This is a genomic window from Pseudomonas sp. GM17 (assembly GCF_000282175.2).
GTDB lineage: Bacteria > Pseudomonadota > Gammaproteobacteria > Pseudomonadales > Pseudomonadaceae > Aquipseudomonas > Aquipseudomonas chlororaphis.
This window is the reverse complement of sequence record NZ_CP124732.1, coordinates 675807-1137179: the sequence shown is the minus strand read 5'-3', so window position 1 is coordinate 1137179 and position 461373 is coordinate 675807. Positions and strand designations below refer to the sequence as shown.

Annotated in this window: 381 protein-coding genes, 5 tRNA genes, 4 rRNA genes and 6 pseudogenes (1 of these 396 cut by a window edge); 193 read left to right on the top strand and 203 right to left on the bottom strand. The window is 62.0% G+C overall.

What is annotated here, in order from left to right:
- Nucleotides 1-59 precede the first annotated feature (59 nt).
- The 5 genes from PMI20_RS05105 (at nt 60) to PMI20_RS05085 (ending at nt 4279) form a co-directional block, all read left to right on the top strand.
- Entirely contained in the window at nt 60-470 is a 411-nt protein-coding gene (locus tag PMI20_RS05105) for an acetyl-CoA sensor PanZ family protein (RefSeq protein ID WP_007921802.1), read from the top strand.
- A 68-nt stretch (nt 471-538) separates the two neighbouring features.
- Nucleotides 539-2767: an AsmA family protein gene (locus tag PMI20_RS05100; protein ID WP_007921800.1), complete on the top strand. Its 2229-nt coding sequence runs from the start codon at nt 539-541 to the stop codon at nt 2765-2767.
- The gene (gene mutY, locus PMI20_RS05095) at nt 2764-3831 is read left to right on the top strand and encodes an A/G-specific adenine glycosylase (RefSeq protein ID WP_007921799.1); all 1068 of its coding nucleotides are present in this window, start codon (nt 2764-2766) and stop codon (nt 3829-3831) included. Before PMI20_RS05100 ends, mutY begins: the two co-directional genes overlap by 4 nt.
- A complete protein-coding gene (locus PMI20_RS05090; protein ID WP_007921798.1) occupies nt 3828-4100 on the top strand; it encodes an oxidative damage protection protein in 273 nt (90 codons plus the stop codon). Before mutY ends, PMI20_RS05090 begins: the two co-directional genes overlap by 4 nt.
- 103 nt (nt 4101-4203) lie before the next feature.
- A tRNA-Phe gene (locus tag PMI20_RS05085) sits at nt 4204-4279 on the top strand.
- Nucleotides 4280-4367: 88 nt separating this feature from the next.
- Here PMI20_RS05085 and PMI20_RS05080 read toward each other — a convergent pair.
- Entirely contained in the window at nt 4368-4826 is a 459-nt protein-coding gene (locus tag PMI20_RS05080; protein ID WP_007921797.1) for a hypothetical protein, read from the bottom strand.
- Nucleotides 4827-5191: 365 nt separating this feature from the next.
- Between PMI20_RS05080 and PMI20_RS05075 the strand changes: the two genes are divergently transcribed.
- Both PMI20_RS05075 and PMI20_RS05070 read left to right on the top strand, forming a co-directional pair.
- The gene (locus tag PMI20_RS05075) at nt 5192-6160 is read left to right on the top strand and encodes an alpha/beta hydrolase family protein (RefSeq protein ID WP_007921796.1); all 969 of its coding nucleotides are present in this window, start codon (nt 5192-5194) and stop codon (nt 6158-6160) included.
- Nucleotides 6161-6263: 103 nt separating this feature from the next.
- Nucleotides 6264-6662, top strand: a complete 399-nt coding sequence (locus PMI20_RS05070; protein WP_007921795.1) for a hypothetical protein — start codon at nt 6264-6266, stop codon at nt 6660-6662.
- 222 nt (nt 6663-6884) lie between these two features.
- Here the strand turns inward: PMI20_RS05070 and gabP are convergent, their stop codons facing one another.
- The gene (gene gabP, locus PMI20_RS05065) at nt 6885-8282 is read right to left on the bottom strand and encodes a GABA permease (protein ID WP_007922617.1); all 1398 of its coding nucleotides are present in this window, start codon (nt 8280-8282) and stop codon (nt 6885-6887) included.
- 554 nt (nt 8283-8836) lie between these two features.
- On the opposite strand from gabP, the gene PMI20_RS05060 reads away from it, so the two are divergent.
- The 7 genes from PMI20_RS05060 (at nt 8837) to PMI20_RS05030 (ending at nt 14501) form a co-directional block, all read left to right on the top strand.
- Nucleotides 8837-9610, top strand: coding sequence for an ABC transporter ATP-binding protein (locus PMI20_RS05060; RefSeq protein ID WP_007922616.1), 774 nt, complete (start codon nt 8837-8839; stop codon nt 9608-9610).
- A gap of 13 nt (nt 9611-9623) precedes the next feature.
- Nucleotides 9624-10379, top strand: a complete 756-nt coding sequence (locus PMI20_RS05055; RefSeq protein ID WP_007922611.1) for an ABC transporter substrate-binding protein — start codon at nt 9624-9626, stop codon at nt 10377-10379.
- A gap of 78 nt (nt 10380-10457) precedes the next feature.
- Nucleotides 10458-11153, top strand: a complete 696-nt coding sequence (locus tag PMI20_RS05050) for an ABC transporter permease (RefSeq protein WP_007922609.1) — start codon at nt 10458-10460, stop codon at nt 11151-11153.
- Nucleotides 11150-11839: an ABC transporter permease gene (locus tag PMI20_RS05045; protein ID WP_007922607.1), complete on the top strand. Its 690-nt coding sequence runs from the start codon at nt 11150-11152 to the stop codon at nt 11837-11839. The genes PMI20_RS05050 and PMI20_RS05045 overlap by 4 nt, the downstream gene beginning before the upstream one ends.
- Before the next feature lie 121 nt (nt 11840-11960).
- The gene (locus tag PMI20_RS05040) at nt 11961-13172 is read left to right on the top strand and encodes a methyltransferase (protein WP_037033963.1); all 1212 of its coding nucleotides are present in this window, start codon (nt 11961-11963) and stop codon (nt 13170-13172) included.
- A 354-nt stretch (nt 13173-13526) separates the two neighbouring features.
- On the top strand, nt 13527-14348 hold the full coding sequence (locus PMI20_RS05035; RefSeq protein ID WP_007922597.1) for an FkbM family methyltransferase: 822 nt from the start codon (nt 13527-13529) through the stop codon (nt 14346-14348).
- Nucleotides 14349-14425: 77 nt separating this feature from the next.
- Nucleotides 14426-14501: transfer RNA gene (locus PMI20_RS05030), tRNA-Thr, on the top strand.
- 284 nt (nt 14502-14785) lie between these two features.
- Here the strand turns inward: PMI20_RS05030 and PMI20_RS05025 are convergent.
- Together PMI20_RS05025 and PMI20_RS05020 are read right to left on the bottom strand one after the other, a co-directional pair.
- A complete protein-coding gene (locus PMI20_RS05025) occupies nt 14786-15427 on the bottom strand; it encodes a glycosyltransferase family protein (protein ID WP_007922595.1) in 642 nt (213 codons plus the stop codon).
- A gap of 733 nt (nt 15428-16160) precedes the next feature.
- Nucleotides 16161-16640, bottom strand: coding sequence for a hypothetical protein (locus PMI20_RS05020; protein WP_143481879.1), 480 nt, complete (start codon nt 16638-16640; stop codon nt 16161-16163).
- A 615-nt stretch (nt 16641-17255) separates the two neighbouring features.
- On the opposite strand from PMI20_RS05020, the gene PMI20_RS05015 reads away from it, so the two are divergent.
- The 9 genes from PMI20_RS05015 (at nt 17256) to PMI20_RS04975 (ending at nt 26425) form a co-directional block, all read left to right on the top strand.
- On the top strand, nt 17256-18239 hold the full coding sequence (locus tag PMI20_RS05015; RefSeq protein WP_007922589.1) for a helix-turn-helix domain-containing protein: 984 nt from the start codon (nt 17256-17258) through the stop codon (nt 18237-18239).
- A 303-nt stretch (nt 18240-18542) separates the two neighbouring features.
- Nucleotides 18543-19577 carry a DUF1254 domain-containing protein gene (locus PMI20_RS05010; RefSeq protein WP_007922586.1) on the top strand — a complete coding sequence of 345 codons (1035 nt, stop codon included), beginning with the start codon at nt 18543-18545 and terminating at the stop codon, nt 19575-19577.
- Between the two features lie 146 nt (nt 19578-19723).
- Complete coding sequence (locus tag PMI20_RS05005; RefSeq protein ID WP_007922580.1) at nt 19724-20575, top strand: MipA/OmpV family protein; 852 nt, start codon at nt 19724-19726, stop codon at nt 20573-20575.
- A 47-nt stretch (nt 20576-20622) separates the two neighbouring features.
- Nucleotides 20623-21450 (top strand): acid phosphatase, encoded by an 828-nt coding sequence (locus PMI20_RS05000; protein WP_007922577.1) that lies wholly within the window; start codon nt 20623-20625, stop codon nt 21448-21450.
- Nucleotides 21451-21463: 13 nt separating this feature from the next.
- A complete protein-coding gene (locus PMI20_RS04995; RefSeq protein ID WP_007922575.1) occupies nt 21464-22258 on the top strand; it encodes a hypothetical protein in 795 nt (264 codons plus the stop codon).
- A gap of 263 nt (nt 22259-22521) precedes the next feature.
- Nucleotides 22522-23121 (top strand): NAD(P)H:quinone oxidoreductase, encoded by a 600-nt coding sequence (gene wrbA, locus PMI20_RS04990; RefSeq protein WP_007922573.1) that lies wholly within the window; start codon nt 22522-22524, stop codon nt 23119-23121.
- A 584-nt stretch (nt 23122-23705) separates the two neighbouring features.
- A complete protein-coding gene (locus PMI20_RS04985; RefSeq protein WP_007922571.1) occupies nt 23706-24500 on the top strand; it encodes a fimbrial biogenesis chaperone in 795 nt (264 codons plus the stop codon).
- 18 nt (nt 24501-24518) lie between these two features.
- Nucleotides 24519-25520, top strand: a complete 1002-nt coding sequence (locus PMI20_RS04980; protein WP_007922569.1) for a fimbrial protein — start codon at nt 24519-24521, stop codon at nt 25518-25520.
- 350 nt (nt 25521-25870) lie between these two features.
- The gene (locus tag PMI20_RS04975; RefSeq protein ID WP_007922567.1) at nt 25871-26425 is read left to right on the top strand and encodes a hypothetical protein; all 555 of its coding nucleotides are present in this window, start codon (nt 25871-25873) and stop codon (nt 26423-26425) included.
- A 37-nt stretch (nt 26426-26462) separates the two neighbouring features.
- Here the strand turns inward: PMI20_RS04975 and PMI20_RS04970 are convergent, their stop codons facing one another.
- The 5 genes from PMI20_RS04970 to PMI20_RS04950 are packed head-to-tail and all read right to left on the bottom strand — an operon-like array spanning nt 26463 to nt 31488.
- Nucleotides 26463-26780 (bottom strand): cytochrome C oxidase subunit IV family protein, encoded by a 318-nt coding sequence (locus PMI20_RS04970; RefSeq protein ID WP_007922565.1) that lies wholly within the window; start codon nt 26778-26780, stop codon nt 26463-26465.
- 21 nt (nt 26781-26801) lie between these two features.
- On the bottom strand, nt 26802-27512 hold the full coding sequence (locus tag PMI20_RS04965; protein WP_007922563.1) for a heme-copper oxidase subunit III family protein: 711 nt from the start codon (nt 27510-27512) through the stop codon (nt 26802-26804).
- Between the two features lie 4 nt (nt 27513-27516).
- The gene (locus PMI20_RS04960; protein ID WP_007922560.1) at nt 27517-28209 is read right to left on the bottom strand and encodes a cytochrome c oxidase subunit 3; all 693 of its coding nucleotides are present in this window, start codon (nt 28207-28209) and stop codon (nt 27517-27519) included.
- Nucleotides 28206-29981: a cytochrome c oxidase subunit I gene (gene ctaD, locus PMI20_RS04955; protein WP_007922557.1), complete on the bottom strand. Its 1776-nt coding sequence runs from the start codon at nt 29979-29981 to the stop codon at nt 28206-28208. Before ctaD (PMI20_RS04955) ends, PMI20_RS04960 begins: the two co-directional genes overlap by 4 nt.
- A gap of 40 nt (nt 29982-30021) precedes the next feature.
- Nucleotides 30022-31488: a cytochrome c oxidase subunit II gene (locus PMI20_RS04950; protein WP_007922555.1), complete on the bottom strand. Its 1467-nt coding sequence runs from the start codon at nt 31486-31488 to the stop codon at nt 30022-30024.
- A gap of 310 nt (nt 31489-31798) precedes the next feature.
- Here PMI20_RS04950 and PMI20_RS04945 point away from each other — a divergent pair, with 310 nt between their 5' ends.
- A complete protein-coding gene (locus PMI20_RS04945) occupies nt 31799-32194 on the top strand; it encodes a c-type cytochrome (protein WP_007922553.1) in 396 nt (131 codons plus the stop codon).
- Between the two features lie 186 nt (nt 32195-32380).
- Here the strand turns inward: PMI20_RS04945 and PMI20_RS04940 are convergent, their stop codons facing one another.
- The 4 genes from PMI20_RS04940 to PMI20_RS04925 form a co-directional block, all read right to left on the bottom strand.
- On the bottom strand, nt 32381-33685 hold the full coding sequence (locus PMI20_RS04940) for an OprD family porin (RefSeq protein WP_007922539.1): 1305 nt from the start codon (nt 33683-33685) through the stop codon (nt 32381-32383).
- Between the two features lie 236 nt (nt 33686-33921).
- Nucleotides 33922-34317 (bottom strand): nuclear transport factor 2 family protein, encoded by a 396-nt coding sequence (locus PMI20_RS04935; RefSeq protein WP_007922537.1) that lies wholly within the window; start codon nt 34315-34317, stop codon nt 33922-33924.
- A 27-nt stretch (nt 34318-34344) separates the two neighbouring features.
- Entirely contained in the window at nt 34345-35040 is a 696-nt protein-coding gene (locus tag PMI20_RS04930) for a DsbA family protein (RefSeq protein ID WP_007922536.1), read from the bottom strand.
- A gap of 43 nt (nt 35041-35083) precedes the next feature.
- The gene (locus tag PMI20_RS04925; protein WP_157173137.1) at nt 35084-35296 is read right to left on the bottom strand and encodes a hypothetical protein; all 213 of its coding nucleotides are present in this window, start codon (nt 35294-35296) and stop codon (nt 35084-35086) included.
- Here PMI20_RS04925 and PMI20_RS04920 point away from each other — a divergent pair.
- Nucleotides 35295-37388: a TonB-dependent receptor gene (locus PMI20_RS04920; RefSeq protein WP_007922533.1), complete on the top strand. Its 2094-nt coding sequence runs from the start codon at nt 35295-35297 to the stop codon at nt 37386-37388. The two genes, PMI20_RS04925 and PMI20_RS04920, sit on opposite strands and share 2 nt — an antisense overlap.
- Nucleotides 37389-37820: 432 nt before the next feature.
- Here the strand turns inward: PMI20_RS04920 and PMI20_RS04915 are convergent, their stop codons facing one another.
- From PMI20_RS04915 to PMI20_RS04900, 4 genes are all read right to left on the bottom strand, one after another.
- Nucleotides 37821-38012 carry a hypothetical protein gene (locus PMI20_RS04915; RefSeq protein ID WP_009041729.1) on the bottom strand — a complete coding sequence of 64 codons (192 nt, stop codon included), beginning with the start codon at nt 38010-38012 and terminating at the stop codon, nt 37821-37823.
- Nucleotides 38013-38258: 246 nt separating this feature from the next.
- A complete protein-coding gene (aguA, locus tag PMI20_RS04910; RefSeq protein ID WP_007931692.1) occupies nt 38259-39365 on the bottom strand; it encodes an agmatine deiminase in 1107 nt (368 codons plus the stop codon).
- A 4-nt stretch (nt 39366-39369) separates the two neighbouring features.
- Entirely contained in the window at nt 39370-40248 is an 879-nt protein-coding gene (gene aguB / locus PMI20_RS04905) for an N-carbamoylputrescine amidase (RefSeq protein ID WP_007931694.1), read from the bottom strand.
- Nucleotides 40249-40558: 310 nt separating this feature from the next.
- Nucleotides 40559-43471 carry an aminotransferase gene (locus PMI20_RS04900; protein WP_007931696.1) on the bottom strand — a complete coding sequence of 971 codons (2913 nt, stop codon included), beginning with the start codon at nt 43469-43471 and terminating at the stop codon, nt 40559-40561.
- 223 nt (nt 43472-43694) lie between these two features.
- Here PMI20_RS04900 and rfbB point away from each other — a divergent pair, with 223 nt between their 5' ends.
- The 5 genes from rfbB (at nt 43695) to PMI20_RS04875 (ending at nt 49226) form a co-directional block, all read left to right on the top strand.
- Complete coding sequence (rfbB, locus tag PMI20_RS04895) at nt 43695-44777, top strand: dTDP-glucose 4,6-dehydratase (protein ID WP_007931697.1); 1083 nt, start codon at nt 43695-43697, stop codon at nt 44775-44777.
- A gap of 65 nt (nt 44778-44842) precedes the next feature.
- Nucleotides 44843-45388, top strand: coding sequence for a dTDP-4-dehydrorhamnose 3,5-epimerase (rfbC, locus tag PMI20_RS04890; RefSeq protein WP_007931699.1), 546 nt, complete (start codon nt 44843-44845; stop codon nt 45386-45388).
- Nucleotides 45389-45511: 123 nt separating this feature from the next.
- Nucleotides 45512-47320: a sensor histidine kinase gene (locus tag PMI20_RS04885; protein ID WP_007931700.1), complete on the top strand. Its 1809-nt coding sequence runs from the start codon at nt 45512-45514 to the stop codon at nt 47318-47320.
- Nucleotides 47317-48720, top strand: coding sequence for a sigma-54-dependent transcriptional regulator (locus tag PMI20_RS04880; protein WP_007931703.1), 1404 nt, complete (start codon nt 47317-47319; stop codon nt 48718-48720). Before PMI20_RS04885 ends, PMI20_RS04880 begins: the two co-directional genes overlap by 4 nt.
- Nucleotides 48721-48770: 50 nt before the next feature.
- Nucleotides 48771-49226 carry a YiiD C-terminal domain-containing protein gene (locus PMI20_RS04875; RefSeq protein WP_007931705.1) on the top strand — a complete coding sequence of 152 codons (456 nt, stop codon included), beginning with the start codon at nt 48771-48773 and terminating at the stop codon, nt 49224-49226.
- 152 nt (nt 49227-49378) lie between these two features.
- Here PMI20_RS04875 and cysQ read toward each other — a convergent pair whose 3' ends face one another.
- Both cysQ and nudE read right to left on the bottom strand, forming a co-directional pair.
- On the bottom strand, nt 49379-50206 hold the full coding sequence (gene cysQ / locus PMI20_RS04870) for a 3'(2'),5'-bisphosphate nucleotidase CysQ (RefSeq protein WP_007931707.1): 828 nt from the start codon (nt 50204-50206) through the stop codon (nt 49379-49381).
- Between the two features lie 11 nt (nt 50207-50217).
- Nucleotides 50218-50784 (bottom strand): ADP compounds hydrolase NudE, encoded by a 567-nt coding sequence (nudE, locus tag PMI20_RS04865; protein ID WP_007931715.1) that lies wholly within the window; start codon nt 50782-50784, stop codon nt 50218-50220.
- A gap of 89 nt (nt 50785-50873) precedes the next feature.
- Between nudE and yrfG the strand changes: the two genes are divergently transcribed.
- On the top strand, nt 50874-51536 hold the full coding sequence (gene yrfG / locus PMI20_RS04860; protein ID WP_007931717.1) for a GMP/IMP nucleotidase: 663 nt from the start codon (nt 50874-50876) through the stop codon (nt 51534-51536).
- 119 nt (nt 51537-51655) lie between these two features.
- On the opposite strand, the gene lysM is transcribed toward yrfG, so the two are convergent.
- On the bottom strand, nt 51656-52096 hold the full coding sequence (lysM, locus tag PMI20_RS04855; RefSeq protein ID WP_007931719.1) for a peptidoglycan-binding protein LysM: 441 nt from the start codon (nt 52094-52096) through the stop codon (nt 51656-51658).
- Between the two features lie 139 nt (nt 52097-52235).
- On the opposite strand from lysM, the gene PMI20_RS04850 reads away from it, so the two are divergent.
- The 4 genes from PMI20_RS04850 (at nt 52236) to PMI20_RS04835 (ending at nt 57231) form a co-directional block, all read left to right on the top strand.
- A complete protein-coding gene (locus PMI20_RS04850; protein WP_007931721.1) occupies nt 52236-53123 on the top strand; it encodes a LysR family transcriptional regulator in 888 nt (295 codons plus the stop codon).
- A gap of 94 nt (nt 53124-53217) precedes the next feature.
- Entirely contained in the window at nt 53218-54057 is an 840-nt protein-coding gene (fdhD, locus tag PMI20_RS04845) for a formate dehydrogenase accessory sulfurtransferase FdhD (protein ID WP_007931723.1), read from the top strand.
- Nucleotides 54054-56402: an FdhF/YdeP family oxidoreductase gene (locus PMI20_RS04840; RefSeq protein WP_007931724.1), complete on the top strand. Its 2349-nt coding sequence runs from the start codon at nt 54054-54056 to the stop codon at nt 56400-56402. The genes fdhD and PMI20_RS04840 overlap by 4 nt, the downstream gene beginning before the upstream one ends.
- Nucleotides 56403-56748: 346 nt before the next feature.
- Nucleotides 56749-57231 (top strand): glycine zipper domain-containing protein, encoded by a 483-nt coding sequence (locus PMI20_RS04835; RefSeq protein ID WP_007931726.1) that lies wholly within the window; start codon nt 56749-56751, stop codon nt 57229-57231.
- A gap of 124 nt (nt 57232-57355) precedes the next feature.
- On the opposite strand, the gene PMI20_RS04830 is transcribed toward PMI20_RS04835, so the two are convergent.
- The 10 genes and pseudogenes from PMI20_RS04830 to hslO all read right to left on the bottom strand — a co-directional run bounded on the left by PMI20_RS04830 (nt 57356) and on the right by hslO (nt 68386).
- Nucleotides 57356-57787, bottom strand: a complete 432-nt coding sequence (locus PMI20_RS04830) for an acyl-CoA thioesterase (RefSeq protein ID WP_007931728.1) — start codon at nt 57785-57787, stop codon at nt 57356-57358.
- Between the two features lie 67 nt (nt 57788-57854).
- A complete protein-coding gene (locus PMI20_RS04825) occupies nt 57855-59087 on the bottom strand; it encodes a 3-hydroxyacyl-CoA dehydrogenase (RefSeq protein ID WP_007931730.1) in 1233 nt (410 codons plus the stop codon).
- 112 nt (nt 59088-59199) lie between these two features.
- Nucleotides 59200-61134 (bottom strand): RecQ family ATP-dependent DNA helicase, encoded by a 1935-nt coding sequence (locus PMI20_RS04820; RefSeq protein WP_007931733.1) that lies wholly within the window; start codon nt 61132-61134, stop codon nt 59200-59202.
- 210 nt (nt 61135-61344) lie between these two features.
- Complete coding sequence (locus PMI20_RS04815) at nt 61345-62469, bottom strand: polysaccharide deacetylase family protein (protein WP_007931734.1); 1125 nt, start codon at nt 62467-62469, stop codon at nt 61345-61347.
- A 69-nt stretch (nt 62470-62538) separates the two neighbouring features.
- Complete coding sequence (locus PMI20_RS04810; RefSeq protein WP_007931735.1) at nt 62539-63714, bottom strand: tetratricopeptide repeat protein; 1176 nt, start codon at nt 63712-63714, stop codon at nt 62539-62541.
- A gap of 164 nt (nt 63715-63878) precedes the next feature.
- Nucleotides 63879-64055 (bottom strand): annotated as a pseudogene (locus PMI20_RS04805) (bacteriocin immunity protein); the annotation flags it as partial.
- 14 nt (nt 64056-64069) lie between these two features.
- Nucleotides 64070-64300, bottom strand: a complete 231-nt coding sequence (locus PMI20_RS04800) for a DUF7683 domain-containing protein (protein WP_007931736.1) — start codon at nt 64298-64300, stop codon at nt 64070-64072.
- On the bottom strand, nt 64297-65460 hold the full coding sequence (locus PMI20_RS04795) for a colicin E3/pyocin S6 family cytotoxin (RefSeq protein WP_007931737.1): 1164 nt from the start codon (nt 65458-65460) through the stop codon (nt 64297-64299). Before PMI20_RS04795 ends, PMI20_RS04800 begins: the two co-directional genes overlap by 4 nt.
- A gap of 302 nt (nt 65461-65762) precedes the next feature.
- Complete coding sequence (locus PMI20_RS04790; protein WP_007931738.1) at nt 65763-67304, bottom strand: phosphoenolpyruvate carboxykinase; 1542 nt, start codon at nt 67302-67304, stop codon at nt 65763-65765.
- A 179-nt stretch (nt 67305-67483) separates the two neighbouring features.
- Entirely contained in the window at nt 67484-68386 is a 903-nt protein-coding gene (gene hslO, locus PMI20_RS04785) for an Hsp33 family molecular chaperone HslO (protein ID WP_007931739.1), read from the bottom strand.
- A gap of 101 nt (nt 68387-68487) precedes the next feature.
- On the opposite strand from hslO, the gene PMI20_RS04780 reads away from it, so the two are divergent.
- Entirely contained in the window at nt 68488-69291 is an 804-nt protein-coding gene (locus tag PMI20_RS04780; protein ID WP_007931740.1) for a phosphatase PAP2 family protein, read from the top strand.
- A gap of 141 nt (nt 69292-69432) precedes the next feature.
- On the opposite strand, the gene PMI20_RS04775 is transcribed toward PMI20_RS04780, so the two are convergent.
- Nucleotides 69433-69831, bottom strand: coding sequence for an RNA-binding S4 domain-containing protein (locus PMI20_RS04775; RefSeq protein WP_007931741.1), 399 nt, complete (start codon nt 69829-69831; stop codon nt 69433-69435).
- A gap of 219 nt (nt 69832-70050) precedes the next feature.
- On the opposite strand from PMI20_RS04775, the gene rimB reads away from it, so the two are divergent.
- Nucleotides 70051-70533, top strand: a complete 483-nt coding sequence (gene rimB, locus PMI20_RS04770; protein ID WP_007931742.1) for a retropepsin-like aspartic endopeptidase RimB — start codon at nt 70051-70053, stop codon at nt 70531-70533.
- The gene (gene rimK / locus PMI20_RS04765; RefSeq protein WP_007931744.1) at nt 70530-71435 is read left to right on the top strand and encodes a 30S ribosomal protein S6--L-glutamate ligase; all 906 of its coding nucleotides are present in this window, start codon (nt 70530-70532) and stop codon (nt 71433-71435) included. The genes rimB and rimK overlap by 4 nt, the downstream gene beginning before the upstream one ends.
- 121 nt (nt 71436-71556) lie before the next feature.
- On the opposite strand, the gene PMI20_RS04760 is transcribed toward rimK, so the two are convergent.
- Both PMI20_RS04760 and ompR read right to left on the bottom strand, forming a co-directional pair.
- Complete coding sequence (locus PMI20_RS04760) at nt 71557-72870, bottom strand: ATP-binding protein (protein WP_007925244.1); 1314 nt, start codon at nt 72868-72870, stop codon at nt 71557-71559.
- Nucleotides 72871-72977: 107 nt separating this feature from the next.
- Nucleotides 72978-73718 (bottom strand): osmolarity response regulator transcription factor OmpR, encoded by a 741-nt coding sequence (gene ompR, locus PMI20_RS04755; RefSeq protein ID WP_007925257.1) that lies wholly within the window; start codon nt 73716-73718, stop codon nt 72978-72980.
- Nucleotides 73719-74078: 360 nt separating this feature from the next.
- On the opposite strand from ompR, the gene PMI20_RS04750 reads away from it, so the two are divergent.
- The 9 genes from PMI20_RS04750 (at nt 74079) to PMI20_RS04710 (ending at nt 83206) form a co-directional block, all read left to right on the top strand.
- Entirely contained in the window at nt 74079-76403 is a 2325-nt protein-coding gene (locus PMI20_RS04750; RefSeq protein WP_007925259.1) for a Tex family protein, read from the top strand.
- Complete coding sequence (locus tag PMI20_RS04745; RefSeq protein WP_007925261.1) at nt 76403-76786, top strand: PaaI family thioesterase; 384 nt, start codon at nt 76403-76405, stop codon at nt 76784-76786. The genes PMI20_RS04750 and PMI20_RS04745 overlap by 1 nt, the downstream gene beginning before the upstream one ends.
- A 215-nt stretch (nt 76787-77001) precedes the next feature.
- On the top strand, nt 77002-78585 hold the full coding sequence (gene gshA / locus PMI20_RS04740; RefSeq protein ID WP_007925263.1) for a glutamate--cysteine ligase: 1584 nt from the start codon (nt 77002-77004) through the stop codon (nt 78583-78585).
- Between the two features lie 224 nt (nt 78586-78809).
- Nucleotides 78810-79787, top strand: coding sequence for a taurine ABC transporter substrate-binding protein (tauA, locus tag PMI20_RS04735; RefSeq protein ID WP_007925265.1), 978 nt, complete (start codon nt 78810-78812; stop codon nt 79785-79787).
- 95 nt (nt 79788-79882) lie between these two features.
- Nucleotides 79883-80677: a taurine ABC transporter ATP-binding subunit gene (gene tauB / locus PMI20_RS04730; protein WP_007925267.1), complete on the top strand. Its 795-nt coding sequence runs from the start codon at nt 79883-79885 to the stop codon at nt 80675-80677.
- Complete coding sequence (gene tauC / locus PMI20_RS04725; RefSeq protein WP_007925274.1) at nt 80674-81513, top strand: taurine ABC transporter permease TauC; 840 nt, start codon at nt 80674-80676, stop codon at nt 81511-81513. The genes tauB and tauC overlap by 4 nt, the downstream gene beginning before the upstream one ends.
- 55 nt (nt 81514-81568) lie before the next feature.
- The gene (gene tauD / locus PMI20_RS04720) at nt 81569-82408 is read left to right on the top strand and encodes a taurine dioxygenase (RefSeq protein ID WP_007925276.1); all 840 of its coding nucleotides are present in this window, start codon (nt 81569-81571) and stop codon (nt 82406-82408) included.
- A 127-nt stretch (nt 82409-82535) separates the two neighbouring features.
- The gene (locus PMI20_RS04715; protein ID WP_007925278.1) at nt 82536-82781 is read left to right on the top strand and encodes a FitA-like ribbon-helix-helix domain-containing protein; all 246 of its coding nucleotides are present in this window, start codon (nt 82536-82538) and stop codon (nt 82779-82781) included.
- On the top strand, nt 82778-83206 hold the full coding sequence (locus PMI20_RS04710) for a type II toxin-antitoxin system VapC family toxin (RefSeq protein WP_007925281.1): 429 nt from the start codon (nt 82778-82780) through the stop codon (nt 83204-83206). Before PMI20_RS04715 ends, PMI20_RS04710 begins: the two co-directional genes overlap by 4 nt.
- 149 nt (nt 83207-83355) lie before the next feature.
- Here the strand turns inward: PMI20_RS04710 and mgrA are convergent, their stop codons facing one another.
- The 4 genes from mgrA to PMI20_RS04690 all read right to left on the bottom strand — a co-directional run bounded on the left by mgrA (nt 83356) and on the right by PMI20_RS04690 (nt 86599).
- Entirely contained in the window at nt 83356-84393 is a 1038-nt protein-coding gene (gene mgrA, locus PMI20_RS04705) for an L-glyceraldehyde 3-phosphate reductase (protein WP_007925283.1), read from the bottom strand.
- 583 nt (nt 84394-84976) lie between these two features.
- Nucleotides 84977-85378 (bottom strand): type II toxin-antitoxin system HicB family antitoxin, encoded by a 402-nt coding sequence (locus tag PMI20_RS04700; protein WP_009041686.1) that lies wholly within the window; start codon nt 85376-85378, stop codon nt 84977-84979.
- A 29-nt stretch (nt 85379-85407) separates the two neighbouring features.
- Complete coding sequence (locus PMI20_RS04695) at nt 85408-85590, bottom strand: type II toxin-antitoxin system HicA family toxin (protein WP_007925285.1); 183 nt, start codon at nt 85588-85590, stop codon at nt 85408-85410.
- Between the two features lie 118 nt (nt 85591-85708).
- On the bottom strand, nt 85709-86599 hold the full coding sequence (locus PMI20_RS04690; RefSeq protein ID WP_007925286.1) for a LysR family transcriptional regulator: 891 nt from the start codon (nt 86597-86599) through the stop codon (nt 85709-85711).
- 138 nt (nt 86600-86737) lie between these two features.
- Between PMI20_RS04690 and PMI20_RS04685 the strand changes: the two genes are divergently transcribed.
- The 3 genes from PMI20_RS04685 to PMI20_RS04675 all read left to right on the top strand — a co-directional run bounded on the left by PMI20_RS04685 (nt 86738) and on the right by PMI20_RS04675 (nt 88991).
- Entirely contained in the window at nt 86738-87478 is a 741-nt protein-coding gene (locus PMI20_RS04685) for an SDR family oxidoreductase (RefSeq protein WP_007925287.1), read from the top strand.
- A 119-nt stretch (nt 87479-87597) separates the two neighbouring features.
- Nucleotides 87598-88494 carry an SDR family oxidoreductase gene (locus PMI20_RS04680; RefSeq protein ID WP_007925288.1) on the top strand — a complete coding sequence of 299 codons (897 nt, stop codon included), beginning with the start codon at nt 87598-87600 and terminating at the stop codon, nt 88492-88494.
- Between the two features lie 239 nt (nt 88495-88733).
- Nucleotides 88734-88991: a hypothetical protein gene (locus PMI20_RS04675; RefSeq protein ID WP_007925299.1), complete on the top strand. Its 258-nt coding sequence runs from the start codon at nt 88734-88736 to the stop codon at nt 88989-88991.
- Between the two features lie 103 nt (nt 88992-89094).
- On the opposite strand, the gene betT is transcribed toward PMI20_RS04675, so the two are convergent.
- Both betT and epsC read right to left on the bottom strand, forming a co-directional pair.
- Nucleotides 89095-91059, bottom strand: coding sequence for a choline transporter BetT (gene betT / locus PMI20_RS04670; protein ID WP_177323790.1), 1965 nt, complete (start codon nt 91057-91059; stop codon nt 89095-89097).
- Between the two features lie 395 nt (nt 91060-91454).
- Nucleotides 91455-92381, bottom strand: coding sequence for a serine O-acetyltransferase EpsC (epsC, locus tag PMI20_RS04665; protein ID WP_007925302.1), 927 nt, complete (start codon nt 92379-92381; stop codon nt 91455-91457).
- A 191-nt stretch (nt 92382-92572) separates the two neighbouring features.
- Here epsC and PMI20_RS04660 point away from each other — a divergent pair, with 191 nt between their 5' ends.
- From PMI20_RS04660 to PMI20_RS04610, 11 genes are all read left to right on the top strand, one after another.
- The gene (locus PMI20_RS04660) at nt 92573-93568 is read left to right on the top strand and encodes a D-cysteine desulfhydrase (protein WP_007925304.1); all 996 of its coding nucleotides are present in this window, start codon (nt 92573-92575) and stop codon (nt 93566-93568) included.
- Between the two features lie 358 nt (nt 93569-93926).
- Complete coding sequence (gene tcyJ, locus PMI20_RS04655; protein WP_007925306.1) at nt 93927-94724, top strand: cystine ABC transporter substrate-binding protein; 798 nt, start codon at nt 93927-93929, stop codon at nt 94722-94724.
- Nucleotides 94725-94774: 50 nt separating this feature from the next.
- A complete protein-coding gene (tcyL, locus tag PMI20_RS04650) occupies nt 94775-95440 on the top strand; it encodes a cystine ABC transporter permease (RefSeq protein WP_037005081.1) in 666 nt (221 codons plus the stop codon).
- A gap of 4 nt (nt 95441-95444) precedes the next feature.
- Complete coding sequence (gene tcyN, locus PMI20_RS04645) at nt 95445-96206, top strand: L-cystine ABC transporter ATP-binding protein TcyN (protein WP_007925310.1); 762 nt, start codon at nt 95445-95447, stop codon at nt 96204-96206.
- A gap of 395 nt (nt 96207-96601) precedes the next feature.
- Nucleotides 96602-97843 carry an SfnB family sulfur acquisition oxidoreductase gene (locus PMI20_RS04640; protein ID WP_007925312.1) on the top strand — a complete coding sequence of 414 codons (1242 nt, stop codon included), beginning with the start codon at nt 96602-96604 and terminating at the stop codon, nt 97841-97843.
- Nucleotides 97844-97867: 24 nt separating this feature from the next.
- Entirely contained in the window at nt 97868-99073 is a 1206-nt protein-coding gene (locus PMI20_RS04635) for an SfnB family sulfur acquisition oxidoreductase (protein ID WP_007925314.1), read from the top strand.
- Complete coding sequence (locus tag PMI20_RS04630; RefSeq protein ID WP_007925315.1) at nt 99073-100467, top strand: LLM class flavin-dependent oxidoreductase; 1395 nt, start codon at nt 99073-99075, stop codon at nt 100465-100467. Before PMI20_RS04635 ends, PMI20_RS04630 begins: the two co-directional genes overlap by 1 nt.
- Before the next feature lie 85 nt (nt 100468-100552).
- The gene (locus tag PMI20_RS04625) at nt 100553-101362 is read left to right on the top strand and encodes a MetQ/NlpA family ABC transporter substrate-binding protein (RefSeq protein WP_007925316.1); all 810 of its coding nucleotides are present in this window, start codon (nt 100553-100555) and stop codon (nt 101360-101362) included.
- A gap of 1 nt (nt 101363) precedes the next feature.
- Nucleotides 101364-102512 (top strand): methionine ABC transporter ATP-binding protein, encoded by a 1149-nt coding sequence (locus tag PMI20_RS04620; protein ID WP_007925317.1) that lies wholly within the window; start codon nt 101364-101366, stop codon nt 102510-102512.
- Nucleotides 102502-103146: a methionine ABC transporter permease gene (locus PMI20_RS04615; protein ID WP_007925318.1), complete on the top strand. Its 645-nt coding sequence runs from the start codon at nt 102502-102504 to the stop codon at nt 103144-103146. Before PMI20_RS04620 ends, PMI20_RS04615 begins: the two co-directional genes overlap by 11 nt.
- A gap of 173 nt (nt 103147-103319) precedes the next feature.
- Entirely contained in the window at nt 103320-103946 is a 627-nt protein-coding gene (locus PMI20_RS04610; RefSeq protein WP_007925320.1) for a class I SAM-dependent methyltransferase, read from the top strand.
- A 116-nt stretch (nt 103947-104062) separates the two neighbouring features.
- On the opposite strand, the gene PMI20_RS04605 is transcribed toward PMI20_RS04610, so the two are convergent.
- From PMI20_RS04605 to PMI20_RS04595, 3 genes are read right to left on the bottom strand one after another with little or no spacing between them, the layout of a single operon-like run.
- Nucleotides 104063-107128 carry an efflux RND transporter permease subunit gene (locus tag PMI20_RS04605; protein ID WP_007925322.1) on the bottom strand — a complete coding sequence of 1022 codons (3066 nt, stop codon included), beginning with the start codon at nt 107126-107128 and terminating at the stop codon, nt 104063-104065.
- A complete protein-coding gene (locus tag PMI20_RS04600; RefSeq protein ID WP_007925323.1) occupies nt 107125-108195 on the bottom strand; it encodes an efflux RND transporter periplasmic adaptor subunit in 1071 nt (356 codons plus the stop codon). Before PMI20_RS04600 ends, PMI20_RS04605 begins: the two co-directional genes overlap by 4 nt.
- Nucleotides 108192-109286 carry an efflux RND transporter periplasmic adaptor subunit gene (locus PMI20_RS04595; protein WP_007925325.1) on the bottom strand — a complete coding sequence of 365 codons (1095 nt, stop codon included), beginning with the start codon at nt 109284-109286 and terminating at the stop codon, nt 108192-108194. The genes PMI20_RS04600 and PMI20_RS04595 overlap by 4 nt, the downstream gene beginning before the upstream one ends.
- A gap of 259 nt (nt 109287-109545) precedes the next feature.
- Between PMI20_RS04595 and PMI20_RS04590 the strand changes: the two genes are divergently transcribed.
- Nucleotides 109546-110742 carry an AAA family ATPase gene (locus PMI20_RS04590; protein ID WP_007925328.1) on the top strand — a complete coding sequence of 399 codons (1197 nt, stop codon included), beginning with the start codon at nt 109546-109548 and terminating at the stop codon, nt 110740-110742.
- Between the two features lie 222 nt (nt 110743-110964).
- Here the strand turns inward: PMI20_RS04590 and PMI20_RS04585 are convergent, their stop codons facing one another.
- The 11 genes from PMI20_RS04585 to PMI20_RS04535 all read right to left on the bottom strand — a co-directional run bounded on the left by PMI20_RS04585 (nt 110965) and on the right by PMI20_RS04535 (nt 120794).
- The gene (locus PMI20_RS04585; RefSeq protein ID WP_007925329.1) at nt 110965-111846 is read right to left on the bottom strand and encodes a transporter substrate-binding domain-containing protein; all 882 of its coding nucleotides are present in this window, start codon (nt 111844-111846) and stop codon (nt 110965-110967) included.
- Nucleotides 111843-112625, bottom strand: a complete 783-nt coding sequence (locus PMI20_RS04580) for an amino acid ABC transporter ATP-binding protein (protein WP_007925331.1) — start codon at nt 112623-112625, stop codon at nt 111843-111845. Before PMI20_RS04580 ends, PMI20_RS04585 begins: the two co-directional genes overlap by 4 nt.
- Nucleotides 112622-113281 carry an amino acid ABC transporter permease gene (locus PMI20_RS04575; RefSeq protein WP_007925333.1) on the bottom strand — a complete coding sequence of 220 codons (660 nt, stop codon included), beginning with the start codon at nt 113279-113281 and terminating at the stop codon, nt 112622-112624. The genes PMI20_RS04580 and PMI20_RS04575 overlap by 4 nt, the downstream gene beginning before the upstream one ends.
- Entirely contained in the window at nt 113262-113927 is a 666-nt protein-coding gene (locus PMI20_RS04570; protein WP_007925334.1) for an amino acid ABC transporter permease, read from the bottom strand. The genes PMI20_RS04575 and PMI20_RS04570 overlap by 20 nt, the downstream gene beginning before the upstream one ends.
- Nucleotides 113928-114485: 558 nt before the next feature.
- A complete protein-coding gene (locus tag PMI20_RS04565) occupies nt 114486-115268 on the bottom strand; it encodes a MetQ/NlpA family ABC transporter substrate-binding protein (protein ID WP_007925335.1) in 783 nt (260 codons plus the stop codon).
- Nucleotides 115269-115631: 363 nt separating this feature from the next.
- A complete protein-coding gene (locus PMI20_RS04560; RefSeq protein WP_009041661.1) occupies nt 115632-116564 on the bottom strand; it encodes a sigma 54-interacting transcriptional regulator in 933 nt (310 codons plus the stop codon).
- A gap of 56 nt (nt 116565-116620) precedes the next feature.
- Nucleotides 116621-117202, bottom strand: coding sequence for an alpha/beta hydrolase (locus PMI20_RS04555; protein WP_007923326.1), 582 nt, complete (start codon nt 117200-117202; stop codon nt 116621-116623).
- 336 nt (nt 117203-117538) lie between these two features.
- On the bottom strand, nt 117539-117940 hold the full coding sequence (locus tag PMI20_RS04550) for an ExbD/TolR family protein (protein WP_007923324.1): 402 nt from the start codon (nt 117938-117940) through the stop codon (nt 117539-117541).
- Between the two features lies 1 nt (nt 117941).
- Nucleotides 117942-118667: a MotA/TolQ/ExbB proton channel family protein gene (locus PMI20_RS04545; RefSeq protein ID WP_037034110.1), complete on the bottom strand. Its 726-nt coding sequence runs from the start codon at nt 118665-118667 to the stop codon at nt 117942-117944.
- Nucleotides 118668-118747: 80 nt separating this feature from the next.
- A complete protein-coding gene (locus PMI20_RS04540; protein WP_007923321.1) occupies nt 118748-119563 on the bottom strand; it encodes an energy transducer TonB in 816 nt (271 codons plus the stop codon).
- Nucleotides 119564-119936: 373 nt separating this feature from the next.
- Nucleotides 119937-120794 (bottom strand): LysR family transcriptional regulator, encoded by an 858-nt coding sequence (locus tag PMI20_RS04535; RefSeq protein WP_037034109.1) that lies wholly within the window; start codon nt 120792-120794, stop codon nt 119937-119939.
- A 109-nt stretch (nt 120795-120903) separates the two neighbouring features.
- Here PMI20_RS04535 and PMI20_RS04530 point away from each other — a divergent pair, with 109 nt between their 5' ends.
- The 12 genes and pseudogenes from PMI20_RS04530 (at nt 120904) to PMI20_RS04465 (ending at nt 136219) form a co-directional block, all read left to right on the top strand.
- The gene (locus PMI20_RS04530; RefSeq protein ID WP_007923317.1) at nt 120904-121563 is read left to right on the top strand and encodes an ankyrin repeat domain-containing protein; all 660 of its coding nucleotides are present in this window, start codon (nt 120904-120906) and stop codon (nt 121561-121563) included.
- Nucleotides 121564-121584: 21 nt separating this feature from the next.
- On the top strand, nt 121585-122046 hold the full coding sequence (locus tag PMI20_RS04525; protein ID WP_284171772.1) for a nucleoside deaminase: 462 nt from the start codon (nt 121585-121587) through the stop codon (nt 122044-122046).
- Nucleotides 122033-123247 (top strand): CynX/NimT family MFS transporter, encoded by a 1215-nt coding sequence (locus PMI20_RS04520; protein ID WP_007925752.1) that lies wholly within the window; start codon nt 122033-122035, stop codon nt 123245-123247. The genes PMI20_RS04525 and PMI20_RS04520 overlap by 14 nt, the downstream gene beginning before the upstream one ends.
- 315 nt (nt 123248-123562) lie before the next feature.
- Nucleotides 123563-124080 (top strand): annotated as a pseudogene (locus tag PMI20_RS04515) (Hcp family type VI secretion system effector).
- 134 nt (nt 124081-124214) lie between these two features.
- Nucleotides 124215-126255: pseudogene (locus tag PMI20_RS30875) on the top strand (type VI secretion system Vgr family protein).
- Nucleotides 126245-126988, top strand: a complete 744-nt coding sequence (locus tag PMI20_RS04495) for a DUF4123 domain-containing protein (protein WP_007925758.1) — start codon at nt 126245-126247, stop codon at nt 126986-126988. Before PMI20_RS30875 ends, PMI20_RS04495 begins: the two are co-directional and overlap by 11 nt.
- On the top strand, nt 126985-131928 hold the full coding sequence (locus PMI20_RS04490; RefSeq protein WP_284171766.1) for an RHS repeat-associated core domain-containing protein: 4944 nt from the start codon (nt 126985-126987) through the stop codon (nt 131926-131928). The genes PMI20_RS04495 and PMI20_RS04490 overlap by 4 nt, the downstream gene beginning before the upstream one ends.
- Nucleotides 131929-131935: 7 nt before the next feature.
- The gene (locus PMI20_RS04485; RefSeq protein WP_081502455.1) at nt 131936-132352 is read left to right on the top strand and encodes a hypothetical protein; all 417 of its coding nucleotides are present in this window, start codon (nt 131936-131938) and stop codon (nt 132350-132352) included.
- A 737-nt stretch (nt 132353-133089) separates the two neighbouring features.
- The gene (locus PMI20_RS04480; protein ID WP_081502454.1) at nt 133090-133476 is read left to right on the top strand and encodes a hypothetical protein; all 387 of its coding nucleotides are present in this window, start codon (nt 133090-133092) and stop codon (nt 133474-133476) included.
- Between the two features lie 292 nt (nt 133477-133768).
- On the top strand, nt 133769-134224 hold the full coding sequence (locus PMI20_RS04475) for a CPCC family cysteine-rich protein (RefSeq protein ID WP_157173169.1): 456 nt from the start codon (nt 133769-133771) through the stop codon (nt 134222-134224).
- 628 nt (nt 134225-134852) lie between these two features.
- Nucleotides 134853-135296 carry a hypothetical protein gene (locus PMI20_RS04470; RefSeq protein ID WP_007928955.1) on the top strand — a complete coding sequence of 148 codons (444 nt, stop codon included), beginning with the start codon at nt 134853-134855 and terminating at the stop codon, nt 135294-135296.
- Nucleotides 135297-135547: 251 nt separating this feature from the next.
- Nucleotides 135548-136219 carry a hypothetical protein gene (locus PMI20_RS04465; protein WP_007928953.1) on the top strand — a complete coding sequence of 224 codons (672 nt, stop codon included), beginning with the start codon at nt 135548-135550 and terminating at the stop codon, nt 136217-136219.
- Between the two features lie 88 nt (nt 136220-136307).
- Here PMI20_RS04465 and PMI20_RS04460 read toward each other — a convergent pair whose 3' ends face one another.
- Together PMI20_RS04460 and PMI20_RS04455 are read right to left on the bottom strand one after the other, a co-directional pair.
- Nucleotides 136308-137642 (bottom strand): aryl-sulfate sulfotransferase, encoded by a 1335-nt coding sequence (locus PMI20_RS04460; protein ID WP_007928952.1) that lies wholly within the window; start codon nt 137640-137642, stop codon nt 136308-136310.
- Nucleotides 137643-137706: 64 nt separating this feature from the next.
- Complete coding sequence (locus PMI20_RS04455) at nt 137707-140076, bottom strand: TonB-dependent receptor (protein ID WP_007928951.1); 2370 nt, start codon at nt 140074-140076, stop codon at nt 137707-137709.
- 154 nt (nt 140077-140230) lie between these two features.
- On the opposite strand from PMI20_RS04455, the gene PMI20_RS04450 reads away from it, so the two are divergent.
- Together PMI20_RS04450 and PMI20_RS04445 are read left to right on the top strand one after the other, a co-directional pair.
- The gene (locus PMI20_RS04450) at nt 140231-141175 is read left to right on the top strand and encodes a LysR family transcriptional regulator (protein ID WP_007928950.1); all 945 of its coding nucleotides are present in this window, start codon (nt 140231-140233) and stop codon (nt 141173-141175) included.
- 222 nt (nt 141176-141397) lie between these two features.
- Complete coding sequence (locus tag PMI20_RS04445; RefSeq protein WP_007923815.1) at nt 141398-143014, top strand: alkaline phosphatase family protein; 1617 nt, start codon at nt 141398-141400, stop codon at nt 143012-143014.
- 228 nt (nt 143015-143242) lie between these two features.
- On the opposite strand, the gene PMI20_RS04440 is transcribed toward PMI20_RS04445, so the two are convergent.
- Entirely contained in the window at nt 143243-144148 is a 906-nt protein-coding gene (locus PMI20_RS04440; protein WP_007932926.1) for a TauD/TfdA dioxygenase family protein, read from the bottom strand.
- Nucleotides 144149-144331: 183 nt separating this feature from the next.
- On the opposite strand from PMI20_RS04440, the gene PMI20_RS04435 reads away from it, so the two are divergent.
- Complete coding sequence (locus tag PMI20_RS04435) at nt 144332-145252, top strand: LysR family transcriptional regulator (protein ID WP_007932927.1); 921 nt, start codon at nt 144332-144334, stop codon at nt 145250-145252.
- A 220-nt stretch (nt 145253-145472) separates the two neighbouring features.
- On the opposite strand, the gene PMI20_RS04430 is transcribed toward PMI20_RS04435, so the two are convergent.
- Nucleotides 145473-146495, bottom strand: coding sequence for an ABC transporter substrate-binding protein (locus PMI20_RS04430; RefSeq protein ID WP_007932510.1), 1023 nt, complete (start codon nt 146493-146495; stop codon nt 145473-145475).
- A 389-nt stretch (nt 146496-146884) separates the two neighbouring features.
- On the opposite strand from PMI20_RS04430, the gene PMI20_RS04425 reads away from it, so the two are divergent.
- The 3 genes from PMI20_RS04425 to PMI20_RS04415 are packed head-to-tail and all read left to right on the top strand — an operon-like array spanning nt 146885 to nt 150929.
- Entirely contained in the window at nt 146885-148480 is a 1596-nt protein-coding gene (locus tag PMI20_RS04425) for an ABC transporter permease (RefSeq protein ID WP_007932505.1), read from the top strand.
- Nucleotides 148477-149304 carry an ABC transporter ATP-binding protein gene (locus PMI20_RS04420; RefSeq protein ID WP_007932504.1) on the top strand — a complete coding sequence of 276 codons (828 nt, stop codon included), beginning with the start codon at nt 148477-148479 and terminating at the stop codon, nt 149302-149304. Before PMI20_RS04425 ends, PMI20_RS04420 begins: the two co-directional genes overlap by 4 nt.
- 14 nt (nt 149305-149318) lie before the next feature.
- On the top strand, nt 149319-150929 hold the full coding sequence (locus PMI20_RS04415; protein ID WP_007932502.1) for an arylsulfatase: 1611 nt from the start codon (nt 149319-149321) through the stop codon (nt 150927-150929).
- Nucleotides 150930-151041: 112 nt separating this feature from the next.
- Here the strand turns inward: PMI20_RS04415 and PMI20_RS04410 are convergent, their stop codons facing one another.
- Nucleotides 151042-152235 carry a fatty acid desaturase gene (locus PMI20_RS04410; RefSeq protein ID WP_007923797.1) on the bottom strand — a complete coding sequence of 398 codons (1194 nt, stop codon included), beginning with the start codon at nt 152233-152235 and terminating at the stop codon, nt 151042-151044.
- A 100-nt stretch (nt 152236-152335) separates the two neighbouring features.
- Here PMI20_RS04410 and PMI20_RS04405 point away from each other — a divergent pair, with 100 nt between their 5' ends.
- On the top strand, nt 152336-153340 hold the full coding sequence (locus PMI20_RS04405) for an AraC family transcriptional regulator (RefSeq protein ID WP_009041634.1): 1005 nt from the start codon (nt 152336-152338) through the stop codon (nt 153338-153340).
- Nucleotides 153341-153385: 45 nt separating this feature from the next.
- On the opposite strand, the gene PMI20_RS04400 is transcribed toward PMI20_RS04405, so the two are convergent.
- Nucleotides 153386-154072 (bottom strand): Crp/Fnr family transcriptional regulator, encoded by a 687-nt coding sequence (locus PMI20_RS04400; RefSeq protein ID WP_007921527.1) that lies wholly within the window; start codon nt 154070-154072, stop codon nt 153386-153388.
- Nucleotides 154073-154174: 102 nt separating this feature from the next.
- Between PMI20_RS04400 and PMI20_RS04395 the strand changes: the two genes are divergently transcribed.
- Nucleotides 154175-154699, top strand: coding sequence for an Mpo1 family 2-hydroxy fatty acid dioxygenase (locus PMI20_RS04395; RefSeq protein WP_007921526.1), 525 nt, complete (start codon nt 154175-154177; stop codon nt 154697-154699).
- A 110-nt stretch (nt 154700-154809) separates the two neighbouring features.
- On the opposite strand, the gene PMI20_RS04390 is transcribed toward PMI20_RS04395, so the two are convergent.
- The 6 genes from PMI20_RS04390 to dibA all read right to left on the bottom strand — a co-directional run bounded on the left by PMI20_RS04390 (nt 154810) and on the right by dibA (nt 161206).
- Entirely contained in the window at nt 154810-155799 is a 990-nt protein-coding gene (locus tag PMI20_RS04390; RefSeq protein WP_007921524.1) for a sulfate/molybdate ABC transporter ATP-binding protein, read from the bottom strand.
- A 3-nt stretch (nt 155800-155802) separates the two neighbouring features.
- Nucleotides 155803-156675, bottom strand: coding sequence for a sulfate ABC transporter permease subunit CysW (gene cysW, locus PMI20_RS04385; RefSeq protein WP_007921522.1), 873 nt, complete (start codon nt 156673-156675; stop codon nt 155803-155805).
- A gap of 13 nt (nt 156676-156688) precedes the next feature.
- Complete coding sequence (gene cysT, locus PMI20_RS04380) at nt 156689-157507, bottom strand: sulfate ABC transporter permease subunit CysT (RefSeq protein ID WP_007921521.1); 819 nt, start codon at nt 157505-157507, stop codon at nt 156689-156691.
- Between the two features lie 141 nt (nt 157508-157648).
- A complete protein-coding gene (locus tag PMI20_RS04375; protein ID WP_007921518.1) occupies nt 157649-158659 on the bottom strand; it encodes a sulfate ABC transporter substrate-binding protein in 1011 nt (336 codons plus the stop codon).
- 155 nt (nt 158660-158814) lie between these two features.
- On the bottom strand, nt 158815-158997 hold the full coding sequence (oscA, locus tag PMI20_RS04370; RefSeq protein ID WP_007921516.1) for a sulfur starvation response protein OscA: 183 nt from the start codon (nt 158995-158997) through the stop codon (nt 158815-158817).
- A 289-nt stretch (nt 158998-159286) separates the two neighbouring features.
- The gene (gene dibA, locus PMI20_RS04365; protein ID WP_007921514.1) at nt 159287-161206 is read right to left on the bottom strand and encodes a phosphodiesterase DibA; all 1920 of its coding nucleotides are present in this window, start codon (nt 161204-161206) and stop codon (nt 159287-159289) included.
- Nucleotides 161207-161351: 145 nt separating this feature from the next.
- Here dibA and desA point away from each other — a divergent pair, with 145 nt between their 5' ends.
- Nucleotides 161352-162536: a delta-9 fatty acid desaturase DesA gene (gene desA / locus PMI20_RS04360; protein WP_007921512.1), complete on the top strand. Its 1185-nt coding sequence runs from the start codon at nt 161352-161354 to the stop codon at nt 162534-162536.
- Nucleotides 162537-162784: 248 nt separating this feature from the next.
- Complete coding sequence (locus PMI20_RS04355) at nt 162785-163777, top strand: GGDEF domain-containing protein (RefSeq protein WP_007921510.1); 993 nt, start codon at nt 162785-162787, stop codon at nt 163775-163777.
- Nucleotides 163778-163958: 181 nt separating this feature from the next.
- On the opposite strand, the gene PMI20_RS04350 is transcribed toward PMI20_RS04355, so the two are convergent.
- From PMI20_RS04350 to PMI20_RS04305, 10 genes are all read right to left on the bottom strand, one after another.
- Nucleotides 163959-165188 carry an HDOD domain-containing protein gene (locus tag PMI20_RS04350; protein ID WP_007930338.1) on the bottom strand — a complete coding sequence of 410 codons (1230 nt, stop codon included), beginning with the start codon at nt 165186-165188 and terminating at the stop codon, nt 163959-163961.
- Nucleotides 165189-165327: 139 nt separating this feature from the next.
- Complete coding sequence (gene gabT / locus PMI20_RS04345) at nt 165328-166605, bottom strand: 4-aminobutyrate--2-oxoglutarate transaminase (protein ID WP_007930337.1); 1278 nt, start codon at nt 166603-166605, stop codon at nt 165328-165330.
- A 187-nt stretch (nt 166606-166792) separates the two neighbouring features.
- On the bottom strand, nt 166793-168235 hold the full coding sequence (gene gabD / locus PMI20_RS04340) for an NADP-dependent succinate-semialdehyde dehydrogenase (RefSeq protein WP_007930336.1): 1443 nt from the start codon (nt 168233-168235) through the stop codon (nt 166793-166795).
- Nucleotides 168236-168583: 348 nt separating this feature from the next.
- On the bottom strand, nt 168584-168829 hold the full coding sequence (locus PMI20_RS04335; RefSeq protein WP_007930335.1) for a RebB family R body protein: 246 nt from the start codon (nt 168827-168829) through the stop codon (nt 168584-168586).
- An 84-nt stretch (nt 168830-168913) separates the two neighbouring features.
- Complete coding sequence (locus PMI20_RS04330) at nt 168914-169396, bottom strand: hypothetical protein (RefSeq protein ID WP_007930333.1); 483 nt, start codon at nt 169394-169396, stop codon at nt 168914-168916.
- Nucleotides 169397-169432: 36 nt separating this feature from the next.
- A complete protein-coding gene (locus tag PMI20_RS04325; protein WP_007930332.1) occupies nt 169433-170065 on the bottom strand; it encodes a hypothetical protein in 633 nt (210 codons plus the stop codon).
- 86 nt (nt 170066-170151) lie between these two features.
- Nucleotides 170152-170811: a hypothetical protein gene (locus PMI20_RS04320; RefSeq protein ID WP_007930330.1), complete on the bottom strand. Its 660-nt coding sequence runs from the start codon at nt 170809-170811 to the stop codon at nt 170152-170154.
- Nucleotides 170812-170829: 18 nt separating this feature from the next.
- Nucleotides 170830-171057: a RebB family R body protein gene (locus PMI20_RS04315; RefSeq protein ID WP_007930328.1), complete on the bottom strand. Its 228-nt coding sequence runs from the start codon at nt 171055-171057 to the stop codon at nt 170830-170832.
- Between the two features lie 119 nt (nt 171058-171176).
- Nucleotides 171177-171707, bottom strand: coding sequence for an RNA polymerase sigma factor (locus tag PMI20_RS04310; protein ID WP_007930325.1), 531 nt, complete (start codon nt 171705-171707; stop codon nt 171177-171179).
- Nucleotides 171708-171796: 89 nt separating this feature from the next.
- A complete protein-coding gene (locus PMI20_RS04305) occupies nt 171797-172510 on the bottom strand; it encodes a Crp/Fnr family transcriptional regulator (protein ID WP_007930323.1) in 714 nt (237 codons plus the stop codon).
- Nucleotides 172511-172742: 232 nt separating this feature from the next.
- Between PMI20_RS04305 and PMI20_RS04300 the strand changes: the two genes are divergently transcribed.
- A tRNA-Arg gene (locus PMI20_RS04300) sits at nt 172743-172819 on the top strand.
- A 107-nt stretch (nt 172820-172926) separates the two neighbouring features.
- On the opposite strand, the gene PMI20_RS04295 is transcribed toward PMI20_RS04300, so the two are convergent.
- Nucleotides 172927-173184, bottom strand: a complete 258-nt coding sequence (locus PMI20_RS04295) for a hypothetical protein (protein ID WP_007930320.1) — start codon at nt 173182-173184, stop codon at nt 172927-172929.
- A gap of 462 nt (nt 173185-173646) precedes the next feature.
- On the opposite strand from PMI20_RS04295, the gene PMI20_RS04290 reads away from it, so the two are divergent.
- The gene (locus tag PMI20_RS04290) at nt 173647-174198 is read left to right on the top strand and encodes a hypothetical protein (protein WP_007930318.1); all 552 of its coding nucleotides are present in this window, start codon (nt 173647-173649) and stop codon (nt 174196-174198) included.
- 12 nt (nt 174199-174210) lie between these two features.
- Here PMI20_RS04290 and PMI20_RS04285 read toward each other — a convergent pair whose 3' ends face one another.
- The 16 genes from PMI20_RS04285 to PMI20_RS04210 all read right to left on the bottom strand — a co-directional run bounded on the left by PMI20_RS04285 (nt 174211) and on the right by PMI20_RS04210 (nt 192714).
- The gene (locus tag PMI20_RS04285) at nt 174211-174402 is read right to left on the bottom strand and encodes a hypothetical protein (RefSeq protein ID WP_007930316.1); all 192 of its coding nucleotides are present in this window, start codon (nt 174400-174402) and stop codon (nt 174211-174213) included.
- 82 nt (nt 174403-174484) lie between these two features.
- Nucleotides 174485-175219, bottom strand: coding sequence for a hypothetical protein (locus PMI20_RS04280; RefSeq protein WP_007930314.1), 735 nt, complete (start codon nt 175217-175219; stop codon nt 174485-174487).
- A complete protein-coding gene (locus PMI20_RS04275; protein WP_007930313.1) occupies nt 175216-175797 on the bottom strand; it encodes an RNA polymerase sigma factor in 582 nt (193 codons plus the stop codon). The genes PMI20_RS04280 and PMI20_RS04275 overlap by 4 nt, the downstream gene beginning before the upstream one ends.
- A gap of 37 nt (nt 175798-175834) precedes the next feature.
- The gene (locus tag PMI20_RS04270) at nt 175835-177586 is read right to left on the bottom strand and encodes a vWA domain-containing protein (protein ID WP_007930311.1); all 1752 of its coding nucleotides are present in this window, start codon (nt 177584-177586) and stop codon (nt 175835-175837) included.
- A gap of 88 nt (nt 177587-177674) precedes the next feature.
- Nucleotides 177675-178235 (bottom strand): YbhB/YbcL family Raf kinase inhibitor-like protein, encoded by a 561-nt coding sequence (locus PMI20_RS04265; RefSeq protein ID WP_007930309.1) that lies wholly within the window; start codon nt 178233-178235, stop codon nt 177675-177677.
- Nucleotides 178236-178468: 233 nt separating this feature from the next.
- Nucleotides 178469-178945: a poly-beta-1,6-N-acetyl-D-glucosamine biosynthesis protein PgaD gene (pgaD, locus tag PMI20_RS04260; protein ID WP_007930308.1), complete on the bottom strand. Its 477-nt coding sequence runs from the start codon at nt 178943-178945 to the stop codon at nt 178469-178471.
- Nucleotides 178945-180294 carry a poly-beta-1,6-N-acetyl-D-glucosamine synthase gene (gene pgaC, locus PMI20_RS04255; protein ID WP_007930306.1) on the bottom strand — a complete coding sequence of 450 codons (1350 nt, stop codon included), beginning with the start codon at nt 180292-180294 and terminating at the stop codon, nt 178945-178947. The genes pgaD and pgaC overlap by 1 nt, the downstream gene beginning before the upstream one ends.
- Before the next feature lie 3 nt (nt 180295-180297).
- Nucleotides 180298-182295: a poly-beta-1,6-N-acetyl-D-glucosamine N-deacetylase PgaB gene (gene pgaB, locus PMI20_RS04250; RefSeq protein WP_007930304.1), complete on the bottom strand. Its 1998-nt coding sequence runs from the start codon at nt 182293-182295 to the stop codon at nt 180298-180300.
- A 12-nt stretch (nt 182296-182307) separates the two neighbouring features.
- The gene (gene pgaA / locus PMI20_RS04245) at nt 182308-184785 is read right to left on the bottom strand and encodes a poly-beta-1,6 N-acetyl-D-glucosamine export porin PgaA (RefSeq protein ID WP_007930303.1); all 2478 of its coding nucleotides are present in this window, start codon (nt 184783-184785) and stop codon (nt 182308-182310) included.
- Between the two features lie 315 nt (nt 184786-185100).
- A complete protein-coding gene (locus tag PMI20_RS04240; RefSeq protein WP_007930302.1) occupies nt 185101-186609 on the bottom strand; it encodes a YdgA family protein in 1509 nt (502 codons plus the stop codon).
- A gap of 311 nt (nt 186610-186920) precedes the next feature.
- Entirely contained in the window at nt 186921-187565 is a 645-nt protein-coding gene (locus PMI20_RS04235) for an NADH:ubiquinone oxidoreductase subunit N (protein ID WP_037004411.1), read from the bottom strand.
- A gap of 92 nt (nt 187566-187657) precedes the next feature.
- A complete protein-coding gene (locus PMI20_RS04230) occupies nt 187658-189109 on the bottom strand; it encodes an efflux transporter outer membrane subunit (protein WP_007932083.1) in 1452 nt (483 codons plus the stop codon).
- Nucleotides 189106-190002 carry an efflux RND transporter periplasmic adaptor subunit gene (locus tag PMI20_RS04225; protein ID WP_007932081.1) on the bottom strand — a complete coding sequence of 299 codons (897 nt, stop codon included), beginning with the start codon at nt 190000-190002 and terminating at the stop codon, nt 189106-189108. Before PMI20_RS04225 ends, PMI20_RS04230 begins: the two co-directional genes overlap by 4 nt.
- On the bottom strand, nt 189999-190208 hold the full coding sequence (locus tag PMI20_RS04220) for a DUF1656 domain-containing protein (protein ID WP_007932080.1): 210 nt from the start codon (nt 190206-190208) through the stop codon (nt 189999-190001). Before PMI20_RS04220 ends, PMI20_RS04225 begins: the two co-directional genes overlap by 4 nt.
- On the bottom strand, nt 190205-192289 hold the full coding sequence (locus tag PMI20_RS04215; RefSeq protein ID WP_007932078.1) for an FUSC family protein: 2085 nt from the start codon (nt 192287-192289) through the stop codon (nt 190205-190207). The genes PMI20_RS04220 and PMI20_RS04215 overlap by 4 nt, the downstream gene beginning before the upstream one ends.
- Nucleotides 192286-192714: a MarR family winged helix-turn-helix transcriptional regulator gene (locus PMI20_RS04210; protein WP_007932075.1), complete on the bottom strand. Its 429-nt coding sequence runs from the start codon at nt 192712-192714 to the stop codon at nt 192286-192288. Before PMI20_RS04210 ends, PMI20_RS04215 begins: the two co-directional genes overlap by 4 nt.
- Before the next feature lie 199 nt (nt 192715-192913).
- Here PMI20_RS04210 and PMI20_RS04205 point away from each other — a divergent pair, with 199 nt between their 5' ends.
- Both PMI20_RS04205 and PMI20_RS04200 read left to right on the top strand, forming a co-directional pair.
- Complete coding sequence (locus PMI20_RS04205) at nt 192914-193192, top strand: hypothetical protein (RefSeq protein WP_007932073.1); 279 nt, start codon at nt 192914-192916, stop codon at nt 193190-193192.
- A complete protein-coding gene (locus PMI20_RS04200; RefSeq protein WP_007932071.1) occupies nt 193189-193473 on the top strand; it encodes a type II toxin-antitoxin system RelE/ParE family toxin in 285 nt (94 codons plus the stop codon). Before PMI20_RS04205 ends, PMI20_RS04200 begins: the two co-directional genes overlap by 4 nt.
- Nucleotides 193474-193477: 4 nt before the next feature.
- Here PMI20_RS04200 and PMI20_RS04195 read toward each other — a convergent pair whose 3' ends face one another.
- Both PMI20_RS04195 and PMI20_RS04190 read right to left on the bottom strand, forming a co-directional pair.
- The gene (locus PMI20_RS04195; protein ID WP_007932069.1) at nt 193478-193723 is read right to left on the bottom strand and encodes a DUF2789 domain-containing protein; all 246 of its coding nucleotides are present in this window, start codon (nt 193721-193723) and stop codon (nt 193478-193480) included.
- A 137-nt stretch (nt 193724-193860) separates the two neighbouring features.
- The gene (locus tag PMI20_RS04190) at nt 193861-194322 is read right to left on the bottom strand and encodes an aminoacyl-tRNA deacylase (protein WP_007932067.1); all 462 of its coding nucleotides are present in this window, start codon (nt 194320-194322) and stop codon (nt 193861-193863) included.
- 223 nt (nt 194323-194545) lie between these two features.
- Here PMI20_RS04190 and PMI20_RS04185 point away from each other — a divergent pair, with 223 nt between their 5' ends.
- Both PMI20_RS04185 and PMI20_RS04180 read left to right on the top strand, forming a co-directional pair.
- Nucleotides 194546-195931 (top strand): NfeD family protein, encoded by a 1386-nt coding sequence (locus PMI20_RS04185; protein ID WP_007932060.1) that lies wholly within the window; start codon nt 194546-194548, stop codon nt 195929-195931.
- A gap of 1 nt (nt 195932) precedes the next feature.
- Nucleotides 195933-196691 carry a slipin family protein gene (locus PMI20_RS04180; RefSeq protein ID WP_007932057.1) on the top strand — a complete coding sequence of 253 codons (759 nt, stop codon included), beginning with the start codon at nt 195933-195935 and terminating at the stop codon, nt 196689-196691.
- Here the strand turns inward: PMI20_RS04180 and PMI20_RS04175 are convergent.
- From PMI20_RS04175 to PMI20_RS04145, 7 genes are all read right to left on the bottom strand, one after another.
- Nucleotides 196657-197661 carry a sulfotransferase family protein gene (locus PMI20_RS04175; RefSeq protein ID WP_007932056.1) on the bottom strand — a complete coding sequence of 335 codons (1005 nt, stop codon included), beginning with the start codon at nt 197659-197661 and terminating at the stop codon, nt 196657-196659. The two genes, PMI20_RS04180 and PMI20_RS04175, sit on opposite strands and share 35 nt — an antisense overlap.
- A complete protein-coding gene (locus tag PMI20_RS04170) occupies nt 197649-198440 on the bottom strand; it encodes an aspartyl/asparaginyl beta-hydroxylase domain-containing protein (RefSeq protein WP_007932055.1) in 792 nt (263 codons plus the stop codon). The genes PMI20_RS04175 and PMI20_RS04170 overlap by 13 nt, the downstream gene beginning before the upstream one ends.
- The gene (gene cysC / locus PMI20_RS04165) at nt 198437-199039 is read right to left on the bottom strand and encodes an adenylyl-sulfate kinase (RefSeq protein ID WP_007932053.1); all 603 of its coding nucleotides are present in this window, start codon (nt 199037-199039) and stop codon (nt 198437-198439) included. Before cysC ends, PMI20_RS04170 begins: the two co-directional genes overlap by 4 nt.
- A complete protein-coding gene (locus PMI20_RS04160; protein ID WP_007932052.1) occupies nt 199023-200537 on the bottom strand; it encodes a TolC family protein in 1515 nt (504 codons plus the stop codon). The genes cysC and PMI20_RS04160 overlap by 17 nt, the downstream gene beginning before the upstream one ends.
- Before the next feature lie 43 nt (nt 200538-200580).
- Complete coding sequence (locus tag PMI20_RS04155; RefSeq protein ID WP_284171725.1) at nt 200581-208179, bottom strand: Ig-like domain-containing protein; 7599 nt, start codon at nt 208177-208179, stop codon at nt 200581-200583.
- A 50-nt stretch (nt 208180-208229) separates the two neighbouring features.
- On the bottom strand, nt 208230-209075 hold the full coding sequence (locus PMI20_RS04150) for a sulfotransferase family protein (RefSeq protein ID WP_037035294.1): 846 nt from the start codon (nt 209073-209075) through the stop codon (nt 208230-208232).
- 230 nt (nt 209076-209305) lie between these two features.
- Nucleotides 209306-210961, bottom strand: coding sequence for a glycosyltransferase family 39 protein (locus tag PMI20_RS04145; RefSeq protein ID WP_007928627.1), 1656 nt, complete (start codon nt 210959-210961; stop codon nt 209306-209308).
- 221 nt (nt 210962-211182) lie between these two features.
- Between PMI20_RS04145 and PMI20_RS04140 the strand changes: the two genes are divergently transcribed.
- Both PMI20_RS04140 and PMI20_RS04135 read left to right on the top strand, forming a co-directional pair.
- The gene (locus tag PMI20_RS04140; protein WP_007928628.1) at nt 211183-211770 is read left to right on the top strand and encodes a phage tail protein; all 588 of its coding nucleotides are present in this window, start codon (nt 211183-211185) and stop codon (nt 211768-211770) included.
- A gap of 53 nt (nt 211771-211823) precedes the next feature.
- Nucleotides 211824-212135, top strand: a complete 312-nt coding sequence (locus PMI20_RS04135) for a DUF6916 family protein (protein ID WP_007928630.1) — start codon at nt 211824-211826, stop codon at nt 212133-212135.
- Nucleotides 212136-212195: 60 nt separating this feature from the next.
- Here the strand turns inward: PMI20_RS04135 and PMI20_RS04130 are convergent, their stop codons facing one another.
- From PMI20_RS04130 to PMI20_RS04115, 4 genes are read right to left on the bottom strand one after another with little or no spacing between them, the layout of a single operon-like run.
- The gene (locus PMI20_RS04130; protein WP_007928631.1) at nt 212196-212699 is read right to left on the bottom strand and encodes a GNAT family N-acetyltransferase; all 504 of its coding nucleotides are present in this window, start codon (nt 212697-212699) and stop codon (nt 212196-212198) included.
- Nucleotides 212700-212726: 27 nt separating this feature from the next.
- Complete coding sequence (locus PMI20_RS04125) at nt 212727-214823, bottom strand: efflux RND transporter periplasmic adaptor subunit (protein ID WP_007928632.1); 2097 nt, start codon at nt 214821-214823, stop codon at nt 212727-212729.
- The gene (locus PMI20_RS04120; protein WP_007928633.1) at nt 214823-216142 is read right to left on the bottom strand and encodes an efflux RND transporter periplasmic adaptor subunit; all 1320 of its coding nucleotides are present in this window, start codon (nt 216140-216142) and stop codon (nt 214823-214825) included. Before PMI20_RS04120 ends, PMI20_RS04125 begins: the two co-directional genes overlap by 1 nt.
- Nucleotides 216139-216927, bottom strand: coding sequence for an efflux RND transporter periplasmic adaptor subunit (locus tag PMI20_RS04115; RefSeq protein ID WP_007928634.1), 789 nt, complete (start codon nt 216925-216927; stop codon nt 216139-216141). The genes PMI20_RS04120 and PMI20_RS04115 overlap by 4 nt, the downstream gene beginning before the upstream one ends.
- A 231-nt stretch (nt 216928-217158) precedes the next feature.
- On the opposite strand from PMI20_RS04115, the gene PMI20_RS04110 reads away from it, so the two are divergent.
- Nucleotides 217159-219330 carry a PA5441 family protein gene (locus tag PMI20_RS04110; RefSeq protein ID WP_007928646.1) on the top strand — a complete coding sequence of 724 codons (2172 nt, stop codon included), beginning with the start codon at nt 217159-217161 and terminating at the stop codon, nt 219328-219330.
- Between the two features lie 2 nt (nt 219331-219332).
- Nucleotides 219333-220052 (top strand): DUF3142 domain-containing protein, encoded by a 720-nt coding sequence (locus PMI20_RS04105; RefSeq protein ID WP_007928648.1) that lies wholly within the window; start codon nt 219333-219335, stop codon nt 220050-220052.
- On the opposite strand, the gene PMI20_RS04100 is transcribed toward PMI20_RS04105, so the two are convergent.
- From PMI20_RS04100 to PMI20_RS04050, 11 genes are all read right to left on the bottom strand, one after another.
- Nucleotides 220015-221484 carry an efflux transporter outer membrane subunit gene (locus PMI20_RS04100; RefSeq protein WP_007928649.1) on the bottom strand — a complete coding sequence of 490 codons (1470 nt, stop codon included), beginning with the start codon at nt 221482-221484 and terminating at the stop codon, nt 220015-220017. The genes PMI20_RS04105 and PMI20_RS04100 overlap by 38 nt on opposite strands.
- Nucleotides 221481-222539 carry an HlyD family secretion protein gene (locus tag PMI20_RS04095; protein ID WP_007928650.1) on the bottom strand — a complete coding sequence of 353 codons (1059 nt, stop codon included), beginning with the start codon at nt 222537-222539 and terminating at the stop codon, nt 221481-221483. Before PMI20_RS04095 ends, PMI20_RS04100 begins: the two co-directional genes overlap by 4 nt.
- Nucleotides 222540-222564: 25 nt before the next feature.
- Nucleotides 222565-224109, bottom strand: coding sequence for an MFS transporter (locus tag PMI20_RS04090; RefSeq protein ID WP_007928651.1), 1545 nt, complete (start codon nt 224107-224109; stop codon nt 222565-222567).
- 222 nt (nt 224110-224331) lie between these two features.
- Nucleotides 224332-225249: a LysR family transcriptional regulator gene (locus PMI20_RS04085; RefSeq protein WP_007928652.1), complete on the bottom strand. Its 918-nt coding sequence runs from the start codon at nt 225247-225249 to the stop codon at nt 224332-224334.
- A gap of 406 nt (nt 225250-225655) precedes the next feature.
- Nucleotides 225656-226522 (bottom strand): ABC transporter permease, encoded by an 867-nt coding sequence (locus PMI20_RS04080; RefSeq protein ID WP_007928653.1) that lies wholly within the window; start codon nt 226520-226522, stop codon nt 225656-225658.
- Between the two features lie 20 nt (nt 226523-226542).
- Nucleotides 226543-227403 (bottom strand): ABC transporter ATP-binding protein, encoded by an 861-nt coding sequence (locus tag PMI20_RS04075; protein WP_007928654.1) that lies wholly within the window; start codon nt 227401-227403, stop codon nt 226543-226545.
- A gap of 5 nt (nt 227404-227408) precedes the next feature.
- Nucleotides 227409-228446: an ABC transporter substrate-binding protein gene (locus PMI20_RS04070; protein ID WP_007928655.1), complete on the bottom strand. Its 1038-nt coding sequence runs from the start codon at nt 228444-228446 to the stop codon at nt 227409-227411.
- Nucleotides 228447-228473: 27 nt separating this feature from the next.
- Complete coding sequence (locus PMI20_RS04065; protein WP_007928657.1) at nt 228474-229364, bottom strand: TauD/TfdA dioxygenase family protein; 891 nt, start codon at nt 229362-229364, stop codon at nt 228474-228476.
- A gap of 358 nt (nt 229365-229722) precedes the next feature.
- Nucleotides 229723-231090, bottom strand: coding sequence for an HlyD family type I secretion periplasmic adaptor subunit (locus PMI20_RS04060; RefSeq protein WP_007928658.1), 1368 nt, complete (start codon nt 231088-231090; stop codon nt 229723-229725).
- A complete protein-coding gene (locus PMI20_RS04055) occupies nt 231080-233236 on the bottom strand; it encodes a type I secretion system permease/ATPase (RefSeq protein ID WP_037035296.1) in 2157 nt (718 codons plus the stop codon). Before PMI20_RS04055 ends, PMI20_RS04060 begins: the two co-directional genes overlap by 11 nt.
- A gap of 38 nt (nt 233237-233274) precedes the next feature.
- Nucleotides 233275-234624, bottom strand: a complete 1350-nt coding sequence (locus PMI20_RS04050; RefSeq protein WP_007928660.1) for a TolC family outer membrane protein — start codon at nt 234622-234624, stop codon at nt 233275-233277.
- Nucleotides 234625-234981: 357 nt separating this feature from the next.
- On the opposite strand from PMI20_RS04050, the gene PMI20_RS04045 reads away from it, so the two are divergent.
- Both PMI20_RS04045 and PMI20_RS04040 read left to right on the top strand, forming a co-directional pair.
- On the top strand, nt 234982-252423 hold the full coding sequence (locus tag PMI20_RS04045) for a retention module-containing protein (RefSeq protein WP_284171718.1): 17442 nt from the start codon (nt 234982-234984) through the stop codon (nt 252421-252423).
- Between the two features lie 147 nt (nt 252424-252570).
- Nucleotides 252571-252909 carry a hypothetical protein gene (locus PMI20_RS04040; RefSeq protein ID WP_007927325.1) on the top strand — a complete coding sequence of 113 codons (339 nt, stop codon included), beginning with the start codon at nt 252571-252573 and terminating at the stop codon, nt 252907-252909.
- Between the two features lie 66 nt (nt 252910-252975).
- Here PMI20_RS04040 and lapD read toward each other — a convergent pair whose 3' ends face one another.
- A complete protein-coding gene (gene lapD / locus PMI20_RS04035) occupies nt 252976-254922 on the bottom strand; it encodes a cyclic di-GMP receptor LapD (RefSeq protein WP_007927323.1) in 1947 nt (648 codons plus the stop codon).
- A 14-nt stretch (nt 254923-254936) separates the two neighbouring features.
- On the bottom strand, nt 254937-255626 hold the full coding sequence (lapG, locus tag PMI20_RS04030) for a cysteine protease LapG (RefSeq protein WP_007927321.1): 690 nt from the start codon (nt 255624-255626) through the stop codon (nt 254937-254939).
- Nucleotides 255627-255902: 276 nt separating this feature from the next.
- Between lapG and PMI20_RS04025 the strand changes: the two genes are divergently transcribed.
- From PMI20_RS04025 to PMI20_RS04000, 6 genes are all read left to right on the top strand, one after another.
- Nucleotides 255903-256595, top strand: coding sequence for a GntR family transcriptional regulator (locus PMI20_RS04025; RefSeq protein ID WP_007927320.1), 693 nt, complete (start codon nt 255903-255905; stop codon nt 256593-256595).
- Nucleotides 256596-256667: 72 nt separating this feature from the next.
- Entirely contained in the window at nt 256668-257423 is a 756-nt protein-coding gene (locus PMI20_RS04020; protein ID WP_007927318.1) for a thioesterase II family protein, read from the top strand.
- Nucleotides 257424-258110: 687 nt separating this feature from the next.
- Entirely contained in the window at nt 258111-258887 is a 777-nt protein-coding gene (locus PMI20_RS04015; protein ID WP_007927316.1) for a DUF3050 domain-containing protein, read from the top strand.
- Nucleotides 258884-259813 carry a diiron oxygenase gene (locus PMI20_RS04010; protein ID WP_007927314.1) on the top strand — a complete coding sequence of 310 codons (930 nt, stop codon included), beginning with the start codon at nt 258884-258886 and terminating at the stop codon, nt 259811-259813. Before PMI20_RS04015 ends, PMI20_RS04010 begins: the two co-directional genes overlap by 4 nt.
- Nucleotides 259814-259828: 15 nt before the next feature.
- The gene (locus PMI20_RS04005) at nt 259829-263263 is read left to right on the top strand and encodes a non-ribosomal peptide synthetase (RefSeq protein WP_007927313.1); all 3435 of its coding nucleotides are present in this window, start codon (nt 259829-259831) and stop codon (nt 263261-263263) included.
- 23 nt (nt 263264-263286) lie between these two features.
- A complete protein-coding gene (locus tag PMI20_RS04000) occupies nt 263287-263751 on the top strand; it encodes an SRPBCC family protein (protein ID WP_007927311.1) in 465 nt (154 codons plus the stop codon).
- 245 nt (nt 263752-263996) lie between these two features.
- On the opposite strand, the gene PMI20_RS30870 is transcribed toward PMI20_RS04000, so the two are convergent.
- Both PMI20_RS30870 and PMI20_RS30865 read right to left on the bottom strand, forming a co-directional pair.
- Nucleotides 263997-264782: a methyl-accepting chemotaxis protein gene (locus PMI20_RS30870; RefSeq protein WP_370686837.1), complete on the bottom strand. Its 786-nt coding sequence runs from the start codon at nt 264780-264782 to the stop codon at nt 263997-263999.
- Nucleotides 264783-264851: 69 nt separating this feature from the next.
- Nucleotides 264852-265877, bottom strand: a pseudogene (locus PMI20_RS30865) (HAMP domain-containing protein); the annotation flags it as partial.
- 312 nt (nt 265878-266189) lie between these two features.
- On the opposite strand from PMI20_RS30865, the gene PMI20_RS03990 reads away from it, so the two are divergent.
- From PMI20_RS03990 to PMI20_RS03975, 4 genes are all read left to right on the top strand, one after another.
- Nucleotides 266190-266690, top strand: a complete 501-nt coding sequence (locus PMI20_RS03990) for a sigma-70 family RNA polymerase sigma factor (protein WP_007927307.1) — start codon at nt 266190-266192, stop codon at nt 266688-266690.
- A gap of 5 nt (nt 266691-266695) precedes the next feature.
- Complete coding sequence (locus PMI20_RS03985) at nt 266696-267706, top strand: FecR domain-containing protein (protein WP_007927305.1); 1011 nt, start codon at nt 266696-266698, stop codon at nt 267704-267706.
- Between the two features lie 103 nt (nt 267707-267809).
- Nucleotides 267810-270305: a TonB-dependent siderophore receptor gene (locus tag PMI20_RS03980; RefSeq protein WP_007927304.1), complete on the top strand. Its 2496-nt coding sequence runs from the start codon at nt 267810-267812 to the stop codon at nt 270303-270305.
- A gap of 63 nt (nt 270306-270368) precedes the next feature.
- Nucleotides 270369-271544, top strand: coding sequence for a PepSY-associated TM helix domain-containing protein (locus PMI20_RS03975; protein ID WP_007927302.1), 1176 nt, complete (start codon nt 270369-270371; stop codon nt 271542-271544).
- 193 nt (nt 271545-271737) lie between these two features.
- Here PMI20_RS03975 and rrf (PMI20_RS03970) read toward each other — a convergent pair.
- The 8 genes from rrf (PMI20_RS03970) to PMI20_RS03935 all read right to left on the bottom strand — a co-directional run bounded on the left by rrf (PMI20_RS03970) (nt 271738) and on the right by PMI20_RS03935 (nt 280189).
- A 5S ribosomal RNA gene (rrf, locus tag PMI20_RS03970) occupies nt 271738-271853 on the bottom strand.
- A gap of 110 nt (nt 271854-271963) precedes the next feature.
- A 5S ribosomal RNA gene (rrf, locus tag PMI20_RS03965) occupies nt 271964-272079 on the bottom strand.
- Nucleotides 272080-272218: 139 nt separating this feature from the next.
- Nucleotides 272219-275110 (bottom strand): 23S ribosomal RNA (locus PMI20_RS03960).
- Between the two features lie 239 nt (nt 275111-275349).
- A tRNA-Ala gene (locus PMI20_RS03955) sits at nt 275350-275425 on the bottom strand.
- Nucleotides 275426-275451: 26 nt separating this feature from the next.
- A tRNA-Ile gene (locus PMI20_RS03950) sits at nt 275452-275528 on the bottom strand.
- Nucleotides 275529-275593: 65 nt separating this feature from the next.
- Nucleotides 275594-277130: ribosomal RNA gene (locus PMI20_RS03945) — 16S ribosomal RNA — on the bottom strand.
- The 16S, 23S and 5S rRNA genes sit together here with 2 tRNA genes alongside, the layout of an rRNA operon.
- A 643-nt stretch (nt 277131-277773) precedes the next feature.
- Nucleotides 277774-278994, bottom strand: a complete 1221-nt coding sequence (locus PMI20_RS03940) for a CaiB/BaiF CoA transferase family protein (protein WP_007924229.1) — start codon at nt 278992-278994, stop codon at nt 277774-277776.
- A 13-nt stretch (nt 278995-279007) separates the two neighbouring features.
- Nucleotides 279008-280189 carry an acyl-CoA dehydrogenase gene (locus PMI20_RS03935; RefSeq protein WP_007924234.1) on the bottom strand — a complete coding sequence of 394 codons (1182 nt, stop codon included), beginning with the start codon at nt 280187-280189 and terminating at the stop codon, nt 279008-279010.
- Between the two features lie 157 nt (nt 280190-280346).
- Here PMI20_RS03935 and PMI20_RS03930 point away from each other — a divergent pair, with 157 nt between their 5' ends.
- From PMI20_RS03930 to PMI20_RS03880, 11 genes are all read left to right on the top strand, one after another.
- Nucleotides 280347-281246: a LysR family transcriptional regulator gene (locus PMI20_RS03930; RefSeq protein ID WP_007924237.1), complete on the top strand. Its 900-nt coding sequence runs from the start codon at nt 280347-280349 to the stop codon at nt 281244-281246.
- 451 nt (nt 281247-281697) lie between these two features.
- Nucleotides 281698-282819 (top strand): Re/Si-specific NAD(P)(+) transhydrogenase subunit alpha, encoded by a 1122-nt coding sequence (locus PMI20_RS03925; protein ID WP_007924238.1) that lies wholly within the window; start codon nt 281698-281700, stop codon nt 282817-282819.
- Between the two features lie 38 nt (nt 282820-282857).
- A complete protein-coding gene (locus PMI20_RS03920) occupies nt 282858-283157 on the top strand; it encodes an NAD(P) transhydrogenase subunit alpha part 2 (protein WP_284173321.1) in 300 nt (99 codons plus the stop codon).
- Nucleotides 283157-284593: an NAD(P)(+) transhydrogenase (Re/Si-specific) subunit beta gene (locus tag PMI20_RS03915; protein ID WP_007924243.1), complete on the top strand. Its 1437-nt coding sequence runs from the start codon at nt 283157-283159 to the stop codon at nt 284591-284593. The genes PMI20_RS03920 and PMI20_RS03915 overlap by 1 nt, the downstream gene beginning before the upstream one ends.
- A 179-nt stretch (nt 284594-284772) precedes the next feature.
- On the top strand, nt 284773-286266 hold the full coding sequence (gene scpC / locus PMI20_RS03910; RefSeq protein WP_007924245.1) for a succinyl-CoA:acetate CoA-transferase ScpC: 1494 nt from the start codon (nt 284773-284775) through the stop codon (nt 286264-286266).
- Between the two features lie 319 nt (nt 286267-286585).
- Nucleotides 286586-286801 carry a DUF1127 domain-containing protein gene (locus PMI20_RS03905; protein WP_007924247.1) on the top strand — a complete coding sequence of 72 codons (216 nt, stop codon included), beginning with the start codon at nt 286586-286588 and terminating at the stop codon, nt 286799-286801.
- 277 nt (nt 286802-287078) lie between these two features.
- On the top strand, nt 287079-287288 hold the full coding sequence (locus PMI20_RS03900) for a DUF1127 domain-containing protein (RefSeq protein ID WP_007924249.1): 210 nt from the start codon (nt 287079-287081) through the stop codon (nt 287286-287288).
- A 164-nt stretch (nt 287289-287452) separates the two neighbouring features.
- Nucleotides 287453-287770: a DUF2388 domain-containing protein gene (locus tag PMI20_RS03895; protein WP_007924251.1), complete on the top strand. Its 318-nt coding sequence runs from the start codon at nt 287453-287455 to the stop codon at nt 287768-287770.
- 106 nt (nt 287771-287876) lie between these two features.
- The gene (locus PMI20_RS03890; RefSeq protein ID WP_007924252.1) at nt 287877-288182 is read left to right on the top strand and encodes a DUF2388 domain-containing protein; all 306 of its coding nucleotides are present in this window, start codon (nt 287877-287879) and stop codon (nt 288180-288182) included.
- Nucleotides 288183-288209: 27 nt separating this feature from the next.
- Entirely contained in the window at nt 288210-288530 is a 321-nt protein-coding gene (locus PMI20_RS03885; protein ID WP_007924254.1) for a DUF2388 domain-containing protein, read from the top strand.
- Nucleotides 288527-290488, top strand: coding sequence for a DUF7844 domain-containing protein (locus PMI20_RS03880; RefSeq protein WP_007924256.1), 1962 nt, complete (start codon nt 288527-288529; stop codon nt 290486-290488). The genes PMI20_RS03885 and PMI20_RS03880 overlap by 4 nt, the downstream gene beginning before the upstream one ends.
- 80 nt (nt 290489-290568) lie before the next feature.
- On the opposite strand, the gene PMI20_RS03875 is transcribed toward PMI20_RS03880, so the two are convergent.
- Nucleotides 290569-290970, bottom strand: coding sequence for a GFA family protein (locus tag PMI20_RS03875; protein ID WP_007924258.1), 402 nt, complete (start codon nt 290968-290970; stop codon nt 290569-290571).
- Nucleotides 290971-291313: 343 nt separating this feature from the next.
- On the opposite strand from PMI20_RS03875, the gene PMI20_RS03870 reads away from it, so the two are divergent.
- The 9 genes from PMI20_RS03870 to PMI20_RS03830 all read left to right on the top strand — a co-directional run bounded on the left by PMI20_RS03870 (nt 291314) and on the right by PMI20_RS03830 (nt 301473).
- A complete protein-coding gene (locus tag PMI20_RS03870; protein WP_007924260.1) occupies nt 291314-292621 on the top strand; it encodes a CitMHS family transporter in 1308 nt (435 codons plus the stop codon).
- A gap of 88 nt (nt 292622-292709) precedes the next feature.
- Entirely contained in the window at nt 292710-293477 is a 768-nt protein-coding gene (locus tag PMI20_RS03865) for a TerC family protein (RefSeq protein ID WP_007924262.1), read from the top strand.
- Between the two features lie 215 nt (nt 293478-293692).
- Nucleotides 293693-295351 (top strand): Na/Pi cotransporter family protein, encoded by a 1659-nt coding sequence (locus PMI20_RS03860; protein ID WP_007924264.1) that lies wholly within the window; start codon nt 293693-293695, stop codon nt 295349-295351.
- 56 nt (nt 295352-295407) lie between these two features.
- Nucleotides 295408-296793 carry a M16 family metallopeptidase gene (locus PMI20_RS03855; RefSeq protein WP_007924266.1) on the top strand — a complete coding sequence of 462 codons (1386 nt, stop codon included), beginning with the start codon at nt 295408-295410 and terminating at the stop codon, nt 296791-296793.
- Nucleotides 296794-296854: 61 nt separating this feature from the next.
- Entirely contained in the window at nt 296855-297886 is a 1032-nt protein-coding gene (locus PMI20_RS03850) for a DUF5924 family protein (RefSeq protein ID WP_007924268.1), read from the top strand.
- Nucleotides 297887-297955: 69 nt separating this feature from the next.
- Entirely contained in the window at nt 297956-299104 is a 1149-nt protein-coding gene (locus PMI20_RS03845; protein ID WP_007924269.1) for an ABC transporter permease, read from the top strand.
- Nucleotides 299101-299904 (top strand): ABC transporter ATP-binding protein, encoded by an 804-nt coding sequence (locus PMI20_RS03840; protein WP_007924271.1) that lies wholly within the window; start codon nt 299101-299103, stop codon nt 299902-299904. The genes PMI20_RS03845 and PMI20_RS03840 overlap by 4 nt, the downstream gene beginning before the upstream one ends.
- Before the next feature lies 1 nt (nt 299905).
- Nucleotides 299906-300844, top strand: a complete 939-nt coding sequence (locus PMI20_RS03835; RefSeq protein WP_007924273.1) for an MlaD family protein — start codon at nt 299906-299908, stop codon at nt 300842-300844.
- On the top strand, nt 300841-301473 hold the full coding sequence (locus PMI20_RS03830; protein ID WP_007924274.1) for an ABC-type transport auxiliary lipoprotein family protein: 633 nt from the start codon (nt 300841-300843) through the stop codon (nt 301471-301473). The genes PMI20_RS03835 and PMI20_RS03830 overlap by 4 nt, the downstream gene beginning before the upstream one ends.
- A 79-nt stretch (nt 301474-301552) precedes the next feature.
- Here PMI20_RS03830 and PMI20_RS03825 read toward each other — a convergent pair whose 3' ends face one another.
- From PMI20_RS03825 to PMI20_RS03805, 5 genes are all read right to left on the bottom strand, one after another.
- Nucleotides 301553-302782 carry a spore maturation protein gene (locus tag PMI20_RS03825; protein ID WP_007924275.1) on the bottom strand — a complete coding sequence of 410 codons (1230 nt, stop codon included), beginning with the start codon at nt 302780-302782 and terminating at the stop codon, nt 301553-301555.
- 99 nt (nt 302783-302881) lie between these two features.
- On the bottom strand, nt 302882-304213 hold the full coding sequence (gltP, locus tag PMI20_RS03820; protein WP_007924276.1) for a glutamate/aspartate:proton symporter GltP: 1332 nt from the start codon (nt 304211-304213) through the stop codon (nt 302882-302884).
- Between the two features lie 737 nt (nt 304214-304950).
- Nucleotides 304951-305415 carry an inhibitor of vertebrate lysozyme family protein gene (locus PMI20_RS03815; RefSeq protein WP_007924277.1) on the bottom strand — a complete coding sequence of 155 codons (465 nt, stop codon included), beginning with the start codon at nt 305413-305415 and terminating at the stop codon, nt 304951-304953.
- Nucleotides 305416-305417: 2 nt separating this feature from the next.
- Nucleotides 305418-305582 (bottom strand): DUF1328 domain-containing protein, encoded by a 165-nt coding sequence (locus PMI20_RS03810; RefSeq protein ID WP_003177151.1) that lies wholly within the window; start codon nt 305580-305582, stop codon nt 305418-305420.
- A gap of 71 nt (nt 305583-305653) precedes the next feature.
- A complete protein-coding gene (locus PMI20_RS03805; protein ID WP_007924278.1) occupies nt 305654-305941 on the bottom strand; it encodes a hypothetical protein in 288 nt (95 codons plus the stop codon).
- Between the two features lie 449 nt (nt 305942-306390).
- Here PMI20_RS03805 and algB point away from each other — a divergent pair, with 449 nt between their 5' ends.
- Nucleotides 306391-307737: a sigma-54-dependent response regulator transcription factor AlgB gene (gene algB / locus PMI20_RS03800; protein ID WP_007924280.1), complete on the top strand. Its 1347-nt coding sequence runs from the start codon at nt 306391-306393 to the stop codon at nt 307735-307737.
- Nucleotides 307738-307747: 10 nt separating this feature from the next.
- On the top strand, nt 307748-309535 hold the full coding sequence (locus tag PMI20_RS03795) for a KinB sensor domain-containing domain (RefSeq protein WP_007924282.1): 1788 nt from the start codon (nt 307748-307750) through the stop codon (nt 309533-309535).
- 3 nt (nt 309536-309538) lie between these two features.
- Here the strand turns inward: PMI20_RS03795 and PMI20_RS03790 are convergent, their stop codons facing one another.
- From PMI20_RS03790 to PMI20_RS03760, 7 genes are all read right to left on the bottom strand, one after another.
- On the bottom strand, nt 309539-311161 hold the full coding sequence (locus PMI20_RS03790) for an EAL domain-containing protein (RefSeq protein WP_007924284.1): 1623 nt from the start codon (nt 311159-311161) through the stop codon (nt 309539-309541).
- A gap of 72 nt (nt 311162-311233) precedes the next feature.
- Nucleotides 311234-312013, bottom strand: a complete 780-nt coding sequence (locus PMI20_RS03785) for an N-acetylmuramoyl-L-alanine amidase (RefSeq protein ID WP_007924286.1) — start codon at nt 312011-312013, stop codon at nt 311234-311236.
- A 105-nt stretch (nt 312014-312118) separates the two neighbouring features.
- Entirely contained in the window at nt 312119-314269 is a 2151-nt protein-coding gene (locus PMI20_RS03780; protein ID WP_007924288.1) for a GGDEF domain-containing protein, read from the bottom strand.
- Nucleotides 314266-315144 carry an endonuclease/exonuclease/phosphatase family protein gene (locus tag PMI20_RS03775; protein ID WP_007924290.1) on the bottom strand — a complete coding sequence of 293 codons (879 nt, stop codon included), beginning with the start codon at nt 315142-315144 and terminating at the stop codon, nt 314266-314268. The genes PMI20_RS03780 and PMI20_RS03775 overlap by 4 nt, the downstream gene beginning before the upstream one ends.
- Before the next feature lie 13 nt (nt 315145-315157).
- Complete coding sequence (locus tag PMI20_RS03770) at nt 315158-315787, bottom strand: thiol:disulfide interchange protein DsbA/DsbL (RefSeq protein ID WP_007924291.1); 630 nt, start codon at nt 315785-315787, stop codon at nt 315158-315160.
- Between the two features lie 195 nt (nt 315788-315982).
- Complete coding sequence (locus tag PMI20_RS03765; protein ID WP_009041529.1) at nt 315983-316588, bottom strand: c-type cytochrome; 606 nt, start codon at nt 316586-316588, stop codon at nt 315983-315985.
- Nucleotides 316589-316633: 45 nt separating this feature from the next.
- On the bottom strand, nt 316634-316924 hold the full coding sequence (locus tag PMI20_RS03760) for a c-type cytochrome (RefSeq protein WP_009041528.1): 291 nt from the start codon (nt 316922-316924) through the stop codon (nt 316634-316636).
- A gap of 191 nt (nt 316925-317115) precedes the next feature.
- On the opposite strand from PMI20_RS03760, the gene yihA reads away from it, so the two are divergent.
- Complete coding sequence (yihA, locus tag PMI20_RS03755) at nt 317116-317757, top strand: ribosome biogenesis GTP-binding protein YihA/YsxC (protein ID WP_007924293.1); 642 nt, start codon at nt 317116-317118, stop codon at nt 317755-317757.
- A gap of 423 nt (nt 317758-318180) precedes the next feature.
- Here yihA and polA read toward each other — a convergent pair whose 3' ends face one another.
- The gene (gene polA / locus PMI20_RS03750) at nt 318181-320979 is read right to left on the bottom strand and encodes a DNA polymerase I (RefSeq protein ID WP_007924294.1); all 2799 of its coding nucleotides are present in this window, start codon (nt 320977-320979) and stop codon (nt 318181-318183) included.
- A 74-nt stretch (nt 320980-321053) separates the two neighbouring features.
- Here polA and PMI20_RS03745 point away from each other — a divergent pair, with 74 nt between their 5' ends.
- Together PMI20_RS03745 and PMI20_RS03740 are read left to right on the top strand one after the other, a co-directional pair.
- Nucleotides 321054-321341 carry a DUF2782 domain-containing protein gene (locus tag PMI20_RS03745; protein ID WP_007924295.1) on the top strand — a complete coding sequence of 96 codons (288 nt, stop codon included), beginning with the start codon at nt 321054-321056 and terminating at the stop codon, nt 321339-321341.
- A gap of 62 nt (nt 321342-321403) precedes the next feature.
- The gene (locus tag PMI20_RS03740) at nt 321404-322354 is read left to right on the top strand and encodes a homoserine kinase (protein WP_007924297.1); all 951 of its coding nucleotides are present in this window, start codon (nt 321404-321406) and stop codon (nt 322352-322354) included.
- A 73-nt stretch (nt 322355-322427) separates the two neighbouring features.
- Here the strand turns inward: PMI20_RS03740 and PMI20_RS03735 are convergent, their stop codons facing one another.
- Nucleotides 322428-323357 carry a zinc ABC transporter substrate-binding protein gene (locus PMI20_RS03735; protein ID WP_037034330.1) on the bottom strand — a complete coding sequence of 310 codons (930 nt, stop codon included), beginning with the start codon at nt 323355-323357 and terminating at the stop codon, nt 322428-322430.
- Nucleotides 323358-323414: 57 nt separating this feature from the next.
- Between PMI20_RS03735 and zur the strand changes: the two genes are divergently transcribed.
- The 4 genes from zur to PMI20_RS03715 are packed head-to-tail and all read left to right on the top strand — an operon-like array spanning nt 323415 to nt 326214.
- Entirely contained in the window at nt 323415-323897 is a 483-nt protein-coding gene (zur, locus tag PMI20_RS03730) for a zinc uptake transcriptional repressor Zur (RefSeq protein ID WP_007924301.1), read from the top strand.
- Nucleotides 323897-324682: a zinc ABC transporter ATP-binding protein ZnuC gene (gene znuC / locus PMI20_RS03725; protein ID WP_007924302.1), complete on the top strand. Its 786-nt coding sequence runs from the start codon at nt 323897-323899 to the stop codon at nt 324680-324682. Before zur ends, znuC begins: the two co-directional genes overlap by 1 nt.
- Nucleotides 324675-325463 carry a zinc ABC transporter permease subunit ZnuB gene (gene znuB / locus PMI20_RS03720; protein WP_007924303.1) on the top strand — a complete coding sequence of 263 codons (789 nt, stop codon included), beginning with the start codon at nt 324675-324677 and terminating at the stop codon, nt 325461-325463. Before znuC ends, znuB begins: the two co-directional genes overlap by 8 nt.
- Before the next feature lie 37 nt (nt 325464-325500).
- A complete protein-coding gene (locus PMI20_RS03715) occupies nt 325501-326214 on the top strand; it encodes a PA5502 family lipoprotein (protein ID WP_007924304.1) in 714 nt (237 codons plus the stop codon).
- Nucleotides 326215-326334: 120 nt separating this feature from the next.
- Here PMI20_RS03715 and katE read toward each other — a convergent pair whose 3' ends face one another.
- Nucleotides 326335-328527 (bottom strand): catalase HPII, encoded by a 2193-nt coding sequence (gene katE, locus PMI20_RS03710; RefSeq protein ID WP_274517824.1) that lies wholly within the window; start codon nt 328525-328527, stop codon nt 326335-326337.
- Nucleotides 328528-328740: 213 nt separating this feature from the next.
- Here katE and PMI20_RS03705 point away from each other — a divergent pair, with 213 nt between their 5' ends.
- The 3 genes from PMI20_RS03705 to PMI20_RS03695 are packed head-to-tail and all read left to right on the top strand — an operon-like array spanning nt 328741 to nt 331251.
- Entirely contained in the window at nt 328741-329748 is a 1008-nt protein-coding gene (locus PMI20_RS03705; protein ID WP_007924306.1) for a methionine ABC transporter ATP-binding protein, read from the top strand.
- Nucleotides 329748-330422, top strand: a complete 675-nt coding sequence (locus PMI20_RS03700; RefSeq protein ID WP_007924307.1) for a methionine ABC transporter permease — start codon at nt 329748-329750, stop codon at nt 330420-330422. The genes PMI20_RS03705 and PMI20_RS03700 overlap by 1 nt, the downstream gene beginning before the upstream one ends.
- Nucleotides 330423-330477: 55 nt before the next feature.
- Complete coding sequence (locus tag PMI20_RS03695; RefSeq protein ID WP_007924308.1) at nt 330478-331251, top strand: MetQ/NlpA family ABC transporter substrate-binding protein; 774 nt, start codon at nt 330478-330480, stop codon at nt 331249-331251.
- 189 nt (nt 331252-331440) lie between these two features.
- Here the strand turns inward: PMI20_RS03695 and PMI20_RS03690 are convergent, their stop codons facing one another.
- The 5 genes from PMI20_RS03690 to PMI20_RS03670 are packed head-to-tail and all read right to left on the bottom strand — an operon-like array spanning nt 331441 to nt 335349.
- Nucleotides 331441-332076 (bottom strand): SCO family protein, encoded by a 636-nt coding sequence (locus PMI20_RS03690; protein WP_007924309.1) that lies wholly within the window; start codon nt 332074-332076, stop codon nt 331441-331443.
- Nucleotides 332073-332972, bottom strand: coding sequence for a heme o synthase (gene cyoE / locus PMI20_RS03685; protein WP_007924310.1), 900 nt, complete (start codon nt 332970-332972; stop codon nt 332073-332075). Before cyoE ends, PMI20_RS03690 begins: the two co-directional genes overlap by 4 nt.
- Nucleotides 332960-334039, bottom strand: a complete 1080-nt coding sequence (locus PMI20_RS03680) for a COX15/CtaA family protein (protein ID WP_007924313.1) — start codon at nt 334037-334039, stop codon at nt 332960-332962. Before PMI20_RS03680 ends, cyoE begins: the two co-directional genes overlap by 13 nt.
- A 10-nt stretch (nt 334040-334049) precedes the next feature.
- The gene (locus PMI20_RS03675) at nt 334050-334643 is read right to left on the bottom strand and encodes a PA_0111/PP_0108 family redox-active disulfide protein (RefSeq protein WP_007924315.1); all 594 of its coding nucleotides are present in this window, start codon (nt 334641-334643) and stop codon (nt 334050-334052) included.
- The gene (locus tag PMI20_RS03670) at nt 334609-335349 is read right to left on the bottom strand and encodes an SURF1 family protein (RefSeq protein ID WP_007924317.1); all 741 of its coding nucleotides are present in this window, start codon (nt 335347-335349) and stop codon (nt 334609-334611) included. The genes PMI20_RS03675 and PMI20_RS03670 overlap by 35 nt, the downstream gene beginning before the upstream one ends.
- 69 nt (nt 335350-335418) lie before the next feature.
- Here PMI20_RS03670 and PMI20_RS03665 point away from each other — a divergent pair, with 69 nt between their 5' ends.
- Entirely contained in the window at nt 335419-335622 is a 204-nt protein-coding gene (locus tag PMI20_RS03665) for a twin transmembrane helix small protein (protein WP_007924318.1), read from the top strand.
- Between the two features lie 8 nt (nt 335623-335630).
- Here the strand turns inward: PMI20_RS03665 and PMI20_RS03660 are convergent, their stop codons facing one another.
- From PMI20_RS03660 to coxB, 4 genes are all read right to left on the bottom strand, one after another.
- Entirely contained in the window at nt 335631-336518 is an 888-nt protein-coding gene (locus PMI20_RS03660; RefSeq protein WP_007924319.1) for a cytochrome c oxidase subunit 3, read from the bottom strand.
- A 27-nt stretch (nt 336519-336545) separates the two neighbouring features.
- The gene (locus PMI20_RS03655) at nt 336546-337100 is read right to left on the bottom strand and encodes a cytochrome c oxidase assembly protein (protein WP_007924321.1); all 555 of its coding nucleotides are present in this window, start codon (nt 337098-337100) and stop codon (nt 336546-336548) included.
- Between the two features lie 49 nt (nt 337101-337149).
- Nucleotides 337150-338751: a cytochrome c oxidase subunit I gene (ctaD, locus tag PMI20_RS03650; RefSeq protein ID WP_007924322.1), complete on the bottom strand. Its 1602-nt coding sequence runs from the start codon at nt 338749-338751 to the stop codon at nt 337150-337152.
- An 82-nt stretch (nt 338752-338833) separates the two neighbouring features.
- Nucleotides 338834-339961: a cytochrome c oxidase subunit II gene (gene coxB / locus PMI20_RS03645; protein WP_007924323.1), complete on the bottom strand. Its 1128-nt coding sequence runs from the start codon at nt 339959-339961 to the stop codon at nt 338834-338836.
- A 372-nt stretch (nt 339962-340333) separates the two neighbouring features.
- Between coxB and PMI20_RS03640 the strand changes: the two genes are divergently transcribed.
- Entirely contained in the window at nt 340334-340984 is a 651-nt protein-coding gene (locus PMI20_RS03640; RefSeq protein ID WP_007924324.1) for a hypothetical protein, read from the top strand.
- Nucleotides 340985-341108: 124 nt separating this feature from the next.
- On the opposite strand, the gene PMI20_RS03635 is transcribed toward PMI20_RS03640, so the two are convergent.
- The 6 genes from PMI20_RS03635 to PMI20_RS03610 form a co-directional block, all read right to left on the bottom strand.
- A complete protein-coding gene (locus tag PMI20_RS03635) occupies nt 341109-342677 on the bottom strand; it encodes a SulP family inorganic anion transporter (protein ID WP_007924325.1) in 1569 nt (522 codons plus the stop codon).
- A gap of 90 nt (nt 342678-342767) precedes the next feature.
- Complete coding sequence (locus tag PMI20_RS03630; RefSeq protein ID WP_007924326.1) at nt 342768-343502, bottom strand: carbonic anhydrase; 735 nt, start codon at nt 343500-343502, stop codon at nt 342768-342770.
- 243 nt (nt 343503-343745) lie between these two features.
- Nucleotides 343746-344804 carry a PA0069 family radical SAM protein gene (locus tag PMI20_RS03625; RefSeq protein ID WP_007924327.1) on the bottom strand — a complete coding sequence of 353 codons (1059 nt, stop codon included), beginning with the start codon at nt 344802-344804 and terminating at the stop codon, nt 343746-343748.
- Nucleotides 344805-344910: 106 nt separating this feature from the next.
- Nucleotides 344911-346236, bottom strand: a complete 1326-nt coding sequence (locus PMI20_RS03620) for a cytochrome c (protein WP_007924328.1) — start codon at nt 346234-346236, stop codon at nt 344911-344913.
- A 12-nt stretch (nt 346237-346248) separates the two neighbouring features.
- Complete coding sequence (locus tag PMI20_RS03615) at nt 346249-348033, bottom strand: GMC family oxidoreductase (RefSeq protein WP_007924329.1); 1785 nt, start codon at nt 348031-348033, stop codon at nt 346249-346251.
- 2 nt (nt 348034-348035) lie between these two features.
- Nucleotides 348036-348779 (bottom strand): gluconate 2-dehydrogenase subunit 3 family protein, encoded by a 744-nt coding sequence (locus PMI20_RS03610; RefSeq protein WP_007924330.1) that lies wholly within the window; start codon nt 348777-348779, stop codon nt 348036-348038.
- A gap of 297 nt (nt 348780-349076) precedes the next feature.
- Here PMI20_RS03610 and PMI20_RS03605 point away from each other — a divergent pair, with 297 nt between their 5' ends.
- Nucleotides 349077-349733 carry a phosphatase domain-containing protein gene (locus tag PMI20_RS03605; protein ID WP_007924331.1) on the top strand — a complete coding sequence of 219 codons (657 nt, stop codon included), beginning with the start codon at nt 349077-349079 and terminating at the stop codon, nt 349731-349733.
- A 150-nt stretch (nt 349734-349883) separates the two neighbouring features.
- Here PMI20_RS03605 and PMI20_RS03600 read toward each other — a convergent pair whose 3' ends face one another.
- The 4 genes from PMI20_RS03600 to prlC all read right to left on the bottom strand — a co-directional run bounded on the left by PMI20_RS03600 (nt 349884) and on the right by prlC (nt 353476).
- Complete coding sequence (locus tag PMI20_RS03600; RefSeq protein ID WP_007927360.1) at nt 349884-350720, bottom strand: IS3 family transposase; 837 nt, start codon at nt 350718-350720, stop codon at nt 349884-349886.
- Entirely contained in the window at nt 350717-351022 is a 306-nt protein-coding gene (locus PMI20_RS03595; RefSeq protein ID WP_007927361.1) for an IS3 family transposase, read from the bottom strand. The genes PMI20_RS03600 and PMI20_RS03595 overlap by 4 nt, the downstream gene beginning before the upstream one ends.
- A gap of 91 nt (nt 351023-351113) precedes the next feature.
- Nucleotides 351114-351401: a YheV family putative zinc ribbon protein gene (locus PMI20_RS03590; protein WP_007926162.1), complete on the bottom strand. Its 288-nt coding sequence runs from the start codon at nt 351399-351401 to the stop codon at nt 351114-351116.
- Nucleotides 351398-353476: an oligopeptidase A gene (prlC, locus tag PMI20_RS03585; protein ID WP_177323792.1), complete on the bottom strand. Its 2079-nt coding sequence runs from the start codon at nt 353474-353476 to the stop codon at nt 351398-351400. The genes PMI20_RS03590 and prlC overlap by 4 nt, the downstream gene beginning before the upstream one ends.
- A gap of 75 nt (nt 353477-353551) precedes the next feature.
- Here prlC and PMI20_RS03580 point away from each other — a divergent pair, with 75 nt between their 5' ends.
- Nucleotides 353552-354097 carry a gamma carbonic anhydrase family protein gene (locus tag PMI20_RS03580; RefSeq protein ID WP_037034753.1) on the top strand — a complete coding sequence of 182 codons (546 nt, stop codon included), beginning with the start codon at nt 353552-353554 and terminating at the stop codon, nt 354095-354097.
- Between the two features lie 27 nt (nt 354098-354124).
- Nucleotides 354125-354775: an HAD family hydrolase gene (locus tag PMI20_RS03575; RefSeq protein WP_007926166.1), complete on the top strand. Its 651-nt coding sequence runs from the start codon at nt 354125-354127 to the stop codon at nt 354773-354775.
- A 62-nt stretch (nt 354776-354837) separates the two neighbouring features.
- Here PMI20_RS03575 and PMI20_RS03570 read toward each other — a convergent pair whose 3' ends face one another.
- A complete protein-coding gene (locus tag PMI20_RS03570) occupies nt 354838-355917 on the bottom strand; it encodes an aminopeptidase (RefSeq protein WP_007926168.1) in 1080 nt (359 codons plus the stop codon).
- A gap of 59 nt (nt 355918-355976) precedes the next feature.
- Here PMI20_RS03570 and PMI20_RS03565 point away from each other — a divergent pair, with 59 nt between their 5' ends.
- The gene (locus PMI20_RS03565) at nt 355977-356390 is read left to right on the top strand and encodes a PA0061/PA0062 family lipoprotein (RefSeq protein ID WP_007926170.1); all 414 of its coding nucleotides are present in this window, start codon (nt 355977-355979) and stop codon (nt 356388-356390) included.
- 42 nt (nt 356391-356432) lie between these two features.
- The gene (locus PMI20_RS03560; RefSeq protein ID WP_007926173.1) at nt 356433-356852 is read left to right on the top strand and encodes a PA0061/PA0062 family lipoprotein; all 420 of its coding nucleotides are present in this window, start codon (nt 356433-356435) and stop codon (nt 356850-356852) included.
- A gap of 4 nt (nt 356853-356856) precedes the next feature.
- Here the strand turns inward: PMI20_RS03560 and PMI20_RS03555 are convergent, their stop codons facing one another.
- Both PMI20_RS03555 and PMI20_RS03550 read right to left on the bottom strand, forming a co-directional pair.
- The gene (locus tag PMI20_RS03555) at nt 356857-357096 is read right to left on the bottom strand and encodes a DUF1161 domain-containing protein (RefSeq protein ID WP_007926174.1); all 240 of its coding nucleotides are present in this window, start codon (nt 357094-357096) and stop codon (nt 356857-356859) included.
- 210 nt (nt 357097-357306) lie between these two features.
- Entirely contained in the window at nt 357307-357738 is a 432-nt protein-coding gene (locus tag PMI20_RS03550) for an OsmC family protein (protein ID WP_007926175.1), read from the bottom strand.
- Between the two features lie 242 nt (nt 357739-357980).
- Here PMI20_RS03550 and PMI20_RS03545 point away from each other — a divergent pair, with 242 nt between their 5' ends.
- Nucleotides 357981-358982, top strand: coding sequence for an LLM class flavin-dependent oxidoreductase (locus PMI20_RS03545; protein ID WP_007926176.1), 1002 nt, complete (start codon nt 357981-357983; stop codon nt 358980-358982).
- A gap of 164 nt (nt 358983-359146) precedes the next feature.
- Here the strand turns inward: PMI20_RS03545 and PMI20_RS03540 are convergent, their stop codons facing one another.
- Entirely contained in the window at nt 359147-359371 is a 225-nt protein-coding gene (locus PMI20_RS03540) for a DUF1161 domain-containing protein (RefSeq protein WP_007926177.1), read from the bottom strand.
- Between the two features lie 129 nt (nt 359372-359500).
- Complete coding sequence (locus PMI20_RS03535; RefSeq protein ID WP_007926178.1) at nt 359501-359716, bottom strand: dodecin; 216 nt, start codon at nt 359714-359716, stop codon at nt 359501-359503.
- A gap of 156 nt (nt 359717-359872) precedes the next feature.
- On the opposite strand from PMI20_RS03535, the gene PMI20_RS03530 reads away from it, so the two are divergent.
- Nucleotides 359873-360199 carry an ElaB/YgaM/YqjD family protein gene (locus tag PMI20_RS03530; protein ID WP_007926179.1) on the top strand — a complete coding sequence of 109 codons (327 nt, stop codon included), beginning with the start codon at nt 359873-359875 and terminating at the stop codon, nt 360197-360199.
- Here the strand turns inward: PMI20_RS03530 and PMI20_RS03525 are convergent.
- Nucleotides 360196-361089: a LysR family transcriptional regulator gene (locus tag PMI20_RS03525; protein ID WP_007926180.1), complete on the bottom strand. Its 894-nt coding sequence runs from the start codon at nt 361087-361089 to the stop codon at nt 360196-360198. The two genes, PMI20_RS03530 and PMI20_RS03525, sit on opposite strands and share 4 nt — an antisense overlap.
- 128 nt (nt 361090-361217) lie before the next feature.
- Here PMI20_RS03525 and trpB point away from each other — a divergent pair, with 128 nt between their 5' ends.
- The 3 genes from trpB (at nt 361218) to PMI20_RS03510 (ending at nt 363841) form a co-directional block, all read left to right on the top strand.
- Complete coding sequence (gene trpB / locus PMI20_RS03520) at nt 361218-362453, top strand: tryptophan synthase subunit beta (RefSeq protein ID WP_007926181.1); 1236 nt, start codon at nt 361218-361220, stop codon at nt 362451-362453.
- Nucleotides 362453-363271: a tryptophan synthase subunit alpha gene (gene trpA / locus PMI20_RS03515; protein ID WP_007926182.1), complete on the top strand. Its 819-nt coding sequence runs from the start codon at nt 362453-362455 to the stop codon at nt 363269-363271. The genes trpB and trpA overlap by 1 nt, the downstream gene beginning before the upstream one ends.
- 114 nt (nt 363272-363385) lie before the next feature.
- Nucleotides 363386-363841, top strand: a complete 456-nt coding sequence (locus tag PMI20_RS03510) for an anti-virulence regulator CigR family protein (RefSeq protein ID WP_007926184.1) — start codon at nt 363386-363388, stop codon at nt 363839-363841.
- A gap of 33 nt (nt 363842-363874) precedes the next feature.
- Here the strand turns inward: PMI20_RS03510 and PMI20_RS03505 are convergent, their stop codons facing one another.
- Nucleotides 363875-364201, bottom strand: a complete 327-nt coding sequence (locus tag PMI20_RS03505; protein ID WP_007926186.1) for a DOPA 4,5-dioxygenase family protein — start codon at nt 364199-364201, stop codon at nt 363875-363877.
- Between the two features lie 80 nt (nt 364202-364281).
- On the opposite strand from PMI20_RS03505, the gene PMI20_RS03500 reads away from it, so the two are divergent.
- On the top strand, nt 364282-364932 hold the full coding sequence (locus PMI20_RS03500) for an NAD(P)-dependent oxidoreductase (RefSeq protein WP_007926188.1): 651 nt from the start codon (nt 364282-364284) through the stop codon (nt 364930-364932).
- Between the two features lie 95 nt (nt 364933-365027).
- Here PMI20_RS03500 and PMI20_RS03495 read toward each other — a convergent pair whose 3' ends face one another.
- Entirely contained in the window at nt 365028-365978 is a 951-nt protein-coding gene (locus tag PMI20_RS03495; RefSeq protein ID WP_007926195.1) for a choline sulfate utilization transcriptional regulator, read from the bottom strand.
- A gap of 114 nt (nt 365979-366092) precedes the next feature.
- Between PMI20_RS03495 and betC the strand changes: the two genes are divergently transcribed.
- The 3 genes from betC (at nt 366093) to PMI20_RS03480 (ending at nt 370305) form a co-directional block, all read left to right on the top strand.
- Complete coding sequence (betC, locus tag PMI20_RS03490; RefSeq protein WP_037034763.1) at nt 366093-367607, top strand: choline-sulfatase; 1515 nt, start codon at nt 366093-366095, stop codon at nt 367605-367607.
- Between the two features lie 15 nt (nt 367608-367622).
- A complete protein-coding gene (choX, locus tag PMI20_RS03485) occupies nt 367623-368555 on the top strand; it encodes a choline ABC transporter substrate-binding protein (protein WP_007926199.1) in 933 nt (310 codons plus the stop codon).
- Nucleotides 368556-368736: 181 nt separating this feature from the next.
- Nucleotides 368737-370305 carry a SulP family inorganic anion transporter gene (locus PMI20_RS03480; protein ID WP_007926201.1) on the top strand — a complete coding sequence of 523 codons (1569 nt, stop codon included), beginning with the start codon at nt 368737-368739 and terminating at the stop codon, nt 370303-370305.
- Nucleotides 370306-370421: 116 nt separating this feature from the next.
- Here the strand turns inward: PMI20_RS03480 and aroE are convergent, their stop codons facing one another.
- Both aroE and hemF read right to left on the bottom strand, forming a co-directional pair.
- Nucleotides 370422-371243: a shikimate dehydrogenase gene (gene aroE, locus PMI20_RS03475; RefSeq protein WP_007926203.1), complete on the bottom strand. Its 822-nt coding sequence runs from the start codon at nt 371241-371243 to the stop codon at nt 370422-370424.
- A 115-nt stretch (nt 371244-371358) separates the two neighbouring features.
- Nucleotides 371359-372276 carry an oxygen-dependent coproporphyrinogen oxidase gene (gene hemF / locus PMI20_RS03470; protein ID WP_007926204.1) on the bottom strand — a complete coding sequence of 306 codons (918 nt, stop codon included), beginning with the start codon at nt 372274-372276 and terminating at the stop codon, nt 371359-371361.
- Between the two features lie 168 nt (nt 372277-372444).
- Between hemF and PMI20_RS03465 the strand changes: the two genes are divergently transcribed.
- Complete coding sequence (locus PMI20_RS03465) at nt 372445-373422, top strand: NADPH:quinone reductase (RefSeq protein ID WP_007926205.1); 978 nt, start codon at nt 372445-372447, stop codon at nt 373420-373422.
- 80 nt (nt 373423-373502) lie between these two features.
- Here the strand turns inward: PMI20_RS03465 and tsaC are convergent, their stop codons facing one another.
- The 3 genes from tsaC to PMI20_RS03450 form a co-directional block, all read right to left on the bottom strand.
- Nucleotides 373503-374060, bottom strand: coding sequence for an L-threonylcarbamoyladenylate synthase type 1 TsaC (gene tsaC / locus PMI20_RS03460; protein ID WP_007926207.1), 558 nt, complete (start codon nt 374058-374060; stop codon nt 373503-373505).
- Nucleotides 374061-374257: 197 nt separating this feature from the next.
- Nucleotides 374258-375367, bottom strand: coding sequence for a DNA-processing protein DprA (gene dprA, locus PMI20_RS03455; RefSeq protein ID WP_007926209.1), 1110 nt, complete (start codon nt 375365-375367; stop codon nt 374258-374260).
- A gap of 81 nt (nt 375368-375448) precedes the next feature.
- On the bottom strand, nt 375449-376474 hold the full coding sequence (locus PMI20_RS03450; RefSeq protein ID WP_007926211.1) for a LysM peptidoglycan-binding domain-containing protein: 1026 nt from the start codon (nt 376472-376474) through the stop codon (nt 375449-375451).
- Nucleotides 376475-376626: 152 nt separating this feature from the next.
- On the opposite strand from PMI20_RS03450, the gene def reads away from it, so the two are divergent.
- From def to PMI20_RS03425, 5 genes are all read left to right on the top strand, one after another.
- Nucleotides 376627-377133 (top strand): peptide deformylase, encoded by a 507-nt coding sequence (def, locus tag PMI20_RS03445; protein ID WP_007926212.1) that lies wholly within the window; start codon nt 376627-376629, stop codon nt 377131-377133.
- 69 nt (nt 377134-377202) lie between these two features.
- Nucleotides 377203-378162 carry a methionyl-tRNA formyltransferase gene (gene fmt, locus PMI20_RS03440; RefSeq protein ID WP_007926214.1) on the top strand — a complete coding sequence of 320 codons (960 nt, stop codon included), beginning with the start codon at nt 377203-377205 and terminating at the stop codon, nt 378160-378162.
- The gene (rsmB, locus tag PMI20_RS03435; RefSeq protein ID WP_284171622.1) at nt 378159-379484 is read left to right on the top strand and encodes a 16S rRNA (cytosine(967)-C(5))-methyltransferase RsmB; all 1326 of its coding nucleotides are present in this window, start codon (nt 378159-378161) and stop codon (nt 379482-379484) included. The genes fmt and rsmB overlap by 4 nt, the downstream gene beginning before the upstream one ends.
- Before the next feature lie 24 nt (nt 379485-379508).
- Nucleotides 379509-380882, top strand: a complete 1374-nt coding sequence (trkA, locus tag PMI20_RS03430; RefSeq protein WP_007932603.1) for a Trk system potassium transporter TrkA — start codon at nt 379509-379511, stop codon at nt 380880-380882.
- A 136-nt stretch (nt 380883-381018) separates the two neighbouring features.
- Nucleotides 381019-381342, top strand: coding sequence for a tetratricopeptide repeat protein (locus tag PMI20_RS03425; protein ID WP_007921017.1), 324 nt, complete (start codon nt 381019-381021; stop codon nt 381340-381342).
- A 151-nt stretch (nt 381343-381493) separates the two neighbouring features.
- Here PMI20_RS03425 and PMI20_RS03420 read toward each other — a convergent pair whose 3' ends face one another.
- The 3 genes from PMI20_RS03420 to tag all read right to left on the bottom strand — a co-directional run bounded on the left by PMI20_RS03420 (nt 381494) and on the right by tag (nt 383299).
- Nucleotides 381494-381733, bottom strand: a complete 240-nt coding sequence (locus PMI20_RS03420; protein ID WP_007921019.1) for a PilZ domain-containing protein — start codon at nt 381731-381733, stop codon at nt 381494-381496.
- A 70-nt stretch (nt 381734-381803) separates the two neighbouring features.
- On the bottom strand, nt 381804-382691 hold the full coding sequence (locus PMI20_RS03415; protein ID WP_007921020.1) for a lysophospholipid acyltransferase: 888 nt from the start codon (nt 382689-382691) through the stop codon (nt 381804-381806).
- A 44-nt stretch (nt 382692-382735) separates the two neighbouring features.
- Nucleotides 382736-383299: a DNA-3-methyladenine glycosylase I gene (gene tag / locus PMI20_RS03410; protein ID WP_007921021.1), complete on the bottom strand. Its 564-nt coding sequence runs from the start codon at nt 383297-383299 to the stop codon at nt 382736-382738.
- A gap of 81 nt (nt 383300-383380) precedes the next feature.
- On the opposite strand from tag, the gene glyQ reads away from it, so the two are divergent.
- The 4 genes from glyQ to PMI20_RS03390 all read left to right on the top strand — a co-directional run bounded on the left by glyQ (nt 383381) and on the right by PMI20_RS03390 (nt 387781).
- Nucleotides 383381-384334, top strand: coding sequence for a glycine--tRNA ligase subunit alpha (gene glyQ, locus PMI20_RS03405; RefSeq protein WP_003177094.1), 954 nt, complete (start codon nt 383381-383383; stop codon nt 384332-384334).
- On the top strand, nt 384331-386385 hold the full coding sequence (gene glyS, locus PMI20_RS03400) for a glycine--tRNA ligase subunit beta (RefSeq protein ID WP_007921024.1): 2055 nt from the start codon (nt 384331-384333) through the stop codon (nt 386383-386385). The genes glyQ and glyS overlap by 4 nt, the downstream gene beginning before the upstream one ends.
- Nucleotides 386386-386393: 8 nt before the next feature.
- The gene (gmhB, locus tag PMI20_RS03395; RefSeq protein WP_007921026.1) at nt 386394-386927 is read left to right on the top strand and encodes a D-glycero-beta-D-manno-heptose 1,7-bisphosphate 7-phosphatase; all 534 of its coding nucleotides are present in this window, start codon (nt 386394-386396) and stop codon (nt 386925-386927) included.
- An 83-nt stretch (nt 386928-387010) separates the two neighbouring features.
- Entirely contained in the window at nt 387011-387781 is a 771-nt protein-coding gene (locus PMI20_RS03390) for a lysophospholipid acyltransferase family protein (RefSeq protein ID WP_037033681.1), read from the top strand.
- Nucleotides 387782-387951: 170 nt separating this feature from the next.
- Here PMI20_RS03390 and PMI20_RS03385 read toward each other — a convergent pair whose 3' ends face one another.
- From PMI20_RS03385 to PMI20_RS03370, 4 genes are all read right to left on the bottom strand, one after another.
- Nucleotides 387952-390267 (bottom strand): CHASE2 domain-containing protein, encoded by a 2316-nt coding sequence (locus PMI20_RS03385; protein WP_037033691.1) that lies wholly within the window; start codon nt 390265-390267, stop codon nt 387952-387954.
- Nucleotides 390268-390279: 12 nt separating this feature from the next.
- The gene (locus PMI20_RS03380; RefSeq protein ID WP_007921031.1) at nt 390280-391266 is read right to left on the bottom strand and encodes a FecR family protein; all 987 of its coding nucleotides are present in this window, start codon (nt 391264-391266) and stop codon (nt 390280-390282) included.
- Between the two features lie 198 nt (nt 391267-391464).
- Nucleotides 391465-392154 (bottom strand): aquaporin Z, encoded by a 690-nt coding sequence (aqpZ, locus tag PMI20_RS03375; protein WP_007921032.1) that lies wholly within the window; start codon nt 392152-392154, stop codon nt 391465-391467.
- A gap of 304 nt (nt 392155-392458) precedes the next feature.
- Nucleotides 392459-392743 (bottom strand): hypothetical protein, encoded by a 285-nt coding sequence (locus tag PMI20_RS03370; protein WP_007921033.1) that lies wholly within the window; start codon nt 392741-392743, stop codon nt 392459-392461.
- A 231-nt stretch (nt 392744-392974) separates the two neighbouring features.
- On the opposite strand from PMI20_RS03370, the gene PMI20_RS03365 reads away from it, so the two are divergent.
- Nucleotides 392975-393691 carry a response regulator transcription factor gene (locus PMI20_RS03365; protein ID WP_007921041.1) on the top strand — a complete coding sequence of 239 codons (717 nt, stop codon included), beginning with the start codon at nt 392975-392977 and terminating at the stop codon, nt 393689-393691.
- 406 nt (nt 393692-394097) lie between these two features.
- Here the strand turns inward: PMI20_RS03365 and PMI20_RS03360 are convergent.
- The 3 genes and pseudogenes from PMI20_RS03360 to PMI20_RS03350 form a co-directional block, all read right to left on the bottom strand.
- Nucleotides 394098-394315 (bottom strand): annotated as a pseudogene (locus PMI20_RS03360) (transposase); the annotation flags it as partial.
- Between the two features lie 428 nt (nt 394316-394743).
- Nucleotides 394744-395025, bottom strand: a complete 282-nt coding sequence (locus PMI20_RS03355; protein WP_037033684.1) for a hypothetical protein — start codon at nt 395023-395025, stop codon at nt 394744-394746.
- An 88-nt stretch (nt 395026-395113) separates the two neighbouring features.
- Nucleotides 395114-395347 carry a hypothetical protein gene (locus PMI20_RS03350; RefSeq protein ID WP_157173128.1) on the bottom strand — a complete coding sequence of 78 codons (234 nt, stop codon included), beginning with the start codon at nt 395345-395347 and terminating at the stop codon, nt 395114-395116.
- Between the two features lie 235 nt (nt 395348-395582).
- Here PMI20_RS03350 and PMI20_RS03345 point away from each other — a divergent pair, with 235 nt between their 5' ends.
- Together PMI20_RS03345 and PMI20_RS03340 are read left to right on the top strand one after the other, a co-directional pair.
- The gene (locus PMI20_RS03345; protein ID WP_157173129.1) at nt 395583-396224 is read left to right on the top strand and encodes a hypothetical protein; all 642 of its coding nucleotides are present in this window, start codon (nt 395583-395585) and stop codon (nt 396222-396224) included.
- 1526 nt (nt 396225-397750) lie between these two features.
- A complete protein-coding gene (locus PMI20_RS03340; RefSeq protein WP_007921045.1) occupies nt 397751-401212 on the top strand; it encodes a hypothetical protein in 3462 nt (1153 codons plus the stop codon).
- Nucleotides 401213-401315: 103 nt separating this feature from the next.
- Here PMI20_RS03340 and PMI20_RS03335 read toward each other — a convergent pair whose 3' ends face one another.
- Nucleotides 401316-402107, bottom strand: a complete 792-nt coding sequence (locus PMI20_RS03335; RefSeq protein ID WP_007921047.1) for a hypothetical protein — start codon at nt 402105-402107, stop codon at nt 401316-401318.
- A 609-nt stretch (nt 402108-402716) separates the two neighbouring features.
- Between PMI20_RS03335 and PMI20_RS03330 the strand changes: the two genes are divergently transcribed.
- Nucleotides 402717-403787, top strand: a complete 1071-nt coding sequence (locus PMI20_RS03330) for a ComEC/Rec2 family competence protein (protein ID WP_007921050.1) — start codon at nt 402717-402719, stop codon at nt 403785-403787.
- 1309 nt (nt 403788-405096) lie between these two features.
- On the opposite strand, the gene PMI20_RS03325 is transcribed toward PMI20_RS03330, so the two are convergent.
- Entirely contained in the window at nt 405097-405936 is an 840-nt protein-coding gene (locus PMI20_RS03325; protein WP_007921055.1) for a BrxR family helix-turn-helix transcriptional regulator, read from the bottom strand.
- A gap of 126 nt (nt 405937-406062) precedes the next feature.
- On the opposite strand from PMI20_RS03325, the gene mblB reads away from it, so the two are divergent.
- The 4 genes from mblB (at nt 406063) to PMI20_RS03305 (ending at nt 412105) form a co-directional block, all read left to right on the top strand.
- On the top strand, nt 406063-407241 hold the full coding sequence (gene mblB, locus PMI20_RS03320) for an anti-phage 6A-MBL system MBL-fold protein (RefSeq protein WP_007921057.1): 1179 nt from the start codon (nt 406063-406065) through the stop codon (nt 407239-407241).
- The gene (cap2-3, locus tag PMI20_RS03315) at nt 407238-409505 is read left to right on the top strand and encodes an anti-phage 6A-MBL system cap2_3 protein (RefSeq protein ID WP_007921059.1); all 2268 of its coding nucleotides are present in this window, start codon (nt 407238-407240) and stop codon (nt 409503-409505) included. The genes mblB and cap2-3 overlap by 4 nt, the downstream gene beginning before the upstream one ends.
- A 448-nt stretch (nt 409506-409953) precedes the next feature.
- The gene (locus tag PMI20_RS03310; RefSeq protein WP_007921061.1) at nt 409954-410556 is read left to right on the top strand and encodes a hypothetical protein; all 603 of its coding nucleotides are present in this window, start codon (nt 409954-409956) and stop codon (nt 410554-410556) included.
- A 238-nt stretch (nt 410557-410794) separates the two neighbouring features.
- Nucleotides 410795-412105: a hypothetical protein gene (locus tag PMI20_RS03305; protein WP_007921062.1), complete on the top strand. Its 1311-nt coding sequence runs from the start codon at nt 410795-410797 to the stop codon at nt 412103-412105.
- An 807-nt stretch (nt 412106-412912) separates the two neighbouring features.
- Here PMI20_RS03305 and PMI20_RS03300 read toward each other — a convergent pair.
- From PMI20_RS03300 to dnaA, 13 genes are all read right to left on the bottom strand, one after another.
- A complete protein-coding gene (locus PMI20_RS03300; protein ID WP_081502412.1) occupies nt 412913-413332 on the bottom strand; it encodes an SMI1/KNR4 family protein in 420 nt (139 codons plus the stop codon).
- A gap of 15 nt (nt 413333-413347) precedes the next feature.
- Complete coding sequence (locus PMI20_RS03295; RefSeq protein ID WP_284171602.1) at nt 413348-415270, bottom strand: HNH/ENDO VII family nuclease; 1923 nt, start codon at nt 415268-415270, stop codon at nt 413348-413350.
- Between the two features lie 98 nt (nt 415271-415368).
- Nucleotides 415369-423201: a two-partner secretion domain-containing protein gene (locus PMI20_RS03290; RefSeq protein ID WP_284171600.1), complete on the bottom strand. Its 7833-nt coding sequence runs from the start codon at nt 423199-423201 to the stop codon at nt 415369-415371.
- A 25-nt stretch (nt 423202-423226) separates the two neighbouring features.
- Nucleotides 423227-424939: a ShlB/FhaC/HecB family hemolysin secretion/activation protein gene (locus tag PMI20_RS03285; protein WP_007928968.1), complete on the bottom strand. Its 1713-nt coding sequence runs from the start codon at nt 424937-424939 to the stop codon at nt 423227-423229.
- Between the two features lie 574 nt (nt 424940-425513).
- Nucleotides 425514-425879 carry a histone-like nucleoid-structuring protein, MvaT/MvaU family gene (locus tag PMI20_RS03280; protein ID WP_284171597.1) on the bottom strand — a complete coding sequence of 122 codons (366 nt, stop codon included), beginning with the start codon at nt 425877-425879 and terminating at the stop codon, nt 425514-425516.
- Nucleotides 425880-425940: 61 nt separating this feature from the next.
- On the bottom strand, nt 425941-427776 hold the full coding sequence (locus PMI20_RS03275; RefSeq protein WP_284171595.1) for a TniQ family protein: 1836 nt from the start codon (nt 427774-427776) through the stop codon (nt 425941-425943).
- Between the two features lie 84 nt (nt 427777-427860).
- Nucleotides 427861-428802, bottom strand: coding sequence for a TniB family NTP-binding protein (locus PMI20_RS03270; RefSeq protein ID WP_007924468.1), 942 nt, complete (start codon nt 428800-428802; stop codon nt 427861-427863).
- Nucleotides 428799-430757, bottom strand: a complete 1959-nt coding sequence (locus PMI20_RS03265) for a TnsB C-terminal domain-containing protein (RefSeq protein ID WP_007924469.1) — start codon at nt 430755-430757, stop codon at nt 428799-428801. Before PMI20_RS03265 ends, PMI20_RS03270 begins: the two co-directional genes overlap by 4 nt.
- Nucleotides 430758-430796: 39 nt before the next feature.
- Complete coding sequence (locus PMI20_RS03260) at nt 430797-431375, bottom strand: TnsA endonuclease N-terminal domain-containing protein (protein WP_284171592.1); 579 nt, start codon at nt 431373-431375, stop codon at nt 430797-430799.
- A gap of 956 nt (nt 431376-432331) precedes the next feature.
- Nucleotides 432332-434749, bottom strand: coding sequence for a DNA topoisomerase (ATP-hydrolyzing) subunit B (gene gyrB / locus PMI20_RS03255; RefSeq protein ID WP_007924471.1), 2418 nt, complete (start codon nt 434747-434749; stop codon nt 432332-432334).
- A gap of 4 nt (nt 434750-434753) precedes the next feature.
- Complete coding sequence (gene recF / locus PMI20_RS03250) at nt 434754-435857, bottom strand: DNA replication/repair protein RecF (RefSeq protein WP_007924472.1); 1104 nt, start codon at nt 435855-435857, stop codon at nt 434754-434756.
- Between the two features lie 20 nt (nt 435858-435877).
- A complete protein-coding gene (dnaN, locus tag PMI20_RS03245) occupies nt 435878-436981 on the bottom strand; it encodes a DNA polymerase III subunit beta (RefSeq protein WP_007924473.1) in 1104 nt (367 codons plus the stop codon).
- A 38-nt stretch (nt 436982-437019) separates the two neighbouring features.
- On the bottom strand, nt 437020-438540 hold the full coding sequence (gene dnaA, locus PMI20_RS03240; RefSeq protein ID WP_007924474.1) for a chromosomal replication initiator protein DnaA: 1521 nt from the start codon (nt 438538-438540) through the stop codon (nt 437020-437022).
- A 567-nt stretch (nt 438541-439107) separates the two neighbouring features.
- On the opposite strand from dnaA, the gene rpmH reads away from it, so the two are divergent.
- The 21 genes and pseudogenes from rpmH to glmS all read left to right on the top strand — a co-directional run bounded on the left by rpmH (nt 439108) and on the right by glmS (nt 459446).
- Nucleotides 439108-439242: a 50S ribosomal protein L34 gene (gene rpmH, locus PMI20_RS03235; RefSeq protein WP_003213577.1), complete on the top strand. Its 135-nt coding sequence runs from the start codon at nt 439108-439110 to the stop codon at nt 439240-439242.
- A gap of 16 nt (nt 439243-439258) precedes the next feature.
- Entirely contained in the window at nt 439259-439660 is a 402-nt protein-coding gene (rnpA, locus tag PMI20_RS03230) for a ribonuclease P protein component (RefSeq protein ID WP_009041465.1), read from the top strand.
- Nucleotides 439653-439898 (top strand): membrane protein insertion efficiency factor YidD, encoded by a 246-nt coding sequence (yidD, locus tag PMI20_RS03225; protein ID WP_010465488.1) that lies wholly within the window; start codon nt 439653-439655, stop codon nt 439896-439898. Before rnpA ends, yidD begins: the two co-directional genes overlap by 8 nt.
- Nucleotides 439899-439900: 2 nt before the next feature.
- Entirely contained in the window at nt 439901-441583 is a 1683-nt protein-coding gene (gene yidC, locus PMI20_RS03220) for a membrane protein insertase YidC (RefSeq protein WP_007924476.1), read from the top strand.
- Nucleotides 441584-441674: 91 nt separating this feature from the next.
- A pseudogene (mnmE, locus tag PMI20_RS03215) lies at nt 441675-443044 on the top strand (tRNA uridine-5-carboxymethylaminomethyl(34) synthesis GTPase MnmE).
- 594 nt (nt 443045-443638) lie between these two features.
- On the top strand, nt 443639-445537 hold the full coding sequence (gene mnmG, locus PMI20_RS03210; RefSeq protein WP_007924490.1) for a tRNA uridine-5-carboxymethylaminomethyl(34) synthesis enzyme MnmG: 1899 nt from the start codon (nt 443639-443641) through the stop codon (nt 445535-445537).
- Nucleotides 445534-446178 carry a 16S rRNA (guanine(527)-N(7))-methyltransferase RsmG gene (gene rsmG / locus PMI20_RS03205; protein ID WP_007924492.1) on the top strand — a complete coding sequence of 215 codons (645 nt, stop codon included), beginning with the start codon at nt 445534-445536 and terminating at the stop codon, nt 446176-446178. The genes mnmG and rsmG overlap by 4 nt, the downstream gene beginning before the upstream one ends.
- A gap of 18 nt (nt 446179-446196) precedes the next feature.
- On the top strand, nt 446197-446994 hold the full coding sequence (locus PMI20_RS03200; protein WP_007924494.1) for a ParA family protein: 798 nt from the start codon (nt 446197-446199) through the stop codon (nt 446992-446994).
- 9 nt (nt 446995-447003) lie between these two features.
- A complete protein-coding gene (locus tag PMI20_RS03195; protein ID WP_007924496.1) occupies nt 447004-447876 on the top strand; it encodes a ParB/RepB/Spo0J family partition protein in 873 nt (290 codons plus the stop codon).
- 148 nt (nt 447877-448024) lie between these two features.
- The gene (locus PMI20_RS03190; RefSeq protein ID WP_037004398.1) at nt 448025-448432 is read left to right on the top strand and encodes a F0F1 ATP synthase subunit I; all 408 of its coding nucleotides are present in this window, start codon (nt 448025-448027) and stop codon (nt 448430-448432) included.
- 16 nt (nt 448433-448448) lie between these two features.
- Entirely contained in the window at nt 448449-449318 is an 870-nt protein-coding gene (gene atpB, locus PMI20_RS03185; protein ID WP_007924498.1) for a F0F1 ATP synthase subunit A, read from the top strand.
- Nucleotides 449319-449451: 133 nt separating this feature from the next.
- Complete coding sequence (gene atpE / locus PMI20_RS03180) at nt 449452-449709, top strand: F0F1 ATP synthase subunit C (protein WP_002555987.1); 258 nt, start codon at nt 449452-449454, stop codon at nt 449707-449709.
- A 57-nt stretch (nt 449710-449766) separates the two neighbouring features.
- Nucleotides 449767-450237 carry a F0F1 ATP synthase subunit B gene (locus tag PMI20_RS03175; protein ID WP_007924504.1) on the top strand — a complete coding sequence of 157 codons (471 nt, stop codon included), beginning with the start codon at nt 449767-449769 and terminating at the stop codon, nt 450235-450237.
- Between the two features lie 12 nt (nt 450238-450249).
- The gene (locus PMI20_RS03170) at nt 450250-450786 is read left to right on the top strand and encodes a F0F1 ATP synthase subunit delta (RefSeq protein ID WP_007924505.1); all 537 of its coding nucleotides are present in this window, start codon (nt 450250-450252) and stop codon (nt 450784-450786) included.
- Nucleotides 450787-450807: 21 nt separating this feature from the next.
- The gene (gene atpA / locus PMI20_RS03165) at nt 450808-452352 is read left to right on the top strand and encodes a F0F1 ATP synthase subunit alpha (RefSeq protein WP_007924506.1); all 1545 of its coding nucleotides are present in this window, start codon (nt 450808-450810) and stop codon (nt 452350-452352) included.
- A 50-nt stretch (nt 452353-452402) separates the two neighbouring features.
- Nucleotides 452403-453263 carry a F0F1 ATP synthase subunit gamma gene (atpG, locus tag PMI20_RS03160; protein WP_007924507.1) on the top strand — a complete coding sequence of 287 codons (861 nt, stop codon included), beginning with the start codon at nt 452403-452405 and terminating at the stop codon, nt 453261-453263.
- 27 nt (nt 453264-453290) lie between these two features.
- On the top strand, nt 453291-454667 hold the full coding sequence (gene atpD, locus PMI20_RS03155) for a F0F1 ATP synthase subunit beta (RefSeq protein ID WP_007924510.1): 1377 nt from the start codon (nt 453291-453293) through the stop codon (nt 454665-454667).
- Nucleotides 454668-454712: 45 nt separating this feature from the next.
- The gene (locus PMI20_RS03150; protein ID WP_007924512.1) at nt 454713-455138 is read left to right on the top strand and encodes a F0F1 ATP synthase subunit epsilon; all 426 of its coding nucleotides are present in this window, start codon (nt 454713-454715) and stop codon (nt 455136-455138) included.
- Nucleotides 455139-455252: 114 nt separating this feature from the next.
- Entirely contained in the window at nt 455253-456620 is a 1368-nt protein-coding gene (gene glmU, locus PMI20_RS03145) for a bifunctional UDP-N-acetylglucosamine diphosphorylase/glucosamine-1-phosphate N-acetyltransferase GlmU (RefSeq protein WP_037034405.1), read from the top strand.
- A gap of 200 nt (nt 456621-456820) precedes the next feature.
- On the top strand, nt 456821-457588 hold the full coding sequence (locus tag PMI20_RS03140; protein WP_007924514.1) for a DeoR/GlpR family DNA-binding transcription regulator: 768 nt from the start codon (nt 456821-456823) through the stop codon (nt 457586-457588).
- Nucleotides 457589-457598: 10 nt separating this feature from the next.
- A complete protein-coding gene (gene glmS, locus PMI20_RS03135) occupies nt 457599-459446 on the top strand; it encodes a glutamine--fructose-6-phosphate transaminase (isomerizing) (RefSeq protein WP_007924515.1) in 1848 nt (615 codons plus the stop codon).
- 229 nt (nt 459447-459675) lie between these two features.
- On the opposite strand, the gene PMI20_RS03130 is transcribed toward glmS, so the two are convergent.
- Nucleotides 459676-460176, bottom strand: coding sequence for an outer membrane beta-barrel protein (locus PMI20_RS03130; RefSeq protein ID WP_007924516.1), 501 nt, complete (start codon nt 460174-460176; stop codon nt 459676-459678).
- A 392-nt stretch (nt 460177-460568) separates the two neighbouring features.
- Nucleotides 460569-461373: the 3' portion of an AraC family transcriptional regulator gene (locus PMI20_RS03125; RefSeq protein ID WP_007924519.1), read on the bottom strand. The gene runs 125 nt beyond the window's last position; the window shows 805 of its 930 coding nt (coding positions 126-930); the start codon falls outside the window, past its right edge — the gene reads right to left on this strand; it ends in the stop codon at nt 460569-460571.

Sequence of the window (461373 nt, the reverse complement as noted above, 5' to 3'; positions counted from 1 at the left end):
AGCCCGCGCGCTGCTGTCGATAATGGCCAGCCATTCCTTCGCTCTGCACAGGATTCCCCATGCCCATCGTTGTCGAGTCGCTGAAACAAGCCAGCTATCAGGATCAACAGGACCTGCAGAAGATCTACCGCGACGCCCCGCCCTGGCTGTTCGCCCCGCAGCGCGACGATATGGAACTGATCGAGACCGCCCTGGGCGACGGCAGCCTGATCGCCGGGCGCTTCAACGACCGCCTGCTGGGCGCCGCCCGCCTGCAACGGCACCAAGACGTCTGGCACCTGTCCCAATTGTGTGTGCGCAAGATCACCCGGCGTCGCGGCGTGGCCGAGCGACTGGTGAGCGAAGCCCGGACAATGGCCGCCCGGCACGGCGCCACCTTGCGCCTGCTGGCCCCCGCCGGGCACCTCGAAGCCCAGGCGCTGGCGGCCAAGCTGCAGATACCGCTGGATGTGCTGCAAAGCGATCAGTGACCAGCGGCCAGGTCCGGGGCGTTATACTCCCCGGCTAAATTCGAATTCGACACTACAAGGACTCGCCCATGAAAGCGTTCGGCAAAATCCTGGGTCTGGTACTTCTCGGGCTGTTGCTGATCATCGTGGCTCTCGGCTTCGCCCTGACTCACCTGTTTGATCCCAACGACTACAAAGAAGAAATTCGCCAGATAGCCCGCGACAAGGCCCACATCGAGCTGACGCTCAATGGCGATATCGGCTGGAGCCTGTTCCCCTGGCTCGGCCTCGAACTGCATGAAGCCGGGGTCGCCACCCTGGCCAACCCGACCCAGCCGTTCGCCGATTTGCAGATGCTCGGCTTGTCGGTCCGCGTGCTGCCGTTGCTGCGCCGCGAAGTGCAGATGAGCGATGTGCGTGTCGAAGGCCTGAACCTGCGCCTGACCCGCAACAAGGATGGCCACGGCAACTGGGAAGACATCGGCAAGGTCGCCCCCGCCGACAAGCAGGCCGCAACCCCGGCCACCAGCACCGGCGAAACCACGACCACGACCCCGGCCACCACGGAAAAACCGGCGCAGCCGATCCGCCTGGATATCGACAGCCTGACCGTGAACAACGCCCGGGTGGAATACAACGACGAACAGAGCGGCAAGCAGTTCACCGCCGAAAGCATCCAACTGAGCACCGGCCCGATCCACGAAGCGACCAATACCCCGGTCAAGCTCACCGCCTTCCTCGCCAGCACCCAGCCGGTCGTGCGCGTGCGCACCGAGTTGAAGGGCGAGCTGCGCTTCGACCGCGTCCTCAAGCGCTACCAGTTCGAAGACATGAAACTGTCCGGCGAAGCCGCCGGCGATCCGCTGCAAGGCAAGACCCTGACCTTCGCCGCCCAGGGCCAGCTGCTGCTGGACAAGGCCGCCAACGTCGCCGAATGGAACAGCCTGAAGCTCTCGCTCAACCAGCTGCGCGCCATCGGCGAGCTCAAGGTCAACGACCTGGACAAGACCCCGCAGCTCAACGGCGGCATTTCCATCGCCCAGTTCGACCTGGCCAAGTTCGTCGACAGCATCGGCCAGACCCTGCCGGCCATGGCCGAAGGCAGCCTGAGCAAAGTCGAGCTGGTCAGCCGCCTGTCCGCCACGCCGAACAGCATCGCCCTGGAAAACATCAACCTGAAACTCGACGACAGCAGCTTCAGCGGCCGCCTGGCGGTCGAAGACCTGGCCAAGCAATCGCTGCGCGCCCAGCTCAAGGCCGACACCTTCGACGTCGACCGCTACCTGCCGCCGAAATCCGCCGAAGCCAACAGCGCCGCGGTGGCACGCAAGGCCGAAGTGCAGAGCAGCGAAGCCAGCGCCGTCGCCGGGGCCGGCAACTCGCCGCTGCCGGACGCGCCGACCAAGGGCGCCTGGAGCACCGAGCGCCTGCTGCCGGTGGAACGCCTGAGCAAGCTGGATGTGGACGCCGACCTGAGCTTCGGCCAGTTGACCCTGGACAAGCTGTCGATCCAGAACGCCACGCTCAAGGCCAACGGCCAGGGCGGCCTGCTGAAACTCGAAGGCCTGCGCGGCGAGCTGTACAACGGCAGCTTCGAAGCCAACGGCAACCTCGACGTGCGCCAGCCAACGCCACAGTTGAGCCTGCAGACCAGGATCAACCGGGTACCGGTGGAACGCATCCTGGAAAGCCAGGGGCAGACCCCGCCGGTCAAGGGCCTGGTGACCCTCGACAGCAACCTGACCAGCAGCGGCAACAGCCAGAAAGCGCTGGTCGATAGCCTCAACGGCAACGCCAGCTTCGTCGTCAACAACGGCGTGCTGCTCAATGCCAACCTCGAACAGCAAGTGTGCCAGGGCATCGCCACGCTGAACCGCAAGACCTTGAGCAGCGAGCCGCGGGGCAAGGACACACCCTTCCAGGAACTCAAGGGCAACCTGACCCTGCGCAACGGCGTGGCCAGCAACCCGGACCTGAAAGTGCGCATCCCGGGCATGAGCGTCAAAGGCAATGGCGACATCGACCTGCGCGTACTGGGCATGGATTACCGCGTCGGCATCGTCGTCGAAGGCGACAAGAGCGACGTGCCGGACCCGGCCTGCCAGGTCGGCGAGCGTTTTGTCGGCATCGAACTGCCGCTGCGCTGCCGCGGCCCGCTGGAACTGGGCGCCAAGGCCTGCCGCCTGGACCGCGACGGCCTGGGCCAGGTCGCGGCCAAGCTGGCCGGCGATCGCCTCAGCGAAAAACTCGATGAGAAGCTGGGCGACAAGGTCAGCCCGGAACTGAAAAACGCGCTCAAAGGGCTGTTCAAACGATGAGGGCCGAGCAGTTCGCACCGGCGGTACTGGACTGGTACGACCGCCATGGCCGCCATGACCTGCCCTGGCAGCAAGAGATCAACCCGTATCGGGTATGGGTCTCGGAAATCATGTTGCAGCAGACTCAGGTCAGCACCGTGCTCAACTACTTCGACCGGTTCATGGCCTCGCTGCCGACGGTCCAGGCCCTGGCCGCCGCGCCGGAAGACGAAGTGCTGCACCTGTGGACCGGCCTGGGTTACTACACCCGCGCGCGCAACCTGCAAAAGACCGCGAAGATCGTGGTCGCCGAGTATGGCGGCGAGTTTCCCCGCGACGTGGAAAAACTCACCGAGTTGCCGGGCATCGGCCTGTCCACCGCCGGCGCCATCGCCAGCATCAGCATGGGCCTGCGCGCGCCGATCCTCGACGGTAACGTCAAGCGGGTGCTGGCGCGCTTTACCGCACAGGAGGGCTACCCGGGCGAGCCCAAGGTGGCCAAGCAGCTGTGGGCCGCGGCCGAGCGCTTCACCCCGCAGACCCGGGTGAACCATTACACCCAAGCGATGATGGACCTGGGTGCCACCCTCTGCACCCGGAGCAAACCCAGCTGCCTGCTGTGCCCCCTGGAGAGAGGCTGCGAAGCGCACATGCTGGGCCTGGAAACCCGCTACCCGATTCCCAAGCCACGCAAGACGGTCCCGCAGAAACGCACGCTGATGCCGATGCTGGCCAACCACGAAGGCGCCATCCTGCTGTACCGCCGGCCTTCCAGCGGCCTGTGGGGCGGTTTGTGGAGCCTGCCGGAGCTGGACGACCTGGCGGACCTGCAACACCTAGCTTCGCAGCACTCGCTGGAGCTGGGCAAGCAACAGGAAATGCCCGGGCTGGTGCATACCTTCAGTCACTTCCAGCTGGCCATCGAGCCCTGGCTGGTGCAGGTCCAGGCATCCACCCATCACGTGGCCGAGGCCGACTGGCTCTGGTATAACCTCGCCACCCCGCCGCGCCTGGGCCTTGCCGCCCCGGTGAAAAAGCTGCTCAAACGCGCGGCCGACGTATTGAACGCAGGAGAGTTGCAATGACCCGCACCGTAATGTGCCGCAAGTACAAAGAACAATTGCCGGGCCTGGAGCGTCCTCCGTACCCGGGTGCCAAGGGCCAGGAGATTTTCGAGCACGTGTCGGCCAAGGCCTGGGCCGACTGGCAGAAACACCAGACCCTGCTGATCAACGAAAAACGCCTGAACATGATGAACGCCGAAGACCGCAAATACCTGCAGGGCGAGATGGACAAGTTCTTCTCCGGCGAGGAATACGCCAAGGCCGACGGCTACGTGCCGCCGTCCGAGTAATTGCACTCAAATCGGGGCGGGAACGTAAGCGGCGGTAATAATTAAACTTTTTTTCAAAACTTGCTTGACGCCCCCCCGAAAAACCCGTTTAATGCGCCCCGTTGCCCAGATAGCTCAGTCGGTAGAGCAGGGGATTGAAAATCCCCGTGTCGGCGGTTCGATTCCGTCTCTGGGCACCACTAATACCGAAACCCCTGAATCGCAAGATTCAGGGGTTTTTTATTGCCTGCGATTTGATGCGCCTGTTTTCAGCATTGCAGCCTTCACTCAATAACCTTCATTCCAATGCAGGTTGAGGTCGCGAATGCCCGCCACTTTCATATCCACCGCGCTGCGCTCGGTACGCCCGCCACGGGTGGCGACAACCTGGTACTTGCCGGCCGGCAGTTGCACAAAGACGATGGGGCCCACCTGATTCAGGGTCAGGACCGGCTGCCCTTGCGGATTCTGGATCGCCAGGTCGACATCCGAGGTGTATTTGTTTTCCGGGCCGACGGAAAAGGTCATGTGCAGGTTGTACCCCTTGGTCTGCAAGAGCGTCCGCGATTCGTCCAGGCCGATACCGCCGGACAGATAGGTAATGCCGTTCTGCTGTTGAGGTTCCAGCTGCACGCCCGCCGGGTCGATGGGTTCGTTGCTGGGGGTGGCGGACTGTACGCTGAACGGCGCGAGTGACAGGAACGCCGCGAGAACGCCTGTTACGACACACAAGTAAAAGGACTTCATGATGAGCACTCCCGGGTTCGTCTCGAACCACTGAATGGGAAACGCCACCGCCAAGAGCCCAGCCCCAGAACGGCAGCGTCCGGGTCTCCCCTTTTCATCTTGAATGGTCCAGCTACGCCTCAGGCAAACGATGCTCGAATGAACAGCCCGTAAGCGTCATGCATCCGTGATCGCCCCCAGGCCCTGATATTCAGTGTACGCCCCGATGCCAGGCCGTTTAGATCGATTCGGTGTGATGCTTTTAACCAAAAGTACCTAGCAGCGCGCCTGTCCCGACGGTTGCCACGGCGCGGACAAGGCGGTTATTAATGCTTGCACTTAAAAAGAGCCGACACGCCTTTTCGCCCGCAAAGGAATACGCGCCGATGACCGTGCAATCCCCGCCCTCGCCCCTGCACCCGGCCAGCACCGTGACCAGCAGCCCCGGCACAGCCTTCCGCGAACCCGCCGCCGATGGCTTTATCCTGGGTGGTTTCACCTGGCGCCATGCCGAACCGGACCCCGCACGCCCGGTGGTGATCATCAATGCCGCCACCTCCGTGCGTTGTCGGCACTATTCGCGGTTCGCCGATTACCTGTTCAGCCATGGCTTCGACGTCATCACCTACGACTACCGCGGCATCGGCGAGTCGCGGCCGGCCTCGATGCGCAAGCTGAAGGCGTCCTGGTCGGACTGGGGCAGCCTGGACTTCGAAGCCATGCTGCAACGCGCGCAGCGGGAATGCCCCGGCCAGCCCATCGATGTGGTCGGACACAGCTTCGGCGGCTGCGCGGCGGGGCTGGGCGCATCCGGGCAGTTGATCCGCCGCGTGGTGACCGTAGGCGCGCAGTTCGCCTACTGGCGCGACTACGCCCCGGCGAGCCGCTGGCGCATGCTGGGCAAATGGCATGTCGTGATGCCGCTGCTGACGGCGATTTACGGCTACTTCCCCGGCAAGCGCCTGGGCTGGCTGGAGGACACCCCCGCCGGCGTGGTGCGCGACTGGGCCACGCCCACCGCGCACTATCAACGGCGGCCCAGCGGGCGCCACCTGGCGCGCCGGGACCCGGCGCTCCCCTTCGCCCGGGTCGAGGCGCAGCTGCTGGCCATCAGCATCAGCGACGACCCTTACGGCACCGTGCCGGCCATCGAGCGCCTGCTGGGCTACTTCACCGCCAGCCAGCGCAGCCATTGGCGCATCGAACCTGCGGACATCGGCGAGCGGGAAGTCGGGCACTTCGCGTTTTTCCGCAGCCATTACCAGGACCGCCTGTGGCCGATCGCCCTGGCCTGGCTGCAACACGCCACATTGCCCAGCGACACCCCGGGACGCCTGATCAGCGGTAGCCGTTGAGCGTGCCAGGCAGCGCATTTACTGGCATCCTCTGCCGCCTGAAAGCCAGGCCGGACACTGTATCCATCCCTGGCCCCCTCTTTGCGCAAAAGGTATGACGCCCATGGCATCTGCGAACAAGCAACACAAAAGAGCCCAGCGGGCGAAAACCAAGGCCAAGCAGAACCGCACCCAGCGCAACGCTGCGCCGGTGGAGCTGGACCCGAACGACGACCGCATCGACTTCGAATCAGTGGACCTGACCGAGCTGTTCAAGAAGATGATCGACGCCGAGAAGACCAGCCAGCAGGCGATGTGCGCGGCGTTCCTGGAAGACCCGCTGCTGGAAATCGTCTACGAGCAGGAAGGCGAGGAAGGCGCCATGGACTTCATCCTCGCCGCCCTGATCGAGTACCGCCAGTGGTCCACCGAGAGCGACGAGGCCGGCGCCCTGGCCTGGATCGAAAGCCCGGAGTTCCAGGCCGCCTACCTGGCCGCCTCGGAAGCCCTGATGCAGAAATAAGCTTCAACACAATCTGTAGCCGCTGGCGCAGCCTGCGGCTACAGCGCGCCCTGCATGACCCTCGCTGCTGCGTCGAATGTTCAATCGTCATCGCGGGCAAGCCTCGCTCCTACGGATCACCTTCATCTGTAGGAGCGAGGCTTGCCCGCGAAAGCGTCGGTACAGGCCATAAAAAGGCCGCTGTCAGCACTGACAGCGGCCTTTTTCGTTACCGGGAAAAACTCAGGCGCGGCTCAATACACCGGCCGCCTGCTTCTCCAGCTTGCACCGACGCGCAACCAGCAGGCCCGCCGCGATCACGACGATGCTCAGCAGGCCGGTGGCGACGATCTCCATACGGTGCCCTTCCTGGAACAGCATGATAGTCAGCACCCCGACGATGAACACGATCACCGCGTAGGTCAGGCCCGGGAACAGCCACATGCGGAAGGCGATCTTCTCGCCGGCCGCCGTGCGTTTCTGGCGCATGCGCAGCTGCGATACCGCGATCACCAGGTACACCAGCAAGGCAATGGCGCCGGAACTGGCCAACAGGAAATTGAACACCGCGGCGGGTGCCACGTAGTTGGCGAATACCGCGAGGAAGGCGGCTGCGGTGGACAGGATCACCGCCCAGTAAGGCGTGCCGCTAGTGTTGGTGCGCTTGGCCGCGGCCGGGGCGTCGCCGCGCTTGCCCAGGGAGAACAGCATGCGCGAGGCGGTGTAGAGCGCCGAGTTCAGGCAACTGGTCACCGCCACCAGCACCACCAGATCGACAATCAGCTTGGCGTTGGGGATGCCCATGCGATCGAGCACGGTCTGGTAGGAACCGACCTGGGCCAGGCTCGGGTCATTCCATGGCACCAGGGCCACGACGATGAAGATCGATACCAGGTAGAACAGGCCGATCCGCCAGATCACCGAATTGGTGGCCTTGCTGATCTGCTGGCCCGGGTTCTTCGATTCGGCGGCGGCGATGGTGACGATCTCGGTGCCCATGAACGAGAACATGGTGGTCAGCATGGCGGCGAGTACCGCGCCCATGCCGTTGGGCAAAAAGCCCTGGGTATCGAACAGGTGCGAGACGCCGCTGACATTGCTGGTCGGCAGCAGGCCGAAGATCGCCAGCAGGCCGAGCACCACGAAACCGATGATCGCCACGACCTTGATCAGGGCGAACCAGAACTCGAACTCACCGTAGTTCTTCACGCTGAACAGGTTGGTCGCGGTCAGCAGCAAGGTAATGACCAGGGTAAAGGCCCAGATCGCTATATCAGGGAACCAGGCATGCAGGATGGTCGCGGCGGCGTTGGCCTCCAGCGGAATCACCAGCACCCAGAACCACCAGTACAGCCAGCCGATGGTGAAACCGGCCCAGTGGCCGATGGCGCGGTCGGCATAAGTCGAGAAGGAACCCGTGTCCGGCGAGGCGACGGCCATTTCGGCCAGCATGCGCATCACCAGCACCACCAGGGTGCCCGCGGCCGCATAGGCCAGCAGCACGGCAGGGCCGGCTTCGGCGATGGCGTGGCCGGAACCGACGAACAGCCCGGCGCCGATTACCCCGGCGATCGACAGCATGGTGACATGCCGCGGTTTGAGCCCCTGTTCGAGGTCATTGGAGGTCTGCGTACTGCTCATTGAAACTACCTTTGCGAAGAAAGCGAAAGCGTCCACCCGGCCTGGATATTCTTTCTCGTAAAAAGAATCCAACAGGGCGTTCTTTATTTCTTACGCAAGATTTGCGCCAAAATGTTACAGGCTCCCAGCCGGCGCGGCCTGCGAAGGCGACCGACGGATGAGCGCAAGTCCTTGAGATTAATGGCCTTGCGCCAGAACGTTACCGCACCACCCATTTGTAGAACGAAGCAGCGCACCAGAAACACACACAAAAAGTGTGCGACGCACAAATAGAGGGCGGATACGCAACCTTTGGCCGTTTTACCCTTCCAACACCTGGCCAAAGCTGGCACCATCGCGCCTTTTTTTACGCGACACCCGCTGGGAACAGGGTTCAAACGGGCGTTCGGTTGTTGACGGGGCGACAGTCTGCTGTGCCGATGCGACAACCTGTCACACGCCGTCTGCTTACACCCTGAAGCGCTGTTGGCTGTCATTCGAACGCTATGCTAGGTTGGCGCCTCGCCAGAAAAGCCGCTACCAGCAGGAGCGCAATGAACTCATGAGGACCGCACATGGCTGAGGCCACGCCCGCGCTTGAAATCCGCAACTTGCACAAACGGTACGGCTCGCTGGAGGTACTCAAGGGTGTCTCGCTAACCGCACGCGACGGCGATGTGATCTCGATCCTGGGTTCCTCCGGTTCCGGCAAGTCCACCTTCCTGCGTTGCATCAACCTCCTGGAAAACCCGCACCAGGGCCAGATCCTGGTGGCCGGTGAAGAACTCAAGCTCAAGGCCGCCAAGAACGGCGAACTGGTTGCCGCCGACGGCAAGCAGATCAACCGCCTGCGCAGCGAAATCGGCTTCGTGTTCCAGAACTTCAACCTCTGGCCGCACATGAGCGTGCTCGACAACATCATCGAGGCGCCGCGTCGGGTGCTCGGCCAGAGCAAGGCCGAAGCCATCGAAGTGGCCGAAGCGCTGCTGGCCAAGGTCGGCATCGCCGACAAGCGCCACGCCTACCCGGCCCAGCTCTCCGGCGGCCAGCAGCAACGCGCCGCCATCGCCCGCACCCTGGCGATGCAGCCCAAAGTCATCCTGTTCGACGAGCCGACCTCGGCACTGGACCCGGAAATGGTCCAGGAAGTGCTCAACGTGATCCGCGCCCTGGCCGAAGAAGGCCGGACCATGCTGCTGGTCACCCACGAAATGGGCTTTGCCCGTCAGGTCTCCAGTGAAGTGGTGTTCCTGCACCAGGGCCTGGTGGAAGAGCAAGGATCGCCACAGCAGGTGTTCGAGAACCCGCTTTCGGCACGCTGCAAACAATTCATGTCCAGCAACCGCTAACGGAGCAACACGCATGCAGAGCTATAAGAAATTCCTCCTGGCCGCTGCCGCCACTCTGGTGTTCTCGGCCAATGCGATGGCCGCCGACAAACTGAAGATGGGCATCGAAGCGGCCTACCCGCCGTTCAACAACAAGGATGCCAGCGGCCAGGTCGTCGGTTTCGACAAAGACGTCGGCGATGCCCTGTGCGCCAAGATGAAAGTCGAGTGCGAAGTGGTCACCTCCGACTGGGACGGCATCATCCCGGCCCTGAACGCCAAGAAGTTCGACTTCCTGATCTCCTCGATGTCGATCACCGACGAGCGCAAGCAGGCGGTGGACTTCACCGACCCGTACTACTCCAACAAGCTGCAGTTCATCGCGCCTAAAGACAAGACCGACTTCAAGACCGACAAAGCCTCCCTCAAGGGCAAGATCATCGGTGCGCAGCGCGCCACCCTGGCCGGCACCTGGCTGGAAGACAACCTGGGCGACGACATCACCATCAAGCTCTACGACACCCAGGAAAACGCCTTCCTCGACCTGACGTCCGGCCGCCTGGACGCGATCCTGGCCGACAAGTACGTCAACTACGAGTGGCTCAAAAGCGAAGCGGGCAAGCCTTACGAGTTCAAGGGCGACCCGGTTGAAGAAAGCGACAAGATCGGCATCGCCGTGCGCAAGAACGATCCGATCCGCGAGAAGCTCAACGCCGCCCTGAAGGAAGTCGTGGCCGACGGCACCTACAAGAAGATCAACGACAAGTACTTCCCGTTCAGCATCTACTGATACTGACTGGCCTGCCCGGCGCCCTTCCCCGAGGGTGCCGGTCCTTAGCAAAGCCTGCCGCGACTTGAATAACCATCCATGAATATCGATCTCTACGGATTCGGCCCGGCGCTCGCCGCTGGCGCGCTGATGACCGTCAAGCTGGCTCTTTCGGCGCTGTGCCTGGGGCTGGTGCTCGGCCTGCTCGGCGCCTTGGCCAAGACTTCCCCGTACAAGCCGCTGCAATGGCTTGGCGGCACCTATTCGACCCTGGTGCGCGGCGTTCCCGAACTGCTCTGGGTGCTGCTGATCTACTTCGGCACCGTCAACCTGATGCGCGCCCTGGGTGAGTTCTTCGGCAACCCGGAGCTGGAACTCAACGCCTTCGCCGCCGGGGTCATCGCCCTCGGCCTGTGCTTCGGCGCCTACGCCACCGAAGTGTTCCGTGGCGCGATCCTCGCCATCCCCAAGGGCCATCGTGAGGCCGGCGTGGCCCTGGGCCTGTCGAAATGGCGGATCTTCACCAGGCTGATCATGCCGCAGATGTGGCGCATCGCCCTGCCGGGCCTGGGCAACCTGTTCATGATCCTGATGAAGGACACCGCGCTGGTGTCGGTGATCGGCCTGGAAGAAATCATGCGTCACTCGCAGATCGCCGTGACCGTGTCCAAGCAACCTTTCACCTTCTATATGGTGGCGGCCTTCATGTACCTGGGCCTGACCGTGCTGGCCATGACCGGCATGCATTTCCTGGAAAAACGCGCCGCTCGCGGCTTCGCGAGGAGCGCCCAATGAACTGGGAAGTGATCATCAAGTGGCTGCCCAAGCTGGCCCAGGGCGCCACGCTGACCCTGGAACTGGTGGCCATCGCGGTCATCGCCGGCCTGCTGCTGGCCATTCCGCTGGGCATCGCCCGCTCGTCGCGCCTGTGGTACGTGCGCGCCCTGCCCTATGCCTACATTTTCTTCTTCCGCGGCACGCCGCTGCTGGTGCAGCTGTTCCTGGTCTACTACGGCCTGGCGCAGTTCGACGCAGTGCGTAACAGCGCGATGTGGCCGTACCTGCGCGATCCGTTCTGGTGCGCCACCGCCACCATGACCCTGCACACCGCGGCCTATATCGCCGAGATCCTGCGCGGGGCAATCCAGGCCATCCCGCCGGGCGAGATTGAAGCGGCGCGGGCCCTGGGTATGTCCAAGCCCAAGGCGCTGTTCTACATCATCCTGCCCCGGGCCGCGCGCATCGGCCTGCCGGCCTACAGCAACGAAGTGATCCTGATGCTCAAGGCCAGCGCCCTGGCCAGCACCGTGACCCTGCTGGAACTGACCGGCATGGCCCGCACCATCATTGCCCGCACCTACCTGCCGGTGGAGATTTTCTTCGCCGCCGGGGTGTTCTACCTGCTGATGTCCTATGTTTTGGTGCAAGGCTTCAAGCTGCTGGAACGCTGGCTGCGCGTCGAGCAATGCCAAGGCCGCTGAACTGCTTCTGTAGGAGCGAGGCTTGCCCGCGATAAACGATAACGCGGTGTACCAGATAACCCGCGACGCTCTCATCGCGGGCAAGCCTCGCTCCTACGGCCCCTATCCTGAGCAGCCCAGCATGCCCTCCATCCTCCAAGGCCCCGAACTCCTCAGCCGCTTCCAGGCCCTGGACCGCTTCCTGCTGGACCATCAACCGCTCTGGCGCCCACGCCCCTTCACCGAGCCTCAACTGCCCTGGGAAGCCCGACACCGCGAACTCGCCCAATGGCTGCGCCAGCGCAGCCTGGACGATGCCGAGGCCAGCCATAACCACCCAGAACGGCTCGATGCTCCCGCGCCCTTCCCCGATCTGGCGCGGACCGCCGCCGCGCTCGGTGCCGTGGCCGAGCTGCCGATGCACGAGGTACCAGCCGCCCGCCAGCGCCTCAATGTCGATGTTCCCGGGCGCAAATGGCAGCAGATCGAAGCCTTCGCCGCCTGCCTGGAGTTCACCCGGGCACCCGGCCACTGGCTGGACTGGTGTTCGGGCAAGGGCCACCTCGGCCGTCGCCTGCTGCAACCCGGGCAACGGCTGACCTGCCTGGAATACGACCCGGCGCTGGTCGCCAGCGGCCGGCAACTGAGCGAACACCATCAGCTACCGGTCAGCCACCTGCAGCAGGACGTACTCGCCGCCGACGCCGCTGCCCGCCTGAGCGCCGAACACACCCCGGTGGCCCTGCACGCCTGTGGCGACCTGCATGTACGCCTGATGCAACTGGCCAGCGAACGCGGCTGCCGCCAGCTGGCTATCGCGCCCTGCTGCTACAACCGCATCAGCCATGCCGAGTACCAGCCGCTCTCCGGCCCGGCCAAGGGCTCGGCGCTGCAACTGTCCCTCGACGACCTGGGCCTGCCCCTGAGCGAGACGGTCACCGCCGGCGCCCGGGTGCGTCGCCAACGCGACAGCTCCATGGCCCGCCGCCTGGCCTTCGACCTGCTGCAACGCCGGCTGCGCGGGGTCGACGAATACCTGCCCACCCCGTCGCTGCCCGCCAGCTGGCTGGACAAACCCTTCGCCGACTACTGCCGCGACCTGGCGGCCCTCAAGGACTTACCCACAGTCGGTTCGCAGGACTGGCCGGCGCTGGAAGCCGCCGGCTGGCAGCGCCTGGCCCACGTCCGCAACCTGGAGCTGCTGCGCGGCCTGTTTCGCCGGCCCTTGGAGCTGTGGCTGGTGCTCGATCGCGGGCTGTTTTTGCAGGAACAGGGTTACCGCGTGCAACTGGGCCTGTTCTGCCCGGCACCGCTCACCCCACGCAACCTGATGCTGCTGGCGGAACGTGGATAAGCTGGATCCATCACCCCATCCAGCCTGTGGATAACTCTGTTGATGAAATCCAACAAAAGCCGCTGAAAGCGCCTGCTACAGCCTCAATACAGAGCTGGTCATTTTTTGTTCACAAAAATAAATCAGCGAAAAAACAGCCAGTTGCGGCGAGTTGAGAACGGATCCACAAAATCAGCGAAAACAGCCGCGCGACAGCCATCGATTGTGCATAAGCGTCAATGCCAAAGGACATAACAGCCGAAAACCGGCACCACAGGCGCGGCAAATTGCGCCGGTCGGCGACGCTTGTTATACAGACGCAGGCGCTCGCGGGCGCGTCCGATCCAGAACCTTTGTGATTGACGGGAAAAGACAGTGACGTTCATTTCTTATGCACAAAATTTCGAAGACATCCGCCTGTGGCGCGCGCTCAAACACATTGAAAACGGCTTCTACATCGACGTCGGCGCCAACCACCCCACCGCCGACTCGGTGACCCGCGCCTTCTACGATCGCGGCTGGCGCGGCATCAACGTCGAACCGGTGCCGAGCTATTACCACGCCCTGTGCCAGGAGCGGCCCCGGGACAGCAACCTGCAATGCGCTGCGGGCGACAACGCCGAGGCCCTGACCTTCTACGGCATCGCCGACACCGGCCTGTCCACCCTCGACCCCGCCATCGCCCAGCAGCACAAGGACGCCGGCATGCAGGTGCAGACCCAGATCGTCAGCTCACGCACCCTGAGCGACATCTGCGAGGCCCACGTCGGCGGCCCCATCCACTTCCTCAAGATCGACGTCGAAGGCCACGAAGAAACCGTGCTGCGCAGCATGGACTTCAACCGCTGGCGGCCGTGGATCCTGCTGATCGAAACTCCATGGAACCGCGACCAGGCCTGGGAAACCCTGGTCACCGGCGCCGGCTACCACCCGGTGGTGTTCGACGGCATCAACACCTTCTACCTGGCCGAAGAACACCTGAACCTCAAGGGCGCCTTCGACATCCCGCCGTGCAACCTCGACGAATTCCAGTTCAACCCCGGCCACCGCTTCGTCGCCCCCGCCACCGACCTGGAACAGGCCCTGATCGCCGAACGCCAACGCGCCGATCGCGCCGAAGCTGCACTGCACGCCCTGCGCAACAGCCGCTCGTGGCGCGCCCTCGAAAAACTCAAGAAAGTGCTGGTCCGCGGCTAGAGCCCGGCACAAAGCAAAAATAGTCAGATTTCAGGGGTTTACAGAACCCCGCCAATCGCTATAATCGTCGCCCACACGCCGGTATAGCTCAGTTGGTAGAGCAACTGACTTGTAATCAGTAGGTCCCGGGTTCGACTCCTGGTGCCGGCACCATACAAAACAAAGCCCCGCAATGCGGGGCTTTGTTGTTTCTGGCTGTTGTAAACGCCACTTAGTTCGCCTTAGTTGTCCACATTGTGCCCAGGCTGGCGAAAACGGTCCCAGGCGCTGGGCGCGCTCAAGCGGTGTCGGGCCGATCCGCGAGCCTGGTGGCCGACATGGACAGCCAACTGGCCGTTCATCCCCCATGGGTCGACACCACCGCCAGGCAACGCCGATGCCTTCACTACAGCGCCAGCCAAGGCCAACGTGCTGGGGGAAGATAAAGCCCCTCCCCTTTAAAAATTGAGCCTGAGCACTGTCCGCCAGAGGTTTTTAATCGGCGAGGTACGGTGCTTGTCCCAATTGCGCTGCCACCATTCATCCTCGTTTTTCACTTCGGTCTCGATGTCGCTACCCGCCAATGTTGCTGGCTGCTGGCGGAACAGCATCGGAAAGGCGCAGTGCTGCTTTATGCGCTTCTTGAAAATCACGTCAACGGGCGTGCCGCTGTACGGGGTGTTCGCCAGGATCTGACAACCCTCACGAGACAGGATATAGGCGTGCAGCGCAACGACGCGGCCCCGGGCAATAAAGGGGAACCAGGTTAGCCAGGTCCTGCCCATGCTGTACCCCAGGTGCAGCACTTCAAATTGCCGAGTACGGATGAATTTATTGATCCAACGGATGGGGGTCGCCTTCAGTTCATACGGTGCAACGTCGTCTTCAAAGATCAACACCCGGTCAAGCCCGCGCTCGAGCGCAATCCGTGCCAGGTCCTGGTGCGACTCATAGCAGCCACGGACAGGGTCGGCGTGCCGCTCCACGACATGGAACACCACCGGGTTTCGGATCAGGCTTTGTACCGAGGCCCGGAATAGCTCTCGCCGGTCTGTTCGCTCTTTCAACGAAATGCAGTAGACCGCATCCACGTCGAACATGATTTTCCCGCCCGAGCCCTCAATCCTTTCTGACACCAACTCACTCCCACAAAAACGAAGAAGGCGCGGAGTTGAGCCGCGCCTGTTGCGGCAATTATGTCAAAACGATGGCGGGGATTTTTCTGAACTTATTACGAGTTAATTCCAACAAGGGCGCATCATAAATGTTGCACGATGGCTTCACCGAAACAGCGAGGGATGCAGATGAAGTACAGCGAGTTTCGGCGATGGTTGAAAGCCCAAGGCGCGGAGTTCCAACCCGGCAAGGGCAGCCACTTCACCCTGCCGGAACTCGGTCGGCGGATCTCTATCACCGTCGAAGCTGCATAAGCACCAGGTAAGCAACGACCAGGCCCCCACTGCTCTATCGGGCAGTGGGGGCTTTTTCATGCATGCAGCCACAGCCCCGGGAAAATCCGAGCGTAGAGAAAAAAACTGCCGAAAAAACACTTATCCCCCTCCCGCCGGCGAGCTTTGCGTCCGTTTTTTGTGCAAACCTGCTGGGTGGTGCAAACCAGGCCCCAGCCCAGGCCCGCTACGGGGTCTGTGGGGCGTTCGGCACTTGCACGGCGTACAAGGTGGGCTGGTAATTCACATTCACAAACGAAAGCCAATCAGTAGCGGATGTAGAGTGCGTTGCTTCACATCATCAATCTGAGGTTTATAAATCGGTTGAGTTTGAGCTGAAAGCCACAGTCAGAAAATTGGAAACTATCAGCTCAAACCAGAACCTCTAAATTTTATCGTAACCTCCGGCGGAGTTTCGACGGTACTGAGTACCGATAGGGTCTCCATAGGAGTTTGTCACGGCACGATCTGGTACACCTTGAACAATTCTAAGTGTTAAGTAGCCGTCGTTATCGGAAAGTCCTGAGTCATCATTAATGCGCATCCATAAATCCTGCCCGGCCTTCACGCTTAAGAAGCCTGCACCATTCAAAGGTACTGGTAGTCCGTTTTCACCTAGGCGAATAACAAGCTGACCAATCTTTGCCCCTGGGCCACTATAGGGATAGGATGTGTCACCGCTATTATCGATTTTTTTGACATGAGTAAATGATAAATAACTGGAATTAAGCCCAGTACTCTTACAGGTATAAATATCGGGTTGATCTTTTTTGAAGCACCACTCTCCGTCAGCATACAAATTTCCGTCTTTTTCTACTATGCCGATATGTTGCCAGTCCTTGTTTGCGTAAACTTTAGCTTCCATTCTTGTCACCTGCTTGCGTTTAATACAATTAACAGTATGTGGCGAGAAACCGGATTGGTTACCCGAATTCATCTCGCCATGACTTTTGATTGGACCTTGGTGTGCACCGCACCTGCTGAATAATCGCTTGGCATGGTGTCGATTCCTTTCGAGAAAGCCTAAGCATAGACAATGCCCGCGAACGACGAGCATCACGTCATGAATTTTTTTCTGCTGGATAACAGGTTATCAATCCGATGCGTCATAGGCGGCTCTAATAGCATCTATGACGACTATTTCCCAAATATCCTCTGAAATCTTGGGCCATCTGTTCTTCCCCAATAAACACTAACCGTATTATTGGACTTGTAATCAGTAGGTCCCGGGGTCGACTCCTGGTGCCGGCACCATACAAGGTTCCAAAGAAGGCTTTCAAAATCTCTGGAACCCACGAAAAACCCGCCTTCTGGCGGGTTTTTTCGTTTTGGGGTTCTGCAAAAGTGTTGATCTTGTCGCTGAATCGACCTGTGCTGTGCTGTCAATAACGCGACTTTGGCAAAAGTTTTGCGCTAGTGTTTCCCTGCGGGCCAAGACGGTTTTCCCGTGCATTGCCTTTAAAAACAGGTGCGAACGCTTATGACGAATGCCACGCCATCCATCAAACTCAGCACTCTTCGGCAAATAGCCCCCTACCTGAGCATGCGTGGGGTGTCGCCGCTGGAGTTCTTTCGGCGTTACGGCATTTCCCCTCATGTTTTTCAAAACCCTGATGCCTGGGTACCGCGAGCGGCCTGTTTTCATATAGCCAACGAAATGGCAGCTATCGCACAGGACCCCTTCGGCGGTGCCTGTGTGGGGCATCTGATCGAAGTACGCTCGCTCGGTGCCTGGGGCGAGTTGATATTGGGCTCGACCAACCTCGCTCAGGCTTGCGCAACGGCGGCGATCTATACCGACTTGCTGCATCAAGGAGGAGAAGTAGAAATCGTCACCGAAGGCCGTACGACGAAACTGATCCACCAATTTACCGGACAGCACGGAGCTGATCCGAAGCAAGTCATTCTCGGCACGCTTGCGCTGCTTAGAAAAGTACCTCTCATGTCCGGTGAGCCTGGCGCCATACGCGTGCATCTGCAAAACCCGAGGGAAAGCGGCGATGAGGCGCTTGAAGAATACCTGGGGCCGAATCTCGAAATGAACGCGCAGTACAACATGATCGAATTCGACCGTGAGCTGCTCGACACGCCCCTGCAACCTGTTCGGGATGACGCCTGGAAAGTCACCGAAGCCTTGAGGTCGACAGCGCAAGCAGCAGGCGTGCTCATCGAGCGGATATCGGACCAGGATCAATCCAAACTTACCGCTATCTCAAGAAACATCGGACTGTCTTCTCGAACGCTGCAGCGCCGTCTCAAGTATTGCGGCATCGACTTCGAAGATCTACGCGACGAGACGCGGCGCAGCGAAGCACTTCAACTAATTGCCAGCGGTAAATACACCGCAACCGAAATTGCCTACATGGTGGGTTACAGCGACCAAGCACACTTTACTCGAGCCTTCAAACGCTGGACCGGGAACTCGCCGTCGCGCTACCGCTCGGCCTTGAAACATGATTATTAAAATTCAAGACAGCGTCTTCGCCTGAGCACTTGCTCCCTCTCCCACCCGCCCCTTCGACCCACTTCGGGATAGGGCTTGCCGTCCTGACCTGAACAGCCATTTCTGTAGGAGCACCGCCGGCAAGCTGATCGGTAGGTAGTGGCTTGGCCTTTTGGCATCAAATGGCAAGTTTCCATCGAGGCGTTCTTATACAGTCGGAAAAGGTAATGCCAACCCCAGCAAGCGCTGCAGCGAGCAACTCATGCACAAGAACAGCCTAAAGCCGGGGAAGGAAATCACTTCTTATAAGATCAAGAGGTTTAAATGTCCTACTCATCCACGGCCTGCATCGTCGCCCTGACGCTGGCAACTTTTGCGAGTGCAAACGCACAGTCATCCCCTGCCGCGGCGACGCTGGTGGGTGTCGATAACTTTGTCCGTGCCGAGTCCGACCTGTACATGGGCAAAACGGTGACGAGTGGAGGCTTTGGTCAGTTTGTTCATAACCGTGAACCGGTTCCTATCGACGCTCAGGATGTCGTCCGAATGAATCGGGACACCCTCTATTCGTCAGCGGTGTTCGATCTCGATGCCGGTCCAGTCACGATCACTTTGCCTGAGGCCGGTGAGCGCTTCATGTCGATGCAAATGGTCAACGAAGATCACTACGTACCCGCCGTCATTTACGGTGCCGGTCGCCACACGCTGACGAAAGAGGATATCGGCACACGCTATGTTTTTGTTGCTGTGCGCATTTTCTTCGATCCCACGGATCGCGAAGACCTTGAGCAGGTGCATGAACTGCAGGACGCAATCAAGGTCAGCCAGGCCAAGCCAGGGGAATTCGCAGTACCGAAGTGGGATCAGGCGAGCCAGAAAAAGATGCGTGATGCCCTGGCTGTCCTGGGTTCGACAATTGCCAACTACAACCAGTCCTTTGGCCCTAAAGGTAGCGTCGATCCGATCCAGCACCTGATCGGAACTGCGACGGGGTGGGGCGGAAATCCGAGCAAGGACGCCATCTACCTCGGCGGTGTGATGCCGCAGAACGATGGGAAAACCGTTTACCGTCTCAAAGTTGGACAGGTCCCGGTCAACAGCTTCTGGTCTGTGAGTGTTTACAACGCAGACGGATACTTTCAGAAAAACCCATATGACATCTACTCGTTGAATAACCTCACTGCCAAGAAAAGCGATGATGGCTCGATTGTCATCCAGTTCGGTGGTTGTGACGCAAAGATCACTAATTGCCTGCCCGTTATGCCCGGTTGGAACTATACGGTCAGGCTTTATCAGCCGAGCAACGAAATACTGAATGGCCAATGGCGTTTTCCACAGCCGCAGCCCGTCGTTCTATAAATTCAATCATTCAAATAATGACTGGTTATTTAGATCAATTGGCTGATGCCTTAATAGCGTTAGACGCAACGGTTACCAAGTTTGATATGGCTTATTAAGTCAGGGATGGCTCTGGACTACAGAGTTCACACCAAAGGAACTAAGCAATGACAAACAAAGACCATTCAAATTCTTTTAGACACCCGCTGATGTTCATCATGGGTGCAGCCCTCGCATTGACGCTGGTGTTACCTGCACATGCAGCCCTTGACGATTCAAACGGCGCTCCATCCGTGACGGTAGGCGGCGGAGTTGCCTTTGGCCCGTTGTACGAAGGCTCTTCACGCTACGCCGCGTTCCCGTCGCTGAAACTGAAAGCGGTCTTGCCTACCGAAGACTGGGGCACCTTTACCGCGGCCTTCCCGGACGGGCTGCGCTGGGACTTGCCGGGGCTGGCTCCTTTCGGAGTGGCCCTGCTGATCGGTTATGACCAGGGGCGCAAGGAAAGAATTCATACCCTGGACGGCCGTGATGACTACTTGAAGGGAATGGGCAACCTGGACAGCACCGCCCTGGTCGGGGCGGAAGCGTACTGGATCCTGCCGGCCGGCCGCCTGTTCGTGCGCGGCCTGCAATCGAGCCAGAACCGTCATTACGGTGGCGAAAGCCTGGGGCGCACGGCGTACCTGGAAGCCGGGGTCGCCACGGCATACCCACTGTCTTCGACCTTGACCCTGGACTCGACGCTGTACGGCACCTGGAGCAATGAGAACGACATGATGGCGCGCTTCGGCGTCACGGCCCAGCAAGCCGCACGCACCCGGTTCGATGAATACCACCCGGGTGGCGGGATGCGCGACGTGACCTTGAAGCTGGGCCTCACCTGGCAATGGCAGCCACAGCTGGCACTGGAAGGCGGCATCAAGACCTACGCCCTGGTTGCCGACGCCCGCGACAGCCCGCTGACGGGTGAGAAGGTCGGGGCCGGTGCCTATCTGAACGCTCTATACCGTTTTTGATAAACCGGTAATACCGGCGCCATCCGATACAGATAAAGGAATGATCGATGAAAAAACTACCTAAGCAGTTGGGGATGACCGCGTCCCTGGCCGGCCTATTCGGGTCGGGACTGCTGCTCGCCGAAGATGCCGCCACCCAGGTCACGGACCCTCACTTCAAGCTGGCTCCAGGCTATCTGGACCCGGCTGACTTGCCAGTGCGCCTGGCGCTGCTCGGTGCACCGCCAAAACCAGACTCCGCAGCGCTTGCGCGGGATGAGGAAGCACGGCGTGCGGCGCTGGCGCTGCGTGGCACCGCTCGGGAGAAACTCGCGGCAACGGATGCGGCGCTGTCATTCCCTGGCCCGGCGAAAACATTCTCCTGCGCACTGGGCACGCCGATCACCGAGAAAAGTACACCGCATCTTTACACCTTGATGCAGCGCACCCTGACCGATGCGGGCGGCTCCACCTACGCCGGGAAGAATGCCTACAACCGTACCCGTCCTTTCGTGGTGCATAACGAAAGCACATGCCGCAAAGACATGGAGCCACTGCTGCGCACGGATGGTTCCTGGCCGTCCGGCCACTCCGCCGCGGGCTGGGCCTGGGGCCTGGTACTGGCTGAGATCAATCCGGCACGCGCCACCGAATTGATGACCCGTGGCCTGTCATACGGCCAGAGCCGGGTCATCTGCGATGCGCACTGGCAGAGCGACGTGGATGCAGGCCGCATCATGGGGGCCGCCACGGTGGCGAGCCTGCATGGCAATCCGGCGTTCCTGGCGGACCTGGCGGCCGCGAAGGAGGAGGTCAAGGCTGCGCAAAAGGCGGGCCTGAAGCCTACAGAGGACTGTGCGGCCGAGGGCGTGGCGCTCTCGCTGACCCAGCACTGATCGGAGAAACACCATGATGCACAGTGACAACCCACGCTCGCCGTTGCGGTGTAAGCAGGCCCGCCTGGCGCTGCTGGTCAGCGCCTTGACGACCGCGGGTTCCAGTCTGCCGATGGTGGCCATGGCGGCAGACGCTGATGGCTGGCAGTTCAATGGCGGGCCTTACCTGTGGGGCGCCGGTATCCGTGGGCACGTGGGCCACCGCAGCACCGGGACCCAGTTTATAAAATCCGACTTCTCCGACATCGCGCGTAGCGTCGATATGTCGGTGATGCTGATGGGCGAGGCGCGGCGCGGGCCATACAGCGTACTCGCCGACCTGATGTACATCGACACCGACACCCGCAACCGTCTGCCAGCAGGCGCCCCGGCGTCCAAGCTTGAGGTGGAAAGCAAGACGGCCTCGGGATTCCTGGGAGGCGGATATCAGGTGCTGGGGGATAACGATCATCGGTTGGACGTCGCGGGCGGCGTGCGGGTCTGGTACAGCAGCACCGCCATCACCCTGCACGGCGGGCCTGCTGGCGGCCTGTCCGGGTCCGACAAGGCCACCTGGGCCGATGCCATGGCGGGGCTGCGTGGGCACTATGCCGTGAATGAGCGATTCTGGTTGTCATCCTGGGGCATGGCGGGCGCCGGCCAGTCGCGGGAAGACTGGGACCTGGCCGCACTGGCAGGCTGGGAATTCTTGCCGGGCTTTTCGGCGGTGGCCGGTTACCGGGCCATGGGGGTGAATTATCGCCATGACGGTTTTGTCTACGACATTGTCCAGAAGGGGCCACTGTTGGGGATCAGTGGTCGATTCTGAGGCTTTCATGTCATTACGCTTTTCTCTGGTACCCATCCGCAGTATGTCAAAGGCCAACCTTCGGGTTGGCCTTTGTTGCTTTCCAAGATCAATTTTCTCGAACATCCCGTTCGATATTTTCTCATATTCACAGAAGCCAATTAGATCGATCATGCGCCACGACTCACGCAGATGCAGGTGCAACAGTGGGATGGATAACTAACCTGATCGCCTATTTAACAGGCCGTCAGTCAGCTCAAGACACACCTCAAGAGGAAGTACGCATGGCTAAGGTATTGGTTCTTTATCATTCGATGTACGGTCATATCGAAACAATGGCCCAGAGCGTGTCGGAAGGTGCCCGGAGCGTTCCCGGGGTTGAAGTCACCCTCAAACGCGTACCCGAGACCATGGACCCGGAAGCCTTCAAGGCTGCCCATGGCAAAGTGGATCAGAGCGCTCCGGTTGCCACACCAGGCGAGCTGGGCGACTACGACGCAATCATCCTGGGTACTCCGACCCGCTTCGGCAATATGTCCGGCCAGATGCGCAACTTCCTCGACCAGACTGGCGGGTTGTGGGCCAAGGGCGGCCTGGTTGGCAAGCTCGCCAGTGTATTCACCTCGACAGGTACCGGCGGCGGCCAGGAGATGACCATTACCTCCACGTGGACCACCCTGGCTCACCACGGCATGATCATTGTGCCCATCGGTTACAGCTCGCCAGCCTTGTTCGATACATCCAGTGTCGGCGGTGGCACCCCTTATGGCGCATCCACCATTGCCGGTGGTGACGGCTCGCGCCAGCCTGATGCTCGTGAACTGGAGATCGCCCGTCATCAAGGCCAGTACGTGGCCCAGCTGGCGGTCAAACTGAGCAAGTAGGCGCTCGCCAGGCCGAGCTGAGGCAGACACTGCCTAGCGCTCGCTCTGTAATCAGCAGGTCCGGAGACAAAACCAAGCCCTCGCAGCCATGCGAGGGCTTGGTTGTTTCTGTCTACGTAACAAGCGACGTAACAAGCCCCCCGTCTCTTGGCGATGACCATCAATGCGCGCAAATCGCAACCTTCGGTCGAGCCCGGCCCCATCATCAGCACTCCCAGCGGCTATTTCCCCCCCTCAATTGATCGCCACTGAAAACGAACACTCGCCCGGCCGTACGTTTTCAGAGCCGTCCCCTCAAAGGCATCAGCCCTTGGTAAGTGTCAAAACGTGCCCAGCGGTGACGACGGTTCTCTTGCCGCCTTCAGGAGCTGGAAACAGTGTTCATCTGAATAGGCGTAATTAGAAGAGGGGAAATGGAGGAAAAGCAGGGGCCTGAGGCATACACCATAGAGAGCCCGATTCAGAATGGCCTTATTGCTCGTGCAATTGCATCCAAACCAAAATGCCGACCTCAATCGGTATCCGGGCTCACCAAGAAAGCCACCGGGATATCCGCCAGGCCTTCACACCGATGGAGAGATGGAATGCATCCCAGACCTAACATCACCCCGCACCCTTCTGCACGAGAAACGCTCTCTCGACACATGTGCCTGGTGCCTTCTCTTGCAGTTGGACTGCTCCTTGCCTGCCCATCCGGTACCGCCCTGGCGGACCTCTCCTTCGACGGACAGAACCGCTTCATCATGACGGGCCAGCGAATGGCGGTAACCCTGGTCAACGACGGCAAGCAGGCCGCCCTGGCGCAAGTTTCGCTGGACTGGGGAGAGAAAGAGTCTGGGCGCAGCCAGATACTGCCCCTGGCGGTCTCCAGACCGTTGCTGCAAATTTCCAGCGGACAGAAAGCCACCGTGGAAATTTTCTACCAGGGAACAGGCCTGCCTACTGACCGCGAATCTTATCTTCTGTTGAGCGTCCTGGACGTGCCTCCGGCCGCCAAGACGCCTCACACCATGACCGTCGCTTTGCGGCACCGCTTCAAGCTGCTCTACCGCCCACCACTGAAGAACACCCTGGACGAAGCCATGGCCGGATTGTCCTGGGAAACGCAGAGAGAAACCGCAGGCGGGCTCATCGCCGACAACCCATCCCCCTACTACCTGACCCTTAGCGATATCGAAGCCATAGGCTCGAATGGCCAACCCTGCGGCCAACCGATCGAGCACCTGATGCTCCCGCCGTTCTCGACACAGCCCGTCGACATACCGGCCTGCCAACCCGCCAGCCTGCGTTATCAGATCGTCAGCGACGCAGGCAACCTGAGGCCCTATGGAACAACGCTATCCACCGAGAAAAAAAGCCACGGTTCGGCTCAACGCTAAGGTCAATGGAGACACATGATGAAAAGGATCTACCAACTGGTTTCACTGGCCCTGCTACTGATACTTACTCAGAAGAGTTATGCCTTGGCCTGCAAAAAAGATGGCACCCAGGCCGCCGATACGATCATGATCTTCACCAGCATTGCGGTGCCCAATAGCCTGCCAAAGGATACCGTGCTCTGGCGCTCCGATAACTACAGCATCAGCATGACCTGCTGGCAGGACATCTCCGGGGCTGGCAAAGAATACGTTTACTTTTATTTAAGCCCTCGCGACCCAGGCCTCACTAAATTGGGGCCCGACCTGGAGGTGGGTATCCACCTGAACGGAACCGACCTGCGCTGTACTCAATTGGCGGGATGTCGGGTGGAACTCCCCATCGTTTTCGAAGGCTGTTACGTTTCAGCCGGTTGCAAGGACAAAGCTCAAACCTTCCCATTGAACTTCAACTTCTTTATCTCCAAAAAAAGCCCGCCCAGCCCAGGCAAGGAGGGAAGCCTGACAGGAACCCCGATGTATCCCGCGTTCCAGTTGGATGGAAAGGGCGGTATGAACACCAACCCTAATAGCAACTTTGTCATGTCACTGGGCGGCTTGCACTATATGCGCTATATCGCCTGCTCATCGACCCTGTCTGTCTCCCCCAAGACCGTCGACTTTGGCAGTATCACTGCCGCCTTGGCGCAAACCGACAAGGTGATCAAGGAAATCCCGTTCAGCATCACCGCGGCCAAGACCTGCAATAGTGCTTACGGGCTGAGCGCACAGCTCACTCCGGTTGCCGCTACCGCGACAGACGGCTACACCCTGGTACCGAACAACAACTCATCGGTGGGCATCAGCCTGCTCAAGCAACAGGGCCGCAGTGCCATACCCTTCAACAAAGAGTTCACCCTGGTGGAGAACAGCCGTGATCAGGTGGTGGTGAGCGACTTCCTGGCTCAGCTGAAATGGCGAACCAGCAAGGCGATTCTCGGGAAATTCAACGCCACCGCAACGATCGATGTTTTTTATAAATAGTCCCTCCGACCTCTGACATTCGCCTGTCATTCGACCGTTTGAAGAACTTGAAACAAGGGCGCCAATTGGCGTCCTTGTCTTTGTAGGGCGTGGCAGATCAAACGGCCGTCACTCGCCCGATTACCCACGCAGATTCAGAATCCGGACAGACGGATCCATGCCCCTCCGATTACTGCATACGCCCGCAGTCCGCGGCCTCCAGCAAGGCGTTGACAGGCGCGGTGCTATACTTTTTTAGCTAGCGATCAGCGTGCGGTGTTATCCAGAGCAACAGGAAAACACTCTGGAATTTCAGATAACGACTGCAGAAAAAATGGGGGCCTCTGCGACGATGAAGTAGGAGGTGACTCATGAACCGGCATTTTTACATCAGCGATAATCTCGACGAGCTGGAAACCGTTGAAAGCGAGCTGGAAGCCAGCGGCATCAGTACCGAGCAGATACATGTGCTCAGCGACCGGGATGCGGATGTGGAACAGCATCACCTGCATGATGTGAACTCACTCATGAAGCAGGATGTCGTTCACTCCGGTGAGATTGGCGCGGTTATTGGCATACCGCTCGCGGCATTGGTACTGCTCGGTGCTTATCTGGCAGGTTGGACCGAGTCCGCGGCAGGCTGGGTGCCGTTCATCTTTCTGGCGATCGTGATCCTGGGCTTCTGTATCTGGGAAGGCGGCTTCTTCGGTATCCAGGTGCCCAATGCCCACTTCAGCAATTTGAAAAAGACGGTAAGGGACGGCGAGCACATTTTCTTCGTGGACGTCGAACCCGCTCAGGAGCCGATCCTGGATCAGGTCATCAGCCATCACCCGCAACTGCAGGTCGCCGGGACCGGCGCAGCAGCGCCTCACTGGGTAGTGGCCTGGCTGCAGAAATGGCATCAGTTCAAGCGCACGATATAGGACGCTGCGGCGCTTGAACGCCGGAGGCGGAAGCCGGTCATTGCCCGAGGAAAATCCCCCGGGTGGAAAACACGTAGTCCGCCTCGGCGGCCATCAGGCCAACCAGCACCAGCAGGCACAACGGCGGGACGAGGATCGCGTAGACCATCGCCAGGCGCTCCCAGGCCATGTGCATGAAGATGGAAACGATCAGGCCGGCCTTCAACAACATGAGGACCAGGATCAGCGACCACCTGAAGTAGCCCTGGAAGTGAAAGTAGTCGACCAGGTAGGACAGGGTACTGAGTACGAACAACAGCCCCCAGATCTTCAGGTACAGGCTCAGTGGATGCTGTTGACCTTGTGCATGTGCCATCGCCGGTACTCCTCTGCGGGCTCACCATAAGTAGAAGAAAGCGAAGATAAATACCCACACCAGGTCCACGAAGTGCCAGTACAACCCGGCGATCTCGACGATCTGATAGTTGCCGGAGCGCTCGTAGTCTCCGCGCAACACCTTGAAGGCGACGATGCACAGGTAGATGACGCCGACCGATACATGCAGCCCGTGGAAACCGGTAATCATGAAAAAACTGGCGCCGAACTGCGCGGCGCCCATGGGGTTCGACCAGGGGCGCACGCCTTCGGCGATGAGCTTGCTCCACTCGAACGCCTGCATGCTGACGAAGGTCGCACCGAAGGCCGCGGTCGCCAACATCAGGGCCGCGCATTTGCCGCGTACACGGCGATAGGCGAAGTTCACGGCCATGGCCATGGTGCCGCTGCTGCTGATCAGCACGAAGGTCATGATGGCGATCAGGATCAGGGGGATTTCAACGCCGCCGATGGTCAGGGCGAACACTTCGCTGGGGTTCGGCCAGGGGACGGTGGCACTGATGCGCACCGACATGTAGCCGGTCAGGAAGCAGGTGAAGATGAAGGTGTCGCTGAGCAGGAAGATCCACATCATCGCCTTGCCCCAGGGCACCCGCTTGAACACATCCTGATCCGAGGCCCAGTCGGTGGCGATGCTCTTCCACCCCGCTACCAGCGTATCGGGTGGGGGTGGGACGGAGCTTTCCGGAGGGGTTGCTGAGGGCAATGCCATGGCTTCACCTCAGGCCGCAGAATGCGGCGATGGCTTGATAGGTTTCCGGCGTGCTGGTCAGCAGGACGAAGAGGACGATCCACAGCCCCAGCAGGTAGTGCCAGTAGATCGCGCAGAGCTCCACGCTGGACGCCAGTCGCGACAGCGGAACCCGGCGCAGGAACCTGGCGCCGACTCTGCCCCAGGCCACCAGGCCTCCCAGCAGGTGCAGCCCGTGTACGCCGGTCAGCAGATAGAAAAAGCTGTTGGCCGGATTGGCGGAAACGAAATAGCCCCAGTCGACGAACTGCTTCCAGACCCAGAGTTGCCCCCCGAGAAAGGCGATCGCGAAGACACCGCCCAGGGCGAAGCCGAGGGTGGCCCCGTTCAATGCATCCCGACGGGCGGCCAGCCGCGCCCACTGCAGGCTGATACTGCCCAGCACCAGCAGGAGCGTGTTCAGCCAGAGTTGCCGGGCACTGGCCAGCGGCGCCAGGGGCTCGGTCAGCGGCTGCCAGTCCGCCATTTGCGAACGCGCGATGAAGGCCAGCAGGAACAGCAGGAACAGCGAGGTCACCACCACCAGGAACATGCGCAGGCCCACTTTTGCGGCTTTCACCCTGTCCAGGCCTGCCGGTCCCCGAGAGTGGTCGGGGGGCTGGCTCCAACGGCCACCGGCGCCGGCGCTTTCGGTATTTTTCAATAGCGGCCCGTTCATGGTCTTTCGCCCGCGATTCTGGCTTCTGCGCTGCGCTGCCTCATCTGCTCCAGCTCCTGGGCAGAAACCGTCTGTGGCACGAAGTCCTGCTCTATCCCGGGCACGCTGTAGTCATAGGCCCAACGGTGCACCACCGGCAGCTCCGGCCCCCAGTTGCCATGTACGGGCGGGGTGTCCGGCGTCTGCCATTCCAGGCTGGCCGCCCCCCATGGGTTCGGGCCCGCCGGCTTGCCTTTGAAGGCGCTCCAGGCCAGGTTGAAGAGGAACAACAGCTGGCATACCCCGACCGTCAGCGCGACAACGGTGATGAACGCATTCAGCTGCTGCGCCGATTGCGGGATGAAGTTGTAGTTCTGCCAGGCGTAATAGCGCCGAGGCATGCCCAGCAGGCCCAGGTAGTGCATGGGGAAGTAGATGCAGTAAGTACCCAGGAAAGTTATCCAGAAATGCAGCTTGCCCAGGGTGTCGTTCATCAGGCGCCCGGTGATCTTCGGAAACCAGTGATAGATGGCGCCAAATATCACCAGTATCGGCGCGACCCCCATGACCATATGGAAGTGGGCCACCACGAAGTAGGTGTCCGACAGCGGGATATCCACAATCACGTTGCCGAGAAACAACCCGGTGAGGCCACCGACCAGGAAGGTGACGATAAAGGCCAGGGCGAACAGCATCGGCACCGTCAGGTGGATGTCGCCATGCCACAGGGTCAGCACCCAGTTGTAGACTTTCAGCGCGGTCGGCACGGCGATGATCAAGGTGGTGGCGGCGAAAAAGAAGCCGAAGTACGGGTTCATCCCGCTGACGTACATGTGGTGCGCCCAGACCACGAAGCTCAGCACGCCGATGGCAATGATGGCCCACACCATCATGCGGTAACCGAAGATGTTCTTGCGCGCGTGGGTGCTGATCAGATCGGAGACCAAGCCGAACGCCGGCAGGGCGACGATGTAGACCTCCGGATGGCCGAAGAACCAGAACAGATGCTGGAACAGGATCGGGCTGCCACCCTGATGCGCGAGCTGCTGCCCCATGGAAATCACCGCCGGCATGAAGAAGCTTGTGCCCAGCAGCCTGTCGAACAGCATCATCACCGCGCTGACGAACAAGGCCGGAAAGGCCAGCAGGGCCAGGATCGAGGCCATGAAGATGCCCCAGACGGACAGCGGCATGCGAAACAGCGTCATGCCGCGAGTACGGGCCTGCAGCACCGTGGTCACATAGTTCAGCCCGCCCATGGTGGCGGCGACGATGAAGATCGCCAGCGATACCAGCATCAACACGATGCCCCATTCGGTCCCTGGGGTGCCCCGGGTGATGGATTGCGGCGGATAGAGTGTCCAGCCCGCCCCGGTGGGCCCGCCCGGGACGAAGAAGCTGGAAAGCAGCACCAGGACCGAGAGCAGGTAGAACCAGAAGCTCAGCATGTTGACGTAGGGGAAGACCATGTCCCGGGCGCCAATCATCAGCGGAATCAGATAGTTGCCGAAGCCGCCCAGGAACAGGGCCGTCAGCAGGTAGATGACCATGATCATGCCGTGCAGGGTCATCGCCTGGTAATAGGTGCTGGCGTCCATGAACTCGAGGCTGCCGGGAAAGCCGATCTGCATGCGCATCAGGCCGGACAGCACCAGGGCGACGAGCCCCACGGAGATCGCCGTCAAGGAATACTGGATGGCGATGACCTTGTGGTCCTGGCTCCAGATATAGCGCGTGAAGAAGCTCTTCGGTTCGTGCAGGACTTCTGTTTCTGCATGCTCGACATAAGCCATCAGGTCATCCTCCGCTAAGTTTCGGAGCATTTCCGGCTAGTTACGGTGACCTGCCCGATTCCACCTTGCCGGCATCCGCGTCGACAGCAGCTTTCGACTTGATGAAGGCGATCAGGGCGTCCAGTTCCTTGTCATTGGGGGTAAAGGTCGGCATCACCGCGGCGTAACCCTTGACGATCGCAGCGCCGGGTTGGCGCACGGAATCCTTCAGGTAGCCCTCATCGACCTTGATCTGAGAACCATCGGCCAGGGTTTGCGTCTTGCCGTACAAACCCTGCCAGCCCGGGCCGATACCCTGGCTGCCATCGACGCTGTGGCAGGCCAGGCAACCCAGCGATTCGGCCAGCCGCTGTCCCTGCGCCGCCAGCTCATTCTGTGCGTCTGCAGGGCCTTGTTCTTTCTGCCCCACGGCACTCAGCGACTTGATGAAAGCCACCACGGCGGCCAGTTCATCTTGAGTGAAAGTATAGGCCACCATGACCGGCGGATAGCCCTGGACCAGCCTGGCCTGCGGCTCGAGAATCGACTCCTTGAGGTAGGCTTCGTCGACCTGGACGCGGGTGCCATCGGCCAACTGCTCCGAGCGGCCGTACAGGTCCTTCCAGCCCGGGCCCAGGCTGGTGCTGCCGTCCTGGCTATGGCAGGCGCGGCAGCCATGGCTTTCCACCAGTTGGCGGCCTTTTTCCAGCAGGCTGTCCCGGCTCGGCGTGGCGACGTTCGTCAGCGTCTGGGCAAAGGTCGGCTGGCTGGCGAACCATTGGTCGAAAGCGCCCTGCTCCTCGACGACCAGATGGCCGCGCATGTTGTAGTGGCCCAGGCCACAGTACTCGGCGCACAGCACTTCAAACTTGCCGAGCCGGGTCGGGGTGAACCAGAAGTGGGACACCATGCCCGGCACCATGTCCATCTTCGCGCGCATCTGCGGAATATAGAAATCGTGCAGTACATCCTTTGCCCGCAGCAGGACTTTTACCGGCCGATCGATGGGCAGGCGCACTTCATTGTTCATGATCAGTACATCGTCCTGCCCGGCAGGGTCATTGCGATCAAGACCGAAGGGATTGCCGGGATCGATCCATTTGACATCCGCCTTGCCGAGTTTTCCGTCACGCCCGGGAAAGCGAAACGCCCACTGCCACTGCTGGGCAACCACTTCGAGCTGGGTAGCCTCTTGCGGCACCTGGACGAAATCGTTGTAGACCACCAGGCCGGGCGCGAGCATGCCGATGATGCCCAATGAAGTGAGGATGACCAGCCACCCTTCCAGCTTCCGGCTTTCCGGCTGGTAGTGCGCCCGGGCACCTTCGCGATGACGGAAGCGAATCACGGCGATGGCCATGAACAGCGTGATGGCGATGAAAAAGATTCCGGTGATGACCAGGGTGATCAGCAGCGTGGTGTCTATCGACCCCCAGTTGGAGGCAGCCGGCGTCATGTGCCAGGGAGCAAGCAGGTGAAACAGCACCGAAGCGACAACGACTAGAACCAGGATGATTGCTATCGCCATTTTCTCGTCTTCCTGTGCCGGTTGTTCTGTGGCCATGCAAACGCAACGTCGCCCAACCGCAGCGCCACACCGATGCCTAACCCTCCTCCCAAGCCTGCTGGAACATTGCCTCTATCCCCGGGGCAAATCTTCTGAAAAGTATAGTGCGCCCCGTCGGACGTGCGCCGCCGGGCCCCGACACGACACAAGGCCAGGAGGTTGTGGCATTACCACGTCCCTTTCCCCTGATGGCCATCCCCAACACCTGCCAACCATGCTCAAATAGCCCCCGCGTTTTCTGCCACCCGCCACACCCGATCCGGAGCCGAACATGAAAAACACCGCCGCCCTGACCTTGGCCCTGATGCTTAGCCTGCTGTCGCTCCACGCCCAGGCAGAAGCGGTGGGCGATGCCGAGGCCGGTGGCAAGCTGTTCAAGCGCATCTGCGGTGGCTGCCACAATATCGGGCCTTCGGTGCGCAGCTCTTTCGGACCGCAGCTCAATGGCATTTTCGGGCGCACTGCAGGGAGCGTGGCGGACTATCACTACTCCGACGCGATGAAGTCCTCCGGCATCGTCTGGACCCGCGACAAGCTGGTGGCCTACCTGGAAGATCCAAAAAAAGTGGTGCCCGGTACGCGGATGATCTTCTGGGGGCTGAGCGATCAGGAGAAGATCGATAATCTGCTGGCTTATCTGCAGAGCTTTCAGGCGCAACAGCCCTGAGTGACCTGACAAATCAAAGCGGCCCCAAATCCTCAACGTGCGCTTCGCGCCCGATCGCAGCCTGGCGGCAGCGGCTACAGGGAGCCGCGGTGCTGTTCAGGACGGGGCAACACCCACAAAAAAGCCCCGAACCAGTCGGGGCTTTTGCTATTGCCGGCCCAGTATCAGGCCGCGATCAGGCGTTTATCAGAACACGTTGATCGGGTAGTCGACGAACACACGCAGTTCGTTACCGCTGTCGTTGTAGCCACTGGATTTCTGCGATACACGCAGGATCGAGCTACGCACCTTGACGCTCAGGTCCTTGGCCGGGCCGCTCTGGACCACGTACTTGAACTGGTTGAAGATTTCGCGCTCGGTACCGCCGGTGGTGGTGGCGCCCTCACTGTTGGTGGCGGTGATGTTGTCACCACGCACATAGGCCAGGTTGTAGGTCAGGCCCGGTACGCCGAAGGCGCCGAAGTCCAGACCGTAGCCCAGCTGCCAGCTGCGCTCGTCTTCCGCGTTGAAGTCGGACCAGTAGGAGTTCGCCAGGTAGATGGTGTTGCCACCGTCGCCCACACGGTGCTGCTCTTTCTGGTAGCCGCCGTAGGCGTAGCCCAGGTTGCTGTCGCCGGTGCTGCGCTGGTGCGCCAGGGTGAAGGAGTGCGGGCCGGTGGCGTAGGTGGCTGCCAGGCTCCAGATCTTGTTGTCCTGGCCACCTGCTTCTTTGAACTCGGCGTAGGACTTGTCCAGCTTGGTGCGATAACCGTTGAAGTCGAAGGTCAGGGACTGGTCGGTGGCCAACGGGAACACGTAGTTCAGGTTCACGTACTGCTTCTTCAGCACGTCTTCGACGTCGGAAGCGTACAGCGAGCCCTTGAACTGTTCGGTGAACTGGTAGCTGCCGCCCAATACGTTGATCGACTTCAGGCCACCGCTGTCACGGCCTTCGGCGCTCTTGCGCGACTCGGCGGTGAAACGACCGGCGTTCAGCTCCAGGCCCTTGATCTCTTTGGAGGTGATCAGGGTACCGGTGTAGCTTTCCGGCAGCAGACGCCCATTGTCGTAGCTCAGTACCGGCAGGGCCGGCATCTGGTCACCGTAGGTCAGGACGGTGTTGGACAGGCGGAATTTGACCGCGGCGCCGGCCTTGGCCAGGTCGCCTGCCGGGCTCTTGTTGCCGCCTTCGCTTGGCTTGAAGAAGTCGATGCCCTGGCCGCCGCTGTGGCTGCCTTTATCCAGGCGCAGGCCGTACAGGCCGAAGGCATCGACGCCCACGCCGACGGTGCCTTGGGTGAAGCCCGACGAGAAGGTACCGATGGCCGCTTGACCCCACTCACGCTGGTCATCGTTACCGTTCTTCTTGTCGCGATTGATGTAGGCGTTGCGCAGCAGAATTTTCAGGCTGCTGTCTTCGACAAAGCCCTTGGACTCAGCCTGGTCGTTAGCCATAACTTGAGTACTGCTCAGAATCCCCAGTGCGATCAGACCGATCCGCTTGTTCAACATTTTATTTTCCTTATTACGGGTTGATGACGCGCTGTGGTGCTCCTTGGAAACGGCGCTTAGGCGCTCTTTTTTCAGGCCAAAACAAAAAGACCCACCCACGAAAAATCGCGGTGGGCCTTTTATTATTGGAAGGTCATGGCCGTTGGCCACAGGCGTTGGCGCGAATCCTATCCGCGCCCTGAACAGTGTGTCAATTTCAAGAATCGTCTGAAAATAGGCAAAAATCGTCTAAGAACTTAACGATCCTTGATGGCCAGTTGCACGGTATGGCTGTCGACGAACTGTTCGAAGTGCGTGACCTTGCCATCTTTCAACGTCCACAAATGGGCCACGCGGGCATTCAGCGGTTTGCCCGTGGCTTTATAGACGCCGCTGTAGTTGCCGTAGGCGAACACCTTGTCGCCCTGGGCCACATAGTTCTCGACAGTGAAGGCAAACCCCTCCCACTCGGTGGCCAGGCGCTTGAAGACATTCTCCACCACGGCATCGAAGCCGACGTAGGTGCCGGCGTAGGGAAAACCTGCCGCTTCGGTCCAGCGCGCATCCGCAGCCAGGGCGGCGGCGGTGTTTTTCGCGTTCTCCTGGGAGTTGGCGCCTTCGTAAGTGCTTTTGATCAGTGCCAGGTTATCCATGGGCGACTCCGCAAATTAAGTGGGGGTTCAAAGGGCGCAACCGTTCAGACCACAGGCCTGCAGGCTAGGTGAAAGCTCGACCTCTGGCGAACCGAAGGCTTCGCTCAGCCAGGCGGCGAACGCCTGCGGCTTGCCCAGCCAGGGGCTGATATCGAGCAGCCTGAACTGACCGTCCTGCTCCAGCACCAGGGTCGGAAAACCCTGGCCACCGACCCGGGCCAACAAGGCACGGCTGGCCTTGATGTGCTCGTTCAAGCTGTTCGCCGCGGCGTACTCGAAGGCTTCCTCGAACTCGCCGCGCTCAAAGCCCAGGCCTTCGGCGAGTTCCAACAGAACATCGACATCGGCGATGCGGCGCCCTTCGACGTAGTGGGCCGTCTGCAAGCGCCCGAGCAACTCCAGGCCGCGCCCGGCGAGCGCCTGCGCCGCCAGTACCGCGGCAATCGGCGGGGCCGAATCGAAGACCGCCGAATGATCGCGCAGCAAACCTTCGAAGTAAGCCTCGCCGAACGGCTGTCCGGTGTATTCGGCAATGCGCCGGTCATGGGGCATGACGTAGTCGCGCAGTTGCGGCGAAACCTGCTGGCAGTTGCGCCCGGTCATCATGCCGCCGCCATGGGCTACCACCGGCAGCACTGCCTGGGCCGCCTGCACCAGCGGTTTGGCGCCGTAGCACCAGCCGCACAAAGGATCGTAGATGTAATGAAGGGTCGCTGCCGACATGCAAGGCTCCGGGACAAAGGCCGATAAATTCGATGGCGGCAGACTATGCCTGTGGCCCACGGCGAAAAACGCTGGAATGGCTTTTAGTCTGTTTCGGGAATCGGTCGAATCGGCCGTGTATCCACTGCATTTCAATCAAGACACAAATTGAAACAATCCGCCCAGGGAACTTTTCAAGAATAATTAACGAAAGTAAATAGCAAGCATTACCATTCGCGCCGACTGTTTCTTTCCCCTTCTGGATGCGTTTTTCCATGCCTGCCCCCTTCCGCCTGACTCCCCTCACCCTTGGCTTTTGCGCCTCGCTGACGGCCGGTTTCACCTGCGCCGCCCCGACCACCCTGCCGGCTACCGCCATCAGCGCGGAAGTCGATGCCGACGACCCACGGGTCAAGGAAGTCAGCACCGCGACCCGCACCGCCACGCCAGTGCGCTACGTGCCGCAAGCCATCGACTCGGTGAAGACCAGCAACCTGCTGGACTACGGCATCAACGACCTGGGCACGGCCTTGAGCGGCATTCCCAACGTCAGCAGCGGCGCCGACACCCGCTTCGACAGCCTGCGTATTCGCGGTTTCGACGCCAGCAACGACTTCTACCTCGACGGCGTCCGTGACGACAGCCAGTACGTGCGTGACCTGCACAACATCGAGCGCATCGAGGTGCTCAAGGGCCCGGCGGCGGTGCTTTACGGCCGTGGCAGCCAGGGCGGGATCGTCAACCGGGTGAGCAAGCTGCCGCAGTTCGGCCGCCACTCCAGCGTCGAAGTCAAAGGCGGCAGCGAAGACCTGCGCAGCCTGTATGCCGACCTCAGCGCCGACCCCAGCGAGAACATCAGCCTGCGCCTGAACATGGGCAACCAGGACAACAACAGCTTCCGCGACGGCGTCAGTGGCAGTCGCCAGCTGTTCGCGCCGTCCATGAGCTGGCAGCTGACGCCGGACCTGAACTGGCTGGTGCAGTACGAGTACAGCCGCTACAACCGCACGCCGGACCGTGGCGTCCCGGGGATCGACGGGCGCCCGGCGGACGTGAGTCGCGACACCACGTACGGCGACCCGCGCGACTACATCGACGACAAGTCCCAGTCGCTGCGCTCCAAGCTCAGCTACGAGCTGAACGACAACTGGCAACTGCGCCATACCCTGAGCCTGTTCAAGCTCAACAGCGATTTCGACAACACCTACCAGACCGGCTACGACAGCCGCACCAAGCGGGTGAACCGCCAGCGCTGGCAGCAGGACCTGAACACCCGCAACCTCTACAACAACCTCGAAGTCGAAGGCACCTTCGATACCTTCGGCCTCGAGCACCGGGTGCTGACGGGTGTCGAGCTGGGCAGCCAGCGACGCGATCCGAAGCTCTATACCACAGCGGCGGTCAGCGCCGGTGGCCAGGCCGTGCCGTCCCTGGCCCCGTTCAACCCGGATAAAAACATGCGGCATACCGGGAAAATGGTGGCGTCCAGCTACAACCACAGCGAGGTGGAAAGCCGCGCCGTGTATGTCCAGGACCAGTTGCGCCTGAACGATCAGTGGCAAGTGCTCGCGGGCCTGCGCTACGACAACTTCAACGTCGAGACCCACAACAAACTGCTGGATATCAAGGACGACCGCGACAGCCACAGCACCAGCCCGCGCCTGGGCGTGGTCTGGACCCCGCTGGAGAACCACTCCTTCTACGCCTCCTGGAGCAAGAGCTTCTCGCCGGTCGGCGGTGGCCTGATCGGCATCACCCCCAATGCCAACGGCAACAGCAACGACCTGAGTCCCGAGCGCACCCGGCAGAAGGAAATCGGGGTCAAGAGCGACTGGCTCGACGACCGCTTCAGCACCACGCTTGCGGTCTATGAGCTGGAACTCTACAACCGTCGCAGCCGCAGCGTGGAAGACCCGAACGTGATCCTGCTGACCGGCCTGCAGCGCTCCCGCGGCGTGGAACTGACCGCCGCCGGCAAGATCGTCGGCAACTGGTCGATCCGCGGCGGCATCGGCCTGCAGGACGCGACGGTGGTCAAGAGCAACAACGGTGACGAGGGCAACCGGGTGAACAACGTGGCCAAGCGCAATGGCAGCCTGTTCGTGACCTGGAAGCCGGAAATGGGCTGGTACGCCGAGACCGGCCTGACCCTGGTGGGCGATCGTTATGCCGATAACGCCAACACCGTGATGCTTCCGGGTTATGGCCGCTGGGACGCCCTGGCCGGCTTCCGGCAGAAGGACTGGGACCTGCGGGCCGCGCTGAACAACATCAGCGACCGCACGTATTACTCCTCGGCCACCAGCGCCGGGCAGATCCAGTTCGGCGATCCACGCAGCCTGGTGGTAACCGGTACCTACAGCTTCTAAGCGAACAAACGCCCCGCCGTCCCGTAGGAGCGAAGCTTGCTCGCGAAAAACGATAACGCGGTACCCCAGGCAAACCGCGCGTGCCCTTCGCGGGCAAGCTTCGCTCCTACGCAAAAAAACCAGCACCACCTTTTCCGTAGGAGCGAAGCTTGCTCGCGAAAAACGATAACGCGGTGCCCCAGGCAGACCGCGCGTGCCCTTCGCGGGCAAGCCTCGCTCCTACGCGAAAAAACCAGCACCACCTTTTCCGTAGGAGCGAAGCTTGCTCGCGAAAAACGATAACGCGGTGCCCCAGGCAGACCGCGCGTGCCCTTCGCGGGCAAGCCTCGCTCCTACGGGAGAAATCGCAGCGAATGGGTTGGCGCGGGCATTTTAAAAAGGCAAAAAAAAGCGCTGCCATCCGGGCAGCGCTTTTACCAATCCGTTGTCTGCTTATCCTTCCAGCACATCCCACAGCGCTTCGAGTTCGGCCTCGCTGAACAAACCAGCAGGGTAACGATCGAGGATCATCCGGCGCGGGTCGGTTTCCCGGACCTGTCGCGTTCCATTGCACTTCAACCATTGCGCCAGAACCTGAAGCGACTCGCTATTTATTGCGGAAGTCCGCTCGCTGACCCTATTCATTTCCAGCGTTCTCTCCCGGTTTGTGAGCGGCTAACTTATCCAAGGTTTATGACAGAACATCGCAGTTCCACCGGCCTCGGATTGACCTCGCGAGAGATACAAGAGCTATGCCAAGGTCCCGCAATTGCCAGCTTCCGGATCCAAAAAAACCCGCAGTCCATCAGGGCTGCGGGCTTGCCGGGCGACGCCGGATTGGATCCATGTAACCGCCCGTCAATCAGGCGTCACGGGCTGTTACAACAACACTCAAACCTTGTGCGGCGCCGGTTGCTGTTGGGTAAGGCAATGGATATTTCCGCCCCCCAGTAACAACTCGCGACCCGGCACCATCACCACTTCGTGTTGCGGGAACAGGTTCTGCAGGATTTCCTTGGCCTGGGCATCCAGCGGATCGTCGAAACTCGGAGCAATGATGCCGCCGTTGACGATCAGGAAGTTCACATAGGAACCGGCCAGGCGCACCGACGGATTACGCTCCTGGGTGCCATCCACCGGGTCGACGCCCGTGCACTCTTCTTCGGTGGCGTACAGCGGTCCGGGAATCGGCATCTTGTGCACCGTGAACGGGCGACCCTTGGCGTCGGTGCTGTCTTGCAGCACTTTCAGCGCCGCCTGGCAGCGCGGGTAGTTCGGGTCCTGCGGGTCGTCGGTCCAGGCCAGCAATACTTCGCCCGGACGCACGTAGCAGCAGAAGTTATCCACATGGCCATCGGTTTCGTCGTTGTACAGGCCATCCGGCAGCCAGATGACTTTATCCACAGCCAGGTTGGCGCTGAGCACCGCTTCGATCTCGGCACGGTTCATGTGCGGGTTGCGATTGCGGTTGAGCAGGCATTCTTCGGTGGTGATCACCGTGCCTTCGCCGTCGACGTGAATCGAGCCGCCTTCGAGCACGAAGCCCTCGGTACGGTAACGTGGACTGCGCTCGATCTCGAGGATCTTGCCGCCCACCTGCGAGTCACGGTTCCACGGCGAATACAGGCCGCCGTCGAAACCGCCCCAGGCGTTGAAATCCCAGTTCACGCCACGGACTTCGCCCTGGTCGTTGATGACGAAGGTCGGGCCGGTATCGCGGACCCAGGCGTCGTCGCTGGACATCTCCACCAAGCGGATATTCGGCACGTCCAGGCGGGCCCGGGCGTTTTCATACTGGCCCGCGGAGACCGCCACGGTCACCGGTTCGAAGCGGGCGATGGCCTTGGCCACCGCTACGTGCGCGGCTTGCGCCGGCTTGCCGCCCAGGCGCCAGTTGTCCGGGCGCTCGGGCCAGATCATCCAGGTCTGGGTCTGCGTCGCCCACTCGGCGGGCATGTAGAAGCCGTCGGCGCGAGGGGTGCTGTGCAAAGTGGTCATGGGTTCAGGACTCCAGGGAACCGTCGAGGGTTTTGATCGCGCTGTACAGGTTCGGCCGACGGTCGCGGAACGAACCCCAGGCGCTGCGAATGTGTTCCAGCTCGTCGAGGTCGAAACTGTGGACAAGAATACCTTCTTCAGTCTCGTTCAGTTCTTCAACCTTCTCGCCGAACTGGTTGGCGATGAACGACGAGCCGTAGAAGGTGATGTCGTAGCCGTCCTGCTCTTCGTTGCCGATGCGGTTGCTGGCGATCAGCGGCATCAGGTTGGCGCCGGCGTGGCCTTGTTGCACGCGCTGCCAGTGGTCGCGGGACGAAATGCTCTTGTCGTGGGGCTCGCTGCCGATGGCGGTCGGGTAGAACAGGAGCTCCGCACCCTGCAGGGCCATGCTGCGGGCGCACTCCGGGAACCACTGGTCCCAGCAGATGCCCACGCCGATTTTCGCGTAGCGAGTGTTCCACACCTTGAAGCCGGTGTCGCCCGGATTGAAGTAGTACTTTTCGTGATAGCCGGGGCCGTCCGGGATGTGGCTTTTACGATAAATCCCGAGGTTGCTGCCGTCGGCGTCGATGATCGCGATGCTGTTGAAACGCGCCCGCCCGGCCAGCTCATAGAAGCTGATCGGCAGCACCACCTGCAGCTCCTTGGCGACTTTCTGGAAGTGCGCGATGGCCGTATTGCTTGCCACTGGGGTCGCCAGCTGCAGGTAGTCCGGGTTCGGCTTCTGGCAGAAGTACGGGGCCTCGAACAGTTCCTGGATCAGGATGATCTGCGCGCCTTTGGCGGCGGCCTCGCGGACCAGCTTTTCCGCGGTCTCGATATTGGCTTCGAGGTCCCAGGAACAGGCCATCTGGGTTGCGGCGACGGTAACGATACGGCTCATGGATCATCTCCTGGGCAGCAGCAAAGGACCGAGGGTGGCATCGGTCGATGACAAAAAAGGGAATGGTCAGGCGCGGCTTAAGCCTGTCCTGATAGGGATGACTTTATATCCGATAAAAATCGACTTTAAAAGCTTAAAAATAAACAACCAAAGAATTAACCCCTACAAACATCGATTATTATCGATATTTATAGGGGTTAAGGGGTGTCAGTGCGGACGCTATCGCGAGCAAGCTCGCTCCTGCAGGGCATGCCTTTCTATGTAGGAGCGAGCTTGCTCGCGATCCGAATGCAGGGCATTCGAGTGGGGCCTAGAGCCCCTCCTCCAGCACCTTGGCCAGCATGTCGACAAAGAAATCGACGCTCTGGCGCGTGGTGACCATCGGCGGCTTGATCTTGAGGATGTTCAGGTCATCGCCGGTGGGCTGCATGAAGATCCCCAGCTCGCGCAGGCGATCGCACAACATCGCGGTCTCCTGCGTGGCCGGCTCCAGGGTCTGGCGATCGCGGATCAGCTCCAGGCCGAGGTAGAACCCCGAGCCATGCACCGCGCCCACCAGCGGATAACGCTCGATCAGGGCTTCGAGGCGCTGCTTGAAGTGGCCACCGACCACCTGGGCGTTTTCCCAGAGTTTTTCTTCCTGCATCACGTCCAGCACCGCCATGCCGATCCGGCAACTCACCGGGCTGCCGCCGGCCGAGGAGAAGAAATAACCTTCGGCCTCCAGCGCTTCGGCAATCTCCCGGCGGGTGATCACCGCCCCCAGCGGCTGGCCGTTGCCCATGCCTTTGGCCATGGTGATGATGTCCGGCACCACGCCCTGCTCTTCGAAGCCCCAGAAGAACGTGCCCATGCGCCCGTAACCGACCTGCACCTCGTCGGCGATGCACACCCCGCCCTGGGCGCGGACCAGCGCATAGACCTGCTTCAGGTAACCCGGCGGCAGGGCGATGCCGCCGGCGTTGCCATACACCGGCTCGCAGATGAAACCGGCCAATTGGCGATCCTGCTCCGCCAGTTTGGCCAGGTTGTGTTCGACGCTGCGCACGTAGTCCGCGGTGCTGTCCTGGCCGCGGAACTCGCCGCGATAGGTATTGGGCGCGGTCACCGGATGCACCCAGTCCGGGCGGCTGCTCAGGGCCTGGGGGTTGTCGGCGATCGAGGTAGACACCGCATCCGCGCCCACCGTCCAGCCGTGATAGGCCTCCAGCACGCTGAGCAGGTCGCGCCCGCCGCTGTAGGCCCAGGCCAGGCGGATCGCCAGGTCGTTGGCCTCGCTGCCGCTGTTGACCAGGAACACCCGGTCCATCGAGTCCGGCGCCAGCTCCAGCAAGCGCTCGGAGAACTCGGCAATCGCCGCGTAGTGGAAACGCGAGTTGGTGTTGAGCAGCGACCACTGACGCGCGGCCTCGGCGGCCATGCGCGGGTGGCCGTGACCGAGCACCGCGACGTTGTTGAGCATGTCCAGGTAGGAACGGCCCTGCATGTCGATCAGGTGGTTGCGCCAGCCGCGCTCGATGCGTGGCGGGTCGACGTAATAGTGCTTCTGCGAACGGGCGAAACTGGCATCGCGGCGCGCCAGCAAGGCTTGCGAGTCGAGCTCCGGCTCGGCGTCGCAGGCCAGGCCCAGCAGCGCCGCCGGCGACGGGCACAGCGCCTGCCATGCCGCGGCCCGCGAGGGCGTGCAGAACAGCGGCGGATCGAGCTGCGCGCCACGGCACAGCTGGACCTTGAGCCCGCCATCCACCGCCCCCAGCACCTGGCCTTTGACCAGTGCCGCGCCGGCATGCACCGAGGGCGTGACGCCCCACAGCCGCACACTCAATTGCGGGCCATCGAGGCGCAACGCACCGTCGGTGGCGCGGTGCAGCACCCCGGCAAAAGGCGCTTCGACCGCCGTGCCCGACGGTACCTGCAACTGCACGTGCAACGGGAAGGTGTCCGGCTCGACGGCACTGTCCGGGCAGGTCCGGGACAGGCGGTACTGCCCGTAGCGACTGGCCGCCAATCCATGGGCCGCCGCGGCCTGCTGCAACAGCCGGGTATCGATCTCCGGCTGCTCCCAGTTGCCGGCCTCGAAATGCGGGCTGAGCACGCCCAGGTCGATCAGGGCGAACTCACGCCCCACCAAGCCCGGCAGCAAGGGGGCGAAACCTTCGCCGGCGATGGCCGGCAGCGTCAGCCCTACCGCTCCGAGGATCGCCGCTTCCATCAACTCGAACGGCACCGAGGTGGCGACGCGGAAGATCTCCCATTCGTGGCTCAGGTTGTCGCGGCTGTACTGGTTGCCCGGGTCGATGCTCACCTGCTGTTCGCCACTGAGCACCAGCACCGCGGCGCGGGCGACGATCAGCGGCCACAGCGCCAGCAACTCGGCCTGCTGCAGTGGATTGATCGCGTGATAGGCGCGGACCGCCGGCAGGATGCAGAACGGATCACCCTCGGCATGGTGCAGCAGCGCCGCGCAGGTCACCGACAGGTCAGTGATGCGCCAGGTGCGGATCAGGTCGCCGAAATCGATCACCCCCTGTACCTGCCAGTGGCGCTGGGCGTCACGCTGCCAGACCACGTTGTCGTCGGTGATGTCCAGGTGGATCGCCTGCACCGGCAACTGCTCGGCCAGGCGCTGCACACGGCGCTCGGCCTGCTCGGCCACTTCGGCGATCAGGCGGCGTTGCAGTTCGTCGGCGATCACCGGCAACAGGTGATCGATCAGGCTATGGGCGTGGCGCGCGTCCCATTGCAGGGTGCGTTCCAGGCCCGGGTGCTGGAAGTCCGCCAGGGCCAGGTCCATCTGCCCGCACAACCGGCCGAAGCCGGCCGCCAGCTCGGGGCCCAGGTGCTTGAGGTGGGTCAGCGGCTGGCCTTCGATGTAGTCGAACAGGCGCACATGCAGCGCCTGGCCGTCGACTTCCAGGGACAGCAGGTCGGCGCCGTTCTTCGCCGGGATCACCCGGGGTACGTGCAGCTCGGGGTGGCTGCCCAGGTGCTTGAGCGCCGCATGTTGCGCCTGCAATTCCAGGGCGGCGTAGTCGCCACGGCAGATCTTCAGGACAAAACGCCCCCGGGGACTGTCGAGCCGGTAGTTGAGATCCTGCTGGCTGCCCAACGATTGCAGCGTGCCGCCAAGGCCGTAGTGCACTTCGAGCAGGTCCAGCGCCTGCTGCGGGGTGACTTGCGGACCGGGCAGACTGGCGCGGTGAATCAACGTGGCGAGCAACATGGAACGACCCCTGGAATTATTGTCAGATGCGTATATCGCCACCGCGCCAGGCGTTACGCAACCCCCTGGCCCGGGCAGCCGACAAGGGCTTCACTGCTCCAGGGAAGGTAAACAGGATGCCAATACCCGGGCCAGACATCGGCGGCCCTTGCAGCGGCCGCTGGCTGCCGACAAGCTATGCTCCATTCGCGACTCCATGTTTTAGGGAAGAAGGCCTACCCATATGCGCATTCTCGTTACCGGCGGTGCCGGCTTTATTGGATCGGCACTGATTCGCCACCTGATCCGCAACACCGAACACGAGGTGCTCAACCTCGACAAGCTGACCTACGCAGGCAACCTGGAGTCGCTTTCGAGTATCGCCGCCGACACCCGCTACGAGTTCGTCCAGGCCGATATCGTCGACCAGGCCAGCGTCAGCGCCCTGCTCGCGCGTTTCCAGCCCCAGGCGATCATGCACCTGGCCGCCGAGTCCCATGTCGACCGCTCCATCGACGGTCCGTCGGACTTCATCCAGACCAACATCGTCGGCACCTACAGCCTGCTGGAAGCCACCCGCGCCTACTGGCAGGCCCTGCCGCCGACGGAAAAAAGCGCCTTGCGTTTCCACCACATTTCCACCGACGAGGTGTACGGCGACCTGCACGGCGTCGACGACCTGTTCACCGAAACCACGCCCTACGCCCCCAGCTCGCCCTACTCCGCCAGCAAGGCCGCGTCCGACCACCTGGTCCGCGCCTGGCAGCGCACCTACGGCCTGCCGGTACTGGTGACCAACTGCTCGAACAACTACGGGCCGTTCCACTTCCCGGAAAAACTCATCCCGCTGGTGATCCTCAACGCCCTGGCCGGAAAACCGCTGCCGGTGTACGGCAACGGCCTGCAAGTGCGCGACTGGCTGTTCGTCGAAGACCACGCCCGCGCCCTGCTCAAGGTGGTGACCGAAGGCGTGGTCGGCGAGACCTACAACATCGGCGGCCACAATGAACAGACAAACATCGACGTGGTGCGCGGCATCTGCCAACTGCTGGAAGAACTGGCGCCACAAAAACCTGAAGGTGTGAAACAATTCGCCGACCTGATCACCTACGTCCAGGACCGTCCCGGTCATGACCTGCGCTACGCCATCGACGCCGGCAAGATCGAGCGCGAACTGGGCTGGGTACCACAAGAAACCTTCGCCAGCGGCCTGCGCAAGACCGTGCAGTGGTACCTGGACAACCAGGAATGGTGCCAGCACGTGCAGGACGGCAGCTATCAAGGGCAACGGCTCGGTTTCACCGCCCCCCACGACCTGATCGCCTGAGTGTTATCGGTACTGAATGATTCCCGGCCACGGCCGCAACAAATTCACTTTGCTGGAGAGACCCCATGAATGTAGTCACCACCGACCTGCCCGGTGTTCTGATCATTGAGCCCAAGGTATTTGGTGACGAGCGAGGCTTTTTCTATGAAAGCTTCAATGCCAAGGCTTTTGCAGAGGCAACCGGCCTGAACACCCAGTTCGTTCAGGACAACCATTCCCGCTCGCAAAAAGGTGTACTGCGCGGCCTGCACTATCAGCTGGAGAATACCCAAGGCAAGCTGGTGCGAGTCATCGCCGGTGAAGTACTCGATGTGGCGGTGGATATCCGTCGCAGCTCGCCGCACTTCGGCAAATGGGTGGCGGTACGCCTGTCGGCTGAAAACAACCGTCAACTCTGGGTGCCGGAAGGTTTCGCCCATGGTTTCGTGGTACTGAGCGAGTTCGCCGAATTCCTCTACAAGACCACCGACTACTACACCCCGTCGGCCGAGCGCTGCATTCGCTGGGACGATCCGACCCTGGCCATCGACTGGCAACTCGGGGAAGCACCACAACTCTCGGCCAAGGACCAGGCGGGCAAACTGCTGACAGAAGCGGATGTGTTCGCCTAACTCCCCCCTTCAAGCCCACCCATGCGCCTGACCTCTACCCCTGGTGGCAACGGTCAGCGATGCTTGTGTCTTGCCGAGCAGGGGTAGGCATAATGCGCCTGTACCCACAGGCGCATGTCCCTCATGACCCCACCTCTCCCTCGACGCCCCCGCTGGCGTAGCCTGGCTTTGCTGGCCTTGTGCCTGGCGCCGCTGCTGTGGCCGCTGGAGCACCTGGCCGAGCGTTATTACCGCAGCGAACTGGCGGGGCAGAACCGCCAGACCCTCGACCTCTACGTCGCCAACCTGCTGGGCACCCTGCACCGCTATGAAGTGCTGCCGCAGATTCTCGGCGAGCTGCCGGCGCTGCGCGCGGTCCTCGGGGCGCCGGACGACGGGGTGACCCAAGGCAACGCCAACCGCCTGCTGAAAAACATCAGCGCCCAGACCGGGGCCGAAGTGATGTACCTGATGGACACCTCCGGCAACACCCTGGCGGCGTCCAACTGGGACAAACACGACAGTTTCGTCGGCCGCAATTTTTCCTTCCGTCCCTATTTCAGCGAAGCCATGGCCGGACGCCTGGGGCGCTTCTTCGGCCTGGGCACCACCTCGGCCAAGCGCGGTTATTTCTTCGCCGCCGCCGTGCGCAACGGCGAGAAAATCATCGGTGTGCTGGTGGTCAAGGTCGACCTGGACCACACCGAAAGCCTCTGGGGCAAGACCCCCGAGCAACTGGTGGTCACCGATCACAATGGCGTGGTGATCCTCACTTCGCGCGCGGAATGGCGTTTCCGCTCGACCCGCCCGCTGACTGAAGACGAAAGCCAGGCCATCGTCGCCATCCAGCCCTACCCGACCCGCGATCCACGGCCGTTGAACCTCGACTCCAATGCCTGGCTGACCCAGACCCGGCAGATCGACGAAACCGGCTGGAGCGTGAGCATCCTCGCCCCGCGTACCCTGATCGATCGCCCGGTGCGCACCGTGGTGGCGGTGGGCGGCGCCACGCTGCTGGTCTTGATGCTGCTGCTCGGCTTGATGATGCAGCGCCGTCGCCACTACCTGGAACGCATCGCCTTCGAAGCCAAGGCCCGGCGCGAGCTGGAAATGCGCGTGGCCGAACGCACCAGCGACCTGGAAGGCCTGAACCGTCGCCTCAAGCAGGAAGTACTCGAGCGCGAACACGCCCAGCAGGAACTGGTGCGCGCCCAGGACGATCTGGTGCAGGCCGGCAAGCTCTCGGCCCTGGGTACCATGTCGGCGAGCATCAGCCATGAGCTCAACCAGCCGCTGGCGGCGATCCGCAGCTACGCGGAAAACGCCGAGGTGCTGCTGGACCACCAGCGCACCGAGGACGCCCGCGGCAACCTCAAGCTGATCAGCGAACTGACCGGGCGCATGGCCTCGATCATCGCCCACCTGCGCGCCTTTGCCCGCCGCGACCGCCACGCGCCGGAAAGCGTCGCCCTGCAACCGGCGCTGGACGATGCCTTGGCACTGCTGGCCAAGCGCCGACGGGCGATGGAAGTGGAGCTGATCCGCGACCTGCCGGCGGCCACCCTGTGGGTCGAGGCCGGGGAAACGCGGCTGCGCCAGGTGCTCGGCAACCTGCTGGCCAACGCCCTGGACGCGCTGACCGAAAAAGGCCCGCCGCGCAAACTCTGGCTGAGTGCCGAATCCACCGCCACGGGCGTCAATCTGTACATTCGCGACAACGGCCCGGGCTTCTGCATGGAGGCCCTGGGCCGCGCCGGCGAGCCTTTCTACACCACCAAGACCCGTACCCAGGGCCTTGGCCTGGGCCTGGCGATCTGCGACACCCTGATGCGCGCCTTCGGCGGTGAACTGTCGTTCTCCAACCACCGCGAAGGCGGCGCCCTGATTACCCTGCGGCTGCGCGCCGGCGCGCCGGGAGTGAGCCTGCAACCGTCCGAGGACCGCAGCGTATGAGTACACCGATCACCAGTGACGTGCAGGTGGTGTTGATCGACGACGATCCGCACCTGCGCCAGGCCCTGAGCCAGACCCTGGACCTGGCCGGGCTGAAGATCCTGCCGCTGGGCGAAGCCCAGGGCCTGGCCGCGCGCCTGGAGCGCGACTGGCCGGGGGTGGTGGTCAGCGACATCCGCATGCCGGGCATGGACGGCCTCGAACTGCTCGGCGAACTGCACGGCCAGGACCCTGAGCTGCCGGTGCTGCTGATCACCGGCCACGGCGATGTGCCGCTGGCGGTGCAGGCAATGCGCGCCGGGGCCTATGACTTCCTGGAGAAACCCTTCGCCAGCGATGCCCTGCTCGACAGCGTGCGCCGCGCCCTGGCCCTGCGCCGCCTGGTGCTGGACAACCGCAGCCTGCGCCTGGCCCTGAGCGATCGCCAGGAGCTCAGCGCGCGGCTGGTCGGGCTGTCGGCGCCGATCCTGCGTCTGCGTGAACAGATCGGCGCCCTGGCGGCGACCAAGGCCGACGTGCTGATCCTCGGCGAGACCGGCGCCGGCAAGGAAGTGGTGGCGCGGGCGCTGCACGACCTGTCGAGCCGGCGCAACGGCCCGTTCGTGGCGATCAACGCCGGCGCCCTGGCCGAATCGGTGGTGGAAAGCGAACTGTTCGGCCACGAGCCGGGGGCCTTTACCGGCGCGCAGAAACGCCGCATCGGCAAGTTCGAATTCGCCAACGGCGGCACGCTGTTCCTCGATGAAATCGAAAGCATGAGCCTGGACGTGCAGGTCAAGCTGCTGCGCATGCTGCAGGAGCGGGTGGTGGAGCGCCTGGGCGGCAATCAACTGATCCCGCTGGACATCCGCATCATCGCCGCGACCAAGGAAGACCTGCGCCAGGCGGCCGACCAGGGGCGCTTTCGCGCCGACCTGTATTACCGCCTGAATGTCGCGCCGCTGCGTATTCCACCGTTGCGCGAGCGTGGCGAAGACGCCCTGCTGCTGTTCCAGCATTTCGCCGACGAGGCCAGCGCCCGCCACGGCCTGCCGCCCCACGAACTGCAACCTGGGCAGCGCGCCCTGCTGCTGCGCCACAGCTGGCCGGGCAATGTGCGCGAACTGCAGAACGCCGCCGAACGCTTCGCCCTCGGCCTGGAACTGGCCCTGGACAACAGCGCGGCGGATGGCGGCTCCTCGCAGCCGGCGCCGACGGTGGTCGAGGGCGGCCTGAGCGAGCAGGTGGAGAACTTCGAAAAGAGCCTGATCGCCGCCGAGCTGGCCCGCTCCCACAACTCCCTGCGCAGCCTCGCCGAAGCCCTGGGTATTCCACGCAAGACCCTGCATGACAAACTGCGCAAACACGGCCTGAGCTTCGGCGACAGCGGCACCAGTTCGGGCGGCGACGATATCGAGTGAGCGATGCCGACTAATCTTGTTAATGCACCATTTCACCACCGAGGCCCTGCATGAACCGCGACAGTCGTCACCTGGAATCCATCCTCCATCACGACATTCCCCTGACGCGGGACATGGGCCTGAAAGTGCTCGACTGGCACGCGCATGAGCTGCGCCTGCAACTGCCGCTGGAAGCCAACGTCAATCACAAGAGCACCATGTTCGGCGGCAGCCTGTATTGCGGCGCGGTGCTGGCCGGCTGGGGCTGGCTGCACCTGCGGCTGAAAGAAGCGGGGATCGACGACGGGCACATCGTGATTCAGGAAGGGCAGATCAATTACCCGCTACCGGTGACCAGCGACGCCACGGCCATCTGCGCCGCGCCGAGCGAAGAGGTGTGGCACAGGTTCGTGACCATGTATGAGCGCTACGGCCGCGCGCGGCTGATCTTGCACACCCGGGTGGTGAATGCCGGCAGCGATGAAGATGCGGTGCGCTTCACCGGGCAGTACGTGTTGCACCGATGAACCTGTAGCCGCTGGCGCAGCCTGCGATCGGCTGCGCAGCAGTCGTAAACGGCCAGCGCGGTGTGTCAGACGGAATATCGCCAGTCGATCCACGGCCGCTTCGACGGAGTACCGCCCAGCCCGATCATTGGCTAAGCCAGCGGCTACAAGGATCAGCCGCGCGCCAGCTCCAGCAAGCGCCCACGCCATGCGGCCTTGGCCGGCAGCGCCAGGAAGAAGCCATTGAGCAGCGACTCCCGCGCCGGGTAGCAGAACGGCGCGCCACTCAGATCCAGCACCTCGCCTCCGGCGCCCTCCAGCACGCCTTGGGCCGCCGCGGTGTCCCACTGCGAGGTCGGCGCCAGTCGCGGATAACAATCCGCCGCGCCTTCGGCCAACAGGCAGAACTTCAACGAGCTGCCGATGTTCGCCAGTTGCAACTCGCCCAGGGTCGCGCTCAACCCGGCCAGCAGACGCTCCTGCTCGGGGCTGGTATGCCGACGGCTGGCGACCACGGTGAAGGCTTCGCCCGCCGTCAGGCTGTCACGCACCTGGATCGCCACCGGCGCCTGGCCCTTGTCCGCGCGCCAGGCACCGAGGCCGGCGCCGCCGAAATAGCAGCGACCGCTGGTCGGCATCGACACCACGCCGAACACCACCCGCCCGTCTTCGATCAGGGCGATATTGACGGTGAACTCTTCGCTGCCGGAGATGAATTCCTTGGTGCCGTCCAGCGGGTCCACCAGCCACCAGCGCTGCCAGCCGGCACGCACGTCCTGGGGAATGTCGGCGTCTTCTTCGGAGAGCACCGGGATGCTCGGGTCCAGCGCGGTCAGGCCTTGCACGATCAGGTGGTGGGCCGCCAGGTCGGCGGCGGTCACCGGCGACTCGTCGGCCTTGCTGGTGACGGCGACGTTGGCGCGCCAGAACGGCAGGATCGCTTCGCCCGCCTGCAAGGCCAGGTCGATCACCGGCGCCAGCAACGGATGGGGAAAACTCATCGATGGTTCACTCATGCTTGGAAGGCGCCGCGCTGGGTCAGCAGATCGCGGGCCAGGTACAGCGCGGCCAGGGCGCGGCCCTCGGTGAATTGCGGGTTCTGCGCCAGGCTCGACAGCTCGCGCAGGTTGATCTTGTCCACGCGCATCGGCTCGGGCTCGTCGCCCTCCAGCCGTTCCTCGTAGAGGTCGGTGGCCAGCACCACCTGGATCTTCTGGCTCATGTAGCCGGGGGACAACGACAGCTCGGTCAGGTGTTCCAGTTGCCGCGCACCAAAACCGGCCTCCTCCTTGAGCTCACGCTCGGCGGCGGCCAGCACATCCTCGCCAGGCTCGATCAGGCCCTTGGGCAGCGACAGCTCGTAGGCGTCGGTGCCGCCGCAATATTCCTCGACCAGCACCGCGTGATCGGCATCGAGCATCGCCACAATCATCACCGCGCCATAGCCCGCGCCCTTGCCCACCAGGCGCTCGTAGGTGCGCTCCACACCGTTGGAAAAGCGCAACTGCACCGCTTCGACGCAAAACAGACGGCTGGTGGCGACGATCTCGCGGGCGAGTACGGTGGGTTTCTGGCGCATAAAAGGCTCCTTGGCGTGAACGCGCTACTATAACGCGGCTTTCCCGATTGTTTGTGTCGGATATCTTTCTACCGTTCGAGACGTTTTCCATGCCTTCACTGCCCTGGCGCGACATCGATACCGTTCTGCTGGATATGGACGGTACCTTGCTGGACCTGCACTACGACAACCACTTCTGGATGGAGCACCTGCCCCAGCGCTATGCCGAGCTGCATGGCGTCAGCCGCGCCATGGCGGAAATGGAATTGCAGCCGCTGTTCGAGCGTAATGCCGGACAGTTGCAGTGGTATTGCCTGGACTTCTGGAGCGCCGAACTGAAACTGCCGGTGCGCGAACTGAAGCTGGAAACCGCCCACCTGATCGCCCTGCGCCCGGACGCCGATACCTTTCTCGCGGCGATCAAGCAGGCTGGCAAACGCGTGGTGCTGATCACCAATGCGCACCGCGATTCGTTGTCATTGAAGTTGGAAAAAGTCGAGCTGGCGCCCTATTTCGAGCGTTTGATCAGTTCCCACGATTACGGCTTCGCCAAGGAGAACCCGCAGTTCTGGGATGCGTTGCAAGCGGATATCGGCTTCGATCCGGCACGCAGTCTGTTTATCGACGACACCCTGCCGATCCTGCGCAGCGCGCGAGATTTCGGCGTGGCCCATCTGTTGGCGGTGAGTGAACCGGACAGCCGCAAGGGGCCGAAGGACACGGCGGAATTTGCCGCGCTGGGGGACTATCGAGCATTGATCGAAGGGTTGTAGAGCAATCCTGTAGCCGCTGCCCCAGGCTGCGATCGACCGTGAAAGGGTCGTAGCGATGTTGATCGCCAAAGGTCCTTCGGACCTTATCGCAGCCTTCGGCAGCGGCTACAGACCGAGCATTACTCGGGGATGCGCAGTACCTGGCCCGGATAGATCTTGTCCGGGTGCGACAGCAGCGGCTTGTTGGCCTCGAAGATCTTGTTGTACTTGTTGGCGTCGCCGTACACGGCCTTGGAAATGGCGCTGAGGGTGTCGCCTTTTTTCACGGTGACGAAACGCGCGGCAGCCGCCACAGGACCGGTGACGGTGATCTGGTCGTCGACGCTGCCGACGCCTTCGATGTTGCCCACGGCCAGCAGAATCTTTTCCTTCTCTTCCTGGCTGGCCACTTCACCGGTCACGATGACCTTGTCGCCTTCCACGGTAGCCTGGACGTTGGGGTTACCCAGGCCGACCTTGGCGATGTGATCCTTCAGCTGTTCGCTCGCATTGGCGTTACCCGGCGTCAACAAATCGATAAGCTTTTCGCCCGCTTCTTTCACAAAGCTAAAAATACTCATGGTGCACACTCCTTGGGTTTTATGGGTCCAGACGCGAAAGACTAGACCAGCCTTGAGAGACGAGGTTCAAAATCGACCGATGACGCTGTGCACGGCAAGCACGCTAGAATCGCCTCCCCCCCGCGCCCAGGAAGCGAAGATGGACATCAAGCAGCTGAAATTCCTCATCGCTCTCGACGAAACCCGCCATTTCGGCCAGGCCGCCGCGCGCTGCCACATCACCCAGCCGACCCTGTCCATGCGCCTGCGCAACCTCGAGGAAGAACTCGAGCTGCCGCTGGTCAACCGCGGCCAGCGTTTCGAGGGGTTCACCGCTCCGGGGGAACGGGTGCTGGCCTGGGCCCGCAGCGTGCTGGCCGCCTACGACGGGTTGCAGGCCGAGGCGGCCGCCTGTCGCGGCAATCTGGTCGGCACCCTGCGCCTGGGGGTGGTACCGCTGTCGAGTTTCGACCCGCTGCCACTGATGCAGCGCCTGCACCAGGCGCACCCGAATGTGCGCTTCGAGTTGTCGGCGCTCAGTTCCGAGCAGATCCTCGAACAGCTGGCGAGCAATCGCCTGGATATCGGCGTTTCCTATCTTGAGCGCCTGGACAGCGAACGCTTCGAATCCCTGGCCCTGGGCGAAACCCGCATGGGCCTGCTCTACGACCAACGCTTCTTCAGCTTCGGCGAACAGCCCCTGAGTTGGGAGGCCGTGATCGAACTGCCGCTGGGCATGCTGACCAGCGGCATGCATTTTCGCCAGTCCATCGACCATAACTTCCACAGTCGCGGCCTCACCCCTCAACCGCTGCTGCAGACCGATGCCGTGCATCAATTGCTGCAAGCCGTACATGGCGGCCTGTGCTGCGCGATCATGCCGCTGGACGGCGGCCTGGAAGCCCTCACCGAGCACCTGCGCCTGCAGCCCATAGCAGACGCCAACACCCTGGCGCACCTGGGCCTGATCATGCGCCGCAGCGCACCGCGCTCGGCCCTGGCCGAGGCGTGCTTCGCCCTGCAGCAGAAATCACCGAGCGAGTCTTGATCGACGGCATCTATCGGCACATCAGTACTAGCAATTAGACGCGACACTTTGACGCGCTTAGTCTTAGGGCTGGATATTCCGCCGGTGATGCCCCATGAAACCCCAGCGCCCGGCTTGCGCGACGCCCACTGCGAAAACGCCCGCGCCCGCCGCCAGCCAGAACTACCGCTACAGCAACCTCGACCACACGGAATCGGCCAGCACCGCGCTCGCCGAGGAAGTCGCGCTGGCGATCGCCTATAACGGCATCAGCCAGGCCGTGATGCTGGTCACCCCCAGCGACCTGGAAGACTTCATCGTCGGCTTCAGCCTCGGCAGCGGCATCATCGGCGACGCCTCGGACATCTACGACCTGCAACTGAGCGGTAGCGGTTCGGCCCAGTACGCCCAGGTGCAGATCTCCAGCCGCGCCTTCTGGAACCTCAAGCAGCAACGCCGGCAACTGGCCGGCACCAGCGGTTGTGGCCTGTGCGGCGTGGAAGCCGTGGAACAGGCCCTGCCGGACCTCAAGGTGCTGCCCGGCGCGCCATTGCCGCCCGCCCAATGGCTCGATGGCCTGCGCCAGCGCATCAGCGCCTTCCAGCCCCTGGGCCAGCACTCCGGCGCGGTGCATGCGGCGGTGTTCATGAACGCCCAGGGCGAGCTGCTGCTGGGCCGTGAAGATATCGGCCGGCACAACGCCCTGGACAAGCTGATTGGCGCGTTGATCCGCCAGAACATAGCCACTGCCGGCGGCGTGGCCATCGTCACCAGCCGTTGCAGCCTGGAACTGATCCAGAAAGTCCTGCGTGCCGGCATCCAGACCCTGGTCAGTCTGTCGGCCCCCACCGGCCTGGCCCTGCAATGGGCACGCCGGCACAACCTCAACCTCATTCACCTGCCGCAAAAAAGTGCGCCAAGGGTCTATAGCCCTGCGATGGAGAAACAAGCGTGACCACTCATCACCAAGCCGACCAGACACCCACCCCGCGCTACAAGCCCTACAAGGGCCCGGCCGGCGGCTGGGGCGCGCTCATCAGCGTCGCCCAGGCCTGGCTGACAAGTGACAACGCCCTGAAAAACCTGCGCATGATGCTCAAGACCAACCAGAACGGCGGTTTCGACTGCCCGGGCTGCGCCTGGGGCGACTCGCCGGAAAGCGGCATGGTCAAGTTCTGCGAGAACGGCGCCAAGGCGGTGAACTGGGAGGCCACCAAACGCCGCGTGGATGGCAAGTTCTTCGCCAAGCACAGCGTCAGCTCGCTGCTGGAGCAGAGCGACTACTGGCTCGAATACCAGGGCCGCCTGACCGAGCCCCTGAGCTACGACGCCGAAACCGACCGCTACAAGCCCATCAGTTGGGAAGCGGCCTTCGCCCTGATCGGCAAGCACCTGCGAGCACTGCCCAACCCGGACATGGCCGAGTTCTATACTTCGGGCCGCGCCAGCAATGAAGCGGCGTACCTGTACCAGCTGTTCGTGCGCGCCTATGGCACCAACAACTTCCCCGACTGCTCGAACATGTGCCACGAAGCCAGCGGCGTGGCCCTGGCGCAAAGCGTCGGCGTCGGCAAAGGCACCGTGACCTTCGACGACTTCGAGCATGCCGATGCGATTTTCGTCTGGGGCCAGAACCCCGGCACCAACCACCCACGGATGCTCGAGCCGCTGCGCGAAGCAGTGAAACGCGGGGCCCAGGTGGTGTGCATCAACCCGCTGAAAGAACGCGGCCTGGAACGCTTCCAGCATCCGCAGCACCCGATCGAAATGCTCACCAACGGCAACAAGCCGACCAACACCGCCTACTTCCGCCCGGCCCTGGGCGGCGACATGGCGGTGGTCCGCGGCATGGCCAAGTTCCTCCTGCAATGGGAACGCGACGCCCAGAAGACTGGCGCGCCGGCGGTGTTCGATCACGACTTCCTCAACGAACACACCGCCGCCGTACTGGATTACCTGGGCATCATCGACGACACCCCATGGGACGACATCGTCGAACAGTCCGGCCTGACCCTGGTGGAGATCGAGCGCGCGGCGCGCATGTACGCCAAGGGCAAGAACGTGATCATGTGCTGGGCCATGGGCATCACCCAGCATCGCCACTCGGTGCCGACCATCCAGGAAATCGCCAACCTGATGCTGCTGCGCGGCAATATCGGCCGTCCGGGCGCCGGCCTGTGCCCGGTGCGCGGCCACAGCAACGTGCAGGGCGACCGCACCATGGGCATCAACGAACAGCCGCCAGTGGCCTTCCTCGACGCCCTGGAGCGGCGCTTCCAGTTCAAGGTGCCACGCGAGAACGGCCATAACGTGGTCGAGGCGATCCACGCCATGCTCGAAGGCCGTTCGACAGTCTTCATCGGCCTGGGCGGCAACTTCGCCCAAGCCACCCCGGACAGCCCGCGGACCTTCCAGGCCCTGCGCAACTGCGACCTGACCGTGCAGATCAGCACCAAGCTCAACCGCAGCCACCTGGCCCATGGCAAGGAAGCACTGATCCTGCCGTGCCTGGGCCGTACCGACATCGACCTGCAGAGCGAAGGCGCGCAAGCGGTGACCGTGGAAGACTCCTTCAGCATGGTTCACGCGTCCAACGGCCAGTTACAGCCGCTGTCGCCACAGATGCGTTCGGAGCCATCGATCCTCGCCGGCATCGCCGCCGCTACCCTGGGCAGCCATCCGGTGGACTGGAACTGGCTGGTGGCCGATTACAGCCGTATCCGCGACCTGATCGCCGACACCATTCCCGGCTTCAAGGACTTCAACCAGCGGGTAAAAAACCCTGGTGGCTTCTACCTCGGCAACTCGGCCGGCGCGCGGCGCTGGAACACTCCATCGGGCCGCGCCAATTTCCGCCCGAACCTGCTGCCCAAGGATCTGGTGCACGAACGCACCCGCGCCACCGGGCAGTTGCCGGACCTGATCATGCAGTCGATGCGTTCCCACGATCAGTACAACACCACCATCTACGGCCTGGACGACCGCTACCGTGGCGTGAAGGGCCAGCGCGACGTGCTGTTCGTCAACGAAGCCGACATCATCCGCTTGGGCTTCAAGCCGGGGCAGAAAGCCGACATCGTGTCGTTGTGGGATGACGGCCGCGAGCGTCGGGTCAAGGGTTTCACCCTGCTGGCCTTCGATATTCCGGCTGGGCAGGCTGCGGCCTATTACCCAGAGGTGAACCCGCTGGTGCCGCTGGAAAGTATCGGGGACGGCAGCTACACCCCGACCTCGAAGTTCGTCGCGATCCGCCTGGAAGCGGCCAGCAACAGCGGCTTGATCATGGCCCGGTCGGCCTGATCGACGAAATCGCTGGCCCTGTAGCCGCTGCCGCACGCTGCGATAAGGCGCGCAGCGCCTTCCAGGGCCCTCAAGAGCAACGTCTCCTACGGAGCCGATCGCAGCCTGCGGCAGCGGCTACAGTCAGGAGGTTCCAGCGGCGGCGAAATCGCAGGCACAAAAAAGGCCGCTTCCATCCAGAAGCGGCCTTTTCCAAGTAGCTACAGACTCGCAAAAATAGGATAAGTTCCCTACTAAAAACAATAAGTTACGAGATTGTGTACAACTCGTGCTATTCGTCGGATTTCGATTGTAAGCGCCTCAACACAGCCTCAGGATCGCGCCGTCATCCCTTTGAGGCTCCTCTATGAAGTTCTCCTCGATTCTCTTGTTGTCCCTTGGCCTGGTCAGCGGCGTCGCCTCTGCCGGCGGCACCACAGAGGCAGGTGTGGGCGGCGCATTGGGCGGGGTTCTAGGCTCGGTCGTCGGTCAGTCGATTGGTGGCAACACCGGTTCCACCATCGGTGCCGCACTGGGCGGCGCGGGCGGCAGTGCCGTGGGTGCCGACAGACGCAGCCGTGGCGAAGCCGCTATCGGTGGTGCGCTGGGCGCAGCCGGCGGTAACGTGGTCGGTCGCAGTGTGGGGGGCACCACTGGCAGCCTGATCGGCGCAGCCGCGGGCGGTGGTGTGGGTGGCGCACTGGGTAACCATATGGGCAACTCCAGCGATCGTGACGATCGCCGTTACCGCGATCGCGACTACGACGACCGTCGCTACTACCGCGACGGCCATCCGGGTCGTGGCCATGCCTACGGGCATCGCAAGCACAAACGTCACTGGCGCGACTAAGACCTGAAACGGTCGCAACCCGCTGACACAAAGACCGCAGCCTGACGGCAGCTCCTGTCAGACAGGGTTCATCACCCCCGGGATGAACCCCAAGGAGCCGCCCGAGCTGCGGTCTTTTTTGTGCTTACACCAGCAAGCGTTCCAGCGCTCCACGCAGCCCGGCGGGAATCCCTACCGGCTGATTCGATGCCCGATCGACGAACACATGCACGAAGCGCCCCGCCGCGCAGGCATCGGTTTCCCCTGCCTTGAACACCGCCAGCTCGTACTGCACCGAACTGTTGCCCAGTTTGCCGACACGCAGGCCGATCTCGATGCGCTCGGGGAAAGCGATCGAGGCAAAGTAATCGCAGGCCGAACTCACCACGAAGCCCACCACCTCGCCGTCATGGATATCCAGGCCGCCCTCCTCGATCAGGTAGGTGTTCACCGCCGTGTCGAAGAAGCTGTAGTAGGTGACGTTATTCACATGACCGTACACATCGTTGTCGTGCCAGCGCGTGATGATGGGCTGGAAGTGGCGGTAGTCGGTGCGTTGCGGCATGCGGTCGGTCATTGGCGGGTTCTCGGAGGCAAGGTGTCTGGAAAGCAACCATGGTGTGGTCGATCAGGCGACGCCTATTTCAACCGATGGCCCGATGATCGGCAAACCCTTTGCCAGCCTGCACCAGCTCGTCAATCAACCGCGCCGGCTTCCAGTGCATGCCCGACTCGGCTTGCAGCCGCAGCAGCCCTTGCTGGATGGACACCAGCCCCTGCTGGTCCGCCCAACTCATCGGCCCGCCCTTGTCCGCCGCAAAGCCATAACCGTTGAGATACACCAGGTCGATGTCGTGCGCCGAGCCGGCAATGCCTTCCTCGAGAATCTTCGCGCCTTCGTTGACCAGCGCCAGCAGGCAGCGCTCGAGGATTTCCTCGGGACCGATGTCGCGACGGCGGTAGCCCAGGCCCTCGCTGACCTCCTGAACCAGGGCATCGACCTGTACATCGTGCTCAGCCTGACGACTGCCGGGCTCGTAGTGGTAATAACCCTTGCCACTCTTCTGGCCAAAACGACCCGCCTCGCACAGGCGATTATCCACCTGCACTTCGTGCGCCTCCTGGCCCTTGCCGGCCAGTTGCCGGGCACGCCATTCCAGGTCGATGCCGACCACGTCGTACATGCGGAACGGGCCCATGGCAAAACCGAAGCCCTGCAATGCGGCATCCACCTGATAAGGGAAAGCCCCTTCCAGCAACATCTTGCGCGCCTCCAGCACATAGGTGCGCAACATGCGGTTGCCGATGAATCCAGGGCAGTTGCCAGACACCACACTGACCTTGCCCATGCGCTCGCCCAGCGCCAGCGCGGCCTCGAGCACCTGCGGCGCAGTCGCGGCGCCCCGGACGATTTCCAGCAGCTTCATGATGTGGGCCGGGCTGAAGAAGTGCAGGCCCAGCACCTGTCTTGGGCGCCGGGTGACTGCGGCGATGGCGTCGATATCCAGCGCCGAGGTATTGCTGGCGAGGATCGCCCGCGGCTGGAGCAGGCCATCGAGTTCGCGGAAGATTTGCTGCTTCAGCTCGAGGTTCTCGTAGATTGCCTCGATCACCAGGTCCATATCGCGGATCGCCGGATAATCCGCCGCCGCGCTTATCCGGGCCCGGCGCACATCGGCCTCTGCCTGATCGATCCGCCCCTGACGCACGTTGTGTGCATAAGTCTCGGTCACCGCTGTCAGCGCCTGTTCGAGCATCTGCGGATTGTTGTCCACCCACTGCACCGCGACCCCGGCATTGGCCAGGCACATCACGATCCCGCGGCCCATGGTTCCGGCACCGATCACCGCGGCGCGCTGAATATCGATCTGGCTCATAGTGGCTCCCCTGTAGGTGGCTCAAAGACGCAAACCACCATAATCAGGCCCAGGACATTTTTGAAATTTATTCCTGTGATGAGCGGCATTCAGCAGATGGATCGGGCAGGTATCAATCCTGAAGATGATGTTCGGCCCAATCGCGCACTTCGGCGTAGGGATAATCCTCGAGCACCGCGAAACCCGGGATCGACCGCGCCTTGAGTTTGGTGAACAGCGGCACGCTGATCCCACACAGGAAACGCGTCAGCCGTTCCGCCCCTGGAACCGTGCCGCTGTATTGGTGGTGCCTGTGGATAAATTCGCCACACAGCGCTTCGAAGTTTTTATCCACAAGCTCAGGCAAGGCTGGCGGCTCCGGCAGGCGGGCCACCTGGCCATGGCATACCGAGCAATGCCCGCACCGCTGCGGTGCCTGGTCGTCGCCGAAATACTGCGCCAGGCGATACCCCAGGCACTGCTCGGTGGCGAACAGTGCGAGCATCGCGTGGATCCGTGCGATCTCGCTGCTTTCGTGCTGTTTGAAATAGGCGTGCAATTGCTGGCTCAGGGTCGCGGCATCGAAGCCCGTCTCCAGCAGGTTGTAGACCTCGGTCATCTGCTTGCTTTCCAGCTCGACCCAGCCCTTTTCCTGGAAGTAGTCCAGGGCCTTCACCACCCGGTTACGCTCAGCCTGATGCTGCTGATACAGCGCGTCGAAATTCACCGTGGCCCAGGTCCGGGCACGGCTGGAGGTCTCGATGATCGCCGCCACGAAGTCCCGGCGCTCACCTTCGAAACGCGCCAGCAGCGCCTGCGGTTCCTCAAGGAACTTGAAGCGGTATTCGGCGAAGTAGGCGTAACGCGGCGCGATCAGGCCGCGCAGTTCCAGCTGCACCAGCAAGGTCTTGAGCGGCAGCTGGCGGATATTGCTCTGGTCCGCCAGCGGCCCCAGCAGGAACTCCCATTGCCCGTCGGGTGCTGCATTTTGCAGCTCGTCCAGCACACAACGAATGCCTTCCAGTTCCGGCGTGTCGCCGTAGACGAAGTTTTCCAGCACGTTGAGGCTGTCGCGGTTGGCCAGCACCAGGCAGTCCGAAGGTTGGCCATCACGCCCCGCGCGGCCGATTTCCTGGCTGTAGTTCTCGATGGATTTGGGCAGGTCGAAATGCACCACATTGCGGATGTCGCTCTTATCGATGCCCATGCCGAAAGCGATGGTGGCGACGATACAATTGGACTGGCCCGCCATGAACTGCCGCTGGATGGCTTCGCGCTGCTCATGGGGCAGGCCGGCGTGATAAGCCTGGGCCTGGATACCGTTGCGACTCAGATGCTCGGCGATGTGCTCGGCGGTTTTCTGCAAGGTGACATAGACAATGCTCGGCTGCCCGGGACGCTCGCCCATCCACTGCACCAGGCGTCGGCGCTTGTCCTGGCCACGCACCGGCTCCACCAGCAGGTTGAGGTTGGGCCGGTAGAAACCAGTGGTCACCACATCCTGCCCGGTGATGGCGAATTTCGCCTGCATGTCGGCGATCACCTTGGGCGTGGCGGTAGCGGTCAACAGCAGTGCCTGGGGAATGTTGAACTGACGCTGGTAGTCCGGCAGCTTGAGGTAGTCGGGGCGAAAGTTATGGCCCCATTCGGAGATGCAGTGCGCCTCGTCCACCACCAGCAGGGAGATCCGCACCTGCTGCAGGAAGTTGCGAAAACGCTCGTTCTTCAGGCGCTCCACCGAGATCATCAGGATCTTCAACTCACCGAAGCGCGCCCGCGCCATGACCTCGTTGGCGTCATCGCGGCTCTGCGCCGAATCGATGCTCGCCGCGGCGATGCCGTGCCGTTGCAGGAACGCCAGCTGATCCTGCATCAGCGCCAGCAACGGCGAGACCACCAGGGTCAGGTGCGGCAGCAGCAAGGCCGGCAGCTGGTAGCACAGCGACTTGCCGGAGCCCGTGGGAAAGATCGCCGCCGCCGAGCGCCCGGCCAGCACCGCGCTGACCGCCGCCTCCTGGCCGGGACGGAACTGTGGATAACCGAAGACCTGTTCGAGGGTGTTGTGCATGAGCTGTCACTCCTTTGACCGCTGACGTGCCTTGAAGCCTAGCGCGGCCAGTCAGCGGGTCGAGAAAAGGTCGGGAGGAAAAGGATACGGGATGATACAGGGGGAACGGAGAGCCGCGTTCGACTGGGGATGACGCGGAGTTTTTCAGGGTGTATCGCAAGCCATCGGGCACCGGTCGATGCGCGATGGCTCGCGATGAAAATCGTGCTCTTAGCGCGTCGCGCGGCAATCCACCCACTTCACGCCATTGCTTTTGTTCGCGGCGATCAGCGTCGGCACTGCGGCAGGCGCCTTGTTGTGAATATCGTGGAACAGAATGATCCCCCGGCGCCACAGCAACATCAGCGTCTGCACCCGCTGGCTCGCCGCGCTGGCGCTGATGCTCTTGCTCCAGTCCTGGGAGTCGACGCCCCAGAGCATCACCTTGATGCCCTGGGCCTTGAAGAACGCCGGGCTGTCACTCGAACGCTGGCCATAAGGCGGACGGAACAGCGGCTGGTAGTCATCCGGCAAGGTGCCGCGCACCAGGGTCGCGGAACGGGTGATGGACTGCTGCCATTCGCTCCAGGCGCTGTGGGACTTGTGCGCCCAGCCATGCAGGGCAACGCACTGGCCGCTGTACAACTCGCGCATCTGCGCCGGCGACGACTTGCGCAGACGCGCCTGGAACGGTTCGCCCAGGACGAAGAACAATCCATGCAGGTCGTTGGCCCGCAGCACGTTGGCCAGCGTATCAGTGTGACCGCCCGCGGCTGTCGGGCCGTCGTCGAAGGTCAGCAGAAACTGCCGGTCCGCCAATTCGTCACCCATCAGCTCGGTGCTATCGAAACGCTCGATCTCACTGCTGATCTTCGGAAACAAGGCCGCCAGGCGCAGCTGTTCGTTCAGATACTGCTCATGAAACTGCCGGCTTGCCTGGGCCCAGGCGTCATAGGCCGGGCTGATCGTCCCGGTGAAGCCCTGGGCCAGTTGCCGCAAGTCATCCAGGTTACGCACCGGCGGGCAGAAGGCGGCACCTTCACAGTCCTGGCTGGCGCTGTGGTAACTGCTGAGCAGGCGTATCCAGAAACGATCGCGCACTTGCTCGACCGAATGATGGTCCAGCGCCTTGACGCCCAGGCGCTGCTTGAGGCTGACATCGTCCAGCGCCTCGCTGGCCAGCAGGGCCTTGCCGAACATCAGGATTTCCGCGCGCGAGGCGGTATCGAAACCCGCTTGCGTGGCCAGCGAACCCGGCCAGGTGCTGCGGTCGATAGTGGCGAACACCATCGGGCCGGCAGCCTGGGCAACGGCCGTCCACAGGGACAACATCAAAGCAACAACCAGAACCCGCATAACAACCTCCATAAATGCATAACGCGCCGTGGGACGGCGCGTTATGGGGGTCAGATCAACACCCGTGAATCAACGGTTTTGCACACGCTCGATGGCTTTGTCGTACACCGGGTTGGCCTTCTGCTGCTTGGCCAACTGATAGTGACGCAGGGCATCGGCGAACTGACCGGCCGCTTCGTAGATCCGCGCGATGTTGTAGTAGGAACTGGCGCGCACGGTGGCCGCCGAGTTGCCGCTGGCCAGGGCGATGGCCTTGCGGTTGGCCCAGATCGACTCGGCAGTGTTGCCGGCTTTCTGATAGGCCAGGCCGAGGTTGCTGTAGGCCTGACCGTAGCCGTTGTTCAGCTCGATGGCCTGACGGTAGAAGTCGATGGCTTGCTGCAGGTTACCGGCGTGGTAAGCCTCTTCGCCCTTGCGGTTCAGGGTTTTCGCATCGGCTTGCGCGCTGCTGCTGACGGCGACAGCGGCCACTTCCACTTTGTCGTCGAGCAGCGGCGATACTTCGTTCAGCACGTCCTGCGCGTCGACGGTCACGCCGCTGAGGGTGTTGATGTCCTGGAAGTCGCCATTGCCGGTCATGCGGAACACGGTCCACAGGTTACCGCTGCGGTCCTGCGGCACGTAGTAAGTGCGCACCAGCGACTGGCCCATGTACACGAACACCTTGGCCTGGCTGGCAGAGAGCTGGCGGGACGCCGGGCGGCTCTGGTTGCTGTAGTCATGCACCGCGTACACATAGCTTTCGCCGTAGTGTTTCTTTTCCAGGGTGATGGTTTCCGGGCCGTAGCTGTCGACATCGTCGACGTCCAGGTGGGCGTCATCGCCTTGCTGGTTGCGGAAGTAGATGTTGTTGCCCGGGAAGATCATGTGCGAGTCGAGATCGCTGGGGTTCGCGCCCCAGGTCAGCACCACGCGCAGACCGTCGAGGTTCTGCATCACCGGGCTGATGGCATAGGTCATGCCGCTGCACGGGCACTTGACCACCAGGTTGGAATAGCCGGGTTTCTTGATGATCAGCAGGTTGCTGGGGTCATCGGCGAAGTCGGTGGTCAGGGTCACCTGGCCTTGAGCATTGGTACGACCAACCACGCTCTGCGCGCCATTGCGCTGCACCAGCACTTCGGCGTCGGCGATCTTCTGGTCCTTGACCACCGCACTCAGCACCTCGACCGGCAGCTGCTGCGCCGTCACCGAAAACGCCAATGCCCACAACGAAAAAATCGAAGTCACGCGAAACAATCGCATACCTAATTCCCTTTAAGTGTATGAAGTCGGCACCCAAAGGTACCCGGCAGATTTCGCGCGCACGATACACAGTTTTTTCGGGATTTGCTTGCTAATCCATTGGGAAAGATGGGGGCTGTGGGAATCCCTGAAGTTTGCTGAGGGGCCGGGATGGCAAAACCTTTTCAGACAGATTTGAAACCGGGCAAACCATTAGCCGCTCGCCACTCCTTCACTATCCGTGTGATGCCTTCGGACGAGTCATCGGCACCGTCCTCTGGGTAGAAAATCAGATCGGAGCCTGCTGGGTATTCGCTCAACTTTTGGAAATGGAGTACAAGCGCATCCACTTCTTTTTCAGTGCCCTCGAAAATACTCAGCCATTAGCTGTCAGTTGGAAATCGTATGCGCAGAGATCAAATTTCTTCTCCGTGATCTTTTCAAACTCCGCCAACTGCGCTGCACTCAGGTCATAGCCTTCCCAACCTTGAGGGTCCACTGTCCAGCCCATGATCTCTTTCACCCGCTCGTCACAGTCGACCGGCAGTTCTACGTCAAAAACCAACATCTCGGTTTTCTTGTCAAAAGCCTCAACGAGAAACTTCATGGTTCTACGCTCCTTGCTTTGTTGGCTGCTTTAGTTTGTTCACCAGTAAGCGGATCAAATTCGCCAAGATGGCGGCCGTGCTTGTCATACATCTCAACTGCGCCATGTTGAGAGTCCCATTCTAAAATGAGTCCTTTTGCCGTTTTCCATCGCTTACGCCGCCCACCACCTCCTTGGACAGACGTTTTCCGCTTTGCCCTAATAGCATCAGGAAAGCCAGGCAAGGCGCTCGGTGCAGGAACATATCCTGATACCGGTGTGCTCAGCACAATGTACAGCGGCTGAACTCCAGACCCCGGCGGAAACACCAGAATAAAATCCCGATACTCCGGCGGATAAATCGGGCTGACGATGATCCGTTCCGCCGCTTCCGTCGGCGGGAAAATCCAGATCGGTGGTGTCTGTGGCGCCGCTTCCAGGGGCGGTATCCCAATGGTGTTCGTGGGGTCCACAGCCGGGGTCCAGGTGAGGGTGATGCCACCACCCAGGTCGGCCACTTGCTGCTCGCCACGAGTCTCAAATTCAGCGACCGGAATCATTTCCCACTCACGGCGCCCCTGAGTGTTGAAACCGTAGCCCTTGAGGCTGCCATCGGCCTGCTGTTCGACCCGCAGGCGCAAGCGGGTGCGGGCCTGCTTGAGGTTGCGCAGTTGCTCTTCGCTGTACAGCGCGCCGTCCCCCAAACTCGATGGAGCGAGCAAGGCCACCAGCCCCAAGCCACTGCCGGTGGTACCAGAACCCACGGAGACACCACCCAGGGCCAAGGCACCGAGATTGGCCGGCAGCGCGCCGCTGATGCGCTTGAGGGGCACTCGCCCACCCGCCTCGACCTCGCGACCGCCCAGCAGCGTCAACGCGCCGTAATTCGCCACCGAATCAGTGGGTATGAAGCCCGTCGGGGTGACGTAGTCGATGATTGCGTTCGGCAGCTTGCAAGACTTGGCAAATACGCAACCGACGGGCGTTGGTTGCGATTCCACCTGTGTGGTCGGCAGCCGCTCTTCATAGGCCTGCTGATGAGCGAGCATCTGCTCGTAACCCTGCTGCGCCTCATCACGCTCGGCCAATTCGCTCGCAGTCATATCGCGCAGGCGACGATAACCACCGCCGTCAGCGTCGTAGTGCTGCCATACCTGGGGCACATCCTTGTTGCGGGCCATAGTCCTTTGCTCGGTCGCCTGGGAAACCCCGGCCTTCAACCGGGGGATCTCACGTTAACCAGTGCGAGGGGACCTTGGCTGTCAGGCAAATCCGAGCTGGTCGAGCGACTTTTCTTTTTCGTTCATGCCCTGCGATTGGCCCTAAACGGTCTACGACAGGACACAAGGATTTACCTTACAAATCGCATCGAATCTGGCTTATTGAACCGCTCGGACAAGCCGCCTAGTGTTTGAACAGGACTGAATGACGCCCACAAAAAAGCCGCCCCGAAGGGCGGCTTCTTGAACCACTTGCCCGATGCTTACAGCTTCGGACCGGCAGCTTTGATGGCGTCGCTCACGTCGAACTTCTTGAAGTTCTCGATGAACAGGCCGGCCAGGGCCTTGGCGGCCTCGTCGTAGGCGGCTTTGTCAGCCCAGGTGTTGCGTGGGTTGAGCAGGCCGGTTTCGACGCCTGGAACGGCCAGTGGCACGTCCAGGTTGATGGTGCCCAGGTGCTCGGTTTCGGCACCGACCAGAGCGCCGCTCTGGATGGCGGCGATCACGCCACGGGTAGTCGGGATGTTGAAGCGCTTGCCAACGCCGTAGCCACCGCCGGTCCAGCCGGTGTTGACCAGGTAGACCTTGGAACCGAAGCCGCGGATGCGCTTGATCAGCAGCTCTGCGTATTCGCCTGCCGGACGCGGGAAGAACGGTGCGCCGAAGCAGGTGGAGAAGGTCGACTTGATGCCGGCGCCCGAGCCCATTTCGGTCGAGCCCACCAGAGCGGTGTAGCCGGACAGGAAGTGGTAGGCAGCTTGTTCTTCGCTGAGGATCGAGACTGGCGGCAGTACGCCGGTCAGGTCGCAGGTCAGGAAGATCACGGCATTCGGCTCGCCACCGAGGTTTTTCTCGGAACGCTTCTCGACGTGCTCCAGCGGGTAGGCGGCGCGGCTGTTCTGGGTCAGGCTGCCGTCGGCGTAGTCAGCCTTCTTGGCGTCGTCCAGCACAACGTTTTCCAGCACCGCGCCATGCTTGATGGCTTTCCAGATGACCGGCTCGTTCTTCTCGGACAGGTCGATGCACTTGGCATAGCAACCGCCTTCGATGTTGAACACCACGCCCTCGCCCCAGCCGTGCTCGTCGTCACCGATCAGGTAACGGCTTTCATCGGCGGACAGGGTGGTCTTGCCAGTGCCGGACAGACCGAAGAACAGGGTCACGTCGCCTTCTTCGCCAATGTTGGCGGCGCAGTGCATCGGCAGCACGTCGGCGGCCGGCAGCAGAAAGTTCTGTACCGAGAACATGGCTTTCTTCATTTCACCGGCGTAGCGCATGCCGGCGATCAGCACTTTTTTCTGAGCGAAGTTGAGGATCACGCAACCGTCGGAGTTGGTGCCGTCACGCTCTGGAACGCATTCGAAGTTGGCCACGTTGAGCACCTGCCACTCGTCACGGCCAGCCGGGTTGTACTGGGCCGGATTGATGAACAGGCAACGACCGAACAGGTTCTGCCAGGCAGTCTGGGTGGTCATCTTCACGGCCAGGTAGTGCTCGTCGGAAGCACCTACATGCACATGGGAAACAAAATGCTCTTGCGCGTTGTTGAACGCCTCGACGCGAGCCCACAAGGCATCGAATTTGTCGGCCGGGAACTTGCGGTTGATCGGGCCCCAGGCGATAGCGTCCTGGGTGCTCGGCTCTTCAACGATGAAACGATCGACTGGCGAACGGCCGGTACGGTGACCGGTACGAACAACCAGCGCGCCGGTATCGGCAAGCTCGCCTTCACCGCGATTCAGGGCTTCTTTGACCAGATCATCAACACTCAGATCGGTGTACACGGCGTTATTGGCTTGCGTCATGAGGTTCCCCGTCGGCCAGTGGCCGAGTGCTCCAAACGTTTTGTAGTAGAAAGTCGTGCACTACTACCGCGAAAAAAGTGCGCCGGATTATGCCAGAAAAGCCCAAAAAGAGTAGGGCCCTCCCGTCAGAACGGCGTTAATCCGGCGCTTGCCAGGTGATTTACCTGCGCTGAACCGTTTTAGTGACGAGTATCTGACGGCGACTCGACACCCGCTCCGGCGAACAATTGGCTGATATCGGCCGCATCGAACAGGTAGCGCTCGTTGCAGAACTGGCAATCGATCTCGATGCTGCCGCCGTGTTCGACCACCAGCTTCTGCGCATCTTCCAGACCCAGACTGACCAGCGCATTGCCCGAGCGTTCCCGCGAGCAGCTGCAACGGAAGCGCAACGGCTGCACATCGAACAGGCGCACGGCTTCTTCATGGTAGAGGCGATGGAGCACGGTTTCGTTGTCCAGGCTCAGCAGTTCGTCGGCGGTCAGGGTGCTGCCCAGCGCGGTGATGTGCTGCCAGCTGGCGGCGCGCTCTTCTTCATCCTTGAGGCGGTCGGCCGGCAGTTGCTGCAACAGCAGGCCACGGGCGCGACGACCGTCGGCGTGCAGCCAGAAACGGGTGCCGACCTGCTGGGACATGACGAAATAGTTGGTGAAGCATTCCGACAGGGTGGCGCCATCCAGATCGACGATGCCCTGGTAGCGCTGGCCGTGGGTCGGGTCGACGGTCAGGGCCAGCACGCCATTGGGCATCAGGTCGGCCAGGGTCGCATCCGGGGCGATCTGCTCCGCGTCGTAGCGGGCCAGACCACGGATCTCGCGCTCGCTGGAGCACTCGATCATCAGCAATGGCACCGGGCCTTCGGAACGGGCCTGGAGGATCAGCAAGCCATCGAACTTCAGCGTGCCGACCAGCAGCGCGGCCGCCGCCATCAGCTCGCCGAGCAGTTGCGCGACCGGCTCCGGGTAAGCGTGTTTGGCGAGCACTTCGGCATAGCTGCGCTCCAACGCCACCAGCTCGCCGCGGGCGTCGCTGTCATCGAAGATGAAGCGTTGGGTGAAGTCGGTATCCGGCAAATGAGTCATAGGTTTGGGTATCTGAAGTGATGACAAAATGGTTACAAGATATGAAAATTGCGTTTTTTGCACTGTTACGGTGCGCGATTTTCTGCCATTGGAGGCATTTTATGAACAATCCGGGTTTGTTCCAAGCAAGGTGGAACCTCGGCAAGCTGGTGTTGTGCAATTTGCTCCCTCTGGCACTGCTGGGTTTCTGGTTATGGCCAAGCGGGCACATGCTTTGTGTGATGTTCGACGAATGGCTGTTCCGCCTGCTGAATGCTCCCCTTGCGAGCAACTCCACCTGGCTGCATATCTGGGCCGTGGCCAGCCTGCGGCCTTTCGACGCGATAGTCGGGCTGATCCTGCTGACCCTTTTGATCCGCGGTGACTGGGTGTTCAAGGCCGTGGACATACGCCGGGCCTTTTTCGGCTTCCTGTCGATCCTGGTCTTGATGCTGATTATCCGCTTGTGGTTCTCCAGGCTCGCCGACGCCATGGACTGGCAGCACGACAGCCCGTCGATGATGCTCCAGGATACCGTGCACATGAGCGACTATTTCCCGCACTGGGAAAAAACCTGGGAGCTCAAGGACCGTTCCAGCCAGAGCTTCCCCGGTGACCACGCCTCGGTGCTGCTGATCTGGGCGCTGTTCATGAGTGTGTTCAGCCGCGGCGTCGGCCAATTCCTGGTGATCTGGGGCCTGACCCTGCTGTTCATGATGCCGCGCCTGGTGGCCGGCGCGCACTGGGGCCAGGACGACTATATCGGTGGCGTGCTGCTGGCGGTCTGGGCACTCGGCTGGGGCTACTACACCCCGTACGCGGCCAAGGCCTCGGACTTCCTGCTGCGGGCGACCAACCCGCTGTTCAACCTGCTGGGCAAGCTACCGCTGCTGTCGCGCCTGAGCGTGGTGCGGGCTACGGCCTGATTGCCGTTGCCTGTAGCCGCCGGTTCATGTTCAAGAGGCTGAGCGGTTGCGCTCTTTCATGAAGATCATGAAAGGGCTGCAACCGCTGCTTCGCAGCTGATCGCGGGCAAGCCTCGCTCCTACAGAAGCAAAGCGTCTTGTTTATTCGTGGCTGTGGAATTTGAACAGGTCGCGCCGCTGTTTTTTGGTCGGCTTGCCATCGGTGCTCACACCCAGGGCGCCGGCCTTACGCAGGGCCGCAGCGTTTTCCCGCTTGGCGATGCTGGCTGCGGTTTCCGTATAGAGAGCCTGCGCCTCCGGCGCCCCACGGCGCACGATCGACAGGGCCTGGACCACCACGGTGCGCTCGTCGAAGCCGGTGCGTATCTCATACTCGTCGCCGATCCTCGGCTCCTTGCCCGGTTTGCAGCGCTCGCCACGGTGGTGCACCTTGCCGCTTTCGATGGCGGCCTTGGCCAGCGCACGGGTCTTGTAGAAGCGCGCCGCCCACAGCCATTTGTCCAGACGGACCTTGTCGTCGTCTTCGGCTTTTTGTGCCATGGCATGTCCTCATTCTGAAATATTTTCGAACTGTACTACCGTTTCTCTCGTGCCATGAATTGCGATGGCTCGGTTTAGAATGCGAGGCTCTGCAGCAGCCCGTCCGGGCGCTGTGGATCCGGGCCTAGATATCTGTCGCCTTTTACCCATTATTCTGCGTGAATACCGCGAATTCGGCCGCTTGACGGTACGAGCGGGTTCCTCAGCGGTTGAGCACATTTGAAGACATTTGACCATTTGACCGTCGTGGGTCTGCGCGAGTGGGTGGCGCTTCCGGATTTGGGAGTCGCCGGCCTGCGCGCCAAGATCGATACCGGCGCCAGCACCTCCAGCCTGCATGCCACCGAGATCGAGCCGTTCGAGCGCGACGGTGAGCAGTGGGTGCGCTTCAACGCGCACCTGGGCAGCGTGGTGCAGTTGCGTCACCGGCGTTGCGAAGCACCGCTGGTGGCGATGAAAACCATCAAGAGCTCCAACGGCCAGGCACAGGTGCGCTACGTGATCAGCACCACCCTGGCGCTCGGCGATCGGGTCTGGCGGGTGGAGTTCACCCTCGCCTGCCGCAAGGCCATGCGTTATCGCCTGTTGCTCGGTTCCAAAGCCCTGATCGATGGCCAGTTGGTGGTCAATCCAGGGATCAAATACGTTCAAGACAAACCGGTGTTCCCGGTGTCCACTACCTCTGCCACAGGTGTTGCATGAAGATCGCTGTGCTGTCGCGTAACCCGCGTCTGTATTCCACTCGTCGCCTGGTCGAAGCCGGCACCGAGCGTGGCCATGAAATGGTGGTGGTCGACACCCTGCGCGCCTATATGAACATTGCCAGTCACAAACCGCAGATCCACTACCGCGGCAAGCCGCTGGAAGGTTTCGATGCGGTGATTCCACGGATCGGCGCCTCGGTGACCTTCTACGGCTGCGCGGTGCTGCGCCAGTTTGAAATGATGGGTGTGTTCCCGCTCAACGAGTCGGTGGCCATCGCCCGCTCGCGGGACAAGCTACGCTCGTTGCAACTGCTGTCCCGGCGCGGTATCGGCTTGCCGGTGACCGGCTTCGCCCACTCGCCGGACGACATTCCCGACCTGATCGAGATGGTCAACGGCGCGCCTCTGGTGATCAAGGTGCTGGAAGGCACCCAGGGCATAGGCGTGGTGCTGTGCGAAACCGCCACCGCGGCCGAGTCGGTGATCGAGGCCTTCATGGGCCTGAAGCAGAACATCATGGTCCAGGAGTACATCAAGGAAGCCGGAGGCGCCGACATCCGCTGCTTCGTGGTCGGCGACAAGGTGATTGCCGCGATGAAACGCCAGGCCAAGCCCGGCGAGTTCCGCTCCAACCTGCACCGTGGCGGCAGCGCCAGCCTGATCAAGATCACCCCGGAAGAACGCATGACCGCCCTGCGCGCGGCCAAGGTCATGGGCCTGAGCGTGGCGGGCGTGGATATCCTGCGCTCGAACCACGGGCCGCTGGTGATGGAAGTGAATTCCTCACCGGGCCTGGAAGGCATCGAGACCACCACGGGCAAGAACGTGGCGGGGATCATCATCGAGCACATCGAGAAAAACGGTGGCCCGAACATGACCCGGACCAAAGGAAAAGGCTGAGCTGTAGCCGCTACCGCAGGCTGCGATCGGCTGCGTAGCAGACGCAGCATTCGCAAATCGAGCGAAGGTCCTGCGACCAGCGTGGCCCGGCCTTATCGCAGCCTGCGGCAGCGGCTACAGGTCAAACCGCATCCCTGGGTAGCAATAATCCCAACGGCAACCGCACTCGCGCTTCCAGGCCGCCATCGGCGCGGTTGCGCAATTCGACATTGCCCCCGTGCATCGAGGCGATCCGCTTGACGATGGCCAGGCCCAGGCCGGTGCCCTTGCCACCCCGGGCACGGTCGCCGCGGGTGAAGGGGTTGAAGATCGCCTCCAGCTCCGACGGGTCGATGCCCGCGCCACGGTCCATCACACTCAGCACCACATAAGGCGCGCTGGTGTCGCCCGACACATAGGCCGCGACTTCGACCTCGGTGCCAGCGTGGTTCAACGCGTTGCCAATCAGGTTGTTCAGCAGGCGCTTCATCGACACCCGACGCAACGGGAACGGCGGGATCGGTTCCAGGCGCAGGTGCACCTTTTCATCGTTCTGGTTGTAGGGCGCCGCCACTTCGCGCACCAGATCGCTGAGATCAACCTCCTCCACCGATTCGTCGCGGCCGTCGCGGATAAAGGCCAGGAACTGATCGAGAATCGCGTCCATGTCTTCGATGTCGCGGACCATGTCGTCGGTCAGGTCGTTGTGGCTGCCCATCAACTCCAGCGACAGGCGCAGGCGGGTCAGCGGCGTGCGCAGGTCGTGGGACACCCCCGCCAGCATCAGCTCGCGTTCGCGCCCGGCCTGTTCCACGTCCTCGGCCATCTGGTTGAAGGCGCGGTACACCTCGGTCATCTCGCTCGGCGTATCGCTGATCGGCAGGCGCACGCTGCGCCCCTGCCCCAATTGCCGGGCGGCATAGACCAGACGCTTGAGCGGCTGGTTGAGCTGGCTGACGAAGATCCACGCCGACGCCGTGGACAACAGGCCGATCGCCAGGAACCAGCCGAGCACGCTCCAGATCTTCTGCCCCCGCAGCGGGTGCGGATACAGCGGTACTTTCAGCCAGCCGTCGCCCAGGCTCGGCGCGCGCACCCAGAGCGCAGGCGGCGCATGCATGCGCAGGCGCACTTCAGTGTCGGCGCCCAGCTCGGCCTGCATCTGCCGCTGATAGATCTCGCTGTAGGGCCAATGCTGCTCGCCCGCCGGCACACCGCTGCCGACCACCTTGATCAGCCCGGCGGCCTCGGCGATCTGGTCGCGGTTGGATTCGTCGGCGGCCCAATAGGCACGCAGGGTCAGGGCCACGCCGTGACTGTACTGGCGGTCCACCAGCACGTCCTCGTTCATCAGCAGATAAACCAGGGTCAGCGCCTTGGAGAACAGCACCACGATCAACACCAGCCAGAGGGTGCGGGAGAAGAAGCTTTGCGGGAACCACAGCGGGGTTTTCATAAACAGCCATTACACGCTTTGCAGGAGCGAGTCGCGCTCGCAGAGTTGCGGAATGCGAGCGCCCGGGTCGTTTGCCGGCCCGGGCGCTCGCTCCTACAAATCATCGGTCACTTGGTGGTGGTGCCATCCGGCACGAACACATAACCCACGCCCCAGACCGTCTGGATATAACGCGGCTTGGACGGATCAGGTTCGATCATCCGGCGCAGGCGGGAGATCTGCACGTCGATGGAGCGCTCCAGGGCATCCCACTCGCGGCCACGGGCCAGGTTCATCAGTTTGTCGCGGGTCAGCGGCTGGCGAGCGTTCATCACCAGGGCCTTGAGCACCGCGAACTCACCGGTGGTGAGCATGTGCACTTCGGCGCCGCGCTTGAGTTCGCGGGTGGCCAGGGACAGCTCGTAGTCGCCAAAGGTGACGTTTTCGTCTTCGCTGCCCGGCGCGCCCGGCACCGGAGCCGACTGGCGACGCAGCACGGCCTTGACCCGCGCCATCAGCTCGTCGGGGTTGAACGGCTTGGCCAGATAATCGTCGGCGCCCAGTTCCAGGCCCTTGATGCGGCTCAGCTCGTCGCCCTTGGCGGTGAGCATGATGATCGGGATCTGGTTGTTCGCACTGCGCAGGCGGCGGCATGCGGTCAGGCCATCTTCGCCAGGCAGCATCAGGTCGAGGACGACCAGGTTGAAGACTTCGCGACCCAGCAGACGGTCCATCTGCTCGGTGTTGGGAACCGCGCGGGCACGGTAGCCCTTGCTGACGAAGAAGCGCTCCAGCAGGCTGCTCAGCCCGGGGTCATCGTCAACGATAAGAATTTTTTCGCCTTCGGCAGTTTGTGCAGTGCTGCTCATCAGATGCTCCTTTTATCTCGGTGCGCATTATGGCGTAGCTGCCGTTATACGCACCGTGTGCATTGTTAGCAGATTTTTCCTCTACCGCCAGAAAACCCGCCGTCGGCCGCCAGTGGGCCGATACCCCCGAAGACTGGAACGCTGGTTATAATGCGCCGCCTTTTGTGTCAGGCAACGTCTGATCGTTACCGCCCGTGGCCACTTTTTATTTTTCCCGGCCAGGCAGTAATTGTTCGATTTCACGGGTCAACAGGCAGCCTTTTGATCCAGGCAGCGGCGCACGCCAGGCCGCTCAACCAGACTCGCCAAGGCCAATTTTCCGTGCCGGCGAGCCTGCTTCACAATTTGTCAGGTGGTTTTATGGACAGCATCAACAGCCGCATTGCCGAGGAACTCGGCGTACGCCCACAACAGGTCGAAGCGGCCGTCGCTCTATTGGATGAAGGCTCCACCGTGCCCTTCATCGCCCGCTACCGTAAGGAAGTGACCGGCAGCCTCGATGACACCCAGTTGCGTCATCTGGAAGAGCGCCTGCGCTACCTGCGAGAACTCGACGAACGGCGCATCAGCATCCTCGCCAGCATCGAGGAGCAAGGCAAACTGACCCCGGAGCTGGCCCGCGACATCAAGCTCGCCGACACCAAGACCCGCCTCGAAGACCTCTACCTGCCGTACAAGCAGAAGCGCCGCACCAAGGGCCAGATCGCCCTGGAAGCCGGCCTCGGCGAACTGGCGGACGGCCTGTTCAACGACCCGAGCCTGACCCCGGAAAGCGAAGCCGCGCGCTTCGTCGACGCGGAAAAAGGCGTGGCCGATGTGAAGGCCGCCCTCGAAGGCGCCAAGTACATCCTCATGGAGCGCTTCGCCGAAGACGCCAGCCTGCTGGACAAGCTGCGCAACTACCTCAAGCAGGAAGCCACCCTCAGTGCCCGCGTGATCGCCGGCAAGGAAGAGGAAGGCGCCAAGTTCCGCGATTACTTCGAACACGACGAACCGCTCAAGAGCATGCCATCGCACCGCGCCCTGGCGATTTTCCGTGGCCGCAACGAAGGCATCCTCAGCTCCGCGCTGAAAGTCGGCGACGAACTGCCGGGCACCATGCACCCGTGCGAAGGCATGATCGGCCAGCAGGTCGGCATCCAGAACCAGAACCGCCCGGCCGACAAGTGGCTCGGCGAAGTGGTGCGCTGGACCTGGAAGGTCAAGCTCTACACCCACCTGGAAACCGACCTGCTGGGCGAGCTGCGCGATAGCGCGGAAACCGAGGCGATCAACGTCTTCGCCCACAACCTGCACGACCTGCTGCTGGCCGCTCCGGCCGGCCCGCGCGCGACCCTGGGCCTCGACCCGGGCCTGCGCACCGGCTGCAAGGTGGCGGTGGTGGATGCCACCGGCAAGCTGCTGGACCACGCCACCGTTTACCCGCACGTACCGCACAACAAGTGGGACCAGACCATCGCCGTGCTGGCCGCGCTGTGCGCCAAGCACTCGGTGGACCTGATCGCCATCGGCAACGGCACCGCCAGCCGGGAAACCGACAAGCTGGCCGCCGAGCTGATCAAGAAATACCCGGCCATGCGCATGACCAAGGTCATGGTCTCCGAGGCCGGCGCTTCGGTGTATTCGGCGTCGGAACTGGCCGCCAAGGAATTCCCCGACCTCGACGTGTCGATCCGTGGCGCGGTGTCCATCGCCCGCCGCCTGCAGGACCCGCTGGCCGAGCTGGTGAAGATCGATCCGAAATCCATCGGCGTCGGCCAGTACCAGCACGACGTGTCGCAGCTGAAGCTGGCCCGTGGCCTGGATGCGGTGGTCGAGGACTGCGTGAACGCCGTCGGCGTGGACGTCAACACCGCGTCCGTGGCCCTGCTGGCGCGGATCTCCGGCCTCAACACCACCCTGGCGCAGAACATCGTCAGCCACCGCGATGAAAACGGTGCGTTCAAGACCCGCGCCGCGCTGAAGAAGGTTGCCCGCCTGGGTGAAAAGACCTTCGAACAGGCCGCCGGCTTCCTCCGCGTGATGAACGGCGACAACCCGCTGGACGCGTCCGCGGTACACCCGGAAGCCTACCCGCTGGTGCAGCGCATCGCCGCCGAGACCGACCGCGACATCCGCTCGCTGATCGGCGACAGCGGTTTCCTCAAGCGCCTGGATCCGAAGAAGTTCACCGACGAGACCTTCGGCCTGCCGACCGTCACCGACATCCTCCAGGAACTGGACAAGCCGGGCCGCGACCCGCGTCCCGAGTTCAAGACCGCCGAGTTCCAGGAAGGCGTCGAAGACCTCAAGGACCTGCAACTGGGGATGATCCTCGAAGGCGTGGTGACCAACGTCACCAACTTCGGCGCCTTCGTCGACATCGGCGTGCACCAGGACGGCCTGGTGCACATCTCGGCGCTGTCGGAGAAGTTCATCAAGGACCCGCGTGAGGCGGTGAAGGCCGGCGACGTGGTCAAGGTCAAGGTCATGGAAGTCGACATCCCGCGCAAACGCGTCGGCCTGTCGATGCGCATGAGCGACACCCCGGGCGAGAAGATCGACGGCGCTCGTGGCTCGCGCCCAGGCTCGGCGCCACGCTCGTCAGGCAACAGCTCCCCGCGCAAGGAAACCGTGGCCGCGGCCCCGACCAACAACGCCATGGCGTCGCTGTTCGCCAACGCCAAGCAGTTGAAGAAACGCTGATGGAGATCCCGGCCGGCTTGACCGAAAGCGCGTTCAGCCAACTGATCGGCTGCCGTCTGCAGCGTCTGGAAGTCGGTGCAGCCGACGTCGCCCTGACGCTGACGCCGCAGTTGCGCAATCGTGGCCAGAAGCTGCACGGCGGGGCGATCTTCAGCCTGGTCGACATTGCCATGGGGCTGGCTTGTTCCAGCTCCCACGGCTTCGACCAGCAGAGCGCGACCATCGAGTGCAAGATCAACTACATCCGCGCCGTCGCCGAGGGCGACGTGGTCTGCCACGCCCGGGTGCTCCACCCGGGCCGCCGCACCCTGGTGGTCGAGGCCGATGTGATGCAAGGCGACAAACTGGTCGCTAAAGCACAAGGCACGTTCGCTGTTCTATAGCCCCTCAACCTCGATTTGAGTTAATTTCGGCGCTGCACACACGGCGCCGGAGTTTTTTTGCGCGTGCAAGAGCCAGATCAAGGATGAAGCAATGGCGTTGCAAAGCGGGCCGGCAAGGCTCAACGACCAGGCGAAAACGCCAGTTTCAACTTCACCCTTGTAGACCGTCCTGCCCACCCCCATATTGGGGCGACTGACGCGTGAAGGAATCCAACTTGAGCGAACTTCTCAACCGCCGCCTGGCTCTGCTCGGCGAGCGCGCTAACCTCTCTCTGCTCGAGCAGTGCCTGCACGGTATCGAGCGCGAATGCCTGCGCGTGACCGGCGAAGCGCGACTGGCACAGACCCCGCACCCGGAAGAGCTGGGTTCCGCGCTGACCAACGAACAGATCACCACCGATTATTCCGAGTCGCTGCTGGAGTTCATCACTCCGGCCCTGGCCGATCCGGCAGACACTCTGGCCAGCCTCGACAAGATTCACCGTTTCGCCTACAGCAAGCTCGGCAACGAGTACCTGTGGAGTCCATCGATGCCGTGCCCGTTGCCGGCCGAGGAAGACATCCCGATCGCCTATTACGGCAGCTCCAACATCGGCCAGCTCAAGTACGTGTACCGCAAGGGCCTGGCCCTGCGTTACGGCAAGACCATGCAGTGCATCGCCGGGATCCACTACAACTTCTCCCTGCCGGAGCAGCTCTGGCCGCTGCTCAAGCAGGCCGAAGGTTTCGTCGGCAGCGACCGTGACTATCAGTCCTCGGCGTATATCGCGCTGATCCGCAACTTCCGCCGCTACAGCTGGCTGCTGATGTACCTGTTCGGCGCCTCGCCGGCGCTGGATGCAGGCTTTTTGCGCGGGCGCTCGCACCAGCTGGAACAGCTGGACGCCGACACCCTGTACCTGCCGTACGCCACCAGCCTGCGCATGAGCGACCTGGGCTACCAGAGCAACGCCCAGGCCGGCCTGACCCCTTGCTACAACGACCTGAACAGCTACACCGACAGCCTGCGCAAGGCCGTCGCCACGCCGTACGCGCCTTACGTGGAGATCGGCACCCACCAGGACGGCGAGTGGGTCCAGCTCAACACCAACATCCTGCAGATCGAAAACGAGTACTACTCCAATATCCGCCCGAAACGCGTGACCTACACCGGCGAGCGGCCGATCCAGGCGCTGATGGCCCGCGGCATCCAGTACGTCGAAGTGCGCTGCCTGGACATCAACCCGTTCCTGCCGATGGGCATCGACGTGCAGGAAGCCCGCTTCCTCGACGCCTTCCTGCTGTATTGCGCGCTCAACGAGAGTCCGCTGCTGGAAAACAACGAGTGCGGCAACGCCACCTCGAACTTCCTCAAAGTGGTCAAGGAAGGTCGTCGTCCGGGCCTGCACCTGCTGCGCCAGGGACAACTGGTGGAGCTCAAGGAATGGGCCGGCGAGCTGCTGGAAAAGATCGCACCGCTGGCCGCCCTGCTCGATCGCAGCCACGGCAGCGACGCCCACGGCAAGGCGCTGGACGCCCAGTTGGCCAAGGTCAAGGATTCGTCCCTGACGCCTTCGGCCCAGGTCCTGGCCGCCATGCAGGAGCACAAGGAAAGCTTCAGCCAGTTCTCCCTGCGCCAGAGCCTGGCCCACGCCGAGTTCTTCCGCAGCGAGCCCCTGAGCAAGGAAGACCAGGCGCGTTTCGAAGAAGCCGCGCGCAGCTCCCTGCTGCAACAGGCCGAGCTGGAACGCAACGAGGTCGGTGATTTCGACGTGTTTGTCGGCTCGTACCAGGCGAGCATCCTGGCAATCAGTAACTGACACACCGCGCCGCCTGTATCGCGAGCAAGCTCGCTCCTACACAGTACTGTCCTGTAGGAGCGAGCTTGCTCGCGATGGAGCGCAAAGCGCTCCCCTTCAAAAAAGTGCTCTCTTTAGAAGATTCCTCTTTTAAGCTAATTCTAAAAAGTTATTTATTTTTAGATTCTTAGATCATTTAGTCTCCTCCCACGCCCACACTTGGCCGCCTGTCGAGGAGCTTCATGATGAAAATGCACTTTCCCCTTCGCCTTCTGGCGGCCGTATCCCTGGCTACCGCGAGCTTGTTCGCCCAGGCAGCCGACGTCACCGTCGCCTACCAGACCACCGTCGATCCGGCGAAAGTCGCCCAGGCCGACGGCACCTACGAAAAGGCCACCCAGGCCAGGATCGACTGGCGCAAGTTCGACAACGGCGCCGACATCATCGCCGCCATCGCCTCGGGTGACGTGCAGATCGGCTACCTCGGCTCCAGCCCGCTGACCGCCGCGATCACCCGCAAGGTGCCGGTGGAAACCTTCCTCATCGCCACCCAGATCGGCGCCGCCGAGGCCCTGGTGGCCCGCGATGGATCCGGGATCAACACGCCCCAGGACCTGGTCGGCAAGAAAGTCGCCGTGCCCTTCGTTTCCACCGGTCACTACAGCCTGCTGGCCGCGCTCAAGCACTGGAAAATCGACCCGGCGAAAGTACAGATTCTCAACCTCGCGCCACCGGCGATCATCGCTGCCTGGAAGCGCGGCGACATCGACGCCACCTACGTCTGGGACCCGGCGCTGGGCGTGGCCAAGGAAAACGGCAAGGTGCTGATCACCTCCGGCGAACTGGCCCGGTTCGGCGCGCCGACCTTCGATGCCTGGATCGTGCGCAAGGACTTCGCCGAGAAGCACCCGCAAATCGTTACCGCCTTCGCCAAGGTGACCCTCGACGCCTACGCCGATTACCGCAAGGACCCAAAAGCCTGGCTGGCCGAGCAGAGCAACGTCGACAAGCTGGTGAAACTCTCCGGCGCCAAGGCCAGCGACATTCCGCTGCTGTTGCAGGGCAACGTCTACCCGCTGGCGGCCGACCAGGTCATCAGCCTTGGCGCGCCGACCACCAAGGCCATCACCGACACCGCGGTTTTCCTCAAGGAACAGGGCAAGGTCGAGGCGGTACTGCCGGATTACGCGCCATACGTCAGCGCCAAGTACATCACCCACTGAAGGTCAGCCGCAGAGGTCTCCGGGCCCAGGCCCGGCGCTTCTCGTACAGCATCTCACCTCGACAAAGGCTGCATTTGAACAAGGAGCGCGCCGTCATGGCTTTGCTACAACTGGAGCGCATCAGCGCACAGTACCCCGGCGCCGCCGAACCGGTGCTGGCGGATATTTCCCTGACGCTCGGGCCCCAGCAGTTGCTGGTCGCCCTCGGCCCTTCCGGCAGTGGCAAGACTTCGTTGCTGAACCTGATCGCCGGTTTCGTCGAACCCAGCGCCGGACGTATCACCCTGGACGGCGTGCCGGTCGCCGGCCCGAGCGCCGAACGCGGCGTGGTGTTCCAGGACGATGCCCTGCTGCCCTGGCAGGACGTGCTGGCCAATGTCGGCTTCGGCCTCGAACTGGCCGGCATTGCCCGCGACCCGCGCGAAGCCCGCGCCCGGGAAATGCTCGCGCTGGTGGACCTGGCCGGCTTCGACAAGCGGCGCATCTGGCAGCTCTCCGGCGGACAACGCCAGCGTGTGGGCCTGGCCCGCGCCCTGGCCGCCGACCCGCGGCTGCTGCTGATGGACGAGCCCTTCGGCGCCCTCGATGCCTTCACCCGCGAGCAGATGCAGGAGCTGTTGCTGCAGGTCTGGCAACGCACCGCCAAGCCGGTGTTCCTGATTACCCACGACATCGAGGAAGCGGTGTTCCTCGCCACCGACCTGATCCTGCTGGCTCCCAACCCGGGGCAAATCGTCGAGCGCTTGAGCCTGGACTTCGGCCGGCGTTACGCGGCCGGCGAATCGGCCCGGGCAATCAAGTCCGACCCAGGTTTTATCGAGACCCGCGAACACGTGCTGGCCCGGGTGTTCTCCCAACGCAGTGCCGTCTTGCGGCAGGAGCGCGCATGAACAGCTACGACCTCCCGGCCACCACGACCAAAGCCGCTAACCCGCACACCGCGGTGCCCCTGCGCCGCAGCCTGAGCACCCGCTGGATCAGCGTGCTGACCCTGGTCGTGCTGCTCGCCCTATGGTGGGCGGTGACGGCCAGCGGCCTGATCGAACCACTGTTCCTGCCGCCACCTTCCGCCGTGCTGCAAAAGGGCTGGCTGCTGGTGACCAGCGGCTATATGGATTCCACCCTGTGGCAGCACCTGGGCGCAAGCCTCGGACGCATCGGCCTGGCCCTGGGTTTTGCCGTGCTGAGCGCGATTCCGGTGGGCATCGCCATCGGCCACAACCGCATCGCCCGTGGCGTGCTGGACCCGCTGATCGAGTTCTACCGGCCGATTCCCCCCCTGGCCTACCTGCCGCTGATCGTCATCTGGTGCGGCATCGGCGAGCTGTCCAAGGTGCTGCTGATCTACCTGGCGATCTTCGCCCCGATCGCCATCGCCACCGCCACCGGCGTACGCACCGTGGACCCGACCCGGCTGCGCGCCGCGCAGTCCCTGGGCGCGACCCGGGCCCAGCTGATTCGCCATGTGATCCTGCCCAGCGCCCTGCCGGACATCCTCACCGGCGTGCGCATCGGCCTCGGGGTGGGCTGGTCGACCCTGGTCGCCGCCGAACTGATCGCCGCCACCAGCGGCCTGGGGTTCATGGTGCAGTCCGCCGCGCAGTTCCTGGTCACCGATGTGGTGGTACTCGGGATCCTGGTCATCGCCCTGATCGCCTTCGCCATGGAAATGGGCCTGCGCGCCCTGCAGCGCAAGCTGGTGCCCTGGCACGGCCAGGCCCATTGAAACCCTGTATCTGTAGCCCTGTAGCCCTGTAGCCACACCTGACTTCGAGAACGACATGAGCCTGACCATCACCCCTTTAAGCTCTGCCCTGGGCGCCCAGATCAGCGGCGTCGATATCAGCCAACCGCTGGCCAGCGAACAGCGCGACATCATCGAGCAGGCGCTGCTCCAGCATCAGGTGCTGTTCTTCCGCGACCAACCGATCGACCCACAGCAACAGGCGCGCTTCGCGGCGAACTTTGGCGACCTGCATATCCATCCGATCTACCCCAACGTGCCGGAACAGCCGCAAGTACTGATCCTCGACACCGCGCAAACCGACGTACGCGACAACGCCATCTGGCACACCGACGTGACCTTCCTGCCGACCCCGGCCTTGGGCGCGGTGCTCAGCGCCAAGCTGTTGCCGGCATACGGTGGCGATACCCTGTGGGCCAGCGGCATCGCGGCCTATGAGGCGCTCTCGGAGCCGATGAAGAACCTGCTGCAAGGCCTGACCGCGACTCACGAGTTCATCAAGTCCTTCCCCCTGGAGCGCTTCGGCAATACTCCGCAGGACCTGGCGCGCTGGGAAGAAGCCAAGCGGAAAAACCCGCCGCTGTCGCACCCGGTGATCCGCACCCATCCGGTCAGCGGGCGCAAGTCGCTGTTCGTCAACGAAGGCTTCACCACCAGGATCAACGAGCTGTCGGACAGCGAAAGCGAAGTCATCCTGAAACTGCTGTTCGCCCACGCCACCCGCCCGGAATTCACCATCCGCTGGCGCTGGCAAATCAACGACGTGGCCTTCTGGGACAACCGCGTGACCCAGCATTACGCGGTCGACGACTACCGCCCGCAACGCCGCGTGATGCACCGCGCGACGATTCTCGGGGATGTGCCGTTTTTCCGATAACCGATACTCATGACTACAGCAGGACTGGCGGGTGATTGCGGCGTCACCAAGCGACAAGCGGTTGCCCACCCTCGATGATGCACGGCTATGCTATCAATGATTGCATTGATTTCATTCGGAGGAGCCCATGGCCAGCCTGACAATCCGAAACCTGGACGACCACATCAAAGAGCGCCTGCGCATCGAGGCCGCTCACAACGGCCACTCCATGGAAGAAGAAGCTCGCTTGATTTTGCGCCGCGCCCTGAGCAGAACAGCCGACAGCCAAGGCCTGGCCAGTCGTATCCGGGCACGCTTTGCCGAGGCCGGCGGAGTGAAGCTTGAGCTGCCAGAACGTACCGAGCCGGCACGCGTGGTGGATCTGGGCGAATGATCGTGCTCGACACCAATGTGCTGTCGGAACTGATGCGTCCCCAACCGGACGCATCGGTATTGCTGTGGATCGAAGCGCAACCTGTCGAAGACCTCTACATCAGCGCCATGACCATGGCCGAGATTCTTCACGGCATCGCGCGCCTGCCCCACGGCAAGCGCAAACAAATGCTCCATGCGTCGGCGCTGGCGATGTTCGAGGAAGATTTCATCGACCGCATCGTGCCCTTCGGGACCCAGGCGGCTCTTTACTACGCCCATCTGATTTCGCACCGGGAAAGCCTGGGGCGTCCGATCAGCCTGGTGGATGCGCAAATTGCGGCCATATGCCGCGTCCACGACGCGGCTATCGCCACCCGTAACGCCAAGGACTTCAGCGACACCGGGTTGATCGTTATCAACCCCTGGCTGCCACTCGAAATCTGAACGGCCACAGAGTCCAGTCCGACACAGATCCCCTGTAGGAGCGCAGCTTGCTCGCGATGGCGGCATGCCTGACACAACACACCGCCGCGATCGCCGGCAAGCCTGGCTCCTACAGAAGCCGCGGCAGCCTTACAACATGACGGCAGGCTCTATTCCGCGGTTGAAGGCTTCTCCCACAGATTGATCCCGCCTTCGCGGGCAAAACGATCGATCTCTGCCAGTTCTTCGGCGCTGAAGTTCAGGTTCTGCAATGCACCGACGTTCTCGACGATCTGCTCCGGCCGGCTGGCGCCGATCAGGGCCGAGGTCACCCGCGGATCGCGCAGAGTCCAGGCCAGAGCCAGTTGCGCCAGGCTCTGGCCACGACGCTGGGCGATTTCGTTGAGGCCGCGCACATGGGCGAGGTTGGCCTCGGACAGGTGCGAGGCTTGCAACGAACCACCGCCCGGACGGTTGACCCGCGCATCCTCGGGAATGCCATTGAGGTACTTGTCGGTCAGCAGGCCCTGGGCCAACGGCGTGAAGGCAATCACCCCGGCGCCGAGTTCTTCGGTGGTGTCCAGAAGGTCCTTTTCCACCCAGCGGTTGAGCAGGTTATAGGCCGGCTGGTGGATCAGCAGCGGCACTTTCCATTCCTTGAGCAGGGCCGCGATCTCGCGGGTTTTCACCCCGGAATAGGACGAGATGCCGATGTACAGCGCCTTGCCCTGCTGCACCGCGGTGGCCAGGGCGCTGGCGGTTTCTTCCAGCGGGGTGTCCGGGTCGAAGCGGTGGGAATAGAAGATATCCACATAGTCGAGGCCCAGGCGCTGCAGGCTCTGGTCGAGGCTGGCCAGCACGTATTTGCGCGAGCCACCGCCCTGGCCATACGGACCGGGCCACATATCCCAACCGGCCTTGCTGGAGATGATCAGCTCGTCGCGATACCGCTTGAAGTCTTCACGCAACAAACGACCGAAATTGATCTCGGCGCTGCCATAGGGCGGGCCGTAGTTGTTGGCCAGATCGAAGTGGTTGATGCCCAGGTCGAAGGCGGTGCGCAGCAACGAACGCTGGGTGTCGATCGGCGTGCTGTCGCCGAAGTTGTGCCACAGGCCCAGGGACAGCGCCGGCAGCACCAGGCCGCTGCGTCCGACGCGGCGGTAGGGGATGGAGTCGTAGCGGTTTTCGGCAGCAAGGTAAGTCATCGAATCCTCTCTTGGTCCTGAACGCCCAGGTTTAAGCGAATGCACATGGGTGTGGGGCAGCGCCCTTGCAGCATATGAATCAGCCAAACGCCAGAAAGTTGCCCAGCATACGCCCAGGCGCGCTCGCGGCCACTGCAGGAGTGGCCAATGACAGAAACGATCTGACACCCGCTGGCGGAACGCTCGAACGTGGCATTGGCACCGCGCTATTGCCCAAATCGGATGTTCGAAAACAGGAAATAGATATTACTGTCGAAATATTTAATTACGTACCACGTACCACAGTACGAAATCGTAGCTGGAGGGGAAGCTCAGCCGATGAAAATCCCGGCTAAATGACGCCGTCGACCGGAAGCCGGATCAGCGGACAAAACCCAGGAAACACAAGGCCCTGGCGGTGCTGCACCGCCTGGAAAACCAGGAATGGCGGCATCGAACAAGGCGCTGCACCCGTTGTTTATAGACGCTAAAACGCCACCCTGCCGGGCCGAAACAAAGGGTTCCAAAGCCTGGGTGGTAGAGGAAAATATCGAGGGACAGAGGCCAGGCATGCCCCCATGGGAACCATGGGGGCGGGCAATGCCTAGGCGGAGAGTTCGCGTAAAGCGGCAGCCGCGAGAAAGCCCGAACGCGAGCGGTAGCGCTGGTCGCGCTTCACCGTCTGGTCGATGCGTTCCAGCAATTGCTCCGGCAGGGTGGCGTTGAAGCGCACCGCCTTGCCGAAGTAAGGCGTGATGTCGAACTCGATCATGCCCCACACGCCACCGGCGTAATCGGGGTTGTCGATATGCACGTCGACCTCATGCACCTGGGGCAGCGGTTCACCATCGGCGACCAGGCCTTCGTAATGCAGCGACAGGGCCTCTTTCACATTCTCGAAGGCTTCTGCCGCGGTATGGCCGGCGGAAAAACAGCCCGGCACATCGGGGACGATCACGCCATATCCGGAGTCGGCATCCTTGTGCAGCACGACCGGGAATTTCATCTCGTTGACCTCTTCGTTCAAGGCCGGCCTCATTTCAGGCCCGCCTGTTTCAAGATGCTGTGGATCGTGCCCTTGGGCAGATCCGCATCCGGGTGGGGAATAGTGACCCGCCCCGGCTTGTGCAGATGCTTGTATTGGTGATGACTGCCTTTGACCGCGATCAGATACCACCCGTCCTCCTCGATCATCCTGATCAGTTCCCGACTGCGCATTGCCGTGTCCTTTCGATACGTCCCGAAAAGCCACCGTACACAGTCAAAGGCGAACAATACACACTATACACATCCAGACAATCAATACAGAAAGCAGCGATGACCGGCGCTGCCCTGCTCAGACCGCCCTGGCGAAAACCTCCGCCAGCCAGTCGACGAACACCCGCACCCGCGGCGACATGTGGCGGTTGTGCGGGTACAGCACGGAAACCGGCATGGGTGGCGGCGGCGTGTCGGTGAGAATCTCCTGCACCAGCCCCTGGGAAATCTGCTGTGCCATGCGGTAGCGCGGGCACTGGATGATGCCCAGCCCGGCCACGGCCGAGGCAGCATAGATTTCCGCGCCGAACACCGACAGCGCGCCCTCGATGGCGACTTCCCGCAGTTCGCCATCGACCATGAATTCGAACGGAAACAGCTTGGCCGTGGTGCGTGAGACGTAGTTCACCGCCCGGTGCCGCGACAGCTCGTCGAGGCTCGATGGCTCACCGTATTTGCGCAGGTAGGCCGGACTGGCGCAGGTGATCTGCTGCAAGTTGGCCACGCGCCGGCCGATCAGCGACGAATCGCCCAGGGTGCCGGCGCGCAACACGCAGTCCACCCCTTCGGCGATCAGGTCGACAAAACGATCGGCCTCGCTGATGGACAGCTCAATTTCCGGATAGCGCGCCATGAATTCGGGCAGGGCCGGAATCACGAAGTACTTGGCCAGGGTGCCATGCAGGTCGACCCGCAAACGCCCCTTCGGCGCCACCGTGCGAAACGCCAGTTCGGCCTCTTCCAGCTCCGCCAGCAGCTGTACGCAGCGCTGGTAATAGGCCTCGCCGTCGAGGGTCGGGCGCACTCGGCGGGTGCTGCGCTCCAGCAGGCGGGTACCGAGCCAGGCCTCGAACTGGTTGAGGGTATGGGTCAGGGTGGCGCGCGGCAGGTTCAGGTCCTCGGCGGCCAGGGTGAAGCTGCTGCGCTCGTAGATCCGCACGAACGCCTTCATCGCTTTGACTTGATCCACGACGGGCTCCAGGGCTCATTGATTATTGGCGATTATTGAACAGTCAAGCCAACTCTGGCGCATTTATCACCCTGGGTAAACATGTGAATCTGCTTCCACACCACAGCCAATCACTCGTTACCCAGAAGGAAATTCGCCATGACTACCCAGACTTCGAAAGTTGCCATCGTGACCGGCGCCTCCCGCGGCATCGGCGCGGTGATCGCCCGGCAACTGGCCAGCGAAGGCTTCGCCGTCGCCATCAACTACGCCAACAGCACCAGCGAAGCCTCAGCCCTGGTGGTGGAGCTGCGCCAGGCCGGCCACCGGGCCATAGCGATCAAGGCCGACGTGGCCAACGCCGATGATGTGCGCCGCCTGTTCGACGAGACCGAAACCCAACTGGGCAAGGTCGACGTGCTGATCAACAACGCCGGCACCCTCAAGGTCCTGCCGCTGGCGCAACACACGGACGAACTGTTCGACCAGAACTTCAACATCCACGCTCGCGGCACCTTCAACACCCTGCGTGAAGCCGCGACTCGCCTGAACGCCGGCGGGCGCATCGTCAATTTCTCCAGCAGCACCGTCGGCATGAACCTGCCGGGTTACGCGGTGTACATCGCCAGCAAAGCGGCGGTGGAGTCCCTGACCCAGGTGTTCGCCAAGGAAATGCGCGGTCGCAATATCACCGTCAATGCAGTGGCACCGGGCCCGGTGGCCACCGACCTGTTCCTGCACGGCAAGAGCGAAGAGCAGATCCAGGGTTTCGCCAAGATGGCCCCGCTGGAGCGCCTGGCTCAACCCGAAGATATTTCCCGCGTCGTGTCCTTCCTGGTCAGCCCTGATTCGGCCTGGGTCAACGGGCAGGTCCTGCGCGCCAACGGCGGGCTCGTCTGAGCCACCTCACCGACGGTCGAAGGAACCCTGGGCACCTTCGCCGGCTGACTGTCCCACGCCGTACAACAACGCCTGCCCCGGCGTGCCTGAAACCACCCTCACCTGAAGAGACCAATGCCATGCAATCCGTCATCCTGATTACCGGCGCCTCCAGTGGTTTTGGCGCCCTGACCGCCCGCGCCCTCGCCGACGCCGGCCACATCGTCTACGCCAGCATGCGTGAAACCCTGGGCCGCAATGCGCCGCAAGTGGCCGAGGTGCGGCGCTACGCCGACGAGCACCGGGTCGATTTGCGCAGCGTCGAACTGGACGTCGCCTCCAGCGCCTCGGTCGAGGCCGGTGTCGCCCGGATAGTCGCCGACTGCGGCCGGCTGGATGTGATCATCCACAATGCCGGGCACATGGCATTCGGCCCCGCCGAAGCCTTCACCGCCGAACAGTTCGCCCAGCTCTACGACATCAACGTACTGAGCACCCAGCGGGTCAACCGCGCGGCCCTGCCGCAACTGCGCAAGCAGGGCCGGGGGCTGGTGCTGTGGGTATCCTCCAGCAGCGCCCGTGGCGGCACCCCGCCCTACCTGGCGCCGTACTTCGCGGCCAAGGCGGCGATGGACTCCCTGGCGGTGTCCTATGCCGGGGAGCTGGCGCGCTGGGGCGTGGAGACCTCGATCATCGTGCCGGGCGCCTTCACCCAGGGCACCAACCACTTCGCGCACTCCGGAGCCCCGGCCGACCAGGCCCGCGCCGCCGAGTACAACCAGGGCCCCTATGCCGGTGTGCCGGAGCAGGCACTCAACGGCCTGGCCGCCCTGGAGCCGGCTGACGCCGATGTCACCGAGGTCGCGAAGGCCATCGTCGAGATCGTCGGCCTGCCCTTCGGCTCCCGGCCGTTGCGCCGGCATATCGACCCGTCCCAGGACGGTGCCGAAATCGTCAATGCCATGGCCGACCGGGTGCGCGCCGAGATGTTCCGCCGCATCGGCCTGGAAGACCTGCTCAAGCCCGCCGTTCGCTGAAACAACGGCATGGGTGGCCCGGGCACTCCCCGGGCCATCGGTGCTTTCCACCGGCTTATTCGCGGAGACACTCATGCGCCCGACCACCGACTCGCCCGTTTCGTCCAACACCCTGCCGATCCCGGCCTTCGCTTTTCGCGGAGCAGGACGCTACTCCCTGGACCACACTCTAGGTCGGGAGCTTTGAACCGCCATCGACCCTGGGCTCACCCCTGAATTCCGCCCATGAGGACTTCATCATGCACACCGCGATCATCACTTGCTTCGGCCTGATTCTCCTGGCGCTGATGCTGTTTATCGGCGAAAAGCTCGGCCTCGGTCGCCAGACCCTGGCCTACAGTTTCGTCGTGCTCTGGCTGGCGCTGACGGTGATCAACGGCGCGGTGGGGATGGTCCACGCCGGCCAGCCCCTGAGCACGGAGCTGGCGGTCGGCAGTGTGGTATTCGGCGTGCCGGTGGCGGCGCTGGTGTTGTTCACGGTATTGAGCCGGGCCTGAGGGCCCTGATCGCGGGCAAGCCTCGCTCCTACAGAAGCACGAGGTCTTCTGTAGAAGCGAGGCTTGCCCGCGATGACGGTGGCACAAACGCCACCGCCCGCGATCAACGCACCAGGTGCAGGAACTGCATATGGCGTTCGTACTGGTCGAGGATGTCGTTGATGATCTGCTCCTTGGTGTAGCCCATCAGGTCATAGTCCTGGCTACCCTCGGCCAGGTGCACCTCGGCCCGGTAGTAACGCCGGTTGCGCATTTCCTTGGGCCCCATGCCGCCACGGGCGAAGGACGGGGTGAAGTAGCCGCGCATCTGCACCTGGTAGACGAACGGATGCTGGTCGCCATGGCCGATTTCCAGGCTGACGTTGTCGTTGGCCGGGTCCGGCTGGGTGACCACGTTCAAGCCTTTCTCGACGAACACCGCGGTCACTTCTTCGATGGCCGGGCGCACCGTCTGATCGAGGAAGCGATAGACCTCGTCGCGCGACGGGAAATGCACCGCCTGGCTCAGGCGCTGGCGCCAGCCGCCCTTGCCGCGCCGCGAGGACGACGAGACCGGCGCCAGCGAATGCAGCTGGGCGATCTGCTTCTGCGACTCGAGGTAGAAAGCCTTGTGCAGCCCCCACATCATCAGCAGCAGGATCATCGAGAACGGCAGCGAGGTCAGCACCACCGCCGACTTCAGCGAGTCGATGCTGCCGGCGAACAGCAGCGCGCTGGTGACCAGCGCGGTCATCGCGCCCCAGAACACCCGCAGCCATTTCGGCCCGTCTTCATCGGCATTGCCGCCCTTGGCCGACAGGGTCGAGAGCACCACGGTGCCGGAGTCGGCCGAGGTGACGAAGAACACGAAGCTGATAAACACCGTCACGGCGATGACAGTCTTGCTCCAGGGGTAGGTTTCCAGCAGCAGGTAGAGGGTCATCGAAGGGTTCTCGATGGCCGACATGCCCAGCGCGCTCATGCCGTGGTTGAGCACCTGGTCGATGGCGCTGTTACCGAAGATCGACATCCAGGCCAGGGTGAAGCCCAGGGGAATCAGCAGCACGCCGAACACGAATTCACGGATGGTCCGGCCACGGGAAATCCGCGCGATGAACAGGCCCACGAACGGCGACCATGCGATCCACCAGGCCCAGTAGAAGACGGTCCAGCCGCCCAGCCAGTCGCTGGGTTCGTCATAGGCGTAGAGGTCGAAACTCTTGGTCGGCAAGGCGCCGAGGTAATCGCCGAGGTTCTGGATCAGGGTGTTGAGCAGGTGCTGGGTGGGGCCGGCGAACAACACGAACAGCAGCAGCGCACAGGCCAGCAGCATGTTGATGTCGGACATCACCCGCACGCCCTTGTCGACGCCGGACACCGCGACAATGATCGCCGCGCCCATCATCAGGCTGATCAGGCCCACCTGGACCCACTGGGTGTGGGCGATACCGAACAGGTAATCCAGGCCGGAGTTGAGGTGCAGCACGCCAAAGCCCATGTCGGCGCCGAGGCCGAACACCGTGGCGATGATGCCGAAGCCATCCACCGCGTAGCCGATGGGGCCGTTGATGCGCTTGCCGATCAGCGGGTACAGCGCCGAACGCAGGGCCAGCGGCAGGTTATGCCGGTAGGCGAAATACGCCAGGGCCATGCCGACGAAGGCGAACACACCCCAGCCATGCAGGCCCCAGTGCAGGAAGAGAATCTGCATGGCCTGGCGCGCCGCATCCGCGGTCCCGGCCTCGCCCTGGGGCGGTTGCAGCATGTGGGTCAGGGGTTCCGACACGCAGAAGAAAAACAGCGTGATGCTGATCCCGGCGGCGAACAGCATGCCGGCCCAGGACAGGTAACTGAATTCCGGTTCGTCGTGGTCGGCACCGAGCTTGATCTTGCCGTAGCCGGACAAGGCGGTGACCACCACGAAGATCAGGTACAGGGTCATGGCCAGCATGTAGTACCAGCCGACCGTATTGGCCGCCCAGTTTTGCGCGGCCAGCAACCAGGCGCCGGCTTGTTCCGGCAGGGCAATGACCACCAGGCCGAAGGCCAGGATAAAGCTCGCGGCGAAGTAGAACACCGGCGGATTCATGCGGATCAGGCCGCTGGCGGGAATGGACGATGCACTCATGAAACGTGCACCTCGAGGGGGTAAAACGCGGCTGAAAAGATCGGACTCAGCAAAGGTAAGCCTCCTGTTGTGAGCGGGCAGCGAGCTGCCGGTTTAACTTGAACAAGCGTTCAAGTTAAACACGGATAGGCGCGCAAGGACTAATCGCCGGGCTCGGCGGTCGCCTGATTTCGCAGGTTTTAAGAAAGGTCTGATGTATGGCGGAGGGAATCGTTCAGCGTTAAATAAGCCGATTTCTGTAGCCGCTGCCGAAGGCTGCGCCAAGGCCCGCAGGGCCTGCAAAAGCCCCCAGAGCGGCGCCCCTCTCGGGGCGATCGCAGCCTGCGGCAGCGGCTACATGATGCAAGCACCTCGGCTTATTTTTGCGACCCATCGTCATGCTGCAGGTTGGCCTGGGTCAGGTTGCACCCGGCCGGCACGCTGCGGGTCAGCCAGACGTTGCCGCCGATGGTCGAGCCCTTGCCGATGGTGATGCGCCCGAGGATGGTCGCGCCGGCGTAGATCACCACGTCGTCTTCGACGATCGGGTGGCGCGGGTGGCCCTTCTGCAACTGGCCGTCCTCGTCCGCCGGGAAGCGTTTGGCGCCCAGGGTCACCGCCTGGTAGATGCGCACACGCTCGCCGATGATCGCGGTCTCGCCGATCACCACACCGGTGCCGTGGTCGATGAAGAAGCTGCGGCCGATCTGCGCCCCCGGGTGAATGTCGATGCCGGTGGCCGAGTGGGCGATTTCCGCGCTGATCCGCGCCAGCAGCGGCAGGCCGGCGCGATACAGATGGTGGGCCAGGCGATGGTGGATCACCGCCAGGATGCCCGGGTAGCACAGCAGCACTTCATCGACGCTGCGCGCCGCCGGGTCGCCATGGTAGGCGGCCAGCACATCGGTATCGAGCAACACCCGCAGCCCCGGCAGGGCCAGGGCGAAATCCTGGATGATGCGGATGGCCCTGGCGTTGACGTCTTCGTCCGCCTCGCCGCTCTGGCGCGCGGCATAACGCAGCTCCAGTCGAGCCTGGGCGAGCAGCGCATTGAGGGCCGCGTCCAGGGTGTGGCCGACGTAGAAGTCCTCGCTTTCTTCGCGCAGGTCCACCGGGCCCAGGCGCATCGGGAACAAGGCCCCACACAGCGCCTCGAGAATCTCGGCCATGGCCGCGCGCGACGGCAGTTCCCGACCACCCTGCTCACCACTGACCCGCCCGTTGCGGGTACGCCACTGGTCGCGGGCATCACGCAGTTGACTGACTATGGTCTGCAATTGCCAATGGCTGGAACGCTCGCTCACGATAAGACTCCTCACTCAAGCGGCCGGACGGTCTGGCCGCGTAAACGACGTCACTTTACGGTATGCGTCCCAGGCCAAATTAAGAACTAATTGTGCTGGCCTAAGTACCTTTTGGCATAAGCGATTGACGGTTGCCCCGGTAAATATCGCTGCCTATAGTCCCTGACACCTCTGACAACCTGTGCGGCCTCATGATCAAACGACAGCTCGACCGCTTTAACCGTCTCGACCTGCTGGGCGGCGCCACCGCCCTGGAAAAACTCGAACGCCTGTCCACCTGGCTGGGCCGCGATGTCTACGTCAAGCGCGACGACACCACGCCGCTGGCCATGGGCGGCAACAAGCTGCGCAAACTCGAATACCTGGCCGCCGATGCGCTGGCCCAGGGCGCGGACACCCTGATCACCGCGGGCGCCATCCAGTCCAACCACGTACGCCAGACCGCGGCCCTGGCCGCCAAGCTCGGCCTGGGCTGCGTCGCCTTGCTGGAAAACCCCATCGGCACCGATGACAGCAATTACCTGGGCAACGGCAACCGCCTGCTGCTCGACCTGTTCGACGCCAAGGTCGAGCTGGTGGAGAACCTGGACAACGCCGACGAGCAGTTGCAGGCCCTGGCCGAGCGCCTGCGCAGCAGCGGCAAGCAGCCGTACCTGGTGCCGATTGGCGGCTCCAACGCCCTCGGCGCGCTGGGTTACGTGCGCGCCGGCCTGGAGCTGGCGGAGCAGATCAACAACAGCGGGCTCGACTTCGCCGCCGTGGTGCTGGCCTCGGGCAGCGCCGGCACCCACAGCGGCCTGGCCCTGGCCTTGAGCGAAGTGTTGCCGCAGTTGCCGGTGATCGGCGTCACCGTGTCGCGCACCGACGAAGCGCAACGGCCGAAGGTCCAGGGCCTGGCCGAGCGCACCGCCGAATTGCTCGGGGTGACGTTGCCGGAGAGCTTCAAGGTGGAGTTGTGGGACGAGTATTTCGCCCCGCGTTATGGCGAACCGAATGCCGGCACCCTGGCCGCGGTGAAACTGCTGGCAAGCCAGGAAGGCCTGCTGCTGGACCCGGTCTACACCGGCAAGGCCATGGCCGGCCTGCTCGACGGCATCGGCCGCCAGCGCTTCGACGACGGCCCGATCATCTTCCTGCACACCGGCGGCGCGCCGGCGCTGTTCGCTTATGCCGGCTCGTTTGCCTGAACACTGACCTTGTAGCCGCTGCCGCAGGCTGCGATCGGCGGCGCAGCCGTCGTAAAACCTGCGCATGCAGCGCATCAGAAAAGACGCGTTCGCCGGATTTGCGCCTGCTACGTCGGAATGCCGCCCAATCGATCGCAGCCTGCGGCAGCGGCTACAGAGATGTATATTTATAAAAAGAATAACAATGTGAATTTATATTATTTTTACATCTATAAGCAGCCACTTATAGTCGCGCCGCAGGCGAATTTGCCGCGAGACGCATACGCTGCATTTAGTGCAGGATAAGGCGCTCGTTCCCGCTCACCGATTGACCTGCATCTCCCAACCGCATCTGCATAAGAAAACACAGGGGCTTGTCATGATTTTTTCCGCACTACGTCGAAATATCCTCATTGGCTCGCTGGGTCTGGCCCTCGGTGCCGGGTTGCTGGGGCAAGCGGTTGCCGGTGAGCAACTGCAGAAGATCAAGGACGCCGGCACCATCAACGTCGGCCTGGAAGGCACTTATCCACCGTTCAGCTACGTCGACGAAAGCGGCAAGCTGGCCGGCTTCGAAGTCGAGTTCTCCGAAGCCCTGGCGCAGAAGCTGGGTGTGAAGGTCAAACTGCAGCCGACCAAGTGGGACGGCATCCTCGCCGCCCTGGAGTCCAAGCGCCTGGACGCGGTGATCAACCAGGTGACCATCTCCGATGAGCGCAAGAAAAAATACGACTTCTCCACCCCCTACACCGTTTCCGGCATCCAGGCCCTGACCCAGAAGAAGAACGAAGGCAAGTTCAAGACCGCCGCCGATCTGGCCGGGCACAAGGTCGGTGTCGGCCTGGGCACCAACTACGAACAATGGCTCAAGGACAACGTGCCGCAAGCCATCATCAAGACCTACGACGACGATCCGACCAAGTACCAGGACCTGCGCGTAGGCCGTATCGACGCGATCCTGGTGGACCGCCTGGCCGCCTTCGAGCTGATCAAGAAAACCAACGACACCCTGGCCGTTTCCGGCGAGCCCTTCTCCCGCCAGGAAGCCGGCGTGGCCCTGCGCAAAGGCGAACCCGAACTGCTGGCCGCGGTGAACAAGGCGATCGAGGAACTGCGCGCCGACGGCACGCTGAAAAAGCTCTCGGAAAAATACTTCAACGCTGACGTCACTCAATAATGGAAGCAGGTTTTCAGTTCGAACTGTCTTTCCCGCAGTTGAGCCAGCAAATCGCCGAAACCACGCAGCTGTTGCTGAACTCCGCGCCCTTCCTGCTCAAGGGCGCGTATTTCACGGTCATCCTCAGCCTCGGCGGCATGTTCTTCGGATTGGCGCTGGGTTTCGCCCTGGCGCTGATGCGCCTGTCGCGCTTCAAGCTGCTGAGCTGGATCGCCCGCGTCTATGTGTCGTTCTTTCGCGGCACGCCGTTGCTGGTGCAACTGTTCGTGATCTATTACGGCCTGCCGCAGCTGGGTATCGAGCTTGACCCGCTGCCGGCGGCGCTGATCGGCTTCTCGTTGAACATGGCGGCCTACGCCTGCGAGATCCTGCGCGCGGCCATCGGCTCCATCGAGCGCGGGCAGTGGGAAGCGGCGGCCAGCATTGGCATGACCCGGGCCCAGACCCTGCGCCGGGCGATCCTGCCGCAAGCCATGCGCACGGCCTTGCCGCCCCTGGGCAACAGCTTTATCTCGCTGGTCAAGGACACGGCCCTGGCCGCCACCATCCAGGTCCCGGAACTGTTCCGCCAGGCACAGCTGATCACCGCCCGGACCTTCGAAGTCTTCACCATGTATCTTGCCGCCGCGCTGATCTACTGGGTTCTGGCCAGCGTGCTGGCGCACCTGCAGAACCGACTGGAAGAGCGGGTCAATCGGCACGACCAGGAGTCCTGAACCCATGATTGTGGTTGAAAAACTGACGAAGCAGTTCAAGGGTCAGACCGTCCTCAATGGCATCGACCTGACGGTGGCGGAAGGCGAGGTGGTCGCCATCATCGGCCCCAGCGGCTCGGGCAAGACCACCTTTTTGCGCTGCCTGAATTTCCTCGAAGAACCTACCAGCGGCCGGATCAAGGTCGGCAACATCGAAATCGATGGCAGCCGGCCGCTGACCCAGCAGCAGGGCCTGGTGCGGCAACTGCGCCAGCAGGTGGGTTTCGTGTTCCAGAACTTCAACCTGTTCCCCCATCGCACCGCGTTGGAAAACGTCATCGAAGGCCCGCTGGTGGTGAAGAAGACGCCCCGCGAGCAGGCACTGGCCCTGGGCCGCGGACTGTTGGCCAAGGTCGGCCTGGCGGGCAAGGAAGACGCCTATCCGCGGCGCCTATCCGGCGGCCAGCAACAGCGCGTGGCGATTGCCCGGGCGCTGGCGATGGAGCCGGAGGTGATCCTGTTCGACGAGCCGACCTCGGCCCTCGACCCGGAGCTGGTAGGCGAAGTGCTGGCGACCATCCGCGGCCTGGCCGAAGAAAAGCGCACCATGGTCATCGTCACCCACGAAATGGGCTTCGCCCGCGACGTGGCCAACCGGGTGATCTTCTTCGACAAGGGGGTGATCGTCGAACAGGGCGAAGCCAAGGCGCTGTTCGCCAACCCCAGGGAAGAACGCACCCGGCAATTCCTCAGCAAGTTCCTCACCTCGGGCCATCCCCAGGCCTGACCTGTACCCTCGCTGCCGAGCCCAGGATGGGCTGTGCAGCGAACGCAAACCCGCCGTCACATTCCGCCAGACACATCGCATACGCCGGTTTACGACGACTACGTCGCCGCGCGCAGGCTGCGCCAGCGGCTACAGGCCTCAGATCTATCTCCCATTACCCTTCGCCTTTTCCTACCTGCCGTATACGTAAACCCCTTCTATACATATTCCTAAAAGTTAGTTTATTTAATTTTTATACGCGCATAGGGTATATGAACCGGACCACCGGACATTCTTGAACCCGATTTCGCCGCCACGGCGCGGCACTTCCAAAGATGTGAGGTAGGTATGGTCCGGAACACAATCACCCCAGTGCAGATCGCCAGGGCATTGCGTGCAGCCAAGGAGTGGCACTGATGTCCAATCTGGCCGATGCAAATGCCCAGAGCGATCTGGATGTCGCCCCCCTGTTGTTGCCCGCACGGGTTCTGCTGAACGACGCAGAAGCCCTTCAAGCCGCCCATGAACTGGCCACCGTCGCCCGCCAGCAGGCGGCCCGGCGCGACCAGCAGCGCAAGCTGCCGTGGGCGGAAATCGAACACTTCACCCGCAGTGGCCTGGGCAGTATTGCCATCCCCCGTGAATACGGCGGCCCGCAGGTTTCCTTCGTCACCCTGGCCGAAGTCTTCGCGATCATTTCCGCGGCCGACCCGGCCCTGGGACAGATCCCGCAGAACCAGTTCGGCATTCTCAACCTGATCCTCGGTAGCGCCACCGAACGGCAGAAAAAGCAGCTGTTCCAGAGCGTGCTGGAAGGCTGGCGCATCGGAAACGCCGGCCCGGAACGCGGGACCAAAAACACCCTGGAACTCAAGGCACGGATCAGCGCCGACGGCGACGGTTATCTGCTCAATGGCCAGAAGTTCTATTCCACCGGCGCCCTGTTCGCCCACTGGGTGGCGGTCAAGGCGTTGAACGACGACGGCAGGCAGGTCCTGGCCTTCGTCCGGCGCGGCACGCCAGGGCTGCGCATCGTCGACGACTGGTCGGGCTTCGGCCAGCGCACCACCGCCAGCGGCACCATTTTGCTCAACAACGTGCGAGTCGATGCCGACCTGGTGGTGGACAACTGGCGCATCAACGAGTCGCCGAATATCCAGGGCGCGGTCTCGCAGCTGATCCAGGCGGCCATCGACGCCGGCATCGCCCGCGCCGCCATCGACGACGCCGTCAGCTTCGTGCGTGAACGCTCGCGGCCGTGGGTCGACGCCAACGTCGAACGGGCCAGCGACGACCTCTATGTGATCGCCGACATCGGCAAGCTGAAAATCGAACTGCACGCCGCCGAGGCCCTGCTGCGCAAGGCCGGCCAGGTGCTGGACCAGGTCAATGCCGCGCCGATCAGCGCCGAATCCGCCGCCCGCGCCTCGATCGCCGTGGCCGAAGCCAAGGTGCTGACCACCGAGATCTCCCTGCTGGCCAGCGAGAAACTCTTCGAGCTGGCCGGCAGCCGCGCCACCCTCGCCGAGTTCAACCTCGACCGGCACTGGCGCAACGCCCGGGTCCACACCCTGCACGATCCGGTGCGCTGGAAATACCACGCCGTCGGCGCCTATCACCTGAACGGCACCCTGCCGGCTCGCCATTCCTGGATTTAAGCGACCAGATCTCTGGAGAAGTACATGACTCTTTCTCAACACGTCGCGGTCATAACCAGCGATGAGCAAGCCCTGATCGTCGCCAGCGACCTGGCCGAGGATTTCAAGCGCGACAGCGCCCTGCGCGACCGCGAACGCCGCCTGCCCCACCCCGAACTCGAAGCCTTTTCCCGCTCCGGCCTGTGGGGCATCAGCGTGCCCAGGGAATACGGCGGCGCCGGTGTGTCCAACGTCACCCTGGCCAAGGTCATCGCCCTGATCGCCCAGGCCGACGGCTCCCTGGGGCAGATCCCGCAGAACCATTTCTACGCCCTCGAAGTGCTGCGGGTGAACGGTAGCGAAGCGCAGAAAAAACGCCTGTACGCCGAGGTCCTGGCCGGCCAGCGCTTCGGCAATGCCCTGGCCGAACTGGGCACCAAGACCGCCCATGACCGCACCACTCGCCTGACCCGGGATGTGCAGGACGGACGCGACGGCTATCGCATCAACGGTCGCAAGTTCTATTCCACCGGCGCCCTCTACGCCCAGCGCATCCCCACGTCGGTGGTGGACGAAAACGGCGTGCAGCAACTGGCCTTTGTCCCCGCGGGCAGCCAGGGCCTGAACGTGATCGACGACTGGAGCGGCTTCGGCCAGCGCACCACCGGCAGCGGCTCGGTGGTATTCGAGGACGTGTTCGTCGCCGCCGAGGACGTGATTCCCTTTCAGAGCGCCTTCGAGCGCCCGACCACCGTCGGCCCGCTGGCGCAGATTCTCCACGCCGCCATCGACACCGGTATCGCCCGCGCCGCCTATGAGGACGCCCTGCATTTCGTGCGCACCAAGACCCGGCCGTGGATCGATTCCGGCAGCGACAAGGCCAGCGAAGACCCGCTGACCCTCAAGAGCTTCGGCCACCTGAGCATTCGCCTGCACGCCACCGAGGCGTTGCTGGAGCGCTCCGGGGAGTTCCTCGACGCCGCCCAGGTCGAGCCCGACGCCGAGACGGTGGCCGCCGCGTCCATCGCGGTCGCCGAGGCCCGTGCCATCAGCACCGAAATCTCCCTGGCCGCCGGCAGCACCCTGTTCGAGCTGGCCGGCAGCCAGGCGACCCTGGCCGAACACGGCCTCGACCGGCACTGGCGCAACGCCCGGGTGCACACCCTGCACGACCCGGTGCGCTGGAAGTACCACGCGGTGGGCAACTACTACCTCAACCAGACGAACCCGCCACTGCGGGGGACTATCTGATGAGTGCTCTGGAGAAAGGCAAAAAAAAGATCCTGCTCAATGCCTTCAACATGAATTGCATCGGGCACATCAACCACGGCCTGTGGACCCATCCACGGGACACCTCGACCCAGTACAAGACTATCGAGTACTGGACCGAGCTGGCGCAGCTGCTGGAGCGCGGACTGTTCGACGGGCTGTTCATCGCCGACATCGTCGGGGTCTACGACGTCTACCAGAACTCGGTGGACGTGACGCTCAAGGAGTCGATCCAGCTGCCGGTCAACGATCCGCTGCTGCTGGTTTCGGCCATGGCCGCGGTGACCCGCAACCTCGGCTTCGGCCTCACCGCCAACCTCACCTACGAGCCGCCGTATCTGTTCGCCCGGCGCATGTCGACGCTGGACCACCTGAGCCGCGGCCGGGTCGGCTGGAACATCGTCACCGGCTACCTCGACAGCGCCGCCAAGGCCATGGGCCTGAGCGAACAGGCCGAGCACGACCGGCGCTACGACCAGGCCGATGAATACCTGCAAGTGCTCTACAAGCTCTGGGAAGGCAGTTGGGAAAACGACGCGGTGATCAACGACCGCGAACAACGGATCTACGCCCGGCCGGAGAAGGTGCACAAGGTCGAGCACAAGGGCGAGTTCTATCAGGTCGAGGGCTATCACCTGTGCGAACCCTCGCCGCAGCGCACGCCGGTGCTGTTCCAGGCCGGCAGTTCCGATCGCGGCCTGCTGTTCGCCGGGCGCCACGCCGAGTGCGTGTTCATCAGCGGGCAGAACAAAGCCTCGACCCGCGCCCAGGTGGACAAGGTCCGCGCCAGCGCCGTGGCGGCCGGGCGCAATCCCGAGGACATCAAGGTGTTCATGGGGCTCAACGTGATAGTCGCCGCGACCGAGGAGCTGGCCTGGAAGAAACACGCCGAATACCGCAGCTACGCCAGCGCCGAAGCCGGAGTGGCGCATTTCTCGGCGTCCACCGCCATCGACTTTTCCCAGTACGAGATCGACGAACCGATCCAATACGTGAAGAGCAACGCCATCCAGTCGGCCACCAAGAACCTGCAGAACAACGACTGGACCCGACGCAAGCTGCTCGACCAGCACGCCCTGGGCGGGCGCTACATCACCGTGGTCGGCTCGCCGCAGCAGGTGGCCGACGACCTCGAATCCTGGATCGCCGAGACTGGCCTGGACGGTTTCAACCTGACCCGCATCGTCACCCCGGAAAGTTATGCCGACTTCATCGACCTGGTGATCCCCGAGCTGCAACGCCGCGGCTCGTACAAGACCGCCTACGACAACGGCACCCTGCGCGAAAAGCTGTTCCGGCAGGACGCGCAGTTACCCGAGCAACACGCCGGAGCGGGCTATCGCCCTATCGCGAGCAAGCTCGCTCCTACAGGTTGAGCCCATTCCCTGTAGGAGCGAGCTTGCTCGCGATAAGGCCGGCCCAAACACCCGAAAACTTCATGCACTGACTGGAAACGACATCATGAAAACCAAGCTCTTAAGCCACCCAGTCAAAGCACTGGCCCTCGCCCTCGGACTGTTCGGCAGCGCGGTATTCGCCGCCGACGCGCCGCTGAAAGTCGGCACCACCGCCGCCTTCGCCATCCCCCTGGAGGCCGCCGTCGAAGAGGCCGGCAAACAGGGCCTGAAAGTCGAGCTGGTGGAGTTCAGCGACTGGATCGCGCCGAACGTCAGCCTGGCCGCCGGCGATATCGACGTGAACTACTTCCAGCACATCCCGTTCCTGGAAAACGCCAAGGCCGCCGCCGGTTTCAACCTGGTGCCGTTCGCCCCGGGGATCATCAACAACGTCGGCCTGTACTCGAAGCGATACAAAAGCTTCGACGAACTGCCCGAAGGCGCTACCGTGGCCATCGCCAACGACCCGATCAACAGCGGCCGCGGCTTGCAGCTGCTGGCCAAGGCCGGCCTGATCAGCCTCAAGCCGGGGGTCGGCTACAAGGCCACCGAGGACGACATAGTCGCCAACCCAAAAAAGCTGAAGATCCTCCAGGTCGAGGCCGTGCAACTGGTACGCGCCTATGACGACGCCGACCTGGTGCAGGGCTACCCGGCCTATATCCGCCTGGCCAAGACCTTCGATGCCGGTTCGGCGCTGCTGTTCGACGGCCTCGACCACAAGGAATACGTGATCCAGTTCGTGATCCAGCCCAAGAGCAAGACCGACCCGCGGCTGATCAAGTTCGTCGATATCTACCAGCATTCGCCGGCTGTGCGCGCCGCCCTGGACAAAGCCCACGGCAAGCTCTACCAAGCCGGCTGGGAAGGTTGAGATGAGCGTCGCCTACCTTGCGCACAAGTCGCCGAACCAACCGCCCGAACAGCGGCAGGACGCGCAGCAGACCGAGCTGCATCCAGAACTGAACCGGGCCCACGTGCGCTTCATCGGCCTGACCAAGACCTACCAGGGCCAGCAAGGCCCGGTGCAGGCCCTGCACGGGATCGACCTGGCGATCCAGCGCGGCGAGGTGTTCGGCATCATCGGCCGCAGCGGCGCCGGCAAGTCGTCGCTGATCCGCACCATCAACCGCCTGGAACAGCCTTCGGGCGGCCGGGTGCTGATCGATCAGGTGGACATCGGCGACTTCGACGAAGACCGCCTGGTGGAGCTGCGCCGGCGCATCGGCATGATCTTCCAGCACTTCAACCTGATGTCGGCCAAGACCGTGTGGCAGAACGTCGAGCTGCCGCTGAAGGTGGCCGGCGTGCCCAAGGAACAGCGCGAGCGCAAGGTCCGCGAACTGCTGGAACTGGTGGGCCTGAAAGACAAGCACAAGGCCTACCCGGCGCAGCTCTCGGGCGGGCAGAAACAGCGGGTGGGCATCGCCCGGGCGCTGGTCCACGACCCGGCGATCCTGCTGTGCGACGAAGCCACCTCGGCGCTGGACCCGGAGACCACCCAGTCGATCCTCGGCCTGCTCAAACAGATCAACCAGCGCCTGGGCCTGACCATCGTCCTGATCACCCACGAGATGGCGGTGATCCGCGATATCTGCGACCGGGTGGTGGTGCTGGAGCATGGGCATATCGTCGAGCAGGGGCCGGTCTGGGAAGTGTTCGGCAACCCGCAGCACGAGGTCAGCAAAACCCTGCTGGCGCCCTTGCAGCACGGCTTACCGGAAGAGTTGCAAAACCGTCTGCTGGCCCAGCCGAAGTCTTCGGACGCGGCGGTGGTATTGCGCGTGCAGTTCACCGGCAGGACCAGCGACGAGCCAGACCTGGCCGCGCTGTTCAGCACCCTGGGCGGGCGCGTACGGCTGCTGAACGGCGGCGTGGAACGGATCCAGGGGCATGCCCTGGGGCAATTGCTACTGGCGGTCAGCGGCTCGTCCCTGGGCGCCGAGGAACAACGTTTACGCGCGCAGCACTTTTTACAGAAGCAATGGACACAACAGGTAGAGGTGCTGGGTTATGTGGTTTGATCGCTTGCTCCAGGGCGTTATCGATACCTTCCTGATGGTCGGCGTGTCGTCGCTGATCGCTCTGCTGGCGGGCATTCCGCTGGCGGTGATCCTGGTCACCAGCGGCAAGGGCGGGATCTATGAAGCACCCAGGCTGAACAGCGTGCTGGGGGCTTTCGTCAACCTGTTCCGCTCGATCCCGTTCCTGATCCTGATGGTGGCGCTGATCCCCTTCACCCGGCTGATCGTCGGCACTACCTACGGCGTCTGGGCCGCCGTGGTGCCACTGACCATCGCCGCCACGCCGTTCTTCGCGCGGATCGCCGAGGTCAGCCTGCGCGAGGTCGACCACGGCCTGATCGAAGCCGCCCAGGCCATGGGCTGCCGGCGCTGGCACATTGTCTGGCATGTGCTGTTACCGGAGGCGCTGCCGGGCATCGTCGGCGGCTTCACCATCACCCTGGTGACCATGATCAACTCCTCGGCCATGGCTGGGGCTATCGGCGCCGGTGGCCTGGGGGACATCGCCTATCGCTACGGTTACCAGCGTTTCGACAGCCAGATCATGCTCACGGTGATCGTGCTGCTGGTGATCCTGGTGGCGGCGATCCAGCTGGGCGGCGACCGCCTGGCGCGGGTGCTCAACAAGCGTTGAGATCGGCGGTGTCCATTCGGATGTCATCGCGAGCAAGCTCGCTCCTACAGGTTGATCGCGTCGCCCTTTGTAGGAGCGAGCTTGCTCGCGATTGGCTTTCAAGGCCCACACCCAACCCGGGTCAATACCCTTGGAGTATATTCGGCACATCACTCCAGCCAACGCAGCCCGCCATGAAACTCGCTCCCGACGACCTCGACCAGATCACCTCCACCACCCTGGGTCACTACAACCAGGTGGCCGAAGATTTCCGCGAAGGCACCCGCGACCACGATGTCAGCCAGAACATCGACGCGCTGCTTCGACATATCCAGGGCACAGCGCCCTTCACCCTGCTGGACTTCGGCTGCGGCCCCGGGCGCGACCTGCAGACCTTTACCCGCCTGGGTCATATCGCGGTCGGCCTCGACGGCTCCGAGCGTTTTGCCCAGATGGCCCGGGACGACAGCGGCTGCGAGGTCTGGCAGCAGGACTTCCTCAAGCTCGACCTGCCCGCCGAGCGCTTCGACGGCATCTTCGCCAACGCCGTGCTGTTTCATATCCCCTCGCAGGAGTTGCCGCGGGTGCTGCGCCAACTGCACGCCACGCTGAAACCCGGCGGCGTGCTGTTCAGCTCCAACCCGCGCGGCGACAACCGCGAAGGCTGGAACGGCGCACGTTATGGCGCCTACCACGACCTGGCGGCCTGGCAGCAATTGCTCACCGCGGCGGGGTTTGTCGAGCTGGAGCATTACTACCGACCCGCCGGCCTGCCGCGGGAGCAGCAGCCGTGGCTGGCGAGTGTGTGGCGCAAGGTTTGAGCGGTTTGCCAGATAGGCCGTAGCGCCTGGTTCGCGGGCAAGCCTCGCTCCTACGGGGTATTCCAGCGTAGGAGCGAGGCTTGCCCGCGATGGCGTCCTCTCGAACGAGCACAATCTCAAGCCGTGGTTTTCTTCGGCTCCTTGATCTTGTACCAAGCCACATACAACGCCGGCAGGAACAGCAGCGTCAGCAGGGTGGCGACGATGATGCCGCCGATCATGGCGTAGGCCATCGGCCCCCAGAACACTTCCCGAGCGATGGGGATCATGCCCAGGCTGGCCGCCGCGGCGGTCAGCAGGATCGGCCGGCGCCGGTGCTCGGTGGCTTGCACCACCGCGTCCCAGGATGAATGACCGGCGCGCTCGAATTCGTCGATCTGGGTCACCAGGATCACCGAGTTGCGGATGATGATGCCGATCAGCGCGAGAATCCCGAGGATCGCCACAAAGCCCATGGGCGTGCCCGACGGCACCAGCGCCAGGACCACGCCGATCAGCCCCAGGGGTGCGACGCTGGCCACCAGGAACAGCTTCTGCACGCTGTGCAGCTGGATCATCAGGAAGGTCGCCATGAGGAACAGCATCAACGGCACCACCTTGGCGATCGGCCCCTGGGCCTTGCCGCTCTCCTCCACCGTGCCGCCGGTGGCCACCGAATACCCCACCGGCAGGCCGGCGGCGAACGTGTCGATGTCGGGCTTGAGCAACCTGACCAGGTCGGTCGGCTGGATTTCGTCACGCACCGAGGCCTTGATGGTGATGGTCGGCTTGCGGTCACGGCGCCAGACCAGCGGCTGCTCCAGTTCGTAACGCACGGTGGCGAAGGCCAGCAGCGGAATCGAGGTGCCGTTGGGGTTGACGATCTGCAGGTTCTGCAGGGTTTCCGGGGAACCGCGCTCGCTGTCGTCGGCCCGGCCGACCACGTTGATCAGGTAGATGTCGTCATGCACCTGGGTCACGGTGGAGCCACTGACGATGCTGTTCATCAACTGCGCCACGTCCTCCGAAGACAGCCCCAACTGGCGGGCCTTGTCCTGGGCGATGTCGATGCGCAGCACTTTGCCCGGCTCGTTCCAGTCGTAGATGATCTCGCCGATGTGCGCGTTCTTGTCCAGTTCGGTGGCCAGCTCGATGGCGTGCTTGCGCACCTGGTCGATGTCCTTGCCGCTGACCCGGTACTGGATCGGCCGCCCCACCGGCGGGCCCATTTCCAGGGCCTGGACGTAGCTGCCGATACCGACGAAGTCGTCGCGCAGGCGTTTTTTCAGGCGTTCGGTCAGCGCCGTGCGCGACTCCAGGCCCTTGCTGACGATCACCAGCTGCGCGTAGTAGGGGTTCTGCAGTTGCTGGTCCAGCGGCAGGTAGAAACGGATCGCGCCTTCGCCGATGTAAGTGCTCCAGCGCACGATGTCCGGGTCGTCCTTGAGGGTCGCCTCCAGGCGATCCACCGCCATGCGGGTCTCGGCGATCGAGGCGTTCTGCGGCAGGTTGAGGTCGACGAGAATCTCCGGCCGGTCCGAGGACGGGAAGAACTGGTTCTGCACGAAGCGCATGCCGACCACCGACAGCACGAACGCCAGGACGGTGATGCCGATGGCCCACCAGCGGTTGCGCATGGCCCACAGCAGGCCGCCGTTGAAGGCGCGGCCGATGCGGCCCGGCTCCTCGGAATGGGGCTTCACATGGGTGCTGAGGATATGCACGCCGATCACCGGGGCGAACAGCACGGCGACTATCCACGACACCAGCATGGCCACGGCGATCACCGCGAACAGGGTGAAGGTGTACTCGCCGGCGGAACTGGCGTTGAGGCCGATGGGCACGAAGCCGGCGACCGTTACCAGGGTCCCGGTGAGCATCGGGAAGGCCGTGGAGGTGTAGGCGAAGGTCGCCGCCTGCTCCTTGCTCTCGCCCATCTCCAGGCGCGTGACCATCATCTCCACGGTGATCATCGCGTCGTCCACCAGAAGGCCCAGGGCGATGATCAACGCCCCGAGGGAAATCCGCTGCATGGTGATGCCGCTGTATTCCATGAAGACGAAGACCATCGCCAGCACCAGCGGAATCGAGCACGCCACTACCAGCCCGGCGCGCACGCCCAGGCTGACGAAACTCACCACCAGCACGATCACCACCGCCTCGAACAGCGCGCTGGTAAAGCCGCCGACGGCTTTTTCCACCACCTCGGCCTGGTCCGACACCGTGTGTACGCCCACGCCCACCGGCAGCTCGGCGGTGAGCTGGTCCATCTTGAGGTGCAGGGCCTTGCCGAAGTCCTGGATGTTGCCGCCCTTCTTCATGGCGATCGCCAGGCCGATGGCCGGCTGGCCGTTGAAGCGGAACTGCGGCGTCGAAGGGTCGACGTAGCCGCGGCTGATCTCGGCGATATCCGCCAGGCGATAGAAGCGCTCGTTGAGCCGCAGGTTGACCGTGGCCAGGTCTTTCTCGGAAGCGAACTGCCCCGAGGTGCGCACGGAAATCCGCTCCGGCCCGGCCTCGATCACCCCGGCCGGGGTCACCGCGTTCTGCGATTGCAGGCTCTGCAGGACCTGGCGCTGGTCGATGCCCAGCGCTGCCAGCTTGCGTGTGGAGAAGTTCAGGTAGATGACTTCGTCCTGCTCGCCGACCATCTCCACCTTGCCCAGGTTCGGCACCTCGCGGATCTCGGCGCGCACCTGCTCCACGTAGTCGCGCAGCTGACGCATGCTCAGGCCGTCGGCGGTAAAGGCGTAGACCGAACCGAACACATCACCGAATTCGTCGTTGAACCCCGGCCCTTGCAGACCCTGGGGGAAGTCGCCGCGAATGTCGTTGATCTTCTTGCGCACCTGGTACCAGATCTCGGGGATGTCCTTGGCGCTGGTGGTGTCACGCAGGTTGACGAACACCGTCGACTCGCCGGGGCGGGTGTAGCTTTTCACGTAGTCGAGGGAGTCCAGCTCTTCGAGTTTTTTCTCGATGCGGTCGGTGACCTGCTTGAGGGTTTCCTCCTGGGTCGCGCCCGGCCAGCGGGTCTGGATGACCATGGTCTTGATGGTGAAGGACGGGTCTTCCTCGCGCCCCAGGTTCATGTAGGAGAACACGCCCATCAGCAGGGCGACGAACATCAGGTACCAGATGAACGACTGATGCTTGATGGCCCACTCGGATAAATTGAAGCTCCCTTTTGTGGCCGGCGTCATCGTGGGCTGTCCTCGTCGATTTTGACTTTCTGCCCCGGTTTGAGGCTGTTCACACCGGCGCTCACCACCCGCTCGCCGATTTTGATCCCGCTGCCGATCAATGCCGAATCATGGTCCCGGCTGAACACCGTGACCTCGCGCGGCGCCACGGTCTGCGCCTGCGGGTCGACGATCCAGACCCGGGTCTGGCCGTCCACTTCCTGCAGGGCCGACAGCGGCACCTCGGTGCGCGGGACGATGGCGGAGCTGAGGGTCACGCTGATGGCCGTGCCGAGGCGGAACGCTTCGGGGGTTTCGGTCAGGGTCAGGCGCGAGCGCCGGGTGCGGGTGGCGCTCTGCGCCTGGGGTTCGATTTCACGCACGATGGCGCTGGTGTTGATGCTCGGGTCCAGCTGCAAGGCGACCTTGAACACCACGTCGGCCGGCAACTGGTCCACCAGCGTCGCCGGCAGGTCGATCACCGCTTCCTTGATGTCCGGACGGGCCAGGGTCACCACCTGCTGGCCGGCGCTGACCACCTGGCCGGCCTCGGCATTCCAGGCAGTGACCACGCCGCCATGATCGGTGCGCAGCTCGCTGTAGGCGAGTTGGTCGCGGGCCTGGCTGACCGCGGCCCTGGCCTGGTCCAGGGAGGCGCGAGTGGTCTTCAGGTCGGTCTGGGCGATATCCAGCTGCGCCTGGGCGCCGACGCCACGGTCGAACAATTGCTGCTGGCGCCGGGCGTTGGCCTGGGCATTGATCCATTGCGCCTCGATCCGGGCCAGGTCGCCCTGGGCCGAACGCAACTGGTTCTGCTGGTCGGTGGGGTCGAGGGTGGCAAGCAAGGCGCCCTTGCCCACCTCGGCGCCGACATCGACATTGCGATTGGCGATGCGCCCCGGCACCCGGAAACCGAGGTTGGTTTCATAGCGGGCCTGGATGCTGCCGGCGAACCGCCCGAGGCTTTCCTCGGACTCGGCGCGCACCTCGAACGACAGCACCGGACGCACCGGCTCGGGCGCGGGTTCTTCCTTGGAGCAGGCGCCCAGCGTCAGGCCGGCGCATAACAGCAGGGACAGGCGCTTCATGGCTGGGCTCCTTGGGCGCCGGTCTCGGAAACGACCTCGACGAGCATCCCCGGGTGCAGCAACTGGCCGCCGGCGATCACCACTTTTTCGCCGCCCTTGAGGCCTTCGCTGATGATCACCTTGCCGGTCTGGTAGCGCCCCACCGTGACAGTATGCAGGCTGGTCTTGCCGTCCTCGCCCACCAGCCATACGGCCGGTTCGTTGAGGTTCTTGGTCAGCGCCGCCCAGGGCAGCTCGACACTGGCCTGGCCGGCCGCGTGGGCGCTGGCGCTGACCACCGAGCCCAGGTCCATGCCCGCCGGCAGACCGTCGAGGGCCACCTTGACCTGCACCGTGCCGCTCTGCGCCGACACCACCGGGGTGACTTCACGCACCTTGCCGGTGGTCTTGATGTTCGGGTTGTCCAGCAGGCTGACGGTGATCGCGCCTTGCTTCGGCGGGGCCACCAGCAGCGATTCGTAGACGTTGAACACGGCGTCGCGCTCGCCGTCGCGGGCCAGGCTGTAGATCGGCACCGTGGCCTGCACCACCTGGCCGACTTCGGCCTGGCGCGCGGTGATCACCCCCGGCGCGTCGGCGATCAGCGCGGTGTAGCTCAGTTGCTCGCGGGCGTTGGCCAACTGCGCCTGGGCCGCACTCAGGGCGCTCTGGCTGCTGCGCAGCGCCGCCTGGGCGGCATCGTATTCGCTCTGGCTGGTATAGCCCTTGGGCAGGAGTTTCTGCTGGCGGACGAAGGCCGCGCTGGTCTGCTTGACCCGCGCCTGCTCGGCGAACACCGAGGCGGCGGCGGAATCGACATTGGTCTGCAGGTCTTTCGGGTCGAGCCGGGCCAGGACCTGTCTGGCCGTGACCCGGTCGCCGACGTCGACCAGGCGCTGGATGATCTTGCCGCCGACGCGGAACGACAACTCGGTCTGCACCCGCGCCTGCACATCGCCGGTAAGGGTTACCTGCGCGGCGAAATCGCGGGTCTGCACTGGCTGCACCCGCACCCGCGGCCGCTCCTTTTCGGTCGGCTTTTCCGCGCCACAACCGCTCAGTAGCGCAGCCAGCATCAAACCCACTATCCACTTCGATTCGAGACCAGCCATGCAGGCTCCTTGGCGCGATGCCATCGTACAGGTGACGATACGACTGTGAGCTTAGAACAGGGTTCAACCGCTGCACGCGGGCTGCGGAGCAAATGCGTAATGGTTGATCGGCTGAGCAACGAGGGCGTCGTGACGCGCGGAGTTTCAGGTTCTGCGAACCTGATCGCGAGCAAGCTCGCTCCTACAAGAGCAGTCCGCAGGGGCGCTGGCTTAGGGGAAAATCAGGCACACTGCGCCTCCATGCACAAGGAGCCCCGGCATGCTCAAGACCCTGGCAGTGGCCAATTACCGCTCGATCAACAAACTGGTGATTCCGTTGCAGCGGCTGAACCTGATCACCGGCCCCAACGGCAGCGGCAAGTCCAACCTGTACAAGGCCCTGCGCCTGCTGGCGGAAACCGCCCAGGGCGGGGTAGTCAACGCGCTGGCCAGCGAAGGCGGCCTGGAGTCGACCTTCTGGGCCGGGCCTGAACAGATCAGCCGGCGCATGAGCCGTGGCGAGGTGGCGATCCAGGGCGGACCACGCAAGACCGTCAAGCGCCTGCAACTGGGTTTTGCCGGCGAGGACTTCGGTTACTCGATCGGCCTGGGGCTGCCGGACTCCAGCGGCCATTTCATGCTGCCCGGGCACAGCACACCGATTCCCTCGCGCTTCACCCTCGACCCGCGGATCAAGCGCGAGAGCATCTGGAGCGGGCCGGTGTATCGCCCGGCCAGCGTGCTGGTGGATCGCCAGGGGCCGATGGTGCGGGCACGCCAGGGGCGGCAGTGGGAAGTCCTGGCGCAGCACACCTCCAGCGGCGACAGCCTGTTCGACCAGGTCGGCAACCTGCGTTCATCGCCCGAGGTCCTGCATTTGCGCGAGCAGATTCGCGGCTGGCGTTTTTACGATCACTTCCGTACCGACAGCCAGGCCCCCGCGCGCCGGCCACAGCTGGGCACGCGCACGCCGGTGCTGCACCACGACGGCCGCGACCTGGCGGCGGCGTTGCAGACCATCATCGAAGTGGGCGATCAGCATGCGCTGCGCGAGACCATCAGCGACGCTTTCCCGGGTTCGCGGCTGGAGATCGATGCGGTTCCCGGCGGGCTGTTCGGCGTGCAGTTCTATCAGGACGGTTTGCTGCGGCCGCTGTCGGCGGCGGAGCTGTCGGACGGCACCCTGCGCTACCTGCTGCTGGTCGCCGCCCTGCTGACGCCACGGCCACCGACGCTGATGGTGCTCAACGAACCGGAAACCAGCCTGCACCCGGACCTGCTGCCGGCCTTGGCACGCCTGATCATTCGCGCCTCGCAGCAATGCCAGGTGTGGGTGGTGTCCCATGCCAGCCGGTTGATCGCGGCGTTGCAGCAACACCCGGAGTGCAACTGCATCGTGCTAGAGAAAAATTTCGGCCAGACCGAAATCGTCGGCCAGGGGATGCTCGATGAACCGGCGTGGTATTGGCCGGATTGAGCGGCCTCAAAAACATCGCGGGCAAGAACCAGGCGTCCCCCCTGCTCCTACGGGGTGCAATGCTTGCCGGCATGGTCGCATGCAATCCCTGTAGCCGCTGCCGCAAGCTGCGATAGGTCCGAAGGACCTCGGCGACCTTGAAACCGCTGCGACCGTTCTCCGAACGCGGCCCGGGTCGATCGCAGCCTGCGGCAGCGGCTACAGGGGCTCAGGCACAGACTGTCACCCCTGCCACTTGCCGCCTTCGACAATCACGCTTTCCGGCTTGGTGTCGTCGCTCAGTTCCTTGCGCACGTACTGGTCGTAGAGCTTGAGCAGGTACTTGTCCTCGCCCAGCTTGGCCAGTTCGGCGTTGACCCAGTCACGCAGTTCGATATTGCCCTTCTTCACCGCCGGCGCGATCGGCGCCTGCTCCCCCAGGGTCTGCGGCAGTACGCGGTAACCCGGGTTCTGCTTGGACCAGCTGAACAGGATCAGGTTGTCCTGGGCATAAGCATCGCCGCGGCCGTTGGCCAGGGCTTGCAGGGACTCGGAGTTCTTCTCGAACTTGAGCAGTTTCCAGTCCGGGTGGTTCTTGGTCAGCCAGATATCGGCAGTGGTGCCGGTGGTGACGATGGTGGTGCGGCTCGCCAGGTCATCCAGGCTCTTCACTTCGCTGCCATCAGGCACCAGGGCCTGTACCGCGACCTTGAGGTTGGGGTTGGTGAACTCCACCGCTTCCTTGCGCTCCGGGGTGACGGTCATGTTGGCCAGGATCAGGTCGACCTTGTCGCTCTGCAGGAACGGAATGCGGCTGGCCGGCTCCACCGCGACGAACTCCACCTTGTTCTCGTCGCCCAGCAGGTCCTTGGCGAATTGCCGCCCGATATCGGTATCGAAGCCCACGTAGCGGCCGGTCTCGTCGACGAAGCCGAACGGCGGCTTGTCGGTGAACACGCCGACGATCAGCTTGTCGCGGGCCTTGATCTTGTCCAGGTAGCCGGCCGCCGGGGCAGCGCTGGCGCTGGCCGCGGGCTTGGGCGCTTCGGCGGATTTATCGCAGCCGGCCAGCAGGGCGAGGCCGAACAGCGGGAGTAGCAGTAGCGAAGACTTGGCAGTTTTCATAAGAGCTCCAGTTCCTTTGCAGGGATCTTTTTTGGCAGTGTTTCAACGAAGGAGAATTTCTCCAGGAACTGCTGCGCTCGTGCGGTCCGCGGGTTCGTAAAGAAGATCTCGGGAGGGTGCTGTTCGAGGATGCGCCCGGCATCCATGAACACGATGCGGTCGGCCACCGCGCGGGCGAAGGCCATTTCGTGGGTGACGATCAACAGGGTCATGCCGTCCCGGGCCAGGCCCTGGATCACTTGCAGCACCTCCTTGACCATCTCCGGGTCCAGCGCCGCGGTGACCTCGTCGAACAGCATCACCTGCGGGTTCATGCACAGCGAACGGACGATGGCGATGCGTTGCTGCTGGCCACCGGAGAGCTGGCGCGGGAAGGCATCGCGCTTGTCCGAAAGGCCCACCCGTTCCAGCAGCGCCTCGGCCTGGGCGCGGGCTTCGCGGCGGTCGCGTTTCTGCACCTTGAGCGGGCCGAGCAGGATGTTGTCGAGCACGCTCATGTGCGGGAACAGGTGGTAGCTCTGGAACACCATGCCGATGTCCTGGCGCACCTGGCGCCAGTCGGTGGCCGGGTCCAGCAACTCTTGGCCGGCGAATCTCAGGTGGCCGCCGTGGGCTTTTTCCAGGCCGTTGAGGCAGCGCAGCAAGGTGGACTTGCCGCAGCCGCTGGGGCCGAGAATCACCACCACTTCGCCCTGGGCGACCTTGAGGTCGATGTCCTTGAGCACCTGCTGCTCGCCGAAAAACTTGTTGAAACCCTGGAACTCGATCAGTGCGCTCATGCTTGCGTCCAGCGCCGCTCCAGCACGCGCGAGGCGGCCGACAGCGGGTAGCAGATAAAGAAGAAAAACAGGAACAGGGCGCCGTAGATCAGCACCGATTCGTAGGTGCGCTCGATGATCTGCTGGCCGACCTTGATCACGTCCACCACGCCGATCAGCACCGCCAGCGAGCTGGTCTTGATGATCCGCGTGTAGACGTTGATGGTCGGCGGCGTCATGCGTTTCAGCGCCTGGGGCAGCAGCACGTAGCCGTACAGCTGCGGGTCGGACAGGCCGATCGACAGCCCCGCCTCGCGCTGGCCGCGGGGCAGCGAATGCAGGGCACCGCGCACCACCTCGCCGACTTCGCTGGCGCCCCACAGCGACAGCGCCAGCACCGCGCAGGTGAAGCTGGGGATGCTGATGCCGAAGAAGATCGGGAAACCGAAGAACAGCAGGTACAGCCAGACCAGCACCGGGATCGCCCGGAACAGCTCCAGGTAGATGCGCAGCACGGCGTTCAGCCATTTGCGGTCGAGGGTCCGCAGCACGCCATAGAGCACGCCGCCGACGGTGCTGAAGGCGATGCTCAGCAGGGAGATCGATAACGTCTGCGCGGCGCCCTTGCCCAGTTGCGGCAAGGACACCCAGAGCAGTTCAAGACCCGAACTGGCCATGCTGCAACCTCCTTTCCAGACGGCTGAGCAACAGCGACAGCGGCAAGAACAGCAGCACGCAGATCAGCGTGAGCACGGCGAGCATTTCGTAGGTCTTGTAGTAGAGGGCGATGTAGCTCTTGGTGGTGTAGAGAATCTCCGGCACCGCCACCGCCGAGACCACAGTGGTTTCCTTGAGCAGGAAAATGAAATTGGCGAACAGCGACGGCAGGCTGAGGATCCCGGCCTGCGGCAGGATCACGTAGCGCAGCAGCTGCCAGTGCGACAGGCCGATGGAGCGCCCCGACTCCAGCTGGGCCGTCGGCACCGCTTCGACGCCGGCGCGCAGCACCTCGGTGAGGTAGGCGCCGCCGAGAAAGGTCATGGTGATGATCGCCGCGGCGAACCCGGAAATCTTCAGCCCCAATGCCGGCAGGGCGAAGTAGACGAAGAACAGCTGGATCAGCAGCGGGGTGTTGCGCGCCAGCTCCACGTACAGCCCGATCAGGCGCTGCAGGTAGGGGGTGCGGAACACCAGGATGGTGGCGTTGATCAGGGCCACCAGCAGGGAGGTGGCGATGGCGATCAGGCCGACCTGCAAGGTCACGCCCACGGCCTTGAGGAAGGCCGGCAGCGTACTGAGGATAAAAGCGTAGTCGAGGGTCATGGCAATCCTGGACGCCGCTGGGGTACAGCGGCGGTGGTGCAGTCCATTGGGCGGTGGGTAACCACCCGGCAGGCATCGACTTTAAAGCTATAAAAACAATAATTTAAATACCGTTAAAGCATATTGATATCACTCAAAAAACTAACCTGCGGGGTTTGCCATGCGCGCCTGAGCCGGCTACTTTTCTGACGCCGTAAGGGATCTTTCCGATTCCAAGGAACGGACAAGCGGCCCCCGACTTCAACGGGCCAGACACGTACATGGACGATAAGAACAATGACCGACCTCAATACCCCGCAACCTCTCGATCCGCAGGACATCGTCAAATGGCTGAAGGCGCTGTGCCGGGCCATGAAGCCTTCCTGAGCAAAATCCCTTCATCGTTGATTGCCCGTAGTTGCGTCCTTGCCGATACACCGCGGCGCCTGGATCGCGAGCAAGCTTCGCTCCTACAGAAACAAGGTGAAGCCGTTCTTGCGGGCAATAAAAAACGCCGACGCTGTAGAAGCCATCGGCGTTTAAACCTTGAAGGGGTTTGTACGACTTAAGCGTAGCCCATCAGAAGGCAGGCAATACCGCGCCGCTGTATTTCTTCGCGATGAATTCTTTCACTTGCGGGCTGGTCAGGGCCTTGGCCAGTTTCTGGATGGCGGCGCTGTCCTTGTTGTCCGGGCGGGCCACCAGGAAGTTCACGTAAGGCGAATCGGCACCCTCGATCACCAGCGCGTCCTTGGCCGGGTTCAGGCCGGCTTCCAGGGCGTAGTTGGTGTTGATCATGTCCAGGTCGACCTGGTCCAGCACGCGCGGCAGCAGGGCCGACTCCAGCTCCTTGAACTTGAAGTTGTGCGGGTTCTTGGCGATGTCTTTCGGGGTCGCCAGGGCGTTTTTCGGGTCCTTGAGTTCGATCAGGCCGGCCTTCTGCAGCAGGATCAGGGCCCGGCCGCTGTTGCTGCCTTCGTTCGGAATGGCGATGGTCGCGCCGTCTTTCAGCTCGGCCAGGGTTTTGACTTTCTTCGAGTAGCCGCCAAACGGTTCGACGTGCACGCCAACCACGGTCACCAGGTTAGTGCCCTTGCCTTCGTTGAAGCTCTTCAGGTACGGCAGGGTCTGGAAGTAGTTGGCGTCCAGACGCTTCTGATCGACCTGCACGTTCGGCTGCACGTAATCGGTGAAAACCTTGATTTCCAGGTCCACGCCTTCCTTGGCCAGGGTTGGCTTGATCAGTTCGAGGATCTCGGCGTGCGGCACAGGGGTGGCCGCCACTACCAGCTTCTCGCCAGCCTGGGCCAGACCGGCAGTCAGGGCAGCCGCCAGTGCGGTGAACAACAGAACCTTTTTCATGCAGTGTCCTTATGAGTCGTCAGTGACGACGGCTTTTGTAATGAAGGTGCCAGCGAAGTGCTATCTCTGGCGTGGAGCGGACAATACCGGGATTTTTTATGCCTTAACAATATCTTTTATTCACGTTGATATTCCATTTTGTTCATACACAATCGGACCGCTCTAGCCCGCATCCGGGGCGCTGTGCATGCCCCTGTAGCCGCTGCCGCAGGCTGCGATCGAGCGCGCAGCGCTCGCCAGGTTTTCAGGCTGCCTTCAAAGGGATTGCGCAGTCGTATGCGCGGCCGCTGCGCAGCCGATCGCAGCCTGCGGCAGCGGCTACAGAAAGCAGCCCGCTGCACGAATCAGGAATGGGAGGGGACTTCAGATCACGCCGTGTTGCTTGAGCAGATGCTTCAGCGCCTGCAACTCGGCGGCGGAACCGTCCGCGATCAGGCCCTTCAACTGTTGATCCACCAGCTCCAGCCGCGACAGCTGCGGCGGCAGGTTCAGGTGCTCCGGCAGGATCTCCTCGCCACTGCTGACCAGCAGGGCAAAGTGAATCACGTTCTCCAGCTCACGGGTGTTGCCCGGCCAGCTGTGCTGCTCCAGCACCTGCTGGGCGGCTTCGCTGATCAGCGGCACCGGCAGGTCCAGGCGCTGGCTGTAGATACCGAGGAAGTATTCGGCCAACGACAGGATGTCGCCGACCCTCTCGCGCAGCGCCGGCAGTTCCAGGTGGCCCTCGCCGAGGTAGTGATACAGCCGCTCATGGAACTTGCCCGCCGCCACCGCCTGGGCCAGGTCGATGCTGGTGGCCGCCACCAGGCGCACGTCCACCGGGCTCGGCTGATGGGCGCCGACCCGGGTCACCTCATGATTTTCCAGAGCCGACAGCAGCTTGATCTGTATCGGCAACGGCAAGTCGCCGATCTCGTCCAGGTACAGGGTGCCGCCGTTGGCCGAGCCGAACCAGCCGGCGCGGCTGCTGGCCGAGCCGCTGAAGGTGCCGGCGGCGTAGCCGAACAGTTCGGCGTCGGCGTAGGTAGGGCTGATGGCCCCGCAGTTGACCGACACGAACAGGCCGCTGCGGTCGCTGGCGCGGTGGATATGCCGGGCCAGCAGCTCCTTGCCACTGCCGGTTTCACCGCGGATCAACACCGAGATCGCCCGCGGCGCCAGCTGTTCCAGCTCCTGGCGCAACTGCCGCGAACGGGGATCGACGAACACCAGCGCCTTGGCGCGGATGCTCAACGGGCTTTTTTCAGCATCGGGAAAGGTCAGCAGCGGCTGGCCGAAAGACTCATGCAGACTCATGGCAGACTCCCGCCCAAATCCGCTGGCAGGCGGGGGCGTTTAACAAAAAGAAAAAATCAGGCGCGGCGCAGGGAATGCTGTTCCATGCGGTTTTGCAGGCGATAGAGGTACGCGAAACCCTGCTCCCAGCGCTGGTGCCCGGACTTGACGTTGATATGCCCGGCACCGGACAGGATCCCCGCCTCGGCGCCCCAGTGGCGGGCCAGCTCCAGGGCACGCGGCGCACTGATAGCGCTGTCGTTGTCGGAGCTGACTATCTGGCTCGGGAACGGCAACAGGTCGGTGGGGATCGGCGCGAAATTGCGCAGCGCCGGGGCGCAGGCCGGACGCTCGACATCCGCCGGCGCCACCAGCAACGCACCACGCACCTGGCGCAAGGCACTGGCCGGCGCGTGGGCGGCCCAGTGTGCGACGGTGATGCAACCCAGGCTGTGGGCGATCAGGATCACCGGGGTGCTGTCGGCGGCAATCGCCTCAGCCAGCGCCGCGACCCAATCTTCGCGCCGGGGCGTCAGCCAGTCGGCCTGCTCCACCCGCGCACTGTTCGGCAGGCTGTTCTGCCAGTGGCTTTGCCAATGATCTTCTGGCGATCCTTGCCAGCCCGGCACAATCAGGTAGCGAATTGATTCGTTGCGCATGGGGAGCTCTCCTGCGTGTCTGTTCCCGATCGAGTATAGGGACGAGAGTTATATTCGTTAAGGAATAAGAAGCTATTTATTAAGATCCATAAAGAATATTAAATGTCACCTGTACCGATGCTGTACGAATGCTGGCGTTCAGGCCGGCAAACCGCAGTGTCTGCATCGCGAGCAAGCTCGCTCCTACAGGTTCGTGGCGCCCGCCGGCTTTTGTAGGAGCGAGCTTGCTCGCGATGGCGTCGGTCCAGGCCAGCGCCCCGAGCCAAATCGCAGGCAAAAAAAAGGCCGCACCCTGCCAAGGAGACGGCCTGAAAAGTCGTGGCTTACAACACTGGGTCAGCGGGCGGTGATCACCGAAAGCTTGGTGATACCGGCACGCTCGATGGAGGCCATGGCACGGGCCACTTCGCCGTAGTTGACGCCGTCGTCCGCCTGCAACTGCACGCGCACTTCCGGGTCCTTGGCCTTGGCCGCCTGAAGATTGGTTTCCAAAAGGTCCGGCTGGATCTCGTCCTTGTTGATAAAGAGTTTGCCGGTGCCGTCGATGCTCACCACCAGCGGGTCCTTCTGCTCCACCGGGGCCACAGCCTCGGTCTTGGGCAGGTTGATCGGAATCGCGTTGGTCAACAGTGGCGCGGTGACAATGAACACCACCAGCAGTACCAGCATCACGTCCACCAGCGGCGTGACGTTGATCTCGCTCAGTACCTCATCGCTGTCCTGGGTCGAGAAGGCCATGTCAGGACGCCTCCTTCACTTTCTGCGCGCTGCCCTGGGCCGCGGCCTTGTGCGCGGTCGGGTGGATCAGCACGCGGAACGAACTCTTCTGCGCCAGGCTGTAGAAGTCATGGGCGAAGTCATCGAGGTCGGCAGCGGTCAACTTCAAGCGCCGCAGGAAATAGTTGTAAACCAGCACCGCCGGCACCGCGACGGCGATCCCCACGCCGGTGGCGACCAGTGCCGCGCCGATCGGCCCGGCCACGGTTTCCAGGCTCGCCGAGCCCGCCGCGCTGATGCCTTTCAGGGCTTCCATGATCCCCCACACGGTGCCGAACAGACCGATGAAGGGCGAGGTGCTGCCGATACTGGCGACCACCGCCAGGCCGGTTTCCAGGGAACGCCGCTCACGGACGATCTGCTGGCGCAGGGCGCGCTCCAGGCGGTCCTGATGATTGATGGCCTGGCTCAGGTCCGCCGCGTGCGCTGTGTCGCCGACCTGGATCGCCGCGTAGCCGGCCTGGGCCACACGAGCGGCGGCGCCAGGCTGGGTTTCGCTGAGCTCGGCCGCCGAGTCGAGGCTGGAGGCGGCCCAGAACTGTTTGTGGAACTTGCGATCCTGGGCCTTGAGGCGGGCGAACTGCGCGCCCTTGAGCAGGGCCAGGCCCCAGGTGGCCACGGAAAAGACCACCAGCAGCCAGATCACCGCGCTTTCGATGGATTCGAGTGGAGATGCCAATAACGTCATGTTCTTTTCCCTCTGTATGACCTTGTAGGAGCGAGCGTGCTCGCGATAGCGACCGACCAGGCACAGCACCTGGCGCAGGCTCAATGAATCTTGAAATCGATGGGTACGCTGACCCAGCCGTCCTGGGCGACATCACCCTGCTTGGCCGGCACGAAGCTCCAGCGCTTGACGGCCGATAACGCCGCGTCGTCGAGTTGCTGGCGACCGCTGCTTTTCTGAATCTGGATCTCGCCGGGCTTGCCGCTGGCCAGTACGTGCACCCGCAGCAGCACCGTGCCTTCCCAACCGCGACGCTGGGCCAGCGACGGATATTCCGGCGCCGGGTTCTTCAAGTACGCGGCATTCGCCGAAGCCGGAGTCACGGGCGCCGGGGCCGGTGGCGCGGGCGGGGCCGGAGCGGCGACAGGCGCGGCCGGTTGTGGCGGCGCGGGCTGTTGCTGGACCGGCTTGGGCTCAGGCTTGGGGACCGGTTTCGGCTTGGGCTGCGGCTTGGGCTTGGGAATCGGCTTGGGCGGTGGCGGCTTGACCGCCAGTTCGTCCTCCACCGGCGGTGGCGGCTCCACCACCGGCTGTACCGGCTGCGGTGGCGGCGGTTCGACCACCGGCGGCGCCGGCCGGGAAAACTCGATGGTCATCGGAGGAATTTCCGGCGGCACGATCGGCAATACCGGCGTCGGCTGCTGGTTGATCCAGTAGATCACCGCACCGTGCAACAGCAGGGCGATCACCCCGAGCGCAATCGCCTCGCGCCGCCGCAGCCCGGCCTTGGGTGCTTTCTGCAAGCGCAACTGGCCCAACGGCAAGCGATGCGGCCGGCCGAGATCGACCAGATCGCCGCTCGGTGCCTGACGCCACAGCACCTCATGTGCACTGGCGGCGGTCTGGACATTGCCCATTGATTAACTCCCTACAGTCTTTTGCGAATAACCCGACCCACACCTGCGAACTCCCCTGGAGCAGCGTCGAGGGCTGAATGATTGGCGCCAGACACTTATCTCCGAAAGTAATCTTTGAAGTTATGGATAGATCAAAAACGCATATTTAAACCCGTCATCTCGCGCCAGGCCGCGCGGATCAAGGGCTGCGGGGAAGGAGTCAAAAAGCCATGCTTTGCGAGCATTGAAAATATTCGCCAAAGGCATCGCATCGCCGCGGCAAAACCGCAGCGAAGCGACAGCAGTGGCGAAATAAAGGAGTCCGACCGAACGTCGATCAAGGAATCAGGGCGCACCCGATAAAGCGGATCTCAAGCGCCCATGAACAGGGTGTTCAGACGTTCAGTACCTGGCTCTCGCACAGCTCCAGCAACTGGCTTTCCAGGGCCTTGCCGGCCCGGCTCAAGCCGCTGCTGCCGTACAACGCCAGGCGCACGCCCTGGATGTCCGGCAAGCCGCTGGCGGCGTCGAGCACGCGATGGCCGGCGCCCACCACTCGCACCGGCAACAGGCTGATGCCCAGGCCCGCCGCCACCGCCGAGCAGACGCTGGCCAGGCTGGCGCTGGAGTAACCGATGCGCCAGCGCCAGCCGCCAACCTCGAGGTGGTGCAACATTTCATGGCGATACAACCCGCCCACCGGGAAGGCCACCAGCGGCAACGGATCGCGGCCAAAGGCCGGGGTGGCGCGGCTGTCGACCCAGCACAGGGGTTCCGGCCACGACGCCAGGCAGTCGTCGCTGGCGCCCATCTGCTTGACCAGCAACAGGTCGAATTCGCCGCGTCGATAGAGCCGGGTCAATTCCGGGCCCAGCCCGCTGGTGACCTCCAGGCGCACGCCGGGATGGTCCTGGCCGAAGCGCGACAACAACGGCATCAGCCGTTCGGCGGCGAAGTCTTCCGGCACCCCGAGGCGCAACACGCCTTCGCTCTGTTGATGCAGCAAGACATCGCTGGCCTCTTCGTTGAGGGCCAGGATCCGTCGCGCGTACCCCAGCAGACGCTCGCCCTCGGCGGTGGCCACCACCCGGCGCTGGTCGCGGTCGAGCAACTGGCAGTCCAGGCTCTCCTCTAGCCGCCGCACCTGCTGGCTGACGGTGGACTGGGTGAGGTGCAGGCGCTCGGCGGCGCGGGTGAAGTTGGCGCAGTCGACGACGGCGACAAAACTGCGCAGCAGCACAAGATCGAACATGGCGACACCATTCTGAATGCCACTGATTGGCATGGTTATATTTAATTTCAGAATACATCAGGGCCTGAGCATACTCGGCGCTCATTTACCGCACAGGGAGCCTGATGCCATGCGTTACCTGTCTTGCAAACACGCGGTCCTGGCGATCTGTCTATTCGTGGTGGGGGTGGTGATGGCAAAGGATAACCAACTGCTCGAAGCGGTCCGCGACGGGCAGTTGCCCAAGGTCCAGGCGCTGCTTCGCCAAGGCGTGGACGTCAACGTGCGCGGCCTGGACGGCAGCAGCCCGCTGCTGCTGGCCACCGCCGCCAATCAGGTCGAGATCGCCCGGGCGCTGATCGAGGCCGGCGCCGACGTCAACCAGAAGAACCTGATCCACGACAGCCCCTACCTGCTGGCCGGCGCCAGCGGACACAATGCGATCCTGCAACTGACCCTGGCCCACGGCGCCGACCTGAAAAGCACCAACCGCTACGGCGGTACCGCGCTGATCCCGGCTTGCGAGCGTGGGCATGTCGACACCGTGCGCCTGCTGATCGAGGCCGGTGTCGACCTCGATCATGTCAATCGCCTCGGCTGGACCTGCCTGATGGAAGCCATAGTGCTGGCCGATGGCGGCCCGGCGCACCAGCAGATAGTCACTCAGTTGATCGCCGCCGACGCCAACCTGAACCTGCCGGACAACGATGGCCTGAGCCCCCTGCAACAGGCGGAAAAACGCGGCCAGAGCGCCATAGCCAAACTGCTGCGGGACGCCGGCGCGTCCTGATGTGTGCCTTAAGGAGCCCCCATGAAAGACGATCAGGAGTACCTGCAACGCGCCGTCGAACTGGCCCGGCAAAACGTCGCGGCCGGTGGCCGGCCATTCGGCGCGGTACTGGTGCGCGACGGCCAGGTGCTGGCCGAAACGGTCAACCAGATCCACCTGACCCAGGACCCCACCGCCCACGCCGAGCTGTTGGCCATCCGGGTTGCCAGCCAGCGGCTCGGGCCGCGCCTGGACGGCTGCGTGATCTATGCCAGCGGCCAGCCCTGCCCCATGTGTTTGAGCGCCATGTACCTGTGCGGTGTGGCGCGCGCGGTGTTCGCCGCGGACAACGCCAGCGCCGCGCCCTTCGGCCTGTCCACGGCGGCGATCTACGAACAACTGGCCCAGCCCCTGGCGGCCCAGCGCTTGCCGGTGCAGCACGTGCCGCAAGCGACGATGCACGAGATCTACCGCGACTGGCAGGCCCGCCATGCCGCTCGCTGAGTCGCGCCTGCGCCGCCTCGGCGGCTGGGCCCTGCTGATCGCCCTGGGGCTCAATCTGCGGCCGATCATCAGTTCCATCAGCCCGCTGCTGATGGAGATTCGTGGCGCCACCGGCATGAGCTTCCAGAGCAGTGCCTGGCTCACCAGCCTGCCGGTGGTCTGCATGGGCCTGGTGGCCTTGCTCGGGGTGCGCCTGGAAGCCCGCCTGGGAGAACGGCGCGGCGTCGCCCTCGGTCTGTTGATGATCCTCTGCGCCTGCCTGGCGCGGTTGCTCTGCGACCAGGCCGGCGCCCTGCTCGCCACGGCCCTGCTCGGCGGTGCCGGCGTGGCCTTGATCCAGGCACTGGTGCCGGCGCTGATCAAGCGCCAGTTCCAGCAACGGGTGGCCTTGGCCATGGGCATTTATTCGGCCTCGTTGATGGGCGGCGGCGGCCTCGCGGCGCTGCTCAGCCCGCAGGTCGCCACGCATTTCGCCCATTGGCAGGCCGGGCTCGGCGTGTGGCTGTTGCCGGCGCTGGCGGCGCTGCTGCTGTGGTGGCTGCTGCCTTTCGCCGGGCCGGGGCAGCGCCTCGACGCCCCCTCCATCAGCCTGTGGCGCAACCGTCGGGCCTGGTTGCTGGCGCTGTACTTCGGCCTGGTCAATTGCGGCTACATGAGCATGGTCGCCTGGCTGCCGGCCTATTACCTGCAATTGGGCTGGAGCGCGACCCAGAGCGGCTCGCTGCTGGCGTTCATGACCCTCTTCCAGGTCACCGCCGCGCTGTTGATGCCCGCCCTGGCGCAGCGCCGGAGCGACCGCCGGCCATTGCTCGCCATCAGCCTGAGCGCCCAGGCCCTGGGCTTCAGCGGCCTGGTATTGTGGCCGCTGCAGGCCCCGCAGCTGTGGGTGGCGCTGATCGGCTTCGGCCTCGGCGCCTGTTTCGCCCTGAGCCTGATCCTCACCCTCGACCACCGTCGCGCTCCCCGGGAAGCCGGACAGCTGGCGGCCTTCGTGCAAGGGGTGGGGTTCCTGATCAACGCCGTGTCGCCGTGGATGACCGGCTGGCTGCGGCAGCTCACCGGCAGCTTCATCAGCGCCTGGTGGGTACTGGTCCTGAGCGTGCTGGCCATGCTGGTGCTGACCCGGGTATTCAGCCCGTCCAGCTACCGGGAGCCACAGATGGCGACTGCGGCACCGCAGCCGGCGTCCGTGACGCCTTAAAGATCAAGGCCCATGGCCACTATGCGCAACTTCTTGCGCACCCCTCTGTGGATAACTCTGTGAACAGTTATCCAAAGCCTCGATAAATCGGGACCTGCAGCCAAGTGCGCAACTTCTTGCACAGCACTGCGCAAGAAGTTGCGCACTTTCAAGCGCTTTCGAGCTGGAAATACCGTCAGCGATGCCAGAAAACGCCGGAAGCCCTTGTTCCATAAGGCACTTTCAACTCCTGGCATGCTCCTTGATATCAACTTGGCACCCAACCGGGCGATCCGTCCCACCGGGCACCTTTATTTTTTAGCAAGGAGAGCATCCATGGCTACACCAGCGTATATGTCCATCACCGGCACCAAACAAGGCCTGATCACCGCCGGTGCCTTCACCGCTGACTCCGTTGGCAACACCTACCAGGAAGGCCACGAAGACCAGGTCATGGTTCAGGGCTTCCAGCACGAAGTGATCATCCCGCGTGACCCGCAGTCCGGCCAGCCAACCGGCCAGCGCGTGCACAAACCAGTAGTCATCACCAAGGTTTTCGACAAGGCTTCGCCACTGCTGCTGGCTGCCCTGACCTCCGGTGAGCGTCTGACCAAGATCGAAATCCAGTGGTACCGCACCTCTGCCGCCGGCACCCAGGAGCACTACTACACCACCACCCTGGAAGACGCGATCATCGTCGACATCAAAGACTACATGCACAACTGCCAGGACCCATCGAACTCGCACTTCACCCACCTGGAAGACGTGCACTTCACCTACCGCAAATCACCTGGACCCACGAAGTCTCCGGTACTTCCGGTTCCGACGACTGGCGTTCCCCGGTCGCGGGCTAAGTCCGGCCGACCGTTACACCAACATCGGCCAGCTCTGCTGGTCGATGTTGTTTACGCCATAAGGGATTTCTTGCGTTCGTCGGCGCCCGGCCCCGGGGTCGACCCACGCGGCAGTACTGCACGAGGAACAAGGGATGTTCGCGCCGGCCAATCAGACCCACTTCAGCCTGACCGTCGAAGGTTTGGAGAACGACCTCCAGGTATTGTCCTTCACCGGACGGGAAGCCATCAGCCAGCCCTTCGCCTTCGAGGTCGAGCTGGTCAGCGCCCAGGCCGCCCTGGACCTGGAAAGCCTGCTGCACAAACCGGCCTTCCTGCAGTTGGCGCAGAACGGCACCGGCATCCACGGGCAGATCTACCGCGTCGCCCAGGGCGACTCCGGCAAGCGCCTGACCCGCTACTCGGTGACCATCCGCCCGCACCTGGCCTACCTCGCGCACCGCATCAACCAACGCATCTTCCAGAACCTCACGGTGCCGAAAATCATCGGCCAGGTCCTCGAAGAGCACGGCATCCAAAGCAACGCCTACCAGTTCCAGCTGGGTTCGATCTATCCCGAGCGCAACTACTGCGTGCAGTACGACGAATCGGACCTGCATTTCATCCAGCGCCTGTGCGAGGAAGAAGGTATCCACTACCACTTCCAGCACAGCGCCGACAGCCACACCATCGTCTTCGGCGATGACCAGACGGTGTTCCCGAAACTGGCGCCGGTGGCCTACCAGCAAGACTCCGGCATGGTCGCCAACGACCCGGTGATCAAGCGTTTCGACCTGCGCCTGGAAGCCCGCACCAGCCGCACCACACGCCGCGACTACGACTTCGAGAAACCGCGCCTGACCCTGGAGAGCGACGCCAAGAGCGAGCTCAAGCCGGACCTCGAGGATTACGACTACCCGGGCGTTTCGTCGATCGCGAACGCGGCAAGCACCTGGCCAAGCGCGCCCTGGAACGCCACCGCAGCGACTACCGCCTGGCCGAGGGCAAGAGCGATCAGCCGCTGCTGGTCAGCGGGCATTTCCTGGCCCTGAGCGAACACCCGAAAGCGCAATGGAACGACCTGTGGCTGCTCACCGAGATCGTCCACGAAGGCAAGCAGCCGCAGGTCCTGGAAGAGTCGGTGACCAGCGACACTACAGCCCTGAAGGACGACTTCCACCAGGGCTACCGCAACCGATTCCAGGCCACGCCCTGGGACGTGCCCAACCGGCCGCCGCTGCTGCATCCCAAGCCGCGCATCCTCGGCAGCCAGAGCGCGGTGGTCACCGGGCCCAAGGGCGAAGAGATCCACTGCGACTCGTACGGCCGGGTCAAAGTGCAGTTCCACTGGGACCGCGAAGGCCAGTCGGACGACAAGACCAGCTGCTGGCTGCGCGTGTCCTCGGCCTGGGCCGGCGCCCAGTACGGCGGCATCGCCATCCCGCGGATCGGCATGGAAGTGCTGGTGACCTTCCTCGAGGGCGACCCCGACCAGCCGCTGATCAGCGGCTGCCTGTACCACAAGGAAAACGTCGTCCCCTACGACCTGCCGGCGAACAAGACCCGCAGCACCTTCAAGACCCTGAGCAGTCCGGTGGCGGCGGCTACAACGAGCTGCGCATCGAGGACAAGAAGGGCCAGGAACAGATCTTCCTGCACGCCCAGCGCGACTGGGACGAGAACGTCGAACACGACCAGAAAATCCGCGTCGGCAACGAGCGCCACGACACGGTCGAGGCCAACAGCTACAGCGAGTTCAAGGCCGAGGAACACCACACCGTGCACGCCGACCGCAAGGTCGAAGCGCGGGCCAGCGACCACCTCACCGTGGGCGTGAACCAGCACATCAAGATCGGCACCGGGCAGTTCATCGAAGCCGGCCAGGAGATCCACCTCAATGCCGGGGTGAAGGTCGTCATGGAAGCCGGCAGCGAGCTGACCCTCAAGGGCGGCGGCAGCTTTATCAAGCTCGACGCCGGCGGCGTGACCATCAGCGGCCCGCAGGTCAAGGTCAACTCCGGCGGCGGCCCAGGCAGCGGCAGCGGCGCCGCGCCACTGATGCCCGGCGTGCTGAAGCAAGCCGACGCCGACAAGGCCGGCGCCCTGCTGACCCCAGCGCAAATCAACACCCTCAAACGCAACGCGCCTTTCTGCGAAGAGTGCGAAAAGTGCAAGGACGGTGCCTGTGCCATCTGATCGCCTGACACCCCAAGCCTGGCTCGCCCAGCAGCCACTGCAAGCCGACGAACGCCTGTACCTGGTGATCAGCAACGCCAGCGACGCCAACCCGCTCAAGGACTTCTACCAGACCCAGGGCGCCAGCGGCCTGACCGCCCTCTGGAGCGGCACGCCCTACGCCGACTGGCAGCCGGTGATGCCCTACCTCGCCGAACTCAAACCGACCTCCCCCTTCCTCGACTGGATCGCCGAAACCGACGCCGACGACTGGGGCTGGCTCGCCGTCTCCACCTGCGAGCCGGGAGTGGTGTTCGAACACCTGCGCAGCCTGACCCAGGTGAAGATGCCGGGCGGTGCCGAGGTGTTCTTCCGGTTTTGGGATGGGCGGCATATTTATCCGATCCTCACCGGACTCGGTGAGGATGCAAAGCAAGTCCTGCCGATCTTCGACCGCTGCCTGATCAATGGCCGGGCATTGAGTACTGGCCAAGGCGTAGTCAAGCCACCCAAACCATTCCCCTGGTGGGAGGTGCCGGAAGCGCTGGTCAAGAAGCTCGCCGAGGATGACCCCAGCACCGTGATCGACAACATGATGCAGTGGCTGCTGGAAGACCATGCCGAGCTGTATTTCTCGTTCCCTGAATCCAACTTGCGGCAGAAGGTGGCACGTTTCGTAAAACGCACCCCGCTCACGGAAGAAAACTACACCGGGCTATTGAAAGCCCACTTGGAAAATGAGGTGGTTGCATGAGCATTTTGTTGGGGGAATTCGCCGTTAACCTGACGGCTAAACAGCCGGATGCTCAAGTCATCATCCGCGACTTCAAGAAATGCCTGGCCGACTACCGTGCTCACGCCGAAGCCTGGTACGGCGGCGTGCTGGACGCCGAGCAGCAGTTCCAGGTCGGCGACGAAGTGGCCACCCAGGACAAGGACAGCAAAAGCCGCGCCGATCTTTACGCGAATTGCCCGGCCAACGGCAAGCTCAAACTGGTGCACAGCTTTGAATCCGCGCGTTTCGTACCGATCGGCAATACGCCGGTACGCCTGGTGCCAGTGGTCGATGGCATGGTCTACGGCAAGAACGAAGCCGGCGCCGCCATCAACGTCACCATCGGCCCCAACGGCATCAAGGAAGTCACGGGGCTCAAGCCCAACCAGCAATACAAGATCACTTTCTTTCCCAACCCGACCCGTGCGCAAATCGACTCGCTGTTCAACTCTTATCAGGGCGTGATTGGTGACCTGAGCGGCTGGCTGCAAACCGAATGGAGTACCGACTTCCTGCCGCTGTGGAAGGCCCATAACAACGCTTCCATCGGCGGCCGGGCGCTACAGCAGCTAGAGTCGGCCTGGAAGGGTTTCCTGAAGGCCATCATGGGCTTGTGGGGCGATATCAAGAGCCTCTACAACCTGGTGGCCCACCCTCGGGAAAACTACCAGAAGCTGAAGAAGTTCTTCACCGAGGAAGAAATCAAGAAGATCTACAACGCCTCGAAAGACGCCATCCACACCGCTTTGCTGATTGCCAGCGACGAGCCACTGATGTGGATCTACGTGGCGGCGATTGTCGCCTGGGTGAAGATGCTGCCGCCGCAAACCTGCATGGAAGTGCTAGCCGAGCTGACCACCGAAGTGCTGCTGAACATCCTGATCGGTATTGTGCTCACCGGCGGTATCGGTCTGGCCGTACGGGTCGGTACCAAGGCACTCAAGGCCACGCAAAACAGCGGTAAAGTGCTGAAGCTGATCGAAGACTTCACTTCCCTGCTGATGAAAACCAGCAAGAAGAACGCAGCTGGCCACACTGAGACGGCCAGACCCTTGCTGCTCAATGGCAACGCGGCGTTAAGCCCCGGTCGCAAGGCCACCATCGAGATTGCTCCGCCCAAACCGGCAACAACGGCTACAGCTCCCAAGGCGAAACCGAAACCCTCTGGCGGCACAGTGGAAACCGATGCGCAAATCCAGGCGCGCGGCAAGAAGAAGCCTGCCACCCGCGCCGAGCAAACAGAACCCGTCAGTGACGCCCCCAAGCAGTCTACAAACCCGGCGGATAAACCAGCGCAGTGCACAAAAAACACTCGCTGCGAAGGCGACCCCATCTCGATGGTCACTGGTGAGGAACTGCTGACCCTCACCGATGGTGAACTCGATGGCCTGCTGCCCCTGGAATGGACGCGGCTGTATCGCACCAGCGCGGTGGAAATCGACAATCGCCTGGGCTTCGGCTGGAGCCACTCGCTGTCCCATCGTTTGCAAATTAACGATGAAGGCGTGCTGTGGACCGATAATGAAAACCGCCAGACTCATTTCCCGATGCCGACCGAACAGCGTCCGGCCATTACCAATAGCCTGGCCGAGGCTGCGATTTTCCTGGGCGATGCTCCGGGCGAACTGATCCTGACTCAGGCCGGGCAAGGCGCGCGCTTCTATCACTTTCGTGCCGGGCGCCTGACCACCATCAGCGATGCCTATAACAACCAGCTACACGTCAGCTACGACCTGGTCGACCGCATCCAGCGCATCGACAATGGTGCAGGTCGCTCCCTGTTTTTGCGTTACGACGACCGCCATATCGCCGCAGTCGACTATCAGCAGCGACGTCCCGACTACAACGAACAGGGTGAACGCCAGGAACCCTGGCTGACGGTCCAGACCCTGGTCAGCTACCAGTACAACGAACACAACCAGCTGATCAGCGCCACCAATGTGGTGGGTGAAGTCGAACGCTATCGCTATGACGAGCAGCATGTCATTCAGCAGCGCCAACTGGCCGGTGGTGCGAGCTTCCGCTGGGAGTGGGAACACGAAGGCAAGGCAGCCCGTTGTATCCGCCAGTGGTCCAACCTATCGCAGATCGATGCGCGCTATGTGTGGGACGACGAAGGTACGGTCACCGTTATCAACGCCGATGGCAGCGAACAGGTCTACGTGCACGACGAAAATGCGCGGCTGGTCAGCCAGACCACCCCTGACGGTGCGGAAACGCAAAAAGCCTACGATGAAAAAGGTCGCCTGATCGCTGAAAAAGACCCTCTCGGGGCCATCACCGCATACGAGTACAGTGAGGCCGGGCGCCTGATCGCCGTGATTCCTCCAGAGGACGAATCCACCTATTACAATTATTTCGATGGTCATCTCATCGAAGTTCGACGCGGCAACGCGCAGTGGAAATACGAACGCAACGATCAAGGCGACATCACCCAACAGACCGACCCCGACGGCAACGAAATCCACTACAGCTATGACCGCCAGGGCCGCCTGCTGGAAATCACCCAGCCCGACGGCAGCCGCCATCAACTGGGCTGGAACGGCCTCGGCCAATTGCTGGAAGAACGCCTGCCCGACGGCGGCCAGCGCAAATACCGCTATGACGCCCTCGGCCGGCAGATCACCCGCCAGGATGAAAGCGGCGCCATCACCCAGTACCAGTGGGACGCCGCCAACCGCCTGGCGCAGGTCATCTTGCCCGGCGGTGCCACCCGCGCCTTCAGCTACAACGCCTACGGCAAAGTCACCGCCGAACGCGATGAACTGGGGCGCGTCACCCGCTACGAATACGCCGACAACCTGCACCTGGTCAGCCGCCGCATCAACCCGGACGGCAGCCAGTTGCGCTATCGCTACGACAACGCGCGCCTGCTGCTCACCGATATCGAAAACGAGCGCGGCGAGCAGTACCACCTCGATTACTACCCCAACGGCCTGATCCAGCAGGAAACCGGCTTCGACGGGCGCAGCACCGCCTACACCTACGACCTCAACGGCAACTTGCTGAAGAAAACCGAGTTCGGTGACGATGGCAGTGAGCTGGTCACCGAATATCAGCGCGATGCCGCTGGCCGCCTGCTGGTGAAAACCCTCGCCGACGGCGAAGAAATCCACTACCGCTACGACTCCCTCGGGCGTCTGGTGAATGTCGACGACGGCCACTGGCCGCTGGCCTACGAATACGACCTGCAAGACCGCCTGATCACCGAGCACCAGGGCTGGGGCACCCTGCGCTACGAGTACGACAAGCTCGGCCAGCTCAGCCATTGCCGCCTGCCCGACGGCAGCAAGCTCGACTACCGCCACGCACCCGGCGGCCAGCTCAGCAGCATCGACCTCAACGGCTCGCGCCTGACCAGTCACCAGTTCAACGCCGGCCGCGAACAGCAACGCCAGCAGGGCCTGCTGCTCAGCCAGTATCAGTACGACGAGCAAGGCCGCCTGCAGGCCCACAGCGTCAGCCAGCAACGGCACGGCCAGCACCAGAACCTCTACCGCCGCGCCTATGCCTACGACGCCAACGGCAACCTCGCCGGCATCGACGACAGCCGCAAGGGCAACCTGCGTTATCACTACGACCCGCTGGATCGGCTGATCAATGTGCGTGGTGCGACACCTGAGAGCTTTGCCCACGACCCGGCCGGTAACCTGCTGGGCCAGGGTGATCAGCCTGCGGCCAACCTGGCCAACGTCAAAGGCAACCGCCTGCTGATGCAGGGCGACCGCCATTACGACTACGACGCCTTCGGCAACCTCAGCCGCGAGCGCCGCGGCGCCGGGCAAAAGCTGGTCACCGAGTACCAGTACGACTGCCAGCACCGGCTAATCGGCGTGAGCCTGCCGGGCGGGAGCACTGCTACTTACAAATACGACGCCTTTGGCCGGCGCATCGCGAAAACCGTCGATGGCCGCACGACCGAGTTCCTCTGGCAAGGCGAGCAATTGGTTGCTGAAAGCAGCGAAAACCGCTATCGCAGTTACATCTACGAACCCGGCACCTTCCGCCCCTTGGCCATGCTCGATGGTGAAGGTCCGGTCCACGCAACGCCGCTCTACTACCAACTCGACCACATCGGCACACCGCAGGAGCTCACCTCCTACAGCGGCGAGATCATGTGGTCGGCCAAGTACCGCGCATATGGCAATTTGGCCGCGCTGGACGTTTCCGAAATTGACAACCCACTGCGCTTCCAAGGCCAGTACTTCGATACAGAAACAGGGCTGCACTACAACCGCCATCGCTACTACAATCCGAACTCTGGACGGTTTCTGACCCCGGACCCGATCAAGCTGGCAGGGGGGTTGAACAACTATCAGTACGTGCCTAACCCTACGGGGTGGGTGGATCCGTTGGGGTTGAACGGCTGTCTAGGACAGGGCGGAGGAAAAGCAGGAGACTCGGGAAATACGGCGGCGAATGAGGGGAGTCCAAAAGCTCCTGCTCCTCAAATGACGTCGCAACAACGTCAAGCTCGAATTGAGAAACTGTCTGAGGCAAATGCGAAACGCCGTGTTCAAGAGTTCGAAGCCGGTAACAATATGCATACTATTGGGAAGCATGGGCCTGAGTTGCCAGACGCTGCTCTTAAACAAAGAGCAATAGACGGGACAGATCCAATTACCGGAGTACAGCCAAAGAGCAAAAAAGGAAATCCAAGCTCTCAATTCAAAACTTGGAAGCTTCATATGAACGCAATAAATGAAGCCTTAACCAGAGAAGCACGTGGTCTGCCGCGTTTTACTGGTAAGGACGCTAAAGGTAACGATATCGTTCGAATGGAGATGCCTGGTGCGGGTAGAGGCTACACACCAAACAAGAAAGACAAAGCTAATCCCTTCTATAATGACAGCATGAATGGGGCCGAAGTGAAATTCGACTCAGCAGGCCGTCCCTTTACCGCATTCCCAACTAAATGAGGCTCTGATGTTATTAGACAAAGATTCAGGTACTCCCTACCTTCCAACACCAGCGTATTTTTTAGGTGGGTTTGATATCTATGACAGAGAGGAAACTCTAGGAGTTGAACTCGAAGCTTACGACCCGGAAAATCCAAAAGATCGTATTGAGCTGATAGAAAAATACTGCCTCAATAGATACGAAAATATTTCATACAGACATAAATTTGTCCTCTTGAAATCTTTAGAAAACGCACTACTTGATAAAAACTTCGACTTCGACAAGTTACTTGAAGATGATCCTGAAGAGTATTCTTCACTTCCATCAGGATGGGATGAAATGAGAAGCCCAAGAACTTTTTTTGAGGAAATTTTTAGACTCGCAAGCGAAAAATGGAAAGAGGACCTAGCCAGAGCAAGTCTTGAAGACCCATCGACTTGGTAAAAGATCCCATCCAAAGAAAACCTCAGTATTTATAATACTGAGGACTTCCACCACAGGCTACATAACATGAAAGCTCTTTGATTTTTTTAATTTTCAAGAACCTTCATCCAAAAAATAAGATTTAAGCCCCCCAGATAAAGCATCGCGGTTTTTCAAAGATTTTTCCTATAGAACGAATCGACTTTTGCCAGCTTGTATGGATTTAGCCCAGCAGATAGGATCTTCAAGTCGCTGCAAAATCAGCGACAAGGGTGTGGAAGCCCTTTGAGATCCAATTAAAATAACCTCCATTAAGCATGCCTTTTTACATGCTGTTAAATTATGGCGGTTGTACGCGGGGCACTTTCGAGTGCGCCGGGTTCCTGGATCCTCGGTCTTCCACACCCGCGTACGGCTGCCACCCTCATGTGGAAGTGATGCAGGCAGTTTCTGAAACTGACCCAGGAAGATCATCTATGTCTCGCTACATGCCCATCACAGGAATCGACAACAACTTCCCTTCGCTACTGATCGATACGCAAGCCCCAATTGATGTATTGCACGACACCGCCGCATAAGTACCGACCCACAGTACCGAAACTATTATCTCTGAACCCAATCGAGCTGACGGAGCAGGGTTTAAAAACTATTAGTACACACTCCCGGCGGGTGGGAATCTTCTATAGAAGCGTGCAAAACTGATGATACTCAACAAGGTTTCGCATTACTCCGTCCCTAATCCAACAAGGCGATGATACGTGGACCATAGAGAAATTACTTTAGGAAAAGATGGGTTACTGCGTTCAGTAGAGATTGCATATGACATGGAAAATCCATCTATACAAATAAATCTAGAAAACTCAGAGCATGTATTCTACGGAGACAATTTATTTTCTTGCTTTATTAAGCTAAGGCAGAACTTCCCAGAAATAAAATTTTTTTGTAAAGGAGCCAAAAAAAATGTTTATCCTTCCAGAGCCTCTTCGCAAATGTCAGCAGGTTTGATGGCTTATGAGCTACAGCAAGGAAAGCAAGCTCTTAGAGTAAATATTGTAAATATTTTTGATTATGAGGATCAGGATCTCACCAACGATCCCAGTGTACAATTGGATTTTTTCAAATCTTGGATGGCGTCATTAAAATAAAAACATCGAAACACAGTTAAAAACTAAGCCACCCAATGAAGAAGGCTTGAAAAACGCCTTCAAAAAACTCTTACCCTGTTTTTACTAGAGAAATTTCCTACAGAACATATCGACTTCCGCCAGCTTGTACAGTCCCTCTCACATAGCTAAGATTTTTACTGTCGCTGCAAAATCAGTGACAAGGGTGTGGAAGCCTTTTTGAAATCCAAGTAAAAGACCAAAAACTACCTATAGAGATGATGAAAGAAACGCAGGCGCACTCCAGTCAGTAATTAATTTAATGGACTTTAAGATGAGTACTCTTCTAAGAGCTGACGCCGTATATAGAATATGCAATAGAGCTTTAGACTCTCTCGATCATGATGCGCGCGAATCATATATTCTGAATTGGTGGAAAATCGATGAAAGTGATTTTGAGTTTTCTCTACTATCAAAAGAAATGCAAACCTTGCTGTTATTGAATGATGATCCTCCGAGCGACGTTCAGAATCAAATGTACGATGAGCTGATTATGGTTGCTCTATCTTCAGCCTACAAAGGCGTGACAAACACATACTTGTCAGAGGCCATGTCAAAAATGGGACTGGGGGATTATGAAGTACATGGAGAGATTGAAAAACTAGAAGTCTGCCCTTGCTGTGACTATCGAACTCTCTCATCAAGGGCACACTATGACATTTGCGGGCTATGCAACTGGGAAGATGATGGCACAATAGCGCAGAAATCTATAGTGGCCCCAACCATATGACCCTCAGAGAAGGCAAAGAAAAATTCAGGGCGCAAATGGATCAATTACCATTGAACAAATGGACCATATCCTAATAAAGCATTGGATACCTACTGCCAAAATCTTATGACACTCCTAAGTTGGGTAAAAAATGAAAACCTTCCTTGAAATTGAAGGCATACAAAACTACCCATTCCCCAAAAGCTTTGTAGACTTCATAAACAAAGAGCCAAAAGCCGACCTTGAGCCTTGGTGGCTCTTAGCCTACAAGGAAGGAAAAATAAATAGTTGGCATAAAACCCTGAAACAACTATATCCAAAAAAGAGCACTAATACCTTTTGCAAAGTTCAGTGCCAATGATGATATAGCCTGCTTCGACGGCGAAGATCTATCTGAAAATCCAAAAGTACTAATTATTCATGCCTACGCCTCAGAGGGCTAGGAGCACCATAGCACTTTCACAGACTTTAATTCTTGGCTAAGCGAAGCGCTCAAAACAAGAGACAAATGGAATGAAAATGAATAGCTCACACTCGAAACATAAATCAACACCTCACTCTAGTTGATGAGAGACTGGTCCATACATAATTACCTAGACATCTCAACAACTCAACAACTCAACAACTCAACTCCACCCGGAGCAGAACTATGATATTCATATCAAACAACAAAGAAGTTAGCTTCGACGTAATTGGCTACAGAGATTTAGGATTTGGAGAAAAACTAAAAATAAAATCTCAAAGCTTTGAATTCACTATTGAAATAAACGAATTGAGCAATGATTTCATAGTCAAAGCCGACATTTTCATTGAAGAATGCAAAACTGATGACCTATCCCAAGGGTATATGGATATACCGGAGCTAGGAAAATTGGGCTACCCAAGTTTTTTAGAGCTTTTCAGGACCAACAAAGAAGTAGCGGCTTCGCTTATTCAAGATTTTTTATACGCCAATCTTTTTGAAGAGTTATTCAGCCGCAAGAAAAAATACGAGCTTGTGATAAACAACATTTACACCACAACGATTTCAGGCAATAAAATCACAATCAATGGCGAAGTTTTCATAACCCCACCTATCCCCATACAAGAATGAGCACATGGTCAAATTTTCATAAGCTTAATAACGCAATCCCCTCCCAAGGCCCATCACGCGCAGCGACAAAAAACCACAACCACCTCCTCCCATAAACCCGTCATGCTTCTCCCCCTGTCGTCGCGCACTACAGGCACAGCTACCTGCCGAAATCTTATCGAAGCCGTTCCACGCACCCCGCTTCCATTTGTTTATTCCCGCGCTCATCCGTCTAATCCCTATCCCATCCACCGCAACACAACGAAGCCCTCATGACTCGATACATGCTTTACCCGCTATTCCTGTTTTCCCTTCTGCTCACCGGCTGCGCCACCAAGTTCGACGTCGCGCTCAATGGCACGCCGGATCCGGACTATCAATTTGATCGGCAAGCGCTGGTGCTGGTGACGGCCACGACGGGGAATGACGAGAATTCGCTGAATGCCCGTTATTACCTGCGCGATATGGTCAATGCGTTGAAGGACCAGGGGTTCCGCGAGGTGTTTACCGAGGCGTCGCTGCCCAAGAAGCATGCGCCGATCAAGATGACGGTCAGCCTCGATATCCATAGCAAGCAAGTCACTTACCGCTACACCGCCACCGACTACGGCCAGGTGCAGAACAGCACTTCCACGGTGTGCAAGGATGGCAAGAAAAAGAAGGAAAAGCTGGTCTGCACCAGCACGCCCAATACGTCTTATGGTCCGGTAGGCACCTCGGAACGCACCGGCTACACCACCCTTTCGACCTTTACCGCGACGGCCCGGGACGAAACCACTCGGCGTGCGGTGTATCTGCTGCGGGTGTCCTCTTATAACGAGGATTGCCAGAACGGCAAGGTCGAGGCCTTCCTGGTGGAACAAGGCCTGCAGAACCTGGATTTCCGCGACCGCGTACAGCGCAATTACACGGTCACCATGCCTGAAAATTACAGCTGCAAATAAGCCTGTAGAGACGTCGCGATGCGCCGTCTGAACCGGCGCTATCGCGAGCGAGCCTTTATAGGTAACCCAGAGCCACGCAGCAGTCGGATCAACGGCTGGCATTAGTCGGTTGCAAAGCCACCGTCGGCGCAATCACCGCCGCTTCCGAACGTGGCGTGCCTTGCGGCACCCAGTCATAGCTCACCGGCAACGCGCGGTACACCCAGTTGCTGATGGCGTCGCTGCCCGGGGCCTTGCCGAGGAACGGGCTGACGTATTCCCAGACGTTTTCGCCGCTTGCCGTGACCTGGAAGAAGCGGCCGTTCATGCCTTCATCGATCAGGGTATTGCCGTTGGGCAGGCGTCGGGCGCTGCTGATGAACGAGCTGTAGAAGGCCCAGCCTGGCTGCCTGGAACTGGCCGCGCTGTACTGCCAGACGATCTGTTGGGTCACGGGGTCGATCTCCAGCACCCGCGAGCCGGAAATCAGCCCCAATGGCACCGAGGGGTAGCCGGCCGTGCCCTGGTTGTCGAACACTAGCAGGTTGCCCGCGCCCGGCAGGCCGGCGGGGATGATGTGGGCGTCGTGCTGGCCGACGAACTGGTCCACCGGGCGCGGCAAGGTCGCTGGCGCTCGCAGGTTGAGGGTTGGCAGGTTGGGGCCGAGGCGCCAGACCACCTTGCCGCTCTGCTTGTCGATGATGGCGATGAAGTTGGCGTTGCGGGAGTCGAACAGCAGGTTGTCCGGGGCGAAGCGTTTGTCGCCGGCGTCGAACCACTTGTTCGGGCCGACCACGCTGAGGTTGTTGATGTGCAGGTAGTCCGGGTCCTTGGTGGCCCGCACCAGCTTCAACTGCTCCGGGGTGAAGCCGAATTCCTTGAGGTGTTCGGAGGCCAGCCACTGCCATTTCACTTCGCCCTGGGGGCTGACTTCGTAGATCACGTCATCGATCACTTGCGGCACCTTGAAGCCCGCCACCGCATGCACCTTGTTGGCCAGCACCAGGGTGTTGCCATTGCTCAGGCGGCGCTGGTCATGATGCTGCTGGGCCGCGCCGCCAGGCGCCTGGTCGCCCCATTGCCAGACCACCTTGCCGTCCCAGTCCAGCTCGCCGACGCTCTGGTTGCCCAGGCCATTGCCGGCCGAGCCGAGTTTGCCGGGGGCCTTTTCGCTCAGTTGCAACAGCACCCGGCCACGCGCGCCACCCACCAGCTGCGGGTCGATGATCGCCGAAGGAAAGCCGGCCTGGGGCCAGGTTTTCACCTCGTTGCCATTCATGTCGATCAGGTGGGTTTTCTTGTCCGCGCCACTGAAGATCACGTACTGATTGAAGGCCTTGGCCGGGTCGTAACGGGTCACGCCGGTGGGGTAGACACTGGGGGCGGCGAAGGCCCCGGCACTGAACAACAGCAGCAGGGGCAACACGGGCTTGAGGTTCAACATGGTGGAACTCCTGTTCAGGTCGAACCGCGCCGCGGAACCCGGCGCGGGTTGCAAATGAGGGTGTTCAGAAGTCGTAGCGACCGGTCACGCCAAGGGTCCGCGGCGTGCCGAGCAAACCTTCGTAGCCGCCATTCCCCCCCGACCACAACGTGGTGTAGTAGGTCTTGTCGAAGGCGTTTTTCAGCCACAGCGACACGTCCCACTGCCCTTGCTCATAGTTGCCACGCAGGCCGGTGGAGAGGTTGACCACCGCGTAGCTGGGGATCTGGCCGTAGTCGGAATCCTCGACAGTGCCGACGGCCTTGGAGCGGAAGGCGTAGCTGCCGGTGACGTAGGGTTCGAGGCCGTTGTCCAGGTTCCATTTATATTCGCCGTTGGCGTTGCCGATCCATTTCGAGGCGCCGACCACCTGGTGGCCGCTGAGGTCGCAGGAGGCCGGGGCGCCCGGGCGCAGGCTGACTTCAGGCGGGCATGGCGCATCCTTGTAGGACAGGTAGCGCACGTCGTTGTAGGAGCCGTTGAGGTTGAGGGTCAGGCCACGGATGGGGATCAGCGTGCTTTCGATTTCCACGCCCCGTGAGCGCACCGAGCCGGCGTTGGTCAGGTACTGCACGCGGTTGTTGGCGTCGTAGGCGTTGGTCTGGTAGCCGTTGACCTGGGTCCAGAACAGGTTGGCGTTGAGTTGCAGGCGCTTGTCCCACAGGGTGCTCTTGAAGCCCAGTTCGGCGTTGTTGGCGCGCTCGGTGCCGATCAGCAGCGAGTCGGCGCCAGCGGTGGGCGCCGAGCCGACCGCGAGGTTGACCCCGCCGGACTTTTCGCCATGGGACAGGGTGGCGTAGCCCAGCAGGTCGTCGGTGAAGCGGTAGCTGAGGTTGAGCAGGCCCGAGGGGCTGGTGCTGTACTGGTTGAGATCGCCGGAGTCGTAGGCCCCGGCCCGTCCGCGCAGCGCGGTGGCCGCGGCACCGGTCACCGCGGCGCCCCCCACTGGCGCGTTGCGGGTCACCCAGGCGCTTTTCTCTTCATAGGTGCCGCGCAGGCCGGCGGTGAAATCCAGGCGCTCGGTGAGGTGCCAGGTGCCCTGGGCGAACAGCGCGAAGCTGTCGGTGCGGATATGCCCGTTGCCGATGCTGGTGACGTTGTTCAGGGCGCCGGTGGGCGTGCCGTTCCAGATGTCCGCCTTGGGTCCGTAATAGCTGAAGGATTTGTTATCCAGGTCGGAGCCGAAGTAGTAGGCGCCGAGCACGTAGTCGAAGAATCCGCCCGTGGGCGAGGCCAGGCGGAACTCCTGGGACCACTGTTTATCCTCCACCGAGACCCCGGCGTTATAGCTGGCCGGCACGTTGAGCCCATCGTCGTTGCGCGGGGTGAAGTCCCACCAGCGGTAAGCGCTGACCGAAGTCAGGGTGAAGTCGCTGGGCAGGGTCCAGTTGGCCTCCAGGGAGGTGCCGCCCTGGAACACCGTGACATGCTGATCGTTGTCCAGGTTGACCTTGCGGTGCGTGCCGTCGACCAGGGTGGCGCCGGCCGCGGCGGCCCGCGACTGGTACTGGTTGACGCCATTGATGGTCGGCCCGGTGCTGTACAGCACCCGGGTGCCGGCACTGGAGTCCTCTTCGTTGTAGTCGCCGATCCAGCGCAGGTTGAAGTTCTCGTTGGGCTTGAACAGCAGCTGGCCACGAAAGCCCTGGCGCGAGCCGCCGTTGAGGTCATGGCCGTCGTGTTGGTTCTTGATATCGCCGTCGCTGCGGGTGCGATAGGCCGAGAAACGCCCGGCCAGCTCGTCGTTCAGCGGCCCGGAAATAGTGCCCTTGGTCTGGAAGTAGCCGTCCTCGCCCACCGAGGTCTCGATGCTGCGCTCGGGAGTGAAGCTCGGCGCGCGGGTGCTGATGTTGATCACCCCGGCGGTGGTGTTCTTGCCGAACAGCGTGCCCTGGGGACCACGCAGTACTTCCAGCTGCTCGATGTCCATCAGGTCGAACACCGCCATGCCCGGCCGCCCCAGGTAGACGTTGTCGATGTACAGCCCGACGCTGCCTTCCAGGCCGTCGCTGGCCGGGTTGTTGCCCAGGCCGCGGATCGACACGCTGGACTGGCGCGCGTGCATGTAGGCGACGTTGACGCTCGGCACCAGCTGCTGCAGATCCTGGATGCGATAGACCCGCTGGCTCTCCAGGGCCTGGCCACCGATCACGCTCATCGGCGTCGGCACGTCCTGGGCGCTCTCCTCGCGGCGCCGCGCGGTCACGGTCACGGTTTCCAGCTGGCCGCTGGCGGCGGGCCGGGCGGCATCGGCCTTGGCCGGGGCTTCGGCGGGCGTTTCGGCTTGCGCGGCATAGCCGTGGGACCAACCGGCGCTACCGGCCAGCAGCAGGGCCAGCGGCAAGCGCTTGAGCCGTCGGGGCGAAGTGGGGGAGACAAGGTTCAACGGGCTCATGGGCGGCTCCTGGGCAAAAAACAGACTGATCCGTATATTCTTTTAAGTTATTTATTTATGTTTTTAATAAGATTTACGGAATAAGAGATTGCCTTTATAAAGAGTCGACCTAATGCATAGCCAATGCATTTCCCCGATATTTTCAATGTGAAAAATGCATATCGATCTGCGCCAGCTCCGTCACTTCATCGCCCTCGCCGAACAGCGCAGCTTTGTCGCGGCCGCCTTGGCGGTGAACCTGTCGCAATCGGCCTTCAGCCGCAGCATCCAGGCCCTGGAGCACAGCGTCGGCTGTCAGCTGGTGGATCGCGGGCGCAAGGACCTGGCACCGACCAAACAGGGGCTGGTGCTGCTCGAACATGCACGGCGGCTGGTCAGCGGCGCGCAGCAACTGGCCAACGAGATCAGCCAGTTCAACGGCCTGGAGGCCGGCGAGCTGCGCTTCGGTTGCGGGCCGGCGCCAGCAGCAGGCTTGATCCCGCGGGCCATCGGCAGCTTTATCGGGCGTTACCCCAAGGCCCGGGTGCAGTTCCAGGTGGATGACTGGCAAACCCTGAGCAAACGCCTGCTCAGCGAAGAGTTCGAATTTTTCGTCGCCGACACCCGGCAGTTCGAAGCCAACCCGGATTACCTGACCCAGCGCCTGCGCCCACGCAAATGGCATTTCTGCTGCCGCGCCGGGCACCCGCTGGCCGAGCAGGAAAGCGTCACCGCCGCCGAGCTGATGAGTTACCCGCTGGCCGCGACCATCCGCCCGCCGAACCTGCGCAAGGTCGTGGTCGATCTCAGCGGCCGGCCGGATTTCGTCCCGAATGTGGAATGCGAGAACAGCTACAGCCTGCTCGGCGTGGTGATGCGCTCGGACGCGATCGGCATCATCGGCGCCTACAGCGATGCGCTGCACAATGCCCGGGGCGAGCTGGTGTGCCTGAAGGTCGAAGGCCTGGCCGACGACCTGGAGGAGCTGTACACCCGCTACGGCATCGTCAGCCGCGCCGGGTACCGGCTGTCGCCGCTGGCCGAGGCGATGATCGAGGAGATCAAGCGCACCGACGCGCTGGATGAGGATCTGTGTCCGCTGGAGAATTTCGCGGTCTGAAACACCGCACCTGTAGCCGCTGCCGCAGGCTGCGATCGCCCCGAAGGGGCGCGGCGATTTCAATATCGCTGAAGGCCTTCGGCCTTATCGCAGCCTGCGGCAGCGGCTACAGGGGTCGCCTTCGCCCATGCACATCACGCATGAAAATCATGCGCCAAATGCGCTTGTCGGAACGCCCCGCGACAGCGAAAACCCTCACCTGTCTTTCGATCGGTGAAGCCCATGTCCAACCCCATCCAACCCGTGCGCAACGTGCTGTACATTATGTGCGACCAGCTGCGTCGCGATTACCTGTCGTGCTACGGCCACCCCCATCTGCACACGCCGAACATCGACCGCCTGGCCGCCGCCGGCGTGCGCTTCAGCCGCGCCTACACCCAGGGCACCATCTGCGGGCCGTCGCGGATGTCGGCCTACACCGGGCGTTACGTGAGCAGCCACCAGGTGGCGTGGAACGCCGTGCCGCTGCCCCTGGAAGAGCTGACCATCGGCGACTACCTGAGCCCCCACGGCATCCGCACCGCGCTGGTGGGCAAGACCCACGCCACACCCAACCTCGATGCCCTGCAGCGCCTGGCGATCGACCCCGAGAGCCAGCAGGCCGAGGCCCTCAACGAGGTCGGTTTCGAACCCTATCTGCGCCACGACGGGATCTTCCCCGACAGCCCGCTGTTCGACGACAAACGCGAGTCGGCGCCCTACACCCAGTACCTGCGCGAACAGGGCTACCAGGGGCGCAACCCCTGGCACGACTGGGCCAACGCCGCCGCGGGTGAACAGGGTGAAATCCTCAGCGGCTGGAAAATGCGCAACGCCCACCTGCCGGCCCGCGTCCCCGAGCAACATTCGGAGACCGTCTACACCACCGACCGCGCCCTCGACTTCATCCAAGAGCAGGGCGAGCAGCCCTGGTGCCTGCACCTGTCCTATATCAAGCCGCACTGGCCCTATATCGCGCCGGCGCCCTACCACGCGCTGTACACGGCCGAGCAGGTGATCGCCCCGGTGCGCGCCGCCGCCGACGAGGCCAGCGACCACCCGGTGTATGCCGCCTTTCGCCAGCATCAGGAGAGCCAGAACTTCTCCCGCGACGAAGTGCGCCTGAACGTGGTGCCGACCTACATGGGCCTGATCAGGCAGGTGGACGATCAGCTCGGCCGCCTGTTCGATTTCCTGCAAAGCAGCGGGCGCTGGGACGACACCCTGATCGTGTTCACCAGCGACCACGGCGACTTTCTCGGCGATCACTGGCTGGGGGAAAAGGAGTTTTTACTGGAGCCGGCCGTGGGCGTGCCACTGATCGTGCGCGACCCACGGGCCTCGGCGGATATCAGCCGCGGCACGCTGGACGAGCGCCTGGTGGAAACCATCGATGCCCTGCCGACCTTTCTCGACGCCCTGGGGTTGCCCGGCGCCGAACACCGGCTGGAAGGCCGCTCGCTGATCCCGCTGTTGCACGGCACGGCGGGCGACTGGCGCCGCTATGCCATCAGCGAATACGACTACGCGTTCCAGGCCCCGGCCCGCGAACGCCTGGCCCAGCCCATCGACCGCTGCCGCATGACCATGGTGCGCAGCGAGCGCTGGAAATACCTGGCCTACGACGGCTTCCGCCCGCAGCTGTTCGACCTCTACAACGACCCCCAGGAACTGCGCGACCTCGGCGCCGACCCGGCCTATGCGGCGGTGCGCGAGGAACACCTGGGGTATCTGTTCGACTGGCTGCGCGGGCTGAAGCGGCGGACCACCATCAGCCACGAAGAGATCGACCTGCGCGGGCAACGCTTTCGTTATGGCGAACCGGAGGCGGAAAAGGTAGTGCAGATCGGGGTGTGGTAAGGCGGCGGTTTCAAGGGCCCCATCGCGGGCAAGCCTCGCTCCTACGGTAGGAGCGAGCGGGCGGCGATCCGACTTGCCCGCGAAAAAGTTCAAACCCACCGCGCCCCTGTAGCCGCTGCCGCAGGCTGCGATCGACCCGAAGGGGCGCGACGGCTCCAGGATCGCCGAAGGCCTGCGGCCTTATCGCAGCCTGCGGCAGCGGCTACAGAGAGCCTTGGGACGCCTCTGTCACAGCCCCTTGATGGTCTGGCTACGTTGCCCATGCACACCCACCGGCACGTCGCCCTTGAGGGTCACGCGGCGGACCACGCGGTCCTGGGTGCCGTAGTCGTCGACCGCGTAATGCTGGGTCGAACGGTTGTCCCAGATCGCCACGTCACCGGCGGTCCAGCGCCAGCGCACGGTGTTTTCCAGACGCGTGACATGGCTTTGCAACAGGTTGAACAGGTGCGCCGAATCGGCCTGGGTATAGCCCTTGATGCGTTTGACGAAATGCCCGAGCACCAGGCTCTTCTCGCCGCTCACCGGGTGCACGCGCACCAGCGGGTGCTCGGTCTCGTAGACAGTGGAGGTGAACACCTTGCGGTAGCGCTCCAGCTTCTCCGCCGACACGTCGGGCTTGGCCCCGGCGTAGTCGTATTCGTTGCTGTGCACCGCCCAGAGCTTGTCCGCCAGCTCGCGCAGCTCCGCCGGCAGTTCGTTGTAGGCCGCGGCGGTGTTGGCCCAGACCGTGTCGCCACCGGAGGCCGGCGCCACCACCGAACGCAGGATCGAGGCCTTCGGGTAGGCATCGACGAAGGTCACGTCGGTGTGCCAGGAGTTGGCGCGCTGGCCCTCGGCGCCGTCCAGTTCGAGCAGGTAACGGGTGCCGTCGCGCACCGGTACGGTGGGGTGTGCCACCGGCTCGCCGAGCAGGTGGGAGAAGGCTTCCTGGCTCTGGTCGTCGAGGTGGGCCTGGCCACGGAAGAAGATCACCTTGTAGTCCACCAGCGCCTGCTGGATGGCTTCGACCGTGGCGGCATCCAGCTCGCCGGAGAGTTGCACGCCACGGATCTCGGCGCCGATACGGCCGGCCACCGGGTGGATCTCAAGCGCATGAACAGCGGGTTTAACGGCTAGTGCGGCATTGCTCATCGGGTAGACCCTCGTCTGACTGCTTACGGTTGAGCGGCAGCGAAACAACGCTCTATCTATATTCTCTTTAGATCTAATAGATATTCACGTGCTTCGTTGACGGAATAAGAGCTTGCATTTAAAACCTCATTCCTCACTCGTCGCAAATGCCTTCGGGCTATTTTTCGGATGCCGGGAAAGCATATGGATCTTCGCCAGTTGCGTTACTTCATCGCCCTCAACGAACACCGCAGTTTTGTCCGCGCGGCCGACGCCATGGGCATCACTCAGCCGGCCTTCAGCCGCAGTATCCAGGGCCTGGAGCAGGAGTTCGGCTGCGTGCTGGTGGACCGTGGCAACAAGGATTTGCGTCCCACCCCGGAAGGCCAGGTGGTGTTGCAGCACGCCCTGAGCCTGGTGCAGGGCGCGGCCTTGCTGAGCAGCGAAGTGACGCAGATGACCAAGCTCGACGCTGGCGAACTGCGCTTCGGTTGCGGCCCGGCGCCGGCGGTGAAACTGGTGCCCGACGCGGTGGCGCAATTCACCGGCATCCACCCCAAGGTGCGCATCTGCCTGGAGGTGGATAACTGGGAAAAACTCAGCCGCAGCCTGAGCCGCGAAGAGATCGAATTCTTTATCGCCGACATCCGCCATTTCGAAGCCGACCCGAACTTCCAGACCCAGCCCCTGACGCCCAAGCGCGGGGTGTTTTTCTGCCGTCCGGGGCACCCGCTGCTGGCCAAGGAAAGCCTGTCGACCAACGACATGTTCGACTACCCGCTGGCCACCACCCTGATCCCGCCGGGGATCCGCAAGCTGCTGGCCAACCTCAGCGGGCGCATCGACTTTTCCCCGACCATCCAGACCGAGCATTTCCCGGCCCTGGTGAAGATCGTGCGCCAGTCCAATGCGATTGGCGTGGGCACCGAAGAAGCCTTCGTCGAGGACATCGAACAGGGTTCCCTGGCGCTGCTGCACTGGCGCAACCTGCCGCAGAACATCGAGAGCATGAACGCCCGCTGCGGCATCGTCAGCCGCACGGGATTTCGCCTGTCGCCGGCGGCCCGCAAGATGATCGAAGTGCTGGTGGCGGTGGATCGGCAGCAGGTCAGCATGGCGTCCTAGGACGCCATCGCGGGCAAGCTCGCGCCTACAGAAGACGCAATCTGTAGCCGCTGCCGAGCCCGCGAGGCTGCGATCGGCCCCGCAGGGGCCGCAAAACCATGCACCGCCTTCCTCCTGGTAAACCGCATGGACAGATTTGGCGAGGACTGCGTCCTCGTACGCAGCCTCGCAGGCTCGGCAGCGGCTACGGGACGTATTCCAAGCGGATTGCCAGGTGGCCTTATAGACCGGCGGCCGCCAACTGCGGCGCCACCCATTCGCTGACCTTGAACGGCTTGCGGATCAGTCGCTGCTGCGCGGCCAGGTCCACCGCGTCCTGCAGTTTGCCGAGGAACACCGGGTCCAGGGTCGAGGGGAAGATTTCGCTGAAGCGCTGATCCTTGAGGTCCTGCTGCAGCACCGCCGGCGGGTAGCTGGCCAGCCCCGACACCAGTTCGATATAGGCGTCCTTGTTGCTGTCCTGGGTCAGCCACTGCACCGCCTGCTGTTGGGCCTTGAGCAGCTTCTCCACCACCTCGGGATGGGCATCGACGAAGGTGCCGCTGCCCACCAGCACCGCCTGCACGCTACCCGCGCCGCCCAGGTCCTTGGTGTTCAGCGGCACCTCGGCCAGGCCCTTGGCCTGCAAGGCGTTCAAGTTGGAACCGCCCCAGGTAGCATCGATCTGCTTCGCCGCCAGCGCCGCGACCGCCGCGTTGAAATCCAGGTTGATGATCTTCAGGTCCTTCTCGCTCAGACCCTGGCTGGCCAGCGCGGCATCCAGCGACAACTGCGTGGCCGTGCCGCGGAACACCGCGACCCGCTTGCCCTTGAGGTCCTGCAAGGTCTTGATCCCCGAGCCCGGCACCACTCCCAGGTACTGCTTGACCCCACGGGCGGTGGCGCTCAGCAGGCGGGTGTCCAGGCCGTTGGACTTGCCGATGATTGCCGCCAGGTCCCCCAGGTAGGCCAGGTCCACCTGACCGTTGGCGAAGGCCTCGTTGATCACTGGGCCGGCGCCCTTGAAGTAGTTCCACTGGATGCTGATGCCCTGGTCGGCGAAGGCCTTTTCGAAGATCTGCTGCTGGCGCAGCACGTCCGTCACCCCGCCGCCGCTGTGCTGGGTGCCGGCGCTGAGGTCCGGCACGGCGATACGGATCTGCTTGAGTTCATCCGCCTGGGCCAGCAGCGGCAGGTACCCCAGGAGCCCCGCCAGGGCCGGCGCGGCGAATAGACTGAGGACGCGTTTGAAGGGAAGGTTCATAAGGTGTGGCTCCTGGCTGCGACGGGCATTGAGGAGCAGAAGGTAGGCTCAAGGCGATCAAAACTTTAAATACTATAAATTCACATTTTAATAACCTGTTCGAATAAACCAGCCAGGACGCGGCTCTGCGCGGCGTATGCATGGTCAGCATCGAAAATATTCTCCAAATGCATTGGATGCGGCGTGCCTGGAGGCCTTAAATGGCCTCTCTTATCTCCCAATAGCATCGATATAACTTTTTATATAACCAAACACGAACTGTAGGAGCGAGCTTGCTCGCGATAGGCCGCAGGCCGGTTTTGGCCCTGATGCCGCTATCGCGAGCAAGCTCGCTCCTACAGAAAGAAGACGGTTGAAATCAGCAAGAAACCCGACAACGGAGGTCATCCATGGCCCGTGTTTCCCTTCTCAGCTTGCCGTTGGCCGCGCCCGCCGATAAGCCGCTGTCCTGGCCGCGCATCCACCGGCGGCTGTTGCCCTGGCTGCTGCCCCTGGGCCTGTTCGCCCTGTGGTGGCTGGCCAGCCGCAATGCCTGGATGAGCGAGCAGATCCTGCCGGCACCGGCATTGGTCTGGAGCAGCGCGCTCGAGCTGGCCGGCGGCGAGCTGTGGAGCCATCTGGCGATCAGCCTGCAACGGCTGGCCTGGGGCCTGCTGGCGGGCATCGGCGCCGGCGCCGTGCTGGGCGCGGCGCTGGGTTCCAGCCGGCGCCTGGAACGCCTGGTGTTCCCCACCTTCGCCGCCCTGTCCCAGGTTCCGACCCTGGCCTGGATTCCGCTGTTCATGGTGTTTTTCGGCATCGGCGAACTGCTCAAGCTGGTGGTGCTGGTCAAGGCCATCGTGGTGCCGGTGACCCTGCATACCCTGGTCGGCGTGCGCGACGCCCAGCCCAGATTGCGCGAAGCCGCCGCCGTGCTGCGCCTGCCGCCGCACCTGCTGATCCGCCGGCTGGTACTGCCCGCCGCCCTGCCCGCCTTCATGGCCGGCGTGCGCCTGGCCCTGGCCGCCGGCTGGACCTCGCTGCTGGCGGTGGAGCTGCTGGCCTCCAGCGAAGGCATCGGCTACCTGATGGTCTGGGCGCGCCAGCTGTTCATGCTGGATATCGTCTTCGTCTGCATCGTGGTGATCGGGGTGATGGGCGTGGCCATGGACCGCGGCATCGGCCTGCTGGACAAGGCCCTGGTGCACTGGCCGCACCCGGCCATCGCGCAGATCCGCCGCGGCCCGCGCTACCAGGGCTGGCAACGCCTGCAGCCGTGGCTGCTACCGCTGTTCCTGCTGGCGCTGTGGCAAGTGGCGAACCAGCTGGAATGGGTCGACGCCAATATCCTGGTGAGCCCGCTGGCGGTGCTGCAAACCACTTGGAACGGCCTGCTCGACGGCAGCCTGTCGGGCGGCCTGGGCCTGAGCCTGCGGCGCACCCTTGGCGGCCTGTTGCTGGGGGGCGGCCTGGGGTTTGCCCTGGGCCTGCTGCTGGGCCTGTCACCTCTGAGCGAACGTCTTCTGGGGCCGACCCTGGCGGCGCTGCGGCAGATCGCCATTTTCGCCTGGGTGCCGCTGCTCACCGCCTGGTTCGGCCTCGGGGAGCTGGCGAAATGGGTATTTGTCGCGCTGGCCGCGTTCTTCCCGCTGTTTATCGCCACCCAGCGCAGCGTCGCCAACCTGTCGCCGCAACTGACCGAGGCGGCGCAAGTGCTGCGCCTGAACCTCTGGCAACGCCTGCGCCGCCTGGTGCTGCCGGGCGCCGCGCCGGGGATCTTCGCCGGCCTGCGCCTGAGCCTGATCTACGCCTGGCTGGGGACCATCGGCGCGGAATATTTCATGCCGTCCAACGGCGGCATCGGCAGCCAGATGATCGGCGCCCAGCAGCTGCTGCGCATGGACCTGATCATGGCCGGCATGCTCCTGGTGGGGCTCACCGGCGCCCTGCTCAACCTTATTGGCCAACAGCTCGAAACCCGCGCCACACGCTGGAGACACGCATGAACGCACTCGTACCTTCCCCCATCGTCAGCTTCAGCCATGTGGGCAAGACCTTCGAGGTCGCCGGCGGCGAGCTGGAGGCGATCCGCGAATTCAACCTGGAGATTGCCGAGGGCGAATTCGTCGCCATCGTCGGCGCAAGCGGCTGCGGCAAATCCACCCTGCTGCGCCTGCTGATCGGCCTGGATACGCAGTTTCGCGGCGAGATCCGCGTCGACGGCAAGGCCGTCAACGGCATCGGCGGCGAACGCGGCATCGTGTTCCAGGAGCACCGCCTGTTCCCCTGGCTGACGGTCGAGGAAAACATCGGCCTGGGCCTGGTCAACGAAGCTTTGAGCACCACAGAACGGCAAACCCGCATCACCGATTTCATCGAACTGGTGGGCCTCACCGACTTCACCCGCGCCTACCCGCACCAGCTGTCCGGCGGCATGGCGCAACGAGTAGCCATCGCCCGCGGCCTGGTAGCCAGCCCGCGCATCCTGCTGCTGGACGAACCCTTCGGCGCCCTCGACGCGCTGACCCGCCAGCAGATGCAGGACGAGCTGCTGGCGATCCGCGAGCGGGCCAGGATCACCACGGTGCTGGTCACCCATGACGTCGAGGAGGCGATCTTCCTCGCCGACCGCGTGGTGGTGATGGAGCCGCGCCCGGGCCGAATCAAGCGGGTGGTGGACATCGCCCTGCCCCATCCGCGCCAGCGCAGCAGTTTCGACTTCCACCAGCTGCGCGAAGAACTGCTCCACGAACTGACCCGTGACTATCACTACCAGGTGCCTTTGCCCGCCCAGATCCGTGACCTGCCACTGGCCTTTATTGCTTGCTGATAAGGAGTGAACAGATGCCGCAACGTCCCAACTTTTTGGTGATCCTGGCCGACGACCTGGGCTTTTCCGATCTCGGTGCGTTCGGCGGCGAAATCGCCACGCCGAACCTCGATGCCCTGGCCGAAGGCGGCCTGCGCCTGACCGACTTCCACACCGCGCCGACCTGCTCGCCGACCCGATCCATGCTGCTCACCGGCACCGACCACCATATCGCCGGCATCGGCACCATGGCCGAGGCCCTGACCCCGGAACTGATCGGCAAGCCGGGCTACGAGGGCCACCTCAACGACCGCGTGGTGGCCCTGCCCGAGCTGCTGCGCGACGCCGGCTACCAGACCCTGATGAGCGGCAAATGGCACCTGGGCCTGACCGCCGACCTGGCGCCCCATGCCCGGGGTTTCGAGCGTTCGTTCTCGCTGTTGCCCGGCGCCGCCAACCACTACGGTTTCGAGCCGACCTACGACGAACACACCCCAGGGCTGCTCAAATCCACCCCGGCGCTGTACATCGAGGACGACCGCTTCATCGAGCAATTGCCCAAGGATTTCTATTCCTCCGACGCCTTCGGCGACAAGCTGCTGCAGTACCTCAAGGAGCGCGACCAGACCCGGCCGTTCTTCGCCTACCTGCCGTTTTCCGCGCCGCACTGGCCGTTGCAGGCGCCCGAGGAAGTGGTCGCCAAGTACCGTGGCCGCTATGACGCCGGCCCCGAGGTGCTGCGCCTGGAGCGCCTGGAAAAGCTCAAGCAACTGGGGCTGATCGAGGCCGATGTGGAGCCGCACCCGCTGCTGGGCCTGAGCGCCGAATGGGCGGCCTTGAGCGAGCAGCAGCGGCAGGTTTCCGCGCGGGCCATGGAGGTCTACGCGGCGATGGTCGAACGCATGGACTGGAACATCGGCCGGGTGGTGGACTACCTGCGCCAGCAGGGCCAGCTGGACAACACCTTTATCCTGTTCATGTCCGACAACGGTGCCGAAGGCGCGCTGCTGGAAGCCTTCCCCAAGTTCGGCCCGCAGCTGTTGACCTACCTCAACCAGCACTACGACAACAGCCTGGACAACATCGGCCGCGCCAACTCCTACGTCTGGTACGGCCCGGCCTGGGCCCAGGTCGCCACCGCGCCGTCACGCCTGTTCAAGGCCTTCACCACCGAAGGCGGGATCCGCGTGCCGGCGCTGGTGCATTACCCGCAGTTGGCGCTCAAGGGGCGGATCAGCCATGGCTTCGGCACGGTGATGGACATCACCCCGACCATTCTCGACCTGGCCGGCGTGCGTCATCCCGGCAAACGCTGGCGCGGCAAGGAGGTGGCGCCATTGCGCGGCAAGTCGTGGCTGGGCTTCCTGTCCGGCGAGACCGCGCAGGTGCATGACGAACACACGGTCACCGGCTGGGAACTGTTCGGCCGCCGGGCGATTCGCCAGGGCCAGTGGAAAGCGGTGTACATCCCCGGCCCGGTGGGCCCGGCGACCTGGCAGCTGTACGACCTGAGCCAGGACCCGGGGGAGATCCACGACCTGGCCCAGAGCGAGCCGGGCAAGCTCGACGCGCTGATCGGCCATTGGCAGCAGTACGTGGACGAAACCGGGGTGATCCTCAGCGCCTCGCCGTTCCAGCCGGATTGAGGCAGTAGCCGCTGCCGCAGGCTGCGATGGTCCGGGCCACGCTGGTCGCAGGACCGCCTAGGGCCTTGAGATCGCTGCGGCCGTTCCGGCCGATCGCAGCCTGCGGCAGCGGCTACAGGGGGAAGATGCCGAAGGTTGTAGCGTCAGGAAAATCGTTATCGCGGGCAAGCCTCGCTCCTACAGAAGCAGAGGCTTGCCCGCGATTGGCCCTCAACGCCGATACATCACACCCCGACACCCCGACACCCCGCACCGCCTGCGCCGCCACCTGTTCCTTGCGGATAAAGCGGTTGGCCCGGCCGAAGGTGCCGAAATCGTTGAAGCGCACGCCCATCTCGGCCATCACCTTGTGCGCCACCGGCGCGGTCAGTTGGCGGATGTAGAAGGGTTCCTTGACCACGAAATGATGGATGCCGTGGGTGCTGCCGAAGTTGCAGCAGAACGCCTGCAACGGCCACAGCCACCAGGGGTTGAGCACCTGGGTCTGCTGGATCACGTTGCCCGCTTCGATGTCGCCGTAGTAGTGCATGTTCGAGCTGACAAAATGCAGGCAGAAGGTGCGCAGCACGTTGGGGCCGACGATCACCACCACGGCGATATCGAGCACCTGCATCACCGCCAGGGTGCTGGCCGACCAGTCGATGGGTGAACCCAGCAGCGCGGCGACGCCATTGGCGGCGTGGAAGCCGAGGAACACATACCAAGCCCCCCAGTGCAACAGCGCCAGCGGCGCGTACACCTTCAGGGTGCGCTTGAGGATGCTGCGCTTGTGCGCCCAGGTCCTGGCGCGCAGGGTGCGGATCAATGACGACATGACATTGTCGCCAACCATCAGCAGGCGGGCGATGCCCCAGGGCTCGCCGTTGGTGATGGCGCGCTCCTCCATATCGGCCTCGGTGCCGGACACCTTGTGGTGATTGAGGTGCAGATGGCGGCGGATCCACGGGTTGATGGTGCTCGGCCGCGCCAGCCAGACCAGCGCCAGCATCAGGTTGTGGGGGACGCGCTGCTTGCGGAAATACATGCTGTGGATCAGGTCGTGTTCCAGCTCGTGGGTCAAGGAGGCAAAAAACGCGTTGAGCAGCAGGCAGGCCCACCAGGCCAGGTACCCGCCGATATAGAGCGCCGCCGTGCCGATCATCCCGGCCAGGGCCAAGGCCAGAATGCCTGCGCCCAGCGCGTCCTGATGCTTGAGCAGCGGGTAGCGCTCGCGCAACTCGACGCCCCTGGCCAGCACCACCTCGCGAATACGCGCCGATCGTTGCTGTGCATTCAGCCGGTCGGGACTTGCAGAAGTACCGTACATGCTTCCATCCTCTGGTTATTGATGTTCGCATCCTGCCCTGCGCCCACGCGCCGGGCGCTAGCCGCGGACGCCAACCTGTTGACCGGACGCGCCAACCGCCATGACCGAACCCACTTCCCTCGCCAGCTGGACCCGCGCCCTGCGCAAGCAGCTCGATGCCCTGGGCCTCGACAGCACCGCCTTGTGCCACCAGGCCGGCCTCGACCCACAACTGATGGACGATCCCAACGCGCGTTACCCGCTGTCGGCCACCACCCGCCTGTGGCAGCTGGCGGTGCAGGCCAGCGGCGACCCGGCCATAGGTTTGCGGGTCTCGCGCTTCGTCAGCCCGACCACCTTCCATGCCCTGGGTTATGCGCTGGTGGCCAGCGGCAGCCTGCGGGAAGTGTTCGAGCGCATCGTGCGTTATCACCAGGTGGTCAGCGATGCCCTGGAGCTGGAGCTGACCCGCACCGAGGACCGCTATCGCTTTCGCCTGAAGGTCCCCGAGGGCAATCCGGAGCCGGCGGTCGAGGCCATCGACGCCTTTGTCGCGATCTACGTGCGCACCTGCCGCAACCGCCTGGGCCGCGACTACGCGCCGCTGGCGGTGTACCTGCGGCGCCCCGAGCCGGCGGACCCCAGGCAATGGCACACGGTGTTTCGCGCGCCGGTGTTTTTCGGCGCCGACGAGGATCGCCTGGAGTTCGGCCTGCACGATTTCGACAGCCACCTGGACGACGCCAACCCGGAACTGGCCGAACACAACGAGGCGGTGCTCAAGCGCACCCTGATGCAACTGCAACCCTTGACCTGGGAGCGCAAGGTGCGCGGGGTGATCGAGGCCCAACTGCCGGAAGGCGAACCTTCGGCGGAACGGGTGGCCCAGGCCCTGCACCTGAGCCTGCGCAGCCTGCAACGCCACCTGGCGGACGAGGGTTGTCGCTTCGACACCCTGCTCAACGAATGCCGGGAGAACCTCGCCCTGCTGCACCTGCGCGACCCGCAGTGCTCCCTGAGCGAGATCAGCTACCTGCTGGGGTTCGCCGACGCCAGCAGCTTCAGCCGCGCGTTCAAGCGCTGGACCGGGATGACCCCGGGGCAGTTTCGCGATGGGTTGCGTTAGCCGTGGATTGGCGGTGGTAGGGCCGGCCTCATCGCGATCTGCAGGTCAAACTCCGGCCAATACCCGCAACCGCGCTTCGTCGAGGATCTCGATCTCGCCGTAACCCAGCTTGAGAATGCCCTGGCCCTGCAAGTCCTTGAGGATCTGGTTGGTGGTCTGGCGCGACAGCGACAGCAGCAGCGCCAGTTGCTCCTGGGGCAGGTGCAGGACCCGCCGCGTGGTGTCGGTTTCGCCGTAGCCGCGGGCGATCATCAACAGGCGGTTGGCCACCCGCGCCGGGGCCGGCATCAGGCTCAGCTGTTCGAGGTTGATAAAGGTCAGGCGCAGCTTGTGGCTCATCAGCAGCGCCAGCTGCCGCCAGTATTGCGGGTGTTCGTCCAGCAGTTCGAGCAGCGCCGCCTGGGGCACATTGAGCAGGCTGCACGGGCCCACGGCATAGGCGTCATGGGTGCGCGGCTGGCCGTCGAACAGGCTGATCTCGCCGAACCAGTGCGGCGCCTCCACCAGGCTCAGCAGCGCCTCCTTGCCCTCCTCGCTGACCGCGCCGATGCGCACCGTGCCTTCCAGTACCGCGTACAGGCCGCAGGGCGGATCGCCGCGCTGGAACAGCCGTTGGCCCGGCGCCAGCGAGCGCAAACGGGCATTGGCCAGCAGACTATTCTGTAATTGAACGGGCAAGCGGCTGAACCACTGGCCACTCATCAGGCGCTCACGCCAGACCTGCATCTTCATCGATAGTTTTATCCACGGGGGCAGCGAGCCGATTGTCGCCTAGCCGACAGAACCGGCGATCGGCGCAGGGCATGATTCGATCACCCTACAGGAGGAACAACAATGAAAAGCCTCGTCGACCATCTCAGTCAATACGCCGCCTACCACCGTGATCCGCGCAACATCGCCAGCCACTTTATCGGCATTCCGCTGATTGTGCTGGCCGTCGCCGTACTGCTGTCGCGCCCCGCCTGGCCGGTCGCCGGGCTGTGGCTGTCGCCGGCGCTGCTGCTGGCGCTGGCGTCCTGCGCGTTCTACCTGCGCCTGGAACTGCGCCTGGGCCTGCTGATGACGCTGCTGATGGGGCTGTCAGTGTGGGCCGGCCATGGGCTGGCGCAGCAAAGCACCCTGGTCTGGCTGGCCAGCGGGGTGGGCATGTTCGTGATCGGCTGGGTGATCCAGTTCGTCGGCCATTACTACGAAGGACGCAAGCCGGCCTTTGTCGATGACGTCTCGGGGCTGATCGTCGGGCCGTTGTTCGTGGTGGCGGAGCTGGCGTTTCTGCTGGGGCTGCGCCAGGCGCTCAAGCATGAAATCGAGGCGCGGGTGGGAGGGGTGCGGGTCAATCCGAAGCGTGCCGCTGTTTGAAATGGCTATCGCGAGCAAGCTCGCTCCTACAAGGGATGGGGTTGACCATAAGCTCATGGGTCATCCCCGGATAATTGTAGGAGCGAGCTTGCTCGCGATGCTTTCGGCTTTTAGATATTGGCGACCTTCTGCCAGACCTTGGGCTTGAAGAACAGCGTCTCGCCCTTGGCCAGCCCGACCAGGCTGTCATGGTCCTTCACCACTTCGGCCTCGATCAGCTCGCTCTGCCCTTCAACCTTCAAGGTCACCCGCGTGGTGGCGCCCAGCGGACGGATATCGCGCACTTCGGCGGCATGGTGGTCGGCCAGTTCGGAGCGTGACAGCGACACTTCGTGCGGGCGGAACAGCACATGGTGATCCTCGCCCAGGTGCAGGCGGTTGGAGTCGCCGAGGAAGTGATAGACGAAGTCGCTGGCCGGGTTCTCGTACACCTCGCCCGGCGAGCCGATCTGCTCGATCACGCCCTTGTTCATCACCACGATACGGTCCGCCACTTCCATGGCTTCTTCCTGGTCGTGGGTGACGAATACCGAGGTCAGGTTGATGTCTTCGTGCAGCCGCGCCAGCCAGCGCCGCAGCTCCTTGCGCACCTTGGCATCCAGGGCGCCGAAGGGTTCGTCCAGCAGCAGCACTTTCGGCTCCACCGCCAGGGCGCGGGCCAGGGCGATCCGCTGGCGCTGGCCACCGGACAGCTGTTCCGGGTAGCGGTCGGCGAGCCAGTCCAGCTGCACCATGTTCAACAGCTCATGGACCTTCTCGGCGATCTTGCTTTCGCTCGGGCGCTGGTTTTTCGGCTTCATGCGCAGGCCGAAGGCAACGTTGTCGAACACGCTCATGTGGCGGAACAGCGCGTAGTGCTGGAACACGAAACCGACGTTGCGATCGCGCACATCGTGGCCGGAGACGTCCTCGCCGTGGAACACGATGCTGCCGGCGTCCGGGGTTTCCAGGCCGGCGATGATCCGCAGCAGGGTGGTCTTGCCGCAGCCGGACGGGCCCAGCAGCGCCACCAGCTCGCCGCTCTGGATGTCCAGGTTGATGCTGTTCAGGGCCTTGAAGGCGTTGAAATTCTTGCTGACGTTACGGACTTCGATCGACATGATTCATTCCTCCGCGGCGCTGGCGCGCAGGCGGTTGATACGGTTTTCGCTCCACTGCTTGAGCAGCAGGATGAAGAGCGCCAGGATCAGCAACAGGCTCGCGACGGCGAACGCGGCGACGTGGTTGTATTCGTTGTAGAGGATCTCGACGTGCAGCGGCAGGGTGTTGGTCACCCCGCGAATGTGCCCGGAAACCACCGACACCGCGCCGAATTCACCCATGGCCCGCGCGGTGCAGAGCACCACGCCGTAGATCAGGCCCCACTTGATGTTCGGCACGGTCACATGCCAGAACATCTGCCAGCCGTTGGCCCCCAGCAGCCGCGCGGCTTCCTCTTCCTGGGTGCCCTGTTCCTGCATCAGCGGGATCAGCTCACGGGCGACGAAGGGCACGGTGACGAAGATGGTCGCCAGGACGATGCCCGGCAGGGCGAACACGATCTGGATATCGTGATCCTGCAGCCACGGCCCGAACAGGCCCTGGGCGCCGAACATCAGCACATAGACCAGGCCGGCGATCACCGGCGAGACTGAGAACGGCAAATCGATCAGGGTCACCAGGATGCTCTTGCCGCGGAAGGTGTACTTGCTCACACACCAGGCGGCGCTGACGCCGAACACCAGGTTCAGCGGCACCGAGATCAGCACGGCGATCACCGTCAGCTTCAGGGCCGACAACGCGTCCGGCTCGAAGATCGCGGCGAAGAACGCGCCGAGGCCGAGCTTGAGCCCCTGGGACACCACGATAAACAGCGGCAGCAGCAGGAACAGGGCGAAGATCAGCCAGCCGAGGCCGATCAGGATGCGCCGCGAGGTGGCGCTGCCACGACGGTCGGCGTTGGCCGAAGAGGCTGCGGAAATGGACGATTGGGACATGGTTCGCGCCTCCTTAAGGTCGTTCGATGCGCCGCTGCAGCAGGTTGATCAGCAGCAACAGGACAAAGGAAACCACCAGCATCAACACGCCGATGGAGGTCGCGCCGGTGTAATCGTACTGGTCGAGCTTGACCATGATCAGCAGCGGCAGGATTTCGGTTTTCATCGGCATGTTGCCGGCGATGAAGATCACCGAACCGTACTCGCCGACACCCCGGGCAAAGGCCAGGGCGAAACCAGTCAGCCAGGCCGGCAGCAGCGCCGGTACCAGGATGTGGCGGAACACCTGCCAGGGCTTGGCGCCGAGGCAGGCGGCGGCTTCTTCGACCTCACGGGGAATGTCGGCCAGCACCGGCTGCACGGTGCGCACCACGAACGGCAGGGTGACGAAGGTCAGCGCCAGGGTGATGCCCAGGGGGGTATAGGCGATCTTGAAACCCAGGTCGGTGGCGAACTGGCCGACCAGGCCGGTCGGCGCGTACAGCGCGGTCAGCGCGATACCGGCCACCGCGGTGGGCAAGGCGAACGGCAGGTCGATCATCGCATCGATGATCTTGCGTCCGGGAAAGCTGTAGCGCACCAGCACCCAGGCCAGCAGCGTGCCGATCACGCCATTGATGATCGCCGCGTACAGCGCCGTGCCGAAGCTCAGCTTGAGCGCGGCGAGCACCCGCGGCGCCGAGACAATGGCCCAGAACTGATCCCAGGTGAGTTGGGCGGCATGCACGAACATCGCCGCCAGGGGTATGAGCACAATCAGGCTGAGGTACACCAAGGTGTAGCCCAGCGTCAGCCCGAAGCCGGGTATGACGGGGGAGATACGACGCGACATAAAAGTCCTTGGTTAGCGGGTAGATACCATTGTAGGAGCGAGCTTGCTCGCGAAGAACTCAAGGGCACCGCGCTCAATCAGAATGTACGCGTTATCGTTGACGATCTTCGCGAGCAAGCTCGCTCCTACAGGTAGTGTTGCTTACTGCGCCTGGTAGATCTGGTCGAACACCCCGCCATCGTTGAAGAATTTCGGTTGGGCAGTTTTCCAGCCGCCGAAGTCCTTGTCGATGGTCACCAGGTCCAGTTTGGGGAACTGCTGGGCGTATTTGGCCGCCACATCCTTGTCCCGCGGACGATAGAAGTTCTTCGCCGCGATTTCCTGGCCAGCCGGGCTGTACAGGTGCTTGAGGTAGGCCTCGGCGATCTCGGTGTTGCCCTTTTTCTCGGCGTTCTTGTCCACCACCGCCACGGGCGGCTCGGCGAGGATCGACAGCGAAGGCACCACGATGTCGAACTTGTCGGCGCCGCCGTCTTCCTTCAATGCCAGGAAGGCTTCGTTTTCCCAGGCCAGCAACACGTCGCCCTGACCGTTGTTGACGAAGGTGATGGTCGAGCCGCGGGCGCCGGTATCCAGCACCGGTACGTGCTTGAACAGCTCCTTCACGTATTCCTGGGCACGGGCTTCGCTGCCACCGGCTTTCAGGCCATAGGCCCAGGCGGCGAGGAAGTTCCAGCGGGCGCCGCCGGAGGTTTTCGGGTTCGGCGTGATCACCGACACGTCTTTCTTGATCAGGTCGCCCCAGTCCTTGATGCCCTTGGGGTTGCCCTTGCGCACCAGGAACACGATGGTCGAGGTGTAGGGCGTGCTCGCATCCGGCAGGCGTGTTTGCCAGTCGGCCGGCAGGGTCTTGCCGAGCTTGGCGATTTCATCGATGTCGCCGGCCAGGGCCAGGGTCACCACATCGGCGCGCAGGCCGTCGATCACCGCGCGGCCCTGCTTGCCCGAGCCACCGTGGGATTGCTGGATCTTGACGTTGTCGCCCGGGTGTTCCTTTTTCCAGAAGCTTGTGAATTCGCTGTTGTAGTCCTGGTACAGCTCGCGGGTCGGGTCGTACGACACGTTGAGCAACTCGTAATCCTTGGCAACGGCGGAACCGGCAAAAACGGCGCTGGCGAGGGCGGCCAGGGCATAACGGCGAATCGACGACATGATGGAGCTCCCGAAATTTTTTAATGTGCTGGCATTTTTCTTATGGCGAATCAGGCCCGCATTCGTGGGCGAACGCTGGGGTTCAGGCTGGGGGTCATGGATGACGCCCTCCGGTTGTCCAGTCGGGCCTCTCGTGGCGAGAGGTGGTGCGGCGTTCAGCTTGGTTTGTTGCCAGGGTGTTGCAGGCGGAACTTTTCCTTGCGTTCGATCTGCACGACCTGGGCGTTGTGCACGGTGATTTCCACCGCGCCGAAACGCAGGTCGCGCAATGCGCTTTGAATCTCGCGCAAGATGGTTTGTTCGTCCTGGCCGTCAACGCTACGAAGAGATGCGCTCATGGTGTTGCTCCTGAATGAGATGTGCCTGGCAGTGGCGGCACTGCTTGCGGCGTGAGGGCAATAGTAGATAGGCGCAGATATTCTTAAAAATACTATTTAAGAATGTTTATATAACCAGAAGAAATTATTTGAATTGACGCGGGGTTGCGTGAGATTGCACCACCAACCCGCCTCTGTAGGAGCGAAGCTTGCTCGCGATCGAGGCACCACGGTGCATCAGACAGGACGCCATCGCGGGCAAGCCTCGCTCCTACAGAAACGAGCGCCTGCCCGCGATGCCTCGACAGGATCAGTGAATTTGCGGCGCCCGGTTCCATTGCAGTTGCGCCGCCGGCACCGGGCGGCCGAACCAGTAGCCCTGGCCCAGGTCGCAGCCCTGGTCGAGGAGGAAGCGCGCCTGTTCCACCTGTTCGATGCCTTCGGCGTGCACCTGCATGCCCATGCTCTGGGCCAGGGCGATGATCACCCGGGAGATCGCCGCGTCGTCTTCGTCCCCCGGCAGGCCGGCGACAAAACCCTGGTCGATCTTCAGCTTCTGCACCGGCAGGCGCTTGAGCCGCAACAGCGAGGAATAACCGGTGCCGAAGTCGTCGATGGCCAGGCGCAGCCCCAGTTCGCGCAGGCGATGCATCTGCTCCAGGGCGACTTCCGGGTCTTCCATCACCGCGCTTTCGGTGACTTCCAGCTCCAGGTAGGCCGGGTCCAGGCCGGTGTCGTGCAGCACCTGGGCCACCTGCTGGTACAGCTCGCGGCGGGCGAACAGGCGGCTGGAGACATTCACCGCGACGAACGACAACGCCATGCCCTCCGCCTGCCATTGGCACATCTGCCGACAGGCCTGCTGCATGACCCAGGCATCGATCTCAGCGATCAGCCCGGCGCGCTCGGCAATCGGAATGAACTCGCCAGGCGGCACCAGGCCACGCTGCGGGTGCTCCCAGCGCACCAGCGCCTCGACCCCGACCAGGCGGCTGCTGGCAAGGTCGTGCACCGGCTGGTAGAACACCCGCAGCTCCTGCTGCTCCAGGGCGCGGCGCAATTCGAAGGCAATTTCCACCCGTTGCTGGGCGTGGGCCGTCAGTTCCTCGGTGTACAGCGCGTAACTGTCGCGCCCGGCGCTCTTGGCCTTGAACAACGCCGTGTCGGCATTGCGCAACAGTTGCTCGGCGCTCAGGGCATCGCTGGGAAACAGGCTGATGCCGATGCTGGCATTGATGAACAGCTGGTTCTCGTCCATCAGGAAAGGCTGCTTCACCCCGTCGATGATGCGCTGCGCCAGCACCGCGGCCTGCCCCGGCTGCGCGCAGCTCTCGACCAGCACCGCGAACTCGTCGCCGCCCAGCCGCGCCAGGGTGATGCCCGGGCCGAACATGCCTTGCAGGCGCTGGGCCACGGCCTTGAGCAGGCGGTCGCCGACATTGTGTCCGAGGCTGTCGTTGATCATCTTGAAGTGATCCAGGTCGACCATCAGCAGCGCACAGCCGCGCTTGTGGATCTGCGCCGACGCCAGGGCCTGCTCGGCGCGGTCAGTGAACAGCAGGCGATTGGGCAGGTCGGTCAGCGGGTCGTGGTGCGCCAGGTGGGCCAGTTCGTGCTCGGAATCCTTGATCGCGCTGATGTCGGAAAACACCGCGACATAGTGGCTGAGCTGGCCGTCGTCATCGCGGATGGCGCGGATGGTCTGCCACTGCGGGTAGATCTCGCCGCATTTGCGTCGGTTCCAGATCTCGCCGCTCCACTCGCCCGTGGCGTTCAGCGAATCGAACATGGCCTGGTAGAAATCCGCCGTGTGGTGCCCGGACTTGAACAGGCTCGGCTGGCGGCCCAGCACCTCGTCGCGCTGATAGCCGGTGATCTCGATGAACGCGCGGTTCACGTGGACGATCTGGCCCCGGCGGTCGCTGACCAGCACACCTTCGCGGGTGCAATCGAACACGGCGGCCGCCTGGCGCAGACGCTCGCGGTCCTCGCGCTGGTGATGCCGCCAGGAGTCGGCACCCAGCAAACGCAACAGGCGGCCCCGCGCGATGAAGATCAGGACCGCGCTGACCAGGGCCCAGAGATACCCGTTGATCAGTTGCCAGCGCGCCAGATCGTTCGACTCATCGAAGAAACTGCTCAATAAATGACCACTGAGCTGCAACCACACCACAGACAACAAGAGATAGAGCAAGGCTGCGCGCAAAGCGTCGCGGGAAGAAACCGACATAAGGTCGTCAATGTCCTTACGGAAAGCTTGGGATTATAGAGGAAGAAACATCTCGCCACTCTTATCTGAAAGGGCGACTGGTTTTCTCTGTGGGCTCGGTGATAATGCGACTGCTGTTTTTTCTTTATCGAGGGCCCTACAGCCTATGTGGTACGAAGGTTTTCTTGGCTTGTCGGCCTGGCAACTGGTGGCAGTCACCCTGTTAATGACTCACGTGACCATCGTTGGCGTCACGGTTTACCTGCATCGCTATTCAGCCCACCGCTCCCTGGAGCTCAATGCCGGCCTGAAACATTTCTTCCGCTTCTGGCTGTGGCTGACCACAGCGCAGAACACCCGCGAGTGGACCGCCATCCACCGCAAGCACCACGCCAAATGCGAAACCGAGGATGACCCCCACAGCCCGGTGATCAAGGGCCTGTCCACGGTGCTGCGCAAAGGCGCCGAGCTGTACCGCGAAGAGGCGAAAAACCCGGAAACCCTGCGCATCTACGGCAAGAACTGCCCGGACGACTGGATCGAACGCAACCTCTACTCGCGCTACAAGCTGGGCGGCGTGGCGCTGATGGCGGTGATCGACCTGCTGCTGTTCGGCACCATCGGCATCACCATCTGGGCGATCCAGATGATGTGGATCCCGGTCTGGGCCGCCGGCGTGATCAACGGCCTGGGCCATGCGGTCGGCTATCGCAACTTCGAATGCCGCGACGCGGCCACCAACCTGGTGCCCTGGGGCATCCTGGTCGGCGGCGAAGAGCTGCACAACAACCATCACACCTACCCCAACTCGGCCAAGCTGTCGGTGAAGAAGTGGGAGTTCGACCTGGGCTGGGCCTGGATCAAGGTGTTCAGCTTCCTGCGCCTGGCCAAGGTGCAGCGGGTCGCGCCGATCGCCCACCGGGTCGAAGGCAAGGGCCACCTGGACATGGACACGGCGATGGCGATCCTCAACAACCGTTTCCAGATCATGGCCCAGTACCGCAAGCTGGTGATCGCGCCGCTGGTCAAGCAGGAGCTGGACAAGGTCGATCACTCGGTGCGCCACCAGTTCCATCGCGCCAAGCGCCTGCTGTCGCGGGAGACCAGCCTGCTGGAAGAGCGCCACCATGCGCGTATCCAGAACATGCTGGAGCACAGCCAGGCCCTGAAAGTGATCTACGAAAAACGCCTGGCGCTGCAGCAGATCTGGGCCAAGACCAGCTCCAACGGCCACGACATGCTGGCGGCGATCAAGGACTGGGTCCACGAAGCCGAGGCCAGCGGGATCCAATCGCTGCGCGACTTCGCCAGCCAGTTGAAAACCTACTCGCTGCGCCCCGCCAGCCTCTGACGCTGGCCCGCTCATCCGCCATGGCGAGCCCGGCTGCCGTGGCGGGTGGGCTTCGCTGCCCTCCCCGCCCCATGAACTCCAGCCCGTCCTGCGCGCTACCGTGACCGCCCAGCGGCTGCCGGCTCCCAGACCGCGGCAAACGGGAACTTCGTCACCAATCCCCTATCTCAAGCAACACTTCGCCATCCAGGCGGGCTTTCCGTGGCCGCTTCGTTTCCCGAGCGGCGAGCGCTTTGAGATCGGTGCCGATGGCCAACAAGAACCCACAACTCCCATCCGCTTTTCCCCAGTGGCCCGAGGCCGCGCAAACCCTGATGGCGCTGATGCATGCCCAGGGCGAGGTCGCCCGGCTGACAGAACGCGAACAGCTGTTCAGCTCGTTGCTGGTCAGCGTCAATGCCGTGCTCTGGGCCTTCGACTGGGAAGCCCGCCAGGTGCTGTATGTCAGTCCGGCGTATGAACGCATTTTCGGCCGCTCCGCCGGCCTGCTGCTGGCCGACGCCAACGAATGGCGCGACAGCGTCTACCCCGACGACCTCGAATACGCCGAGCGGACCCTGGCCCAGGTGCTGGAAAAAGGCGCGGTGGAAGACCGCGAATACCGCATCATCGATGCCCAGGGCCAGGTCCGCTGGCTCAGCGACAAATGCTTCATCAATCGCAATGCCGCCCCCGGGGACCGGGTGATCATCGTCGGCCTGGCCGAGGACATCACCGAGAAAAAGCACCTGGAAACCGAGCTGCAACGCCTGGCCACCACCGACGTGCTGACCCAGAGCAGCAACCGCCGGCACTTCTTCGAATGCGCCAACCGCGAATTCGAGCAGGCGCGCCAGCAAGGCACGCCGCTGGCCTTCCTGCTGCTGGATATCGATGACTTCAAGGTGGTCAACGATACCTACGGCCACCCCGAGGGCGATAACGTCCTGCAACGCATCGCCGAGACCGGCCGCGCGACCCTGCGCCGTGGCGACCTGTTCGGGCGTATCGGTGGCGAGGAGTTCGCCGCCCTATTCCCCGGCTGCGCCCCGGACATGGCACGCCAGGTTGCCGAACGCCTGCAGCGGGAAATCCAGCGCCTGACCTTCAGCCATGGCGAGGAACAGTTCAGCATCACCGTCAGCCAGGGCCTGACCAGCCTCACCGCCGACGACGAAAAACTCGACAGCCTCTTCGCCCGCGCCGACGCGGCGATGTACGAAGCCAAGCGCCAGGGCAAGAACCGGATCGTTTCGGGGTAGGTCGCAACTGCAACCCACCGTAGCCGCTGCCGAGCCCGCGAGGCTGCGATCGGCTGCGCAGCAGTCGTAACACCCGGCAACTTGATCTTCCTGGCGAACCGCGTGCCCAGGTTTGGCGAGGACTTTGTCCTCGAACGCAGCCTCGCGGGCTCGGCAGCGGCTACAGGATTGCGCGGCGTCCTCACGCTTCTCGCGTATCGGTTTTACGCAGGCGAACCAGCTCCGGCAGGCCGATCTTGAGCAGGCGCGCGGTCTTGCTGTCGGCCAGCTCTTCGAGGCCCTCGGAGGGCCGCAGGCGGGCGAGCTGGGCAGAGAGGTTCATCACCAAAGCCTCGCGGGAATAAACCCCGCCACCGAGCTGGTAGGCCGAAGCAATCAGCTCGCGCAGCTCCAGCGGCAGGCGCCAGCGGGTGCGCAAGGCCGAACCATAGGCCGCGCCGAACTGCGCCAGGGCATCGCCGATCTCTTCCATGTCGTCCAGCGCGCCACCGGCTTGCTTCCACTCTTGCAGGCAGCGCAGCAGCGCCAGGTCCCCCAGGCGATGCAGCATGCCGGCGCAATAGCAGCGCTCCTGGTCCAGGTCCAGCAAGCGGGCCAGGGTCCGGCCGTATTCCGCGGTGTGCAGCGACAGTTCCCAGTAACGCTCGGCGTAATCGCCCAGGGCCGGGTCGCTCAGGCGCGCGCTGCGCTTGAGCGCCAGGCCGAGAATCAGGTTCATGCTCTGCCCGGTACCCAGCCGGTGGAGGGCCTGGGCCAGGGTCTGCACCGCGCTGCCATGGTGCTGGGCGGCGCTGTTGGCCGCGGCGATCAGCACCGCGTTGATCTGCGGGTCGGTACGCACCTCTTCTTCCAGCAGCTTGAGGTCGAGACCATCGGGGTTGAGGCTGCGCTTCACCGCCAGTTGCACATCGGCGAGCAACGGCGCGCCGTCGGCCAGCTCGCGGCGGCGCTCGAGAAAGGTCCACAGGGTCATGCCCGGCGCCAGGATCGGCACCTCGCACGACACTTCCTGGCCGGGATCCAGCAGCAGGTCCTGCAGGCGCTGGGTCAGGCCTTCCATGTTCAGCGGCTTGGTCAGGTAGGCCGTCGGCGCCAGCGGCAAGGCTTCGCGCACGCTGGCGCTGTCGTTGCGGGTGCTCATGAGGATAAAAGGCAGCACTGGGTTGCGCTTGCGCTGACGCACGCTGCGCAGCAGGCCCAGGCCGTCGACGCCGGGCAACTCCCAGTCGGCGATCACCAGGTCATAGGGATTTTCGGCCAGCAGTTGCAGGGCTTCCTGACCGTCGGCGCACACGTCCAGCCGCGCGTCGCAACGTACATTCAACAACACCTGCTTGAGCAAATCGCGCGACCAAGGGTCCGCCTCGGCAATCAACACTCGCGGTACAGCGGGTAAATCCACAGCAGTCATGCAGCACGCTCCCTGGGCAATCCTTTGCACCTTAGTCAATGCCGAGCCTTCCATACAGCGCAAATGCACTGCGCAGCCTCTATCGGCACAAAAAAACCCGCCGAGGCGGGTCTTTTTGTCAATCAGGTCACAGGCGGGATCAGAGTTCGGAGAAGCACTCTTCGATGATCGCCAGGCCCTTGTCCAGCTGCTCGTCCGGCGAGGTCAGCGGAACCAGCACGCGCAGGACGTTGCCGTAGGTGCCGCAGGACAGCAGGATCAGGCCCTTGTCGCGCGCCTTGGCAACAACCTGTGCCACGGCGGCCGCGTTCGGCTTGTGGCTGTCGCCGTTCTCGAACAGCTCGACCGCGATCATCGCGCCCAGGGCACGCACGTCGCCGATCACCGGGTACTTGGCCTGGATAGCCTTGAGGCCGGTCACCAGACGCTCGCCGACCGCCTTGCAACGGTCCAGCAGGTGCTCTTCCTCGAACACTTCCATCACGGCCAGGGCCGCGGCGCAGGCGATCGGGCTACCGGCGTAGGTGCCGCCCAGGCCGCCTGGCGCGATGGCGTCCATGTATTCGGCCTTGCCGCAGACACCGGCCAGCGGGAAGCCGCCAGCGATGGACTTGGCGAAGGTGGTCAGGTCGGCGGCAACGCCCATCTGCTCCATGGCGAAGAAGGTGCCGGTACGGCCAGCGCCGGTCTGCACTTCGTCGGCGATCAGCAGGATGCCGTGCTGGTCGCACAGGGCGCGCAGACGCTTCATGAACTCTTTAGGCGCGACGTAGAAGCCGCCTTCGCCCTGCACCGGCTCGATGATGATCGCGGCGATGTCACGTGGCTCGGCATCGTTCTTGAAGATGCGCTCGATGCTGGCGATCGAATCGTCGATGCTCACACCGTGCAGCTCGTTCGGGTACAGCGCGCGGAAGATGCCGCCTGGCATCAGGCCCATGCCGGCCGAGTAAGGCACGACCTTGCCGGTCAGGCCCAGGGTCATCATGGTGCGACCGTGGTAGGCGCCGGTGAAGGCGATCACGCCGGCGCGGCCAGTGGCGGCACGGGCGATCTTCACCGAGTTTTCCACGGCTTCGGAACCGGTGGTCACCAGCAGGGTTTTCTTGGCGAAATCGCCCGGCACCTTGGCGTTCACTTTTTCGCACAGTTCCACGTAAGGCTCGTAGGCCAGGACCTGGAAGCAGGTGTGGGTCAGCTTGTTCAACTGCTCGGTCACCGCGGCGACGATTTTCGGGTGCAGGTGGCCGGTGTTGAGTACGGCGATACCGCCGGCGAAGTCGATGAACTCGCGACCTTCAACGTCGGTTACCGTGGCGTTCTTCGCGGAGTCGGCGAAGATCGGGTGAATCTGGCCAACACCGCGCGGTACGGCGGCTTCACGGCGTTTCATCAGGGATGCGTTGGTCTTGCTCATAGTGTCCTCATTCGCCGCTCATCGGTCGGCGTGGTTCAAGGATGACGTGGCGGGAAGGCAACCGCGGCAGCATGCGATGATCGACTGCCCCGGCTATCCCGGCCACTAACTGAAAGATCGTTTACAGCACGCCAGGGGACAGCGCTCTCGTGCCCCTGGCGCTTAAAACCATGCCTTGGCGCGGGTATCAGATGCCCAGGCAGAGGTATTTGATTTCCAGGTAATCCTCGATGCCGTACTTGGAACCTTCACGGCCCAGGCCCGAGGCCTTGATACCGCCGAACGGCGCGACTTCGTTGGAGATCAACCCGGTGTTGACGCCGACCATGCCATATTCCAGGGCTTCGGCCACACGGAACACACGGCCCAGGTCGCGAGCGTAGAAGTACGAGGCCAGGCCGAACTCGGTGTCGTTGGACATCGCGATCACTTCGGCTTCGTCCTTGAAACGGAACAGTGGCGCCAGCGGACCGAAGGTTTCTTCCTTGGCCACGGCCGCGTCTTTCGACACGTTGACCAGGATGGTCGGCTCGAAGAAGTTGCCTTCCATCGGCTTGCCGCCGGCCAGCAGGGTCGCGCCTTTGCCCAGGGCGTCGGCGATGTGTTCCTGGACCTTGGCCACGGCTTTTTCGTCGATCAGAGGACCGGTGGTGGTGCCGTCTTCCAGGCCGTTGCCGATCTTCAGCTTGGCCACCGCGGCCTTGAGTTTCTCGGCGAAGGCGTCGTAGACCGAGTCCTGGATGTACAGGCGGTTGGCGCAGACGCAGGTCTGGCCGTTGTTGCGGTACTTGGAGATGATCGCGCCTTCGACGGCCTTATCCAGGTCCGCGTCGTCGAACACGATGAACGGAGCGTTACCGCCCAGCTCCAGGGAAACCTTCTTGATGTCCTTGGCGCATTCGGCCATCAGCTGGCGACCGATTTCGGTCGAGCCGGTGAAGGACAACTTGCGCACGATCGGGTTGCTGGTCAGCTCGCCGCCGATGTCGCCGGCGCTGCCGGTGACCACGCTCAGCACACCTTTCGGAATGCCTGCGCGGTGCGCCAGTTCGACCAGGGCCAGGGCCGAGAACGGGGTCTGCGAGGCCGGCTTGATCACCATGGTGCAACCAGCGGCCAGGGCCGGGCCGGCTTTACGGGTGATCATCGCCGCCGGGAAGTTCCACGGGGTGATGGCCGCGGTCACGCCGATCGGCTGCTTGATCACGATCAGGCGCTTGTCCGGCTGGTGGCCGGGAATCACGTCGCCGTAGATGCGCTTGGCTTCTTCGGCGAACCATTCGATGAAGGAGGCGGCGTAGGCGATTTCGCCCTTGGCTTCGGCCAGTGGCTTGCCCTGCTCCAGGGTCATCAGGCGACCGAGGTCGTCCTGGTTTTCGATCAGCAGCTCATACCAGCGACGCAGCTTGGTCGCCCGCTCCTTGGCGGTCAGCGCGCGCCAGGCCGGCAGGGCCTTGTCGGCGGCTTCGATGGCGCGACGGGTTTCAGCCGCGCCCATCTTCGGCACGGTGCCGAGGATTTCGCCCGTGGCCGGGTTGTTCACTTTGATGGTCTGGCCGTTATCCGCGTCGACCCAAGCCCCATCGATGAAGGCTTGCTGGCGGAACAACTGGGCGTCTTTAAGCTGCATGTCGGTTTCCTTAACAGCACCGCGCGAGGCGGAGCGAATTGTGATTGTTGAAAGGCGCCTTGACAGGCTGCCGTCAGGAAAAACTGTTACCGGGCTCAAGCACAAAAATAGCGCCTGTCAGAATAGACGGGCGGATCGGCTCTTGGACAAGAGCGTTTGAAATCTCAAACGAATCCTAGGGTCAACCGGGGGACAGGGCAATAGGCTGTTCGAAAAAAAGAACGAAAACGCCGCTTTCCCTCAGGGATTCAGATCAATGACCATAAAAAAGCCCCCGCAACCAAAAGGCTGCGGGGGCCAGGGCGTTGGCCCGTTACGTGAACGACTTCAGTACGCTCAACAGGTTAGTTACTGGCCGATTTTCTCAGTGGCAACGGCGGTGTCTACACTGTAGATCTGCATCACGCCCTGGTTGGTAGCGGCTTGCGCCAGGGTGTTTTGCTGTTGTTGGGCCGAAACAGCGTTCTGAAACAGAATCGCCGTAGCCTGGCCCATGGATTGGTAGATGGTGCTCATCGCCATGGCTGGCGACTCGGCCACTACTTTGACGTTGGCCTGGGTGACTGCGTCGGTAATTTGCTCTGATACAGGCATAGTTCAACTTCCTTTGTTAAAACACGGGAGATTCCGTGCTAATCAATGAACGTTGCAAAACAACGAGTGTGAAGACGATCTGAATCAACCTTGCCCACACTCAGCGTGTTGCTCGCTCAGCCGTTCAAGGGCTGACTCGACTTGCTCTGCCAGCCCTTTCATTTGCACTGCCAATGCTTCTTTTACTTCGTGTCTTATCTGCTCGCTCAACACCTCCCGGATGAGCTGATCGGCTTCTGATACAGCGCTCGACGAAGACAATGATTGCTTCGCCGCCAACCATTTGCGGATCACCGCTTCATGCTGTGGCGGCTGGGGCTTCGAGGCACTTTCGTTAATAACCGAGTGTTCCATCAACTCGCGAGTGCGCTGTTTTTCACCCTCGATCAAGCGCTGGGTCCGATCGAGCAACTGATCGATGACCGTGGTTGAAGGCCCCGAAAAGGTGTCAGGGCTGCTACGAACCAACGCCTCGAGGATGTGCTTTTCTCCTGGCGACAACTTCAGGTCGAGCAGCTCGGCCAACCGGTAGATGCCGGCCATTGGAGACGGGTCTTCCTTGTCCATCTGGAGTTCCTTGGCAAGAGGCTGAAGGAGGGGCTGTTAAAACGTCACCTCTTCGCCCTGTTCCCAGAACCCGGTGCAACTGAAGCGCTGGTTGCTCTCGCAGAAGTCTGCCAACTGCCATGGATTGAGCGTCTTGGGATGGGCGAAAAACACCACCGGGGGCGGCGGTATGATGATGGCGCTGGTATACAGGTTGCCCACTTCGTACGCATTGGCGACAAACTCCGAACAGAACGAAGCCGCACCGATATCGACCGAAGCGTTGATCCTTGCCTCAAGTCCCGGGTCGTAGGAAGAGCTCTCGGATGTCGAACGCATCGCTTTCAAAAGGCTGTACTCGCCGTTGATCTCTCCGGTGCTCGCATCGACAAAAAACTGCTTGGCCACATACGCAGCCGCGTCAGCGAGGGATCGGTCCTTGCACGTGAACACCATGGCGTTGCGTTTATCTTCGACCAGGTTAGTGAGCGCCACCCCACCCCCGACACTTTCCACAACATGATTATTGTTGATGGCGAGCGCCACATGGACTATCGGCGCTCCCGGTTTGTCTTCAGACAGAAAGGCGGCTTTCAAGCGCTGCCCGAGCCCAATGAGCTTACGCGGAACACTTGTGGCCAGAGGGTCATCGTCTCTGGCTACGGTAAAAACAAGATCTCCAGGCTGCATGATGTCGCTCCTCAATAAAGAAAAGTTACTTGCACGTTGCTATTGCACAGTTCCAGAGGGGTTCTGGAACTCGATGCTCGGTAGAGTCAGGCCGTAGGCGCGGCGCGGTTGGCCAGGGTGCTGCTGTACTTGGCAATGCTCTGGTCGATCTTGTCGATGGCCATGCCCGCCGCTTCCGCTTCCATGGCGCCGGCGGCAGCGGCGACGGCGGCGGCGGCCCCCACCAGCAGATCGGTGGCCAGGGCGCCCAAGGCATCCTCGGCAGCTTTTTCGGGCTGGTTTTCGACGATATTTTTCGTCATCTGCTCGAGCAATACCGCCTGGGCCGCCAGCGCCAGCTTGCTGACCCCGTCGAAATAGCCCGCCGCCGACTGCGCCACCAGGCCGGCGGCCTGGCCGATCATCATGTCCGGGGCGATGGCGATCTGCGCCGGGGCATAGGCGAAGGTCTGGGCATTGGTGAACTGCACCGCCTCGACGATCTGGCTGTTCAGCGCATCGGTACTGCCGGTCGGCGGTGCCGCGACCTGGGCCAGCATATAGTCGTTCATGCGGTCCATCACCGTGCGCGAGGGCTTGGCCGGGGTGGGCGGTGGCGGGGGATGGTGTTCTACCTTGAGATCGGCAGCCGTTACATCAGCGGCCTTGGGATCGGCCGTATCGGGGTCGACCGCCGCAGGGTCAGTCGCCGTTATGGCGTCAGTCTCCGGTTCGGCGGCGGCAGGTTTTTTCTTGAACCAGAACATGAGGTATCTCCCCAGGCGTCAAGGCTTCTCGCCGATCTGCATGATCAGCGAGACAGCCTTGGAGATCACCGCGTTGGAGATCTGATTCAACGCCTGCTGGCTGTTGACCGCGTTCTGCAGGGACAGCCCCGCCGAATGGCTGGCCACCTGGTACAGCGAGGCAATGGCCTGGGCCGGCGCCTCGGCCACCACCTTAACGTTGGTTTGGGTTACCGCGTCGGTAATCTGGCTGTTGACCTCTGGCATACATCTCTCCTTGATGGAAGGCGCCAGCGCAGGCGCGCTGGCGGTGAACTCGTCGACGGTTTCAGGTGCTCATGACACAAGAACGCCATGCATCCGCGGCTGTGAACGCAAAAGCGCTGTCAACGCAGCGCCGCCCGCAGCAACTGCACGCGCTTGCGCGCCAGGGGCTGGGCGATCCCCAACTCAGCGGCGATCTGCGGATACGGCAGTTCTTCGACAAAACGCATTTCGAACAGCCGCCGTTGGGGCAACGGCAACTGCTCCACGCGGCGGCCCAACTGCATCAGCCGCTCGAACTGTTCGGTGTGCTCGAACACCGATACGCAGGGCGCGGCGAGCAGGGCCTGGTGATCGTGGGCAAGGTCGATCGAGCGGTCGAACAACTGCTCTTCGCGCTTGCTAGTGCGCAGGCTGTCGAGAAACACGTGGTCCAGCACCAGGAACAGAAAGCCCTGCGGCTCTCGTATGCGTTCGGGGGAACGCCTGAAGAACAGCAGGGCTTTGATCGCCGTATTGGATATCCACTCCTGGGCCAGGGCCAGGTTGCCCCTGGCTCGCCGATTGGCCCGGCGCATCAGCTCGGGGTACACCGCCTGCCAGCTCGCTTCGAACAACTGGTCGGCCACTGCCACTTCACGAAAAGATCCCATCGTCAGCACTCCCTGTGCATTCCTTGATGAGCCGACAGTCTGTGATCGCGCAGCAGGCGTTCGCTGTTACCTGGGGAACAGTTGGCAAATTAATTGAGCGGACAGGCCTTGCGCCGTAGATGCTCGACATCGTTGATCACCAGCTGGCCGCTCTGGCAACTGATCACCCCCGAGCGCCGCCACAGCTGCAACTGGACATTCAGCTTCGGCCGGCTGGTATTGAGCATGGAAGCCAGGATGCCCTGGTTGCGGGGAACCGACGCGCAGGTCGCGGGGGCCAGCTCGAAGTCATCGATATTGGCTAGCAGAAACCGCGCCAGACGCGACTCCAGGCGATGCAGGCAGACCAGCTCGAGCAACTCGAGGATCTTCATCAGGCGCGTCATCAGCAGCATCAGGACCCGCTGCCAGAACAGCGGCTCCTCGTACAACACCCTGAAATGCCGCGGCCCCAACAGCAGCACCCGGGTCGGGCCGCAGGCGAAGGCCGAGTTTTCCCGGGCGTGGCCCTCGATCAGCGCCGACTCGCCCACCACCTGGCCGACACCGGCGCTGCCGACAATCTGCTCGCGCCCGTCGGGGCCATGAATCACCGAATACACCTGGCCCTCGACAACCAGCGCGATGAAGTCCAGCGCCTCGCTCTTGAGGTAGAGCACCTCCCGGTCACTCAAGGTGCGCTCCACCGCATGGGTGGCGACATAACGAATCAGATTGTCCGGCAGCCCCCTGAACAGATCGGAGCGTGCCAGCAGGGTTTGACGCAACGAGAGATCGAGCATTACCACGCCTTTTGAATGCATGTGTTCGCCTTGACTGGCAGGAAATCGCTGTGCAGACACAGCGGGTTAGAGCGCTTGAAGCCATAGAGCAAAGCAAACAAAGGGACGTCCGAGGGGAGGACTTGTGAATGGAGCGAGGGGGCTTGCGGGTATCGCGAAGGACAAGATAAACAACGAGGCGACGACCAATCATCACGCGAAAAAAAACCGCATGGACGCCCCAAGCCGACATGGGTATGATGTCGCCCGCACTGCACTCGTAGCTCAGCTGGATAGAGTACTGCCCTCCGAAGGCAGGGGTCGTGGGTTCGAATCCCGCCGAGTGCGCCAGCTAGAAACGCAAAAGCCCCAGGTCGCATGGCCTGGGGCTTTTTCGTTTCTGGCATTTGAGTGGGTCAAAGAACCTTGGGCAGTTTGTCGATATCGGCGCGCCTAAACTAATCAACCCCTCGCCGCGCAACCTCCAATAAATCCACCCCCTCCCTGAGCAGCAGATAAGCCGCGTGGGTCAGCCGATAAAGATCAGCATCCTCGATGCCCTTGATCGTCACCGAAGTGAGGCTTTCCAGAAGATCTGTCCCGGCCTTGATCCGCTGATGAGCACAATCCAGCACATGCGCTACCGGCTCATCACTATCGATCAGCAGAACAGGACAATCAGGAAAATTGGTTTGCAGCGGTATGTACTTCGACATGACATGTCATCCCTAACTTGGTTAAGAAGACTGCCGATCTCGTCGCCAAACGAGTGGGTGGCAGCCGTACGCGGGTTGGCGAACCGGTAAGTTAGTAAACCCGGCAGACCCGAAGGTCTCCCGCGCACAGCCGCCATTGATCGCCATCACCCGTACAGAAATGCACGCGCAAGGAGTCGATGACACGACTGCGCCTAACTTTAAACGGATCGCCAAATCCGGTCGCTGATTTTTCAGCGACAGGGGGAACTATAGGGATGGAGGTTTGGGAGGAACAAGGCGGATTGGCTGCATTCGTTGTGAGGTATTTCGCTTCTTGCTGAAGCCTTTTCACTCCGAAAGCCCTTTAGGTGTCTCCAATCTTTTTTGCGATGATGCCTCCCCTGATGCCATTCACGCGCCCGGCCCACTGCCGAGCGCATACACAGCGTTTCTCGCCAGACTCATGGAAGACCCCACACGATGAATATCTCGAACCTTTCCGGCAACACCGCGCCCTCTCACCAGGCACGTTACTACTACGGGCCCAACTACAAGAAAATGACCCTGGCGGGCCTGGTCTTCGGTGGGTTTTCGCTGTTCGCGGTGTTCGGCACACCCAGCGAGAACAACAGCGTGATCCGGCTGATAGAGGCCCTGGGGCTCAATGGGCATCTGGTCATGCAACTGCTCGGCGTCCTGGGCGTGGCCATGACCGTCGCCGCCGCGGGGGCGCTGATCTTCCTGCGCGGTGCCGGCAATCGTTATGTGGTGCTGACGGACAAGAAGCTGGTCGCCCCGGTCAGCAATTTCAGTTCGAAGATCCGCGAGATTCGCCTGATCAATATCTCGGACGTCGAACTGGTGGAAGTCTTCAACCAGCGCTTCATCCGCGTCCAGCACAGCGACGGCAAGATGGAACTGGTGGAGAACATGTTCAAGAACCAGGAACTGTTCTACGACTGCTACAAGGCGATTGCCCTGGCCATCGAGGCCAAGGGCCAGAACGTGAAGCGCGCGCCCGCCCGCAAGTAACCGCGCCGGGTTTCAGTCTGGCGTCTGCCGCTGCGGCGCCGCTTCATCCTGATCCGCGGCAGGTTGGGCCTGTTGCGGGTCTTCATCTTCTTCACCGGCCTCGAGCAGAAAGTCCTTGCGACTCTCCTTGATGGCCTGGCGGATATCCGCGCCCTTGGTCGGGCAATTCAGCAGTGCAGCGATACGGTCGATGCGTGGCGCCATGGCCAGCCTCTCACTTTCAGGAAACTGGCTCGATAGTGCGCGTTTTCGTGGTGCCAGGCCATTACTTGCGCGCGTTTTGCCCTCAGGGTTGCTGCAAGGCCTCCAGGCGCTCGGCAATTTCCTCGTCGGGGAAGCGCTGCTTCAGGGCGATGATGTACTGGTCGGCGACCTTGTCCTGGCCGGTCTTGCGCAGCCGCAATACCTCGCGCAGGGCGTCGTCGAGGATCGACGCCGGCGCCTCGCGCTCGTCCTGCTCCTTGCCCTGCTCCTTACCCGGGAATGACGCCAGGTGCCCCAGAGACTCATAAGGCTTGGCGGTGAAGGCTTGCGTGTCATGGATCAGCGGCAGGCCCGCCCCGGGTGCCGCGGGAGCAGGTGCCGACAAGGCGCCGGCGGCCGCCTCCGGCGTCGCAGCCAGTTCGAAGCGGTTCGACTCCTCCATGGTTGATTCCGCAGGGGCAGCGTCGGCGGGCGCGGACTCGGCCTGGCGCCGTGCAAGCTGCGGGGCAGCGGCCTTTGCCACGGGTGCCGGCGCGGGAGCGAATGCCTGGCTCGGTGCCGGTTCTGGAGAGCGCTGCAACACGCCCAGCAGCAGGGTCACGCCGAACAGACCGGCGAACGCCACTTGCCAGCGCGGCTGGCGGCACAGATCGAACCAGCGTTGCCACAGGGACGGCCGGGGCGCCGGGGCTTCGCGGCGGGCCGTGGCCATGATCAGGGCGTCGAGGCTGGCCGGCGGCTCGCCATGGCTGTGCTGGCGAATGTGCTCGAGCATGCGCTCTTCTTCGGTAGGGGGAAGCTGTCGGGCGTCAGTCATGTCAGTACCTCCTCGGCCAGGAGCCGACGCAATTTTTTCAGCGCATAACGGAAACGGCTTTTTACCGTTTCCAGCGGCGTATCGGTAAGGCTGGCGATCTGCGGCAATTCCAGTTCGCCATGGGCGCGCAACAGGAATACCTCACGCTGATCGGCGGGCAGATCCTGCAAGGCGGCGTCGATGCGTTGCCGTTCACGGCTCAGGCTCAGGTGTTGTTCCGGGCCGCTGGCGTCATCGGCCAGGTCATGCAGTTGCTCGTCGTAACTGTCGTGCAGCGGGTTGCGCATGCCGTGCTTGCGCCAGTGGTCGATCAGGCGGTTGCGGGCGATCTGGTACAGCCAGGTACGAAAGCTGGCCCGGCCCTGTGGCGCGCTGCTGGTGCGGATCAGGCTGAGCCAGGTGTCCTGATAGACCTCGTCGGCCAGCTCGGCCTTGTCGCACAGGCTCAGCAGGAACCGGTACAACCCCTGGCGATGCCGCTGGTAGAGGACCTCGAAGGCGGCGCTGTCGCCCGCGCGATAACGCGCCAGCAGCGTTTCGTCGCTGCTGGCGGGCTCTGGTCGATTCGCCGCAGGCATAGTCGTACTGAACTCCTTCTGGTGGCTCGTCATGACGTTACTCACGGCGGCTCAACGCCTCCCCGGAACGGCCCGGCTGATTCGCCGGAGCGGCAGTCTGCAGGCTCTGCGCCAGTTCCACCAGTTGCACGAACTCGCCGCGCAGGCCGAAACGGTCTTCGCCCTTGGCCCCGCGGGCCAGGGCAACGGTGTCCTTGAGGCCGAAGTCGCCAGTGTAACGAGCGTCCTTGAGCTGCTGGGCGAACGCCGCCACGGCTGCGGCAAATCTTAGATCATCGCTGGCCTGGACGAGTTTGCCGTGCTGTTGCGACGCCAGGATCGGCCGCTCGATCAGCCGGCTGCTGCCGCCTTGCGGCGCCTGGTAGCGCACCCGCAGCATGGCCAGTTCGTCGTCCTTGATGTTCGATTCCGACGACGCCTGGGCCTGGCCATAACGCAGCGGCTCCAGCCAGCCCTGCTGGCCCTTGGGCACGATTTCATACAGCGCGGTGACCGTATGCCCAGCGCCGATCTCGCCGGCATCGACCTTGTCGTTGTTGAAGTCCTCGCGTTTCAGCGCGCGGTTCTCATAACCCAGCAGGCGGTATTCGCTGACCTGGGCCGGGTTGAATTCCACCTGCAGCTTCACGTCCTTGGCTACCACCGCCAGGGTCGAGCCGAGCTGGTCCACCAGGACCTTGCGCGCCTCGCGCAGGTTGTCGATGTAGGCATAGTTGCCATCGCCGGCGTCGGCCAGTTGCTCCATCAGGTGCTCGTTGTAGTTGTCCACGCCAAAGCCGAGGGTGGTCAGCGACACGCCGCTTTTACGCTGCTCGACAGCCATCTGCTTGAGGCGGTCGAAGTCGCTGATGCCGACGTTGAAGTCGCCATCGGTGGCCAGCAGGATGCGGTTGATGCCGTTCTTGATGAAGCCTTGCCGGGCCATCTGGTACGCCAGCTGGATGCCCGAGGCGCCGGCGGTGGAGCCGCCCGCCGTCAGTTGCTCGATGGCGTTGCGGATCTTCGCCTTGTCGCGCCCGGAAGTGGGCTCCAGCACCACCCGCGATTCACCGGCATACACCACCAGCGACACCCGGTCCTGTTCGCGCAACTGGTCCACCAGCAGCTTGAGGGTGCTTTGCACCAGCGGCAGGCCCTCGCGGCGATCCATGGAGCCGGACACATCCACCAGGAACACCAGGTTGGCCGGCGCCAGTTCGGCGACGGTGCGATCCGAAGCCTTGATGCCGATGCGCAGCAGGCGGGTGTGGGGGTTCCAGGGCGACGGCGCGCTCTCGGTGGTCACGCCAAACGGCGAGCCGTCCCCGGGCAGGGCGTAATCGTAGGGGAAGTAATTGACCAGTTCTTCCAGGCGCACCGCGCCTTGCGGCGGCAGGCTGCCCTGGTTGAGCAGGCGCCGGACATTGGCGTAGGCACCGGTATCGACATCGACGCTGAAGGTCGAGACCGGAGCTTGCGCCACGCTGTGGATCGGGTTGTCCGGCAGGTTCTGGTACTGCTCCCGCGGTTCGGCGCGATAGCCGGCGGGCAGCGATTCGCGCGTCATCATCGAGGCTTGCATGGGTGCCGGGGCGAGCGCCTTGGCGTTGTTGTATCCGGCCAGGATCACATCGGCGCGCGGGGCCTCGCTCGACGAGGGCGCGGCGACCTGCGGTGCCAGCGTTTCCTGGACGGGCAAGGCAGCGCCCCGGGTCTCAGGCGAGGACGGGCCGCAACCGGCCATGGTCAACAGCAACCCGGCGGCGCACCCCTGAACGGCGGGGCGAAGGAAATACGGAGGAAGGAACATGGGGGCTGACCTCGGGGAAATTGATCCATTCCCCCCTTCAGACGAAGCCCCTTGGCGATTCGGGTTAGGCCCCCGGAAAAAAATCTGCTTAGCGCAGATAGCGCCGCACCACGCTGCTGTTGCGCAGCACGTGGCCGTTGATCTTTTCCAGCAGCTGGGCGCGGGTCAGGCCGGCCGGCAAGGCGTCGGGCGCCAGCTCCAGGGCGTAGATCTGGATGATGTAGTGATGCGCGCTGTCGCCCACCGGCGGGCAAGGACCGACGTAGCCGGTGGTGCCTTTGCTGTTGGTGCCGCCCAGCCCTTCCAGGGTGCCCTTGGCCCCCGCGCCCGCGGCGATCTGCCGGGTCGTGGGCTTGATCCCGTAATGCACCCAGTGGTCGATACCCTGGCCTTTGGCGCCGTCCGGGTCGTGCATCACGATGGCGTAGCTGCGGGTGCCTTCCGGGCCGGCGGTCCAGGCCAGGGCCGGCGACAGGTTATGCCCGCCGCAGCCCTTGGCATCGCTGGCGCTGGCCGGGGTGAACAGGCGGTTGTCCGAGACACCGGGCACATTCAGGGTGAAACGCTCCTGGGCCTGGGCCGGCAACTGCAGGCACAGCAGGACGGCGCCAGCGGCCAGCCAGGTATTGAGAGAGGCAAAACGGGACATACGCGAGCACCTTCTGCGAATGGGTTTATCGGAGCCTGGAAACAGGAGCCTGGAGACTATAGCTGCGCGGCGCAGCGTTGCGCTTGAGCAATATTGGCGCTGATTGAGCTTGAGCCGCAGCCGCTTGTAAACGAAAAAACCCCGGTTTTTTTTCAGCTCCGGGGCTTTTTTCGACGACCGCCGGGATTTTTACCCGGCCGCCCTGATCCCGCGACCTTCAACCAGCAGCCGAATCAGCGCTCCACGGAATCCGCCAGCAACGGCGGATGCGGCTGGCGCTCGGGGTTCAGGCGCAAGAAGCCGGTGGTGACAAGGCTGATGCCGCCCTCCTCGTCGTTGTGCACCGTCATGGTCCCGGGCTGGCGCATGCGCGCAAAATTGGCGGCGCTGAGCTTGAAGCTTTCGCTCAGGCGCTGGTCGTCCAGCGCCGGCGACGGCAGGCGGCGCCGGGCAAAACTTTTGCTCTTGCGCTGCTGATAACGCGCCCAGAGGATCAGCACGGCGGCGTTGAGCAGGGCCACCCACAGGTAGGTCTGCAAGGTGCCCAGCGCTTCCAGCACGCCGACCTCGATACGCGGGCCGTCGTGGGTGTCGATCAGCGGCCACAGGCCGCGTACCAGCAGGTACAGCAGGCCGATCCAGGCCAGCACGGTGAACGCCGCATCGACGATCACCAGCAATGGGCGTTGACGGGTTCTGATGATTTTCATCAGCGAGCCTCCTCTTCATCATCTGTCGGCTTGATGCCACGGTCGGGGCTGACCCAGCGCGCACGCTTGCGGTGTTGGCTGAACAGCACCTTGGGGAAACTGACAAGCGTGGTGAACAGGCTGACGAGCCAGAACACCAGGGGGTACCAGACCACCCAGAACATGGTCTTGCCCAAACCCTTTTCATACCGGCGATCGATCAGGATGCTGACCGCGAACTGCAGCAGGCAGACCATCGCCAGCACCAGCCCGGTGAAGGCCGGCGGCATCAGGCGGTCGACGGCGATGGCCTCGGGCATGACGATGAAATGGCCGACGCCCCAGAAGATCACCGACAGCAGGAAGGTGAAGGCCCAGCCGGTGGACAGGCAGTATTCGAACAGCAGCGGCCACAGGTAGCGGTGGCGCCATTGCCAGATCCCGCGGATGTTCTTGAACAGCACCTCGGCGCCACCCTGGGCCCAGCGCAGGCGCTGCTTCCACAGGCCGCGCAGGGTTTCCGGCATGAGGATCCAGCACAGCGCCCGCGGCTCGTAGAAAATGCTCCAGTGATCGAGCTGCAGCTTCCAGCTGATGTCGATGTCTTCGGTGATCATGTCCGGGCTCCAGTAGCCGACCCGGTGCAGGGCCGAGCGGCGGAAGGCGACAATCACCCCGGAGACCGTGAAGATCCGCCCGAACACCCGCTGGGTACGCTTGATCAGACCGATGATCGAGGAGAACTCGCCCACCTGGACCCGGCCCACCAAAGTCGAGCGGGTGCGAATCCGCGGATTGCCGGTCACCGCGCCCAGGCGCGAATTCTCCAGCAGCGGCGCCACCAGATAGGCCGCGGTGTTCGGCGCCAGCAGCGCATCGCCGTCGATGCACACCAGGTACTCGCTGCGCGCCGCCACGGCGCCCATGCGCAAGGCCACAGCCTTGCCCTGGTTTTGTGCCAGGTGCACCACTCGCAGCCGCGGATCTTCCAGCGCCAGGGCGTCCAGCACTTGGGCAGTGTTGTCCTTGGAGCCGTCGTTGATCGCGATGACCTCGATATTCGGATAGTGCTGGGCCAGCGCCGCGTGGATGGTGTCGGCCGCGTTGTCGCCCTCGTTGTAGCAAGGGATCAGGATGCTGATCAGCGGCTCGCCCTTCAGCGGCGGCGGCAGGGTGTCGTCCTTCCAGGGCCAGTGGCGTTCCCAGTGCAGCCAGAAGTACAGGCCGCCGGCGATCCACAGGCCGGACATGAACAGCGGGTAGAAGAACACGAAGTCCATCAGGAACTGGCCGGTCACCAGGAAGATCAGGCCCAGCGGCACACCGAGGACAATCGCCAGAACGAGCAGGGCTAGCAGTCGATCCAACATGATTTAAGGGTTCCACTTGGTGGAGAGCGCGGGACGGATGGTCTTCAGGTCCGGCGAGTTCTCGAGAAAGTTATCCGGGTAGTAGCCGAAGCTGGTCGCGCCCTGGCGCTTGAGCCGGCCCATCCAGTCGGCCATCTGCGCGGCGTCGATATCGCTCGCCGGCTTTTGCGCCCAGTCCCGGGCCTGCAGTTCGAAGACGGTACGGTTGAGCGCGCCGGGGCGTGCCTTGACCGTGGCCACCAGTTGCTCCAGCCAGGCGCCGGAAGCCTTGCGCGGCTGGCCCTCCATCAACGGCATGGCCATCGGCGCGGTCCAGTCGTAATTGGCGAGGAAGTCGTCGAGGTTCTGGGCGAACCAGGCTTCGCTCTGCGGGTTGAGCATCGGCTCGGCGAACAGGTTGCGCGCGGTCAGTACCTGCGGCCCGCGGATCGCCTTGACCTTGGCGGTCAGCTCATGGGTGAAGTCGATCAGGTAGCGGCTCTTGAAGCGGGTCCAGCGCTGCAGGGTCGCCGGATCGGCGCGCAAGGCGGCGATCGAACCGGGCAGGCCGTTGGCAGCGTAGGTGCGCAGGGCTGCGGGGCTGGCGTCTTCGAAATCGGAGAGCACCGCGTCGTCGTGGTAGAGGATGCCGTCCACCGAGGTCAGGCGCGCCACGTCTTCGTAGATCTCACCGATGATGCGCCGCACCTTCGGATCGAACGGCGACAGGCGCCGGTACTGGTCGGGGTCGACCGCGACCTGGCCGGTTTCCGGGTCCCAGCGGGTCACGCGCGGCAGGCTCGGGTCGAGGGCGAAACTCAGCACCGGCATCCAGGCGAACACCTTGACGTTGGCCCGGGTGCGCAGTTGCCAGGCGACCCGGTCGAAGATATCGGCGCGCACCGGCAGGTGGCGGTTGGCGAAGTACAGCGAGTGCACCAGGCCATCGCCCTTGGGGTCGGCGAAGGCTTGCAGGAACACGGTGTTGACGCCCAGGTCGGCCATGCGCTGGACCAGCTTGCCGAGGTTGATTTCCTGCTGCTGCGGGTCCGGGTCGTAGACGTTGTCCAGGTCGACATGGGCCACGCGCATCGGGTTGCTGGCCTCGACGCCGACGATGCTGTTGGAGAAGTGGATGCCGTCCGGGTCCGAGGACACCAGGAAGCGCGGGCTGCTCATCAGGTTGTCGAGGGCATCGAGGCCGTCGTCGAGGGTCAGGGCCATGTCGTAGCCCTCCTCGCCCACCACCCGCAGCGCGGTGCCGTCGGCGGCGCCATAAGGCCAGACCCAGACCCGTGGGCTGTAGCCGGTGGCGGCGCGGATTTTTTTCGAGATCGCCGCCACGTCGCTGCGCAGGCGCGCCTCGAATTCGGCTTCGCTTTCATAGCGCCCGGTGCTGGCGTCATAGCGCCGGGTGGCGGCGGCCGGTTGCAGGTTGCCCTGGGGGTTGGCCAGCACGCCCTTGTGGTTGGCATCGGTGTGGGCGGCGATTTCCACCAGGCCGGAACGGGAGATCTCGCGGACCTGCTCCCAGGTCAGGAAGTCCGAGCGCTGGCGCGGGGTGCCGGCAAAATCCACCGGCTGGTTCAGCGGGGTATCGACCCACGCCCCCACCGGCGCCAGCAGGGCATGCCAGTTGTAGCTGCGCAGCACCGGCAGCACGCGGGTGTAGAAGCTCGCGTAACCGTCGTCGAAGCTCAGCAGCACGGCCTTGGCCGGCAGCTCGGGGCCGCCTTTGCGCGCCGCCATGATCTGGTCCACGGTGACCGGCTGGTAGCCGTTCTCGCGCAGCCAGGCCAGCTGTTCGATCAGGCGCTCGGTGCGCACGGCCACCACCGCCTGGTCGGGGTCGCGGTCTTCGACGTCGTGGTAGGCAATGCCCAGCACGTGGTTTTTCGGCCACGGGGTTTCGCTGGCGGGCACCGGGCGCTGCGCCGGCGCCAGGAAATCCGCGGCGGGCTGGGCGCAGGCGCTGAGAATCAGGGCTCCCAGCAGGAGGATGCAACGGGTCATCGGAGGCATCTTCGGACTCTTCTAGAAGCGGTAGGTAAGGTCGAGAAGCAGGCGCAGGTCGGTTTCCCGGTCGCCGTCGTAAGGCCGGTTGAGCACGCTCAGGGCAGCCCCGGCTTCGAACACGTCGTTCCAGGTCACGCGCTGGCCATAGCTGAGCAGGCCGATCGCCCCGGTGGAGTAATCGCGCTGGCTGTAGGTACCGGCGCCCACCTGGAACTGCTGGCTCCAGGAGGTTTCGTAGCGGTGATAGAGCACGTGGTTGATGTTCACCGTCGGCAGCACCGTGAAGTCCGACCTAGGGTTGAAGTAGGGCGTGTCTTCCTTGGTATTGCGGCTGGCGCCGACCTCCAGGCCCAGGTCGACTTGCACGTGGGGCGTGGCATAGACGCCCTCGCGACCGGTGAGCACAGCTTCGAGACGGTTGTTGCCATCGCTGAAATGCGAGGGGCTCAGGGCCAGCCGCCATTCCCGGCTCTCGTTGGCCCGCCAGCGCACGAAGCCGCTGCCGCCATTGGCGTAGATGTTGCTGTTGAGCGCCCGTAGCGGCGTGTTGGCCGACAGGTATTCCAGGCTGGCGCCGTACTGCCAGTGATCGTCGATGTCGCGGGCCAGGGACAGCCGCGCGCCCTGCTTGTCGTCAAAGCCGTAGGAGTGGTTGGAGACTTCCGCTTCCAGGGTCATGTCGCGGGTCCGGCGCTCCACGCCGATACGCTGCCAGCGGTGGTGCCCGGTGCCTTCCTGGAAGTCGCCGGTGGCATAGCCGAGGCCGCCGAACAGGCGCCAGTCTTCATTGATCGGCGGGCTGTAGAGCACCGTCTCGATGCCGAAATCCTTGCTCCCGGAAACCGCGCCGGCGCCGCTGTTGCCGCCGCCGTAGCTCTTGCCGCCATAGGTTTCGACCCGCAGCTCGGCCATGTCGTGCACTTGGCGCTGGCGGGCCAGGCGCTGCACCTGACGGTTGTCGGGATAACGCTGCACCACATCGTCGGTCAGGGCATCGAGCTGACGCCATTCCTGCAGGTCCTGGGCCGTGTGGCCCTGGGCAACCTCGAGGCCGACATCGCGCGGCGCCATGCTCTCGGTTTCCTTGAGCAGGCCCTCGGCGCGGCGCGGCCAGTCCCGGGCCTGGTACAGGTTGGCCTGGGCCACGCGCAGGCCGATATTGCCCGGCGCCTGGTCCACCAGGCTGGCCAGGCGCTGCTCGCTGCCCGGCAGGTCGGCGCTGTAGGTGCCGGACTGCGCGGCGAGCTGCTGGGCGTCCATCCATTCATCGTTGGGGTTGCCCATCGGCAAGCCCTTGAGCTCGACCCGCGGTTTCTGGTTCCTGGCCAGGTCGTCGGCGACCTGTTGCGCCTCCTGCGGGCGGTCGCTTTCCAGCAAGGCGTAGTACAGCGCGGTGCTGTCTTCGACGCGGTCGCTGACATCGGCATCCGGCGCCGCCAGCACCTGGCGATAGAGGTCGCTGGCGATCTCCGGCTGGCGCTGGTCCAGGTAGGCGGCCGCCACCCAACGCCGGGCGTAGGTGGGGATGGCCACGTCTTCGGCGGTCAGCGTGCGGTACTGGTCAATTACCTGGGCGGTGCGTGCCCGGGCCTTGAGCGCGCCCATGCGGTCGATGCGCCAGCGGGTCACGTCGTCCCTGGCCGCCGGGTCCGGGGTCCAGGTGGCGAGCAACTGGTCGTAATCGGCCAGGGCGCGGTCGGCGATGACATAACGCTCTTTCTCGCTGCGGGTGGCCAGCTCGGCCAGGCGCACACGCTCGGCGGCCAGGTCGCCTTGCAGACGGCGCTCGATCAGCGGATCGATCAGCCCCGGGCGCTGGCGGGCCAGGCGCAGGGCCGGTTCCGGCAGGCGGGCCCGTTGCAGGGCGAACACGTATTCGCGGGCGACTTCCGGCCGGGTGCCGGCGCGGATAAACGCCTGGTCGAACTCGAACAGCGCGTCATACGGCGAACCGGCGCGGGTCAGGGCGTAGCCCAGGGCCAGGCGGCGGGTGGCATCGTCAGGCTTGGCCGCCACCAGTTCGCGGGCACGGCGCACGGCTTCCTCAGGCTTGCCGGCGTCGGCCTGGGTCAGGGCCAGGCCCAGTTGCAGGTCGGGGTTGCGTGGGTCGCGTTCGAGGGCCAGGCGGTACACCTGGATCGCCGCGTCCCAGCGCTGCAGATTGCGGTAGGCACGGGCGGTGGCGGTCAGCGCCTGGATCGGCAGCACCCGGCCACGGGCCTGGGTTTCATAGACATTCACCACCTCGCTGTCGAGGCCGGCCCAGCTGGCGATCTGCAGGTGGTCGCTGACCAGCCCGGCGTTCAGGCGGTCGGCCGGCACCTGGCGCAAATGGCTCAGGGCTGGCGCATAACTGCCGGCGCGGGCGTCGAGAATCAGGCGGTCGTACGCCGGGTCGGCGAGGGCCAGGGTCGGCCACAGCAATTGGCTGCATAACGCCAGGCGCAGCAGCGGCCGCAAACCATAAAGGCGAACAGGATAAACAATGGGCGGCATTTTCTTCAGCATCCTTACATGGCTAGCCGGGGTCTTGTGTCCCCCCGCCTGATACGTGCCAGGAAGCCGAATCAGATGACTCGGCCAGATTGGGGCGGAGTCTTCCATGCAAGGCTGATGCGGATGCGCAAATGCAATATTTCTTCAGATTCGTTTCTGCGCGAATCCGCGAACGACGTGGCCTGTAGCCATGTTCAAGGAGGCTCTGGGGGGGGAATTTTCCCGCCAGCTACAGGCAAAAAAACGCCCGGTGACTCCGTGGTACGGAGGCCGGGCGTTTCTGGCTGAAAACCCCGTGGAGGGGTTTTGCGCGGCTTACTGGATGGTGACCGGACCCAGTTTGCTCATGACAAAACCGACGAACTGCTCAGGCGTCATTTTCTGGCCGTTGAAGTCCACTTCGTTGTTGGCATAACGCAGCTTGGAGACGATGTCGTTGCCTTCCAGCTTGGCCAGCTGGGTGCCCAGCGCCATGCCGCTGACCATGTCGGCGGCCATGCTGCCCTGGTCGGCGATCGCCTTGGCGTCGGTCACGCCGTCCAGCTGCGCCTGCACCGATGCCATGTCGGCGATCATCGGCTTGGACAGCAGCAGGTTCAGGTCCAGCTGGGTGAGCAGTTGCTTGCTCAGTTCGGCCGGCGGCAGTTCCATGGATTGCGGCTTGTTCAGGTCCACCACCAGGCTCAGGCGGCTTTCGCCATTGGTGGTCTTGAACGAGAGGTTTTCCAGGGCGATATGCGGCTGGGCGGCCAGCAACTTGTCCAGGTCAGCCTTGACCTGGGCCTGCTCGGCCTCGCTCAGGTTCAGCTCGGGCGCTGGCTCCCCGGCGGCTTCGGCCGCGGCGACGGCGTCTTCGTAGGGTTGCAGCTTGTTCTGGTAGACCTGCATCAGCGACATGCCGGAGGCGATGTCGAGGTTCTTCATGCTCCAGGTCATTTGCGCCGAACCGACGGCTTTGCCGTTGAGGGCGACTTCGCCGATCTTGTAGTCGGCACGGCCGGCCAGGTGGGCGCCCTTCTCGTCGGTGGCGCTCTTGATCTGCGAATTCTTGAAGCTGAGCACCGACTGTTTCTCGCCGAACGTGGCCTTGGTGCTGGTCAGCTCCAGGGTGTTGTCGCCGACGTAGAAGCCATAGTTGCTCTTGGTCAGGTTGCTGGCCAGGGTCAGGCCGTTGAGCTCGACCTGCACCGGCGTCTGGTCTTCGGCGACGCTGTTGAGCTTGAGGCTGTCCATGTAGCCTTCGGCCTTGACCTTCTGCGCTTGGGCGCTGGTCGAGAGGTCCAGCTTCAGGCCGGAGAACTTGAGGGTCGACTTGTCGTCCAGGGCCGTCTCCAGCGGCAGCAACTCCAGGTTGCCGCTGGCGGAACGGTCGTAACCCAGGTTGACCACGCCCTTGAGCGGGGAAACATCCTTGGTGGCGGCGAACCATTTCTCGGTCAGGGTGTTCTTTTCCAGCTCGTAGTGACTGGTGGCCATGACCGGCAGCCATTTCAGGGTCATCAGGCGCGAGAACGGCAGCGGGCCGTGTTCGATGCGGTCGACGAACACCAGCTCGACGCCCTCGGCGCTGTCGCCGAACATCTCGCCCTGGCCCTTGAGGCGGTAGCGCGCGGTGCTGCTGAACAGGTTGCGCTCCAGCGATACCAGCTCCAGGCTGGCGGTACCGTTGGAACCGACCATGGCGGCCTGGAGTTCCTTGTTGGCGTCGGCGATAGAGGTTTGCAGCACCCCTTCCAGCTTGGTCCCGGTATACCAGGCGCCGCCGGCACTGATAGCGCCCACCGCGACGACGATTCCTAACAGTACGCCTGCTGATTTATTCATTATTTGACCCGATCGATCCGATGTTGAATGTGTGGTCGTCTTCCCTGAACCCGGCACGGGTTGTGGCTCGACTGTGCGTAAAACTGCCGAAGATTAGCACCGGCCAGGCCAGGCGGCCCAACCTTTCCATGTGAAAAGTAGTGAACAGGGGAAGCTGAAGACACAGCCTGTAGCCGCTGGCGCAGCCTGCGATCGGCGGCGCAGCCGTCGCTGGGCCAGACGGTGCGTTTCTTCAGGCAGATCACGGATTCAGGGTTTGCGGTTGCTCTGCAACCGATCGCAGCCTCGCGGGCTCGGCAGCGGCTACATGGCTACGTGGCGTGTTCGGAGTATTCGACCTCCAGTGCGTCGAGCTGGTGATCGAAGCTTTTCAGGCGCGCAGTCCAGGTGTAGACCAGCACTTCGAAATCGCGGTTGATCACCGCGCCGCCCGGGGTTTCCGAACGCGGGTCGCAGAAATCCAGTTGATAGCGTTCGCGGGCCATGGCGGCGGCGACATCGGACAGTTCGCGGGCATTGTTCAGCCAGTGGCGACCGTCGGCGGCCTGTTTATCCAGTAATACGCACTGTTTTTTCAGGGCTTCGAGGCTTTTTTCCAGGGGGGTGCCGGTCAACTCGCCCATGACTTCCTGGAAGGTCCGCCCCGGCTGCCAATAACTGCCCCAGAAGTAACGGTCGAACACCGTCTCGACCCGGCGCAGGGCGACTTTGGTGTCCCAGATCGCGACCAGGGTCTTGCCCTGCTCGAGCTGCCTTTTCTTGATTTTCTGGGTCTGGAACGACGTCCAGGCCACGAAGACAATGGCGCTCACCGCAATCAGCGCGCTGGCGCTGTCGAGAAAAATCATGGCCTTGTCGATCTGGTGCGCCAGCATGACACCGTAGAAATAAGTCGCAGAAAGCAGCACCAGTGCGACGATGGCGCACCAGAAGCCGAGAGCATAAGGGTTTTTCATTATTGGAATCCCCATGACCATCACGTGCCTGACCGCTGGCCGAGCACTGGACGCAAGGTGCTCAGCCAACTGTTCAAAGCATAGCAACGGCCTCAGGGTTTGGCGGGGTTCGAGGCTTGCGTTCGTCCGCTTTCCCAGCCACCGCCCAGGGCCAGGAACAGGTCGATCTGACTCATCGCCACCTGGGTGTTGGCCGCGGCCAGCTGGGCCCGTACGTCGGTATAGGTGCGGGTCGCCTGCAGGTCGGCGAGGAACGACTCGCGGCCGGCCTGGAAGAAGCGATGGGTCTGGTCGGCGGCCTGGCGCGCCGACTGCTCGGCCTCGGCCAGGGCGTCGCGACGTTGCAACTGGGCACTGTATTGGGCCAGGCCGGTCTGGGTTTCGCGGATGGCGTTGAGCACCACCCCGTCGAAATGCGCCAGGGCGCCCTGGCTGGCGGCTTCGGCCTCATGAATACGTTCGCGGGCGCCGTTGGCCGGTACCGTCCAGCTGATCAGCGGGCCGAAGCCCCAGCGGTTGGTGGAGGGTTTGCCGAGGTTGTCGACGATGCCCACGGTGCCGACGGTCGCGCCAATGCTGATGTCCGGGTACAGCGCGCCGGTGGCGACGCCGATATCGGCGGTGGCCGCGGCCAGGCGACGTTCGGCCTGGCGCACGTCGGGGCGACGCTTGAGCAGGGTCGCGCCGTTACCCACCGGCAACAATTGCGCAATGTGCGGCAGCTCGGCGCAGCTGTCGGTGCCGGCCGGCAACTGGTTCAGCGGCTTGGCCAGGAGCATCGACAAGCGGAACAGGCCGGCCTGGCGCGCCGCTTCATAGCGCGGCAGTTCGGCGCGCAGGGACTTGAACTGGATCTGGGAACGGGTGACCTGGGTTTCGTCGCCACGCCCGGCGTCGCGCAGGCGCTGGATCAGCGCGGTGCTCTGGGCCTGCAGGTCCAGGGAGTGCTCGGCGATCTCGCGCTCTTCGTTGGCCGCGCAAACCTGGGTGTAAGCCCGCACCACGTCGGCCACCAGGGTGATGCGCGCGGTATCGGCCGCCGCCTGGGTGGCATCGGCGTTGGCCTGGGCCGCCTCGATGCCGCGCTGCAGGGTGCCGAACAGGTCGAACTGATAAGAGGTGCTGACGGACAGGTTGCCGACGTTGGCCACCGGCACTTTCTCCGGCAGCAGGAAGGCTTCGCCGGACTCCTGCAGACGCTCGACCCCGGCCTTGACCCCGCCGCTCCAGCCGCCGGCCGCCTGGGCCTCGTCGACCTGGGCGCGGGCCCGTGCCAGGTTGGCTGCCGCGACCCGCAGGTCGGTGTTGGAGGCCATGGCCTGCTGTACCAGCTGGTCCAGGCGCGGGTCCTGGTACAAGCGCCACCAGTCCGCCGGGACCGGCGCCGAGACCACCTTGTCGCTCGATCCGGCCAGTTCGCCCTGCAAATCGCCGCGATGCAGCGCCGCATCGTCCGGCAGGTGATAGTCCGGGCCGACCATTTGGCAGGCTGACAGCAGCAAAAAGCCGAGCCCGGCCGTTGCCACACGCAGGGCGCTGTTCATTGCCCCGGCTCCGACCGGATTGGCGCCTGATCGTCGATGATCGACACGGTGGCGGTGCGCCCGGCGATCATGCGGAAGTCTTCCGGCACCTCGTCGAAGGCAATGCGCACCGGAATCCGCTGGGCCAGGCGCACCCAGCTGAAGGCCGGGTTGACGTTGGGCAGCAGGTTGGAGCCGCTGCTGCGGTCGCGGTCCTCGATGCCGGCGACGATGCTTTCGACATGCCCGCGCAGCCGCGCGCGATCGCCGACCACGCGGATATCGACGCCCTGGCCGATATGAATGCCGTCAAGCTTGGTTTCCTCGAAATAACCGTCGATGTGGAAGGAGTTGCTGTCCACCACCGACAACACCGGGCGCCCGGCGGTGACGAATTCCTGGGTCCGTGGCGCGCGGTCGTTGACGTAGCCGTCCACCGGGCTGCGGATCACCGAACGGTCAAGGTTCAGCTGGGCGCTGTCCACCGCCACCTGGGCCTCGGCCAGGGCCGACTGGGCACGGGCCACGCGGGACTGGCTTTCTTCCAGTTGCTCGCGCGGCACCAGGTTGCCCAGGCCGAGGTTACGCCTGGCCTCGCGCTGGGCCTGGGCCAGGGTTTCCTGACGGTCGGCCAGGGACGCCTTGGCCTGGCGCAGGGCTAGGCTGAAACGGTCCTGGTCGATGCTGAACAACACCTGGCCGCGCTTGACCAGCTGGTTGTCACGCACCTGCACCTGCTGGATCAGCCCGGAGACGTCCGGGGCGATCTGCACGATGTCGGCGCGGATATGCCCGTCCCGGGTCCAGGGCGCGAACATGTAGTACATCACCATGCGCCAGACCACCACGACCGCGAAGCTCACCACCAGCAACGTCAGGACCACACGGCCAATGGTCAATAAAGGTTTTTTCATGTCATCAGGTATCGACTGAGTGAGTCCACGGCGCCGAGCAGCAAAGCGTACAGACCAACGTTGAACAAAGCCCGGTGCCAGACCAGGCGATAAAAATGCAGGCGCGTCAGCAGCCCGTGGACCACCAGGTACAAGCCATAGGTAAGGCCCATCAGCACCAGCAGCGTGGGCAGGAATACCCCGCTGATATCCAGGTCACCGATCATAAAGGCGCTCCATCGATGCCATGGGGCAGCGGTTCTTCAAGCTCGCCACCGCCGACGAATTCCACACCGGGCAGCAGGGCCAGGCGCAGGCCGCTGAGGGCGTGCAGCAGGTGCAAACGGGTTTCGCGGTCGTCCTGGCTGTGGGCATCCAGGGTGCGGCGGGCGCGGTCCAGGGTCATCAGCAGGCCGCTCGGTGCCGGCAGGCGTTCGCCGGCCTTGAGGCAAGCCTTGAAGTAGGCGCCGACCTCGGCCACCACCTGACGCAACAGCACCTGCGCGTTGCCCTGGGCCCGCGGCGCATAGGCCAGCAGGTCCAGCAGGTTCAGGCCGACGCGCACTTCGCGCAGGGCCCCGCCGGTGTCCTGGCCGGTCATGGCCAGCCGCGGCAGGTGCTGCATCAGGCGGTCGAGCATCTGCACCCCCAGATGGCGGTGTTCGGCCAGGTTGGCGGGCTCGGTCATGCCGACGATGTCCTGCCAGCTGAAGCGGGTCATGCGCTTGGCCGCCAGTTCCGAGCCGAACGGCCGGGCGATCAGGGTCCAGACAAAGGCGAACAGCAAGCCCATGGGCCCGGCCAGGTTGGAGTTGGCGAAGCTCAGGAAGTCGGCGTCGTAGGCGCCCTGGATGCTGATGAAGGACGAGGTGTTGACGATGGTCAGCAGCATGCCCAGGTAAAAACGCGGTTGCACCGTGAGGGTACCGACGCAGATGAACGGCACGGCGAAGGCCAGCACCAGCATCGGGAAATCGTGCAGGTTGGGCAGGATCAGGAACAGGTAGAGGCTGGCGAACAGCACCGACATCGCGGTCCAGAAGAAGAACCGGTAGATCTGCGGCGCCGGGTCGTCCATCGAGGCGAAGAAGCTGCAGGCCACCGCCGCGAGGATCACCGCGCTGCCGCCGTCGGTCCAGCCCAGGAGGATCCACAGCACCGAGGCGACGATGATCGCCAGGACAGTGGAGGCCACCGAATACAGCATCAGCCCGCGGTCGAGGAACGGCGTCAGGCGGCCCAGGCGCCAGTGGCGATAGACCGCGCGCCAGATGTCCTGGCTTTCGCATTGAATGGCGTGTTGCAGGCTGCGGCAGTCCTGCCACAAATCGATCCATTCGCCGAGGCGGTACAGGGCGTTTGAAAACAGCAGTTGGCGTCGGTCGTCGAGGGCTTCGGCGTCGGGTTGCAGCGCTTCAAGCTGGCCGCGCAGGGCCTGCCAGCGCTCGACCGAGGTGCCCTGGGCGGTGCTTTCCAGCCATTGCCCGGTCTGGGCCAGCAGCGGCGCGAACTGCTCCACCAGCTCCGGGGTGCGTCGCTCCAGGGCGTACAGCGCATCGTCCAGGGCGTCCACCACAGGCAGCAGGTGGATCATGCGCCCGCGCAGCTCCTTGGTATTGCGCACGGTCTGCGGGCGCGCGCCCTCATGGGGCAACTGGCCGATCATCAGCTCCAGGCTGTTGAAGGTGGCGACCATGGACGCACGCAAGGCGCTGACTTCTTCGGGCTGCACGTTGCGGCTGAGAAAGCGCTGGCTATAGGTGGCGGCATCGGCGAACCATTTGCCCGCCGAATCGACGAACACCGGCGCCAGCCGCCGTGGCCAGAACATACTGCCGATCACGGCCGCGCAGACGATGCCGAGGAAGATCTCCTCGGTGCGGGCCTGCGCCACGTCCCACACCCCCAGCGGGTTATCCACCACCGGCAGGGCGATCAGCGGCAGGCTGTAGCCGGCCAGCATCAGCGCGTAGCTGTTGGCGGTGCGCAGGTGCAGGGAGAGGAACAGCAGGATCCCGGTCCACAGGGCGATGATCACCACCAGCAGATAGGGGCTCTGCACGAACATCGGCACGAACAGCACCGCCGCCGAGGCGCCGAGCAAGGTGCCGATCGCACGGTACAGCGCCTTGGAACTGGTGGGCCCGACGAACGGGCTGGAGACAATGTACACCGTGGCCATCGCCCAGTACGGACGCGGCATCTGCATGAGCATGGCGATGTACAGCGCGATCATCGACGCGGCAAAGGTGCGCACGCCGTAGAACCAGTCGCGCGCCGGCGGCACGCCGGTAAAGAATCCGCTCAAGAAGGCACCGCCGGTGGCTGGGCAGCCGACTCGAAGGCGCGGATCACCTTCAGCGCCGCCTCAAGGTCCGCGAGTGTGATGCCTTCCAGCACCTCGCGACGCAGGCGCACCAGCTCGGCTTCCACCGACTGCACCAGCTCGCGGCCGGTGTCGGTCAGGCTCAGGCATTTGGCCCGGCGATCGTGGGGGTCCTCGGTACGGCAGGCGTAGCCGGCGCTGCACAGCTGGTCCAGCAGGCGCACCAGGGACGGGCTTTCCATCCCCGCCGCCTGTGCCACCGTCACCTGGCGCACGCCCTCGCCCAGGCGCCCGATCATCAGCAGGGGCACGGCGCAGGCTTCGGAGATTCCATAGTTGACCAGCGTGCTCTGGCAGATCCGCCGCCAATGTCGGGCGGCGACCACCATGCCACTGCTGATATTCATCTGGAGTGATTCGAGAGAGTCGGGCAAAAGAAGGTTCGCACACTGTTAGTTTGCTAACTATCAATGGTGCATGAGGGGGTTAAACCCAGTCAAGTTTTGAAACAATTTAGCGACCGATCGTCGCCGCGAGAAAACCTGGACCGGCTTAGGTACTGAAGATATATATACTTGGTATATACGTTTTTGCAGGAACTGTCCCATGCCCAAACATGCCGTTTTCACGATGAAACTCGAAGCCGACTTGCGCGATCAGTTTATGGCCGAGGCCGAAGCCAGCCATCGCCCCGCATCGCAGATCGTCCGAGAAATGATGCGTCAGTACGTGCAGGAACAACGGGAAGCCCGGGAGTACGAGGCCTTTCTGCAACAGAAGGTCGATACCGCACGCGCATCCATGACCGCTGGGAAAGGCATCGCCAACGATGATCTGGAAGCCACCTTCGCGGCCCGCAGGGCACAGGTAGCGCCCCGGCAATGAAAGTGATCTGGACGCCGCAAGCCGCACAGGATCGTGCAGACATATGGGATTACCTGCATGCCCTGAATCCGCAGGCGGCGCTGGACATGGACATACGCTTCAGCCCATCGGCTACGCAACTGGTGCAACATCCTCAAGCCGGGCGCCCCGGATTGATCGCCGGCACCCGCGAACTGATCCCTCATCAAAGCTACCGCCTGGTCTATCAACTCCATCAGGATGCGGTGTGGATCCTGGCGCTGGTGCATACCGCGCGCCAGTGGCCTCCAACCGAAGCCTGATGCCTCAAGCCCCCCGCCCCTTCCTCAACAACACATCCAGCTGATCCACCACTTCCGCCCAGTCGGCGTCGTCAAGGATCTCGTTACGCAGGAAATCCGCCTGGCTGCTGGTCCAGAAGAAGGCATCCGCCAGGTGCAGTTCCGGCTTGAGCGGCGAATGGGTGGCGATGAAACGGTCGATGCCCTCGGGGTCGTCGGGCAGGCCAAGTTGTTTGAACAGAGCGGGCAGGCTGTGGGATGGGGATTCCATGGGGGCTCCTCAACGGGTTGGGTGTTGGTTGAACCACTGCTGCGCAGTCGATCGCGAGCCAGCTCGCTCCTACAGAAAACAAGCATTTTTGTAGGAGCGAGCTTGCTCGCGAAAGGTGGGTACATCCGCCGACGGCGCTAGTAACTGACCTCGCACACCTCGGCATGAGGCACCATTTTCAGGTACTGGTCCATGCTCAGATGCACCAGGTTGTTGTGGTTGCCGGCTTCCAGGTAGATGTCTTTCTGCCGGGTCAGCATCGGATCGATCACCACGTCCAGCCCATAGGATTCGCCCAGGGCCGGTACCGCGCCGCGTTCGCAATCGTTGAACAGATGCGCCAGGGTGCTTTCCCGGGTGATCTGCCATTCGTTGCTGCCGCGCACCTTGCTCAGATCCAGGTGGCGGCTGGCCGGCAGCACGGCCATCAGGTAGTGGCCGTGACTGTCGTCGAGGATCACCGACTTGGCCACGCGCTCGGCGGGAACTCCCGCCACCCGAGCGGTCTCCAGGCTGCTCGACGAATGTGGATGAGCCACCACGTCAAAATCGCAATGCGCCTGTTCCAGGCTGCGTTGCACGGTTCTTGCCATACGCATGATGCACCTCGGTGTCCTGAACGGCTTTGCAGGACTATGGGTTAACGACTGTCACTCCCTTCACAAAGTCTAGGCCGCGCCGCCCTCGCCCACCGACGAACTTCCGAACGGCACGCGGGCGTGAGACTGCTCAGAATTCGCTCAATCCCACGCTCTACTAGACTCAAGGACAAGGCCAGCGAACGGCTGGCAACCGAGGCACATGACTCTCCAGGAGGGTCGGATGAACGAGCGTGGGTGGCGGGCGACACTGAAAGGGCTGCTGCTGGGTGTGCTGATCGGCCTGCCGACCGGGCACGCCCAGGCCGTGAAGCCAGTGGTGGTGCTCACCGTCAACGATGTGATCAGCCCCGCCAGCGCCGACTACGTGGTGCGCGGCCTGGACAAGGCCGCCGACGAGCACGCCCAACTGGTGGTGCTGGGCATCGACACCCCGGGCGGCCTCGACACCTCGATGCGCTCGATCATCAAGGCGATCCTCGCCAGCCCGGTGCCGGTGGCCAGTTTCGTCGCCCCCAGTGGCGCCCGCGCCGCCAGCGCCGGCACCTACATCCTGTATGCCAGCCACATCGCCGCCATGGCCCCGGGCACCAACCTCGGGGCCGCCACCCCGGTGCGGGTCGGCATGCCGGGGCAGCCCGACCCGGGCGGCAACCCGCCCGCCGCGCCACGCTCGGACAAGAACCCGGAACCGGACACCGACACCCTCAGCCACAAACAGATCAACGACGCCGCGGCCTATATCCGTGGCCTGGCGCAATTACGCGGACGCAATGCCGAATGGGCGGAACAGGCCGTGCGCGAGGCCGTCAGCCTGCCGGCCCAGGAAGCCTTGAAGCTGAAGGTGGTCGACTATGTCGCCGATGACCTGAACGGCCTGCTCAGGCAACTCGACGGCAAGTTCCTCATCGCCGCCGGCCAGGCGGTGCAACTGCATACCCTGGGGGCGGCGGTGATCCATCACGACCCGGACTGGCGCACGCAGCTGCTGTCGGTCATCACCCACCCCAGCGTGGCGCTGATCCTGATGATGATCGGCATCTACGGGCTGTTCTTCGAGTTCGTCAACCCGGGCACCGCGGTGCCCGGCGTACTCGGCGGCATCTGCCTGCTGCTCGGTTTGTACGCCTTGCAACTGCTGCCGGTGAACTACGCCGGCGTGGCCCTGATCCTGCTGGGCATCGCCTTCATGGTCGCCGAAGCCTTTCTACCGACCTTCGGCGTCATCGGTTTCGGCGGCATCGTCTCCTTTGTCGTCGGCGCGGTGATCCTGATGGACACCGATGTCCCGGGCTATGGCATTCCCCTGCCGCTCATCGTCGGCCTGGCGGTGGTCAGCGCGCTGCTCCTGGCGACGCTGGCGAGCATGGCGCTGCGCGCGCGACAGCGCCAGCAGGTGGCCGGCGACGCGGGGCTGGTGGGCAGTGTCACGGCGATCACCGCGGTGCAAGCGGGCAACCCTTACAACGGCTGGGTGCTGTTGCAGGGCGAACACTGGCAGGTCCTGAGCGCAACGCCGCTGCAAAACGGACAACAGGTACGGGTGGTGGCGCGCAAGGGGCTGCTTCTGGAAGTGACGACGGCCGAGGCCGCGCCGCGAGGAGGATGAAATGGGTCTGGAATTGGGTTTTGGCGCGCTGCTGGCGCTGCTGTTGGCGCTGGCGGTCTCGACGTTTCGCATCCTGCGCGAATACGAGCGCGGGGTGGTGTTCCAGCTCGGGCGCTTCTGGAGGGTCAAGGGGCCGGGGCTGGTCCTGCTGATTCCGGTCGTCCAGCAGATGGTCCGCGTCGACCTGCGCACCGTGGTACTCGACGTGCCGCCGCAGGATGTGATCACCCGCGACAACGTCTCGGTCAAGGTCAACGCCGTGCTGTATTTCCGCGTGCTGGACTCGCAGAAGGCGATCATCCAGGTCGAGGATTTCCTCATGGCCACCAGCCAACTGGCCCAGACCACCCTGCGCGCGGTGCTGGGCAAGCATGAGCTGGACGAACTGCTGGCCGAGCGCGAACGCCTGAACGCCGATATCCAGCAGGTGCTGGACGCCCAGACCGATGCCTGGGGCATCAAGGTGGCGAACGTCGAGATCAAGCATGTCGACCTCAACGAATCGATGATCCGCGCCATCGCCAAGCAGGCCGAAGCCGAGCGGGAACGCCGGGCCAAGGTGATCCACGCCGAAGGCGAATTGCAGGCCTCGGAAAAACTCATGCAGGCCGCCGAAATGCTTGGCCGCCAGCCCGGCGCCATGCAACTGCGCTACATGCAGACCCTGGGCGCGATCGCCGGCGACAAGAGCTCGACCATCGTTTTCCCGCTGCCCATCGAATTCCTCAAGGGCATGGCGGACTTGTCGCCGAAGAGCTGAGACGCGTTTGCGGGACTGCGCTGGCCGCCCTGCTGCGCCACTGTTCCAGCGCCGCGTAAGGCGCCTGCGCCCATTGCTCCAGCTGCTCCCGCAGCCGCGCTGAAGCCTGTTGCTGCTTACCCTGGCGATCATCGACAAAGGCCTGCGCCGGCTGCTTGGCATGCTGGCCGATACGGGCGAAGGCCGCCCTGCGTTGCTCGGCGCCCAGGCCGAGAAAATCGCCCAGGTGGCCGTCCATGGCGGCGGGCAGTTCGCTGTAGTTCAGTGCCAGGCCATGGTGTTCGCGGCAGTGTTCCAGCCCCAGCTGCAACAAGCGCCCCAGACGCCGGGCGACCCAGCTTTCCCGGTCCTGGAAAGGCTCGCCGTCGTCCAGCGCGCTGGGCCCGATCAGGCCCGGCGTCATGTGCATGCCGGCCCGGCGCAGATGCGACACGGCGATTTCCAGCGGGTCGCGATACACAAACAGCCACGGCGTATCGGCGAAGCACTGGCGCAACAACGGCAGCTCGCCGATGTTCCAGGCATCGAGCTTGATCACCAGCCGCTGCTCAGTACCACGACGTACCTGCCCATAGGCCGACAGCAGGCCCACAAGCGCGGCAGCCCGCTCCTGTGGCGCGAGCGAGCCGCGCAGCAGGGCATCCAGCGGCGGCGGTTCGGACACCACGATATGGTCGTCCAGGCAGGCCAGCATCTGGCTGAGCAGGGTCGAGCCGCAGCGCGAGGCATGAAAGATAAAGGCGCTGGGAGCCAGGCCCGGGCTGCGTTGGCGCCATTCGGTCAGGGCAGACAAAGGCGTCTGGCGGCGGAACGCCTGATTGAACGGCAGGCGCAGGGCCTCTTCGACCGCCTCGCGGAAAAACGGCTGCGACAGCGGCCTGTCGCCGAACCAGCACCAGTCGACCCGCCACTCGTCACCCGGCTGCCAGAGGCGGATCGGCAACCAGCCGCGCAGGTTCAGGCCATCCATTGTTCATTCCACAGACGCCGCCCCTGGCGCATGGCCGAACGCAGGTCTTCACGGGTGAACGCCAGGCCACGCTCGGCCGCCAGGGCCAGGGTGCGCTCGATAAAGGCTTCGCTGTCGGTCGGCGCCTGCAAGGCCTGGCACAGCGTGGTGTCCTCTTCAAGCAGCCGGCAAAACCGCGCGAAGTCCAGGGCCGCGCGGCCCAGGCCAGGCGCCGGGGTGGTCGGCAGGCCCTCGGTAATCGCCTGCTCCAGCCAAGGGTCGGGGCGACAGTCGAGTACCAGATGAATACGTGCCTGAGTGTCGTAGTTATCCACCCGATGCGGGCGCGACAGGTCGAGAAACCAGCACTCTCCCGCCAGCATCGGCATGCGCTGCCCGTCGAGCAGGAAATCCACCCGCGGCGGGCTGAGCAGGGGGATATGCAGGCGCAGGTCGGCGTCCGGGCCGCACAGGTCGTAGTCGCGGTGTTCATGAATGCGCGCCCCCGGCCCCAACCGCAGCAGGCGCGCCGAGACGATCCGCAACGGCAGGTGCCGCAATGCCTGTTGCCAGTCCGGGTCCTGCCGCCAGGGCTCGCGCTGCACCGGCAGGCCCTTGCCCGGCGCCAGCTCGGAGGGCGCGTCAAGCGCCGAGATCAAGGCCACGCCGCTCCAGTCGCCTTCGTAATAACCGCCGTTGAAGTGGCCCTGCCAGGCGCTCGCGTCGATTCGCGCCAGGGCGCGCAACAGCCGCGGCAGGTCCACGCTGACGGGCAGACGGGCGAACGCCGGACGGCTCATGAGGCCGGCAGCACCTGGCGCTCGACCAGCCAGCCGAGCAATTGCCCCAGGCAGTCTTCGACCGATTGAGCGCCGGTATCCAGTTCCAGCGCCGCCCGTGGCGGCTCGTAGGGTGCCGAGATACCGGTGAACCCCGGCAACTCGCCGCTGCGGGCGCGGGCGTAATGGCCCTTGGGATCGCGCTGCTCGCAGACCGCCAGCGAGGCGCTGCACCAGACTTCCAGGTAGTCCTCGCCCAGGCGCCGGGCGAACAGCTCACGCTGCTCGATCAGCGGGGCGATCATCGCCAGGATCACGATCTGCCCGTTGTCCACCAGCAGGGCTGCCAGCTCGCTGGCGCGGCGGATATTTTCCCGGCGGTCGGCCTCGGCGAACCCCAGGTCGCGGTTCAGGCCGCCGCGCAAGGCATCGCCGTCCAGCACCAGGCTCTGCCGACCGTGATGGAACAGCCCGGCCTGCAGCGCCTGGGCCAGGGTCGACTTGCCCGCCGCCGGCAGGCCGGTCAACAGGATTGCCACACCGCGATGGCCGTTGCGCGCCTCGCGCTGGGCCCGGCTGACGCTGGCCTGGGGGGCCTGCAGGTTATTGTCTTTGGGCATGGGCCACCGGCGTGCTGATGTTGCCCGCCGCCCAGTCGGCCTCACGGCTGGCCAGCGCCGTGGCGATGGACTGCACCTGGGTCGATTGCACCTCGTCGGGCAGCGGGTCGAGGCCGGCGCTGGCGAAGATCTGCCCGTAGGCGTTGCGCAGGTCGGCATAGGCCAGGTCGCGCCGCAGGTCCGCCTGCAAGGTGTTCAGCTCGCCCTGGATCAGGTCCAGTTCGCCGATGCCGTTGGCCTGGTAGCGGTTGCGCAACTGGCCGACGATCTGCCCGTCGATATCCGCCAGCTCCTGGCTGGTCTTGAACTGGCGCAAGGCGTCGCGGTAGTTGGCGTTGGCCACGTAGACCTGGGCCAGCACGGCAATCGACATGGCCTGGCGACGGGCCGCGGCGACGTCTTCACCGGCCTTGGCGGTGTCGATGGCCGCCGGCGCGGAGAGCACATTGAACAGGTTCCAGGTGACCTTCACCCCATAGTCGGCCCACTTGTCGTTGACCAGGAACGAGTTGCTGTCGTAATGCCCGCCGGCGGAGAACTCCAGGCCCGGCAGCAGGCGCAGCATGGCCTTGCGGGTCTCCGCGGCGCTGATGCGGCTCTGGTAATCCTGCTCGCGCAGTTCCGGGCGGCTGGTCAGGGCCTCGTGCTCGAGGCGGGCCATATCGACCTTGAGTTCCGGCACCGGGTAATCGTCGCTGGTCGCCAGGGTCAGGTGGGTGGTCATCGGCAGGTTGATCAGGGTCGCCAGCTCGGTCTTGGCCAGGGACAACGCCCGGCGCTGCTCCTCCAGCTGGCGCGTGGCCTCGATCAGCGAGCGCTGGTAGGCCAGGGCCTGCACCGGGTCGCCGATGCGTTGCTGGCTCATGCTCTGGCTGTTGCTGCGGGCCTGCTCGACCCGACCCATGAGGCTGTCGATCTGCTTGAGCAGGCGTTCGGCCGCCACCGCCCGCCAATAGGCCGAGCGCACGTCCTGGACGATGGTGTTGATCACCTTGCGCCGACGCTCCTGGACGATCAGTCGCTGGTCGCCCTGCTGCTTGGCGTTGATGTAGCTGACGCCGAAGTCCAGGACGTTCCAGACCATGGTCAGGTCGGCCACCCTGCGGTCCCGGTCCTGGGAGGTCGAAGGTTCCAGGGACTGGGTGCCGGTCTCCACGCTCTGGCTGCTGGAGGCGCTGACGTTGTTGCGCCCCACATAGCCGGCGGAGAGGGCCATGCGCGGCAGCATGTCGAAACTGGCGAGGTCCAGCTGGCGCTTGGCCAGGGCCTCTTCCATGATTTTCAAGCGGCCTTCGAGGTTGTACTTCACCGCCCGGGCCATGGCCTGGTGCAGGGTCAGCGGGCCGCTCAGCGGTTCCTGGTCCTTGTACATGCTCTGCAGGTCGCTCCTGGCGCGCTGCTCACTGACACTGCGTTCGATCGGTTTACTGCTGACGGCACAACCGCTGACCATCAGCGCCAACAAGCTGACCCCGAACAACTTCTGACTTTTATTCATCCTTGTCTCGCCCCTGGGTGCCGCATCGTATTTATGTAGTGTTTCAGGCCTGCATTGCGCTGATGCCGGCCTGTTCGAACGCCTTGGCCAGATCGCGGATCGGCCGTTGTTCTGTGTCTTGCATCACTTGCAATTGCTGGGTCAGCGACGGTGCCCCGAACACCCCGCGCCCGCCCTGGGAAAGATCGCCGGCCTTGGGCTTGTCGCCGAAAGACTTCAGCGAACCGCCATCCTCGGCGGAGTCCTGGTTGAACAGCAGCGACAGCGTGCTTTGGCTGAACACCCCGCCATCGCCGCCACCGAAGCCGAGGAAGCCATGGCCATTGCCATCGCCCCCGGCATCGCTGCTGCCGAACACCTGGGCAATGAAGCTCGGCGCCAGGGCCCCGCGATTGATGAAAATATCCCCCAGCGGCCGGATGCCATCGCCCAGCACCCGCTGCTCGAACAACGGCTCGAAGGCCAGTGGCGAGCCCAGGTCGCCAACGGGTGGCGTGGTGACCGTGGGTTGCAGCGGCACATAAGGCGGCAGCGGCGGAACCACCGGGTCGCTCGAACGGAATTCCGGATCGCCCACCGGCAACTGCGTGGGTGGGTTGGCCGCCGGCACGGTGTTGATCGCGTAGTTGTTGGAGTCGGTGCTGCCAGTGCCGGTATTGCCGAAGGAGTCGCTCACCCCGCTGTTGTTCAGGGTGATCAGGTTGCTGGTGTCGCTGATATTGGCGGTTGGCGTCAGGGTCGCGGTCCAGGTCCGGCCGCCGTCGCTGCTGCCCAGGGCGCTCAGGGTGCCGTTGGCCACCGTCAGGTCCGAGTTGGTGAAGCCGCTCACCGCTTCGCTGAAGGTGATGGTCACGCTGCTGGTCTGGCCCACGCCGAGGCTGCTGTTGGCGACCACGATGGTCGCGGTCGGCCGCTGGGTATCGATCAGGTAATTGTTCGAATCCGTGCTGCCCAGCCCGGTATTGCCCGAGGCGTCGCTGACCCCGCTGTTGTTCAGGGTGATCAGGTTGCTCGTATCGCTGAGGTTGGTGTTCGGGGTGAAGGTCGCGGTCCAGGTGATGCCGCCATCGCTGCTGCTCAGCATGCTCAAGGTACCGTTGGCCACCGTCAGGTTGCTGTTGTCGAAGCCGCTCACCGCCTTGCTGAAGGTGATGGTCACCAGGGACGTGTCGCCCACGGCCAGCATCGGGTTGGCGACCACCACGGTAGCGGTGGGGCGCACGGTGTCGATGACGTAGTTGGCCGAGTCGGTGGTGCCGCTGCCGGTGTTGCCGACGGCGTCTATCACTCCGGCATTGTTCAGGGTGATCTGATTGCTGCTGTCACTGATGTTGATGGCCGGGGTAAAGGTGGCGGTCCAGGTCACCCCGCCATCGCTGCTGCTCAGGGCCCCCAGGGTACCGTTGGCCACTGTCAGGTCCGAGTTGGTGAAGCCGCTGATCGCCTCGCTGAAGGTGATGGTGACCGTGGTGGTTTCACCCGCTTTCAGGGCCGTGTCGGCTAGCACGATGGTGGCGGTCGGCCGCCCGGTGTCGATGATGAAATTGTTCGAGTCGGTGCTGCCGCTGCCGGCGTTGCCCGCCGCGTCACTGACCCCGCTGTTGTTGAGGCTGATCAGGTTGGTCGCATCGCTGACGTTGACGTTCGGGGTGAAGGTCGCGGTCCAGGTGATGCCGCCGTCGCTGCTGCTGACCGCGCTCAGGGTGCCGTTGCTCACCGTCAGGTCACTGTTGTCGAAACCGCTGACCGCCTCGCTGAAGGTGATGGTCACCAGGCTGGTTTCGCCAATCGGCAGGATCGGGTTGGCCACCACTATGGTCGCCGTTGGGCGAGCCGTGTCGATGACATAGTTGTTCGAATCGGTGGTGCCGCTGCCCGTATTACCCGAGACATTGATCACGCCACTGTTGTTCAGGGTGATGACGTTGCTGGTATCGCCGACACCCACAGTCGGCGTGAAGGTAGCAGTCCAGGTGACCCCGCCATCGCTGCTGCTCACCGCGCTCAAAGTGCCGTTGGCCACCGTCAGGTCGCTGTTGTCGAAACCACTGACCGCCTCACTGAAGGTGATGGTCACCAGCGAGGTTTCGCCAGCCTTCAGGGCCGTGTCGGCGATCACGAGGGTGGCCGTCGGCACTACGGTTTCGATGCTGTAGTTGGCTGAGCTGGTGGTCCCGCTACCGCTGTTGCCGGCCACGTCGGTGAAACCGGTGTTGTTCAGGGTGATCAGGTTGCTCAGGTCGGTGATGCCCGCCGTCGGGGTGAAGGTGGCGGTCCAGGTGATACCGCCGTTGCTGCTGCTCACTGCGCTCAGGGTACCGTTGGCCACTGTCAGGTCGCTGTTGTCGAAACCGCTCACTGCTTCACTGAAGGTGATGGTCACCAGCGAGGTTTCGCCGGCCTTGAGGGTCGAGTCGGAGAGGACGATGGTGGCGGTCGGACGCAGGCTGTCGATGGCGTAGTTGTTGGAGTCGGTGGTGCCGCTGCCGGCGTTGCCCGCTCCATCCGTAATACCGGTGTTATCCAGGGTAATCAGGTTGCTGCTGTCGCTGATACTGGCAGTCGGGGTGAGGGTCGCCGTGTAGGTGATGTTGTCGCTGGTGCTCAAGCCGCTCAACGTACCGTTGGCCACGGTCAGGTCAGCCAGGGTGAAGCCGGTCACCGCCTCGCTGAAGGTGATGGTCACGGTACTGGTCTGGCCCACGCCCAGGGCGCTGTCGGCGACCACTATGGTCGCCGTCGGGCGCACGGTGTCGATCGCATAGTTGTTGGAATCGGTGGTGCCGCTGCCGGCGTTGCCCGAGGCGTTGGTCACCCCGCTGTTATCCAGGGTGATGACGTTGCTGGTGTCAGTGATGCTCGACGTCGGGGTGAAGGTGGCAGTCCAGGTGATGCCACCGTCGCTGCTGCTCACCGCGCTCAAAGTGCCGTTGGCGACGGTCAGGTCGGCGTTGCTGAAGCCGCTCACTGCCTCGCTGAAGGTGATGGTCACCAGCGAGGTTTCACCGATCTTCAGGTTGTTATCTGCCACCACGATGGTCGCGGTCGGCAGGACGGTGTCGATGCTGTAGTTGTTGGAGTTGGTGGTGCCGCTACCGCTGTTGCCGGCCAGGTCGCTGACCCCGGTGTTGTTCAGGGTGATCAGGTTGCTGGCATCGGCGATGCCGACGGTCGGGGTGAAGGTCGCGGTCCAGGTGATACCGCCATCGCTGCTGCTCACGGCCGTCAGGGTGCCGTTGGCGATGCTCAAGTCGGCGTTGGTGAAGCCGGTCACCGCCTCGCTGAAGGTAATGGTCACCAACGAGGTTTCACCGGCGCTGAGAGTACTGTCGGCGACCACGATGGTCGCGGTCGGGCGCACTGTATCGATGGCGTAGTTATTGGAATCGGTGGTGCCGCTGCCGGCGTTGCCGGCCAGGTCGGCGATACCGGTGTTATCCAGGGTGATCAGGTTGCTGGTGTCGCTGATGCTGGCGCTCGGAGTGAAGGTCGCGGTCCAGGTGATGCCGCCATCGCTACTGCTCACCGCGCTCAAAGTGCCGTTGGCAATGCTCAGGTCGGCGTTGGTGAAGCCGCTGACCGCTTCGCTGAAGGTGATGGTCACCAACGAAGTTTCACCGATTCTCAGTGCGGTATCGGCGACCACGATGGTCGCGGTCGGGCGCACCGTGTCGATCGCGTAGTTGTTGGAGTCGGTGGTGCCGCTGCCAGCGTTGCCGGAGGCGTTGGTGACGCCGGTGTTGTCCAGGGTGATCAGGTTGGTGGCATCGGTGATGCTGGTGCTCGGAGTGAAGGTGGCGGTCCAGGTGATGCCGCCATCGCTGCTACTCACCGCGCTCAGGGTGCCGTTGGCGACGGTCAGGTCGGCGTTGGTGAAGCCGGTCACCGCCTCGCTGAAGGTGATGGTCACCAGCGAGGTTTCACCGATCTTCAGGGCGTTGTCCGCCACCACTATGGTCGCGGTCGGCAGGACGGTGTCGATGCTGTAGTTGTTGGAGTTGGTGGTGCCGCTGCCGCTGTTGCCGGCCAGGTCGGCAATGCCGGTGTTGTTCAGGGTGATCAGGTTGCTGGCATCGTTGATACCAACGGTCGGGGTGAAGGTGGCGGTCCAGGTGATGCCCCCGTCGCTGCTGCTCACCGCGCTCAAAGTGCCGTTGGCGATGCTCAGGTCGGCGTTGGTAAAACCGCTGACTGCTTCGCTGAAGGTGATGGTCACCAACGAGGTTTCACCGGCGCTGAGAGCACTGTCGGCGACCACGATGGTCGCGGTCGGCCGCACCGTGTCGATCGCATAGTTGTTGGAATCGGTGGTGCCGCTGCCGGCGTTGCCGGCCAGGTCGGCGATGCCGGTGTTATCCAGGGTGATCAGGTTGCTGGTGTCGCTGATGCTGGCGCTCGGAGTGAAGGTCGCGGTCCAGGTGATGCCGCCATCGCTACTGCTCACCGCGCTCAAAGTGCCGTTGGCAATGCTCAGGTCGGCGTTGGTGAAGCCGCTGACCGCTTCGCTGAAGGTGATGGTCACCAACGAAGTTTCACCGATTCTCAGTGCGGTATCGGCGACCACGATGGTCGCGGTCGGGCGCACCGTGTCGATCGCGTAGTTGTTGGAGTCGGTGGTGCCGCTGCCAGCGTTGCCGGAGGCGTTGGTGACGCCGGTGTTGTCCAGGGTGATCAGGTTGGTGGCATCGGTGATGCTGGTGCTCGGAGTGAAGGTGGCGGTCCAGGTGATGCCGCCATCGCTGCTACTCACCGCGCTCAGGGTGCCGTTGGCGACGGTCAGGTCGGCGTTGGTGAAGCCGGTCACCGCCTCGCTGAAGGTGATGGTCACCAGCGAGGTTTCACCGATCTTCAGGGCGTTGTCCGCCACCACTATGGTCGCGGTCGGCAGGACGGTGTCGATGCTGTAGTTGTTGGAGTTGGTGGTGCCGCTGCCGCTGTTGCCGGCCAGGTCGGCAATGCCGGTGTTGTTCAGGGTGATCAGGTTGCTGGCATCGTTGATACCAACGGTCGGGGTGAAGGTGGCGGTCCAGGTGATGCCCCCGTCGCTGCTGCTCACCGCGCTCAAAGTGCCGTTGGCAATACTCAGGTCGGCATTGGTGAAGCCGCTCACCGCTTCGCTGAAGGTGATGGTCACCAGGGAAGTTTCGCCCGCCGTGAGGGTGCTGTCGGCGACCACGATGGTCGCGGTCGGGCGCACCGTATCGATCGCATAGTTGTTGGAATCGGTGGTGCCGCTGCCGGCGTTGCCGGCCAGGTCGGCGATGCCGGTGTTGTCCAGGGTGATCAGGTTGGTCGTATCGGTGATGCTGGCGCTTGGGGTAAAAGTGCCGGTCCAGGTGATGCCGCCGTCGCTGCTGCTCACCGCGCTCAGGGTGCCGTTGGCGATGCTCAGGTCGGCGTTGGTGAAGCCGCTGACCGCCTCGCTGAAGGTGATGGTCACCAGCGAGGTTTCGCCGACCCTCAAGGCGTTGTCCGCGACCACTATGGTCGCGGTCGGCCGTACGGTATCGATCGCATAGTTATTGGAGTCGGTGGTGCCGACCCCGGCGGTGCCCAGGCCATTGATGACCCCGGTGTTATCCAGGGTGATGACGTTGCTGGTATCGGTGATGCTCGAAGTCGGGGTGAAGGTGGCGGTCCAGGTAATGCCGCCGTCGCTGCTGCTCACCGCGGTCAGGGTGCCGTTGGCGATGGTCAGGTCGGCGTTGGTGAAGCCGGTCACCGCCTCGCTGAAGGTGATGGTCACCAGTGAGGTCTCGCCGATTTTCAGCGCGGTGTCCGCGACCACTATGGTCGCGGTGGGCGGTGGTGCATAGGCGGTATTGAGGATGCCGCCGTCGTTGTAGATGGTCGCCACCGACGTCGGCGAAGTACCGGTGCTGCCACCGCCCAGCGCTACGCCACCGGCGCCACTGGCCGCCGCGTTGCCGCTCAGGGCGGCGAAGTTGGCGGCGGTGATCAGGAAGGTGCCCTTGTTCCAGACCGCGCCGACGCCGCGGCCGCCAATCCCGCCATTGCTGGCGTTGCTGCCTTGGCCGCCACCACCGCCACCGCCGCCGCCCGCGCCGATGTTGTTGCTGATGGTCGAGGTGCCGATCACCGTGAGGGTGCCGCTGGAGGCGTTGTAGATCCCGCCGGCGGCATTGCCGCCCGCGCCGCCGACCTTGTCCCAACCCGCGCCGCCGCCACCGCCGCCGATGGAAATCGTACCGTTGGTGGCCGAGGCGCCGTTGCCGCCGTTGCTGTAATAAGACACGCCCAAGCCGCCGGCGCCGCCGGTGCTGGTACCGCCGCGACCGCCCATGTGGGTGGCGTCGTAGCCGCCGCCATAACCGCCCACGCCACCGCTGCCAGCCTGGCCGCCCAGTGTGCCGGTGCCGGGGCCGGCGGAACCGCCGTGGCCGCCGCCCTGGCCGCCCAGCCCGCCGCCGCCGCCACCGCCACCGCCGTAGAACGCGCCGGTGACACCGCCCCCGCCACCGCCACCCGAGGCCGCGTTGGAGGTCACGGTGACGTTGTTGAGGGTGAGGTTGCCGGCGTTGAAAATCCCCCCGGCCATGGCGCCGGTCGCGCCATACCCGCCATTGCCGCCGTTGCCCGAGACCAGGCCCCGGGTGATCACCAGGCCATCGAGGGTCACGGTACTGCCCGCGGTCACTTCGATGACGCGAGTGCGGTACTGGCCGTCGAGGATCACGTCCGCCGCGCCGTCGTTGTTCAGGTCGCCGTCGATGGTCACGTTCTTGTTGACCAGCAGTTCGGAGGTCAGCTGCACCGTCATGCCGCTGCTGAAGGTGACGATGTCGCCGTTCTGCGCCGACGCCAGCGCCGCCCGCAACGAACCCACGCCGGTGTTGGCGTTGTTGGTGGCGGTCCAGGTCGCCAGCCCCCACTGATAATCCTGCATGGCCTGGGTGGACAGCACGTTGGCGCTTTCGATGGTACCGGTGGCGATCTCCAGTTCCCAGTCGCCCCCCAGGCCGGTGCGGTCGCTGGAGGCGGCCACGTCGCGACCGGTGAGTTGCGCCAGCGAGTCGACGAAACTCAGGCCGCGTTCACCCTCGGCGGTGTAGCAGCCGTAGATCAGGATATCGCCGCCGGCGTTCATGTCCTGGCCGATGTCCGCCAGCACCGCGCTGCGCGCCTGGACGTTGTCAGCCGAGAGGTAGCTGTTGCCCAGCCACAGGTCGCCGGCATTGCCGTGGGCGATGATCTGCACCGAACTGACGCCCTGGTGCTGGTCCAGGTAATCGGCGATCTGCTGCAGGCCATCCTGGCTCACCCCCAGTTGCACCACCTGGGTGCCGGGCGCCAGGCCCTGGAGCAGACTGTCGGCGTCCTTGACCCGCGAGTCGACGAACACCACCGTCAGCCCCGGTACCGCGGTCGGGGTCGCAGCAGGCGCGGCATCGGCCTGGCCATGGGTGTCCTGGCTGACGCTCGGCTGATCGGCGGCGGTCGGCGTCTTGGCCACGTCCGTGGTGGTGTGGCTGTCCGGCTGGGCGACATCGGCCACCGTCGCCGCCACCGCACCGTCGAACAGCATGCGCGGCTCCAGCGGCATGATCATCGGAGAGGCCAGGGCATTCGCCCGCCCGGTGGCCCGCTGATTGACCCGCGACTTGCCTTTGCTCCACCACATGATGCTCACCCGGACTCGAACGTGCTGAAAGGTGCAAATGAAAACCGCGGTCAACGGACCGCGGCGTCGGATTTCATGCGAATGACATTGGCGGCGCTGGATGCCCCGTCTTTCCAGAAGGACAGCTCCGCATACTTCTCGAACAGGTCCGGCGGCAGGATGGTGCGCCGCGACTGCAGCGCCACCCGCGCCTTGACCTTGTGCAGGCCCGCGACCCCCAGCGCCTGGTCAAACTCGGGCGCGTCGTAGGCCAGGCTGTCGAAATCGTGTTCGAACCAGGGTTCGTCGATAAAGTCGTAGATCAGCCGCATCACCCGCCCCGGGGCCTGGCTCAGCAGGTCGTAGTCGACGATCAGCAGCGAATCGGCGTTTTCGCCGTAATAGGCTTCTTTCAAGGCGGTCCAGGCATACCCCACCAGCCGGTTGTGCTGGGCCAGGGTTTCGCAGCGGCTGTAGACCGAGTTGCGCTCGACCGCATCGCCGAACAGCTTGGTGTTTTCGAAAGGGTTGGCCCGGTACAGCCGTTCCAGGCTGTCCATGACCCAGGCGACATTGCGCACACAGGCGATGGTCTTGGCCTTGGGAAACAGGTCCTTCAAGGCCGGCAGGCGCGCGCACCATTGGCGATTGGTGTCGAAGACAACAGGTTTATCGGCCTTGTCGGCGTAGTAGGAGTCGAACAGCCCGCGCAGCAGGCGGCGGCGCATGTCGATGTCGATGACCGCGCCGAATTCGCTGCCGGCGCTGCATTGTTCGAGGATGCCGCTGAACAGCGCACCCACCGGGCTGGTCATGCCGGCGTGAAAGCGCGGGTTCTGCAGCAGGATGGCCGACAGCAGGGTCGACCCTGAGCGCGGTAAACCGGAAATAAAATGGAACTGCGGCAATCCCTTCACCCTAGCTATAAGTCCATTTGTAGGGAAAAGCGTAGTGCAAGGTCAGAAAACCAACTAGTGGTGCTTTGATATCAATTCGAAGCAAAAACCATAAAAAACGTGTGTTTTAAAAACACTCGCCGCTCTGGGACTGGACGTGAACCGATTAAGCCACTGCTGGCCCTGAATTCTGCCTTTCGTCATCGACCGGTTCACAGGCCGATTTTTTGCGCAAAAACCGCCCAAGACCGCTATCCAGCAGGCTTCCCAGCCTGGGTGCACAGTGCTTGTACCGACGCCTGCCCCTGCGCCACGCCGCATATCACCAGCAACCGCGCCGTGACTCCGCCGGCGGTGAACTCGCCGGTTTTTCGCCATTGCGCCGGCAGCGGGGCGAATTCGTCGGGTTGGTCGGCCGTGCCGATCAGCCAGACGCGACCACTGCCCACCGGCAACGCCGACAGCCGGTCGAGGTAAAGCCTGTCAGCCTGCTGCTCGACCAGGGTGCCGAAACCATAGGCGTTGGGCCGAGTGGAGACGCCGGCGGGCGTGGGCGGGGTGTAGAGCAGCGGCTGGGCGTCGGTACGGTTGTAGTAGACGTAGCTCAGGTACCACAGCAGGTCGCTGGTGACGATCCGGTCGCCGGCCACGTAGCGCTGGTTCACGTAGTCCACCAGCACGCTGATCTGATCGTTGCTATCCACCGTGGCGTTGTTGTTCAGGCCGACCCCCTCGGCCCCGGCGAACAGCAGCAGGACCGCCAGCGCCAGCGCGCGGGCATGCACCTGGGCATGCTCCAGCAGCCGGTCGATCGCCATCGCGAAAAGCAGCGGCAGGCCCAGGGCATAGGCCGTCAGGTAGCGCTCGATGAACACCGGCGTAACGAATGACACCGCAAACACCAGCAACAGCGGCAGCACGCTGTAGATCGCCAGCAGCCAGCTCCAGCGCCAGGGCGTGCGGTCGCGCCAGGCGAGCATTGCGACAACGCTCAGCACCAGCAGCGGCAGGCCCGCGAACAGCAGCGGGGAACGGCTTTCGCCATCGTCCTGGGTCAGCAATTGCCAGACCATCGAGGGCAATGAAAAAAACTCCACCGACGGTTCCCAGCCCACATCGCCGCTGGCTTTCAGCTGGTCGATATGCTGCAGCAGGTCCACCAGCCCCGGCAGCCAGGGGGCGAACAGCATGACAATGGCGAGGTTGGCCAGCCACCAGCCCGGCTGGTTGATCGCCCGGCTCGCAGGCGTCGCTTGCAGGCGCAGCAGCAACAGGTACGCCCAGTGGGCAAGCACGCAGAGCGCGGTGAAATAGTGGGTGTAGAACGCCGCGCTCATCAGCAGCGTGTAATACACCAGGTAGCGCTGGCGCCGGGGCTGCCTGAGCCAGTACACCAGGGCCAGGGTGGCGCCGAGCAGCCACACCCCCAGCAAGGCATACATGCGCACTTCCTGGCTGTAGCGCACGGCGGTGGGCAGCAGGGCCAGCAGGAACCCGGCGAGGATCGCCGCACGGCGGCTGGCGATCTGCGCCACCAGCCACACCCCCAGGCCGACACAGACGATCCCCGGCCAGGCGCTGAAACTGCGAATGGCAAAGATGCCGTCGCCAAACAGCGCGATCCAGCCGCGCAGCAGCATGAAGTACAGCGGCGGATGCACATCGTGGGCGGCATGCACCCAGAGTTCGCTCAGGCCGTAGCGGCTGAGCAGCAGGCTGGAGCCTTCATCGCCCCAGATGGCCGCGGCGGTCAGGTCGTAGAAACGGGTGGCCGCCGCCAGCAGCAAAATCGGCAGCAGCCAGTACGCCCGCAGCACCGCGACCAGGCGCTGTGCGTCGCTCGCCAGCCGATTGGCGATGCCCGGCCCGGCCGTATCCAGCAATTGCGGCTCTCTGCGAAACGCCATGAATGTCCCCTGCACCAACGTTTTACCACCACAGCATCGCTGTTTATCCGGCCAGACATAAGGCACCCCATCACCCCAGGCGACTGGCGGAACAGCGTCTACGCTAACCATTGCTGTCAACGAGCCCGTTTGGCGTTCTGACCGTATCGGTCAAGCTGTCAGGCCAGACACCAGGGATCGGCTCAAGGAGTTCCACTGATTAACCTGAAGGATAAAAAACTATGGAAGTGTTCATGGGCACCATTCAAGCTTTTTCCTTTAACTTCCCTCCCAACGGCTGGGCCTCGTGTTACGGCCAGACCCTGGGAATCTCGCAGTACCAGGCGCTGTTTTCGCTGCTGGGCACCTACTACGGCGGCAACGGCACCACCAACTTCCAGTTGCCGAACCTGCAAGGGCGGCTGCCCATCGGCCAGGGTAACGGGCTGGGCCTGACGCCACGGGTGATCGGCGAGGTTTCCGGCACCGAAAACGTCACCCCGACCCTCAACAACCTGCCGTCCCACACCCACACCCTCGCCAGCGTAAACGCCGCCACCACGCTGCAATTGGCCAACCCCGCCAGCAGCCCGGTCAGCGTGCCGACGGCCACCAACTCGTTCATCGGCACCTCCGGCGGCGGGCCGGGCACCGCGACCATCTATTCCGACGGGCTGGGTGCCACGCCGGTGCCCCTCCAAGGGGTCAGCACCACGATCTCCGGCACCATCTCGCCCGCCGGCAACGGCCTGCCGCTGGAAGTCATGAACCCGTTCCTGGTGATCAACTTCAGCGTGGCCTTGAACGGTCTGTTCCCATCGCGCAATTGAAGTTCGCGCCGGGGGACATTCCCCCGGCCCTTTTTCCGGCCAGGAGTGGCGCCATGCTGCATCTGCTGCAAAGTGAGCATTTCCAGCCTTTGCTGGGGCAAACCTGCAATCTGTTGCTACCGGACGGCAGCGTGTTGCCGGTCCATATCGAGTCCATCAAGGACACTCCCCAGTCCCGCATGCCGAACAGCCCGCGCATGCCCTTCTGCGTCGAGCTCAACAGCCTGGCGCCGACAGCGTTCGTCGACGGCCTGTGCGACCTGGAACTGCCCGGCGTCGGCCACCTGCAGGGCATGTTCGTGTCACGGGTGCCGGCCCTGGGCCGCGATCCGACGCTGGGCTATTTCTATATCGCCTTCAACTGAACCGAGCGTGCCTGGCGGCAGCGCCCCGGGCACCGGCTCGAACCCGCGGGGTTGCGCCGCTCAGCCGCGCGGACCGGGGTACCACACCAGCCGCTCGGCCGCCGGATTGGCTTCCTCGACCTGAAACCCCAGCGCCAGGTAATGCCGGCGCGCATGGGGGTTGCTGGCCCAGACCACCGTAGCCACCGGGCAGCGCACCTGCTCGGCGGCTTTCTGCACGCCTTGCAGCACCGTGCGCCCATAACCGCGACCGCGGGCGGCGGGAATGAACGCCAGGTACAGCACACGGATTTCATTGGCGCCGAAATCGGTGGTCAGGGCACCGATGGCGCTGCCGAGCTTTTCGATCACGTAGTGCATGGCGCCAGGGAAGTTCTCCCCCGCTCCCTGCTCCTGGACCTGGAACTGCTGGGCGATCACCTGCTCGATCTGCTCCTGTTCGCCATCGATCCATTGCAGATCGCTGCGCGCCGAACGGTAAAGGCTTTGCAGGAACGGTCCGTCGGTGGGCCGCGACGGACGTACCACCAAGCCATCGGACATGGCCGAATCCTTATGCAACATATGCGTTCTCCCTGAAAATTCCTTGTTTCAGAACCCGCTTTCCCTCACGCCCAGCGCCGCCAGGCGCCGCCAGGCCGTACCGAGCAGCGACTCGCCACGCCCCTGCAACACCACCACGCCGCGCAGCGGCTGGCTCGGGGTGACGCTGGCATCGAGCACCTTGAGCCGCGCGCCGTACTGCGCCTGGACCGGTTCGGCGCGGCGGTTTTCATCGCGGCGCACGGCAATCGGCCCATGGTGATCGGAGGTCAGCGCCTCCTGATCGATATACGCCACGCCGTTGGTATCGACTTCGGTTAATTGCACCTCGAGCGCCGGGTGCATCGGGTCGTCGGCGATAAAGCGCCCCGTGGCGCCCGACGCGACCCGCCACAGGTCGGCCTCGGCGAGAAACCCACGCAAGCGCGCGCCCGGCTCGACCACCCGGGCCAGCGGCTCCTTGGGCGAAACCCAGCGGCCCACCTGCAGTTGCGGCAGCAAGTCGCGCAGCTGGCCAGCCTCGGGCGCGCGCAGCAGCAGGCGCTCGCGTTGCGCCGACAGGCCGCGGTATTCGGCCACGGCCTCGGCCAGCTGCTGCTCGACGATCCCGGCATCGGCGGCGGTCTCGCTGCGCCCGGCGCGGCGGCGCATCTGCAATTGCTGGATCTCGATTTCCCGCCGCGCGATGGCCTGGCGCGAGGCCAGGTCCGGGGATTCGAGCTCAACCAAAACCTGGTCCTTGCTCACCGCCTGGCCGTCGCTGACATTGACCTGCCGGACCCGCGCCGCCACCGGCGCATGCAAGGCGCTGGCGCGTCCGGCTTCGAGCATCGCCGGCACCTCCACCGAGCCGCGCCAGGGCACCGCCACCAGCAGCAGCGCCGCCAACAACCCCAGGCCGCTGAGCAATACCCGTGGCGCGTGGGCCTGTTCGCGGTGCGTCCACCATTCGCGCCATTCCCGCACGATGGGCAAAAAGATGAACCAGACCAGTTCCACCAGCATCAGGAAGATGCCCAGCAGCTTGAAAAACAGGTGGTACACCGCCAGCGCAATCCCGAAAAACAGCACCGCGCGCCACAGCCACGAGCCATAACCCCACCACAGCAGACGCCGCTGCATGGCCGGCGACCAGGGCTCCGGCGCCGGCTCCCGGTAGCCGAACAAGGCCTCGCGCAGACGCCAGCGACAGAGGGCGAAGGCCCGCCCTTGCAGGTTGTCCACCTCCCAGAAATCGCTCAGCAGAAAATAGCCGTCGAAGCGCATGAAGGGGTTCAGGTTGATCACCAGGGTGGTGATCCAGGTGGCGCTGGCGAGCATGAAGGCCGCGGTGCGCGCCGGGCCGTCCGGCAGCAGCGACCAGGCCAGCAGGGCGATGCTGGCCAGCAGCAGCTCGGCCAGCACGCCGCCGGCGCCGATCAGCAAGCGCGCGCGACGGTCATTGACTCGCCAGGCATCGCTGACGTCGGTGTAGAACATCGGCAGCAGCACCATGAACGCCACCCCCATGCTCTGCACCCGGCAACCGGCGCGCTTGGCCATGAAGGCGTGGCCGAACTCATGGCACAGCTTGGCGAAGAACAGCGCCACGCCAAACGCCAGGGCGCCGCCGAGGCTGAACAGGTGGGGAAAGGTCGCCAGGAAGCGCTGCCAGTCCCGCGACACCAAAAACACTCCCAGCCCCAGGGTCAGGGGCAAGCCGTAGCGCAGCAACCCCGGGCCGAACCGCGCCAGCCACGGCCAGGCGCGATTGAGAAAGGCGTCCGGGCGCCACAGCGGGATACGAAAGAACAGGTATTGGTGCAGCAGCACCTGCCACAGGCTCTGGTGCTGGGCGGCGGCCTTGAGCTCATAGCTGGCGCGCTGCTGCGGATCGAGGGCGGTGATCAGGTCATGGCTGCGCAAAAAGCCCAGCAACTCTTCCAGTTCCGCGCCGCCCAGGGGCAGCCCCGGCTCGCGGTTGGCGGCGCGCAGCACCTGCCCGGCGTCCCCCAGGGACCAGTGCCTGAGCAAGCGCATCGCCGCTGCGCCGAGCTTGAAATAGCGGCCGCGCACCGGGTCGGCCAGGGTCCAGCGCGGCGAACCGTCCAGCGCCGGCGCCGCCGGCGACAGCTGCAAGTCCGCGCGCAGGCCCGGCAGGCTCATTACAGGCCCACGCTCTGCCGCAGACCGGCCAGCGGGCGGCGCAGCAGGTACAGCGCCAGCGGCGCGCGCTCACCGAAGAGCTTGGCCGTGCCGCGCAGGCCGATCCGCGGCGGCGCGTCGCGAAAACGCGCATCGAGGCGGTAGGCCAATTGCCCGCCCGGCGTCGGCTGCGCCTCGTAGGCCGCCCGTTCGAGGCTGGCCAGATGGCGCTGCAACGGGTCGCTGTCGAGAAACAGCGCCACCTGCGCGCCGGGCTCCAGGGCAATGGCATCGCCCACGGCCAGTTCGATGCGCAACTCGGCCTGGTTGGGGTCGGCGATTTCCATCAGGCGCTCGCCGGTCTGCACCGGTTTGCCGGTCCAGCGCTCGGCGTCGGCGAACACCGCGATGCCGTCGCGTTCGGCCCGTACTTCGCTGCGCTTGAGCAATTCGCGGGCGTAATCGCGTTCGGCGCGTTTCTGTTCGACCCGGGCCGCCAGCAGGTCGATCTTCGAGCTGGATTCGGCATCGGCGAAGGCCCGCTGGGAATTGGCCTTCAGTTCCGCCTCGGCCACGCCCAAGGCGCGGGCGGCGACATCGGCCTGGGCATTGAGGGTGGTGTTTTCGAAACGCAGCAGCAGGTCGCCGGTCTTCACCGTCTGGTTAGGCTTGACCAAAAACTCGGCGATCACCCCGTCCAGCGGCGCCGCCACCACACGCCCGCCCAGCGGCACCACTTCGGCCGGCGCCAGCACCGACTGCCGCACCGGAATCAGCAAGCCCAGCAACACCACCGCCAACAGCGCCAGCCGGCGTTTGCGGTTCCAGCGCAGGCGCCAAGGCTTGCGCGGTTGCAGCGCCAGCCAGGCGTGGCTGTAGGTGTCGCCCAGTTGTGCCAGCAATACTTGTTCGGAAGGGTTCCACGGATTGTCGCGGGCCAGCCACAGGCCACCAAAGAGCGCGCCCTGACGATCGATCAGCGGCAACCAGAACACTTGCGCCGCCGACAGGCTCTGCCAGTCGGCCCGTACCGGGGCGCTCAGTTGCTCGGCCGCGACCACCCGCGCCTGCTGCGCGAGTTCGAGCTTGAACAGTTGGGCCACCGCCTGTTCGACGAAAGCCACGAAGGGCGCATTCGGATCGAGCGCGCTGACACCAGTCACCGCGCGGACCTTGCCGGCGATCACCAGCGCCGCGTGGCGATAGCCGAACAGTGCCTGGCTGTCGTTGACCAGGCTGTAGGCCAATTGCTCGACCGTGCGCGCGGCGCGGGTCTGGCGCTCCAGGTCGAGGAACCGGGCGAAAACCTGCTCGGCGGCGCCCGCTACCGGCGCGTTCATTTGAGCTCCGCGAACCGCGCCGTGCCGCTCATGCCCGCCAACAGGCCCTCGGCGTTGGGTACGGCCGCCACCAGCAGCAGCGTCTGGCTGCCTTCGTCGATCCGCGCGCCGAGGCGCTTGACCGTGGCGGCCAGCGGCTTGCCGGTTTCATCGGGGACGAAGCTGAAGGTCTGCCCGGCCTTGAGCTTGCCCATCCAGCTCGACGGCACCAGCAGGTGGATTTCCAGGGAACGGTTGTCGACGATTTCCAGCAAGGGCGAGCCGGCCGTCACGCTTTCGTAGCGCTGTACCTTGCGCGCCACCACCTGCCCGTCGAACGGCGCGATCACGCTGCAACGCTTGACCTGCACCTGGTAGACCTGGGATTGCGCCTGGGTCTCGGAGACCTTGGCCGCGGCTCGCGCCACTTCGAAGCGGCCGACCGAGTTGAGCGAAGCCAGCTGGCGGTTGTGCGCCAGCTCTTCGTTGGCGCCACGGCTGGCGGCCTGGGCGGCATTGAGCTGGGCCTGGTAGGCCGAGCAATCGAAGCGCGCCAGCACCTCGCCTTTCTTGAAGGACTCGCCTTCGCTGTAGGGCAACTCGACGATGCGCCCGGACAGTTCGCCGGCCAGTACCGCCTGATCCTTGGCCCGCAGCACGCCGCGCGCTTCGCTGCCGCTGGCCACGGCGGCGCCGGCAGCGCTGTCACTGAGCAGCGGGTCGTCTGGCGCAGGTGTCTGCGCCTGTGCAAGGCACGCCAGACAGGTCAATCCGAATCCCAATCCCAATCCATGAAATCGCCGCATAACCGTAACTCCCTGACGGATGGGCGGAGTCTAAGACAGCAAGCGCAAGCGTCAAGCAAGTGGCCACTATCTTTATCGATCCCGACAAGGCGTCCCGCGCCTTGCCTGCAAGTGTAGACACCTTGTCCTGCGCGGCCTGCATGGGTCATCTAGGTAGCACCGGGCGCCTTCTGTATGATTTGCACCACACTTGGACCTTCGGCTCCCATAGTTTCGGATTAAGGACAATTCATGCGTATCGGTCTTTTGTCGTCTTTGACACTGGCGCTCGGCGCCCTCCTCTGCAATCAGGCCCAGGCCAGCTCCGACGATTCCTGTTACCCGCACTGGACCCTGCTCAAAAAAAACCTCGAAAGCTGTAGCAGCCTGCCGTTTCTCAACCCGGGCAACGACAGCCGAGTGAACCTGCGCCTGTTACTGGCCGACACTGGTGCCTTGCCCCTGGCGCCGAAAGCGCTGGACGCCGACGACCTGGCCGAAGGGTATGGGCCGGTGCCGTTTTCGGTGTCTCGCCTGAACCCGGCGCCCGACCCCGAAGCGGCGGATGCACCGGCAGCCAGCGCCGACACTGACCTCAACGGCCGCCTGGAAGCCTTGCAGGTGGTGCGCGAAGCTCCTCAGGCGGCCGGCGATGCGTTTCTGTCCGGCGAAGGCAGCCGCTGCCGCAGCAACTCGGACGCCAGCGCCCAGGTGTTTGTCGACCAACTGATCGCCGCCGACCTGCCGGCCAGCGAACGCCAGGCACTGGCGCAGAGCCGGGTCAAGCTGCTCGCCGCCTGCAACTGGGACAGCCCGCAACTGGCCAGCCTGCTGCCGACCGATCTGCAGACACCACTGGGCAAGGGTTTCGCCACTTATCTACAGGCCGCCGGCAACTTCTACAGCGGCCGCTTCAGCGAGGCCGGCGCGGCGTTCGCCACGCTCAAGGACAGTCCGAATACCTGGCTGAAAGAAACCGCGCTGTACATGAACGCCCGTACGCTCCTCAACAGCGCCCAGCAAAACGCCTTCGACGAATACGGCATGCCGGCGCTCGAGCATGTGGATAAGTCCACCCTGCAACAGGCCGAAGCCGGCTTCGACGCCTACCTGCAAACTTATCCACAGGGTGCCTACGTCGCCTCGGCCAAGGGCCTGCTGCGCCGGGTGCACTGGCTGGACGGCAACCCCGACAAACTCGCCGCCGACTACGCTTGGCAAATGACCCAGGCCAAGGACGAGCAGCGCAACCTGTCGCTGGACGATCTGGTGGAAGAAGTCGACACCAAGCTGCTGATGGTCAACCGCAACCCGGTCAGCACGCCCCTGCTGCTGGCGGTCAACGACCTGATGTGGATGCGCGAGCAAGCCGAAGGCCGGCTGACCCGCGCCGCCTTGCAGCAACAGAAGGCGGTCTTCGCCGGGCAACCGGCGCTGTATGACTACCTGCAAGCGGCCTTCGCCCTGTACGTCGACAACGACCCCGACGCCGCGCTGAAACTTCTGCCCGCCGAGCCTGCGACCAACCTCGACTACCTCGCCTTCAGCCAGCAGACCCTGCGCGGCCTGGCCCTGGAAGCGAAGAACGACGCCTCTGGCGCACAAGCCCTGTGGCTGCAACTGCTGCCCCTGGCCAAGCAACCGTTGCAACGGGAACAGCTGGAGCTGGCCCTGGCGATGAACTACGAGCGCAACCAGCAACTGGCCAAGGTGTTCGCCGCCGACTCGCCGATCCAAAGCCCGCAGGTGCGCTTCACCCTGCTGCGCCATGTGGCCGACGCCGAGTTGCTGCGCCAGCAGATCAGCCAGGCCGCCGACCCGGTGGAACGTAATACCGCGCAGTTCGTGCTGCTCTACAAGGACCTGCTGCGCGGCCAGTACGCGGCCTTTGCCAGCGACCTTGCGCAGCTTCCCGCCAGCGCCCCTGAAGACAAGCTTGGCTACAGCCTGGGTTACGTCTACAGCAACGGCCAGTCGCTCAAGCTGTTCCAGTGGAACGGCAAAGAGGCCGAGTCCGGCTACGTCTGCCCGAGCATCGCAGAAACCGCGACGGCATTGGAGAAGGATGGGAAAAGCCCGCAAGGCCTGAACTGCCTCGGTGAGTTCATCCTGCGCAACGGCCTGGACGGCATGCCGCTGGACAGCCAACCCGACAAGCAGTCCCTGGGCGGCACGCCGTCGGCTTTCAAGGGCGAACCGTTCTCCCGCCTCGAGGGCTACAAACAGGTGATCGCCAACAGCAAGGCGCCACGCGACGACCGCGCCTACGCCCTGTACCGCGCGATCAATTGCTTTGCGTCCTCGGGCAACAACCGCTGTGGCGGCAAAGACGTGGAGCCCGCGGTACGCAAGGCCTGGTTCCGCCAGCTCAAAGGCACCTTCGCCGACACCCAGTGGGGCAAGTCGCAGCAGTACTACTGGTAAGCATGAGCCGCTTCTGGCGATGCCTGCTGCCGGTCTGGCTGTTGCTGGCCGGCGGTGCCCAGGCGGCGGTCGACGCCCGCGATCACGATGCCTTCTGGCTGTGGAGCGGCGTCGCTCCGCAGCCGGTGCTGAACCAGGCCAAGACCCTGTACATCCTGCAAGGGCAGATCAGCCGTTCGCGTCGCGACCCGAGCGGCAACGTGCACTTCATCGCCCAGGGCATGGCCATTCCGCGCCTGCGCCAGGGCGAGGTCTGGGTGGTCTATCGCGCCCACACCCTGCACTGGCCGGAACCGGTCTACCGCCAGTTGCTGGGCCAGGTGCAGCGCTGGCAGCAGGCCGGCAACCCGGTGGTCGGCATCCAGATCGATTTCGACGCCCGCACCCGCTACCTCGACGAGTACGCCAGCTTCCTGCGCGACCTGCGCCAGCGCCTGCCTGCGCAGTACCGCCTGAGCATCACCGGCCTGATGGACTGGAGCAGCAACGCCAACCCCGAGGCCATCGCCGGGCTCAAGGGCGTCGTCGACGAAGTGGTGGTGCAGACCTACCAGGGCCGCCACAGCATCCCCAACTACGCCGCCTACCTGCCCCGCCTCAACCGCATGGGCCTGCCGTTCAAGGTGGGGTTGATCCAGGGCGGCGAATGGCAGGAGCCGGGCTATCTGCGAGACAGCCCGTGGTTCAGGGGGTATGTGGTGTTTTTGCAGAACCCGCGCTAGCCAACGGATACACCGACTCCCAGCCTCCGCCCAGGGCCTTGTACAGGCCGACCATGGCCAGGGAAACGCCGGTCGAGCTTTCCACCAGTTGTTCCTGGGTGGCGAGCAAGGCGCCCTGGACGGTGAGGACGTTGACGAAGTCCACCACGCCTTCGACGTATTGCTGTTGCGCGGTGCGCAGGGCGATCTGGTTCTGCCGCACGGCTTCGGCGAGGCTGTCGCGGCGCAGCTGGCTGCTGTTGTAGCGGGTCAGCTGGTCGTCGATTTCATGCCAGGCGCGCAGCACGGTCTGCTGGTAGGCGACGGCCGCTTCCTGCTGCTGGGCTTCGCGCAGATGCAGCATGCCGCGCAGGCGGCCGCCGTCGAACAGCGGCAGGCTGAACTGCGGGCCGATGCCGAACTGGCGCGAGCCCCAGGAGCCGAAGTCCGACAGCTGCATGGCCTGGGAGCCGAAGTTGCCCGACAGGGTGATGCGCGGATAAAAGTCGCCCTGGGCCACGCCGATGCTGGCGGTGGCGGCATGCAGGCGGGCTTCGGCCTGGCGGATGTCCGGACGGCGTTCGGCCAGTTGCGACGGCAGGCCGATGGCGACCTGGCGCGGGGTTTGCGGCACCGGCGCATCCGCCGCGAGTTCGGCGTGCAGGGCCTGGGGCGGCTCGCCCATCAGCAGGCTCAGGGCGTTGATCAGTTGCGCCTGGCGCTGCTGCAAGGCCGGCAGTTGCGACTCGATGGTCGCCACCTGCGCGGCGGCTTCGGCCACGTCCAGGTCGGTGGCCACGCCGTCGGCCAGGCGCAGCTGCGAGAGCTTGAGGCTGTGGCGGGCGACGTCGAGGTTCTGCTCGGTCACCGCGCGGGTGCTCTGCACACCGCGCAGCTGGATGTAGTCCTGGGCGGTCTCGGCCAGCACCACCAGCAGCACCCCGCGCCGATCATTTTCCGCGACTTCCAGGGTCGCGTCGGCGGCCTCGGTTTCGCGCCGCACGCGGCCCCAGAAATCCAGCTCCCAGGACGCCGAGAAGCCGGCGTCCCACAGGTTGAAGGCGGACTTGCCCGCGTGCCCCGACGGATCGTTCAGGCCTTCGCCGCTGTTGCGTTTACGCGCATAGCCGCCGCTGGCGCTGCTGGTCGGATAACGCTCGGCGGTGATCACCTGGCGCGCCGCGCGGCTCTGTTGCAGGCGGCTGGTGGCCAGTTGCAGGTCGAGGTTGTCGGTCAGCACGCGCCGGCTCAGGGCCGACAGCTGCGGATCGTTGAAGACCTCCCACCAGCGCTCGTCCAGGGGGCTGCTCACCACCTGGCTCGGCGCAACCTTTTGCGGGGTGGCCCAGGCCTCGACCCGCGGCCCTTCGGGACGCTGGAAATCCGGGCCGACACTGCAGGCGGCCAAGGACAACAGGCTCAGGGCGAATACCGGCTGGAGCAGACGACTCATCGCTTCACCACCTCACGCGCGGAGCTGGCCTTACCCAGGGTATCGACGCTCGCTTCCACCGACATCCCGACCCGCAGACGCTCGGCCATCGGCTGGCCGGGCTCCAGCAGGATCTTCACCGGAATGCGCTGCACCACCTTGGTGAAGTTGCCGGTGGCGTTGTCCGGCTTGACCGCGGCGAAGGTCACCCCGGTGGCCGGCGCCAGGCTCTCGACCCGGCCGTGCAGGGTTTCGCCGTCCAGGCTGTCGACCCGCACCTGCACCGGTTGCCCGGGGTGCATGTGGGCCAGCTGGGTTTCCTGGAAGTTGGCCACCACATAGGCCTGCTCCAGCGGCACCACGGCGAGGATCTTGCTGCCCGGCGTGACGTAGGCGCCGACCCGCACCGCGCGTTCGCCGACCATGCCGTCCACCGGCGCGACGATACGCGTGTAGGACAGCTCGTAGCTGGCCATTTCCAGGGACGCCTGGGCGCGCTTCAGCCCGCCCTCGGCGGCGTCGCGCTGGGCGGTGAGGATCTCCACCTGCTTGCGTTCCGCCGCCAGCGCCGCGGTGGCCGTGGCCAGCCGCGCGCTGGCCTGGTCGATGCGGGTCCTGGCCTGCTGGGCATTCTGCACCGTGCCGGCGCCGACCCCGGCCAGGTGGTTGTAGCGGTTCAGTTCATGTTCGGCGAAGGCCGTTTCCGCCCGCGCGGCCACCACCGAGGCCTGGGCCTGGGCGATCACCGAGCTTTGCCGGTCGAGGGTGGCGCGGGCGTTCTGCAACTGCGCCTGGGCCACCAGGGTTTCGGCGTCCGCCGCCTGGGCCGCGGCGCGCAGGTCGCGATCGTCGATCAGCGCCAGCAACTGGCCGGCCTTGACCCGCTGGTTGTCTTCCACCAGCACTTCCTTGATGAAACCCGCCACGCGCGGGGCCACCAGGGTGTAGTCGGCGTTGACAAAGGCATCGTTGGTGGTCTGCTCGGTGGCCTTGCCGGTGACCAGGTACACCAGCACACCCAGGACCGCGACCGCCGCCACGCTGACGGCGATTTTGTGTTTGATGTGGATCGTCATAAAAACCTTCTGTCTCAGTGAACGTTCAAGTCGGCGCGCGTGGCGGATAGATCCGCGTCGGCAGCCAGAAAATCAGCAGGATCAAGGCCGCCGCCACGCCAGCCATGACGTAGTAAAGGTCGGCGGAGGTCAGCACCACGGCCTGTCGGTGCAGGCGCTGGGCGAGGTTGCTGGCGTCGACGGCGCTCAGCGGCGAGTTGCCGAGGCTGTCCACCAGCATGGTCGAGTGAAAGTGCAGGCGGTGAGTGGTCAGGGCATCCAGCACGCCGGTGGCGATCACCGCCGCCAGGCCTTTCACGGTGTTGAACCAGGAGGACGCGAACGGCCCCTCGATCGGCTGGATACTGCCGGTGGAAAGCATCAGCAATGGCAGCACCGCCATCGGCTGGCCGAAGATCTGCAACAGTTGCAGCACGTAGAAATCGTCGCGAATCCACGCCGAGGTCAGCTGCGCGCCGCCCAGGCACGACAGCACCAGCATCGTCAGGCCGATGCCCAGCACCCAGCGGCAATCGACCCAGCGCAGGTTGCACAGGGCCGCCACCAGGGGCAATGCGAGTAGCTGCGGCAGGGCCATCACCAGCATCACCGGGGCGGTCTGCAACGGCCGGTAGCCCTGGACCTGGGCCAGGAAACTGGACGGAATGATGATCACCGCGGTCAGCACCACCAGTACTCCGGCCAGGGTCAGCAAAGCGAACGACAGGTTGCGGATGCCGAGCATCTGCAACTTGAAGAACGGAATCGGCTGCGACCATTCGTTGATCAGAAACAGCACCAGCAACAACGCGCCCCCGCCCAGCAGCAGGCAGATCAGCGGCGAGCCGAACCAGTCCAGGCGATTGCCCTGGAGGATGCCGATCACCAGCATGCAGATCGCCGGGAACCCCAGCAGCAGGCCGCGCCAGTTGAAAGCCTTGAGGCGTTCCAGGCGCAGCGGGTCCTGGGGCAGGCCGTAGGCCACCGCGAGCATCGCCAGCAAGCACGGCGCCACCACCTGCCAGAACGCCCATTGCCAGCCGACGTATTCGGTCCACAGGGCGGCCAGCGGCGTGCCCAGGCTCGGGCCGAAGGTAGCGGTCAGGGCGTAGCCGGCCAGGCCGTAGAGCTTGACGTTGGCCGGCAGGAACCGCAGCGCCACGGTCATCAGCATCGGCGGCAACGCGCCGCCGGCCAGGCCCTGCACGGTGCGCAGCAGCAATAGGCTGTGGTAGTTCGGGGCGAACGGACAGAGCACGCCCAGCACGGTGAACAGGGCGATGGCGCAAAGGGTGAAACGGCGCAGCGAGAAGGTCACCGAGCACCAGGGGGCGAAGGCCATGGCCGCCACCGAGGTGGCGGTGTAACTGGCCACCAGCCAGGTGCCTTCGTCATAGCCGATGGCCAGGGCGCCACGGATGTCGGCCAGGGCGATCTTGGTCACCATTTCGTTGAGGCCCGACACCAGCACCGCCAGCAATACGCCGAGCAGGCCGATGATGATTCGCGGGCCGAAGACCGCGGGGCTGGCAACTGCCGGTTTGCTGGCCACTTCAACGGGCGCCGGCACAGCCACGGCGAGGGAACTCATGAAGGGAACGACTCCGATAGAAATACCGAAGCAGTGTAAAAAGCCCGACAGCTGACGAAAACTGACTTATCGACAGCTTATAAGTGCACCGCACGCAATGATTGCGCCCCCCCGAAACCTGTAGGAGCGAAGCTTGCTCGCGATAGGGCCAGACCTGGCACCGCGATAAATGGCCGCTTCGCGGATCGCGGGCAAGCCTCGCTCCTACAGAGACATGGTTTTTCAGGGCTGGGCGGAGTGCCAGGTTTCGTTGCAGGAGGCGCGCAGGGTTTCGCGGAACCATTTGTGCGCCGGGTCCTTGTCGTAGCGCGGGTGCCAGGCCTGGGTCAGCACCAGGGTCGGCAGCGGAATCGGCAAGGCGAAGGAACGCAGGTGCAGGCCCAGGCGCGACACGCTGAGCAGGGTTTCCTTGGGCACCGGCAGGATCAGGTCCGAGTCCGGCAGCATGAACATCGCGGCATGGAAGCTCGGCGCGATCAGCGGCACCCGGCGCTGCAGGCCCAGGTCGCCGAGCGCCACATCGATCGGCCCGCGGGCGATGCCACGCCGGGACATGCTGATGTGCGGGAAGGCGGCAAAACGCTCGGCGGTGATCTCCTCGTCGAGCAACGGATGATGCTCGCGCACCAAGCCGACAAAGGTGGTGGAGAACAGGTTCTGCACCTTCACTTCCGGGGTCAGCGGCCGGGTGTTGCTGATGCGCAGGTCGATCCGCCCTTCGCGCAGGGCCTCGTCGTCGCCATCGCCCTCCGGGACGAAACGCAGTTCGCAATGGGGCGCCTGGCGCTCCAGGGTGTCGATCAGGCGGCCGCCATAGACGCCGACGAAAAAGTCGTTGGCGCGCACGTTGAAGCGCCGGCGCAGAGTGCCGAGGTCGACCTGGTCGCCGGAACGGAACACCAGCGCCGCCTGCTCCACCAGGTCACGTACCTGGCCGCGCAGCTCCTGGGCCTTGGGCGTGGGCACCAAGCCGCGGCCGGCGCGCACCAGGATCGGGTCGCCCAGCGCCTCGCGGATCCGCGTGAGGGTCCGGCTCATGGCCGCCGGGCTGAGGTTCATGCGCCGGGCCGCGCCGACCACGCTGCCCTCGTCGAGCAGGGCGTCGAGGGCGACCAGAAGGTTCATGTCCGGGAGTTGCATGCTGAGCACTCGTGGCTAATCGGGAATGAGTCAGGCGCAATGCTAGCAGGGTCATTTCAGCCAGGGACACCACTCTGTGTAGCCGCTGCCGCAGGCTGCGATCGAGGACGAAGTCCTCGCCAGACCTGCGCATGCGGTGTGCCAGACAGAACGCGCTGTCAGGTTTTGCGCCGGCTGCGCCGTCGATCGCAGCCTCGCAGGCTCGGCAGCGGCTACAGGATCGTGGAGGGCAGTTCAACCATGGACACCACGCTGTGTAGCCGCTGCCGCAGGCTGCGATCGAGGACGAAGTCCTCGCCAGACCTGCGCACGCGGTGTGCCAGACAGAACGCGCTGTCAGGTTTTGCGCCGGCTGCGCCGTCGATCGCAGCCTCGCAGCCTCGCAGGCTCGGCAGCGGCTACAGGTTCAGCGTTGCATGCCCCAGCGTTTCACGGTGACCCGCTCCAAGGTGTCGAACACCAGGTTCTCCACCAGCAGGCCGATCAGGATCACCACCGCCAGGCCGGCAAAGACTTTGTCGGTGTACAGCTCGTTGCGGTTCTGGAAGATGTACCAGCCCAGGCCGCCCTTGCCGCTGGTGGCGCCGAACACCAGTTCGGCGGCGATCAGGGTGCGCCAGGCGAAGGCCCAGCCGATTTTCAGGCCGGCGAGGATCGACGGCAGCGCCGCCGGGATCAGGATGAACAGCACGAAGCGCATGCCCTTGAGCCCGTAGTTGCGCCCGGCCATACGCAGGGTTTCGGAAACCCCGAGAAAGCCGGCGTAGGTATTCAAGGCCAGGGCCCAGAGCACCGAATGCACCAGCACGAAGATCAGGCTGTTCTCCCCCAGGCCGAACCACAGCAGGGCCAGCGGCAACAGGGCGATGGCCGGCAACGGGTTGAACATCGAGGTCAGGGTGCTCAGCAGGTCGCGGCCCACCTGGGTCGACACCGCCAGGGTGGTCAGGGCAAAGGCCAGGGCGATGCCGATCAGGTACCCCTTGAGCAGCACGACCAGGGAGATGCCGACCTTGCCCAGCAGCTCGCCGCTGAGCAGGCCGTCGTACAGCGCGCTGGCGGTCTGCAAAAAGCTCGGTAGCAGCAGGTCGTTGTTCTGGTAGCGGGCCACGGCCTCCCAGAGCAGCGCCAGCACGATCAGGATCAGGCTCTTGCGCAGCCAGCCTTGTTGCCACAGGCGCTGGCCCAGCGGCAACTCACGCTCCAGCGGCACCGCCAGCAAGGGTTCGAGGGCAACTTCGTATTCCTGGCGAACAGGTGATGAATGGCTCATCGGGCGTTCCTCTTAAAGGCTCAATAAGCGATACGGATATCGGTGAAATCCAGCTCGCGCTCGGTTTCCGGCGACTGGCCTTCGTCGAACAGCAGCCGGTGGATACGCCGCGCCGTCTGCTGGAACGCCACGCCGCCGAGGCTTTGCAGGTCGTACTGATGGCTGTGGATTTCCGCTCGCACCCGCCCCGGATGGGGCGACAGCAGCAGGATGCGGTTGCCCACCACCAGCGCTTCCTCAATGGAGTGGGTGACGAACAGCAGGGTGAAGCGCACCTCTTCCCAGAGCAGCAGCAACTCCTCCTGCATCTTGCGCCGGGTCAGGGCATCGAGGGCGGCGAAGGGTTCGTCCATCAGCAGGATCTTCGGCTGCATCGCCAGGGCGCGTGCTATCGCCACCCGCGCCTTCATGCCGCCGGACAGGGTGTGCGGGTAGGCGTCGGCAAACGCCGCCAGGCCGACCTTGTCCAGGTAGTGCAGCGCGCGCTCCTCGGCCTCGCGACGGTTGAGGGTGTTCGACGCCAGCAGCGGGAACATCACGTTCTGTTTCACGGTTTTCCACGGCGGCAGCTGGTCGAACTCCTGGAACACCACGATCCGGTCCGGCCCCGGCTGGCTGACCCGCTGTCCTTGCAGGCGAATCTCGCCCTCGCAGGGCTGGATGAAGCCGGCGACCGCCTTGAGCAGGGTCGACTTGCCGCAGCCCGAGGGCCCGAGCAGGACGAAACGGTCGGCGGGATCGATTTCGAAACTGACCTGGTGGGTGGCCCGCACCACGCGCTGCGGGGTGCGGTATTCCAGGCTGACCTGGTCGACCGCCAGCAGCGCCTGGGCCGCCGTGGTCGGGTTGCTGGCCGTGTGGCCTTGCAAGGGGGCGTTCATGGCGATCAGCTCCCTTGCAGCGGCGTGGTGTCCTGGAAGAAGTAGTCCTTCCACGATTGCGGCTTGTTCTTGATCGCGCCCACGCGGTAGAGGAATTCAGCCAGCGGGTAGGTGTTTTTCGGGGTGACGGTGAATTCGAACTGCGGGTTGTCGATGATTTTCAGCAAGGCTTCGCGGTCGATCTTGGCCTTGGTCACGCGGATGTAGGTATCCGCCGCCGCGCCCTTGTCCTTCTGGGCGAAGTTGGCGGCCTCGGCCAGCGCCTCGACGAAAGCCTTGTAGGTTTTCGGGTTCTCGCTGCGGAATTTCTCGGTGGCGAACAGCACGGTCGGCGAGTTCGGACCCAGCAGGTCGTAGGTATTGAGCACCACATGCACATTCGGGTTGGCCAGCGCCTGGTCCTGGAACGGCGGGTTGGAGAAGTGCCCGGTCAGCTCGGTGCCGCCGGCGATCAGCGCCGCCGTGGCGTCCGGGTGTGGAACGGCGATGGTGTACTTGTCCAGGCGATTGAATTCCTTGTCGCCCCATTGCTTGGCCGCCGCGTACTGCAGGAACCGCGACTGCACGGAGACCCCCACCGCCGGCACCGCGATGCGGTCCTTCTCGGTGAAGTCGGCGATGGTCTTGACCTTGGGATTGTTGCTCACCAGGTAGTAAGGGAAGTTGCCCAGCGACGCCACCGCCTTGACGTTCTGCTTGCCGTGGGTGCGGTCCCAGATGGTCAGCAGCGGGCCGACGCCGGCCCCGGCGATGTCGATGGAGCCGGAGAGCAAGGCGTCGTTGACCGCCGCGCCGCCGGACAGCTGGGTCCAGTCGACCTTGATGTCGATGCCTTCTTCCTTGCCGTGTTTTTCGATCAGATTCTGGTCGCGCACCACGTTGAGCAGCAGATAGACGATGCCGAACTGTTCGGCGATGCGGATCTCGCCTTCGGCATGGGCCGCCGTCGGCGCGACCAGGCCAGCGGCCAGCAGGCTGAAGCCCAGGCCGATGGCGGCCGCCAGTTTGCCCAGGCGCGGGAGGCGTTGAGTAGGTTGGGACATGGTGTTTCTCCTGCCGTGGGTGGCCGATCAGTAAGGGGCGTCGCCCTGGATGGTGGTGCGGTACAGCTTGCGGCGCAGGTGGCTGGGGCAACCGGCGGCCAGGTGGATCAGCGAGCGGTTGTCCCAGAACACCAGGTCATGGGGCTGCCATGGGTGGCGGTAGATGTTTTCCGGCAGCACGCTGTGGGCGTAGAGCTCGGCGAGCAGCTGGCGGCTCTCGTCTTCCGGCAGGCCGACAATGCGGGTGGTGAAGCCTTCGCTGACGAACAGCGCCTTGCGGCCGTTTTCCGGGTGGGTGCGCACGACCGGGTGCACCACTTCCCGGACCTGGGCCAGTTGCTCCGGGGTCAGGGTCGGGCGCCAGTTGCCCTCGAACTTGGTCTCGCTGTAGCGCGCGGTGTAGGAGTGCGCGGCAGAGCGGCCATCGACCGCCTTGCGCAACGCTTCGGGCAGGCTGTCCCAGGCTTTGTGCATGTCGGCGAACAAGGTGTCGCCGCCCTCGGACGGCAGCTCCTGGGCGTGCAGCATCGAGCCCAGGCTCGGCAGCTCCTTGTAGGAGAGGTCGGAATGCCAGAACTTGCCAGCGTCCCCCAGGCCGATGGACTGGCCGTTTTCGATGATGTTGGAAACGATGAGGATTTCCGGGTGCCCGGCCAGCAGGAACTGCTTGAGCACGTGGATCTGCAGCACGCCGAAACGGCGGCTGAAGGCGATCTGTTGTTCGGGGGTGATGCGCTGGTCGCGGAACACCACGACGTGATGATCCAGGTGCGCGCGGTGAATGCGCGCGAAGTCCTGGTCGTTGACCGGCCGGGCCAGGTCCAGGCCGACGATCTCGGCACCGACGGCGCCGCGGAACGGGCGGATATCAAAAGCTTGTGCGGCGATGGGCGCGGCACTTGGAGAGGGTACGGACATAAATCACTCCCACGCAGAGCACGCCCGGTGGCGCGCGCGTCGATCAGAAACTCACGGAGGTCCCGTGTGGGTTCATTTCGTGCGGCGCGCCGATTGGTCGGCAGGTACGCAGGGAGTCGACTTTATAGATATAATAACTGAATTTTAAATACCGTTATCGAATAACGATATGGCGATTCAGGCGGGGGAATTCAATGGTGAATCCACAGGCGCCATCGCGAGCAAGCTTCGCTCCTACAGAAGCCGCGCGGTGCCTTCTGTAGGAGCGAAGCTTGCTCGCGAATGGATCGAAGATCGACGCCGCTCATATCCTGCCCATCCGCAGCATGATCAGACGCAGGCGGCAGCGGCTACCGCATCAACGCTCGTGCAGCGCCTCGGCACGGGCGCGGATGATCGGCTTGAGCAGGTAGCTGAGCACGCTCTTCTTGCCGGTGATGATGTCCACCGAGGCGACCATGCCGGGGATGATCAGCAACGGCTTTTCATCGGTGCCCAGGTGGCTGCGGTCGGTGCGCAACTTGATCACGTAGTAGGTGGTCTTCTTGTCTTCGTCGGTGATGGTGTCGGCGCCGATCTGTTCCAGCTTGGCCTTCAGGCCGCCGTAGATGGTGTAGTCATAGGCGGTGAACTTGACTACTGCTTCCTGCCCCGGGTGCAGGAAGGCGATGTCCTGCGGACGGATCTTCGCTTCCACCAGCAGGGTGTCGTCCAGCGGCACGATCTCCACCATGTCGCTGCCCGGCTGGATCACACCGCCGATGGTGTTGACCATCAGTTGCTTGACGATGCCGCGCACCGGCGAGGTGACCAGGGTCCGGCTGACCCGGTCCTCCAGGGCCTTGCCGGTGGCGCTGGCCTTGTTCAGTTCGGTGCGCGCCTCGTTGAGCTGGGTCAGGGCTTCGCTGCGGAATTTGCCGCGGGTTTCGTCGACCTTGCGCTGGACTTCCTTGATCGCCGATTCGGCACGGGGAATCGCCAGGGTGGTGGCGTCCAGTTGCCCACGGGTCTCGACTTCGGCGCGCTTGAGCCGCAGCACTTCCACCGGCGACACCGCGCCCTGGGCCACCAGCGGCTCGGACATAGCGATTTCCTGGCGCTGCAGGCTCAGTTGCTGGCGGTACTGCGCCTGCTTGGAGGTGAACTCGCGCAGTTCCTGCTGCTTCTGGATCAGTTGTTCCTGCAGGCCGCCGACTTCGTCGTGCAACTGCTGGCGACGGCTTTCATACAGCGACTTTTCGCTGGCCGCCTGGCCAGGCACGGCGGCCATGGCATCGGCCGGGAAATTCAGTTCGCGGTTGTCGATCTCCGCGCTCAGGCGCTCGACCCGCAGCAGCATCGACAGGCGATCGGCCTCGGTCTCGCCGACGTTGGACTTGAAGCGCGTGTCGTCCAGGCGGATCAGCGGGGCGCCGGCTTCGACGATCTGCCCTTCCTTGACGAACAGTTCGGAGACGATACCGCCTTCCAGGTTCTGGATTTTCTGCACCTTGGACGACGGGATCGCCTTGCCCTCGCCCTTGGTCACTTCGTCGATCACCGCGAAGTTGGCCCACAGCAGCAGGAACAGGAAGAAGCCGATGATGCCCCAGATGGTCAGGCGGATAACCCGTGGCGCATCCTCGATCAGCGCCTTGTTGACCTCGGGCAGGGGTTGGTCGTGCAGCGATTCGGTGCCTTTGAAGTAGCGCAGGATCGAGTCTTTGAAACCGGATTTAAGCAACACTGATCTGCCCCTTCTTCAACGCTTCCATCACGACTGCTTTCGGCCCGTCGGCGAGGATCTGCCCGCGGTCGATCACCAGCAGGCGATCCACCAGCGACAGCAGCGAGGCACGGTGGGTGACCAGCACCACGGTCTTGGCTTCCACCACGGCTTGCAGGCGTTGTTTCAAGCGTTCTTCACCGGTGTTGTCCATGGCGCTGGTCGGTTCGTCGAGCAGCAGGATCGGCGGGTTGAGCAGCAGGGCCCGGGCCAGGGCGACGTTCTGCCGCTGGCCGCCGGAGAGGTTCTGCCCGCGCTCGCCGACCTGCAGCTCGTAGCCCTGCGGGTGCAGGCGGGCGAACTCGTGGACGCCGGCCAGTTCGGCGGCCTGCAGCACCAGTTCGTCTTCGACATAACGGGCGCCGGAGGTCAGGTTGTCACGCAGGGTGCCGGCCAGCAGCTGGATGTCCTGGGCCACATAACCGATGTTGTGGCGCAATTCGCTGACGTCGATCTGCCGGATGTCCACGCCGTCTACCAGCAAGGCGCCGGAGTCCGGGGCATACAGGCCCACCAGTAGCTTGGCCAGGGAGCTCTTGCCCGAGCCGCTGCGGCCGATGATGCCGATCTTCTCGCCCGGCTTGACCACCAGGTTGATGTTCTTCAACGCCGGATTCTGCTGCCCCGGGTAGGTGAAATTCAGCTGCCGGCATTCGATGGCGCCCTGCAGCACGTTGCGGCTCAGGGGGCGCTCGTCGAAGTTGCGCTCCTGGGGCAGCTCCATCATCTGGTCGACCGAGGTCATGGTTACCCGCGCCTGCTGGTAGCGGGTCAGCAGGCCGGACAACGAGGCCAGCGGGCTGAGGGCGCGGCCGCTGAGCATGTAGCAGGCGATCAGCCCGCCCATGCTCAGGTTGCCGTCGATGATCTGGTACACGCCGAAGACGATCATGATCACCCCGGCCAGTTGCTGGATCAGCAGGGTGATATTCATCGCCAGGCTGGAGAGCATCTTCACCCGCAGCTCGAGGCGGCCCAGGGTGCCGATGGTCTGTTCCCACTGGTACTGGCGTTCGCTTTCGGCGTTGTTGACCTTCACCGCGTCCAGCCCGGCCAGGGTCTCGATCAGGCTCGACTGGCGCTCGGCGCCCAGGGCCATGGTTTTTTCCATGGTGGCAATCAGCGGTTTCTGCAGGGCATAGCCGATGCCCAGGGCAATCGGGAAGGCCAGCACCGGAATCCACACCAGGTGCCCGCCGAGGATGGCGATCACCAGGAAGATCAGCAGGGTGAACGGCAGGTCGATCAGGCTGGTGAGGGTCAGCGAGGCGAGGAAGTCGCGCAGGCTCTGGAACTCGTGGATGTTCTGGGCAAAGCTGCCGACCCGCGCCGGCCGGTACTTCATGGCCATGCCGACGATGCGCTCGAACAGCGTGGCCGAGATGATCAGGTCGGTCTTCTTGCCGGCCAGGTCCAGGCACAGGCTGCGCAGGCTCTTGAGAATCAGGTCGAATAGATAGGCGCCAGTGATGCCGATGGCCAGCACCCACAGGGTGGCGGCGGCCTGGTTGGGGACCACGCGGTCGTAGACGTTCATCACGAACAGCGGCGCGGCCATGGCAATGACGTTGATCAGCAGGCTGGCGGCGATGGCGTCGGCGTACAGCCAGCGCGAACGCTTCAAGGTGTCGCGGAACCAGGAGCGGGCGCGAGGAATCAGCGAGCCGTGGTTGACGTCGAATTTGTGTTGGGGCTGGGCGAAGAACACTTGCCCGCTGTAGTCGTCGGCCAGCATCTGGCGACTGACGCTGACCTCGCCGCCGTCGCTCTCGCTGAGCAGCAGGCGGGCCTTGTCTTCGCCCTGCCAGCCGAGCAGGACGGCGCTGCGGCCGTCCTTGAGCAACAGCATGGCCGGCATGGCGATGGCAGGAATCTGCTCCAGCTTGCGCCGCAGCAAACGCCCCTGCAGGCCGGCGCGAGCGGCGGCGCGCGGCAGCAACTCGGCGCTCAGGCGCTGGGAGGGTAAAGGCAGGCCGGTGGTCAGCATGGCCGCGCTGGCCGGCTTCTGATGCAAGGAGCACAGGGTTAGCAGGGCATCCAGCAGCGGGTCGTCATGCATGCCGCGTGGATCATGGCTAAGTTGCACTCGACTGACTTCTGATTCCACGCTCGGCACTCTTTAACTGTCTATTGGATGAAAAGTACTCAATTCATCCCAGGCAGTTGGACCTTGGGCTTCACATCGTTCTGCACGACGGAAGCCATGGGTGCGACCACTCCCTGGCTCTTGAGCAATTCGCCCATGGTCGCCTTGATTCGATATTGAGTAAATAACTGAATGTTCTTGATTTCCGCCAAACGACGCGAGGCGGTGAACAGTTCATTCTCGCTATCGAGCAAGTCGAGCAAAGTGCGCTCGCCCAAACTGAATTGCTTCTGATACGCCTCACGCACGCTGGCGCTGCGATCGACATATTGCTGGGCGATCGGCACTTGCGCATTGGCGTTGTTCAAGGCGTTCCACGCCAAGCCTAGCTCTTCATTCAGAACACGCAGGGCGTTGTTACGAATATCCAGCGCCTGGGTGGACTGATAGGCCTTGGATTCCAGGTCGGCCTTGTTGCTGCCGCCGGCGAACAGGTTGAAGCGCATGCGCAACATGGCCTGCCATTCGTTGTTGTGGCCGTCGATGCCGTCCAGGTTGTTGTCGGCAGTACGCCCAAGCTCGGCATCGAAGCGCGGGTAGAAGGTCGACTTGGCGGCTTCGTACTGCTTCTCGGCGGCGACGATGTCGGATTCGGCCGAGCGCAGGATCGGGCTGTTTTCCAGCATCTGGCGCTGGGCTTCGTCGAGGCTGGCCGGCAGCAGGGCCATGAAGCCGACCGGGCGCTCCAGCTGATCCGGCATCTGGCCGACGGCGCTGAGGTAGTTGGTCTGGGCATCGGCCAGGTTGGTCTGTTCGGTGATCAGGTTGTTGCGCGCCTGGGCCATGCGCGCCTCCGCCTGGTCGAGGTCGGCGCGGCTGCCGACGCCGCGCTGGGTGCGCAGCTGGATCTGATCGTAGATGCGCTCGTGATTGCGCATGTTGTCTTCGGCCAGGCGCACGAACTCGCGCCGGGTCAGCACATCCAGGTACACCTGGGCCACGGTCAGCGCGGTGCGCTCGGAAGTGCCCAGCAACGAGTACGCCCGGGAATTGACGGTGGCTTGTTGACGCCCCACCTCGCTGGAGGTGGCAAAACCGTCAAAAACCATTTGCTGGAGACGTAAACTTGACTCGCTGCGGTTCAGCGTCTCCCAGTGATTGCTCGATCCTGCACGGGTGGTCGGGCTGTCGGTGCCTTCACGACCATAACCGCCCAGCAAATCGACCCGCGGCAAATAGCCGCCCTTGGCCGCTTTGAGCTGGTAATCGGCTGCCAGGCGGCTATTCACCGCGGCCTGGATTTCCGGATGGACATCCAGCGCTTTCTGCATGGCTTCGGGCAGGGTTTGTGCTTGGGCGAAACTGGCGGCGAGTACGAAGGGTAAGGCTTTGAACAACTGCGGACGCATAGAGGGGTTCCCAGGACTTCTTGTCCCAAATCACAGCAAAACGAGGCGCTGCATCGGATGATGGCAACCGGAATGACCGTATATCGGAAAGTTCAAACCATGAACTGGGTCACACACTTTTAGACAGGTCGCCGCATGAATATCAATGTGACATTACCTTGACGATTGTTTAGGATGACACTCAGAAGGTCAATAGTTTGGCATATGGTTAATAGCAAAAAAATATAGCCAATTTATTGACAAATGTTCGCGTCAAAATCACGTGTTTCTACACTCTGAAGAACGTCCAGACTGCGTCGGCGTATGCCCGTCAGGAACATGGAAGTCTACTGAACGGTACCCCCCGGAGAATCCTCAATGAGCAGTGTTGTTGCTACCGTCAAAAGCATTGTTGGCCAAGTTTTCGTCGTATCCCCCGAAGGGGTTCGCCGCGTACTCGTTGAGGGTGATCGCCTGTATGTAGGCGACCAGGTCGATACCGGCCTGGCGGGCGCCGTCAGCCTGGAACTGGCCGATGGCCGGACCCTGGACCTGGGTCGCGAAACGCAATGGAGCGGCAGTGCTCCGGACTCCAGCACCGACCTGGCCGAGGCCGCCGAGCAAGCTGCGCCGTCAGTCGCTGAGCTGCAGCAGGCAATCGTCGCCGGCGCGGACCCGACTACCGAGCTGGAAGCCACCGCGGCCGGCCCGACCGCCGCGGGTACCGGCGGCGCTGCGGGCGGCGGCCACAGCTTCGTGATGCTCGACGCCACGGCAGGCCGGGTCGACCCGACCATCGGCTTCCCGACCGTGGGCCTCGGTGCGGCGGGCACCGCGGCGCAAGACACCACCGGTGCGCTGACCACCAATGACAGCAGCACTACCACCGAGATCCTGCGCGACTCGACCCTGAGCCTGAGCGCAACCCCGACCATTACCGAAGCCGGCGGCGTACTGGTGTACACCGCCACGCTGACCCAGGCACCGCTGACCGGCCTGACCATCACCCTGTCCAACGGTTCGGTGATCGTGATTCCGGCCGGGCAACTGACCGGCACCGTCAACGTGCCGCTGGCACCGAACGACACCGTCTACAACGACCCGAAAGAGATCAGCGTGGGCGTCACCGGTACTACCGGCGGCGGTGGCCTGGTCGTGACCGTCGACCCGACGCCAGCCGTCACCCAGGTCACGGACACCGTGGACACCACCACCGTGACCCTGACCGCGGGCTCCAGCGTGACCGAGGGTGGCCAGATCACCTACACCGCGACCCTGACCAACCCGGCGCAGACCCCGGTCACCGTGACCCTGTCCAATGGCTCGACCATCACCATCGACGCCGGCCAGACCGTCGGCACTGTGGTGGTCGATACCCCGCCGAACGACGTCTACAACAATGGCAGCACCGTCAGCACCAGCATTACCGGGACTACCGGCGGCAACTTCGAGAACCTGGTACCGAACCCGACGCCGGCGGTGACCACCATCACCGACTCGGTGGACAACACCGGCCTGACCCTGACCGCCAACGGCACCGTCGTCGAAGGCGGCCAGATCACCTACACCGCGACCCTGACCAACCCGGCGCAGACGCCGGTCACCGTGACCCTGTCCAACGGCTCGATCATCACCATCGACGCCGGCCGGACCGTCGGCACCGTGGTGGTCGATACCCCGGCCAACGACGTCTACAACAACGGCAGCACGGTCAGCACCAGCATTACCGGCACCACTGGCGGCAACTTCGAGAACCTGGTGCCAAGCACCACGCCGGCGGTGACCACCATCACCGACTCGCCGGATGCCACCGGCCTGACCCTGTCGGCCACCGGCACCGTCGTCGAAGGTGGCCAGATCACCTACACCGCGACCCTGACCAACCCCGCGCAGACGCCGGTCACCGTGACCCTGTCCAACGGTTCGACCATCACCATCGACGCCGGTAAAACCACCGGCACCGTGGTGGTCGATACCCCGGCCAACGACGTCTACAACAACGGCAGTACGGTCAGCACCAGCATTACCGGCGCCACCGGCGGCAACTTCGAGAACCTGGTACCGAGCACCACGCCGGCACAGACCACCATCACCGACTCGGTGGACAACACCGGCCTGAGCCTGACCGCTACCGGCAGCGTTGTGGAGGGTGGCCAGATCACCTACACCGCGACCCTGACCAACCCGGCGCAGACCCCGGTTACCGTGACCCTGTCCAATGGCTCGACCATCGTGATCGAGGCCGGCAAAACCGTCGGCACCGTCGTGGTCGATACCCCCGCCAATGACGTCTACAACAACGGCAGCACAGTCAGCACCAGCATTACCGGCGCCACCGGTGGCAACTTCGAACAACTGACGCCCGACACCACGCCGGCGCAAACCACCATCACCGACTCCGTGGACGACACCGGACTGAGCCTGTCGGCCAGTGGTTCGGTCGCCGAAGGCGGCTCGATTGTCTACACCGCCACCCTGACCAACCCGGCCGGCACGCCGGTCACCGTGACCCTGAGCAACGGCGCAGTGATCACCATTGCCGCTGGCGCGACCATGGGCTCTGTGACCGTCGCGGCGCCCGCCGATGACGTCTACAAGGACGCTGGCAAGGTCGAAGCGACTATCCAGAACGCCAGCGGCGGCAACTTTGAAAACCTGGTGCCGAGCACCACGCCGGCGGTGACGGACATCACCGACACCATCGACACCTCTACTGTTTCGCTGACCGCGACGCCGTCCGTGGCTGAAGGCGGCACTGTGGTTTACACCGCGTCGGTGACTGCGCCAGTGACTGGCTCGCCTGTTGTGGTGACCCTGTCCAACGGCCAGACCATCACCATTCCAGTGGGTGAATCCTCCGGTACCGTCAATATCACGGCACCGAACGATGCCCTCGCGGGCGGCAGCTCCCTGAGCGCGACCATCACTGGCGCCACCGGTGGCAACTACGAGAAGTTGGATGTCGACAGCAAACCGGCCGAGACCTCGGTTACTGACACGCCGGACACTACCAACCTGACCCTCAGCGCCACCGACACCGTGGCCGAGGGTGGTTCGATCGTTTACACCGCGACTCTGACCAATGCCGCTGGCACGCCTGTAACCGTGACTTTGTCGAACGGTGCAGTGATTACTATTGCCGCCGGTGCAACTGCGGGTTCCGTGACCGTGGCTGCTCCAGCCGATGACGTCTACAAAGATGCCGGTAAAGTCGAAGTCAGCATCAAGGATGCTGCAGGCGGTAACTTCGAAAACCTGGTACCCAGCACTACCCCAGCTGTGACTGATGTCACCGATACCATCGATACGTCGACTGTTTCGCTGACCGCGACGCCGTCCGTGGCTGAAGGTGGCACTGTGGTTTACACCGCGTCCGTGACCGCCCCAGTGACCGGTTCACCAGTCGTGGTGACCCTGTCCAACGGACAAACCATCACCATTCCAGTGGGTGAGTCGTCCGGCACCGTGAACTTCACCGCACCAAACGACGCCCTGGCGGGCGGTAGCTCCCTGAGCACTACCATCACCGGTGCGACTGGCGGCAACTACGAAAAACTCGACGTTGACGGCAAGCCTGCCGAGACCTCGGTTACCGATACTCCGGATACCACTACCCTCAGCCTGACTGCGACCGATACCGTCGCCGAGGGTGGGTCCATTGTTTACACCGCGACCCTGACCAATGCCGCTGGCACTCCGGTAACCGTGACCCTGTCGAACGGCGCAGTGATCACCATTGCTGCCGGTGCAACCACCGGCTCCGTCACCGTCGCGGCTCCAGCTGATGATGTGTACAAGGATGCCGGCAAAGTTGAAGTCAGCATCAAAGACGCCGTAGGCGGGAACTTCGAGAATCTGGTGCCGAACACCACACCGGCCGTCACCGACGTGACCGACACCATCGACACCAGCACTGTTTCCTTGACCGCTACTCCTAGCGTCGCGGAAGGTGGCGTGGTGATTTACACCGCGTCGGTCACCGCTCCAGTAACCGGCTCGCCGGTTGTGGTAACTCTGTCCAACGGCCAGACCATCACCATTCCGGTCGGCGAGTCGTCGGGCACCGTGAACTTCACCGCACCAAACGATGCCCTGGCTGGCGGTAGCTCCCTGAGCACTACCATCACTGGCGCGACTGGCGGTAACTACGAAAAACTGGATGTCGACAGCAAGCCGGCCGATACCTCGGTGACCGACACCCCGGACACCACTAGCCTGACCTTGAGCGCCACAGACACCGTGGCCGAAGGTGGTTCGATCGTTTACACCGCGACCCTCACCAATGCCGCCGGCACACCTGTGACGGTCACGTTGAGCAATGGCGCGGTAATCACCATCGCCGCCGGCGCCACCACGGGCACCGTAACCGTGGCTGCTCCAGCCGATGACGTCTACAAAGACGCTGGTAAGGTTGAAGTCAGCATCAAGGATGCTACGGGCGGCAACTTCGAGAACCTCGTTCCGAGCACCACCCCAGCGGTCACCGATGTCACTGACACCATCGACACCAGCACTGTTTCGCTGACAGCCACTCCATCCGTGGCCGAAGGCGGCATCGTGGTTTATACCGCCTCCGTGACCGCGCCGGTGACCGGTTCACCAGTCGTGGTGACCCTGTCCAACGGACAAACCATCACCATTCCAGTGGGTGAGTCGTCCGGCACCGTGAACTTCACCGCGCCAAACGATGCCCTGGCAGGCGGTAGTTCCCTGAGCACCACGATCACCGCTGCAACGGGTGGCAACTACGAGAAGCTCGATGTCGACAGCAAACCTGCCGAGACCTCGGTTACCGATACTTCGGATACCACTACCCTCAGCCTGACTGCGACCGACACTGTCGCTGAAGGTGGATCGATCGTTTACACCGCGACCTTGACCAATGCTGCGGGCACGCCAGTCACCGTGACTCTGTCGAACGGTGCGGTGATCACCATTGCAGCGGGTGCCACCACAGGCTCCGTGACTGTCGCAGCCCCGGCGGACGATGTGTACAAGGATGCGGGCAAGGTTGAAGTCAGTATCAAAGAGACCGCTGGCGGTAATTTCGAGAACCTGGTTCCGAGCACTACCCCAGCTGTGACTGACGTCACCGACACTATCGATACCTCGACCGTCAGCCTGACCGCCACTCCTAGCGTCGCCGAGGGTGGCACCGTGGTTTACACCGCGTCCGTAACGGCTCCAGTGACCGGCTCGCCAGTAGTCGTGACCTTGTCCAACGGACAGACCATCACTATTCCAGTGGGTGAGTCTTCCGGCACCGTGAACTTCACGGCACCAAACGATGCCCTGGCTGGCGGTAGTTCCCTGAGCACCACAATTACCGGTGCAACCGGCGGCAACTACGAGAAGCTGGACGTCGACGGTAAGCCTGCCGAGACCTCGGTTACCGATACGCCAGATACCACCACCCTTAGCCTGACAGCGACTGACACTGTCGCTGAAGGCGGTTCGATCGTTTATACCGCGACGCTGACCAATGCGGCCGGCACGCCTGTAACCGTGACCTTGAGCAACGGTGCGATCATCACAATCGCTGCCGGTGCGACCACCGGCTCTGTGACCGTCGCAGCCCCGGCTGACGATGTGTACAAGGATGCCGGCAAAGTCGAAGTCAGCATCAAAGATGCTGCAGGCGGCAACTTCGAGAACCTGGTACCCAGCACTACCCCGGCCGTGACTGATGTCACTGACACCATCGATACGTCGACCGTCAGCCTGACCGCGACGCCGTCTGTAGCCGAAGGCGGCACCGTGGTTTACACCGCCTCCGTGACCGCGCCGGTGACAGGTTCACCAGTCGTGGTCACCCTGTCCAACGGCCAGACCATCACCATTCCGGTGGGTGAATCCTCCGGTACCGTCAATATCACGGCACCGAACGATGCCCTGGCCGGCGGCAGCTCCCTGAGCGCGACCATCACCGGAGCAACGGGCGGTAACTACGAGAAGCTGGACGTTGACGGCAAGCCTGCCGAGACATCGGTTACTGATACGCCAGACACCACCAGCCTGACCTTGAGCGCCACCGAAACCGTGGCCGAAGGCGGTTCGATCGTTTACACCGCGACCCTGACCAATGCGGCCGGCACGCCTGTGACGGTCACCTTGAGCAACGGCGCGGTGATCACCATCGCCGCCGGCGCAACCACCGGCTCCGTCACCGTCGCGGCTCCAGCTGATGATGTGTACAAGGATGCCGGCAAAGTCGAAGTCAGCATCAAGGATGCTGCAGGCGGTAACTTTGAGAACCTGGTACCCAGCACTACCCCAGCTGTGACTGATGTCACTGACACCATCGACACTTCGACTGTCAGCCTGACCGCGACTCCATCCGTGGATGAAGGCGGTGTTGTGGTTTACACCGCCTCCGTGACCGCACCAGTGACTGGCTCACCAGTTGTGGTAACTCTGTCCAACGGCCAGACCATTACCATTCCAGTGGGCGAGTCTTCCGGCACCGTGAACTTCACGGCGCCAAACGATGCATTGGCTGGCGGTAGCTCCTTGAGCACCACCATTACCGGTGCTACCGGTGGCAACTATGAGAAGCTCGACGTCGACAGCAAACCTGCCGACACCTCGGTGACCGACACCCCGGACACTACTACTCTGAGCCTGACGGCGACTGACACTGTCGCCGAGGGTGGCTCGATCGTTTACACCGCCACCCTGACCAATGCGGCCGGTACGCCTGTAACCGTGAGTCTGTCGAACGGTGCAGTGATTACCATCGCAGCTGGCGCTACCACTGGCTCCGTCACCGTCGCAGCGCCTGCTGACGATGTGTACAAGGATGCCGGCAAGGTCGAAGCGACCATTCAGGACGCTACCGGCGGCAACTTTGAAAACCTGGTGCCAAGCACCACGCCTGCCGTCACCGATGTGACCGACACCATCGACACCTCGACCGTCAGCCTGACCGCCACTCCTAGCGTCGCCGAGAGTGGCACCGTGGTTTACACCGCGTCGGTCACCGCTCCAGTAACCGGCTCCCCGGTAGTCGTCACTCTGTCCAACGGTCAGACCATCACCATCCCTGTAGGTGAATCCTCCGGCACCGTAAACTTCACAGCCCCGAATGATGCCTTGGTGGGTGGTAGCTCCCTGAGCACCACCATTACCGGTGCGACTGGCGGCAACTACGAGAAGCTCGACGTCGACAGCAAACCTGCCGACACCTCGGTTACCGACACCCCGGACACCACCAGCCTGACCCTCAGCGCGACCGATACTGTCGCTGAAGGCGGCTCGATCGTTTACACCGCAACCCTGACCAATGCCGCTGGCACTCCGGTGACCGTGACCCTGAGCAACGGCGCGGTGATCACCATCGCAGCGGGCGCCACTACCGGTTCCGTCACCGTCGCGGCCCCCGCAGATGACGTTTACAAAGATGCCGGCAAAGTCGAAGTCAGCATCAAAGAGACCGCTGGCGGTAATTTCGAGAATCTCGTTCCAAGCACCACTCCGGCTGTGACTGATGTCACTGACACCATCGACACCTCGACCGTCAGCCTGACTGCAACGCCGTCTGTAGCTGAAGGTGGCGTTGTCGTTTACACCGCCTCCGTGACTGCGCCGGTTACTGGTTCGCCAGTCGTTGTCACCCTGTCCAACGGCCAGACCATCACCATTCCGGTAGGTGAATCCTCCGGCACCGTGAACTTCACTGCGCCCAATGATGCATTGGTCGGCGGTAGCTCCCTGAGCACCACCATTACCGGTGCAACCGGTGGCAACTACGAAAAACTCGATGTCGACAGCAAACCTGCTGACACCTCGGTGACCGATACCCCGGACACCACCAACCTGACCTTGAGCGCCACCGAAACCGTGGCCGAGGGCGGTTCGATCGTTTACACCGCTACCCTGACCAACGCCGCGGGCACTCCAGTGACCGTGACCTTGAGCAACGGCGCCGTGATTACTATCGCAGCAGGTGCCACTACTGGTTCCGTGACCGTCGCAGCCCCCGCAGATGACGTTTACAAAGATGCCGGCAAAGTCGAAGTCAGCATCAAAGAGACCGCTGGCGGCAACTTCGAGAACCTGGTGCCGAACACCACACCGGCTGTCACCGACGTGACCGACACCATCGACACCAGCACTGTTTCGTTGACCGCCACTCCATCTGTGGCCGAAGGCGGCACCGTGGTTTACACCGCATCGGTCACCGCTCCAGTCACCGGCTCGCCGGTCGTGGTCACCCTATCGAATGGGCAGACCATCACCATTCCGGTAGGTGAATCCTCCGGCACCGTGAACTTCACTGCGCCCAATGATGCCTTGGCGGGTGGCAGCTCCCTGAGCACCACCATCACTGGCGCCACCGGCGGCAACTACGAAAAACTCGATGTCGACAGCAAGCCTGCCGACACATCGGTTACCGATACCCCGGACACCACTACCCTCAGCCTGACTGCGACCGATACCGTGGCAGAAGGTGGCTCCATTGTTTACACCGCCACCCTGACCAACGCGGCCGGGACTCCGGTAACCGTAACTCTTAGCAATGGCGCGGTGATCACCATCGCTGCAGGCGCTACTACTGGTTCTATCACCGTCGCCGCCCCAGCGGACGATGTGTACAAGGATGCCGGCAAAGTCGAAGTCAGCATCAACGATGCTGCAGGCGGCAACTTCGAGAACCTGGTGCCGAACACCACACCGGCTGTCACCGACGTGACCGACACCATCGACACCAGCACTGTTTCGCTGACCGCTACTCCATCTGTGGCCGAAGGCGGCACCGTGGTTTACACCGCCTCCGTGACCGCGCCAGTGACCGGTTCGCCGGTCGTGGTCACCCTATCGAATGGGCAGACCATCACCATTCCGGTGGGTGAGTCGTCCGGCACCGTGAACTTCACCGCACCAAACGATGCCTTGGCGGGTGGCAGCTCCCTGAGCACCACCATCACTGGCGCCACCGGCGGCAACTACGAAAAACTCGATGTCGACAGCAAGCCTGCCGACACATCGGTTACCGATACGCCGGATACCACTACCCTCAGCCTGACTGCGACCGATACCGTGGCAGAAGGTGGCTCGATCGTTTACACCGCCACCCTGACCAACGCCGCGGGCACGCCTGTGACCGTGACTCTGAGCAATGGCGCGGTAATCACCATCGCCGCCGGCGCCACCACCGGCACCGTGACCGTGGCCGCTCCAGCTGATGATGTGTACAAGGATGCCGGCAAAGTCGAAGTCAGCATCAACGATGCTGCAGGCGGCAACTTCGAGAACCTGGTTCCGAGCACGACTCCAGCCGTCACCGACGTGACCGACACCATCGACACTTCGACTGTGTCGCTAACCGCTACTCCATCTGTGGCTGAAGGCGGTACCGTGGTTTACACCGCCTCCGTGACCGCGCCAGTGACCGGTTCGCCAGTCGTGGTGACGCTGTCGAATGGCCAGACCATCACCATCCCGGTCGGCGAGTCGTCGGGCACTGTGAACTTCACTGCACCAAACGATGCCCTGGCCGGCGGTAGCTCCCTGAGCACCACCATTACCGGTGCAACCGGCGGCAACTACGAGAAGTTGGACGTCGACGGTAAACCTGCCGAGACCTCGGTTACCGATACCCCGGACACCACCAATCTGACCCTCAGCGCGACAGACACTGTGGCTGAAGGCGGTTCGATCGTTTACACCGCTACCCTGACCAACGCCGCGGGCACTCCGGTGACCGTAACGCTCTCCAACGGCGCAGTGATTACCATCGCCGCCGGCGCTACGACTGGCTCCGTGACCGTGGCCGCTCCTGCGGACGACGTCTACAAAGATGCCGGTACCGTAGAAGCCACAATCAAAACTGCTACTGGCGGCAACTTCGAGAGTCTGGTGCCGAGCACGACTCCAGCCGTCACCGACGTGACCGACACCATCGACACTTCGACTGTGTCGCTAACCGCTACTCCATCTGTGGCTGAAGGCGGTACCGTGGTTTACACCGCGTCCGTGACTGCTCCAGTGACCGGTTCGCCTGTAGTGGTAACCCTGTCCAACGGCCAGACCATCACCATCCCAGTGGGCGAGTCCTCCGGTACTGTGAATTACACGGCGCCAAACGATGCCCTAGCGGGCGGCAGCTCCTTGAGTGCGACCATCACCGGTGCGACTGGCGGCAACTACGAGAAGCTCGATGTCGACAGTAAACCTGCCGACACCTCGGTTACCGACACCCCGGACACCACCAATCTGAGCCTGACGGCGACTGACACCGTCGCCGAAGGTGGATCGATCGTTTACACCGCAACCCTGACCAATGCGGCCGGCACGCCGGTAACCGTGACCCTGTCGAACGGTGCCGTAATCAACATTGCCGCCGGTGCCACCACCGGTTCTGTCACCGTCGCCGCCCCTGCGGACGATGTGTACAAGGATGCCGGCAAGGTTGAGGTGAGCATCCAGGATGCCACCGGCGGCAACTTCGAGAATCTGGTTCCGAGCACGACTCCAGCCGTTACCGACGTGACCGACACCATCGATACGTCGACTGTCAGCCTGACCGCGACGCCTAACGTCGCCGAAGGCGGCACCGTGGTTTACACCGCCTCCGTGACCGCGCCAGTGACCGGTTCGCCGGTCGTGGTAACCCTGTCGAACGGCCAGACCATCACCATCCCAGTGGGCGAGTCCTCCGGTACTGTGAATTACACGGCGCCAAACGATGCCCTGGCGGGTGGCAGCTCCCTGAGCACCACCATCAAGGACGCTACGGGTGGCAACTACGAGAAGCTGGCTATCGACAGCAAGCCGGCTGATACCTCGGTGACCGACACCCCGGACACCACCAATCTGAGCCTGACAGCGACCGACACTGTTGCTGAAGGTGGTTCGATCGTTTACACCGCGACCCTGACTAACGCTGCCGGTACTCCGGTGACCGTGACTCTGTCGAACGGCGCGGTGATTACCATTGCGGCCGGCGCCACTACCGGCTCCGTCACCGTCGCGGCGCCAGCCGATGACGTGTACAAGGACGCCGGCAAGGTCGAAGCGACCATCCAGGACGCCACTGGCGGCAACTTCGAAAACCTGGTGCCGAGCACCACGCCGGCGGTGACCAATGTGACCGACACCATCGACACCAGCACTGTTTCGCTGACGGCCACGCCGTCCGTGGCCGAAGGCGGCACCGTGGTTTACACCGCCTCCGTGACCGCGCCGGTTACTGGTTCGCCAGTAGTCGTCACCCTATCCAACGGACAAACCATCACCATCCCGGTGGGTGAGTCGTCCGGCACCGTGAACTTCACCGCGCCAAACGATGCCCTGGCGGGCGGCAGCTCCCTGAGCGCCACAATCACTGGCGCCACCGGTGGTAACTACGAAAAACTCGATGTCGACAGCAAGCCGGCTGATACCTCGGTTACCGATACTCCGGATACCACTACCCTCAGCCTGACAGCGACCGACACCGTCGCTGAAGGTGGTTCGATCGTTTACACCGCTACCCTGACCAATGCCGCGGGCACTCCGGTAACCGTGACCCTGAGCAATGGCGCGGTGATTACCATCGCGGCCGGCGCCACCACTGGCTCCGTCACCGTCGCGGCTCCAGCCGATGACGTCTATAAAGACGCCGGCACCGTGCAAGCCACGATCCAGACCGCCACCGGCGGTAACTTCGAGAACCTGGTGCCGAGCACCACGCCTGCGGTCACCAATGTGACCGACACCATCGACACCAGCACTGTTTCGCTGACGGCCACGCCGTCCGTGGCCGAAGGCGGCGTTGTTGTTTACACCGCCTCCGTGACCGCGCCGGTTACTGGTTCGCCGGTCGTCGTCACCCTATCCAACGGACAAACCATCACCATCCCGGTGGGTGAGTCGTCCGGCACCGTGAACTTCACCGCGCCAAACGATGCCCTGGCGGGCGGCAGCTCCCTGAGCGCCACAATCACTGGCGCCACCGGTGGTAACTACGAAAAACTCGATGTCGACAGCAAGCCTGCCGACACCTCGGTTACCGATACTCCGGATACCACTACCCTCAGCCTGACAGCGACCGACACCGTCGCTGAAGGTGGTTCGATCGTTTACACCGCTACCCTGACCAATGCCGCGGGCACTCCGGTGACCGTGACCCTGAGCAATGGCGCGGTGATCACCATCGCCGCCGGCGCAACCACGGGCTCCGTGACCGTGGCCGCTCCAGCCGATGACGTCTACAAAGACGCCGGCACCGTGCAAGCCACGATCCAGACTGCCACCGGTGGCAACTTTGAAAACCTGGTGCCGAGCACCACGCCGGCAGTGACTGACGTCACTGATACTATCGATACCTCGACCGTCAGCCTGACCGCTACTCCTAGCGTCGCCGAAGGCGGCACCGTGGTTTACACCGCCTCCGTGACTGCTCCGGTCACCGGCTCGCCGGTCGTCGTCACCCTTTCCAACGGCCAGACCATCACCATTCCGGTCGGCGCCAGCAGTGGTACTGTGAACTTCGTCGCGCCTAACGATGCCTTGGCCGGCGGCAGCTCCCTGAGCACCACCATCACCGGCGCCACCGGTGGCAACTACGAAAAACTCGACGTTGATAGCAAACCAGCTGAAACCTCGGTTACCGACACCCCGGACACCACCAATCTGAGCCTGACAGCGACCGATACCGTGGCAGAAGGCGGTTCGATCGTTTACACCGCCACCCTGACCAATGCCGCTGGTACGCCAGTGACCGTCACTCTGAGCAACGGCGCGGTGATTACTATTGCCGCCGGTGCAACTACGGGTTCCGTGACCGTGGCCGCTCCAGCCGATGACGTCTACAAAGACGCCGGCACCGTGCAAGCCACGATCCAGACTGCCACCGGCGGTAACTTCGAGAACCTGGTACCGAGCACCACGCCTGCGGTCACCAATGTGACCGACACCATCGATACGTCGACTGTCAGCCTGACCGCCACGCCGTCCGTGGCTGAAGGTGGCGTGGTGGTGTACACCGCCTCCGTGACCGCGCCAGTGACTGGCTCGCCGGTCGTGGTAACCCTGTCGAACGGCCAGACCATCACCATCCCGGTGGGCGAATCCTCCGGCGCCGTGAACTTCACTGCGCCAAACGACGCACTGGTCGGCGGCAGTTCCCTGAGCACCGCCATCACTGGCGCAACGGGCGGCAACTACGAAAAACTCGATGTCGACAGCAAGCCTGCTGACACCTCGGTTACCGATACCCCGGACACCACCAACCTGATCCTCAGCGCCACCAACACCGTGGCCGAGGGCGGCTCGATTGTTTACACCGCCACTCTGACCAACGCCGCGGGCACGCCAGTGACCGTGACCCTGAGCAACGGCGCAGTGATTACCATCGCAGCGGGCGCCACCACGGGCACCGTGACCGTTGCGGCTCCAGCCGATGACGTCTACAAAGACGCCGGCACCGTGCAAGCCACGATCCAGACCGCCACCGGTGGCAACTTCGAGAATCTGGTACCTAGCACTGCACCGGCGGTGACCAACGTCACCGACACCATCGACACCTCGACCGTCAGCCTCACCGCGACTTCGAATGTGACCGAAGGCGGCACCGTGGTTTACACCGCGTCGGTCACCGCTCCAGTAACCGGTTCGCCGGTCGTGGTCACTCTGTCCAATGGCCAGACCATCACCATTCCGGTCGGCGCCAGCAGCGGTACCGTGAATTTCGTGGCGCCTAACGATGCCTTGGTGGGTGGCAGCTCCCTGAGCACCACCATCACCAACGCCACCGGCGGCAACTACGAAAAACTGGCGGTCGACAGCAATCCGGCCAACACCACGGTCACCGATACGCCGGACACCACGTCCCTGACCCTCAGCGCCACCAACACCGTGGCCGAGGGCGGATCGATCGTCTACACCGCCACCCTGACCAACGCCGCGGGCACTCCGGTGACCGTGACCCTGAGCAACGGCGCGGTGATCAACATCGCCGCCGGCGCCACCAGCGGCAGCGTGACCGTGGCCGCACCGAGCGACGATGTGTACATCGATGCCGGCAACGTCAGCGCCAGTATCGCCAGCACCACCGGCGGCAACTTCGAGAACCTGGTGCCAAGCACCACGCCGGCCGTGACCAGCGTCACCGACACCATCAATACCACCACTGCGAGCATCAACGGCAGCACCTCGGTCACCGAAGGCCAGGCCGCGACCTACACCGTCAGCCTGACCAGCCCGGCGCAAACCGAGGTCACCCTGAAGATCAGCTACAGCGGCACTGCCGCCGACGGCTCGGACTTCACCGGCGTGTACACCGTGAAGATCCCGGCGGGCTCCAGCAGCGCCAGCTTCAACGTTGCCACCCTCGACGACAAGATCACCGAGGGCACGGAAAACTTCGTGGTCAAGATCGACTCGGCCACCGGCGGCAACTTCGAGAACCTGGTGGTCAGCGGCACCAATGGCAGCGTCACCACCTCGATCATCGACAACGATGCGCCACCGGTCCTCGACCTGGATGCCAACAACTCCAGCGGCGCTACCGGGGCCGACTACAAGGTGACCTTCACCGAAGGCACCAGCGGCCCAGGCGTGTCCATTGGCGATACCGACCTGTCGATCACCGACCCGGACAGCACGATGCTGACCGGCGCCACCATCGTGCTGACCAACCGTCAGCCGGGCGACTCGCTGAACCTGGGCAACAGCGTCAACGGCATCACCATCAATGCCAACAGCCAGGCGGGCACCATCACCCTGACCCTGTCCGGCAATGCGACGCTGGCCGACTACATGCAGCAGATCAAGAACATCACCTTCACCAACAACAGTGAGGACCCGAGCACCACGCCGCGGACCATCACCGTGACGGTGACCGATGGCAGCAACTACTCCAACGTCGCCACCACCACGGTCAACGTGGTGGCGGTGAACGACGCGCCAGTGGCCACCGGCGGCGCCGTGACCGGTACCGAAGACACCGCCCTGACCCTGACCTGGGCCACCTTCGGCGTCAGCGATGTGGACAGCCCTGCGGCCAGCCTCGGGGTGAAAATCACCCAACTGCCGGGCGACGGCAAGCTGCAATACCTCGACGGCTCGACCTGGAAGGACGTGGCCAGCAACCAGACCTTCAGCAAGGCCGATATCGACGCCGGCAAGCTGCGCTTCACCCCGGATGCCAACGAGTCGGGTGTCGACGGCTACAACGGCAGCGGCGTGGGCAACCAGCAGGCCGACTACGCGCAGATCAAGTTCCAGCCAACCGACGGCCAGGCCCTGGGCACCACCGGCACCGTGAAGATCGACATCACTCCGGTGGCCGATGCGCCGACCCTGGGCGTGGCGAGCAACAGCGTGAACTCCATCGGCCTGCTCAAGGAGTCCTGGAGCAGCCTCAGCGGCCTGGGCACCAACGGCAACGGCATCACCGGCGATGCGCTGAAAACCGTGTTCAACAACTCCGGCAACCCGACCAGCAGCACGACGGTGACCAACGCCCAGTCCGACGCCAGCGTGGCCGGCGGCAGCGGCTCGAAGACCTCCGGCCTGATCTACCTCGAAGCCGGCAAGACCTATAGCTTCAGCGGTGTCGGCGACGACAGCCTGCTGATCACCATCGGCGGCAAGAACGTGGCCACCGCGACCTGGGGGGCCGGTGGCAGCATCAGCGGTTCGTTCACCCCGACCACCAGCGGCTACTACACCCTGGACATCTACCACGCCAACCAGAGCGGCCCGGGCACCTATGACGTCAACCTGTCGGTCAATGGCAGCACACCGGTCGACCTGAGCAACACCAACATCCCGATGTACCCGAACGAAACCGCGCTGAACAATGCCGGCGTCACCCTTTCCGAGCTGCACGGCAGCAACGGCGAGGGCTACTACGACGGCTACAAGCTCAACGAGGGTGCCGAAGGTGGCAGCGTCAAGCTGTCGAAGATCACCACCGCCCTGACCGATACCGATGGCTCGGAAAGCCTGAGCGTGAAGATCGGCGGCATTCCGGCCGGCTCGGTGCTCAGCGATGGCGCCGGTCATACCTTCACCGCGGGCAGCAGCGTCAGCGAAGTCAATGTCACCGGCTGGAACCTGGGTACCCTGACCCTGACCCCGCCGTCGCACTACAACGGCTCGTTCAACCTGACCGTGACCTCGACCTCCACCGAGTCCCTGGGCGGCTCGGCCAGCAGCACCGCGCAGATCCCGGTCACGGTGTACCCGGCAACCTACAGCGCCAGCGTCGCCACGGCGGGCGACGACAACTTCGTCGGCACCGAGGGCAACGACATCATGGTCGCCGACGTCGCCGGCCTGAACGTGGTGCAAGGCAAGAACTACAACATCGCGTTCATGGTCGACAGCTCCGGCAGCATGAGCGATGCCTCGCTCACCGCCGCCAAGAACTCGCTGACCACGGTGTTCAACACCCTGAAAAACAGCCTGGGCAGCAGCACCTCGGGCACCGTGAATATCTTCCTGGCGGACTTCGATACCCAGGTCAACAAACAGGTCTCGGTAAACCTCAACGATCCGAACGCCCTGACCCAGCTCAAGGCGATTCTGGACAGCATGGCGTCCGGCGGCGGCACCAACTACGAGGACGTGTTCAAGACCACGGCCAACTTCTTCCAGAGCAGCGCGGCTACCAGCAATACCAACGCCACCAACCTGACGTACTTCATCACCGACGGCAAACCGACGTTCTACCAGACCGGCGAGCAGACCAACCCGATCCTGTACGGCAGCGTCAGGCTCGATAACGTGATCACGACCAGCAACTATCAGCTGGGCGATACCGTCCGGCTGCAACCGGACAGCACGCACCTGATCGATATCAACAGCAGCGGCAGCGTCACGGTATGGACGCAGGCCTGGGGCAGCTGGTCCAGTTACAACGCTGGCACCCTGCATGCCCAGGGCGATGGCACCTATGAACTGTCCAGCCTGGGCGGTGCGGGCAGCTACACCAACAACGCCACCACCAGCAACTCCACCAGCGGCTTCGCCCTGCTGAGCAACCTGTCGCAGGTGGAAGCGATCGGCCTGAACAACGACGTCAGCCTCAACGACCTGCGGCCGTACGACACCGACAGCACCCCACAGACCAATATCGACCCGTCGAACCTGGCCGACGCTATCCTCGGCCATACCGAAGCGACCATGCCGGGAGCCGACACGGTCAACGGCGGCAACGGCAACGACATCATCTTCGGCGACCTGGTGAGCTTCAACGGCATCGCCGGCGAGGGCTACCAGGCCATGCAGGCCTTCGTGGCGCAGAAGACCGGCGTGGCCGCGAGCAGCGTCACCACCAGCAACGTGCACCAGTACATCACCGAGCACTACACCGACTTCGATGTGTCCGGGGCCCATGACGGCAATGACACGCTGCTGGGCGGCACCGGCAACGACATCATCTTCGGCCAGGGCGGCAACGACCTGCTCGACGGTGGCAAGGGCAACGACATCCTGTTGGGCGGTACCGGCAACGACACGCTGATCGGTGGCGCGGGCAATGACATCCTGATCGGCGGCTCGGGTGCCGATACCTTCGTCTGGAAGGCCGGCGACACCGGTAATGACGTGATCAAGGACTTCAAGGCCAGCGAAGGCGACCGTATCGACCTGCGGGACCTGTTGCAGGGCGAGAGCGCCAGTACCATCGACAACTTCCTGAAGATCACCACAGTAGACGGTACCTCGACCCTGCAGGTCAGTTCCGAAGGCAAGCTCAACGCGGCCGGCGGCATCGCCAACGCGGACGTGACGATCAAGCTGGAGGGCAACAACTGGTCCAACACCAACATCAACTCGCTGATCGCCGGTAGCGACCCGACCATCAAGATCGATCACAACAACAGCTGATCCACGGTCGACCGGCCACCCGTCCTGGGTGGCCGGTTCTTCCCACCGTGACGATTGTGCCGCCACGTCGCATACTCGCGACCAAAGCGCGCCGGTGGCCTATGCTGCTGACAGCATGATGCCGGACCATATCTAGAGGGATTCCCCATGTTCTACGTGCAACGCGATGCACAGGGCCAACTGGTTCGCGTGGAGGCCACACCTTACGCCGAGGCCACGGAAACACTGGCGGCCGACCACAATGAGATCCAGCAGTGGTTCGCCAACGAGGTGGTGGAAGTCAGCCTGAAACAACTCAAGCAGAGCGACCTGGAAATGATCCGGGTACTCGACGACTTGATTCAGGTGCTGACCAGCAAGGGCGTGATCCGCGTCACCGACCTGCCACCGGCGGCCCAGGCCAAGCTGATGGACCGGACCCAGGCGCGTGAGGCGCTGGGTGGCCTGAGCCACCTGATCAACGACGACGAAACCGGCCTGATCTGATAATCGCCGGCCAGCGGTTCCCGCACTTGCGCGGGTGCCGCTGACCGGCGATCTTCGTTCAGCGCCTCAGCGCCAGGGCGCGGGCTCGCCGACCAGACGGCCCTGGACGCCGTACAGGCCCATCTCGCGAATCACCTGCAACTCCCCTTCGGTTTCCACGCGCTCGGCAATCAGCGGCAGGTCGATGCTGTGGGCGGCGCGCTGGATGGCTTCGATAAACAGGCGCTTGTCGCTTTCCTGGTCGATGTCGCGGATGTAGCTGCCGTCGATCTTCAGGTAGGCCAGGCCCAGGCGCGCCAGGTTGCCGATCATGCTGAAGCGCCCGCCGAAACGCTGCAGGCTCAGGGAGAAACCCAGCTCGCGCAGGCGGCGGGTCAGTTGTTCCAGCAGCGCTTGTTCAGGCAACTGCTCTTCGCCGATCTCCAGGGTCAGGCGCGGCCCCAGGCTGGAGTGCTGGCGCAGGATCTCGAACACCTTGTTCAAGGCCTGCGGGTCGGCCAGGGTCGCGGCCGACAGGTTCAATGCCAGCGAGTCCTGATGCCTGGCCATCTGCTTGAGCACCTGTTCGAGCATCAGCAGGTCCAGGCGCGAGGTCCAGCCAAAGCGCTCCAGCCACGGCAGGAAGCGTCCGGCGGCAATGGTCTGGCCCTGCTCGTCGAGCAAGCGCGACAGCACCTTGTAATGCAGCACCAGCACGGTATCGCGGGTCGCGACCACCGGCTGGAAGTACAGTTCGAACCGCTGCTGGCTCAAGGCTCCGTCCAGCAGGGTGTGCCAGGCGTGATGGTCGTCGCCGACGCTGGCCGCCGCGTCGTGGTCCAGGCAGGCCCAGCTCGTGTCGCCCTGGGCCTCGGCCTGGGCCAGGGCCTGGTCGCCCAGGCCGAGCACCGCCTGCGGTGAGTCGCCATGGACGAAAGGCGCCAGGCCGATGGAGGCCACGGACGCCACATCGGTGGCGCCGGTGGCGTGCAGGCTGGCCAAGGCGTTTTCCAGGTTCTGCGCCAGCTGCAGCGCCTCTTCGCGCACCAGCCCCGGCGCCAGCACGGCAAATTCACCACCGCGGATGCGGGTCACCAGGTTGTGGGTTTCCGGGTAGCGCGCGCATTCACGCTGCAATTGTTCGCCCACCGCCTGCAGCAGCTGGTCGGTGCGCTGCCCGCCCAGGCGCTGGTTCAGGCCGGCCAGGTCCTTGACCCGCAGCAACAGCAGGTAGCCGGAGCTGGCCTGTTCCGGGTTGCTCACCCGGGCATTGAGCTGCATCTCGAAGTAACGACGGTTGGCCAGGCCGGTCAGGTTGTCCTGGTAGGACTCGACCCGCAGCCTTTCGCTGCGCTCGGCCTGTTCCTGGAACAGCGCCTTGAGTTTCTCGACCATCTGGTTCATCGCCTGCACCACGCGGCGCAGTTCCGGCGTGCGCGGCAACTCGGGCAGGCTGAGGAATTCGCGGCGGGCAATGGCGTGGGATTGCTGCACCATGTAGTCCAGCGGCTTGAGCTGGCGGCGCAGCAGCAAGGCCCCCAGCACCGCGCTCACGGCACCGCACAGCAGCAGCCAGCCGAGGCTGCCCAGGGCGCTTTGCCAGAGCTTGGCGACGGCGAACATCGGATGGCTGACCACTTCGACCCGCGCCGCCTGTTGCCAGCCACGGCTGACCAGGGCATCACCGCCGGCCGGCTCCAGGCCGATCAGCTTGACGAACCAGTCCGGTACGTCGCTGACCTCGGGCGTGCCGCTGCGCTCGACCATGACCTCTTCAGTGACCTGGTTGATCACGCGGATGCTCGAGTAGTAGCCGCTGTCGAAAATCGAGCTGACCAGCAGCTCGACCATCGCCGGGTCGTCGATGTTCGGGGTCAGGGACAAGGCCAGCGCCGTGGCCGCGTCCTGGGCATGGGAACGCAGCTGGTTGACGTACTGGGTGCGCGAACTTTCCAGGCTGACCATGAAGCTGCCGCTGAAGGCGACCACCAGGAACAGACAGATTGCGATCAACAGTTGTTTGAACAAAGACATCTGAGCTCGTGCTCCTAGTGAGTCGTCTCGACCGGAAAACCTTCGGCCTGCATTTTCTTCAACACGTCCTGCCACCGGGACAGGCGCTTGGTGTCACCGACTTTCTTGCTGCCCTTGCCGGGCAGCCACAGGCCCTCGGCATTGAAGGCGTACACCGGCAGCAGGTCGGTACGCTGGCTGGCCGGCTGGATGGCGTCGATCAGGCTGTCGAGGACCAACGGCATGGCCTCCGGGCTTGAATAGTAGGTCAACACCATGTGCGCGCGGTTCTGGCGCAGGGCCTTGACGTAGGTGATGCGCAGCTTGTCACTGGAAACACCGAGGTGGCGCAGGCTGAAATACTTGGCGATCGCATAGTCCTCGCAATCGCCGGCGCCCTTCCACAGGGCCTCGACCGGGGTTTCCCAATAATCCACCTGATGCCACAGGTCGATGTCTTCCACGTAGCGCATGTTCTTGTTGAAGAACAGGTTGACCACCTTGAGCTGTTCCATCTCGCTGGCCTGGTTCTGGGTCGCCAGCAGCTGCTGCCAGGCGTCGATGCGCTTCTGCCCTTCGCCCAGCGGCCCGTACAGTGCGGTGGCGCGGCGGCTGATCTGCGAAAAGTCCCAATCGGCCTGCAGACCACCCAGCAGCAAGCCGGCCAGCAGCAGCGCCGAAAACAGCCAGCGCAGGGTCCGAGAAAGAGCTAAACGTGCCGCCAATGCGAAGAGTCCATGGGAGCTGTCGTGGGTCGAAGGATGGTGCAGGTTGGTCCGCCAAAAGACAATGGCACCTTACAATCACAGCCCCTCTGGAGACGCTAAGCTGAAAGCAGGGACCTGTTCGTTTATCGGCCAGTGCTTGAGCCTCAGGAGGGCTGCCCCGAGAATCAGCGCCGGCAAAATCCATGACAGGGCCCAGACGGCTGGTTTGACAAGCTGCAGGGGGCTATCTAGCGTCCATTGGATCCAAACCTCAGAAAACAGGATAGCGTTAACGTGACAGAAAAACCGAGGCCCTTGAGCAAGATCGCAGTCAGCGGGCCGATCCCCGCCCACCTCGCGCGCTCGGTGATCGAGGAAACCCTGCGCGCGGCGATTCTCGACGGCCGCCTGCCCAGCGGCACGGCGCTGCGCCAGCAGGATCTGGCCGACCTCTTCGGCGTCAGCCGCATGCCGGTGCGCGAGGCCTTGCGCCAGCTCGAAGCGCAATCGCTGTTGCATGTGGTACCGCACAAAGGCGCGGTGGTCGCCGAGCTGATCGGCTATGACGCGGTGGAAACCTACGGCCTGCGCCTGCTGCTGGAACTGGAGGCGCTGCGCCTGTCGATCCCGCTGCTCGACGCCGAGGACATCGCCCAGGCCCGTGGCTACATCGCGCAGCTGGAAAACGAAACCGACCACGCCGAAATCGGCCGTCTCAACCGCTTGTTCCACATGTCGCTGTACCACCGGGCGCCGAACCAGAAGCTACTGCGCCTGATCGAGCTCGAGTTGAACGAGGAAGAACGCTTCTTGCGCTTCCATCTGTCCTCCATGGGCCTGGGCAAGTTGACCCAGGACGACCACAACGCCATGACCGACGCCGCCGAGGCCAAGGACGTCGAGCGAGCGGTGGAGGTGCTGCGCGGCCATCTGGAAAAGGCCGCGAAGACCATTCGCGACTACCTCGAACGGACCGCCGAGGGCTGACAGCGACAACGGCGGCATGACGCGGCCACCATGCAACATTCAATGACCGGCACACCGGCTTAAGGAAAAGCAGTGCACGCGCGCAATGACAAATGGCTGATGGTGCTCAACTCCGGCGAGCCGGCGAAAACCCGACTCATCTGCTTTGCGCAGACCGGCGCGGACCCGGAACAACTGCGCAACTGGTCCACGGGGCTGGGCGGACACATCGAGCTGGTGCTGGTGCGACTGCCCGGCCACGGCAGCCGCCAGGCCGAAACCCCGCTCGATGACTGGCCGCGGCTGCTGGCCGACACCTTCTCTGCACTGCGCCCTCTGCTGGCCAAGCCCCACGCCCTGTTCGGCCATGGCCTGGGCGGGATGCTGGCCTACGAAACCGCCAAGCACGCCCAGGCGCACTACCCCGGCCAGACCCGCCACCTGTTCATTTCCGCCTGCCGCAGCCCCGACTACCCATCGCCCCGGCCGTTGCTGCACATGCTGCCCGCGGCGCCCTTCCAGGAAGCCATGCTGTCGCTGGGCGCCACGCCGATCGAAATCCCCCGCGACCAGGCCAGCCGGAACCAGTACGAAACGCTGCTGCGCGCCGACCTGAAGCTGTTCGAATCCTGGCGCGATCTGTCGAGCGGCAACCTCGACATTCCCCTCACCGCCTTCTATGGCAGCGAGGACCCGCTGGCCCCCGCCAGCAACATGGCCAACTGGCGCGAATTCACCCGCCGTGAGTTCGAGCTGATCGAGGTGGCCGGCAATCACTTCTTCATCAAGTCCCAGCGCCAGCGCCTGCTGCAGATCATCAATATCCACCTGGGCCTGCTCGGCGAATAATCCGCCGTCTTCCTCCCCCGCTCCTGCCCTCACAGGCCCGCCGACGATGGCTCAGCCGGCGATTTGGGCCCACTCTTGCTGTCGCCGACTGAAAAAGGGACGTGAGCGGCGCGCAGGCTTGCCCGCACACGTCGATCTGCAGACCCACGCAAGGAGCCCAGCGACTGGAGGGCATGACCGGGATCGGCTCCCGCATGCCTTCTCCCAGATATTCAACGACTTCAACTCAGCGCTTCGAAGTTTGCTTCGAGTGAGGCATTCACTCAGCGTTAAAAATTCTGACTTATATAAGTCGGAAAGGGCAACTTCATCCCAACAAAACTTTAACCAGAAGTCTTGCAGCAACTTGTCGCACGACAAAAATACAAGTTTGAAAAGTATTATAAAAACAACTTGCCCGACACTTTCTCCTGTATTAGTTTTTTCTCGCCGACATTAAACAACGTCGAGCAGCCGTTCATGAGCACCTGGCAAGCCTCGGCTTTATTGGCTCTCTCAAGCCCATAACGCCAAGACGACAGTTCTTTAACGGATAGACAGGCCAGCACTATAAAACTTTCCAGATTATCAACTCAGGTTTGAGGCCCCTGCTCGCCCGCAACAAATAAGCACTGGTTAAAACACCTATACGAGCCGCAACTAATCGGCCAATCAAACACACTTGAACATCTCAGACAGGCAGCCCAAATGAACGCCAACAAAGAACTTCTCGACGCCAAGAAAGCCACACTCAGCACTCATCCCATTTTTGCCGAAATCAACACACTCGCAGTTCTTCAACGCTTCATGCAGGCCCATGTTTTCGCCGTGTGGGACTTCATGTCGCTGACCAAGCGCCTGCAACAGGAACTGACCTGCGTGCGCCTGCCCTGGCTGCCACCGCGGGACCCTCGCGCCGCGCGGCTGATCAACGAGATCGTGCTCGGCGAAGAGTCCGACGATCGCCCCGGGCAAGGCCATTACAGCCATTTCGAGCTGTACCTGGATGCCATGCGCGAAGTCGGCGCCACCACCGGGGTCGTGGAACGCTTCGTCGCGCTGCAACAGGAGGGCGTGAGTTTCGACACCGCCCTGCACAGCGTCGACGCCGACCCGGCTGCCAGCGCCTTTGTCCGCCAGACCGTGCACACCGCCGTGCAGGCGCCGGCCCATTGCGTGGCGGCGGCCTTTCTCCATGGCCGGGAAAGCGTCATCCCGCGGATGTTCCAGCGCATCCTCGACGACTGGGGCATCGGTATCGAGCAGGCGCCGACCTTTCGCTACTACCTGCAACGCCATATCGAAGTCGACTCCGACGACCACGGCCCGGCCGCGGAACAGCTGCTGCAGCGGCTGGTGGCTGGCGACCCGCAACGCCAGCAGGAGGTGTACGCGGCGGCCATCGCCGCGGTGGACAGCCGCATCGCCCTGTGGGACGGGCTGCGCCTGAGCATGGCCGAATCGGCGATCGGGGTGAGCGCATGAACGCCCTCGACTACCAATCCTTCGCCGACACCTGGGAAGAGCGCGCGACCATCCGCTCCCGGCCGCGGCGCATGCTCGAGGACGACGACAAGCTGATCTATCCCCTGAGCCGCCAGCCCCTGGTGCACAGCCAGAGCTTCCTCAACCACTGTGCCCACCTGCGGGATTTCGTGCTGGTGCAAAGCCTCTACAAGTTCATCAACGACGTGGTGATCTTCGAGACCGAGCTGGTGGACAAGACCGCCCGCAACATCGCCAAGAATCGCTTCGCCATTGTCTTCCCCTTCGCCTGTCGCTACGACGCCATGACCGTGGTGGTGGACGAGGACTACCACGCGCTGGTGGCGATGGACTTCATGCAGCAGACCATCGCCATGAGCGGCATCGAGCCCATCGAGCTGCCCCGGGAAATCGAACTCAGCCGGGCCATCCCCGCCGCCCTGCGGCTGGCCCCCGACCACCTGCGCGACGCGATGGAACTGGTCTGCGTGGCCATCGCCGAAAACACCGTGACCAACGATGTCGCCGCTTTCGCCAAGGACGACACGGTCAAGCAGTCGATCAAGGGCCTGATGGCCGACCACCTGCAGGACGAAGGCCGGCATTCGGGTTTCTGGTCGCGGCTGGTGCGCATCTATTGGCACGGCGCCAGCGATGCCGACCGCGCAGAGATCGCCCGGGTGCTGCCGGTGTTCATCGCCCAGTACCTGACCAACGACATCCAGAAGGACTTCGACTTGCGGCTGATCGAGCAACTGCCCGTCGCCGCCCCGATCAAGCAGGCGCTGCGCGAGGAAGCCGCCGCCCTGGCCTACCCGATCAACCGCCATCACCCGCTGATCGCCAACATCCTGCGCTTCTTGCGCAGCAGTTCGATGCTGGATTCGGCCTGCGTCCAGGACGCACTGGCCGACTACCTGCCCTAACGGAGGGACCCGAGCATGAGACGCCTCGACATCGTGTTGACGGGCCGCAGCCAGGCCCTGAACGAACTGGCCATGGAGCTGGAGCGCCACGGCCATCTGGTGCGGCGGCTGGACTCGCCGCAAGCCATCGCCAATGCCGAGGGGCTGCGGCCCCATTTGCTGATCGACGACGGCAGCCTGAGTGATTCACCGCGCCTTGCGGCGGACACCGCGCGCCTGAAATTGCGCATTGCCCTGATCGCCCAAGCGGCGCCCGGGCTGCCGCAGGTACGTCTGTTCCACCACCACGGCACCCGACTGATCGAGCAGGCGAGCCTGCCGCCGGAGGCCAGCGGCAATGGCCAGGCCCTGCGCGGCAGCGCGGTGGCTAGGCTGGTCGCCAGCACCGCGCGGCTGGTCAGTGGTTTTTCCCGCGGCGCGGCGTTTTTCCAGCAGCTCGCGGCCCTGGACGAACCCAGCGAACCGCTGCTGGGCCTGGAGCGCCTGGACTCGCTGGCCTTCGAGCACCGGCATAACCCACAGCCGGCACCGGCCTTGCTGCGCGAGATGCAGGTGCCGATCGCCCAGCGCCTCGACCAGAGCCTGCTGGCCTTCGCCCAGCGCCCGGCCTTGAACATCCAGGGCGTCGACTACAGCTACCAGTCCCTGCATCGGCTGAGCCGCAACCTGCAGCGGCAAATGCTGCGACACCTGCCTCCAGCCTCTGCCCAACCACCGGTGATCGGCCTGTGCCTGCCCAAGTCGGCGGCGCTGTATGCCGCGATTCTCGCGACCTTCGGCTGTGGCGCGGTGTACTTGCCGCTGGACCCGGAGCACCCGGCGCAACGGCGGCGCTACATTCTCGACAACGCCGGCGCCACCCTGCTGCTGCACGACGGCTGCGAAGACCTGGCCGACCTCGAGATGGCGCAACTCGATGTACGCCCCCTGTTGCATGACGCCGCCGAGGACTGCCTCCCGCTGCTGCGCCAGGCACCGCCGCCAGAGGCGCCCTGCGTGGCGATCTACACCTCGGGCACCACCGGCCAACCCAAGGGCGTGTTGCTCAGCCAGGGCAATCTCAGCCACTTCTGCGCCTGGTACAGCGGCCATGTCGAGCTAGACCCAGACAGCCGGGTGCTGCAGTTCTCCACCATCAACTTCGACGCCTCGCTGCTGGATATCCTGCCCACCTTCCTGTGTGGCGCGCTGCTGGTGGTCCCCGACCAGGACCAGCGGCGCGACCCGCGGCAACTGCTGGCCCTGCTCCAGCGCCAGCGGGTCAGCCACGCCTTCCTGCCGCCGGCGCTGCTGAGCATCCTGCCCCTGGAGCAGCCGCTGGGCCTGGAGCATCTGGTGACCGGCGGCGACGTCTGCGAACCCTTCGTCATCCAGCGCCTGGCCGACCAGTGCGCGCTGCACAACATCTACGGCCCGACCGAAACCACGGTGCTGGCCACCACCCGTCGCCTGCGCGTCGACGACAACCCGCGCAACCTCGGCCTGCCGATCGCCAACAGCCAGGTGCTGATCCTCGACGAACAGCTGCAACCGCTGCCCGACCGCACTCCCGGCGAGCTGTACCTGGCCGGGCCCGGTGTCGGCCTCGGCTACCTGAACAACCCGGCGCTGAGCGCCGAACGCTACCTCACCCTGGACCTGCCGGACGGGCGCCGACTGCGGGTCTATCGCACCGGGGACATCGGCCAGTGGACCGAGAGTGGCATCGAGATCTGCGGGCGACGGGACAACCAGGTGAAGATTCGCGGGTTCCGGGTCGAACCCGAGGAGATCGAGCATTGCCTGCGCGACGGCCAGCTGTTCCGCCAGGTGGCAGTGGTGATCGACGAGCAGCGGCGGATCCTCGCCTACCTGGCCCAGCCGAACGCCGCCAGCGCTGCACTGCAAACCCTGCGCGAACAGGTGCGCCAGCGCTTGCCGGACTACATGCAGCCCAGCGCCTACATCGAGCTGCCGAGCATGCCCTGCACCGCCAACGGCAAAGTCGACCGCCGCGCCCTGCTGGCCCTGCCGCGTACATCCGGCAGCAACCGCCAGCGACGCCTGCCACAGAACGCCACTGAACGGCGCCTGCTGGAATTGTGGGCCGAGCTGCTGGAGCTGCCGGCCGAAGACATCGGCACCGACGACAGCTTCTTCAACCTCGGCGGCCACTCGATTTTGCTGTCGCGCCTGCTGCTGGCGATGCGCGAACAGTTCGGCCGCGGCCTGTCGATCAACCGCTTTATCGAGGCGCCGACCCTGAGCAACCTGGCAACCCTGATCGACGGCGCCGCCCACGACGGCCCGGACGCCTCCCTCGACCCGGTGTTCGCCGATGCCAACGCCGAACTCGACCTGCAGGTGCTGCCCATCAGCCAACTGGGCGATGTGCACAAGGTGCTGGTCACCGGCGCCAACAGTTTCCTCGGCGTGCACATCGTCCAGGCGCTGCTGGAATGGGGCGCCAGCGAGGTGGCCTGCCTGGTGCGGGAAACGCCCACGCAATCGGCCGCCGTACGTTTTGCCCAGGCCCTGCGCGACAACCGCCTGGAGCATCTGGACCTGAGCCGGGTGCGGGTGCATGCCGCCGATATCAGCCAGCCACGGCTGGGGCTGGCGGCGGATGTGTATGAACGCATCGACCGCGAATACGGCGCGCTGGTGCACAACGCCGCCAACGTCAATCACGTGCTCGATTACCCGGCGCTGGCGCGCGACAACGTCGAGCCGCTGTTCGAGTGCCTGCGCCTGTGCGAAGGGCGCAGCAAGAAGGTCTTCAACTTCGTCTCGACCCTGTCCGCCTCCAGCAGCATCGACGCCCAGGGCCGGGTGCTCGAACAGCCGCCCGCGGCCACGCCGCCGATCTACATCCGCAATGGCTACAACCTGTCCAAGTGGGTCGGCGAGCGGATCCTGCAACGGGCCCGCGAACAGGGGGTGTGGGTCAATCTCTATCGCCCGGGCAACATCAGTTTCAACAGCCAGACCGGGGTCTGCCAGCCCCACCGCAACCGCCTGATGCTGATGCTCAAGGGCTCATTGCAACTGGGCCAGGTGCCGCAGTTGGCGATGAACTTCGACCTGATGCCGGTGGACTTCCTCGCCCGCTTCATCGCCTTCCACGCCAGCCGTTATCAGCCGGCCCACGCGGTGTTCAACCTGCACAACCCGCAGCCCTTGAGCTGGGAGGCCTATGTCGCCTCGTTCCGCGAGGCCGGGCGCGAGTTCCGCATGGTCAGCGTCACCGACTGGCAGCGCCAGCTGGGCCGGGTCGACCGCGACAACGCGCTGTTCGGCGTCCTCGGCTTCTACCTCAACGGTTTCGAGGAAGACATCGGCGACATCTCGCTGATCGGCCACGCCAACGCCGAGGCCGGGGTGCGGCGCATGGGCGCCGACTACCCGCCCAAGGACCCGGCGCTGCTGCGCAAGGGTTGCCAGTACCTGAAAGACATCCGTTTTATCTGAACCCACCCACGCTGGAGAACACCATGAAAAACCTGCAACCCGACACCCTGATCAAGAACCCGAACGCCTGCCAGGTCCTGTCCACCGTGGACATCGGCGCCGATGCCCGAAGCGTCTGGAACATCGTCGGCAACTTCGCCGGCTTCCCGGCCTTCATTCCCGCGTTGTCGCACATCGAAATGACCGGCGAAGGCGTGCGCTCGGTGCGCAAGAAGTTCTTCCACGACGGCAACATCGTGATCGAGCAACTCAACTCACGGGACGACCAGGCGCGGTACATGACCTGGAGCCTGATCTACGACACCCTGGGCATCGGCAACCTGTGGGCAGCCATGAGCGTCGAAGCCCTGCCCGGCGAACGGGCGCGCGCCACCTGGCGCATCGTCGCCGACCCGGCCGAAGGCGGTGCCGAGGTGGCGGCCTTCCAGGGGTTCCTGCAAGGGTTTGCCGATGAGGCAATGGGCAATGTGCAAAGGATGTTCGAGTAACACTGGAAATGCCCCTGTAGCCGCTGCCACAGGCTGCGATCGACGCCGAAGGCGGCGCAAGATTTGGGGATCGCTGGAAGGCCTTCGGCCTTTTCGCAGCCTGCGGCAGCGGCTACAGGGGTTCGGAGGCCGGTGGAGAGGGAGGCAGTCCGAAGAACGGCAAGGGGTGCCGCTGGGCCGGTGGAGCAGGAAAAAAAACGCGATGAGCCATACCGGCCTCATCGCGTTTTTCAGGGCAGTGCGGGTCAGATCTTGAAGCTGTCCACCAGTTGCTTCAGGCGGTTGGCCTGCAGCGACAGGGCATCGCAATCCTTCAGGGTTTCGTTGAGGTTGGCCACGCCCTGCTGGTTCAGCAGGTTGATCTGGCTGATGTCGACGTTGAGGGTTTCCACCACGGCGGTCTGCTCTTCGGTGGCGGCGGCCACCGACTGGTTCATGCCGTCGATCTCGGTGATGCGCTGGGTCACGCTGACCAGCCGCGCACCGGCCTGGTTGGCCACTTCGACGCTCTCTTCGCTGGACGCCTGGCTGGCGTTCATGGTCGATACCGCTTCGCGGGAGCCGATCTGCAGCGAGGTGATCATCTTGTGGATCTCCTCGGCCGATTCCTGGGTGCGATGGGCCAGGTTGCGGACCTCGTCGGCCACCACCGCGAAACCGCGACCGGCTTCACCGGCGCGCGCCGCTTCGATGGCTGCGTTGAGCGCCAGCAGGTTGGTCTGCTGGGAGATGCCTTTGATCACATCGAGGATGTGGCCGATGTTGTCGGTGCTGGCGTTCAGGGTTTCGATCTGGGTGCAGGACAGGCTGATCTTCTGCGACAGCTCGGTCATGGCCAGGATGGTTTGTTCCACCACCTGGCGACCATCGTCGGCCTGCTCGCTGGCGCCGCTGGCGTGCTGCGAGGCATCGGCGGCGTTGCGGGCGATTTCCTGGGTGGCGGCACCCAGCTGGTTGATCGCCGCGGCCACGCTGTTGGTGCGTGCGCTTTGCTCGTCGGAACCGATGATCGACGCGTTGGACGAAGCCATCACGCGCTGGGACAGATCATGCACCTGGCGGGTGGCCGAGGACACTTCGGAAATCGACGCATGGATACGTTCCACGAACTGGTTGAACGAGCCGCCCAGTACGCCGAATTCGTCCTTGCTCTCCACCACCAGGCGGCGGGTCAGGTCGCCCTCGCCCTGGGCGATGTCCTGCATCGCGCGGCCCATGGTGGTCAGCGGACGCATCAGCACCTGGATCAGCAGGCTCAGCAGCACGGCAATCGCGGCCACGGCGATGAACATCGCCAGCAGCGCCGAGGTGCGGAACTTGCTCAGCGGGGCGAACGCCTTGTCACGGTCGATGGACAGGCCGATGTACCACTCGGCATTCGGCAGGCCGGTCACCGGGGTGAACGACAGGATGCGTTCCTGGCCGTTGAGCAGCACTTCCTGAGTGCCTTTCTGGATATGCACGTTGGCGCCCGGGTAGACATCCTTGAGGTTCTTCATCACCTGGTCCTTGTCCGGGCTGACGATCACCTGCCCGTCCGCGCTGACCAGGAAGGCATGGCCCAGGCCGCCGAAGTCCACCGAGTTGATGATCTTCACCAGGGTTTCCAGACTCAGGTCGCCCCCCACCACGCCCAGCAGCTGGCCGTCCTTTTTCACCGGCATGGCGATGGTCACCACCAGCCCGCCAACGGCCGCCATGTAGGGCGGGGTCAGCATGGTCTTGTCGGCCGCCACGGCCTGCTTGTACCAGGGACGCTGACGCGGGTCGTAGCCGTCCGGCATCTTCGCGTCAGGCCGCTGGGTAAACACACCGTTGACCTGGCCCACGTAGGTGAACTGGAAGTTCGTGGTGAACGCCGGCTGGTCCACCAGCCCCGGGAAGTCAGCGTTGGCGCCCTGGTGGGCGACGTTCTGCGAGAGGTTCTCGAGCACCAGGATGCGTCCGCTCATCCAGTTCTGGACGCTGCTGGAAGTGAGGTCACCCGCCTGTTCGATGGACGATTCGAGGTTCTGGCGAATGGTGTTTCGCTGCAGATAGTCGTTGTACAAAGTGAACAACGCGAATGCCAGAACCACTACACCGGAGGCGGCCAAAAGGATTTTATGGCTGAACTTGAGATTCATGTCATGGGACTTCTTATGCCGAAAGTGGGGATGCGTACGGGATGCAACTTTCCATGTAACAACGCAGGCGGCGTTCTACGACCGCTCTACTTTGGTGCACGCATGGGTCTCACTGTCTGTCGGCACGAGACGGATAAATCTTAGCGATTTGTCAGAAATGTACCTGTTATCTGCAAAAAACCGCTGAACGGCAGGCTAGAGCGGTCGCATCGAACTTTTCCGTAGCCGGTCGCCCTGCGGCTGTTGCAAAATCCCAAACCCTTGATGACAATGCGACTAATTATCATTTGTGACACCCGGGCAGTCGCATCCATGTCATCACCTGAGTTCGCGGTACAGGCGCTTTACAGCCATCACCATGGCTGGCTCAACACATGGTTACGCAGCCGGCTGGACAACGCCGCCGATGCCGCCGACCTGGCGCAGGACACCTTCGTGCGCCTGTTGCAGCGCACCGAACGCCTGGAACTCAAGGCCCCGCGCGCCTTCCTGCGGACCATCGCCCGCGGCCTGGTGATCGACCACTGGCGCCGCGAGGAAATCGAACGCGCCTACCTGGAAACCATCGCCCATCTGCCGCAAGCCCAAGCCCCCAGCGAGGAAGCCCGCGCCCTGGTGCTGGAGCTGCTGGAAAGCATCGCGCGCATGCTCGAAGGCCTGAAGCCGAAAGTGCGCAAGGCGTTCCTGCTGGCCCAGTGCGAAGGCCTGACCCACAAGCAGATCGCCGAACAGATGGGGCTGTCCCTGCGTTCGGTGGAGCGTTACGTGGCCGACGCGCTGTTCCACTGCTACCTGCTGCGCTATGAGGCGTGAGCGCTGTGGATAACCCCTCGATCAATCTGCGCCGGCCCGTGGACCCCAGGCACCTGGTGGTCAAGCAGGCCATCAACTGGATGCTGCGCCTGCGCAACAATGCCGGTAACCCCCGGCTGCTGCAGCAATGCGATACCTGGCGCGCGGCCCATCACGAGCACGAGCTGGCCTGGCAACGGGTGCAATCGCTGCAGCAGGAACTGCACAGCAACCTGCGGGCCGTGCCCGGTGCCCAGGTGGCCTTCGATACCCTGGAAAACAGCGCCCAGCGCCTCGGCCGACGCCAGGCCCTGAAGCTGCTCGGCGGCGTCATGCTGGTGGGCTCCGCCGCGTGGCTGGGCAAGGAGCAACTGGCCTGGCAGCAATGGAACGCCGACTTTGCCACCGCCACCGGCGAACGCCGCGGCTTCCAGTTGCCGGACGGCTCGCGCCTGGAGCTCAACACCGACAGCGCCGCCGACATGGACTTCAATGCCCGGCAACGGCTGATCCGGCTCAGCCGTGGGGAAATCATGCTGACCTGCGGCCCGGACTCGCAGGCGAGCCCTTCCAGGCCGCTGCTGGTACGGACCCGCCATGGTCTGTTCGAAAGCTTCGACGCCAGTTTCGTGGTGCGCATGGAAGGCGACTGCACGCGCCTGAGCGTGACCGCCGGCAGCGTTGCGATTCATTCGCCGCACACCGCCGATGGCACCTCGGCCCGGGTACAGGCCGGGCAAAGCTATCGGGTCAGTGCGTCCCGGGCGGTGCCGGTGCCGCCACTGGACATGGACGTGGGCGCCTGGGCCGATGGCCTGATTGTCACCCGCAACATGCGGCTGGCGGACTTCATCCACGAGGTCGGGCGTTATCGCCACGGTTACCTGGGCTGTGCCGACGAGATCGGCGACCTGCGCCTGTCCGGCGTGTTCCGCCTGGAGGACACCGACAAACTGCTGGCGATCCTCCCACAAACCCTGCCCGTGCGCCTGCGTTATCGCACCCGCTGGTGGGTCACCCTGGAACGTCTGGCCTGAGGCGCTTCAACCCGTTGAAATTTTTTTGGCGGCTTTTTCCCGTGAGTCCGGCTTAGACAGTAAGCACTTCCATCTGCCTTCAGCGACTCAACGGAACCCTTCCATGATTGTGCACTTCCACCACTCCTCTTCTGCACGGCCCACCCTCGGCCTGCGCCATGCCGTGCGCGTGGCCCTGCTTTCCTCGGCGCTGGGCGTCGCCGCCTTGCCTTGCCTGGCACAGGCGGCCGAGACGGGCGCGGCCAGCCTCAGCCACAGCTACAACATCCCCGGCGGCGCCCTGAGCGAAGTACTCAACCGCTTCGCACGCGAGGCCGGCATCACCCTGTCGATGACCCCGGCGCAGCTCCAGGGGCGCCAGTCCGCCGGCCTGAAGGGCGAGTACTCCACCGACCAGGCCCTGGGCCAACTGCTCAACGGCTCCGGCCTGGAAGCGCTGAGCCAGGACGGCAGCAGCTATGTGCTGCGAGCATTGCCCGAGACCGGCGCCCTGGCGTTGCCGACCACCGACATCAAGGGTTTCGCCCTGGGCAATGCCTTGGGCAGCATGGAAGGCTACAACGCCACCCACAGCCAGATCGCCACCAAGACCAGTACCGCGTTGCTGGAAACCTCGCAAAGCGTGTCGGTGGTGACCCGCGAACAAATGGACGACCAGGGTTCGCAAACCGTGTCCCAGGCCATGCGCTACACCCCCGGCGTGCTGACCAACCCCTACGGCGCGACCCACAGGTACGACTACGTGGCCATGCGCGGCTTCAACGACGGCTCGGTGGACAACATCTACCTCGACGGCCTCAAGTCCATGGGCGACAGCGGCACCTACAGCACCATGCAGGTCGACCCGTACTTCCTGGAGCGGGTGGACATCCTCAAGGGGCCTTCGTCGGTGCTTTACGGCCGCAGCTCCCCGGGCGGCCTGGTGGCGCTGACCAGCAAGAAGCCGCTGTTCGAGCCCTACCATCAGATCCAGGCCACGGTCGGCACCCAGGGCCAGCGCGGCATGGGCTTCGACTTCAGCGGCCCGGTGGACGACGACAAGCGCATCGCCTATCGCCTGACCGGGCTGGCGGACCGCTCCGATACCCAGTTCGACCACAACAAGGAAAAACGCTACGCCCTGGCACCGACCCTGAGCATCGACTTCACCGATGACACCTCGCTGACCCTGCAGGCGTACCTGCAACATGATCCGGACGGTGGCTACCACAGCGGCATGCCGGCCGACGGCGCGTTGCACCCGCGCAACGGCCGGCGGATTTCCGAGAACTTCTTCGAAGGCGAACCGGGCATCGATCGCTACAAGCGCGATCAGCAGTCGTTCGGTTATCAGTTCGAACATCGCTTCAACGATGTCTTCACCGCGCGGCAGAACTTCCGCTACCTGGACTCCAAGGTGAAGCTGGACCAGGTCTACGGCTACGGCTGGACCACCCCGACCAGCAACGAGCTGAACCGCTACTACACCGGCGGCGACGAGAAGCTGCATGCGTTCATCGTCGACAACATGCTGCAGGCCGAATTTCTCACCGGTGCGACCAAGCACACGGTGCTGATGGGCGCGGATTACCAGCGGCGCAAGACGGTGGTGGACTGGACCAGCGGCTCGGTGGCGCCGATCAATGCGTTCGATCCGGTCTATGGCAACTCGGCCATCAGTTACTACGACCCCGTCAGCTATCTGCGTCGCCTCGAGCAGACCGGCGTCTACCTGCAAGACCTGATCGAGATGGACCAGTGGCGCTTCTCCCTGGGCCTGCGCCAGGACTGGGTGGAAACCTCGGACGAGAACCGCCTGGCCGAGGCCTCGCGCCCGGTGGGCACCGAGATCAATGACAAACGCACCAAGCTGACGGGCCGCGCCGGGGCGCTGTACCTGTTCGATAACGGGTTGGCGCCTTACATCAGCTATTCCGAATCCTTCAATCCCAACTCTTACGCGGACAGCGCCGGTAACCCGCTGGCCCCCACCGATGGCACCCAATGGGAACTGGGCCTGAAGTACCAGCCACCGGGCACGGATGACCTGTACACCGCGTCGCTGTTCCGCATCGACCAGGAAAACCTGGCCACCAAGCTGCCTCAGGAAAATTTCTATCGCGCGGTCGGCGCCGTGCGCTCCCAGGGCCTGGAACTGGAAGCGCACCTGCAGTTGAACGACAACCTCAAGCTGCTCGGCAGCTACACCTTCACCGATATCGAGTACTCGAAGTCGATGATCAGCACCTTGAGCACGGCCACCGACATCATCGAGAACAAGGGCAACTCACCGACCCAGGCGCCGCGACACATGGCTTCGCTCTGGGCCGACTACAAGTTCGACAGCGGCTCGCTCGACGGCCTGCGCCTGGGTGGTGGCGTGCGGTACGTGGGCTACAGCTGGGCGGATGCGGAGAACACCATGAAGGTGCCGTCCTACACCCTGTTCGATGCCTCCGTCGGCTATGACCTGGGCAAGGTCGGCCTGAAGGGCGTGGATGTCCGGCTCAATGCCAACAACCTGACCAACGAATCCTACATCGCCTCCTGTGCCAGCCTGAGCTTCTGCTACATGGGCGAGGAGCGAAACGTCGCGGCCACGGTCAGCTACCAGTTCTAATCATTTGTCATTCCCCCGAAGCCAGCGCACGCGCTGGCTTTGTCGTCTCTACGGGAAAATTCCATGCGCGCAATTCTGGTTCTACTGCATCGTTATATCGGCCTGGCCACCGCGGTGTTTCTGCTGCTGGCGGGGCTGACCGGCAGCCTGCTGGCCTTCCATCACGAGCTGGACGAGTGGCTCAACCCGGAGTTCTACGAGGCCCCCGCCGAGGGTCAGGCACTGCCGCCTGGAAGCCTGGTCGACCGGGTGCAGACGCAGTATCCGCGCCTGCAGGTCTGGTACATGGAGTACCCCAACGAGCCCGGACATACCGCGCTGCTCGCGGCGGTTCCCCGTAACGATCCGGCCACGGGCAAACCCTTCGACGACCCCAACCAGGTGTTCTATCTGGACCCGGTCAGTGGCGAGCAGACCGGCAAGCGGTTCTGGGGTGCCTGCTGTTTTCAGCGGGAGAATCTCATCCCCTTCATTCTCGAGTTCCACTACAACCTGACGCTGCCGGGTAACTGGGGACTGGTGTTGATGGGGCTGGTGGCGATCTTCTGGGTCGTCGATTGCTTCATCGCTTTGTTCCTCACCCTGCCCCGTGGCCGGCCGTTCTGGAAGAAGTGGTCGACCGCCTGGAAGATCAAGGGCGGGCACGCTTATCGTCTCAACATGGATCTGCATCGGGCGGGCGGGTTATGGCTGTGGTTACTGCTGCTGCCGATAGCGATCAGCAGCGTGGCGATGAACCTGCCGAGCCAGGTGTTCAAGCCGGTGGTTTCCTTACTCTCACCGATCGAACCGAGCGTCTATGAAGCTCGTGGGCGCATGCCCAGCGATCAGTTGGGGATTACCCGGCTCACCTATCAGCAGGCTTATGAACGCGCCCAGGAAGAAGGCAAACGGCTGGGCCTGACAGCAGCGATCGGCGAGCTGTATTACAGCTTCGAATACAACTTCTATGGCGCCGGTTTCGGTCAGCACGATACCGAGGCCCATGGTAAGTCGTGGTTGTTCTTTCATGGCACCGATGGGCGCCTGCTGGGGCAGGAGATCGCCGGGCAAGGCACCTTGGGCGAACGTTTCTATCGGCTGCAACTGCCGATCCATGGTGGCCGGATCATCGGCTTTACCGGGCAAGTGCTTATTGCAGTGTTGGGGTTGGTGATTGCGGTGTTGTCCGTCACCGGGATCTACATCTGGTGGCGTAAATGGCTGGCCCGCAGAAGCAGCAAGATGCGTCAGCGGTGAGGTGAGGTGAGGGATAGAGCGGAGGTGCTTCGCTCTGTTCTGATGCTGTGGAGCATAGGTTGGGGGCTGGAGGGGGATTCAGCTCACCTGCTAGGTGACCTGGAGACCTCGCTCGGATGTAAGCCTCAAGGCTTTCAGACGTACAAAAACAAAACCCCTGTCTGCGTCAGCAGACAGGGGTTTCGGAATTCAATCTTGACGATGACCTACTCTCACATGGGGAAACCCCACACTACCATCGGCGATGCATCGTTTCACTGCTGAGTTCGGGATGGGATCAGGTGGTTCCAATGCTCTATGGTCGTCAAGAAATTCGGTGGCCGGACCGTTGGCTCAATAGCCGAACGTGCCAGCAAAATCGGGAACTTCTACAAAAACAAAACCCCAATTGCTTTCGCAATTGGGGTTTCGGAATTTAATCTTGACGATGACCTACTCTCACATGGGGAAACCCCACACTACCATCGGCGATGCATCGTTTCACTGCTGAGTTCGGGATGGGATCAGGTGGTTCCAATGCTCTATGGTCGTCAAGAAATTCGGTGTGCCGACTCGTCTTTCGACGCTTCAGCAAATTGGGTATGCGATAGTTTGTGTGTTTTCTCGAACTTTCGGTTCGTTTCGTCTTCACACACCGCAATCTGGCTGTTAAGCGCAAATTGCTTGGGTGTTATATGGTCAAGCCTCACGGGCAATTAGTATTGGTTAGCTCAACGCCTCACAGCGCTTACACACCCAACCTATCAACGTCGTAGTCTTCGACGGCCCTTCAGGGAACTCAAGGTTCCAGTGAGATCTCATCTTGAGGCAAGTTTCCCGCTTAGATGCTTTCAGCGGTTATCTTTTCCGAACATAGCTACCCGGCAATGCCACTGGCGTGACAACCGGAACACCAGAGGTTCGTCCACTCCGGTCCTCTCGTACTAGGAGCAGCCCCTCTCAAATCTCAAACGTCCACGGCAGATAGGGACCGAACTGTCTCACGACGTTCTAAACCCAGCTCGCGTACCACTTTAAATGGCGAACAGCCATACCCTTGGGACCGGCTTCAGCCCCAGGATGTGATGAGCCGACATCGAGGTGCCAAACACCGCCGTCGATATGAACTCTTGGGCGGTATCAGCCTGTTATCCCCGGAGTACCTTTTATCCGTTGAGCGATGGCCCTTCCATACAGAACCACCGGATCACTAAGACCTACTTTCGTACCTGCTCGACGTGTCTGTCTCGCAGTCAAGCGCGCTTTTGCCTTTATACTCTACGACCGATTTCCGACCGGTCTGAGCGCACCTTCGTACTCCTCCGTTACTCTTTAGGAGGAGACCGCCCCAGTCAAACTACCCACCATACACTGTCCTCGATCCGGATAACGGACCTGAGTTAGAACCTCAAAGTTGCCAGGGTGGTATTTCAAGGATGGCTCCACGCGAACTGGCGTCCACGCTTCAAAGCCTCCCACCTATCCTACACAAGCAAATTCAAAGTCCAGTGCAAAGCTATAGTAAAGGTTCACGGGGTCTTTCCGTCTAGCCGCGGATACACTGCATCTTCACAGCGATTTCAATTTCACTGAGTCTCGGGTGGAGACAGCGCCGCCATCGTTACGCCATTCGTGCAGGTCGGAACTTACCCGACAAGGAATTTCGCTACCTTAGGACCGTTATAGTTACGGCCGCCGTTTACCGGGGCTTCGATCAAGAGCTTCGCGTTAGCTAACCCCATCAATTAACCTTCCGGCACCGGGCAGGCGTCACACCCTATACGTCCACTTTCGTGTTTGCAGAGTGCTGTGTTTTTAATAAACAGTCGCAGCGGCCTGGTATCTTCGACCGGCATGGGCTTACGGAGCAAGTCCTTCACCCTCACCGGCGCACCTTCTCCCGAAGTTACGGTGCCATTTTGCCTAGTTCCTTCACCCGAGTTCTCTCAAGCGCCTTGGTATTCTCTACCCAACCACCTGTGTCGGTTTGGGGTACGGTTCCTAGTTATCTGAAGCTTAGAAGCTTTTCTTGGAAGCATGGCATCAACCACTTCGTCACCTGAAAGGTAACTCGTCATCAGCTCTCGGCCTTAGAACCCCGGATTTACCTAAGATTCCAGCCTACCACCTTAAACTTGGACAACCAACGCCAAGCTGGCCTAGCCTTCTCCGTCCCTCCATCGCAATAACTAGAAGTACAGGAATATTAACCTGTTTTCCATCGACTACGCTTTTCAGCCTCGCCTTAGGGACCGACTAACCCTGCGTCGATTAACGTTGCGCAGGAAACCTTGGTCTTTCGGCGTGGGTGTTTTTCACACCCATTGTCGTTACTCATGTCAGCATTCGCACTTCTGATACCTCCAGCAAGCTTCTCAACTCACCTTCACAGGCTTACAGAACGCTCCTCTACCGCATCACTTACGTGATACCCGTAGCTTCGGTGTATGGTTTGAGCCCCGTTACATCTTCCGCGCAGGCCGACTCGACTAGTGAGCTATTACGCTTTCTTTAAAGGGTGGCTGCTTCTAAGCCAACCTCCTAGCTGTCTAAGCCTTCCCACATCGTTTCCCACTTAACCATAACTTTGGGACCTTAGCTGACGGTCTGGGTTGTTTCCCTTTTCACGACGGACGTTAGCACCCGCCGTGTGTCTCCCATGCTCGGCACTTGTAGGTATTCGGAGTTTGCATCGGTTTGGTAAGTCGGGATGACCCCCTAGCCGAAACAGTGCTCTACCCCCTACAGTGATACATGAGGCGCTACCTAAATAGCTTTCGAGGAGAACCAGCTATCTCCGAGCTTGATTAGCCTTTCACTCCGATCCACAGGTCATCCGCTAACTTTTCAACGGTAGTCGGTTCGGTCCTCCAGTCAGTGTTACCTAACCTTCAACCTGCCCATGGATAGATCGCCCGGTTTCGGGTCTATACCCAGCGACTAAACGCCCTATTAAGACTCGCTTTCGCTACGCCTCCCCTATTCGGTTAAGCTCGCCACTGAATATAAGTCGCTGACCCATTATACAAAAGGTACGCAGTCACAGAACAAAGTCTGCTCCCACTGCTTGTACGCATACGGTTTCAGGATCTATTTCACTCCCCTCTCCGGGGTTCTTTTCGCCTTTCCCTCACGGTACTAGTTCACTATCGGTCAGTCAGTAGTATTTAGCCTTGGAGGATGGTCCCCCCATATTCAGACAAAGTTTCTCGTGCTCCGTCCTACTCGATTTCATGACTAAGAGATTTTCGCGTACAGGGCTATCACCCACTATGGCCGCACTTTCCAGAGCGTTCCGCTAATCTCAAAGCCACTTAAGGGCTAGTCCCCGTTCGCTCGCCACTACTAAGGGAATCTCGGTTGATTTCTTTTCCTCAGGGTACTTAGATGTTTCAGTTCCCCTGGTTCGCCTCTTGCACCTATGTATTCAGTACAAGATAACCATCTTATGATGGCTGGGTTCCCCCATTCAGACATCTCCGGATCAAAGTCTGTTTGCCGACTCCCCGAAGCTTTTCGCAGGCTACCACGTCTTTCATCGCCTCTGACTGCCAAGGCATCCACCGTATGCGCTTCTTCACTTGACCATATAACCCCAAGCAATCTGGTTATACTGTGAAGACGACATTCGCCGAAAATTCGCGATTAAACTCACAAATTTTACCTTAGCCTGAACAACACCAGTGAAAGTGCTATCCAGTCTATCTTTCTATCACATACCCAAATTTTTAAAGAACGATTCTGATAAAGATCAGAAATCAACATTCACCATCAACTTGATGGAATGCTCATTTCTAAGCTTTAAACGATGGACACCAATCTGTAATGGTGGAGCCAAGCGGGATCGAACCGCTGACCTCCTGCGTGCAAGGCAGGCGCTCTCCCAGCTGAGCTATGGCCCCGTATCGCTACAGGGTGCACCAGTAATTGGTGGGTCTGGGCAGATTCGAACTGCCGACCTCACCCTTATCAGGGGTGCGCTCTAACCAACTGAGCTACAGACCCAATCGTCTTCTTCAATGAATCAAGCAATTCGTGTGGGAGCTTATGAAGCAGCTGATGTCGTCGATTAAGGAGGTGATCCAGCCGCAGGTTCCCCTACGGCTACCTTGTTACGACTTCACCCCAGTCATGAATCACACCGTGGTAACCGTCCTCCCGAAGGTTAGACTAGCTACTTCTGGTGCAACCCACTCCCATGGTGTGACGGGCGGTGTGTACAAGGCCCGGGAACGTATTCACCGCGACATTCTGATTCGCGATTACTAGCGATTCCGACTTCACGCAGTCGAGTTGCAGACTGCGATCCGGACTACGATCGGTTTTGTGGGATTAGCTCCACCTCGCGGCTTGGCAACCCTCTGTACCGACCATTGTAGCACGTGTGTAGCCCAGGCCGTAAGGGCCATGATGACTTGACGTCATCCCCACCTTCCTCCGGTTTGTCACCGGCAGTCTCCTTAGAGTGCCCACCATGACGTGCTGGTAACTAAGGACAAGGGTTGCGCTCGTTACGGGACTTAACCCAACATCTCACGACACGAGCTGACGACAGCCATGCAGCACCTGTCTCAATGCTCCCGAAGGCACCAATCCATCTCTGGAAAGTTCATTGGATGTCAAGGCCTGGTAAGGTTCTTCGCGTTGCTTCGAATTAAACCACATGCTCCACCGCTTGTGCGGGCCCCCGTCAATTCATTTGAGTTTTAACCTTGCGGCCGTACTCCCCAGGCGGTCAACTTAATGCGTTAGCTGCGCCACTAAGAGCTCAAGGCTCCCAACGGCTAGTTGACATCGTTTACGGCGTGGACTACCAGGGTATCTAATCCTGTTTGCTCCCCACGCTTTCGCACCTCAGTGTCAGTATCAGTCCAGGTGGTCGCCTTCGCCACTGGTGTTCCTTCCTATATCTACGCATTTCACCGCTACACAGGAAATTCCACCACCCTCTACCATACTCTAGCTCGCCAGTTTTGGATGCAGTTCCCAGGTTGAGCCCGGGGATTTCACATCCAACTTAACGAACCACCTACGCGCGCTTTACGCCCAGTAATTCCGATTAACGCTTGCACCCTCTGTATTACCGCGGCTGCTGGCACAGAGTTAGCCGGTGCTTATTCTGTCGGTAACGTCAAAATACTCACGTATTAGGTAAGTACCCTTCCTCCCAACTTAAAGTGCTTTACAATCCGAAGACCTTCTTCACACACGCGGCATGGCTGGATCAGGCTTTCGCCCATTGTCCAATATTCCCCACTGCTGCCTCCCGTAGGAGTCTGGACCGTGTCTCAGTTCCAGTGTGACTGATCATCCTCTCAGACCAGTTACGGATCGTCGCCTTGGTGAGCCATTACCTCACCAACTAGCTAATCCGACCTAGGCTCATCTGATAGCGCAAGGCCCGAAGGTCCCCTGCTTTCTCCCGTAGGACGTATGCGGTATTAGCGTCCGTTTCCGAACGTTATCCCCCACTACCAGGCAGATTCCTAGGCATTACTCACCCGTCCGCCGCTCTCAAGAGGTGCAAGCACCCCTCTACCGCTCGACTTGCATGTGTTAGGCCTGCCGCCAGCGTTCAATCTGAGCCATGATCAAACTCTTCAGTTCAAACATCTTTGGGTTTTGAGAAAACCCTAAACTTGGCTCAGCAATCGTTGGTTACATCTTTGATTTCTCGCGGAGTAACTTGTGATGCTGATAATCTTTCTGACTATCAGTCTGACTCCACAAGCACCCACACGAATTGCTTGATTCAGTTGTTAAAGAGCGGTTGGTTAAGTCTTTCGTCTCAACCGAGGCGCGCATTCTACAGCAGCCTCTGTATCTGTCAAGCGGTTATTTTAAGAAGCTTTCAAAGTTTCCTTTGCAACTTCAACCACTTGCGCTTCCGATCTCTCGTCAGCGGGAGGCGAATTCTACAGCGTTACACGCTGCTGTCAACACCTCTTTTTCTCCGCTTTCGACCGAGAAGATCGAATCGTTAACTCGGCGAAAACTTACTGCCGAATCAACTCCTTCGGGCTTCGATGAACTGAAGCGTAACCACTGTCGAAAACCTCGTAACTCGTTGAATCTCAAGGAGCTTTCCGTTTCGACTGCGCCGGAAGTGGGGCGAATTATAGACTTCCAGAATCTGCCGTCAACCCCTAATTTGCTTTTACTATGAATAAACCTGAAAACACCCCAAAAGGGGTGTTTTCAGGCCTCTTATATAGAAGGGATCAGATGTTCTCTATATAGAAGAGCGCATTCACACCACGCCCGAGGCTCGCAAGGCATCCACGGACTCAAGCTCAAGCCCCAGCACTCGCTGCAGAACCTGGGCGGTATGCTCTCCTAATAGAGGAGGCGCATAACGGTACTCGACCGGCGTCTCGGAGAGACGGATCGGACTCGCTACCTGAGGCACCAACCCCGCCAACGCATGAGGCAGCTCGATCGCCAACCCGCGCGCTTTGACCTGCGGGTCCTCGAACATCTGCGCCAGGTCGTTGATAGGGCCGCAAGGCACCCCCGCCTGCTCCAACTGGGCGACCCACTCAGCGGTGGTCTTGAACACCGTGGCCTGACGGATCAATGGAATCAGCACCGCCCGATTGGCAACCCGCAGCTTATTAGTCGCAAAGCGCGGATCGTCCGCCCACTGCGGCTGGCCCGCCACCTCGGCAAACTTGCGGAACTGCCCGTCATTTCCCACGGTAAGGATGAAATCGCCATCCGCCGTGGGAAAGTCCTGATAAGGCACGATATTCGGGTGAGCATTACCCAGGCGCTTGGGAGCGACTCCGGTGGTCAGGTAGTTCATCGCCTGGTTGGCCAGGCACGCAACCTGTACATCCAGCAACGCCATATCAATGTGCTGCCCACCGCCGTCATGCTGCCGGTGCGCCAATGCGGCAAGAATCGCCACAGTCGAGTACAACCCCGTCAGGATATCCGTCAATGCCACGCCGACCTTCACCGGCCCGGCGCCCTCATCCCCCTCGGGACGCCCGGTCAGGCTCATCAGCCCGCCCAGCCCCTGGATCATGAAGTCGTAGCCGGCACGCTTGGCATAAGGCCCCGTCTGGCCAAAGCCGGTAATGGAGCAATAGATCAGGTTAGGGTTGAGCGCCTTCAGCGACTGATAGTCCAATCCATAGGCCGCCAGACCGCCAACCTTGAAGTTCTCGATCAGAATGTCGGACTTGGCCGCCAGCTCGCGCACCAGGCGCTGACCTTCCGGCCGAGTGAAGTCGATAGTCACCGACTGCTTGTTTCGGTTGGCCGACAGGTAATAGGCAGCCTCCGTAGTGTTCTCGCCATAGGCGTCCTTGAGGAAAGGCGGCCCCCAGGCGCGCGTATCGTCACCGTTACCCGGACGCTCGACCTTGATCACCTCGGCCCCCAGGTCCGCCAGGATCTGACCGGCCCAAGGCCCGGCCAGCACTCGCGACAAGTCCAGCACCCGCAAATGAGATAACGCGCCCATGGTCGTTCTCCTATCAGTAGAACGCCTGGATGCCCGTCTGCGCGCGCCCCAGGATCAGCGCATGGACATCATGGGTCCCTTCGTAAGTGTTCACCACCTCCAGGTTGACCAGGTGACGGGCAATGCCGAACTCGTCGGAGATGCCGTTACCGCCCAGCATGTCACGGGCCATGCGAGCGATGTCCAGCGACTTGCCGCAAGAGTTGCGCTTCATGATCGAGGTGATTTCCACCGCCGCCGTACCTTCATCCTTCATCCGGCCCAAACGCAGGCAGCCTTGAAGGGCGAGGGTGATCTCGGTCTGCATGTCCGCCAGTTTTTTCTGGATCAGTTGGGTAGCCGCCAGCGGGCGGCCGAATTGCTGACGGTCCAACGTGTATTGGCGAGCGGTGTGCCAGCAGAACTCGGCCGCACCCAGGGCGCCCCAGGAAATACCGTAGCGGGCAGAGTTCAGGCAGGTGAACGGACCTTTCAGACCCCGTACATCCGGGAAGATGTTCTCTTCCGGCACAAAGACGTTGTCCATGACGATTTCGCCGGTAATGGAAGCGCGCAGGCCGACCTTACCGTGAATCGCTGGAGCACTCAGACCTTTCCAACCTTTCTCCAGTACGAAGCCGCGGATATCCCCAGCATCGTCCTTAGCCCAGACCACGAACACGTCAGCAATCGGGCTGTTGGTGATCCACATCTTGCTACCAGTCAGGCTGTAACCGCCATCGACCTTACGGGCACGGGAAATCATCGCGCCCGGGTCGGAGCCATGGTTAGGCTCGGTCAGACCAAAGCAGCCGATCCACTCGCCAGAGGCCAGCTTCGGCAAATACTTCTGCTTCTGGGCTTCGGTACCAAATTCATTGATCGGCACCATCACCAGGGAGGACTGCACGCTCATCATCGAGCGGTAGCCAGAGTCAACACGCTCCACTTCGCGGGCAATCAGGCCGTAGCAGACATAATTCAGACCACTGCCACCGTACTGTTCGGGAATGGTGGCACCCAGCAGGCCGACTTCGCCCATTTCGCGGAAGATCGCCGGGTCGGTCTTTTCATGACGGAAAGCTTCGAGCACACGCGGCGCCAGCTTGCCTTGAGCGAATTGCTCGGCACTGTCGCGCACCATGCGCTCCTCCTCAGTGAGCTGTTGATCCAGCAGAAGGGGATCGATCCAGTTGAAGCTTGCTTTACCGCCCATGAGTGAGTCCTCGTGAAGTAGGTCAACGTTCGTGGACTGATCCTAGGCCGGCTTTGCGGGCGCGGCAAACGAGGATTTCGCATACTGTTGTGCTAATTTCTCACTCCGTAACAGCCGAAAGTGGCTTTTAGCGATTCCATTAGTGAGATTGCCGTACATGCGCAGAAAGATCCCCAGCACTGCCGCCCTCGTCAGCTTCGAAGCCGCCGCCCGTCACGAGAGCTTTACCAAGGCGGCGCAGGAGCTTTCGCTGACCCAAGGTGCAATTTGCCGACAGATCGCCAGCCTGGAAGAGTTTCTCGGGGTCGAACTGTTCCGCCGGTCCCGACGCGGCGTCAAGCTGACCGAGGCAGGGCTCTCCTACAGCCGCCGCGTGGCGACTCAACTGGACGCAGTGGAACGCGACACGCTGTCCGTCATGGGCCAGCAGGGCGCCAATGTCATCGAGCTGGCAGTGGTCCCGACCTTTGGCACCCAATGGCTGTTGCCCCGACTCAAGGACTTTCAGCAGCGACACCCGGAAGTCACGGTCAACCTGACCAACCGCACCCGGCCTTTCCTGTTCGCCGATACCGACTTCGACGCCGCGATTTACTTTGGCGATGCCGACTGGTCGGGTACCCAATCCCATCGCCTGATGGGAGAAAACCCGATGCCGGTATGCAGCCCCGAAACCCTGGGCAACCGCACCCGGCTAAGCGCCGAAGAAATCGCCGAGTTGCCGCTGCTGCAGCAGACCACGCGCCCCTATGCCTGGCGGCAATGGTTCAACTCACAGCACCTGAATATCCCACGAGACATGACAGGCCCGCGTTACGAACTATTCTCCATGCTGGCGCAAGCCGCCATGCACGACATGGGTATCGCCCTGATCCCGCCATTCCTTATTCAACGGGAGTTGAGGGAAAAGCACCTGGTGATCGCCAACCCCGAAGCACTGGCGAGCATCAAGGCGTATTACCTGATGATTCCCGAGCGCAAGGTGGAATCAGCGTCTTTACGGGCTTTTCGTGATTGGCTGGTGGAACAGGCACAAGGCTACAGCCTTGAGAAATAGCAGGGCAGGGCGACAAGCTGACCTCGTAGTCAGAAAAAACAAAACACTACAGATATAACTAAATGTCGCATTTAGGCAGACTGTATCGATAAGCGGAACAACCGTCCTATAAGTGCCTAACCACGCGGCTTATAGGGCTTTTTTAGGGCCATAAACGCCCATTCACATGAACAATGTGAAAAATGTTTTATTTTCCGTCGAAATCCTTACAAGGCACGGCTTACAAGGGATTGAGCCCGACCCTTGCGACATTCGGTCACGGGGTGACTTGTAGTTAATTTTCCGTCACCCCTCATAATCCCTTGAAGGGCGTAATGTTCGCCTGCAAAATGCCGCGCCCCGCCTTGATTCTGGCGGGATCGTGCTGATCGGCCGCCCCAGCTGCACCATCCGTAGTGCGCTGGCCTTCTAAAAAAGATCGAAAGCAATAAGATCACGCAGGAGATTTGACGTGCACATTGGTGTTCCTCTCGAGACCCAAACGGGTGAAACACGGGTTGCTGCAACCCCGGAAACCATCAAGAAACTGATCGGCCAGGGTCATAAAGTCACTGTGCAGAGCGGCGCCGGCATCAACGCCAGTGTTGTCGACAGTGCCTATGAAGCGGCAGGTGCAACCATTGGCAGCGCCAACGATGCATTCGGCGCGGAGCTGATTCTCAAGGTCGTGGCTCCCAGCGACAGCGAACTGGCCCTGATCAAGAGCGGCACCGTCCTGGTGGGCATGCTCAATCCGTTCAGCAATGAAACCATTGCCAAGATGGCCGAGCGCGGCATCACCGCCTTCGCCCTGGAAGCAGCGCCGCGTACCTCGCGGGCTCAGAGCCTGGATGTGCTGTCCTCGCAAGCCAACATCGCCGGTTACAAGGCGGTGCTGCTGGCTGCCCACTATTACCCGCGCTTCATGCCGATGCTGATGACCGCCGCGGGCACCGTGAAAGCCGCTCGCGTACTGATTCTCGGTGCCGGCGTTGCCGGCCTGCAGGCCATCGCCACCGCCAAGCGCCTGGGCGCCGTGATCGAGGCCTCGGACGTACGTCCGGCGGTCAAGGAACAGATCGAATCCCTGGGGGCCAAGTTCGTCGACGTGCCTTACGAGACCGATGAGGAGCGTGAATGCGCCGTCGGTGTCGGTGGCTACGCACGCCCGATGCCTGCCAGCTGGATGCAGCGCCAGGCCCAGGCCGTGCACGAACGCGCCAAGCAGGCCGACATCGTGATCACCACCGCCCTGATTCCAGGCCGCAAGGCGCCAGTACTGCTGAGCGCCGAAACCGTGGCCCAGATGAAGCCGGGATCGGTGGTTGTCGACCTCGCCGCGGCCCAGGGCGGCAACTGCCCGCTGACCGTGGCGGATCAGGTGGTGGTCGAGAATGGCGTGACCATCGTCGGCCCGACCAACCTGGCCGGCGCTGTCGCTGCCGACGCCTCGGCGCTGTACGCCCGCAACCTGCTGGACTTCCTGAAGCTCGTCTTCACCAAAGAAGGTCAGTTCGAGGTCAACCTAGAAGACGACATCGTCGCCGCGTGCCTGATGTGCCGCGACGGCCAAGTCATCCGTAAAAACGCCTAAGCAGAGATTCAGACGATGGAAGAGCTTATCTCCCCGGTATCTACAACCTGATCATCTTCGTGCTGGCGATTTATGTCGGTTATCACGTGGTCTGGAACGTTACACCCGCACTGCACACGCCGCTGATGGCGGTGACCAACGCCATTTCGGCGATCGTGATCGTCGGCGCCATGCTGGCCGCCGCCCTGACCGTGACGCCGCTGGGCAAGACCATGGGCACGCTGGCCGTGGCCCTGGCCGCGGTCAACGTGTTCGGCGGCTTCCTGGTAACCCGCCGCATGCTTGAGATGTTCAAGAAAAAAGCCCCGAAAGCCGTAAAAGAAGAGGCGCCCAAGTAATGAGCATGAATCTGGTAACGACGCTCTACCTGATCGCGTCGATCTGCTTTATCCAGGCCCTCAAAGGCCTGTCGCACCCGACCTCCTCGCGCCGCGGCAACCTGTTCGGCATGCTCGGCATGGCCCTGGCGATCGTCACCACCGTCGGCCTGGTATTCAAGCTCGGCGCGGAGCTGGCGACCGTTGGCATCGGCTACGTGATTGTCGGCCTGCTGATCGGTGGCACCGCCGGCTCGATCATGGCCAAGCGCGTGGAAATGACCAAGATGCCGGAGCTGGTGGCCTTCATGCACAGCATGATCGGTCTGGCTGCGGTGTTCATTGCCATCGCCGCCGTGGTCGAGCCGCAGTCCCTGGGCATCGTCAAGCAACTGGGTGATGCGATTCCGGCCGGTAACCGCCTGGAGCTGTTCCTCGGCGCGGCCATCGGTGCCATTACCTTCTCCGGTTCGGTGATCGCCTTCGGCAAGCTGTCGGGCAAGTACAAGTTCCGCCTGTTCCAGGGCGCACCGGTACAGTTCGGCGGCCAACACAAGCTGAACCTGGTTCTCGGCCTGGCGACCCTGGGCCTGGGCGTGACCTTCATGCTCACGGGCAACCTCGGCGCCTTCGCCCTGATGCTGGTCCTGGCCTTCGTGCTGGGCGTGCTGATCATCATCCCGATCGGCGGTGCCGACATGCCGGTGGTGGTGTCGATGCTCAACAGTTATTCGGGCTGGGCGGCGGCGGGGATCGGCTTCTCGCTGAACAACTCGATGCTGATCATCGCCGGCTCCCTGGTGGGTTCGTCCGGTGCGATCCTGTCGTACATCATGTGCAAGGCGATGAACCGTTCGTTCTTCAACGTACTGCTTGGCGGCTTCGGCAACACTGCAGACGCTGGCGGCCCGGCGGGCGCGCAAGAAGCCCGCCCGGTGAAGTCCGGCTCGGCCGACGACGCGACCTTCCTGCTGACCAACGCCGACACCGTGATCATCGTTCCGGGTTACGGCCTGGCAGTCGCGCGGGCACAGCACGCACTGAAGGAACTGACCGAGAAACTGGTACACCGTGGCGTGACCGTGAAGTACGCGATCCACCCGGTAGCAGGGCGCATGCCCGGCCACATGAACGTGCTGCTGGCCGAGGCCGAAGTACCGTACGACCAGGTGTTCGAGATGGAAGACATCAACTCCGAGTTCGGCCAGGCCGACGTGGTGCTGGTGCTCGGCGCCAACGACGTGGTCAACCCGGCGGCGAAGAACGATCCGAAATCGCCGATCGCCGGCATGCCGATTCTCGAGGCGTTCAAGGCCAAGACCATCATCGTCAACAAGCGTTCGATGGCCAGCGGCTATGCCGGCCTGGACAACGAACTGTTCTACCTGGACAAGACCATGATGGTGTTCGGCGACGCCAAGAAAGTCATCGAAGACATGGTCAAAGCCGTCGAGTAAACCTGCTCCAGCGCAACACCCAAGACCTCAGCCTTTAGTAGGCTGGGGTTTTTTATTTCCCGCACAAACCCGACAAAAGGCTCTAAATCGCGGCCTTTCATTCGACCTTGGTAGCGGGACGAATTTTTTTGAAATCACTAGACTGCGCATCTTGCTTCCGCTGCCCGAGATAACAATCCATGTACCGTGATCGTATCCGCTTGCCTTCGTTGTTGGATAAGGTGATGAGCGCCGCCGACGCTGCCGCTCTGATTCAGGACGGCATGACCGTCGGCATGAGCGGTTTCACCCGCGCCGGCGAAGCCAAGGCCGTGCCCCATGCGTTGGCCGAGCGCGCCAAGGTAACCCCACTGAAAATCAGCCTGATGACCGGCGCCAGCCTGGGCAATGACCTCGACAAGCAACTCACCGAGGCCGGTGTCCTGGCCCGACGCATGCCGTTCCAGGTCGACAGTACCCTGCGCAAGGCGATCAATGCCGGCGAGGTGATGTTCATCGACCAGCACCTGTCGGAAACCGTGGAACAGTTGCGCAACCAGCAGCTCAAGCTGCCGGACATCGCCGTCATCGAAGCCGTGGCGATCACCGAGCAGGGCCATATCGTGCCGACCACCTCGGTGGGCAACTCCGCCAGTTTCGCAATCTTCGCCAAGCACGTGATCGTCGAGATCAACCTGGCGCACAACCCGAACCTGGAAGGTCTGCACGACATCTATATCCCGACCTACCGGCCGACCCGCACGCCCATCCCGCTGGTGAAGGTCGACGACCGTATCGGCAGCACCGCCATCCCGATCCCGGCGGAGAAGATCGTCGCGATCGTCATCACCAACCAGGCGGACTCGCCATCCACCGTCTCGACCCCTGACAGCGAAACCCAGGGGATCGCCAATCACCTGATCAACTTCTTCAAGCAGGAAGTGGACGCTGGCCGCATGAGCAACAAGCTCGGCCCGCTGCAGGCAGGCATCGGCAATATCGCCAACGCGGTGATGTGCGGCCTGATCGAATCGCCGTTCGAAGACCTGACCATGTACTCCGAAGTGCTGCAGGACTCGACTTTCGACCTGATCGACGCCGGCAAGCTGAGCTTCGCCTCAGGCAGCTCGATCACCCTGTCGAGCCGCCGCAACGCCGATGTGTTCGGCAACCTGGAGCGTTACAAGGACAAGCTGGTACTGCGCCCGCAGGAGATCTCCAACCACCCGGAAGTGGTGCGTCGCCTGGGCATCATCGGCATCAACACCGCCCTGGAGTTCGACATCTACGGCAACGTCAACTCCACCCACGTCTGCGGCACGCGGATGATGAACGGCATCGGTGGTTCGGGGGACTTCGCGCGCAACGCGCACCTGGCGATCTTCGTCACCAAGTCCATTGCCAAAGGCGGGGCGATTTCCAGCGTGGTGCCGATGGTCAGTCACGTCGACCACACCGAGCACGACGTCGACATCCTGGTGACCGAGATCGGCCTGGCCGACCTGCGTGGTCTGGCGCCACGGGAGCGGGCACGGGTAATCATCGACAACTGTGTACACCCGGACTATCGCCAGCCCCTGAATGACTACTTCACCGCCGCCTGCGCCCTGGGCGGTCACACACCACACGTCCTGCGCGATGCTCTGCGCTGGCACATGAACCTGGAGGAAACCGGGCGCATGCTCGCTGTGTGATGGGTACAGTCGATGGCTGACGCAAGCACAGTTGCGTCAGCTCATCGACACCCCTTAAACACTTGTCAAAAACTGTACTGCTGTACCGGTCTTTTACCCCCTCAAAACCCTACCTTTTTCAAGAAAACATCCGTAAGCGCACCTAAATGGTGCCGACAAGTACAGTTGCATCATTTCCGAACAGTACAGCACCTATAAACAGTTAACTGGTCCCTCACAATACAGATGAACTGTATCTACAGAGACTGGCGCGAGAGGAGGATCATGGGCACCAGTTAAACCACTACCTAATCCCGCCACAAGCGGAAGGATGCACACCATGGAACGTACACTCAGTTCCGAACTGTTCTTCGAAGACAAAGCTGCAAAAACCCAGGCTTCCCTGCCTCTGCGCGTTCTCGCCAACCTGATGCTGTGGCAGCGCCGCATCTCCAGCCGCCACCAACTGGCTCGCCTGGATTCGCGTCTGCTGGCTGACGCAGGTATCAGCGAAGCTCAACGCTACGAAGAGCTGAGCAAGCCGTTCTGGCGCTAAGTTAGCGTCGCTGGCTCTGACCCACCGGGTCCACCGCCAGCACCCCGAATTGAAAAAACGAAACCCGTCGCGGGCAACCGCGACGGGTTTTGTCGTTTAAGGCCTGGCACTGCCGGAAGCCGCCGGTACAGAAAGGGTATGGCTCGACAGATACAGTTTAAATATAAATAGAACTGAACCAGTACAATTTTATACCGGTGTATCTGTATGCATGCCTGCATGAATAGCAACATGGTGTCCCAAGTCCCTGACTTCGGCCTGCCGAAAGGACCGCACCATGAACCACATACCAGGACGTATCGCACCTCTCAGCTTTTCCCATCCTCAGATAAGCGTGTGGAAACGCTTGTACCGCGCCTTGTGCCAGATGCAGCAGAACGCCCGAACACGTCGTGTGCTGGCAGGGCTCAACGATCAGCAATTATCCGATGTAGGTATCAGCCACAGTGATCGCATGGCCGAACTGGATAAGCCCTTCTGGCGCTAGTTCGCACCAGGACAGCAGAAGAGGGCTATTCGAACAGATGGGGTGGGCCTAATATCCGATAGCGTGTAGCGATTTTCCTGAAGGGGCGTCTGATTCATCTGCCCCACAGTGACTACCCGGTGCCCACTCAGCACCACCCTATCTGTTATCAAGGAGTTTTACCTATGTCCCGTCTTCGCCTGCTCAGCGCTGCTGCCTTGCTGGCCTTGGCCTCCAACGCCCACGCCTCCAGCTTTATCGTTACCACCGATGCGGTAGTCGGCGCACTCAAGGCCACTTCCGATGCGACTTCCGACGTCACATCCTCGTTCCGTGACAACAAAATCGTGCGCGCCGCTCGTGACGATGCCGCCAGTTTTGTCGCTACCGAAGGCGCCATTCGCGGTGTGAAGCTGGAAAGCGCGTTTGACCACATCCGCCAGCAGTTGCCACAACTGAGCGCTACTGACGCCCAACTCGCTCAGGCCATCCTGACGATCTGACCCCCGGTCCGGTGACGGGTGCGCCAACGCACCCGAAACCCTGGGCGCTGGCTCTCGCCCGGGCATTGCGCTAGCCTTGCCGCTGGTTTTCCAGCTGTCGAGACTCATGCGTTTTTCCACCTTGCTTACCGTCCCTTCGTTGATTGTCCTGTGTTGGACTGGCTCGGCCGCTGCTTTCGACCTGAGCACGCAAGGCCTGGTCATCACGGGCTACGCCACCAGCAAAGTGACCTCCGCGCCTTTCGACAACAAACGCGTACTGGCGGCCCAGGATGATGCCGCGGCGTTCATTGCCACTGACGGCCACCTGCGCGGAGCCCGGCTGGAATCAGCCCTGAAATACCTGCGTAAAACCCAGCCACAACTTCATGTCGGCGACCTTGAACTGGCGCAGGCAATTCTCGTCCAATAACTATCCCTGTCATCCCGGAGTCGTTCCATGCGTAGCCCGCTGATTGCTGCCACCCTTGGCCTGTTGCTGTTGGCTGATGTGGCCCAGGCGCAAACCCTGGTAGCCACCAGTAACATCATCGTTCGAGCCTTTGGTCGTACCATCGATTTCACCTCGGACACCACCACCTCCATCCGCGACTCGAAAATCGTACGTGCCGCCCATGACGACGCCGCCAGCTTCGTCGCCAGCGACGGCGATATTCGTGGCGCCCAACTGGAAGCCGCCTTCGATACCTTGCGTAACCGTGTGCCGCAAGCCCGCGGCGCCAGTGACCAGGTGCTCGCCGAAGCCATCCTCGCACTGTGAGGCCGCTCGCCGCCTGGCTGCTGGGCGCAGCGCTGTTACTCCTGGGCAACAGCGCTCAGGCCGGCCTGCAACTGCGGCTCAAGACCGAAGGCTTGAGCCCGGAGCAGCAGCACGCCAGCCAGGCGCTGCTGGATGAAGCGATGCAAGCGCTGCCGCCGCGCTTCATCGAACAACTGGACCGTCGCATCGATGTCGGCTGGACCGACGACATGCCTCACAACGCCTACGGCCAGGCATCGCTGGTCGACGAACTCGACCTGAATCGCAAACTGCTGGCCAGCCTCACCGACGGCAGCGCGGCCACCCAGAAAACCCATCGCCCCCATGGCACCGTGCGCCGGGAAATGCTCGCCACCGTGCTGCACGAACTCACCCATATTTATGACCGTTCGCGCCTGTGGTCGGGCGCCGAACGCACGCTGATCCAGCGCTGCAGCCGCCAGAACAGTGCCTCGGGCCTGATCGGGCTGCCAGACCAGTGCCGTGGCCAGACCGCGCGCCGCTTCACCCTCAGCGACGACCCGCGCCTGCTCGACCTCGCCGGCTGGCCGCAATACGTTGGCCGCCGCGGCGAACGCGAGCAGTACAACCGCCAGGTCGCCCGCAGCCCGGATATCTACGAAACGACCAACCCCAAAGAGTTCGTCGCGGTGAACATGGAGTACTTCCTCCTGGACCCGAGCTACGCCTGCCGCCGACCGGCGCTGTACCGTTATTACCAGGAACACTTCGGCTGGGCACCGAAGGCCAAGGACACCTGCGCCCAGTCCTTCGCCTTCCTCAATGCCGGCAACGACTTCGCCAAGCAACCGCTGGGCAAGGTCGACCCGGAGCGGGTCTATGCCGTGGATTACCTGCTGGCCGAGGCCAACCAGAACTGGGTCAGCCGCTGGGGGCACAGTATGTTGCGCCTGGTGATCTGCGCGCCTGGCCGGCCGCGCGGGCCGGATTGCCGGCTGGATCTCGAGCAGCACCTGGTGCTGTCCTACCGCGCCTTTGTCGGTGACGTGCAGCTGTCGAGCTGGGACGGCCTGGTCGGCAAATACCCGTCCCGCCTGTTTATCCTGCCATTGGCCCAGGTCATCGATGAATACACCAAGACCGAGCTGCGCAGCCTGGCTTCGGTGCCGCTGAACCTGTCGCGCAACGAGATCGAAGAAGTGGTCGAGCGTGCCGCCGAGATGCACTGGAGCTACGACGGCAACTATTACTTCCTGTCCAACAACTGCGCCGTGGAAAGCCTGAAGCTGCTGCGCAGCGGCAGCAACAATGCCCAGCTCACCGGGCTCGACAGCATCATGCCCAACGGCCTGCTGGAAGTGCTCAAGGGCCGCGGCCTGGCCGACACCAGCGTATTGGACGATCCTCGCGAAGCCTTGCGCCTGGGGTATCGCTTCGACTCCTTCCGCGACCGCTACCAGGCGATGTTCGAGGTGTTGAAAAAGCACCTGCCGATCAAACAGAACAGCGTCGAAGACTGGCTGTCCCTGAGTGCCGCGCAGCGTCGCCAGTGGTTCGACCAGGCGGACCTGCGCACCAGCGCCGCCTTGCTGCTGCTCGAACAGGCGAGCTTCCGGCGCCAGCTGCTGCTGGCCCAGGATGAGGTCAAGCAGCGTTATCTGGGGGCTCGCGAGCTGCAAAGCGGCGGCATGGACAAGGCCAACAAGACTCTGCAGGAAATCCTCGCCAACAGTGGCTTCCTCAGTCGCCCGGCCGAATTGCTCGGTAGCAGCGGTTATGGCTTGCCGCAGCCGAGCGAATGGCAACGCCTGGAAGCGGAAAGCAGCCTGCGCCAGAAACAGCTGCAAGCCCTGACCGGCGATCTGGACAAGGAAGTGCGCGCGTTGCTGGAGCCGAGCCGCGCTGCCGAAATCGCCGCCAACGAGGCCAACCTGAAACAGCTCGGCGAACATCTGCGGGCCCTGCACAAAGCCGCGGGCGGGCTGGAACTGCCCTGACGTCAAAAGCTTCGCGGGCAAGCCTCGCTCCTACGAGAATGCGCAGGAACGAGGCTTGCCCGCGAAGCGATCCCACAACCTTACAACGTCTCCTCGGCCTCTCCCGGCAACTGCTCATCCAGGTGCAGCCAGGGCAAACGGCTGTCGGTCCAGATATGCCGCTCGGCCGGCGCCAGCTCCGGATGGTCCAGGGTGGCGATGGTCACATCGATGCTGTCCGGGCTCAATTGGGTGACCAGCGCCAGATGCGCTCCGCAGTTCGAGCAGAAATACCGCGCACAACCGGGCGAAGAGTCGTAGCGGGCCGGCGTCCCGGCCAGCCATTGGAAAGCCTGGCGGGGCAGGGTGATCCAGGTAGTCACCAGGCCACCGCTGACCCGTCGGCAGATCGAACAATGGCAATGGGCGATATCGCACAATGGCCCGCTGAACTGATAACGCAGCTGGCCGCAGTGGCAACCGCCGGTGTGCAACAGGCTCATACGAGGACCTCCCAGCGACTGTTCCGGAAAACTCGGCCAACGGGCCGATCTGGTTGTTTTTTGACCGCACGTCGGCTCGCGACGCATCCACTCATTGCTTTCTACAACGAAAGGTAGCTGAAAGCTTCCGCGATTAGGATCGCCTCCACTGCCGGCAACAGACCGGTTGGCCAATGGGCGTTTTTGCGCCTCCAGGCCCAATTAACAACAACAATGGTGATTCTGATGTCCGTTCGTACCCGCCTTTTCGTCCCGCTTTCTCCAGCCCTTCCCGCGCTTCCCGTTCTGCGCTGACCCCATCCGGTTCGCCATTCCCTAGCCGCGCTACGCCTGGAGTATTCCCATGCTGACTTTCCTTGGCTTCGCCATGGTCATCACCTTCATGTTCCTGATCATGACCAAGCGCCTGTCCGCGCTGATCGCCCTGATCATCGTTCCTATCCTGTTCGCGCTGTTCGGCGGCTTCGCTCCGAAGATCGGCCCGATGATGCTCGAAGGCATCACCAAGCTGGCGCCGACCGGCGTGATGCTGATGTTCGCCATCCTGTATTTCGCCCTGATGATCGACTCCGGCCTGTTCGACCCGGCCGTGCGCAAGATCCTCAAACTGGTCAAGGGTGACCCGCTCAAAGTCTCGGTTGGTACCGCCGTGCTCGCGCTGGTGGTGTCCCTGGACGGTGACGGCGCCACCACCTACATGATCTGCGTGGCGGCCATGCTGCCGCTGTACAGCCGCATCGGCATGAGCCCGCGGATCATGGCCGGCCTGATCATCCTGGCCGGCGGCGTGATGAACATGACCCCCTGGGGTGGCCCGACCGCCCGTGCCGCCAGTGCGCTGCATGTCGACCCGTCGGACATCTTCGTGCCGATGATCCCGGCGATGCTGGCCGGCGTGGTGGCAATCCTGGCAATCGCCTACATGTACGGCAAGCGCGAACGGGCGCGCCTGGGCGAACTGCACCTGCAGGGCGACGAGATCGACCACAGCGAAATCAGCGTTTCGCAGTTCCCGGATGCTCGTCGTCCGAAGCTGATCTGGTTCAACGGCGCCCTGACCTTCGCCCTGATGTGCGCACTGATCGCCGGCCTGTTGCCGCTGCCTGTGCTGTTCATGGTGGCCTTCAGTATCGCGATGATCGTCAACTACCCGTGCCTGCAACAGCAGAAGGATCGCGTCGCGGCCCATGCCGGCAGCGTGCTGGCGGTGGTCGGGCTGATCTTCGCCGCCGGCATCTTCACCGGCATCCTGTCCGGTACCGGCATGGTCGATGCCATGTCCAAGAGCCTGCTGGCGGTGATTCCGGATGCACTGGGCCCGTACCTGGCGGTAATCACCGCGCTGGTGAGCATGCCGTTCACCTTCTTCATGTCCAACGACGCCTTCTATTACGGTGTGTTGCCAGTCCTCGCCGAGGCCGCCAGTCACTACGGCATCACCGCGGTGGAAATGGCACGTGCCTCGATCGTCGGCCAGCCCGTGCACTTGCTGAGCCCGCTGGTACCATCCACCTACCTGCTGGTAGCCCTGGCCGGTATCGAGTTCGGCGATCACCAGCGCTTCACCCTCAAGTGGGCAGTGCTGGTTTGCCTGTGCATAATGTTCGCCGCCTTGCTGATGGGGATTTTTCCGCTGTTCAGCACTCTATAAAAAGCAATTGACTCACCGCGCCGGCCGCTAGACTTCGTTCTCGGAAATCTTGACTGGCGCGGTACAACACTCGCTCAAAGGAATACACATGGAATGGCTGACCAACCCGGAAATCTGGGTTGCCTTCTTTACCCTGACCGCCCTGGAAATCGTCCTGGGTATCGATAACATCATCATGATCTCGATCCTGGTCAGCCGCATGCCCAAGCACATGCAGGCACGGACCCGGATTTTCGGTCTGGCGCTGGCCATGATCACGCGGATCCTCCTGTTGCTGTCGATCACCTGGGTCATGCGCCTGACCGCCGACCTGTTCGTGGTCTTCGGCCAGGGTATTTCCGGGCGTGACCTGATCCTGTTCTTCGGTGGCCTGTTCCTGCTCTGGAAGAGCTCCCAGGAGATGTACCACTCCCTGGAAGGCGAGGACGAAACCGCGGAAGAGCCAGGCGGCAAGGGCGGCAACTTCCTCTACACCATCATCCAGATCGCGATCATCGACATCGTGTTCTCCCTGGACTCGGTGATCACCGCCGTCGGCATGGTCTCCCATGTACCGGTCATGGTCGCGGCGATCATCGTCGCGGTGCTGGTGATGATGCTGGCTTCGGGCACCATCAGCGAGTTCATCGACAAGCACCCGTCGCTGAAGATGCTGGCGCTGTCGTTCCTGCTGGTGGTCGGTACCGTACTGATCGCCGAGGCGTTCGAAGTGCACGTGCCAAAAGGCTACGTCTACTTCGCCATGGCCTTCTCGCTGGCGGTGGAGGCGATCAACATCAAGATGCGCACCGCTATCGCGAAAAAGAAAAAGCAGCAGGACCCGGTGAAACTGCGCAAGGACATCCCGGGTCAATAACCCGAGAGCGCAGCAGGAAAAGGGGCTTTCGAGCCCCTTTTTCACGCCTGCAGAAAGTCGCTTTCTTTATGACAGTTTTGTTTCAATCGCCGCATCAGCTATGCGATGCTGGCGCACAGACCGTTAGCCAACTACAGCTTAAGTACAGAACGTAGAACAACGCGCGGCACCGTTAACTTGCCCCTCTGGGGCGCTATTCACCACAGGGGGCCGTTATGCTCACCCTGCTCAATTTGCTGTCCGCCGTGGCCTTGCTGATCTGGGGCACGCATATCGTCCGCACCGGCATCCTGCGGGTCTATGGCTCGAACCTGCGCCACCTGATCGGCCAGAACATGGCCAAGCGTCCGTTGGCTTTCATCGCCGGGATCCTGGTCACCGCCATGGTCCAGAGCAGCAACGCCACGGCGATGCTGGTCACCTCGTTCGTCGGCCAGGGGCTGATGGCCCTGACACCCGCCCTGGCGACCATGCTCGGCGCCGACGTCGGCACCGCGCTGATGGCCCGAGTACTGACCTTCGACCTGTCCTGGCTGTCGCCGCTGCTGATCTTTCTCGGGGTGATCTTCTTCCTGTCGCGCAAACAGACCCGCGCCGGCCAGCTCGGGCGGGTAGGGATCGGCCTGGGGCTGATTATCCTGGCGCTGCAATTGATCGTCGAAGCCGCCGCGCCCATCACCCATGCCCAGGGCGTGAAAGTCCTGTTCGCCTCGCTGACCGGCGACATCCTGCTCGACGCCCTGATGGGCGCGCTGTTCGCCATGATTTCCTACTCCAGCCTGGCGGCCGTGCTGCTCACCGCGACCCTGGCCGGCGCCGGCGTGATCAGCCTGCCGGTGGCCATCGGCCTGGTGATCGGCGCCAACATCGGCAGCGGGGTGCTGGCTTTCCTCAGCACCAACATGCAGAACGCCGCCGGCCGCCAGGTGGCGCTGGGCAGCCTGCTGTACAAACTGATTGGCCTGGTGCTGATCATTCCGGTGCTCGACCCGCTCGCCCACTGGATGGACAGCCTGGACTTCAGCCCGCAAGAAGTGGTGATCGGTTTCCACTTGCTCTACAACACCCTGCGTTGCCTGGTACTGCTACCGACGGTCGGGCCGATGGCCAAGGTCTGCACCTGGTTGCTGCCGGAACGCCCGGAAACCAATGGCCGGGCCAAGCCTCGCCACCTCGATCCGACCGCCCTGGCCACTCCCAGCCTGGCCCTGGCCAACGCGGCGCGGGAAACCCTGCGCATCGGCGACCTGGTCGAAACCATGCTCGAAGCCGTGCGCGATGTGCTGCACGGCAAGCAGACCGCGGTCACCCAGGAAATGCGCAACCTCAACGACGATGTCGAAGTGCTCTATAACGCGATCAAACTCTACCTGGCGCAGATGCCCCGGGAAGACCTGGGCGAGCAGGACAGCCGGCGCTGGGCCGAGATCATCGAACTGGCGATCAACCTGAAACTGGCCAGCGACCTGATCGAACGCATGTTGCGCAAGGTCCAGCAGCAGAAGACCGCGCAGCGTCGCTCCTTTTCCGAAGTCGGCCTGGAAGAACTGGCCGGCCTGCATGAACAACTGATCGCCAACCTGCGCCTGGGGCTTTCGGTGTTTCTCAGCGCCGATCCGGAAAGCGCGCGCCAGCTGCTGCGGGAAAAACGCCGCTTTCGCGCTCAAGAACGTCGCCTGGCCCATGCCCATGTCAGCCGTCTGCAACGTAAAATCGTCCAGAGCATCGAGACCAGCTCGCTGCATCTGGAACTGATCGCCGATATGAAGCGCCTGAATTCGCTGTTCTGCGGCAGCGCCTATGTGGTGCTGGGTTCCTCCGAAACCGGCGCGCTCGCCGTGGACGATATGGCTGACATCACCCATTCACCCTGAACGTCCACAGTTACCCGAAGTCTGTAGAACTTACGCCCGTCGTAAGGAAGCCCGTTATGCGTTGCCTGTTATTCGCCTGTCTGCTGCTCGGATCAGCCCACTCGTTTGCCCTGGATCGCTTCCAGGTCGAGGGCTACATGCTGCCCAACGGCCTGCAGTTGCTGCTCAAGCCGGGCAACGTGCGCGGCCACGTGGCGATTCGCCTGGTGGTCGGGGTAGGGCTGGACGACTTCGGCTGCGCCGACAAGGAACTGCCGCATGTGCTCGAACACCTGCTGTTCAGCGGCATCGACGCCAGCGGCGAGGGCGGGCTGGAGGAACGCATGCAAGCCCTGGGCGGCGAGTGGAATGCCTACACCAGCAATGCCGACACCACCTTCGTCATCGAGGCCCCGGCGAAAAACCAGCGCAAGGTGCTGGACCTGCTGCTGGCCCTCTTGACCCGCACCGAACTCGACGACACTGCCTTGCAAACGGCGAAACGGGTGGTCGAGCGCGAGGACGGCGGGCACTACTCGCACCTGCAACGCTGGCTGGACCGCCAGGACCTGGGCCATACCGCCAGTAACCAGCTGGCGGTGGAGCTGGGCCTGAAGTGCGCCGAACGGGCCGAGGTCGATCAATTGACCCTGGAACAGCTGGAGCAGCTGCGCAAGGACTGGTACGCGCCGAACAACATGACCCTGATCGTCGTCGGCGACCTTGACCGCCTGTTGCCGGCCTACCTGGAACGCAGCTACGGCGCGTTGGAACCGGTGGAGCCCAGCGAGCACCAGGGCCTGCCGGACATTCAACAAACGGCCGCCGCCGAGCGCAGCCTGATCCACGGCTGGGTCGGCGACAGCGCCAAGCTGCACTGGCTGTTCCCCGAGCCGACCCTCGACCGGCAGCACGATGAAACCTTCGATCTGCTCAAGGATTACCTGGACTGGGCGCTGTACCAGAAACTGCGCCTGCAACATGAGCTGTCCTACGGGCCGAACAGCGAACGCGAGGTGTTCGGCGGCGTCGGCTTTCTCAGCCTGAATGCCGACCTGGAGCGCGCGGACGTCCCCCAGGCCCGGCAAGCGATCGACGAGCTCAAGGCGCAACTGCTCAAGGACGGCCTGGAGCCGGCGACCTTCGCCCGCCTGCAACAGGCCGCCATTGCTCGCCAGGCCTGGGCGGTACAGGGCAATAGCGCCCTGGCGGACTACTACTGGGGCGCCTTGAGCGACTATGCGGACGGGCGTTTCAGCGATCCGGCCAAGCGCCTGCAAGCCGTCAGCCTGAAGCAGGCCAACCAGGCCATGCGCCAACTGCTGGAACAGCCCGGCTACCTGCGGATCGAAAAACCGCTGCTGAGCTATGCGGCCTTGAGCGGGCTGATCCTCGGCGTACTGTTATTGATTGTTCTGGCGCTGTTCGGCGGGCGGGCTTATCGCAAACGAATCCGTGCCTGATGCGTCTTTTGTCATGCTAAACCGTTATTCTGTCGGGGATTTTTTCTAGTGTGATCGCCGAATGCCAAACCTGACTCATTACATGCAGCGCATCCTGGAACTGATGAAGCGCTACCCAGGGGTCATTGCGCTCGGCGGTTTCATTTCCGGTGTCGGCAGTTTCATCCTGGTGGACCGCCAACAGGGCCTGGCCACCTGGATCGCCGTGATCATGCTGGTGAGCTGGATCTGGCTGATGCTGGAAAACAGCCTGACCCAGCTGTTCACCAAGATCTTCAAGCGGGAAATCCCCCAGCCGCTGCTGCGTTACGCAACGCAGATGATTCACCAGGAAAGCCTGTTTTTCGTCCTGCCGTTCTTCTTCATCACCACCGCCTGGAACAGCGGGCAGCTGGTATTCACCGGCCTGCTGGGCGCCTCGGCGCTGGTCTCGATCATCGACCCGCTGTACTACAAATGGCTGGCCCCACGCCGCTGGCTGTTCCTCGCCCTGCACACCCTGACGCTGTTCGCCGCGTTGCTGACCGCGCTGCCGATCATCCTGCACCTGACCACCGCGCAGAGCTTCAAGCTGGCCCTGGGCATCGCCATGCTGCTGTCGTTCCCCAGCCTTGCGTCGATCTTCCCGATCCGCAACCTGCGCGGCGCGCTGATGCTGCTGGGCATGACCCTGGCCATCGGCGGCACTGGCTGGCTGCTGCGCTCCTGGGTTCCGCCGGCGACCTTGTGGATCGCCGAGGAAGCCATCAGCACCCAGTTGCAGGACCGCACCCCCGGCGCCAGCCTCAAGGAGGTCAGCGCCAACGACGTGCGCAGCGCCGGGCTGTATGCCTACACCGCGATCAATGCGCCGCGCGGGCTGGACGAGCGCATTTATCACGTCTGGCAATTCAACGGTAAAGAGGTCGACCGAGTGGCCCTGGACATCCACGGCGGGCGCAAGGAGGGCTACCGCGCCTGGTCGCACAAGCAGAACTTCCCCGGCGATCCGACCGGCAGCTGGCAGGTCCGGGTGCTGACCGAAGACGGGCAGGTGATCGGCGTGCTGCGCTTCAAGATCACCGGCACCAACGGGCAAGACTCAGCACCTTAGTACAAGGCAAAGTCGTCTCGATCGTGGTATTACGTAGCACTGCGTAAAAACCATACAAGCACGGAGCTTATGACCCAGAGCACGACGGCTGGCAGTGCCCAACTGGATACGTCGAGTTCCCCCTCGCGGTTGCGAGTCGCGGGGGACTGGACGCTCGTCCATTACACCGAGCTCAAGCACCTCTGCGAAAAGCTCACCGGACAGTACGACGCCAGCACCCACATCGACCTCAACGGCCTCGGCGCCCTGGATACCGCGGGCGCCTCGCTGCTGGTCGAACTGCTGGGCTCCGAGCGTCTCGGCAAGTCCACCGAACACCCCGACTGCACCTTGTCTTCGGCCGACCGCGCGCTGCTGCAGACCGTCTACTGCTCGCTGACCGATTTCTGCGTGCCGCTCAAGGAGCCGGAAATATCGGTCGGTATCCAGTTGCTGACCCGGATCGGCAAGGCGGTCGACGCCATCTGGCAGGACACCCTGAAGCTGCTGGGTTTCGTCGGCCTGATCCTCGAAACCCTGGCCCGCGGCCTGCTGCGCCCCAAGCGCTGGCGCATCACGCCGATGGTCGCGCATATCGAGCAGACCGGCCTCGACGCCGCGCCCATCGTCGCCTTGCTGACCTTTCTGGTGGGCGCCGTGGTGGCCTTCCTCGGCGCCACGGTGCTGCAGAGTTTCGGCGCCAGCATCTTTACCGTGGACCTGGTGGCGTTCTCCTTCCTGCGTGAGTTCGGCGTGCTGCTCACCGCGATCCTCATGGCCGGGCGAACCGCGAGCGCGTTCACCGCGCAGATCGGCTCGATGAAGGCCAACGAGGAAATCGACGCCATCCGCACCCTGGGCCTGGACCCGATGGAGCTGCTGGTGCTGCCCCGGGTCCTGGCGCTGCTGGTGGCGCTGCCGATGCTGACCTTCCTGGCAATGCTCTCGGGAATTGTCGGGGGCGGGGTGGTCTGTGCGCTGTCGCTGGATATCTCGCCGGCGATGTTCCTCGCCCTGCTGCAATCGGACATCGGCGTGCAGCACTTCCTGGTGGGCATGGTCAAGGCGCCGATCTTCGCCTTCCTGATCGCCGCCATCGGCTGCCTGGAAGGCTTCAAGGTCAGCGGCAGCGCCGAATCCGTGGGCGCCCACACCACCTCCAGCGTGGTGCAATCGATCTTCGTGGTGATCGTCCTCGATGCCGTTGCCGCGCTGTTCTTCATGGAGATGGGCTGGTGAACCGTTCAACCCGTCCGCCCGCCGAGGCGGTGATCGAAGTCCGTGGCCTGTGCAATCGCTTCGGCCCGCAGAGCGTGCACGAAAACCTCGACCTGGACCTGTACAAGGGCGAGATCCTCGCGGTGGTCGGCGGTTCGGGCAGCGGCAAGTCGGTGCTGCTGCGCAGCATCATCGGCCTGCGCCAGCCCAGCGAAGGTTCGGTGCGGGTATTCGGCCAGAACCTGCCGAGCCTGGCGGAACATGAGCGCTCGCTGATCGAACGGCGCTTCGGCGTGCTGTTCCAGAAGGGCGCGCTGTTCTCGTCGCTGACCGTGACCGAAAACGTCGCCCTGCCGCTGATCGAGCATGCCGGCCTGAGCCGCGCCGACGCCGAGCACCTGGCGGCGGTGAAACTGGCGCTGGCCGGGTTGCCGCTGTCGGCGGCCGACAAATACCCGGCCTCGCTGTCCGGCGGCATGATCAAGCGTGCCGCCCTGGCCCGGGCGCTGGCCCTGGACCCGGACATCCTGTTTCTCGACGAACCCACCGCCGGCCTCGACCCGATCGGCGCCGCGGCTTTCGACCAATTGATCCTGACCCTGCGTGACGCCCTGGGCCTGAGCGTGTTCCTGGTCACCCACGACCTGGACACGCTGTACACCATCACCGACCGGGTGGCGGTGCTGGCACAGAAAAAGGTGCTGGTGGCGGATGCCATCGACCAGGTCGCCGAGACCGACGACGCCTGGATTCACGAATACTTCCATGGCCCTCGCGGCCGCGCGGCGTATCAGGCCGCTACACAGCTCAACGAGGTATGACATGGAAACCCGAGCCCATCATGTCCTGATCGGCCTGTTCACCGTAATTGTGGTGGTCGGCGCCCTGCTGTTCGGCCTGTGGCTGGCCAAGTCCAGCGTCGACACGGAGTTCAAGGACTACGAGATCATCTTCAACGAGGCCGTCAGCGGCCTGTCCAAAGGCAGCGCCGTGCAGTACAGCGGGATCAAGGTCGGCGATGTGGTCAGCCTGCGCCTGGACCCGAACGACCCGCGCCGGGTCCTGGCGCGGATCCGCCTGAGTGGCGAAACCCCGATCAAGGAAGACACCCAGGCCAAGCTGACCCTGACCGGCATCACCGGGACCTCGATCATCCAGCTCAGTGGCGGTACTCCACAAAGCCAGCCGCTTCGGGGCAAGGACGGCAAACTGCCGGTGATCGTCGCTTCGCCATCGCCGATCGCCCGCCTGCTGAACAACAGCGAAGACCTGATGACCAGCGTCAACCTGCTGCTGCACAACGCCAACAGCATGTTCTCGCCAGAGAACGTCGAGCGCATCGGCAACACCCTCGAACACCTGGAGCAGACCACCGGAGCCATCGCCGAACAGCGCGGCGACGTGCGCCTGGCCATGCAGCAACTGGCGTCCATCGGCAAGCAGGCCAGCGCCACCCTGGAACAGACCACCGCGCTGATGCGCAACGCCAACGGCCTGCTCAACGAGCAGGGCAAGCAGATGTTCGGCAGCGCCGAGCTGGCCATGCAATCGCTGGAGCAGAGCAGTGCCACCATCAACAAACTGCTGACCGACAACCAGGACTCGCTGAACAACGGCATCCAGGGCCTCAATGGCCTGGCGCCGGCCGTGCGCGAGCTGCGCGATACCCTGAGCTCGCTGCGGGCCATTTCGCGGCGCCTGGAAGCCAACCCCAGCGGCTACCTGCTGGGCAGTGACAAGAACAAGGAGTTCACGCCATGAAGCGTGCCTATCGCCCATTCGGCCGGCTGGCCCTGGCCGCCGGATTCGCCTTGAGTGGCGCCTGCTCGATCCTGCCCCAGGCCGACCCGGTGGATATCTATCGCCTGCCCGCGGCCCAGAGCGCCACAGCCCGGCCTCAGGGCCACGCGCAGCCCTGGTCCCTGCGCCTGACCAAACCCCTGGCGAGCGACGCCTTGAACAGCGCGAGAATCGCTGTGATCCCCCAAGGCGATGTGATCAGCAGCTACAAGGACGCGCGCTGGAGCGATCCGGCGCCGGTGCTGCTGCGCAATCGGCTGCTGGATGGGTTCCTCGCCGATGGCCGGGTGCAGTTGCTGGGCACCGACGACAGCGATGTGCAGACCGATCTCGAACTGGGCGGCAACCTGCAGGCATTCCAGAGCGAATACCAGGGCAAGGCGGTGGCGGTGGTGATCCGCCTGGATGCGCGCCTGGTGCGCGGCTACGACCAGAAGATCCTGGCCAGCCAGCGCTTCGAAGTGCGCCAGCCGCTGAACGATACCAAGGTGCCGGCGGTGGTCGCCGGGTTTGGCCAGGCCGGGGACGCCTTGAACCGGCAGGTGGTGGAGTGGACGGTGAAGCAGGGCAGTCAACTGGTCAGGCGTTGATGGCCTCATCACGAGCAAGCCTCGCGCCTACAGGATGGTCCTGGTAGGAGCGAGGCTTATCCGCGAATCGTTCCGAGCCTTAACCGAAGAACCAGTAGCACACCGCAATCGCCGCCACCACGCCGGCCAGCTCGGCCAGCAGGGCGCAGCCGACGGCATGGCGCGCCCGCTGGATGCCGACCGAGCCGAAGTACACCGCCAGCACATAGAAAGTGGTCTCGGTACTGCCCTGGATCGTCGCCGCGGCCAACGCCGGGAAACTGTCCACACCCTGGGTCTGCATGGTTTCGATCAACATGGCCCGCGCGGCGCTGCCAGAGAAGGGTTTGACCAGGGCCGTCGGCAGGGCATCGACGAAGCGTGTGTCCCAGCCAGCCCATTCCACCAGATACCGGATGCCGTCCAGGCCGAAGTCCAGGGCGCCGGAGGCGCGCAGCACGCCCACCGCGCAGAGCATGGCCACCAGATACGGCAGCAGGTTCTTGGCGACGTCGAAACCTTCCTTGGCGCCCTCGACGAAGGCCTCGTAGACCTTGACCTTGCGCAGCGCGCCAATCACCAGGAACAACATGATCAGGCCGAACAGGGTCAGGTTGCCCAGGATCGACGACAGCGACGCCAGCGCGGTGGCCGACAGCGTGGCGAGCAAGGCCATGAAGCCGCCCAGGGCCAGGGCGCCGGGAATCAGGTAGGCCAGCACCACTGGGTCCCACAGGCGCAAGCGCTGCATCACCGCGACCGACAGCAGGCCGACCAGGGTCGAGGCGCTGGTGGCCAGCAGGATCGGCAGGAACACCAGGGTCGGGTCGGCGGCGCCTTGCTGGGCGCGGTACATGAAGATGGTCACCGGCAGCAGGGTCAGGGACGAGGCGTTCAGCACCAGGAACAGGATCTGCGCGTTGCTCGCCGTGGTCGCGCTGGGGTTGAGGTCCTGCAAGGCGCGCATGGCCTTGAGGCCGATCGGCGTGGCGGCGTTGTCCAGCCCCAGGCCATTGGCCGCGAAGTTCAGGGTGATCAGGCCGATGGCCGGGTGGCCGGGCGGCACTTCCGGCATCAGGCGGGTGAACAGCGGGCCCAGGGCCTTGGCCAGCCAGTCGACGATCCCGGCCTTTTCGGCGATCCGCAAAAAGCCCAGCCACAAGGTCAGGGTGCCGAACAGCAGCACCATCACTTCCACCGACAGCTTGGCCATGGCGAAGATGCTTTCCACCATCGCCGCGAAGATCCCGGCGTTACCGCCGACCAGCCACTGCGCCAGCGCTGAAACGGCCGCCACGATGAAGAAGCCAAGCCACAGGCCATTGAGCATCAGTTATTCCCCCAGAAGATGCGGCGAATGATAGCGGTGCGGACAGAAACGACAAACCCCGGATTGACCGGGGTTTGTCGATGATGACGGCTACAGCTGTCAGCCTTTGGTGACTTCACCGGCCGGCAGCGGCTCCTTGCTGCGCCAGTGCGGCAGGGAATTCCAGTAGCGCTGGCCCTTGGCGTCGTCGTACATGCCTTCCCAACGCGCGATGACCAGGACCGCCAGGGCGTTGCCGATCACGTTCAGCGCGGTACGGGCCATGTCCATGATGCGGTCGACACCGGCGATGAAGGCCAGACCTTCCAGCGGAATGCCCACGCTGCCCAGGGTCGCCAGCAGCACCACGAAGGACACGCCCGGCACGCCGGCGATGCCTTTGGAGGTGACCATCAGGGTCAGGACCAGCAGCAGTTGCTGGCTGATCGACAGGTCGATGCCGTACAGCTGGGCGATGAAGATCGCCGCGATGCTCTGGTACAGGGTCGAACCGTCGAGGTTGAACGAGTAACCGGTCGGTACCACGAAGCTGCAGATGGCTTTCGGCGCACCGTAGGCTTCCATCTTCTCGATCACCCGCGGCAGCACGGTTTCCGAACTGGCGGTGGAGTAGGCCAGCACCAGCTCATCCTTGAAGATGCGCATCAGCTTGATCACCGAGAAGCCGAACAGGCGAGCGATCAGGCCCAGAACCACGAAGGCGAAGAAGGCGATGGCCACATAAACCAGGATCACCAGCTTGGCCAGCGGCAGCAGGGAGGCGAAACCGAAGTTGGCCACGGTCACCGCGATCAGGGCGAATACGCCGATCGGGGCGTAGTTCATGATCATGTGGGTGACTTTGAACATGCTTTCCGAGACGCCCTGGAACATCTTCACCAGCGGCTCGCGCAGGTCGGCCTGCAGGCTCGACAGACCGAGGCCGAACAGCACCGAGAAGAAGATGATCGGCAGCATCTCGCCGCGGGCCATGGCCGCGAAGATGTTCGATGGGATCAGGTTGAGGATGGTTTCGATGAACGCGTGTTCATGCTGTACCTCGGCGGCGGTCGCCTGGTACTTGGAAATATCCACGGTACCCAGGGTGCTCATGTCGATGCCGGCGCCCGGGTGGAACACGTTGGCCAGCACCAGGCCGACCAGGATCGCGATGGTGGTGACGATTTCGAAGTAGATGATGGTCTTCAGGCCGATACGCCCGAGTTTCTTCGCGTCGCCCACGCCGGCGATACCGACGATCAGCGAGGAGATCACGATCGGGATCACGATCATCTTGATCAAGCGGATAAAGATATCGCCCGCAGGTTGCAGGACGTTGCTGATCCACCAGGCTTTTTCGGCACTGAAATGGTTGAGCAGCGCACCAATTGCAATCCCCAGCACCAGACCGATGAGGATCTGCCAGGCGAGGCTTAGTTTTGCCTTCTTCATATCATTACCCTTACTTCAGTTGGACTCGGGCTAATGCGCGAACTGGAACGCTCAATGGCGGAAAAGTCTGTGCATCGGCCCCCGTATAAGGTCACCCCGAGCGAGCATTTACGGCTCTCTGCAGGCGAAAAAAGGCGCAACTATTCCGACGCAAGGGGGGCGCGTCTAATGCCGTAAACGCCTACCCTATGCCGAATCGGCATGAGTTTTTCTAAACGAAACGGGCGTCCCAACCGGTTCGAAGGCGACATTTCGGCCCGACCATCTGCCGTGAAACGGCCATTTCAGGCGGTATTCAGCGTTTTTGAGTGGGTTCGAAATGACCTTCGAAAGAAGGGAAAGTTCTTACGTTAGAACCAGAAATCTCATCTGGAAAAAGCCAAAAGTTTCTCGATGTACGGTCGCAAGGAAACACCGTGAAACGGTTAGGCCACACATATGGGAATGGTTGCCGCGTCCCCGCCTGAAAAAGCAGGCCACCGCTCTGCCACAAAGGTTTGTGGCATTCAAACACGACGCAAGTCGTCAAGCCTGAGCGGCTGGCGAACTTGCGCCGCAGTTTTTCCTGACCCGGCCCTCGCGGAGGCACTCCCTGTACCCCTAGGTCACTCCGATCCGGTTTCGATCAGAACGTCCCGGCCCCCTGGTCATGCGCGGCCCCTCCTCGGGGCGGTGCAACAGAAAGCAAGGCCCGGGTGGGCGCTTGCTTTCCATGGTCGAATCTTCGAACAGTCAACTCAGTACCAGTTCGGGTCCTTTTTCAGCTGTTCCTTGAGCAAGCCCTGCATGCCAGCGTCCGGCTTGCCGAGAAAGCGGTATTCGGCATGGCGGGTCGGCGACTTGTCCGCGGGCAGGCCCGCCGGCACTTCGACCAACATGGCGTAGGCATCTTTCTTGTCGAAACTGAACGCCACGATCAGGCGCTGGTTGCGACAGGTATCGCGGGTTTCGCAAAGCGGACCGACCAGGTACTTGTCGCCGTCTTCTTCCACCGCATTCATCTGCTGCGCGTCACCGGACAGGTTCATCACCCATTCCGGCAGGCGCTCTTCCTTTTCGACGACTTCCTGCCAGGTTTCACGGTATTGCGGGTCACTGTTCAACAACTCGTTGACCCGGGTCTGACCGTCGTTGGCCGCCATCGCCGTGGCCGCGCCGCCCAGCAACAGGGCGGCGGCCAATGTTTTCAAAGAAACGCTCATGTTCAACCTCGACCACGACGGCCAAAGAAGAAGGAAGCGATGAACATCACCAGGAAAACGACAAAGAGAATCTTGGCGATACCCGTGGCGGTGCCCGCGATACCACCAAAGCCCAGTACCGCGGCGATGATGGCAATGATCAGGAATGTGATTGCCCAGCTCAACATGGTCATTCTCCTTACGCTTCTATTTAGAGGTACTGCCTAGCCGGCCCGCCGTTGCGCACCGACTGTCCTGCCTAGAACACCCAGCGCTCCTGATAAGCCGTGTCGGTGGCAGGCTGAGCCTGGTCGACGTCCATCAGAAGCATCGGGGCGGAATCGGCAAACCGAGTGCTGACTGCACTGAAGTGGGTTTGAGTGGGATGAGAAACCGGCAACCTCACCGCTTCTTGCTGCTGGCTTTGCTCCCAACGTGAAAACTGCTGACCGCCAATCAAGGTCACCAGCAATGCCAGGCTGGCGAACAATCCCTGCTGCAAACGCAGGGACGAAACAGACAATGGGGCGAGACGTTGGCGTTTCATCCGGAAGCTCCTCCCATGGGGGTCATTGTTCTCAACGCTTGTTGCTGTGCCTGCGGCTTGTTCAACCGAGCCTGATCAGGTTGTTGCAGCCTGCATGCCAGCTTTCACGATTAGAACAAACTCAATAAAAACAATAGCTTGCATTCATATTGAGAGGTTTGCCATACGCCATCCTGCACGATGCCGCCTTGGATATCGTGCGAATTGCACGATCGGCCCGGTACTTGAGGAAAAAAGCGCAGTTGAAAATGCATGGAGTACAGTGGCGAAATCGGGAAAGGACTGCGGGCAAGACCTGAAATCAATAAAAAACCTATTGTTTTCAATCTATTAGCAATAGACCCCGGAGATAACTAATCTGCACGCTTGGAAATCGATCAGAATTAACCATGCAACTTGCCCGATTTTTCCGGGACTAAATAAGATCACTCACTTCAGGAGCCTCGGACATGGAATCAGCACCGGAAAATCAAGGCCGCATTCTTCTGGTAGATGATGAGTCCGCGATCCTTCGTACCTTCCGTTACTGCCTGGAAGACGAGGGCTACACCGTCGCCACGGCCAATAGCGCCGCTCAGGCCGATGCCTTGCTGCAACGCCAGGTGTTCGACCTGTGTTTCCTCGACCTGCGCCTGGGCGAGGACAACGGCCTGGACGTACTGGCCCAGATGCGCATCCAGGCCCCCTGGATGCGGGTGGTCATTGTCACCGCCCATTCAGCCGTCGACACCGCGGTGGACGCCATCCAGGCCGGCGCCGCCGACTATCTGGTCAAGCCCTGCAGCCCCGATCAACTGCGCCTGGCGACCGCCAAGCAGCTGGAAGTCCGCCAGCTCTCGGCACGCCTGGAGGCCCTCGAAGGTGAAGTGCGCAAACCCAAGGACGGCCTGGACTCGCACAGTCCGGCGATGAAAGTGGTGCTGGAAACCGCCCGCCAGGTCGCCGGTACCGACGCCAACATCCTGATCCTCGGCGAGTCCGGCACCGGCAAGGGCGAGCTGGCCCGGGCCATTCATGGCTGGAGCAAGCGCGCCAGGAAATCCTGCGTCACCATCAACTGCCCGTCGCTGAACGCCGAGCTGATGGAGAGCGAGCTGTTCGGTCACAGCCGCGGGGCCTTTACCGGCGCCAGCGAAAGCACCCTTGGCCGGGTCAACCAGGCTGACGGCGGCACGCTGTTCCTCGACGAGATCGGCGACTTTCCGCTGACCCTGCAACCCAAGTTGCTGCGGTTCATCCAGGACAAGGAATACGAGCGGGTCGGCGACCCGGTGACCCGCCGCGCCGACGTGCGCATCCTCGCCGCGACCAACCTCAACCTCGAGGACATGGTGCGCGACGGACGCTTCCGTGAAGACCTGCTGTACCGTCTGAACGTGATCACCCTGCACCTGCCGCCGCTGCGCGAACGCAGCGAAGACATCCTGACCCTGGCCGACCGTTTCCTGGCGCGCTTCGTCAAGGAATACGCCCGTCCCGCCCGTGGCTTCAGCGACGAGGCCCGCGAAGCGCTGCTCAATTACCGCTGGCCGGGCAATATCCGCGAGCTGCGCAACGTGGTGGAACGCGCCAGCATCATCTGTCCCCAGGAAAAGGTGGAGATCAGCCACCTGGGCATGGCCGAGCAACCGACCAACAACACCCCGCGCATCGGCGCTGCCTTGAGCCTGGACGAGCTGGAGAAAGCCCATATCGGCGCCGTGCTGGCCACCAGCGATACCCTCGACCAGGCCGCCAAGACGCTCGGCATCGACGCCTCGACGCTGTACCGCAAACGCAAACAGTACAACCTGTGAGCCGCCCCTCATGAAGTTAGCGATGAAACTGCGCACGAGACTGTTTCTGAGCATCTCGGCGCTGATCACCGTGGCGCTGCTCGGCCTGCTGCTCGGGCTGGTCAGCGTGATGCAGATGGCCAAGACCCAGGAAGCGCTGATCCGCAACAACTTCATTACCCTGGACCTGGGGCTCAAGCTGCGACAGACCCTGGGCGACCAACTGCTCATCATGCTCAACCACAACCCTGACCGGACGGCGCTGGACGACTCCAGGCAGGAATACCTGGCCCTGCTCGAGCAGGGCATCGAGCATGAACGGCAAAACAATGTGCGTAACGGCTTCACCCAGGCACGCGACGACTACCAGCGTTTCTTCGAAGCCTTCGAGCGCGCCGACGGGAGCTCGGCAGGGGTCAATGGCAATACCGAACTGACCCACCGCTTCAATACCCTGCGCAATGGCTTGATCGGCGAGCACAAGCAGGCCCTGGACAACATCAATGACATCGAACACCAGGCCCGCAATCGCGCCTTGCTGATCGCCGGCCTGCTCGGTTTGGTCGGGCTGGCCGTGCTGATCATCGGCTTCATCACCGCCCACGGCATCGCCCGGCGCTTTGGCGGCCCCATCGAAGCGCTGGCCAAGGCCGCCGACAATATCGGCCAGGGCAACTTCGACGTGACCCTGCCCCTGTCTTCGGCTGCCGAGATGAACTTGCTGACCCGGCGCTTCGGAATCATGGCCCAAGCCCTGCGCGAGCATCAGGCCACCAATGTCGACGAACTGCTCGCCGGCCAGCAGCGCCTGCAATCGGTGCTCGACAGCATCGACGACGGTTTGCTGATGATCGACCGCCAGGGTCACCTGGAACACCTCAACCCGGTAGCCCAACGTCAGCTGGGCTGGGACGAGGAACGCCTCGGACAAGGGCTGGGCAGCGCCCTGCAGCGACCGGAACTGGACGAGCAGCTGCAACTGGTATTGCGCGGCGGCACCCTGGAACGGGCGCCGGAAGACCTCAGCGTCGAGGTCGATGGCGAATCGCGCCTGCTGACCTACAGCCTGACCCCGGTCAGCCATCCCCAGGGGCATATCCTCGGCGCGGTGATGGTGCTGCACGACGTCACCGAGCAACGAGCCTTCGAGCGTGTGCGCAGCGAGTTCGTATTGCGTGCCTCCCATGAATTGCGCACCCCGGTCACCGGCATGCACATGGCGTTCGGCCTGTTGCAGGAACGCCTGCGCTTCCCAGAAGAGTCCCGCGAAGCCGACCTGCTGAACACCGTCAACGAAGAAATGCAGCGCCTGATGCAACTGATCAACGACCTGCTGAACTTCTCGCGTTATCAAAACGGCCTGCAGAAACTCACCCTGGCGCCTTGCACCCTGGAAGAGCTGCTGGAGCAGGCGCGCAACCGCTTCATCGGCGCAGCCACAGCGCAGGACATCGAGCTGCGGGTGGAGCTCCAGGCGCCGTTGCCGCGGCTGCACGCCGACCGCATGCAACTGGAGCGGGTGCTGGACAACCTGATCGACAATGCCCTGCGGCATACCGCCAAGGGTGGCTTGATCCGCTTGCAGGCCCGTAGGCATGGCGAGCGGGTCATCATCAGCGTCGAAGACAACGGCGAAGGCATCGCCTACGGGCAACAGGGGCGGATTTTCGAACCCTTTGTCCAGGTCGGACGCAAGAAAGGCGGGGCCGGCCTGGGTCTGGCGCTGTGCAAGGAAATCGTGCAACTGCACGGCGGGCGCATGGGCGTCTATTCACGGCCCGGGCAGGGAACCCAGTTCTATCTGGCCTTGCCCCTCTAGGGGCTAGGCCCCGTCATCCAGGCGCCGCGGCCCCAGGCGGCGCCCGCGGGTAATCAGGTCGATGAACTGCACCGCGCTCAGCGCATGGGCGAACAGCCAGCCCTGGCCAAAACGCACGCCCTCGCTGCTCAGCAGCAACGCCTGATCCTCGAACTCGATGCCCTCGGCAATCACCTTGAGCTGCAGGGCGTGGGCCATGCGAATGATGTGCGGGGCGACGCCGCTGCTGGCGGCGTCATGCCCCAGGGCATCGATGAATGCCTTGTCGATCTTCAGGTAATCCACCGGCAGGGTCTGCAGGTACGCCAGGCTGCAATAACCCGTGCCGAAATCGTCGATCAGCACCTGATGGCCAACGTCCCGCAAGGCTTGCAGGTTATGCCGGGCGACCACCACATCGATCAGCCCGCGCTCGGTGACTTCGAAGGCGATCTGCCGCGCCGCCACCCGATGCAGCGCCAACAGGCGCGCCATCACTTTGCCGATCCGCGGTACCATGACATCGCAGGCCGCCAGGTTGACCGAGATGTACAGCTGCGGGTTGGCCCGCAACAGATGCCCCAATTGTTCGAGCAGGCGTTGCAGGACAAAATCGGTGATCGGGCGGATCTGCCCGGTGTTCTCCGCCATGGGAATGAACAGGTCCGGGCTGGTCAGGGTGCCGTCCGGACGGCGCCAGCGCAGCAGGGCCTCGGCGCCGACACACTGGCGCGTCCGCAGATCGAAGATGGGTTGATACAGCACCTGCAGCTCACCGCGGCGCAGCGCCCCCTGCAATTCGGCGCCCAGGGATTGGCGCTGCCCGGCCAGCTGAAAGGCCAGGCCACCGATGAAGACCGCCAGCACCAGGCTGCTGGGCAGCAGCCACCACCACCCCTCGAAGATTTCTCGGCGCATGTTGGTGCGGGGGGTGACGAGCACCATCTGATACTCCGGATTGCTGGTGGGCATCCGGTAGATCAATTGGTCCTGGGTCACCAGCAACGGGCTGCGTCCCGTGGGCGGCCACGGTTCGGTCGGCGGCCACTCCAGCGCCGGCCCCAGCACCGGGATGGCCCGCGAGCCATGGTCGAGAACCACCATCAGGCTGCTGTTGGCAGGCAGGTCGACCATATCGGTCAGGTGCCCGCGAGACGTCGCCACGCGGAAGTTACCGCGCCCGAGCATCAGCGCCGCGCGGTTTTCATTGGGTTCGGTAGAGGTGTTCAGCCAGTAGCTGTAGGTCGGGCCGCGGATATCCGGCGGTCGCATCACGGCCAGGTTGTCCTGGAGCGGCCAGTTGGTGCAGGCCTGGGCTGAATCGATATAGGCCGCTTCATAAATGAAGCGGTAACTGAAGCTGATCTGCTGCAGGGTCACGACCATCTCGGGGCTGCATCCGCGCAGGGGCTGCGCCTCGAGTACGTCCAGGCCTTCACGCAACTGACCGAACAGTTGCTCCAGGCGTTCGAGAAAACGCTGGCCCTGGGCATTCATCTGCTCGCTTTCGCGCAGCTGCGCCTCGTGCATCGCAATGCCCAGGCTCGCCGCCAGCAGCAGGGCCGCACTCAACACAGCCGCACACATCGCCAACAGCCAGGGGCGATAGAACCAACTGCGTAGGGGTTCGCGAGCGGCCGGCATCATTGGATATCCGAGGGTTACCAATGAGTTATAGCTACTGATTGAGAAAAAACCCTGACCGTCGGGCGGGCGTCATTATTTTGTCTGGTTGAGCACCTGCAGGATCGCAGCGCTTTCTGCATCCGGCTGGCCGTCGAAACGCGACGGCCGGTAATGCATCTGGAACGCGGCCAGCACGTGACGGGTCGCCACATCCAGTTCGCCGGTCTGCGGCGTCTCATAACCCAGACGCGCCAGGCCTTGCTGGAACCAGGCGATGCTCGGCAACTGCGCGGCAAAGAATGCCTGCTGGCGCGCCACCGCCTGGGCGTTCGGCCACCGGCCCAACCCGGCTTCGGCCAGACGCTTCCAGGGGAACAGCGGACCCGGGTCGAGCTTGCGCAGGGGAGCGATATCACTGTGGCCAATGATGTGCTGCGGCGCGATGTTGTTGCGCTTGCTGATGTCCTTGAGCAGCACGATCAGGCTCTGGACCTGCGCTTCGCTGTAGGGATACCAGACACGCCCGGTGGGCAGGTCGCGAAAGCCCGGGTTGACGATCTCGATCCCGATGGAGCTGGAGTTCAGCCAGGTACGGCCTTGCCACTGGCTCTCGCCGGCGTGCCAGGCGCGGTATTGCTCGTCCACCAGTTTGTAGATGGTCGCCGCCTTGTCGTCGCCGATCAGGTAGTGGCTGCTGACCTGGCCATGGGTCAGCAGTTGCAGGGAGCGCTCCATCGAGGCCGAGGTGTAATGCACCACCACGAATTGCACCCGCTCATCGAAGTTGACCGAAGGGTGGCTGGTATCGAAACGCGGACCGCTGGCGCAACCGGCCAGCAATAGAAGGGACAAAGCGAGGACAAGAACTTTCATGGCGGAAGGCAGTACGCTGGAGAAAATAATGCAACAGTGTAACGTACTGCCTTGGCAGAAAACCGGCGAAAACACCGGTTTATACAAAATGGAACAAATTATGCGTCAGCCCAGTTCCACCCGGTTGCGCCCCGCCTCCTTGGCCCGATAGAGCGCCTGATCGGCTCTCTTGAGCACCAGGTCGCTGCGTTCTCCCGGTTTGAACGCACTCATGCCGATGGACATGGTGATGGTCACCCGCTCGCCCTTGAAGTGAAACGGACAGGCTTCGATGGCCGCCCGCAAGGTTTCCGCCAGGCGCGCCCCGACCGGCCAGGTGGTATCGGGTATCAGCAGGACGAACTCTTCACCGCCGAAACGGGCGATGAAATCGTTGCCGCGCAGGCGCTTGCGCAGCACGCCGGCGATGATCTTCAGCACCTTGTCGCCGGCCAGGTGACCGTAGTTGTCGTTGATCCGCTTGAAGTGGTCGAGGTCGAGCATCGCCAGCAACAAGGTGTTGCCGTGCTGCTGCCACTGCGCCACTTCATGCTCCAGACGCTCGCTCCAGGCCGCCCGATTGGGCAGGCCGGTGAGGGGATCGATCAGCGCTTTCTGCCGCTGTTCTTCCAGGTGCTCGCGGTAGCCCTGGGCTTCCTGCTCCATGCTCGACACCCGCTCGGCCAGGCTTTGCAGGCGCGCAGCCACTTCCTTTTCGCGTTCGTCACGCTGCTTCTGGTGATGGTCCATGGTGCCAAGCAGACCTTCCAGGTGGCTTTCCAGCACCTGCTTGAGATCGTCCAGATCCGCCGCTTCCTGAACGCTGCTTTGCAGGCCATCGACCTGCTCGCGAATCTGCGTGTCCATCTCCCGCGCCGCCGAACTGCTGTCGGCATGGCCCTCGCTGGCGGCCTGCAGGTTGCTCTGGAAGGATTCCAGGCGCTCGTTGAGTCGCTTGAGATACGCCTCGAACTCATGCTGGCCGCTGTCGGTGATCGCCAGCATCAATACCGCCAGATCGTCGAGGATCGGCAGCAATTCGTACCAGTTCAACCCATGTTGCAAGCGATCGCGCATAGACTCGGCTTGCGGCCGATGACGTTCTGGCAGGCTCAGGTCATCCAGAAGGCCGAGCAGGGTATGTTCGATGTGCTTGGCCACCGAACTGTAGGAGGGCTCCGGCGTGTCGGGCAGGGCATACAGCACATCCTGCTCGGCCTGCTGCGGGTCGATCGCCGCCAGCGCCTCGGCCATGGCTGCCGGCAACGGCAAGCGATCGAGCAGCACAGGCGCCGGGGCCGCCTCGGCGGGTGCGGCAACGATCAATTCGCCCGGGTTGGAAAGAGCAACCGCAGCTTCGACAGTCGAAGGCTGCACGGCCGGCGGCACTTCAATGGGTTCAGGTGCGGCTGGCGACGGCGATTCCTGTGAGTCCAGCATCGGCGGGGCCGGCTCGACGGCGATGGGTTTCTCCGACTCCAGCACCGGCGGTACAAAGGCTTCGACCTGGGCAGCCGTGGTTACCTCGGGCAGTGCTTGCGGTTGTGGCTCGGGCGGCTGGCTGACAGCAGCGAGCTCCTCGACCACAGGCGCAGGCACAGGGACTTCGGACAGCCGTGCGGGCGCGACTTCGACACGAGACGGTGGCGTTTCAACCGCAGCGCTTTCAGCCGTTGCCAGTGGCTGTACCGCAACCGGGCTCGCCACCACCGCAGGCATTTCGGCCGCGGACAGGACAGGCGCTTCGTCAGCGTCACGACCACCAAACAGGCGCTGCAGCAAACCTGGACGGGGCGGCTCCGCGGGGCTCTCCAGCTGGCTCAGCGCCTTGCCTTGCAGGCCGCTCAACTCACCCAGCAACAGTGGAATTTCCCGGGCTTGGCCGACACGACCATCCAGTTGCTTGGCGAAGTTTTTCAGCGGACGACTCACCTCGCGAGGCAACGGCAGCTTCTGCAACTGGCTGACCAGCGAGGTCAGGGCCGTGCTCATTTGCTCGATGCGGGTCTCGCGGCGCTGCTCGGAGTCCAGCACGGCTTTTTCCAGGCGCGGCAACAGGGCCGCCAAGGCCGCGTCCATATCGTCGGTGCGTACCACCTCGCGCATTTCCTTCATGCACTGATCGACAGCGCGATCAGTACCTTCGGCCGCCAGCGTGCTGCGTACCAGGCCACGGCGAAGCAGGTCGAGGCGGGCATTCCAGCGTCGCTCGAGTTTTTCCTGTTGTTCGATACTTTTGAGGTACTTCTCTTTCCAGCGCTGGGCGTCGTCGCTCATTCATGGGTTCCGCGAGGGGCAGGACTCAGCGCGGGCAATGCATCGGCCGTGAGCGAACCCGGCAGACGAATCTCTACCGCGACCGGCAGGTGATCGGAAATCGGTTGGGCCAGGACTTCGACCCGCTCCAGCGTCAGGCTGGGGCTGAGCAAAATATGATCAAGACAGCGTTGTGGGCGCCAGCTGGGGAACGTCGCTTCCAATTGTGGCGCCAACAGACCGAGGTCGCGCAACGGCGAATGCTCCAGCAGATCGCTGGCATGGGTATTCATGTCGCCCATCAGCACCTGATGCTTGTAGCCGCCGATCATCTCGCGGATATAGGCCAGTTGCCGGGTACGCGTACGGGCGCCCAGGGCCAGGTGCATCATCACCACCACCAACGCCTCGGGACCATCGCCGAAGCGCACGAGGATCGCACCACGCCCCTTGGGGCCGGGCAGCGGATGATCTTCGATCGCCCAGGGACGCAGGCGGCTGAGCACGCCATTGCTGTGCTGGGCCAGGCGGCCAAGGTTGCGATTGAGCTGTTGGTACCAGTAGGGGAAGGCGCCGAGTTGGGCCAGGTGCTCGACCTGATTGACGTAGCCCGAGCGCAGACTGCCGCCATCGGCTTCCTGCAGGGCGACCAGATCGAAGTCGCCCAGCAGATCGCCGATCTTTTGCAGGTTGTCGGCGCGCCCGTTGTGCGGCAGCAGGTGCTGCCAGCCACGGGTCAGGTAATGCCGATAACGTTCGGTACTGATACCGACCTGGATATTGAAACTGAGCAGCCGCAGACGGCTGTCTGCCGGCAGGCCGGAGGACGCCACATGGTGCTCGTTGACCCGCGGATCATGCAGGCCAACGATACGTTCCGTACCCCAACGTCGCATGGCAGGGGCTCGCTTACTTGGCCGCCCGCTCTTTGGCGATCAGCTGGTCGGCGACGCTCAGGGCACCTTCAGGACCACCGGCGGTGCCCAGGTCGAAGCGGTACTTGCCGTTGACGACCATGGTCGGTACGCCAGAGATCTGATAGGCCTGGGCCTTCTTCTTCGCGTCCTCGACCTTGCCTTTGACGGCGAACGAATTGTAGGTGCTCAGGAATTTGTCCTTGTCGACGCCTTCGCCGGCCAGGAACTCGGCCATCTCTTCAGGAGTGGCGAGTTTCTTGCCGCCATGGATGGCTTCAAATACTGCTTTGTGGACCTTGTGCTCGACACCCATGGCTTCCAGGGTGATGAACAGTTGACCGTGAACGTTCCAGATACCGCCGAACATGGCAGGGATGCGCACGAAGTTGACGTCGGCCGGCAGTTTTTCAGCCCATGGGTTGATGGTCGGCTCGAAGGCGTAGCAGTGTGGGCAGCCATACCAGAACAGCTCGACCACTTCGATCTTGCCAGGCACCGCAACCGGAACGGCGCTGCTCAGCTCTACATATTGTTTACCGGCTTCAAGGGGCTCGGCGGCTTGAGCAGTCATGCCAAACAGGCTGGCGGTGACGAGAGCGGCGCTGAGAATCAGATTACGCATGCTTTACTCCTGAACAAGTAAGGTCGCCTCGCGCGGCCTGTTCGCAGACAGGTCATGGCAGGGCTTGAGTTCGCTAGTGTAGCGGCAGACGCCATAAAAAAGGGCGGCCTGAGCCACCCTTTATGCTTTCATCGACAGATTAATCGATCATTAACGTTGCGCAAGATAGACCCTTTCGCAACATGATCGCCGGCCTCAGTGCAGGCCCTGGATGTAGCTGGATACCGCTTCGATGTCCTTGTTGCTCAGCTTGGCGGCGATGCTGCGCATGATCATGGTGTCGCCGTCGTTGGTGCGGTTGCCTTCGCGGAAGTCGGTCAACTGCTTGGCTACGTACTGAGCATGCTGGCCACCCAGGTGCGGGAAGCCGGCAGCGGCGTTACCCGTGCCATTTGGCGAGTGGCAACCGGTGCAGGAAGGCATGCCTTGATCCAGCTTGCCGCCACGGAACAACTCTTCACCGCGAGCCACGACTTTCGGGTCTGCCGCGCCGACGCTGCCTTTCTGGCTGGCGAAGTAGGCGGAGAGGTCGGCCAGGTCCTGATCGCTCAGGTTGGTCAGCAGGCCGGTCATTTCCAACACCTGGCGCTTGCCGGACTTGATGTCGTGCAACTGCTTGTTCAGGTAACGCTCACCCTGACCCGCCAGCTTTGGAAAGTTAGGCGCCATGCTGTTCCCATCCGGACCATGGCAAGCACCACATACAGCGGCTTTCGCCTGACCGGCAGCAGCGTCGCCTGCAGCATGGGCGACACCTGTGATGCCCAAGGTCAACAGCAGACTCACGAGTAATTTGTTCATCAGCTAATCCAACTACGGCTAAGGGTTAAGAGTTATGGACCGGGATCACTCGCTCATCCAAAGGATGATGGCTCGGTAATCCTCGGCACTGCAGTCCATGCACAAACCACGCGGCGGCATCGCCTTGAAACCCTGGGTCACGTGTTGCACCAGCGTCTCCATACCTTGCGCCAGCCTCGGCGCCCAAGCTCCCTGGTCCCCCTTGCGGGGAGCCGTTGGTAGTTGGCCGGAATGACAAGCCCCACAAACACGGTTGTACACAGCTTCCGGATCCTGTGTAGCCTGAGCGCTGTAAAGCGGTATCAGGACGCCGGCAGCCAGCAGCCATTTCGTCATAAAACGACCTTTTCAGGGTTGAGAGCGTGCTGCGTTCTAATGCGCAATCAAGGTCTATCGCTCTCGTGAACTTCATCCTACGCTGGGACAAAGCGCACACAAAATCTGCGGCATTATATACTGGCGCTACTGAAACGGAAACGACACCGCTCGCCGCGTCCATTCTCGGCACCGCCCCTATCGGAAATCCCATGCAACTCAAAAATCCCATTCTTGGTCTGTGCCAACAGTCCACTTTCATGCTCAGCGCCGCCAAAGTCGATCAATGCCCCGACGACGAAGGCTTCGAAGTGGCCTTCGCCGGGCGTTCCAACGCTGGCAAATCCAGCGCCCTGAATACCCTGACCCATGCCAGCCTGGCACGCACCTCGAAAACTCCGGGCCGTACGCAGCTGTTGAACTTCTTCAAGCTAGACGACGATCGCCGTCTGGTCGACCTGCCGGGTTACGGTTACGCGAAAGTGCCGATCCCGCTCAAGCAACACTGGCAGCGTCACCTGGAAGCCTACCTGGGCAGCCGCGAGAGTCTGAAAGGGTTGATTCTGATGATGGACATCCGCCATCCGATGACCGACTTCGACCTGCTGATGCTCGACTGGGCCGTCGCCAGCGGCATGCCGATGCACATCCTGCTGACCAAGGCCGACAAACTGACCTACGGCGCGGCCAAGAACACCCTGCTCAAGGTGCAGTCGCAAATCCGTAAGGGCTGGGGCGATAACGTCACCATCCAGCTGTTTTCGGCACCAAAACGCATGGGCCTGGAAGAGGCCTACACTGTACTGGCGGGCTGGATGGAACTGGCGGACAAAGGCGCCGAAACCGAGGCCTGAAAGACATACGCAAAACTGCCTGTGGTGTGATCAGGCAAGGCAAAAACTGGCGGGAACGGCTGGGGTCGCATTCGACTTTAGGGGCCTAAATGAGCATTTCCCGCCAGTTTTTAACGCAGCATGATCGCGCCACAGGCAGTTTTTGGGCAAAAAAAACCCCGGACTTCGTATGGGGAGGGGAAGTTCGGGGTCCAAGTTCCGGACCGCTAGGGCGGGGTCCAGATATCTGCCAACACTTAACACAACATAGGAGCATCGAAGGGCTTCACCAGCCATTCAGTTACTCTGAGTGGGCTTTCACTGATTAAGTTCCGGGAGGTTTCAAAAACTATTGGCAATAGTCGATGAAATTTTCCGCACTAATAGCTCTTCGCTAGCCTTCGCCGCGGCACTATGCCGCGGCCAAAGTACTGCCTTCTCGCCTCAGTGCGCCTCATCCCAGTTACTGCCCACCCCGACTTCGACCAGCAGCGGCACATCCAGGGTCGCGGCATTGCTCATGTAGCCGCGAATCTCCTCGCTCACCTTGTCCACCAGGTCTTCGCGCACTTCCAGCACCAGTTCGTCGTGCACTTGCAGGATGACCTTGGCATCCAGGCCTGAGGCCGTCAGCCAGTTGTCTACCGCCACCATGGCCTTCTTGATGATGTCGGCCGCCGTGCCCTGCATCGGTGCGTTGATCGCCGTACGTTCGGCGCCGGCGCGTTCCTGCGGCTTGTTGGAGTTGATCTCCGGCAAGTACAGGCGGCGGCCGAACAGGGTTTCCACATAACCCTGTTCCGCGGCCTGGGCGCGGGTGCGGTCCATGTATTCGCGCACGCCGGGGTAGCGGGCGAAGTAGGTGTCGATATAGGCCTTGGCGGTCTTGGTATCGACGCCGATGTCCTTGCCGAGCTTCTGCGCGCCCATGCCATAGATCAGGCCGAAGTTGATCGCCTTGGCGCTGCGGCGCTGATCGGAACTGACGTCCTTGAGCTCGACCTTGAACACTTCGGCCGCGGTGGCCGTGTGCACGTCGAGGTTGTTGCGGAAGGCATTCATCAACCCTTCGTCGCGGGACAGGTGCGCCATGATCCGCAGTTCGATCTGCGAATAGTCCGCCGCCAGCAGCTTGTAGCCAGGCGGCGCGATGAAGGCCTGGCGGATGCGCCGGCCTTCGGCGGTACGCACCGGGATGTTCTGCAGGTTCGGATCGCTGGAAGACAAACGCCCGGTAGACGCGACTGCCTGGTGATAGGAGGTGTGGATTCGCCCGGTACGCGGGTTGATCTGCTCCGGCAGACGGTCGGTGTAGGTGCTCTTGAGCTTGCTCATGGAGCGGTACTGCATCAGCACCTTGGGCAGCGGGTAGTCGTCCTCGGCCAGCTTGGCCAGCACTTCTTCAGCGGTGGACGGCTGACCTTTGGCAGTCTTCTTCAGCACCGGCAGGCCGAGCTTGTCGTAGAGGATGACTCCCAGTTGCTTGGGCGAACCCAGGTTGAATTCTTCGCCAGCAATCTCGAAGGCTTCACGCTCCAGCGCCACCATCTTGTCGCCCAGCTCGATGCTCTGCACGCCCAGCAGGTCGGCGTCCACCAAGGCACCCTGGCGCTCAATCCGCGCCAGCACCGGCACCACGGGCATTTCGATATCGCTGAGCACGCTGGCCAGGCTCGGGATCGCGGCCAGTTTTTCATGCAAGACCTGATGCAGGCGCAGGGTCACATCGGCGTCTTCCGCCGCGTAAGGCCCGGCCTGCTCAAGAGCAATCTGGTCGAAGGTCAGCTGCTTGGCGCCCTTGCCGGCGATGTCCTGGAAACTCACGGTGGTATGGCCCAGGTATTTCTCCGCCAGGCTGTCCATGTCATGCCGGGTGGCGGTGGAGTTGAGCACGTAGGACTCGAGCATGGTGTCGAAGGCGACCCCGCGCACCGTGATGCCGTTGGCCTGATCGCCGCCAATGGCGCAGTTGGCCAGGATATTCATGTCGAACTTGGCGTGCTGGCCGACCTTGAGTTTGTTCGGGTCTTCGAGAATCGGCTTCAGGGCGCGCAGGACGGTGTCGCGATCCAGTTGTTCCGGCACGTCGAGGTAGGAGTGAGTCAGCGGAATATAAGCCGCTTCGTTGGCCTGCACGGCAAAGGACAGCCCCACGAGCTGCGCCTGCTGGGCGTCGATGCCGGTGGTTTCGGTATCGAAGGCGAACAGCTTGGCGTTCTTCAGCTTTTCCAGCCAGACATCGAAACGCGCCTGATCGAGGATGGTTTCGTACTGGGCTTCGACAACCACCGGCACTTCGATCTCGACCTGAGTCAACAAGTCGGCCACCGGCTCAGAGGCGGCGACACTCAACTCCAGGCGCTTGGCATCGCGCTGCAGCTCGTCGAGCCAGCTCTTGAACTCCAGCAGGCTGTACAGCTCGACCAGTTTGTCGCGATCCGGTTCGCCCAGGTGCAGGTCGTCCAGGCCGACATCCAGCGGCACATCGACCTTGATCGTCGCCAGCTGATAGGAGAGGAAAGCCATCTCTTTGTGCTCTTCGAGCTTGGCCGGCAGGGTCTTGGCCCCGCGAATCGGCAGGCTCGGGACGATATCGAGCTGTGCATACAGCTCGTTGAGGCCACCGTTCACCCCCACCAGCAGGCCGGAAGCAGTCTTCGGGCCGATGCCCGGCACACCCGGGATGTTGTCGGAGGAGTCGCCCATCAGCGCCAGGTAATCGATGATCTGCTCGGGAGCGACGCCGAATTTCTCCTTCACGCCCTCCACGTCCATGCTGCTACCAGACATGGTGTTGACCAGCGTAATGTGCCCATCCACCAACTGCGCCATGTCCTTGTCGCCGGTGGAGATCACCACCGGCCGGTCGGCCGCCGCGCTGCTGCGGGCCAGGGTGCCGATCACGTCGTCCGCCTCGACGCCCTCGACGCACAGCAGCGGAAAGCCCAGGGCGATCACGCTGGCGTGCAGCGGTTCGATCTGCACCCGCATGTCGTCGGGCATGCTCGGGCGATTGGCCTTGTACTCGGCGTACATGTCATCGCGGAAGGTCCCGCCCTTGGCGTCGAACACCACGGCGAACGGGCTGTCCGGGTACTGCTTGCGCAGACTCTTGAGCATGTTCAGCACGCCCTTGACCGCACCGGTCGGCATGCCTTTGGAAGTGGTCAGCGGGGGCAGCGCGTGGAAGGCGCGGTACAGGTAGGACGAACCGTCCACCAGGACGAGGGGGGCTTGGCTCATGAGCAGGATCAACCTTTTCGGCGGGTCCGGCGCTAGAATAGCGGGACCGTTGACGACAAAGGGACAAGGTTATCATGCGCACACTAAATCGCTTGCTGCTGGCCAGCCTGATTGCAATCGCGCCGATGGCCGTGATTGCGGCGGAGGATGCGCCATCGGCGGATCCGGAAGTAACCATTCGCACGGAAGGCGACAAGACCATCCAGGAGTACCGCCAGAACGGTTTCCTGTACGCCATCAAGGTCACACCGAAGGTCGGCAAACCCTACTTTCTGGTGCGCGCCGACGGTTCCGATGGCAATTTCATTCGTTCTGACCAGCCGGATATGCTGATTCCGGCATGGAAAATTTTCGAGTGGTAAACCACTCCTAACTTCAACCGGCGCTGGCTCGACAGCGGCGCCCGTACTGGCAGTTTTTAACCATGTCTGTGTTTACTCCCCTGGCTCGGCCCGAGCTGGAAACCTTTCTCGCCCCCTACGGGCTCGGCCGCCTGCTTGACTTCCAGGGGATTGCCGCTGGTAGCGAAAACACCAACTTCTTCATCAGCCTGGAACAGGGCGAGTTCGTCCTGACCCTGGTCGAGCGCGGCCCGGTCCAGGAAATGCCGTTCTTCATCGAACTGCTGGACGTGCTGCACGACGCCGACCTGCCGGTGCCTTACGCCCTGCGCACCACCGACGGTGTGGCCCTGCGCGAGCTGGCCGGCAAACCGGCGCTGCTGCAGCCGCGCCTGGCCGGCAAGCACATCAAGCAAGCCAATGCCCAGCATTGCGCGCAGGTCGGCGAGCTGCTGGCTCATCTGCACCTGGCGACCAGGGACAACATGATCAAGCGCAAGACCGATCGTGGCCTGGACTGGATGCAGGAAGAAGGCTCGCAGATGCTGTCCCATCTCGACCCGCAGGCGCGGGACCTGCTGCAGCGGGCCCTGGATGAAATCGACGAGCAGAAGGTGAAGATCCTCGCACTGCCTCGGGCCAACATCCACGCCGACCTGTTCCGCGACAACGCGATGTTCGAAGGCACGCACCTGACCGGGCTGATCGACTTCTACAATGCCTGCTCCGGGCCGATGCTGTATGACGTGGCGATTGCCCTGAACGACTGGTGTTCCGACGCCGACGGCCTGCTCGACGGCTCGCGCGCCCGGGCCCTGCTGGGTGCCTACGCGGCCCTGCGCCCGTTCACCGCCGCCGAGGCCGAGCTGTGGCCAACCATGCTGCGGGTGGCCTGCGTGCGCTTCTGGCTGTCACGCCTGATCGCCGCCGAGTCCTTCGCCGGACAGGACGTGTTGATTCACGATCCGATGGAGTTCCAGCTGCGCCTGGCCCAGCGTCAGCAGGTCAGCGCGCCATTGCCGTTCGCCCTCTGAAAGCCTCGCGGGCAAGCCCGCCCCTACGTTCTCTTGTAGTAGCGAGGCTTGCCCGCGATAGCGTCAGCCGTCTTTACAACGATTCCAGGCAACCCGCCAGATCGTTGCCCAGCTTCTCCAGCACCTGCTCATAACCCCGCGCGGTGGCCGGGGTGTAGCCGCCCAGCGCATCGAGTTCCGCCAGCTTCACCGGCAAACCCGCCACCAGGGTTTCGGCCAGGCGCGGGCGCAATGGCGGCTCGCTGAACACACAGGTCTTGCCGACCTGCTGCAAGCGCGCGCGCATTGCCGCTACGTGCTGCGCGCCCGGCTGCACTTCGGCCGCCACGCTGAACACGCCCGCATGCTTGAGCCCATAAGCGTCTTCGAAGTAATCGAAGGCTTCATGGAAGACGAAATAAGGCTTGCCGGAGATCGGGGCCAGGCGGGCTTTCAAACGGGCGTCCAGGGCATCCAGGCGCTGGTCGAAGGCCTTGGCGTTGCTCTGGTAACGCGCGGCGTTGGCCGGGTCCGCGGCACTCAGGTCGAGCGCCATGCGGTCGGCGATGACTCGCGCGTTGACCGGCGACAGCCACAGGTGCGCATCGAGGCTGCCCGGACGATGATCGTGATCATGTTCGTCGGCTTCTTCAGCGTGCGAGTGGTTATCTTCGGCGAAATGACGGAGTTTCAGACCTGGCAGATCCTGCACCGCCAGCGCTGGCAGCGTGCGGCCCTTGAGGACCCGCGGCAAGAAGCTCTCCATGTCCGGGCCGATCCAGTACAGCAAATCCACCGACTGCACCTTGCGCACGTCGGAAGGACGCAGCGCATAGTTGTGCGGCGATGCCCCCGGCGGCAGCAGGACCTCGGGCACGGCGATGCCGTCCTGGACGGCGGCGGCGATCAATTGCAGGGGTTTGATGCTGGTCAGGACCCGGACTTCGGCCTGGGCCGAGCTGATCACGAACAAACTGGCGGTAAAAGCGACAAAAAGGGCAAAAAGTCGGGACACAATGACCACTCGAAGAGGCGAGAACGGGTAACATAATAACGTCTCTCACCATTATCGTCGCCGCTCATGCCTAAAACCCCCCTTGCCAGTCGCCCCCACGACCACTCTCACTGCGTACACAGCGCACTGTCCGAGGCCGATGCTCTGTGCGCCCGCCAAGGCCTGCGCCTGACCGCCCTGCGTCGGCGGGTGCTGGAGCTGGTCTGGCAAAGCCACAAGCCGCTGGGTGCCTACGACATCCTCGCGGTGCTCAGCGAACAGGACGGTCGCCGCGCCGCGCCGCCAACCGTGTACCGCGCCCTGGATTTCCTCCTGGAAAACGGCTTGGTACACCGCATCGCCTCGCTCAACGCCTTCGTCGGCTGCAATCACCCGGAACACGCGCACCAGGGCCAGTTCCTGATCTGCCGCGTCTGCCACGCCGCCATCGAACTTGAACAGAAATCCATCAGCGACGCGATCATCAGCAGCGCGCGCGATGTCGGCTTCGTCGTCGAAGGCCAGACCGTCGAAGTGGTCGGCCTCTGCTCGGGTTGCCAGGGGGCTTGATGAGCAATGCCTTGATCCGCCTCGATCAGGTTGCGGTGACCTTTGCCGGGCAGACCGTGCTGGACAACATCCAGCTCAGTGTCGAGCCTGGGCAGATCGTCACCCTGATCGGTCCCAACGGCGCCGGCAAGACCACCTTGGTGCGCGCCGTGCTCGGCCTGCTCAAGCCCGACAGCGGCAGCGTCTGGCGCAAGCCGAAGCTGCGGGTCGGCTACATGCCGCAGAAGCTGCATGTCGACCCGACATTGCCGCTGTCGGTGCTGCGCTTCCTGCGCCTGGTGCCCGGCGTGGACCGCGCGACAGCCCTGGCCGCACTGAACGAAGTCGGCGCCGAACAGGTGATCGATAGCCCGGTGCAGAGCATTTCCGGCGGCGAGATGCAGCGTGTGCTGCTGGCCCGCGCCCTGCTGCGCGAACCGGAGTTGCTGGTACTGGACGAGCCGGTACAAGGCGTGGATGTCGCCGGCCAGGCCGAGCTGTACAGCCTGATCACCCGCTTGCGCGACCGTCACGGTTGCGGCGTGCTGATGGTCTCCCACGACCTGCACCTGGTGATGAGCACCACCGACCAGGTGGTCTGCCTCAATCGCCACGTGTGCTGCTCCGGCCACCCGGAACAGGTCAGCGGCGACCCGGCCTTCGTCGAGCTGTTCGGCCAGAACGCGCCAAGCCTGGCGATCTATCACCACCATCACGACCACGCCCACGACCTGCACGGTTCGGTGGTCACCGGGGCCGCGGCCGGCCACGTTCATGTTCACGGAGATAGCTGCAAGCATGGCTGATTTTCTGTTGTACGCCCTGCTCGCAGGCCTGGCGCTGGCGCTGGTGGCAGGTCCCCTCGGATCGTTCGTGGTCTGGCGGCGCATGGCCTATTTCGGCGACACCCTGTCCCATGCCGCTTTGCTCGGCGTGGCCCTGGGCTTTCTGCTGGATGTCAGCCCGGCGGTGGCGGTGACCGTCGGCTGCCTGTTGCTGGCGGTGCTGCTGGTCACCCTGCAACAGCGCCAACCGCTGGCTTCCGATACGTTGCTGGGGATTCTCGCCCCCAGCACCCTCTCCCTCGGGCTGGTGGTACTAAGCTTCATGCATGACGTGCGGATCGACCTGATGGCCTATCTGTTCGGCGATCTGCTGGCGATCAGCCCCGGCGACCTGGCGTGGATTCTCGGCGGCAGCGCCGCGGTCCTGCTGCTATTGGTAGCCCTGTGGCGACCGTTGCTGGCGATCACCGTGCACGAGGAGCTGGCCAGGGTCGAAGGCTTGCCGGTTGCGTCGCTGCGCCTGGCACTGATGCTGTTGATCGCGGTGGTGATCGCGGTGGCGATGAAGATCGTCGGGGTCTTGCTGATCACTTCGCTGCTGATCATCCCGGCGGCTGCCGCCCAACGTCACGCCCGCTCCCCGGAGCAGATGGCGCTGGGCGCGAGCCTGCTGGGCATACTCGCGGTCTGTGGCGGGCTGGCGTTGTCGTGGTTCAAGGACACCCCTGCGGGGCCGTCGATTGTGGTCACGGCGGCCGCATTGTTTCTGCTGAGTTTTGTCCTGCCCCGTCGAGGGGTGTAGACTTGCTCGCTTTTTGCGCAATTAGAGAGTCGCAGGAATGAAGCCGTTCGCCTCCCGTTATCTGCTCCTTGTCGCATTTTCCCTGCTGCTGGGTGCCTGCCAGAGCACGCCGCCGGCTGAAGCGCCCGACGCCCGGGCCACGGCCATCGCACAGCTGCAGCAAAATATCGCCAGCAGCGAACTGGCCACCGCCGAAGACCAGTTGAGCGCCTTGCAGGCCCAGTCGCCCAACGACCCGCAGCTCGAACAATACCAGCGCCAGCTGGCCGAAGCCTATCTGCAGCGCAGCCAGATCGTGTTGCAAAAGGGTGATGTCAACGCCGCCGCCACGGCCCTGAGCCGCGCCCGCGCGCTGATGCCCAAGGCACCGGCCCTGATCGGCGGCGTCGATGGCGCCATTACCCAGGCCCGTAAAGCCGAGCTGGAAAAAGCCGAAGCCGCGCTCAAGGCAGCTGAAGCCCGGCCGCCAGCCAAGCTGATCGACCCAGCCGCCGAGAGCACCACCATTGCGCTGAACCTCAGTGATATCAAGCAACTGCGTCGGCAACTCGATGCGATCGCCGCCGATGTGGTGAATTACCAGTGCGACGTGAGCATCCAGGCGCCACGCACCGAAGATTACCCCTGGCTGAAGACCCTGCTGAGCAAGCGGGTGAAAAAGCTCGACGGCGAGTTCGACCTGCAGATCGAGCGGCAGATCCTGCGCCACATCCCGGCACAGATGGTGCTGACGCCACGCAAACCCCAATAACGCCACCTCTATAGGAGCGAGCGGGCGGCGATCCGACTTGCCCGCGATGCGTGATGAACGCTAACGCGGTGCCAAACCCTTTCGCACGCAAGCTGTGCTCCTACAGAAGCATCAGCAGCATCAGGCGGGAATCGCCTTGGCCTTCGGCTCCCGCTCCCAGACCCGATGATGGGCAAGCGCGTTGAAGAACGCCTTCAACGCCTTGGCATCCCCGCCGACGATCAACCCCGCATCCACTTCCAGCTTGAGCACATCCAGCAATTGCTCGGCCTCGCCCTGCAAGGCAATTGCCTTGAGGTGCTTGTAGGCTTCGAGCAGGTAATGCAGGGCCACGCCATCGCCGCTCAAGGCCTGTATCGACTTGGCACCGCCCGGCACGAACACCGCGTCGAACGCCACTGACGGCAGCCCTTCCATGGAAGCGTCCACCGGCAGGGTCTTGCCATCCACCGTGGTCACGGGCGCCGAGGTCGGGCCCAGCAACCTGGCGTGGGCGCCTTCGGCTTGCAGGGCCTTTTTCAAGGCGTCGATCGCCTTGCCGTCGACCCCGTTCGCCGCCAGGATCGCCACTTTGCGGGTCTTGATATCCCCCGACAGCAGGTTGGCCTGGCTCAGGGCCGGCGAGTGATCGGGGGTCAGTTCAGGCACCTCGACAGTGCCCGCCTTGGGCACCGGCAAGCCCAGGTTCTGTGCGACCCGCTTGGCCAGCTCGAGATCGATATTGGCCAGGATCTCGTTGACCTGCCGCGCGCGGATCCACTCGCGCTCGACCTTGCCCAGCTCGAAGCTGTAGGCGGCGATGATGTGTTCCTGCTCATGCGTGCTCATGCTCTTGAAGAACAGTCGCGCCTGGGAGAAGTGGTCGCTGAAGGACGGGCTGCGCTGGCGGATCTTGTGCGCGTCGATGCGCTCGCTGTAGCTCTCGAAACCGCCATCCTCGGCCGCGGGCGGCGTCTCTTTCGGCCAGCCGCCATCGATGGAGTTGGGTTCGTAGGACGCCCGCCCCTTGTCGATGGTGGTGCGGTGCATGGCATCGCGCTGGCCGTTGTGGAAGGGCGCCAGCGGGCGGTTGATCGGCAGTTCATGGAAGTTCGGCCCGCCGAGGCGGCTGATCTGCGTATCGGTGTAGGAGAACAGCCGGCCCTGCAGCAGCGGATCGTTGGAGAAGTCGATGCCCGGCACGATATGCCCCGGGCAGAAGGCAACCTGCTCGGTCTCGGCGAAGAAGTTGTCCGGGTTGCGGTTGAGCACCATCTTGCCCAGGGGCGTGATCGGCACCAGCTCCTCGGGTATCAACTTGGTCGGGTCGAGGATGTCGAAATCGAACTTGTGCTCGTTTTCCTCGACTATCACCTGCACACCCAGTTCCCACTCCGGGTAATCGCCGCTCTCGATCGACTCCCACAGGTCGCGGCGATGGAAGTCGGTGTCCTTGCCCGCCAGCTTTTGCGCCTCGTCCCAAACCAGGGAACAGGTGCCCACTGTCGGCCGCCAGTGGAATTTGACGAAGCTGGAGGTGCCTTCGGCATTGATGAAACGAAAGGTGTGCACGCCAAAGCCCTGCATGCTGCGCAGGCTTTTCGGAATCGCCCGGTCGGACATGGCCCAGATCACCATGTGCGCCGATTCCGGCTGCAGCGACACGAAGTCCCAGAAGGTGTCGTGGGCCGAGCCACCGGTGGGGATCTCGTTGTGCGGCTCGGGTTTGACCGCATGGACGAAGTCGGGAAACTTGATCGCGTCCTGGATGAAGAACACCGGCATGTTGTTGCCCACCAGGTCGAAGTTGCCTTCGTCGGTGAAGAACTTCACGGCAAAACCGCGCACGTCGCGCACGGTGTCGCCAGAGCCGCGCGGCCCCTGCACCGTGGAGAAACGCACGAACACCGGGGTCTTCTTGCCCGGATCACGCAGGAAGCCGGCCTTGGTCAGGGCCGAATGATTCTCGTAGGCCTGGAAGTAACCATGGGCGCCGACACCACGGGCATGGACGATACGCTCCGGGATCCGCTCATGGTCGAAGTGCGTGATCTTCTCCCGCATGATGAAGTCTTCCAGCAGCGAGGGCCCGCGGGCGCCGGCCTTCAGGGTGTTCTGGTTATCGGCGACCTTGACCCCCTGGTTCGTGCGCAACGCCTGTTCGGTGGCGTCGGAGCGGAAGGTCTCCAGGCTGTGCAGCTTGCTGTTGGTGTTGCCGCGATCCAGGGTATCGGTCCCGGCCAGCTGGCTTTTCGGTGCGCTTGGCTTCTTGCTGCTCATCAGGCAAAACTCCTCGTTGGCGAAGTCCCGGCGGGGCGGGGCTTCATCGGGCAAAATCGCCAGGCATGGCACCTGGCTTTTTTCGAGTGGCTTATTGAGTGACTGATGAGGTTTGGCGCCGTTCCTTTTTTATGACCTTTGATCGCGTTATTGCCAAATCGAAGGATGAATACAAAATAAATGCTAAGAACCTCTATACGGACAGGCTAAAATGCGCGCCCGGCTAACCGCTGATCCTTTTCTAACGCGCCCCACAAGGTTCGCTACGTGATCGAGTTTCAAAACGTCCATAAAACCTACCGGGTCGCCGGTAAGGATATTCCCGCCCTGCATCCGACCAGCCTGAAGGTCGAGAACGGCCAGGTATTCGGCCTGATCGGCCATTCCGGCGCGGGCAAAAGTACCCTGCTGCGCCTGATCAACCGCCTGGAAAACCCCAGCGGCGGCAAGATCGTCGTCGACGACGAGGAAGTCACCGCCCTGGACGCCAACGGCCTGCGTCGCTTCCGCCAGCAGGTCGGGATGATCTTCCAGCACTTCAACCTGCTGGCCTCCAAGACCGTGGCCGACAACGTCGCGCTGCCGCTGACCCTGGCCGGCGAGCTGTCGCGCAGCGCGATCGACCAGCGCGTGGCCGAGCTGCTGGCCCGCGTCGGCCTGTCCGATCACGCCAAGAAGTACCCAGCCCAGTTGTCCGGCGGGCAGAAGCAGCGCGTCGGCATCGCCCGCGCCCTGGCGACCAAGCCGAAGATCCTGTTGTGCGACGAAGCCACCAGCGCCCTGGACCCGCAGACCACCGCGTCGGTCCTGCAACTGCTGGCCGAGATCAACCGTGAACTGAAACTGACCATCGTGCTGATCACCCATGAAATGGACGTGATCCGTCGCGTCTGCGACCAGGTGGCGGTAATGGACGCCGGGGTGATCGTCGAGCAGGGGTCGGTGGCCGAAGTGTTCCTGCATCCCAAGCACCCGACCACCAAGCGTTTCGTCCAGGAAGACGAGCAGATCGATGAAAGCGAACAGCGCGACGACTTCGCCCACGTGCCAGGGCGCATCGTGCGCCTGACCTTCCAGGGCGATGCCACCTACGCGCCGCTGCTGGGCACCGTGGCCCGCGAAACCGGGGTGGACTACAGCATCCTCGCCGGCCGCATCGACCGCATCAAAGACGTCCCTTACGGGCAACTGACCCTGGCTATCACCGGTGGTGACATGGAGGCGGCCTTCGCCCACTTCACCGCGGCGGATGTCCACATGGAGGTGCTGCGCTAATGGAACTGCTGACAAGTTTCTTCGCCAATATCGACTGGTACGAAATCTGGCTGGCCACCGGCGACACCCTGCTGATGCTCGGTGGCTCGCTGCTGTTCACCGTGCTGCTGGGCCTGCCCCTGGGCGTGCTGCTGTTCCTCTGCAGCCCGCGCCAGCTGCTGGAGCAGAAGAGCCTCTACGCCCTGCTGTCGCTGCTGGTGAACATCCTGCGCTCGCTGCCGTTCATCATCCTGCTGATCGTGATGATCCCGTTCACCGTGCTGATCACCGGTACTTCCCTGGGTGTCGCCGGGGCGATCCCGCCCCTGGTGGTCGGCGCCACGCCGTTCTTTGCTCGCCTGGTGGAGACCGCCCTGCGCGAAGTGGACCGCGGCATCATCGAAGCCACCCAGTCCATGGGTGCGACCACCCGGCAGATCATCACCAACGCCCTGCTGCCGGAAGCCCGTCCGGGTATTTTCGCGGCAATTACCGTGACAGCGATTACCCTTGTTTCCTACACCGCCATGGCGGGCGTGGTAGGCGCGGGCGGTCTCGGCGACCTGGCGATCCGCTTCGGTTACCAGCGCTTCCAGACCGATGTGATGGTGGTCACCGTGGTGCTGTTGCTGGTGCTGGTTCAAGTTCTGCAAACCGTCGGCGACAAGCTGGTGGTGCACTTTTCCCGAAAATAAGTCGGCCCTGGCCGGCAGGCGTCCGGCACCGGGCGCCTCACAAGGAGCTAGCTGGATGAAAAAACTACTCGTCGCTTTCGCCGCCGTTGCCGCGTTCTCCGCGCACGCCGCTGACACCCTGACTGTGGCCGCCACTCCGGTGCCTCACGCCGAGATCCTCGAATTCGTGAAGCCGGCGCTGGCCAAGGAAGGCGTGGACCTGAAGGTCAAGGTCTTCACCGACTACATCCAGCCGAACGTGCAGGTCGCGGAAAAGCGCCTGGACGCCAACTTCTTCCAGCACCAGCCGTACCTGGATGAGTTCAACAAGGCCAAGGGCACCCACCTGGTAAGCGTTGCCGGCGTGCACCTGGAGCCGCTGGGCGCCTACTCCAACAAGTTCAAGAAGCTCGAAGAGCTGCCGGGCGGCGCCAACGTGGTGATCCCCAACGACGCCACCAACGGCGGCCGTGCCTTGCTGCTGCTGGCCAAGGCCGGCCTGATCAAGCTCAAGGATTCCAACAACATCCTGTCCACGGTCAAAGACATCACCGAGAACAGCAAGGACCTGAAATTCCGTGAGCTGGAAGCCGCGACCATCCCGCGCGTGCTGACCCAGGTCGACCTGGCGCTGATCAACACCAACTACGCCCTGGAAGCCAAGCTGGACCCGTCCAAGGACGCCCTGGTGATCGAAGGCAAGGACTCGCCTTACGTGAACATCCTGGTGGCCCGTCCTGACGACAAGGACTCGGACGCCATGAAGAAACTGGTTGCCGCCCTGCACAGCCCCGAAGTGAAGCAATTCATTCTCGAGAAGTACAAAGGCGCCGTGGTACCGGCGTTCTGATCGGTTGCAGAAACACAAACGGGGCGCCTTGAGGCGCCCCGTTTCGTTTCAGTTGCCTGCCGAGTTCCCTGTAGCCGCTGCCGCAGGCTGCGATCGGCTCCGCAGGAGACGTGCTCTTGAGGCCCTCGGAAGGCGCTACGCGCCTTATCGCAGCCTGCGACAGCGGCTACAGGATTCAGGCGTCCCGGGTTACTTGCGCTGCAACATCACCGGCAGCTGGGCCACCAGTTTCTGGTTGTTCAGCGGCGCGCGGATGAAGCCGCGCTGGGTGCCGTCCGGGCCGATCACCGCGAGGTTGCCGCTGTGGTCGACGGTGTAGTTGGGCTTGCTGGTATCGGCCGGAATGAACGGGATGCTCACCGCGTTGGCGAGCTTCTGCACGTCCGCCACCGAGGTCGCGGTCAGGCCCTTGAAGTCCTTGTCGAAGTAGCCCAGGTACTGTTTCAACTGCTGCGGCGTGTCGCGGTTCGGGTCGACGCTGACCAGCACCACCTGCAGGTTATCCACCGCCTCCTTGGGCAACTCGCTCTTGATCTGGCGCAGCTGGGCGAGGGTAGTCGGGCAGATGTCCGGGCAGAAGGTGTAGCCGAAGAACAGCAGGCTCCACTTGCCCTTGAGCTCATTGAGCACCACCGGCTGGCCTTCCTGGTCGGTCATCTTCACATCCGGCAGGGTGCGGCTCTGGGGCAGCAGGATGATCCCGGCGTCGATCAACGCGGTCGGATCCCCCTGGTTCTTGCCGGTCAGCACTTTGTTGACGGTGAGCCCCAGCACCAGGGCCACCAGCGCCACGAGAATAAAGACGGTTTTCTGAGTTCGAGTCATAGGTTCAACAATAGGTAGTGGTCTACGAGCAGCGCGATAAACAGCAGGAACAAGTAATAAATAGAGTACTTGAAGGTGTTGATCGCCGCGTGCGGCCGACTGCCACGGTACAGCACCCAGGCCCATTGCAGAAAGCGCGCGCCCAGGCCCAGGGCACAAATCAGGTAAAGCATGCCGCTCATGTGGATCGCATAAGGCAGCAGGCTGACCGCCAGCAAGGCGCAGGTGTAGAGCAGGATATGCACCTTGGTGTAGTGCTCGCCGTGGGTCACCGGCAGCATCGGGATGTCGGCCTTGGCGTATTCCTCCTTGCGGTGAATGGCCAGCGCCCAGAAGTGCGGCGGGGTCCAGGCGAAGATGATCAGCACCAGCAGCAGCGGTTCGGCGGTCACATGGCCGGTGGCCGCGACCCAGCCCAACAGCGGCGGCGCGGCCCCGGCCAGGCCGCCGATCACGATGTTCTGCGGGGTCGCCCGCTTGAGGAAGCCGGTGTAGATCACCGCATAACCGAGCAACGACGCCAGGGTCAGCCAGGCGGTCAGCGGGTTGGTGAACGCCAGCAGCAAGGCTTGCCCGGCGATGGCCAGCAGCAGGGCGAAACCCAGCGCCGCCGCCGGCGACACCCGGCCTTCGGCCAGCGGCCGTTTGTGGGTGCGCGCCATGACTGCATCGATCCGCCGGTCCACCACATGGTTCACCGCCGCCGCCGCGCCGGCGCACAGGGCGATGCCCAGGTTGCCGAACACCAGCACCGTCCACGGCACCCCGGCGCGAGTGGCGAGGAACATGCCCACCAGCGAGGTGATGAGCATCAGCACCACCACCTTGGGTTTGGTCAGCTCCAGGTAGTCACGCCAGATCGCCTGGCGGTGACGCTCGCCGATCAGAGTCGCCATGGCATCTCTCCTTTTATGGTTATGGGCCCGGCAGCGTGTTTGCGCGGGCTCAGGCGCCAGCCCAGCGGCAGGTGCGAGCGGGCGCGGACCAGGCTGGTGCGGGCGTGATAATTGACCAGCACCAGAGTCAGCAGCAGCGCCGCGCCGCCGGCGTTATGCGCCACGGCCACCGGCAGCGGCAGGTGGAACAGCACATTGCTGATGCCAAGGCCGATCTGCGCCGCCAGTGCCACCAGCACCAGCCCGGCGAGGCGGGTCATGCCCACATGCTTGAGTTGCCAGGCCAGGCCGAGCAACACCAGGGTCACCAGCAACGCGCCGATGCGATGGGTCAGATGGATGGCGGTGCGCGCGTCGCTGTCGAGCTGCCCGCCCAGGTAGTTGGGGCCGATGTGCTGGGTCAGGTGAAAGCCATTGGCGAAATCCGCCGCCGGCCACCACTGGCCGTGACAGGTCGGCAGGTCGATGCAGGCCACCGCCGCGTAGTTGGAGCTGACCCAGCCGCCCAGGGCGATCTGCCCGATCACCAGCACCAGCCCGGCCGTGGCCCAGTATTGCAGGCGCCGCGGCACGATCAGCGCCGGCAGCACCCCAGACAGCCGTAGCGTCAGCAAGAACAGCAGGCTCAAGGTGGCGAAGCCGCCCAGCAGGTGCGCGGTGACGACTTGCGGCCATAGCTTGAGGGTCACCGTCCACATGCCGAACAAGGCTTGGGCGAACACCACCGAGAGCAGGAACAGCGGCAGTTTCAGCGGTTGCCCGGGATGATGCCGGTGGGTCCAGGAGCGTGCCGCCAGCAGCACGATCAACAGGCCCAGGGTGCCGGCGAAATAGCGGTGGATCATCTCATTCCAACCCTTGTGGGCCTCCACCGGGGTGTCGGGAAAATGCAGTTCGGCATGGGCCAGCTGGGCTTCGCTTTTCGGCACGCTGATGAAACCGTAGCAACCCGGCCAGTCCGGGCAGCCGAGGCCGGCGTGGGTCAGCCGGGTGTAGGCGCCGAGCAACACCACGATCAGCGCCAGCAAGGTGGCAAACAAGGCGAGGCGAAATCCAGGTTTGGCCATGACGATGCCCTTATCCGATGTTCGACAGTTTCAGCAGATGGCGCAGGTCGTTGAGCAGGTCCTTGCCCTTGACCCGGGCGTCGTAGCGCAGGACCAGATTGCCGTGCGGGTCGACGATCCACAGCAGCGGCGCCCCCTGGTCGCTGGCGCCCTTGGTGAAGGTCGGCAGATCCAGTGGGTAGCGTTGCAGTTGCGGGTACTCGCGCTGCAGCTTGGCCTGGTAGTCGGCGCCCAGCGGCTGGGCGGCGGCCAGGGCGTGGCTGGCCCGGGAGGCGTCGCGGCCGAGGGAGATCTGGATCTGCCGCGCCAGGTACACCAGTTGCTGGCAATCCACGGCGCAGTCCCTGGGCGCGGTGACCAGGATCTGCCAGCGCGTCTCGTCGGCCTGGACCCCGATATCGGCGCGACTCTGGCCATTGCCGATCAGCTCGCCATGGTAGCTGCGGCTTTCCGGCACCCAGAACTGCAACTTGTACATGCCGGTGGCGAGGATCATCGGGCCGATCACCATGGCCACGATCAGCAGCAGCTGCCAGCGTCCGCGGCGCCGGTTATGCGGCGCCTGGGCCTCAGAAATGTTGGGTGGATTCATGGCCGCTCCCATGGTGTTTCTCCCTTGCGTTATGCCATCCGAGATAGAGGTACAAAGCGCACAGGGCCAGCGCCATGGCGAACCACTGCACGGCGTAGCCCAGGTGTTTTTCCGGCCCCATGGCCACCACCGGCCATTCGGTCATGTAGGCGCCCGGGCCAGCCTCCTGGCGCAGCTCGTAGGCAAAACCGCTGCGTCCCAGTTCGCTCCAGAGCCTGGCCGGATCGATCGTCGTCACCAGCCGCGGCCACTGGGCATTCAGTGGGTCGGCGTGCAGTTGAAAGGTCGCGCCGGAGGCGACATAGACCCAGGCATCGAGGCTCAACGACTGTTCCGGGGTGTTGAATGCGGGTGGCGTGCGCCGGTCCGGCCAGGGCAGCCAGCCACGGTTGAGCAGCAGCCATTGGCCGCTGGCCTGGTCGAGAAAGGGTTGCAGCAGCTCGACCCCGACCTTGCCTTCATGCATGCGGTTATCCAGCAACAGGCTGTGGGCCGCATCGAAGCGGCCATGCAATTGCACCCGACGGAAAGCCGGATCGCTGGCAGCCTGCAGTTCATCCACGGTCAAAGGCTCGGCCACCCGCCGTTCGGCGTAGCTGGCCAGCAGCTCGCGCTTCTGTTCGCCCCGCCCCAGTTGCCAGAACCCGAGCGTCACCAGCACCGGCAGCAACGCCAACACCACCAGGGTCGGCAGCACGCCCGGACGAAAACCGTTCATGGCAGCGCCCGAAAGTGGCGAGATCGACTGGCTATACTCAAGCGCATCGCGTTTCTCCCGGAGCCCACCATGCTTAAAGCGGCCATCGTCCTGTTGCTGATCGCCACGCTCATCAGCCTGTTCAGCGGCCTGTTCTTTCTGGTCAAGGACGACAGCAGCTCCCATCGCCTGCTCAGGTCGCTGACCGTTCGTGTGTGCCTGGCCGCGCTCACCGTCGGCTTGATTGCCTGGGGTTTCTTCAGCGGCCAGCTGGTGTCGCACGCGCCCTGGTAACGCCGCGCTCAGAGCACGTAGACGAAGACAAACAAGCCGATCCACACCACATCGACGAAGTGCCAATACCAACTGGCCGCCTCGAAACCGAACTGATGCTCGGCGTCGAAGTGCCCCTTCATGATGCGCATCAGCATCACGAACAAAATCAGCGTGCCGATGGTCACGTGGGCGCCGTGAAAGCCGGTGAGCATGAAGAACGTGGCGCCGTAGATGCCCGAACCCAGGGTCAGCCCCAGCTCGTGGTAGGCGTGCAGGTATTCCTCGGCCTGGAAGCCGAGAAACGCACAGCCCAGCAGCACGGTGATCGCCAGCCAGATTTTCAGCGCGCCGCGGTGGCCGTTCTTCAGGGCGTGGTGGGCGATGGTCACGGTGACGCTGGAACTCACCAGCAGCACGGTGTTGAGCAGCGGCAGGCCCCAGGGGCTGATGACTTCCTTGGGCGGCGGGAACAGCTTGGAATCGGGGTTTTCGAGCAATGGCCAGACGAACTCGAAGTTCGGCCAGAGCATGTGCGCGATGCCCTTGCTGCCTTCGCCGCCCAGGGCCGGGCCAGCGATATGGCGCACGTAGAACAGCGCGCCGAAGAAGGCGATGAAGAACATCACTTCGGAAAAGATGAACCAGCTCATGCCCCAGCGGAACGAGCGATCCAGCTGGGCGCTGTACAGGCCGGCGCGACTTTCCTTGATCACCGCGCCGAACCAACCGAACAGCATGTAGGCCAGCAACAGGCTCCCGACGAAGAAAATCAGCGGGCCATGGGATTCCGGGCGCGCGGCCTTGAGGTCGTTGAACCAGGTGGCCAGGCCGAACACCGTAACGAACATGCCCACCGTGGCGATGATCGGCCACTTGCTCTGGGCGGGAACGTAATAATGCTCATGAGTTGCCATTTATTGTTCTCCTTATCGGGCACCGTCTTAACCGCCGGTGTTGGTGCTCACGGCCACCGGTGGATGACGCGCAGTGATATCGAACAGCGTGTAAGCCAGCGTCAGGTGCTTCACATCCTTGGGCATGTCGCGGTCAACGATGAAACGTACCGGCATCTCGATCTGCTGACCGGGCTGCAGCACTTGCTGGGTGAAACAGAAGCATTCGGTCTTGTGGAAATACATCGCGGCGCTGCTCGGCGAAATGCTCGGGATCGCCTGGGCGCTCATCGGCCGGTCGCTGGGGTTGCGGGCAATGAAGATCATCTCGTTCACTGCGCCGGGATGAACCACGATGTCGTCGGCCTTGGGATAGAAGTCCCAGACCATGTCGATCGCATTGGTCGACAGGAACTGCACGCGCACCTGGCGCGAGACATCCACTTGTTGCTCGCCGGAATACTGCCCGCCGGTCTTGCCGTTGATGCCCAGCGCCTTGCACATCACGTCGTAGATCGGCACCAGGGCAAAACCGAAGACGAACATCGCCGCCACCACCAGCAACAGGCGGGTGACCAGCTTCTTCATCGAAACCTCGGCCATCAGCGACCTCCTGCTGTTTCAGAGGCGAGCGGGCATCGCACCAGGCTGTTCATTTCACTTCCGGCGGCGTGGTGAAGGTGTGGTACGGCGCCGGCGACGGCACGCTCCACTCCAGCCCTTCGGCACCGTCCCAGGGCTTGGCCGGTGCGGGTTGGCCGCCACGGATGCACTTGATGACGATGAACAGGAAGAAGATCTGCGTCGCGCCGAAGGTGAACGCGCCGATGGACGACACCATGTTGAAATCGGCGAACTGCAGGTTGTAGTCCGGGATCCGCCGCGGCATCCCCGCCAGGCCGACGAAGTGCATCGGGAAGAACGCCATGTTCATACCGATGAAGGACAGCCAGAAGTGCAGCTTGCCCAGGGTTTCGTCGTACATGTGCCCGGTCCACTTCGGCAGCCAGTAATAGGCCGAGGCGAAGATGCCGAAGATCGCGCCCGGCACCAGCACATAGTGGAAATGCGCGACCACGAAATAGGTGTCCTGGTACTGGAAGTCCGCCGGGGCGATGGCCAGCATCAGCCCGGAGAAGCCGCCGATGGTGAACAGGATCACGAAGGCCACGGCGAACAGCATCGGCGTCTCGAAGGTCAGCGAGCCCTGCCACATGGTGCTGACCCAGTTGAAGACCTTGACCCCGGTCGGCACCGCGATAAGCATCGTGGCGTACATGAAGAACAGCTCGCCCACCAGCGGAATGCCGACCACGAACATGTGGTGCGCCCAGACGATGAACGACAGGAAGGCGATACTCGCCGTGGCGTAGACCATCGAGGTGTAGCCGAACAGCGGCTTGCGCGAGAAGGCCGGGATGATCGCGCTGACGGCACCGAAGGCCGGCAGGATCATGATGTACACCTCGGGGTGACCGAAGAACCAGAACACATGCTGGAACAGCACCGGATCACCGCCGCCGGCGGCGCTGAAGAAGCTGGTGCCGAAGTGGATGTCCATCAGCATCATGGTCACGCAGCCGGCCAGCACCGGCATCACCGCGATCAGCAGGAACGCGGTGATCAGCCAGGTCCAGACGAACAGCGGCATCTTCATCAGGGTCATGCCGGGAGCACGCAGGTTGAGGATGGTGGCGATCACGTTGATCGCGCCCATGATCGAGCTGATGCCCATCAGGTGGATGGCGAAGATGAAGAAGGTCACGCTTTCCGGCGCGTAGGTGGTGGACAGCGGGGCGTAGAAGGTCCAGCCGAAGTTGGGTCCGCCACCGGGCATGAACAGGGTCGAGACCAGCAGCAGGAACGCCGCCGGCAGCAACCAGAAACTGAAGTTGTTCATCCGTGGCAGAGCCATGTCCGGCGCGCCGACCATCAGCGGGATCATCCAGTTGGCCAGGCCGACAAAGGCCGGCATCACCGCGCCGAAGACCATCACCAGGCCATGCATGGTGGTCATCTGGTTGAAGAATTCCGGCTGCACGATCTGCAGGCCAGGCTGGAACAGCTCGGCGCGGATCACCATGGCGAACGAGCCGCCGAGCAGGAACATGGAGAAGGCGAACCACAGGTACAGGGTGCCGATGTCCTTGTGGTTGGTGGTCAGCACCCAGCGCATCAGGCCCTTGGCGGGGCCGTGGGTGTGGTCATGATCGCCAACGATTGCATGACCGTGCTCATCGCTCACAGCGTTCATGGCCTGTCTCCTGTAAACGGTTGGGCTGGACGATCGAGGGCGACACGCCCCGAGCGGCTGCGGGAACACGCAATGGACCGGGTCATTTGCTTTGCGCCTGATTCAGAGCCAGGACATCCTTGGGCGTCACCATGTCGCCTTTGTTGTTGCCCCAGGCGTTACGTTCGTAGGTGATCACCGCTGCCAGATCGACTTCCGACAACTGCTTGCCGAACGCCGCCATGGCGGTGCCGGGCTTGCCGTGGAAGACGATGTTCAAGTGATCCGCCACCGGCCCGGTGGCGATCTTCGAGCCCTTGAGCGCCGGGAACATCGGCGGCAGGCCCTGGCCTTCGGCCTGGTGACAGGCCACGCAGGTGGTGTGGTAGACCTTGTCGCCACGGGCCACCAGCTCTTCGAGGGTCCATTCCTTGCTGGTCAGTTCCTTGAGCTTGAGGGCTTCGGCCTTGCGTTCGCCCAGCCAGGTGTCGTAGTCGGCCTGGGTCTTCACGTCGACCACGATCGGCATGAAGCCATGGTCCTTGCCGCACAGTTCGGCGCACTGGCCGCGATACAGGCCGGGCTTGTCGACCCGGGTCCAGGCTTCGTTGACGAAACCGGGGATCGCATCGCGCTTGACCGCGAAGGCCGGGACCCACCAGGAATGGATGACGTCGGCGGAGGTCACCAGAAAGCGCACTTTGGCGCCGATCGGCAGCACCAGCGGCTGATCGACTTCCAGCAGATAATGCTCGCCCTTGGCGCTCTGGTTATGAATCTGTTCGGCGGGAGTGGTCAGGTTGCTGAAGAACTCGACGTCCTGGCCCAGGTATTTGTAGTGCCACTTCCACTGATAGCCGGTGATCTGGATGTCCACATCCGGTTCGCTGGCGTCGTACATCTTGATCAGGGTCGCGGTGGCGGGAACGGCCATGGCCACCAGGATCAGCAGCGGCACCACGGTCCAGAGGATTTCCACCGTCGTGCTTTCGTGAAACTTGGCGGCCACCTGGCCGGTGGAGCGGCGGTGCAGGATCATCGACCAGAACATGGCGCCAAAGACAATGACGCCGATCACCACACAGATCCAGAAGATGGTCATGTGCAGGTCGAATACCGCGTGACTTATATCAGTCGCTCCAGGCGCCATATTCACGGTCCAGGCGCCATGCGCCTGGCTGAATACCGACCACAACAGGAGGCCCATCCAGACTTGTGGATGTCGCATCATTGCGGGTTCCCCTTATCGTTCTTGTTATCCCGCCGGCTTGCACCTGCGGCCAAGGGAGCGGCTGCCTAGACTACGAACTTAAACCGCCGAGCCTTCGCTGCGCATGCAGTCGGGCGTCATCAGCTAACTTCATTCAGACCCGAGTATAGACAGCGACTTCGACCTCGCAACGCGGTGCCGTAAATCCACTGAAACAGTTTGCCGCTGCCTTATAGGCCACGGTTGGAAAGGGATAGGGGGTGAATGATGGCGAAGCGATATAACCCAGACGACTAACCATGAAATAATTATGAAAAATACGTCTTAAGCGATTTCGTGAGCAGGCTAACTTATGTCTTCCCTAATTAATTGCCCTTGTTTCCTGGAGTATTCATGAACACCGCCGCATTGCGCGAGCAGATCCAACGAGCCCATCAACATGAGTCCGGCACCGGGCAATTGCGCCGCCAGCTGGAAACCCAATTGCCACACCTGCACCCCGCCATCCAGCTCCCTGAAGTGGACGCCCAGGGGGTGATGACCCGTTTTGTCGCCGCTTATATCGATCAGGTTCCCGACCTGCTGGACGCCGCCAACGAAGTCGCGCGCGAAGCCGGTATCGAGTCGCAGATCAAGCCGGTGCTGAAGATCGCCGAGCAGTTCTTCCTCCAGCCGCCCGCCATCATGGCCGGCCATGAAGGCCTGGACAGTCTGCTGGACGAAGCCTATCTGGCCCATCGCCTGGTGGAAGAGGTCAACGACCTGTACATCACCCATTTCGGCCAGCCGCTGATTCCCCTGGACACCACGGTGGCCAACCTGATCGCCCACCAGTTGATCGGCGAAACCTTCGCCAACCAGTTGGACGAAGCGGTGCACCATGCGGTCGACGCGATGCTCGACGAAGAGAGCTTCGCCCTGGAGTCGGTCGAGGCCTACCGGGAAAAGCTCAACAGCCCCGACACCGACGCCGCCTGGAAACGCTGGCCGTGCCTGTCGCGCCAACTGGGCGTGGAGCTGGAACTCGACCAGCCGGCTGCCTGAGGATTGCAGGTGGCGGCCCTGTAGCCGCTGCCGCAGGCTGCGATCGACCGGCAAGGTCGCAGCGATATCACCGACGCTGAAGGTCCTTCGGACCTTATCGCAGCCTTCGGCAGCGGCTACAGACTTACGCCCGGCTCAGGCCTTTGGCCTCCAGCTTCGAGGCCGGGCTCACGCCCACGTTGGTGTGCAAGCGCCCCTCCAGCCGGCGCTTCAACCCGCGCGACTCGATCACCAGCTTCGAGCCCTTGGCCGCATTGGCCCGTCCCCACTCCTCGAGCAGCTCCAGGCAGGCATGGTCGATATAGCCCAGGTTATTGAGCGGCACATGCACCGTGGTGCCCGGCGGGATGCTGCCCAGCGCCTGGGTCAGGGCCGGCACCTTGAGGAAGGTCGCGGCGCCCACCAGGCGCAGTTCCATTTCGCCTTCGGCGGGCAGGTCCACCAGGCTGATCTTCAGCCGCGAAGCGCCCCAGGCCAGCTTCACCAGGGTCAGGCCGAAACCGATCAGCACACCGATCAGCAGGTCGCTGAAGACAATCGCCAGCGCGGTCACGCCGTAGATCAGCATCGGCATCGGCCCATAACGACCCAGCTTGCGGAACGACTTGAGGTCCACCAGCTTGAATCCGGTGTACACCAGCACACCCGCCAGGCTGGCCACCGGAATGCTTTGCAGCACGCTGGACAGCAACAGCACGAACGCCAGCAGCCACAAGCCGTGGAAGATCGCCGACAACCGCGTGGTTGCGCCCGCCTGGACGTTGGCCGAGCTGCGCACGATCACCCCGGTCATCGGCAGGGCGCCGAGCAACCCGCAGAGCATGTTGCCGATCCCTTGCGCCGACAGTTCACGGTCGAAATCCGAGCGCGTACCGCTGTGCATGCGATCCACCGCGGCGGCGGACAGCAGGGTTTCGGCGCTGGCGATAAAGGCCACGGCAAAGGCCGCGATCAGCAGTGTCGGGTCCGCCAGGTTGAGCAGGTCGGCCGGACGCAGCCAGTCGATCGCCTCGGCAAGGTTTGCCGGCACCTCGACCCGCTTGACCTGCAGCGCCAGGGCCAGGCTGGCAAAGGTCGCCAGGCCGACGCCCAGCAGGGCGCCGGGGATGAAGCGCAGCGAATGCGGGCGCAGTTTTTCCCACAGGAACATCACCGCCATGGTCGACAGGCCGAGCAGCCCGGCCTGCCAGCCAAAGCCACCGCCCAGGCGGGGCAAGGCCTGGGCCATCGCCTCGGGGAAGCCCGCGAGGTTATCCAGGCCGGACGCCTGGGGCTGGGCGTCGAGCATCACGTGCACCTGGGAGAGCACGATCAACACCCCGATCCCGGCAAGCATGCCGTAGACCACCGCTGGCGCCGTGACCCGAAACCAGCAACCCAGGCGCAGGCGCCCGGCCACCAGTTGCAGGAAACCCGCCAGCAGCAGGATCGGCCCGAGCATGGCGATACCGTGCTGGCGCACCAGCTCGAACACCAGGACCGCAAGCCCCGCGGCCGGACCGCTGACCTGCAAGGGCGAGCCGGCCAGCCAGCCCACCACCAGGCCACCGATGATCCCGGTGATCAACCCCTTGGCCGGCGGCATGCCGGAAGCGATGGCGATACCCATGCACAAGGGCAGGGCCACCAGAAACACCACCACGGAAGCGAGCAGCTCCCGTGGCAAAACAGCTTTCAATTGTGCTGCACGCATGATGATTCTCCCGAAGCTTTCTTCAGGCGTGGCAAAGCCTGACCGCGCAGACGGCAGTCATGGCTGAACCCCACTGGGATTTAGGAGGATTTAGAAGCGCGCTTTAGGCGTCGCAACCGGGATCGGATGGCGTCCGTCCAACGGCAGGAAACACCCTTGATCCGCGTCGTAGGCTTTGATTTCGCTGGTTTCGATGTTGTACACCCAGCCATGGATGAACAACTGGCCGTTGGCCATGCGCGAAGCCACCGAAGGGTGGGTGCGCAAATGCTGCAACTGGGCGATGACGTTCTCTTCGGTCAGCACATGCATGCTGGCGTTCTCGTCGGCACAGTCGCAGTTCTCCTGGACCATGGTCTTGGCCACTTCGGCGTGGCGCAGCCAGGCTTTGACCGTCGGCATCTTTTCCAGGCTCTGCGGGTTGAGCACCGCGCGCATGGCACCGCAGTCGGAATGGCCGCAAACGATGATGTGGTGCACACCCAGGGCCATGACCGCGTATTCGATGGCCGTGGACACACCGCCGTTCATCTGCCCGTAAGGCGGTACCACATTACCGACGTTGCGGGTCACGAACAGGTCGCCCGGGGCGCTCTGGGTAATCAGTTCGGGGACGATGCGCGAATCCGCGCAGGCAATGAACATCGCCCGCGGCCGCTGGGCCGTGGCGAGTTTCTTGAACAGTTCTTCCTGCTGTGGGAAGACCTCGTGATGAAAATGCAAAAAGCCGTCAACGATTATCTGCAGCGCTGCATCGGCGCTTTCGGCGACCTCCGGGGACGCTGAAGCCGACGCAGCCAACGGCTGTTTATCCTTGTCACTCATGATTCATCCTCTTTTGACGGATTAGGTGAATTTTCCAGTTTTATCCGGCACGACGCCAGCGATTGATTAAAAAACAACCAGCCCGCTGACAGCGACCCATCGGTCACTTGGTGAACAAGGTAGCCTTCCAAACTTAACTCAAACTGAACCGGCCGCTCTAAAACGCCACTATTGGCGATGCAAAAGATGACCAGCGTATAGACGACGGTGCACCGGCTCTACTCCACCATAGGCCAATACGTCCTAGAGCAACGACATCTGCCCACCCGGCGGACAGAACGCCGTGCAATCGAGGTTGTAGCCTTCGCGCCGATCGAGCCCCAGGCGTTTGCTGGCCTTGGCGAAACGCTGCGCCAGCAGGGCCGCGAAGGGGCCTTCGCCGCGCATCCGTGCACCAAAACGGCTGTCGTACAGCTCGCCGCCGCGACACTGGCGGATCAGGCTCAGGACATGGGCCGCCCGCTGCGGATAGTGGGCGTTGAGCCATTCCTCGAACAGCGGCGCCACTTCCAGAGGCAGACGCAGCATCATGTAGGCGGCGCTTTGCGCGCCCGCGGCATGGGCCTCGGCGAGCAGGCTTTCCAGCTCGCTGTCGTTGATCATCGGAATCATCGGCGAACACAGCACGCCCACGGGAATTCCCGCCTCGCGCATCACCCGGATCGCCCGCAACCGCGCCTTGGGCGCCGCCGCCCGGGGTTCGAGGATGCGCTTGAGCTCGTCGTCCAGGGTGGTCAGGCTGATCATCACCGCCACCAGCCGCTGCTCGGCCAGTTCGACCAACAGGTCGAGGTCGCGCAGGATCAACGAGCCCTTGGTGACGATGGTCACCGGGTGCCGGTAGCGCAGCAGCACCTCCAGGGTACGCCGGGTCAGTTGGTGTTCGCGCTCGATAGGCTGGTAGGGGTCGGTGTTGGAACCCAGGTTGATCGGCGCGCATTTATAACCGGGCTTGGACAGCTGCTGTTCGAGCATCGCCGCGGCATTGGTCTTGGCGATCAGCTTGGTCTCGAAGTCCAGCCCCGGCGACAGGTCCCAATAGGCGTGGCTGGGCCGCGCATAACAGTAGATGCAGCCGTGCTCGCAACCGCGATAGGGGTTGATGGAGCGGTCGAAAGGCAGGTCCGGCGAGCTGTTGCGGGTGATGATGGATTTCGCCGTCTCAAGGCGCACCTCGGTGCCCTGGGTCAGCGGGGCTTCCTGGTACCAGCCGTCGTCGAAGGCCACCGAGCACTGGGGCGCAAAACGGTTGTGCGGGTTGGTCGCGGTGCCACGGCCGCGTGGGGGCAGGGGGCTGGACATGGGGAGGCACTCCATTACTGTATCTATATACAGTAATGGAGGTTTGAGCTGTTGCAAAGCGCCGTCGGGCGGAGCACGCCGTTGGCGCTGATTGCATAGCGGTCGATCAGCCACCGCTGTGCGCGGTCACCTGCCCCAGGTCATCGTTCGAGGTGCTTTGCAGGTCGCCCTTGCGCAGTCCCGCCACATCCGCGGCCTTCACCTCGGAACCCTGGTTGCCCCAACTGGTGCGGATGAAGTTGACCACATCGGCCACCTCCTGGTCCGACAGGCGCCAGGCGAAGGCCGGCATGGTGAAGGTCGATGGCGCGGTATGGGTCGCCGGCAAGGTACCGCCCTTGAGCACGATGTGGATCAAGGACGTGGCATCGGCGCTTTGCAGCACCGGGTTGCCCGCCAGCGCCGGGAACACCCGGGTATAGCCATGGCCGTCGGTACGGTGGCACGCCGCGCAGTTGTCGATGTACACCGCCGCCCCCGGCTTGCTGTCGTCACCTTTCCACAACGCCTCGGCCACCGCCTTGTCGTACTGGTGCGGCTGGTCTTTGGCGTCCACCGCCGGCAGCGACTTGAGGTAACGGGCGATGGCCGTCAGGTCGTCCGCGGACATGTACTGCATGCTGTGCACCACCACATCGCTCATGCCGCCGAACACCGCGCCGCGGTCGCTGCGACCGGTCTTGAGGAACTGCACCAACTGCTCTTCGCTCCAGCTGCCGAGGCCGTCCTTGTGGTCACCGCGCAGGCTCTTGGCGATCCAGCCTTCCAGCGGCGCACTGCCGGCCAGGAAGTGGCTGCCTTCGCTGGCGCTCAGGGCTTTCTCCTGCATGGTCAGGGCGCGCGGTGTGTGACAGGCGCCACAATGGCCGAGGCCTTCCACCAGGTAAGCACCGCGGCTGACCACCGGGTCTTGCGCAGCCTGCGCCTGGCCGCTGCCTTGCGCGCTCGCTACGCTCGGCGCGAACATCCAGCGCCAGCCGGCCAGCGGCCAGCGCATACTCAGCGGCCAGGGGATGTCACTGTCGCGGTTCTCCTGGACCACCGGCGCCACGCCTTGCATGAAGTAGGCATACAGCGCCTGCATGTCGGCGTCGCTGACCCGCGCATAGGACGGGTAGGGCATGGCCGGGTACAGGCTGCTGCCGCTCTTGGCCACGCCATGGCGCACGGCCTTGTCGAAGTCGTCGAAGCTGTACTCGCCGATGCCGGTCTTATCCGGGGTGATGTTGGTGGAATAGATCGTGCCGATCGGGGTTTCCATCGGCAGGCCGCCGGCGAACGGCTTGCCGTCCTTGGCGGTATGGCAGGCCACGCAGTCACCGGCACGGGCCAGGTATTCGCCCTGTTTGATCAAGGCTTGCCGATCGGTTTCGGCGGCGCAGAGGGAAGCGCTGCCGAGCAGCGCCAGGGTCGCGATAACGAGGGTTTTCATGGTCATCGCTCCTTATGCCTGGACCAGCGGGCCGGGGTTCTTCAGGTACTGCTCGCGGATCGCACGGGCCGACCAGTAGGTCAACGCGGCCACCAGGCCGGTCGGGTTGTAGCCCAGGCCCTGGGGGAAGGCCGAAGCGCCCGGGACGAACACGTTGTGCACGTCCCAGCTCTGCAGGTAACGGTTCAAGGCACTGGTTTTCGGATCGGTGCCCATGATCGCGCCACCGTTGAGGTGGGTGGTCTGGTAGGACGCGGTGTTGAAGTGCTCGCCGACCTTCTTGCCCAGCACCGCGATGGCCTTGGGGTTCATCGCCTCGGCGATCTTGCCCATCTTCTCGACCATGAAGCGGTTCATCTTGATGTCGTTTTCCTGCCAGTCGAAGGTCATGCGCAGCAGCGGCAGGCCGTAGGCATCGCGGTACACCGGGTCGAGATCGAGGTAGTTGCCACGATAGGACTGGTGGGCACCGTGGGCGTCCATCGACACCTGGTGGGTGTAGTAGTCGGCGGTGGCCTTCTTCCAGGCGCTGCCCCAGGCCGGAGTGCCCGGCGGGTTGGAGGTGCCGGCGATCGGCCGGCTGCCGGCCTGGTTGACCCAGAACGGCGAACCGCCGACGAAGCCGTGGGGGCCGTGGTCGAAGTTGTCGGCGTTGAAGTCGTCCACCGCCACGCCATTGCCGCCGGCGCCGATGAAGTTGTTGGTGTGCACGTCCTTGTCGAAGTAGGCCTTGATGGTGGCCATGTTCTGGTAGGCGAAGTTCTTGCCCACCACGCCTTCGCCAGTGATCGGGTCGTAGGGCTTGCCGATGCCGGACAGCAGCATCAGGCGCACGTTATGGAACTGGAAGGCACCGAGGATCACCAGGTCCGCCGGCTGCTCGATCTCCCGGCCCTGGCCGTCGACGTAAGTGACGCCGGTCGCGCGGGTCTTGGTGCTGTCGAGGTTGACCTTGAGCACGTGGGAGTTGGGGCGCAGCTCGAAATTCGGCAGCGGCTTGAGGGCCGGCAGAATGTTCACGTTCGGCGAAGCCTTGGAGTACATGTAGCAGACGTAGCCGCTGCAGAACCCGCAGAAGTTGCACGGCCCCATTTGCGCGCCATAGGGGTTGGTGTACGGCCCGGAAGTGTTGGCCGACGGCAGGTTGTACGGCTTGTAGCCGACTTCGCCGGCGGCCTTCTGGAACAGCTGGGCGGAGTAGGTGTTCTTCTGCGACTCCAGCGGGAAATGCTCCGAACGGTCCGGCGCGTAAGGGTTGCCGCCCTTGCCTTCACCGACCAGCTGGCCTTTCACGGTCCAGGCCTGGCCCGAGGTGCCGAAGACTTTTTCCGCGTAGTCGAAGAACGGCTCCAGCTCTTCGTAGGTGACGCCGAAGTCCTGGATGGTCATGTCCTTGGGGATGAAGTTCTTGCCGTAGCGTTCTTCATAGTGGCTGCGCATACGCAGCTCGATCGGGTCGGCGCGAAAATGCACGCCGGACCAGTGCAGGCCGGCACCGCCGACGCCGTTGCCCGGCAGGAACGCGCCCAGCTGGCGGTTCGGCAGGGCCACGTCGTTGACGCTGTGGCGAATGGTCACCGTCTCCCGGGAGATGTCCTGGAAGAGCTTCTTGCGCACGCTGTAGGTGAGTTCGTCGATCACCTGCGGGTAGTTGCCGTCCGGGTAGGTGTCCTGCATCGGCCCGCGCTCCAGCGCCAGCACGTTGAGCCCGGCCTCGGTCAGCTCCTTGGCCATGATCGCGCCGGTCCAGCCAAACCCGACGATCACCGCGTCGACCTTCTTCATTACCGTTGCCATGCTCAAGCCCTCTCGCCGCGAATCGACACTGCCGGGAAAGGGTATTGCTCGTTGCGTTCCACCCAGTCCATGAAATCGGCGCGCGCGCCGGGGAAGCCAATCAAGGTCCAGCCGACCATGCCTTTATTGCCGCCGTGGATCGGGTCGCAGAAGAACCCTTCCTTGGTGTTTTGCAGCAAAAGGCTGAAGAAAATCTTCGGCGGAACGCTGTCGAATGGGGGTTTCCCCGCTTCGAGTTGCTTGAGCAAATCGTCTCGGGTAGCGCTGTCTTGCGCGGCAAATGTTTTACCGTTGAAGGCTTTCGACCATGCATCCGTCGCGGCAATGCCCAGGCGATAGATCTCCTTGGGTACCAGCTTGCTCTGCCAGCCCATCTCCGGCGCGGCGTCGGCGTTGAACGGGCCTTGCATGTACCACAGGGCACCCGCGGCGTAGGGGGTGTTCATCTGCCGGTCGATGTATTCCGGCACACCGGCTTCCAGGGCGCCCGGGCCTTGTTCGTCGGCCGGGATCAGGCGCTCTACCGCGGCCTGGACAAAGGCCCACTCTTCGGCGGTGAAATAGGTCGGCTGGTAAGCCTCGGTGCTGACCGGGGTTCGGGCCGGCTCCACTGGCTTGGGCGTTTCGGGGGCGGCCATCAGCATCGAGCTGCCAAGACCGGTACTGGCGACCGTGACCACCGGGATCAAGGTCAGGGATTTGCGCAGAAACTCACGCCGCGGGTTGTCTTGATCGTGATCAGACATGGGGGGTGCACCTCACACTAGGCATTCACGGGTTGGGCAGCCGCGTCATGGCGTGGCTTGTCGTTCTGGCGGCGATTGGGAGCGCCGGGGAAACACAGTTCAGCAAACTTTGGTTACAAATGGTAGCAGGCTAAGCATTCGAATAAATCGTTTGCGCGGGAAAAAAGTCGCGATTGCCGAGAAAAAACCTCTATCGCAGCGGCTTCACGTTTCTTTGACGAGCGCCTCACAGGGCGTTGACCGGCCCGGATGGAAGCTAGGCTCCATCCATTCCCATTTCCGGTCACGGCCTTGCGCATGCACAACTTTCGTAGCCTTCCCGCCCTCTGCCTGTCCCTGCTGACGCTGCTTGCCTGGCCCCAGGCCCAGGCCGCCGAAACCGGCGCGACCCGCCCGGCCCAGTGGGCCCAGCCGGTGGAAACCCACTACAACCTGTACCAGATGTCACCGACGCTCTACCGCAGCGCCTTGCCGGACGGCGGCGCCGTGCCTTTGCTGGAAAAGCTCAAGGTGGGCACGGTGATCAACTTTCTGCCGGAGTCCGACGCCAGCTGGCTGCAGGCCCCGGCAATCAAGCAGGTGCAATTGCCTTACCGGACCAATCACGTGGATGACGCCGATGTGCTGGCGGCCTTGCGCGCGATCCAGAACGCCGAAAGCGAGGGCCCGGTGCTGATGCACTGCAAGCACGGCTCGGACCGCACCGGGCTGATGTCGGCGATGTATCGGGTGGTGATTCAGGGCTGGAGCAAGGAGGAGGCGCTGAATGAAATGACCGGAGGCGGGTTTGGCGACAGTTCCCACTTCAAGGACGGCATTCGCTACATGATGCAGGCCGATGTCGACAAATTGCGCACCGCCCTGGCCAATGGAGATTGCAGCACCAGCGTGTTCGCCACCTGTTCGGTGAAAAGCTGGTTCGAGACGGTGAGCGCCAGCAAGCCGGCGAATTGACCGGCTGCGTGGGGCTGCAGAATTGAGCTTCGACCGCCTCCCGGTAGGAGCCAAGCTTGCTGGCGATCAAAGCACCGCGGTGTCTCTGATACACCGCTATCGCGCGCAAGCTTGAACTGGTCAAGTAATCCTGGACACCGTTTACGGTGCTTATGCCGCTTTTTGCTCCATAGCTATTGGCGACAAGTAGTTGTTGTAGCTATGGAGCCTGGTGCGGTTGTAGTACATGAAGAAGCGCACGATGTCGGTTTTTGCTTCCTCGACCATACTGTAGCCGCCACGGGGTACCCACTCTGACTTCAGCGTGCCGAAAAAACGCTCTGTCGGCGCATTGTCCCAGCACTGCCCGCGATGACTCATGCTTTGCAAAATGCCGTGGTGCATCAGCTCTTCTTGAAACTTGCGGCTGGTGTACTGACATCCCTGATCTGAGTGAAATATCAGCCCAGGAGGACATGTCCGTACCTCTGTTGCCATGCATAGCGCTTTGCTAACCAAGTGGGCGTCATTGACCAGGGAAAACGCCCAGCCAATGACCCGGCGAGCATACAAATCGATCACGATGGCCAGATGAAACCAGCGTTTGCCCACCATCAGGCTGGTCACATCACCACACCAAACCTGATCGACTGCAGTCGCGTTGAAATTGCGCTTGAGCCGATTGGGTGCGACAAATGCTTCCACTCCTTTGGATCTGAATGGATGAGGTTGGCGTTGTTTACTGACAATGTTGGCCTCCCTCATCAGCGCTCTGACAAGACCCCTTCCAGCTGCAATGTTTTGGGATTTCAGGCTTTTGCTGATCATTCTGGAACCCATGGCTTCGCGGCTTTCACTGTGCAGCTCAACCACTTTCAGCTTGAGCTCTTCGCGTCTGATCCGCGGCTTGGCTCGCCGCTGAATCCACTCATAAAAGCTGCTGCGCTTCACACCGAAAACATGACACACCACGGCAGTCGGAAATGACTCTCTTAGTTCTGCGATCATCGAAAACGATCGGGATCCGACATCAAGAGAGCGGTAGCCTTTTTTAAGATCTCAGCCTCCATCTCCATGCGCTTGATCTTGGCTTTTAGCTCCTGGATCTGGCGCTGATCTTCGGTAATTGCCTTGGTGCCTTTGACTGGCTGCCCCTCGCGTTCCTTGCGAACCTGATCGACCCAGCGACGTAACGCGGTGGGCCCAATGTCCAGCGATGCACAAACGTCTGCAACCGGGCAGTTATCATCAAGCACCATGCTGGCAGCCTGTAGCTTGAACTCGCGGGTATAGACCTTTCTTTCGTTCATGGAACCTCCAAGTTGGCGAAATCATATCGCCCTTAAGAGGTGTCCGGAATTATTAGGCCAGTTCAGCTGCGCTCCTACAGGGGATTTGCAGTTACTTGGGCTCGTCGGTCTTTTTCTTCAACTTGGGGTTGGGAAAAAACTGCACCGACTGGACCTTGGCGTCCGGCGCCTTGAGGGCCGTGGTGTTGACCCGCGTGCCCAGTTCCTTGGGCACCGACAGCCCCTGTTCATTCAGGGTGTCGGAATAACCGCAGGCCACGCACTCGCGATGGGGAACGTCGTCTTCGCTCCACATCATCAACTTGTCCTGCTCGCTGCACGCCGGGCAGACCGCCCCGGCGATAAAGCGTTTTTTCGTCTTCACTGGCCCCTCGCTCATGCCGCTGCGTCCTCGGTGAGGCCGCTGTGGCGCAAGAGTGCGTCAATCGACGGTGCGCGTCCGCGGAAGTCGACGAACAGCACCATCGGCTCCTGGGAACCGCCACGGGCCAGGATCGCCTCGCGGAACGCGCGACCGGTCTCGGCATTCAGCACGCCTTCTTCCTCGAACTTCGAGAAGGCATCGGCCGACAGCACTTCGGCCCACTTGTAGCTGTAGTAACCCGCCGCGTAACCGCCGGCGAAGATGTGCGCGAAGCTGTTGGGGAAACGGTTGTAGGCCGGCGGACGCATCACCGAGACCTCGTCGCGCACGCCTTCGAGCACCTGCAGCACGCTACGGCCGTCGCCATGGGTGGCATGCAGTTCGAAGTCGAACAGCGAGAATTCCAGCTGGCGCACCATCATCAGGCCGGACTGGAAGTTCTTCGCCGCGAGCATTTTTTCCAGCAGGTCCTGGGGCAGCGGCTCGCCGGTTTCATAGTGACCGGAGATCAGCGCCAGGCCTTCCGGCTCCCAGCACCAGTTCTCCATGAACTGGCTCGGCAGCTCCACCGCGTCCCAGGCCACGCCGTTGATGCCGGAAACGCCGGCATGTTCGACGCGGGTCAGCAGGTGGTGCAGGCCGTGACCAAATTCGTGGAACAGGGTGGTGACTTCATCGTGGGTCAGCAGGGCAGGCTTGCCGCTGTCGGCCGGGGTGAAGTTGCACACCAGGTTGGCCACCGGGCTTTGCAGTACACCATCAATGGTGCGGCGACGGTCGCGGGCGCCGTCCATCCAGGCACCGCCACGCTTGTTGGCGCGGGCATACAGGTCGAAGAAGAAGCGGCCCACGTGCTGGCCGTTTTCCTTGATCTCGAACAGGCGCACGTCCGGGTGCCAGCTGTCGAAGCCTTTCAGTTCGGCGATCTCGATGCCGTACAGGCGCTGGACGATGGCGAACAGGCCGCCGAGCACCTTGTCGATCGGGAAGTAGGCGCGCAGGGTTTCCTGGGCCACGCTGTAGCGCTGCTCGCGCAGCTTCTCGCCGTAGAAACCGCTGTCCCAGCTTTGCAGGTCCGCGCAGCCTTGCTCGGCGGCGTAGGCCTTGAGCTGTTGCAGGTCCTGGGCGGCGAACGGCTTGCTGCGCTTGGCCAGGTCCCGCAGGAAACTCAGCACCTGGTCGCTGGACTCGGCCATCTTGGTGGCCAGGCTCAGCTCGGCGAAGTTGGCGTAGCCCAGCAGCAGGGCCAGTTCCTGGCGCAGGTCGAGGATTTCCTGCATGACCGGGCCGTTGTCATTCTGGCCGGCGTTCGGGCCCTGGTCCGAGGCGCGGGTGCAGTAGGCGGCGTAGACTTCTTCACGCAGCGCGCGGTCTTCGGCGTAGGTCATCACCGCGTAGTAGCTGGGGAATTCCAGGGTGATCAGCCAGCCTTGCAGGTCCTTGGCCTGGGCTGCGGCAGCCATCTGCGCCTTGGCCGACGCGGTCAAGCCGGCCAGGGCCGCTTCGTCGGTGACGTGCTTGGTCCAGGCCTGGGTGGCGTCGAGCAGCTGGTTGGAGAAGCGGCTGCCCAGCTCGGAAAGCTTGCTCTGCACTTCGGCGTAGCGCTTCTGCTGCTCTGGCGGCAGGTCGATACCCGACAGGCGGAAGTCACGCAGGGAGTGTTCCAGGATAGTTTTCTGCGCCACGTCGAAACCGGCGGCTTGCGGGCTGCTCGCCAGGGCTTCGAAGGCCTGGAACAGCTCGCGGTTCTGCCCCAGCTCGGTGGAATAGGCGCTCAGGGCCGGCAGGCAGGACTCGTAGGCCTCGCGCAATTCGGCGCTGTTGCACACGGCATTGAGGTGGCTGACCGGACTCCAGGCCGCGCCCAGGCGGTCGTTGAGTTCGTCCATGGCCAGAACCAGGCCGGCCCAGGTCGGTTGCGCGCCCTGGTTCTTGAGGATTTCAGCGATGGCGGCGCGGTTGTCAGCCAGGATCTGTTCGATGGCCGGCTGTACGTGCTCGGCGCGGATCGCCGAAAACGGCGGCAGGTCGTAGGGCTGCAGAAGAGGGTTGTTCACACTCACGGTTGGCACCTTGGCTGGAAGAAACATTGGGCCATCTTAATTACAATCGACGCCCACCGCAGCTATCGACCCCATTAATAAATGTCAGAGCAGGTATCCAACTTGGCCATTCGCAGCTATCAGCACCACACGCCCATCCTTGGCCCGCGGGCCTTCGTCGACCGCTCGGCGGTGGTGATCGGCGACGTCGAAATCGGCGCCGACAGCTCGGTCTGGCCACTGACGGTAATCCGCGGCGACATGCACCGCATCCGCATCGGCGCCCGCACCAGCGTGCAGGACGGCAGCGTGCTGCACATCACCCACGCTGGCCCCTTCAACCCGGACGGCTTCCCGCTGCTGATCGGCGACGACGTGACCATCGCCCACAAGGTGATGCTGCACGGTTGCAGCGTCGGCAGCCGGGTGCTGATCGGCATGGGCAGCATCGTCATGGACGGCGCGGTGGTGGAAGACGATGTGATCGTCGGCGCCGGCAGCCTGGTACCGCCTGGAAAACGCCTGGAAAGCGGCTTCCTCTATGTGGGCAGCCCGGTGAAACAGGCCCGCCCGCTGACCGACAAGGAACGCGCCTTCTTCACCTACAGCGCCGCCAACTACGTGAAGCTCAAGGACCTGCACCTGGCCGAAGGCTACGACCAGGCTTGAGCCCCGACCCACTGCCCAGGAATTCCCATGCATTACCAAACCGTTCTGTTCGACCTCGATGGCACCCTGACCGACCCGCGCGAAGGCATCACCCGCTCGATCCAGTTCGCCCTCGGCAAGCTGGGCATCGACGAACCCGACCTGAGCAAGCTGGAACACTTCATCGGTCCGCCGCTGCTGCAGGCATTCATGCAGTTCTACGGCTTCGACGAAGCCAGAGCCTGGGAGGCGGTGAATTTCTACCGTGAGCGTTTCAAGGTTACCGGCCTGTATGAGAACCGTGTGTTCGACGGCGTCACGCCCCTGCTGGAAACCCTCAGTGGGCAGGGCCGCCAGCTGTACATCGCGACGTCCAAGCCATGGGTGTTCGCCCGCGAGATCGCCCGGCACTTCGACTTCGCCCGGCACTTCAAGGTGATCTACGGCAGCGAACTGGACGGCACCCGCACCGACAAGGTCGAGCTGATCCGCCATCTGATCAGCGAAGAAGGCCTGGACCCGAGCGATACCCTGATGATCGGCGACCGCAAACACGACCTGATCGGCGCCCGCCGTAACGGGCTGGATGCGGCGGCGGTGGGTTATGGCTTCGGCAGCCACGAAGAACTGAGCGCCGAGGCCCCGGCCTACCACTTCCAGACCCTGGATGAGCTGCATCAGGCATTCCTGCAGCGCTGAGCCACCGGCCATCGCGGGCTTCTCCTCCCACAGGAGCGAGGCTTGCCCGCGAAGGCTTGCTTTCAGGCGCCGCCCATCAAGGCTTGCAACGCCGCCTTGCGCTTTTCAGCCGGCAGCGCGCCAAGCTTCTCCACGGCCCGGTAAAAGGCCGGCCAATCCCCGTTCACCTGCTTGAACAACGCGGCAAACGCCGGCACCCACTGGTCGTACAGGCCAAAAGGCAGCAGCCTGGCATTGTTCAGCGGGATATTGATCCAGAAGTCGTAGCGCGAGTCGCCATGCCATTGGCTGTCCTTCATCTGCCGGTAATCCCGGCGCAGCTGTTCGAATTCGGCGGCCTTGCGCTGGCGCATCTGCTCGGTTGGCAGTGGCAGGGCATACAGGCGTTCCAGGCGCTGGCGGGTATCGAGGATCAGCTGGATGAACTGGTCCTTCTGCTTCACCAAGGCATCGCTGGCCGGCGCCAGGCCGCGGGCCGCGCGCCATTGCCGGGTGCCTTCCTGCTCGACGAAGGTGGCGAAGGATTCGTTGAACTCGGTGTCGTCCTTCACATAAAAGCGCTGATGGGCCAGCTCGTGGAAGATCAGGGTCGCCAGGCGCTCGTCGCCCCAATGCAGCATCGAACTGAGGATCGGGTCATTGAACCAGCCCAGGGTCGAGTAGGCCTCCACCCCACCGATGGCCACATCCATGCCCTGCTGTTTCTGCAAGGCCGTCTCGCCCCGGGCCGCGCCCTGGCTGTAGTAGCCGCGATAGGCCACGCAGCCGGCAATCGGGAAGCAGTGGGTCTTGGGGCTCAGGGAAAACTCAGGGGTGCTGAACACATTCCACACCACGTAGGGCCGGCCGATGTCGGCGTAGAGGCGATAACTCTGGTTGTCCGGCAGGTGCAGGTGCTGGCTGGCAAAAAGCCGGGCCTTCTGCGACTGGGCCAGATGGGCACGCAATAACGGGTCGCGAGCCGGGTCGGCGATGACCTGCTCGACCGGCGTGCGGGCCTGCAACAGCTGCCATTGGCCACTGGCCAGCTGGCCGTAGTAACCCACGCTGGAACAACCGTTGAGCGACAAAAGCAGCAAGCCCGGAAACAAAAAGCGCAAAAGATGATCAAGTAACCCATGGCTTGAACGCGGCCTAATCAAATCGAATCATCCTTCGAGAGTCTGCCCCCAAGACTATCTCGCCTGCCTGGAGTTTCGCTATGCGCGTGTTGCTGCTGACCACCGGACTCTTGACCTTGAGCGGCTGTGCCGGATTGCCCGCCCCCGATCCGACGCAAGCCTGGATCGACCTCGACACCCACCAGGACACCGCCCTGCAGGCGCTGGAGGTCGACGAAAAGGCCTGGGTGGACCGTCGATATTTCGAGGTCCAGCCCGGCAACCATGAGCTGAAGGTGCGCTACCAGTTCGCCGTGGAGCCCACCAACATCGGCCCGGACAGCGAACCGCTGTGGCGCGACTGCCAGCTGAATGTGAAATACAAGGACTTCAACGCCGGCCAGCGCTATCAGTTGCAGACCGGCAATATCGGCTTCCGGCCCTGGGCCAAGCTCTATGACCAGCAGCGCAATCTGGTGGGTACCGGCCAACCGGCGGGCTGCCAGCGCACCTGATCGGCGCTATGCTTGAGGCCTTTCCCCGGACGGCCCGACCTCATGCGCCAACCCTTGCTGCTGCTTGCCCTGACCGGCCTCGTTGCCTGCTCCAGCCCCCTGCCGGCGGTGGACCCGCAACAGGCCTGGGTCGATTTCGCCACCCCGACGCCGGGCGGCAAGCTGCTGATGGCCGAGCGCCTGGACAACCAGCGCCTGACCGACGGCCGCTATTTCCAGGTCACCCCGGGCAGTCATGAGTTGATGGTGCGTTTCGATTTCGAGGTGTTCAGCGGGCGCCTCGGCATGATGAACGATCCGGCCGAGCGCCTGTGCTACCTGAGCGTGCGCTACGACCATTTCGAAGCCGGCCAGCGTTACTTGCTGGAAGCCCGCTCGCTGGGTTTCACTCCCAGTGCCCGGCTGTACAACGCCAAGCGTGAGCTGTTGGCCGAAGACCATAGGGTCAACTGCGTGATCTGAACGATCAGCTGTCGTTGCGCTGATAGATGATTGCCTTGGTGCCGTTTTCACAGGTACCGACCACCATGGCCACGTCGTGCTTTTCGGCCTCCTCCTTGCTGACAATCTCCAAGGTGTAGGAGGGCACGGCGTTGGCCTGGATCTTGATTTCAATCTCTTTCTTGAGTTCTTCGCAATCCTTCGGAGCCGCCAGGGTCGAGGTGGCCAGCGCGCAACAAACAACTGCCAGGGCAAAACGTTTCATGATGTGGAGCTCCCTTTGATGCAGCGCCCATGGTCATGGGCTGAGCCTGCAGTCGTGCATTCGACCACATTTTCATGAAGCGAGTTCTGACGCCGCGCATATCGGGTGCGGGAGTTTCGGCAGGAGTGCAATCGCGAGCCAGTTCGCGCCGATGGGTTCGAAGGCGTGAGCGAGCTGGCTCGCGAAGCGACAGGGCAGGTTAAAACACCGTCAGCTGAGCAGCGTCGCATCCAGGCTGATCCTGGCATTCAGCACCTTGGACACCGGGCAACCTTCCTTGGCCTTCTTGCTCAGCTCATCGAACTGCTGCTGGCTGGCGCCGGGAATCTTCGCCTTGAGGATCAGGTGCACCGCGGTGATCGCAAAACCGCCATCGACCTGGTCCAGCGTCACTTCGGCATTAGTGTCGATGCTGTCGGCCTTGAGCCCGGCCTCGCCGAGAATCATCGAGAAGGCCATGGAAAAACACCCCGCGTGCGCGGCGCCGATCAGTTCTTCCGGGTTGGTGCCCTTGCCGCCCTCGAAACGCGCCTTGAAGCCGTAAGGTGCATCGCGCAGTACCCCGGTTTCCGTGGAAATCGAGCCAATGCCGGTTTTCAGGTCGCCTTCCCAGTGAGCCGATGCTTTCTTGATGATGCTCATGTCTGTCTCCTCGAGAACGGGCGCGAAAGGCCGCGCCCTTGTGGTTTTCTGCTACTCAGGGTTCTAGAGGATAGAAGGCCCGGCGAAGTTCATCCTGTCTGAATCCGCCGTTTATCCGGACAGCGAATTCAGCCTGGCTATTGAAACTCGGGTATATGCCCACATTGCATGAGACAGGCTTACAGCATTCGGCAGGTTTTGGCTCATGACAAAGGCCTGCACATCAAAGGAGAAGCAGGTTCATGAAACCACTGTCCGACGTTAAGTTTTCCACCCTCGACCTGGTCCCCGTGCGCGAGGACGGCAGCCCGGCGCAATCGCTGCGCAATTCCCTGGACCTGGCCCGCCATGTAGAGAAATTCGGCTATACCCGCTTCTGGGTCGCCGAACACCACAACATGGACGGTATCGCCAGCTCCGCGACCTCGGTGCTGCTGGGCTATCTGGCCGGCGGCACCTCGAGCATTCGCGTCGGCTCTGGCGGCGTGATGCTGCCCAACCATGCGCCGCTGGTGATCGCCGAGCAGTTCGGCACCCTGGAAAGCCTGTACCCGGGGCGTATCGACCTGGGCCTGGGCCGCGCGCCGGGTTCGGACCAGATGACCGCCCGCGCCCTGCGCCGCGAACGTTCCGGCAGCGCCGACGACTTCCCTGAAGACGTGGCCGAACTGATAGCCTACCTCGGCCCACGCACCCCGGAACAACGGGTGATCGCGGTGCCAGGAACAGGTACCCAGGTGCCGGTGTGGTTGTTGGGCTCAAGCCTGTTCAGTGCGCAACTGGCCGGCGAGCGCGGCTTGCCTTACGCCTTCGCCTCACATTTCGCACCGCGCTACATGCACGAGGCGATTCGCGTGTACCGCAATCACTTCAAGCCTTCGGCCGTGCTCGACAAGCCTTACGTGATGCTCGGCGTGCCGCTGGTGGCGGCCGATACCGATGAACAGGCCGACTATCTGGCGACCTCGGTGTACCAGCGGATCCTCGCGCTGATGCGCGGCCAGAGCCTGGTGCAGCGCAAACCGGTGAAGAGCATGGACGGCCTGTGGCTGCCCCATGAAAAAGAGGCGGTGGGCAGCTTCCTCGGCCTGGCCATGATCGGCAGCCCGGCGAAGATCCGCGCCAAGCTCGAAGTGCTGATCGAACAGACCGGCGCCGATGAACTGATCTTCACCTGCGACCTGTACGAGCACGCCGACCGCCTGCATTCCTACGAATTGCTGGCGCAAGTGATGAAGGGTTGAGTCTGCAATCGGGCCGAAGGGATTGGGTGATCCAGAGGCCTTGCGCGCCCTTCGGTCGCGATCGCAGCCTGCGGCAGCGGCTACAGGGGCACGCCTGGCCTGGCTAAACGCCGGGCACAAAAAAGCCGACGCAGCGCGTCGGCTTTGTTCATTGCTACAAGGGCTCAGCCACGCTTGTAGACGATTTCCTTGGTACCGCCTTCGCAGGTACCGACCACTTTGCCGTCAGTCGCGCTGCCTTTTTCGACAATTTCCAGCGAATAACCCGACGCGCCTTTGGCGTCGATCTTCGCGGCGATTTCGCTTTTCAGCTCTTCACATGGCTTGCCGGCAGCAAGGGCTGTTCCCGCGACACTCAACAACACTAAAGCCATTATCTGTTTTTTCATCGGTCACATTCCCTGGTCGAATCAAAATAAGCGTCAAGCCCCGGCCTGCTCGGCATCGAGGCAGATATAGCGCTTTGCCATTCCCTATGGCAATCGGCCAGCGCACAAGTTCAACAGCCTAGCCCAGGTTCAGCTGTTGGCAATGCGGAAACCGACTTTGAGCGTGACCTGGAAATGCGCGGCCTTGCCATCCTTGATATGCCCACGGGTTTCCGTGACCTCGAACCACTCCAGGTGCTTGATGCTTTTGCTGGCTTCGGCCAGCGCATTGTTGATGGCGTCTTCGATGCTGCTAGGGGACGAACCGACCAGTTCGACTTTCTTGTAGGTGTGATGATCAGACATGGCGCGCTCTCCTTATGAGGTAGATCAAAGCCTAGCAGCGATTACCAGCAACACTGGAATAAGCCCCGGCCCATCGTCATGCAGATTTAATGCACTTTCGCCAGGCCGCGCAGTCGGACCCTACAGACCCTCAATCAACAATGCAGGAGAGCCACCATGGCCAACACTTCGTTACGCAAAGCCTCATTGGAAAGCATGGAAGCCGAGATCGAAAGTCTGCTCAAGTCCCTGGAGAGCCTCAAGGACGACGCTTCGGACGAATCGCGCAAAACCCTCAAGGCGCTGAAAAGCAACGCCGAGAGCGCGCTGAGACATTCGCGTAGCCTGCTCAGCGATGCCTATGAAGAAGTCAAAGTGAAAACCCGTGAAACCGGGATCGCCACCCGCGACTACGCCCAGCAGCACCCCTGGACCACCGCCGGCGTCGCCGTGGGCGCGCTGGGCCTGCTGGCCGCTTACCTGCTGTGCAAGCGCGGCAATTAAGGCGTCTGGCGCAGCTCGTTGCTGAGCCACTGCGCCAGTTGCCGGGCACGCCCGTCCGCGGCGCGCTTGGGTAGCCACAACGCCAGTTGCCCCGGGGTTTCACAGAAACCCCATGGGGCAACCAGGCGTCCGGCACGCAGGTCCTCGGCCACCAGCGGCTGCGGTGCGATCGCCACGCCCAGCCCGGCCACCGCGGCCTCCAGCAAATAATACAAATGCTCGAAACCCTGGCCGAACTTCAGCGCCCCGGCGTCGATGCCGTTCTGCCGTGCCCAGCTGGGCCAGGCCTGCGGGCGCGAGGTGGTCTGTAGCAACGTCTCGTTGAGCAGCGCACTGGCCGGCGCCTCGCGCAACTGCTCGTAACGGCCGTAGCGCGGGCTGAGCACCGGGCCGATGCGCTCGCTGGCCAGCTCAAAGACCTGCATGTCCGCCGGCCACGGCGGCTCGGCGAATACCAGCAAGGCGTCCAGCCCCGGACGGCGCGGGTCGAGATCGCCTTCGCCGGCCGACAGGTGCAGGCGCAGGTCCGGCAGGTCGGCATTCAACCGCCCCAGGCGCGGAATGAACCAGCGCGCCAGCAGGCTGCCGGAACAGCCGAGCACGAAGGGCGCATCGGCGGTGCTCTGGCTCAGCTCGGCGCAGACCGTGCGCAGGCGCTCGAAGGCATCGCTGCTGACATCGCGCAGGCGCACACCGGCATCTGTGAGTTTAAGGCCGCGCCCTTCCTTGACGAACAGGCTCACCCCAAGATGCTCTTCGAGCACCTTCAACTGGCGGCTGACCGCACCATGGGTGACGTGCAGCTGTTCGGCCGCCAGACTGACGCTGTTCAGGCGGGCGGTGGCTTCGAAGGCCCGGAGGGCGTTCAGCGGGGGCAGGTCGTGGCTCATGGAATATGTGAGTTTTCCTGACAGGTTGTGGCGATCTTATCGGTTTTCAGCCTGGGACGTCAGGGGGTAGAGTGAACGCCATTGTCTTTCCAGCATTCACCCTTTTGACGAATCACCGGGAGCGCCCCATGAACCAGACCAACCTGCGCAACGGTCCTGATGCCAACGGCCTGTTCGGCGCGTTCGGCGGCCGTTACGTCGCCGAAACCCTGATGCCGCTGATCCTCGACCTGGCCCGCGAATACGAAGCGGCCAAGGAAGATCCGGAGTTCCTCAAGGAACTGGCCTACTTCCAGCGCGACTACGTCGGCCGTCCCAGCCCGCTGTATTTCGCCGAACGCCTGACCGAGCACTGCGGCGGCGCCAAGATCTACCTCAAGCGCGAAGAGCTGAACCACACCGGCGCGCACAAGATCAACAACTGCATCGGCCAGATCCTCCTGGCGCGGCGCATGGGCAAGAAACGCATCATCGCCGAGACCGGCGCCGGCATGCACGGCGTGGCCACCGCCACCGTGGCGGCCCGTTTCGGCCTGGACTGCGTGATCTACATGGGCACCACCGACATCGAGCGCCAGCAGGCCAACGTGTTCCGCATGAAGCTGCTGGGCGCCGAAGTGATCCCGGTGGTCGCCGGCACCGGCACCCTGAAGGACGCGATGAACGAAGCCCTGCGTGACTGGGTGACCAACGTCGACAGCACCTTCTACCTGATCGGCACCGTGGCCGGTCCGCACCCTTATCCCGCCATGGTCCGCGACTTCCAGGCCGTGATCGGCAAGGAAACCCGCGAACAGCTGCAAGCCCAGGAAGGCCGCCTGCCGGACAGCCTGGTGGCGTGCATCGGTGGCGGCTCCAACGCCATGGGCCTGTTCCATCCGTTCCTCGACGACAAGAGCGTGCAGATCATCGGCGTCGAAGCCGCCGGCTACGGCATCGAGACCGGCAAGCACGCGGCCAGCCTGAACGGCGGCCTGCCTGGCGTGCTGCACGGCAACCGCACCTTCCTGCTGCAGGACGAGGATGGCCAGATCATCGACGCCCACTCGATTTCCGCCGGCCTCGACTACCCGGGCATCGGCCCTGAACACGCCTGGTTGCACGATATCGGCCGCGTCGAATACACCTCGGTGACCGACGACGAAGCCCTGGCCGCGTTCCACCAGTGCTGCCGCCTGGAAGGCATCATCCCGGCCCTGGAAAGCGCCCACGCCCTGGCCGAAGTATTCAAGCGCGCGCCGAACCTGCCCAAGGATCACCTGATGGTGGTCAACCTCTCGGGCCGCGGCGACAAAGACATGCAAACCGTGATGCACCACATGCAACACTCTCAACAAGAGCAATCCCAGCAGGAGAAACACTGATGAGCCGCCTGCAAACGCGCTTTGCCGAGCTTAAGCAACAGAACCGCGCCGCCCTGGTGACCTTCGTCACCGCCGGCGACCCGGGCTACGACGCCTCTCTGGCGATCCTCAAGGGCTTGCCGGCCGCCGGCGCCGACGTGATCGAACTGGGCATGCCCTTCACCGATCCGATGGCCGACGGCCCGGCGATCCAGCTGGCCAACATCCGCGCCCTGGAGGCCAAGCAGAACCTGGCGAAAACCCTGCAAATGGTTCGCGAGTTCCGCGCCGGCAACAACGACACGCCGCTGGTGCTGATGGGGTACTTCAACCCGATCCACCACTACGGCGTACCGCGCTTCATCGCCGAAGCCAAGGAAGCCGGGGTCGACGGCCTGATCGTGGTCGACATGCCGCCCGAGCACAACGCCGAGCTGTGCGACCCGTCCCAGGCCGCCGGCATCGACTTCATCCGCCTGACCACGCCGACCACCGACGACGCGCGACTGCCGAAAGTACTGAACGGCAGCTCGGGCTTCGTCTACTACGTCTCCGTGGCCGGTGTGACCGGTGCCGGTTCCGCCACCCTGGAGCACGTGGAAGAGGCGGTGACCCGCCTGCGTCGCCACACCGACCTGCCGATCAGCATCGGTTTTGGCATCCGCACGCCGGAGCAGGCCGCGGCCATCGCCCGCCTGGCTGACGGTGTGGTGGTAGGTTCGGCGCTGATCGACCAGATCGCCAATGCCAGCAGTTCCGAGCAGGCTGTGGAGGGTGTGCTGAGCCTCTGCGCCTCCCTCGCCGAAGGGGTGCGTCAAGCCCGTGTCAACCAAGGGTAAAGTTCCTGATACAGAGGAATTAGCCTCAGAGTCCACAGACTAACCAGCAAGACCAAGGGGTTCAGAACCAGGTTCTGAGCCCCTTTTTGTTGTTCGTGCTCTGAGGAAGACCCGATGAAAATGCCCAAACGCCTGATTGCCGGTCTCGGTGTGCTGATGCTCAGCGCCAGCCCGCTGCTGCACGCGGTCGCGGACCCACGTGACGACCACGACCGCGGCGGCCCGCAACCGGGTCGCTACGACAATCGAGGAGACAATCGCGGGGATGAGCATCGCGGCCCGCAGGCCGATCGTCGCGGCGGCCCGCCCCGGGATTTCGGCCCGGTGCGCGAGACCATTCGCGACAACCACGCCTACTTCGTACGCGGCGCGCCACCGCCCCACGGCATCCATCTGGTGCGCGGCCAGCCGCTGCCCCGCGGCTACTACGGCGAACGCCTGGACAACCGCGCCCTGGCGCACCTGCCGTACTACCCGGGTTATGAATGGCGGCGCATGGGCGCCGATATCGTGCTGATCGCGGTAGGCACGGGGATCGTCTACGAGATCCTCGATGGCGTGTTGTATTGACCGGGGGCTGATGGCGCTTGCTCGCGAAAAAACTCAAAAAATCGACAGGTCCAGCGGCCGGATCGCCCCCATCCAGACCGCATGCTCCGTGTGATCCTTCAGGTCGTCGCCGGTATCGGGGTGCAGGAATACCACCAGCCCGTTGCGATTGAGCGCCAGCCACGGCAACACCTCGCCCAGGTATTGCGGCTCGAACGCCAGCTGGCAGCTCCAGTCCGGGTGCGGGCCGACCGGCCGTTCATGCACCCGCCCCATCTGCAACGGAAACAATTGCGCCGCCTGCTCGCACAGGGCCCGCGCCTGGTCGATGGTGCTGGCGTCAAAATAGACATGGGCGTGATAGCCCTTGATGCGTTGCATGGAACCTCTCATGACAAAGTCGAACCCTGGCGACAGCCCACAGGTCATAACCTTACCAGTGTAAAGAAACGGGCCGCGCCATGAAAAATGCCGAAACCCCGGTGGTCAAACTGGTGCTCTACGGTGCTATGAGCAGCCTGGGTAGCGCGCTGATGGCGGAATTCCTGCGGCGCCAGCATGAAGTCATCGCCATTCTCGACGACCTGACGGCCCTCGCCCCCCTTCCCGGTTTGCGCACCAAATGCGGTGACCTGTTCGATGCCGAGCGGGTCAGGCAAAGCGTGGCCGGAGGCGACGTGGTGGCCTGCCTGCTGGATGCTCCGGGGCTGCCCATGGGCCTTGAACAGCAGGAAAACCTGCTGCTCGAACCCCGGGAGCAACTTCGCGCGGTCGAAGCGCTGATCGCTGGCATGCAGGCCGCGGGCGTCCGGCGCCTGTTCCTGGTGGGGCATTTCGAGGTGCTGGACCAGTCGGAGATGGAAGGCTACCCACACCGCCAGACGGCCGAAGCCATCCTCGACGCGCTGCAAGGCAGCACCTTGCGCTGGACCCTGGTGAATGCACCGCAAAGCACGCCCGGGCTGACCCTGGAGCATTTCAGCCAGCCCGCCGGCAGCCTCCCGCCGAAGCTGGACGAGCCAGTGCAGCGACTCGCCCAGGTGGCTGCCGGCATTGCCGATGAACAGCAGCTGAACCTGCACGTGGGCGAGCATGTGAACTTCGTATGTTGAATCCTTATCGCGAGCAAGCTCGCTCCTACAGAAGGTTATGCGATCCCATGTAGGAGCGAGCTTGCTCGCGATGGCTTCCACGCCAACCCCAAACCTCAGATGGCAATCGACGGCAGGCCCAGCCCGGTCAAAGATTGCGCACTGTCGGCCTGCTCGGCCATCAGCCAGTCGAAAAACCGCTGGATCAGCGCCCCGCGGCGTTTGCGCTGGGGCAGGACCACGTAATAGCCGTAGCGGGAGATCAGCGTTTCGCTGATCGGTCGGCACAACAGACCTTGCGCCAGCAAGTTATCCACAAGGTGGCGCCAGCCAATGCCCACACCCTGGCCACCGATCGCCGCCTGGATCAGCAGGGTGTAGTTGTCGAAACGCAGCTGCCCCGGCGCCGGCGGGGTGGCGATCCCCAGTTCGCGGAACACGCCGCTCCAGTCGAACCAGTGGCTGCTGTTTTCCCCCTTCAAATGCAGCAACGGAAACTCCAGCAGCGACTGGGCGCCGAGAGGCAGCGGCCGCTCCTTGAGCAAGAGCGGGCTGCACACCGGAAACACTTCCTCATTGAACAGCCAATGGCTTTCACCCTGCTTGAAACGCCCATCGCCAAACAGCACGGCAACGTCGATATCGGTGCGCAGCATGTTGTGGCTGCGCTCGCTGGTGACCAGGCTCACATCCACCTGTGGATTGGCGGCGTGGAAGCGATGCAGGCGCGGCATCAGCCAGTAGGCGGCGAAGGCGAAATCGGTGGCCACCTGCAACACCTCGTGCTGGTGCTGAGCAGTGATGGCGCTCAGGCCGCTGTCGATGCTCTGCAAGCCAGCCTGCACCTGTTCGAACAACTGGCTGCCGGCCTCGGTCAGTTCGATGCCCCGGTAGATGCGGTCGAATAGCCGGGTGCCGAGCTGTTCCTCCAGCCGCTTGATCTGCTGGCTGATAGCCGGTTGGGTGGTGCCCAGCTCCACCGCCGCCGCGGTAAAGCTGCGCTGGCGCGCCGCCACCTCGAAGACGCGGAACAGGTCCAGGGATAGATCGCCAAGCGCTTCATACATAAGCTGTGCTTATCCTAGTCATTGCCGTACAGGGGCTTTACCGTGAAAGCCACGGGTTACATCCTCGATCGCAGCACTTTCGCATAACTGCCCACTATGGAATGCCGCGAATACATGAAGCGCAAGAACATTCTTTTCATCATGGCCGATCAAATGGCCGCGCCAATGTTGCCGTTCTACGGTCAATCGCCCATCAAGCTGCCGCATCTGAGCCGTCTCGCCGCCCAGGGCGTGGTATTCGACGCCGCCTACTGCAACAGCCCGTTGTGCGCGCCCTCGCGTTTCACCCTGGTCAGCGGCCAGTTGCCGAGCAAGATCGGCGCCTATGACAACGCCGCCGACTTCCCCGCCGACGTCCCGACCTACGCCCATTACCTGCGCCGCCTGGGCTACCGCACCGCGCTGTCAGGCAAGATGCATTTCTGCGGCCCGGACCAACTGCACGGCTACGAAGAACGCCTGACCAGCGATATCTACCCGGCCGACTATGGCTGGGCGGTGAACTGGGACGAACCGGACGTGCGCCCGAGCTGGTACCACAACATGTCCTCGGTACTGCAGGCCGGGCCATGCGTGCGCACCAACCAGCTGGATTTCGACGAAGAGGTGGTGTTCAAGGCCCGCCAGTACCTGTTCGATCACGTTCGCGAAGACGGCGACCAACCGTTCTGCCTGACCGTGTCGATGACCCACCCGCACGACCCGTACACCATTCCCAAGGCCTTCTGGGATCTGTACCGCGACGAAGATATTCCGCTGCCGCAGACCCCGGCCCAGGACGCGCTCGACCCGCACTCCCAGCGCCTGCTCAAGGTCTACGACCTGTGGGACAAGCCGCTGCCTGTGGATAAGATCCGCGATGCGCGTCGTGCCTATTTCGGTGCGTGCAGCTATATCGACAGCAACGTCGGCAAACTCCTGGAAACCCTGGAGGAAACCGGGCTGAGCGACGACACCATCATTGTCTTCTCCGGCGACCACGGCGACATGCTCGGCGAGCGCGGCCTCTGGTACAAAATGCATTGGTTCGAAATGGCCGCGCGGGTGCCGCTGCTGGTCAGCGCGCCGGGGCAGTTCGCCGCCGGCCGGGTAAGCCAGGCGGTCTCGGCCGCCGACCTGCTGCCGACCCTGGTGGAACTGGCCGGAGGCCAACTGCAACCTGGCCTGGCGCTGGATGGCCGCTCCCTGGTGCCGCACCTGCAAGGGCAGGGCGGGCATGACGAAGTCTTCGGCGAGTACATGGCCGAAGGCACCATCAGCCCGCTGATGATGATTCGCCGCGGCCGCTACAAGTTCATCTACAGCGAAGACGACCCGTGCCTGCTGTTCGATGTGGCCAACGACCCGCGCGAGCAGGAAGAACTCAGCCAATCGCCGCAACATCGCCCGCTATTCGAGGATTTTCTCCGCGAGGCGCGGGCCAAGTGGGATATCCCGGCCATCCATCAACAGGTACTCGCCAGCCAGCGCCGCCGTCGCTTCGTCGCGGGCGCCTTGAGCCTCGGCAAACTGAAGAGCTGGGACCACCAGCCACTGGTCGACGCCAGTGCGCAATACATGCGCAACCACATCGACCTCGACGATCTGGAGCGCAAGGCTCGTTATCCACAACCCTGCCAAAACCAATAACGTAAGGGGAAGAGCATGCAAAGGTTATCCACAGCAGTGACGGCCGCGCTTCTGGCGCTGGGCAGTGTTTCGGTCCCGACCCTGGCCTGGGCCGAACAGGGTTGCGAGACAGTGAAGATGGCCGACCCGGGCTGGAGCGACATCGCCGCCACCAACGCCATCGCCGGTTTCCTGCTGGACGGCATGGGCTACAAGGCCAAGATCGACACCCTGGCGGTACCGATCACCTTCGGCGGGCTCAAGGACGGCCAGGTGGATGTGTTCCTGGGCAACTGGATGCCGGCGCAGCAGGGCTTCTACGACAAGTTCGTGGCCAATGACGAGGTCATCCAGCTGGCGAAGAACCTGGACGGCACCGAGTTCACCCTGGCGGTGCCGGATTATGTCTGGGACGCCGGTGTGCATGACTTCAACGACCTGAATAAGTACGCAGACAAGTTCGACAAGAAGCTCTACGGCATCGGCTCCGGGGCCCCGGCCAACCTGTCGTTGCAGGAGATCATCAAGAAGAACGACTTCGACCTTGGCCAGTGGAAACTGATCGAGTCCAGCGAACAGGCGATGCTCGCCGAAGTCTCGCGGGCGGTGAAACGGCAGAAGTTCGTCACCTTCCTCGGCTGGACCCCGCACCCGATGAACGTGCAGCTGAAAATGCATTACCTCAAGGGCGGCGAGAAGTACTTCGGCGACACCGGCAGCGTCTACACCCTGACCCGCAAGGGGTATGCACAGGCCTGCCCGAACGTCGGCAAACTGCTGAGCAACCTGAGCTTCACCCAGGAAATGGAGAACAGCATCATGGCCGAGGTGGCCAACAAGAAGGTCAGCAACTTTGACGCAGCCAAGGCCTGGATCAAGGCCAACCCGGCAGTGCTGGGCAAGTGGCTGGACGGAGTGAAGACCCTCGACGGCAAGGATGCGCTGCCGGCGGTGCAGGCCAAGCTGTAATACCCATGGTAGGAGCGAGGCTTGCCCGCGATGGGCTACGCAGTAGCCCCAAAAACCTGTGCACGCGGTCCATCTGCAAGACCGAGTCGCCGGCATCGCGAGCAAGCTTCGCTCCTGCAGGTAAGCTTGCCGGCAATGCTTTACCCTGACGCCTTTCGCCCCATCCCGACCGCGAGGACCCATGGCCTGGCCCAATCGCCATTCACTCTTGCCCTTCCTGAGCTGGCTGCCCCGGCAGACCCGCGCCAGCGTCGGGCGCGACCTGCTGGTGGGCCTGAGCGGCGCCATCCTCGCCCTGCCGCAATCGATCGCCTATGCGCTGATCGCCGGCCTGCCACCGGAATACGGCCTGTATGCCGCCGTCGTCCCGGTGCTGATCGCTTGCCTCTGGGGTTCTTCCTGGCACCTGATCTGTGGCCCGACCGCGGCGATTTCCATCGTCCTCTACGCCAGCGTCAGCCCCCTGGCGGTGCCGGCGTCCCAGGACTACATCACCCTGATCCTGCTGCTGACCTTGCTCGCCGGCCTGTTCCAGTGGCTGCTGGGGTTGTTGCGCTTCGGTGCGCTGGTGAACTTCGTGTCCCATTCGGTGGTGCTCGGCTTCACCCTCGGCGCCGCGGTGGTGATCGCCCTGGGGCAGTTGCCCAACCTGCTGGGCCTGGACTTGCCGAGCGAAGCCACCGCGCTGAACAGCCTGACCTCGCTGTTCGCCCATCTCGATGCCGTGGATAAACCCTCGCTGATCCTCGGCCTGGGCACGTTGGTCGTCGGCCTGGCCCTGAAGCTGCTGGTGCCGCGCTGGCCCTCGCTGCTGATCAGCCTGATCCTCAGTGCTCTGGTGGTGTGGCTGTGGCCGGCGCTGTTCGGCCAGGTAAAACTGGTCAGCGCCTTTACCGGCCGGCTGCCGCCGTTCAGCCCGCTGCCGCTGGACCTGGACATGATCCTGCGCCTGCTGCCCAGCGCCGTGGCGGTGGGCATGCTGGGGCTGGTGACCAGCCTGTCGATCGCCCGCTCGCTGTCGGCACGCTCCGAACAGTTGCTCGATGCCAACCAGGAAGTCCGCGCCCAGGGCCTGTCGAATATCGTCGGCGCGTTTTTCTCCGGCTATCTGTCGTCCGGCTCTTTTACCCGCTCCGGCCTGAGCTACGAGGCCGGCGCCTGTTCGCCGCTGGCCGGAGTGTTCTCAGCATTGTGGGTGGCCCTGTTCGCCGTGGCCGGCGCGGCACTGATCGCGCATATCCCGATCCCGGCCATGGCCGGGAGCATTCTGCTGATCTGCTGGGGCCTGGTGGACCACCGCGGCATTCGCGCGCTGTTCCGGGTCAGCCGCGCCGAGTTCGTGGTGATGGGCCTGACCTGTGTCGCCACCTTGCTGTTGGAGTTGCAGACGGCGATCTACGCCGGGGTCCTGGCGTCGCTGTTCTTCTACCTCAAGCGCACCTCGCAACCGCGCGTGCAGCACGGACGCGAAGGCGACGAGGACATCCTGCGGGTCGGCGGCTCGATCTTTTTCGGCGCCAGCCATTACCTGCAAGTGCGCATGCAACGCTGCCATGCGCCGCGCCTGGTGATCGACGCCCGGCAGATCAACTTCATCGACTATTCCGGGGTGGCCATGCTGCACCAGGAAGCCCGCCGCCTGCTGCGGCAGAACCGCAGCCTGACCCTGCGTCGCGCGCGGGCCTCGGTGATCGAAGAGTTGAGAAAGCTCGAAGGCGCGGAGAAATGCCCGATCCGGTTTGAGGATTGATTGCCGGTTGCAGCGCGGTAATAGCGGCGAAGCGTTCGCGGGCAAGCCTCGCTCCTACAGAAACGCTTGCTTCCGTAGGAGCGAGGCTTGCCCGCGATCAACGATGACGCGATCTGTCAGAGCGCCAGCTGGCGCCGCAGCTCCGCCAGCACCGGCGCGGTGTCCGGACGCACGCCGCGCCACAGGAAGAAGGCTTCCGCCGCCTGCTCGGCGAGCATGCCCAGGCCATCCATGGAAATCGCCGCACCGTATTGGCTGGCCCAGCGACAGAAGGCGGTCGGCTCCTTGCCATACATCATGTCGTAGCACACCGTCTGGCCCGGCTCGATCAGGCTGGCGGCGATCGGCGGCACGTCGCCGGTGAGGCTGGCCGAGGTGGCGTTGATGATCAGGTCCACCGGCTCGCGCAACCAGTCGAAACCACTGGCCGACACCGGCCCCAGGTCGCTGAACAGCTCGGCCAGCAGCTCGGCCTTTTCCACCGTGCGGTTGGCGATGATCACCGACGCCGGCTGCTCCGCCAGCAGCGGCTCCAGCGCGCCACGCACCGCGCCGCCGGCCCCCAGCAGCAGAATGCGTTTGCCCTTGAGGCTGAAGCCGGCGTTGACCGTCAGGTCGCGCACCAGGCCCGCGCCGTCGGTGTTGTCGCCCAACAGGCTGCCATCGGCGAGCTTGCTCAAGGTATTCACCGCGCCGGCGCGCTGGGCGCGGGCAGTCAGGCTGTCGGCCAGGCGGTAGGCCTCCTCCTTGAACGGCACCGTGACATTGGCGCCACGCCCGTCAACGAAGAACCCGCGGGCACAGCCGGCGAAATCGTCGAGGGGCGCCAGCAAGGTGGTGTAGACCAGCCGCTGCGCCGTCTGCTCGGCGAACAGCCGATGAATCAGCGGCGATTTGCTGTGGCCGATCGGGTTACCAAAAACGACGTACTGATCCATCCAATAAAACCCTCATGCACATCCCTGTAAGGAACCAGCTTGCTGGCGACAGGGACGCTGCGCTGTTCTGTTCAATCGCATTATCGTCCAGCGCCGGCCAGCCGGCTGCAACGCTTTACGCCAAGCCCGCCAGCCAGTCGCGGTCTTGCAGGAAGTATTCGGTCAGGCGCGCTTCTTCGCTGCCCGGCTCGGCTTTCCAGTCGTAGCCCCAGCGCACCTGCGGCGGCAGGGACATGAGGATCGACTCGGTACGCCCGCCCGATTGCAGGCCGAACAGGGTGCCTCGATCGTAGACCAGGTTGAACTCGACATAACGGCCGCGACGGTATTCCTGGAACTCGCGCTGCTTCTCGGTATAGCCCAGGGCCTTGCGGCGCTGGACGATCGGCAGGTAGGCCTCGAGGTAGGCGTCGCCGATGGCGCGCATGAAGGCGAAGCTGGTGTCGAAGTCCCACTCGTTGAGGTCGTCGAAGAACAGGCCGCCGATGCCGCGCGGTTCATTGCGATGCTTGATGTGGAAGTAGCTGTCGCACCAGGCCTTGTAGCGCGGGTAGACGTCCGGGCCGAAGGGCGCGCAGGCCTTTTGTGCGACGCGGTGCCAGTGCACGCAGTCTTCCTCGTTGGCGTAGTAGGGGGTCAGGTCGAAACCGCCGCCGAACCACCAGACCGGCTCTTCGCCTGCCTTTTCGGCGATGAAGAACCGTACGTTGGCATGGGAAGTCGGCACATGCGGGTTGTGCGGGTGGATCACCAGCGACACGCCCAGTGCCTCGAAACCACGACCAGCCAGTTCCGGCCGGTGGGCGCTGGCGGACGGCGGCAAGCCGCTACCGAATACGTGGGAAAAGTTGACGCCGCCTTTCTCGATCACTGTGCCGTCGGCAATCACCCGGGTGCGCCCGCCACCGCCGGCCGGCCGGGTCCAGGCGTCTTCGACGAAGCGCGTACCGCCGTCTTCGGCTTCCAGGGCGGCGCAAATACGGTCTTGCAGGTCGAGCAGGTAGGCTTTTACGGCCTCGGTGCGGGTAGTCATGGCATCACCTTGAATCGGGCAAAGCTACGCGGCGCCAGGGATACAGCGGGGGGCCTGCGCAAATGGGCGCGTAGCATAACACCGCACAGGGGCCGGTCGCAGTTGACGGCGGTCAAGCATAGGAGTCCGATAAGGCACTTTCGCGACACGACCGAGGAGAGAGTGCAGATGGCCAAACGTATCCAGTTCCGGGCCCATGGCGGCCCGGAAGTGCTTGAGTATGTGGATTACCAACCCGCCGAACCGGGCCCGCAACAGGTCCGCGTGAGCAACAAGGCCATCGGCCTGAACTTCATCGACACCTACTACCGCAGCGGCCTCTACGCGCCACCGGCCTTGCCATCAGGCCTGGGCGCCGAAGGGGCCGGGGTGGTCGAGGCGGTGGGCAGCGCCGTGACCCGCTTCAAGGTCGGCGATCGCGTGGCCTATGGCAGCGGCCCGCTGGGTGCCTACAGCGAAGTGCATGTACTGCCCGCGGACAACCTGGTGCACCTGCCGGACGGCATCAGCTTCGAACAGGCGGCCGGGGTGATGCTCAAGGGCCTGACTGTGCAGTACCTCCTGCGCCAGACCTACGAGCTCAAGGGCGGCGAGACCGTGCTGTTCCACGCCGCCGCCGGCGGGGTCGGGCTGCTCGCCTGCCAGTGGGCCAAGGCCCTGGGGGTGAAGCTGATCGGTACCGTCAGCTCGCCGCAGAAAGCCGCGCTGGCGAAATCCCTCGGTGCCTGGGAAACCATCGACTACAGCCATGAAGACGTGGCCAAGCGCGTGCTGGAGCTGACCGACGGCAAGAAATGCCCGGTGGTCTACGACGGCGTGGGCAAGGACACCTGGCTGACTTCGCTGGACTGCCTGCAGCCACGGGGCCTGATGGTCAGCTTCGGCAATGCCTCGGGAGCAGTGGAGGGGGTCAACCTGGGCATCCTGGCGGCCAAGGGCTCGCTGTACGTCACCCGTCCGACCCTGGGCACCTACGCCAACAACGCCGAGAACCTGCAGGCCATGGCCGACGATCTGTTCGCCATGATCGCCAGCGGCAAGCTGAAGATCGAGATCGGCCAGCGTTATCCGCTGGCGGAAGCGGCGAAGGCGCAGACCGAGCTGTCGGCGCGGCGCACCACGGGTTCGACCATTCTGTTGCCTTGAAATGCTTCGCGGGCAAGCCTCGCTCCTACGGATGTGGGTCGTAGGAGCGAGGCTTGCCCGCGATAAACGACGACGCGGTGTCAGGCCGGACGCACGATCTTGCCGGTCACCAGGTCGCGGATCAGGCTCGGGTTCTTGCGCCCGCCCAGGCTGCCGCCCAGGACCATGTCCAGCTGCCCGCGAAAATATTGCTCGACGCGAATCCGCGTGCGGGCCGCAGGGCGCCCCTGGGGGTTGGCCGAGGTGGAAATCAGCGGCCCCACCAAGGCGCACAACTCACGCACCAGTGGATGATCGCTGACTCGCAGGGCCACGGTGTCGTGGACCCCGGTGACCCATTCCGGCAACAGATTCTGATGGGGTACCAGCCAGGTGTTCGGGCCCGGCCAGGTGCTGGCCATGCGATCGAGCCATTCCTGGGGAAAATCCTCGAAGAGAAAATCGAACTGGCGGATGTTGTCGGCGATCAGGATCAGGCCCTTGTCCACGGAGCGCGACTTGATGGCCAGCAACCGGTCCACCGCCTCTTCGTTCCACGGGTCGCAACCCAACCCCCAGACTGCTTCGGTTGGATAGGCAATCACCGCCCCTGCGCGAATTTCTCGTGCGGCTTGTTGCACACGCCAACTGCTGACCATTGCTGACTCTCCGGATTAAGGCTGTGCGCAGTTTACCGATCCTGCCTATAAAGCCTAGGGTCTGTACGAAAAGTCGGCGAGCGAAGGTCAGGCAAGGCAAAAACAGGCGAGGAAGCGGAGTTTAGGGGCCTAAATGAGCATTCCGAGCCTGTTTTTAACGCAGCATGGCCGAGCGCAGCCACTTTTCGTACAGAGCCTTAGCCTTTTGCCCGGGCAAACCAGCAACCGCCTTCACACGTCGCATGGCCCTCCAGCTCCAGTTCGGTGAGCGCCGCCAGCACCCTGGGCAGGCTCCAGCCACTGGCCTGCACCAGGCCCTCGCTGGTCTGCGGCGCGGCATGCAACAGCGCCAGCAACGGATGAGCGGGCGCGGCTGTTGGCGGGGCCGTGGATAACGGCAGCCGTTGCCAGCCACGCAGGGCTTCGAGGATATGTTCGATGGTTTCCACCAGCACCGCGCCATCGCGAATCAGCTGATGACAACCCCGGGCTCCCGGATGATGGATCGACCCGGGTATCGCATACACCTCGCGGCCTTGCTCGGCGGCGAGCCGGGCGGTGATCAGCGAACCGCTGGCGACGCTGGCCTCCACCACCAGCACGCCAAGGGACAGGCCGCTGATGATCCGGTTGCGCCGGGGAAAGTGGCTGGCGTGGGGCCCGGTCTCCAGCGGGAACTCGGAAACCAGCGCGCTGCCCTGGGCGATCATGGCATCGGCCAGGCGCCGGTTGCGCTGTGGATAAAATTTTTCCAGGCCGGTGCCGAGCACGCCGACAGTCTGCCCGCCGACCTCCAGGGCGGCCTGGTGCGCCGCGCCATCGATCCCCAGTGCCAGGCCGCTGGTGATGACAAAACCGGCCGCGGCCAGGCTGCGGGAAAAGGCCGCGGCGGTGTCCATCCCGGGCCGCGAAGCACGACGGCTGCCGACCACCGCCAACTGCGGTTTTTCCAGGATGCGTGGGTCGCCGGCAACAAACAGCAGCGGCGGCGCATCGGCAATTTCATTCAACAGCGGCGGGTAGTCAGGCTGGTCCCACATCAGTAAATGCTGGCCCGGACGCTCCAGCCAAGCCAATGCATGGCTGGCGCCATCACGCACTTCGGCATTGCGCCGGGCCTCGGCAGCGCTCGCCGGCAGGCCCAGCGCGCGCCAGGCACTGGCCGGTGCGCTGATGGCCTTGGAGGCCGAACCAAAGGCTTCGAGCAGCAGTTGAAAACGCTTCGGGCCGAGGTCGGGCAAGCGGTGCAAACGTAGGCGGGCTTCCAGTTCCGCGGGGGAAACCGGAGCCTGGGCAGACAGTGACATGGGATCATCCTTGATCGTTATAAGCCCGGTCGTAGCAGGAATAAGCTGTGGATAACTCTGTTGGTAACTTGTTGAGGGTTTTTACGGGTTACGGACTTTGTCCATGATCGCCAGGGAACGGGAAGCGTTGAGCACCAGGCCGTAACTGAGCTTGTCGTAGGTGCGAAAAACCATCAGCAGACCGGCCCGCTCATCCGGCATTTTCACCTGTCCACCGGCCACCCGGTCGCGCACGGTTTCGCCGGTTTTCATTACCGCCAGCACGTTGCCCTCAGCCAGGCCATCGCGCCGTCCCTTGTTCAACGTCACCACATCCAGCGCACCGATCTGGGTGACACCCCGTGGCACGTCGATGATCAGGCCCTCGACCGCCCGGCTCGGCGCGCTGGGGACAAAGGTCGAGTTGATGGTCCGTGGCTCGCCGCCGAACAGGCGGTCGCCCAGGCGCACTTCCTGGGTGGTGCGCTGCAATTGCAGGGTGGCGATATCGCCCTCGACCGCGACCACCTCGCCGCCGCCGATTTCGTCGGCGTTGACTCCCAGCACTTCGCCGCTCTGCGGGTCGGTGTAGGTCTTGCCCTGGCGGAAGATGCCGAAGACCGATTGCTCCGGGTCGAAGCGGCCGCGCGCGAAGATCCGGTCGCCGGTGCCGCTGAGTACCCGTTCGGCATCGCCGGCGACTATGTAGGGCGCACTGTCGAAGGCGTCCGCCCGGTCGAGGATGCGGTTGCTCAGCAGAAAGCTGTCGATGGCCTGCAGTGGAATGCTCGGGATCGCCTCGACCAGTGGCGTGCGGCGTACCTGGGGCGAGAGCTTGACGGTGCCCCGGGAAGCGCCGCGCTCCAGGGTCAGGCGTGGTTCACCATCGACCCGGACCAGCGCCAGGGAGTCGCCGGGGTAGATCAAATCGGGGTCGGCGAGGCTGGAATTGGCCTGCCAGAGCGCCGGCCATTGCCAGGGATCGCGCAGGAAGCGATTGGCGATGCTCCACAAGGTATCGCCCGCCACTACGGTGTAGCGCTGTGGATAACCCTCCCGGAGCGGCACCTGCGCCTGGCCGAAACCGGCCCAGCCCACGAGCAGCAAGGCGAGTAGTGATTTCCTCATGCGGTGAATCCCTTTATTATGTGTATTCGCGTGAAACGCCAGCGCCTGTGCGCTCCCTGCTCCTGACCGAGCACGTTTTACAACGGTTGCCCTTCCAGAACCCGCAAGGCCTCCGACTCCGAATTTACTTCACACGTGTAGCAATTACGCTTATGGCCATTTTAAACATCCTCGAATTCCCCGACTCGCGCCTGCGCACTATCGCCAAACCAGTGGCCGTAGTGGACGACGAAGTGCGTCAGTTGGTCGACGACATGTTTGAAACAATGTATGAGGCGCCCGGCATTGGCCTGGCCGCTACCCAGGTCAACGTGCACAAGCGCATCGTGGTCATGGACCTGTCCGAAGACCGCAGCGAGCCACGGGTGTTCATCAACCCCGAGTTCGAAGCGCTCACCGACGAAATGGGCCAGTATCAGGAAGGCTGCCTGTCGGTACCGGGCTTCTACGAGAACGTCGATCGTCCGCAACGCGTGAAAATCAGGGCCCTGGACCGTGACGGCCAACCTTACGAACTGATCGCCGAAGGCCTGCTCGCGGTGTGCATCCAGCACGAATGCGACCACCTCAACGGCAAATTGTTCGTCGATTACCTGTCCACGCTCAAACGCGACCGGATCAAGAAGAAGCTGGAAAAGCAGCATCGTCAGCAAGCTTGATTCCCTTCTTCCAAAGGCTTGCAGCGGCAAGCCTTTTTCTTTTCCGCGTGTTTATTACCGAGAACTCCCATGACTGAGCCACTGCGCATCGTCTTTGCCGGCACCCCGGAATTTGCCGCCGAACACCTCAAGGCCCTGCTCGACAGCCCTTACGAGATCGTCGCGGTCTACACCCAGCCGGACCGCCCCGCCGGGCGCGGGCAAAAGCTGATGCCGAGCCCGGTCAAGCAGCTGGCGCTGGAGCACCACATCCCCGTGCTGCAACCGCCGACCCTGCGCGACCCGCAGGCCCAGGCCGAACTGGCGGCCCTCGCGCCGGACCTGATGGTGGTGGTCGCCTACGGCCTGATCCTGCCGCAGGCGGTGCTGGATATTCCGCGCCTGGGCTGCATCAACAGCCACGCCTCGCTGCTGCCACGCTGGCGCGGGGCGGCGCCGATCCAGCGCGCTGTGGAAGCCGGCGACGCGCTGAGCGGCGTGACCGTGATGCGCATGGAAGCCGGCCTGGACACCGGGCCGATGCTGCTCAAGGTCAGCACCCCGATCAGCGCCACCGACACTGGCGGCAGCCTGCATGACCGTCTCGCCGAAATGGGCCCGCCCGCCGTGGTGCAGGCCATCGCCGGCCTCACCGCCGCAACCCTGCAAGGCGAAGTGCAGGACGACAGCCTGGCCACCTACGCCCACAAACTGAACAAGGACGAAGCGCGGATCGACTGGAGCCGCCCGGCGCTGGAGCTGGAGCGTCTGGTGCGAGCCTTCAACCCCTGGCCGATCTGCCACAGCACGCTGAACGGCGAAGCGCTGAAGGTGCTGGCCGCCAGCCTCGCCGAAGGCAAGGGCGTGCCGGGCACCATCCTCGGCGCCAGCAAGGACGGCCTGCTCGTCGCCTGCGGTGAGCAGGCGCTGTGCCTGACCCGCCTGCAATTGCCCGGCGGCAAGGCGCTGAACTTCAGCGACCTGTTCAACAGCCGTCGCGAGAAATTCGCCACCGGCACCGTGCTCGGACAAGCGGCGGACGCCCAATGAACCCGCGTCTAGCCGCCGCCAAGGCCCTGACCTCGGTCCTCAACGGCAAAGCCTCGCTCAACAGCTCGCTGCCAACCCTGCTGGACAAGGTCGAAGCGCGCGATCGCGGCTTCACCCAGGACCTGGCTTTCGGCACCGCGCGCTGGCAGCCACGGCTGGCGGCGCTGGCCGCCAAACTGTTGCAGAAGCCGTTCAAGGCGGCCGATGCCGACGTCGAGGCGCTGCTGCTGGTAGGCCTTTATCAATTGCTCTACACCCGCGTCCCGGCGCACGCCGCCATCGGCGAAACCGTGGGCTGCGCCGACAAGCTGAAAAAGCCCTGGGCCAAGGCACTGATCAATGCCGTGCTGCGCCGCGCCCAACGTGAGAGCGAAGCACTGTTCGCCGAGCTGGAACGCGACCCGGTGGTGCGTACCGCCCATCCGCGCTGGCTGCAAAAGTCCCTCAAGGCGTTCTGGCCCGAGCAGTGGGAAGCCATCTGCGCCGCCAACAACGCCCACCCGCCGATGATCCTGCGGGTCAACCGCCGCCATCATTCCCGCGCCGCCTATCTCCAGCTGCTGAGCGAGGCCGGCGTTGCCGCCAAGCCTTGCGTCTATAGCCAGGACGGCATCGTGCTCGATGAAGCCGCCGACGTGCGCGCCCTGCCGGGCTTCGCCGAAGGCTGGATCAGCGTGCAGGACGAAGCCGCGCAACTGGCCGCCGAGTTGCTGGAACTGGCGCCGGGACAACGGGTGCTGGACGCCTGCTGCGCGCCCGGCGGCAAGACCTGCCACATCCTCGAAGTCGAGCCTGCGCTGGCCGGCATGGTCGCGGTGGACCTGGAAGCCAAACGCCTGGTGCGCGTCCAGGAGAACCTCGACCGCCTGAACCTTCGCGCCGAGCTGATCGCCGCCGACGGCCGCGACACCGCCGCCTGGTGGGACGGCAAGCCGTTCCAGCGCATCCTGCTGGACGCGCCATGCTCGGCCACCGGGGTGATCCGCCGCCACCCGGATATCAAGCTCACCCGTCAGGCCGACGACATCGCCGCCCTGGCCAGCCTGCAAGGCGAACTGCTGGACGCCATGTGGTCGACCCTGGAAGTCGGCGGCATCCTGCTGTACGCCACCTGCTCGACCTTGCCGACCGAAAACACCGAGGTCATCGAGGCTTTCCTGGCCCGTACCCCGGGTGCTCGCGAACTGGACATCGCCGGGCAACTGGGTCAGCCTCCGGCCGGCCTGAAGCAGCCCCACGGTCGCCAGCTGCTGGCGCAAGAGGGCGGCCACGACGGGTTCTACTACGCCAAGCTGATCAAGATTGCCGCCGCGCGCGGTTAAGAAAGGTTCTAAGGGAGTGACTGGATGAAGATCATCATCCTCGGAGCAGGGCAGGTGGGCGGTACGCTGGCGGAGCATCTGGCCAGCGAAGCCAACGACATCACGGTGGTCGACACCGACGGCGAACGCCTGCGCGATCTCGGCGACCGCCTGGACATCCGCACCGTACAGGGCCGCGGTTCGTTCCCCACGGTACTGCGCCAGGCCGGCGCCGACGATGCCGACATGCTGGTCGCGGTGACCAACAGCGACGAAACCAATATGGTCGCCTGCCAGGTCGCCCACACCCTGTTCCACACCCCGACCAAGATCGCCCGGGTCCGCGAAGCGGCCTACCTGACCCGCGCCGGCCTGTTCGACAACGAGGCGATTCCGGTCGACGTGCTGATCAGCCCGGAACAGGTGGTGACCAACTACATCAAGCGCCTGATCGAACACCCCGGCGCCCTGCAGGTGATCGACTTCGCCGAAGGCAAGGCCCAACTGGTGGCGGTCAGGGCCTATTACGGCGGGCCGCTGGTGGGGCAGCAACTGCGCCAGCTGCGCGAGCACATGCCCAACGTCGATACCCGCGTGGCGGCGATCTTCCGCCGTGACCGGCCGATCCTGCCCCAGGGCGATACGGTGATCGAGGCCGACGACGAAGTGTTCTTCATCGCCGCCAAGGCCAACATCCGCGCGGTGATGAGCGAGATGCGCCGCCTCGACGAATCCTACAAACGCATCGTCATCGCCGGCGGCGGGCAGATCGGCGAACGCCTGGCCGAAGCCATCGAAAGCCGTTACCAGGTGAAGATCATCGAGATGAACCCGGCGCGTTGCCGCTACCTCTCGGATAACCTCGACAGCACCGTGGTCCTGCAAGGCAGCGCCTCGGACCGCGACCTGCTGATGGAGGAAAACATCGCCGACGCCGATATCTTCCTGGCCCTGACCAACGATGACGAGGCCAACATCATGTCCTCGCTCCTGGCCAAGCGCCTGGGGGCGAAGAAGGTGATGACCATCATCAACAACCCGGCCTATGTCGACCTGATCCAGGGCGGCGATATCGACATCGCCATCAGCCCGCAGCTGGCCACCATCGGTACCCTGCTGGCCCACGTGCGCCGTGGCGATATCGTCAGCGTGCACTCGCTGCGCCGTGGCGCGGCGGAAGCCATCGAGGCGATCGCCCATGGCGATGCCAAATCGAGCAAGGTGATCGGCCGCGCCATCGAGGACATCGCGCTGCCGCCAGGCACCACCATCGGCGCGATCATCCGCGACGAGGAAGTGCTGATCGCCCACGACGACACGGTGATCGAAGCCGGCGACCATGTGATTCTGTTCCTGGTGGATAAAAAACATATCCGCGATGTGGAGAAGCTGTTCCACGTGGGCTTGAGCTTTTTCTGATCCAACGCCGTCCTGTAGCCGCTGCCGCAGGCTGCGAACGCCCCGCAGGGGCGCGGCGATCTCCGGCCCGCAGGAGGTCCTCCGGACCTATCGCAGCCTGCGGCAGCGGCTACAAGAGTCCACAGGAGTGACAACGATGCTCGAATCCCTGGAAAAAATGCTCGCCAAGGGCATGGATAACTCGCTGCTGCGCTTCGGCCTGGGCAAGGGTTATCTGGATCTGCACGAATACGCCAAGGCCGCCGAGCACCTGCAACGCTGCGTCGGTTTCGACCCCAAGTATTCGGCGGCGTGGAAGCTGCTGGGCAAGGCCTATCAAGGCCTGGAGGACTATGCGGCGGCGCGCCAGGCCTGGGAGCAGGGCCTGGAAGCAGCCCGCGGACATGGCGACAAGCAGGCGGAAAAGGAAATGACGGTGTTCCTCAAGAAGCTCGAGCGCCAGGGCAAAGGCGCACTGTAGCCGCTGCCGAGTGAGCGAGGCTGCGTACGAGGACGTAGTCCTCGCTAAACCTGAACACCGGGATTGTCAGGAGAATCGCAGCGCCTGGTCTTGCGACCGCTTCGCAGCCTCGCAAGCTCGGCAGCGGCTACAGAGGCGATGTCCGGACGCTTCACAGGTAACGCAGGCCGATGCCCTCGGCGTCCACCAGCACCACCTCCATCTTCACCCGCGGCGCGTTCATCGGCAGGCCTTGCACCTGGCCGTAGACCACCGCGCCCTTGGGCAGCGCCGCCAATGCCGGGTGCTTGACGTACACCCCGCTGGCGGACAGGTTGTGCGTCTGGCCCAGGCACTCGCCGAAGCTTTCGTGCTGGATCTTGATCCTCAGGGATTTGCGCGAATCGGGCATATGCTGTGCTCTGCTTCAGCCTTTGTGGATAACCTTGGGCGAAAGGTTATCCACAGATCGTGCCAGGCGGTCAGTACCAGCGTTCTTCGCCGGGCGGACGTTTCTTGAAACGCTTCATGCTCCACATGTACTGGCTCGGATAAGCCCGCACATAGCGCTCGACCACTTGGCTCATCGCCGCGCAGGAAGTCTCGGTGTCGGTGCTGTACATCGCGTCCGGCGCGGCTTCGAGGATCACCTTGTAGCCCGAACCGTCGGGCAGGCGCAGCGCGTGCAGGAACACCCCGACCGCCTTGCCGCCGGCGAGCATGTTCGGCACGAACTTGCTGGTCAGCGCCCGGGTGGCGAAGAAGGGCACGAAGATCCCGGCGGATTCGGCCGGTTCCGGGTCGGCGGGAATGCCCACCGCACCACCTTTGCGCACTTCCTTGATAACGCTGAGGATGCCTTCCTTGGTCGAAGCCGCCACCCGGTTGCCCAGCTGGACCCGCTGCTTGCGCAGCAGTTCGTCCACCGCCTTGAGCTTCGGCGGGCGGTAGAAAATGATCGGTTTGCACTGGCTGCAATAGAAGTGGTTGAGCACTTCCCAGTTGCCCAGGTGGCTGGTGATGCCGACCACGCCCTTGCCCGACGCCAGCGCTTCTTGCAGCACCTCGAGGCCCTCGACTTCACGCACCAGGGCGATCGAGCGCTCGGCCGGCCAGATCCAGGCGCAGGCGCTTTCAGTCAGGGACTTGCCGATGTCTTTCAGGCTCTGCCCCACTAAACGCTCGCGTTCGGCGGCGTCCATCTGCGGAAAGCACTTGGCCAGGTTGATCCGTACCACATCGCGGGAACGGTTGGGGGTCTTCCACATGATCCAGCCGATGGCCGAACCGACCGCCTGCACCGCGCGCCAGGGCAGCAGGGCAAACAATCGCAGAGCGCCTACCAGCAGGGCGCCTTTAAACTTATCCACAGGTGACTCCTGATATCCGGGTCATGAACCTTGTCGCAAGCGGGCTATTCTAACCGGCCGTTTGTCAGGATGGCGTAGCGATCGCAGTCGCGGGTGTGATCCATCACCATGCCCGAAGCCTGCATCAGCGCATAACAGATGGTCGGCCCGACAAAGGTGAAGCCGGCCTTTTTCAAGCCGCGGCTCATCGCTTCGGCCTCTGGGGTAACCGCCGGGACTTCGCTGCGATCTTTGAAATGATTGATTTTCGACACCCCGCCGACGAACGACCAGAGGAATTCCACCGGGTCTTCCAGCGCCATCCAGGCCTGGGCGTTGCGCCGGGCGGCAGAGAGTTTCAGGCGGTTGCGGATAATCCCGGGATCGAGCATCAACTCATCGATTTGTGCATCGCTCATCTGCGCCACGCGCTGCACATCGAAGCCGAACAGCACCTGGCGATAACGCTCGCGCTTCTTCAGGACGGTGATCCAGGACAGGCCGGCCTGGAACCCTTCGAGCAATAACAACTCGAACAAACGCTGCGCGTCGCGTAGCGGCACGCCCCACTCCTGATCGTGGTACGCCATGTACAGGGGATCTTCGTTGCACCAAAAGCAGCGTGGCATAAGGCTCCAGTGGGCGTGCGCACAACTGAATCGGGTATACTCCCGCTCTTTAAATCGCAGCCCAAGTAACAGGTGAATTTCGTGAGCCAGCCTACGCCAGCCGTGCGTACCTTCCAAGACTTGATCCTCGCCCTCCAGCAATACTGGGCCGAGCAAGGTTGTGTGGTACTTCAGCCCTACGATATGGAAGTAGGCGCCGGCACTTTCCATACCGCCACGTTCCTGCGCGCCATCGGCCCGGAAACCTGGAACGCCGCTTATGTGCAGCCCAGTCGTCGCCCGACTGACGGCCGCTACGGCGAAAACCCGAACCGTCTGCAGCACTACTACCAGTTCCAGGTGGTCTTGAAGCCGAACCCGGAAAACTTCCAGGAGCTGTACCTGGGCTCGCTCAAGCACGTCGGCCTCGACCCGCTGGTGCACGACATCCGTTTCGTCGAAGACAACTGGGAATCACCAACCCTCGGCGCCTGGGGCCTGGGCTGGGAAGTCTGGCTCAACGGCATGGAAGTGACTCAGTTCACCTACTTCCAGCAAGCCGGTGGCATCGAGTGCTACCCGGTGACCGGCGAGATCACCTACGGCCTGGAACGCCTGGCCATGTACCTGCAGGGCGTGGATTCGGTCTACGACCTGGTCTGGGCCGACGGTCCGTTCGGCAAGGTGACCTACGGCGACGTGTTCCACCAGAACGAAGTGGAGCAGTCGACCTACAACTTCGAACACGCCAACGTCGAGAAGCTGTTCGAACTGTTCGATTTCTACGAAAGCGAAGCCAAGCGCCTGATCGAGCTGGATCAGCCGCTGCCGTTGCCGAGCTATGAAATGGTCCTCAAGGCCTCGCACACCTTCAACCTGCTGGATGCCCGTCGCGCGATCTCCGTGACCGCACGCCAGCAGTACATCCTGCGTGTGCGCACCCTGGCGCGTTCCGTCGCGCAAGCCTACCTGCTGGCCCGCGCCAAGCTGGGCTTCCCGATGGCGACTCCGGACCTGCGTGATGAAGTGTTGGCTAAGTTGGAGGCGGCACAATGAGTGCGCAAGATTTTCTGGTTGAACTGGGCACTGAAGAACTGCCACCCAAAGCCCTGAACACCCTGGCCGAAGCCTTCCTGGGCGGTATCGAAAAAGGCCTGCAGGCCGCCGGCCTGAACTTCGAAACCAAACATGTCTACGCCGCACCACGCCGCCTGGCGGTGCTGATCAGCGGCCTGGCCACCCAGCAGCCGGATCGCAGCATCAACCTCGACGGCCCACCGCGCCAGGCCGCCTTCGACGCCGAAGGCAACCCGACCCAGGCCGCCCTGGGCTTCGCCAAGAAATGTGGCGTGGACCTGAGCGAAATCGACCAGAGCGGGCCGAAGCTGCGCTACAGCCAGAGCATCAAGGGCAAGCCGACCGCCAGCCTGCTGCCGACCATCGTCGAAGACTCGCTGAACGACCTGCCGATTCCGAAACGCATGCGTTGGGCCGCGCGCAAGGAAGAATTCGTGCGTCCGACCCAATGGCTGGTGATGCTGCTGGGTGACCAGGTCATCGACTGCACCATCCTCGCCCAGAAAGCCGGTCGCGACTCCCGTGGCCACCGCTTCCATCATCCGCAAAGCGTGCGCATCACCTCGCCGGCCAACTACCTGGACGACCTGCGTGCCGCCTATGTGCTGGCCGATGCCAACGAGCGTCGCGAGCTGATCAGCAAGCGCACCGAAGAACTGGCGCGCCTGCAGGAAGGCACCGCCATCGTTCCAGCCGATTTGCTGGACGAAGTGACCGCCCTGGTGGAATGGCCGGTGCCGCTGGTGTGCTCGTTCGAGGAGCGTTTCCTCGAAGTGCCGCAGGAAGCCCTGATCACCACCATGCAGGACAACCAGAAGTACTTCTGCCTGCTGGACGTCGACGGCAAGCTGCTGCCGCGTTTCATTACCGTGGCCAACATCGAAAGCAAGGACCCGCGCCAGATCATCGAGGGCAACGAGAAAGTCGTTCGCCCACGCCTGACCGACGCCGAGTTCTTCTTCAAGCAGGACAAGAAACAGAAGCTCGAAGACTTCAACCAGCGCCTGCAGAACGTGGTGTTCCAGGAGAAGCTGGGCAGCGTCTACGACAAGGCCGAGCGCGTCTCGAAACTGGCCGCGTTCATCGCCCCGCGCATCGGCGGCGACGCCCAGCGTGCCGCGCGTGCGGGCCTGCTGTCGAAGTGCGACCTGGCCACCGAAATGGTCGGCGAGTTCCCGGAAATGCAAGGCATCGCCGGTTACTACTACGCCCTCAATGACGGCGAGCCGGAAGACGTCGCCCTGGCGCTGAACGAGCAATACATGCCGCGTGGCGCCGGCGCCGAGCTGCCAAGCACCGTCACCGGTGCCGCCGTGGCCATCGCCGACAAGCTCGACACCCTGGTCGGCATCTTCGGCATCGGCATGCTGCCAACCGGCAGCAAGGACCCGTACGCGCTGCGTCGTGCCGCGCTGGGCGTGCTGCGCATCCTGATCGACAAGAAGCTCGACCTGGACCTGACCGAAGCCGTGGCGTTCGCCGTCAGCGCGTTCGGCAGCAAGGTCAAGAGCGCCGGCCTGGCCGATCAGGTCCTGGAGTTCATCTTCGACCGTCTGCGTGCCCGTTACGAAGACGAAGGCGTGGATGTCGCCACCTACCTGTCGGTCCGTGCCCTGAAGCCGGGTTCGGCCCTGGACTTCGACCAGCGCGTGCAGGCCGTGCAGGCCTTCCGCAAGCTGCCGGAAGCCGCCGCATTGGCCGCGGTGAACAAGCGCGTCTCGAACCTGCTGAGCAAGGTCGAAGGCAGCGTGCCGACCACCGTGGAGGCCAAGTACTTCGACAACGCCAACGAGTTTTCCCTGTACTCGGCGATCCAGCAAGCGGACCAGGCCGTGCAGCCAATGGCCGCGGCGCGTCAGTACAGCGAGACCCTGGCCCGCCTGGCCGCCCTGCGCGAGCCGGTCGACGCCTTCTTCGAGAAGGTGATGGTCAACGCCGAAGACGCCAACGTGCGGGCCAACCGCTACGCGCTGCTGGCACGTCTGCGGGGTCTGTTCCTCGGTGTCGCCGACATCTCGTTGCTGGGGTAAGGCGTACCGTGAAGCTGCTGATTCTCGATCGGGACGGAGTGATCAATTACGACTCCGACGCATACATCAAATCGGTGGAGGAGTGGATTCCGCTCCCCGGCTCGGTCGAAGCCATCGCGCAGTTGAGCAAGGCCGGCTGGACGGTAGCAGTCGCTACCAACCAGTCGGGCATCGCTCGCGGTTACTACGATGTCGCCACCCTCGACGCCATGCACGAGCGCCTGCGCGCTCTGGTGGCCGAGCAGGGCGGCGAACTCGGTCTCATCGTGTACTGCCCCCATGGCCCGGACGAAGGTTGCGCCTGCCGCAAACCCAAGCCCGGCATGTTGCAGACCATTGCCCGGCACTACGCAGTGGATCTGGCTGGTCTATGGTTTGTGGGCGACAGTCTCAGTGACCTGGAAGCCGCAAAAGCCGTCGACTCTCAGCCAGTTTTGGTAAAGACCGGGAAAGGCGAAAAGACCCTGGGGAAAACCCTACCGGTAGGCACCTTGATTTTTGACGACCTGGCGGCAGTTGCCGCTGAACTTATCCACAATTAGAGTCCTTCTGAGATCCTGACCAAGGATTGTTCGGGAGTGCGCTTTTTTAGAGGCGGGCAATGCCCGCAACGGTAAACGCCGCTATGTCGATCCTGCAGGCAATCAGAACCTTCTTCTTTTACCTGCTGCTGGGCACCAGTTCGTTGCTGTGGTGCTCCCTGAGCTTTTTTATCGCGCCCTTCCTGCCGTTCAAGGCGCGCTATCGCTTTATCAACGTCTATTGGTGCCGCTGCGCATTGTGGCTGACCAAGGTGTTTCTCAAGATCAACGTGGAAGTGAAGGGCGCGGAAAATATCCCCGAGCGTCCTTGCGTGATTGTCTCGAACCACCAGAGCACCTGGGAGACGTTCTTTCTCTCGGCCTATTTCGAACCGCTGAGCCAGGTGCTCAAGCGTGAACTGCTGTATGTGCCGTTCTTCGGCTGGGCCATGGCCATGCTGCGTCCGATCGCCATCGACCGCGACAATCCCAAGGCCGCGCTCAAGCAGGTCGCCAGCAAGGGCGACGAGCTGCTCAAGGACAATGTCTGGGTGTTGATCTTCCCGGAAGGCACCCGGGTGCCTTACGGCCAGATGGGCAAGTTCTCCCGCAGCGGCAGCGCCCTGGCGGTCAATGCCGACTTACCGGTGCTGCCGGTAGCGCACAACGCCGGCAAATACTGGCCGAAGACCGGTTGGCTCAGGCACCCCGGCACCATCACCGTGGTGATTGGTGCGCCGATGCACGCCGAAGGCTCCGGTCCACGGGCCATCGCCGAGCTCAACGATCGGGTCGCGGCCTGGAATGAGCAGGCGCAGCGGGACATGGGTTCGCTGCCTCCGGTAGCCGCGGCGCCGGACAAAATGACCATTTGAGTTTCTGTGGATAACCTGTGTACCGTTTTATTGGAAATCGCTATATCAAATCCATAACTAGATGATTTATATACATATTTCCTAAACCCATAAAATACCGGAAAAGGTGCATAAGTTTTCTGGATACGAAAAAACCGGCCTGGAGCCGGTTTTTTTTCGCCTGTCGATATTCAGTCCGTGAGCAGAGGTAATTGCAGGCTGAAGGTCGTCCCCTCGCCGACCACGCTACGGCAGACAATCCGCCCTTCATGCCGGTCGACCACCGCCTTGACCATCGACAACCCAAGCCCCAGGCCTTCGCTGCCTTGGGCCGAGGCGAAGCGCTGGTACTGCACAAACAGCTGCGGCAGTTCATCGGCCGCAATGCCTTTGCCCTGATCGGTGATATCGCAGGTCAGCCAGCCCTCCGTACACGCGACTTGCACCCGGACAGTCGAGCCCGACGGGCTGTACTTGATGGCGTTTTCCAGCAGGTTGAACAAGGCCCGGGTCAGCAGGGACTGATCGGCCAGCACCATGCCTTCGGCATCATCGTCGAGGTCATGCACCAGCTGGATGTTTTTCAGCTGGGCGATGGTCATGGCCTGGTCGAACGCGTCCAGCACCAGCATGGCGAACATGCTCGGCTGGAACTGATAGGCCTCGGACTCGGCCTTCGCCAGTTGCACGAAGGCTTCGGTGAGCCCTAGGGCGCGACGCACCTGGAGTTCGATCTGACTGTAGATCCGCGTGTCGCCCGAGCCCTGGTGCCGCTGTACATCGAGCAAGGCCAGGATCGCCGAATGAGGCGCGCGCAGGTCATGGGACAGGAAGCGCAACAGGGTTGCCCGCTGCTGTTCGGCGTCCCGTTCCAGGCTCAGGTCAGTGAGGCTCAGCAGCCAGCCGATCGGCGTATCGCTGTCGATCGGCAGCAGGGGTGCCAGGTCCACGCGCAGGCTGCGCTGCTCGATATCGCGAAATTCCACAGGCTGCAGTTGCGACAGGGCAGGGCGTTGCTCGTCCTGCAAACCGGGATAACCCAGGCCGGCCAACTGCCGGACCAGGTCCTCGCCGATCAGCGCGTTGCCGAACACTTCGCGAGCATTGCGGTTGGCTAGCAGCACGCGACCGTCCGGATCGCTGATCAGGGTGGCCACCGGCAGGTATTCCAGGCCATCGGCAATGAAGCGGCGGGTGTCGCGGGTGCGGCTCAATGCCTGCTCCAGGGCCACGATCTGCCCCTGCAGTACATCCCCTGCGGGAGCCTGGGTTCGTCGGCGCTCGGGCAGCACCTTAGGCTCGCAGTCCAGGCGCGCCAGCTCCCAGCCGAAGTAGGCCAGGATCACGCTCAGGCGGCGCCAGTTCCAGATCAGGTACGCCAGCAACATCCCCAACAGGCTGGCCACCGGCGGCCACCACAGCCCCAGGCGCAGCAGCCCGGCCGAACCGAGCAGGGCAGCTGCCATGCAGGCCAGGGTCAGCCACAACGCATGCCGCGGCCGCACCAGCAGCAATCCCAGCAAGGCCGCCACCAGCAGCACCGACAGCGCCGCGACCGGCCATTGCCCGAGGGCGACGATGGTGCGCTGCTGCAACAAGCCATTGAGCAGGTTGGCCTGGATCTCGATACCTGGGGTGGTGCCGACACTGGCCGACTGCGGGGTGACATAGCGGTCACCCAGCCCGGGCGCGGTAGTGCCGATCAGGATCAGCTTGTCGCGCAACAGTTCCGGCGGGACTTCGCCGCGCAATACGCTGACATAGGGAACACTGGGGAAACCGCCATGGGGACTGATGAAGGGGATGCGTACTGGGTTGCTGCGCAGCCAGCCCTGGGCGATCTGCGCGGTGTCCGAACCGGGCATCGACAGGGCCGTGCCCGGGTATGCCTGTTGATAAAGCAGCCAGGCCAGTTGCGCCTTCGGTGCCTGCGGTGGGCCTTCGCGCAGATAGACGCTGCGAACCGTGCCGTCGGCGTCGGCCTCGGCATTGATATGGCCGACCGCCTTGGCGCACTGGCTCAACGGCGGCACCGGTTCGATCTCACCCAGCGGCTGGCCGTAGCGGGCCACACTCTCGCGCAGCAGGGGCAGGAATACCTTGCCCTCGCGGCAGACCGCCTGGGCCAGTCGTTGATCGTTTTCGGGAACGCTGTCGGGTTCGCTGAAGATCACGTCGAACAACACACCCTGGACCTTGGCCGCCGTCAGCCGATCCAGCAGGTCGGCGTGCAGGGTACGCGGCCAGGGCCACTGGCCCAGCTGCTGCAGGCTGTAGTCGTCGATGGTGATCAGCAGCAGCCGCGAATCGACCGGCAGCGGGCTGAGCCGCCGCAGGTTGTCATACAGCAGATTATTCAGCGCCAGCCCGTGGCTCAACGACAGCAGGGCGGTCAAGGGCAGCAGGATCAGGCTGACCCATGCCCATTCCCGCACCAGACCGCCAAACAGTCGCTGGGCTTGCGTCGGCTCCCGGCCCTCGGGTCGGCGCCAGCGCCTCACCGACAAACCGCCGCGCACTTACTGAACACGCGTGGTCCTGGGGTAATAGAAGATGTCATAGACGCCCGTCTCTCCTTCGAGTCCGTGCTCATCGAAAGCAGAAAGGCGGACATGATAAAAAAACGCTTCCAGGCCGCTGAAGTTGACTTCCGGCGTGCTGGAGAACTGTTCCTGCTTGATATTGAGGAAACTTTTGTCAGTCGCCACCTGGGCCCGGTAACGCTTGGCGCCCGGCAAGGGCTTCATGATCAGCTGCCAGACCGGCAGACCGCCCGTCTGGCCCGCCTGGCCCATCAGCTGCGGTGCGGGCAACAGATCGACCGGCTTCAACGGGCCTTCTTTCTGGATGCGCAAACCTTGGCGAGCCATGACCTGGACTTCACCGGGAACCGGTCCGACCGGTTTATCCACAGGGCGTTTCTTGCCCTTGGTCTTTTTCGGCGCTTCGTCGTCTTCGCGGTTGACCGCTACCTGGCCGTTGAGCACTTCCACCAGCGACAACTGATCGTCGTTACGCACCCGGAAGTGCGTGCCGCGTACGCCCAGCACGCCGATCGGCGTGACGATCTGGAAACGGTCGTAATCGCTCGGGCGCTTGATGACATAGGATTCGATCTGCCCCTGCTCGAGCGCGACCTGGGGGATCGCATGTTCTTCGTTCAGGTGCAGGGTGATCTGGGAACTGGAGGGCAGTACCACCAGCGAACCATCGCCCAGGGACAGGCTGACGAATGCCGAAGGCGAGGTCTTCACCCCTTCGAGTTCATCGACGCTCATGCCTTCTTCCAGGGGCACCTGGTTGCCCTTGGCATCCAACTTCCAGGCTTCGCCCGTGAGGTGCTCGACCGTCGCCGGCAACGGCTGGCCACGGCATTGCTGGTTTTCATCGATATAGGGAGGGCGCTTGGGTGCTGCAACGGCAGCCTGCACCGTGGAAAAGGCCAGTGCGCTACCGAGAAGAAACGACACGAGCATGGCCCGGTGGCGGATGTGCAAGGAGGTCATGGGTTCATAGGTCCGTAGTCGCGCTCTTCTGAAGTCCGTGCCATTAGAACTGCATTGTTAGCGTTCTGACCATACCTCTCGAACCAAGGCCGGCCAGGGTCATTCCCTTACGGGATAAACAGCACAACCGCTGGAGAGCGGCTGCGCTGTTTGGCTCCATGCCGGCCGGATGCGAATCGGCGCATCCGGCCGCACAGGTCAGTCCCGCTCGATGGAGATCAACCGATAGGCCAGGGCTCCCAGCCCTGCGCCCAACAGAGGTGCTACCCAGAACAGCCACAGCTGGGATACTGCCCACTCACCGGCGAAGAAAGCTACCGCGGTGCTGCGGGCCGGGTTGACCGAAGTATTGGTGACCGGAATGCTGATCAGGTGGATCAGGGTCAGCGTCAGGCCAATGGCAATCGGAGCAAAACCGGCTGGAGCACGCTTGGCGGTGGCACCCAGGATGATCAGGAGGAACATTGCCGTGAGCACAACTTCGGTCAACAGCGCAGCAAACATCGAGTAGCCACCAGGCGAGTGCTCACCATAGCCATTGGCCGCGAAGCCCGCCGACGCGTCGAAACCGACCTTGCCGGAAGCGATCAGGAACAGCACGCCACCCGCGGCGAGTCCACCGAGAACCTGGGCGACGATATAAGGCAGCAGCCGGCTACCCGGAAAACGCCCACTCAACCACAGTCCGACCGAGACCGCGGGGTTGAGGTGAGCCCCGGAAATCGGACCCAATGCATAAGCCATGGTCAGGACGCTCAGGCCAAAGGCCAGGGCTACCCCCAGGTAACCGATCCCGAACTGCGGAACGCCGGCCGCCAGCACGGCGCTCCCGCACCCGCCCAGGACCAACCAGAACGTACCGAAAAACTCAGCGCCGAATGTCTTCATCAGAGGCCTTCACAGATAAAAAATGAGGAGTTGTTTGTTGGCTGGCGGCGTCGTGGGGCCGCGCGGGAGAGGAGGGATGACACATCCCTGTGTCGAAGCATTACGTCCTGAGGAGGCACTCCCTGTATTCCCCTGTACTGCAAATCGAGGCCAAGCCTCGGTCTGACGCCCGCCAATCCGGCGGTTGACACTCCCTGTGTCGGAGCACTTCCGAATGCCCCTGTGTGCCACTCAGCGACTACGAATGTACCGGCATGGTGTGGAGGCCGGGCCGGTTTGCAATATTTGTTCAGAATTGTCTGATCTAGAACACCCAACGCTGCTGCTCCTGATAGACCATAGGCTGGGTCATCTGTGGCGCGCTGATCGGGGCGAATCCCTGGGAATCGCTGAACCCGATAGTGGTTACGGATGGGCTGAAATAGCGCTGCACCGGCAAGGTGTAGTCCGAAGACGGCAGCGCAGGCTGCTCCGCGGTCGAACCCAGGCTCAGGCAAGCCGCGAGCATCAGTGTGGTAAATCGAGCCAGGTCCGCTGCCCGCGCAATGCCTGCGTAGAGCAACCGCCCCTTCCCCAGGATGTTCCCCATAGTCCTTTTCCTTGCACGTTCGAGCCGGTATCGTTCTGCAATGAATGCAGGCCGGATGGACAGTGCTCCTGTCGGCTACCGGCTATATGACATCAGCGTACCGAGCAAAGGTATGAACCAGAGCAATTCGCCACAATTGTTCAGATTCGTCTGATCAGCCTAAACTCAGCGCCAGGTAAGGCCTCAAATAAAGCCATCAGCATTCTCTCGCGATAAAAGGAACTGCCCCGCATGCGTGTCGCAATACTGGATGACGAACCCGCCGAACTGGCGCGGGTGGAACAGACACTGCGACAGATCCCCGGCCCCGGGGAACAGCCATGGACGCTGCACAGCTTCGAGCGTGGCGAGGATCTGCTGCGGCAGCTGCGGCGCGAAACCTTCGACCTGCTGATTCTCGACTGGCAGCTGCCGGACCTCAGCGGGCTGTCGTTGCTGCGCTGGACCCGTGAACACATGGAGGCGCCACCGGCGGCCATCATGCTCACCAGCCGCGATGCCGAGAGCGATATCGTCCAGGCCCTGAACACCGGTGCCGACGACTATGTGAGCAAACCTTTCCGCCCCAACGAACTCAAGGCACGGGTAACCGCCGTCCTGCGGCGTCATGGCTTGCAGCGATCGGCAGCCGTCGAGGTGCAAACCTTCAACGACCTGGCCTTCGATGACGCCGAGCTGACCGTGACCCGTGCCGGCAGCCCGATCAGTCTCACAGAACGCGAGTACCGCCTGGCCCGCTGCCTGTTCGCCAACCTGGGTCGGCCGTTATCCCGGGAATACCTCTACGAACGTTTCTGGACCCACGAGGAAATCGTCTCCTCCCGTCCCCTGGACACTCACATCTACCGCTTGCGCAACAAGCTGGGGTTGACCGCGGATCGTGGCTGGCAGTTGCTGACCATCTATGGTTATGGCTATCGCCTGGAAAGTGTTTCAGCGGCCGAGTAGGGCGCCCCTTTTAACCGGGCAATAAAAAAGGCCAATGCTGAGCGTTGGCCTTTTTCATTTCGGCGATGCAACCCGGATGTAGGGGCACAAAATAGATGACTCGGGAGCTCCAGCAAACGCTGGTGGAAAATCATGTTTTTTGTGAATACGCCTACCCACATTCACAAAGTAAATGAGAAAAGCCTACTCGACTCCCACAATAGTTGGTTCCACGTGGAACATGGGCGCATCGCCCATGGTTGCGGATTGGACTGCCCGTGGGCGGGTGTCCCAATGCGATAGAATGCGACCACGATAGCTTTGACATCCTGAACAAGCTCCAGACAGGCCACTGCTACGACTCTTCTATCCCCTAAATAGTCAGAGCTCCCCTTGTTGTTTCGGCTCAACCCCTTTCCCGTCATCTCATCGCAATATTGTGCTCCGCCTCACGTTCAAGTCGGCGGTTGGACTGAATCCAATTGAGGTAGCCGTAGATGTAGATTTTCAGCAAGACCGCTGGGTGGTAAACCGGATGCCCCATTGCAGTAGGGGCGACACCCTCGAGCCCAATTGCCCTAGGTCAAGCTTATCGACGAAAACGTCGACCACCCGAACTGGGTGTTCTTCGGTTATGTAATCGTCCCCGCCACGATTTTGACGAGCGAAGGTTAGACACTGCGCTCGCGTGAGCTTCTTGCGAAATACCTCTCGGCCCGATGCGTTTTGGCCGTATGAGCAGCCATGATACCGTCATGGCTGCTCTAATAGCCTGAAGAGGCCATGCACATGTGTTGGACCATAAATGACCTTTTGACAGGCAAATGGCTCTTACCTCAAGCATATTTCGTGGCTTGCTTGGTCAGCTTGGTCAATGATTCATTCCCATCAAGCAGCCCTTGTAGGGACGCCGCCCAACCGATTGACCCCTTCTTCTATATATAGGTACCGCCCGAGGCTGGCGGCACCTCAACCCTCTATCAAGAATATTTGTCTATATAAAGGAAGGAATCATAAATTCTGGTGCAGAGCGCGCATGCCCGTAATGCCGTAGATTTCTATGAGCCCTACCATCACGCATCCTCGCTTTGCGACATCTGCAGCAGATATGCTTCGATCTGCTTCTCCATCCGTTTCTTGCGCTCTTTAAGCAACTGCTGGCCTTCCGGTGTCAGAACCCAAGCGCTCCCCGCTAAATGCGGGTCATCAGGATGAACAGCCATTAATTCGCCAGCGGACATGAAGCCAATAAGTTCAAAGAATCTATCTTCTGCTAACCCCGTGGGTGACCAACACCGGGCGTCGTAATAGCGCTGCTCCCCTGAAATGTAGCCGCACTCTATGTAGCACTGCACAACGAACTCCGAGCAGAAATAGCCATTTCCGCCTGCTCTTATCCGTCGTGATTTCCCGAATGGACGCTCACGTCTCATTCTGTGGAGATTATAGTGCCACCGTATATTCAAGTATTCGCGCAACGGAACCATGCACCTTCACAACGCCTTTGCTAGGTTTATCGCTTTCGATCTCCTGCATCGTCTTACCAATAAGCTCTTCAGCCTCTTGGCGCTCTGGCAGAGGCAGGCCAGAAGTGGAGAGCTCTTGCAATAAAGATTGAAGCGCGGCTTTTAGATCTGTGTATGGGTTGGCACCGCCCACTTGCTGTACGTTGGCCACAGAGCTACACCTGCCCTCGGCTTTGCCGGGGGTTGGCTTTATGGCGTCGGTCTCCGGAATGAATGTAAAAAAGCAATAGTCGCCCGCTATTGCAAACCTGTAAGAAAAATTCCGTGCTTGGTTTTGGACTACTCTTAGCTATCAACGCTGATCGGGCGCAGGAGCAAAAATGATGTGTAGGACAGTTTGGCTTCGGATGTGCCTACTCTTGCTATCTATTTCATTTGGATTTGTATTGGCTGTCGAATTAAAGCCAGAAATACCACATTGGTCAAAAAGGTCGGGCTATGTTGGTGGCTGTCGGCTACTCGAAATCTCTATAGGAAAGTGTACTGACCGCTTTGGTACTGGGCCGTACGAGGTTGTAGTTCCACCCGAAGAACCGATTGTTGAGCACGTCATTCGAATAGTTCGGAAAAATCTTCCGGGAAAGGATGTTGTTTCATTTAGGGCTCGGCCAGCTGCGCGAGATGGCAGTAATTATGGTTGCTCTTTAGTTTGGCACGTTTTTATCTATTTAGGAAAAGAACTGTCAGATGGCACAATCTATTATACAAAAATTGCGGGCTTCTATCCTGATGTCGATAGGGCCACAGCAATACCGTTAATATCGAAACTGTATGGCAAGGGAGAAGCCACATATAAGTTTAACGACTTGGCTAGCTCAGTCGCTTTTACAGTGTACGTTAGTGAACAGCAGGCAAGAGCTGTAGAGCAAATATTAAACTCGTGGGATGTTAATGACTATAATTTTCTAACACTAAATTGTACTAACCTAGTGCAAGATGTCGCTAGCTATCTGGATTTGAAGAGCGGTAGCAATGGCGGGTATTGGGGATTCAATAGTCCGGCGATGGTAATTGATAGATTAATTTAAAATAATACTAAAACTAGACCGCTAGAGTTTTTACAAGGTGAAGTGGCCAGAGGGCTAAAAATCCTGGAGGCTCTCAGAATCGACCACACTAATTATCTTCCACGCGGCCTATCGCCCATACCGCACGAGCCTGGACCTCCAGGTGCCGCTGACAAGAGAGATGATTTCGCGATTCCAGATGTCATGAAGCCTGGTGGTGCAGGTAGTGGTGGTGCTGGAAGCGAAAGAGGAACTGGCAGTGGTGCGGGTTCATTAAATGACTGGGAGTTTAATAACAATGTTCGAGTCAATAAAGATAGTACACTTTTCGGTTTGCTCTGTTACTAACGCTCTTTGTCTTTAGTTTCAATGTCGTTGCTGAGGGGGGACGTGCATTTCACAGAGCAAGAGATCCTAATTGTACTGTTCTGAGTGGTATTCCATGGAATGACTACCTTGCTGGCAACTTCAAAGGGTATCGTCCGGAATTACCTAGCGTGGTGGGAGTTAAATTTATATATGCAAATGAATATCGAGATCGGAATGCGATGTACAATATTGATCCAGGACTTTGCTATCAGACTAGATACTACGGCCAACCAGCAAGAGGCTATGATAAAGGTTTCGTGATAGCGCAGTTGATTGGCTATGAGCGTGCCCCTAAGGGGCCGGACGTGAGAGTCACCGGATACGGTCTCCCAGGCGATCCAGCTAACTGGGAGATTAATGTTGACGGTCATATTTTCATTTATAATGGGATTGGTGAGATATTTGACAACCGCGGTAGAAGGGTGGGGCAGATGTTTTGTTATAGCTCGAACGATTGTGAAAAACATGGAGTAAAGTGAGTTTTTGTTAAGTTGTATTTGAGAAATATTGGCTATTCAAAATAACTCGCTCATCGTGTCAATATTTTGTTTGGGACCATGGGAAGTTGAGCGACTATTGAACTGTTCGAAGCTTGCGAACATTGTTTGACTCCTCGGCTTGTTTCGGAGGTCTTGCCGGTGCGATTGACACCTATCAGAACAGCTGAGCGCGCCATTAGTAACCCTCGCTACGTAGATCGAGCATAGGTGGAGGCTCTCGAACTGGCCAATCTATCTTCCCGGCTTGTTGAAATAGAGAGAAATACAACTCGTAACCCTTATTATTCAAGGCGTCGAGTACAGGTGGTTATGAAAGTATCAATCGCGAATTTTGATTGCGTATATCTCAAAATGTTATTAATGCCGTCTCACCGAATGCTAAAGTAAGTAGTGCCATCTTTCGTATCCTTCGAAAATCTTGCTGTCGGTGGCATTAACCGGGCAGACAGGCTCGATCGGCCATTGGATAAACCGACAGGAACAAGTTTGTTGGGGGCAGCTCACCATTGGACTGAAGCCGAATAAATTAAAATAGTAAATTTTAACTAATGAAAATTAGTCTGGTTTTTGTGTAGGGTTAATAGGCCAACTTTTAGCTGAAATCGTTACGGCATTGCAGGTGGCCAAAATTAACGCGTCCTCCGTTACCCGATATTTGGCGGGCCAGAGAGGTGAGCCATGGCTGTGACCACGCTTGTCAACGGCGTCAAACTTGGGTCGGCAGTATGTGCACTTGCGGACAACAGTATTGTTGTTAGCTCCATCGGCGGAAAACTGACCCGTTACGATGCCACAGGCGTGGTTCTCGAGATGGGGGCTGTTGGTTCCGCCGTCCGTTCGCTGGCCGCTCATCCGGCCGGGGACCGCGTCCTTGCGACCGTCAAGAATGGTCTCCTCAGTATAGAATTCGGGCCAACGCCGTCGATCACCAAATTGGCGAGCATTTCCGGTGCATGGGGCCTTGCCGTTGATGCCGCGACTGGAACGGCTCTGGTCACCTCAAGCACCTCGGGTAGACTGCTGCGCGTGTCGCTTGCCTCGCCGACCAATCCCTTAATTGTGGCCACGGGGCTGGCCACACCCGGCGCGATTACCGTTCGAGCTGGCGCATCGCTCGCGAACCTTTTATCCAGGGCGGGAACGACCAGCTTGCTTCCGGTCGATCTCACGAGCGGTGAGGCTGGGTTGCCTGTCACGGTTCTAGGTGCGGCGCGTGACCTATCATGGACCGATATCGCCGGCACCCAAATTGCCGTGGGCGAAACTGACCGCATCGTGCTGGTCGACCCTGCTGATTCCGCCCAACCACCATTTGTGCTCGCAACCGGACTAAAGCGGGTTTGGAGCGTAGATTTTTTGCCCAGCTACGGCGCACTGGTTGTGGGATCAGGACAGAGCCTGTTGCTGATTGATCTGCCGGTAGCCCCCCCGGTCTCTTTGGAGATGCCTCCGAAAGCAATGTATTTATCAAGTTGGGCGCGTATTGGGGTAGCAACAAACGGTGTTGCATTTGATGATGTGATTTTCCATGTGGAGCCCGCTGAAGGTGGAATCATTTCCCACTCCAAAGATGCCACATTTGCGAAGCGGCCATCGGTTGTACTGGCCGCGAGCGCGGTCGCTGGCTCTTACAAGGTAATCGCCCATGATCGAAATACAGGCGATGAACTGGCGAGCGGGACTTTTGAAATCACTAATGTTTGGACTGGTAAAGACGGCCCTCCAGCCAGTTACATCGGTGTGGTTGGAGCCGAAGTTCCAGACCCTGCTTGGGGCGGTGGGGATCCCTATGTTCCTCAGAATCTTGCGGTTACACCGGTTATCGGCGACCGAAGGGTCGCGATTGTGATCCTTGAGACCACCGACATTACGGCCCTGAGTATTGCTGATCAGACGGTGCTAAGAACGACATGGCAGAACGAGGTCTTTGATGGCGTGTCGAGAGGGGGGGTGCTTGAATCCGCACGACGCTACTGGAGAGATGTTTCCGACAATCAGATGGATCTCGTTAATGCGGGCGTGATTGGTCCTATACGGCTGACGAATAACTGGGACTCCTATGGAACGGCTATCAATACCACCACTGGTAGGACGGATGGATGGGAGGGATTTGCACGTGCCGCCATCGCGAATATACGTTCGATGAACAACACGGCAGTTTCGGCCGGCCAAGCGCCGGTGTTGGACCTGATGACTGTGGATTCTATTGTGCTGGTTATGCGGTCACTGCCCGCAAGCGGTGCAAACCCTGGGCGCTTTACGTGGCCCAGTGCCACGCGGCCCGGCAGCTACCAACTCACCTTTGAGGTTGATCGGAAAACGATACAGGTGCCAGTCCTCTGGGGCTCGATCAATATAACGATCCCTATCAACCGCACTATTCAGATGTTTTCAATGCCCGATGATTGGGAGACCCGCGACATCAGTGGCAGGGTTCGTGCTGAGACCGTCGCCCACGAACTCGGTCACAATTTTGGACTTCCAGACGAATATGCCCGTAGCGGTCACCCACAATGGGCGAAGGACCGTGATCTGGCAGCCACTACGACTAGGGGTGCCAGTTGGTCGGTGATGTCGTGGGAGGAGGAATTCTCGCAACCAACGGTCGTCGAAAAGATGATGCTGGGGTGGGTGCTGGCGGCTCATGTTCGCAACCTCAGTTTCGCAACACTCGGCCCTGTGGATGAGGAAATTGTGCTTCATGCCAGTGACCTCGGCTCACCCCCAGCAGGGCGCTACTCGGTCGTAGAGGTTCGTATTGCTGACGGCCGAAATTATTACTTCGAGTACCGGCGTGAGCGACCCGGCACGCTTAAGGATCAGGACGTGCCGGCAGATCAGACTGTCGTTGGCGTTGATTGTATGTCGGGTTTAGAGCCCACAGATCGACGAAACATTCTGAGAATTCGTGATGACGGCGACCTCGATCGGGGTGAATTTCAGCAAGGTGATAATTATGAGGAAAAGGATACGTCATCGGCTGCATACCCAAATGACTTCAAGATGGACGTTGTCGAAACCGGCACGGACTTCGCGCGAATCCATATCACCTACGGTGATGCGAAACCCGATCCACAGATCCGCCCTTGGGCGCCAAGTACTAACTGGAAGAGTCCAGATCTTCGGGTGACTAACGCCCGCAACCTAGCCGACACCCGCTTCCGCGATATCCCATGGGAGGGGCACGACAACAGGATCGTGGCCACCGTGCGCAATCCTGGCCAGATCGACGCCCTCGGTGTAAGGGTAAACTTCTTTGTAAAGGACTTTACCTTGGGAGGGGGCGCCGTGACCGCGCTCGGCAGCGACGTGCACGATGTGATGTCAGGGGCTGAGGTCGAATTCACGTCGTCGGTGCCATGGGTACCGCCGCCACTATCGGCTATCCCTTTCCTTAACAACGTCGCATCACATTACTGCGTGGTCGCCCAGATTGAGGAATATAGAGATCCGAATAATGCGGCCATCCGCGAAATCACACTCGACAACAATGAAGCACAATCCAATCATACGCAGATGATCTCGGTAAGCGCATCACCTTCTACCCGCGAAATCGGAGTCGTGAAGGTAACGAACCCGCTTCCTTCCGCGTCCACCTGCCAGGTGGTCGTTAGGCAATCCAGCCCATGGTTCCGCACTTATGTCGAAAAGAGCTGGGTTCACTTACAGCCAGGCGAGGAGCGCAACGTGATGTTCATGTCGGAATCACCGATCGGGGATCCGCTGCTCGACGTCTGGATGCGTGAGTTCCGGGAACATATCTACAGGGAGCCCAACAGCTTGCGCCTGACAGGTATTGCGGATGATCACGAGACGTGTCATGGCTTGGTAACAGGTGGTGCACATGTGTTGGTTCGTGCGGCGCGGGCTACCTGCTTCGATCGGTTTGCCGTGAGCAGGAATGGCGTCAGCGGACGCATCAAAATCATCGACAATGAGCAGGGGGCCAATGGCAAGGTGATCATAACGCTATTGTCGCCGGGAGAGCTGGATAAAGAAATTGTACAGGAAGGAAACGTGCAGGAAGGTACTTTCCAGATTGAGCTTGGCAATGTTCGAAGTGATTGCCTCGTTCAGGGCTATTATTTGGGTGGTTTCGACCTTGCTCCGTGCCAGAGTGAGCAGCTTAAAATTCATTGAATTGCAATTACCCACTTCAACTCATTCCATTGCCGAGTGTATCTACAGCTCTCAGATCACCTGAAAGTTAGGTTACGAAGTGGGCTCAAGCTTGAGAAATACCTCAACCAGAAGTTGTCGGCTTTGATACTTTTTTCCGCGAAGCTGAAACAGACAGCGACGGCAAGCACTCGAATAAACGTTCCGCATAGACGAATCCCATCTGTCTAACGGAACCTTGGTCAAAGTACAGTAGCCAAGCAGAAAGCAGTGCAATCGAAATAAGTAGTGTCAGGCCAGCAGCGAGACCTGGATCTACAAAATGTATGGGCGAAAAATGAGGAGATGTAACATTTAGAACCTTTGCAATTAGCAAACCGTAAATGATACCCAGGAGGCACGACAAGATTCCAACAGGCCTCATCGCCAGCATATTGCGATGAAACCCATAAGCAATATTCTCTTTCAACAGTAGTTGCTTGTTTGAGCGAGTAAGCTCGCGGAGTCGTTTAGTTGCTCCAATATAGATGTCATCCGCCTTCTCCGGATTCGCTGACTCTTCTTCTGGCGTCGGCATGGCAATGCCTAGTTTTGTAGTGATCGCCGTGTGATACCGCTGCTTGCTGACGCAATCCAAAAACTTATCACGATGGCGTAGAGCTATGGTGGTTGGCATTCCACCCCACTTTGCTACCAGACGCTCTTCGAGCTTCTTTCCACGTCCACGTGCCACGCTTGCCAGCGCATAGATAGCACCGCAACCGCTAAGCAAACCAATCACACCTGTAAGTATCGGATGCTTTGCTCCATAGACACACAACAGCGGGACGAGCAGCGGCAGAGCTACAAGAAGTCCGGGAATGACACGCGCCTTGCGCTCGTAAGGGTCTTTGACCAACTCAAATATGGTTGTCATTGAAAGTCAGACCTGCGTTGCCAAGGCGTCAATATAGGGTTGGATTTCATCGCAATTCCTCAGTGTGATGCTGTGCAAGAGGGTCAGGCGCTTCCTTGGTATACAGTCCGAGACGCCTTAGCGTGTAGTACAGGAAAGCTTGGCGGCATGGAAGTTTTACTTATCCATTTTCCATGCCGTATTCGCGTCCCAAGGCTCGCTTTTTGGCAGAAAGTAGATCGGAATGTGGAGCAAGCACCAATATTAGGATAGTTCGCCATTGCAAATCCTGGCTTGAATCCACTTGGCTCGGTTCGAAGCCATCGATCTACAGGGTTCGGGCTAAAACAAAATCGCTGATGCGTTGACGCTTATGACAATGCGCACGCACATGCCAATGAGAACCATCCCATCGTTTCCGAGCGCATGGGGGGGAGATAGCAAACGTACCGATTCATCCAGAGAGGTCATAGACTGGTATCGACCGTACGACGCTGCGCAGTATTGCCTAGGATGCGGGAGGCCTTCCTGCCATACCATTGGCATGGACACCGACAGGACTAACCTGCGCGGTGGATCGTTGGTAAGGAAAGCCGCCGACGCGTTGTCGGCATAAGACAAGAGGAATGTATGGCTGACTACTTCGAGATTGACTTTCTTGGCGTCGAAACTTCAAAAAGTGGAGATGCAATCACGCTGCGCTATTCAGTGAATGGCGCGGAAGGTGTGCATGTTGTTGATGGCGGTTATCTGGATACAGGGGATCAGATAGTCGAGCATCTGAAAACCCACTACGGAACAACAGTCGTCGACAACGTAATCCTCACACACCCTGACCGTGATCATGCAAACGGCTTGAGAAAAGTGCTGGAGCAATGTACGGTCCGAAATCTCTGGATCAATAGGCCATGGATATATGCGGATCAGCTGATTGATCGCTTTGAGACCTATGAATCAGTTGAAGCACTGAGACGCAAGCTGCGCTCAATTTATGAGGCCACGGCAATGCTCGAAGACATTGCGGAGGTTAAGAAAATTCCAATTCATGCCCCTCTTCAAGGGCAGAGAATTGGACCATTTCTGGTGATGGCACCAACATTGAATCGCTACCTCGATCTAATTGTTGACTCAGAGAAAACCCCCGAACCAGTTGAAGAAAATACCTTTGATAGTGCATTGGGTGGCGTATTCCGAGCGCTAAAGGCTGCGACTGCGTACATCAAATCCCTATGGGGGGATGAATACTTCCCTCCAGGGCCAACCAGCCGAGAAAATGAGATGAGTGTGGTGCAGACGGCTGTATTGAACAACCATCGCGTCTTGCTTACCGGCGATGCAGGACGCGAAGCATTGCAAGAGGTTATTGACTATGCGCCCCTTGCAGGGCTCGCCTTGCCAGGTATTCGATATTTCCAAGTTCCTCACCACGGCGGGAGGCACAATGTTTCAACTGAAATATTGGATCAACTACTTGGTCCGCGATTGGCCAGTATGCCGGATAAACATACCTGGAATGCCATTTGTAGTTCTGCCGAGGCTGATGAAGATCATCCACGGAAGTCAGTAATTCGTGCCGTTTTACACCGGGGCGGGCATTGGGCGGCAACCGAAAGCAAGAGCATAAGAATCGGGGCAGGTATTACTCGCGATGGATGGGTATCGATACCCCAGGCAGCGTATCCCGAAGATCAAGAAAGTTGAATGCGAGAGGCATAGAGCAGCTCCAAGCAAGCGCCTCAGCTTACTAGACTAAGGACGATGGTGTCCGCGCACTTTGGTAGACACCATCTCCAGCCTAACTACCCGAGACAGCATGGAGCACGGAGTTAGCGTCTAAGCCGTACGCAAATTCCTACCGGCCTAAGTAGTACTCAGGAATGCTGACGACTCAACAGTCTATGAGATGGCTCAATACGCCACCTTCGAACACGCACCTGCTTGCCTAATAGCCCCTATCACTTTGTTCCTGATTGCCTCTGCGGTCGTAGACGCTATAGGTCTTCCATACTGATCGAAAGCCATTCGACCTACGGCTATAGGGGATCCTGGTGAAAGAGTCCTGACCGATTCATTCTGAGCCAGTTTTTTTGGCCACGATGATACCTTAACGACATTAGCCTCCGAGCAAGTAATGTGAAGGGATGGTGCTTTTGTCGACAACACACTTGCTGGACCTAAAGCCTCGACGGGCACCTCGTCCTCATAAACGAATCCAACGTACCACGAACTACGATACAAATCTGCACGCGGAGGCCAGTGAAGGTCAAACCGAACAGGAACATCCGTATCCTTAGGAAGGGCGACAAGAGCTACGTCCGTATCGTCTGTATAATTAAACCCTCGATCAGCTGAAAGCGCGACCCAAGCTCTTGCAGTGTCACGTAGACCGGAGTTTCTCAAGACAATGGTAGCTGCATAGCTTTTCGTCACTTGGTCTGAATACGAATCGTGCCTCTCTTCAGATACAAACGTCTCTCCAGAAAGAACAGAGATTGAGGGGTGACCAAGTGCAATCTGGTCGTTATATATCTTCTGAGCAAAAGCCTGTGAAGCTTCGGCGACCTTATTTGCACTCTCGGCGGCCTGCCACGTGAAAAAGGCAGCGATCGCAGATGCAATCGTCGCTACGAGCGAAAGTCCACCCAGGAAACCCGCACTGGACACGAACCGCCATATAAAGCGAACGAGCCGGACGGTGCCTTGAACTATTGAAAATACGCCGTCACGAAGCGCTTCCAATCGCAACTGCCATTCCCAAGAAATATTCATGCTAGAGCCTTAAAAACGAATACCGATGCTTTATCGGCAGAATGCTAGCCAACTTAATGCTTGATGCCAGACATAGATTTTATGTAAGCATCCACCAAACTCATCCTGTGTGAACTAGACAGACAAGCAGCACGATACCGGCTTACGAACTACCACGAACCTCCGCCCCTGAAGCAACTCGCCAACTGCATAGAGTGCTCTTCATCCTTCTAAAAACCAAGAAAAGATATTTCTAAGGCACTCACTCTTCTTTAAGCAAAATAATTTGCTGGCTGTCTGCCACCTCTTGACCAGGCACACTCAAGTTGAGCCGCTTCTTGAGATAAAAAAGCAACGCACGTCGCGTCTTTATAATAGCCTGGCCATTGACCATTTTATAATCGCGCTCAATAGCTTGCCTTCGAGGCTTTGAGTAATTTGGATTCGGACCAATAACTAGAGTGACGAAGGTATTCCAATCATTATCTTCGGGAATCTCAGATTTCGGGGTAAGCATCTCGCCTGTAGAATAAATTCTCCCCAAAACAAAATCCTTATGTTTTCCAGATCTCAAGCAGAAGGCCCTGAGATGCCAGCGAAATCCGTCAAAAGCAAATGCTCTTGGGAATACTTGGCGATCCTCTGGGAGCGGATGCTCCATTGATTGGTATCCAATCACGATCGCCGCTTGCTGTTGGATCGCACGTAGTAGGGCAAGCATCACATCGATGTCGGCGTTGCGGTTGGGAAACGGCAATGTGTCCACTTGCGGGGACCAACCAACGAAGCTATCGCTATGCGCCACTGTCCCTGAGTTTCTCCATAGCAACTCATTTAGGTATTGGGTGCTGTCAGGCCTGTTTAGGGCTGGCTCGAAATTTTCCGCGGCGACATAGGTCTTTTGAGTTCGATCGTAGACCATATTCTGAGGAGCAATTTCTTGGTATCTCGACAGATCCAAGGAGGCCTGAGGAACGGAGATCTTAAAGAAATTCGTAAGGTCAGAGCGGTTGAGCCGGCCCTCCCAAAGCAACCTGAAGTCGATGAACTCAAGACGACGCTCCTGCCCCCAGCGGCCTGCACGTGGCGAGATCTCACTCATACCTTTGATTTTCCTATGGCTTTTAGTGGGAATAAAAAATATTCGTACAAAAACTAGACTAGCATAATTTCTAGTCGTATTTTAGCTCCCAAGGGTGGCCTATCAACCAACGCCCCTGGAGGATCCATGACTGCGAAAGTAACCTTCTTTCCCGTAGACAATGGGGATATGACTTTAGTGCGCCTGGCTGATACTCGGGTCACTACACTGCTGGTCGACATCCATATACGCCAGGCTGCAGACAATCCAGCGGATCCTACTCCGGACGTGGCGAGCGAACTGCGAAAGCGTCTCCAGTACGACAGTAATGGACGCCCGTTTGTGGATGCATTTCTTCTGAGCCACCCCGACAAGGATCACTGCTCAGGACTGCGCAAGCATTTCTGGTTGGGTGCGCCAGAAGATTACCCAGACGATGACCTAGAGATGACAAAGAAACGAATTCTGATTCGTGAGCTCTGGTCGTCACCAATGGTTTTCCGTCGGGCCTCAAAAGGCCATACACTCTGTGATGATGCGAAGGCATTTAATACTGAGGCTAGGCGCCGCGTGGCGTACTGGCGGACTTACCGGTCTGCAGGGGACGGCAATCGGATTCGCATCATGGGAGAGGATGAGAATGGTAAAACCGATGATTTGGCTCCGATTCTAGTGAAAGCTGGAGAAGCTTTCGAGCAGATCAATGGTCAGTCGACGGCAGGACTCTTCACCGCACGCCTTTTGGCCCCCTCCCCCAAACAGGATGATGCAGAGCTTGAGGAGACACTGTCGAAAAACCATTCCAGTGTGATCCTCAATATTCACCTCTCGCCGTATCAATGGGCGGCCAATGCAACTCGTTTTCTCACTGGGGGAGACGCGGAGGTAGCTATCTGGAGGCGACTTTGGGAAAAGTACGAGCTCACTCCTGAAGTATTAGCATACGACCTTCTTCAAACGCCCCACCATTGTTCATGGCACTCGCTCTCTTACGACAGTTGGTCAACCTATGGCGAGGAAGCTGAGGTCTGTCAGGAGGCTCGGAATGCTTTGGGGCAGGCACGTGAGGGGGCAACCATCGTCTCTAGCAGCAAGAAGATTCTGAACGACGACATCGATCCGCCCTGCATCCGAGCTAAACGCGAGTACAAGTCTATTCTTCAACCAGTCGATGGCAGCTTTCTGTGCACGGGGGATCTCAAAGGACCTGAGCCCCTTGAGCTTGAATCTCAGTCAGATGGAACCTTGACTCGGGTTATTGTCGGGTTGGGGAGCGCTGCAGGTAGCGCTGTTGCGGCGGCAGCCCCCCGGGCTGGCCAAGCATGATCGAGTACTTCGATTGGGGACGTCCCCTCGGTAGGCAAGATGTTGAGCAATCATTGAGTCCGCTGGCCCAGTCATTGCTCAGGGCCTGCGAGAACAACCCTTACATCGAGATAGTTGAGCTGTGTGCAGGGGAGGATTGTGGCCCTGTAGAAGCGATCATCATTGATGCCTGCGATGGGACCGTTCCGCGAACGAACCCCGGAGGCATCCATCGCAATGAGCGGCTTGCCATTACGGTAGGACACAGTGATGGCCTTCAGATGCCGGTAATTGTTCGCCCATTGCGTAAAGACTTCCCCGCCCTTTCTCACCAGCATCCGACACCTCCTGATACGCCTCGCGCACTGTGCCTGTACAACATCGCGTGGAGTACGGTGGAGCGCACGTGGACAGCTGAGCGCTTCCTTTCCAGGCTCTTCTGGTGGCTACGCGAATCCGCTGCGCTGAAACTCCATCGCGAAGATCAGCCCTTGGAGCAGCTCTTCTATATGAGCCCCTATCAGGTACTGCTCCCTGCCAACTTTCTAGAGCTTGCTGGTAGCAATGGTAATAGCTGCGTCATTGAGTTGATGGCGGGAGATTTCAGCGGCTCGACAACATTCCGTATTGCGCCTACAGCCTCCGACAAGATTGCCAAACAGGAGCTACGTGGCTACAGATTGCTATCGCTTGCTGTTGATGGGGTTGGCTCATCCGCGGTACTGGAGTTCCCCCGGACCCTTGGTCAGTTACATGAGCGTTTAAGTGCTTGGGGAAGCAATCTAGCCACCCGTCTATACGAGATCCTCGTTGATGGGATTCCTGCCAGTGGCCTCTCTGCATCGTCGGAGATGAAGCATGAGGGGCTGTTAATTGTCGTCAGGATTCCACGACTTCGGGATGGCCAGGTGGAGCGGTATGACGCTCTGGGGTACCTGGTTATGAGCTCGTTCTTTGAGCTTGCCAAAGCATGTGGAGTGATCTCGCTTCCTGATGCGGGCGGGCGATATTTTCATTCGCCATTGATCGGTCTGCCGGCGGGTGAAATGCCGGCAAACGATTGGTGCTCCACTGCACTGGTCCCAGTCGAAGTGCGCATTGCACTAGATGCGGACAAAGCACGAAAAATTTCTGCATTGGATCCAGCAACAGCAGATTTCAAAGGTGTGTTGGCTGGTACTGGTGCACTTGGTGGCATGCTCGCCGACATCTGGACCCGACAAGCATGGGGAAAGTGGACGTATGTAGATCCTGATCAGTTGCTACCCCACAACTTGGCCCGCCATGTTGGCTTCGATGATCAGCTTGGATACCCCAAGGTCGATGCTGTGCAGGCATTAGCCTGTAGCGTCTATCCAAACGAGTGTGTGCCGGTAGCTATCTCGAAAAGTATCGTTGACCAAGACGAGGAGGTTCTGGCTTCACTGGCAAATGCGAACCTTCTTGTGGATGTTACTACTACATTCAGCGCACCTAGAGAACTAGCCCAACGAGACAACGTACCGAGAACCGCTAGCTTGTTCCTTACGCCATCGGGTAGGGCATGCGTTTTATTGCTTGAGGATGTAGATAGAACAATACGAACCCCTGCATTAGAAGGGCAGTATTACCGAGCCATTCTTGGGTCGGATTGGGGGACACACCATCTTGATAATCATTATGGAGATATGTGGGTTGGCGGAGGGTGTCGTAATATTTCCGTTCGCTTACCTGTCGAGCGTGTTCACCTGCATGCGGGGATTCTTTCTCGTCAACTTAGGAAAAGCCTACTGACGCCAGGTGCTAGAGCCTGTGTGTGGACCGTTGACGATCAGTCTGAGTCGGTGACAGCTTCAGAAATTGAGCTCCAGCCTGTGCATGCAGCACAAGTCAATGGGTGGTCGATTATCTATGACGATGGCCTGATTGCTTTACTCAGCCAGCTCCGTGAAAGGGCCCTTCCTTGCGAAACTGGGGGGATCTTATTGGGTGTGACAGACCTTAAAAGCAAAACCATCATTTTGGTCGATGCCCCCCCTACACCTGCTGATAGCCAATCTAGCCCGACCCACTTTGTCCGGGGGCGGGAAGGCCAAGAGGACACTCTAAAAGAGGCCCATCGGCGTACTGCGAGTGTGGTGGACTATGTGGGGGAATGGCATTCACACCCCCAGGGGTGCTCTGCAAGCGCCAGCGCAGATGATCAAACGCTTTTGGCTTCGCTTTCCAACTTGATGTCCGGAGAAGGGCTACCCGCACTTATGCTGATCATGGCCGATAGAGAGGTCAGTCTACACCTTGCTTGAAGTTTTTATTTCAATGGAGGCAGTACCACACGTGTGTCACGTGGCGAAATGGTTAGATTAGTTCATCATTTTAAGAGATCGAGAAAACTAGGCTCAGGGGCAGGGAATGGCAGAAGGTATTGAAATCGTTTTTTTACCTGTAAGTAACGGAGAGCACAGCGGAAGTGGAGTCACTCAATGCTGCGACCGAGCTCGCTATTGGCCAGGGTATTCAGCTCCCGTCTGCCGTTCATTTCGTACAGACTCCACATCACCGTGGTCGCCACAAGGTGCCTGCTTCGGAAGAGGTACCGCCCCATCTGAAGCCCATGGTCACCAACGCTTTCATCCGTTGCGGCTTCCATATTGGCCAGACCAAGGGCCTTGCCATCTACTGCTACCACAACATGCCTGTACGAAAAGGCTACGGGGCTATGACCTTCGTCCCTTTCCACTACGAGGTTGAAGAATGAGCAGTCTTCAGGGATTAGGTACAGGTCTGTCCAAGGCTGCACTCGTGCTCACCCCCTATGAGCATCCAGCCTTTCTTTGTCTCTTACCGCTTATGGTCATGACTATCACGCTGTACAGTAATCAATTGCTTCATCTAAAAGGGATCTTCGCGCTCGCAGGAGGGGCAGGACTGATGTACCTCCTGGCTGACATCGTGCGTAGTCAGGGTAAGGAAAAGGAGAGAACTCTCTGGCAGGAATGGGGCGGAGCGCCCAGCATCCAGATCCTGCGTCACCGAGATGACGTCTTAGATTCAGTCTCCAAGGAACGCTACCACGGAATCCTAGCTACAAAGATCAAAGTGACACTCCCAACTAAGGAGGAAGAGGCTGCGGATCCGGTATCAGCAGATGCAGTCTATGCCGCAGCTGGCAACTGGTTGCGAGAGGCCACACGCGATAAGAAAAAATTCGACTTGCTGTTCCGCGCTAACGTTACTTACGGCTATCGCCGAAATGGTTTTGGTGTGCGTTGGCTAGGCCTTATGATCTGCTTGGGGGGTCGTTGGCTGGGTTGTAGTGCGGCTGGGGCTCAGCTCTTGGGAGCAACGACTGAATGACGCAGCTACCCCAGAGAAGCGCTCTTGGGTGCGGGAGAAGTCGCCACGCTTGGAGCCGCCCTATTAATGGCGCTCATCTGGCTCTTCTATTTTTCAAAGTCTCGCGTACGCGAAGCAGCGTACTCATACGCTTACTGCTTCATTTTGGCCTGCGAGGTTCTTCCTCCTCGTGCCCCCACAAAGGCATCCAAAAAAGAGAAATAGCCAGAGAGCGAAAAACTCCAATGAGATTTTCTATATGCTGATAGAGTTCTTCAGTCCATATGTACGATTCTTCCACGGCGCGGCATATAGTCTTCATCAAACCCTAGATGGCCTGGGACTTTCCTCTACAGGATTCATTGAAAAAACTGCCGACGGGAGTTTGGTCGGTGGATTCGCTCCAGGCCAAGCAGTATTACCTGCCCTCGCCGCCTTAATTCTGCTTTCGCTCTGTGCAATTCCTGGGGTTTTGTTTGCAGGGTATATTCTTGGCAGAAAAAAAGGACTCGCATTCGTGGCCTTGGCACTGCTAGCGCCTGGTTTTCTAAGTGTTTCAGGAGTCCTGCCTGATTTTAATCTTACCCCAAGCAAATACAACGTAGGCGGGACTGGCTCTTTAGGCAGTGCTTTCGGCTTCATGCCACTCACTGTACTTGGCGTTATCTTTGGCTGGTGTTTGACAGTTATTTTATATGACACATTCAAACTAAATGACCGCTTCCGCCACTTCTATGATCACATCTGGTTTTTAGCAGCGATTCTAACGGGGATCTTCTTCGTGGCTGACTCTGGTTCACATGAAGACTCACAAGAGCTGGCTGAGTCTAGTTACACTTCACGCAATGCAAGTCTGTACTTGTTACGCCAGGTCCGTGAGTATGATGCTTACTGCTTAGAGTCTGGCTTAACCAATCTAGCTTCGTGCCGCTGGGCATCTCGCGTCCAGCAGCAGCTGAACGATTATGCAGCCTATCACCACAAGTCCTATAAAGAATTTGGCCCTCACACCAGTCGTGACATATATGTACCAACTTGGGGTCATATCTCGGATGAAGATATTATCCAGATACGAAAAGAGATACAGAGCTACAATAATAAGCGTTGTCCTGTTGAACAACTACGCGAGGGTGTTTCTAGAAGTACCGCTGCGTCTGGCTTCTGCCAGCAGGTACCTGCCGCCTATTGCGCTGCATTTCCTGACCCGCCAACGGGTCTCGTAGACAAATACATTATTTCAAAAACTGTTGCCCTTGCTTCTGAATGTATTGTTCCCTCCCTGGTAGTTTTCCGAGCTCAGCAAGAGAAACTGATATCCACCATTGGGAACAACGAGACAGACAAACACTATAGATGGCTATTCTTTATAATTTTCTCGACTGTGGTGGGGGGGAAGATCGCCAACTCCACTACTCGCATTGTCGATATGGATAATAGGCCAGGCACTGAAAGGCAAATTCTTATGAGCCTACTTTATTGGTTGGTAAAGCGAATTTACGCAGGTATCTCTCTAGTATGGAGGTTACTTGCTTGGGCTTACTACTCGATACGCCGTCAGAGCCAATCCTAATGCTGAGCTCCGATAAACGCGCTCGCATCTAGCTTATGTGACAAGTTTTGCGTTCCGAGCTCAATTGTCTAGGGACGCCATACTCCTTACCCTCCATGCATAACGTTAAAATATCTGCGACGTCGACTATGCCACTTCGTACGCTTCGCAGAGCATTTTCTATCTACTCTAAGTACATGTGAGGCCCATAGGGGTTCTTCTGTCGCCTCTGATTCTTCGAAGGGAAGGGCGCAGCGAGGCGTGCTTCCTGCTCGAACCACCTTATCAATTCCAATCGAAGATTTTTAGCTTTCCGCCGACCTTTCATAAAAGACTTTCCAAGAAACACTCAATGTCCTCATCATAGTCTGAGTAGAGACCTTAACCGGCATTTCTAGCCAAATAAGCGTCAGACTTCATTAGGCCACTACAAAACGAAAAAAGCACTTGACCTTTTCCCTGATCCGAAATGAGAAGTGTCCATACTCCATGGAATGTGGACACCTTGAATTCGGTCAGTTACCCCATGTCAAGCGTTATCTCAGCCAGATGGAGTTAGAGTGACGCGATGCGAGCAGTCATTCTTAATTACCTGTTCACCAGTTCCGGAAAACAACTAAACCAGCCGACGACAAAAAACTAGTAGTTCGGAGGTAAAGCCATCGGACAGCTAGGGGCCAACAAGCGCAACATGTTAGGCTTCGGGGTTCAAAGGGGTTTCTCCTTTGGAACGGCCGATTGTTTACGAATTGCGCATCTCATTTGTAAACAGTCGGTAACGTGCCCTTTCCGGAAAGCCTGCTAGCTCTACATGTAAGTATTTACCCTTCACTGTTCATCAATCCAGACAGCCTTAATCCAAGCACCTAGAGTTGGCCAACTTTCTGAGGATATACCATCGTGCGCCCAAAACCTGATATCTCCTTCATCCGATATACAGTAGTAATTTCCATTATCCTCACAAAATGGAAGCCATGTTTTAGGGAGTCCGGCGCTCCAAGCCTCTCTTGCGGCATGTAAGAGCTCTCTAGGATGATTTTGTGCAGAAGTAACTCTTAGTGCGTCCTTCCCATTAAAAACACTATCACTGGCCTCCTTGAGAAAAACTCTATACTCACCAGAAATGGTCATCCCTAGTTCTTTTTCATAGGAGTCCAGGAGACTCTCGCCTGGCAGTTCCTGCTGCACAGGTAACCTCATTCTGACGCTTTTAAGCTCGGCAATAGCTGAGTGAATATCAACAATCATCGCAGCATCTCCCAGTCAAAAGTCCAAAGATCTGGACTTCCAATAATCTTTCTTCCATTTTTCAAATTGCGCCCGGTTGATCCCAGACGGAATTTCGCTACCAGAGTTGATGTGAATCACACCGCTGTTCTTCTGGTGGAAACTCTGGGTAACCTCAGCAATTGGACCATCCTGCGTCTGAAGCATGTGGTGAAGATTTACTTTCTTCCCGTCAGTACCATACGGTGCCAAGCCGTTTTCCATCAACTGTTTGTTAGTAAAGCCAGTACTTGCGTCAACCCTGCTGGGGTCTATGAGGTCATTCCTTTGATATACCTTGTTCCCGCTAAACTGCACTGGTTCTTGTGACCAGTACGTTCGTTGCTGCCCGAAGAAAGTATCTGCTTGCTTGTCTAGCCCAGCCGTCCCGTTTGCACCTTGGATCGTCTTCCTCGCGCCAACGAGTATAGTCGCCCATTGGGTAACGTTACCCACCGTCTCGGGGGCTACATTGAAGCCTAACCCAGCAGCAAAGTCACTTGCTGACTGTACGGCCCCAGAGGCTATTCCTCCTGCCACAATCCGCAGTTGAGCAGTCATGTTAAACAGTTGAGCAGCACCCAGCACACGTTTCATGTCCTCAGAAATATCGCTGGCTGCTCGTGCCTGCGAAATGAGTTCATGCGTTTGATTAAATTCTGCAACAAAGCTCTGGTAGGCCGAATAACATCCTGCTGGGTCGGCTTCGCAGTAAGCGTTAAGGCGTTTATCGTTAGCGTTATTCAGATCGGCATATTTATCTCTAACCTGATCACAAGTATTGCTAGCAGAACACCCCCGTGCCTCCTGGATGAAAGCTTCGACCTCATTGTGTTCCAGGTAGTTATAAACCGTTGCCTGCTGCGCAACCCAACCTGCAACCTGCTGATCCTTGTCACTTCCACCAGCCGCCGCAGCGACCGTCATGCCCAACAGCTGCGAGGTCATTGCTAGCACTTCTTCATGTGCTACGCCCGGGAAAATTTCATCGCCGAATTTCTGGATCAACGCCTTGTTCGCGCCTGCAGCCAACGCTGCGGTCGTGAAGTCTCCGCCTGCGGCCTCGCCGATCAAACCACCAACGATGGCATGCACTGCAACTTTGCTCGGCAAGCCTGTGCCCGCCAAACGGTCGCCCACCTGTTCATAGATAGCCCCACTCAAAGCATCGGCTACTAAGCCGACCACTGCCTGGTTCAGGTTGTCTTTGAACTTTCCGCCGTTTGTGACGGTTTTCAGCGCTGAGTTAACCGCCAAGCGAACACCGATACTCTGTCCGCCAATACCACCGCTCACACCGGCTATCGCGTAGTTCTTCAGGCTGTCACTGGAGGTGACATCTTTAATGACCGCCCCCAGATTGCCCTTGTTGTTGATCGTACTGATCACTGCGCCACTGGCTGCCGATGTCACCACTGCGGTAGCCGCGACGTTCGCCCAGCCAGCGGCCGCCGCAGTACCCGCAGCCGAGGTGCCGGCCGCCGCCATTGCCGTTCCGGAACCTGCCGTGGCTCCAGCCGCCGTGCCCAAGGCAGCGCTCGCGGCCCCCGCCGTCAAGGCCGTCACAATGATCATGATCGCCAGCATCGCCCCTTGGCCGAGGCCCGAGTGGCTGTACTTGAAGCTGTCGTGGGCTTCCTGCACCTTGCGCCAGTCCACATCACCGCGCTGCTCAGCCTCTTTCAACCAAGCCAATTGCGGATCTGCCTGGACCATTGCGTCAATGGTCTGACTTACCGACTTCTGGTCGATTTGCTTGATGTCGATGTTCAAGCCATCTACGGCCTGAATGGCCAACTTCCCTTGAGCGACGATTTCAGTCTGGCGCAGAGCCTCATCGGTCGTACCTTTACCTTTGGCGCTGTTCCAGGCCAGGTTGCTACTGCTCTTCTCGTGGCTCTCCTGATGCAGATCCTTCACTGCTTCAAAGGTGATCGCCCCACCGCTGATCAGGGCCAGGTCCTTGCCGCTCTCCAGCTTCGCCGCCTGGTACTTCTGATCCCCGCCACTCTGGAGGGTCAGATCCCCCCGGTCTTGATCTCACTGACGATGTTTTTCACATCGGTGACTTCGTCGCGCTGGGTTTTCTTGCTGCCCCAACTGCCTTTTTTCTTCATGTCGTACAGCGAGTAATCGCTGTCTTGCGCGGCCAACAGTTCGAGTTTTTCGCCCGCGACCAGGTACGCGTCATTACCCGCCGTAACCCGACTGGCAATCAATGCCAAGTCCTTGCCCGCACTGAGGGTGACGTCACCGCCCGCCGTCACAGTGGTGGCCACCTGGCTGACATGGTCCTCCTGGCTGGTGACCTTCTTGGTCTTGTTGTAGGAATGCTGCTCATCCGCGGCCGAGGCCAGGGTCAGGTTTTCGGTGGCCGCGAGGGCGATATCGCGCTTGGCCTCGATCTGGCTGGCAATCGCACTGATATCACGACCGGCACTGACCGTCAGATCGCGGCCCGCTTCGAGGGTGGAGCCGTACTGGGTGATGGTTTGATCGCGGTGAGCACCGCGTTGACCGCTGACGATCTGCTCGGCGGAGGCGATGTTGACATCCCGCCCTGCCTTGATCGTGGTGTCGGCGCCGCTTTTCAGCACGCCACCGACGTTGTTGACGTCGCGCCCGGCAGTGAGGCTCAGGTTGTTGGCCGCCTCGATGCGCGCGGCGCTGTCGACGAAGTCGGTGCGTTCGCTGCGATAACCACTGCTGCTCTCGTGGGTGGTGACCGTGCGCTCGTTAAGCAGGTCGCCGTTGACGCTGGTCAGGCTGACGTCGCGTCCGGCGATGATGCCGCCCGCTTTGTTGGTCAGGTTGTTGCCGGCCAGCAGGTCCAGGCGTTTGCCGGCCTCCACCAGGCCGCTGTTGACCAGGTTCTGACCGACCTGGGCCGACAGGTTGGCCGTGGCGCGCAAGGTGCCGGCGTTGTGCAGGTCCTGGCCGGTGATCAGGTTGACATCGCTACCGGCAATCAGCGCGCCATCGGGCGCCAGACGGTTGTTGGCCTGGGCCAGGTACAGCACCGGCACCAGCACCTGCTCGCCGTTGACTTCGGCGGTTTCCATCCAGACGATGTCATGGGTCAGGGCCGCGACCTGTTCCGCGGTCAGGCTGACGCCGACCGCCAGGTTGAGCTGCTGCTGGCTCTTGAGGGCGTTGTCCATCAGGTACTTGAACAACGCCTCGTCGGAAGTCTGGCCATCGATGAAACGCTGGCCGGTACGGGCTACCACGGCCTGCTGGATCAGCCGTTGTTCATAGAGGCCATCGCCCAGGCGCTTCCAGCTGTCATCGGGGTTGTAGCCCAGGTTGGACAGCAGGTAGTCCGAGCTCATGAATTGCTTGAGGTCGGTGAGGGCCGGGTTGGTTTCGATCAGGTATTTGTTCGGGTTGGAACGACCAGCAGTGTCGGGTAGGCCCTGTACACGATTGATACTTTGCCCAACGGCGGCGGTGATCGGGCCGACCACCGCCGCGGCCGTATTGCCTGACTGGATAGCCTGCCCCTGGTTGCCTGGCAGGCCCTGCTGACGCTGTGCCGCACTAATGGCGGCCGCCCCCAGGGTCCAGCTTTGCGGTCCACTGTTGACCGGGGTGCTGCTGGTTTCCCCACTCAGACGGAACAACCCATTCTGCCCAGTCGGCAGGCTGAACCCCGGCAGGCTCAGCGGGTTGACCTGTTGCTGGGCCAGGTCTGGTGGTAATTGCTGGTTGAGGGTGATGCGGGTCGAGTAGCCACTTGCACCGCTCGCGCCCGAGGCGCCGGTATCGGTTTTGGTGCCGCTGCCAACATAGGTGTAGCCAGGACGAACCACGCTGTTGTCGATGTTGTTCTGCGCCTGGATGTTCACCCCGCCGCCCGCTTGGATCACCGCGGCGTAGCTTTGATCGCTGGTGGCCAGTGTTTGCGTCTTGCCGAGTCCTGTCAGCTCGGATTCAGCTATCCCGATAAAGCGGCTGATAGCGGCCTGCAAGCCACCCAGATCATCAGGGGTGTAACCCGGGCTCTCGAACCAGTATTTGTCGGTGACAGCATCGGCCGCGTCGTACCAGCGTCCAGCGTTACTCGTCCGCTCTGAGATGAATACCCGCGTGGTTTCGGTTTCCCCGGTTTCGATGCCGCTGTTGGTCAGGTTGTTGACCGTAGCCACCAGGTTGCCCGCGGTGGCGATGGTGCTGCTCTGGTTCAGCAGGTCGCCACCCTGGATGTTCAGGTTGCCGCCGGAGGTGATGCTGGACGCGGCACTGGCCTCGGTGACCTCGAATTTGTCGCGCTGGACAAGCTCCCAGACGTGGTTACGCTTGCCGCCGCAGTCGCCGGCGTTGACGCCTTCGATACAGGCGATTTCGCTAATCCTGGCGGTGTAAATGCCTGGGTTGCTGGTGGTGAGGATGGCGCGGACGTTCTGGATCGTACTCGCCGCCAGGCTCATATTGCCGTCGCTCTGAAGGTTCGCAGAGCTATTGAGAATGCTGCTGGCCAACCCGCCCTGGCCGTCACGGTCAATGCTCAGGTTGCCCAGGCTGTAGATATCGGCGTAGCTGTTGTTCAGCGAATCCAGCCGCAGGCTCATATCGCCGCCGCTGAAGATCAGCGCATGGTCATTGAGCAGCGCCCCGGTAGTCAGGGTGAGCTGCTGCGCACTGCCCAGGGTGCCGTAGTTGTTGACACTCGCAGCGCTCAGGGTGAGATCGGCGGCCGAGGTCAGGCGCCCCGAGTTGTTGAGCAAGCCACTGACCTTCACGGTGGTATCGCCACCGCCGGCCAGGCTGGCGGTGCTGCCGAGGTCAAGTTGCCCAAGCGCGAGGTTCATGGCCCCCAGGCTGCTGATACGACCGCTGCCGTTCAGGCTGCCCGCCAGGCTCAGGTCGAAGCTGCCGTCACTGGCGATCAAGCCCGCAGTGTTCCAGTTGACGCCGCTGCCGGTGAAGTGGTCAGAGGCCAGCAACTGGCCGTCGGCAGTCTGGGTGAGGTTGTTGACCTTGACCGTCAATTGCCCGGCCTGGATCACGCTGCTGTTGCTCCAGCTGTCCTGGTCGACCGTCAGGCTGCCGCGGGTGATCAGGCTACCGCTGGCGTTATTGAGGTTGGCCATGGCGATGTCGAAGGTGCCTGCGCCGACATGCAGCACGGTACCGCCGGCGTTCTCAAAACTACCGGCCTGGAACTCAAAATCCTGGTTGGCGGTTTCCAGGGTGCCATTGCGGTTATCGAACAGCCCCCCGATCTGGAACTCGGTCGTACCGCCCGTGCCCAGGGCCCGCAGTTGGCCATTCTGGTTGTCCACACTGGCGGCGAGTACTTTCAGAGTACTGTCGCTTTCGATAATGCCTTTTTGGTTGTTCAGGGCACCGCTGAGGTTGAGGTCGATCAGGCCTGCGGCCACTTGGCCACGCACCTCGCCGCTGTTGTCGAAGTTGTTGCCCGTGACCTTGAGCGCGCCTTTGCCATACAGGCCGCCATCGCGGTTGTCGAAGTCGCCGGTGGTGACCACGGCATCGCCAGTTTGCGCGGAGATACGTCCGCCATTGTTATCAATCCTGCCGGTGGTGAGGTTCAAACTCTGGGCCTGGACGATGCCACCCTGGCGGTTGTTGTTCAGGTCGTAGCCATTGCGCAGTACACCAACGGTGCGGGCTTCGAGGGCACCCTGGAGACTGGCCAGGACGCCACCGCGGTTATCGATCATGTTGGCCTTGAGGCTGACATCGCCGGTCTGGGCAATGACCTTACCGCTCTGGTTGTCGATATCCCCTGCGACGTCGAGGCTCAGACCGGTCTGACTCTGGATAGCGCCCTTGGCGTTATCGAGGCTGTCAGCCTTAAGGGAAAGATCGGCGCTCTGGCTGTAGATCAGGCCATCGCCACTGTTCTGCACCGCGTCCGTAGCCGTCAGCGATAGCGCCTGGGACGCCGCCACCGTGCCGCGATTGCGGTTATCCAGGGTGCCGGTCAACAGGGTGAGCAAACCCTGGCTGGCCAGTTGACCGCCTTGGTTGTCGATCCGGCTGGAGCGCTTGATCAGCAACGTGTCGCCGCTGGCGAGCTTGCCGTTGGTATTGGTCAAGGCGCCGAGCAGATCCAGAGTGACCGCGCCATTGCCGCTCAGGGTGCCGGCGCTGTTATCGAGAGCACTGCCAGTGATGCTGATCTGCTGCTGCGCCTGAATGGCGCCGCCGCTGTTATTCAGGGTCTGCGCCTGCACGTCGAGGGCTGTGCCACTGTCGATCAGGCCGCCCTGGGCGTTGTTAAGCTCGCCGTCGACGACCAGGGCTTGCTCGCCGCCGCTGGAGACAATGCCCTGGGCGCTGTTGTCGAGGCTGGCGGCCTTGACGGTCAGTTGTTTTTGGCTGACCAGGGCGCCGGAGCCACTGTTGAGCAGTTGATTGCTCAGCTCGATATCAAGGTCGCCATCACGGCTGGAAAGGGTGCCGCTGTTGCGGTTATCCAGGTCGTTGCCTTTGACGATCAGGCCTTGCCAGCCGGAGATCAGGCCGCCCTGGTTGATCAGGCTGCCGCCATTGAGGGTCAGCAACTGGTTGCTGATCAGCTTACCGCGGCTGTTATCCAGGGTACGGCCGGTCAGGTCCAGGCTTTGCGTGCTGGAGATTTCGCCATCCTGGTTGTTCAGGTCACGCAGGTGCGTGATGGTCAGCGAACCGGCGGTGGTGATCAGCCCGGCACTGTTGTTCAGGTCACCGGTGGACTGGCCGAGGTCGATGGCAATGGCACTGCCCAGCAGCGAACCCTGCTGGTTGTTCAAACCCGTACTGTTGAGGGTCAGGGTGTTGGTGGCATTGATCAGCCCGTCGTTCTGGTTGCTGAGCTGGCCTGCAACGTTCAGCAGCAAGTCACTGCGACTGGTCAGGGTGCCGCCGCTGTTGTCCAGGCTGGCGGCACGGCCATCGATGGACTGGGCAGCAATCAGGCCGGTGAGGTTGTTCAGGACCTGTTCGATGCGCAGGGTCAGGGCCTGGTTGCTCAGCAGCTTGCCATTGCTGTTGTCCAGACTTTCGGCAGCCAGGGTGAAGGCCTGGGCGCTGGAGATTTCCCCGCCCTGGTTATTCACTCCCTTGAGGTTGTTCAGCATCAGCAGCGGCGCATTGATCAGGCCGCCCTGGTTGTTCAACTGGCCATGATTCAGGTCCAGGTCCACCGAGGTTTCACTGACGAGTTGGCCACCTTGCTGATCCAGGCCGCTGACCTTGGCCGTCAGCGCTTTGCTGCTGCTGAGGCTCCCACCGTCCTGGTTGGTCAGCTGTCCGGCACTGATCTCCAGGGTGTCACGGGTGCTGACCGTACCGGAGTGACTATTGTCGAGCGCGCCGGTGCTGATCTTCAGGGCCCCCAGGCTGCTGAGGGTGCCCTTCTGGCTGTTGTCCAGGCTGGCACTGCGCACCTCCAGGGTGCCATCGGTGACCAGTTGACCGCCCTGGTTATTCACCGCCTGCTGTGTCGTTACCGATAAGGGGCCTGCACTGGACAGACTGCCCAGGCGATTGTCGAGATTCGCCGCCTGTACGCTCAGCACGCCTTCACTGCTGATCAGACCTTGACGGTTGTCAGCATCGCCGCTGAGCTTGATATCGACACCCTGTTGGCTGAGCAGGCTGCCACCGCTGTTGTCCAGACGTTGGCCCAGGAGGCTCAAACCGGTCTGGGCGCTGAGCTGCCCCTGATTGCGGTTCAGCACCTGATCCACCGCCAACGTCAGATTGGTGCCCGCCGTCACCCGGCCGCCATCGCTGTTATCCAGCTGCTGGCCGCTCAGGCTGACTGTGCCTTTGCTCGAGACTTCGCCGCCACGGTTATCGACACTGCCGACCTTGAGTTCGACGCCTTGTGTGGCGCCGACCAGGCCGTTTTGGCGGTTATCCAGGGTAGTGCCGTCGAGCTTGAGCGTACCTTCGGCAACCAGCGAACCGTTTTGATTGCTGCTGTCGGCAAGGTGCGCAGTAAGGTCTTTTTTGCTGGAGATCTGCCCGCCGCTGTTATCCAGGCGAGCGGCGCTCAGTTGGGTATTACCGTCCCCGATCAGGATGCCGGCCTGGTTCTGAAAAGCCCCGGCCACCATCACCTTCGCTTCGCCACGGCTGCTGAGCAGGCCTTCGCGGTTATCCAGCATCATGCTGCGCAGGTCCAACGTACCGGCCGCGATCACGCCCTTGGCATTGACCAGAGCCTGATCGACCTGCACGGTCATTGCCTGGTTACTGGCAACACGCCCCGCGGCACTGTTGTCCAGCGCACCGGCCTTGAGGTCGAGTGCCTCCTGGCTGGTGAGCTGACCATTCTGATTGTTGATCGCGCCGCTGGCGGTCAGGCTCAGGCTTTTTCCAGTCGAGACCAAGCCTGCCACGTTATCCAGACTGGCGACATTCAGGGCCATGGCGTCCAGGCTGGAGAACTCGCCACTGCGGTTGTTCAGCTGGCCGATGGTCGCGCTCAACGGGCCACTGCTGGTCACCAGGCCGCCTTGGGCATTGAGCAGCTGGTTGGCGTTGACGTTCAGGCTGCCGGTACTCAGCACCCTACCTTGGTTCTGGTTATCCAGGGTGCCGGTGCTGATCGTCGCCGCTTGTTTGGCGCTCAAGGTGCCACCCTGATTGTTCAGGGCTTGAGTCGCGCTGACGGTCAGGTTGCGACTGGCAATCAGGCTGGTGCCGCTGTTGTTGAGCACCTGTGTGGTGACGTAGAGGTCGCCACTGCTGTTACGGCTGTTGTCGGCGTTGACCCCGGCCTCGACGATGTCGTGGTTGGTCAGCTGACCACCGCTGGAAAGGCTGATACGGTCGCGGGCGGCCAAGGTTTTCTGGCTGTTGAGGTCGCCCCGGCTATTAACGTCCAGGGTGGTGCCGGCATACACCGGTCCTTGCACGTCCACACTGGCGGCCTTGACGGCGATGGCCCCTGTCGCGGCGGCCTGCGCCATGCTCAATCGCCCGTTGGCATCGATCTGGATATCACCGCCGCTGGCCGCGAGATTACCGGCCAGCTTCACCCCAACACCCGCCTCGGTACCCACCAGTTTGATTGCCCCAGCGTACATGCCGCCCAGAGCGCTGGAGTCGATCGCCAATTGTGGAGCGTCCGCCGGGTTGGCGGCGCGGGCGGTGGCGTTCAGGGTAGTGGCGTCAACGTCGTTGGCACCAGCGATCACCGCCAGATGCTTGGCGTTGATCTGCGCGTTGATCTGGGCGCTGCGGGTGATGATTTCGAAGCTGTCGATGTTACTGGCATCGATCCCGCTTCCCTCAATCACCACCTGGCCTTGATCGACCTGATAGCGGCTGAGCTGGCCGTTCTCGATCACCGGTTTACCGGTGGTCAAGGTGGCTTTCGGGGTGTTGATAAAGCCACAGCCGTTGCAGCTGATGCCGTAGGGGTTGGCGACGATGACATGGGCCGACTGGCCGGCCACCTCCGTGTAACCGCGCAGTTGGCTGGGGCTACCGCCGTTGACTTCGTTGAGAATGGTTTGTGCCGCAGCGCCCTTGAGGTTCGGGTTACCGAGGATGATGCCGCCCAGTTGTGTGTCCTGAGTGCGGACCGCGGCGTTATTGAGAATGACGCCGTTGCTACCGACGTTGTAATCCTTGAACTGGTTATGCGACAGGCCACTGCCGTTAGGCGCGGCGATATTGACGATAGGTACGCCGTTGCCCGCCTGGCCCAGGCTGGTGCCCGGCGCGCTGACCACGATGCCGTCCGCCTGGGCCCACAGCGGTTGCCAGAACATGGCGTTGGCCAGAATGAACGCCAGGCCACGCTTGGACAGGCCGCAGAAGTGCTCGTGGGTATTCAGGGCGGCAGAAGGCTGGCGAGCCAGCAGAGCAAGGTGGCGAGCGTACATGTCGAAGGCCTCGAAAAAGCTTCAATCAAAGAAAGAAATCCAGGCTGAAATAGATCGGCGCTTCGCGCTCAGTGATCACGTTCGGGCGTTCCAGGGAATGGGCGAAGGTCACGCGGGTCGACACGTACTGCCCCCGGGCAAACAGCTCCAGCGAGTTGCTGGACACCCGGCCATGCACGTTGTCGTTGTAACGGTCATTGCGGATCACGCCCTGGTCATAGCCCACACTGGCGCCGTACTCGCCAAACACCGGGCGCAACCAGCCAAGGGTCACCGGCCGGCTCCAGCGCAGGTCGTTGCGCCAGTAACCGCCGCTGTCGCCGGTGAGGGTTTGATCCTTGTAGCCGCGCACCGACGATGAACCACCTAGGCTCAAACGCTGCGGGCTGAACAGCACATCCTCGCTGCGTTGGCCGGTCATCAGGCTGGTGAAACTGAAGGATTCGCCCCACAACGTGAACGGCTGCAGATAGCTCAGGGTGGCGGTGTATTTGCGGTAGCGCGCATCCGGCTCGCCGGGGCCGGGATGGCCATTGCTCTGGGCATCGAAGGCGCCAATACCGTTCTGCATCCCCAGATCAAGGTTGACGAAGGCGCTGCCGATGCGCCGACCGTGGTTGATGCCGAACTGGGCCTCGCTGATACGGTTACTGCTCAGTTCGAGCTTGCTGTCTTCGATGAAATTGTTGGTGCGCAAATAAGCCAGGCCAGCATTGAGCGAGGTCTTGCTCACCGCATCGCGGTGGATCACGCGCTCGGCACGCAACTGGTGATTCTGGCTATCGCCGGTCTGCTTGAAGTCGAAGCCGTTGGCCTGGGCCAGGGCGCGGTACTCGCTCTGGCTGTAGGTGTAACTGAAGTTCCACCAGCCCCAGGGAACGTTGTAATAGAGCATCGCGTTCTTCGAGGTTTTCTGGTGATCGCTGATCGCGTCATGGCCCCCATGCAGGATCAGTTGATCCGCCAGGCCCAGTGGGCTGTCCCATTCAAAACCGGTGTTCCACTGCTGCTCGCCGGTGCTTTTCTGCCCGTCGTTATTGCGCGACAAACTGGCACGCCAAGGCTTTTGTGGCGTGTTCTTGACCAGAACCTCACTGCCTCCAAGCTCCTGGCCCGGGGACAATTCCATTTGCGCCTGATTGGAAGGCAAGCGATTGAGCTGGTCGATCGCCTGCTCGATCTCCCGCAGGTTGACCAGTGCGCCGACCTTGCCGGGAAAGGCCATGGCCAGCTCGCGCTCGGACAGTTGGTTGTCGGCTGCACCCCTCACCCCCTCAAGCCGCCCCTCGACCACGATTATTTTCAGATGACCGTCGGACAGATCCTGCTCCGGCAGATAGGCACGACTGGTCACCAGGCCTTTCTCGATGTAGTGATCGGTGATGACTTTGAGCAGCTCATTGAGCTGACCGACGCCCAGGCACTGGCCGATATAGGGCTTGAGCAGGTGTTCCTGCTCGCTGGCAGAAAGGCTATCAGCGTCCTTGAGTTCGATGCTCTTGATCGGGAAACAACGCGTATCGACCGGGGCAGTCGGTACGGTGGGAGCGACCTCTTTGCCGGGCAACTCCTTGAGTTCCTCCAGACGCCGACGCTGTTCTTCGAGCAGAAGGTTCTGGCGTTGACGGATCAGGTCGGTTTCACCCGGGGTGGACGCCGCATACACACTGCCTTGAGCACTGAGCCCCAACAGTGACAGCCCCAGAAAAAGTCGGCCCCGTGGCGATAAGAAATTCATATTCGATCCATCGAAAGACAAAGCCGAGAACTCGACATTGAAATAACGGCCAACAGAACAGCGGCAGTTAAATCAACATTGCCTGTAAAAAACGGACCGCCACAGAGGTCCGCTGGCACAGCCAAATTCCATTGCTGTGCAATGTCTCATAAGGATTCGGGGCAAAAAGAAAACCGACAGAATTGTTCAAATTTGCCCCACTGAGTAAAACATCAAAGCCAAAGAGATCAGGGGGGAATTAGCGCTTTGGGTGTACGACTCAAGCATGCCTTCCGTGCATGACCTTGAACTCGCCAAATGCATTGTTTTTAAAGAATTTTGCGTTTGAAACTTATGCCTCCCGAGCGGGTTCCAAGCGTTGGAAAGCCACCTGAACTAACGCGATGAGCAATATTTCAGAATGAACAGGTGATCCGGCGGGGCAAGCAGACCTATCACTGAAGCAGTGAGTTGTACTGGCATGTCAATCAGCGATCTGGCCATGGCGGCTGACGCCGTGCGCAAATAAAAATACCCCTCAAAAGAGGGGTATGGATGCAGTACTGCTTGAAAGGCTGAGGATAGCGTTACCTGCTTACTGAGTGCGCCACGACTCGACAACGTCTGCACCAAACTCGTTTTTCCACTCTTTCAGCTGACGATGGTTGCCGCCTTTGGTTTCGATCAGCTCGCCCGAATTCGGATTTTTGTAGATCTTCACATCACGAGCTTTGCGGACTACTTTTGGCGCAGCAGCAACAGGAGCACGACGTCCTGCCTCAGGATCAAGGATGTTGATAACATTCTTCAGACTGAAGCCGTATTTGCCAAGCAATGCACGAAGCTTGCTCTCAAACTCCATTTCCTTTTTCAGGCCTGAATCGCTTTTCATTGATTCGAGCTCAGCCAGCTGACTGGCCAGTTGCTGTTCGAGCTTTCGATATTCTGCCAAACGGGACATTGAGATTTCCTTGAGGTGAAGGGGGGACAAGAGCTATTACATGAGTATATCTAAGCAGCGGCTAGCGATCAGCCACCAAAGCCAAGCAATCGAGAAGTCTTTTACTTCTTTTCCACACGTATTGCCGACACTGAGCGCTCACAAGTGTTGGGCCTGCTACAGGCTTGAAACCATTTCTCCGCAAGTACTCTCGCACGTACTTACAAGATGTCGTCCCCATCGCAGTCAGCATTTCAGGGGCGAGGATATAGTTTTTATTGAAGCGGTTTATTGCGTTGGAACGGACCATCCTAGCTACCCGCCTACCACATTCAACCGTCACGCTACGTAGCAAACCTAAGCGTACCAAGGCGTAACCCACTTCCTGTTTAACCCCAAGCAGCTTTGCAGCATCGACGACCGATATTTGCGCTGCATGCCCCGCCATTTGAGGTATCTCTTCATTGAGATGCTTGACTTCGATTGGGTTTATCAACCATTTCCCAATGCAAAATCTCTTATCATTTCCCACACAAACGGCCGGTACCTCACCAGACTGTATCGCCCTCATCAACGCGGGAAACCCCTCAGTTGTAGGCAGGTAATGCTTGGCGAAATAGGAAACGCTAACGAAACCTAAACCGGGCTCGCCTCCGAAACTCCTTGGAATGAGTGAGCTAATTGAATCAAAATCGATAAACCATTTTTCGCCACGGTGAGGAACCTGGCCAATAGTCTTGAGTATTCCCGCATTTAAGAGCTGACGAACCCTGTCCTCGCTAATACAAAGCAAATGGGCGGTCTCTTTTAAATTAAGCGGGTCGCGCATGCGAGGCGACAGTTGACGGACGTGATCGATATTTACGACCGTTGTGACTTTTCCACTGCCGTAAGTAAAAGTTCGAACATCAAGCTCCTCGGATATTTGCATCCTACGCAAAAAAGACGCTGGCAACTTCGTGATTTTAGAGGCTTCCTTTAAAGAAACCCATCGATACTGACGCAAGGCAATAGCGCTCAAATTGCGATTTCTTCTTGCTAACGGAGCATCCCACTCCTGGATAACGTAACTTTCAAATTCAGCACGAAGAAAATCAAAGCACGGCTCACTCAGCTCGTTGTAAATATCTCTATATATTGGCCCGAACGCAGTAGGCAACTTCCAACTTGATCCTCTTTCCCGTGCAGCCCTGAGGTCACTCAATAAATCTTGAAACCCCTGAGGCCAGTTCATCAATACCTGGCCAGCTGCTTGAGCCAAAGCAGGGGCTATTTCAAGCGAAGCAGTTGCCGCTAGCTTCATAGGTTTACGAGATTCCCGATGAGCGCTCCTCACTCCAATGCGCATGGCTAAAGTGTGCAGCTGTTCATAGGATAGGAGTTCAAACTCCTTCCTATATGAGCGTCCATTCATCAGCAAACGATCTTCCAGTAATTTTGTAATCCATAAACGCTGCTCATCGGCAACCGAGGCTGAAGTGTTTGTTTCAATGAGTGAATGCCCACAGCAACCGCAGCTTTGGGTGAGCAGGGCACTTGAACCGATCCTCAGCAGGCAGTTCGAGCATTGATACTGAAGCCCGACCTTGTGTATTGAGCACGTCGTAGCAAGTGCAAGCCCCCAAGATTCACGCCAGTAAGCCGCCTCTGCCAAACACACAGGACAGTATTTGAGATGTGTTACCGACCATACCTTCATATTGTCGTTTTTAGGGTGGCGAATCTCTTTGGTCATCGAGGGCCAACTGGCAGGCCTGGAAAACTCACTCAGCCATTCAGACACGCGCTCATCACTGGATTTTTTGAACAGCTTGATTAGCTCACCATTCAAGAGACCATTACTTCGACCTAAGCGATGCAAGTAACCCACCAGGCTCTCATCGCACATGGGCTTGGGGTTTATCAACAGACCAAACATCAATCTGATTCCTTCCAAATAGACACCAGCAGGATCACCGTGTACGGCTGGTACCCGGGGTTTCCCCCCAGGTACCAACTAGCATCAAGCAGCAATGACGTCGAAGTTTTCGAAGGGCTCATGCCCCCCAATCAACGGTTTGAAGTCGAATGCAGGATCAAACGGATTACGCTCTTCAGGAGCCCCGCTCCAGACTTCGTCCCGAAATGCCTCGGCAAGTACCTCAAGGCTAATGCCCTCCGATTTCCGGTTCTGAACCAACCAAACGGCGCGATCCAAGATCTTGATCAGGTGATCAATCAAGCCAAATGACGCAAGATGGAACCGCCGGATCATTTGCTTTTCCGACAACTCGATCGACCTGACCGGCAGCAAGTCCCGAATGACCTGGAGCAGCATCGCGAACTGGGTCCAAGTAGCTTCAGTGAGAACGAATCGGTTGTAATCAACGGTTGCCGAGAACCTTCGCCGCAACTGTTCATTTGCCCAGAGCAAGCCTTCAGTCCTCTTCAGCCCGACAAGAACAAAGGTGATGCTGGTATCGTTCATCATGCTCTTGATCCAGTCTGCCGCCTCGTAGGCATCGTTGCGCTTGTAGTCAACCAGATGCTGCGCTTCGTCTAGGACGACAACTTCAACCTTCAGATTGGTCAAGAGCAGAATGATCCGGGCGAATTTGGCTTCTGCCGAATGGCTGCGCGCATCCGCATAGGGATCGTTCAACGCGGTCAACATCGCAGTCGCCAAATTCTTTTTGGTGGGCGAGGAAGGGATTTCCACAACCAGTACGGAGCGCTTCTCCGCCTCATTCCCTTGTGCTGATTCCAGTTCCCTGACGTACTCCTTGATCAAGGTACTTTTGCCCACACCGCTCGGCCCTTGGATGACCAATCCCTTGCTAGTCCCTGAGCGCCGGGTATCACCATGGACCTCAGCCAGTCGAGTCAGCGCTCGGTCTGCCTGTGGGCTGAGTATGAAGTGATGGCGCAGAGAAAATGGAGTCTGGAGCTTTTCGTTGGCCTTCATGGATTTGCTCCTGCGGATGGAAGACGGCTGGTGACCTTGAATGTCGGTAATACAGCGCCCGCAACAGTCGGATCCAACCACTCCAGCTCAGCGGCTACGATTGGAGCCTTAGGTGTATCCGCGGTACGACCTTCCCTGTCCAGTTTCGCGCGGGCCGCAGCACGACGTTTACGCAGTCTTTGAGAGCGACGCGCTTCCTCCGCATCCTCCACGAGATCACGACAGGCTTGATGGACCTGCTCGAAGCTGGGTTTAGCGTTTCCACTTTCTTGCAGTGCTTGCTCAGCAGCCTTCAAAAGCTCACGACTCATCCCGACCAGACGCTTGTCCTTCACAGGTACCTGCAGAAATACGTTCCTGAAACGGTCATGCACCCAGACATGCCCAGCCTCGTCGCGATACCGAACACTGACCTTTTCCTTAGGTTGCAGGCGCATTCGTAATTCAGTGAGTTCAGCTGAGTGATAACCATAGCCACCAACCTCAATGCCGTAATGGTGGACCTTCGTCGATTTTCGGTGAGCCAGAACACATTCAAGGGCATCGAGGTCCACAGGTAATCTGATCAGACGGTGGGACTCGTCAGCTTCCCAGACCTGAGCAGGTGTCCTTCCATTGAGACCACGGTGAGGCGTCTGATGGTAGACATCGACGATCCATTTCACGACGCTGGCTTCTAGTCGGGACAGCGTGAAACACGCGTGCTCCTCTGATTTGTAATCTCCCCTCTGCTGGACGTTGGAGAACGTCGTACCCGGTAGGTTATGAATAAGACCAAGGTTCTGGGTGCTAAAAAACCTCTCCACCGAACCTTTCATTTCAGGGCCTCTGGAACGCGGGTACATGATCTCGATACCGAGGTCGTCGAACCCCTTGATCAGGTCGCCCGCATGAAACTCAGCGGCATTGTCGGGAACAATCCGTGCAGGCAACCCATGAGCTCGCCATTCCTTCCGCACTTTAGGGAAGCGCTCTAATAAGTCAGCTTTCGGCTTGATGGAGCGCTCAATGACACGAAGAACAGTTTCAGTGTTAGGCGCAGCGAGGTGGAGCAAGTACCCCATGATCATGCGCGAAAACTTATCTAGCACGATGGTCAAGAAAGGACGCCCGATCACCAACCCGGTCTCTTCGTCCACTAGTTGCACATCCAGAAGGGTATGGTCGATCTCCCAACGATCCAAGATCCTATCGACCCAGAACATCTCGATGGCAGCGCGATGTTTTTTTTGGGCTGCGTTCTTGCCGAGGCGGCATACATCCACCTCGTAAGGATCAAGCTTGGCAATGTACCTACGAATGGTCATTCCGCAGGGTAGGGGCAGCTGCTGAGAGGGGAGGCGCCTAGCGTTGATCGACTTGATCATGTCGTGGTACTGACCAATAACGGCCTTAACGCGCGGGCGTTCTAGCTTCAAATAAAAATTGTTTATGACATCTTGTAGCAGTTCCTCTAATTCACCCGATATAACGCTTGTTCGCCCCTTCTGTGTATGTTTAGGAACCAGCCCTACAACATTTCTACCTACATATTTTTTATACCACCTTCTCACGGTCGAGATAGAAGGAGCGCATACATCATCTAGTTGCTGTGCAACACTCTTCAGCTTTTGCAGCAAAATATGTTTTTTAGGAAGCATTATCTGATCCTCGCCCATTACGCCTTCCAAGTACTTACGGCGGCGCAGGGCTTCTCTACTATGTTCGGAAGGAAAGCAAGTTAGATCGGGGGCAACGTTCCTTATACAAGGAACCTCCCCGAGGTAAGGTTGATCGGCACAAACTTCGATTTCACGCCTCTCATAACCGGCGTAAAACTCGGCCTCAGTCAACTTAGTGGGCTCGCCTAACTCATCAAAGAAAAGTAAACGCCGGTCAACCAGTCGCCGCTGGAGGGACATTGTTACGCCATGGATCACAACCGCTAGTTTTGCCTTAAGTGAAAAGGTTTGCATGGCGATGTCCTCCCGAGAGAAAAATCCCTGAGTGTTGGGTTAATGGCTGCTCAAGATCGACACCGACAATGCCCAGACCCAACAAGCGCCACGCATCCATTTCCCCAAAATCGAAATGGCTTCACCAAAAAACAGAGGTTTGTATTTATTCAGGTCGGAGCACACTTCCGCCTGATGAGTTGGTGAAAGCCAGGGACCGCGCCTGTGATATAGGATCTCTTGCAGGTTGCTCGCGAGGGGCTCACTCCAGATCAGAGCGTCCGTCACAATAGAGAAATTCCGGTTGGTCGCCGCGAAATGCAATTCAGCCGCGGCCATCTTTTGCTTCACTTTGCGGATCAGAAGCCGCTTTTCCGGCTTTACTTCAAACCACCATTCGCGGCCGTCCTCAAGGAAGACACGGATATCAGGGATGTATTCAACGATGGATTCATCCACGGAGATCCTCTCTCGGCTGGGCTGAACTTCGTAGCTTCGAACAGACGGCGATAGCTCAAGCAGGCGGAAAAAACCGCCCTCGAGCTGGGATTCCCATTCAACGGAATGGCCATTTTTCAGGGAGGGAAAGTACCCCCTGGAGTGGCAGGAACTGCGCGTAATAACATCACGGACTGGCATAGCAATCTCCTCAGGCGAGCCCCGTCGCTGCGCTTGGAAAACCAGGCACACTGCGGGACCCGAAGGCTCAATCGACAGGCAACACTTTCCCGTCGAGAGGCCTCGCTTAAGTCAAAATGATGGGAGAGGATTGACAAGCGCTGAAAAAAAGCAGAGATTGCGGTTTCCACACCAGCAATACTGCTTCAAATAGGCGCGGTCAAAACTCTCAGGTTTTGGTCGCGTTTTACATTACACACCTCCACTTTTTCATGATTCTGCTCGTTGACTCAATAGCTACAGGGTTGGCATGATTTCAATCTTATGCAGATATTTTCTAAGCCCTAATAAGTCGTAGCTACCTGCTTCTAGATTTTCAGTTTAAGTAGACTCGGTAACTCGATGAATTTATTGATTAGACGTTCTCTTCCTAAAGACTACAGATCGCAAATAGTATTCCAAGCACTGAATAAAAGCCATATTTTACAAACTAATTATTAGCTCAATTCTATTTTTAGAAAACTCACCCACACAATCTTTAAGCATCAACTTAAAGCTTAACGGGTATGCGTAAAGTTTAAAAAATTCTTAAATATATAAAAATGCGTAGATGAGTATTAATGCTTTGATGTAATAATTTTTCGTACGATCCGAGCAACTATTTTATGTTTCAGCCAAAATAATGGCTGCCAATACATTCCCCAGCTTTCCCGGGCTGCCTTCATAAATTCTTTGCGAAACGTCGTTGATTCTTGAGCGTTCATAGACTCACCGATTCACTAAAAATCCCGCCTTCCACGTTACGCTCGTTACCCACATCCTGCCACCACGCTGAAACGGTCGGTCATTCTTCCATGCCCCAGACAAAAAAAGGCCCGCTTTCGCGGGCCTACTTGTGTCTGGACTGGCCAGCCCCAAGGGCTGGCCGAACCATTTATTTGTGAAAATGGGCAACTATTCTGTGACCCTACACCGGATCAGAAGTCCAGGTTGGATACCGCCAGGGCGTTGCTTTCGATGAAGTCACGACGAGGCTCGACCGCATCACCCATCAGGGTGTTGAAGATCTGGTCGGCGCCGATGGCGTCTTCGATGGTGACCTTGAGCATGCGGCGCACGCTTGGGTCCATGGTGGTTTCCCACAACTGATCCGGGTTCATCTCGCCCAGACCTTTGTATCGCTGGATGGTGTGGCGCTTGGTGCTTTCGGTCATCAGCCAGTCCAGGGCTTCCTTGAACTCGGTCACCGCCTTCTTGCGCTCGCCGCGCTGAATATAAGCGCCTTCGTCCAGCAGGGAGCTCAGTTGAGCACCGAGGGTGACGACGGTCTTGTAGTCATTGCTGCCGAAGAAGTCGCGGTTGAAGGTGACGTAGTTCGACAGGCCGTGGGAGATCAGTTCGACCTCTGGCAGCCACACATTACGTTCACGGTCTTCACGCAGGCTGGCCTTGTAGACCAGGCCGGACTTCTCGACGGTGCGCAGGCGGACTTCATACTGGGCCAGCCAATCCTGCATCGCCGCGTGATCGGAGAGTTGCTCCAGGCTCACGGCCGGCAGGTAGATGAAGTGCTCGGTCAGCTCTTGAGGGTACAGGCGCGACAGACGCTTGAGGGTCTTCATGACCATGCGGAAGTCGTTCACCAGGCGCTCCAGTGCCTCGCCGGAAATACCCGGTGCTTCTTCGTTCAGGTGCAGGCTCGCATCTTCCAGGGCCGACTGCGTCATGTACTCTTCCATGGCGTCGTCGTCTTTGATGTATTGCTCTTGCTTGCCTTTCTTGACCTTGTACAGCGGCGGTTGAGCGATGTAGATGTAGCCACGCTCGATCAGCTCCGGCAACTGACGGAAGAAGAAGGTCAGGAGCAGGGTACGGATGTGCGAACCGTCGACGTCGGCGTCGGTCATGATGATGATGTTGTGATAACGCAGCTTGTCGATGTTGTACTCTTCACGGCCGATGCCGCAACCGAGTGCAGTGATCAAGGTGCCGACCTCCTGCGAGGAAATCATCTTGTCGAAGCGCGCTTTCTCGACGTTGAGGATCTTGCCCTTGAGCGGCAGGATCGCCTGGGTCTTACGGTTGCGTCCCTGCTTGGCGGAGCCGCCAGCAGAGTCACCTTCCACCAGGTAGAGTTCGGAAAGGGCAGGGTCTTTTTCCTGGCAGTCCGCCAGTTTGCCCGGCAGGCCGGCGATATCCAGCGCGCCTTTACGACGGGTCATCTCACGGGCTTTACGCGCCGCTTCACGGGCACGGGCGGCGTCGAGCATCTTGCCGACCACCAGCTTGGCTTCGTTCGGGTTTTCCAGCAGGAAGTCGGAGAAGTACTTGCCCATTTCCTGTTCGACCGCGGTCTTCACTTCGGAAGACACCAGCTTGTCTTTGGTCTGGGAGCTGAACTTCGGATCCGGCACCTTGACCGAAATGATCGCGGTCAGGCCTTCACGGGCATCGTCACCGGTGGTGGCGACCTTGTGCTTCTTCGCCAGGCCTTCCTGTTCGATGTAGTTGTTCAGGTTACGCGTCAGCGCCGAACGGAAGCCCACCAGGTGGGTGCCGCCGTCGCGCTGCGGAATGTTGTTGGTAAAGCACTGCAGGTTTTCGTTGAAGCTGTCGTTCCACTGCAGGGCGATTTCCACGCCGATGCCGTCTTCACGCTGCACATTGAAGTGGAACACCTGGTTGACCGCAGTCTTGTTGGTGTTCAGGTATTCAACGAACGCACGCAAGCCGCCTTCGTACTTGAACAGTTCTTCCTTGCCGCTGCGCTCGTCCTTCAGAACGATACCGACACCGGAGTTGAGGAAGGACAGTTCACGAATCCGCTTGGCCAGGATGTCCCAGCTAAAGTGGATGTTCTTGAAGGTCTCGCTGGAAGCCTTGAAGTGAATCTGGGTACCGGTGGTTTCGCTGTCACCGACGATAGCCATAGGCGCCTGAGGCACACCATGAACGTAGGTCTGTTCCCAGATCTTGCCACTGCGGCGAACGGTCAGGACCAGTTCTTCGGACAGGGCGTTCACTACCGACACACCCACACCGTGCAGACCGCCGGATACTTTGTAGGAGTTATCGTCGAACTTACCGCCGGCGTGCAGTACGGTCATGATGACCTCGGCTGCGGAAACGCCTTCTTCTTTATGCACGTCTACCGGGATGCCGCGACCGTTGTCGCGCACGGTAATGGATTCGTCCGGGTGGATGATGATGCTGATGTCGTCGCAATGGCCGGCCAGAGCTTCGTCGATCGAGTTATCGACCACCTCGAACACCATATGGTGCAGACCGCTGCCATCGTCGGTGTCACCAATGTACATACCGGGACGTTTGCGTACGGCATCCAAACCTTTCAGCACTTTAATGCTGCTCGAGTCGTACGTGTTTTCTTCGCTCATGCCTTCACTCCCGATGGTCGTGGGTCTGGGTGATACGGCCCTGTTCCACGTGGAACAGGGCAACTGGCGTTTCCGTCTGCCAGCCTTCCCTCAATAATTCGTGGTCTACACAGGTGATGAACACCTGGCAGCGTAAGTCTTCCAACAAGCGACAAAGTGCGCGGCGATGCTGCTCGTCCAGTTCGGACGGCAAGTCATCCACCAGATAAATACATTGACCGCGCCGGGCCTGGCTGACCAGGTGCCCCTGGGCGATCCGCAAGGCACAGACCACCAACTTCTGCTGACCGCGGGACAAGATGTCCGCAGCGTTGTGTGCGCCCAATCTGAGACGCAAATCAGCACGTTGGGGGCCGGCCTGGGTATGACCCATTTGCTGATCACGATGGAGGGATGTCGCGAGCACTGCACTGAGCTCTCGCTCTTTATCCCAACCACGGTAATAGCTAAGCGTTAAGCCCTCGAGCTCTACCAGCTCGCTCAAGGTCCGCTCAAAGACTGGTTTCAAGGCTTTGATATAAGCGCGGCGGTATTCATCAATTTCAGCGCTGGCCTGACACAGTTCCCTGTCCCAGGCTGCTTGCGAAGCGGCGTCAAGTGTACCATGCCGCAGCCATGAGTTCCGCTGCCGCAGGGCCTTCTGCAAACGCTGCCAGGTTGACATGAAGCGGGGTTCCACGTGGAACACGCCCCAATCAAGGAACTGGCGCCTGATTTTCGGAGCACCTTCCAGCAGGCGGAAACTGTCCGGGTTGATCAACTGCAGGGGCAGGATCTCCGCCAGCTGTGCCGCGCTGCGGGCGTTCTGCCCGTCGATACGGATCTGGAATTCGCCCTGCCGGTCGCGAGATATCCCCAGGCTGCTATGCCCGCCTTCTGCCAGCTCGACCTGACCGAACACCGTACAAGCGAGTTGCTCGTACTGGATCACCGGCAATAAACGGGCACTGCGAAACGAGCGAGCAAGCCCCAGCAAGTGGATGGCTTCCAGTACGCTGGTTTTGCCACTGCCGTTGGCGCCGTAGAGAAGGTTGATGCGGGGAGAGGGGGAGAAGGTCACCGGGTGCAGATTGCGCACCGCGGTGACCGAGACGCGACTGAGGGACATCTAGCTTCTGCTGAGCATGATTACAGGCGCATCGGCATGACAACGTAGGCCGAGTCGTCGTTGTCGGATTCCTGCACCAGCGCACTGCTGTTGGAATCGGACAGGATCAGGCGTACCTGTTCGGTGGTCATCACGCCCAACACGTCGAGCAGGTAGCTCACGTTGAAGCCGATCTCCAGCGAACCGCCGTTGTATTCCACGCCTACTTCTTCTTCCGCCTCTTCCTGCTCCGGGTTGTTCGCCTGGATTTTCAGCTGACCGTTGGCCAGTTGCAGACGGATACCGCGGTACTTCTCGTTGGACAGAATAGCGGTACGGCTGAAGGCCTCACGCAGCGCCTGACGGTCGCCCAGTACCAGCTTGTCACCGCCCTTCGGCAGCACGCGCTCATAGTCCGGGAACTTGCCGTCGACCAGCTTGGAGGTGAAGGTGAACTCGCCGGTAGTAGCACGAATGTGGTGCTGACCCAGCACGATGCTGACGATGCCATCCGGCTCGGTGAGCAGGCGGGCCAGTTCCAGGATACCTTTGCGCGGCACGATCACCTGATGGCGATCCGGCTGACCGATATCGGCCTGCATCGAGCACATGGCCAGGCGGTGACCGTCGGTGGCCACGGCGCGGATGATGCCGGCGGAGACCTCCAGCAGCATTCCGTTGAGGTAATAACGCACGTCCTGTTGGGCCATGGCGAAGCTGGTGCGCTCGATCAGGCGACGCAGCTTGCTCTGCTCCAGCTGGCAGGTCAGCGAGCCCGGGCCTTCTTCCACGGTCGGGAAGTCGTTGGCCGGCAAGGTGGACAGGGTAAAGCGGCTACGGCCAGCCTTGACCACCAGCTTCTGCTCGTCGACCTTGATGTCGATCAGCGCATCGTTCGGCAGGCTCTTGCAGATGTCCATCAGCTTACGCGCCGGGACAGTGATTTCGCCTGGCTCCGCCGGCTCTTCCAACTGCACGCGACCGACCAGCTCGACTTCCAGGTCAGTACCGGTCAGCGACAGTTGCTGGCCTTCGACAACCAACAGCACGTTGGAAAGTACCGGCAAGGTCTGACGACGTTCGACGACGCCGGCGACCAGTTGCAGGGGTTTCAACAGGGCTTCGCGTTGAATGGTGAAATGCATGGTCTAGTCCCTTGCCTTAATAAGCTGCGCTGGAGTCATCAAGTGGTCAGAGTACGCAGCAGGTTCTTGTAGTCCTCGCGGATGTCCGCGTCGGATTCCTTAAGTTCATTGATCTTGCGGCATGCGTGCAAGACCGTGGTGTGATCGCGGCCGCCGAACACATCGCCGATTTCCGGCAGGCTGTGGTTGGTCAGTTCCTTGGACAAGGCCATGGCTACCTGGCGCGGGCGCGCGACAGAACGCGAGCGACGCTTGGACAGCAGATCGGAGATCTTGATCTTGTAGTACTCGGCGACAGTGCGCTGAATGTTATCCACAGAGACCAGCTTGTCCTGCAGGGCCAGCAAGTCTTTCAGCGATTCGCGAATCAGCTCGATGGTGATGTCGCGCCCCATGAAGTGCGAGTGGGCGATGACACGCTTGAGCGCACCCTCCAGCTCACGCACGTTGGAGCGAATCCGCTGGGCAATGAAGAACGCCGCATCGTGAGGCAGTTCGACTTTGGCCTGGTCGGCTTTCTTCATCAGGATCGCGACGCGGGTTTCCAGTTCCGGAGGCTCTACCGCCACCGTCAGGCCCCAGCCGAAGCGCGATTTCAGGCGTTCTTCCAGGCCTTCGATCTCCTTCGGATAGCGGTCACTGGTGAGAATCACCTGTTGGCCGCCTTCGAGCAGGGCGTTGAAGGTGTGGAAAAACTCTTCCTGGGAACGCTCCTTACGGGCGAAGAACTGGATATCGTCGATCAGCAACGCATCCACCGAACGGTAGAAACGCTTGAATTCGTTGATCGCGTTGAGTTGCAACGCCTTGACCATGTCCGCCACGAAGCGCTCGGAATGCAGGTACACGACCTTGGCATTCGGGTTCTTCTTTAATAGGTGGTTACCCACAGCATGCATCAAGTGGGTCTTACCCAAACCTACGCCCCCATAAAGGAAGAGCGGGTTGTAACCATGCTTGGGGTTGTCGGCTACCTGCCAGGCCGCGGCGCGGGCCAGCTGGTTGGACTTGCCTTCCACAAAGTTTTCGAAGGTAAAGGTGCGGTTCAGGTAACTGGTGTGCTTGAGCGCACCTTCCACCTGAACGGTGCGCTGTTCGGCGCGTACTGGAGCCTGCTGCGAGCTGGCCCCCGCCATCGGGTCGAAGCTGTCACGAGAGGGTTCTTCGCTGACTTCGGCGGCTTTCTGGGTCGCCGGTTTGGTCGGTGCGGCCGGAGCCGGCGCAGCGACTGGGGCGGCAGCTGCTGCCTGCTGAACCTGAGAGGCAACCGCGGCGGCCAGCGGAGCATTGGGTGCCGCACGAGGAGCGGAACTGCGTTTGCTGCCTATTAATAAGGAAAGCGCCGGCGCCATGCCATTGCCATGCTCATCCAGCAGCTCGAGCACGCGGCCCAGGTACTTTTCGTTGACCCAGTCGAGAACAAAACGATTCGGTGCGTATACACGCAACTCGTCGCCTTCGGCTTCGACCTGTAGCGGACGGATCCAAGTGTTGAATTGCTGGGCAGGCAGCTCATCACGCAGAAGCTCCACGCACTGCTGCCAAAGTTCCACTGACACGGATATCCCCTAAGTTGAAAGCCGGTGAGGCAAAAACAAGCCGCCATTGTAGCGACCAGACGCACACTTATCCACATGTAGGTTGATCACAGGGCACTATGAATCAACGCTTTATCCCGAAAAAACACGACCAATGGTATGTGCATAAGCTCTGTGGATAACCATGCCTGAGGGCATTGCACAACTGGGGGCGAAAATCGGTGGATAACCCGCTTGTGGATAACTCACCTTTCCACACACAGCTTTTCCGATAGCGCAGCACAGGCAGAGCACCGTTTCTCGACAGTGTTGTCATTCTCTGTACACCACGGTCTACAAGGGCTGAATGTAGTTATCCACAGACAGAGGCATCCCTAGCCTTTATAAGCTTTACAGAAAAGCTTTAAATAATTCCCTTCTTTATTTTTATATCTGGCTGACCGGGTTCTTCAGTCTTCGATGTGGACATACCCAGACAAAGGAAAAGCTGGTTGGAAATTGACCTAGAGGCTTGCTTTCTCTAGAATCGCCGATCTCTTAAAACGGGGGCCATTCCGGCCCGTTGTGGACGAACCAGGTAACACGACAATGAAACGTACTTTCCAACCAAGCACTATCAAACGCGCTCGTACCCACGGTTTCCGTGCTCGCATGGCTACCAAGAACGGTCGTGCCGTCCTGTCGCGTCGTCGCGCCAAAGGTCGTGCGCGTCTGGCAGTTTGATACTCCGGCACTGGAGGTGAGTCAGGACTTCAGTCGGGAAAAGCGTCTGCTTACCCCCCGGCATTTCAAGGCAGTCTTTGACTCCCCTACCGGCAAGGTTCCGGGGAAAAATCTCCTGCTCCTTGCGCGCAACAACGATCTGGATCATCCCCGTCTGGGGCTGGTTATCGGAAAAAAGAGCGTCAAGCTCTCCGTTGAGCGCAATCGCCTCAAACGTCTGATGCGCGAATCGTTTCGCCTGCACCAGGATGCTCTGGTCGGCTGGGACATCGTTATCGTCGCGCGCAAAGGTTTGGGCGATGTAGAAAACCCCGAATTGATTCAGCATTTCGACAAGCTCTGGAAGCGTCTGGCCCGTAACAAGCCGGCACCAGCAGCCAAACCCGAAACTGTAGGGGTAGACAGCCCGAATGCGTAAACTGGCACTCGTTCCGATCCAGTTTTATCGCTATGCCATTAGTCCTCTGATGGCCAGTCACTGTCGTTTCTACCCCAGCTGTTCCTGCTACGCGTATGAAGCCATCGAAAATCATGGCCTTCTGCGCGGTGGCTGGCTGACCTTTCGTCGTTTAGGTCGCTGTCATCCGTGGAATCCCGGTGGTTATGACCCGGTTCCACCTATCCCTACCTCCCGTTCTTCTTCGATGGCCGAGTAATCATGGATATTAAACGCACGATCCTGATCGTCGCCCTGGCAATCGTGTCCTACGTCATGGTTCTTAAGTGGAACCAGGATTATGGCCAGGCTGCCCTGCCGACTCAGAATGTTGCTGCCAACACCGCCACCCCGGCTCTACCGGATACGCCTGTTGGTAACAATGCTTCCGCCAGTGCCGATGTACCCAGCGCGAATACCGATACCAGCACCCCTACCGAAACTCCGGTAGCGGCAAGCAAAGACCTCATCCAGGTAAAAACGGATGTGCTCGATCTGGCTATCGATCCTCAAGGTGGTGATATCGCCCAGCTGAAGCTGCCGCTGTATCCACGTCGCCAGGACCATCCGGAAATTCCGTTCCAGCTGTTCGATAACGGTGGCGAACGTACTTATCTGGCGCAAAGCGGCCTGACCGGTACCAACGGCCCAGATGCCCGTCCTGCCGGACGCCCGGTTTACTCGGCCGAAAAAAAGACTTATCAACTGGCTGACGGCCAGAACCAGCTGAATGTCGACCTGAAATTCAGCGACGCCGGCGTCAACTACATCAAGCGTTTCACCTTTACCCGCGGTCTGTACGATCTGAAAGTCACCTATCTGATCGACAACACCAGCGACAAGGCCTGGACTGGCAACCTGTTTGCCCAGCTCAAACGCGACGCCAGCTCCGATCCTTCTTCCAGCACCGCCACCGGTACCGCGACTTACCTGGGCGCCGCCCTGTGGACAAGTTCCGAGCCGTACAAAAAAGTGTCGATGAAAGATATCGACAAGGGCTCGCTGAAAGAAACCGTGCAAGGTGGCTGGGTTGCCTGGCTGCAACACTACTTCGTGACCGCCTGGATCCCGGCGAAGAACGAAAGCAACGTGGTGCAGACCCGCAAAGACAACCAAGGCAACTACATCATAGGTTTCACCGGCCCGGCGCTGACCGTTGCACCAGGTGCCAAGGCTGAAACCACCGCCACTCTGTACGCCGGTCCGAAAAGCCAGGCCGTGCTGAAAGAGTTGTCCCCAGGCCTGGAACTGACTGTCGACTACGGCATTCTGTGGTTCATTGCCCAGCCGATCTTCTGGCTGCTGCAACATATCCACAGCATTGTGGGTAACTGGGGTTGGTCGATCATCTTCCTGACCATGCTGATCAAGGGGATCTTCTTCCCACTGTCGGCGGCCAGCTACAAATCCATGGCGCGCATGCGTGCAGTGGCGCCGAAACTGGCGGCTCTGAAAGAGCAACATGGCGACGACCGGCAGAAAATGTCGCAAGCCATGATGGAGCTGTACAAGAAAGAGAAGATCAATCCGCTGGGTGGTTGCTTGCCAATCCTCGTGCAGATGCCCGTGTTCCTGTCCTTGTACTGGGTACTCCTGGAAAGCGTGGAAATGCGCCAGGCACCGTTCATGCTGTGGATTACCGACCTGTCGATCAAGGATCCGTTCTTCATCCTGCCGATCATCATGGGCGCCACCATGTTCATCCAGCAGCAACTGAACCCGACTCCTCCGGATCCGATGCAGGCCAAGGTGATGAAAATGATGCCAATCATCTTCACCTTCTTCTTCCTGTGGTTCCCGGCGGGTCTGGTGCTGTACTGGGTGGTGAACAACTGCCTGTCGATCGCCCAACAGTGGTACATCACACGTAAGATCGAAGCGGCTACCAAGAAAGCAGCTGCCTGACCTACTCTGTGGATAACCACTCAAAACGCCCCCTAGTGGGGCGTTTTGCTATCTGTCACTTTTGTCTGCCTCTTTATGTCTGGAGCGGGTTATGAATGTCCCTCGTGAAACCATCGCAGCCGTAGCCACCGCCCAGGGGCGCGGTGGTGTGGGCATCGTGCGTATTTCCGGACCGTTGGCCAGTGTCGCCGCCAAGGCCATCAGCGGCCGCGAGCTGAAACCGCGTTACGCCCATTACGGGCCGTTTTTCAGCGATCGGAACGAGGTCCTGGATGAGGGGATCGCCTTGTATTTTCCGGGGCCGAACTCCTTTACCGGCGAAGACGTGCTGGAACTTCAGGGCCACGGCGGCCCGATCGTCCTGGATATATTGCTGCAGCGTTGCCAGCAGCTGGGATGCCGCCTGGCCCGGCCGGGGGAATTCAGCGAGCGCGCGTTCCTCAACGACAAGCTCGACCTGGCCCAGGCCGAAGCCATCGCCGACCTGATCGAAGCCAGTTCCGCACAGGCCGCGCGCAATGCCTTGCGCTCTTTGCAGGGGCATTCTCCAAGCGTGTGCATAACCTGACCGAGCAATTGATCGCGCTGCGCATCTACGTCGAGGCGGCCATCGATTTTCCTGAGGAAGAAATCGACTTCCTGGCCGATGGCCATGTCCTGCAGATGCTAGACGCGGTGCGCGACGAGTTATCCACCGTGGTCCGCGAAGCCGGGCAGGGCGCCTTGCTGCGTGACGGCATGACCGTGGTCATCGCTGGCCGGCCGAATGCCGGCAAGTCCAGCCTGCTCAATGCCCTGGCCGGACGCGAAGCGGCGATTGTCACCGAGATCGCCGGTACCACCCGGGATGTGCTGCGTGAACATATCCACATCGACGGTATGCCGTTGCACGTTGTGGATACCGCAGGGTTGCGCGATACCGAAGACCAGGTGGAAAAGATCGGTGTGGAACGTGCTCTCAAGGCCATTGGCGAGGCCGACCGCGTATTGCTGGTGGTCGACGCCACGGCCCCGGAAGCGCTGGACCCCTTTGCCTTGTGGCCCGAGTTCCTGGAACAGCGGCCGGATCCGGCGAAAGTCACGCTGATCCGCAACAAGGCCGATCTGACCAGCGAAGCGATCGCCCTGGAGGTCAGCGACGATGGCCACGTGACTATCAGCCTCAGTGCCAAGGCCGGCGGCGAGGGCCTGGAACTGCTGCGTGAGCACCTCAAGGCCTGCATGGGTTACGAACAGACTTCCGAAAGCAGCTTCAGTGCACGCAGACGTCACCTGGAAGCCCTTCACCACGCCAGCGACGCACTTGAACATGGCCGTTCGCAACTGACCCTGGCCGGCGCCGGCGAGCTGCTGGCTGAAGACCTGCGCCAAGCCCAGCAATCCCTGGGAGAAATTACCGGCGCTTTCAGCTCGGACGACCTGCTGGGCCGGATCTTCTCCAGCTTCTGCATCGGTAAGTAACCCCATCTCCCTATAGGAGCAGCCGTTCGACGGCTTGGTTGCTCGTGATGCTCATGACGGTGTTCCGCCGGCATCACGGGCAAACCCGCTCCTGCAATCCTCGCACTCCCCATCATTTCCGAGTTTGTCGGGCGCACTTGGGCGCTTCGGCGGATTTCTTGTGGCCGCCGTTTGGTCGGATGAGCTTTTTTCTGTGGATTAAGCCCTGTGAATAACTGCCCTTAGGCTCAGTTGATAACAGGGCGTCAAAACTGAGGAAAACCCGCTCTGTGGATAAGCATCACTTTAATCCACAGGCTTACACCGGTTATCCAAGGGCCTCGTTGCTACCTAACCACAGACTTTTGAATCTCTGTACATATTGAAAACAAAGGGCTGTATGAATCTATCCACAGATAGGTCGGTGCCTAAGAATAAACATAAAAACAAAGATTTAATAAATTTCTTTCTTTTTAATTTCTATTGTCCGTGAGTCATCCACAGCTGGTTAAATTTTGTGCAAAGGGTTCTTTAGGAAGGGCGAAGACCCTATACTTGTCCGTTATCCCAAGAACCCATCCTTTTTTACCCATATAAGCAGGCACGAGGTGCGTGGTGGATTTCCCTTCCCGTTTTGAAGTGATCGTCATCGGCGGCGGTCATGCCGGTACCGAGGCAGCACTTGCATCAGCACGCATGGGGGCAAAAACCCTGTTGCTGACGCACAACGTGGAAACCCTCGGAGCAATGAGCTGCAATCCCGCGATTGGCGGGATCGGTAAAAGTCATCTGGTCAAAGAAATCGACGCCCTCGGCGGCGCGATGGCCATGGCTACCGATAAAGGTGGTATTCAGTTTCGGGTGTTGAACAGCCGTAAAGGCCCAGCCGTGCGTGCTACCCGCGCCCAGGCCGACCGTATTCTGTACAAGGCTGCTGTCCGCGAAATCCTGGAAAACCAGCCGAACCTGTGGATATTTCAACAGGCAGCGGATGACCTGATCGTCGAACAGGACCAGGTCCGCGGCGTAGTGACCCAAATGGGCCTGCGTTTCTTCGCCGAGTCGGTGGTGTTGACCACCGGTACCTTCCTCGGCGGACTTATCCACATCGGTTTGCAGAATTATTCCGGCGGTCGTGCCGGTGATCCGCCGTCGATCGCTCTGGCTCGCCGTCTGCGCGAATTGCCTCTGCGTGTGGGCCGCCTGAAAACCGGTACGCCACCGCGCATCGATGGCCGGTCTGTGGATTTCTCGGTGATGACCGAGCAACCGGGCGATACGCCAATCCCGGTCATGTCTTTCCTGGGCAACAAGGAACAGCATCCGCGGCAGGTCAGTTGCTGGATTACTCATACCAATGCGCGGACTCACGAAATCATCGCTGCAAACCTCGACCGTTCGCCGATGTATTCCGATGCCGGCTCGATCGAGGGCATTGGCCCGCGCTACTGCCCGTCGATCGAAGACAAGATCCATCGCTTTGCCGACAAGGAAAGCCATCAGGTCTTCATCGAGCCGGAAGGCCTGACCACTCACGAGCTGTACCCGAACGGGATATCCACAAGCCTGCCGTTCGATGTGCAGTTGCAGATCGTGCAATCGATCCGCGGTATGGAAAACGCGCACATCGTGCGTCCCGGCTATGCCATCGAGTACGACTACTTCGATCCGCGCGACCTGAAGTACAGCCTGGAAACCAAAGTGATCGGCGGCCTGTTCTTTGCCGGCCAGATCAACGGCACCACCGGTTACGAAGAAGCCGGCGCCCAGGGTTTGCTCGCCGGTGCCAACGCCGCATTGCGCGCGCAGGGCAAAGACAGCTGGTGCCCGCGTCGCGATGAAGCCTACATCGGTGTGTTGGTCGACGACCTGATTACCCTGGGAACCCAGGAACCGTATCGGATGTTTACATCCCGTGCCGAATACCGCCTGATCCTGCGCGAAGACAATGCCGACCTGCGCCTGACCGAAAAAGGTCGGGAACTGGGCCTGGTGGACGATGTCCGTTGGGCCGCGTTCTGCAAAAAACGCGAAGGTATTGCCCTGGAAGAGCAACGCCTGAAAAGCACTTGGGTTCGTCCGGGTACCGAGCAGGGTGATGCGATCGCCGAAAAGTTCGGCACACCGCTGACCCATGAGTACAACTTGCTGAATCTGCTGAGCCGTCCGGAAATCGACTACGCTGGTCTGGTCGAAGTGACCGGGCAGGGCGCAGAAGATCCACAGGTCGCCGAGCAAGTCGAGATCAAGACCAAGTACGCCGGCTACATCGATCGCCAGCAGGACGAAATCGCTCGTCTGCGGGCCAGCGAAGACACCAAGCTGCCTGTGGATATCGACTACAGCAACATTTCCGGTCTCTCGAAAGAGATCCAGAGCAAGCTCGGCGCCACGCGTCCTGAAACCCTGGGCCAGGCTTCGCGGATTCCGGGCGTGACCCCGGCAGCGATTTCGCTGTTGATGATTCACTTGAAAAAACGCGGCGCGGGCCGTCAGTTGGAGCAAAGCGCTTGAGTTCGCAGGTCACCTCGCAACATGCAGAAGAGTTATCCACAGGTGCTCGCCAACTCGGTGTCAACCTGACAGAAGCCCAGCACGAGTTGCTGCTGGGGTATCTGGCTCTGCTGATCAAATGGAACAAGGCTTACAACCTGACCGCAGTACGTGATCCGGATGAAATGGTCTCGCGTCATCTGCTCGATAGCCTGAGCGTGATGTCGTTCATCGAAAACGGCCGCTGGCTGGACGTTGGCAGCGGCGGCGGGATGCCGGGCATTCCATTGGCTATCCTGTTTCCGGATTCGCAAGTGACCTGTCTGGACAGCAATGGCAAGAAAACCCGCTTCCTGACTCAGGTCAAACTGGAACTGAAGCTGGATAACCTGCAAGTTATCCACAGTCGTGTCGAGGCTTTCCAGCCGCAGCAGCCATTCAACGGGATCATTTCCCGGGCATTCAGCAGCATGGAGAACTTCACCAACTGGACTCGCCACCTCGGCGACCGCGATACACGTTGGCTGGCAATGAAGGGCGTTCATCCCGCCGATGAGCTGGTAGCATTGCCGGCGGACTTCCACCTCGATAGCGAACACGCCCTGGCCGTACCCGGTTGCCAAGGCCAACGCCATCTGCTGATACTGCGCCGCACGGCATGATTGGGAACACAAGCAAGAATGGCTAAGGTATTCGCGATAGCGAACCAGAAAGGTGGTGTGGGCAAGACCACCACCTGTATCAACCTCGCAGCATCGCTGGTTGCTACCAAGCGCCGGGTGCTGTTGATCGATCTCGATCCACAGGGCAACGCCACCATGGGTAGCGGTGTGGATAAACATGGCTTGGAAAATTCGGTCTACGACCTGCTGATCGGCGAGTGCGATCTGGCCCAGGCCATGCATTACTCCGAGCACGGCGGTTATCAACTACTGCCGGCGAACCGCGACTTGACCGCCGCGGAAGTGGTTCTGCTGGAAATGCAGATGAAGGAAAGCCGTCTGCGCAGCGCCCTGGCGCCGATCCGGGAAAACTACGATTACATTTTGATCGACTGCCCGCCGTCGCTGTCGATGCTCACGCTCAACGCCCTGGTTGCCGCCGATGGGGTCATTATCCCCATGCAGTGCGAGTACTTCGCTCTCGAAGGGTTGAGCGACCTTGTGGATAACATCAAGCGCATCTCCGAATTGCTCAATCCGAACCTCAAGGTCGAAGGCTTGCTGCGGACCATGTACGACCCGCGGCTGAGCCTGATGAACGATGTTTCCGCGCAACTCAAGGAACACTTCGGCGATCAGCTGTACGACACAGTGATCCCACGCAACATCCGTCTGGCGGAAGCCCCCAGTTATGGCATGCCGGCGTTGGTCTACGACAAACAGTCGCGCGGTGCCATCGCCTATCTGGCCCTCGCTGGCGAGATGGTTCGTCGGCAACGGAAAAATTCACGCGCAGCCGCTGCCCAGCCAACTTAAGGAATCCCCATGGCCGTCAAGAAACGAGGTCTCGGACGTGGACTGGATGCACTGTTGAGTGGTCCGACTGTCAGCTCGCTGGAAGAACAAGCGGTTCAAGCCGATGTGCGTGAGCTGCAACATTTGCCGCTGGACCTGATCCAGCGCGGCAAGTATCAGCCGCGCCGGGACATGGACCCTCAGGCGCTGGAAGAATTGGCGAGCTCGATCAAGACTCAGGGCGTAATGCAGCCAATCGTGGTGCGTCCGATCGGTTCCGGCCGTTTTGAAATCATCGCCGGCGAGCGCCGCTGGCGCGCCAGCCAGCAGGCGGGTCAGGAAACCATTCCGGCGATGGTCCGCGATGTTCCCGACGAAACCGCCATCGCCATGGCGCTGATCGAGAATATCCAGCGCGAAGATCTCAATCCCATCGAGGAAGCGGTTGCCCTGCAGCGCCTGCAGCAGGAATTCCAGCTGACTCAGCAGCAGGTTGCCGAGGCTGTGGGTAAGTCCCGCGTCACTGTAGCCAACTTACTGCGCCTGATCGCTTTGCCTGAAGTGATCAAGACCATGCTGTCCCACGGCGACCTGGAAATGGGTCATGCCCGTGCCTTGCTGGGTTTGCCGGAAAATCAACAGGTTGAAGGGGCGCGACACGTTGTCGCACGTGGTCTCACCGTACGCCAGACCGAAGCCCTGGTTCGCCAGTGGTTGAGTGGCAAACAGCAGCCTGCCGAACCTGTCAAACCCGACCCGGATATCGCGCGCCTGGAGCAACGCCTGGCCGAGCGCCTAGGCTCTGCGGTGCAGATTCGTCACGGAAAGAAAGGGAAAGGTCAGTTGGTGATCGGGTATAACTCCCTCGATGAGCTTCAAGGCGTCCTTGCACACATCCGCTGAAACATTTCCTCATGTAGCGTGCAGTCGGAAATCACTACCCGGCAGTTGAATAGGGGCTGAACCGCCCCTATACTCTGCGCGCATTTTGTCGGCACAAATTATGCCAAGTTATTGAATTCTGGCAGCCGACCCATGAGGAGCAAGAGTGATGGAAACCCGCACGCCAAACCGCTTGCCGTTCCATCGCTTGGCGGTTTTCCCGGTTTTATTGGCTCAGTTGGTCGTTTTATTGCTGGCCGCCTTGGCGCTCTGGCATTGGCATGGAGTCGTAGCCGGATACTCAGGCCTTTGTGGGGGACTGATAGCCTTGCTCCCCAATGTGTATTTCGCTCATAGGGCATTTCGGTTTTCCGGCGCCCGAGCAGCTCAAGCCATCGTCCGGTCTTTTTATGCTGGCGAGGCGGGCAAACTGATTTTGACGGCAGTGCTCTTTGCATTGACGTTCGCAGGTGTGAAGCCATTGGCGCCGCTAGCTGTATTCGGCGTCTTCGTGCTGACCCAACTGGTCAGCTGGTTCGCTCCCCTGCTTATGAGAACAAGACTTTCGAGACCTTAGGGCGTTTGAGGCAACCATGGCAGAAACAACCGCTTCGGGCTATATCCAGCACCACTTGCAGAACCTGACCTTCGGTCAGCTACCTAATGGCGGCTGGGGCTTTGCCCACACCGCAGCAGAAGCCAAAGAAATGGGCTTCTGGGCATTCCACGTCGATACTCTCGGCTGGTCTGTGGCGTTGGGTCTGATCTTCGTTCTTCTTTTCCGCATGGCAGCCAAGAAGGCAACTTCCGGTCAGCCAGGTGCTTTGCAGAACTTCGTTGAAGTATTGGTCCAGTTCGTCGATGGCAGCGTGAAAGACAGCTTCCATGGCCGTAGCCCAGTGATTGCACCGCTGGCACTGACCATCTTCGTCTGGGTGTTCCTGATGAACGCCATCGACCTGATCCCGGTCGACTGGATTCCTCAGCTGGCCATCCTGATCTCCGGCGATGCGCACATTCCTTTCCGTGCCGTGTCGACTACCGACCCGAACGCCACGCTGGCCATGGCCTTCTCGGTGTTCGCACTGATCATTTTCTACAGCATCAAGATCAAGGGCATCGGCGGCTTCATCGGCGAACTGACCCTGCACCCGTTCGGCAGCAAGAACATCTTTGTTCAAGCGCTGCTGATTCCGGTGAACTTCCTGCTTGAATTCGTGACGCTGATCGCCAAGCCAATCTCTCTGGCACTTCGTCTGTTCGGCAACATGTACGCTGGCGAACTGGTGTTCATCCTGATCGCCGTGATGTTCGGCAGCGGCCTGCTCTGGCTCAGCGGCCTGGGCGTGGTGCTGCAATGGGCGTGGGCTGTGTTCCACATCCTGATCATCACCCTGCAAGCGTTTATCTTCATGATGCTGACCATCGTCTACCTGTCGATGGCACACGAAGAGAACCATTAAGACCGGTCTCGACCAGTCTGATGTCCCTCCCGGTCAAACGGGAGGGGGCCCGTCTAGGGCACGATGAAACGATTTGTTTTACCGCTTTAATCTAAAAAACCTAAACCATACGACGTAAAAGTCGGGAGGAAAGATGGAAACTGTAGTTGGTCTAACCGCTATCGCTGTTGCACTGTTGATCGGCCTGGGCGCACTGGGTACCGCAATTGGTTTCGGCCTGTTGGGCGGCAAGTTCCTGGAAGGCGCTGCGCGTCAGCCAGAAATGGTTCCAATGCTGCAAGTTAAAATGTTCATCGTTGCCGGCCTGCTCGACGCCGTAACCATGATCGGCGTTGGTATCGCTCTGTTCTTCACCTTCGCGAACCCCTTCGTTGGTCAACTCGCTGGCTAATCACTCGAATTTTCGAGTTGATTGGTGTGATGGACAACGAACGAGCGAGGTGTTGGCGTGAACATTAATGCAACCCTGATTGGCCAGTCCGTTGCGTTCTTCATTTTTGTACTGTTTTGCATGAAGTTCGTGTGGCCTCCGGTCATCGCGGCTTTGCACGAACGTCAGAAGAAGATCGCGGATGGACTGGACGCTGCCAGCCGAGCAGCTCGCGACCTGGAACTGGCCCAAGAGAAAGCGGGTCAGCAACTGCGCGAAGCAAAAGCTCAGGCAGCCGAAATCATTGAGCAAGCCAAGAAACGCGGTAACCAGATCGTCGAAGAGGCTGTTGAAAAAGCCCGTGTCGACGCTGACCGTGTGAAGGTTCAGGCTCAGGCCGAGATCGAGCAGGAACTGAACAGTGTCAAAGACGCGCTGCGTGCCCAACTGGGTGTGCTGGCCGTTGGCGGCGCCGAGAAGATCCTGGGTGCCACAATCGATCAAAACGCGCACGCGGAGCTGGTTAACAAACTGGCTGCTGAAATTTAAGCGAGGGCGATCATGGCAGAACTGACCACGTTGGCCCGACCTTACGCTAAGGCGGCCTTCGAGCACGCTCAGGCCCACCAGCAGCTGGCCTCTTGGTCAGCCATGCTCGGCCTGGCTGCAGCAGTGTCGCAAGACGACACCATGCGGCGCGTGCTCAAGGCCCCGCGACTGACGAGCGCAGACAAGGCCGCCACGTTTATCGACGTGTGCGGCGACAAGTTCGATGCCAAGGCACAGAATTTCATCCACGTCGTTGCCGAAAACGACCGTCTCCTGCTTCTGCCGGAGATCGCCGCCCTGTTCGACCTGTACAAGGCCGAGCAAGAGAAGTCGGTAGATGTGGAAGTCACCAGTGCTTTTGCGTTGAACCAAGAACAGCAAGACAAACTCGCCAAGGTTCTCAGTGCACGACTCGACCGGGAAGTGCGCCTGCAAGTTGCGGAGGACGCTGCCCTGATTGGTGGTGTCGTCATCCGCGCCGGCGACCTGGTTATCGATGGCTCGATTCGCGGCAAAATCGCGAAACTTGCCGAAGCATTGAAATCTTGAGTTTGAAGGGGCAGCAGAGCAATGCAGCAACTCAATCCTTCCGAAATAAGTGAAATTATCAAGGGCCGCATCGAAAAGCTCGATGTGACCTCCCAAGCCCGTAACGAAGGCACTGTCGTCAGCGTTTCTGACGGTATCGTGCGGATTCACGGTCTGGCCGACGTCATGTACGGCGAGATGATCGAGTTTCCGGGCGGTGTCTACGGTATGGCACTCAACCTCGAGCAAGACTCCGTAGGTGCCGTTGTACTGGGCGCATACACGACTCTGGCTGAAGGCATGAGCGCCAAGTGCACCGGCCGCATCCTCGAAGTTCCGGTTGGTAAGGAACTGCTGGGTCGCGTAGTCGACGCACTGGGTAACCCAGTTGACGGCAAAGGTCCGCTGAACAACACCGAGACCGACGCGGTCGAGAAAGTTGCTCCAGGCGTGATCTGGCGTAAGTCGGTAGACCAGCCTGTACAGACTGGCTACAAGGCTGTCGATGCCATGATCCCTGTCGGCCGTGGCCAGCGTGAGCTGATCATCGGTGACCGTCAGATCGGTAAGACCGCTCTGGCGATCGACGCAATCATCAACCAGAAAGACAGCGGCATCTTCTGCGTATACGTGGCTATCGGTCAGAAACAATCGACCATCGCCAACGTTGTTCGCAAGCTGGAAGAAAACGGCGCTCTGGCCAACACCATCATCGTGGCTGCCAGTGCTTCCGAATCCGCTGCCCTGCAATTCCTGGCACCGTACTCCGGTTGCACCATGGGCGAATTCTTCCGTGACCGCGGTGAAGACGCGCTGATCGTTTATGACGATCTGTCCAAGCAAGCAGTGGCTTACCGCCAGATTTCCCTGCTGCTGCGCCGTCCACCAGGCCGTGAAGCTTACCCAGGCGACGTGTTCTATCTCCACTCCCGTCTGCTGGAGCGCGCATCCCGCGTTTCGGAAGAGTACGTAGAGAAGTTCACCAACGGCGCGGTAACTGGCAAGACCGGTTCCCTGACCGCACTGCCGATCATCGAAACTCAGGCTGGCGACGTTTCCGCGTTCGTTCCGACCAACGTGATCTCCATCACCGACGGTCAGATCTTCCTGGAATCGGCCATGTTCAACTCCGGCATCCGCCCGGCAGTGAACGCCGGTGTTTCGGTATCCCGTGTAGGTGGTGCCGCTCAGACCAAGATCATCAAGAAGCTGTCCGGTGGTATCCGTACCGCCCTGGCTCAGTACCGTGAACTGGCAGCATTCGCCCAGTTCGCTTCTGACCTGGACGAAGCGACCCGTAAGCAACTTGAACACGGTCAGCGCGTTACCGAGCTGATGAAGCAGAAGCAATACGCGCCTATGTCCATCGCTGACATGTCGCTGTCGCTGTATGCCGCTGAACGTGGGTTCCTGACTGACGTCGAAATCGCCAAGATCGGTAGCTTCGAACAAGCGCTGATTGCTTACTTCAACCGCGATCACGCCGATTTGATGGCGAAGATCAACGTGAAGGGTGACTTCAATGACGAAATCGACGCTGGCCTGAAAGCCGGTATCGAGAAGTTCAAGGCCACCCAAACCTGGTAAGCCGCAGCGGGGGCCGCGAGGCTCCCGCTTGCTAACCTGATAGGTGTTACATGGCAGGCGCAAAAGAGATTCGCAGTAAGATTGCGAGCATCAAAAGCACGCAAAAGATTACCAGCGCCATGGAAAAAGTGGCGGTCAGCAAAATGCGCAAGGCACAAATGCGCATGGCTGCTAGCCGTCCTTACGCGGAGCGCATCCGCCAGGTTATTGGTCATCTGGCCAACGCCAACCCGGAATATCGCCACCCGTTCATGATCGACCGCGCAATCAAGCGCGTCGGTTATATCGTGGTGAGCAGTGACCGTGGTCTGTGCGGTGGTTTGAATACCAACCTGTTCAAGGCTTTGGTCAAGGACATGGCGGTAAACCGCGAAAATGGCGTCGAGATCGATCTGTGCGTGGTAGGCAGCAAAGGTGCGGCTTTCTTCCGTAACTTCGGCGGTAACGTCGTCGCTGCAATCAGCCACCTGGGTGAAGAGCCGTCGATCAATGATCTGATCGGCAGCGTCAAGGTGATGCTGGATGCCTACCTGGACGGCCGGATTGACCGCCTGTCCGTGGTGTCCAACAAGTTCATCAACACCATGACGCAACAGCCTACGGTGGAGCAGTTGATTCCGCTGGTGGCAACCCCGGATCAAGAACTCAAGCACCACTGGGACTATCTCTACGAACCGGACGCCAAAGAGCTGCTTGACGGCTTGATGGTTCGCTACGTGGAGTCGCAGGTCTACCAGGCGGTGGTCGAGAACAACGCGGCTGAACAAGCTGCGCGGATGATCGCGATGAAGAACGCTACCGACAACGCCGGTGATTTGATCAGCGATTTGCAGCTGATCTACAACAAGGCGCGTCAGGCTGCGATCACCCAAGAGATCTCGGAAATCGTCGGCGGCGCTGCCGCGGTTTAACGGTTCAAATATTCAGAGGATCCAGCTATGAGTAGCGGACGTATCGTTCAAATCATCGGCGCCGTTATCGACGTGGAATTTCCACGCGACAGCGTACCGAGCATCTACGACGCCTTGAAGGTTCAAGGCGCCGAAACCACTCTGGAAGTTCAGCAGCAGCTGGGCGACGGCGTGGTACGTACCATTGCGATGGGCTCCACCGAGGGCTTGAAGCGCGGTCTGGACGTCAACAACACTGGCGCAGCCATCTCCGTACCCGTCGGTAAAGCGACCCTGGGCCGGATCATGGACGTACTGGGCAACCCGATCGACGAAGCTGGCCCGATCGGCGAAGAAGAGCGTTGGGGCATTCACCGTCCTGCGCCGTCCTTCGCTGAACAAGCTGGCGGCAACGACCTCCTGGAAACCGGCATCAAGGTTATCGACCTGGTTTGCCCGTTCGCCAAGGGCGGTAAAGTCGGTCTGTTCGGTGGTGCCGGTGTGGGCAAGACCGTAAACATGATGGAACTGATCCGTAACATCGCCATCGAGCACAGCGGTTATTCCGTGTTCGCCGGTGTGGGTGAGCGTACTCGTGAGGGTAACGACTTCTACCACGAGATGAAGGATTCCAACGTTCTGGACAAAGTGGCACTGGTATACGGCCAGATGAACGAGCCGCCGGGAAACCGTCTGCGCGTAGCTCTGACCGGCCTGACCATGGCCGAGAAGTTCCGTGACGAAGGTAACGACGTTCTGCTGTTCGTCGACAATATCTATCGTTACACCCTGGCCGGTACCGAAGTATCCGCACTGCTGGGCCGTATGCCTTCCGCAGTAGGTTACCAGCCGACCCTGGCTGAAGAGATGGGCGTTCTGCAAGAACGTATCACTTCGACCAAGCAAGGCTCGATCACCTCGATCCAAGCGGTATACGTACCTGCGGACGACTTGACCGACCCGTCGCCAGCGACCACCTTCGCCCACTTGGACGCCACCGTCGTACTGTCCCGTGACATCGCTTCCCTGGGTATCTACCCAGCGGTAGATCCACTGGACTCGACTTCCCGTCAGCTGGACCCGAATGTGATCGGCAACGAGCACTACGAAACCGCTCGCGGCGTTCAGTACGTGCTGCAGCGCTACAAAGAGCTGAAGGACATCATTGCGATCCTGGGTATGGACGAACTGTCCGAAGCCGACAAGCAACTGGTATCCCGCGCTCGTAAGATCCAGCGCTTCCTGTCGCAGCCGTTCTTCGTGGCTGAAGTCTTCACTGGTTCTCCAGGCAAATACGTTTCCCTGAAAGACACCATCGCTGGCTTCAAAGGCATCCTCAACGGTGACTACGACCACCTGCCAGAACAAGCGTTCTACATGGTCGGCGGCATCGAAGAAGCGATCGAGAAAGCCAAGAAACTGTAATCCCGGCGCCCGGCAACGGGCGCTAATTTAGGTTGAGGCAAGCAGATGGCTATGACAGTCCATTGCGATATCGTCAGCGCGGAAGGGGAAATCTTCTCCGGTCTGGTCGAGATGGTGATCGCACACGGCGAGCTGGGGGATCTTGGTATCGCCCTGGGTCACGCTCCGCTGATCACTAATCTGAAACCAGGTCCGATCCGCTTGATCAAGCAGGGCGGGGAAACCGAGGTGTTCTACATCTCCGGTGGTTTCCTCGAGGTTCAGCCGAACATGGTCAAGGTTCTTGCCGACACCGTGCAGCGTGCTGCCGACCTGGACGAAGCCTCCGCTCAGGAAGCCGTCAAGGCTGCTGAGAAGGCCCTGAATGAAAAAGGCGCAGATTTCGACTACGGTTCTGCTGCTGCACGTCTGGCCGAGGCCGCAGCCCAGCTGCGCACCGTCCAGCAGATCCGCAAGAAGTTCGGCGGCTAAGCCGCGGGATTTCCGCGTGATTGATTAAAAAGGGTAGCCTCGGCTACCCTTTTTCTTTTTTTGCAATTCACCTCATGGTCGCAGTCGCTGACCACCCAGGATTGGTAGCCAGTCATGTCTCTCGAAATCGTTATTCTCGCTGCCGGTCAAGGCACTCGCATGCGTTCGTCGTTGCCAAAGGTGCTGCACCCGGTGGCGGGCAACTCCATGCTGGGGCATGTTATCCACAGCGCCCGGCAACTCGATCCACAGCGCATCCATGTCGTCATCGGTCACGGTGCCGATGCGGTGCGTGAACGCCTGGCGGCGGACGACCTGAATTTTGTGCTGCAGGACAAGCAATTGGGTACCGGTCACGCCACCGCCCAGGCGGTGCCGTTCATTACCGCCGATACCGTGTTGATTCTCTACGGTGACGTACCGCTGATCGAAGTCGAAACCCTGCAGCGCTTGCTCAAGCACGTGGTTCCCGGGCAAATGGGATTGCTGACCGTGGAGCTGGACGACCCGACCGGGTATGGCCGGATCGTTCGCGATGCCGACGGCAGGGTCGCAGCCATCGTCGAGCACAAGGACGCCAGTGAAGCACAACGCGCTATCACCGAAGGCAACACCGGCATCCTTGCCGTGCCGGCCAATCGCCTTGCCGACTGGATGAGTCGTCTGTCGAATAACAACGCCCAGGGCGAGTATTACCTGACTGACGTGATTGAGATGGCGGTCAGCGATGGTTTGTTGGTGGCCACCGAGCAACCGCACGATCCGATGGAAGTGCAGGGCGCCAACGATCGCAAGCAGCTGTCCGAACTGGAGCGTCATTACCAGTTGCGCGAAGGTCGGCGCCTGATGGCTCAGGGCGTGACCCTGCGCGATCCGGCACGTTTCGATGTGCGCGGTGAAGTGACGGTGGGCCGTGACGTGCTGATCGACATCAACGTGATTCTCGAAGGCCGCGTGGTCATCGAGGACGACGTGGTGATCGGCCCGAACTGCGTGATCAAGGACAGCACCCTGCGCAAGGGCGTGGTGATCAAGGCCAACAGTCATATCGAAGGTGCTGTACTGGGTGAAGGCAGCGATGCCGGTCCGTTCGCCCGCCTGCGCCAGGGTACTGTTCTCGAAGCCCGTGCCCATGTGGGTAACTTTGTCGAGTTGAAGAACGCACGCATGGGCGAGGGCGCCAAGGCCGGGCACCTGGCCTACCTGGGCGATGCCGAGATCGGTGCGCGCAGCAACATCGGCGCCGGCACCATTACCTGCAACTACGATGGCGCCAACAAACATCGGACAGTGCTGGGCGAAGACGTCTTCATCGGTTCCAACAACTCCTTGGTGGCACCTGTGGATATCCAGGACGGCGCGACCACAGCGGCCGGTTCCACCATCAACCAGACTGTGGAAAAAGCCCAGCTGGCCGTGGCCCGTGCCCGACAGAAGAACATCGACGGCTGGAAACGCCCGGTGAAAATCAAGAAGAGCTGAGTTATCCACAACGCAGTGGCCGGTACTCTCGAGATTGCTTTCGCGGGCAAGCCTCGCTCCTACAGACAGTGATATCTGTAGGAGCGAGGCTTGCCCGCGATGCTTTTATCCACAGATTTTTTTCTTGCGCTGGCTTGACGAATTTCCGGCAATAGGTTTTGATTGCTTCCGTTATCTTTCGAATCGAAACTTAAGTGCTCATGTCGAAACGCAATACGCCCCAGCGCCGTCACAACATTCTGGCCTTGCTCAATGAACAGGGCGAGGTGAGCGTGGATGAGCTGGCTAAACGCTTCGAAACTTCGGAAGTTACGATCCGCAAGGACCTGGCGGCCCTGGAGAGCAATGGTCTGTTACTGCGGCGCTACGGCGGCGCGATCACCATGCCGCAGGAACTGGTCGGCGATATCGGCCAGCCGGTGTCCCGGTACAAACAAGCCATCGCTCGCGCGGCGGTTGCGCGGATTCGCGAACACGCCCGCATCATCATCGACAGTGGCAGTACCACCGCGGCCATGATTCCCGAACTCGGCCAGCAGCCAGGCCTGGTGGTCATGACCAACTCGCTGCATGTGGCCAATGCCCTGAGCGAACTGGAGCACGAGCCGGTGCTGTTGATGACCGGCGGTACCTGGGACCCTCACTCCGAGTCGTTCCAGGGGCAGGTCGCCGAACAGGTATTGCGTTCCTACGACTTCGACCAGCTGTTTATCGGTGCCGACGGCATCGACCTGGTGCGCGGGACCACCACCTTCAACGAGTTGCTCGGCCTGAGCCGGGTGATGGCCGAGGTGGCGCGGGAAGTCGTGGTGATGGTCGAGGCCGACAAGATCGGCCGCAAGATTCCCAACCTGGAGCTGCCCTGGAGCAGCGTCCATACCCTTATTACCGATGATCGCCTGCCTGCAGAGGCCCGCGACCAGATTCAAGCCCGCGGCATCACGCTGATTTGCGCGGCAGTCATCTAGGAGAGAAACCATGTGTGGAATTGTTGGCGCCGTTGCTGAACGGAATATCACGGCCATCCTGCTCGAAGGCCTCAAGCGTCTCGAATACCGCGGCTACGACAGCGCCGGGGTGGCGGTCCTGAGCAACGATGGCAAGCTCGAGCGTATGCGTCGTCCGGGCAAGGTCAGCGAGCTGGAACAGGCCCTGGCCGGCGCGCCGCTGGTCGGTCGCCTGGGCATCGCCCACACCCGCTGGGCCACTCACGGCGCGCCATGCGAGCGTAACGCCCACCCGCATTTCTCCGGCGACCTGGCGGTGGTGCACAACGGCATCATCGAGAACCATGAAGTCCTGCGCGAGCAACTCAAGGGCCTGGGCTACGTATTCACCTCGGACACAGACACCGAAGTCATCGCCCACCTGCTGGAGCACAAACTCAAGGACCTGGGCGACCTGACCGTGGCCCTGAAAGCCACCGTCAAGGAACTGCATGGCGCCTATGGCCTGGCCGTGATCAGCGCCAGCCAGCCGGACCGCCTGGTCGCCGCCCGCAGTGGCAGCCCATTGGTGATCGGCCTGGGCCTGGGGGAAAACTTCCTGGCTTCCGACCAACTGGCCCTGCGTCAGGTAACCGATCGCTTCATGTACCTGGAAGAGGGCGATATCGCCGAGATTCGCCGCGACAGCGTGCAGATCTGGGATGTCGACGGCAAAGCGGTCGAGCGTGAAGCCGTGCAATACCGTGATGGCGCCGAGGCCGCCGAGAAAGGCGAGTTCCGCCACTTCATGCTCAAGGAAATCCACGAGCAGCCAGCCGTGGTGCAACGCACCCTCGAAGGCCGCCTGAGCCCGAACCAGGTGCTGGTCCAGGCCTTCGGTCCACAGGCCGCCGAGCTGTTCGCCAAGGTGCGCAATGTGCAGATCGTTGCCTGCGGCACCAGCTACCACGCCGGCATGGTTGCCCGTTACTGGCTGGAAGAGCTGGCCGGGATTCCGTGCCAGGTCGAAGTGGCCAGCGAGTTCCGCTACCGCAAGGTGGTGGTGCAGCCGGATACCCTGTTCGTGACCATTTCCCAGTCCGGCGAAACCGCCGACACCCTGGCCGCGCTGCGTAATGCCAAGGAGCTTTCTAGAGAAGAAGGGGGCTACCTCGCCAGCCTGGCGATCTGCAACGTCGGTATCAGCTCGCTGGTGCGTGAGTCCGACCTGACCCTGCTGACCCAGGCCGGTCGCGAAATCGGCGTGGCATCGACCAAAGCCTTTACCACCCAGCTGGTTGGCCTGCTATTGCTGACCCTGTCCCTGGGTCAGGTCCGCGGCACCCTGGGCGAAGGCGTCGAAGCCACCCTGGTGGAAGAACTGCGGCGCTTGCCGACCCGCTTGGGCGAAGCCCTGGCGATGGACAGCACGGTGGAAAAAATCGCCGAGCTGTTCGCCGAGAAACACCACACCCTGTTCCTCGGTCGTGGCGCACAGTTCCCGGTAGCGATGGAAGGGGCACTCAAGCTCAAGGAAATCTCCTACATCCACGCCGAAGCCTACCCGGCCGGCGAGCTCAAGCACGGTCCGCTGGCGCTTGTGGATAACGACATGCCCGTCGTCACCGTGGCGCCGAACAACGAGTTGCTGGAGAAGCTCAAGTCCAACCTGCAGGAAGTCCGCGCCCGTGGCGGCGAGCTGATCGTCTTTGCCGACGAGCAGGCCGGCATGACCAACGGCGAGGGCACGCATGTTATCCACATGCCGCATATCCACGACATCCTGTCGCCGATCCTCTACACCATCCCCCTGCAATTGCTGTCGTATTACGTAGCGGTGCTCAAGGGTACGGATGTCGACCAGCCGCGCAATCTGGCCAAGTCCGTCACGGTGGAGTGAGTTATCCACAAGCCGGCTGCATGGCTGGCTACCGGCGTCCGACATCGCTCCGACGCCGGTCATGGCGCTTACTCGCGCGCTGGCTCTTGATCGTTTCGTGCTGTTCGCAAGAGGGGCATGTGAGGGGAGGAGTGGCGTAGGCCGGTCTGCCGTGGTTCAGGCGGCAAGTCCAACATAGAGATGTGAGGCACGTTGAGCGGCCAGTCTGGCCGCTCGATGCCTGCGGGCGTTACCAGAGAATAAAAGCGGACGCCGTTGTCTGATTCAGGTTGATGTCGCCGACTTCCAGCACTTCATATTCGGCGCGAAGACCGATGTTGCGAAACACATCAAACTCGACGCCGGCACCGTAGGTCATATTCACCCCGGTATCATCGTCGCTGGCATTCCCGTCGGCATCCCAGGCATGGGCACCGACACTGCCGAAGACGCGCACCCGCTCTCCCAGCGGAAAGCCGAGGTGGGCACTGGCCTGAACGGATTTACCATCGAAATCGAGATCCTCGTCCTTGAATTGGCCGAGATCGACGAATGCGCCCTCAAAGGCCAGATAACTGTTGACGCGATAACCTGCAAAAACCTTGTAGCTGTAGTCCTCATCGCTCAGATGGGTTTTGTCGGTTTCGATGCTGCTCACGCCTGCGCCAAGATACAGGCCTCTGTCATCGGCCAGTGCCTGAAAAGACAGCAACGAAAGCAGTGAAACGAAGCCAATTTTTCGCAATAGCATGTGAAATAAAATCCTCTACAGGTTTATCGATTGGGTTATCTGAATTCGATTGATCGCGAGGCCGATAACGACATTGATTGATTTTGATGCGTGACATCGCCCAAAAAGAAACGCGGGAGTTATTGATATAAACAACTAACTACTGCTGCAGCGAAGTTTTCAAAGCAAGAGTATTAGTAACAATCAATCAACCAGGCCAATGCGACTCCACATAAATAGGCGGCGAGGCAATAGAAGATCTTCTGTTTGAGCGACAGTGCATTTAATCGATAGCGCATGCTTGTTCGTCCCTTGAGTTGGAAATAATCAATATTGGCCATTGGGCTTGGCGGATGAAAACTATTGATTGTCATTTCTTGGGCTTGGTGCCGCTGCAGGGAGCTGCGAAGCCATCAGTTCGTGGCGTTGCGCCTGGCTGTCTCTGACGGAGGCTCCCCATAGGCGTCCTGATAGGCCTTGGAAAACCGGCCCAGGTGGTGGAAGTTCCAATACATCGCGGTTTCGGTAACCGTTGGCCAGGTGTTGCGGATCAAGTCTCGACGAACATTGGCGAGCCGCAGGTTCTTAATATAGGCGATCGGCGAAATTCCGAAAGTTTCGGAAAAGCCGTGGTGCAAACTGCGCGAGGTGGTTTCAAACTGCATGACCAGCGCGGTGATGTTGAGCGATTTCTTGGTGTTCTGGTGAATGTAATCCATGACTTCTGTCGCGACTTTCCTTCTTCTCGGAGGGTAAAGTTCGGAGCGATTAGCAGGCGTCAGGGCCCGTAATAGAGAAGCCAGCAGAACACTTTCAATGGCGGCGCGGCGGCGCTGTTTGGCGTCGATAAAATAAGTGCCAATTTTCTGCAGGGCAGCTTGAATCAGCTTGAAGTTCGCAGCCTGAAAGCGCTGCTCCTTTCGATGTGCAAATACATCAATCACCGAATGTTCTTTGAGGCACTGTGCATAATGTTCCAGCGTCGTGCTCAGGATGAAAATGGTTTCATTCGGTTCGCAAATGTAATGCACGGGCTCGCGGCTATAGAGCACGACGATTTCGTTAGGCCGCAGTGCGTGGTTGTTCACCAGCGGACGGCCGACGGAAGTCTGTGAAATGACAAAGGTCACAAAGCCATGGGGAACCGAACCGGTCAGGGTGACGGTTGAATCGAACTCCAGCCTGCTGCATTGGAACCTGGAGCTATGAATGAGCCTG

What these genes read in the sequence shown, in the direction of transcription:
- PMI20_RS05105 (WP_007921802.1), top strand. Translation starts at nt 60, where the DNA reads ATGCCCATCGTTGTCGAGTCGCTGAAACAAGCCAGCTATCAGGATCAA.
- PMI20_RS05100 (WP_007921800.1), top strand. Translation starts at nt 539, where the DNA reads ATGAAAGCGTTCGGCAAAATCCTGGGTCTGGTACTTCTCGGGCTGTTG.
- mutY (WP_007921799.1), top strand. Translation starts at nt 2,764, where the DNA reads ATGAGGGCCGAGCAGTTCGCACCGGCGGTACTGGACTGGTACGACCGC.
- PMI20_RS05090 (WP_007921798.1), top strand. Translation starts at nt 3,828, where the DNA reads ATGACCCGCACCGTAATGTGCCGCAAGTACAAAGAACAATTGCCGGGC.
- PMI20_RS05080 (WP_007921797.1), bottom strand. Translation starts at nt 4,826, where the DNA reads ATGAAGTCCTTTTACTTGTGTGTCGTAACAGGCGTTCTCGCGGCGTTC.
- PMI20_RS05075 (WP_007921796.1), top strand. Translation starts at nt 5,192, where the DNA reads ATGACCGTGCAATCCCCGCCCTCGCCCCTGCACCCGGCCAGCACCGTG.
- PMI20_RS05070 (WP_007921795.1), top strand. Translation starts at nt 6,264, where the DNA reads ATGGCATCTGCGAACAAGCAACACAAAAGAGCCCAGCGGGCGAAAACC.
- gabP (WP_007922617.1), bottom strand. Translation starts at nt 8,282, where the DNA reads ATGAGCAGTACGCAGACCTCCAATGACCTCGAACAGGGGCTCAAACCG.
- PMI20_RS05060 (WP_007922616.1), top strand. Translation starts at nt 8,837, where the DNA reads ATGGCTGAGGCCACGCCCGCGCTTGAAATCCGCAACTTGCACAAACGG.
- PMI20_RS05055 (WP_007922611.1), top strand. Translation starts at nt 9,624, where the DNA reads ATGCAGAGCTATAAGAAATTCCTCCTGGCCGCTGCCGCCACTCTGGTG.
- PMI20_RS05050 (WP_007922609.1), top strand. Translation starts at nt 10,458, where the DNA reads ATGAATATCGATCTCTACGGATTCGGCCCGGCGCTCGCCGCTGGCGCG.
- PMI20_RS05045 (WP_007922607.1), top strand. Translation starts at nt 11,150, where the DNA reads ATGAACTGGGAAGTGATCATCAAGTGGCTGCCCAAGCTGGCCCAGGGC.
- PMI20_RS05040 (WP_037033963.1), top strand. Translation starts at nt 11,961, where the DNA reads ATGCCCTCCATCCTCCAAGGCCCCGAACTCCTCAGCCGCTTCCAGGCC.
- PMI20_RS05025 (WP_007922595.1), bottom strand. Translation starts at nt 15,427, where the DNA reads ATGTTCGACGTGGATGCGGTCTACTGCATTTCGTTGAAAGAGCGAACA.
- PMI20_RS05020 (WP_143481879.1), bottom strand. Translation starts at nt 16,640, where the DNA reads ATGGAAGCTAAAGTTTACGCAAACAAGGACTGGCAACATATCGGCATA.
- PMI20_RS05015 (WP_007922589.1), top strand. Translation starts at nt 17,256, where the DNA reads ATGACGAATGCCACGCCATCCATCAAACTCAGCACTCTTCGGCAAATA.
- PMI20_RS05010 (WP_007922586.1), top strand. Translation starts at nt 18,543, where the DNA reads ATGTCCTACTCATCCACGGCCTGCATCGTCGCCCTGACGCTGGCAACT.
- PMI20_RS05005 (WP_007922580.1), top strand. Translation starts at nt 19,724, where the DNA reads ATGACAAACAAAGACCATTCAAATTCTTTTAGACACCCGCTGATGTTC.
- PMI20_RS05000 (WP_007922577.1), top strand. Translation starts at nt 20,623, where the DNA reads ATGAAAAAACTACCTAAGCAGTTGGGGATGACCGCGTCCCTGGCCGGC.
- PMI20_RS04995 (WP_007922575.1), top strand. Translation starts at nt 21,464, where the DNA reads ATGATGCACAGTGACAACCCACGCTCGCCGTTGCGGTGTAAGCAGGCC.
- wrbA (WP_007922573.1), top strand. Translation starts at nt 22,522, where the DNA reads ATGGCTAAGGTATTGGTTCTTTATCATTCGATGTACGGTCATATCGAA.
- PMI20_RS04985 (WP_007922571.1), top strand. Translation starts at nt 23,706, where the DNA reads ATGCATCCCAGACCTAACATCACCCCGCACCCTTCTGCACGAGAAACG.
- PMI20_RS04980 (WP_007922569.1), top strand. Translation starts at nt 24,519, where the DNA reads ATGAAAAGGATCTACCAACTGGTTTCACTGGCCCTGCTACTGATACTT.
- PMI20_RS04975 (WP_007922567.1), top strand. Translation starts at nt 25,871, where the DNA reads ATGAACCGGCATTTTTACATCAGCGATAATCTCGACGAGCTGGAAACC.
- PMI20_RS04970 (WP_007922565.1), bottom strand. Translation starts at nt 26,780, where the DNA reads ATGGCACATGCACAAGGTCAACAGCATCCACTGAGCCTGTACCTGAAG.
- PMI20_RS04965 (WP_007922563.1), bottom strand. Translation starts at nt 27,512, where the DNA reads ATGGCATTGCCCTCAGCAACCCCTCCGGAAAGCTCCGTCCCACCCCCA.
- PMI20_RS04960 (WP_007922560.1), bottom strand. Translation starts at nt 28,209, where the DNA reads ATGAACGGGCCGCTATTGAAAAATACCGAAAGCGCCGGCGCCGGTGGC.
- ctaD (WP_007922557.1), bottom strand. Translation starts at nt 29,981, where the DNA reads ATGGCTTATGTCGAGCATGCAGAAACAGAAGTCCTGCACGAACCGAAG.
- PMI20_RS04950 (WP_007922555.1), bottom strand. Translation starts at nt 31,488, where the DNA reads ATGGCGATAGCAATCATCCTGGTTCTAGTCGTTGTCGCTTCGGTGCTG.
- PMI20_RS04945 (WP_007922553.1), top strand. Translation starts at nt 31,799, where the DNA reads ATGAAAAACACCGCCGCCCTGACCTTGGCCCTGATGCTTAGCCTGCTG.
- PMI20_RS04940 (WP_007922539.1), bottom strand. Translation starts at nt 33,685, where the DNA reads ATGTTGAACAAGCGGATCGGTCTGATCGCACTGGGGATTCTGAGCAGT.
- PMI20_RS04935 (WP_007922537.1), bottom strand. Translation starts at nt 34,317, where the DNA reads ATGGATAACCTGGCACTGATCAAAAGCACTTACGAAGGCGCCAACTCC.
- PMI20_RS04930 (WP_007922536.1), bottom strand. Translation starts at nt 35,040, where the DNA reads ATGTCGGCAGCGACCCTTCATTACATCTACGATCCTTTGTGCGGCTGG.
- PMI20_RS04920 (WP_007922533.1), top strand. Translation starts at nt 35,295, where the DNA reads ATGCCTGCCCCCTTCCGCCTGACTCCCCTCACCCTTGGCTTTTGCGCC.
- PMI20_RS04925 (WP_157173137.1), bottom strand. Translation starts at nt 35,296, where the DNA reads ATGGAAAAACGCATCCAGAAGGGGAAAGAAACAGTCGGCGCGAATGGT.
- PMI20_RS04915 (WP_009041729.1), bottom strand. Translation starts at nt 38,012, where the DNA reads ATGAATAGGGTCAGCGAGCGGACTTCCGCAATAAATAGCGAGTCGCTT.
- aguA (WP_007931692.1), bottom strand. Translation starts at nt 39,365, where the DNA reads ATGACCACTTTGCACAGCACCCCTCGCGCCGACGGCTTCTACATGCCC.
- aguB (WP_007931694.1), bottom strand. Translation starts at nt 40,248, where the DNA reads ATGAGCCGTATCGTTACCGTCGCCGCAACCCAGATGGCCTGTTCCTGG.
- PMI20_RS04900 (WP_007931696.1), bottom strand. Translation starts at nt 43,471, where the DNA reads ATGTTGCTCGCCACGTTGATTCACCGCGCCAGTCTGCCCGGTCCGCAA.
- rfbB (WP_007931697.1), top strand. Translation starts at nt 43,695, where the DNA reads ATGCGCATTCTCGTTACCGGCGGTGCCGGCTTTATTGGATCGGCACTG.
- rfbC (WP_007931699.1), top strand. Translation starts at nt 44,843, where the DNA reads ATGAATGTAGTCACCACCGACCTGCCCGGTGTTCTGATCATTGAGCCC.
- PMI20_RS04885 (WP_007931700.1), top strand. Translation starts at nt 45,512, where the DNA reads ATGACCCCACCTCTCCCTCGACGCCCCCGCTGGCGTAGCCTGGCTTTG.
- PMI20_RS04880 (WP_007931703.1), top strand. Translation starts at nt 47,317, where the DNA reads ATGAGTACACCGATCACCAGTGACGTGCAGGTGGTGTTGATCGACGAC.
- PMI20_RS04875 (WP_007931705.1), top strand. Translation starts at nt 48,771, where the DNA reads ATGAACCGCGACAGTCGTCACCTGGAATCCATCCTCCATCACGACATT.
- cysQ (WP_007931707.1), bottom strand. Translation starts at nt 50,206, where the DNA reads ATGAGTTTTCCCCATCCGTTGCTGGCGCCGGTGATCGACCTGGCCTTG.
- nudE (WP_007931715.1), bottom strand. Translation starts at nt 50,784, where the DNA reads ATGCGCCAGAAACCCACCGTACTCGCCCGCGAGATCGTCGCCACCAGC.
- yrfG (WP_007931717.1), top strand. Translation starts at nt 50,874, where the DNA reads ATGCCTTCACTGCCCTGGCGCGACATCGATACCGTTCTGCTGGATATG.
- lysM (WP_007931719.1), bottom strand. Translation starts at nt 52,096, where the DNA reads ATGAGTATTTTTAGCTTTGTGAAAGAAGCGGGCGAAAAGCTTATCGAT.
- PMI20_RS04850 (WP_007931721.1), top strand. Translation starts at nt 52,236, where the DNA reads ATGGACATCAAGCAGCTGAAATTCCTCATCGCTCTCGACGAAACCCGC.
- fdhD (WP_007931723.1), top strand. Translation starts at nt 53,218, where the DNA reads ATGAAACCCCAGCGCCCGGCTTGCGCGACGCCCACTGCGAAAACGCCC.
- PMI20_RS04835 (WP_007931726.1), top strand. Translation starts at nt 56,749, where the DNA reads ATGAAGTTCTCCTCGATTCTCTTGTTGTCCCTTGGCCTGGTCAGCGGC.
- PMI20_RS04830 (WP_007931728.1), bottom strand. Translation starts at nt 57,787, where the DNA reads ATGACCGACCGCATGCCGCAACGCACCGACTACCGCCACTTCCAGCCC.
- PMI20_RS04825 (WP_007931730.1), bottom strand. Translation starts at nt 59,087, where the DNA reads ATGAGCCAGATCGATATTCAGCGCGCCGCGGTGATCGGTGCCGGAACC.
- PMI20_RS04820 (WP_007931733.1), bottom strand. Translation starts at nt 61,134, where the DNA reads ATGCACAACACCCTCGAACAGGTCTTCGGTTATCCACAGTTCCGTCCC.
- PMI20_RS04815 (WP_007931734.1), bottom strand. Translation starts at nt 62,469, where the DNA reads ATGCGGGTTCTGGTTGTTGCTTTGATGTTGTCCCTGTGGACGGCCGTT.
- PMI20_RS04810 (WP_007931735.1), bottom strand. Translation starts at nt 63,714, where the DNA reads ATGCGATTGTTTCGCGTGACTTCGATTTTTTCGTTGTGGGCATTGGCG.
- PMI20_RS04800 (WP_007931736.1), bottom strand. Translation starts at nt 64,300, where the DNA reads ATGAAGTTTCTCGTTGAGGCTTTTGACAAGAAAACCGAGATGTTGGTT.
- PMI20_RS04795 (WP_007931737.1), bottom strand. Translation starts at nt 65,460, where the DNA reads ATGGCCCGCAACAAGGATGTGCCCCAGGTATGGCAGCACTACGACGCT.
- PMI20_RS04790 (WP_007931738.1), bottom strand. Translation starts at nt 67,304, where the DNA reads ATGACGCAAGCCAATAACGCCGTGTACACCGATCTGAGTGTTGATGAT.
- hslO (WP_007931739.1), bottom strand. Translation starts at nt 68,386, where the DNA reads ATGACTCATTTGCCGGATACCGACTTCACCCAACGCTTCATCTTCGAT.
- PMI20_RS04780 (WP_007931740.1), top strand. Translation starts at nt 68,488, where the DNA reads ATGAACAATCCGGGTTTGTTCCAAGCAAGGTGGAACCTCGGCAAGCTG.
- PMI20_RS04775 (WP_007931741.1), bottom strand. Translation starts at nt 69,831, where the DNA reads ATGGCACAAAAAGCCGAAGACGACGACAAGGTCCGTCTGGACAAATGG.
- rimK (WP_007931744.1), top strand. Translation starts at nt 70,530, where the DNA reads ATGAAGATCGCTGTGCTGTCGCGTAACCCGCGTCTGTATTCCACTCGT.
- PMI20_RS04760 (WP_007925244.1), bottom strand. Translation starts at nt 72,870, where the DNA reads ATGAAAACCCCGCTGTGGTTCCCGCAAAGCTTCTTCTCCCGCACCCTC.
- ompR (WP_007925257.1), bottom strand. Translation starts at nt 73,718, where the DNA reads ATGAGCAGCACTGCACAAACTGCCGAAGGCGAAAAAATTCTTATCGTT.
- PMI20_RS04750 (WP_007925259.1), top strand. Translation starts at nt 74,079, where the DNA reads ATGGACAGCATCAACAGCCGCATTGCCGAGGAACTCGGCGTACGCCCA.
- PMI20_RS04745 (WP_007925261.1), top strand. Translation starts at nt 76,403, where the DNA reads ATGGAGATCCCGGCCGGCTTGACCGAAAGCGCGTTCAGCCAACTGATC.
- tauA (WP_007925265.1), top strand. Translation starts at nt 78,810, where the DNA reads ATGAAAATGCACTTTCCCCTTCGCCTTCTGGCGGCCGTATCCCTGGCT.
- tauB (WP_007925267.1), top strand. Translation starts at nt 79,883, where the DNA reads ATGGCTTTGCTACAACTGGAGCGCATCAGCGCACAGTACCCCGGCGCC.
- tauC (WP_007925274.1), top strand. Translation starts at nt 80,674, where the DNA reads ATGAACAGCTACGACCTCCCGGCCACCACGACCAAAGCCGCTAACCCG.
- tauD (WP_007925276.1), top strand. Translation starts at nt 81,569, where the DNA reads ATGAGCCTGACCATCACCCCTTTAAGCTCTGCCCTGGGCGCCCAGATC.
- PMI20_RS04715 (WP_007925278.1), top strand. Translation starts at nt 82,536, where the DNA reads ATGGCCAGCCTGACAATCCGAAACCTGGACGACCACATCAAAGAGCGC.
- PMI20_RS04710 (WP_007925281.1), top strand. Translation starts at nt 82,778, where the DNA reads ATGATCGTGCTCGACACCAATGTGCTGTCGGAACTGATGCGTCCCCAA.
- mgrA (WP_007925283.1), bottom strand. Translation starts at nt 84,393, where the DNA reads ATGACTTACCTTGCTGCCGAAAACCGCTACGACTCCATCCCCTACCGC.
- PMI20_RS04700 (WP_009041686.1), bottom strand. Translation starts at nt 85,378, where the DNA reads ATGAAATTCCCGGTCGTGCTGCACAAGGATGCCGACTCCGGATATGGC.
- PMI20_RS04695 (WP_007925285.1), bottom strand. Translation starts at nt 85,590, where the DNA reads ATGCGCAGTCGGGAACTGATCAGGATGATCGAGGAGGACGGGTGGTAT.
- PMI20_RS04685 (WP_007925287.1), top strand. Translation starts at nt 86,738, where the DNA reads ATGACTACCCAGACTTCGAAAGTTGCCATCGTGACCGGCGCCTCCCGC.
- PMI20_RS04680 (WP_007925288.1), top strand. Translation starts at nt 87,598, where the DNA reads ATGCAATCCGTCATCCTGATTACCGGCGCCTCCAGTGGTTTTGGCGCC.
- PMI20_RS04675 (WP_007925299.1), top strand. Translation starts at nt 88,734, where the DNA reads ATGCACACCGCGATCATCACTTGCTTCGGCCTGATTCTCCTGGCGCTG.
- betT (WP_177323790.1), bottom strand. Translation starts at nt 91,059, where the DNA reads ATGAATCCGCCGGTGTTCTACTTCGCCGCGAGCTTTATCCTGGCCTTC.
- PMI20_RS04660 (WP_007925304.1), top strand. Translation starts at nt 92,573, where the DNA reads ATGATCAAACGACAGCTCGACCGCTTTAACCGTCTCGACCTGCTGGGC.
- tcyJ (WP_007925306.1), top strand. Translation starts at nt 93,927, where the DNA reads ATGATTTTTTCCGCACTACGTCGAAATATCCTCATTGGCTCGCTGGGT.
- tcyN (WP_007925310.1), top strand. Translation starts at nt 95,445, where the DNA reads ATGATTGTGGTTGAAAAACTGACGAAGCAGTTCAAGGGTCAGACCGTC.
- PMI20_RS04640 (WP_007925312.1), top strand. Translation starts at nt 96,602, where the DNA reads ATGTCCAATCTGGCCGATGCAAATGCCCAGAGCGATCTGGATGTCGCC.
- PMI20_RS04635 (WP_007925314.1), top strand. Translation starts at nt 97,868, where the DNA reads ATGACTCTTTCTCAACACGTCGCGGTCATAACCAGCGATGAGCAAGCC.
- PMI20_RS04630 (WP_007925315.1), top strand. Translation starts at nt 99,073, where the DNA reads ATGAGTGCTCTGGAGAAAGGCAAAAAAAAGATCCTGCTCAATGCCTTC.
- PMI20_RS04625 (WP_007925316.1), top strand. Translation starts at nt 100,553, where the DNA reads ATGAAAACCAAGCTCTTAAGCCACCCAGTCAAAGCACTGGCCCTCGCC.
- PMI20_RS04620 (WP_007925317.1), top strand. Translation starts at nt 101,364, where the DNA reads ATGAGCGTCGCCTACCTTGCGCACAAGTCGCCGAACCAACCGCCCGAA.
- PMI20_RS04615 (WP_007925318.1), top strand. Translation starts at nt 102,502, where the DNA reads ATGTGGTTTGATCGCTTGCTCCAGGGCGTTATCGATACCTTCCTGATG.
- PMI20_RS04610 (WP_007925320.1), top strand. Translation starts at nt 103,320, where the DNA reads ATGAAACTCGCTCCCGACGACCTCGACCAGATCACCTCCACCACCCTG.
- PMI20_RS04605 (WP_007925322.1), bottom strand. Translation starts at nt 107,128, where the DNA reads ATGACGCCGGCCACAAAAGGGAGCTTCAATTTATCCGAGTGGGCCATC.
- PMI20_RS04600 (WP_007925323.1), bottom strand. Translation starts at nt 108,195, where the DNA reads ATGAAGCGCCTGTCCCTGCTGTTATGCGCCGGCCTGACGCTGGGCGCC.
- PMI20_RS04595 (WP_007925325.1), bottom strand. Translation starts at nt 109,286, where the DNA reads ATGGCTGGTCTCGAATCGAAGTGGATAGTGGGTTTGATGCTGGCTGCG.
- PMI20_RS04590 (WP_007925328.1), top strand. Translation starts at nt 109,546, where the DNA reads ATGCTCAAGACCCTGGCAGTGGCCAATTACCGCTCGATCAACAAACTG.
- PMI20_RS04585 (WP_007925329.1), bottom strand. Translation starts at nt 111,846, where the DNA reads ATGAAAACTGCCAAGTCTTCGCTACTGCTACTCCCGCTGTTCGGCCTC.
- PMI20_RS04580 (WP_007925331.1), bottom strand. Translation starts at nt 112,625, where the DNA reads ATGAGCGCACTGATCGAGTTCCAGGGTTTCAACAAGTTTTTCGGCGAG.
- PMI20_RS04575 (WP_007925333.1), bottom strand. Translation starts at nt 113,281, where the DNA reads ATGGCCAGTTCGGGTCTTGAACTGCTCTGGGTGTCCTTGCCGCAACTG.
- PMI20_RS04570 (WP_007925334.1), bottom strand. Translation starts at nt 113,927, where the DNA reads ATGACCCTCGACTACGCTTTTATCCTCAGTACGCTGCCGGCCTTCCTC.
- PMI20_RS04565 (WP_007925335.1), bottom strand. Translation starts at nt 115,268, where the DNA reads ATGAAAAAGGTTCTGTTGTTCACCGCACTGGCGGCTGCCCTGACTGCC.
- PMI20_RS04560 (WP_009041661.1), bottom strand. Translation starts at nt 116,564, where the DNA reads ATGAGTCTGCATGAGTCTTTCGGCCAGCCGCTGCTGACCTTTCCCGAT.
- PMI20_RS04555 (WP_007923326.1), bottom strand. Translation starts at nt 117,202, where the DNA reads ATGCGCAACGAATCAATTCGCTACCTGATTGTGCCGGGCTGGCAAGGA.
- PMI20_RS04550 (WP_007923324.1), bottom strand. Translation starts at nt 117,940, where the DNA reads ATGGCCTTCTCGACCCAGGACAGCGATGAGGTACTGAGCGAGATCAAC.
- PMI20_RS04545 (WP_037034110.1), bottom strand. Translation starts at nt 118,667, where the DNA reads ATGACGTTATTGGCATCTCCACTCGAATCCATCGAAAGCGCGGTGATC.
- PMI20_RS04540 (WP_007923321.1), bottom strand. Translation starts at nt 119,563, where the DNA reads ATGGGCAATGTCCAGACCGCCGCCAGTGCACATGAGGTGCTGTGGCGT.
- PMI20_RS04535 (WP_037034109.1), bottom strand. Translation starts at nt 120,794, where the DNA reads ATGTTCGATCTTGTGCTGCTGCGCAGTTTTGTCGCCGTCGTCGACTGC.
- PMI20_RS04530 (WP_007923317.1), top strand. Translation starts at nt 120,904, where the DNA reads ATGCGTTACCTGTCTTGCAAACACGCGGTCCTGGCGATCTGTCTATTC.
- PMI20_RS04525 (WP_284171772.1), top strand. Translation starts at nt 121,585, where the DNA reads ATGAAAGACGATCAGGAGTACCTGCAACGCGCCGTCGAACTGGCCCGG.
- PMI20_RS04520 (WP_007925752.1), top strand. Translation starts at nt 122,033, where the DNA reads ATGCCGCTCGCTGAGTCGCGCCTGCGCCGCCTCGGCGGCTGGGCCCTG.
- PMI20_RS04490 (WP_284171766.1), top strand. Translation starts at nt 126,985, where the DNA reads ATGAGCATTTTGTTGGGGGAATTCGCCGTTAACCTGACGGCTAAACAG.
- PMI20_RS04485 (WP_081502455.1), top strand. Translation starts at nt 131,936, where the DNA reads ATGTTATTAGACAAAGATTCAGGTACTCCCTACCTTCCAACACCAGCG.
- PMI20_RS04475 (WP_157173169.1), top strand. Translation starts at nt 133,769, where the DNA reads ATGAGTACTCTTCTAAGAGCTGACGCCGTATATAGAATATGCAATAGA.
- PMI20_RS04470 (WP_007928955.1), top strand. Translation starts at nt 134,853, where the DNA reads ATGATATTCATATCAAACAACAAAGAAGTTAGCTTCGACGTAATTGGC.
- PMI20_RS04465 (WP_007928953.1), top strand. Translation starts at nt 135,548, where the DNA reads ATGACTCGATACATGCTTTACCCGCTATTCCTGTTTTCCCTTCTGCTC.
- PMI20_RS04460 (WP_007928952.1), bottom strand. Translation starts at nt 137,642, where the DNA reads ATGTTGAACCTCAAGCCCGTGTTGCCCCTGCTGCTGTTGTTCAGTGCC.
- PMI20_RS04455 (WP_007928951.1), bottom strand. Translation starts at nt 140,076, where the DNA reads ATGAGCCCGTTGAACCTTGTCTCCCCCACTTCGCCCCGACGGCTCAAG.
- PMI20_RS04450 (WP_007928950.1), top strand. Translation starts at nt 140,231, where the DNA reads ATGCATATCGATCTGCGCCAGCTCCGTCACTTCATCGCCCTCGCCGAA.
- PMI20_RS04445 (WP_007923815.1), top strand. Translation starts at nt 141,398, where the DNA reads ATGTCCAACCCCATCCAACCCGTGCGCAACGTGCTGTACATTATGTGC.
- PMI20_RS04440 (WP_007932926.1), bottom strand. Translation starts at nt 144,148, where the DNA reads ATGAGCAATGCCGCACTAGCCGTTAAACCCGCTGTTCATGCGCTTGAG.
- PMI20_RS04435 (WP_007932927.1), top strand. Translation starts at nt 144,332, where the DNA reads ATGGATCTTCGCCAGTTGCGTTACTTCATCGCCCTCAACGAACACCGC.
- PMI20_RS04430 (WP_007932510.1), bottom strand. Translation starts at nt 146,495, where the DNA reads ATGAACCTTCCCTTCAAACGCGTCCTCAGTCTATTCGCCGCGCCGGCC.
- PMI20_RS04425 (WP_007932505.1), top strand. Translation starts at nt 146,885, where the DNA reads ATGGCCCGTGTTTCCCTTCTCAGCTTGCCGTTGGCCGCGCCCGCCGAT.
- PMI20_RS04420 (WP_007932504.1), top strand. Translation starts at nt 148,477, where the DNA reads ATGAACGCACTCGTACCTTCCCCCATCGTCAGCTTCAGCCATGTGGGC.
- PMI20_RS04415 (WP_007932502.1), top strand. Translation starts at nt 149,319, where the DNA reads ATGCCGCAACGTCCCAACTTTTTGGTGATCCTGGCCGACGACCTGGGC.
- PMI20_RS04410 (WP_007923797.1), bottom strand. Translation starts at nt 152,235, where the DNA reads ATGTACGGTACTTCTGCAAGTCCCGACCGGCTGAATGCACAGCAACGA.
- PMI20_RS04405 (WP_009041634.1), top strand. Translation starts at nt 152,336, where the DNA reads ATGACCGAACCCACTTCCCTCGCCAGCTGGACCCGCGCCCTGCGCAAG.
- PMI20_RS04400 (WP_007921527.1), bottom strand. Translation starts at nt 154,072, where the DNA reads ATGAAGATGCAGGTCTGGCGTGAGCGCCTGATGAGTGGCCAGTGGTTC.
- PMI20_RS04395 (WP_007921526.1), top strand. Translation starts at nt 154,175, where the DNA reads ATGAAAAGCCTCGTCGACCATCTCAGTCAATACGCCGCCTACCACCGT.
- PMI20_RS04390 (WP_007921524.1), bottom strand. Translation starts at nt 155,799, where the DNA reads ATGTCGATCGAAGTCCGTAACGTCAGCAAGAATTTCAACGCCTTCAAG.
- cysW (WP_007921522.1), bottom strand. Translation starts at nt 156,675, where the DNA reads ATGTCCCAATCGTCCATTTCCGCAGCCTCTTCGGCCAACGCCGACCGT.
- cysT (WP_007921521.1), bottom strand. Translation starts at nt 157,507, where the DNA reads ATGTCGCGTCGTATCTCCCCCGTCATACCCGGCTTCGGGCTGACGCTG.
- PMI20_RS04375 (WP_007921518.1), bottom strand. Translation starts at nt 158,659, where the DNA reads ATGTCGTCGATTCGCCGTTATGCCCTGGCCGCCCTCGCCAGCGCCGTT.
- oscA (WP_007921516.1), bottom strand. Translation starts at nt 158,997, where the DNA reads ATGAGCGCATCTCTTCGTAGCGTTGACGGCCAGGACGAACAAACCATC.
- dibA (WP_007921514.1), bottom strand. Translation starts at nt 161,206, where the DNA reads ATGTCGGTTTCTTCCCGCGACGCTTTGCGCGCAGCCTTGCTCTATCTC.
- desA (WP_007921512.1), top strand. Translation starts at nt 161,352, where the DNA reads ATGTGGTACGAAGGTTTTCTTGGCTTGTCGGCCTGGCAACTGGTGGCA.
- PMI20_RS04355 (WP_007921510.1), top strand. Translation starts at nt 162,785, where the DNA reads ATGGCCAACAAGAACCCACAACTCCCATCCGCTTTTCCCCAGTGGCCC.
- PMI20_RS04350 (WP_007930338.1), bottom strand. Translation starts at nt 165,188, where the DNA reads ATGACTGCTGTGGATTTACCCGCTGTACCGCGAGTGTTGATTGCCGAG.
- gabT (WP_007930337.1), bottom strand. Translation starts at nt 166,605, where the DNA reads ATGAGCAAGACCAACGCATCCCTGATGAAACGCCGTGAAGCCGCCGTA.
- gabD (WP_007930336.1), bottom strand. Translation starts at nt 168,235, where the DNA reads ATGCAGCTTAAAGACGCCCAGTTGTTCCGCCAGCAAGCCTTCATCGAT.
- PMI20_RS04335 (WP_007930335.1), bottom strand. Translation starts at nt 168,829, where the DNA reads ATGCCTGTATCAGAGCAAATTACCGACGCAGTCACCCAGGCCAACGTC.
- PMI20_RS04330 (WP_007930333.1), bottom strand. Translation starts at nt 169,396, where the DNA reads ATGGACAAGGAAGACCCGTCTCCAATGGCCGGCATCTACCGGTTGGCC.
- PMI20_RS04325 (WP_007930332.1), bottom strand. Translation starts at nt 170,065, where the DNA reads ATGCAGCCTGGAGATCTTGTTTTTACCGTAGCCAGAGACGATGACCCT.
- PMI20_RS04320 (WP_007930330.1), bottom strand. Translation starts at nt 170,811, where the DNA reads ATGTTCTGGTTCAAGAAAAAACCTGCCGCCGCCGAACCGGAGACTGAC.
- PMI20_RS04315 (WP_007930328.1), bottom strand. Translation starts at nt 171,057, where the DNA reads ATGCCAGAGGTCAACAGCCAGATTACCGACGCGGTAACCCAAACCAAC.
- PMI20_RS04310 (WP_007930325.1), bottom strand. Translation starts at nt 171,707, where the DNA reads ATGGGATCTTTTCGTGAAGTGGCAGTGGCCGACCAGTTGTTCGAAGCG.
- PMI20_RS04305 (WP_007930323.1), bottom strand. Translation starts at nt 172,510, where the DNA reads ATGCATTCAAAAGGCGTGGTAATGCTCGATCTCTCGTTGCGTCAAACC.
- PMI20_RS04295 (WP_007930320.1), bottom strand. Translation starts at nt 173,184, where the DNA reads ATGTCGAAGTACATACCGCTGCAAACCAATTTTCCTGATTGTCCTGTT.
- PMI20_RS04290 (WP_007930318.1), top strand. Translation starts at nt 173,647, where the DNA reads ATGAATATCTCGAACCTTTCCGGCAACACCGCGCCCTCTCACCAGGCA.
- PMI20_RS04285 (WP_007930316.1), bottom strand. Translation starts at nt 174,402, where the DNA reads ATGGCGCCACGCATCGACCGTATCGCTGCACTGCTGAATTGCCCGACC.
- PMI20_RS04280 (WP_007930314.1), bottom strand. Translation starts at nt 175,219, where the DNA reads ATGACTGACGCCCGACAGCTTCCCCCTACCGAAGAAGAGCGCATGCTC.
- PMI20_RS04275 (WP_007930313.1), bottom strand. Translation starts at nt 175,797, where the DNA reads ATGCCTGCGGCGAATCGACCAGAGCCCGCCAGCAGCGACGAAACGCTG.
- PMI20_RS04270 (WP_007930311.1), bottom strand. Translation starts at nt 177,586, where the DNA reads ATGTTCCTTCCTCCGTATTTCCTTCGCCCCGCCGTTCAGGGGTGCGCC.
- PMI20_RS04265 (WP_007930309.1), bottom strand. Translation starts at nt 178,235, where the DNA reads ATGTCCCGTTTTGCCTCTCTCAATACCTGGCTGGCCGCTGGCGCCGTC.
- pgaD (WP_007930308.1), bottom strand. Translation starts at nt 178,945, where the DNA reads ATGAAAATCATCAGAACCCGTCAACGCCCATTGCTGGTGATCGTCGAT.
- pgaC (WP_007930306.1), bottom strand. Translation starts at nt 180,294, where the DNA reads ATGTTGGATCGACTGCTAGCCCTGCTCGTTCTGGCGATTGTCCTCGGT.
- pgaB (WP_007930304.1), bottom strand. Translation starts at nt 182,295, where the DNA reads ATGCCTCCGATGACCCGTTGCATCCTCCTGCTGGGAGCCCTGATTCTC.
- pgaA (WP_007930303.1), bottom strand. Translation starts at nt 184,785, where the DNA reads ATGCCGCCCATTGTTTATCCTGTTCGCCTTTATGGTTTGCGGCCGCTG.
- PMI20_RS04240 (WP_007930302.1), bottom strand. Translation starts at nt 186,609, where the DNA reads ATGAATAAATCAGCAGGCGTACTGTTAGGAATCGTCGTCGCGGTGGGC.
- PMI20_RS04235 (WP_037004411.1), bottom strand. Translation starts at nt 187,565, where the DNA reads ATGAAAAACCCTTATGCTCTCGGCTTCTGGTGCGCCATCGTCGCACTG.
- PMI20_RS04230 (WP_007932083.1), bottom strand. Translation starts at nt 189,109, where the DNA reads ATGAACAGCGCCCTGCGTGTGGCAACGGCCGGGCTCGGCTTTTTGCTG.
- PMI20_RS04225 (WP_007932081.1), bottom strand. Translation starts at nt 190,002, where the DNA reads ATGAAAAAACCTTTATTGACCATTGGCCGTGTGGTCCTGACGTTGCTG.
- PMI20_RS04220 (WP_007932080.1), bottom strand. Translation starts at nt 190,208, where the DNA reads ATGATCGGTGACCTGGATATCAGCGGGGTATTCCTGCCCACGCTGCTG.
- PMI20_RS04210 (WP_007932075.1), bottom strand. Translation starts at nt 192,714, where the DNA reads ATGAATATCAGCAGTGGCATGGTGGTCGCCGCCCGACATTGGCGGCGG.
- PMI20_RS04205 (WP_007932073.1), top strand. Translation starts at nt 192,914, where the DNA reads ATGCCCAAACATGCCGTTTTCACGATGAAACTCGAAGCCGACTTGCGC.
- PMI20_RS04200 (WP_007932071.1), top strand. Translation starts at nt 193,189, where the DNA reads ATGAAAGTGATCTGGACGCCGCAAGCCGCACAGGATCGTGCAGACATA.
- PMI20_RS04195 (WP_007932069.1), bottom strand. Translation starts at nt 193,723, where the DNA reads ATGGAATCCCCATCCCACAGCCTGCCCGCTCTGTTCAAACAACTTGGC.
- PMI20_RS04190 (WP_007932067.1), bottom strand. Translation starts at nt 194,322, where the DNA reads ATGCGTATGGCAAGAACCGTGCAACGCAGCCTGGAACAGGCGCATTGC.
- PMI20_RS04185 (WP_007932060.1), top strand. Translation starts at nt 194,546, where the DNA reads ATGAACGAGCGTGGGTGGCGGGCGACACTGAAAGGGCTGCTGCTGGGT.
- PMI20_RS04180 (WP_007932057.1), top strand. Translation starts at nt 195,933, where the DNA reads ATGGGTCTGGAATTGGGTTTTGGCGCGCTGCTGGCGCTGCTGTTGGCG.
- PMI20_RS04175 (WP_007932056.1), bottom strand. Translation starts at nt 197,661, where the DNA reads ATGGATGGCCTGAACCTGCGCGGCTGGTTGCCGATCCGCCTCTGGCAG.
- PMI20_RS04170 (WP_007932055.1), bottom strand. Translation starts at nt 198,440, where the DNA reads ATGAGCCGTCCGGCGTTCGCCCGTCTGCCCGTCAGCGTGGACCTGCCG.
- cysC (WP_007932053.1), bottom strand. Translation starts at nt 199,039, where the DNA reads ATGCCCAAAGACAATAACCTGCAGGCCCCCCAGGCCAGCGTCAGCCGG.
- PMI20_RS04160 (WP_007932052.1), bottom strand. Translation starts at nt 200,537, where the DNA reads ATGAATAAAAGTCAGAAGTTGTTCGGGGTCAGCTTGTTGGCGCTGATG.
- PMI20_RS04155 (WP_284171725.1), bottom strand. Translation starts at nt 208,179, where the DNA reads ATGTGGTGGAGCAAAGGCAAGTCGCGGGTCAATCAGCGGGCCACCGGG.
- PMI20_RS04145 (WP_007928627.1), bottom strand. Translation starts at nt 210,961, where the DNA reads ATGGCGTTTCGCAGAGAGCCGCAATTGCTGGATACGGCCGGGCCGGGC.
- PMI20_RS04140 (WP_007928628.1), top strand. Translation starts at nt 211,183, where the DNA reads ATGGAAGTGTTCATGGGCACCATTCAAGCTTTTTCCTTTAACTTCCCT.
- PMI20_RS04135 (WP_007928630.1), top strand. Translation starts at nt 211,824, where the DNA reads ATGCTGCATCTGCTGCAAAGTGAGCATTTCCAGCCTTTGCTGGGGCAA.
- PMI20_RS04130 (WP_007928631.1), bottom strand. Translation starts at nt 212,699, where the DNA reads ATGTTGCATAAGGATTCGGCCATGTCCGATGGCTTGGTGGTACGTCCG.
- PMI20_RS04125 (WP_007928632.1), bottom strand. Translation starts at nt 214,823, where the DNA reads ATGAGCCTGCCGGGCCTGCGCGCGGACTTGCAGCTGTCGCCGGCGGCG.
- PMI20_RS04120 (WP_007928633.1), bottom strand. Translation starts at nt 216,142, where the DNA reads ATGAACGCGCCGGTAGCGGGCGCCGCCGAGCAGGTTTTCGCCCGGTTC.
- PMI20_RS04115 (WP_007928634.1), bottom strand. Translation starts at nt 216,927, where the DNA reads ATGCGGCGATTTCATGGATTGGGATTGGGATTCGGATTGACCTGTCTG.
- PMI20_RS04110 (WP_007928646.1), top strand. Translation starts at nt 217,159, where the DNA reads ATGCGTATCGGTCTTTTGTCGTCTTTGACACTGGCGCTCGGCGCCCTC.
- PMI20_RS04105 (WP_007928648.1), top strand. Translation starts at nt 219,333, where the DNA reads ATGAGCCGCTTCTGGCGATGCCTGCTGCCGGTCTGGCTGTTGCTGGCC.
- PMI20_RS04100 (WP_007928649.1), bottom strand. Translation starts at nt 221,484, where the DNA reads ATGAGTCGTCTGCTCCAGCCGGTATTCGCCCTGAGCCTGTTGTCCTTG.
- PMI20_RS04095 (WP_007928650.1), bottom strand. Translation starts at nt 222,539, where the DNA reads ATGACGATCCACATCAAACACAAAATCGCCGTCAGCGTGGCGGCGGTC.
- PMI20_RS04090 (WP_007928651.1), bottom strand. Translation starts at nt 224,109, where the DNA reads ATGAGTTCCCTCGCCGTGGCTGTGCCGGCGCCCGTTGAAGTGGCCAGC.
- PMI20_RS04085 (WP_007928652.1), bottom strand. Translation starts at nt 225,249, where the DNA reads ATGCAACTCCCGGACATGAACCTTCTGGTCGCCCTCGACGCCCTGCTC.
- PMI20_RS04080 (WP_007928653.1), bottom strand. Translation starts at nt 226,522, where the DNA reads ATGAGCCATTCATCACCTGTTCGCCAGGAATACGAAGTTGCCCTCGAA.
- PMI20_RS04075 (WP_007928654.1), bottom strand. Translation starts at nt 227,403, where the DNA reads ATGAACGCCCCCTTGCAAGGCCACACGGCCAGCAACCCGACCACGGCG.
- PMI20_RS04070 (WP_007928655.1), bottom strand. Translation starts at nt 228,446, where the DNA reads ATGTCCCAACCTACTCAACGCCTCCCGCGCCTGGGCAAACTGGCGGCC.
- PMI20_RS04065 (WP_007928657.1), bottom strand. Translation starts at nt 229,364, where the DNA reads ATGTCCGTACCCTCTCCAAGTGCCGCGCCCATCGCCGCACAAGCTTTT.
- PMI20_RS04050 (WP_007928660.1), bottom strand. Translation starts at nt 234,624, where the DNA reads ATGCGTCCGCAGTTGTTCAAAGCCTTACCCTTCGTACTCGCCGCCAGT.
- PMI20_RS04045 (WP_284171718.1), top strand. Translation starts at nt 234,982, where the DNA reads ATGAGCAGTGTTGTTGCTACCGTCAAAAGCATTGTTGGCCAAGTTTTC.
- PMI20_RS04040 (WP_007927325.1), top strand. Translation starts at nt 252,571, where the DNA reads ATGTTCTACGTGCAACGCGATGCACAGGGCCAACTGGTTCGCGTGGAG.
- lapD (WP_007927323.1), bottom strand. Translation starts at nt 254,922, where the DNA reads ATGTCTTTGTTCAAACAACTGTTGATCGCAATCTGTCTGTTCCTGGTG.
- PMI20_RS04015 (WP_007927316.1), top strand. Translation starts at nt 258,111, where the DNA reads ATGAACGCCAACAAAGAACTTCTCGACGCCAAGAAAGCCACACTCAGC.
- PMI20_RS04010 (WP_007927314.1), top strand. Translation starts at nt 258,884, where the DNA reads ATGAACGCCCTCGACTACCAATCCTTCGCCGACACCTGGGAAGAGCGC.
- PMI20_RS04005 (WP_007927313.1), top strand. Translation starts at nt 259,829, where the DNA reads ATGAGACGCCTCGACATCGTGTTGACGGGCCGCAGCCAGGCCCTGAAC.
- PMI20_RS04000 (WP_007927311.1), top strand. Translation starts at nt 263,287, where the DNA reads ATGAAAAACCTGCAACCCGACACCCTGATCAAGAACCCGAACGCCTGC.
- PMI20_RS30870 (WP_370686837.1), bottom strand. Translation starts at nt 264,782, where the DNA reads ATGGCTTCGTCCAACGCGTCGATCATCGGTTCCGACGAGCAAAGCGCA.
- PMI20_RS03990 (WP_007927307.1), top strand. Translation starts at nt 266,190, where the DNA reads ATGTCATCACCTGAGTTCGCGGTACAGGCGCTTTACAGCCATCACCAT.
- PMI20_RS03980 (WP_007927304.1), top strand. Translation starts at nt 267,810, where the DNA reads ATGATTGTGCACTTCCACCACTCCTCTTCTGCACGGCCCACCCTCGGC.
- PMI20_RS03975 (WP_007927302.1), top strand. Translation starts at nt 270,369, where the DNA reads ATGCGCGCAATTCTGGTTCTACTGCATCGTTATATCGGCCTGGCCACC.
- PMI20_RS03940 (WP_007924229.1), bottom strand. Translation starts at nt 278,994, where the DNA reads ATGGGCGCGTTATCTCATTTGCGGGTGCTGGACTTGTCGCGAGTGCTG.
- PMI20_RS03935 (WP_007924234.1), bottom strand. Translation starts at nt 280,189, where the DNA reads ATGGGCGGTAAAGCAAGCTTCAACTGGATCGATCCCCTTCTGCTGGAT.
- PMI20_RS03930 (WP_007924237.1), top strand. Translation starts at nt 280,347, where the DNA reads ATGCGCAGAAAGATCCCCAGCACTGCCGCCCTCGTCAGCTTCGAAGCC.
- PMI20_RS03915 (WP_007924243.1), top strand. Translation starts at nt 283,157, where the DNA reads ATGAGCATGAATCTGGTAACGACGCTCTACCTGATCGCGTCGATCTGC.
- scpC (WP_007924245.1), top strand. Translation starts at nt 284,773, where the DNA reads ATGTACCGTGATCGTATCCGCTTGCCTTCGTTGTTGGATAAGGTGATG.
- PMI20_RS03905 (WP_007924247.1), top strand. Translation starts at nt 286,586, where the DNA reads ATGGAACGTACACTCAGTTCCGAACTGTTCTTCGAAGACAAAGCTGCA.
- PMI20_RS03900 (WP_007924249.1), top strand. Translation starts at nt 287,079, where the DNA reads ATGAACCACATACCAGGACGTATCGCACCTCTCAGCTTTTCCCATCCT.
- PMI20_RS03895 (WP_007924251.1), top strand. Translation starts at nt 287,453, where the DNA reads ATGTCCCGTCTTCGCCTGCTCAGCGCTGCTGCCTTGCTGGCCTTGGCC.
- PMI20_RS03890 (WP_007924252.1), top strand. Translation starts at nt 287,877, where the DNA reads ATGCGTTTTTCCACCTTGCTTACCGTCCCTTCGTTGATTGTCCTGTGT.
- PMI20_RS03885 (WP_007924254.1), top strand. Translation starts at nt 288,210, where the DNA reads ATGCGTAGCCCGCTGATTGCTGCCACCCTTGGCCTGTTGCTGTTGGCT.
- PMI20_RS03875 (WP_007924258.1), bottom strand. Translation starts at nt 290,970, where the DNA reads ATGAGCCTGTTGCACACCGGCGGTTGCCACTGCGGCCAGCTGCGTTAT.
- PMI20_RS03870 (WP_007924260.1), top strand. Translation starts at nt 291,314, where the DNA reads ATGCTGACTTTCCTTGGCTTCGCCATGGTCATCACCTTCATGTTCCTG.
- PMI20_RS03865 (WP_007924262.1), top strand. Translation starts at nt 292,710, where the DNA reads ATGGAATGGCTGACCAACCCGGAAATCTGGGTTGCCTTCTTTACCCTG.
- PMI20_RS03860 (WP_007924264.1), top strand. Translation starts at nt 293,693, where the DNA reads ATGCTCACCCTGCTCAATTTGCTGTCCGCCGTGGCCTTGCTGATCTGG.
- PMI20_RS03855 (WP_007924266.1), top strand. Translation starts at nt 295,408, where the DNA reads ATGCGTTGCCTGTTATTCGCCTGTCTGCTGCTCGGATCAGCCCACTCG.
- PMI20_RS03850 (WP_007924268.1), top strand. Translation starts at nt 296,855, where the DNA reads ATGCCAAACCTGACTCATTACATGCAGCGCATCCTGGAACTGATGAAG.
- PMI20_RS03845 (WP_007924269.1), top strand. Translation starts at nt 297,956, where the DNA reads ATGACCCAGAGCACGACGGCTGGCAGTGCCCAACTGGATACGTCGAGT.
- PMI20_RS03835 (WP_007924273.1), top strand. Translation starts at nt 299,906, where the DNA reads ATGGAAACCCGAGCCCATCATGTCCTGATCGGCCTGTTCACCGTAATT.
- PMI20_RS03830 (WP_007924274.1), top strand. Translation starts at nt 300,841, where the DNA reads ATGAAGCGTGCCTATCGCCCATTCGGCCGGCTGGCCCTGGCCGCCGGA.
- PMI20_RS03825 (WP_007924275.1), bottom strand. Translation starts at nt 302,782, where the DNA reads ATGCTCAATGGCCTGTGGCTTGGCTTCTTCATCGTGGCGGCCGTTTCA.
- gltP (WP_007924276.1), bottom strand. Translation starts at nt 304,213, where the DNA reads ATGAAGAAGGCAAAACTAAGCCTCGCCTGGCAGATCCTCATCGGTCTG.
- PMI20_RS03815 (WP_007924277.1), bottom strand. Translation starts at nt 305,415, where the DNA reads ATGAGCGTTTCTTTGAAAACATTGGCCGCCGCCCTGTTGCTGGGCGGC.
- PMI20_RS03810 (WP_003177151.1), bottom strand. Translation starts at nt 305,582, where the DNA reads ATGTTGAGCTGGGCAATCACATTCCTGATCATTGCCATCATCGCCGCG.
- PMI20_RS03805 (WP_007924278.1), bottom strand. Translation starts at nt 305,941, where the DNA reads ATGAAACGCCAACGTCTCGCCCCATTGTCTGTTTCGTCCCTGCGTTTG.
- algB (WP_007924280.1), top strand. Translation starts at nt 306,391, where the DNA reads ATGGAATCAGCACCGGAAAATCAAGGCCGCATTCTTCTGGTAGATGAT.
- PMI20_RS03795 (WP_007924282.1), top strand. Translation starts at nt 307,748, where the DNA reads ATGAAGTTAGCGATGAAACTGCGCACGAGACTGTTTCTGAGCATCTCG.
- PMI20_RS03790 (WP_007924284.1), bottom strand. Translation starts at nt 311,161, where the DNA reads ATGATGCCGGCCGCTCGCGAACCCCTACGCAGTTGGTTCTATCGCCCC.
- PMI20_RS03785 (WP_007924286.1), bottom strand. Translation starts at nt 312,013, where the DNA reads ATGAAAGTTCTTGTCCTCGCTTTGTCCCTTCTATTGCTGGCCGGTTGC.
- PMI20_RS03780 (WP_007924288.1), bottom strand. Translation starts at nt 314,269, where the DNA reads ATGAGCGACGACGCCCAGCGCTGGAAAGAGAAGTACCTCAAAAGTATC.
- PMI20_RS03775 (WP_007924290.1), bottom strand. Translation starts at nt 315,144, where the DNA reads ATGCGACGTTGGGGTACGGAACGTATCGTTGGCCTGCATGATCCGCGG.
- PMI20_RS03770 (WP_007924291.1), bottom strand. Translation starts at nt 315,787, where the DNA reads ATGCGTAATCTGATTCTCAGCGCCGCTCTCGTCACCGCCAGCCTGTTT.
- PMI20_RS03765 (WP_009041529.1), bottom strand. Translation starts at nt 316,588, where the DNA reads ATGAACAAATTACTCGTGAGTCTGCTGTTGACCTTGGGCATCACAGGT.
- PMI20_RS03760 (WP_009041528.1), bottom strand. Translation starts at nt 316,924, where the DNA reads ATGACGAAATGGCTGCTGGCTGCCGGCGTCCTGATACCGCTTTACAGC.
- yihA (WP_007924293.1), top strand. Translation starts at nt 317,116, where the DNA reads ATGCAACTCAAAAATCCCATTCTTGGTCTGTGCCAACAGTCCACTTTC.
- polA (WP_007924294.1), bottom strand. Translation starts at nt 320,979, where the DNA reads ATGAGCCAAGCCCCCCTCGTCCTGGTGGACGGTTCGTCCTACCTGTAC.
- PMI20_RS03745 (WP_007924295.1), top strand. Translation starts at nt 321,054, where the DNA reads ATGCGCACACTAAATCGCTTGCTGCTGGCCAGCCTGATTGCAATCGCG.
- PMI20_RS03740 (WP_007924297.1), top strand. Translation starts at nt 321,404, where the DNA reads ATGTCTGTGTTTACTCCCCTGGCTCGGCCCGAGCTGGAAACCTTTCTC.
- zur (WP_007924301.1), top strand. Translation starts at nt 323,415, where the DNA reads ATGCCTAAAACCCCCCTTGCCAGTCGCCCCCACGACCACTCTCACTGC.
- znuC (WP_007924302.1), top strand. Translation starts at nt 323,897, where the DNA reads ATGAGCAATGCCTTGATCCGCCTCGATCAGGTTGCGGTGACCTTTGCC.
- znuB (WP_007924303.1), top strand. Translation starts at nt 324,675, where the DNA reads ATGGCTGATTTTCTGTTGTACGCCCTGCTCGCAGGCCTGGCGCTGGCG.
- PMI20_RS03715 (WP_007924304.1), top strand. Translation starts at nt 325,501, where the DNA reads ATGAAGCCGTTCGCCTCCCGTTATCTGCTCCTTGTCGCATTTTCCCTG.
- PMI20_RS03700 (WP_007924307.1), top strand. Translation starts at nt 329,748, where the DNA reads ATGGAACTGCTGACAAGTTTCTTCGCCAATATCGACTGGTACGAAATC.
- PMI20_RS03695 (WP_007924308.1), top strand. Translation starts at nt 330,478, where the DNA reads ATGAAAAAACTACTCGTCGCTTTCGCCGCCGTTGCCGCGTTCTCCGCG.
- PMI20_RS03690 (WP_007924309.1), bottom strand. Translation starts at nt 332,076, where the DNA reads ATGACTCGAACTCAGAAAACCGTCTTTATTCTCGTGGCGCTGGTGGCC.
- cyoE (WP_007924310.1), bottom strand. Translation starts at nt 332,972, where the DNA reads ATGGCGACTCTGATCGGCGAGCGTCACCGCCAGGCGATCTGGCGTGAC.
- PMI20_RS03680 (WP_007924313.1), bottom strand. Translation starts at nt 334,039, where the DNA reads ATGGCCAAACCTGGATTTCGCCTCGCCTTGTTTGCCACCTTGCTGGCG.
- PMI20_RS03675 (WP_007924315.1), bottom strand. Translation starts at nt 334,643, where the DNA reads ATGGGAGCGGCCATGAATCCACCCAACATTTCTGAGGCCCAGGCGCCG.
- PMI20_RS03670 (WP_007924317.1), bottom strand. Translation starts at nt 335,349, where the DNA reads ATGAACGGTTTTCGTCCGGGCGTGCTGCCGACCCTGGTGGTGTTGGCG.
- PMI20_RS03665 (WP_007924318.1), top strand. Translation starts at nt 335,419, where the DNA reads ATGCTTAAAGCGGCCATCGTCCTGTTGCTGATCGCCACGCTCATCAGC.
- PMI20_RS03660 (WP_007924319.1), bottom strand. Translation starts at nt 336,518, where the DNA reads ATGGCAACTCATGAGCATTATTACGTTCCCGCCCAGAGCAAGTGGCCG.
- PMI20_RS03655 (WP_007924321.1), bottom strand. Translation starts at nt 337,100, where the DNA reads ATGGCCGAGGTTTCGATGAAGAAGCTGGTCACCCGCCTGTTGCTGGTG.
- ctaD (WP_007924322.1), bottom strand. Translation starts at nt 338,751, where the DNA reads ATGAACGCTGTGAGCGATGAGCACGGTCATGCAATCGTTGGCGATCAT.
- coxB (WP_007924323.1), bottom strand. Translation starts at nt 339,961, where the DNA reads ATGATGCGACATCCACAAGTCTGGATGGGCCTCCTGTTGTGGTCGGTA.
- PMI20_RS03640 (WP_007924324.1), top strand. Translation starts at nt 340,334, where the DNA reads ATGAACACCGCCGCATTGCGCGAGCAGATCCAACGAGCCCATCAACAT.
- PMI20_RS03635 (WP_007924325.1), bottom strand. Translation starts at nt 342,677, where the DNA reads ATGCGTGCAGCACAATTGAAAGCTGTTTTGCCACGGGAGCTGCTCGCT.
- PMI20_RS03630 (WP_007924326.1), bottom strand. Translation starts at nt 343,502, where the DNA reads ATGAGTGACAAGGATAAACAGCCGTTGGCTGCGTCGGCTTCAGCGTCC.
- PMI20_RS03625 (WP_007924327.1), bottom strand. Translation starts at nt 344,804, where the DNA reads ATGTCCAGCCCCCTGCCCCCACGCGGCCGTGGCACCGCGACCAACCCG.
- PMI20_RS03620 (WP_007924328.1), bottom strand. Translation starts at nt 346,236, where the DNA reads ATGAAAACCCTCGTTATCGCGACCCTGGCGCTGCTCGGCAGCGCTTCC.
- PMI20_RS03615 (WP_007924329.1), bottom strand. Translation starts at nt 348,033, where the DNA reads ATGGCAACGGTAATGAAGAAGGTCGACGCGGTGATCGTCGGGTTTGGC.
- PMI20_RS03610 (WP_007924330.1), bottom strand. Translation starts at nt 348,779, where the DNA reads ATGTCTGATCACGATCAAGACAACCCGCGGCGTGAGTTTCTGCGCAAA.
- PMI20_RS03605 (WP_007924331.1), top strand. Translation starts at nt 349,077, where the DNA reads ATGCACAACTTTCGTAGCCTTCCCGCCCTCTGCCTGTCCCTGCTGACG.
- PMI20_RS03600 (WP_007927360.1), bottom strand. Translation starts at nt 350,720, where the DNA reads ATGATCGCAGAACTAAGAGAGTCATTTCCGACTGCCGTGGTGTGTCAT.
- PMI20_RS03595 (WP_007927361.1), bottom strand. Translation starts at nt 351,022, where the DNA reads ATGAACGAAAGAAAGGTCTATACCCGCGAGTTCAAGCTACAGGCTGCC.
- PMI20_RS03590 (WP_007926162.1), bottom strand. Translation starts at nt 351,401, where the DNA reads ATGAGCGAGGGGCCAGTGAAGACGAAAAAACGCTTTATCGCCGGGGCG.
- prlC (WP_177323792.1), bottom strand. Translation starts at nt 353,476, where the DNA reads ATGTTTCTTCCAGCCAAGGTGCCAACCGTGAGTGTGAACAACCCTCTT.
- PMI20_RS03575 (WP_007926166.1), top strand. Translation starts at nt 354,125, where the DNA reads ATGCATTACCAAACCGTTCTGTTCGACCTCGATGGCACCCTGACCGAC.
- PMI20_RS03565 (WP_007926170.1), top strand. Translation starts at nt 355,977, where the DNA reads ATGCGCGTGTTGCTGCTGACCACCGGACTCTTGACCTTGAGCGGCTGT.
- PMI20_RS03560 (WP_007926173.1), top strand. Translation starts at nt 356,433, where the DNA reads ATGCGCCAACCCTTGCTGCTGCTTGCCCTGACCGGCCTCGTTGCCTGC.
- PMI20_RS03555 (WP_007926174.1), bottom strand. Translation starts at nt 357,096, where the DNA reads ATGAAACGTTTTGCCCTGGCAGTTGTTTGTTGCGCGCTGGCCACCTCG.
- PMI20_RS03550 (WP_007926175.1), bottom strand. Translation starts at nt 357,738, where the DNA reads ATGAGCATCATCAAGAAAGCATCGGCTCACTGGGAAGGCGACCTGAAA.
- PMI20_RS03545 (WP_007926176.1), top strand. Translation starts at nt 357,981, where the DNA reads ATGAAACCACTGTCCGACGTTAAGTTTTCCACCCTCGACCTGGTCCCC.
- PMI20_RS03540 (WP_007926177.1), bottom strand. Translation starts at nt 359,371, where the DNA reads ATGAAAAAACAGATAATGGCTTTAGTGTTGTTGAGTGTCGCGGGAACA.
- PMI20_RS03535 (WP_007926178.1), bottom strand. Translation starts at nt 359,716, where the DNA reads ATGTCTGATCATCACACCTACAAGAAAGTCGAACTGGTCGGTTCGTCC.
- PMI20_RS03530 (WP_007926179.1), top strand. Translation starts at nt 359,873, where the DNA reads ATGGCCAACACTTCGTTACGCAAAGCCTCATTGGAAAGCATGGAAGCC.
- PMI20_RS03525 (WP_007926180.1), bottom strand. Translation starts at nt 361,089, where the DNA reads ATGAGCCACGACCTGCCCCCGCTGAACGCCCTCCGGGCCTTCGAAGCC.
- trpB (WP_007926181.1), top strand. Translation starts at nt 361,218, where the DNA reads ATGAACCAGACCAACCTGCGCAACGGTCCTGATGCCAACGGCCTGTTC.
- trpA (WP_007926182.1), top strand. Translation starts at nt 362,453, where the DNA reads ATGAGCCGCCTGCAAACGCGCTTTGCCGAGCTTAAGCAACAGAACCGC.
- PMI20_RS03510 (WP_007926184.1), top strand. Translation starts at nt 363,386, where the DNA reads ATGAAAATGCCCAAACGCCTGATTGCCGGTCTCGGTGTGCTGATGCTC.
- PMI20_RS03505 (WP_007926186.1), bottom strand. Translation starts at nt 364,201, where the DNA reads ATGCAACGCATCAAGGGCTATCACGCCCATGTCTATTTTGACGCCAGC.
- PMI20_RS03500 (WP_007926188.1), top strand. Translation starts at nt 364,282, where the DNA reads ATGAAAAATGCCGAAACCCCGGTGGTCAAACTGGTGCTCTACGGTGCT.
- PMI20_RS03495 (WP_007926195.1), bottom strand. Translation starts at nt 365,978, where the DNA reads ATGTATGAAGCGCTTGGCGATCTATCCCTGGACCTGTTCCGCGTCTTC.
- betC (WP_037034763.1), top strand. Translation starts at nt 366,093, where the DNA reads ATGAAGCGCAAGAACATTCTTTTCATCATGGCCGATCAAATGGCCGCG.
- choX (WP_007926199.1), top strand. Translation starts at nt 367,623, where the DNA reads ATGCAAAGGTTATCCACAGCAGTGACGGCCGCGCTTCTGGCGCTGGGC.
- PMI20_RS03480 (WP_007926201.1), top strand. Translation starts at nt 368,737, where the DNA reads ATGGCCTGGCCCAATCGCCATTCACTCTTGCCCTTCCTGAGCTGGCTG.
- aroE (WP_007926203.1), bottom strand. Translation starts at nt 371,243, where the DNA reads ATGGATCAGTACGTCGTTTTTGGTAACCCGATCGGCCACAGCAAATCG.
- hemF (WP_007926204.1), bottom strand. Translation starts at nt 372,276, where the DNA reads ATGACTACCCGCACCGAGGCCGTAAAAGCCTACCTGCTCGACCTGCAA.
- PMI20_RS03465 (WP_007926205.1), top strand. Translation starts at nt 372,445, where the DNA reads ATGGCCAAACGTATCCAGTTCCGGGCCCATGGCGGCCCGGAAGTGCTT.
- tsaC (WP_007926207.1), bottom strand. Translation starts at nt 374,060, where the DNA reads ATGGTCAGCAGTTGGCGTGTGCAACAAGCCGCACGAGAAATTCGCGCA.
- dprA (WP_007926209.1), bottom strand. Translation starts at nt 375,367, where the DNA reads ATGTCACTGTCTGCCCAGGCTCCGGTTTCCCCCGCGGAACTGGAAGCC.
- PMI20_RS03450 (WP_007926211.1), bottom strand. Translation starts at nt 376,474, where the DNA reads ATGAGGAAATCACTACTCGCCTTGCTGCTCGTGGGCTGGGCCGGTTTC.
- def (WP_007926212.1), top strand. Translation starts at nt 376,627, where the DNA reads ATGGCCATTTTAAACATCCTCGAATTCCCCGACTCGCGCCTGCGCACT.
- fmt (WP_007926214.1), top strand. Translation starts at nt 377,203, where the DNA reads ATGACTGAGCCACTGCGCATCGTCTTTGCCGGCACCCCGGAATTTGCC.
- rsmB (WP_284171622.1), top strand. Translation starts at nt 378,159, where the DNA reads ATGAACCCGCGTCTAGCCGCCGCCAAGGCCCTGACCTCGGTCCTCAAC.
- trkA (WP_007932603.1), top strand. Translation starts at nt 379,509, where the DNA reads ATGAAGATCATCATCCTCGGAGCAGGGCAGGTGGGCGGTACGCTGGCG.
- PMI20_RS03425 (WP_007921017.1), top strand. Translation starts at nt 381,019, where the DNA reads ATGCTCGAATCCCTGGAAAAAATGCTCGCCAAGGGCATGGATAACTCG.
- PMI20_RS03420 (WP_007921019.1), bottom strand. Translation starts at nt 381,733, where the DNA reads ATGCCCGATTCGCGCAAATCCCTGAGGATCAAGATCCAGCACGAAAGC.
- tag (WP_007921021.1), bottom strand. Translation starts at nt 383,299, where the DNA reads ATGCCACGCTGCTTTTGGTGCAACGAAGATCCCCTGTACATGGCGTAC.
- glyS (WP_007921024.1), top strand. Translation starts at nt 384,331, where the DNA reads ATGAGTGCGCAAGATTTTCTGGTTGAACTGGGCACTGAAGAACTGCCA.
- PMI20_RS03390 (WP_037033681.1), top strand. Translation starts at nt 387,011, where the DNA reads ATGTCGATCCTGCAGGCAATCAGAACCTTCTTCTTTTACCTGCTGCTG.
- PMI20_RS03380 (WP_007921031.1), bottom strand. Translation starts at nt 391,266, where the DNA reads ATGACCTCCTTGCACATCCGCCACCGGGCCATGCTCGTGTCGTTTCTT.
- aqpZ (WP_007921032.1), bottom strand. Translation starts at nt 392,154, where the DNA reads ATGAAGACATTCGGCGCTGAGTTTTTCGGTACGTTCTGGTTGGTCCTG.
- PMI20_RS03370 (WP_007921033.1), bottom strand. Translation starts at nt 392,743, where the DNA reads ATGGGGAACATCCTGGGGAAGGGGCGGTTGCTCTACGCAGGCATTGCG.
- PMI20_RS03365 (WP_007921041.1), top strand. Translation starts at nt 392,975, where the DNA reads ATGCGTGTCGCAATACTGGATGACGAACCCGCCGAACTGGCGCGGGTG.
- PMI20_RS03340 (WP_007921045.1), top strand. Translation starts at nt 397,751, where the DNA reads ATGGCTGTGACCACGCTTGTCAACGGCGTCAAACTTGGGTCGGCAGTA.
- PMI20_RS03335 (WP_007921047.1), bottom strand. Translation starts at nt 402,107, where the DNA reads ATGACAACCATATTTGAGTTGGTCAAAGACCCTTACGAGCGCAAGGCG.
- PMI20_RS03330 (WP_007921050.1), top strand. Translation starts at nt 402,717, where the DNA reads ATGGCTGACTACTTCGAGATTGACTTTCTTGGCGTCGAAACTTCAAAA.
- PMI20_RS03325 (WP_007921055.1), bottom strand. Translation starts at nt 405,936, where the DNA reads ATGAGTGAGATCTCGCCACGTGCAGGCCGCTGGGGGCAGGAGCGTCGT.
- mblB (WP_007921057.1), top strand. Translation starts at nt 406,063, where the DNA reads ATGACTGCGAAAGTAACCTTCTTTCCCGTAGACAATGGGGATATGACT.
- cap2-3 (WP_007921059.1), top strand. Translation starts at nt 407,238, where the DNA reads ATGATCGAGTACTTCGATTGGGGACGTCCCCTCGGTAGGCAAGATGTT.
- PMI20_RS03310 (WP_007921061.1), top strand. Translation starts at nt 409,954, where the DNA reads ATGAGCAGTCTTCAGGGATTAGGTACAGGTCTGTCCAAGGCTGCACTC.
- PMI20_RS03305 (WP_007921062.1), top strand. Translation starts at nt 410,795, where the DNA reads ATGCTGATAGAGTTCTTCAGTCCATATGTACGATTCTTCCACGGCGCG.
- PMI20_RS03300 (WP_081502412.1), bottom strand. Translation starts at nt 413,332, where the DNA reads ATGATTGTTGATATTCACTCAGCTATTGCCGAGCTTAAAAGCGTCAGA.
- PMI20_RS03290 (WP_284171600.1), bottom strand. Translation starts at nt 423,201, where the DNA reads ATGTACGCTCGCCACCTTGCTCTGCTGGCTCGCCAGCCTTCTGCCGCC.
- PMI20_RS03285 (WP_007928968.1), bottom strand. Translation starts at nt 424,939, where the DNA reads ATGAATTTCTTATCGCCACGGGGCCGACTTTTTCTGGGGCTGTCACTG.
- PMI20_RS03280 (WP_284171597.1), bottom strand. Translation starts at nt 425,879, where the DNA reads ATGTCCCGTTTGGCAGAATATCGAAAGCTCGAACAGCAACTGGCCAGT.
- PMI20_RS03275 (WP_284171595.1), bottom strand. Translation starts at nt 427,776, where the DNA reads ATGTTTGGTCTGTTGATAAACCCCAAGCCCATGTGCGATGAGAGCCTG.
- PMI20_RS03270 (WP_007924468.1), bottom strand. Translation starts at nt 428,802, where the DNA reads ATGAAGGCCAACGAAAAGCTCCAGACTCCATTTTCTCTGCGCCATCAC.
- PMI20_RS03265 (WP_007924469.1), bottom strand. Translation starts at nt 430,757, where the DNA reads ATGCAAACCTTTTCACTTAAGGCAAAACTAGCGGTTGTGATCCATGGC.
- PMI20_RS03260 (WP_284171592.1), bottom strand. Translation starts at nt 431,375, where the DNA reads ATGCCAGTCCGTGATGTTATTACGCGCAGTTCCTGCCACTCCAGGGGG.
- gyrB (WP_007924471.1), bottom strand. Translation starts at nt 434,749, where the DNA reads ATGAGCGAAGAAAACACGTACGACTCGAGCAGCATTAAAGTGCTGAAA.
- recF (WP_007924472.1), bottom strand. Translation starts at nt 435,857, where the DNA reads ATGTCCCTCAGTCGCGTCTCGGTCACCGCGGTGCGCAATCTGCACCCG.
- dnaN (WP_007924473.1), bottom strand. Translation starts at nt 436,981, where the DNA reads ATGCATTTCACCATTCAACGCGAAGCCCTGTTGAAACCCCTGCAACTG.
- rpmH (WP_003213577.1), top strand. Translation starts at nt 439,108, where the DNA reads ATGAAACGTACTTTCCAACCAAGCACTATCAAACGCGCTCGTACCCAC.
- yidD (WP_010465488.1), top strand. Translation starts at nt 439,653, where the DNA reads ATGCGTAAACTGGCACTCGTTCCGATCCAGTTTTATCGCTATGCCATT.
- yidC (WP_007924476.1), top strand. Translation starts at nt 439,901, where the DNA reads ATGGATATTAAACGCACGATCCTGATCGTCGCCCTGGCAATCGTGTCC.
- PMI20_RS03200 (WP_007924494.1), top strand. Translation starts at nt 446,197, where the DNA reads ATGGCTAAGGTATTCGCGATAGCGAACCAGAAAGGTGGTGTGGGCAAG.
- PMI20_RS03195 (WP_007924496.1), top strand. Translation starts at nt 447,004, where the DNA reads ATGGCCGTCAAGAAACGAGGTCTCGGACGTGGACTGGATGCACTGTTG.
- PMI20_RS03190 (WP_037004398.1), top strand. Translation starts at nt 448,025, where the DNA reads ATGGAAACCCGCACGCCAAACCGCTTGCCGTTCCATCGCTTGGCGGTT.
- atpB (WP_007924498.1), top strand. Translation starts at nt 448,449, where the DNA reads ATGGCAGAAACAACCGCTTCGGGCTATATCCAGCACCACTTGCAGAAC.
- atpE (WP_002555987.1), top strand. Translation starts at nt 449,452, where the DNA reads ATGGAAACTGTAGTTGGTCTAACCGCTATCGCTGTTGCACTGTTGATC.
- PMI20_RS03170 (WP_007924505.1), top strand. Translation starts at nt 450,250, where the DNA reads ATGGCAGAACTGACCACGTTGGCCCGACCTTACGCTAAGGCGGCCTTC.
- atpA (WP_007924506.1), top strand. Translation starts at nt 450,808, where the DNA reads ATGCAGCAACTCAATCCTTCCGAAATAAGTGAAATTATCAAGGGCCGC.
- atpG (WP_007924507.1), top strand. Translation starts at nt 452,403, where the DNA reads ATGGCAGGCGCAAAAGAGATTCGCAGTAAGATTGCGAGCATCAAAAGC.
- atpD (WP_007924510.1), top strand. Translation starts at nt 453,291, where the DNA reads ATGAGTAGCGGACGTATCGTTCAAATCATCGGCGCCGTTATCGACGTG.
- PMI20_RS03150 (WP_007924512.1), top strand. Translation starts at nt 454,713, where the DNA reads ATGGCTATGACAGTCCATTGCGATATCGTCAGCGCGGAAGGGGAAATC.
- glmU (WP_037034405.1), top strand. Translation starts at nt 455,253, where the DNA reads ATGTCTCTCGAAATCGTTATTCTCGCTGCCGGTCAAGGCACTCGCATG.
- PMI20_RS03140 (WP_007924514.1), top strand. Translation starts at nt 456,821, where the DNA reads ATGTCGAAACGCAATACGCCCCAGCGCCGTCACAACATTCTGGCCTTG.
- glmS (WP_007924515.1), top strand. Translation starts at nt 457,599, where the DNA reads ATGTGTGGAATTGTTGGCGCCGTTGCTGAACGGAATATCACGGCCATC.
- PMI20_RS03130 (WP_007924516.1), bottom strand. Translation starts at nt 460,176, where the DNA reads ATGCTATTGCGAAAAATTGGCTTCGTTTCACTGCTTTCGTTGCTGTCT.